The sequence below is a fragment of the Luteimonas gilva genome (assembly GCF_005239095.1).
Classification (GTDB): Bacteria; Pseudomonadota; Gammaproteobacteria; order Xanthomonadales; family Xanthomonadaceae; genus Luteimonas_C; species Luteimonas_C gilva.
Genome location: NZ_SZUA01000001.1, coordinates 320,973 through 775,501, shown reverse-complemented (window position 1 = coordinate 775,501; position 454,529 = coordinate 320,973). Strand labels below are relative to the sequence as shown.

Annotated in this window: 412 protein-coding genes, 5 tRNA genes, 1 other RNA gene, 3 pseudogenes and 1 riboswitch (2 of these 422 cut by a window edge); of the genes and pseudogenes, 211 read left to right on the top strand and 210 right to left on the bottom strand. The window is 65.7% G+C overall.

Features of this window, described 5'->3' with window-relative positions; all coding sequences use genetic code 11:
- A protein-coding gene (locus FCE95_RS03520) for a DUF8198 family protein (protein ID WP_137265597.1) crosses the window boundary here: on the top strand, positions 1-345 show its end. It extends 372 nt beyond the left edge of the window; the window shows 345 of its 717 coding nt (coding positions 373-717); its start codon lies beyond the left edge, outside the window; the stop codon is at positions 343-345.
- 100 nt (positions 346-445) lie between these two features.
- On the opposite strand, the gene FCE95_RS03515 is transcribed toward FCE95_RS03520, so the two are convergent.
- A complete protein-coding gene (locus FCE95_RS03515; RefSeq protein WP_137265596.1) occupies positions 446-721 on the bottom strand; it encodes a polyhydroxyalkanoic acid system family protein in 276 nt (91 codons plus the stop codon).
- Between the two features lie 84 nt (positions 722-805).
- On the opposite strand from FCE95_RS03515, the gene FCE95_RS03510 reads away from it, so the two are divergent.
- The 6 genes from FCE95_RS03510 to FCE95_RS03485 all read left to right on the top strand — a co-directional run bounded on the left by FCE95_RS03510 (position 806) and on the right by FCE95_RS03485 (position 8,254).
- Positions 806-1,615 (top strand): FHA domain-containing protein, encoded by an 810-nt coding sequence (locus tag FCE95_RS03510; RefSeq protein ID WP_137265595.1) that lies wholly within the window; start codon positions 806-808, stop codon positions 1,613-1,615.
- A 149-nt stretch (positions 1,616-1,764) separates the two neighbouring features.
- On the top strand, positions 1,765-2,850 hold the full coding sequence (gene serC, locus FCE95_RS03505) for a 3-phosphoserine/phosphohydroxythreonine transaminase (RefSeq protein ID WP_137265594.1): 1,086 nt from the start codon (positions 1,765-1,767) through the stop codon (positions 2,848-2,850).
- Positions 2,851-3,027: 177 nt separating this feature from the next.
- The gene (gene pheA / locus FCE95_RS03500) at positions 3,028-4,176 is read left to right on the top strand and encodes a prephenate dehydratase (RefSeq protein WP_137265593.1); all 1,149 of its coding nucleotides are present in this window, start codon (positions 3,028-3,030) and stop codon (positions 4,174-4,176) included.
- Positions 4,173-5,300 (top strand): histidinol-phosphate transaminase, encoded by a 1,128-nt coding sequence (gene hisC / locus FCE95_RS03495; RefSeq protein WP_189644625.1) that lies wholly within the window; start codon positions 4,173-4,175, stop codon positions 5,298-5,300. The genes pheA and hisC (FCE95_RS03495) overlap by 4 nt, the downstream gene beginning before the upstream one ends.
- Positions 5,297-6,607, top strand: coding sequence for a 3-phosphoshikimate 1-carboxyvinyltransferase (gene aroA, locus FCE95_RS03490; RefSeq protein WP_137265591.1), 1,311 nt, complete (start codon positions 5,297-5,299; stop codon positions 6,605-6,607). Before hisC (FCE95_RS03495) ends, aroA begins: the two co-directional genes overlap by 4 nt.
- 228 nt (positions 6,608-6,835) lie before the next feature.
- Positions 6,836-8,254, top strand: a complete 1,419-nt coding sequence (locus FCE95_RS03485) for an O-antigen ligase family protein (protein WP_189644624.1) — start codon at positions 6,836-6,838, stop codon at positions 8,252-8,254.
- Here FCE95_RS03485 and FCE95_RS03480 read toward each other — a convergent pair.
- Positions 8,251-8,841: an energy transducer TonB gene (locus FCE95_RS03480; protein ID WP_137265589.1), complete on the bottom strand. Its 591-nt coding sequence runs from the start codon at positions 8,839-8,841 to the stop codon at positions 8,251-8,253. The genes FCE95_RS03485 and FCE95_RS03480 overlap by 4 nt on opposite strands.
- 99 nt (positions 8,842-8,940) lie before the next feature.
- Positions 8,941-9,579: an energy transducer TonB gene (locus FCE95_RS03475; RefSeq protein WP_137265588.1), complete on the bottom strand. Its 639-nt coding sequence runs from the start codon at positions 9,577-9,579 to the stop codon at positions 8,941-8,943.
- A 104-nt stretch (positions 9,580-9,683) separates the two neighbouring features.
- Here FCE95_RS03475 and serS point away from each other — a divergent pair, with 104 nt between their 5' ends.
- Complete coding sequence (gene serS / locus FCE95_RS03470) at positions 9,684-10,964, top strand: serine--tRNA ligase (RefSeq protein ID WP_137265587.1); 1,281 nt, start codon at positions 9,684-9,686, stop codon at positions 10,962-10,964.
- Between the two features lie 129 nt (positions 10,965-11,093).
- Here the strand turns inward: serS and FCE95_RS03465 are convergent, their stop codons facing one another.
- On the bottom strand, positions 11,094-11,675 hold the full coding sequence (locus tag FCE95_RS03465; RefSeq protein ID WP_137265586.1) for an FMN-dependent NADH-azoreductase: 582 nt from the start codon (positions 11,673-11,675) through the stop codon (positions 11,094-11,096).
- 110 nt (positions 11,676-11,785) lie between these two features.
- Here FCE95_RS03465 and FCE95_RS03460 point away from each other — a divergent pair, with 110 nt between their 5' ends.
- Positions 11,786-12,787 (top strand): LysR family transcriptional regulator, encoded by a 1,002-nt coding sequence (locus tag FCE95_RS03460; RefSeq protein WP_137265585.1) that lies wholly within the window; start codon positions 11,786-11,788, stop codon positions 12,785-12,787.
- Positions 12,788-12,862: 75 nt separating this feature from the next.
- Positions 12,863-12,952 (top strand) — tRNA-Ser (locus tag FCE95_RS03455).
- A 73-nt stretch (positions 12,953-13,025) separates the two neighbouring features.
- Here the strand turns inward: FCE95_RS03455 and FCE95_RS03450 are convergent.
- The gene (locus FCE95_RS03450) at positions 13,026-13,478 is read right to left on the bottom strand and encodes a fasciclin domain-containing protein (RefSeq protein WP_137265584.1); all 453 of its coding nucleotides are present in this window, start codon (positions 13,476-13,478) and stop codon (positions 13,026-13,028) included.
- A 311-nt stretch (positions 13,479-13,789) separates the two neighbouring features.
- On the opposite strand from FCE95_RS03450, the gene FCE95_RS03445 reads away from it, so the two are divergent.
- Positions 13,790-14,245, top strand: a complete 456-nt coding sequence (locus FCE95_RS03445) for a hypothetical protein (RefSeq protein ID WP_137265583.1) — start codon at positions 13,790-13,792, stop codon at positions 14,243-14,245.
- A gap of 45 nt (positions 14,246-14,290) precedes the next feature.
- On the opposite strand, the gene FCE95_RS03440 is transcribed toward FCE95_RS03445, so the two are convergent.
- Positions 14,291-14,992, bottom strand: coding sequence for an N-acyl homoserine lactonase family protein (locus tag FCE95_RS03440; protein WP_223266756.1), 702 nt, complete (start codon positions 14,990-14,992; stop codon positions 14,291-14,293).
- 549 nt (positions 14,993-15,541) lie between these two features.
- Positions 15,542-17,035 carry a tetratricopeptide repeat-containing sulfotransferase family protein gene (locus tag FCE95_RS03435; protein WP_189644623.1) on the bottom strand — a complete coding sequence of 498 codons (1,494 nt, stop codon included), beginning with the start codon at positions 17,033-17,035 and terminating at the stop codon, positions 15,542-15,544.
- Positions 17,036-17,233: 198 nt separating this feature from the next.
- Here FCE95_RS03435 and xth point away from each other — a divergent pair, with 198 nt between their 5' ends.
- Positions 17,234-18,136: an exodeoxyribonuclease III gene (gene xth, locus FCE95_RS03430; RefSeq protein ID WP_317616466.1), complete on the top strand. Its 903-nt coding sequence runs from the start codon at positions 17,234-17,236 to the stop codon at positions 18,134-18,136.
- On the opposite strand, the gene FCE95_RS03425 is transcribed toward xth, so the two are convergent.
- Together FCE95_RS03425 and FCE95_RS03420 are read right to left on the bottom strand one after the other, a co-directional pair.
- Positions 18,103-18,912 (bottom strand): isocitrate lyase/PEP mutase family protein, encoded by an 810-nt coding sequence (locus FCE95_RS03425; RefSeq protein ID WP_137265579.1) that lies wholly within the window; start codon positions 18,910-18,912, stop codon positions 18,103-18,105. The genes xth and FCE95_RS03425 overlap by 34 nt on opposite strands.
- 201 nt (positions 18,913-19,113) lie before the next feature.
- Positions 19,114-20,019: a M28 family metallopeptidase gene (locus tag FCE95_RS03420; RefSeq protein ID WP_189644622.1), complete on the bottom strand. Its 906-nt coding sequence runs from the start codon at positions 20,017-20,019 to the stop codon at positions 19,114-19,116.
- Between the two features lie 94 nt (positions 20,020-20,113).
- Between FCE95_RS03420 and FCE95_RS03415 the strand changes: the two genes are divergently transcribed.
- Complete coding sequence (locus FCE95_RS03415; protein WP_137265577.1) at positions 20,114-21,007, top strand: ZIP family metal transporter; 894 nt, start codon at positions 20,114-20,116, stop codon at positions 21,005-21,007.
- Between the two features lie 103 nt (positions 21,008-21,110).
- Complete coding sequence (locus FCE95_RS03410) at positions 21,111-21,758, top strand: response regulator (RefSeq protein WP_137265576.1); 648 nt, start codon at positions 21,111-21,113, stop codon at positions 21,756-21,758.
- 69 nt (positions 21,759-21,827) lie between these two features.
- Here the strand turns inward: FCE95_RS03410 and rne are convergent, their stop codons facing one another.
- On the bottom strand, positions 21,828-25,118 hold the full coding sequence (rne, locus tag FCE95_RS03405) for a ribonuclease E (RefSeq protein ID WP_137265575.1): 3,291 nt from the start codon (positions 25,116-25,118) through the stop codon (positions 21,828-21,830).
- 395 nt (positions 25,119-25,513) lie between these two features.
- Between rne and FCE95_RS03400 the strand changes: the two genes are divergently transcribed.
- Positions 25,514-26,476, top strand: coding sequence for an RluA family pseudouridine synthase (locus tag FCE95_RS03400; RefSeq protein WP_137265574.1), 963 nt, complete (start codon positions 25,514-25,516; stop codon positions 26,474-26,476).
- Positions 26,477-26,639: 163 nt separating this feature from the next.
- On the opposite strand, the gene FCE95_RS03395 is transcribed toward FCE95_RS03400, so the two are convergent.
- Both FCE95_RS03395 and FCE95_RS03390 read right to left on the bottom strand, forming a co-directional pair.
- Positions 26,640-27,707 carry a DUF4189 domain-containing protein gene (locus FCE95_RS03395; RefSeq protein ID WP_189644621.1) on the bottom strand — a complete coding sequence of 356 codons (1,068 nt, stop codon included), beginning with the start codon at positions 27,705-27,707 and terminating at the stop codon, positions 26,640-26,642.
- A 157-nt stretch (positions 27,708-27,864) separates the two neighbouring features.
- Positions 27,865-28,206 (bottom strand): 4a-hydroxytetrahydrobiopterin dehydratase, encoded by a 342-nt coding sequence (locus FCE95_RS03390; protein ID WP_137265572.1) that lies wholly within the window; start codon positions 28,204-28,206, stop codon positions 27,865-27,867.
- An 87-nt stretch (positions 28,207-28,293) separates the two neighbouring features.
- On the opposite strand from FCE95_RS03390, the gene FCE95_RS03385 reads away from it, so the two are divergent.
- The 3 genes from FCE95_RS03385 to FCE95_RS03375 all read left to right on the top strand — a co-directional run bounded on the left by FCE95_RS03385 (position 28,294) and on the right by FCE95_RS03375 (position 32,810).
- Entirely contained in the window at positions 28,294-28,890 is a 597-nt protein-coding gene (locus FCE95_RS03385) for an NfuA family Fe-S biogenesis protein (RefSeq protein WP_137265571.1), read from the top strand.
- Between the two features lie 16 nt (positions 28,891-28,906).
- Positions 28,907-30,565, top strand: a complete 1,659-nt coding sequence (locus FCE95_RS03380; RefSeq protein ID WP_137265570.1) for a hypothetical protein — start codon at positions 28,907-28,909, stop codon at positions 30,563-30,565.
- Between the two features lie 94 nt (positions 30,566-30,659).
- Complete coding sequence (locus FCE95_RS03375) at positions 30,660-32,810, top strand: TonB-dependent siderophore receptor (protein ID WP_137265569.1); 2,151 nt, start codon at positions 30,660-30,662, stop codon at positions 32,808-32,810.
- A gap of 172 nt (positions 32,811-32,982) precedes the next feature.
- On the opposite strand, the gene FCE95_RS03370 is transcribed toward FCE95_RS03375, so the two are convergent.
- Together FCE95_RS03370 and FCE95_RS03365 are read right to left on the bottom strand one after the other, a co-directional pair.
- On the bottom strand, positions 32,983-33,432 hold the full coding sequence (locus tag FCE95_RS03370; protein WP_137265568.1) for a c-type cytochrome: 450 nt from the start codon (positions 33,430-33,432) through the stop codon (positions 32,983-32,985).
- Positions 33,429-33,764, bottom strand: a complete 336-nt coding sequence (locus tag FCE95_RS03365) for a c-type cytochrome (protein WP_137265567.1) — start codon at positions 33,762-33,764, stop codon at positions 33,429-33,431. The genes FCE95_RS03370 and FCE95_RS03365 overlap by 4 nt, the downstream gene beginning before the upstream one ends.
- Before the next feature lie 218 nt (positions 33,765-33,982).
- Here FCE95_RS03365 and FCE95_RS03360 point away from each other — a divergent pair, with 218 nt between their 5' ends.
- From FCE95_RS03360 to FCE95_RS03345, 4 genes are read left to right on the top strand one after another with little or no spacing between them, the layout of a single operon-like run.
- Positions 33,983-35,134, top strand: a complete 1,152-nt coding sequence (locus FCE95_RS03360) for an efflux RND transporter periplasmic adaptor subunit (RefSeq protein ID WP_137265566.1) — start codon at positions 33,983-33,985, stop codon at positions 35,132-35,134.
- Entirely contained in the window at positions 35,134-38,658 is a 3,525-nt protein-coding gene (locus tag FCE95_RS03355; RefSeq protein ID WP_137265565.1) for an efflux RND transporter permease subunit, read from the top strand. Before FCE95_RS03360 ends, FCE95_RS03355 begins: the two co-directional genes overlap by 1 nt.
- Before the next feature lie 12 nt (positions 38,659-38,670).
- Positions 38,671-41,796: an efflux RND transporter permease subunit gene (locus tag FCE95_RS03350; RefSeq protein WP_137265564.1), complete on the top strand. Its 3,126-nt coding sequence runs from the start codon at positions 38,671-38,673 to the stop codon at positions 41,794-41,796.
- Positions 41,797-41,830: 34 nt separating this feature from the next.
- The gene (locus FCE95_RS03345) at positions 41,831-44,926 is read left to right on the top strand and encodes an efflux RND transporter permease subunit (protein ID WP_137265563.1); all 3,096 of its coding nucleotides are present in this window, start codon (positions 41,831-41,833) and stop codon (positions 44,924-44,926) included.
- A gap of 134 nt (positions 44,927-45,060) precedes the next feature.
- Here FCE95_RS03345 and FCE95_RS03340 read toward each other — a convergent pair whose 3' ends face one another.
- From FCE95_RS03340 to ykgO, 9 genes are all read right to left on the bottom strand, one after another.
- Positions 45,061-46,281 carry a TraB/GumN family protein gene (locus FCE95_RS03340; protein WP_137265562.1) on the bottom strand — a complete coding sequence of 407 codons (1,221 nt, stop codon included), beginning with the start codon at positions 46,279-46,281 and terminating at the stop codon, positions 45,061-45,063.
- 94 nt (positions 46,282-46,375) lie between these two features.
- The gene (locus FCE95_RS03335; protein ID WP_223266755.1) at positions 46,376-47,302 is read right to left on the bottom strand and encodes an alpha/beta hydrolase; all 927 of its coding nucleotides are present in this window, start codon (positions 47,300-47,302) and stop codon (positions 46,376-46,378) included.
- 20 nt (positions 47,303-47,322) lie between these two features.
- Positions 47,323-47,928 (bottom strand): TetR/AcrR family transcriptional regulator, encoded by a 606-nt coding sequence (locus tag FCE95_RS03330; protein WP_137265561.1) that lies wholly within the window; start codon positions 47,926-47,928, stop codon positions 47,323-47,325.
- A 48-nt stretch (positions 47,929-47,976) separates the two neighbouring features.
- Entirely contained in the window at positions 47,977-48,528 is a 552-nt protein-coding gene (locus tag FCE95_RS03325) for a hypothetical protein (RefSeq protein WP_223266754.1), read from the bottom strand.
- 12 nt (positions 48,529-48,540) lie between these two features.
- Entirely contained in the window at positions 48,541-49,428 is an 888-nt protein-coding gene (locus tag FCE95_RS03320; protein ID WP_137265560.1) for a carbon-nitrogen hydrolase, read from the bottom strand.
- A gap of 8 nt (positions 49,429-49,436) precedes the next feature.
- Positions 49,437-49,799 carry a VOC family protein gene (locus tag FCE95_RS03315; RefSeq protein ID WP_137265559.1) on the bottom strand — a complete coding sequence of 121 codons (363 nt, stop codon included), beginning with the start codon at positions 49,797-49,799 and terminating at the stop codon, positions 49,437-49,439.
- Between the two features lie 2 nt (positions 49,800-49,801).
- Entirely contained in the window at positions 49,802-50,833 is a 1,032-nt protein-coding gene (locus tag FCE95_RS03310; protein ID WP_137265558.1) for an agmatine deiminase family protein, read from the bottom strand.
- Between the two features lie 8 nt (positions 50,834-50,841).
- Positions 50,842-51,171, bottom strand: coding sequence for a hypothetical protein (locus FCE95_RS03305; protein ID WP_137265557.1), 330 nt, complete (start codon positions 51,169-51,171; stop codon positions 50,842-50,844).
- A 151-nt stretch (positions 51,172-51,322) separates the two neighbouring features.
- Positions 51,323-51,448, bottom strand: a complete 126-nt coding sequence (ykgO, locus tag FCE95_RS03300; RefSeq protein ID WP_010342887.1) for a type B 50S ribosomal protein L36 — start codon at positions 51,446-51,448, stop codon at positions 51,323-51,325.
- 102 nt (positions 51,449-51,550) lie between these two features.
- Between ykgO and cmk the strand changes: the two genes are divergently transcribed.
- The 10 genes and pseudogenes from cmk to FCE95_RS03250 all read left to right on the top strand — a co-directional run bounded on the left by cmk (position 51,551) and on the right by FCE95_RS03250 (position 60,480).
- The gene (gene cmk / locus FCE95_RS03295; protein WP_137265556.1) at positions 51,551-52,228 is read left to right on the top strand and encodes a (d)CMP kinase; all 678 of its coding nucleotides are present in this window, start codon (positions 51,551-51,553) and stop codon (positions 52,226-52,228) included.
- Between the two features lie 163 nt (positions 52,229-52,391).
- The gene (rpsA, locus tag FCE95_RS03290; RefSeq protein WP_137265555.1) at positions 52,392-54,086 is read left to right on the top strand and encodes a 30S ribosomal protein S1; all 1,695 of its coding nucleotides are present in this window, start codon (positions 52,392-52,394) and stop codon (positions 54,084-54,086) included.
- A 54-nt stretch (positions 54,087-54,140) separates the two neighbouring features.
- A pseudogene (locus tag FCE95_RS03285) lies at positions 54,141-54,452 on the top strand (integration host factor subunit beta); the annotation flags it as partial.
- Positions 54,453-54,537: 85 nt separating this feature from the next.
- Complete coding sequence (locus tag FCE95_RS03280) at positions 54,538-54,798, top strand: lipopolysaccharide assembly protein LapA domain-containing protein (protein ID WP_137265553.1); 261 nt, start codon at positions 54,538-54,540, stop codon at positions 54,796-54,798.
- 6 nt (positions 54,799-54,804) lie between these two features.
- Positions 54,805-55,983, top strand: coding sequence for a lipopolysaccharide assembly protein LapB (lapB, locus tag FCE95_RS03275; protein WP_137265552.1), 1,179 nt, complete (start codon positions 54,805-54,807; stop codon positions 55,981-55,983).
- Entirely contained in the window at positions 55,983-56,984 is a 1,002-nt protein-coding gene (locus tag FCE95_RS03270) for an MraY family glycosyltransferase (RefSeq protein WP_137265551.1), read from the top strand. The genes lapB and FCE95_RS03270 overlap by 1 nt, the downstream gene beginning before the upstream one ends.
- Positions 56,981-58,888, top strand: coding sequence for a polysaccharide biosynthesis protein (locus tag FCE95_RS03265; protein ID WP_137265550.1), 1,908 nt, complete (start codon positions 56,981-56,983; stop codon positions 58,886-58,888). Before FCE95_RS03270 ends, FCE95_RS03265 begins: the two co-directional genes overlap by 4 nt.
- Positions 58,889-58,892: 4 nt before the next feature.
- Positions 58,893-59,789, top strand: a complete 897-nt coding sequence (galU, locus tag FCE95_RS03260; RefSeq protein WP_223266753.1) for a UTP--glucose-1-phosphate uridylyltransferase GalU — start codon at positions 58,893-58,895, stop codon at positions 59,787-59,789.
- 3 nt (positions 59,790-59,792) lie between these two features.
- Entirely contained in the window at positions 59,793-60,128 is a 336-nt protein-coding gene (locus tag FCE95_RS03255) for a tRNA-binding protein (protein WP_137265548.1), read from the top strand.
- A 106-nt stretch (positions 60,129-60,234) separates the two neighbouring features.
- Positions 60,235-60,480 carry a hypothetical protein gene (locus FCE95_RS03250; protein ID WP_137265547.1) on the top strand — a complete coding sequence of 82 codons (246 nt, stop codon included), beginning with the start codon at positions 60,235-60,237 and terminating at the stop codon, positions 60,478-60,480.
- Between the two features lie 65 nt (positions 60,481-60,545).
- Here FCE95_RS03250 and FCE95_RS03245 read toward each other — a convergent pair whose 3' ends face one another.
- From FCE95_RS03245 to FCE95_RS03235, 3 genes are read right to left on the bottom strand one after another with little or no spacing between them, the layout of a single operon-like run.
- Entirely contained in the window at positions 60,546-61,751 is a 1,206-nt protein-coding gene (locus FCE95_RS03245) for an acetyl-CoA C-acyltransferase (protein WP_137265546.1), read from the bottom strand.
- Between the two features lie 25 nt (positions 61,752-61,776).
- Complete coding sequence (locus FCE95_RS03240) at positions 61,777-64,149, bottom strand: 3-hydroxyacyl-CoA dehydrogenase/enoyl-CoA hydratase family protein (protein ID WP_137265545.1); 2,373 nt, start codon at positions 64,147-64,149, stop codon at positions 61,777-61,779.
- A gap of 57 nt (positions 64,150-64,206) precedes the next feature.
- The gene (locus tag FCE95_RS03235; RefSeq protein ID WP_137265544.1) at positions 64,207-64,827 is read right to left on the bottom strand and encodes a TetR family transcriptional regulator; all 621 of its coding nucleotides are present in this window, start codon (positions 64,825-64,827) and stop codon (positions 64,207-64,209) included.
- A gap of 243 nt (positions 64,828-65,070) precedes the next feature.
- On the opposite strand from FCE95_RS03235, the gene ndk reads away from it, so the two are divergent.
- From ndk to moeB, 10 genes are all read left to right on the top strand, one after another.
- Positions 65,071-65,496: a nucleoside-diphosphate kinase gene (ndk, locus tag FCE95_RS03230; RefSeq protein WP_137265543.1), complete on the top strand. Its 426-nt coding sequence runs from the start codon at positions 65,071-65,073 to the stop codon at positions 65,494-65,496.
- Between the two features lie 7 nt (positions 65,497-65,503).
- Positions 65,504-66,664, top strand: coding sequence for a dual-specificity RNA methyltransferase RlmN (gene rlmN, locus FCE95_RS03225; RefSeq protein WP_137265542.1), 1,161 nt, complete (start codon positions 65,504-65,506; stop codon positions 66,662-66,664).
- Positions 66,651-67,472, top strand: a complete 822-nt coding sequence (pilW, locus tag FCE95_RS03220; protein WP_137265541.1) for a type IV pilus biogenesis/stability protein PilW — start codon at positions 66,651-66,653, stop codon at positions 67,470-67,472. Before rlmN ends, pilW begins: the two co-directional genes overlap by 14 nt.
- Complete coding sequence (locus FCE95_RS03215; protein ID WP_137265540.1) at positions 67,469-68,272, top strand: helix-turn-helix domain-containing protein; 804 nt, start codon at positions 67,469-67,471, stop codon at positions 68,270-68,272. The genes pilW and FCE95_RS03215 overlap by 4 nt, the downstream gene beginning before the upstream one ends.
- A gap of 117 nt (positions 68,273-68,389) precedes the next feature.
- Complete coding sequence (locus FCE95_RS03210) at positions 68,390-69,022, top strand: YfgM family protein (RefSeq protein ID WP_137265539.1); 633 nt, start codon at positions 68,390-68,392, stop codon at positions 69,020-69,022.
- A gap of 70 nt (positions 69,023-69,092) precedes the next feature.
- Complete coding sequence (bamB, locus tag FCE95_RS03205) at positions 69,093-70,283, top strand: outer membrane protein assembly factor BamB (RefSeq protein WP_137265538.1); 1,191 nt, start codon at positions 69,093-69,095, stop codon at positions 70,281-70,283.
- A gap of 109 nt (positions 70,284-70,392) precedes the next feature.
- Positions 70,393-71,796 (top strand): ribosome biogenesis GTPase Der, encoded by a 1,404-nt coding sequence (der, locus tag FCE95_RS03200; protein WP_137265537.1) that lies wholly within the window; start codon positions 70,393-70,395, stop codon positions 71,794-71,796.
- A 127-nt stretch (positions 71,797-71,923) separates the two neighbouring features.
- On the top strand, positions 71,924-72,496 hold the full coding sequence (gene mobA / locus FCE95_RS03195) for a molybdenum cofactor guanylyltransferase (RefSeq protein ID WP_137265536.1): 573 nt from the start codon (positions 71,924-71,926) through the stop codon (positions 72,494-72,496).
- Complete coding sequence (locus FCE95_RS03190; protein WP_137265535.1) at positions 72,493-73,710, top strand: molybdopterin molybdotransferase MoeA; 1,218 nt, start codon at positions 72,493-72,495, stop codon at positions 73,708-73,710. Before mobA ends, FCE95_RS03190 begins: the two co-directional genes overlap by 4 nt.
- Positions 73,711-73,886: 176 nt before the next feature.
- Positions 73,887-75,020 carry a molybdopterin-synthase adenylyltransferase MoeB gene (gene moeB / locus FCE95_RS03185; RefSeq protein ID WP_137265534.1) on the top strand — a complete coding sequence of 378 codons (1,134 nt, stop codon included), beginning with the start codon at positions 73,887-73,889 and terminating at the stop codon, positions 75,018-75,020.
- 101 nt (positions 75,021-75,121) lie between these two features.
- Here moeB and FCE95_RS03180 read toward each other — a convergent pair whose 3' ends face one another.
- Positions 75,122-75,490, bottom strand: a complete 369-nt coding sequence (locus FCE95_RS03180; protein WP_137265533.1) for a RidA family protein — start codon at positions 75,488-75,490, stop codon at positions 75,122-75,124.
- Between the two features lie 181 nt (positions 75,491-75,671).
- On the opposite strand from FCE95_RS03180, the gene FCE95_RS03175 reads away from it, so the two are divergent.
- Positions 75,672-76,094, top strand: coding sequence for an Lrp/AsnC family transcriptional regulator (locus tag FCE95_RS03175; protein ID WP_189644619.1), 423 nt, complete (start codon positions 75,672-75,674; stop codon positions 76,092-76,094).
- Here FCE95_RS03175 and FCE95_RS03170 read toward each other — a convergent pair.
- Both FCE95_RS03170 and FCE95_RS03165 read right to left on the bottom strand, forming a co-directional pair.
- The gene (locus FCE95_RS03170; RefSeq protein ID WP_137265531.1) at positions 76,091-76,858 is read right to left on the bottom strand and encodes an alpha/beta hydrolase; all 768 of its coding nucleotides are present in this window, start codon (positions 76,856-76,858) and stop codon (positions 76,091-76,093) included. The genes FCE95_RS03175 and FCE95_RS03170 overlap by 4 nt on opposite strands.
- Entirely contained in the window at positions 76,855-77,172 is a 318-nt protein-coding gene (locus FCE95_RS03165; RefSeq protein WP_137265530.1) for a DUF1244 domain-containing protein, read from the bottom strand. Before FCE95_RS03165 ends, FCE95_RS03170 begins: the two co-directional genes overlap by 4 nt.
- Positions 77,173-77,346: 174 nt before the next feature.
- Between FCE95_RS03165 and folD the strand changes: the two genes are divergently transcribed.
- From folD to FCE95_RS03140, 5 genes are all read left to right on the top strand, one after another.
- On the top strand, positions 77,347-78,207 hold the full coding sequence (folD, locus tag FCE95_RS03160) for a bifunctional methylenetetrahydrofolate dehydrogenase/methenyltetrahydrofolate cyclohydrolase FolD (RefSeq protein WP_137265529.1): 861 nt from the start codon (positions 77,347-77,349) through the stop codon (positions 78,205-78,207).
- Positions 78,208-78,336: 129 nt separating this feature from the next.
- On the top strand, positions 78,337-79,794 hold the full coding sequence (gene guaB / locus FCE95_RS03155) for an IMP dehydrogenase (protein ID WP_137265528.1): 1,458 nt from the start codon (positions 78,337-78,339) through the stop codon (positions 79,792-79,794).
- A gap of 46 nt (positions 79,795-79,840) precedes the next feature.
- Positions 79,841-80,473 (top strand): LysE family translocator, encoded by a 633-nt coding sequence (locus FCE95_RS03150; RefSeq protein WP_137265527.1) that lies wholly within the window; start codon positions 79,841-79,843, stop codon positions 80,471-80,473.
- 46 nt (positions 80,474-80,519) lie between these two features.
- Entirely contained in the window at positions 80,520-82,088 is a 1,569-nt protein-coding gene (gene guaA / locus FCE95_RS03145) for a glutamine-hydrolyzing GMP synthase (protein ID WP_137265526.1), read from the top strand.
- Positions 82,089-82,241: 153 nt separating this feature from the next.
- The gene (locus FCE95_RS03140) at positions 82,242-82,667 is read left to right on the top strand and encodes a YciI family protein (RefSeq protein WP_137265525.1); all 426 of its coding nucleotides are present in this window, start codon (positions 82,242-82,244) and stop codon (positions 82,665-82,667) included.
- A gap of 54 nt (positions 82,668-82,721) precedes the next feature.
- On the opposite strand, the gene FCE95_RS03135 is transcribed toward FCE95_RS03140, so the two are convergent.
- Positions 82,722-83,180 (bottom strand): DUF3237 domain-containing protein, encoded by a 459-nt coding sequence (locus FCE95_RS03135; protein WP_137265524.1) that lies wholly within the window; start codon positions 83,178-83,180, stop codon positions 82,722-82,724.
- 96 nt (positions 83,181-83,276) lie between these two features.
- Here FCE95_RS03135 and FCE95_RS03130 point away from each other — a divergent pair, with 96 nt between their 5' ends.
- The 4 genes from FCE95_RS03130 to FCE95_RS03115 all read left to right on the top strand — a co-directional run bounded on the left by FCE95_RS03130 (position 83,277) and on the right by FCE95_RS03115 (position 85,498).
- Positions 83,277-84,140 carry a LysR substrate-binding domain-containing protein gene (locus FCE95_RS03130; RefSeq protein ID WP_137265523.1) on the top strand — a complete coding sequence of 288 codons (864 nt, stop codon included), beginning with the start codon at positions 83,277-83,279 and terminating at the stop codon, positions 84,138-84,140.
- A 99-nt stretch (positions 84,141-84,239) separates the two neighbouring features.
- Positions 84,240-84,569: an ArsR/SmtB family transcription factor gene (locus FCE95_RS03125; protein WP_137265522.1), complete on the top strand. Its 330-nt coding sequence runs from the start codon at positions 84,240-84,242 to the stop codon at positions 84,567-84,569.
- Positions 84,566-85,033 (top strand): SRPBCC family protein, encoded by a 468-nt coding sequence (locus FCE95_RS03120; protein WP_137265521.1) that lies wholly within the window; start codon positions 84,566-84,568, stop codon positions 85,031-85,033. The genes FCE95_RS03125 and FCE95_RS03120 overlap by 4 nt, the downstream gene beginning before the upstream one ends.
- Positions 85,034-85,078: 45 nt before the next feature.
- The gene (locus FCE95_RS03115) at positions 85,079-85,498 is read left to right on the top strand and encodes a GFA family protein (protein ID WP_137265520.1); all 420 of its coding nucleotides are present in this window, start codon (positions 85,079-85,081) and stop codon (positions 85,496-85,498) included.
- Between the two features lie 21 nt (positions 85,499-85,519).
- Here the strand turns inward: FCE95_RS03115 and FCE95_RS03110 are convergent, their stop codons facing one another.
- On the bottom strand, positions 85,520-86,029 hold the full coding sequence (locus FCE95_RS03110) for an ester cyclase (RefSeq protein WP_189644618.1): 510 nt from the start codon (positions 86,027-86,029) through the stop codon (positions 85,520-85,522).
- Between the two features lie 192 nt (positions 86,030-86,221).
- Between FCE95_RS03110 and FCE95_RS03105 the strand changes: the two genes are divergently transcribed.
- Together FCE95_RS03105 and tadA are read left to right on the top strand one after the other, a co-directional pair.
- Complete coding sequence (locus FCE95_RS03105) at positions 86,222-86,737, top strand: DUF1993 domain-containing protein (protein ID WP_137265518.1); 516 nt, start codon at positions 86,222-86,224, stop codon at positions 86,735-86,737.
- Between the two features lie 7 nt (positions 86,738-86,744).
- Positions 86,745-87,233, top strand: coding sequence for a tRNA adenosine(34) deaminase TadA (gene tadA / locus FCE95_RS03100; protein ID WP_137265517.1), 489 nt, complete (start codon positions 86,745-86,747; stop codon positions 87,231-87,233).
- A gap of 101 nt (positions 87,234-87,334) precedes the next feature.
- On the opposite strand, the gene FCE95_RS03095 is transcribed toward tadA, so the two are convergent.
- The gene (locus tag FCE95_RS03095) at positions 87,335-87,850 is read right to left on the bottom strand and encodes a DUF2721 domain-containing protein (protein WP_137265516.1); all 516 of its coding nucleotides are present in this window, start codon (positions 87,848-87,850) and stop codon (positions 87,335-87,337) included.
- Between the two features lie 62 nt (positions 87,851-87,912).
- Between FCE95_RS03095 and orn the strand changes: the two genes are divergently transcribed.
- Complete coding sequence (orn, locus tag FCE95_RS03090; RefSeq protein ID WP_137265515.1) at positions 87,913-88,479, top strand: oligoribonuclease; 567 nt, start codon at positions 87,913-87,915, stop codon at positions 88,477-88,479.
- A 41-nt stretch (positions 88,480-88,520) separates the two neighbouring features.
- Here orn and ppsA read toward each other — a convergent pair whose 3' ends face one another.
- Positions 88,521-90,896, bottom strand: coding sequence for a phosphoenolpyruvate synthase (gene ppsA / locus FCE95_RS03085; RefSeq protein WP_137265514.1), 2,376 nt, complete (start codon positions 90,894-90,896; stop codon positions 88,521-88,523).
- A gap of 118 nt (positions 90,897-91,014) precedes the next feature.
- On the opposite strand from ppsA, the gene ppsR reads away from it, so the two are divergent.
- Positions 91,015-91,836 (top strand): posphoenolpyruvate synthetase regulatory kinase/phosphorylase PpsR, encoded by an 822-nt coding sequence (ppsR, locus tag FCE95_RS03080; protein ID WP_137265513.1) that lies wholly within the window; start codon positions 91,015-91,017, stop codon positions 91,834-91,836.
- 231 nt (positions 91,837-92,067) lie between these two features.
- Positions 92,068-92,532, top strand: coding sequence for a DUF1249 domain-containing protein (locus FCE95_RS03075; protein ID WP_137265512.1), 465 nt, complete (start codon positions 92,068-92,070; stop codon positions 92,530-92,532).
- Between the two features lie 17 nt (positions 92,533-92,549).
- Here the strand turns inward: FCE95_RS03075 and FCE95_RS03070 are convergent, their stop codons facing one another.
- The 7 genes from FCE95_RS03070 to FCE95_RS03040 form a co-directional block, all read right to left on the bottom strand.
- Positions 92,550-93,284: a hypothetical protein gene (locus tag FCE95_RS03070; RefSeq protein ID WP_137265511.1), complete on the bottom strand. Its 735-nt coding sequence runs from the start codon at positions 93,282-93,284 to the stop codon at positions 92,550-92,552.
- Between the two features lie 16 nt (positions 93,285-93,300).
- Positions 93,301-94,812, bottom strand: coding sequence for a serine hydrolase domain-containing protein (locus FCE95_RS03065; RefSeq protein ID WP_137265510.1), 1,512 nt, complete (start codon positions 94,810-94,812; stop codon positions 93,301-93,303).
- A gap of 150 nt (positions 94,813-94,962) precedes the next feature.
- Positions 94,963-95,038 (bottom strand) — tRNA-Glu (locus FCE95_RS03060).
- 52 nt (positions 95,039-95,090) lie between these two features.
- Positions 95,091-95,166 (bottom strand) — tRNA-Ala (locus FCE95_RS03055).
- A 50-nt stretch (positions 95,167-95,216) separates the two neighbouring features.
- On the bottom strand, positions 95,217-96,053 hold the full coding sequence (locus FCE95_RS03050; protein WP_137265509.1) for a copper resistance protein B: 837 nt from the start codon (positions 96,051-96,053) through the stop codon (positions 95,217-95,219).
- A gap of 161 nt (positions 96,054-96,214) precedes the next feature.
- Positions 96,215-97,981, bottom strand: a complete 1,767-nt coding sequence (locus FCE95_RS03045) for a copper resistance system multicopper oxidase (RefSeq protein WP_137265508.1) — start codon at positions 97,979-97,981, stop codon at positions 96,215-96,217.
- 4 nt (positions 97,982-97,985) lie between these two features.
- Positions 97,986-98,396, bottom strand: coding sequence for a heavy metal-responsive transcriptional regulator (locus FCE95_RS03040; protein WP_137265507.1), 411 nt, complete (start codon positions 98,394-98,396; stop codon positions 97,986-97,988).
- A gap of 561 nt (positions 98,397-98,957) precedes the next feature.
- On the opposite strand from FCE95_RS03040, the gene FCE95_RS03030 reads away from it, so the two are divergent.
- Entirely contained in the window at positions 98,958-99,278 is a 321-nt protein-coding gene (locus FCE95_RS03030) for a hypothetical protein (RefSeq protein WP_137265506.1), read from the top strand.
- On the opposite strand, the gene FCE95_RS03025 is transcribed toward FCE95_RS03030, so the two are convergent.
- On the bottom strand, positions 99,275-99,952 hold the full coding sequence (locus FCE95_RS03025; RefSeq protein WP_137265505.1) for a hypothetical protein: 678 nt from the start codon (positions 99,950-99,952) through the stop codon (positions 99,275-99,277). The two genes, FCE95_RS03030 and FCE95_RS03025, sit on opposite strands and share 4 nt — an antisense overlap.
- Before the next feature lie 216 nt (positions 99,953-100,168).
- Positions 100,169-100,567, bottom strand: a complete 399-nt coding sequence (locus FCE95_RS03020; RefSeq protein WP_137265504.1) for a DUF4124 domain-containing protein — start codon at positions 100,565-100,567, stop codon at positions 100,169-100,171.
- A gap of 355 nt (positions 100,568-100,922) precedes the next feature.
- Here FCE95_RS03020 and FCE95_RS03015 point away from each other — a divergent pair, with 355 nt between their 5' ends.
- Positions 100,923-101,321 (top strand): hypothetical protein, encoded by a 399-nt coding sequence (locus tag FCE95_RS03015; RefSeq protein WP_137265503.1) that lies wholly within the window; start codon positions 100,923-100,925, stop codon positions 101,319-101,321.
- Here the strand turns inward: FCE95_RS03015 and FCE95_RS03010 are convergent.
- The 3 genes from FCE95_RS03010 to FCE95_RS03000 form a co-directional block, all read right to left on the bottom strand.
- Complete coding sequence (locus FCE95_RS03010; RefSeq protein ID WP_189644617.1) at positions 101,318-101,701, bottom strand: SdpI family protein; 384 nt, start codon at positions 101,699-101,701, stop codon at positions 101,318-101,320. The genes FCE95_RS03015 and FCE95_RS03010 overlap by 4 nt on opposite strands.
- On the bottom strand, positions 101,698-101,994 hold the full coding sequence (locus FCE95_RS03005) for an autorepressor SdpR family transcription factor (protein ID WP_137265502.1): 297 nt from the start codon (positions 101,992-101,994) through the stop codon (positions 101,698-101,700). Before FCE95_RS03005 ends, FCE95_RS03010 begins: the two co-directional genes overlap by 4 nt.
- Before the next feature lie 78 nt (positions 101,995-102,072).
- Positions 102,073-102,444, bottom strand: a complete 372-nt coding sequence (locus FCE95_RS03000) for a nuclear transport factor 2 family protein (protein ID WP_137265501.1) — start codon at positions 102,442-102,444, stop codon at positions 102,073-102,075.
- A gap of 105 nt (positions 102,445-102,549) precedes the next feature.
- Here FCE95_RS03000 and FCE95_RS02995 point away from each other — a divergent pair, with 105 nt between their 5' ends.
- Both FCE95_RS02995 and FCE95_RS02990 read left to right on the top strand, forming a co-directional pair.
- The gene (locus FCE95_RS02995; protein WP_137265500.1) at positions 102,550-103,431 is read left to right on the top strand and encodes a LysR substrate-binding domain-containing protein; all 882 of its coding nucleotides are present in this window, start codon (positions 102,550-102,552) and stop codon (positions 103,429-103,431) included.
- Positions 103,432-103,547: 116 nt separating this feature from the next.
- A complete protein-coding gene (locus tag FCE95_RS02990) occupies positions 103,548-103,940 on the top strand; it encodes a RidA family protein (protein WP_137265499.1) in 393 nt (130 codons plus the stop codon).
- A gap of 60 nt (positions 103,941-104,000) precedes the next feature.
- On the opposite strand, the gene FCE95_RS02985 is transcribed toward FCE95_RS02990, so the two are convergent.
- From FCE95_RS02985 to FCE95_RS02975, 3 genes are all read right to left on the bottom strand, one after another.
- The gene (locus tag FCE95_RS02985; protein WP_137265498.1) at positions 104,001-104,501 is read right to left on the bottom strand and encodes a GNAT family N-acetyltransferase; all 501 of its coding nucleotides are present in this window, start codon (positions 104,499-104,501) and stop codon (positions 104,001-104,003) included.
- 60 nt (positions 104,502-104,561) lie between these two features.
- A complete protein-coding gene (locus FCE95_RS02980) occupies positions 104,562-105,593 on the bottom strand; it encodes an NADP-dependent oxidoreductase (RefSeq protein WP_137265497.1) in 1,032 nt (343 codons plus the stop codon).
- Positions 105,594-105,669: 76 nt separating this feature from the next.
- Entirely contained in the window at positions 105,670-106,068 is a 399-nt protein-coding gene (locus tag FCE95_RS02975) for a cupin domain-containing protein (RefSeq protein ID WP_137265496.1), read from the bottom strand.
- 87 nt (positions 106,069-106,155) lie between these two features.
- Between FCE95_RS02975 and FCE95_RS02970 the strand changes: the two genes are divergently transcribed.
- Positions 106,156-107,055, top strand: coding sequence for an alpha/beta fold hydrolase (locus tag FCE95_RS02970; RefSeq protein ID WP_137265495.1), 900 nt, complete (start codon positions 106,156-106,158; stop codon positions 107,053-107,055).
- Here the strand turns inward: FCE95_RS02970 and FCE95_RS02965 are convergent.
- From FCE95_RS02965 to FCE95_RS02920, 10 genes are all read right to left on the bottom strand, one after another.
- Positions 107,037-107,657: a GIY-YIG nuclease family protein gene (locus FCE95_RS02965; RefSeq protein ID WP_137265494.1), complete on the bottom strand. Its 621-nt coding sequence runs from the start codon at positions 107,655-107,657 to the stop codon at positions 107,037-107,039. The genes FCE95_RS02970 and FCE95_RS02965 overlap by 19 nt on opposite strands.
- A 45-nt stretch (positions 107,658-107,702) precedes the next feature.
- Complete coding sequence (locus FCE95_RS02960) at positions 107,703-108,299, bottom strand: hypothetical protein (RefSeq protein WP_137265493.1); 597 nt, start codon at positions 108,297-108,299, stop codon at positions 107,703-107,705.
- Between the two features lie 150 nt (positions 108,300-108,449).
- Positions 108,450-109,139, bottom strand: coding sequence for an aspartate/glutamate racemase family protein (locus FCE95_RS02955; RefSeq protein WP_137265492.1), 690 nt, complete (start codon positions 109,137-109,139; stop codon positions 108,450-108,452).
- Between the two features lie 166 nt (positions 109,140-109,305).
- On the bottom strand, positions 109,306-110,610 hold the full coding sequence (locus FCE95_RS02950) for an autotransporter outer membrane beta-barrel domain-containing protein (protein WP_137265491.1): 1,305 nt from the start codon (positions 110,608-110,610) through the stop codon (positions 109,306-109,308).
- Complete coding sequence (locus tag FCE95_RS02945; RefSeq protein WP_137265490.1) at positions 110,607-111,062, bottom strand: hypothetical protein; 456 nt, start codon at positions 111,060-111,062, stop codon at positions 110,607-110,609. Before FCE95_RS02945 ends, FCE95_RS02950 begins: the two co-directional genes overlap by 4 nt.
- Before the next feature lie 140 nt (positions 111,063-111,202).
- Positions 111,203-111,883 (bottom strand): C39 family peptidase, encoded by a 681-nt coding sequence (locus tag FCE95_RS02940; protein WP_137265489.1) that lies wholly within the window; start codon positions 111,881-111,883, stop codon positions 111,203-111,205.
- Positions 111,880-112,275, bottom strand: a complete 396-nt coding sequence (locus tag FCE95_RS02935) for a hypothetical protein (protein WP_137265488.1) — start codon at positions 112,273-112,275, stop codon at positions 111,880-111,882. Before FCE95_RS02935 ends, FCE95_RS02940 begins: the two co-directional genes overlap by 4 nt.
- Positions 112,276-112,385: 110 nt before the next feature.
- On the bottom strand, positions 112,386-113,234 hold the full coding sequence (locus tag FCE95_RS02930) for a hypothetical protein (protein ID WP_223266752.1): 849 nt from the start codon (positions 113,232-113,234) through the stop codon (positions 112,386-112,388).
- A 388-nt stretch (positions 113,235-113,622) separates the two neighbouring features.
- Positions 113,623-113,946, bottom strand: coding sequence for a hypothetical protein (locus FCE95_RS02925; RefSeq protein ID WP_137265487.1), 324 nt, complete (start codon positions 113,944-113,946; stop codon positions 113,623-113,625).
- Between the two features lie 77 nt (positions 113,947-114,023).
- Positions 114,024-114,599 carry a hypothetical protein gene (locus FCE95_RS02920; protein WP_137265486.1) on the bottom strand — a complete coding sequence of 192 codons (576 nt, stop codon included), beginning with the start codon at positions 114,597-114,599 and terminating at the stop codon, positions 114,024-114,026.
- 301 nt (positions 114,600-114,900) lie between these two features.
- Between FCE95_RS02920 and FCE95_RS02915 the strand changes: the two genes are divergently transcribed.
- Both FCE95_RS02915 and FCE95_RS02910 read left to right on the top strand, forming a co-directional pair.
- Positions 114,901-117,201: a winged helix-turn-helix domain-containing protein gene (locus tag FCE95_RS02915; RefSeq protein WP_137265485.1), complete on the top strand. Its 2,301-nt coding sequence runs from the start codon at positions 114,901-114,903 to the stop codon at positions 117,199-117,201.
- 148 nt (positions 117,202-117,349) lie between these two features.
- Entirely contained in the window at positions 117,350-119,356 is a 2,007-nt protein-coding gene (locus FCE95_RS02910; RefSeq protein ID WP_189644616.1) for an LVIVD repeat-containing protein, read from the top strand.
- 445 nt (positions 119,357-119,801) lie between these two features.
- Here FCE95_RS02910 and FCE95_RS02905 read toward each other — a convergent pair whose 3' ends face one another.
- The 5 genes from FCE95_RS02905 to FCE95_RS17015 all read right to left on the bottom strand — a co-directional run bounded on the left by FCE95_RS02905 (position 119,802) and on the right by FCE95_RS17015 (position 124,648).
- A complete protein-coding gene (locus FCE95_RS02905; RefSeq protein WP_137265483.1) occupies positions 119,802-121,487 on the bottom strand; it encodes a Kelch repeat-containing protein in 1,686 nt (561 codons plus the stop codon).
- Between the two features lie 119 nt (positions 121,488-121,606).
- On the bottom strand, positions 121,607-122,011 hold the full coding sequence (gene crcB / locus FCE95_RS02900; RefSeq protein ID WP_137265482.1) for a fluoride efflux transporter CrcB: 405 nt from the start codon (positions 122,009-122,011) through the stop codon (positions 121,607-121,609).
- Between the two features lie 246 nt (positions 122,012-122,257).
- Positions 122,258-122,327: riboswitch (Fluoride riboswitch) on the bottom strand.
- Between the two features lie 9 nt (positions 122,328-122,336).
- The gene (locus FCE95_RS02895; protein ID WP_189644670.1) at positions 122,337-123,605 is read right to left on the bottom strand and encodes a replication-associated recombination protein A; all 1,269 of its coding nucleotides are present in this window, start codon (positions 123,603-123,605) and stop codon (positions 122,337-122,339) included.
- 180 nt (positions 123,606-123,785) lie between these two features.
- Complete coding sequence (gene lolA, locus FCE95_RS02890) at positions 123,786-124,412, bottom strand: outer membrane lipoprotein periplasmic chaperone LolA (RefSeq protein WP_137265480.1); 627 nt, start codon at positions 124,410-124,412, stop codon at positions 123,786-123,788.
- A 59-nt stretch (positions 124,413-124,471) separates the two neighbouring features.
- The gene (locus tag FCE95_RS17015) at positions 124,472-124,648 is read right to left on the bottom strand and encodes a hypothetical protein (protein WP_189644615.1); all 177 of its coding nucleotides are present in this window, start codon (positions 124,646-124,648) and stop codon (positions 124,472-124,474) included.
- Between FCE95_RS17015 and FCE95_RS02885 the strand changes: the two genes are divergently transcribed.
- Positions 124,647-125,252: a hypothetical protein gene (locus FCE95_RS02885; RefSeq protein ID WP_137265479.1), complete on the top strand. Its 606-nt coding sequence runs from the start codon at positions 124,647-124,649 to the stop codon at positions 125,250-125,252. The genes FCE95_RS17015 and FCE95_RS02885 overlap by 2 nt on opposite strands.
- A gap of 110 nt (positions 125,253-125,362) precedes the next feature.
- Here FCE95_RS02885 and FCE95_RS02880 read toward each other — a convergent pair whose 3' ends face one another.
- Positions 125,363-127,711 carry a DNA translocase FtsK gene (locus tag FCE95_RS02880; protein WP_223266818.1) on the bottom strand — a complete coding sequence of 783 codons (2,349 nt, stop codon included), beginning with the start codon at positions 127,709-127,711 and terminating at the stop codon, positions 125,363-125,365.
- 118 nt (positions 127,712-127,829) lie between these two features.
- Entirely contained in the window at positions 127,830-128,897 is a 1,068-nt protein-coding gene (locus FCE95_RS02875) for an alanine dehydrogenase (protein ID WP_137265478.1), read from the bottom strand.
- Positions 128,898-129,154: 257 nt separating this feature from the next.
- Between FCE95_RS02875 and trxB the strand changes: the two genes are divergently transcribed.
- The 5 genes from trxB (at position 129,155) to FCE95_RS02850 (ending at position 133,168) form a co-directional block, all read left to right on the top strand.
- Complete coding sequence (trxB, locus tag FCE95_RS02870; protein WP_137265477.1) at positions 129,155-130,123, top strand: thioredoxin-disulfide reductase; 969 nt, start codon at positions 129,155-129,157, stop codon at positions 130,121-130,123.
- Positions 130,124-130,286: 163 nt separating this feature from the next.
- Positions 130,287-131,408, top strand: coding sequence for a GNAT family N-acetyltransferase (locus tag FCE95_RS02865; RefSeq protein ID WP_137265476.1), 1,122 nt, complete (start codon positions 130,287-130,289; stop codon positions 131,406-131,408).
- 155 nt (positions 131,409-131,563) lie between these two features.
- Entirely contained in the window at positions 131,564-132,322 is a 759-nt protein-coding gene (gene aat / locus FCE95_RS02860) for a leucyl/phenylalanyl-tRNA--protein transferase (protein ID WP_137265475.1), read from the top strand.
- A gap of 88 nt (positions 132,323-132,410) precedes the next feature.
- Complete coding sequence (gene infA, locus FCE95_RS02855) at positions 132,411-132,629, top strand: translation initiation factor IF-1 (protein ID WP_112926214.1); 219 nt, start codon at positions 132,411-132,413, stop codon at positions 132,627-132,629.
- 8 nt (positions 132,630-132,637) lie between these two features.
- Positions 132,638-133,168: a DUF4124 domain-containing protein gene (locus FCE95_RS02850; RefSeq protein ID WP_189644614.1), complete on the top strand. Its 531-nt coding sequence runs from the start codon at positions 132,638-132,640 to the stop codon at positions 133,166-133,168.
- Between the two features lie 512 nt (positions 133,169-133,680).
- On the opposite strand, the gene clpA is transcribed toward FCE95_RS02850, so the two are convergent.
- Together clpA and clpS are read right to left on the bottom strand one after the other, a co-directional pair.
- Positions 133,681-135,966, bottom strand: coding sequence for an ATP-dependent Clp protease ATP-binding subunit ClpA (gene clpA, locus FCE95_RS02845; RefSeq protein WP_137265473.1), 2,286 nt, complete (start codon positions 135,964-135,966; stop codon positions 133,681-133,683).
- A gap of 132 nt (positions 135,967-136,098) precedes the next feature.
- A complete protein-coding gene (gene clpS / locus FCE95_RS02840) occupies positions 136,099-136,434 on the bottom strand; it encodes an ATP-dependent Clp protease adapter ClpS (RefSeq protein ID WP_137265472.1) in 336 nt (111 codons plus the stop codon).
- A 119-nt stretch (positions 136,435-136,553) separates the two neighbouring features.
- Here clpS and FCE95_RS02835 point away from each other — a divergent pair, with 119 nt between their 5' ends.
- From FCE95_RS02835 to acnA, 4 genes are all read left to right on the top strand, one after another.
- Positions 136,554-137,033: an NUDIX hydrolase gene (locus tag FCE95_RS02835; RefSeq protein WP_137265471.1), complete on the top strand. Its 480-nt coding sequence runs from the start codon at positions 136,554-136,556 to the stop codon at positions 137,031-137,033.
- Entirely contained in the window at positions 137,030-138,163 is a 1,134-nt protein-coding gene (gene mnmA / locus FCE95_RS02830; RefSeq protein ID WP_137265470.1) for a tRNA 2-thiouridine(34) synthase MnmA, read from the top strand. Before FCE95_RS02835 ends, mnmA begins: the two co-directional genes overlap by 4 nt.
- Positions 138,160-138,762, top strand: a complete 603-nt coding sequence (hflD, locus tag FCE95_RS02825) for a high frequency lysogenization protein HflD (RefSeq protein WP_137265469.1) — start codon at positions 138,160-138,162, stop codon at positions 138,760-138,762. The genes mnmA and hflD overlap by 4 nt, the downstream gene beginning before the upstream one ends.
- 239 nt (positions 138,763-139,001) lie before the next feature.
- Positions 139,002-141,770, top strand: coding sequence for an aconitate hydratase AcnA (gene acnA, locus FCE95_RS02820; protein ID WP_137265468.1), 2,769 nt, complete (start codon positions 139,002-139,004; stop codon positions 141,768-141,770).
- Between the two features lie 242 nt (positions 141,771-142,012).
- Here the strand turns inward: acnA and FCE95_RS02815 are convergent, their stop codons facing one another.
- On the bottom strand, positions 142,013-142,459 hold the full coding sequence (locus FCE95_RS02815) for a nuclear transport factor 2 family protein (protein ID WP_137265467.1): 447 nt from the start codon (positions 142,457-142,459) through the stop codon (positions 142,013-142,015).
- 159 nt (positions 142,460-142,618) lie between these two features.
- Between FCE95_RS02815 and FCE95_RS02810 the strand changes: the two genes are divergently transcribed.
- The 3 genes from FCE95_RS02810 (at position 142,619) to FCE95_RS02800 (ending at position 146,316) form a co-directional block, all read left to right on the top strand.
- Entirely contained in the window at positions 142,619-144,301 is a 1,683-nt protein-coding gene (locus tag FCE95_RS02810; protein ID WP_137265466.1) for a long-chain fatty acid--CoA ligase, read from the top strand.
- 86 nt (positions 144,302-144,387) lie between these two features.
- Positions 144,388-145,251: a metal-dependent hydrolase gene (locus FCE95_RS02805; RefSeq protein ID WP_137265465.1), complete on the top strand. Its 864-nt coding sequence runs from the start codon at positions 144,388-144,390 to the stop codon at positions 145,249-145,251.
- Positions 145,252-145,422: 171 nt separating this feature from the next.
- Entirely contained in the window at positions 145,423-146,316 is an 894-nt protein-coding gene (locus FCE95_RS02800; RefSeq protein WP_137265464.1) for a crotonase/enoyl-CoA hydratase family protein, read from the top strand.
- Between the two features lie 86 nt (positions 146,317-146,402).
- On the opposite strand, the gene FCE95_RS02795 is transcribed toward FCE95_RS02800, so the two are convergent.
- The 5 genes from FCE95_RS02795 to FCE95_RS02775 all read right to left on the bottom strand — a co-directional run bounded on the left by FCE95_RS02795 (position 146,403) and on the right by FCE95_RS02775 (position 153,783).
- Positions 146,403-148,550, bottom strand: coding sequence for an ATP-binding protein (locus FCE95_RS02795; RefSeq protein ID WP_137265463.1), 2,148 nt, complete (start codon positions 148,548-148,550; stop codon positions 146,403-146,405).
- Between the two features lies 1 nt (position 148,551).
- Entirely contained in the window at positions 148,552-149,607 is a 1,056-nt protein-coding gene (rpfG, locus tag FCE95_RS02790; protein ID WP_425481278.1) for a cyclic di-GMP phosphodiesterase response regulator RpfG, read from the bottom strand.
- Positions 149,608-149,964: 357 nt separating this feature from the next.
- The gene (lysS, locus tag FCE95_RS02785; RefSeq protein WP_137265461.1) at positions 149,965-151,482 is read right to left on the bottom strand and encodes a lysine--tRNA ligase; all 1,518 of its coding nucleotides are present in this window, start codon (positions 151,480-151,482) and stop codon (positions 149,965-149,967) included.
- A 150-nt stretch (positions 151,483-151,632) separates the two neighbouring features.
- A protein-coding gene (gene prfB, locus FCE95_RS02780) for a peptide chain release factor 2 (protein WP_137265460.1) occupies positions 151,633-152,761 on the bottom strand; the annotation gives its coding sequence in 2 pieces (ribosomal slippage) (positions 151,633-152,685 and positions 152,687-152,761; 1,128 coding nt in all).
- Positions 152,762-152,919: 158 nt separating this feature from the next.
- Positions 152,920-153,783, bottom strand: coding sequence for a LytTR family DNA-binding domain-containing protein (locus tag FCE95_RS02775; protein ID WP_137265459.1), 864 nt, complete (start codon positions 153,781-153,783; stop codon positions 152,920-152,922).
- Between the two features lie 157 nt (positions 153,784-153,940).
- Here FCE95_RS02775 and FCE95_RS02770 point away from each other — a divergent pair, with 157 nt between their 5' ends.
- On the top strand, positions 153,941-155,146 hold the full coding sequence (locus tag FCE95_RS02770) for an acyltransferase family protein (protein WP_137265458.1): 1,206 nt from the start codon (positions 153,941-153,943) through the stop codon (positions 155,144-155,146).
- Between the two features lie 44 nt (positions 155,147-155,190).
- On the opposite strand, the gene FCE95_RS02765 is transcribed toward FCE95_RS02770, so the two are convergent.
- The 18 genes from FCE95_RS02765 to FCE95_RS02680 all read right to left on the bottom strand — a co-directional run bounded on the left by FCE95_RS02765 (position 155,191) and on the right by FCE95_RS02680 (position 177,125).
- Positions 155,191-158,082: a VIT domain-containing protein gene (locus tag FCE95_RS02765; RefSeq protein ID WP_137265457.1), complete on the bottom strand. Its 2,892-nt coding sequence runs from the start codon at positions 158,080-158,082 to the stop codon at positions 155,191-155,193.
- Between the two features lie 105 nt (positions 158,083-158,187).
- Complete coding sequence (recJ, locus tag FCE95_RS02760) at positions 158,188-159,900, bottom strand: single-stranded-DNA-specific exonuclease RecJ (RefSeq protein WP_137265456.1); 1,713 nt, start codon at positions 159,898-159,900, stop codon at positions 158,188-158,190.
- The gene (locus tag FCE95_RS02755) at positions 159,897-160,841 is read right to left on the bottom strand and encodes a phosphoglycerate mutase (RefSeq protein ID WP_223266751.1); all 945 of its coding nucleotides are present in this window, start codon (positions 160,839-160,841) and stop codon (positions 159,897-159,899) included. Before FCE95_RS02755 ends, recJ begins: the two co-directional genes overlap by 4 nt.
- Positions 160,838-161,428, bottom strand: a complete 591-nt coding sequence (locus FCE95_RS02750; RefSeq protein WP_137265455.1) for an SH3 domain-containing protein — start codon at positions 161,426-161,428, stop codon at positions 160,838-160,840. The genes FCE95_RS02755 and FCE95_RS02750 overlap by 4 nt, the downstream gene beginning before the upstream one ends.
- 19 nt (positions 161,429-161,447) lie before the next feature.
- Complete coding sequence (gene greA / locus FCE95_RS02745; protein ID WP_137265454.1) at positions 161,448-161,924, bottom strand: transcription elongation factor GreA; 477 nt, start codon at positions 161,922-161,924, stop codon at positions 161,448-161,450.
- Complete coding sequence (gene carB / locus FCE95_RS02740) at positions 161,921-165,169, bottom strand: carbamoyl-phosphate synthase large subunit (RefSeq protein ID WP_137265453.1); 3,249 nt, start codon at positions 165,167-165,169, stop codon at positions 161,921-161,923. The genes greA and carB overlap by 4 nt, the downstream gene beginning before the upstream one ends.
- A 41-nt stretch (positions 165,170-165,210) precedes the next feature.
- Positions 165,211-165,783: a hypothetical protein gene (locus FCE95_RS02735; protein ID WP_137265452.1), complete on the bottom strand. Its 573-nt coding sequence runs from the start codon at positions 165,781-165,783 to the stop codon at positions 165,211-165,213.
- 6 nt (positions 165,784-165,789) lie between these two features.
- Positions 165,790-166,239 (bottom strand): DUF6973 domain-containing protein, encoded by a 450-nt coding sequence (locus FCE95_RS02730; RefSeq protein ID WP_425481292.1) that lies wholly within the window; start codon positions 166,237-166,239, stop codon positions 165,790-165,792.
- A gap of 125 nt (positions 166,240-166,364) precedes the next feature.
- Positions 166,365-167,489: a glutamine-hydrolyzing carbamoyl-phosphate synthase small subunit gene (carA, locus tag FCE95_RS02725; RefSeq protein WP_137265451.1), complete on the bottom strand. Its 1,125-nt coding sequence runs from the start codon at positions 167,487-167,489 to the stop codon at positions 166,365-166,367.
- 180 nt (positions 167,490-167,669) lie between these two features.
- Positions 167,670-168,377, bottom strand: a complete 708-nt coding sequence (dapB, locus tag FCE95_RS02720; protein WP_137265450.1) for a 4-hydroxy-tetrahydrodipicolinate reductase — start codon at positions 168,375-168,377, stop codon at positions 167,670-167,672.
- A gap of 149 nt (positions 168,378-168,526) precedes the next feature.
- The gene (locus FCE95_RS02715) at positions 168,527-169,831 is read right to left on the bottom strand and encodes a dicarboxylate/amino acid:cation symporter (protein WP_137265449.1); all 1,305 of its coding nucleotides are present in this window, start codon (positions 169,829-169,831) and stop codon (positions 168,527-168,529) included.
- Positions 169,832-169,876: 45 nt separating this feature from the next.
- Positions 169,877-170,860: a glycosyltransferase family 2 protein gene (locus FCE95_RS02710; protein WP_137265448.1), complete on the bottom strand. Its 984-nt coding sequence runs from the start codon at positions 170,858-170,860 to the stop codon at positions 169,877-169,879.
- A gap of 16 nt (positions 170,861-170,876) precedes the next feature.
- A complete protein-coding gene (gene dnaJ, locus FCE95_RS02705) occupies positions 170,877-172,004 on the bottom strand; it encodes a molecular chaperone DnaJ (RefSeq protein ID WP_137265447.1) in 1,128 nt (375 codons plus the stop codon).
- 26 nt (positions 172,005-172,030) lie between these two features.
- Positions 172,031-172,519 carry a group II truncated hemoglobin gene (locus FCE95_RS02700; RefSeq protein WP_137265446.1) on the bottom strand — a complete coding sequence of 163 codons (489 nt, stop codon included), beginning with the start codon at positions 172,517-172,519 and terminating at the stop codon, positions 172,031-172,033.
- A 96-nt stretch (positions 172,520-172,615) separates the two neighbouring features.
- Entirely contained in the window at positions 172,616-174,538 is a 1,923-nt protein-coding gene (dnaK, locus tag FCE95_RS02695) for a molecular chaperone DnaK (RefSeq protein WP_137265445.1), read from the bottom strand.
- 170 nt (positions 174,539-174,708) lie between these two features.
- Entirely contained in the window at positions 174,709-175,224 is a 516-nt protein-coding gene (grpE, locus tag FCE95_RS02690) for a nucleotide exchange factor GrpE (RefSeq protein WP_137265444.1), read from the bottom strand.
- A gap of 40 nt (positions 175,225-175,264) precedes the next feature.
- Positions 175,265-176,323 carry a heat-inducible transcriptional repressor HrcA gene (gene hrcA, locus FCE95_RS02685; protein ID WP_137265443.1) on the bottom strand — a complete coding sequence of 353 codons (1,059 nt, stop codon included), beginning with the start codon at positions 176,321-176,323 and terminating at the stop codon, positions 175,265-175,267.
- Positions 176,324-176,372: 49 nt separating this feature from the next.
- Entirely contained in the window at positions 176,373-177,125 is a 753-nt protein-coding gene (locus FCE95_RS02680) for an ankyrin repeat domain-containing protein (RefSeq protein ID WP_137265442.1), read from the bottom strand.
- Positions 177,126-177,214: 89 nt separating this feature from the next.
- Between FCE95_RS02680 and recN the strand changes: the two genes are divergently transcribed.
- Together recN and FCE95_RS02670 are read left to right on the top strand one after the other, a co-directional pair.
- Entirely contained in the window at positions 177,215-178,882 is a 1,668-nt protein-coding gene (gene recN, locus FCE95_RS02675; protein WP_137265441.1) for a DNA repair protein RecN, read from the top strand.
- A 14-nt stretch (positions 178,883-178,896) separates the two neighbouring features.
- The gene (locus FCE95_RS02670; RefSeq protein ID WP_137265440.1) at positions 178,897-179,283 is read left to right on the top strand and encodes a RidA family protein; all 387 of its coding nucleotides are present in this window, start codon (positions 178,897-178,899) and stop codon (positions 179,281-179,283) included.
- A gap of 122 nt (positions 179,284-179,405) precedes the next feature.
- On the opposite strand, the gene fur is transcribed toward FCE95_RS02670, so the two are convergent.
- Positions 179,406-179,807: a ferric iron uptake transcriptional regulator gene (fur, locus tag FCE95_RS02665; RefSeq protein ID WP_137265439.1), complete on the bottom strand. Its 402-nt coding sequence runs from the start codon at positions 179,805-179,807 to the stop codon at positions 179,406-179,408.
- A gap of 119 nt (positions 179,808-179,926) precedes the next feature.
- Between fur and FCE95_RS02660 the strand changes: the two genes are divergently transcribed.
- The gene (locus FCE95_RS02660; protein ID WP_137266420.1) at positions 179,927-180,319 is read left to right on the top strand and encodes an outer membrane protein assembly factor BamE; all 393 of its coding nucleotides are present in this window, start codon (positions 179,927-179,929) and stop codon (positions 180,317-180,319) included.
- Positions 180,320-180,413: 94 nt separating this feature from the next.
- Here FCE95_RS02660 and FCE95_RS02655 read toward each other — a convergent pair whose 3' ends face one another.
- Positions 180,414-180,668: an RnfH family protein gene (locus FCE95_RS02655; RefSeq protein WP_137265438.1), complete on the bottom strand. Its 255-nt coding sequence runs from the start codon at positions 180,666-180,668 to the stop codon at positions 180,414-180,416.
- Between the two features lie 7 nt (positions 180,669-180,675).
- Positions 180,676-181,101, bottom strand: a complete 426-nt coding sequence (locus FCE95_RS02650) for a type II toxin-antitoxin system RatA family toxin (protein ID WP_137265437.1) — start codon at positions 181,099-181,101, stop codon at positions 180,676-180,678.
- Positions 181,102-181,147: 46 nt separating this feature from the next.
- Between FCE95_RS02650 and smpB the strand changes: the two genes are divergently transcribed.
- Positions 181,148-181,654, top strand: coding sequence for an SsrA-binding protein SmpB (gene smpB, locus FCE95_RS02645; protein ID WP_137265436.1), 507 nt, complete (start codon positions 181,148-181,150; stop codon positions 181,652-181,654).
- A 92-nt stretch (positions 181,655-181,746) separates the two neighbouring features.
- On the opposite strand, the gene FCE95_RS02640 is transcribed toward smpB, so the two are convergent.
- Positions 181,747-183,981 carry a CHASE domain-containing protein gene (locus FCE95_RS02640; protein ID WP_189644613.1) on the bottom strand — a complete coding sequence of 745 codons (2,235 nt, stop codon included), beginning with the start codon at positions 183,979-183,981 and terminating at the stop codon, positions 181,747-181,749.
- A gap of 109 nt (positions 183,982-184,090) precedes the next feature.
- Here FCE95_RS02640 and ssrA point away from each other — a divergent pair.
- Positions 184,091-184,444, top strand: a transfer-messenger RNA (tmRNA) gene (gene ssrA / locus FCE95_RS02635).
- A 64-nt stretch (positions 184,445-184,508) separates the two neighbouring features.
- Here ssrA and FCE95_RS02630 read toward each other — a convergent pair.
- The 14 genes from FCE95_RS02630 to FCE95_RS02565 all read right to left on the bottom strand — a co-directional run bounded on the left by FCE95_RS02630 (position 184,509) and on the right by FCE95_RS02565 (position 204,816).
- Positions 184,509-184,877 (bottom strand): hypothetical protein, encoded by a 369-nt coding sequence (locus FCE95_RS02630; protein ID WP_137265434.1) that lies wholly within the window; start codon positions 184,875-184,877, stop codon positions 184,509-184,511.
- A 16-nt stretch (positions 184,878-184,893) separates the two neighbouring features.
- Complete coding sequence (locus tag FCE95_RS02625) at positions 184,894-185,163, bottom strand: hypothetical protein (protein WP_137265433.1); 270 nt, start codon at positions 185,161-185,163, stop codon at positions 184,894-184,896.
- Between the two features lie 81 nt (positions 185,164-185,244).
- Positions 185,245-187,446, bottom strand: a complete 2,202-nt coding sequence (locus FCE95_RS02620; RefSeq protein WP_223266750.1) for a patatin-like phospholipase family protein — start codon at positions 187,444-187,446, stop codon at positions 185,245-185,247.
- Between the two features lie 63 nt (positions 187,447-187,509).
- On the bottom strand, positions 187,510-188,889 hold the full coding sequence (locus tag FCE95_RS02615) for a glycoside hydrolase family 47 protein (RefSeq protein ID WP_137265431.1): 1,380 nt from the start codon (positions 188,887-188,889) through the stop codon (positions 187,510-187,512).
- A gap of 7 nt (positions 188,890-188,896) precedes the next feature.
- Positions 188,897-191,533, bottom strand: coding sequence for a beta-mannosidase (locus FCE95_RS02610; protein WP_137265430.1), 2,637 nt, complete (start codon positions 191,531-191,533; stop codon positions 188,897-188,899).
- A 4-nt stretch (positions 191,534-191,537) separates the two neighbouring features.
- Entirely contained in the window at positions 191,538-192,737 is a 1,200-nt protein-coding gene (locus FCE95_RS02605) for an AGE family epimerase/isomerase (RefSeq protein WP_137265429.1), read from the bottom strand.
- Complete coding sequence (locus tag FCE95_RS02600) at positions 192,734-193,726, bottom strand: carbohydrate kinase family protein (protein ID WP_137265428.1); 993 nt, start codon at positions 193,724-193,726, stop codon at positions 192,734-192,736. Before FCE95_RS02600 ends, FCE95_RS02605 begins: the two co-directional genes overlap by 4 nt.
- Positions 193,723-195,000 (bottom strand): sugar MFS transporter, encoded by a 1,278-nt coding sequence (locus FCE95_RS02595; RefSeq protein ID WP_137265427.1) that lies wholly within the window; start codon positions 194,998-195,000, stop codon positions 193,723-193,725. The genes FCE95_RS02600 and FCE95_RS02595 overlap by 4 nt, the downstream gene beginning before the upstream one ends.
- 40 nt (positions 195,001-195,040) lie before the next feature.
- Complete coding sequence (locus tag FCE95_RS02590; protein ID WP_137265426.1) at positions 195,041-196,084, bottom strand: LacI family DNA-binding transcriptional regulator; 1,044 nt, start codon at positions 196,082-196,084, stop codon at positions 195,041-195,043.
- A 122-nt stretch (positions 196,085-196,206) separates the two neighbouring features.
- The gene (locus tag FCE95_RS02585) at positions 196,207-198,696 is read right to left on the bottom strand and encodes a GH92 family glycosyl hydrolase (protein WP_137266419.1); all 2,490 of its coding nucleotides are present in this window, start codon (positions 198,694-198,696) and stop codon (positions 196,207-196,209) included.
- Positions 198,697-198,797: 101 nt separating this feature from the next.
- Positions 198,798-201,770, bottom strand: coding sequence for a TonB-dependent receptor plug domain-containing protein (locus tag FCE95_RS02580; RefSeq protein WP_137265425.1), 2,973 nt, complete (start codon positions 201,768-201,770; stop codon positions 198,798-198,800).
- Between the two features lie 247 nt (positions 201,771-202,017).
- A complete protein-coding gene (locus FCE95_RS02575) occupies positions 202,018-202,749 on the bottom strand; it encodes a copper homeostasis protein CutC (protein WP_137265424.1) in 732 nt (243 codons plus the stop codon).
- Positions 202,746-203,750 carry a glycosylasparaginase gene (locus FCE95_RS02570; RefSeq protein WP_137265423.1) on the bottom strand — a complete coding sequence of 335 codons (1,005 nt, stop codon included), beginning with the start codon at positions 203,748-203,750 and terminating at the stop codon, positions 202,746-202,748. The genes FCE95_RS02575 and FCE95_RS02570 overlap by 4 nt, the downstream gene beginning before the upstream one ends.
- 40 nt (positions 203,751-203,790) lie before the next feature.
- Positions 203,791-204,816 carry a glucokinase gene (locus tag FCE95_RS02565; protein ID WP_137265422.1) on the bottom strand — a complete coding sequence of 342 codons (1,026 nt, stop codon included), beginning with the start codon at positions 204,814-204,816 and terminating at the stop codon, positions 203,791-203,793.
- 208 nt (positions 204,817-205,024) lie between these two features.
- On the opposite strand from FCE95_RS02565, the gene FCE95_RS02560 reads away from it, so the two are divergent.
- Positions 205,025-206,899, top strand: coding sequence for an iron-containing redox enzyme family protein (locus FCE95_RS02560; RefSeq protein WP_137265421.1), 1,875 nt, complete (start codon positions 205,025-205,027; stop codon positions 206,897-206,899).
- An 11-nt stretch (positions 206,900-206,910) separates the two neighbouring features.
- The gene (locus tag FCE95_RS02555) at positions 206,911-207,792 is read left to right on the top strand and encodes a DUF6999 family protein (RefSeq protein WP_137265420.1); all 882 of its coding nucleotides are present in this window, start codon (positions 206,911-206,913) and stop codon (positions 207,790-207,792) included.
- 141 nt (positions 207,793-207,933) lie between these two features.
- On the opposite strand, the gene FCE95_RS02550 is transcribed toward FCE95_RS02555, so the two are convergent.
- The 6 genes from FCE95_RS02550 to FCE95_RS02525 all read right to left on the bottom strand — a co-directional run bounded on the left by FCE95_RS02550 (position 207,934) and on the right by FCE95_RS02525 (position 213,653).
- Complete coding sequence (locus FCE95_RS02550) at positions 207,934-208,659, bottom strand: YiaD family glycine zipper/OmpA-like lipoprotein (RefSeq protein WP_137265419.1); 726 nt, start codon at positions 208,657-208,659, stop codon at positions 207,934-207,936.
- 109 nt (positions 208,660-208,768) lie between these two features.
- The gene (locus tag FCE95_RS02545) at positions 208,769-210,241 is read right to left on the bottom strand and encodes a WS/DGAT/MGAT family O-acyltransferase (RefSeq protein WP_137265418.1); all 1,473 of its coding nucleotides are present in this window, start codon (positions 210,239-210,241) and stop codon (positions 208,769-208,771) included.
- Between the two features lie 50 nt (positions 210,242-210,291).
- A complete protein-coding gene (locus tag FCE95_RS02540) occupies positions 210,292-211,707 on the bottom strand; it encodes a cryptochrome/photolyase family protein (RefSeq protein WP_137265417.1) in 1,416 nt (471 codons plus the stop codon).
- Between the two features lie 65 nt (positions 211,708-211,772).
- Positions 211,773-212,861, bottom strand: a complete 1,089-nt coding sequence (alr, locus tag FCE95_RS02535; RefSeq protein ID WP_137265416.1) for an alanine racemase — start codon at positions 212,859-212,861, stop codon at positions 211,773-211,775.
- Between the two features lie 38 nt (positions 212,862-212,899).
- On the bottom strand, positions 212,900-213,112 hold the full coding sequence (locus tag FCE95_RS02530; RefSeq protein WP_137265415.1) for a KTSC domain-containing protein: 213 nt from the start codon (positions 213,110-213,112) through the stop codon (positions 212,900-212,902).
- Positions 213,113-213,212: 100 nt separating this feature from the next.
- Positions 213,213-213,653: a hypothetical protein gene (locus FCE95_RS02525; RefSeq protein ID WP_137265414.1), complete on the bottom strand. Its 441-nt coding sequence runs from the start codon at positions 213,651-213,653 to the stop codon at positions 213,213-213,215.
- 113 nt (positions 213,654-213,766) lie between these two features.
- Here FCE95_RS02525 and FCE95_RS02520 point away from each other — a divergent pair, with 113 nt between their 5' ends.
- The 4 genes from FCE95_RS02520 to FCE95_RS02505 all read left to right on the top strand — a co-directional run bounded on the left by FCE95_RS02520 (position 213,767) and on the right by FCE95_RS02505 (position 217,311).
- Positions 213,767-214,876, top strand: a complete 1,110-nt coding sequence (locus FCE95_RS02520) for a sensor histidine kinase (RefSeq protein ID WP_137265413.1) — start codon at positions 213,767-213,769, stop codon at positions 214,874-214,876.
- The gene (locus tag FCE95_RS02515; protein ID WP_137265412.1) at positions 214,873-215,640 is read left to right on the top strand and encodes a LytR/AlgR family response regulator transcription factor; all 768 of its coding nucleotides are present in this window, start codon (positions 214,873-214,875) and stop codon (positions 215,638-215,640) included. Before FCE95_RS02520 ends, FCE95_RS02515 begins: the two co-directional genes overlap by 4 nt.
- A gap of 109 nt (positions 215,641-215,749) precedes the next feature.
- Positions 215,750-216,838 (top strand): serine hydrolase domain-containing protein, encoded by a 1,089-nt coding sequence (locus FCE95_RS02510; protein WP_137265411.1) that lies wholly within the window; start codon positions 215,750-215,752, stop codon positions 216,836-216,838.
- The gene (locus tag FCE95_RS02505) at positions 216,835-217,311 is read left to right on the top strand and encodes a hypothetical protein (protein WP_137265410.1); all 477 of its coding nucleotides are present in this window, start codon (positions 216,835-216,837) and stop codon (positions 217,309-217,311) included. The genes FCE95_RS02510 and FCE95_RS02505 overlap by 4 nt, the downstream gene beginning before the upstream one ends.
- 3 nt (positions 217,312-217,314) lie before the next feature.
- On the opposite strand, the gene FCE95_RS02500 is transcribed toward FCE95_RS02505, so the two are convergent.
- From FCE95_RS02500 to FCE95_RS02480, 5 genes are all read right to left on the bottom strand, one after another.
- Entirely contained in the window at positions 217,315-218,724 is a 1,410-nt protein-coding gene (locus FCE95_RS02500; RefSeq protein WP_137266418.1) for a replicative DNA helicase, read from the bottom strand.
- 320 nt (positions 218,725-219,044) lie between these two features.
- Positions 219,045-219,500 (bottom strand): 50S ribosomal protein L9, encoded by a 456-nt coding sequence (rplI, locus tag FCE95_RS02495; protein WP_137265409.1) that lies wholly within the window; start codon positions 219,498-219,500, stop codon positions 219,045-219,047.
- A 146-nt stretch (positions 219,501-219,646) separates the two neighbouring features.
- The gene (rpsR, locus tag FCE95_RS02490) at positions 219,647-219,877 is read right to left on the bottom strand and encodes a 30S ribosomal protein S18 (RefSeq protein ID WP_137265408.1); all 231 of its coding nucleotides are present in this window, start codon (positions 219,875-219,877) and stop codon (positions 219,647-219,649) included.
- Positions 219,878-219,888: 11 nt separating this feature from the next.
- Positions 219,889-220,314, bottom strand: a complete 426-nt coding sequence (gene rpsF, locus FCE95_RS02485) for a 30S ribosomal protein S6 (protein WP_137265407.1) — start codon at positions 220,312-220,314, stop codon at positions 219,889-219,891.
- 309 nt (positions 220,315-220,623) lie between these two features.
- Positions 220,624-220,962 carry a HesB/IscA family protein gene (locus tag FCE95_RS02480; protein WP_137265406.1) on the bottom strand — a complete coding sequence of 113 codons (339 nt, stop codon included), beginning with the start codon at positions 220,960-220,962 and terminating at the stop codon, positions 220,624-220,626.
- A gap of 65 nt (positions 220,963-221,027) precedes the next feature.
- Between FCE95_RS02480 and asnS the strand changes: the two genes are divergently transcribed.
- The 9 genes from asnS to FCE95_RS02435 all read left to right on the top strand — a co-directional run bounded on the left by asnS (position 221,028) and on the right by FCE95_RS02435 (position 227,787).
- The gene (asnS, locus tag FCE95_RS02475; protein ID WP_137265405.1) at positions 221,028-222,428 is read left to right on the top strand and encodes an asparagine--tRNA ligase; all 1,401 of its coding nucleotides are present in this window, start codon (positions 221,028-221,030) and stop codon (positions 222,426-222,428) included.
- Positions 222,429-222,538: 110 nt separating this feature from the next.
- Positions 222,539-222,874, top strand: a complete 336-nt coding sequence (locus FCE95_RS02470) for a hypothetical protein (RefSeq protein ID WP_425481277.1) — start codon at positions 222,539-222,541, stop codon at positions 222,872-222,874.
- Positions 222,871-223,173 carry a hypothetical protein gene (locus tag FCE95_RS02465; RefSeq protein ID WP_137265404.1) on the top strand — a complete coding sequence of 101 codons (303 nt, stop codon included), beginning with the start codon at positions 222,871-222,873 and terminating at the stop codon, positions 223,171-223,173. The genes FCE95_RS02470 and FCE95_RS02465 overlap by 4 nt, the downstream gene beginning before the upstream one ends.
- Positions 223,174-223,178: 5 nt before the next feature.
- A complete protein-coding gene (locus tag FCE95_RS02460; protein ID WP_137265403.1) occupies positions 223,179-223,799 on the top strand; it encodes an FMN-binding negative transcriptional regulator in 621 nt (206 codons plus the stop codon).
- A 13-nt stretch (positions 223,800-223,812) separates the two neighbouring features.
- Positions 223,813-224,598, top strand: coding sequence for an SDR family oxidoreductase (locus FCE95_RS02455; protein WP_137265402.1), 786 nt, complete (start codon positions 223,813-223,815; stop codon positions 224,596-224,598).
- A 145-nt stretch (positions 224,599-224,743) separates the two neighbouring features.
- Positions 224,744-226,171 carry an aldehyde dehydrogenase gene (locus FCE95_RS02450; protein ID WP_137265401.1) on the top strand — a complete coding sequence of 476 codons (1,428 nt, stop codon included), beginning with the start codon at positions 224,744-224,746 and terminating at the stop codon, positions 226,169-226,171.
- Positions 226,168-226,827, top strand: a complete 660-nt coding sequence (can, locus tag FCE95_RS02445; RefSeq protein ID WP_137265400.1) for a carbonate dehydratase — start codon at positions 226,168-226,170, stop codon at positions 226,825-226,827. The genes FCE95_RS02450 and can overlap by 4 nt, the downstream gene beginning before the upstream one ends.
- Positions 226,824-227,252: a RidA family protein gene (locus tag FCE95_RS02440; protein WP_137265399.1), complete on the top strand. Its 429-nt coding sequence runs from the start codon at positions 226,824-226,826 to the stop codon at positions 227,250-227,252. The genes can and FCE95_RS02440 overlap by 4 nt, the downstream gene beginning before the upstream one ends.
- A gap of 4 nt (positions 227,253-227,256) precedes the next feature.
- Positions 227,257-227,787: a 3-hydroxyanthranilate 3,4-dioxygenase gene (locus FCE95_RS02435; protein WP_137265398.1), complete on the top strand. Its 531-nt coding sequence runs from the start codon at positions 227,257-227,259 to the stop codon at positions 227,785-227,787.
- Between the two features lie 12 nt (positions 227,788-227,799).
- Here FCE95_RS02435 and FCE95_RS02430 read toward each other — a convergent pair whose 3' ends face one another.
- A complete protein-coding gene (locus FCE95_RS02430) occupies positions 227,800-229,971 on the bottom strand; it encodes a xanthine dehydrogenase family protein molybdopterin-binding subunit (protein WP_137265397.1) in 2,172 nt (723 codons plus the stop codon).
- Positions 229,972-230,138: 167 nt separating this feature from the next.
- Between FCE95_RS02430 and FCE95_RS02425 the strand changes: the two genes are divergently transcribed.
- The 6 genes from FCE95_RS02425 to FCE95_RS02400 all read left to right on the top strand — a co-directional run bounded on the left by FCE95_RS02425 (position 230,139) and on the right by FCE95_RS02400 (position 236,681).
- Positions 230,139-231,149 (top strand): amidohydrolase family protein, encoded by a 1,011-nt coding sequence (locus tag FCE95_RS02425; RefSeq protein WP_137265396.1) that lies wholly within the window; start codon positions 230,139-230,141, stop codon positions 231,147-231,149.
- Positions 231,150-231,189: 40 nt separating this feature from the next.
- Entirely contained in the window at positions 231,190-232,458 is a 1,269-nt protein-coding gene (gene kynU, locus FCE95_RS02420) for a kynureninase (RefSeq protein WP_137265395.1), read from the top strand.
- A gap of 135 nt (positions 232,459-232,593) precedes the next feature.
- Complete coding sequence (locus tag FCE95_RS02415; RefSeq protein WP_137265394.1) at positions 232,594-233,961, top strand: FAD-dependent oxidoreductase; 1,368 nt, start codon at positions 232,594-232,596, stop codon at positions 233,959-233,961.
- Positions 233,961-235,403 carry an exodeoxyribonuclease I gene (gene sbcB / locus FCE95_RS02410; protein ID WP_137265393.1) on the top strand — a complete coding sequence of 481 codons (1,443 nt, stop codon included), beginning with the start codon at positions 233,961-233,963 and terminating at the stop codon, positions 235,401-235,403. The genes FCE95_RS02415 and sbcB overlap by 1 nt, the downstream gene beginning before the upstream one ends.
- Positions 235,400-236,086 carry a DUF2461 domain-containing protein gene (locus FCE95_RS02405; RefSeq protein ID WP_137265392.1) on the top strand — a complete coding sequence of 229 codons (687 nt, stop codon included), beginning with the start codon at positions 235,400-235,402 and terminating at the stop codon, positions 236,084-236,086. The genes sbcB and FCE95_RS02405 overlap by 4 nt, the downstream gene beginning before the upstream one ends.
- 28 nt (positions 236,087-236,114) lie before the next feature.
- The gene (locus FCE95_RS02400; RefSeq protein ID WP_137265391.1) at positions 236,115-236,681 is read left to right on the top strand and encodes a DUF2939 domain-containing protein; all 567 of its coding nucleotides are present in this window, start codon (positions 236,115-236,117) and stop codon (positions 236,679-236,681) included.
- A 104-nt stretch (positions 236,682-236,785) separates the two neighbouring features.
- On the opposite strand, the gene FCE95_RS02395 is transcribed toward FCE95_RS02400, so the two are convergent.
- The 5 genes from FCE95_RS02395 to FCE95_RS02375 all read right to left on the bottom strand — a co-directional run bounded on the left by FCE95_RS02395 (position 236,786) and on the right by FCE95_RS02375 (position 245,230).
- The gene (locus FCE95_RS02395) at positions 236,786-237,694 is read right to left on the bottom strand and encodes a 5'-nucleotidase (RefSeq protein ID WP_137265390.1); all 909 of its coding nucleotides are present in this window, start codon (positions 237,692-237,694) and stop codon (positions 236,786-236,788) included.
- A gap of 16 nt (positions 237,695-237,710) precedes the next feature.
- Positions 237,711-238,046 (bottom strand): hypothetical protein, encoded by a 336-nt coding sequence (locus FCE95_RS02390; protein WP_137265389.1) that lies wholly within the window; start codon positions 238,044-238,046, stop codon positions 237,711-237,713.
- 14 nt (positions 238,047-238,060) lie between these two features.
- Positions 238,061-238,843 carry an NAD kinase gene (locus tag FCE95_RS02385; protein ID WP_137265388.1) on the bottom strand — a complete coding sequence of 261 codons (783 nt, stop codon included), beginning with the start codon at positions 238,841-238,843 and terminating at the stop codon, positions 238,061-238,063.
- Between the two features lie 170 nt (positions 238,844-239,013).
- Entirely contained in the window at positions 239,014-243,984 is a 4,971-nt protein-coding gene (locus FCE95_RS02380) for an NAD-glutamate dehydrogenase (RefSeq protein ID WP_137265387.1), read from the bottom strand.
- A gap of 64 nt (positions 243,985-244,048) precedes the next feature.
- Positions 244,049-245,230: an acyl-CoA dehydrogenase family protein gene (locus FCE95_RS02375; protein WP_317616478.1), complete on the bottom strand. Its 1,182-nt coding sequence runs from the start codon at positions 245,228-245,230 to the stop codon at positions 244,049-244,051.
- Between the two features lie 103 nt (positions 245,231-245,333).
- On the opposite strand from FCE95_RS02375, the gene FCE95_RS02370 reads away from it, so the two are divergent.
- From FCE95_RS02370 to FCE95_RS02355, 4 genes are all read left to right on the top strand, one after another.
- Positions 245,334-246,263 (top strand): ArsR/SmtB family transcription factor, encoded by a 930-nt coding sequence (locus FCE95_RS02370; protein WP_137265385.1) that lies wholly within the window; start codon positions 245,334-245,336, stop codon positions 246,261-246,263.
- A 105-nt stretch (positions 246,264-246,368) separates the two neighbouring features.
- Positions 246,369-247,445, top strand: coding sequence for a homocysteine S-methyltransferase family protein (locus FCE95_RS02365; RefSeq protein ID WP_137265384.1), 1,077 nt, complete (start codon positions 246,369-246,371; stop codon positions 247,443-247,445).
- Positions 247,446-247,571: 126 nt separating this feature from the next.
- Entirely contained in the window at positions 247,572-250,289 is a 2,718-nt protein-coding gene (gene metH / locus FCE95_RS02360; RefSeq protein ID WP_137266416.1) for a methionine synthase, read from the top strand.
- A 19-nt stretch (positions 250,290-250,308) separates the two neighbouring features.
- On the top strand, positions 250,309-251,355 hold the full coding sequence (locus FCE95_RS02355; RefSeq protein ID WP_137265383.1) for an acyltransferase family protein: 1,047 nt from the start codon (positions 250,309-250,311) through the stop codon (positions 251,353-251,355).
- 115 nt (positions 251,356-251,470) lie between these two features.
- Here FCE95_RS02355 and FCE95_RS02350 read toward each other — a convergent pair whose 3' ends face one another.
- The 6 genes from FCE95_RS02350 to FCE95_RS02325 all read right to left on the bottom strand — a co-directional run bounded on the left by FCE95_RS02350 (position 251,471) and on the right by FCE95_RS02325 (position 256,281).
- A complete protein-coding gene (locus tag FCE95_RS02350; protein ID WP_137265382.1) occupies positions 251,471-252,139 on the bottom strand; it encodes a DUF2058 domain-containing protein in 669 nt (222 codons plus the stop codon).
- Between the two features lie 42 nt (positions 252,140-252,181).
- Entirely contained in the window at positions 252,182-252,397 is a 216-nt protein-coding gene (locus tag FCE95_RS02345; protein WP_137265381.1) for a SlyX family protein, read from the bottom strand.
- A gap of 3 nt (positions 252,398-252,400) precedes the next feature.
- Positions 252,401-253,741 (bottom strand): UDP-glucose dehydrogenase family protein, encoded by a 1,341-nt coding sequence (locus FCE95_RS02340; RefSeq protein WP_137265380.1) that lies wholly within the window; start codon positions 253,739-253,741, stop codon positions 252,401-252,403.
- 3 nt (positions 253,742-253,744) lie between these two features.
- Positions 253,745-254,572, bottom strand: coding sequence for a BamJ family beta-barrel-assembly machinery protein (bamJ, locus tag FCE95_RS02335; RefSeq protein WP_137265379.1), 828 nt, complete (start codon positions 254,570-254,572; stop codon positions 253,745-253,747).
- A 113-nt stretch (positions 254,573-254,685) separates the two neighbouring features.
- Positions 254,686-255,618, bottom strand: a complete 933-nt coding sequence (locus FCE95_RS02330; RefSeq protein WP_137265378.1) for an FKBP-type peptidyl-prolyl cis-trans isomerase — start codon at positions 255,616-255,618, stop codon at positions 254,686-254,688.
- Positions 255,619-255,705: 87 nt separating this feature from the next.
- A complete protein-coding gene (locus FCE95_RS02325; RefSeq protein ID WP_137265377.1) occupies positions 255,706-256,281 on the bottom strand; it encodes a glutathione peroxidase in 576 nt (191 codons plus the stop codon).
- A gap of 119 nt (positions 256,282-256,400) precedes the next feature.
- Between FCE95_RS02325 and FCE95_RS02320 the strand changes: the two genes are divergently transcribed.
- The 7 genes from FCE95_RS02320 to FCE95_RS02290 all read left to right on the top strand — a co-directional run bounded on the left by FCE95_RS02320 (position 256,401) and on the right by FCE95_RS02290 (position 262,035).
- Complete coding sequence (locus FCE95_RS02320; protein WP_137265376.1) at positions 256,401-256,907, top strand: hypothetical protein; 507 nt, start codon at positions 256,401-256,403, stop codon at positions 256,905-256,907.
- 3 nt (positions 256,908-256,910) lie between these two features.
- Positions 256,911-257,279, top strand: a complete 369-nt coding sequence (locus FCE95_RS02315) for a GntR family transcriptional regulator (RefSeq protein ID WP_137265375.1) — start codon at positions 256,911-256,913, stop codon at positions 257,277-257,279.
- The gene (locus FCE95_RS02310) at positions 257,276-258,142 is read left to right on the top strand and encodes an ABC transporter ATP-binding protein (protein ID WP_137265374.1); all 867 of its coding nucleotides are present in this window, start codon (positions 257,276-257,278) and stop codon (positions 258,140-258,142) included. The genes FCE95_RS02315 and FCE95_RS02310 overlap by 4 nt, the downstream gene beginning before the upstream one ends.
- 17 nt (positions 258,143-258,159) lie before the next feature.
- Positions 258,160-259,200 (top strand): hypothetical protein, encoded by a 1,041-nt coding sequence (locus FCE95_RS02305; protein ID WP_137266415.1) that lies wholly within the window; start codon positions 258,160-258,162, stop codon positions 259,198-259,200.
- Between the two features lie 64 nt (positions 259,201-259,264).
- A complete protein-coding gene (locus tag FCE95_RS02300; protein ID WP_223266748.1) occupies positions 259,265-260,494 on the top strand; it encodes a serine hydrolase domain-containing protein in 1,230 nt (409 codons plus the stop codon).
- A gap of 9 nt (positions 260,495-260,503) precedes the next feature.
- Entirely contained in the window at positions 260,504-261,175 is a 672-nt protein-coding gene (locus FCE95_RS02295; RefSeq protein WP_137265372.1) for a hypothetical protein, read from the top strand.
- A gap of 89 nt (positions 261,176-261,264) precedes the next feature.
- Positions 261,265-262,035 (top strand): DUF4097 family beta strand repeat-containing protein, encoded by a 771-nt coding sequence (locus FCE95_RS02290; RefSeq protein WP_223266747.1) that lies wholly within the window; start codon positions 261,265-261,267, stop codon positions 262,033-262,035.
- Positions 262,036-262,268: 233 nt separating this feature from the next.
- On the opposite strand, the gene FCE95_RS02285 is transcribed toward FCE95_RS02290, so the two are convergent.
- A complete protein-coding gene (locus FCE95_RS02285) occupies positions 262,269-263,690 on the bottom strand; it encodes a class II fumarate hydratase (protein ID WP_137265371.1) in 1,422 nt (473 codons plus the stop codon).
- 184 nt (positions 263,691-263,874) lie between these two features.
- Between FCE95_RS02285 and purB the strand changes: the two genes are divergently transcribed.
- From purB to FCE95_RS02230, 11 genes are all read left to right on the top strand, one after another.
- Positions 263,875-265,245, top strand: a complete 1,371-nt coding sequence (purB, locus tag FCE95_RS02280) for an adenylosuccinate lyase (protein ID WP_137265370.1) — start codon at positions 263,875-263,877, stop codon at positions 265,243-265,245.
- A 7-nt stretch (positions 265,246-265,252) separates the two neighbouring features.
- The gene (locus tag FCE95_RS02275) at positions 265,253-265,651 is read left to right on the top strand and encodes a VOC family protein (protein WP_137265369.1); all 399 of its coding nucleotides are present in this window, start codon (positions 265,253-265,255) and stop codon (positions 265,649-265,651) included.
- Between the two features lie 184 nt (positions 265,652-265,835).
- Complete coding sequence (locus FCE95_RS02270; RefSeq protein ID WP_137265368.1) at positions 265,836-267,041, top strand: ribosomal protein uL16 3-hydroxylase; 1,206 nt, start codon at positions 265,836-265,838, stop codon at positions 267,039-267,041.
- A complete protein-coding gene (locus tag FCE95_RS02265; RefSeq protein ID WP_137265367.1) occupies positions 267,038-267,952 on the top strand; it encodes a GNAT family N-acetyltransferase in 915 nt (304 codons plus the stop codon). The genes FCE95_RS02270 and FCE95_RS02265 overlap by 4 nt, the downstream gene beginning before the upstream one ends.
- 225 nt (positions 267,953-268,177) lie before the next feature.
- A complete protein-coding gene (locus FCE95_RS02260) occupies positions 268,178-271,009 on the top strand; it encodes a 2-oxoglutarate dehydrogenase E1 component (RefSeq protein WP_137265366.1) in 2,832 nt (943 codons plus the stop codon).
- A 48-nt stretch (positions 271,010-271,057) separates the two neighbouring features.
- Positions 271,058-272,299 (top strand): dihydrolipoyllysine-residue succinyltransferase, encoded by a 1,242-nt coding sequence (gene sucB / locus FCE95_RS02255; RefSeq protein ID WP_137265365.1) that lies wholly within the window; start codon positions 271,058-271,060, stop codon positions 272,297-272,299.
- A gap of 107 nt (positions 272,300-272,406) precedes the next feature.
- Positions 272,407-273,831, top strand: coding sequence for a dihydrolipoyl dehydrogenase (gene lpdA, locus FCE95_RS02250; RefSeq protein ID WP_137265364.1), 1,425 nt, complete (start codon positions 272,407-272,409; stop codon positions 273,829-273,831).
- 148 nt (positions 273,832-273,979) lie between these two features.
- A complete protein-coding gene (locus tag FCE95_RS02245; protein WP_137265363.1) occupies positions 273,980-274,573 on the top strand; it encodes an LOG family protein in 594 nt (197 codons plus the stop codon).
- A 189-nt stretch (positions 274,574-274,762) separates the two neighbouring features.
- Positions 274,763-274,996, top strand: a complete 234-nt coding sequence (locus tag FCE95_RS02240; RefSeq protein WP_223266746.1) for a GIY-YIG nuclease family protein — start codon at positions 274,763-274,765, stop codon at positions 274,994-274,996.
- A 120-nt stretch (positions 274,997-275,116) separates the two neighbouring features.
- Complete coding sequence (locus FCE95_RS02235; RefSeq protein WP_137265362.1) at positions 275,117-276,109, top strand: acrylyl-CoA reductase family protein; 993 nt, start codon at positions 275,117-275,119, stop codon at positions 276,107-276,109.
- A 66-nt stretch (positions 276,110-276,175) separates the two neighbouring features.
- Positions 276,176-276,556 carry a response regulator gene (locus FCE95_RS02230; protein ID WP_137265361.1) on the top strand — a complete coding sequence of 127 codons (381 nt, stop codon included), beginning with the start codon at positions 276,176-276,178 and terminating at the stop codon, positions 276,554-276,556.
- A gap of 108 nt (positions 276,557-276,664) precedes the next feature.
- Here the strand turns inward: FCE95_RS02230 and FCE95_RS02225 are convergent, their stop codons facing one another.
- Complete coding sequence (locus FCE95_RS02225) at positions 276,665-277,558, bottom strand: DnaJ C-terminal domain-containing protein (protein ID WP_137265360.1); 894 nt, start codon at positions 277,556-277,558, stop codon at positions 276,665-276,667.
- Positions 277,559-277,635: 77 nt separating this feature from the next.
- Positions 277,636-278,094, bottom strand: coding sequence for an Hsp20/alpha crystallin family protein (locus FCE95_RS02220; protein WP_137265359.1), 459 nt, complete (start codon positions 278,092-278,094; stop codon positions 277,636-277,638).
- A gap of 157 nt (positions 278,095-278,251) precedes the next feature.
- On the opposite strand from FCE95_RS02220, the gene FCE95_RS02215 reads away from it, so the two are divergent.
- The gene (locus tag FCE95_RS02215) at positions 278,252-278,731 is read left to right on the top strand and encodes a peroxiredoxin (RefSeq protein ID WP_137265358.1); all 480 of its coding nucleotides are present in this window, start codon (positions 278,252-278,254) and stop codon (positions 278,729-278,731) included.
- A 20-nt stretch (positions 278,732-278,751) separates the two neighbouring features.
- On the top strand, positions 278,752-279,327 hold the full coding sequence (locus tag FCE95_RS02210; RefSeq protein ID WP_137265357.1) for a ferritin-like domain-containing protein: 576 nt from the start codon (positions 278,752-278,754) through the stop codon (positions 279,325-279,327).
- A gap of 56 nt (positions 279,328-279,383) precedes the next feature.
- Here FCE95_RS02210 and pbpC read toward each other — a convergent pair whose 3' ends face one another.
- From pbpC to FCE95_RS02160, 10 genes are all read right to left on the bottom strand, one after another.
- Positions 279,384-281,744 carry a penicillin-binding protein 1C gene (gene pbpC, locus FCE95_RS02205; RefSeq protein ID WP_137266413.1) on the bottom strand — a complete coding sequence of 787 codons (2,361 nt, stop codon included), beginning with the start codon at positions 281,742-281,744 and terminating at the stop codon, positions 279,384-279,386.
- A 130-nt stretch (positions 281,745-281,874) separates the two neighbouring features.
- Positions 281,875-286,788 carry an alpha-2-macroglobulin family protein gene (locus FCE95_RS02200; protein WP_137265356.1) on the bottom strand — a complete coding sequence of 1,638 codons (4,914 nt, stop codon included), beginning with the start codon at positions 286,786-286,788 and terminating at the stop codon, positions 281,875-281,877.
- A 261-nt stretch (positions 286,789-287,049) separates the two neighbouring features.
- Positions 287,050-289,647, bottom strand: a complete 2,598-nt coding sequence (gyrA, locus tag FCE95_RS02195) for a DNA gyrase subunit A (protein WP_137265355.1) — start codon at positions 289,645-289,647, stop codon at positions 287,050-287,052.
- Between the two features lie 372 nt (positions 289,648-290,019).
- Entirely contained in the window at positions 290,020-291,081 is a 1,062-nt protein-coding gene (gene mtnA / locus FCE95_RS02190; RefSeq protein ID WP_137265354.1) for an S-methyl-5-thioribose-1-phosphate isomerase, read from the bottom strand.
- A 165-nt stretch (positions 291,082-291,246) separates the two neighbouring features.
- Entirely contained in the window at positions 291,247-291,981 is a 735-nt protein-coding gene (locus FCE95_RS02185) for a DUF3011 domain-containing protein (protein WP_137265353.1), read from the bottom strand.
- Positions 291,982-292,082: 101 nt separating this feature from the next.
- The gene (gene epmA, locus FCE95_RS02180; protein ID WP_137266412.1) at positions 292,083-293,057 is read right to left on the bottom strand and encodes an EF-P lysine aminoacylase EpmA; all 975 of its coding nucleotides are present in this window, start codon (positions 293,055-293,057) and stop codon (positions 292,083-292,085) included.
- Positions 293,058-293,086: 29 nt separating this feature from the next.
- The gene (gene ligA / locus FCE95_RS02175) at positions 293,087-295,165 is read right to left on the bottom strand and encodes an NAD-dependent DNA ligase LigA (RefSeq protein WP_137265352.1); all 2,079 of its coding nucleotides are present in this window, start codon (positions 295,163-295,165) and stop codon (positions 293,087-293,089) included.
- A 176-nt stretch (positions 295,166-295,341) separates the two neighbouring features.
- Positions 295,342-296,070 (bottom strand): cell division protein ZipA, encoded by a 729-nt coding sequence (gene zipA / locus FCE95_RS02170; RefSeq protein ID WP_137265351.1) that lies wholly within the window; start codon positions 296,068-296,070, stop codon positions 295,342-295,344.
- 59 nt (positions 296,071-296,129) lie between these two features.
- On the bottom strand, positions 296,130-299,633 hold the full coding sequence (gene smc / locus FCE95_RS02165) for a chromosome segregation protein SMC (protein ID WP_137265350.1): 3,504 nt from the start codon (positions 299,631-299,633) through the stop codon (positions 296,130-296,132).
- A 249-nt stretch (positions 299,634-299,882) separates the two neighbouring features.
- Entirely contained in the window at positions 299,883-300,809 is a 927-nt protein-coding gene (locus FCE95_RS02160) for an AraC family transcriptional regulator (RefSeq protein WP_137265349.1), read from the bottom strand.
- A 230-nt stretch (positions 300,810-301,039) separates the two neighbouring features.
- Between FCE95_RS02160 and FCE95_RS02155 the strand changes: the two genes are divergently transcribed.
- Positions 301,040-304,234 (top strand): efflux RND transporter permease subunit, encoded by a 3,195-nt coding sequence (locus FCE95_RS02155; RefSeq protein WP_137265348.1) that lies wholly within the window; start codon positions 301,040-301,042, stop codon positions 304,232-304,234.
- A complete protein-coding gene (locus tag FCE95_RS02150) occupies positions 304,231-305,352 on the top strand; it encodes an efflux RND transporter periplasmic adaptor subunit (RefSeq protein ID WP_137265347.1) in 1,122 nt (373 codons plus the stop codon). The genes FCE95_RS02155 and FCE95_RS02150 overlap by 4 nt, the downstream gene beginning before the upstream one ends.
- 22 nt (positions 305,353-305,374) lie before the next feature.
- On the opposite strand, the gene FCE95_RS02145 is transcribed toward FCE95_RS02150, so the two are convergent.
- Positions 305,375-305,983, bottom strand: a complete 609-nt coding sequence (locus FCE95_RS02145) for a peroxiredoxin family protein (protein WP_189644611.1) — start codon at positions 305,981-305,983, stop codon at positions 305,375-305,377.
- 200 nt (positions 305,984-306,183) lie between these two features.
- Between FCE95_RS02145 and FCE95_RS02140 the strand changes: the two genes are divergently transcribed.
- Genes FCE95_RS02140 through FCE95_RS02125 form a run of 4 tightly spaced genes read left to right on the top strand, consistent with a single transcriptional unit; the run spans position 306,184 to position 311,479 of the window.
- Positions 306,184-306,594 (top strand): GntR family transcriptional regulator, encoded by a 411-nt coding sequence (locus FCE95_RS02140; protein WP_137265345.1) that lies wholly within the window; start codon positions 306,184-306,186, stop codon positions 306,592-306,594.
- A 26-nt stretch (positions 306,595-306,620) separates the two neighbouring features.
- Positions 306,621-307,538, top strand: coding sequence for an ABC transporter ATP-binding protein (locus tag FCE95_RS02135; protein ID WP_137265344.1), 918 nt, complete (start codon positions 306,621-306,623; stop codon positions 307,536-307,538).
- Between the two features lie 38 nt (positions 307,539-307,576).
- Positions 307,577-309,397, top strand: coding sequence for a hypothetical protein (locus FCE95_RS02130; RefSeq protein ID WP_137265343.1), 1,821 nt, complete (start codon positions 307,577-307,579; stop codon positions 309,395-309,397).
- A gap of 24 nt (positions 309,398-309,421) precedes the next feature.
- A complete protein-coding gene (locus FCE95_RS02125; protein WP_137265342.1) occupies positions 309,422-311,479 on the top strand; it encodes a S9 family peptidase in 2,058 nt (685 codons plus the stop codon).
- 80 nt (positions 311,480-311,559) lie between these two features.
- Here FCE95_RS02125 and FCE95_RS02120 read toward each other — a convergent pair whose 3' ends face one another.
- The gene (locus FCE95_RS02120; protein ID WP_137265341.1) at positions 311,560-312,642 is read right to left on the bottom strand and encodes an ABC transporter ATP-binding protein; all 1,083 of its coding nucleotides are present in this window, start codon (positions 312,640-312,642) and stop codon (positions 311,560-311,562) included.
- 165 nt (positions 312,643-312,807) lie between these two features.
- Here FCE95_RS02120 and FCE95_RS02115 point away from each other — a divergent pair, with 165 nt between their 5' ends.
- The 6 genes from FCE95_RS02115 to eda all read left to right on the top strand — a co-directional run bounded on the left by FCE95_RS02115 (position 312,808) and on the right by eda (position 320,091).
- Positions 312,808-314,181, top strand: a complete 1,374-nt coding sequence (locus FCE95_RS02115; protein ID WP_137265340.1) for a GH1 family beta-glucosidase — start codon at positions 312,808-312,810, stop codon at positions 314,179-314,181.
- A 21-nt stretch (positions 314,182-314,202) separates the two neighbouring features.
- Positions 314,203-315,633: a glucose-6-phosphate dehydrogenase gene (gene zwf, locus FCE95_RS02110; RefSeq protein WP_137265339.1), complete on the top strand. Its 1,431-nt coding sequence runs from the start codon at positions 314,203-314,205 to the stop codon at positions 315,631-315,633.
- A complete protein-coding gene (gene glk, locus FCE95_RS02105) occupies positions 315,630-316,652 on the top strand; it encodes a glucokinase (protein WP_137265338.1) in 1,023 nt (340 codons plus the stop codon). Before zwf ends, glk begins: the two co-directional genes overlap by 4 nt.
- Positions 316,652-317,398, top strand: a complete 747-nt coding sequence (pgl, locus tag FCE95_RS02100; protein ID WP_137265337.1) for a 6-phosphogluconolactonase — start codon at positions 316,652-316,654, stop codon at positions 317,396-317,398. The genes glk and pgl overlap by 1 nt, the downstream gene beginning before the upstream one ends.
- 105 nt (positions 317,399-317,503) lie before the next feature.
- Positions 317,504-319,417 carry a phosphogluconate dehydratase gene (edd, locus tag FCE95_RS02095; protein ID WP_137265336.1) on the top strand — a complete coding sequence of 638 codons (1,914 nt, stop codon included), beginning with the start codon at positions 317,504-317,506 and terminating at the stop codon, positions 319,415-319,417.
- A 17-nt stretch (positions 319,418-319,434) separates the two neighbouring features.
- Entirely contained in the window at positions 319,435-320,091 is a 657-nt protein-coding gene (eda, locus tag FCE95_RS02090; RefSeq protein ID WP_137265335.1) for a bifunctional 4-hydroxy-2-oxoglutarate aldolase/2-dehydro-3-deoxy-phosphogluconate aldolase, read from the top strand.
- A 119-nt stretch (positions 320,092-320,210) separates the two neighbouring features.
- Here the strand turns inward: eda and FCE95_RS02085 are convergent, their stop codons facing one another.
- The 9 genes from FCE95_RS02085 to FCE95_RS02045 form a co-directional block, all read right to left on the bottom strand.
- On the bottom strand, positions 320,211-323,324 hold the full coding sequence (locus FCE95_RS02085; protein WP_137265334.1) for a discoidin domain-containing protein: 3,114 nt from the start codon (positions 323,322-323,324) through the stop codon (positions 320,211-320,213).
- Positions 323,325-323,464: 140 nt separating this feature from the next.
- Positions 323,465-324,301 carry a carbohydrate ABC transporter permease gene (locus FCE95_RS02080; protein WP_137265333.1) on the bottom strand — a complete coding sequence of 279 codons (837 nt, stop codon included), beginning with the start codon at positions 324,299-324,301 and terminating at the stop codon, positions 323,465-323,467.
- Positions 324,298-325,176 carry a carbohydrate ABC transporter permease gene (locus tag FCE95_RS02075; protein ID WP_137265332.1) on the bottom strand — a complete coding sequence of 293 codons (879 nt, stop codon included), beginning with the start codon at positions 325,174-325,176 and terminating at the stop codon, positions 324,298-324,300. The genes FCE95_RS02080 and FCE95_RS02075 overlap by 4 nt, the downstream gene beginning before the upstream one ends.
- Positions 325,173-326,441: a sugar ABC transporter substrate-binding protein gene (locus FCE95_RS02070; RefSeq protein WP_484496912.1), complete on the bottom strand. Its 1,269-nt coding sequence runs from the start codon at positions 326,439-326,441 to the stop codon at positions 325,173-325,175. Before FCE95_RS02070 ends, FCE95_RS02075 begins: the two co-directional genes overlap by 4 nt.
- 27 nt (positions 326,442-326,468) lie before the next feature.
- Positions 326,469-328,088: a glucoamylase family protein gene (locus FCE95_RS02065; protein WP_137265331.1), complete on the bottom strand. Its 1,620-nt coding sequence runs from the start codon at positions 328,086-328,088 to the stop codon at positions 326,469-326,471.
- Between the two features lie 72 nt (positions 328,089-328,160).
- A complete protein-coding gene (locus FCE95_RS02060; protein ID WP_137265330.1) occupies positions 328,161-330,971 on the bottom strand; it encodes a TonB-dependent receptor in 2,811 nt (936 codons plus the stop codon).
- A gap of 81 nt (positions 330,972-331,052) precedes the next feature.
- Positions 331,053-332,060: a LacI family DNA-binding transcriptional regulator gene (locus FCE95_RS02055; RefSeq protein ID WP_223266745.1), complete on the bottom strand. Its 1,008-nt coding sequence runs from the start codon at positions 332,058-332,060 to the stop codon at positions 331,053-331,055.
- Between the two features lie 258 nt (positions 332,061-332,318).
- The gene (locus FCE95_RS02050; protein WP_137265328.1) at positions 332,319-332,615 is read right to left on the bottom strand and encodes a BolA family protein; all 297 of its coding nucleotides are present in this window, start codon (positions 332,613-332,615) and stop codon (positions 332,319-332,321) included.
- On the bottom strand, positions 332,612-332,911 hold the full coding sequence (locus tag FCE95_RS02045) for a YciI family protein (protein WP_137265327.1): 300 nt from the start codon (positions 332,909-332,911) through the stop codon (positions 332,612-332,614). Before FCE95_RS02045 ends, FCE95_RS02050 begins: the two co-directional genes overlap by 4 nt.
- Positions 332,912-333,259: 348 nt before the next feature.
- Between FCE95_RS02045 and FCE95_RS02040 the strand changes: the two genes are divergently transcribed.
- The 3 genes and pseudogenes from FCE95_RS02040 (at position 333,260) to FCE95_RS02030 (ending at position 336,850) form a co-directional block, all read left to right on the top strand.
- Positions 333,260-334,177 carry a segregation and condensation protein A gene (locus FCE95_RS02040; RefSeq protein WP_137265326.1) on the top strand — a complete coding sequence of 306 codons (918 nt, stop codon included), beginning with the start codon at positions 333,260-333,262 and terminating at the stop codon, positions 334,175-334,177.
- Positions 334,178-334,376: 199 nt separating this feature from the next.
- Positions 334,377-335,102: pseudogene (scpB, locus tag FCE95_RS02035) on the top strand (SMC-Scp complex subunit ScpB); the annotation flags it as partial.
- 74 nt (positions 335,103-335,176) lie between these two features.
- Complete coding sequence (locus FCE95_RS02030; protein ID WP_137265325.1) at positions 335,177-336,850, top strand: pseudouridine synthase; 1,674 nt, start codon at positions 335,177-335,179, stop codon at positions 336,848-336,850.
- A gap of 246 nt (positions 336,851-337,096) precedes the next feature.
- Here the strand turns inward: FCE95_RS02030 and FCE95_RS02025 are convergent, their stop codons facing one another.
- Positions 337,097-337,558, bottom strand: a complete 462-nt coding sequence (locus FCE95_RS02025) for a hypothetical protein (protein WP_425481275.1) — start codon at positions 337,556-337,558, stop codon at positions 337,097-337,099.
- Positions 337,559-337,656: 98 nt separating this feature from the next.
- On the bottom strand, positions 337,657-337,944 hold the full coding sequence (locus FCE95_RS02020) for a DUF3247 family protein (protein WP_137265324.1): 288 nt from the start codon (positions 337,942-337,944) through the stop codon (positions 337,657-337,659).
- A 258-nt stretch (positions 337,945-338,202) separates the two neighbouring features.
- Here FCE95_RS02020 and FCE95_RS02015 point away from each other — a divergent pair, with 258 nt between their 5' ends.
- Positions 338,203-339,306 (top strand): NAD(P)/FAD-dependent oxidoreductase, encoded by a 1,104-nt coding sequence (locus tag FCE95_RS02015; protein WP_137265323.1) that lies wholly within the window; start codon positions 338,203-338,205, stop codon positions 339,304-339,306.
- A 4-nt stretch (positions 339,307-339,310) separates the two neighbouring features.
- On the opposite strand, the gene FCE95_RS02010 is transcribed toward FCE95_RS02015, so the two are convergent.
- Together FCE95_RS02010 and FCE95_RS02005 are read right to left on the bottom strand one after the other, a co-directional pair.
- Positions 339,311-340,108, bottom strand: a complete 798-nt coding sequence (locus FCE95_RS02010) for an amidohydrolase (RefSeq protein WP_137266409.1) — start codon at positions 340,106-340,108, stop codon at positions 339,311-339,313.
- A gap of 122 nt (positions 340,109-340,230) precedes the next feature.
- Positions 340,231-341,379: a pyridoxal phosphate-dependent aminotransferase gene (locus FCE95_RS02005; protein ID WP_137265322.1), complete on the bottom strand. Its 1,149-nt coding sequence runs from the start codon at positions 341,377-341,379 to the stop codon at positions 340,231-340,233.
- A gap of 64 nt (positions 341,380-341,443) precedes the next feature.
- Between FCE95_RS02005 and FCE95_RS02000 the strand changes: the two genes are divergently transcribed.
- The 15 genes from FCE95_RS02000 (at position 341,444) to FCE95_RS01935 (ending at position 351,770) form a co-directional block, all read left to right on the top strand.
- The gene (locus FCE95_RS02000; RefSeq protein ID WP_137265321.1) at positions 341,444-341,929 is read left to right on the top strand and encodes a DUF3293 domain-containing protein; all 486 of its coding nucleotides are present in this window, start codon (positions 341,444-341,446) and stop codon (positions 341,927-341,929) included.
- A gap of 34 nt (positions 341,930-341,963) precedes the next feature.
- The gene (gene ccmA / locus FCE95_RS01995; RefSeq protein WP_137265320.1) at positions 341,964-342,611 is read left to right on the top strand and encodes a heme ABC exporter ATP-binding protein CcmA; all 648 of its coding nucleotides are present in this window, start codon (positions 341,964-341,966) and stop codon (positions 342,609-342,611) included.
- Positions 342,612-342,740: 129 nt separating this feature from the next.
- Positions 342,741-343,424, top strand: a complete 684-nt coding sequence (gene ccmB / locus FCE95_RS01990; protein ID WP_137265319.1) for a heme exporter protein CcmB — start codon at positions 342,741-342,743, stop codon at positions 343,422-343,424.
- A 9-nt stretch (positions 343,425-343,433) separates the two neighbouring features.
- Positions 343,434-344,183, top strand: a complete 750-nt coding sequence (ccmC, locus tag FCE95_RS01985) for a heme ABC transporter permease CcmC (protein WP_137265318.1) — start codon at positions 343,434-343,436, stop codon at positions 344,181-344,183.
- Positions 344,180-344,350, top strand: coding sequence for a heme exporter protein CcmD (locus tag FCE95_RS01980; protein ID WP_137265317.1), 171 nt, complete (start codon positions 344,180-344,182; stop codon positions 344,348-344,350). Before ccmC ends, FCE95_RS01980 begins: the two co-directional genes overlap by 4 nt.
- A gap of 23 nt (positions 344,351-344,373) precedes the next feature.
- Positions 344,374-344,838 carry a cytochrome c maturation protein CcmE gene (gene ccmE, locus FCE95_RS17010; protein WP_189644610.1) on the top strand — a complete coding sequence of 155 codons (465 nt, stop codon included), beginning with the start codon at positions 344,374-344,376 and terminating at the stop codon, positions 344,836-344,838.
- A gap of 3 nt (positions 344,839-344,841) precedes the next feature.
- Positions 344,842-346,839, top strand: coding sequence for a heme lyase CcmF/NrfE family subunit (locus FCE95_RS01975; RefSeq protein WP_189644609.1), 1,998 nt, complete (start codon positions 344,842-344,844; stop codon positions 346,837-346,839).
- The gene (locus tag FCE95_RS01970) at positions 346,836-347,375 is read left to right on the top strand and encodes a DsbE family thiol:disulfide interchange protein (protein ID WP_137265316.1); all 540 of its coding nucleotides are present in this window, start codon (positions 346,836-346,838) and stop codon (positions 347,373-347,375) included. The genes FCE95_RS01975 and FCE95_RS01970 overlap by 4 nt, the downstream gene beginning before the upstream one ends.
- Before the next feature lie 122 nt (positions 347,376-347,497).
- Positions 347,498-347,920 (top strand): cytochrome c-type biogenesis protein, encoded by a 423-nt coding sequence (locus FCE95_RS01965; RefSeq protein ID WP_223266744.1) that lies wholly within the window; start codon positions 347,498-347,500, stop codon positions 347,918-347,920.
- On the top strand, positions 347,920-348,939 hold the full coding sequence (locus FCE95_RS01960; RefSeq protein WP_137265314.1) for a tetratricopeptide repeat protein: 1,020 nt from the start codon (positions 347,920-347,922) through the stop codon (positions 348,937-348,939). Before FCE95_RS01965 ends, FCE95_RS01960 begins: the two co-directional genes overlap by 1 nt.
- A gap of 12 nt (positions 348,940-348,951) precedes the next feature.
- Positions 348,952-350,067, top strand: a complete 1,116-nt coding sequence (gene metX / locus FCE95_RS01955) for a homoserine O-acetyltransferase MetX (RefSeq protein WP_137265313.1) — start codon at positions 348,952-348,954, stop codon at positions 350,065-350,067.
- A 64-nt stretch (positions 350,068-350,131) separates the two neighbouring features.
- Positions 350,132-350,728 carry a cysteine dioxygenase family protein gene (locus FCE95_RS01950; protein WP_137265312.1) on the top strand — a complete coding sequence of 199 codons (597 nt, stop codon included), beginning with the start codon at positions 350,132-350,134 and terminating at the stop codon, positions 350,726-350,728.
- A gap of 60 nt (positions 350,729-350,788) precedes the next feature.
- Complete coding sequence (locus tag FCE95_RS01945; protein WP_223266743.1) at positions 350,789-351,241, top strand: DUF2214 family protein; 453 nt, start codon at positions 350,789-350,791, stop codon at positions 351,239-351,241.
- A gap of 73 nt (positions 351,242-351,314) precedes the next feature.
- Positions 351,315-351,401, top strand: a tRNA-Leu gene (locus FCE95_RS01940).
- A 33-nt stretch (positions 351,402-351,434) separates the two neighbouring features.
- The gene (locus FCE95_RS01935) at positions 351,435-351,770 is read left to right on the top strand and encodes a hypothetical protein (RefSeq protein WP_137265311.1); all 336 of its coding nucleotides are present in this window, start codon (positions 351,435-351,437) and stop codon (positions 351,768-351,770) included.
- A gap of 13 nt (positions 351,771-351,783) precedes the next feature.
- Here the strand turns inward: FCE95_RS01935 and FCE95_RS01930 are convergent, their stop codons facing one another.
- The 3 genes from FCE95_RS01930 to FCE95_RS01920 form a co-directional block, all read right to left on the bottom strand.
- Positions 351,784-352,269, bottom strand: coding sequence for a RidA family protein (locus tag FCE95_RS01930; RefSeq protein WP_223266742.1), 486 nt, complete (start codon positions 352,267-352,269; stop codon positions 351,784-351,786).
- Positions 352,270-352,327: 58 nt separating this feature from the next.
- Positions 352,328-352,660 (bottom strand): GFA family protein, encoded by a 333-nt coding sequence (locus tag FCE95_RS01925; protein WP_137265310.1) that lies wholly within the window; start codon positions 352,658-352,660, stop codon positions 352,328-352,330.
- A 114-nt stretch (positions 352,661-352,774) separates the two neighbouring features.
- Positions 352,775-353,614 (bottom strand): NmrA family NAD(P)-binding protein, encoded by an 840-nt coding sequence (locus tag FCE95_RS01920; RefSeq protein WP_137265309.1) that lies wholly within the window; start codon positions 353,612-353,614, stop codon positions 352,775-352,777.
- A gap of 170 nt (positions 353,615-353,784) precedes the next feature.
- Between FCE95_RS01920 and FCE95_RS01915 the strand changes: the two genes are divergently transcribed.
- The 7 genes from FCE95_RS01915 to FCE95_RS01885 all read left to right on the top strand — a co-directional run bounded on the left by FCE95_RS01915 (position 353,785) and on the right by FCE95_RS01885 (position 361,183).
- On the top strand, positions 353,785-354,735 hold the full coding sequence (locus tag FCE95_RS01915; protein ID WP_137265308.1) for an AraC family transcriptional regulator: 951 nt from the start codon (positions 353,785-353,787) through the stop codon (positions 354,733-354,735).
- 202 nt (positions 354,736-354,937) lie between these two features.
- The gene (locus FCE95_RS01910) at positions 354,938-355,381 is read left to right on the top strand and encodes a nuclear transport factor 2 family protein (protein WP_137265307.1); all 444 of its coding nucleotides are present in this window, start codon (positions 354,938-354,940) and stop codon (positions 355,379-355,381) included.
- Positions 355,382-355,741: 360 nt separating this feature from the next.
- Positions 355,742-356,983, top strand: coding sequence for a TCR/Tet family MFS transporter (locus tag FCE95_RS01905; RefSeq protein ID WP_137265306.1), 1,242 nt, complete (start codon positions 355,742-355,744; stop codon positions 356,981-356,983).
- 232 nt (positions 356,984-357,215) lie between these two features.
- Positions 357,216-358,433 carry a hypothetical protein gene (locus FCE95_RS01900; protein WP_137265305.1) on the top strand — a complete coding sequence of 406 codons (1,218 nt, stop codon included), beginning with the start codon at positions 357,216-357,218 and terminating at the stop codon, positions 358,431-358,433.
- A 214-nt stretch (positions 358,434-358,647) separates the two neighbouring features.
- The gene (locus FCE95_RS01895) at positions 358,648-359,070 is read left to right on the top strand and encodes a YciI family protein (protein ID WP_137265304.1); all 423 of its coding nucleotides are present in this window, start codon (positions 358,648-358,650) and stop codon (positions 359,068-359,070) included.
- Between the two features lie 116 nt (positions 359,071-359,186).
- On the top strand, positions 359,187-359,597 hold the full coding sequence (locus FCE95_RS01890; RefSeq protein ID WP_137265303.1) for a VOC family protein: 411 nt from the start codon (positions 359,187-359,189) through the stop codon (positions 359,595-359,597).
- A 302-nt stretch (positions 359,598-359,899) separates the two neighbouring features.
- On the top strand, positions 359,900-361,183 hold the full coding sequence (locus tag FCE95_RS01885) for an RNA polymerase sigma factor (protein WP_137265302.1): 1,284 nt from the start codon (positions 359,900-359,902) through the stop codon (positions 361,181-361,183).
- Positions 361,184-361,289: 106 nt separating this feature from the next.
- Here FCE95_RS01885 and FCE95_RS01880 read toward each other — a convergent pair whose 3' ends face one another.
- The 6 genes from FCE95_RS01880 to FCE95_RS01855 all read right to left on the bottom strand — a co-directional run bounded on the left by FCE95_RS01880 (position 361,290) and on the right by FCE95_RS01855 (position 365,396).
- Positions 361,290-361,865, bottom strand: a complete 576-nt coding sequence (locus FCE95_RS01880; protein ID WP_137265301.1) for a dihydrofolate reductase family protein — start codon at positions 361,863-361,865, stop codon at positions 361,290-361,292.
- A gap of 73 nt (positions 361,866-361,938) precedes the next feature.
- The gene (locus FCE95_RS01875; RefSeq protein WP_137265300.1) at positions 361,939-362,292 is read right to left on the bottom strand and encodes a DUF1428 domain-containing protein; all 354 of its coding nucleotides are present in this window, start codon (positions 362,290-362,292) and stop codon (positions 361,939-361,941) included.
- Positions 362,293-362,328: 36 nt separating this feature from the next.
- On the bottom strand, positions 362,329-363,804 hold the full coding sequence (locus FCE95_RS01870) for a DHA2 family efflux MFS transporter permease subunit (protein WP_137265299.1): 1,476 nt from the start codon (positions 363,802-363,804) through the stop codon (positions 362,329-362,331).
- Between the two features lie 313 nt (positions 363,805-364,117).
- Positions 364,118-364,537 (bottom strand): GFA family protein, encoded by a 420-nt coding sequence (locus tag FCE95_RS01865; protein ID WP_137265298.1) that lies wholly within the window; start codon positions 364,535-364,537, stop codon positions 364,118-364,120.
- Positions 364,534-365,004 (bottom strand): SRPBCC family protein, encoded by a 471-nt coding sequence (locus FCE95_RS01860; protein WP_137265297.1) that lies wholly within the window; start codon positions 365,002-365,004, stop codon positions 364,534-364,536. The genes FCE95_RS01865 and FCE95_RS01860 overlap by 4 nt, the downstream gene beginning before the upstream one ends.
- Positions 365,001-365,396 (bottom strand): ArsR/SmtB family transcription factor, encoded by a 396-nt coding sequence (locus tag FCE95_RS01855; protein WP_137265296.1) that lies wholly within the window; start codon positions 365,394-365,396, stop codon positions 365,001-365,003. Before FCE95_RS01855 ends, FCE95_RS01860 begins: the two co-directional genes overlap by 4 nt.
- Before the next feature lie 126 nt (positions 365,397-365,522).
- Here FCE95_RS01855 and FCE95_RS01850 point away from each other — a divergent pair, with 126 nt between their 5' ends.
- Positions 365,523-366,143, top strand: coding sequence for a cation transporter (locus tag FCE95_RS01850; protein ID WP_137265295.1), 621 nt, complete (start codon positions 365,523-365,525; stop codon positions 366,141-366,143).
- On the opposite strand, the gene FCE95_RS01845 is transcribed toward FCE95_RS01850, so the two are convergent.
- Complete coding sequence (locus tag FCE95_RS01845) at positions 366,140-366,352, bottom strand: hypothetical protein (RefSeq protein WP_137265294.1); 213 nt, start codon at positions 366,350-366,352, stop codon at positions 366,140-366,142. The two genes, FCE95_RS01850 and FCE95_RS01845, sit on opposite strands and share 4 nt — an antisense overlap.
- A 219-nt stretch (positions 366,353-366,571) precedes the next feature.
- Here FCE95_RS01845 and FCE95_RS01840 point away from each other — a divergent pair, with 219 nt between their 5' ends.
- The 4 genes from FCE95_RS01840 (at position 366,572) to FCE95_RS01825 (ending at position 368,713) form a co-directional block, all read left to right on the top strand.
- Complete coding sequence (locus FCE95_RS01840; protein WP_137265293.1) at positions 366,572-367,366, top strand: NRDE family protein; 795 nt, start codon at positions 366,572-366,574, stop codon at positions 367,364-367,366.
- 104 nt (positions 367,367-367,470) lie between these two features.
- Positions 367,471-367,890, top strand: a complete 420-nt coding sequence (locus tag FCE95_RS01835; protein ID WP_189644608.1) for an EF-hand domain-containing protein — start codon at positions 367,471-367,473, stop codon at positions 367,888-367,890.
- Positions 367,890-368,495, top strand: coding sequence for a DUF3011 domain-containing protein (locus FCE95_RS01830; RefSeq protein ID WP_137265291.1), 606 nt, complete (start codon positions 367,890-367,892; stop codon positions 368,493-368,495). Before FCE95_RS01835 ends, FCE95_RS01830 begins: the two co-directional genes overlap by 1 nt.
- A complete protein-coding gene (locus FCE95_RS01825) occupies positions 368,492-368,713 on the top strand; it encodes a hypothetical protein (RefSeq protein ID WP_189644607.1) in 222 nt (73 codons plus the stop codon). The genes FCE95_RS01830 and FCE95_RS01825 overlap by 4 nt, the downstream gene beginning before the upstream one ends.
- Positions 368,714-368,826: 113 nt before the next feature.
- Here FCE95_RS01825 and FCE95_RS01820 read toward each other — a convergent pair whose 3' ends face one another.
- From FCE95_RS01820 to FCE95_RS01790, 7 genes are all read right to left on the bottom strand, one after another.
- A complete protein-coding gene (locus tag FCE95_RS01820) occupies positions 368,827-369,285 on the bottom strand; it encodes a hypothetical protein (RefSeq protein WP_137265289.1) in 459 nt (152 codons plus the stop codon).
- Positions 369,282-369,485, bottom strand: a complete 204-nt coding sequence (locus FCE95_RS01815; RefSeq protein WP_137265288.1) for a PspC domain-containing protein — start codon at positions 369,483-369,485, stop codon at positions 369,282-369,284. Before FCE95_RS01815 ends, FCE95_RS01820 begins: the two co-directional genes overlap by 4 nt.
- A gap of 40 nt (positions 369,486-369,525) precedes the next feature.
- Positions 369,526-369,852 carry a DUF5329 family protein gene (locus tag FCE95_RS01810; protein ID WP_137265287.1) on the bottom strand — a complete coding sequence of 109 codons (327 nt, stop codon included), beginning with the start codon at positions 369,850-369,852 and terminating at the stop codon, positions 369,526-369,528.
- 35 nt (positions 369,853-369,887) lie between these two features.
- The gene (locus FCE95_RS01805; RefSeq protein ID WP_137265286.1) at positions 369,888-370,955 is read right to left on the bottom strand and encodes a class III poly(R)-hydroxyalkanoic acid synthase subunit PhaC; all 1,068 of its coding nucleotides are present in this window, start codon (positions 370,953-370,955) and stop codon (positions 369,888-369,890) included.
- Positions 370,952-371,941 (bottom strand): class III poly(R)-hydroxyalkanoic acid synthase subunit PhaE, encoded by a 990-nt coding sequence (gene phaE, locus FCE95_RS01800; protein WP_189644606.1) that lies wholly within the window; start codon positions 371,939-371,941, stop codon positions 370,952-370,954. Before phaE ends, FCE95_RS01805 begins: the two co-directional genes overlap by 4 nt.
- Positions 371,942-372,006: 65 nt before the next feature.
- Positions 372,007-372,624 carry a CDP-alcohol phosphatidyltransferase family protein gene (locus tag FCE95_RS01795; protein WP_189644605.1) on the bottom strand — a complete coding sequence of 206 codons (618 nt, stop codon included), beginning with the start codon at positions 372,622-372,624 and terminating at the stop codon, positions 372,007-372,009.
- Between the two features lie 296 nt (positions 372,625-372,920).
- The gene (locus FCE95_RS01790) at positions 372,921-374,768 is read right to left on the bottom strand and encodes a D-(-)-3-hydroxybutyrate oligomer hydrolase (protein ID WP_223266741.1); all 1,848 of its coding nucleotides are present in this window, start codon (positions 374,766-374,768) and stop codon (positions 372,921-372,923) included.
- A gap of 106 nt (positions 374,769-374,874) precedes the next feature.
- Between FCE95_RS01790 and FCE95_RS01785 the strand changes: the two genes are divergently transcribed.
- A complete protein-coding gene (locus tag FCE95_RS01785) occupies positions 374,875-375,678 on the top strand; it encodes a 3-hydroxybutyrate dehydrogenase (protein WP_137265284.1) in 804 nt (267 codons plus the stop codon).
- A 24-nt stretch (positions 375,679-375,702) separates the two neighbouring features.
- Positions 375,703-376,365: a response regulator gene (locus tag FCE95_RS01780; protein ID WP_137265283.1), complete on the top strand. Its 663-nt coding sequence runs from the start codon at positions 375,703-375,705 to the stop codon at positions 376,363-376,365.
- Between the two features lie 16 nt (positions 376,366-376,381).
- On the opposite strand, the gene FCE95_RS01775 is transcribed toward FCE95_RS01780, so the two are convergent.
- Together FCE95_RS01775 and FCE95_RS01770 are read right to left on the bottom strand one after the other, a co-directional pair.
- The gene (locus FCE95_RS01775) at positions 376,382-379,726 is read right to left on the bottom strand and encodes a PAS-domain containing protein (RefSeq protein ID WP_137265282.1); all 3,345 of its coding nucleotides are present in this window, start codon (positions 379,724-379,726) and stop codon (positions 376,382-376,384) included.
- A gap of 196 nt (positions 379,727-379,922) precedes the next feature.
- Entirely contained in the window at positions 379,923-382,130 is a 2,208-nt protein-coding gene (locus FCE95_RS01770; protein WP_137265281.1) for a TonB-dependent receptor, read from the bottom strand.
- A gap of 225 nt (positions 382,131-382,355) precedes the next feature.
- Between FCE95_RS01770 and FCE95_RS01765 the strand changes: the two genes are divergently transcribed.
- A complete protein-coding gene (locus FCE95_RS01765) occupies positions 382,356-383,759 on the top strand; it encodes a GntP family permease (protein WP_137265280.1) in 1,404 nt (467 codons plus the stop codon).
- A gap of 98 nt (positions 383,760-383,857) precedes the next feature.
- Here the strand turns inward: FCE95_RS01765 and FCE95_RS01760 are convergent, their stop codons facing one another.
- Positions 383,858-384,226, bottom strand: coding sequence for an ArsR/SmtB family transcription factor (locus tag FCE95_RS01760; RefSeq protein WP_137265279.1), 369 nt, complete (start codon positions 384,224-384,226; stop codon positions 383,858-383,860).
- Positions 384,227-384,347: 121 nt separating this feature from the next.
- Between FCE95_RS01760 and FCE95_RS01755 the strand changes: the two genes are divergently transcribed.
- Complete coding sequence (locus FCE95_RS01755) at positions 384,348-385,616, top strand: hypothetical protein (protein WP_137265278.1); 1,269 nt, start codon at positions 384,348-384,350, stop codon at positions 385,614-385,616.
- 3 nt (positions 385,617-385,619) lie between these two features.
- On the opposite strand, the gene FCE95_RS01750 is transcribed toward FCE95_RS01755, so the two are convergent.
- Positions 385,620-388,259, bottom strand: a complete 2,640-nt coding sequence (locus tag FCE95_RS01750) for an autotransporter serine protease (RefSeq protein WP_189644604.1) — start codon at positions 388,257-388,259, stop codon at positions 385,620-385,622.
- Between the two features lie 379 nt (positions 388,260-388,638).
- On the opposite strand from FCE95_RS01750, the gene FCE95_RS01745 reads away from it, so the two are divergent.
- The 6 genes from FCE95_RS01745 to FCE95_RS01720 all read left to right on the top strand — a co-directional run bounded on the left by FCE95_RS01745 (position 388,639) and on the right by FCE95_RS01720 (position 393,724).
- Positions 388,639-389,814 carry a thiolase family protein gene (locus FCE95_RS01745; protein ID WP_137265276.1) on the top strand — a complete coding sequence of 392 codons (1,176 nt, stop codon included), beginning with the start codon at positions 388,639-388,641 and terminating at the stop codon, positions 389,812-389,814.
- Positions 389,815-389,937: 123 nt separating this feature from the next.
- Entirely contained in the window at positions 389,938-390,318 is a 381-nt protein-coding gene (locus tag FCE95_RS01740; RefSeq protein ID WP_137265275.1) for a hypothetical protein, read from the top strand.
- Positions 390,319-390,436: 118 nt separating this feature from the next.
- Positions 390,437-390,835 carry a hypothetical protein gene (locus tag FCE95_RS01735; RefSeq protein WP_189644603.1) on the top strand — a complete coding sequence of 133 codons (399 nt, stop codon included), beginning with the start codon at positions 390,437-390,439 and terminating at the stop codon, positions 390,833-390,835.
- Between the two features lie 223 nt (positions 390,836-391,058).
- Complete coding sequence (locus FCE95_RS01730; RefSeq protein ID WP_137265273.1) at positions 391,059-392,666, top strand: carboxyl transferase domain-containing protein; 1,608 nt, start codon at positions 391,059-391,061, stop codon at positions 392,664-392,666.
- Between the two features lie 228 nt (positions 392,667-392,894).
- Entirely contained in the window at positions 392,895-393,368 is a 474-nt protein-coding gene (locus tag FCE95_RS01725) for a bactofilin family protein (RefSeq protein ID WP_425481291.1), read from the top strand.
- On the top strand, positions 393,365-393,724 hold the full coding sequence (locus FCE95_RS01720; protein WP_137265271.1) for a hypothetical protein: 360 nt from the start codon (positions 393,365-393,367) through the stop codon (positions 393,722-393,724). Before FCE95_RS01725 ends, FCE95_RS01720 begins: the two co-directional genes overlap by 4 nt.
- 140 nt (positions 393,725-393,864) lie before the next feature.
- Here FCE95_RS01720 and FCE95_RS01715 read toward each other — a convergent pair whose 3' ends face one another.
- From FCE95_RS01715 to FCE95_RS01705, 3 genes are read right to left on the bottom strand one after another with little or no spacing between them, the layout of a single operon-like run.
- Complete coding sequence (locus FCE95_RS01715; protein WP_137265270.1) at positions 393,865-394,116, bottom strand: DUF6587 family protein; 252 nt, start codon at positions 394,114-394,116, stop codon at positions 393,865-393,867.
- Positions 394,113-396,002, bottom strand: a complete 1,890-nt coding sequence (feoB, locus tag FCE95_RS01710) for a ferrous iron transport protein B (protein ID WP_137265269.1) — start codon at positions 396,000-396,002, stop codon at positions 394,113-394,115. The genes FCE95_RS01715 and feoB overlap by 4 nt, the downstream gene beginning before the upstream one ends.
- The gene (locus FCE95_RS01705) at positions 395,999-396,250 is read right to left on the bottom strand and encodes a FeoA family protein (protein ID WP_137265268.1); all 252 of its coding nucleotides are present in this window, start codon (positions 396,248-396,250) and stop codon (positions 395,999-396,001) included. The genes feoB and FCE95_RS01705 overlap by 4 nt, the downstream gene beginning before the upstream one ends.
- A gap of 122 nt (positions 396,251-396,372) precedes the next feature.
- On the opposite strand from FCE95_RS01705, the gene FCE95_RS01700 reads away from it, so the two are divergent.
- From FCE95_RS01700 to FCE95_RS01655, 10 genes and pseudogenes are all read left to right on the top strand, one after another.
- Entirely contained in the window at positions 396,373-397,164 is a 792-nt protein-coding gene (locus FCE95_RS01700) for an enoyl-CoA hydratase-related protein (protein WP_137265267.1), read from the top strand.
- A gap of 3 nt (positions 397,165-397,167) precedes the next feature.
- The gene (locus tag FCE95_RS01695; protein WP_137265266.1) at positions 397,168-397,554 is read left to right on the top strand and encodes a VOC family protein; all 387 of its coding nucleotides are present in this window, start codon (positions 397,168-397,170) and stop codon (positions 397,552-397,554) included.
- Between the two features lie 26 nt (positions 397,555-397,580).
- Positions 397,581-398,005, top strand: a pseudogene (locus tag FCE95_RS01690) (GxxExxY protein).
- Positions 398,006-398,009: 4 nt separating this feature from the next.
- Complete coding sequence (locus tag FCE95_RS01685; RefSeq protein WP_137265265.1) at positions 398,010-400,004, top strand: acetyl/propionyl/methylcrotonyl-CoA carboxylase subunit alpha; 1,995 nt, start codon at positions 398,010-398,012, stop codon at positions 400,002-400,004.
- A gap of 55 nt (positions 400,005-400,059) precedes the next feature.
- Positions 400,060-400,953 carry a hydroxymethylglutaryl-CoA lyase gene (locus tag FCE95_RS01680; protein WP_137265264.1) on the top strand — a complete coding sequence of 298 codons (894 nt, stop codon included), beginning with the start codon at positions 400,060-400,062 and terminating at the stop codon, positions 400,951-400,953.
- On the top strand, positions 400,950-403,529 hold the full coding sequence (locus tag FCE95_RS01675; protein ID WP_223266740.1) for a sensor domain-containing protein: 2,580 nt from the start codon (positions 400,950-400,952) through the stop codon (positions 403,527-403,529). Before FCE95_RS01680 ends, FCE95_RS01675 begins: the two co-directional genes overlap by 4 nt.
- A complete protein-coding gene (locus tag FCE95_RS01670) occupies positions 403,522-404,019 on the top strand; it encodes a GNAT family N-acetyltransferase (RefSeq protein WP_137265263.1) in 498 nt (165 codons plus the stop codon). The genes FCE95_RS01675 and FCE95_RS01670 overlap by 8 nt, the downstream gene beginning before the upstream one ends.
- Before the next feature lie 193 nt (positions 404,020-404,212).
- Positions 404,213-404,983, top strand: a complete 771-nt coding sequence (locus tag FCE95_RS01665) for an SDR family NAD(P)-dependent oxidoreductase (protein ID WP_137265262.1) — start codon at positions 404,213-404,215, stop codon at positions 404,981-404,983.
- A 76-nt stretch (positions 404,984-405,059) separates the two neighbouring features.
- Positions 405,060-405,626: an elongation factor P-like protein EfpL gene (gene efpL, locus FCE95_RS01660; protein ID WP_137265261.1), complete on the top strand. Its 567-nt coding sequence runs from the start codon at positions 405,060-405,062 to the stop codon at positions 405,624-405,626.
- Positions 405,627-405,649: 23 nt separating this feature from the next.
- The gene (locus tag FCE95_RS01655; protein WP_137265260.1) at positions 405,650-406,024 is read left to right on the top strand and encodes a hypothetical protein; all 375 of its coding nucleotides are present in this window, start codon (positions 405,650-405,652) and stop codon (positions 406,022-406,024) included.
- A gap of 134 nt (positions 406,025-406,158) precedes the next feature.
- Here the strand turns inward: FCE95_RS01655 and FCE95_RS01650 are convergent, their stop codons facing one another.
- Positions 406,159-406,734: an NUDIX hydrolase gene (locus FCE95_RS01650; protein ID WP_189644667.1), complete on the bottom strand. Its 576-nt coding sequence runs from the start codon at positions 406,732-406,734 to the stop codon at positions 406,159-406,161.
- A gap of 149 nt (positions 406,735-406,883) precedes the next feature.
- On the opposite strand from FCE95_RS01650, the gene FCE95_RS01645 reads away from it, so the two are divergent.
- From FCE95_RS01645 to FCE95_RS01620, 6 genes are all read left to right on the top strand, one after another.
- A complete protein-coding gene (locus FCE95_RS01645) occupies positions 406,884-408,455 on the top strand; it encodes an amino acid permease (RefSeq protein ID WP_137265259.1) in 1,572 nt (523 codons plus the stop codon).
- A gap of 89 nt (positions 408,456-408,544) precedes the next feature.
- Positions 408,545-408,922: a cupin domain-containing protein gene (locus FCE95_RS01640; RefSeq protein WP_137265258.1), complete on the top strand. Its 378-nt coding sequence runs from the start codon at positions 408,545-408,547 to the stop codon at positions 408,920-408,922.
- Positions 408,923-408,975: 53 nt separating this feature from the next.
- On the top strand, positions 408,976-409,620 hold the full coding sequence (locus tag FCE95_RS01635; RefSeq protein ID WP_137265257.1) for a methylthioribulose 1-phosphate dehydratase: 645 nt from the start codon (positions 408,976-408,978) through the stop codon (positions 409,618-409,620).
- An 80-nt stretch (positions 409,621-409,700) separates the two neighbouring features.
- Positions 409,701-410,258, top strand: coding sequence for a 1,2-dihydroxy-3-keto-5-methylthiopentene dioxygenase (locus tag FCE95_RS01630; protein ID WP_137265256.1), 558 nt, complete (start codon positions 409,701-409,703; stop codon positions 410,256-410,258).
- Positions 410,259-410,387: 129 nt separating this feature from the next.
- A complete protein-coding gene (gene mtnC, locus FCE95_RS01625; protein ID WP_137265255.1) occupies positions 410,388-411,086 on the top strand; it encodes an acireductone synthase in 699 nt (232 codons plus the stop codon).
- On the top strand, positions 411,083-412,024 hold the full coding sequence (locus tag FCE95_RS01620; RefSeq protein ID WP_223266739.1) for a C13 family peptidase: 942 nt from the start codon (positions 411,083-411,085) through the stop codon (positions 412,022-412,024). The genes mtnC and FCE95_RS01620 overlap by 4 nt, the downstream gene beginning before the upstream one ends.
- 142 nt (positions 412,025-412,166) lie before the next feature.
- Here FCE95_RS01620 and FCE95_RS01615 read toward each other — a convergent pair whose 3' ends face one another.
- From FCE95_RS01615 to FCE95_RS01605, 3 genes are read right to left on the bottom strand one after another with little or no spacing between them, the layout of a single operon-like run.
- Positions 412,167-412,751 (bottom strand): YdeI/OmpD-associated family protein, encoded by a 585-nt coding sequence (locus FCE95_RS01615; protein WP_223266738.1) that lies wholly within the window; start codon positions 412,749-412,751, stop codon positions 412,167-412,169.
- Positions 412,751-413,629 (bottom strand): TolB family protein, encoded by an 879-nt coding sequence (locus FCE95_RS01610; RefSeq protein WP_137265252.1) that lies wholly within the window; start codon positions 413,627-413,629, stop codon positions 412,751-412,753. Before FCE95_RS01610 ends, FCE95_RS01615 begins: the two co-directional genes overlap by 1 nt.
- A 21-nt stretch (positions 413,630-413,650) precedes the next feature.
- Complete coding sequence (locus FCE95_RS01605; RefSeq protein ID WP_223266737.1) at positions 413,651-415,219, bottom strand: calcineurin-like phosphoesterase C-terminal domain-containing protein; 1,569 nt, start codon at positions 415,217-415,219, stop codon at positions 413,651-413,653.
- A gap of 266 nt (positions 415,220-415,485) precedes the next feature.
- On the opposite strand from FCE95_RS01605, the gene FCE95_RS01600 reads away from it, so the two are divergent.
- Complete coding sequence (locus FCE95_RS01600; RefSeq protein WP_189644602.1) at positions 415,486-417,249, top strand: sensor domain-containing diguanylate cyclase; 1,764 nt, start codon at positions 415,486-415,488, stop codon at positions 417,247-417,249.
- A gap of 118 nt (positions 417,250-417,367) precedes the next feature.
- Here the strand turns inward: FCE95_RS01600 and hisIE are convergent, their stop codons facing one another.
- The 9 genes from hisIE to FCE95_RS01555 are packed head-to-tail and all read right to left on the bottom strand — an operon-like array spanning position 417,368 to position 424,807.
- Positions 417,368-417,982 (bottom strand): bifunctional phosphoribosyl-AMP cyclohydrolase/phosphoribosyl-ATP diphosphatase HisIE, encoded by a 615-nt coding sequence (hisIE, locus tag FCE95_RS01595; protein ID WP_137265249.1) that lies wholly within the window; start codon positions 417,980-417,982, stop codon positions 417,368-417,370.
- Positions 417,972-418,748 carry an imidazole glycerol phosphate synthase subunit HisF gene (hisF, locus tag FCE95_RS01590; RefSeq protein WP_137265248.1) on the bottom strand — a complete coding sequence of 259 codons (777 nt, stop codon included), beginning with the start codon at positions 418,746-418,748 and terminating at the stop codon, positions 417,972-417,974. The genes hisIE and hisF overlap by 11 nt, the downstream gene beginning before the upstream one ends.
- Entirely contained in the window at positions 418,742-419,488 is a 747-nt protein-coding gene (locus FCE95_RS01585) for a 1-(5-phosphoribosyl)-5-[(5-phosphoribosylamino)methylideneamino]imidazole-4-carboxamide isomerase (protein ID WP_137265247.1), read from the bottom strand. The genes hisF and FCE95_RS01585 overlap by 7 nt, the downstream gene beginning before the upstream one ends.
- Positions 419,485-420,084, bottom strand: a complete 600-nt coding sequence (gene hisH / locus FCE95_RS01580) for an imidazole glycerol phosphate synthase subunit HisH (protein WP_137265246.1) — start codon at positions 420,082-420,084, stop codon at positions 419,485-419,487. The genes FCE95_RS01585 and hisH overlap by 4 nt, the downstream gene beginning before the upstream one ends.
- Positions 420,081-421,154 (bottom strand): bifunctional histidinol-phosphatase/imidazoleglycerol-phosphate dehydratase HisB, encoded by a 1,074-nt coding sequence (gene hisB / locus FCE95_RS01575; protein ID WP_137265245.1) that lies wholly within the window; start codon positions 421,152-421,154, stop codon positions 420,081-420,083. Before hisB ends, hisH begins: the two co-directional genes overlap by 4 nt.
- Complete coding sequence (gene hisC / locus FCE95_RS01570) at positions 421,151-422,248, bottom strand: histidinol-phosphate transaminase (RefSeq protein ID WP_137265244.1); 1,098 nt, start codon at positions 422,246-422,248, stop codon at positions 421,151-421,153. The genes hisB and hisC (FCE95_RS01570) overlap by 4 nt, the downstream gene beginning before the upstream one ends.
- Positions 422,245-423,558 carry a histidinol dehydrogenase gene (hisD, locus tag FCE95_RS01565; RefSeq protein ID WP_137265243.1) on the bottom strand — a complete coding sequence of 438 codons (1,314 nt, stop codon included), beginning with the start codon at positions 423,556-423,558 and terminating at the stop codon, positions 422,245-422,247. Before hisD ends, hisC (FCE95_RS01570) begins: the two co-directional genes overlap by 4 nt.
- Positions 423,555-424,469 (bottom strand): ATP phosphoribosyltransferase, encoded by a 915-nt coding sequence (hisG, locus tag FCE95_RS01560; RefSeq protein WP_137265242.1) that lies wholly within the window; start codon positions 424,467-424,469, stop codon positions 423,555-423,557. The genes hisD and hisG overlap by 4 nt, the downstream gene beginning before the upstream one ends.
- A gap of 11 nt (positions 424,470-424,480) precedes the next feature.
- The gene (locus tag FCE95_RS01555) at positions 424,481-424,807 is read right to left on the bottom strand and encodes a YerC/YecD family TrpR-related protein (RefSeq protein WP_137265241.1); all 327 of its coding nucleotides are present in this window, start codon (positions 424,805-424,807) and stop codon (positions 424,481-424,483) included.
- 260 nt (positions 424,808-425,067) lie between these two features.
- Between FCE95_RS01555 and FCE95_RS01550 the strand changes: the two genes are divergently transcribed.
- Complete coding sequence (locus tag FCE95_RS01550) at positions 425,068-425,757, top strand: DoxX family protein (RefSeq protein WP_137265240.1); 690 nt, start codon at positions 425,068-425,070, stop codon at positions 425,755-425,757.
- A gap of 170 nt (positions 425,758-425,927) precedes the next feature.
- Here the strand turns inward: FCE95_RS01550 and FCE95_RS01545 are convergent, their stop codons facing one another.
- Together FCE95_RS01545 and hisS are read right to left on the bottom strand one after the other, a co-directional pair.
- Positions 425,928-427,811: an HAL/PAL/TAL family ammonia-lyase gene (locus FCE95_RS01545; RefSeq protein WP_137265239.1), complete on the bottom strand. Its 1,884-nt coding sequence runs from the start codon at positions 427,809-427,811 to the stop codon at positions 425,928-425,930.
- A gap of 17 nt (positions 427,812-427,828) precedes the next feature.
- Entirely contained in the window at positions 427,829-429,211 is a 1,383-nt protein-coding gene (gene hisS / locus FCE95_RS01540; RefSeq protein WP_137265238.1) for a histidine--tRNA ligase, read from the bottom strand.
- A gap of 375 nt (positions 429,212-429,586) precedes the next feature.
- Between hisS and FCE95_RS01535 the strand changes: the two genes are divergently transcribed.
- From FCE95_RS01535 to FCE95_RS01510, 6 genes are all read left to right on the top strand, one after another.
- Positions 429,587-429,663: transfer RNA gene (locus FCE95_RS01535), tRNA-Pro, on the top strand.
- 169 nt (positions 429,664-429,832) lie between these two features.
- Positions 429,833-431,884 carry a poly-beta-1,6 N-acetyl-D-glucosamine export porin PgaA gene (gene pgaA, locus FCE95_RS01530; protein WP_137265237.1) on the top strand — a complete coding sequence of 684 codons (2,052 nt, stop codon included), beginning with the start codon at positions 429,833-429,835 and terminating at the stop codon, positions 431,882-431,884.
- Positions 431,885-431,897: 13 nt separating this feature from the next.
- A complete protein-coding gene (gene pgaB / locus FCE95_RS01525; RefSeq protein ID WP_425481290.1) occupies positions 431,898-433,751 on the top strand; it encodes a poly-beta-1,6-N-acetyl-D-glucosamine N-deacetylase PgaB in 1,854 nt (617 codons plus the stop codon).
- A gap of 7 nt (positions 433,752-433,758) precedes the next feature.
- Positions 433,759-435,006 carry a poly-beta-1,6-N-acetyl-D-glucosamine synthase gene (gene pgaC, locus FCE95_RS01520; protein ID WP_137265235.1) on the top strand — a complete coding sequence of 416 codons (1,248 nt, stop codon included), beginning with the start codon at positions 433,759-433,761 and terminating at the stop codon, positions 435,004-435,006.
- Positions 435,003-435,446 (top strand): poly-beta-1,6-N-acetyl-D-glucosamine biosynthesis protein PgaD, encoded by a 444-nt coding sequence (gene pgaD, locus FCE95_RS01515; RefSeq protein ID WP_137265234.1) that lies wholly within the window; start codon positions 435,003-435,005, stop codon positions 435,444-435,446. Before pgaC ends, pgaD begins: the two co-directional genes overlap by 4 nt.
- A gap of 164 nt (positions 435,447-435,610) precedes the next feature.
- Entirely contained in the window at positions 435,611-436,867 is a 1,257-nt protein-coding gene (locus FCE95_RS01510) for a CynX/NimT family MFS transporter (RefSeq protein ID WP_137265233.1), read from the top strand.
- 81 nt (positions 436,868-436,948) lie between these two features.
- Here the strand turns inward: FCE95_RS01510 and FCE95_RS01505 are convergent, their stop codons facing one another.
- The 9 genes from FCE95_RS01505 to FCE95_RS01465 form a co-directional block, all read right to left on the bottom strand.
- The gene (locus tag FCE95_RS01505; RefSeq protein WP_137265232.1) at positions 436,949-438,868 is read right to left on the bottom strand and encodes a CocE/NonD family hydrolase; all 1,920 of its coding nucleotides are present in this window, start codon (positions 438,866-438,868) and stop codon (positions 436,949-436,951) included.
- Positions 438,869-438,980: 112 nt separating this feature from the next.
- Positions 438,981-440,270 carry an argininosuccinate lyase gene (locus FCE95_RS01500; protein ID WP_137265231.1) on the bottom strand — a complete coding sequence of 430 codons (1,290 nt, stop codon included), beginning with the start codon at positions 440,268-440,270 and terminating at the stop codon, positions 438,981-438,983.
- A gap of 135 nt (positions 440,271-440,405) precedes the next feature.
- On the bottom strand, positions 440,406-441,356 hold the full coding sequence (argC, locus tag FCE95_RS01495) for an N-acetyl-gamma-glutamyl-phosphate reductase (RefSeq protein WP_137265230.1): 951 nt from the start codon (positions 441,354-441,356) through the stop codon (positions 440,406-440,408).
- Positions 441,349-441,978, bottom strand: a complete 630-nt coding sequence (locus tag FCE95_RS01490; protein ID WP_137265229.1) for a GNAT family N-acetyltransferase — start codon at positions 441,976-441,978, stop codon at positions 441,349-441,351. Before FCE95_RS01490 ends, argC begins: the two co-directional genes overlap by 8 nt.
- A 2-nt stretch (positions 441,979-441,980) precedes the next feature.
- A complete protein-coding gene (locus tag FCE95_RS01485) occupies positions 441,981-443,288 on the bottom strand; it encodes an acetylglutamate kinase (protein ID WP_137265228.1) in 1,308 nt (435 codons plus the stop codon).
- Between the two features lie 86 nt (positions 443,289-443,374).
- A complete protein-coding gene (locus FCE95_RS01480) occupies positions 443,375-444,454 on the bottom strand; it encodes an acetylornithine deacetylase (protein WP_137265227.1) in 1,080 nt (359 codons plus the stop codon).
- Between the two features lie 133 nt (positions 444,455-444,587).
- Positions 444,588-445,781: an argininosuccinate synthase gene (locus FCE95_RS01475; protein WP_137265226.1), complete on the bottom strand. Its 1,194-nt coding sequence runs from the start codon at positions 445,779-445,781 to the stop codon at positions 444,588-444,590.
- An 18-nt stretch (positions 445,782-445,799) separates the two neighbouring features.
- A complete protein-coding gene (locus FCE95_RS01470) occupies positions 445,800-446,801 on the bottom strand; it encodes an N-acetylornithine carbamoyltransferase (RefSeq protein ID WP_137265225.1) in 1,002 nt (333 codons plus the stop codon).
- 244 nt (positions 446,802-447,045) lie between these two features.
- Positions 447,046-447,489, bottom strand: a complete 444-nt coding sequence (locus tag FCE95_RS01465) for a glycine zipper 2TM domain-containing protein (protein ID WP_137265224.1) — start codon at positions 447,487-447,489, stop codon at positions 447,046-447,048.
- A 169-nt stretch (positions 447,490-447,658) separates the two neighbouring features.
- On the opposite strand from FCE95_RS01465, the gene cysS reads away from it, so the two are divergent.
- The 4 genes from cysS to FCE95_RS01445 all read left to right on the top strand — a co-directional run bounded on the left by cysS (position 447,659) and on the right by FCE95_RS01445 (position 451,680).
- A complete protein-coding gene (gene cysS / locus FCE95_RS01460) occupies positions 447,659-449,026 on the top strand; it encodes a cysteine--tRNA ligase (RefSeq protein ID WP_137265223.1) in 1,368 nt (455 codons plus the stop codon).
- Positions 449,027-449,233: 207 nt separating this feature from the next.
- On the top strand, positions 449,234-449,671 hold the full coding sequence (locus FCE95_RS01455) for a SufE family protein (protein ID WP_137265222.1): 438 nt from the start codon (positions 449,234-449,236) through the stop codon (positions 449,669-449,671).
- Positions 449,668-450,903: an MFS transporter gene (locus tag FCE95_RS01450; protein WP_137265221.1), complete on the top strand. Its 1,236-nt coding sequence runs from the start codon at positions 449,668-449,670 to the stop codon at positions 450,901-450,903. The genes FCE95_RS01455 and FCE95_RS01450 overlap by 4 nt, the downstream gene beginning before the upstream one ends.
- Positions 450,904-451,038: 135 nt before the next feature.
- Positions 451,039-451,680, top strand: a complete 642-nt coding sequence (locus tag FCE95_RS01445) for a CDGSH iron-sulfur domain-containing protein (protein ID WP_137265220.1) — start codon at positions 451,039-451,041, stop codon at positions 451,678-451,680.
- Between the two features lie 69 nt (positions 451,681-451,749).
- Here FCE95_RS01445 and FCE95_RS01440 read toward each other — a convergent pair whose 3' ends face one another.
- Together FCE95_RS01440 and dksA are read right to left on the bottom strand one after the other, a co-directional pair.
- Positions 451,750-452,226 carry a nucleoside deaminase gene (locus FCE95_RS01440; protein WP_223266736.1) on the bottom strand — a complete coding sequence of 159 codons (477 nt, stop codon included), beginning with the start codon at positions 452,224-452,226 and terminating at the stop codon, positions 451,750-451,752.
- Between the two features lie 115 nt (positions 452,227-452,341).
- Positions 452,342-453,349 carry an RNA polymerase-binding protein DksA gene (gene dksA, locus FCE95_RS01435; protein WP_425481289.1) on the bottom strand — a complete coding sequence of 336 codons (1,008 nt, stop codon included), beginning with the start codon at positions 453,347-453,349 and terminating at the stop codon, positions 452,342-452,344.
- 64 nt (positions 453,350-453,413) lie between these two features.
- On the opposite strand from dksA, the gene yidD reads away from it, so the two are divergent.
- Both yidD and FCE95_RS01425 read left to right on the top strand, forming a co-directional pair.
- A complete protein-coding gene (yidD, locus tag FCE95_RS01430; protein WP_223266735.1) occupies positions 453,414-453,632 on the top strand; it encodes a membrane protein insertion efficiency factor YidD in 219 nt (72 codons plus the stop codon).
- A 28-nt stretch (positions 453,633-453,660) separates the two neighbouring features.
- Positions 453,661-454,529: the 5' portion of a dihydroorotase gene (locus FCE95_RS01425; RefSeq protein ID WP_137265217.1), read on the top strand. 478 nt of this gene lie beyond the right edge of the window; 869 of the gene's 1,347 nt are visible here — the first part of the coding sequence; its start codon is at positions 453,661-453,663; its stop codon lies off the right edge, out of view.

The window sequence follows — 454,529 nt, the reverse complement described above, 5'->3', positions numbered from 1 at the left end:
CGGCTGGCGCCCGCGCGTAAGCGGCTGGATGCCGCGTTGTATGCCCGGATCTATCGCGACGTCGGCTTGCCGCGGCTGCGTGCGCATCAGATCGACCTGATCGGCGACGTCGGACGCGGCCTGGCCGGCGCCTTGCGCATGCCGGGCGTATCTGCCCTGCTCAAGCTGTCGCGCGGGCCGGCGAAGGCCGCCGGACTCGGCGAATTGCAGGGATTTTTGGAGCGGGGTTTCGCCGCGTTCGCGGGGCTGGGGGATGCGCGCGTTTTCCTCGAAAGGATCGACCGCAACGAACGCGAGGTCTCGTGGCGGTTGTTCGCGGGCGATCCGGATCCGTTCGGTTCTTGAACTTTGTGGGAGCGGCTTCAGCCGCGAGCTTTTTTGCCGCAGGTCGCTGCGACCTAAAAGAAGAGCTCGCGGCTGAAGCCGCTCCCACAAAAGCAAAGGCTTATTTGAAGCGCTCTTCCAGCACGCGGCGGATCTCCGCCTCGATCGGCCCCTTCAACGCCGACAGCAGGAAACCCAGCTGAGCGCTGACCCGAAGGTGCTTGGGCTTCAGGTCGATCTTGCCGTCCACGCCGGAGCGGCTGAAGTTCAGGGTGTCCTCGTCCCACTCGTAGTCGATGCCGAAGCGTTCGGCCAGTTTGTCGGCGACTTCCTGCACGGCCTTGCGCGCCTTCGCCGGCGTCAGCGTGTGCGCGTGGCGGATGTCGATACTGGGCATGCGGCCGCTCCGGTGGTCTGTGGCCGGCATTGTGGGGCCGCCCCGGGCTCGATCCAAGCGCGAGGCCATGTAAGATTGCGCGGCGTGAACGAACTGAGACTGCGATTTCCGAGCCACGACCACCCCGACATCCCGATCGGCATGGGCGTGCATGGCATCGGCCGCGATCCTTACCACGACCGGGCGATCGGCGTGGTGGAGTCGGCCCAGGACTCCTTGGTCCAGTTCTGCGTGGACCGCCGCGGCGTATGGCTGGCGGTGGCCGACGGCATCCGCGGCGTGCACGTCAACGGCCGTCCGGTGCTGCACATGACCATGTTGCGGCTGGGCGACAGCGTCCACGTCGAAGGCATCGAAATGGTCCTGGTCGGTCCCGGCGTAGTCGACGGCCTGCCGCGCGAACTGGCCAGCGCTCCGGCCGACGGCAGCGGCAATTTGCGGGTGGTGTTGCGCGGCGTCGGCGGCCAATACCACGGACGTTGCTTCACCCTCGACCGGCCCCGTGTCGTGGGCCGGCTGGAACAATCGGACATCCGCATCGACGACCCGGCCTTCGCCGATCGCCACGCCCGCTTGGAGCTGCACGGCGATCGAGTGGTGCTGCGCGATCTAGGCTCCTACGAAGGCAGCGTGGTCAACGGCGAACGCGTGCGCGAAACCGTGCTTTCGCCCGGCGACCAAATCGTTTTCGACGCCTACCACCGCTTCGTGATCGAAGCGCCTTCGCGCGCTCCGGCCGCGCAGGCCGAGCCGAACGCGCCGAATCGGCAGGCCGCCGATGCCGTCCAAGCGCGCGGGTCCGCCGGCTCGGGCTGGCGCTTGCCCTGGCTGTTGTTGGCCGCGGCGCTGTTGGCCGCAGCCATCGCGGCGCTGTTCTGGTTCGGGCCCAAGTAGGCCCACCTCTACTTTTTTTGTGGAAGCGGCTTCAGCCGCGAGCTCTTCCCGCCGGACCATCGCGACCGGAAAAGCTCGCGGCTGAAGCTGCTCCCACAAGCCGTGCTGCACTGCGGCATACTAGGCCCGACCCCACGACGGAGCCTGCGATGTCCCGCGCTTTCAACTTCAGCCCCGGTCCTGCCATGCTGCCCGAACCGGTGTTGCGCCAAGCCCAAGCCGAAATGCTGGATTGGCACGGCGTCGGCGCGTCGATCGTCGAGCTCAGCCACCGCGGGCCGGAGTTCATCGGCGTAGCCGCCGAGGCCGAAGCGGATTTGCGCAAGCTGGTCGGCATTCCCGACGACTACGCGGTACTGTTCCTGCAAGGCGGCGCGACCGCGCAGCAGGCGCTGGTCGCGCTGAATTTCGCCGAACCGGGGCAAGCGGCGGATTACGTGATCAGCGGCCACTGGGGCAAGACCGCGATCAAGCAGGTCAAGCCATACGTCGACGCGCGCATCGCCGCGACCAGCGAAGCCGACGGTTTCCGCAACATTCCCGATCCGTCGACCTGGCGGTTGTCCGACGATGCGGCCTACGTCCACATCACCGCCAACGAAACCATCCACGGCGTCGAATTCCGCGACACGCCCAAGGTGGGCACGGTGCCGCTGTTCGCAGATTTCAGCTCGAGCATCGCTTCCGAGCCGCTGGACGTGTCGAAATACGGCCTAATCTACGCCGGCGCGCAGAAGAATCTGGGGCCGGTGGGCATCGCCGTAGTGATCGTGCGCCGCGAATTGCTGGAACGCGCCGGCCAGCCGCGCGCCGACATCTTCGATTACCGCTCGCACCTGAAGGGCGAATCGATGCTCAACACGCCGCCGACGTGGAACTGGTATTTGGCCGGCCTGACGTTCAAGTGGATGCTGGCCGAGGGCGGCGTGCAGGAATTCGCGCGCCGCAACGCGCAGAAGTCGAAGATGCTGTACGCGGCGATCGACGGATCCGGCGGCTTCTACCGCAACGAAGTCGACCCGGCCGTGCGCTCGCGGATGAACGTGCCGTTCTTCCTGTACGACGAGGCGCTGGACAAGGCGTTCTTGAAGGAGTCGGCCGCGGCCGGCCTGATGGCGCTGAAGGGCCATCGCGCGCTCGGCGGCATGCGCGCCTCGATCTACAACGCGATGCCGGTGGAAGGTGTGCAGGCCTTGGTCGATTTCATGCGGGATTTTAGAGAGAGGCATGGGTGAGCGGTCGCGCTTAGCCGGCGCATAGGCGCCGGCTGCGTTCGCGAACGCCCGGCCATGGATGGCCGCACAGGACGATTCGAGAATCGTCCTGCGCGGCGCCAAGAACGGCAGTCACGACATTTCCAAATAACTTCGCCGCGTATCACGCGCAGGCCGAGTTCATGAGACCCTTCTCCCATGACCAAGAAGAAGTCCGCCAAACCACAGAAACCCAGCGCGAAACCCGCGCAAACGGTTTCGGCTGAAACCAAACCCGACCTGGCCGCGGTCCGCGCCCAGATCGACGGCCTCGACCAGCAAATCCAGCAGTTGATCGCCGAACGCGCGCAGTGGGCGCAGCAGGTCGGCAAGGCGAAAGGCAAGCTCGCCGCCGCGGTGGATTACTACCGGCCTGAACGCGAAGCCCAAGTGCTGCGCCGCGTGGTCGACCGCAACGATGGACCGCTCGGCGACGAGACCCTGGTGCGCTTGTTCCGCGAAATCATGTCCGCCTGCCTGGCGCAGCAGGAACCGCTGAAGATCGGTTATCTCGGTCCCGAAGGCACGTTCTCGCAACAAGCCGTGCACAAGCACTTCGGCCACTCGGCCAAGGGCTTGCCGCTGGCGAGCATCGAGGAAGTGTTCCAGGAAGTGGCCGCCAAGCACGCCGATTTCGGCGTGGTGCCGGTGGAGAATTCGGGGCAGGGCACGATCCAATCCACCTTGGACATGTTCCTCACTTCGCCGTTGACGATCTGCGGCGAAGTCGAACTGCGCGTGCACCAGCATCTGCTGTCGCGCAGCGGCCGGCTCGAAGACATCGAACGCGTCTACTCGCACCCGATGTCGCTGGCGCAATGCAGCGGCTGGTTGCGGCAGAACCTGCCGAAAGCGGAAAAAATCCCGGTGTCGAGCAATGCGGAGGCGGCGCGGCGTGCGCGCAACGCGGACGACGCCGCGGCGATCGCCGGTGAAACGGCGGCTCAAGTTTACGGCTTGAAGGCGATCGCGGGGCCGATCGAGGACCGCTCCGACAACACCACGCGCTTCTTGGTCATCGGCCGCGAACTGTTCCCGCCGTCCGGCCACGATCGCACTTCGCTGCTGGTCTTCATCCGCGACCGGCCCGGCGCGCTGTACGGCGTGCTCGAACCGCTTGCGCGGCGCGGGATCAGCATGAACCGGATCGAATCGCGGCCCGCGCACGGCGGCTTGTGGCAGTACGCGTTCTTCATCGACGTCGCCGGCCACGTGCAGGAATCGCCGTTGCGCGATGCGCTGGCCGAAGTGAGCGAAAGCGCGGGCGACGTGCGCGTTCTGGGATCGTACCCGGTCGCCGTGTTGTGAGCGCAGGCGGTATCGATTTCGAGCGGCTCGCCCACGCCGGCGTCCGCCGCTTGCGGGCTTACGATCCGGGACACGACCTGGTCGCGTTGCGTCGCCGCTTCGGCGCCGGCGAATTGGTCGAGCTCGGCTCCAACGAGAATCCGTACGGCCCGAGCCCGCGCGTACGCGAAGCGGTGCTGGCCGCGATGGGCGATCTGCATCGTTATCCGGATCCGCTGGGCGGAGACTTGAAACGTGCTTTGGCCGCCACGCACGGCGTCGAAGCAGCGCGGATCCTGTTGGGCAACGGCTCGCACGAACTGTTGATGCAGTTCGCGCAGGTCTTCGCCGCTCCCGGCGCGGACGTTGTCGCTTCGCAGTACGGTTTCGCGGTGTACGCCTTGGCCGCGCAGGCCGCGGGCGCGGATTTCGTCGCCGCGCCGGCGTACGGGCGCGAGCATGCGATGCCGCGCGGGCACGATTTGGATGCGATCGCGGCGGCGATCTCGCTGACGACACGTCTCGTCTACCTCGCCAATCCGAACAATCCTACCGGCACCTGGTTCGGCGCCGATGCGCTGAAGCCGCTGTTGGCGCGCGTGCCGGACACGACGCTGGTCGTCGTCGACGAGGCCTACGCCGAGATGGCCGACGCGCCGGATTACGCCTCGGCGTTGCCGCTGCTCGCCGAGCATCCGAATCTGATCGTGACCCGCACCTTCAGCAAGGCTTACGCGTTGGCGGGCTTGCGCATCGGTTACGCGATCGCCCACCCGGACTTGATCGCGGTAATGGAGCGCGTCCGCGAGAGTTTCAACGTCAACGCCCTAGGCTTGGCGGCCGCGGAAGCCGCGCTGGGCGACGTAGAGCACCTGCGCACGACCTGCGAAGCCAACGCGCGCGAGCGGGCCGCGCTGGCGGCCGCTTTGCACGAACGCGGCATCGTTTGCGCGCCGTCGCAAACCAATTTCCTGCTGGCGGAGTTCGGCGCGGACAGCATCGCCCTGGAGCGCGAGCTGGTCGCGCGCGGTGCGGTGCTACGGCCGATGGCCGGCTATGGCTTGCCCGATTCGCTGCGCATAACCGTCGGCGACGCCGCCGAAAACGCGCGCTTGCTGCGTATCCTGGACGAGGTGCGGGCATGAGCGCGGAGTGGATCGCCGGCCCCGGCGCGCCTTTGCGCGGCGAGCTGGACGTTCCCGGCGACAAATCGGTTTCGCACCGGGCGATCATGCTGGCGGCGATCGCCGACGGCGTGTCGCGGATCGACGGTTTTTTGGAAGGCGAAGACACGCGCGCCACCGCGGCCGTGTTTTCGCAACTGGGCGCACGCATCGAAACGCCGGAAGAGGGCGTGCGCATCGTCCACGGCGTCGGCATCGACGGCTTGCGCGCGCCTAAAGCCGCGTTGGACTGCGGCAATGCCGGCACCGCGATGCGGCTGCTGGCGGGCCTGCTCAGCGGCCAGGATTTCGACTGCGAATTGGTCGGCGACGCCTCGCTGTCCAAACGCCCGATGCGGCGCGTGACCGAGCCGCTGGCGCGGATGGGAGCGAGGATCGACACCGCCGACGGCGGATTGCCGCCGCTGCGGATCCGTGGCGGCAGCGCTTTGCGCGGCATCGACTACACGAGCGAAGTGGCCAGCGCCCAGGTCAAGTCCGCCGTGCTGTTGGCCGGCTTGCGCGCCGAGGGCGAGACCGTCGTCCGCGAAGCGCAGCCGACCCGCGACTACACCGAACGGATGTTGGCGGCGTTCGGATGGCCGATCGAGTTCGCGCCCGGCCTTGCCCGCTTGAGCGGCGGACATCGGCTGCGCGCGACGGACGTCGCGGTACCCGCGGATTTTTCTTCGGCGGCGTTCTTCATCGTCGCCGCGACCGTCGTGCCCGGTTCGGACTTGACGCTGAAGCGCGTAGGCTTGAATCCGCGCCGCACCGGTTTGCTGCATGTGCTGCGCGCGATGGGCGCGGACATCGCGGAAATAGGCCGCGGCGAATGCGGCGGCGACCCGGTCGCGGACTTGCGCGTGCGGCATGCGCCGTTGCGCGGCATCGATGTGCCGTTGATTCACGTTTCCGACATGATCGACGAATTCCCGGCGCTGTTCGTGGCCGCGGCTTGCGCCGAAGGAACGACTCGGGTGCGCGGCGCGGCCGAGTTGCGGGTCAAGGAATCCGATCGCCTCGCGGCCATGGCCTCCGGTCTGACCGGGCTCGGCGTCCGCGTCCAGGAATTCGCGGACGGCGCCGATATCCAGGGCGGCCCGTTCGGGGGCGGGCGCATCGACAGCCACGGCGACCATCGCGTGGCCATGTCCTTCGCGGCGGCGGCGCAGGCGGGCAAGGGCGAGTTGCGGATAGCCGATGTCGCCAACGTCTCGACATCGTTTCCGGGTTTCGTCGAGAAGGCGATTGCGGTGGGGTTCAGGATCGCCGCCATTTCCGCTTGAGCGGATGCGCGGGTTGCTTATACTCCGCGCTGCATCAATTTGTTGGGTTCACGCAACGTGTTTGTGCCGGGGGGCGCGATGCGATCCCAGGGCCCGCCGCGATCGGCGGCAAGGCATCACGCTCCGTAGAATCGAGGACAAGCCCGTGTTTCGTGCAGTGCGATGGGATCCGGCAAGGATGGCGGAGAGGTATGTGCGACCGCGCGCGGCGCTTGCGATCGGGCGGGCATGATCGCCGTTCCCATTTCCGATACGCGCCGGAGCGTCGGTCCGCGCCTGCAATCGTTCGCGTTTGCGGCGCTGTGCTTCCTCGCTTTCTTTTCGATGACCGATCTCGGCGGCCAATTCAAGCCGGAATACGGGGCGGTGTTGGCGACGTTGCTGCTGATTCCAGCTTGGCGAGTCGCATGGCCGGAATTGCTGAAGCAACCGGTGGCGCGCTGGTTGGCGCTGTTCGTGGTTTTCGCGATCGCGCACGCCGTCTACGCTGCGGCGATTTTTCCGTCGCTCCCGTTCGCCAAGCAGATGAGCGCGGCCGCCGAACCGGTGCGTTTGGCGGTTTTCAGTTGCGTAGTCGGTTGGTGGTTGTCGCTGATGCCGCGACGCATGCCGTTGTTGTTCGCGCTGATGATCGCGGGATTGCTGATCGCGGTCGTCGCGTACATGCCTTGGCCGGAGATGTCGCAGGTCTGGGGCGGTCGGATCCGTCCGCGGTTCGGCATGCCGGAAAACCTCGGCGGCCTGCTCGCTGCGCTGGGTGGGTGGCTGTCGCTTTGTTTGCTGCTGAAAGCGTGGAACTCGCATGGCCGGTTCGGCCGGCGCCGCGGATTGATGTCGCTATGCCTGCTGGCGTACGTCGGCAGCTTTTCGGCGTTGTTGTTCTCGCAATCGCGCGGCGCATGGCTGGCTTTCGCGGCTACTCTGCCCGTGGCGATCGTGGGTCTCGGTTTCTGGTGGAAGCAGGGCGGCCGGTCCGCGGTGCCGTGGCTGCCTTTGCTCAGCATCGGCGTCGTATCGTTGTTGTTGGTGTTGGGCGCGCGCGACATCGTCGCCAAGCGGTTCGCAGGGGCGGAACAATTGATGCCCCACGCCATCGTAACTGCGGATGACGCGACGCCCACCGCGCTGGGCACGGCGTCTTATGGCGTTTCCGCGCCGGGCGCCAAGGCTGCCGGCTCCGGGGATGCGAAACGCACGGCCGATGCCAATAACCTAGCCGTGAGCGCCCGCATGGTGCTGTATCGGTTCGGAGTCGAACGCTGGAAGGAGCGGCCTTTGCTCGGCTGGGGTTTGCGCACCACTTCGACTTTGATCGCCAACGCCGGATTGGTGCTGGACGGGCAGCGCCACGCGCACCTGCATAGCGCTTATCTGGACGCGCTGGTGGGCATGGGATTGGTCGGCGCAGGTTTGTTGGCGGTTTTTCTGGCGCTGGCGGCGCGCGAGTTGTGGCTGGCTTGGCGCAGCGGCGTCGTGAGCAGCGTCGCCTTCGCGATGGTCGCCGGCTGCATCGGCATCGTCCTGGTCGCCAACGGCTTCGATTCGTTGGTGTGGCGTTACGACTACACGCGCGCGCCGCTGGAGATCGTCTTCGGTTGCTGCATCGCCTACGGTCTGATCAGGCGCAGGCGCGCAGCCGCGGACTAGCCTTTCTTCGGCAGGACGAAGTCGACCGGCACCCGGACGCTGCTCGCGATCGGCTTGCCGTCGCGCTTCGCCGGTGCGAACCGCCATTTGCGTACGGCACTCATCGCCGCGCGGTCGAGTTCGGGCGCGCCGCTGCGTTGTAGGAAATCGACATTGGTCGCGGTGCCGTCCGCGCCCACATCCACGCGCAATACGACCCGGCCGCTCAAGCCGCGGCGCTGCGCATCGCGCGGGTATTCCGGCTGCTCGTTCTGGGCGGCGAGCGGACGCGGCTCGGTGATGCGCGGAGACGCAGCCGGTTTGGGTTTGCGCGGTTTTTCCGCAGATTTGCGCTTGCGCGCTTCCGCTGCGGCTCGTTCGGTCTCGGCTGCGGCGGTCGCAGTTTCGCTGCCGGGAGCGGTGGCGGCGGGAAGCGCCGCTTCGGGTTGTTCGATTCCGCGTTGGCTGAACCACCACCAGCCCAAAAGCAGCAAAGCCACCAGCAGCAACAGCCATAGCACCGCACTGCTGCGTTTGGCAGGCCTGCGGTCGGCATCCGGGTTAGGCGATTGCGGCGTTTCGTTACGCTGGTCCGGCGGCTGGTTCATCGACCGCGCTCCCTTCGATTGATCGAAGGGAGTCTTGCACGGCGCTTTGTGGAAACGCCGTGAGCGAAAAGTAAAAGCGGCGTTTACATGAATGCGCGTTCAGTTGCGCATCGAAAACTCGATCGGCACCTCGATGCTGCCGGGCACCGCTCTGCCATCGATTTGGCCGGGCCGAAAACGCCAACGCCGTACGGCTTCGAGCGCGGCGCGATCCAATTCGCGCGTGCCGCTGCCTGCGACCACGGCGACCGAAGTAGGCACGCCGTCGATGCCGACCTCCGCGCGAACGCGCACCGTGCCGCTCAATCCGCGCCGTGCGGCCTGTGCCGGATAGCGCGGCGGCGGCATCTGGATCGGCACGGGCGTCGCCGTCGCAGCCGTGGCCGGCCCTTGCCGCGGCGGCGGCGCGGAGGCCGGGGGCGGCGGCGGGGCTCTTTCGATGATGCGCGCGGGTTCTTCCGGCGCCGTATCCGCGTCCGCCTGTCGCGATGTTTCGGCGCGGCCGTTCTCGCCGGCGGGCAGCGGCGCCGGCAGGGGCTCGTACTCGTTGCCGGCGCTGTCGGGGACGGCGGTCGGCGTCGCTCGGAAAAAATCGTTGTCGCGCTTGCCCGACCAGAGCGCCAGGAACAGCAGCAGGCCGATGCCGAAGGCGGCCGCGATCAGCAGCCAGGTGCGGAGGGAAAGCCGCCAGAACGGCGTGCGGGCGCTCGGGGGAGCGGACTGCGGGGTCGTGCTCATGAGGCGGAAATTCGGGCGGGGACGCCGCATTTTTGCACAGCCGTGCCGCAAGAGGCCGCGACACGCGATAATCCGCTTCCCACGACGCCCCACGACGCTATCCGATGCTCGATCCCCAATTGCTTCGCCACCAGCCCGCCGAACTCGCCGAACGCCTGCACCGCTCGCGCGGCTTCGATCTCGACGCCGCGGCGCTGGAAAGCCTGGAGAGCGAGCGCAAGCAGATCCAGGTGCGCACCCAGGAGCTGCAGAATCTACGCAACACGCGCAGCAAGGCGATCGGGCAGGCCAAAGCCAAGGGCGAGGACGTGTCCGCGCTGATGGCCGAAGTGGCCGGCTTCGGCGAGGAACTGAAGGCCAGCGAAGCGCGATTGGAATCGATCCGCGAGGCGATCGAGGCGATCGCGCTGGGCATTCCCAATCTGCCGGACGAGAGCGTGCCGGACGGCGCGGACGAGACCCAGAACGTCGAGCAGCGCCGTTGGGGTACGCCGCGCGCGTTCGATTTCGCGGTCAAGGACCATGTCGAACTCGGCGCGCGCAACGGCTGGCTCGACGGCGATGTCGCGGCCAAATTGTCCGGCGCGCGTTTCACCGTGCTGCGCGGCGGATTGGCGCGGCTGCATCGGGCGCTGGCGCAGTTCATGCTCGACCTGCACGCCGGCGAGCACGGCTACCAGGAAACGAACGTGCCGCTGATCGTGAATGCGGATTCGATGCGCGGCACGGGCCAGCTGCCGAAATTCGAGGAAGACCTGTTCGCGACTTCGGTCGGCGAGACCAAGCGCTATTTGATCCCGACCTCGGAAGTGCCGCTGACCAACATCGTCCGCGACGAGATCGTCGACGACGCCTCGCTGCCGCTGCGCATGACCGCGCACTCGATGTGCTTCCGCGCCGAAGCCGGCAGCCACGGCCGCGACACGCGCGGCATGATCCGCCAGCACCAGTTCGAGAAAGTGGAACTGGTGTCGATCGCGCGCCCCGAGGAAAGCGACGCCGAACACGAGCGCATGACCCGCTGCGCCGAAGTCGTGCTGGAGAAGCTGGGCTTGCCGTACCGCCGCGTTTTGCTGTGCAGCGGCGACATGGGCTTTTCGGCGCGCAAGACCTACGATCTGGAAGTCTGGCTGCCGTCGCAGGACACGTACCGCGAAATTTCATCGTGCTCGAATTGCGGCGATTTCCAAGCCCGCCGCATGCAGGCGCGCTGGCGCAATCCCGCCACGGGTAAGCCGGAATTGGTGCATACGTTGAACGGCTCCGGCGTCGCCGTCGGCCGCGCCTTGATCGCGGTGATGGAGAACTACCAGAACGCGGACGGTTCGATCGGCGTTCCGGAAGTTTTGCGTCCTTACATGGGCGGCGTGGACAAGATCGCCTAGCTTTTCGTAGAGTCGAGCCTGCTCGACGGCTTGTGCCTTGCCTTCATCTTTTGTAGAGCGGAGCTTGCTCCGCTGCTCTTCATCGCTGCCCGGAAAGCAGTCGAGCCTGCTCGACTCTACCGAGAGCCGTTACGCGGCTTTGGGCAGCGGCGCGGCAATCGCCGCGTGCGCCTTCGCCAACGCTTCGGCGCGATGCTCGGGCGACAGGCCCACGCCCTCGGCGCGTACGAACTGCACGTCCTTGATGCCGATGAAGCCGAACAGGAAGCGCAGGTACGGTTCCTGGAAATCGCTCGGCGCATCGTCGCCGTGCGCGCTGCCGCGGCCGGTGGCCACGATCACCCGCTTGCCGCCGGCCAGGCCTTCGGGCCCTTTCTCGGTGTAGCGGAAGGTCTTGCCGCGCACGGTGATGCGGTCGATCCAGGCCTTCAGCGTGGAGGGGATGGCGAAGTTGTACATCGGCGCGCCGATCACGATCACGTCGGCTTCCAGGAACTGCCGCACCATGCCGTCGTCCTTCTCGTTGCAGATCGCATCGCTCCGGGCCAGGGTGCGGGCGGTCAGGTGCGGGATCGGCCGGGCGTCCAGGTCCAGGTATTCGACTTCCAGGCCGGCGGTGGCTTCCTGCCAGCGCGCGACGATCGCCGCGGTGAGTTCCCGGGTCACGGAGTGGTCGCCGAGGGCGCTGGAATCGATGTGGAGCAGTTTCATGGTTATTTCCGGGTTCGGCGGGGGCCGCCATGCGGAAATGATGGGTTGTTGCCTTTTTGGGATAAAGATGGCCTAATATCCCGTAGCGTTCTGGTAATGGAATTATCGCCATGCAAGATCTCAACGACCTGTATTACTTCTCCGCCGTCGTCGATCACGGCGGTTTCGCCGCCGCCGAGCGCGCGCTGGGCATTCCGAAATCGCGCCTGAGCCGGCGCATCAGCCAATTGGAAAACGATTTGGGCGTGCGCTTGCTGCAGCGATCCACGCGCCGCTTCGCCGTGACCGACGTCGGCCAAAGCGTGCACCGCCACGCGCAATCGATGTTGGCCGAAGCGCAGGCCGCGCGCGAAGTGGTGGATAGGCTAAGCGCCGAACCGCGCGGCGTGGTGCGCGCCAGCGTGCCGGTCGGCTTGGCCCAACAGCAGATGCCGGCGCTGTTGCCCGAATTCCTGGCCAAATATCCGCAGGTGCGCGTGCAGTTGCACGTCAGCAATCGCCGCGTCGACGTGATCAACGAAGGCTTCGACGTCGCCGTGCGCGTGCGTTCGAAGTTGGACGACGACGGCAGCCTGGTGATGCGCAGCTTCGGCCAGATCCAGGAATTGCTGGTCGCCAGCCCGAAATACCTGGATCGCGCCGGCCGTCCGACCGAGCCGGAACAATTGCACGACCACGTCACGCTGACGATGAACGAAGACGAGGCGCGCCAACGCTGGGAATTGCAGCGCAACGGCGAGACCCGCCGGGTCGAACTCAAACCGCGCGTGTCCGGTTTCGATTTCCCGATGCTGATGGCCCTGGCCAAGGGCGGCCTGGGCATCACCATGCTGCCGGAAACCTTATGCGCCGACGCGGTGCGCAGAGGCGAGCTGGAAGTGGTGCTGCCGGAATGGCGCCTGCCGCAGGGCATCGCCCATGCCGTATTCGCTTCGCGCCGCGGCCTGCTGCCGGCGGTGCGCGTGTTCATCGACTTCCTGGCGGAGAAGCTGCCGCCGCTGATCGAGTCCTCGCGCTTGGACTGCCAGAACTGCCAGAAGGGCAAGGCCGTCGAAAAAGCCAAGCCCGGCAAGCGCGGTGCCGAAGAAGCGGCGCATGCGACAATCGCCTGAGCGGGGTAGGGTTCGCCTTCGATGACTAATAAAAAACCGGCCGCGCAATGCGGCCGGTATGTTGAGTAAGTAACCGGAGAGGTGGCCGAGCGGTTTAAGGCACCGGTCTTGAAAACCGGCGATGGGTCAAACCATCCGTGGGTTCGAATCCCACCCTCTCCGCCATATCCTCCGCATCGCGGCTATGGCCAAGACCACGACGAAACGGCGACGGACTTCTCCGTCGCCGCTATGGGCGTTACTTGGAGAGCGGAGCGGCCGGCATGTTTACTTTGTCGATTCCGTGAATCACGCCGTTGCTTGAAGCGATGTCCGCGGCGGTCACCTGAGCGCCGTCGATAACGACCTTGTCGTCGACCAGCTTCACCGGAGCGGCTTGGCCATGCACCGTCCTGGCCGACTCCCATTTGCCGACATCGGCCGAACTCTTGAGGCCGCTCACGACGTGGTAGTTGAGGATGGAAACCAGCTCATCCTTGTTTTCAGGCTTGAACAGATTCTCGAGCTTGCCTTGCGGCAGTTTTTCGAAAGCCGCATCGGTCGGGGCGAAAATGGTGAACGGGCCAGGGCCGCGGAAGGTGTCGCTCAGGCCCGCTTTTTCAACGGCTTTGCCGAAAGTCTTGAACGTGCCGTTGGCGGCTGCCGCGTCGAGGATGTTGGAGGTGGGCTGGGCGTTGGTGGGATTGTTCATAAAAGTAATTCCTTTATGGTGATTCGAAAGCGATCGAATCAAGAGCGGCCGAAGCCGAGACTTCCGCTGTCGGCAGAAGCGCGATGCTCAGTGCGAGAAGGAAGGAGATGAATTGCCGCTGCGCGGCTGAGTGACCGTCGCGACGTTGCGTCGCTAAGCCTTTGGAGCATGCGCCATGTCGTGTTACCGCGCTGTTATCCGAACTACCGTCCGTCGGATAGTTGCCCTCTTGAAAATCCGGCAGCGCATAGTCGTGCGCTCCGATCGGTAGCTATCGAGATGATTTCGCTCCGCACTTCGGGAACAGTACGATGAAAACGCCCAAGCCACATCGCAGGGTCGGCTCGCTTGCGATCGCGGAACACAACTGCGCATGGGCGGCAAAAGATACGGGAGGGGAAGACTGGCGCGCAGAGTCGTCCGCATCCATGCTTGGGCGATCGTCGCAAACGGGTCTTCTGCAGAAGAGCTTTTGGTCGGTCGGAAGCTTCATCGCTCACGAGTGGGGCTCGTGGAAAGGCACCAGGATGCTGAGCTTGAAGCAGCTTTACGCTGAGTTGCTCGCATCGTCGTTTCTGGGCGACGAAGGCGACGCTGAGGGCCGAGCCTTGATTGCATTGGTCGCCGGGGATTTGCAAGACGCGGAATTATGGCCGATCCCGGACCGCGGACCGGGATCCGCCCGGCCGCTGAGCGAATGGCGCGCCCGTTATGGCGGAATCGATCGCTATCTGCGATATGTAGGCAAAGTTTCGGTGACGACGTAAGCGCGGTCTATCCGCGTCCGACTGCGATCTATCTCGGCTGCGCATTCATTCGGCGGCTTCCGGAAATGCCGGCAACTTCCCGACATCCTTCTCCTCGTGCTGGATGATCAGAGTCGCGTGCAAATTCTCCGCGAGCTTCTTGAAGCGGTCCATCGAGGCCAACGAATCCGCGCGATTGGTGTTGAACGAAGGCACGCCCATCGTCTCCATATTCTCGCGCAAATGCACCACGTCCCCGGATAGCAGCACGGGGCCGCGCTTGGGCAGCTGCACCAACAAGCCGTGATGGCCCGGAGTGTGCCCGGGCAAGTCGAGCATCACCACGCTGCCGTCGCCGAACACGTCGAAATCGCCTTTCACCTTTTCGACCTTGGCGCCTTTGCGCAGCCAAGGCGAGAGCAGCTTCGTGCGCTCTTCGTGCCCCGGCTTGCCGAACACCGCGAAATCGCCTTCGCCGATCAGCAGTTTCGCCTGCGGAAAGTCCGCCGCTTGGCCGATATGGTCGAAGTGGTAGTGGCTGATGCCGATCCGCGAGACTTGCGACGGTTTTACGCCTATTTTTGCGAGCTGATCGACCACCGTCGCGGCGAGCGAGTTGGAATCTTCGGCGCCCTCCGCGTAAGGCTTGCCTAGGTACTCCTTGGACAAGCCGGTATCCCAGAGCAAGTAATCGCCGCCATGCCGGATGAGATAGCAGCTGCCCACGAATTTCTTGCTTTTGCCGACGTAGGCGCGCGTGTCGGACATCTCGTCAAGGTTGTAGGTCCATAGCGTCCCGCAATCCAAACGCCACAAGCGGAGATCGGGTTTCGGTGCAGGGGCGGCTGCGGAAAGCGAGAGAGGGGACGCAAGCAAAGCGATTGCGATGCGGAGGCGCAAGTTCATAGCCGTTCCACCGACGTTGGGCAGGGTGCGATGCAGGCGATTGTACGTGGCTGCGCCGCGCAACGATAACCAATGCCGCTTCTCCAGGCCCGACCGATAGCGGGCTAAGGGGCCGCCTAATGCGCGTGGCTGCGCGTGCCGGCTAGGCGGATGCTAATGCCGGCACGCGGCTTCGATGGCCGCTTGCCGTTCGGGTCGCGCTTGCATCGAGGCGGCCCATCCTCAACCCCCAAAGGATCCGCACGAATGTCATTCCTGTTCTTTTCGTTGTTCGCAGTCTCGTCTTCTTTCGGCGTGCAGCCGGTACCGGCCACGCCGGGTACGGTCGTGGAGTGTCCGGCACCCGTCGTGCCGCCTGAGGCGTAACAGGGCAATCGCGGCAGGTCGAGCGAAAGCTTCGACCTGCCGCGTTCATGAGCCAATCGAAGCCGCCCGATCCAAGCGTTCCTGCAAAGGCTGCAGATACGCCTCGTATTTCCGCCAAGCATTCACCCCGCGGCGATGGATCGGTTGCCGCACTTGGGAACTGCTGGCGGTCGCCACCGCAGTCCGGTTCCGGGTGATGTCGACGCTGTCCGGTTCGAACGCCAACCCGCAGAATCCTGCGATCCTATCCGACGCCGACAGGGGATCGGACACCAAATCTTCGTAATCCACCGTCAAGAAACGTTCGGGCATGGCGCGTTGCCAGTGATCGCATAACGCGGAGAAACGGGCGTAATGGTCCGCCAGTTCGGCCTGGTCGTAGCTGTAGCCGTAAGCGGCATTCGTGAAAAGTTCTTTCAGGTTGGAAAAGCAGGCGTCCATCGCGTTGCGCCGCAAGCACAGGATCTTCGCTTGCGGCAGCGCCTTCGCGACGTGGCCGGCATACGCGAAATTCATCGGGTTCTTGTCGATCAAATAGCGACCGCCCGCATAGCGGTCCGCGGTGCGCCGTAGATATTCGTCGCCGACGCCGGCTAAGTCGATGGCTCGCAGGCGTTCGAGCCAGGCCGGAGTAGGCGAAGAAGGGACGAAGCCGTCCGTCGCCAGGCATAACGCGGTGTTGAAGTCCCGCAATTCGCCGCCGGCCGCCGCTCGGCTCTGATTGCCTAGGATGCGTTCCAATAGCGTCGTGCCGGTGCGCGGCATGCCGACGACGAAGATCGGAACCCGGTCCGGGTTCGGCAGGGTAGAGCGGGGATCGTGGATGAAGTCCGCATCGACGGACCGCATAACCGCTTCGAAATCCGCTTGCTCCGCCGCGGAATCGTATCGCAAGGTTCGCCGCTTGATCTGTGCGCCGGCCATGAGGTGCCGCCAGGCCGAATCGGCATCGTCCGCCGCGTCGTATTCCTTGAACAGCGCGTAATGCAGATAAGCCTGGTCGGGCGATGCGGGATCCAGCGCGGCCTGCGTCTTCTCGATCCGTTCGATGCGCGACAGCGGCGGGTCCGAGGCCTGGTGATAGGCCAGCGCCCAATGCGCATGGACATAGTTCGGTTGCAGGCTCAGGCATCGTTCGTATTCCGCCGTCGCTTCGTCCAGGCGGCCGGTGTAGCGCAAGGCGTTGGCGCGGGCGTAACTCAAGTGCTCGCTGTCGGCCGCTTTCGCGAAGACCGCATCGATCAGATCCAGGGCCATGTCCGCGCGATCGGTCAAATACAACTGCTGCGCCAATAACGGCGAATTGCGGGCGATCTCTACGCTGCTCCAGTCGGCGGCGCGGATCAGGCCGTGCAGCGCTTCGCCTTCGTCGAAGGCGAGCAGGCGGGCGGTTACCGAGCCGATTTGGCTCCAGCGGCCGCTGCGCACCGCGTCCGCGGCGGCGAGCGCGTGTTCGCGCGAGCGGCGGTAATGGCCGAAGGCTTGTTCCAGCAGGGACAGCCGCATGCGGACGTACAGGCGGCCCGGTTCGGCACGCAAGACGGATTCGTAAATCGCATGCGCCGCGGCAAGATCGCCTGCGATTTCCAGGTCGCGAGCTCGCCGCAGCTGGGGTTCGAAGGGATCGCGCACACGGCCGAGCATAATCGGAATCCGCCATCGGCGGGCCGGTGCGTTCGCGTCGACTTGACGCGCTTAAGGTATGTTCCGATGACTCGCTCGCGCCGGAAAGTCGCCGTGCCAACCAAGAAGAATCCAGCCGCAAAGCCGCTGAAATTGGCCACCTACAACGTCAACGGCATCCGATCGAGGCTGCCGCACCTGCTGGCTTGGCTGGACGAAGAGGCGCCGGACATCGCCTGTTTGCAGGAGTTGAAGGCGGTCGACGAAGGCTTTCCGGCTGCCGACATCCGCAAAGCCGGCTACGGCGCGCTGTGGCACGGCCAGCGCTCCTGGAACGGCGTCGCGATCTTGGCCCGGGGCGCCGATCCGGTGGAAATCCGGCGCGCGTTGCCTGGCGACCGCGCCGACGACCAAAGCCGCTATCTGGAAGCGGCAGCGCACGGCATCGTGGTCGGCTGCCTGTATTTGCCGAACGGCAATCCGCAGCCCGGACCGAAGTTCGACTACAAGTTGAAATGGTTCGACCGCCTGAACCGTCACGCGGAGTCGCTGTTCGCCAGCGGACATCCGGTCGCCTTGGTAGGGGATTTCAACGTCGTGCCCACCGACTTCGACATCTACAACCCGGCGTCCTGGCGCAAGGATGCATTGCTGCAGCCGGAAAGCCGCGCGCGCTACGAAGCACTGCTCGCGCAGGGGTGGGTCGATGCCTTGCGCGAAACGCACCCCGGGGAAAGGATCTATACGTTCTGGGATTATTTCCGCCAGCATTGGCCGCGCAATGCCGGCTTGCGCATCGACCACATCCTGTTGAACGCCGAACTCGCGTCCCGGTTGCAGGAAGCGGGGGTGGATCGCTGGGTGCGGGATCTGCCCAAGGCGAGCGATCACGCGCCGGTATGGGCGCGGCTATCGGGCCGGAAAGCGGCGAAGAAGGCGCGCAAGCGGAGCCCGTCCGCGGATGAGGCAACGGGCGCCGAAGGTCAGTCCGCGAACCAGGCGTTGATGTCGGAGTAGCCCATCGCGTCCTGGATCAACGGCGCCGATACGCCATCGGCCAGGAAGCGTTTCGCCAGACCGGCCACGCGCGTGTAGGCCGAAGCGGTGAGATAAGGGCCGGCGCTGAGCCGGCGCACGCCCCAATCCTGCAGTTCGCGTGCGCCGGGAAAGGCGGGACGCGCCATCACGTTCAAAGGCAGGTCCACCCCCGAAGCGATGGCGCGGATGTCGTTTTCCGCGACTACGCCGGGAACGAAGAATCCGTCCGCGCCGGCGTTGCGATAGGCGCGGCCGCGCGCCAAGGTTTCCTCGACGCGCCTCGGCTCCGGCGCCAGACCCGCGAGGTAGACGTCGGTGCGTGCATTGACGAACAACTCGCCGCCGGCCTTCGCTGCTGCGCTCTTGATCGCTTCGATCTTCGCGCAGAGCAGAGCGGGCGACCCGTTGCCGTCTTCGAGATTGATGCCCACCGCGCCGGCATCGATCAATCTCAGCGCGTTGTCGGCGACGGTGGCCGGGTCGTCCGAGTAGCCCGATTCCATGTCGGTGGTGAGGGGAACCTTCAAGACGCGCGCCATGTTGGCGACGGCGTCCGCGAGCTTGGCCAGCGGCAGCGCATCGCCGTCGGGATAACCCAAGGACCAGGCGACGCCCGCGCTGGTGGTGGCGATCGCTTTCGCGCCTTGGTTCTCGATCAATTTGGCGCTGCCGGCGTCCCAGGCGTTGGCCAGCAGCAATAGGCCGTTCTGGTGGAGGCCGTGGAAGATGCGGTTGTTTTCTGAGGTAAGAGCCATCGAAGCGTCCCGATGCGTGAGGTCTCCATGATGTCATGCCCGGGGTCGTGACCGCTGGCCGTTTTCGGACACACTAAGGGGACCGTTTTTTGTAGGAGCGGCTTCAGCCGCGAGCTCTTTCCTTCAAATCGCGACATCGCCGCGATTTCAGAGAAAAGGCTCGCGGCTGAAGCCGCTCTTACAGGCATCGGGCGCCGAACCCTATCGGCTGTCGGCATCCCAGACGCGCAACGCGGCTTCCACCGCATCCACACCCTTCGCGGCTTCGGTCGCGTCGAGCTGGGCGAGCGTGTCGTTGTCGCTGTGGATCACTTGCATCACTTTCGGCGCAGGGTCGACTTTCTTGCCCGCGAATTCGTCCAGGATGCCGGAAATCTCGCTGCGCCCGACCAGCGAATACGACACCGCCGGCCAGCCCGCTTTCTGGAAGGCGAGGTGATCGGTGGGCGGATAGGCTTTGCCAGCGTTCAACGCGATGCCCGAAGTTTCGGTGGCGCTGCGGCTCGCCGCCACCAGCGGATGCGCTTCGTCCAGGGTCTGCATCCACAAGGCGTCGCCCCAGCCGAACACGTCGAAATTGACGTACAGCGCGGGCTTGTCCTTGCCGTCGGCGACGTAGGCGCGCGAGCCGAGCAGGCCCAGTTCTTCCAAATCCCAGAACGCGACGCGCACCCGGTGATGTTGCAGCGGGCGCTGCTTCAAGCGTTGCGCCAGCGCCAATACGGCCGCGCTGCCGGATGCGTTGTCGGTGGCGCCGCGCCCCGCTTCGACTTTGTCCGAATGCGCACCGATCAGCAGCAAGGGCGCGTCGGCAGGACCGCCGACATCGGCGAACAGATTCACGCCTTCGCGCTTGTCGATCGCGAAAGGCTTGCGCTCCGCCTTAAGCCCGGAGGCGGCGAGCGCGCTTTCGATCGCCGCACGCCGCCCGGCGTTATCGGCGGCCGAAGAAATCGCGGTGACGTCGGCCAGCCAGGCTTCTGCGCCGGCGGCAGGCGCGGCGACAGCGGCCTTCTCGCGCGCGGCGACGGGCGCAAGCGATGCGCAAACGGCCAGCAGCGCAGCGGCGAGCAATGCGGAACAAGCGGAGCGGACGGATATCGGCATGGGAACCCCCTGGAATCGAGCCTCTAGTGTGCACGATTCGCGTGTTCTCCGGCCCGTGCTACCCAGCCCACCGGCGTTGTGGTCAGATGGCGGCATGCACAGCCCTTCGCTGCCGCCCGCCGCCGTATTCCGCCGTTGGCTCGGCATGGGGATCGTCGTGCTGGGCTTGTTCGCGATGCTGCAGGGGTTGTGGCAGCACCTGCGTTCGGACTATCCGGCGCCGGTGTTCAACGCTTTCCTCGGCGGATCGATGGCGGCGATCGCCACCGCGTTGGGCGCGTTGCCGGTCTGGTTCTCGCAACGGCTGTCCGATCGCGTGCAGGACACGCTGTTCGGTTTCGGCGCGGGCGTGATGCTGGCGGCGTGCTCGTTCTCGCTGATCGTGCCGGCGATCGCTACGGCCGAGGCGCGCGGCGCCGGCAATTGGGGCGCGGGCTTGATCGTCGGCGGCGGCATCGTCCTGGGCGCGGCTTTGTTGCTGCTGATGGAGCGCCTTCTGCCGCACGAGCATTTCATCAAAGGCGTGGAAGGCCACGCGGCGCGCGCGTTGCGGCGCACCTGGCTGTTCGTTTTCGCGATCGTGCTGCACAACCTGCCGGAAGGCTTGGCGATCGGCGTCGGTTACGCCGGCACCGATCCGGTGCGCGCCGGCGCGCTGGCGATGGGCATCGCGATCCAGGACGTGCCCGAAGGCCTGGTCGTGGCGGTGGCGTTGGTATCGGCCGGCTACAAGCGCGGGCTGGCGGTGGCGATCGGCATGGCCTCGGGGCTGGTGGAACCGGTGGGCGCCGTGATCGGCGCGGCGGTGATCGGCCTGTCCGCGGCGCTATTGCCCTGGGGGTTGGCTTTCGCGGCCGGCGCGATGCTGTTCGTGATCAGCCACGAGATCATCCCCGAATCGCACCGCAAAGGACACGAAGCGTTCGCGACCGGCGGCTTGATCGTCGGTTTCGTGTTGATGATGTTGCTCGATACCGCGCTCGGTTGAATCGCATGCCGTCCGTCCTCCGGAATCTTTTATTCATGGCCTCCGCCCTTGCCAAGCCTGCGGCCGCCGCCTACGCTGACGGCGGGAGAGTGGAGTTGTACGGATGACGATTCGCGTCTTTCTGGTCGACGACCATGTCCTGGTCCGCACCGGGATGAGGATGATCCTGGGCGGGGAAGTCGATATCGAAGTGGTGGGCGAAGCCGACAGCGGCGAAGAAGCGCTGCCCAAGATCCGCAAATTGAAACCCGATGTCGTGCTGTGCGATTTGCACCTGCCCGGCGTCAGCGGGCTGGAAGTGACCGAGCGCGTGGTCAAGGGCGATCACGGCACGCGGGTGATCGTGGTGTCGGTGCTGGAAGACGGGCCGATGCCCAAGCGTTTGCTCGAAGCCGGCGCGTCCGGTTACGTCGGCAAAGGCGGCGACAGCGCGGAATTGCTGCGCGCGGTGCGCGACGTGGCGCGCGGCAAGCGTTATTTGGCAAGCGGCGTGGCCCAGGCGATGGCGTTGTCCGGCATGCAGGGCGGCGGTTCGCCGTTCGAAGCCTTGTCGGCGCGCGAGATGGAAATCGCCTTGTTGCTGACCCAAGGCTTGCGCCAGGAAGACATCGCCAAACGCCTGAGTTTGAGCGCGAAGACCGTCAATACGCACAAGACGCGCTTGTTCGAAAAGCTCGGCGTGGGCGACAGCATCGCGCTGGCCCGGCTGGCCGGCCAATACGGATTGAGCAATCCCGCACACGCGGTCTGAGCCCAGTCCGCGCGGAAACCGTATTTATCGGGAAAGCAGGGACGGTTCGTGCGAACCGTCCCCGCTGGGTCAAACGCCGTGTTCGCCTTCTCGCGGCGCTTCGTCGCCCGCATCCGCGGCGGACGGCGGACGGGCCGCCGCGGTGCGGTCCTGTTCCTCGTCTGCAGCGAGCGATACCGGGGTGCCGCCGAACAATAGGTCCTGCGTCGGTGCGGCGCTGTCCTTCTTTTCCAGATCCGTTGCGACCGGAGTTTCGGTGCGCAGCGCTTCCGCGGGCGACTCGGGTTTCGCGGCGGCCGGCTCCGACAAGGACTTGATCGTCGGCCGATAGGCGCTTTCGGCCAAGGACACGGCGATCGCGGCGGATAAGGGCAGGGCATGGATGCCTTCGCCCTGCTGCGGCGCGCGCGCGACCGGGCGCGAGACGCTCGGCGCGCTCTCGCGCGGCTTGTCGGCCGCGTGCGTGTTCTCGTCCACGGCGGGCTTCGCGCTTTCGACCGCGGGTGATGTCGGCTCTGTGGTTACCGATGCGACTTCCGTCGCTGCTTGAGCGGCGGGTTCGAGCGTCGCGGGTTCGGATGCCGTAGGCGCGACGGACTCGGACGCCATCTGAGCCGCGGCCGCCGCGGCATCGGTTTGTTCGATGCGCGAAGGCGCCGGAGCGGTTTCGATGGCCGCCACCGCTTCCGCAGCCGCGTCGGCCGGGGGAAGTGCGGGTTCGACGACCGGCGCATGCGCCGGTTCGACGGCCGCTGCGACGGCGACAGGCGCCGCGACGGTTTCGGCTTCGATCGCCGGCGGTTGTGGCGCGACGGTCACCGCGGGTTCGTTGCGCACGACCGGGGCAGGTTTTGTTTCCGCGACGGTCGGTTGCGGATCGTCGAAATCGAACTCGGGCTGCGAGCGATGCGCGGCGACGGCGTCCTCGTGCGCGGTTTCGCCGGCGCCCGACTCCTCGTGCGCAGCGCCTTCCGCGCCGCCACGGCGGCGGCGGCGGCCGCCGCGACGGCCGCGGCGGCGGCGCGCGCCTTCCGCATGCTCGTTCGCTTCGGTTGCGGCGTCGGCGGCTTCTGCGGCGGGCGATGCCGCAGCATCGGTCTCGACGACGGGCGTGGCGTGCTCGACCGCGAGCGCTGCGGCGGCGGGCGCCGCTACCGCGACGGTCGCTGCAGGCGAGGTTTCGACCGCGGCGGGCTTGTCGGCGATGGCCGCAGGCTTGGGCTGCGCATTCGGCTGCTGCGCCGGTGCGGCTTCCGACAGCTCAGGCTTGGGCGGCCGCGCTTCGCGTTGAGGATCCTGCGGCTTGTTCTGCTTTTGCGGCTGCTGTTGCTTGGGCTGGTTTTGCTGCTGCCCCTGTTTTTGCTGCTGTTGCTGCTTGGGCGGATTCTGCTGCTGACCCTGCTGCTTTTGCTGCTTGGCCTGCTGGTTGCCTTGCTGCGCTTGCTGCTGTTGCCCGCCGCGCTGCTTTGGCTGATCTTCGCGCTTCTGATCGTCGCGGCGATCGCGGCCTTGCTGCTGCGGCTTGCCGCCATTGCGGCCGTCGCGGCGCGGGTTGTTGCGGTCGTTGCGTCCGCCGCGGTCCTGATAAGCCTGAGCCGGCGCGGCGGCCGGCGCCTGCGCGGCGGGAGCTTCGCCGCCGAACAGATTCATCAAACGCGCGAAGAAACCGGCCTTGGGCCTGGGCGCAACCGCGATCGGCGCAGGCACCGGCGCGTAAGCCGGACGCGCTTCCTCGCGCGGCTCTTCGCGCAGCGGGGCCGGCTGCAGCGGCTTGACGTTGGTCACCGCCGGCGCGGGCGGAATGTTCAGATGCGCCTTGGTCAGCGCATGCGTGGCCAGTTTGCGCGGGGTGCCGCGTTGATAGCTGGGCTTGCTGGTCTCTTCGCTCAGCTCGTTCTCGCGGATCCGGGTGACTTCGTAGTGCGGAGTTTCCAACTGGTCGTCGGCGACGATCACGATCGGCGCGTCGTGGCGCTGTTCGATTTCGGCCAGCGCGCGGCGCTTCTCGTTGAGCAGGAAGTTGGCGATCTCGGTCGGCGCCTGCACCAGCACCTGGCCGGTGTTCTCCTTCATCGCGTGCTCTTCGGTCACGCGCAGGATCGACAGCGACAGCGATTCGACGCTGCGCATGCGGCCGTGGCCGTCGCAGCGCGGGCAGACGATCTGGCTGGCCTCGCCCAGGCTCGGGCGCAGGCGCTGGCGGCTCATTTCCAGCAGGCCGAAGCGCGAGATGCGGCCGATCTGGACGCGGGCGCGGTCGTACTTCAGCGCGTTCTGCAGCCGGTTCTCGACTTCGCGCTGGTGCTTGTTCGAGGCCATGTCGATGAAGTCGATCACCACCAGCCCGCCCAGGTCGCGCAGGCGCATCTGGCGGGCGACTTCATCGGCCGCTTCGCAATTGGTGTGGAACGCGGTTTCCTCGATGTCGCCGCCCTTGGTGGCGCGGGCCGAGTTGACGTCGATCGCGGTCAGCGCTTCGGTCTGGTCGACCACGATGGAGCCGCCGGACGGCAGCCGCACCTGGCGCTCGTAGGCGTTTTCGATCTGCGATTCGATCTGGAAGCGGTTGAACAGCGGCGTGTCGTCGGTGTAGTGCTTGAGCTTGCGCAGGTTGTGCGGCATCACCTGCTGCACGAATTCCTTGGCTTCCTCGTACATTTCCGGCGCGTCGACCAGGATCTCGCCGACGTCCGCGCGCATGTAGTCGCGCAGGGCGCGGATGATCAGGCGCGACTCCTGGTAGATCAGGAACGGCGCCGGCTTGGTCAGGGCGGCTTCGGCGATCGAGCGCCAGACCTGGAGCAGGTAGTCCAGGTCCCACTGCAGCTCTTCGGCGTCGCGGCCGACGCCGGCGGTGCGGATGATCACCCCCATGTCGTCGGGGATGGTCAGCTTGTCCATCGCTTCCTTCAGCGCGGCGCGGTCGTCGCCCTCGATCCGGCGCGAAACGCCGCCGGCGGTGGGCGAGTTGGGCATCAGCACCATGTAGCGGCCGGCCAGGGAGATGAACGTGGTCAGGGCCGCGCCCTTGTTGCCGCGTTCTTCCTTGTCGACCTGGACCACGACTTCCTGGCCCTCGCGCAGCAGTTCCTTCAGGCCGGCCTTATGGTGGTCGACGCCGGCTTGGAAGTAGTCGCGGGAAATTTCCTTCAGCGGCAGGAAGCCGTGGCGTTCGGCGCCGTAATCGACGAAGGCGGCTTCCAGGGAGGGCTCGAGGCGGGTGATCTTGCCCTTGTAGATATTGGATTTCTTTTGTTCTTTGGACGGTTGCTCGATATCGATGTCGTAAAGGGTCTGTCCGTCGACGATGGCGACGCGCAGCTCTTCGGCCTGCGTCGCGTTGATCAGCATGCGTTTCATGGTTCGCGTTCCTCGCGCGCTCTCGCACGCGGAACGCCGGGGCGTTTCGCCTGGATACTGCTGGGCGCCGGCCGCGCAAGCGCAGCGGCGACCTGGGTTTCCAGCGCTACAACACCACGGCGGACCGCGGGAGCGCTTCTTGCTAAATGTTGTTGCGGGCCGGCGGCGGTATCGGCCTGAGCCTTCACGCGCCGCACGGGTCGTTGTTCAGCGCCGATGTCTGACGCATCGGGCGATGTCCGGGCTTGCCGCTGAGCCGCTAACATGGCCGCCCCTGAGGCGGTGGTTGCGCACTGCGCGAGGATCGATGGAAGGGCGGGCTTTCGGCCCGGGGTAACTTCCAGCGAAATCAAACCCTTATCTCGCATCGCGAGTGTATCAGACCAAGACTGCAGATGCCCCATTCAGATGAGCCACGCCGGCCGGCCGGGACCGCCCATACGGTCCGAATCAGCGAAGACCGTGACGGCCAGCGCCTGGACAACTTCCTGCTCGGCTACCTGAAAGGCGCCCCGCGCAGCTTGATCTACAAGCTTTTGCGCTCCGGTCAGGTGCGGGTGAACGGGGGGCGCAGCAAGCCGGAGCGCCGGCTGGAAGGCGGGGATGAGGTCCGGATTCCGCCGGTCCGTCTCGAGGAGCCCGGAGACAAAGGCACGCCCGCCAAGGGCCTATTGGATGCCATGGCGGCCAGCATCGTCTTCGAAGACGCCCGGTTGCTGGCGATCAACAAACCCTCCGGCGTGGCCAGCCACGGCGGCAGCGGAATCAGCTTCGGCGCGATCGAGACCCTGCGCGCGCTGCGGCCGAAGGAGTCGTTGGAGCTGGTCCATCGGCTGGACCGGGATACCTCGGGCCTGCTGATCGTCGCCAAGAAGCGCTCGGCGCTGACCGAACTGCAAGCGCTGATGCGCGAGGACGGCGGCATCGCCAAGCGCTATCTGGCCTTGTTGGTCGGCCGGATGCCCGACGGGGTGATGAGCGTCGATGCGCCATTGCATGTCGGCCTGCGCCAGGGCGGCGAGCGGCACGTGCAGGTGAACCCTTCCGGCAAGGCCTCGCTGAGCCATTTCCGGGTGCTGGAACGGCGCGGCGGGCAATCCTATTGCGAGGTGCGGATCGAAACCGGCCGCACGCATCAGATCCGCGTCCATGCCGAGCACATCGGCCATCCGGTGGCGGGCGACGACAAATACGGCGACGAAACGATCAACAAGAAATTGCGCGAACAGGCCGGATTGAAGCGGCTGTTCCTGCATGCGGCTTCGCTGGAATTCGCTTTGGACGGCGGCCGCGCGCCTTATGTCTTGAACGCACCGCTCGCATCCGAACTGGTCGATGTGCTCGACCGCCTGGCTTGACCGCTTGTAGAGCGGAGTTCGCCCGCTGCTGTTCGCTTTCGCCCGTTTTGTAGAGCGGAGCTTGCTCCGCTGATCTTCTTTTCAGGGCCGAAAAGCGGCGGAGCAAGATCCAGGGCAACGAAGCAGGCTCGGCTCCGCAAAACGGCGGCAGCCGGTGTTGGCGCTACTGCTGCGCAGCCATCTCCGACAGGGTTTTAACGCATTCGGCGAAACCCACCTGGCACTGCTGCAGGCCGCCGCTCTTGCATTGCTTCAGCGCGGCCTGGCCGGCGAGTTCCTTGTTTTTGGCTTTCGCGGCGAAATCCTGTTGCACGTGTCGCGCGTCCACGCCGCCGACGATGGCGAAGCATTCGCCGGTGCGCGCGGCGACCAGCGTCTGGCAATCGCTCTTGCCGCAGGTCTGCCTGGCTTGAGCCGCGGACACGCCCTCGACCATCCCGATCCCGGTGCCGCGCGCCCCGCTGTTGCGGCCGAAGGCATAGGCCATCCATAGCGACGATCCGTCGGGTTTGGCCGGGCTCTGGCCGCTGCGCATCGATGTCGGCTGGGACAGGAACTGCGCCGTCATCGGGTTATAGGCGACCTGCGGCGGCTGCACTTCGGATTTGCCGGCCAGCTTGGGCGAAATCGCGCCGAGCAGACCGCCTTTGCGCTTGAACGCCCGCAACTTGGAACCCAGCGATTGCTGTCCGGTGCCGGCCTCGCCGGTGCGGATGTCGACGTAATCGTAACCGCTGCAAACCCGGTCCCGCTCGTCGGCCCGGCAGCCGTTCGCGCCGCCGGCCTTGCAGGCGTTCATCGCCTTCTGCTGGACCAGTTTCGGCTTCGCGTCGTCGGCCCAGAACAATTCGCCCTGGTCGCCGCGCGCCAGCGCCACGCAAGTGTTGCGGTAGATCGCTACCAGATCGCACTGCTTGTCGCCGGCGCAGGCCTGCTTCATCCGTTCCAGCGCGTCGATCGGACGATAAACGTATTCGACGTGATGGATCTGCCCCGTCTGCATATTCGCCGCGATCGCGCCCCAATAATCCGAGGCGCGGTTGGCGTCGTCGGCTGCGGCGTCTTCGGCATCGGCCTTGGCCCATTCGGCTTCTTTCGCCGCGTAGATCGCGAACTGCTCTTCCATGAAGTTCTGGCAGGGCAGGAGCCTGCCGCCGCTGGCCGGACACATCTGTTGGGCCTGAGCGGGCAGCGACAGCCCGAGCAGCAGCGCGATCAGTCCGTATTTCATCGGGTCTTCCATGCGGGAACGTGCCGCGCAGGATCGGTGCGGCGGTGCGCGTCGGACAAGCGATATGGGACTAACGCATCGGCAGCGGTGACCGGTGGCTTCGACTTGCGCAGCGGGGCTGCGCCTGAGGCGGTGATTTGGCCCTGCTTGCCGCGATTCAGTCGGCCAGGCTGTCCGCCTTGGCGGCGCAAATGAAGTCGTTTTCGCTCAGCCCGCCCACGTCGTGGGTGGAATAGCGCACCACGCAGCGGTCGTAATGCACGCTCAGGTCGGGGTGGTGGTCTTCGCGGTTGGCCATATGCGCCAACGCGTTCACGAACGACATCGTCCGGTAGTAGTCCTTGAACGTGAACGTGCGAGTCAGGGCATGGCCATTCTCGGCGAGCTCCCAACCGGGGATTTCGGGCAGCAGTTCGCGCACCCGGGCCTCGCTCAGCTTGTGCTCGCTGCCTTTGCGGGGCAGGCAATGGGCCTGGGCGAGCGGGATCAGGTCGGACATGACGGACTCCTAACGAATGGCAAACGCGATTCATGCTGTGCTAGACAGCGTACGAACGGCGTGACGCAAGCCCGGTAGAATACGCCCATGATCCAGATTTCCGAATCCGCCCAGTCCCACTTCCGCCGGTTGATCGAACGCGAAGGCCTGCCGGGCCTGGGCGTGCGCCTGGCCGCGGTCCAGCCCGGCACGCCCGGCGCCGACGTGCGTCTGGAATTCGCCGAGCCGCAGGACCTGCGCGGCGACGAATGGGCGATCGATTGCGAAGGCTTCACCCTGTGGCTGGAAGCCGACAGCGTGCAATACCTGGACGGCGCCGAGATCGACTACGCCGCGCTCGCCACGGGCGGCCAGTTGCAGATCCGCGCGCCGAAGATCAAAGGCCAGGCGCCGGCCGAATCGGCTTCGCTGGTCGAGCGGGTGCGCTGGACGGTGGAGAACGAAATCAATCCGCAGCTCGCCCAACACCGCGGCCATGTATCGGTGCAGGAAGTCACCGCCGACGGCGTGGTGGTACTGCGCTTCGGCGGCGGCTGCCACGGTTGCGGCATGGCCGACGTCACTTTGAAGCAGGGGATCGAAAAAACCTTGATGAGCAAGGTACCGGGCGTGACTGCGGTGCGCGACGCGACCGATCACGACACCGGCCAGGCGCCGTACATCGCCCGCGACGCCGCGGCATAACCGGACCGCGGCGCGAGTGTTCTCCTCGGCCGAACTGATCGAAGCCCTGCGCCGACGAACGCGCAGGTCGCTGCGGCCCGAGCGGCCGCCGGGCGAATTCCCGCCCGGTTGGACCGAGTGGTTCGCCGCGATGATCGCGCAGGCCGGCGCGGTCACCGGCGCCGCCGCCGACGCGATCGTCGCCATCTTCCTGCAGCGCGAACCGGCGTTGCCGCCGCGCGCTTCGGCGGTGCTGGGGCGCTGGAAAGCGTTCGGCACGCTGTGGCGGCAGCAATGGCATCCGGCCAGCCGCGACGAGCGCTGGGTGCGGTTCGTCGCGATCGTGGTCAGCGCCATCGCGCACGTGTTTTTCGCGGCGATGCTGCTGATCCTGGCCTACACCAGCTTCAACGAGACGGCCGGCGCGCTCGACGACGTCGCCGTGCGCGTGCAATTCATCGGCCAGGGCGCGCCGGAAGAAGAGGGCGGCGGTCCGCCTTCGCCGCGGCCGCCGGTGCCGCAAACCGACACGCAAACCGCGCAGCAGCCGCAACCGGCGCAGCCGCCGCGGCCGCAATTGAACGAGGTGGAGACGCCGGCCAGCAGCGTCGAGGCGCCGCAGGTCGAACCGCTGCAGCGCGAACAGCCGCAGTTGGCCGAACAAACCGTCGAGCCCGCCGCGCAGCAACCGCTGCAGGTGACCGAAACCGCGCGGCCCGACGAAACCCGGTTCCGCCTGCCGCCGCCGCAGCCGCGCCCGATCCAGGCGACCGTGCAGCCGAGCGTGGAAGTCCCGACCTTGCGCAGCCAGGTCGAAGCGATTCCCACGCCGCGCGCGCCGGCGCCGGTGCGGCCGATCGATCGCGAGCAACCGCAACGCCAGATCGCCGTGCCGCAGATCGCCGAGCAGGCGACCGCGATCGAAGTGCCGCAGCCGCTGCCCGCGGTGCGCACGCGCGAATTGCCGCAACCGACGACGGCGCGCGCGCAAGTGCAGGTGCCTTCGAGCGCGGCGCAACCCGAATCGCTGCCGATGCCGCCCGGCGCGACCGCCGCCGCGCAAGCGCCGAGCAGCGTGACGGCGCAACCTTCCGGCGCGGCGCAAGCGCCTTCGGCGCAAACCAGCGGCACGCAACCGGCGTCGACCGCGACCGGGAGCGCCGCCGCACCCAAACCCGGCGGTTTCCCCACGCCGGCGAAAGGCGACGATTGGGGCGACGCGAAGCGCAATGTCGCGGGCCAACCGAGAGGCGGCGACCAGGCCGGCGCTAAACCGGGTTTGTTCAACGCCGACGGCAGCGTGCGCTTGCCGCCCGGCGCGTCTATCGAAAGTCCTAAGCAATACGGCAATGCGCCCGGCTCGAAGGAGCAGCACATCGCCGATCTGGATCGCGCCGGCAAGTGGCTGGAGCGCCCGCGGTTCGGCTACGATCCCACGCGTTTCGAAAAATATTGGGTACCGCACGAAACCTTGTTGCAGGAATGGGTGCGCAAGGGCATCCAGAAGCTGTCGATTCCGATTCCGGGCACGTCCAAGCGGATCGAATGCGTCGTGTCGTTGCTGCAAGTGGGCGGAGGTTGCGGCGTGAGCGACAGCGAGAAATTGTTCGAGCAACCTTCGAGCGGCCGACCGCCGCCGGACATCCCGTTCAAGCCCGAGTTGCAGGAAGACCAGGACGCGTTGAAGAAGCCGTAAGCGCCCGCCGTATTGCGTTACAATCGCGGCGTACGCCCCCCAGCCGTCGATGCCAGGCACGCGTGAACTTCCCGCCACTGCCTGACGGATCGACATGTCCTCGAAGAACACCCGCCGCGCCTGCGCGGTTTCGCTGCTTGCGTTCGCGCTTTCCCTTCCGCTGCAATCGCTGGCCGCAACGGCCGAAGACACCGTCCTCGCCGACGCACGCGATCCCAAAACCCTGGATAAGTTGACCGTGCGCGGCCAAGCCGAGCCGTACGCGGCCGGCAGCACGCGCGCGGGCACCAAGACCGATACGCCCATCGAAGAGATTCCGCAGGCGATCAGCGTGATCACCGCCGAGCAGATGCGCGACCAGAACGCGCAGTCGCTGCAGGAAGCCTTGCGCTACAGCGCGGGCGTGCGCACCGACCAATACGGACTGGACAACCGCGGCGACTGGTTCGCGCTGCGCGGCGGCAGTTCCGGCACCACGCTGCTCAACGGCATGCGCCTGCCGCTGGTGGGCTGGTGGGGCGTGGTGCGCGAGGAGCCATACGCTTTCGACCGCGTCGAAGTGCTGCACGGCCCCTCGTCGGTGATGGCCGGGCAGAACGCACCGGGCGGCGTGGTGAATCTGGTCAGCAAGCGGCCGCTGACGGCCGCGTCGCGAGAAATATCGCTGCAAGCCGGCAACAACGATCATCGGCAATTGGCCGCGGATTTCGCCGGACCTTTGAACGACACGCTGAGCTATCGTCTGGTCGCGTTGTGGCGCGACAACGACACCCAAGTGGATTACGCCGACAACGAACGCCGCTACATCGCGCCGTCCATCGCTTGGCGCCCTTCCGAAAGTATCCAGTTCGTCGCCTACGCCGAATACCAGAAAGACCGCAACCGCAACACCGAAGGCTTCTTCCCTTGGTCGGGAACGCTGTTGCCGGCGCCGAACGGGCCGATCCCGCTGGAACGCTTCGTCGGCGAGCCGGCCTGGGACGTCAACTTGGGCGAACGCGCCCGCGCCGGGTACGAGTTCGAATACAAATTCAACGACGCTTGGACCTTGCGTCACGACCTGCGCCACGATCGCGTGCGCGGCAGGATCCGCACCATGTACGCCGCGTTCTGGGAGGTGGATGCGCACGGCAACGGTTACGGCGACAACGCGCTGGGCGAGGACCGCACCCTCACCCGGCTCGCCTACGGCAACGACGACCGCGCCAAGATCGGCAACGGCGACGTGCTGCTCGAAGGCCGCTTGGGCAGCGGCCGGGTGAAACACACTTTTTTGTTCGGCGTGGATGCGATGCTGTCGCGAACCAAGCAATGGACTTCGCCCGATTCGGCTTGTCCGGTGCCGTTCGACGTGTACGCGCCGGTGTACGGCGATTGCCCCGAGCGGTCCATCGATCCGGCCAGCCTGGTTAGCACCCGCATGCGCCAGGCCGGTTTGCTGCTGCAGGACCAGATCAAGATCGACGACCGCTGGGTGCTGGTCGCAGGCGCGCGCCACGACCGCGTGGACAAGCGCTTGACCGGTGCCGATGGCGCAGAGACCAGCCGCTCCAAAGACAGCGCCTGGACCCAAAATTTCGGCGCGGTGTATTTGGCGCCGGGCGGTTGGTCGCCGTACGTGGCCTATTCCGAATCTTTCCAACCGGTCGCCGGCCGCTCGCGCACGGGCGAAGGCTTCGATCCCACTCGCGGCAAGCAAGTGGAAGCGGGTTTGAAATGGGTGCCGGACGCTTACGGCCTCACCGCGACCGCCGCGGTCTACAAATTGGAGGAAACCGGGCGCCTCACGCCCGATCCGGTCGATCCTAATTTCTCGGTGCAGCGTGGTCGCGTGGAAGCCAAGGGCATCGAACTGGAAGCCAATGCCAGCGTCGGGCGGTGGGATTTGATCGTCAGCTTTACCCATTCGAAGGCGACGGACGAGGCGACCGGCTTCCGTTTCGAAAGCATTCCCGAGAATTCCGCGGCTTTATGGGCCGCTTACCGCATCGCCGCGGTGCCGGGACTGCGGATCGGCGGCGGCGCACGCTATGTCGGCAAGACCTGGGACGGTGCCGACACGCTGGCGACGCCTTCGAACACGCTGTTCGACGCGTTGATTGCCTACGAAACCGGGCCGTGGCGCTTGTCGTTGAACGCGGTGAATCTGACCGATAAGACTTACTTCGCTACTTGCTTGTCGCGCGGCGATTGCTGGTACGGCGCCAAGCGCCGCGTCGTCGCCGAAGTCGGGTACCGCTGGTGAGCCTCGTGGCCCGGGTGGAGCGAAGCGATACCCGGGGTCGCCATCTTCCATGGAGGTGCGTGGCGAGATGACGTTGCGCTTTCCCGGGTATCGCCTTCGGCTCCACCCGGGCTACGTCCCAAAGAAAAAGGGCCTTGCGGCCCTTTTTCTTCGACGCTGTCGCGATGCGGGATCAATGCACGCCGTGCAAATCGCGCAACTGGCTCGGCCGGGTCGAGAAATACGCGGCCAGGTCGGCGATCTCCTGATCGGTCAGATCTTTGGCCTGGCCCGACATCAGCGGATGCTCGCGATCGCCGTCGCGGTACATCTGCAGCGAATGCGCGATGTAGTCGGCGTACTGGCCGCCGAGCTTGGGATAGGTCGGATCCAGCGGCGCGTTGCCTTCCTTGCCGTGGCAATCGATGCAGCTCTGGCTGGTCGCTTTGCTCTTCACCAAGCTGCGCTTTTCGCCGTTCTCGGCATGACCCGCGGGCAGGCCGGCGGACGAAGAGGTGTGGCCTTCGCTGCGGTCGGCGGAGGAGTGCTCGGCCGGGGTTTCGCCGGACGGCGTGCAGGCGGCGAAAGCCAGCACGGCGAGCAGGGGGAAGGCGAGTCGGGTCGTGGTCAGGGCGCGGCTCACGGCTTCAGCTCCGAAAGGAAAGCGGCGATGTCGGCGATGTCCTGGTCCGAGAAGCTCTCGGCCTGGGCCTGCATGGTCGGGTGCTTGCGCTTGCCCGCCTTGTACTCGCTTAGCGCATTGCGCAGGTATTCCTGCGACTGCCCGCCGATCCTCGGCACGTGATAGTTCGGATACGCGTTCTTGTAGCCCTCGATGCCGTGGCACCCCTGGCAGGTGTAGGTCAGCTGATGGCCTTTTTTGGCGTCGCCGACCAGCGGCTTGGCCAGATCGGCGGCAAGGGCGGGAGCGGCGATGAAGGCTAGCGCGAGGCAAGCGATCGGCAACGGTCGCATTAATGTCTTCTCGGTGGGCTGGCGGTGTCGCGGGCCGGTCATCGGCGCGCAGTCCGTAAAGTATAGCGTGGGCGTCGCGCGCAGCCCAACGATCGTGCCGAGGCGACGAACGGTTGCAACGGTTTCGCCCCCACGCTCGTCACTATTACCTTCGGCGCATGATGCATTCATGGCCGGGTGATATATCTAGATACAACACCTCCCGAGAGCCCATTCCGATGCCGTTTTTCGCCTCCGCCAGCGGTTCCGCCAGGACGCTAACCGCCAGCCGCTTCCGCCTGCTGCCGATCGTCCTTCTGCTCGTCAGCCTGTGCGCCTGCAAGGGCGGCGGGGAGGGCGAAGCCCAGGCCAAGGACGGCAAGGAAAACAAGCCCGAGGCCATTCCGGTCGAAGTGGCCAGCGCCGCGCACCGGCCGATCGCGGCCAGCTACACCGGCACCGCGCCGCTCGAAGCGCGCGGCGAATCGCAGGTGGTCGCCAAAACCTCGGGTGTGGCCTTGAACGTGCTGGTCGAAGAAGGCCAGCAGGTCCGCGCCGGCCAGCCGCTGGTGCGCCTGGATCCGGATCGCGCCCGCCTGGCCGTGGCCCAGACCGAAGCCCAGATGCGCAAGCTGGAGAACAGCTACCGCCGTTCGCAACAGCTCGTCGCGCAGCAGATGATCAGCGCCAACGACGTCGACCAGATCAAATACGACCTGGAGAACATCCGCGCCCAGTACCGCCTGGCGACGCTGGAACTGTCCTACACCACGGTGTTGGCGCCGATCTCCGGCACCATCGCCTCGCGTTCGATCAAGGACGGCAACTTCGTCCAGATCAATACGCCGATCTTCCGCATCGTCGACAACTCGAAGCTGGAAGCCACCCTCAACGTGCCCGAGCGCGAACTGGTCACGCTGAAGGCCGGCCAGCCGGCGACGATGGCCGTCGATGCGCTGCCGGGCAAGACCTTCACCGGCAAGGTGGACCGCGTGGCGCCGGTGGTGGATTCGGGCAGCGGCACCTTCCGCGTGGTGTTGGCTTTCGACAACGGCGGCGTGCTGCAGCCGGGCATGTTCGGCCGCATCAAGATCGACTACGACCAGCGCGCCGACGCCCTGGTGGTGCCGCGCATCGCCTTGCTCGACGACGAGAACGATCCGGCGGTGTACGTGATCCGCAACGGCAAGGCCAGCCGCGTGCCGGTGAAGCTCGGCTATACCGACGGCGCTTGGGCCGAAGTGCGCAGCGGCCTGAAGACGGGCGACCGCGTGGTCACCGCCGGCAAGGTGGCGCTGCGCGAAGGCAGCGAGGTGCAAGTGATTTCCGCCGACGGCAAGGCCGTGGCGCAAGCCAAGACGAACGCCCAGCCCAAAGCCGGTAAGCAATAATGACCTCGCCCAGCACCGGCGCCGACAAGGCGCGAGCGGTGGCGGCAGCGACGACCTCGGGGCTCGTGGAGTTCTCGACCCGCCGTCGCGTCACCATCTTCATGATCACGTTGACCTTCGTCCTGTTCGGCTTCATCGCGCTGAACGATCTGAAGGTCAACTTGCTGCCAGACCTGAGCTATCCGACCTTGACGGTGCGCACCGAATACACCGGCGCGGCCCCGACGGAAATCGAAACGCTGATCACCGAGCCGGTGGAAGAGGCCGTCGGCGTGGTGAAGGGACTGCGCAAGCTGAAGTCGGTGTCGCGCACCGGCCAGAGCGACGTGGTGCTGGAATTCGCCTGGGGCACCGACATGGACCAGGCCGGCCTCGAAGTCCGCGACAAGATCGAGGTGCTGACCCTGCCGCAGGAAGCCAAGCAGCCGGTGCTGCTGCGCTTCAATCCTTCGACCGAGCCGATCCTGCGTTTGGCGTTGTCGTCGAAAGAAGCCGGCAAGACCGAGTTGGAAACCGTGCGCAAGCTCACCGAGCTGCGCCGTTACGCCGACGACGATCTGAAGAAGAAGCTCGAACCGGTGGAAGGCGTGGCCGCGGTCAAGGTCGGCGGCGGCTTAGAGGACGAGATCCAAGTCGACATCGACCAGCAGAAGCTGGCGCAGCTGAATCTGCCGATCGATACCGTCATCCAGCGCTTGCAGCAGGAGAACATCAACATCTCCGGCGGCCGCTTGGAAGAAGGTTCGCAACGCTATCTGGTACGCACGGTGAACCAGTTCGCCAGCGTGCCGGAAATGCGCGAAATGCTGGTGACCATCTCCAGCGCGGGCAACGGCGCCGCGCAGAGCGCAGCGGCGCAGATGGCGGCGATCGCCGCATCCACCGGCAACGCGGCGGCGATGGCCGCGGCGGCCTCGGTGCAGAGCGCGAACTCGGGTTCGTCCAGCGCGGTCGCCGGCGGTATGCCGGTGCGGTTGAAGGACATCGCCGACGTGCGCCAGGGCTACAAGGAACGCGAAGCGATCATCCGCCTGGGCGGCAAGGAAGCGGTGGAGCTGGCCATCTACAAGGAAGGCGACGCCAATACCGTGGCCACGGCCGACGCGATCCAGGCGCGCTTGAACCAGATCAAGAACCAGATTCCGGCCGATGTCGAACTGACCACTATCGACGACCAATCGCAGTTCATCCGCCACGCGATCAACGACGTCAAGCTGGATGCGGTGATCGGCGGCTTCCTGGCCGTGCTGATCATCTTCCTGTTCCTGCGCGACGGCTGGAGCACGTTCGTGATCGGCTTGTCGCTGCCGGTGTCGATCATCGCCACGTTCTTCTTCATGGGCCAGCTGGGCCTGAGCTTGAACGTGATGTCGCTGGGCGGCCTGGCGCTGGCCACCGGCTTGGTGGTGGACGATTCGATCGTGGTGCTGGAAAGCATCGCCAAGGCGCGCGAACGCGGCCTGGGCATCATCGATGCGGCCATCGCCGGCACGCGCGAAGTCAGCATGGCCGTCGTGGCTTCGACGCTGACCACCATCGCCGTGTTCTTGCCGCTGGTGTTCGTGCAAGGCATCGCCGGTCAGTTGTTCCGCGACCAGGCGCTGACCGTGGCGATCGCGATCGCGATTTCGCTGGTGGTGGCGATGACCCTGATCCCGATGCTGAGCTCGCTGAAGGGGCGGCCGCCGCTGGCTTTCCCGGAAGAAACGCCGCATCCGAAATGGCAGCCGGATTCCAAATTGCAGAAGCCGGTGGCCGCAGTGGGCCATGCGGCCGGCGCGACTTCGCGCGGCGCGTTCTTCGGCATCGCTTGGCTCGTCGTCCGCATCTGGCGCGGCTTGGTGGCCGTAGTCGGCCCGGTCATGCGCAAATTCAGCGACCTGGCCATGGCACCATACGGCCGCGCCGAACGCGGTTATTTGAAGCTGCTTCCGGCTGCGTTGCGCCGGCCTTGGTTGGTGCTGGGCTTCGCTGCCGCCGCGTTCGCGGCGACGCTGCTGGTCGTGCCGCTGCTCGGCGCGGACCTGATTCCGCAGTTGGCGCAGGACCGTTTCGAAATGACGGTAAAGCTGCCGCCCGGCACGCCGTTGCGCGACACCGACAAGCTGGTGCGCGAATTGCAAGCCGCGCACGACAAGGATCCCGGCATCCGCACCTTGTACGGCGTCAGCGGCAGCGGCACGCGCTTGGACGCGAACCCGACCGAAAGCGGCGAGAACATCGGCAAGCTGACGGTGGTGATGGCCGACGGCGGCAGCAAGCAGGTCGAAGCCGAAGAAACCGAACGCCTGCGCAAGACGATGCAGGCGCATCCGGGCGCGCAGGTGGACTTCAGCCGGCCGGAGCTGTTCAGCTTCTCCACGCCGCTTGAAATCGAATTGCGCGGCCAGGATCTGGCCACCATCGAGCGCGCCGGCCAGAAGATGGCGGCGATGCTGCGCAAGAACCCGCACTACGCCGACGTCAAGTCGACGGTGGAGCAGGGTTTCCCCGAAATCCAGATCCGCTTCGACCAGGATCGCGCCGGTGCGCTGGGCCTGACCACGCGCCAGATCGCCGATGTGGTGGTGAAGAAGGTGCGCGGCGACGTGGCCACGCGCTACAGCTTCCGCGACCGCAAGATCGACGTGCTGGTGCGGGCGCAGGAATCCGACCGCGCGTCGGTCGAGAACATCCGCCGCTTGATCGTCAATCCGAACAGCAGCCAGCCGGTAACGCTGGAGTCGGTGGCCGATGTCGTGTCGACCGTGGGCCCGAGCGAAATCCACCGTGCCGACCAGGTGCGGGTGGCGATCGTCTCGGCCAACCTGCGCGACATCGATCTGGGCACCGCGGTGCAGGAAGTGCAGACGATGGTCGCCGACGATCCGCTCGGCGCCGACGTCGGCATGCACATCGGCGGACAGGGCGAGGAGCTGGCCGATTCGATCAAATCGCTGTTGTTCGCCTTCGGCCTGGCGATCTTCCTGGTCTATCTGGTGATGGCTTCGCAGTTCGAGTCGCTGCTGCATCCGTTCGTGATCCTGTTCACCATCCCGCTGGCCTTGGTCGGCGCGGTGTTGGCCCTGCTGCTGACCGGTTCGCCGGTGTCGGTGGTGGTGTTCATCGGCCTGATCCTGCTCGTCGGCCTGGTGGTCAAGAACGCGATCATCCTGATCGACAAGGTCAATCAGCTGCGCGAGAGCGGTTCCGGCAAGCGCGAGGCGTTGGTGGAGGGCGCGCGCTCGCGACTGCGCCCGATCATCATGACCACGATGTGCACGCTGTTCGGCTTCCTGCCGCTGGCCTTGGCCTTCGGCGAAGGCGCCGAAGTGCGCTCGCCGATGGCGATCACGGTGATCGGCGGCCTGCTGGTGTCGACGCTGCTGACCCTGGTCGTGATCCCGGTGGTGTACGACCTATTGGATCGCCGTTCGGACGAGTACTACCGCGAACGCGGCCGTCGTGCGCGCCGCGACGCCGAAGCGGTGGCCGAGCACATCAAGGACGAACAGCAGCCGCTCGCCGATCCGGGCCAGGCTTGAGGATGCGACGAAATGAGCATCGCCGAACTCAGCATCAAACGCCCGGTCACGGCGATCATGTTCTTCGTGTCGCTGTTCGTGATCGGCGTGATCGCGGCGGTGCGGTTGCCGCTGGAGGCGTTTCCCGAAGTCTCGCCTCCCTTCATCTTCATCTCGCTGCCGTATAGCGGGTCCACGCCGGAGGAGATCGAACGCACCGTGCTGCGCCCGGTCGAAGAGGCCGTGGCGACGATGTCGGGCATCAAGCGGATCGAATCCAGCGCCCGCGCCGACGCCGGCGAGATCTTCATCCAGTTCTCGGACTGGAGCAAGGACGTGGCGATCGCCGCGTCGGAAGCGCGCGAACGGATCGACGCGATACGTTCCGACCTCCCGGACGATTTCCAGCGCTATTTCGTCTTCAAGTTCTCCACCACCGACCAGCCGGTGCTGCGCTTGCGCCTGGCCGGCGCGGGCGGCACCGACATCAGCGGCGACTACGAACTGATCGACCGCGAATTCAAGCGTCGTCTCGAGCGCATTCCGGGCGTGGCCAAAGTCGAGATCTCCGGCGCCTCGCCGAACGAAGTCGAGATCGCGATCGCGTCCGACCGCCTCACCGCGCACGGCATCGGCCTCAACGACCTGACCACGCGTTTGCAGGCGATCAATTTCTCGATCTCTGCGGGCGAGATCGACGACAACGGTCAGCGCCTGCGCGTGCAGCCGGCCGGCGAAATCACCGACCTGCAGCAGTTGCGCGATCTTGTGATCGACAACAAGGGCTTGCGCCTGGGCGACATCGCCACGATCAATTTCAAGCAAGCGCGCACCGATTACGGCCGTCGCTTGGACGGCAGTCCGGCGGTCGGCCTGGACATCTTCAAGGAGCGCAACGCGAACCTGGTGGAAGTGTCCAGCAACGCGTTGAAGGAAGTGGAGGAGATCCGCAAGCAACCGGCGCTGCGCGGCATCCAGACCAAGATCTTCGGCAACCAGGGCGAGAACGTCACCAAGTCGTTGACCGACCTGGCGGAGGCGGGGGGCATCGGCTTGGTGCTGTCGATCGCGGTGCTGTTCTTCTTCCTGCGCCATTGGCCGTCGACGCTGATGGTGACGCTGGCGATCCCGATCTGCTTCGTGATGACGCTCGGCTTCATGTATTTCGCGGGCGTCACCCTGAACATCCTCACCATGATGGGCCTGCTGCTGGCGGTGGGCATGCTGGTGGACAACGCGGTGGTGGTGGTGGAGAGCATCTACCAGGAACGCGAAAAGATGCCGGGCCAGCCGCGCCTGGCCTCGATCCTGGGCACCCGTCACGTGGCGATCGCGTTGTCGGCCGGCACTTTGTGCCATTGCATCGTGTTCCTCCCGAACCTGTTCGGCGAACGCAATTTCCTCAGCATCTACCTGGGCCAGATCGCGATCACGATCTCGGTGTCGCTGCTGGCCTCGTGGCTGGTGGCGGTGAGCCTGATCCCGATGATCTCGGCGCGCCTGAAAACGCCGCCGGCGGTGCGCTCGGACAAGGGCCTGATCCCGCGCCTGCAGCGCAGTTACGCCAAGCTGCTGCGCTGGACGCTTGCCCATCGCGGCTGGAGCGTGCTCGGCATCCTGGTGATCGTCGCGGTCAGCATCTATCCGATGAAGCACACCAAGTTCGACATGTTCGGCGGCGACGACGGCATCGAAACCTACGTCGGCTACCGCTGGAAAGGCTCGTACACCATCCCGCAGATGTCCAGCGAAATCCTGCGCGTCGAGAACTACCTCGACGCGAACCGCAAGAAGTACCACATCAAGCAGATCTACTCGTTCTTCGGCGAGCAGGGCGATGCCGGCACCATGGTCACTTTCGACGACGACATGGCCGGCAAGACCAAGCCTCTGGTCGAAGAAATCGGCAAGGGCATGCCCAAATCGGCGCGCGCGGACATCACCATCGGCCGCAACGGGGGCGGTCCCGGCGGCGGACAGCCGGGCCAGAACGTGCAGGTGCAGCTGGTCGGCGATTCCTCCGAAACCCTGCGGGCGCTGGGCGACGACATTGTGCCCATCCTGTCCAAGCGCAAGGAATTGCGCGACGTGCGGGTCGACGTGGGCGACCAGAACAGCGAAATCAACGTGCGCGTGGACCGCGAGCGCGCGGCCGCGTTCGGCTTCAGCGCGCAGGAAGTGTCGCGCTTCGTCGGGTTGGCCTTGCGCGGCGCGCAATTGCGCGAGTTCCGCCGGGGCGATACAGAGGTGCCGGTCTGGGTGCGCTTCGCCGGCGCCGAGCAGTACGGGGTGGAGGACATGGCCACGTTCACCGTGCGCACGGCCGACGGCCGCTCGGTGCCCCTGCTGAGCATGGTCGACGTCGCTGTCCGTCCCGCCGCGACCCAGGTCAGCCGGACCAACCGGCAGACCACCCTGACCATCAAGGCCAATCTCGCCGGCAAGACGCCGATGCCCGAAGCGCGCAAGGTAATGGAAGAGACCTTGAAATCGATCTCCTTCCCGGCCGGCTACAGCTATTCCTTCGACGGCAGCGCGTTCCAGGAGGACGACGATGCCACCAAGCAGATGATGTTCAACCTGCTGATCGCGCTGGTGATGATCTACGTGGTGATGGCGGCGGTGTTCGAGTCGCTGTTGTTCCCGTCGGCGATCATGAGCGGTGTGCTGTTCTCGGTGTTCGGCGTGTTCTGGCTGTTCTGGCTCACCGGCACCACCTTCGGCATCATGTCCTTCATCGGCATCCTGGTGCTGATGGGCGTGGTGGTGAACAACGGCATCGTGATGATCGAGCACATCAACAACCTGCGTCGGCGCGGCATGACCCGGACCGAGGCGCTGGTGGAGGGCAGCCGCGAGCGGTTGCGGCCGATCCTGATGACGATGGGCACCGCGATCCTGGCGATGGTGCCGATCGCGCTGGCCAGCGGCAGCACCAACAACGACATGCCGGCCTACTATCCGATGGCGCGCGCCATCGCCGGCGGCTTGGCGTTCTCCACCGTCGTCAGCTTGTTGTTCCTGCCGACGATCTACGCCATCCTCGACGACCTGAAGCACGGCAGCGCCAACTTGGTGCAGCGCGCGCGCCGCCGTCGAAGCTCGGCCCCGGCCGCCGCCGTGGCGGCATTGAACGCCGGCGACGGCACATCGGCCTGACGGAAAGATACGACCGCATGAGCGCATCCGAAGCATGAGCATCGCAGAACTGAGCATCAAACGGCCGGTCACGGTCATCATGCTGTTCGTGTCGATGGTGGCGATCGGCCTGATCGCCTCTTTCCGCCTGCCGCTGGAATCGTTGCCGGACATCTCCTATCCGGGCGTGTTCGTGTCGATTCCCTACGCCGGTTCGACGCCGGAGGAAGTCGAGCGCACGGTGCTGCGTCCTGCCGAGGACGCGCTGGCGACGATGCCCGGCATCAAGCGCCTCACCGGCCGCGCGAATGCGGAAGGCGCCTTCATCGGCGTGTTCTATTCGGACTGGGACACGAATGTGCAGATCGCCGCCTCGCAGGCGCGCGAGCGCTTGGATGCGATCCGCGCCGATTTGCCGGACGATCTGCAGCGTTACTTCGTCGGCAACTGGTCGTCGACGGACGAACCGGTGCTGCAGGTGCGCTTGGCGGGGAAGATGGACCTCACCGCCGCTTACGATCTGATCGACCGCGAATTCAAGCGCCGCCTGGAGCGTATTCCCGGCGTCGCCAAAGTGGACGTTTCCGGGGCTTCGCCGAACGAGATCGAAGTGGCGATCGACCCCGATCGCCTGGTCGCGCACGGCGTGAGCCTCAACGAATTGACGACGCGGCTGCAGACGGTGAATTTCTCCGTCTCCGCGGGCCAGATCGAAGACGGCGGACGCCGCTTGCGCGTGCAACCCATCGGCGAAATGAACGATCTGCTGCAACTGCGCGACTTGGTGATCGGCCAGAACGGTTTGCGCCTGGGCGACATCGCCCAAGTCCGGTTCAAGCCGGAGCGGATGAACTACGGGCGCCGCTTGGACGGACGCCCCGCGGTGGGGCTGGACATCTTCAAGGAACGCAACGCCAACTTGGTGCAGGTGTCGCGCACCGTGCTGGCGGAGATCGAGAAGATCCGGCACGAGCCGGCGCTCGGCGGCCTGCAAGTTCAGGTCACCCAGAACCAGGGCGAAGAGGTCACCAGCTCGCTTTCGCAGCTGGCCGAGGCGGGCGCGATCGGCCTAGTGCTGTCGATGACGGTGCTGTTCTTCTTCCTGCGCCATTGGCCGTCGACGCTGATGGTGACCCTCGCCATCCCGATCTGCTTCATCATGACCCTGGGGTTCATGTACTTCGTCGGCGTCACGCTCAACATCCTCAGCATGATGGGCTTGCTGCTGGCGATCGGCATGCTGGTGGACAACGCGGTGGTGGTGGTGGAGAGCATCTACCAGGAACGCGAGCGGATGCCCGAGCAGCCGCGCCTGGCCTCGGTGATCGGCACCCGCCATGTCGCCATCGCGCTGTCGGCGGGCACGCTGTGCCACTGCATCGTGTTCCTGCCGAACCTGTTCGGCGAGACCAACGACATCAGCATCTTCATGACCCAGATCGCGATCACCATCTCGGTGTCGCTGCTGGCGTCGTGGCTGGTGGCCGTAAGTCTGATCCCGATGCTGGCGGCGCGGATGAAGACCCCGCCGGCGGTACGCAGCGATAGCGGCTTGATCGCGCGCATGCAGCGCGGCTACGCGGGCTTCTTGCGCTGGACGCTGGAACACCGCGGCTGGAGCGTGCTGGGCATCATTTTGATCGTGGCGGTCAGTTTCGTCCCGGTCACCCAGGTCAAGATGAACATGTTCGGCGGCGACGACGGCAACGAGGTCAACATCCGCTACCAGTGGAAGGGCAGCTACAGCAAGGAGCAGATGCTGGAAGAAGTGCTGCGGGTGGAAAATTATCTGGATGCGAACCGCAAGCGCTTCAATATCGTCCAGCTGTTCTCGTTCTACAGCGAGGAAGGCCGCGGTCGCACCCAGATCACTTTCGATAAGGAGAAAGTGAAGGAAACCAAGCCGCTGGTCGACGTCATCAGCAAAGAATTGCCGAAATCGGCGCGGCTCGACTTGAATTTCGGCGACCAGGGCGACGGCGGAGGCGGTGGCAACGGCCAGGCGGTGCAGGTGCAGTTGGTGGGCGATTCCACGACCAGCCTGGACGAGTTGGCGCAGGAAGTGATTCCGATCCTGTCGCGGCGTCCGGAACTGCGCGACGTGCGGGTGGAGAACGGCGACCGCAACAGCGAACTGAACGTGCGGGTCGACCGCGAGCGCGCGGCTTCGTTCGGTTTCAGTTCGCAGGAAGTGTCGCGCTTCGTCGGCCTGGCCCTCCGCGGCGCGCAGCTGCGCGAGTTCCGCCGCGGCGATACCGAGGTGCCGGTATGGGTGCGCTTCGAAGGCGCCGACGATTTCGGCCTGGGCGACATCGCGGCTTTCACCGTTCGCTCGCCGGACGGCCGCACGGTGCCGCTGCTGAGCATGGTCGACGTGAAGGTGCAGCCGGCGGCGAACGCGATCGAGCGCACCAACCGCCAGACCACGCTGACCATCATGGCCAACTTGGCGGGCAAGACCACCATGCCCGAAGCGCGCAAGGTCATGGAGGACACTTTGAAGAATGTCGCGTTCCCGGCCGGCTACCGTTACAGCTTCGACGGCAGCGGTTTCGAACGCGACGACGAAGCCGGCAAACAGATGCTGTTCAACCTGGCCATCGCCCTGGTCATGATCTACGTGGTGATGGCGGCGGTGTTCGAATCGCTGCTGTTCCCGGCCGCGATCATGAGCGGCGTGGTGTTCTCGATCTTCGGCGTGTTCTGGCTGTTCTGGCTCACCGGCACCGAGCTGTCGATCATGGCCTTCATCGGCATCCTGGTGCTGATGGGCGTGGTGGTGAACAACGGGATCGTGATGATCGAACACATCAACAACCTGCGCCGGCGCGGCATGACCCGCACCGATGCGCTCGTGGCTGGCGGTCGCGAACGCCTGCGCCCGATCCTGATGACGATGGGGACCGCGATCCTTGCGATGATCCCGATCGCGCTGCAGACGCAGACCGCGGACAACATGCCGCCTTATTACCCGATGGCGCGCGCCATCGCGGGTGGGCTGGCGTTCTCCACCGTGGTCAGCCTGCTGTTCTTGCCGACGATCTACGCGATCTTGGACGATCTGCGATTGGGCAGCAGTCGCTTGATCAAGCGCGCCCGCGGCCAGCGCGGTGTGCCGGCTCAGGCCCTCGCCGCGATCAACGCGGAGTAATGAAAGCCCCTCTCCCACCGGGAGAGGGGTTGGGGTGAGGGTTCGGAGAAGTTGCGGGAGTTCCAGCGGGCATCACTTCGCCGAACCCTCATCCGCCCCTTGGGCACCTTCTCCCGATGGGAGAAGGAAAAAGCTCAACCGAACAACTTGCCCAGCATCCTGGCGCCGCCGGTCCATACCCCGATCGCGGTGCCCAGGCTGGTCAAGAAGAAATTCAGCAGCACGCGCGCCACGCGATTGCGCCACCAGCCTTTCATCGTCTGCACGTCGTCGCGCAACGCCATGAAATCGGCGTAGGTGGGTTTGCGCACCCAGGCTTCGACCAGGGCGCTGATCGTGCCCGAAGCGAGCGCCGGGTGCAGCGGCGTGACGGGCGAAGCGATGAACGCGGCGACGATGCTCAATGGATGGCCGCCGGCCAACGCGCAGCCCAATGCGCCCAGACCGCCGGTCCACAGCACCCAATACAGCACCAGATCGGCGCCCACGTCGACGCCGCCGCGCCAGAAGCCCCAGGCGAAGCCGCCGAGCACGAAGGCGGCCAGCACGATGGTGAACCACGGGATGGAGGATTTCTCAGGCAGGGTTTCGAGTTCGGCGACCACGCCGGCCGACGCGGCGGTGTCTTCGCGCAGATGCTTGGTCAGGCCCGGCAGGTGTCCGGCGCCGACCACCGCCAGCACGTCGCGCGATCCGGCCGGCATCGCGCGCAACTTGGCCGCCATATAGCGGTCGCGTTCGTTGATGATGGTGTCGTAAAGCTCGGGCGTTTCGTCGGCGAATTCGCTGAAGCTGGCTTCCATCAGATCGCCTTGCTTGAGCTTTTCGATTTCGTCTTCGCCGACTTCTTCGTCGGCGAACAAGCCGGCGAACAGTCCGGCGGCGACTTTGGCCTTGCGCCAGAAACCCAGCCGGCCCAAGGCGCGCTTGAAGGTCAGGCCGACGTCGCGGTCGATCAGTTCCAGCGTCAATCCGCGCGCTTCGGCTTCTTCCGCGGCGGCCTTCAATTCCGCGCCGGGTTCGATGCCGAGTTGTTCGGCCAATCGGCGTTGGTAGGCGGCCAAGCCCAGGTTCGCCGCGAACAAGGCGGTCTTGCCTTCGCGCAGCACCTTGACCAGATCCAGCCGCGCCAGCGCATCGGGGTCGGTCAGCGCTTGCAGGCGCTGTTTGTCCAATTCCACCGCGATCGTGTCGTAGCCGCCGCTGTCGATGGCCGCGCGCACCGCATCCACGCTCGCCTTCGATACGTGCGCCGTGCCGAGCAAGGTGTAGCGCACGCCGTCGCGTTCGACGATCGCGTGCGGCTGGCCGGAAAAAGGATCGGTGGAGGCGGGCGGATCTTGCTCGAAAGTCATCGCGGCGTTCGTGGTGGGCGGACCGCGGCGAAGGCGCCGCGGCCGCGCAGCATAGACGCTCGCGAAGGCCGGCGGCAAAGGCCGCCGGTCATGTTCAGGCGATGCCGAAGGGTAAATTAGGCGTGGACACCACGCGTTCGCCCACCGCTTCGCCGCGCAGGAAACGCAGCGCGGCGGCGATCACGCCTTCGTCCTGGGCGATCCGGTTGTGGCCCAGGCCCTGGGTGCTGAGCAGGCGCGAATCGGGCCAGAAACGGGCGTAGCGCTCGCCTTCGGCCCACGGCACTTCGCGGTCTTCCACATCGTGCACGATCAGCGCCGGATGGGCGATGCGCGGCGCGTTGAAATGGGCCTGGAACGCGTCGAACGAAAAACCGATATGCGCTTCGAACGCGGCGATCATGCGCCGGCCGAGCCGCTGCGGCAGGCCGACGAAGCCGGCGAAGCGCATCGCGGCGTCGACCGGATCGGCCGCCGGCGCGATCAGCACCGCGCGTTCGGCGGGCAATCCGCGCGCCAAAGCGGTGGCGACCGCCGCGCCGCCCAGCGAATGCCCGATCAAGGCCGCCGCGGGCCCGAAGCGGTTCGCCACGGCCTGCAGCGTATTCGCGAATTCGAGCAGATTGCTGCGGTTGCCGGTGCTGAGTCCATGCGCCGGCTGGTCGAACGCCACCACCGCGTAGTCGGCGCCCCGGAGGCGGCCGATCCAGGGGAGGAAGCGCGTGGCGTGGCTCGACCAGCCGTGCGCAAGGAGAACGTAGGGCTGCGTTTGCGGATCGCCCCAGACATAAGTGTGGATGCGGTGGCCGTCCAATTCGAAGCTGTCTTCGACGGCGTCTGCGCTGGGCGTTTGGGCGGCGCGTGAGCGCGAGCTGGCGAAGGGCGTGCAGAACAAATCGCCCGCGCGGCGCACGGTCGCTGCGGCATCGAACCAACTGCCGAGCCGAAACGTGGCGCGCAAGCCCGCCATCTGCAGAGTGGATCGAACGGTCGTGCTAATTTTGGACATTGCTGCGGACATGACGGCACCTCATCGGAAGATCAGGCGGTGGGGGAGTGGGCGGCGATCCAGCGCTCCAGCGCGGTATCGCCATGGCGTCGGGCGCGTTCGTAACCGAACAATCCCGCCTCGTGGAGCATGGCGAGCGGGATCGCGTACAGCTCGAAAGCGTATTGATCGGTGTCGCCGTCGCGCAGATGGCCGGCGTCGATCGCCAGTTGCGCGGCGCGCTGCAGCTCGGTGCGCCAGCGTCGTTCGTTCTGTTGCACGCGGTCGCGAATCGGGCCGGGGCGGTCGTCGTATTCGCTGACCGAACCGACGAGCACGCAGCCGCCGGCGGCCATCCGGCCCCATTCGAACCAGTTGCGCATGATCGCGCGCAGGCGCGGCAGTCCGCGCGGCTCCTTCAACGCGGCGATCAGCACCGCCTGGCCGAAACGGATCGCGGCCGATTCCAGCACGGCGAGCTGTAGGTCCTCGCGCGAACCGAAGTGGGCGAAAACGCCGCTCTTGGACATACCCACGGCCTGGGCGAGCGGGCCGATCGACAGGCCTTCCAGACCCGTCTGCCGGGCCATGTCGTAGGCTTGGTCGATGATGACTTCGCGGGTGGCGGCGCCTTTCTGGGTGGCGGTCAGCATGTTCATGAGCGGAGAATAGCACGACCGTTCGTTTTTTATTTGACCGTTCGTCGGTTAGTAAATCTCATCTAGATGAGAGACCGGCCTAACGACAGAGGAGGAGCGGGCATGCACCGCGCGCAAATAACCGACGTAGCGCATCGCATATTTATTGCTCGCAGGCGCCTCGGCCTGGATTTTGTGCCAGTAGTCCGCAAATCCGATTTTGCGGAGCAATTTCGCGTATTCACGGAATTCGCGCGGAACGTTTCCGGCGATCAGCATGTCCACGATTCGCTTCCTGAGTCGCGCTTGAACGGCCGCGGGCAGATCCGCTTGTCGCATCGCTCGGGCGACATGCGATTTCAACGCTCTTCCGAAAGTGAACTTCGAATCCTCTTCCATGAATTCAGCGCCGATCACGATGCAAGCCGCATCGCCGGATCTGATCCCTGCGATCACCTTGTCCATGACCGGATAAACCCATTGGGTGTCGCGCCACACGTGCTCTTTCGGAGTGAGGTCCAGCGGCTCCGAAACCGAGAAGCGACCCACATAGTCCGCATAACGCGCGAGAATCGCCAGCCGGGTCCACCGGCCTGTTCCGTTATAGTCGATGACGCGCACGGACGCGATTGATCAGTCGCGGTAACGCTTCAGCAGATCGCCGTACGCATCGATGCGCCGGTCGCGCAGGAACGGCCAAATGCGGCGCACGTGTTCGCTGCGTTGCATGTCGACTTCGCACATCAGCACTTCGGGTGCGTCTTGTCCGGCTTCGGCCAGGAATTCGCCTTGCGGGCCGAGCACGTGGCTGGAGCCCCAGAAGCGGATGCCGGACGTGCCCAGCGGCGAAGCTTCGTGACCGACGCGATTGCACGACAGCACCGGCAAGCCGTTGGCGACGGCGTGGCCGCGGTGGCTGAGGATCCAAGCGTTGCGCTGACGGTCCTTCTCGGCTTGTTCGTCGTCCGGATCCCAACCGATCGCGGTCGGATACAGCAGCAGTTCGGCGCCGGCCAAAGCCATCAGCCGCGCGCCTTCCGGATACCACTGGTCCCAGCACACCATCACGCCGAGGCGGCCGACCGAGGTGTCGATCGGTTCGAAGCCGATGTCGCCGGGCGTGAAGTAGAACTTCTCGTAGAAACCCGGATCGTCGGGGATGTGCATCTTGCGGTACTTGCCCGCGGTGCTGCCGTCTTTTTCGAACACGACCGCGGTGTTGTGGTACAGCCCGGTCGCACGTTTTTCGAACAAGGAGCTGACCAGCACCACGCTGTGCTGCTTGGCGAGTTTGCCCAGGCGTTCGGTGCTGGGGCCGGGAATGGTTTCGGCCAAGTCGAACTCGGCCACCGATTCGTGCTGGCAGAAATACGGACCGTTGTGCAGTTCCTGCAGCAGGACCAGTTTCGCGCCTTGCTTGGCGGCTTCGGCCACGCGCTGTTCGATCACGGCCAGGTTCGCCGCGGCGTCGCCATGGTTCTTTTCCTGGATCAGGGCGACGGGCAGGGTGGTCTTGTTCATGGATGCGTTCATGTTTCGGAGTCCGACCAGACGGCCAATTCGTTGCCCGCCGGGTCGCGGAAATGGAAACGGCGGCCGCCGGGAAAGCTGAAGATATCGCGGATCAAGGCGCCGCCGGCGGCGATCGCTTTGTCGCGCGCCTCTTCGAGCCGCGAAGCATAGATGACGGCCAGCGGCGCGCCGGGCCTGTGCGCGGGATCGGCATTGAGCCCGGCTCCAAGCCCGCTGTCGCGGGTATCCGCGTAGTCGTCGCCCCAATCCTGCCAGCGCCAACCGAAGACGGTGCGGTAGAACTCGCTGGCGCGCGCGACATCGGTTTCCGAAGCGGCCGGAAATTCGATGAAGTCGATGCGGTTCTCGCGGCCGGCCATGCTCAGGCCACTAAACCCAGCGGCAACTGCATGGTGATGCAGTGCAAGCTGCCGTTCTGCCAAATCAGCGGACGGCAGCGCACCTGCACGATTTCATGCGCGGGGAAGGCCTGCGCCAGCACACCCGCGGCCGCAGCGTCGGCGGCATCGCCGTACGCCGGCATCAGCACGGCGCCGTTGACGATCAAGAAATTGGCGTAACTGGCGGCCAGGCGTCGGCCGCCGTCGACGATGGGCTTCGCCCAGGGCAGCGGAAACAGCCGATACGGCGTGCCGTAAGCCGTGCGCAGCGCGGCGATTTCGTCCGCCATCGCCTTCAATTCTTCGTAATGCGAATCGGCGGGATCGTCGCAGGCTTGGAACACGATCGCATCGGGCGCGGCGAAGCGAGCGAGGGTATCGACGTGAGCGTCGGTGTCGTCGCCTTCCAAATAACCATGGTCCAGCCACAGTACGCGGTTCTGCGCCAGCCAGTCGGACAGTTTCGCCGTCAGCTCATCGCGTGTCTTTTCCGGATGGCGTTCGTGCAGGCACTGCCAAGTCGTGAGCAGCGTGCCTGCGCCGTCGGTGTCGATGGCTCCGCCTTCCAGCGCGAAATCGATGGCGCGCGTTTGCGCATCGCCGAACACGCCTTTGCTGTGCAACGCTTCGATCAATTGATCGTCGCGGCTCGCCTCGAACTTGCCGCCCCAGCCGGTGAAGCGGAAGTCGAGCAGCCGGAAGCCGTCTTTGCCGCGCAGGCTGATCGGGCCGGAATCGCGCAGCCAGGTGTCGTCGTACGGCACTTCGACGAAATCCACTCGCGACATGTCGATCCGCACCGAGGACAGCCTTGCGCGCGCATACGCCTGCACGTCGTCGTCCGCGACGCATACGATCGCGCGTTGAAAGCGGGTGATCGCCGCCACCAGCGCAATGTAGGTCTCTTCGACTTCGGCCAGGCGCTCGGCCCAGTCGGTGCCTTCGTGCGGCCAAGCGATCAGGACCGCGGATTGGGGCTCCCACTCCGCGGGGAAACGCAAATAATCAGTCATTCCGATACTTAACGAATAGCGGGTTTCGGACCGATCTCGTTCGGCGCGGCCTGCACCGCGACCGCGTCGATCACTTTGTTCTTTTCGAAGTAGACGACGAAGCTGGGGTAGGTCCAGCGGTTGATCGTCGGCCATTGCCGCTTCTGGCCGCCGCGCGGATCGAGCTTGCCGCTCGGCGCGCCGTAGCGGGCTTCGACCTGGGCCATGGTCATGCCGCGGGCCGGCATCGCCGCCATATTCTCCTGGCGTGTGCGGTCGATCAGCAATTTGTCGGCCGAGGCGGCGCCGGCGGTTGCCAGCAGCAGAGCGAAGGCTAGCGGACGTGCGATGCGGTTCATGACCCAACTCCCTCGGTTTGGACGCCGGATTGTAGGCGCAAGCCGGCGCGGGAAAACAAGGAATCGACGGCCGGAAACGACGAAGGCCGCATTGCTGCGGCCTCGGTCACGCTTCCGATGCGTCCGGAGACGCAGGAATCGTTGGGGCTTCTTAGCGCTGACGCGCCTTGAAACGCGGATTGCTCTTGCAGATCACGAAGACCTTGCCGCGGCGGCGGACCACCTTGCAGTCGCGGTGACGGGCCTTCGCCGACTTCAGGGAGGACAGGACCTTCATGACACACCTCGGCGGAAAAGTTCGACATTATGCTGGCTTTTCCGAATGCGTTCAAGAGGTTGCGGCTTGCCTCTAGAATGGCCCGAACCCGGAGGAGAAAAGATGGCCAAGACCGTACCCGTTCTGACCATCGACGGGCCTTCCGGCTCGGGCAAAGGCACCATCAGCCGGCTGGTCGCCAACCGGCTCGGTTGGCATTACCTGGACTCCGGCGCTCTGTACCGGGCGGTGGGTCTGGCCGCGGCCTGGTCCCAGGTCGACCTGAGCGATGCCGAGCACGTGGCCGCCTGCGCCGAGCGCACCGAGATCCATTTCGAAACCGGCGAGGGCGGGGCCGAGCCGCGGGTCATCGTCAACGGCAAGGACGCCACCCATCAACTGCGGATGGAAACCGCCGGGGCGGCCGCTTCGGCCATCGCCGCGCTGCCCGCGGTCCGCGAGGCCCTGCTGGACAAGCAGCGGGCCTTCCGGCAGCCGCCGGGCCTGGTCGCCGACGGTCGCGACATGGGCACGGTCATCTTCCCGGACGCCCGCCACAAGGTCTTTTTGACGGCCAGTGCCGAGGAAAGAGCCGAAAGACGCTATAAGCAGTTGAAAGACAAAGGGGTTTCCGTTACATTGGACGGTCTGCTGCGCGAGATTCTCGCCCGCGACGCCCGCGATGCGGAACGCGCGGTGGCGCCGCTGCGACCGGCCGAAGACGCCGTCCGCATCGACACTACCGGCCTTCCCATCGACGAGGTGGTCGCACGCGTCCTGGCTTTGCTGCCGGAACGCTGACGCGAATCCAGCGCCGCAGAAAAGCCCCGTGCGGAAAGATCCGCGCGGATTTTCCATCCACCACAACACTCCCGGCCACACGCATCCCGCGCAGGCCGATAACGGGTGGACCGCGCCGCGTCCAAAACACGCAGCCGGTCTGTGTCCAACCGAGTAATCAGAAATGACTGAATCTTTCGCAGAACTGTTCGAACAGAGCCAGACCCAACTGGCCAAGCTGAAGCCGGGCTCCATCGTCACCGGCACCGTCGTCGAAGTGCGTACCGACGTGGTGGTGATCAACGCCGGCCTGAAGTCCGAAGGCATCGTGCCGATCGAACAGTTCCGTAACGACGCCGGCGAAATCGACGTCGGCGTGGGCGACCAGGTCAAGGTCGCGCTGGACTCCATCGAAAATGGTTTCGGCGAAACCGTGCTGTCGCGCGAGAAGGCCAAGCGCGCCATGGTGTGGGACGAGCTGGAAGAGGCTCTGAACAACAACGAGACCATCACCGGCCGCATCAGCGGCAAGGTCAAGGGCGGCTTCACCGTCGACATCAAGGACGTCCGCGCGTTCCTGCCGGGTTCGCTGGTGGACGTGCGCCCGGTCCGCGATCCGGTGTACCTGGAAGGCAAGGAACTCGAGTTCAAGCTCATCAAGCTGGACCGCAAGCGCAACAACGTGGTCGTCTCCCGCCGCGCGGTGGTCGAGAGCGAGCATTCGGAAGAGCGCGAACAGCTGCTCGAGAAGCTGCAGGAAGGCGCGATCCTCAAGGGCGTGGTCAAGAACCTCACCGACTACGGCGCGTTCGTGGACCTGGGCGGCATCGACGGCCTGCTGCACATCACCGACATGGCCTGGAAGCGCGTGCGCCATCCGAGCGAAGTCGTGGAAGTGGGCCAGGAGCTCGACGTCCGCGTGCTGAAGTACGACCGCGAGCGCAACCGCGTCAGCCTGGGCCTGAAGCAGCTGGGCGAGGATCCGTGGGACAACATCGCGCGCCGCTACCCGGCCAACACCCGCGTGTTCGGCAAGGTCTCCAACGTCACCGATTACGGCGCGTTCGTCGAGATCGAGCCGGGCGTGGAAGGCCTGGTCCACGTGTCCGAGATGGACTGGACCAACAAGAACGTCAACCCGTCCAAGATCGTGCAGGTCGGCGACGAAGTGCAGGTGATGGTGCTGGACGTCGACGAAGAGCGCCGCCGCATCTCGCTGGGCATGAAGCAGGTCTCGTCCAATCCGTGGGAAACCTTCGCCGCCATCCACAAGAAGGGCGACAAGGTGTCCGGCCAGATCAAGTCGATCACCGACTTCGGCATCTTCATCGGCCTGGACGGCGGGATCGACGGTTTGATCCACTTGTCCGACATCAGCTGGAACTCCACCGGCGAAGACATCGCCCGCAACTTCAAGAAGGGCGACACCCTCGAAGCGGTGGTGCTGGCGGTGGATCCGGAACGCGAGCGCATCAGCCTGGGCGTCAAGCAGCTGGAGCAGGATCCGTTCGGTCAGTACATGGCCGGCAACCAAAAGGGTTCCGTGGTCAAGGGCAAGGTCAAGGAAGTGGACGCCAAGGGCGCGACCATCGAACTGGCCGACGGCGTGGAAGGCTACGTCGCCGCCCGCGACATCGCCAAGGAACGCGTCGACGACGCCACCCAGCACCTGAAGGTGGGCGACGAAGTCGAAGCCAAGTTCATCGGCATGGATCGCAAGGGCCGCACCATGCAGCTCTCGATCAAGGCCAAGGACGAAGCCGAAGTGCAGGAAACGCTGGCCGAGTACAACCGTGCTTCGAGCGACGCTTCCAGCGGCACGACCAAGCTGGGCGCGCTACTGCGCGAGCAGCTCGGCAGCAAGGCCGATTCCGAGTAAGCCTCGAATGGACGGTCCGGTTCGCCGGACCGTCCTCGGCTCCGAGCCTGCGATGCGGTGCCCATGACCAAGTCCGAACTGATCGAAATACTCACCCAGCGCCAGGCCCATCTGAAGGCCGACGACGTCGACCTCGCGGTCAAGTCGTTGCTGGAGATGATGGGCGGTTCGCTGTCCGAAGGCGGCCGCATCGAGATCCGCGGCTTCGGCAGTTTTTCCCTGCATTACCGGCCGCCGCGCACCGGCCGCAATCCCAAGACCGGCGACGCCGTCGCGCTGCCCGGCAAGCACGTGCCGCATTTCAAACCCGGCAAGGAACTGCGCGAACGGGTCAGCTCGGTCGAGCCGCAAGCCAGCGAAGACTGAGCGTCCGCGCACCGTTATGCGGCGCTATTCCGCCGGGGTTGCCGTACGTCGGCTAAGCTAAGCGCCGTTTCCGGAGTTCCCGCGCATGCGCCTGATCCGCCTACTCGCCGCTATCGCCTGCCTCGTGGCCGGCATCGCCGTGGGCGCGTTGAATCCGCAACCGGTCGCCCTGGACTTGGGCTTCGTTTCCTTGCGCGCCGGCTTGGGCGTGATCGTATTGGCCGCCTTGCTCGGCGGCGTGATCTTGGGCGGATTGATCCTCACCGCGAGCGTCGTGCTGCCGCTAAAGCAGCGGCTGCGCCGCACGACGGCGAACGCGCCGGCCAAAACCGACGAGGGACGATGAGCGATGATGGCCTTCGTCAACGAATGGTTCTGGTTCTTCCTGTTGCTGCCGGTCGCGGCGCTGACCGGCTGGATCATCGGCCGCCGCGGCGGCGAACGGCATAGCGATAGCCAAGTCAGCCGCCTGTCCACCACTTACTTCCGCGGCCTGAACTACTTGTTGAACGAGCAGCCCGACAAAGCCATCGAGCTGTTCCTGCACATCGCCGAATTGGACAAGGACACGTTTGAAACGCAGGTCGCGTTGGGCCACCTGTTCCGGCGCCGCGGCGAAGTGGATCGCGCGATCCGGCTGCATCAAGGACTGGTGCAGCGCTCCGATCTCAACGATCAGCAGAAGGTGCAGGCCTTGCTCGCCTTGGGCGAGGATTACATGCGCTCGGGCCTGCTCGATCGCGCCGAAACGGTGTTCAGCGACCTGGCCCGCATCGACCAGCGCGCGCCGCAGGCGCTCAAGCATCTGATCGGCATCTACCAGGCCGAACGCGATTGGGCCAAGGCGATCGAGAACGCCACCCGCTACGAAGCGGCCACCGGCGAGCCGATGGGCAAGTTGATCGCTCATTTCGAATGCGAACTGGCCGATCGGCTGCGCGCGGGCGGCGACGTCGCCGGCGCGCGCCAGGCGATCGCGCGCGCCTACGCGGCCGATTCGGACGCGGTGCGGCCCGGAATCATGGAAGGGCGCATCGAAGTCGAAGCCGGCGACGATGCGGCCGCGATCCGCGCCTTCGAACGTGCGGCGCGGCACGATCCGGACTATTTGCCCGAAATCATGCCGGCGTTGCTGGAATGCTATCGGCGGGTCGGCGACGTGCCCGGCGCGCGTTCCTTCCTGACCGAGATGAGCGAACACTATCGCGGCGTGGCGCCGGTGCTGGCCTTGACGCGATTGGTGGAAGCCGACGAAGGCGTGGCCGCGGCGCGCAGCTATCTCGCCCGGCAATTGAAGGATCGGCCCTCGGTGCGCGGCGAAGCCGCATTGATCGATCTGACTTTGGCCGAAGGCACCGATCCGGAAGCCACGCTGCACGATCTGAAGCACATCACCGACCAATTGCTGGTGCGCAATCCGAGCTATCGCTGCAACCGTTGCGGCTTCGGCGCGCGTTCGCACCACTGGCAATGTCCCAGTTGCAAGGAATGGGGCACGATCAAGCCGCTGCTGAACTACGCGGTGGTCTGATGCCGGTCGCCGCTTGGCTGGCGCTGCATTTCGGCATCGGCGCGCTCGGCACTTGGATCGCCAGGCGCTATGCGCTGCGCGCACGATTGATCGATCAACCCGGAGAGCGCCGCAGCCATACCGCGGCGACGCCGCGCGGCGGCGGCGCGGCGATCGTCGCGGCGATGCTGGTCGCCGTTGCGGTGGAGATTGCGGCCGATCTGCAGGGCGCGGTGCTGCCCGCCGCTTTCGCCGTTGGGCTAATGCTGGTGGCCGGCATCGGCGCGATCGACGACCACAGACCTTTGTCGCCTTGGTTGCGATTGGGCGTGCATGCCGTGGCCGCGGCCCTGCTGGCCGGCGGTTTTTGGGCGGCTTACGGCGACCCATGGCTGACGTTAGGGGCCTTGGCGCTAGCCATCGGGCTGACCAACGTCTGGAACTTCATGGACGGGATCGACGGCCTGGCGGCCAGCCAGGCGGCCCTGTTCGCGGCGGCAGCGGCCGCATGGCTGCAGGGCCCCGCGCAATGGCTGGCGCTAGCTTTGTGCGCCGCCTGTTGCGGCTTCCTGCCGTTCAATTTCCCCCGCGCCAGGATCTTCCTCGGCGACGTCGGCAGCGGGGCCCTGGGCTATGCCGTGGCGGCGCTGTGTCTGGCGGTCGCTGCGGAAGCCCGGCCCGGTTGGGCGTTGTCCCTATTGCCTTTGGCGGCCTTCCTCGTAGACGCGGCGTTGACATTGGTAAGGCGGATGCTGCGCGGGGATCGCTGGTGGACGCCGCACGTGACGCATGCCTACCAAATAGGGGCTAGGAAAGGTGGACACGTGCCGGTCACGTTGATGTACGGCTTATGGACCGCGATCGGCATCGCACTATGGTGGTCGTTCCGGGCCGAAAATGCCGTCTTTATTACAATGGTCTTGTTGGCCTGGTATACCCTTTCGGGTTTGGTTTGGCGCGGGCTGCGCCGGGAAGACCGTTTGACGGCCGTTGGCGGTGGGATTTCAAAGGACAAGGAATGAAGGATTTTCGTGACCGTTTGAGCGCAGGATTGCCGCGTCTGGCGGTGGTCGCGCACGATCTGGCCATGGTGTGGCTGTGCTGGACCGGCCTGCATTGGGTCAGGTACGGCTTCGCCGCTAATCCGCCGCCGATGTCCTTGTGGTCGACCCAGATCGCGATCGTGCTGGTCGCCCAGGGCTTGGTGTTCTGGCAGGCCGGCTTGTATCGGGGCTTGTGGCGGTTCGCGAGCGTTCCGGACCTATGGAACATCGTGAAGGCCAGCCTCATCGGTTTGCTTGCGATTTCGCTGGGACTGTTCATCTACAACCGGCTCGATCCGGTGCCGCGCGCCGTTCTGCTGGGATACCCCTTCGCCTTGATCGGCCTGCTGGGCACGCCCCGCCTGCTTTACCGCGCTTGGAAGGACGCCACCAGCGAGCGCACCGGGCGCAGTTCGGTGCGGACGCTGATCCTCGGCGCCGGCGAAGCCGGCGACGCGCTGGTGCGCGATTTGCGCCGCTCCGGCGCTTACCAGCCGGTAGGCTTCCTGGACGATGCGCCGAAACTGCACGGCAGCAAGCTGCACGGCGTTCCGGTGCTCGGCAGCATCGGCGACGTGGTCGAAATCGCCAAGGAGACCTCGGCCAAGCTGCTGGTGATCGCCATGCCGGCGGTGGACGCCAGCGAAATGCAGCGCGTCGTCGCCGCTTGCGAACGTACCGGCTTGCCGTTCCGCACGGTGCCGCGTTTGGAGGACGTGCTGGTCGGCCGCTCGCTGCCGGGCGAGCTCAAAGAAGTCGCGATCGAAGATTTGCTCGGCCGCAAACCGGTGTTGCCGGATTGGAAAGCGATCCGCAGCTGGCTGGGCGGCCGCTCGGTGATGGTGACCGGAGCCGGCGGTTCGATCGGTTCGGAATTGTGCCGGCAGTGCGCGCGCCACGGCGCCCAGCGCATCGCCCTGGTCGAGATCGACGAACTATCGCTGATGACCATGGAAGCGGAGTTGCGCCGCGACTTCCCGAATCTGGAATGCGTCGCGGTGCTGGGCGATTGCGGCGATCCGGCCGTCATCAACCACGTGCTCGCCGAAGCCAAGCCGGACGCTTGTTTCCATGCGGCCGCCTACAAACAAGTGCCGCTGTTGGAAGCGCAACTGCGCGAGGCGGTGCGCAACAACGTGCTCGCCACCGAAACCGTGGCTGCGGCTTGCCGCGATGCGGGCGTGGGCACCTTCGTGCTGATTTCCACGGACAAGGCGGTGGATCCGGCCAACGTGCTCGGCGCCAGCAAGCGTTTGGCGGAGATGGTCTGCCAAGCCATGGCCGAACAGCGCAGCACGCATTTCGTGACGGTGCGCTTCGGCAACGTGCTCGATTCTGCGGGCAGCGTGGTGCCTTTGTTCCGCGAACAGATCCGCGTCGGCGGCCCGGTGACGGTGACCGATGCGGAAGTCACGCGCTATTTCATGACTATTCCCGAGGCTTGCCAGCTGATCCTGCAAGCCGCCGCGATCGGTTCGCACGAAGCGATCTACACCTTGGACATGGGCGAGCCGGTGCCGATCCGCTTGCTGGCCGAGCAGATGATCCGGCTGGCGGGCAAGCAGCCGGGCAAGGACATCGCGATCGTCTACACCGGCCTGCGTCCCGGCGAGAAGCTGCACGAGACGTTGTTCCACGCCGACGAACGCTATCGCCAGACCGCGCATCCCAAGATCCTGCAGGCCGAAGCGCGCAGCGTGATCGCCGATCAGGTAGTGTCAGCGCTGCGCGGCATGCGCGAGGCCACCGCGCGTTACGACCAAATCGCCTTGGCCCAAGCTTTGCGCTCCGCCGTGCCGGAATTCCAGCCGGCCCAGGAAGTGTCCGAGCCGCATGCGGCCACCATCGTCCCATTCCCGGCGCGAGAAGCGCGGAGGATCTGAAGCAGTGCAGCGCATCCGCAAAGCGGTATTCCCGGTGGCCGGCCACGGCACGCGTTTCCTTCCCGCCACCAAGACCGTGCCCAAGGAGATGCTGCCGATCGTCGACCGTCCGTTGATCCAGTACGCGGTGGACGAAGCGATCGAAGCCGGATGCGACACGCTGATCTTCGTCACCAACCGCTACAAGCACGCGGTCGCGGATTATTTCGACAAGGCCTACGAGCTCGAACACAAGCTGGAGAAGGCGGGCAAACACGAACAGCTCGACCTGATCCGCAACGTGCTGCCCGAGGGCGTGCGTGCGGTGTTCGTGACCCAGGCCGAGGCTTTGGGATTGGGCCACGCCGTGCTGTGCGCCAAACCCATCGTCGGCGATGAGCCCTTCGCGGTGCTGTTGCCCGACGATCTCATCTGGAACCGCGGCCCGGGCGCGCTGAAGCAAATGGCCGATCTGGCCGAAGCCAGCGGCGCCGGCGTCATCGCCACCCAGGACGTACCGCGCGATCAGACCGGCAGTTACGGCATCGTCGCTACCGAAGGTTTTTCGGGGCGCAAGGGCCGGATCACGGCGATGGTCGAAAAACCCGCGCCGGAGGACGCGCCGAGCACGCTGGCCGTGGTCGGCCGCTACATCCTGCCGGGCAGCATCTTCGAACTGCTGGAAAACACCACGCCCGGCGCCGGCGGCGAGATCCAGTTGACCGACGCGATTTCGGCGCTGCTGAAGCAGGACGAAGTGTTGGCGTATCGCTTCCAGGGCACGCGCTTCGACTGCGGCACGCATCTGGGCTTGATCGAGGCCACCATCCGTTATGCGCTCGACCACGAAAAGCTGAGCGATGCGGCGACGCAGCTGATGCAGAACGCGCTGAAGGAACTCGGCGTCATCGATCTGGAGTAGGGCGTGGCCGAACCGATCGAATGGGCCGACTTCGAGAAGGTCCTGATTTGCGCCGGTACCGTGCTGAAGGCCGAGGAATTTCCGGAAGCGCGCAAGCCGGCGTGGAAGATCTGGGTCGATTTCGGTCCGTTCGGCGTCAAGAAGACCAGTGCGCAGATCAAGGCGCTGTACTCGGCCGAGGAATTGGTTGGAAGGCAAGTGGTGGGCGTGATCAATTTTCCGCCCAAGCAGATCGGTCCCTTCGTTTCCGAGTTCCTGCTCACCGGGTTTCCCACCGAAGAAGGCGTGGTGTTGACGGCGATCGAGCGGCCGGTGCCGAACGGGACGCGCTTGGCCTGAGCGGGCGGCGCATTACCGAAGTTTAATCCTGCGGAAATCCGGCGGCGAAGCCGCAGCGACGACCCTGGCCGCGTGGTCGACCGGACCACGCTGCCGGAGAATCCGTATGCGTCGATTCGCTCTGCCTCTCGCCGTTGCGTTCGCGTTGTGCAGTCTCGGCGCCGCTGCGTCCGCGCCCCAAGCCGCGGCGCCTCAGTCCGCCACGACAGCGGCGGCCAAGCCGGCGCCCGCCAAGCCCGCAGCGGCGCATTGCCGCGACGCCAAGGGCAAGTTCGAATCCTGCGCGAAGCAGCAGGCACCGGCCAAGCGTTGCCGCGATGCGAAAGGCAAGTTCGCCGCGTGCCCGAAATAAGCGGGATCGGATACGAAAAAAGGGCGGCCTAGGCCGCCCTTTTCGCATCGAGTGGTCGCGTCGGACTACAGCGCTTCGAAAATGCCGGCTGCGCCCATGCCGGTGCCGATGCACATCGTCACCATGCCGTACTTCTGCTGGCGACGGCGCAGGCCGTGGACGATCGTCGCGGTGCGCACCGCGCCGGTCGCGCCGAGCGGATGGCCTAGCGCGATCGCGCCGCCGAGCGGGTTGACCTTGGACGGATCCAATCCGCTGTCGCGGATCACCGCCAGCGCCTGCGCGGCGAAGGCTTCGTTGAGCTCGATCCAGTCGATCTGGTCCTTGGTCAATCCGGCTTGCTTCAACGCTTTGGGAATCGCCGCGATCGGGCCGATGCCCATCACTTCCGGACGCACGCCGGCGACCGAGAACGAGACGAAGCGGGCCAGCGGTGTCAGGCCGTAATCCTTGATCGCCTGCTCGGACGCCAGCAGCACGGCCGCGGCGCCGTCGCTCATCTGCGAAGAGTTGCCGGCGGTGACGGTGCCGCCGAACTGGCCGTTGCGGAACACCGGGCGCAATTTCGCTAGGCCTTCCAGCGACGCATCCAGACGCGGGCCTTCGTCGTTTTCGACGAGCTGCTTCTTCAGCTGCACCACGTTGCCGATCAGATCCGGCACATGCGAAACCACTTCGTACGGGGAAATTTCGCTCTTGAATTCGCCGGCTTTGATCGCGGCCAGCGCCTTCTGGTGCGAGGCGAGGGCAAAGGCGTCCTGATCCTCGCGCGAAACTTTCCATTCCTCGGCGACTTTTTCCGCCGTGATGCCCATGCCGTAAGCGATGGCGACGTGGTCGTCGTTGAACACGGCCGGGCTCAGCGCGACCTTGTTGCCCATCATCGGCACCATCGACATCGATTCGGTGCCGCCGGCCAATACCAGATCGGCGTTGCCGAGCCTGATCTGATCGGCGGCCAGCGCGACGGCTTGCAGGCCGGAAGAACAGAAACGGTTGATGGTCTGCGCCGCGATCGTGTTCGGCAGCCCGGCCAGCAGCACGCCGATGCGCGCCACGTTCATGCCTTGCTCGCCTTCGGGCATGGCGCAGCCGATGATCGCGTCCTCGATCCGGTTCACGTCCACGCCCGGCGCTTGCGCGACTACGGCCTTCAGCACGTGCGCCAGCATGTCGTCCGGGCGGGTGTTGCGGAACACGCCCTTGGGCGCCTTGCCGACCGGGGTGCGGGTGGCGGCGACGATGTAGGCGTCTTGGATTTGCTTGCTCATGGTGTCTGTCCTGTGTCGTCGTCGCTTAGTTGCGGAGCGGCTTGCCGGTCTTCAGCATGTGCGCGATGCGTTCCTGCGTCTTCTTCTGCTGCGCCAGCTCGACGAAGTGCTTGCGTTCCAGCTTCAGCAACCACTCTTCGTCGACCAGCGCGCCGCGGTCGATCTCGCCGCCGCAGAGCACGGTGGCGATGCGGGTCGCGATCTCGTAGTCGTATTCGCTGATGAAGCGGCCCTCCAGCATGTTGACCAGCATCATCTTGAAGGTCGCGATGCCGACGTCGCCGGCCACGGCGATGCGGCGCGCCGGCAGCGGCGGGCGATAGCCGCTTTCGGCCAGCGCCAGCGCTTGTCGCTTGGCGACGTACAGCAATTCGTAGGCGTTGAAGACGACCTTGTCGGTGTCGCGCAGCAAGCCCAGTTCTTGCGCCTCGACGGCCGAAGTCGAGACCTTGGCCATCGCCACGGTCTCGAAGTAACGCTTCAGCTGCGCGAACACGTCGCCGCCCGGGCCCGCGGCCTGCGCAGCGCGCACCGCGATTTCCTTCAAGCCGCCGCCCGCGGGCAGCAGACCGACGCCCGCTTCGACCAAGCCGATATAGCTTTCCAAACCGGCGACGGTCTTGGCGCTGTGCATCTGGAATTCGCAACCGCCGCCGAGCGCCAAACCGCGCACCGCGGCGACGACCGGCACCAGCGAATACTTGATCCGCTGGCTGGTCGCCTGGAAGTTGGCGACCATCGCTTCGAAGCCTTCGACGTCGCCGGCTTGCAGCAGGCCGAGCGCGCCGGCCAGATCGGCGCCGGCGGAGAAGGGTTCCTTCTGCTGCCAGATCACCAGGCCTTTGAAATCTTTCTCGGCGCGCGACACGGCTTCCTGCAAGCCGTTCAACACGTGATCCGAAACGGTGTTCATCTTGGTCTTGAACGACACGACCGCGATGCCGTCGTTGTCCGTCCACATCCGGATGCCGTCGTTCTCGAACACCGTGTCGCCCTGCGGGAACGACTCGCCCAACAGCGGATCCGGGAAACGCTGGCGCTGGTAAACGGGCAGGGCAGAGCGCGGCAATTTCGCGTTCTTGACCGGGCTGTAGCTGCCTTCCGCGGCATGCACGCCCTCGCGGCCGTCGAACACCCAATCGGGCAGCGGCGCGCTGCTCATCGCCTTGCCGGCGACGATGTCGTCGGCGATCCACTGCGCCACCTGTTTCCAACCGGCGGCCTGCCAAGTTTCGAACGGACCCAGCGACCAGCCGTAGCCCCAGCGGATCGCCAGGTCCACATCGCGCGCGGTCTCGGCGATGTCGGCCAGGTGGTAGGCGCTGTAGTGGAACAGATCGCGGAACACGGCCCACAGGAATTGGGCCTGCGGATGCTTGCTTTCGCGCAGCTTGGCGAATTTCTCGGCCGGGTTCTTGATCTTCAGGATCTCGACCACTTCCGGCGCCGCCGTGCCTTCGGCGACCCTGTAGTCCTGCGCCTTCAGATCGAGGACCTGGATGTCCTTGCCGACCTTGCGGAAGATGCCGGCGCCGGTCTTCTGGCCCAGCGCGCCCTTCGCGATCAGCGCTTCGAGCCACTTCGGCGACTGGAAGTACTTATGCCAGGGATCGTCCGGCAGGGTGTCGGCCATGGTCTTGATGACGTGGGCCATCGTGTCCAGACCGACCACATCCGAGGTGCGGTAGGTCGCCGACTTCGGCCGGCCGATCAGCGGGCCGGTGATCGCATCGACTTCGTCGAAGCCGAGCTTGTGTTCGGCCGTGTGATGCACGGTGGCGAGGATCGAAAACACGCCGATCCGGTTGCCGATGAAGTTCGGCGTGTCCTTGGCGTAGACCACGCCCTTGCCGAGCGTGGTGGTGAGGAAGGTTTCCAGGCCTTCCAACACGCCCTTGTCGGTGGTCTTGGCCGGAATCAGCTCGGCCAGATGCATATAGCGCGGCGGATTGAAGAAATGCACGCCGCAGAAACGGTGGCGCAGCTGTTCCGGCAGCACTTCGGCCAGCTTGTTGATGCCCAAGCCCGAGGTGTTGCTGGCCAGCACGGTGTGATCGGGCACGAACGGCGCGATCTTCTTGTACAGGTCCTGCTTCCAATCCATCCGTTCGGCGATGGCCTCGACGATCAGATCGCAATCGCGCAGCAGTTCCAGCCCCTGGTCGTAGTTGGCCGGGACGATCGCCTCGGCCAGCGCCTTGCTGGCGAGCGGGGCGGGGCTGAGCTTGCCCAGGTTGGCGAGGGCCTTCAGCACGATGCCGTTGGGGCCGCCTTCCTTCGCCGCCAGGTCGAACAGCACCGTGTCGACGCCGGCATTGGTTAAGTGGGCGGCGATCTGGGCGCCCATGACGCCGGCACCGAGAACCGCGGCGCGGCGGACGAGTAGTTTCTCAGACATCGCTTCTATCCGTTTGATTGATAAGGATGGACGGCCCTGAAAAACCGGGCCGCGAGATCATTCCGCGCCGAGGCCGGCCGCCGCGAAGCGGACCAGTTCGCGCGCCGCGCGCTGGCAATGCGCCTGGTCGCTGCCGCCGCCCATGCGCTTGTTGTGGCCGAAGTCCGCCATGGCATAGGTCAGGGCGCCGGCGACGAAATCCAGGCGCCAGGCCAGGGTTTCGCGCGGCAGGTCGGGCACGCAGGCGGCGACGGCCTTGGAGAATTCGCGCATCACGTGGCCGTAGTGCTCGGACACGAACTGGCGCAGGCGTTCGTCCTTCTCGGCGTAGGCGCGGGCCAGTACGCGGACGAAAGCCGAGCCGCCTTGGCGGTCCAGGCTCAGGGCCAGGGCGGGTTCGATGAAGGCGGCGAGCACCGCCTGCAGATCGCCGGGAGTGCGCTCCCGAGCTTCCTTCAAGGCGCTCAAGCGGCGGTCTGACAGCTCGTCCAGACGCCGCCGGAACACCTCGTTGATCAGGTTTTCCTTGCTGCCGAAGTGGTAATTGACGGCCGCGATGTTGACGTCGGCGCGGCTGGTGACCTCGCGCAGGGACGTGCCGGCGAAGCCTTGCTGAGCGAACAGCGATTCGGCCGCGCCGAGGATGCGGTCCTTGGTGTTGAAGTTGGTGCCGGCCATGGCTCAATCCCCCGATTGAATTAGTCGATTCAAACGAATGATTGAAAGATGCACGATCCGGGCCAAACGGTCAAGGGGCGCAAAACCGGCCAAGGGCCGGTGTACGCCGGATGACGCATCCGTTAAAATTCCCTTCGAAAGTGTGTCTAACCCCGCGTTCGCACGCGGATTTTTCGTGATAACCTCGGGTCTTGTTCAGCTGCAAGGGGCGGCTGGACGGCCCACGCACTGGAGTTCATCCACATGGCGCTGGAGCGCACCCTGTCGATCGTCAAGCCCGATGCCGTCGCCAAGAACGTCGTCGGCGAGATTTATTCGCGTTTCGAGAAAGCCGGCCTGAAGATCGCGGCCGCGAAGATGAAGCACCTGTCGCGCAAAGAAGCGGAGGGTTTCTATGCGGTGCACCGCGAACGTCCGTTCTTCAACGCGCTGGTCGAGTTCATGTGCTCCGGCCCGGTGATGATCCAGGTGCTGGAAGGCGACAACGCCATCGCCAAGAACCGCGAGCTGATGGGCGCCACCAATCCGAAGGACGCCGCGCCGGGCACGATCCGCGCCGACTTCGCCGATTCGATCGACGCGAACGCCGTGCACGGTTCCGACGCCGCGGAAACCGCCGCGGTCGAGATCGCGTACTTCTTCCCGTCGACCGAAGTGTACGCACGTTGATGTCGAAGTGAACAACGCGATCGCCAGCAAGCAAAACCTCCTCGAGCTCGACCGCGTCGGGCTCGAGGATTTCTTCGAGCGCACGCTCGACGAAAAGCGCTATCGCGCGCACCAGGTGATGAAGTGGATCCACCATCGCCACGTCACCGATTTCGCCGAAATGACCGATCTGGGCAAAGCGCTCCGCGCCAAGCTCGAAACGCACGCCGAAGTGCGCGTGCCGCAGATCCAGTTCGAGAAGCCTTCCGCCGACGGCACCCACAAATGGCTGCTGGGCATGGACGGCAGCAACGCCATCGAAACCGTCTATATCCCGGATAAAGGCCGCGGAACCCTGTGCGTGTCGTCGCAGGTGGGCTGCGCGCTCAACTGCCAGTTCTGCTCGACCGCGACGCAAGGCTTCAACCGCAACCTGTCCACCGCCGAGATCATCGGCCAGGTGTGGGTGGCGGCGAAGCATTTGGGCAACGTCCCGCACAAGCAGCGCAAGCTCACCAACGTCGTGATGATGGGAATGGGCGAGCCGCTGATGAATTTCGACAACGTCGTGCGCGCGATGAGCGTGATGCGCGACGACCTGGGCTACGGCCTGGCCAACAAGCGGGTGACGCTTTCCACCGCCGGCATGGTGCCGATGATCGACAAGCTCGGGGAAGTGAGCGACGTGTCGCTGGCGGTGTCGCTGCACGCGCCCAACGACGAGCTGCGCAGCGAATTGGTGCCGCTCAACAAGAAATACCCGATCGCCGAATTGATGGCCGCCTGCGAGCGTTACGCGCGGCGCAAGAAGGGCGAGTCGGTCACCTTCGAATACACGCTGATGAAGGGCGTCAACGACCAGCCGGTCCACGCGAAGCAATTGGCGCAGCTGATGCGCCGCTTCGACAACGCGCTGCAGATGAAGGACGCGGCCAAGGTCAACCTGATCCCGTTCAATCCGTTCCCGGGCACGCGCTTCCAGCGCTCGTCCGAAGCCGACATCCGCGCGTTCCAAAAGTCGTTGCTGGATGCGCACGTGCTGACGATGGTCCGGCGCACCCGCGGCGACGACATCGACGCCGCCTGCGGCCAGCTGAAAGGCCAGGTGACCGACAAGACCCGGCGCCAGGCCGAATTCCGCAAGAAACTCGAAGCGCAGGGTGGGGGGAAGGTCGGTGAGGCGGCATAGCGCTCTCCTGCTCCTGGCCCTGGCTGCTGCTGCGGCGCTGCCGGCGTGCAGCCGCCTGACCTTCATCAAGCCGAACTACAGCGGCGGCAAGTACCGGGAACTGCAGACGCCGCCCAACATCCGCGACAGCGCCCAGGTGAAGCAGCGCATCAGCGCCCGCGAAAGGTTGGGCTTGGCCGCGAACCGCGTGCGCAGCGGCGAACTGGACGAAGCCGAGCGCGAGATCCGCACGGCGCTGAAGGAAGATCCGCAGTCGGCGGAGGCCTTCACTTTGCTTGCGGTGGTGGAAAGCAAGCGCGGGCGCAGCGCCCAGGCCGGGCAGCATTACCAGCGCGCGGCCGAACTCGCCCCCGACCGCGGCGCCGAGCTCAACAACTACGGCGCCTGGCTTTGCGCCAACGGCCGCGCCGAGGAAGCCTTGGGCTGGTTCGACCGGGCGGCGGCGATCCCCAATTACCCCGAACGCGGCGCCGCCCTGGCCAACGCCGGCGCCTGCGCGCAGCAAGCCGGCCAGTCGGCGCGCGCCGAACGCGATCTACGCAAAGCGTTGCAGTCGGACCCGAGCAATCCGGTCGCCCTGGCCGCCATGGCCGAGTTGGCTTACGGCAAGGGCGAATACTTCGAAGCGCGCGCTTTCTCCGAGCGGCGCCTGGCCGCGGCTCCCGCCAATCCGCCTTCGTTGCTACTAGCGTCACAAATCGAAAACAAACTCGGCGACAGGGCTGCCGCCGATCGTTACGTTCGCCGGCTGAAACAGGAGTTCCCTAAGGCCGGCACCGCGAACGCAGTGGAAACACGACGACCATGAGCACTCAAGAACGATCCAGCTCCCCACCGGCCGGCTGCGGTGCCCGCCTGCGCCACGCGCGCGAAGCGCAGGGCTTGCGCCTGGAAGACGTCGCCTCGCGGCTGAAAATGCCGCTGCGGGTGGTGCAGGCGCTGGAGAACGACGATTGGGAGCGGGCCGGCGCGGCGGTATTCGTGCGCGGCCAATTGCGCAGCTACGCCAAGCTGCTCGGCATCCGGATCGACGACGCCATCGAGATGGCGGGCGTGCAACGGGTCGAGCCTTCGGAAATCGTCAGCCACGTGCACACTCCGCCGCTGCAGCGCCTGTTCGAACAGGTGGCGCGCCGCGCGGTGTACGTGGTCATGACCGCGGTGATCGTGGTGCCGGTGTGGATGATGGCCACGCGCGGTCCGCTCAGCCTGCCGCAGGACAACGCCGCCCGCTTGGATGCGCCCGCCGGACGCCAGGCATCGAAAACGACGCAGGAAAACCAACGCCCCGCTGCGCCGGAGCGCGCGCCCGTGGTGGCCTCGCTGGCCTCGCTGCCGGCGCAGTCGGCGTCGGCGCTCAGCCTGCGCATGAACGGCGACAGCTGGGTCGAAATCGTCGCGCCCGACGGCCGCACGATCGAACAGGGCCTGGTCGCTTCGGGCAGCCAGCGCCATTACGGCAACGGCGAAGTGGCGCGGATGGTGATCGGCAACGCTACGGCCGTGGAAGTGCTGCAAGCGGGCCAGCCGGTCGATCTGGAGCCGTTCCGGCGAGCCAACGTCGCGCGCTTTACGGTATCCTCTGACGGTTCCCTGGCGCCCGAATGAAGTTCCGGCCGGCTGCGGCCGCCGTCTGATCCGATCCGCCAGGGGCGCGAATGGCGGCCCGCTCGCGGGCCGTACCCCTTTTGAACGACCCGCGCGCAGGCGCGGGCGAGAGAACGCATGGCGATCGACGATCTGCTCGACGAGCACGAACAAAGCGAAAAAGTCCGCGGTTGGCTGCAGAAGAACGCGCTGAGCCTGATCGGCGGCGTGGCCCTGGGCCTGGGCCTGATCGGCGGCTGGCAGTGGTGGCAGAAGCGCACCCAGGACGAACGTTCTTCGACGAGCGCGCGCTACGCCGAAACCGTCAAAGCCATCGGTACGGATCTGAACAAAGCCAAGACTTCCGTGGCCGGTTTGCCGGTGGGCAGCGAATACGCCGCGCTCGCCTCGCTGCAGTTGGCGAAGGCGCAAGTGGATGCCGGCAAGCGCGACGACGCCATCGCGACCCTGCGCGGCATCAAAACCGAAGATCCCGGCATCGCCGGCACGGTCTCCCAGCGCCTGGCCCGTTTGCTGACCGATGCGGGCAAGCCGAAGGAAGCGCTGCAGCTGCTGGCCGACGCGAACGACGCCGGCGGATTGGAAGCCAAAGGCGACGCTTACGTCGCTCTGGCCCAGCACGACGCCGCGCGCGAAGCCTACGCGCGGGCTTTGACCTTGCTGGATGCCGGCTCGGCCGATCGCCGCCTGCTTGAACTCAAGCTGACCGATGCCGGCGGCTCACCCTCCAAACCGGGCGGCAAGACCTGAGACACTGGCGGCCGTTCGCGGCGCCGCCGGCCGGCTTCGAGTCGGCTATCAATCAAGGAACACCGATCCGATGATCCAAGCCCAATCCTTCCCAGGCGCTTTCCTCAAGCGCGCCGCCATCGCCGCTCTGGTCGTGTTCGCCCTCGGCGGCTGCACCACCATCAAGGGCTGGTTCGGCGGCAATAAGAACAAGCAGAACGAGCCGGCGGAGCTGACCGATTTCACCGCCAGCGCGCAGGTGTCCAAGCTGTGGTCCGCGCAGGCGGGCAAGGGCGAGAAGCGCTTGGGCGTGCGCCAGCGTCCGGCGGTCGCCGACGGCCGCGTGTATGCAGCGGCGGTGGAAGGCGGCGTGCGCGCGTTCGATTTGCGTAGCGGCAAGCCGGTCTGGCATTACGAATCCGAACTCCTGCTCGGCGGCGGCCCCGGCGCCGGCGAAGGCCTGGTGGTGGTCGGCGGCATGGAGGGCGACGTGATCGCGCTCGACGCCGCCACCGGCGCCGAAAAGTGGAAGGCCAAAGTCAGCAACGAAGTCATCGCCGCGCCGGCGGTCGGCAACGGCCTGGTCATCGTCCGCGCCAACGACGGTCGCGTCAGCGCCTTCGATGCCGCCACCGGCGAGCGCCGCTGGTTCTGGAGCAAGGAACTGCCGGTGCTCACCGTACGCGGCAACGGCACGCCGACGCTGGGCCCGGGTTACGTCTTCATCGGCAACGACGACGGCACGGTGACCGCGCTCTCGATGAGCGACGGCACCGAACTCTGGACCCAGACCGTGGGCCAGGCCGAAGGCCGCAGCGAACTCGAGCGCATGGCCGACGTCGACGGGCCGCCCGTGCTCGACGGCACCACGCTGTACGCGACCAGCTACAAGAAGGAGACCCTGGCGATCGACGCGCCCAGCGGGCGTCCGCTGTGGACCAAGGACAACGGCGGCGTCGGCGGCCTCGGCTTGGGCGCGGGCAGCGTCGTAGTCGCCGATCCGGGCGGCACGGTCTGGGCTCTGGACCGCTCGAGCGGCGCCGCGATGTGGCAACAAGCCGGCCTGGTGCGGCGCAATTTGAGCGCGCCGGCGGTGCAGGGCGACTATGCCGTAGTCGGCGATTTCGACGGCTACGTGCATTGGCTGAAGCTGTCCGACGGCACCTTCGCCGCGCGCTCGCGCGTCGGCGGCGATCCGGTGTTGGCGCAGCCGGTGGTCGCCGACGGCATCCTGATCGTGCAGAACACCGAAGGCGAGTTGACCGCGTTCGAGGTCAAATAAGCGCCATCGGCCAGCGAAAAGTTGGCCCCATCCCGCGGCCCCGGGTAGTCTGCCTGCCCGGGGCCGAGTTTTTATGCCTCCCCGTTAACCGAAACCGCATTCCGAACCCATGTTGCCGCTAGTCGCCCTGGTGGGCCGTCCCAACGTCGGCAAGTCGACGCTCTTCAATGCGTTGACCCGCAGCCGCGACGCGCTCGTTCACGACGAACCCGGCGTGACGCGCGACCGCCATTACGGCGTGTGCCGCTTGAACGAAGCGCGCCCGTTCGTGGTGGTGGATACCGGCGGCATCGCGGGCCAGGAAGAAGGCCTGGCCGGCGCGACCGCGCGCCAGTCGCGCGCCGCGGCGGGGGAGGCGGATCTGGTGCTGTTCGTGGTCGACGGCCGCGAAGGCGCCTCCTCGCTGGACGACGACATCCTGCAATGGCTGCGCAAGACCGCGCGGCCGGTATTCCTGGTGGTCAACAAGACCGACGGCCTGGATTCGCGCACGGCTTTGGCCGAGTTCTCGCGCTACGGCTTCGCCGATGTCTTCGCCGTGTCGTCGGCGCACCGCCAGGGCCTGGACGAGCTGCTCGCGAAGGTCCTGGCCAAGTTGCCGGCCGACGGCGATGCGACGATCCTCGACGACGATCCCGAGCGCGTGCGCATCGCCTTCGTCGGCCGCCCGAACGTCGGCAAGTCGACCTTGGTCAACCGCATTCTGGGCGAGGAGCGCATGATTGCCTCCGAAGTCGCGGGCACGACGCGCGACTCCATCGCCACGGACCTGGAACGCGACGGGCGCAAATACCGGTTGATCGACACCGCCGGCATCCGCCGCAAATCCAAGGTGGAACAGGCGGTCGAAACGTTTTCGATCATCAAGACGCTGCAGTCGATCGAGCACGCGCAGGTCGTGGTGATCATGCTCGACGCCGCCGAAGGCGTCACCGAACAGGACGCCAGCGTGCTCGGCGCCGTCCTCGACGCCGGCCGCGCCCTGGTGGTGGCGGTCAACAAGTGGGACGGGCTGAGCACCTACCAGCGCGAGCAGGTGGAAGCGCTGCTGTCGCGGAAATTGGCCTTCGTGACCTGGGCCGAAGCGGTGCGGATCAGCGCCAAGCACGGTTCGGGCCTGCGCGAACTGTTCCGCGCCATCCACCGCGCGCACGCTTCGGCGACGCGCCAATTCGGCACGTCCGAGATCACCAAGGCCCTGGAAATCGCCTACGAGGCCAATCCTCCGCCGGTGGTTCGCGGCCACATCGCCAAGCTGCGCTTCGCGCATCCGGGCGGCGAGAATCCGCCGACCTTCGTCGTCCACGGCTCGCGTTTGCGCACGCTGTCGGACACGTACAAGCGCTACCTGGAGAATTTCTTCCGCAAGCGCTTCAAGCTGGTCGGCACGCCGGTGCGTTTCGTGTTCAAGGAAGGCGAGAATCCGTACAAGGACAAGAAGAACGTGCTGACCGACAAGCAGGTCGCCAAGCGGCAGCGCATGATCCGGCACATCAAAAAACGCGGTAAGTGAGCCTGTCGGTCTGCACCTTTTTTGTCGGAGCGGCTTTAGCCGCGATCTTTTTCCGCCAGACCGCAGCGACCCGCGGAAGAAAGTTCGCGGCTAAAGCCGCTCCCGCAAAAACCGCGAGCGGAAGGACATGATCGCTTCCGACGTCACCCTTGGCCTGATCGCCGGCGGACTCGCCACCCGGCTCGGCGGGATCGATAAGGCTTGGCTAAGCCGCGACGGCGAACCGCAAGTGCGGCGCCTGATCCGCATCTTCGCGGATCGCGTCGGTAGCGTGCTGATCAGCGCCAACCGGGGCGCATCGCGATATTCCGATATCGGCCTGCGTACGGTCCCCGATCGCGTGCTCGGCATCGGCCCGCTCGGCGGCCTCGACGCGTTGGCGCAGGCTTGCGCCAGCCCTTGGCTGCTGACCTTGCCGGTCGACACCGTTTCGGCGGAAGGATCTCTGCTGCCGCCGTTGGCTGCGGCCGGCGATCGCGGCGCTTATGCCCGCGACGACGACGGCATCCAGCCATTGATCGCCTTGTGGCCCGCGGCCGCGCTGCGCGACGCCGCCGCACGGGCCGTCGACGCGGACGAATACGCCATCCATGCGCTGCAAACGCGGCTGAATATGGCTTGCGTGGCGTTCCCCGGCGTACGCTTCGGCAATCTCAACACGCCCGACGATCTCGCCGCCGCCGGCATCGACCCGCCATGACCGATTTTCCCGTACGCATCGCTTTCGACGAAGCCCGCGCCATCATCGAGCGCATCGGCTCCGAACATCGTCTGCCGAGCGAACAGATCGCGCTGCCGCGCGCGCATGGACGCGTGGCGGCGCAGGATGTCGTGGCCGCGATCCCATTGCCGCCGTTCGACAACTCGGCGATGGACGGCTACGCCTTGCGCCACGCCGATCTGCGACCCGATGGCGAAACGACGCTGCGATTGACCGGCGAACAATTCGCAGGCCCGTCGCTCGATTTGCGCGTCGGCGCGGACGAGTGCAGCCGCATCACCACCGGCGCGCCGATGCCGGATGGCGCCGATACCGTCGTCATGAAGGAAAACACGGCGATCGAAGGCGACCGCGTGCGCGTGCTCGTCGCGCCCAAGCCGGGCGCGCACGTGCGCCGCGCGGGCGAGGATACGCGCGTGGGCGAGACGGTCCTGCGGTCCGGACAAGCGTTGACGCCGTCGCGGATCGCCTTGGCCGCATCGATGGGCTTGGCCGCGATCGATACCGCCCGACGCCCGACCGTGGCCGTGTTCACCACCGGCGACGAGCTGGTCGAACCCGGTCTGCCGCTGCGGCCGGGGCAGATCTACAACTCCAATCGCGAATTGCTGATGGGGCTGCTGCGCGCCGACGGCTTGGAGCCGACCGCGTGGCCTACCTTGCCGGACGAGCCGGCGCGGATCGAATCGATGCTGCGCGATGCCGCGCAAGCGTTCGATCTGGTGATCACTTGCGGCGCGGTCTCCGCCGGCGAGAAAGACCATATTCCCGCATTGCTGCAAACGCAGGGCCGCGTGCATTTTTGGAAAGTGCGGATGCGCCCCGGTATGCCGCTGCTGTTCGGCGAATTGGAAAACGCGATGTTCCTGGGCTTGCCCGGCAATCCGGTGTCGGTGCTGGCGACCTATCTCACCTTGGGCCGCGGCCTGATCGACGCGATGCAGGGTAGGGCGGAACCTCGTCCGCGCTTCTTTGCGCGGCTCGCAGCGCCGTGGCGCAAGACCCACGAGCGGCTCGAATTCCTGCGCGGGCGCCTGCGATCGGCCGAAGACGGCGTTTTGCACGTCGAACCGAATCCCGCCGACGGTTCGCACCGCATGCGCGCGGCGGCCGACAGCGATGCGCTGATCATGCTGCCGGAGAAGGTTCAGGAGTACCCGACGGGCGGCGTAGTCGAAGTCCTGCCGTACTAGCTGCTTTGTAGAGCGGAGCTTGCTCCGCTGCTTTTCGCTCAGGTACGAGACTAAGAGCAGCGGGGCAAGCTCCGCTCTACAAAGCCGAGCCGATGGCATTCGACCGGCCCGGCAGCGGAACGAAGCGGCCCGCATTCCACGACGACGCCGAGCCGCTTTGGCGCGATAATCCCGCCATGAGCATCCCCGAAATCGATCCGCGCGAAGCCCGTGAACGACTGGCCCGCGGCGCGATCCTGATCGACGTCCGCGAAGCGCACGAACGCGCCCTGGGCATGGCCGAGTCGGCGCGCGGCATCGCCAAAGCCGATTTGGAGGCCGAGCCGGGCGCCTATCTGCCCGATGCCGACGCGGACATCCTGCTGATCTGCCAAAGCGGCGCGCGTTCGCTGCGCGCGGCCGAAGAGCTGTCGGCGAAGGGCTACTCGCACGTGACGTCCATCGCCGGCGGCACGACCCGTTGGGCCGCTGAAGGCTTGCCGCTGTCGAAGCCGGCGGACGGTATCGATCAAGATTTCCACGAACGCTATTCGCGCCATCTGCGCCTGCCGGAAGTAGGTTTCGAGGGCCAGAAAAAACTAGAAGCCGCGCGCGTGCTGCTGGTCGGCGCCGGCGGGCTAGGATCGCCGGCCGCGTACTACTTGGCTGCGGCCGGCGTAGGCACGATCCGCCTCGCCGACGACGACGTGGTTGACCGCAGCAATCTGCAACGTCAGATCCTGCACACCGAAGCGCGGATCGGCGTCGCCAAAGTGGAATCCGCCGCCGCGGCTTTGGCCGCCTTGAATCCGCGCACCGTCATCGAAGCCGTGGCGGAGAAGATCACCAGCGAAAACGTCGAGCGTCTGCTGGAAGACGTGGACGTGGTGATCGACGGCGCCGACAACTTCCCGGCGCGCTATTTGCTCAACGACGCTTGCGTGAAGCTCGGCAAGCCGCTGGTGTATGGCGCCGTGCATCGTTTCGAAGGGCAGGCGAGCGTGTTCGATGCCGGTCGCCATCGCGGCGAGGCGCCGTGCTACCGCTGCCTGTTTCCGGAGCCGCCGCCGCCGGAAGCCGCGCCCAATTGCGCCGAGGCCGGCGTGCTGGGCGTATTGCCGGGCGTGATCGGCCTGCTGCAGGCGACTGAGGCGATCAAGTCGATCCTCGGCATCGGCGAGCCGCTGACCGGCCGCTTGCTGCATTTCGACGCTTTGTCGATGCGATTCCGCGAGACCCGATTGCGGCCGGATCCGGCATGCCCGATCTGCGCGCCCGGGAAGCCGTTTCCGGGCTATATCGATTACGCGGCGTTCTGCGCGGGCGGGTAAGGCAAAAGCAGTCGAGCAGGCTCGACTCTACGGTCAGGCCTTACGCGGCGTTCTGCGCGGGCGGGTAAGGCAAAAGCAGTCGAGCAGGCTCGACTCTACGGTCAGGCCGCGGCGACCGCTTCGATCTCCAATAGCCAGGCTTCGTCGTAGATGCCGGCGATGATGATGGTCATCGCCGGTTCGCGATCGCCCAATATCTCCTTGCGCAGACCGGCGCTCTTCGCGATGAGACTGCGGTCGGAAAGGAAAATGGTGAATTTGACCAGGTTGTCGAACGTCATCCCGGCCGCTTTCAACTGACGCTCGATATTGGACCAGGCCAATCGATATTGGTCGCGATAGTCCGCGGGCACCTTGTCGTCGGCATCGGCGGGCACTTGTCCGCTGATGAAGAGCAGGCGGCTGAAGCTGGAGACTTCGCAGGCTTCGGCGTAGTTGTAGCCGGTGGGATTGATCGATCGGGTTTTCATCGGCGGATTCGATGCGCTGGCGGGCAGGCCCGCCGCGAGCAGCGCCAACGCGGAAGATCGGCAGAATTCGCGGCGCTGCATGGGCTTGCCCGGGACGAGAACGTGTTCTTATGCTGGCATGCGCCGCCGAGCGCCGCCGCCGCCATTCCGGCGGTTGTCGCCGTCTTTTTTCCGGATGCCTATGGACGATTTGGATCGACGCCTGATCGGATTGCTGCAACAGGACGCGAGCCGTCCGTTGAAAACGCTGGCCGCCGAAGTGGGCCTGGCGCGCAGCAGCGTGCGCGAACGGATCGAGCGGCTGGAGAAAGCCGGCGTGATCCGCCGTTACACCATCGATGTCGCCGTGCCGGAAGGCCCGAGCGCCGTGCTGATGGTGCGCTTGGCGCAGACGCCGTTGCCGTCCGCGGTGAATGCGATCGTGGCGATGCCGGAAGTGTTCCGCTGCCGCTCGCTGAGCGGCGACATCGATCTGCTGGTGGAAGTGGCCGGTGCCGACATAGCCGAGATCAATCGCATCCGCGACCGGGTCGCGGGCGTGCGCGGCGTCACCGATGTGGTGACCTCGTTCGTGCTCAACAGGGACAAGGACGCGGCGCGCTAGCGCAGGAAGTCGGAAAGCGCCTTGCCGTAGGCCGGATCGTCGTTCAAGCCGTTGTGCCCGGCTTTCGGCAGCATTGCCACTTGCGGCGGTTTGCGCAGGGAAGCGATCAACCGAGCCGTGTTGGCGGCGGGAATCACTTCGTCGCGTCCGGCCTGCACGATCAGCAACGGACGCTCGTAACGCTTGAGATGCGATACCGAGTCGTAGCGGTCGCTGCTGAGCCATTTCACCGGCAGCCACGGATAATGCGCTTGGCCCACGTCGGCGAGGCTATCGAACGGCGTCACCAGGACCAAGCGGTCGACCGGCCGTTTCGATGCGACGTAAGCCGCCACGCCGCTGCCCAAGCTGCGGCCGACGACCGAGACCGGTTGCCCGGGATGCTCGGATTGCGCCCGGTCGAACACTGCCAGGGCATCTTCGAAAATCGCTTGTTCGCTGGGACGTCCGTCGCTGGCGCCATAGCCGCGATAGGCGACCAGGTAGGCGCTCCGGTCCGGGAACCAGCGCGCGAAATCCTCTCGATTGTTCTGGATGCTTTCGCCATTGCCGCCGAAGTAGACGATCGCTCTCGTTTTGCCGGGACTGACGATCCAGCCGCGCAGCGTCGCGTCGCCGCGGTCGAGCGAAAAATCGGTTTGCGCTGTGTCCACCCGGGTGAACTGCGGGTAATAGATCACGTCGCGTTGCTTGAAATACATCAGCGCGCAGACGCCTGCGTAGCCCAGCGCGAGCAGGGCCAGCAACGGCCACACGATTTTCATGCCGGTCCCGCTTTCGGATGCGCGCGTTGCGCGACTTCGAACGCCGCCAACTGCTCGGATGTCGCTTCGCGCTGATGCCGCGATTTCCATTCCGCGAACGGCATGCCGCAGATCGCTTCGCGCGCCTCGTCCTTGCTCATCGCGATGCCGCGCGTCTCGGCGGCTTCGCGGTACCAATCGGAGAGGCAATTGCGGCAGAAACCGGCCAGGATCATCAGATCGATGTTCTGCACGTCCGGACGGTCCTGCATCAGGTGCTGCACGAGGCGGCGGAAAGCGGCGGCTTCCAAAAGCGTGGTTTCGTGGTCGGTCATGGCGCAATCCTGCTTTTCGTAGAGTCGGGCCTGCTCGACTGTTTTTGTTCCTCCACACGTCTAAAAAAGCAGTCGAGCAGGCTCGACTCTACAAGAGCAGCGACGGCTTTCGCTGGGGTGGCGGAACGGGGACAATAGCGGCCTTCGACTCTATCGCAGCGCACACCCAACCGCATGCCCGCAAAGATCCTGGACGGCAAACGCATCGCCGACGACCTGCTGGCCGACCTCAAGCGCCAGGTCGACGTGCGAACTGCCGCCGGCAAGGCGCCTCCCGGACTGGCGGTGGTGCTGGTGGGCAGCGATCCGGCCTCGCAGTCCTACGTGCGCAACAAGCGCCGCGCAGCGGGCATCGTGGGTATCCGCGCCTTCGATTTCGACTTGCCGGCCGGCACTACCGAGGCCGAGCTGCTGGATTTGATCGACCGCCTGAACGCCGATCCGGCCGTGCACGGCATCCTCGTCCAGCTGCCGCTGCCGGGGATTCCCGATGCGACCCGGCTGATCCACCGGATCGACCCGCGCAAGGACGTGGACGGCTTCCATCCCGAAAACGTCGGCCACCTGGCCCTGCGCCAGTTCGGCCTGCGGCCGTGCACGCCGCGCGGCATCACGACGCTGCTGGCCTGGACCGACCGGCCGGTGCGCGGGCAGTCGGCGACCATCGTGGGCGTCAGCAACCACGTCGGCCGGCCGATGGCGCTGGAATTGCTCATCGCCGGCTGCACGGTCACCAGTTGCCACAAATTCACGCCGCCGGACGTGCTGCGCCGGCATATCGGCGAGGCCGACATCCTGGTCGTCGCGGTCGGCAAGCCGGGGCTGATCCCGGGCGACTGGGTCAAGCCGGGGGCGGTGGTGATCGACGTCGGCATCAATCGGTTGGAAGACGGGCGCCTGGTGGGCGATGTCGGCTTCGCCGCGGCCGCCGAACGGGCCAGCTGGATCACGCCGGTGCCGGGCGGGGTGGGGCCGATGACGGTCGCCACACTGATGCAGAACACGCTTGAGGCGGCCGAAGCCGCTGGTTCTTGATTGTGTGGGAGGGGCTTCAGCCCCGACAATTCCCCGTCGGGGCTGAAGCCCCTCCCACACAATCGAACGCAGGAGCGGAGAAGGGCATTCCCGAGGTACAATGGCGCGCTTCTCCCCTCCGGACCGCCCATGCTGCGTATCCAGGCTGAAGCGCTCACCTACGACGACGTCTCCCTCGTCCCCGCGCACTCCACTGTCCTGCCCAAGGACGTCTCGCTCGCGACACGTCTCACCCGCAGCCTGCGCCTGAATCTTCCGATCGTCTCCGCCGCGATGGACACCGTCACCGAGGCGAGGTTGGCGATCGCGATGGCCCAGCTCGGCGGCATCGGCATCATCCACAAGAATTTGTCCTTCGAACAACAAGCGGCCGAAGTCGCCAAGGTCAAGAAATTCGAAGCCGGCGTCATCAAAGAGCCGTTCACCGTAGGCCCCGAAACCACCATCGGCGAAGTGCTGAAGCTGACCCGGGCCCGCAACATCTCCGGCGTGCCGGTAGTCGACGGCGGCCAGTTGGTGGGCATCGTCACCGGCCGCGACATGCGGTTCGAGAGCAAGCTCGACGATCCGGTCCGCCACATCATGACCAAGAAAGATCGCCTGATCACCGTGCGCGAAGGCGCCGCGGACGAAGAGGTCATCCAACTGCTGCACAAGCACCGCATCGAGAAGGTGCTGGTGGTCAACGATGGGTTCGAGCTGCGCGGGCTGATCACGGTCAAGGACATCCAGAAGAAGCGCGACAATCCCAACGCCGCTTACGACAGCAGCGAACGCTTGGTCGTGGGCGCCGCGGTCGGCGCCGGCGGCGACACCGAGCGGCGCATCGAAGCGCTCGCCGCGGCCGGCGTGGACGTCATCATCGTCGACACCGCGCACGGCCATTCGCAGGGCGTGATCGACCGCGTCGCTTGGGCGAAGAAGAACTTCCCGCAGTTGCAGGTGGTCGGCGGCAACATCGTCACCGGCGATGCGGCCAAGGCTCTGGAAGACGCGGGCGCGGACGCGGTGAAGGTCGGCGTCGGCCCGGGTTCGATCTGCACGACGCGCATCGTCGCCGGCGTCGGCGTGCCGCAGGTGACCGCGGTGTCGATGGTGGCCGAAGCGCTGCAGGACCGCATCCCGCTGATCGCCGACGGCGGCATCCGCTATTCGGGCGACATCGGCAAGGCCATCGTCGCCGGCGCGTCCACGGTGATGGTCGGCGGCTTGTTCGCCGGCACCGAGGAATCGCCGGGCGAAACCGAACTGTTCCAAGGCCGCAGCTACAAGAGCTATCGCGGCATGGGCTCGCTCGGCGCGATGGAGAAGGGCAGCAAGGACCGTTATTTCCAAGACGCGAGCGACGCCGACAAGCTGGTGCCGGAAGGCATCGAAGGCCGCGTGCCGTATCGCGGGCCGTTGAGTGGCGTGGTGCACCAGTTGGCCGGCGGTCTGCGCGCAACGATGGGTTATGTCGGCTGCGCGACGATCGAGGAGATGCGCAAGAAGCCGTCGTTCGTGAAGGTGACGGGCGCGGGGCAGAGGGAAAGCCACGTGCACGATGTGCAGATAACGAAAGAGCCGCCGAATTATCGGATGGGCTGACCGGCGCGAAACGCACCGGCGGCTCTCCAAGCAGCAAGGATCGTGTATGCCTGAGCTATCGAGTCTGGTCGGCTTCTCGTTGATCGCGCTCGGCATGGTGCTGACGCCCGGTCCGAACATGATCTACCTCGTTTCGCGCTCGATCTGCCAAGGCAGGACGGCAGGCATGGTGTCGCTGGCCGGCGTCGCGGCGGGCTTCGTGTTCTACATGCTCTGCGCGGCGTTCGGCATCACCGCGTTGCTGATGACCGTGCCTTACGCCTACGACGCGTTGAGGTTCGCCGGCGCGCTGTATCTGCTGTGGCTGGCATGGCAGGCGGTCCGGCCCGGTGGGCGTTCCTCGTTCGAGGTCAAAGCATTGCAGGCGGATAGGCCGCGCAAGCTGTTCGCGATGGGTTTTCTCACCAATCTGCTGAACCCCAAGATCGCAGTGGTCTATCTGTCGCTGCTGCCGCAGTTCATCGATCCCCGGCACGGGAACGTGCTGGGGCAGACGCTTGCCCTGGGTGCGTCGCAAATCGCCGTGAGCGTTTCGGTGAACGCGCTGATCGTGCTTACCGCCGGCACCGTCGCGGGATTCCTGACCGGGCGTCCGCTATGGGCGGCGACGCAACGTTGGCTGATGGGCACCGTACTCGCCGGATTGGCGGTACGAATGGCGACAGAAGCCAGGCGCTGACCAATTTCCTTCCTATCTTCCAGCCCGCTGGAAAGAACACAGACGCATGACCGACCTGCATAGCGACAAGATCCTCATCCTCGACTTCGGCGCGCAGTACACCCAGCTGATCGCCCGCCGCATACGCGAGATCGGCGTCTACTGCGAAATCTGGGCCTGGGATCACGACCCCGCCGAAATCGCCAAGTTCGGCGCGAAAGGCATCATCCTCTCCGGCGGTCCGGAATCGACCACCGAATACGGCGCACCGAGCGCGCCGCAACAAGTCTTCGACAGCGGCCTGCCGTTGCTGGGCATCTGCTACGGCATGCAGACCATGGCCAAGCAGCTCGGCGGCGACACGGAGTCGGCCGATGCGCGCGAATACGGCCATGCCGAAGTGCAGCTCGTCGCGGCGGACCGCTTGTTCGAAGGCCTGAAGGACCACCCCGGTTCGCCGCCGCGGCTTGACGTATGGATGAGCCACGGCGACCACGTCTCGCAGGCGCCGCCGGATTTCGTCGTCACCGCCAAGACCGATCGCGTGCCGGTCGCCGCTTTCGCCAACGACGACAAGCGCTGGTACGGCGTGCAGTTCCATCCCGAAGTCACCCACACCAAATCCGGCCAGGAAATCCTGCGCCGCTTCGTGGTCGACATCTGCGGCTGCGAAACCTTGTGGACGGCCGCCAACATCATCGAAGACCAGATCGCCCGCGTGCGCGAGCAGGTCGGTTCGGACGAGGTGATCCTGGGCCTGTCCGGCGGCGTCGATTCCTCCGTGGTCGCCGCGTTGCTGCACAAGGCCATCGGCGACAAGCTCATCTGCGTGTTCGTCGACACCGGTCTGCTGCGCTGGCAGGAAGGCGACCAGGTGATGGCGATGTTCGCCGAGCATATGGGCGTCAAGGTGATCCGCGTCGATGCGCACGAGCGCTATTTCGAAAAATTGAAAGGAGTGGCCGATCCGGAAGCCAAGCGCAAGATCATCGGCAACCTGTTCGTCGAGATCTTCGACGAGGAATCGCACAAGCTGGCCAACGCGAAGTGGCTGGCGCAGGGCACGATCTATCCGGACGTGATCGAATCGGCCGGCAGCAAGACCGGCAAGGCGCACGTCATCAAGAGCCACCACAACGTCGGCGGCCTGCCTGAGACGATGAAGCTGGGCCTGGTCGAGCCGTTGCGCGAATTGTTCAAGGACGAAGTGCGGCGCCTGGGCGTCGAACTCGGCCTGCCGCGCGAAATGGTCTACCGCCATCCGTTCCCCGGCCCCGGTTTGGGCGTGCGCATCCTGGGCGAAGTGAAGCCCGAGTACGCCGAACTGCTCGCCAAGGCCGACGCGATCTTCATCGAAGAGCTGCGCAAGGCCGATCTGTACGACAAGACCAGCCAGGCCTTCGCCGTGTTCCTGCCGGTGAAATCCGTGGGCGTAGTGGGCGATGCGCGCGCCTACGAATGGGTGATCGCGCTGCGTGCGGTCGAGACCATCGATTTCATGACCGCGCATTGGGCGCATCTGCCCTACGATTTCCTGGGCCGCGTTTCCAACCGGATCATCAATGAATTGCGCGGCGTTTCCCGCGTGGTTTACGACATCAGCGGCAAGCCGCCGGCGACGATCGAGTGGGAGTAATAGGCGGCTCGGATTAAGTTGTTATTTGCTAATAAATACAATTATTTACGAATATAAGTTAGAAACGTCCTGAGCACGGTCGATTTTCGAAAAGCTCGCTCGTCGCCTCATTAAGAGACGCCAATGGGGCGGGCTCAAACCAGGAGAAAGACGATGCGAGTCATGGTGTTCGTTAAAGCCGCCGAAATCGGCGATATGAAGGACCCCACGCCGGAAGACCTCGAAGCGTTCGCCGCCATGGACCGGTTCACCGAAGAGCTGGTCAAGGCCGGCGTCTTCGTTGCCGCGGCCGGCCTGAAGACCGGCGCGGATGCCAAGCGGATCACCTACGATGGGACCGAGCTGGCGATCGTCGACGGACCGTTCGCAGAGAGCAAAGAACTGGTCGCCGGCTTCTCGATTTGGCAGGTCCGTGACATGAACGAAGCCCTGGCCTGGGTGAAGCGCGCGCCGCTGACGGCGGACAGCATCATGGAAATCTTTCCGTTCTATGAGGCCGAAGATCTGGGCGGGTTCGTGACGCCCGAGGAACTCGCGACGCCCCGAAGCGGCGAACGCGGGAAGCTCGGCGTCGCCTGACATCGAACGGGCCAGGCTCATTGCGAGCTTGGCCCGGTCGTGCGCCAAACGAAATCACAGGATTTCGTGCACCTCGTATCGAACGCCGTCGGGTGTACGGCCGCCCTGGGCCACCGCCACGATGCCGTTGATCCAGCCGTACCGGCCTGCAGCCGTTTCGAAGTAGGGCGTGGTGCGCAGGTAGTATTCGGATCGGTCCACTATCTCGCCGCGGCCAAGGCGTTCGTCGACTTCGGGCGACGCGCGGCGAACGCCCCTATAGGTCATGAGAATTTGCGCGTCGTCGTCGGTGATGAGCAGAAGACGCACATCCTGCTGATAGGTGCCGTCCGACCTCATCAGCAGCAGATCCGAGCCGATGAGCGGGGAAACGCTGCCCTTCAGCCGGTCGCCCTCGAAGGAGCCGCCCGACACGGGGAAGATGCGGCGGCCGCCCGCAGGCGTTCGGCCGAGTTCGATGCTCGGGTGCAAATGTATGGTTAGGTCGAACAAGGGGCGGGATTCCAGAGGCATCGGCCGATTCCTGACAAGATGGGAGCGTCACACTGCCATCGGATCGCGGACGCGCAAAACGCGCATTGCTCGCGATGACCACAAGGATTTCTTGAGATGCGTCCTGCATTGGAATCGCTGCGGATATTCGCCGAGTGCGTCAGATGCGGCAGCTTCGCCGCGGCCGCCGAAAGCTTGTTCCTCACGCCCGCTGCCGTCAGCTTGCGGATTCGCACGCTGGAGAAGGAACTCGGCAAGGCCCTGTTCGTGCGTCGGGGTCCGAGAGTCGAACCGACGAACGCGGCACTGGCGTTGGCGGCGCGCATCGATCGCGCGATAGGCGACATCGATTCGGCGCTAGGCGAATTCCATCGCGCCGGGCCCCTCATCCGCATTACCGCGCCGCCCAGTTTCGCATCGCGTTGGCTGGCGCCCCGCTTGGCGCGCTATCAAGCCGAGCATCCAGATGTCGCCATCGAGTTGGATGTGTCCATGGATATCCGGCCGAAGGACGCCTTCGACGTCGCCATCCGCACCGGCACCGGATCTTGGCCGGGGTTCGACGCGCGCGCGCTTTTTCCGGTCGATTTGACGCCGATGCTGTCGCCGGCGCTGGCCGGTCGTCGCAACTTCGCCCAAGCGTCCGATCTGGCGGAACGGGTCTTGCTGCCGCATCCGGCGTGGCCGCGATGGTTGCAAGAGGCGGGTCGCGCGAACGATGTGCCGTTTCGTTACTCCACGATCGAATATCCGAACCACGAGCTCAATGCCGATGCGGCGATGGCGGGCGAAGGCGTCGCGCTGCTTCCCAGGAGTCTGTTCGAAGCTTCGTTGGAAGACCGCAAACTTTTAGCGCCGTTCGATCACGTGCTGGCCGACGATTGGCATTTCGCCTTGCTTCACGACGGAGAAACCCGCCGGGAAGCGACGGCATTCGTGGATTGGCTGAGCGCCGAAGCCGAGCGCCACCGCGGCCGCTGAACTCTCGGCCGGGGCGGGGCGGAGCTCGCTCGCCGATGGGACGCTGCATTGCTTAAATTAGTATTGACTAATCAATAAGTATCGACTAATTTATTGGTCATGCTCGAAGCCGCCGCCCTCAATACCGTGATGCGAGCGCTCGCCGACCCCACCCGGCGAGCGGTCTACGAACGCATCGTCGGCGCGGAAGAAATCACCGTGGCCGAACTGACCCGGGGCAGCGGGGTGACCCAAGGCGCCGTGTCCCAGCACCTGAAATCCCTCAGGCAGGCCGGTCTGGTGATCGAACGTCCGGAGGGCAGGCACGTCTACTACCGCGCCCAGCCCGACGGCTTGGCGCCGCTGGTGGATTGGATGGGCCACTACGGCGTCTTCTGGCGCGAGCGCTTCGCCGATCTTCGCAACCTACTCAAGGAAATCGACCCATGAACACAGCCTTGGCGACCGACACGGCCGAGATCGTCGTCGACGAGACCTTCCCGCATTCGCCGGAAGTGATTTGGAAAACGCTTACCGACGGCGAACTCATCGCGCGCTGGTTGATGCGCCCGATCGGTTTCGAAGCCGTGCCCGGCAGCCGCTTCATGTACCAGACCACGCCGGCGGGCGAGTGGGACGGCGTGATCCTATGTCGCGTGCTGGAAGCCGTGCCGAACGAGCGCTTGGTCTATTCCTGGAAAAGCGGGCACGAAAGCAACGTGGGTTACGGGTCTCCGCTGGAGACCGTCGTCACCTGGACCTTGAGCGCCGTCGCCGGCGGCACGCGGTTGCGCTTGGTCCATTCGGGCTTCGTGACGCCGCGGAACGATTCGGCGCTGAAGACCATGAGCGAGGGCTGGAAGAAAGTGGTGCCCGCGCTCGGCGCCATCGCTGGCGAGCAGACGCAGCGTTGAATCCCGCGGTGCCGTACGGCGCCGCCCCTGACTAACGGAGAACACATGAGCCAGCCATACACGGGCGGGTGCGCCTGCGGCGCGATCCGCTACCGCATCGCCGACGAACCCCTCGCCATGAACGACTGCCAATGCCGCCAGTGCCAGCAGCGCAGCGGCACCGGACACGGTTCCTATTTGACGTTCGCCACCCAAGACCACGTCGAGGTGAGCGGCGAAGCGACGGTTTGGCAGGCGACCGCCGACAACGGCAACGTCAAATCGCACGCCTTCTGCCCGACCTGCGGCACGCCGGTTTATCTCACTTTCTCCGAAATGCCGACCGCGTTCACGATCCACGCCGGCAGCCTGGACGACCCTGCGCAGTACCGCCCGCAGGTGATCACTTTCGCCTCGCGCGCGCAGGCTTGGGACCGCGTCGATGCCGCCCTGCCGAGCTTCCAGAGAATGCCTCAGGAAGGCTGAGCCAATGGGCGTTTCGGGGATTCACTTCACCGCGCCTAATTGCTTCATCAGGCTCAGTTCGTCGGTCACGCGCCAGTGCTCGACGATGCGGCCTCCGCGGATGCGTTCGATGTTGATCTGATCGACCGCTATCCGCTTGCCGGTCGGCGCCAGGCCGAACAAATCGCCGCGATGGGTGCCGGTCATGCGCACCCGCATCACCACCGTGTCGTCGGTGGCGACGATGTCGCGGATCTCGTAGTGCAAATCGGGAAAAGCGCGGCGGATGGCCGATATGATCGGCTTCAACCCGGCGGGGCCGGGCGGCGGATTGGGCGTGCTGGGCGTGTGGTTCACGTATCCGGGCGCGAGCAGTCGGTCCAGCGCATCGAGATCGCCGCGGTTCCAGACTTCCTCGAAATAGCGGCGGCCGAGCGCGATATTGCGTTCGGCGGCGGAGGCGCCGGCAGCCGGCGTTTCGGCGGCGACGGCTGCGGACCCGCTCGCGGCCAGAGCCGCCGCGATCAGCAGCGGTACGGTTGGAAGCTTCATTGCTCGTTCTCCGATTTTTTGCGATAGACGCATCCTGCGCCTTGAAAACCGCGCGATGAACCGCACAACGGCGCAAGCCGGGTTTGCAGGAACGTGCAAGCCGGCCCCCGGTTCGACGCGCGCCTCTTTCTGTATGCTTGCCGGCTGCGGAGCGCCGGCGTCGGCCGTCCGCCCCTTCTTGAGGAATACGCGATGTCCTTGTCCCTTTACGAAGTTTCGGTCCCGGCGCTGATCCGCGGCCTGGAAAACCTGTCCCGTCAGATCGATAAAGCCGCGGCGTACGCGCAGGAAAACGGCCTGAACGGCGACGAATTCGTCCAGGCGCGGCTGGCGCCGGACATGCTTTCGCTGGCCGGGCAAGTGCAGCGCGCCAGCGACACCGCCAAGTTCGGCGGCGCGCGCCTGTCGCAAGGGCAGGCGCCGAGCTTCGCCGACGAGGAAGCCACGCTGGACGAGCTGAAGGCCCGCATCGCGAAAACGGTCGACTACTTGCGCGGCGTGCAGGCGAAAGACGTCGACGGCGGCGACAAGCGCGAGATCCGCTTCAAGGCCGGCCAACGCGAACTGCAATTCGTCGCCGACGACTACGTGCGCAATTACCTGCTGCCGAATTTCTATTTCCATCTGACCACCGCTTACGGCCTGCTGCGCCATAAGGGCGTACCGCTGGGCAAGCTGGATTACCTGGGCAATATCCAGGCCGCTTGATCGCTCGATGACCGAACTCGCGCCCGAAAACGACGACGTCCGTTGGATGCGCCAGGCCCTGGCGCTGGCCGAGCGCGCCGAGCGCGAGGACGACGAGATCCCGGTCGGCGCCCTCGTCGTCGACGCGGACGGCGCGATCGTCGGCGAAGGCTGGAACCGCAACATCGCCGAAACCGATCCGTCCGCGCATGCCGAAATCGTCGCCATGCGCCAGGCGGGCAGGGCGTTGGGCAATCATCGCCTCGTCGGCTGCACGTTGTACGTCACTCTGGAGCCTTGCGCGATGTGCGCGATGGCGATGGTGCATGCGCGCTTGGCGCGCGTGGTCTACGCCGCTTCGGATCCGAAAACGGGCGCCGCCGGCAGCGTATTCGACCTGTTGGCCGATCCGCGGCACAACCATCGCGTCGAGGTCGTCGCCGGAGTGCTGGCGGACGAAGCCAGCGCGCGGCTCATCAATTATTTCCGCCGCAAGCGCGGTAAGCCGCCGCTCTAAGGCTCTTACCGCTCCCCTTGAAAAAAGGGGCAGTGGATTTGCTGTTGCTTTGCTTAATCCCCTTTTTCAAAGGGGGAAACAGCAACAGCAACGGCAGATGTTCAATCCGCGGCGAGTTTGTCTGCCTCCGCGTCGAGCTGGTGCTCGCGCTTGCGCATCCGCGCGATCGCGTAGCGGTGGTCCATCTCTTCGTTGATCGCGCTCACCGCCAGCGTCGACTCGCGCGCCAAGCATAGGCTGGCGGCGAACAGGGCGAGCACGCCGAGCACCGCCATGATCGTGGGCAGCATGCCGAAGCGGTGGTCCAGCACCGCGTCCGCGGCGATGCTCAGGCTGGTGCCGACGAAGCAGCTGATCGCGCCGTACAGCAACTGGCTGCCGCGCAGGATCAGGATGCTGCGGGTGCGCTGGATCGAAATGCGCTGCTCTAGGATGCCGCGGTATTCCGGATCGGTGGTGTCCTCCAAATCCTTCAGCACCACGCGCAGCCGGTCGATGACCCGCGACAGCCGATTGTTGGCCGACACCAGCAGGGACGCGGTCGCGGTCAGGAAGAACGCGGGCGCGAGCATCGCGGTCAGCACCGCATAGTGGACCAGGGCGGCGTTGGTGGGCATGGTTCCTGAAAGGCCTGGGCGCTGGGCTATGATGCCGCGACCCGACCGCAACCGCGAGCCCCATGACGGCGAACCAAGAAAGAGAAGGCCGGCTGATCTGGATCGACCTGGAAATGACCGGATTGGACACCGATCGGGATTCGATCCTGGAGATCGCCACCGTCGTCACCGATTCCCAGCTCAACGTGCTGGCCGAAGGGCCCGAGTTCGCGATCGCGCATCCATTGTCCGCGCTCGAAGCGATGGACGAGTGGAACCGCAACCAGCACGGAAAATCCGGCTTGTGGAAGCGCGTGCTGGAAGAAGGCGTGACGATGGCCGAAGCCGAACGGCTGACGCTGGATTTCCTGCGCCAATGGTTGAATCCCAACCAATCGCCGATGTGCGGCAACTCGATCTGCCAGGACCGCCGCTTCCTGCACCGGCAGATGCCTGCGCTGGAGAAGTTCTTCCATTACCGCAATCTGGACGTCAGCACGATCAAGGAATTGGCGCGGCGCTGGGCGCCCGATGTACTGTCGGGCGTGCGCAAGGAATCGGCGCATACGGCGCTGAGCGACGTGCGCGATTCGATCGAGGAGTTGCGGCATTACCGCGCGGCGATGGGGAAATTCGCGGCGCAACCTTAAAAGCCGTCATCCCGGCTCAAGCCGGGATGACGCTGTGAGAGTTACGTTGCGGCCTTAGCCTTAGCCAACTTCAGCCAGGTATCGACCACCGTATCCGGATTCAGCGATACCGACTCGATCCCTTCCTGCATCAGCCACTCGGCCAGATCCGGATGGTCGCTCGGCCCTTGTCCGCAAATGCCGACGTACTTGCCCTTGGCCCGAGCCGACTTGATCGCCATCGACAGCAGCTTCTTCACCGCCGGGTCGCGTTCGTCGAACAGGTGGGCGACGATGCTCGAATCGCGATCCAGGCCCAGGGTCAGCTGAGTCAGGTCGTTGGAGCCGATCGAGAAGCCGTCGAAGATCTCCAGGAACTCGTCGGCCAGCAGCGCGTTCGACGGCACTTCGCACATCATGATGATCTTTAATCCGTCCTTGCCTTGTTCCAGGCCATTCTTTTTCAAGACTTCGACGACCTTGCGGCCTTCGTCCAGCGTGCGGACGAACGGGATCATCACCCACAGATTGTCCAGGCCCATCTCGTTGCGCACTTTGCGCACGGCCTTGCATTCCAGCGCGAAGGCTTCGGCGAAAGACGGGTCGACGTAACGGCTGGCGCCGCGGAAGCCGATCATCGGGTTCTCTTCGTGCGGTTCGAAGTTCGAGCCGCCGATCAGGTTCGCGTACTCGTTCGACTTGAAGTCGGACAGGCGCACGATCACCGGATTCGGCGCGACCGAGGCGGTCAGTGTGGCGATGCCTTCCGCCAGGCGGTCCACGTAGAAGCTCACTGGATCCGCATAACCCGCGATCTTGGCGTCGATCTTCTTCTTGGTCTCCGCATCCTGCTTGGCGTACTGCAGCAGCGCGTTAGGATGCACGCCGATGTGCGCGGCGATGATCATCTCGAGCCGGGCCAAGCCGATGCCGGCGTTGGGCAGCATCGCGAAATCGAAGGCGCGTTCCGGGTTGGCCACGTTCATCATGATCTTCAGCGGCGCCGGCGGCATCGACGACAAGTCGGTGGTGATCCGCTCGAAGGGCAGGGTGCCGGCGTAGATGAAGCCGGTATCGCCTTCCGAACAGCTCACCGTCACTTCCTTACCGTCGGCGATGGTGTCCAGCGCATTGCCGGTGCCGACCACCGCGGGTACGCCCAACTCGCGGGCGATGATCGCCGCGTGGCAGGTGCGGCCGCCGCGATTGGTGACGATGGCCGAGGCGCGCTTCATCACCGGCTCCCAATCGGGATCGGTCATGTCGGCCACCAGCACGTCGCCGGGCTGGACGCGGGCCATGTCGTCGAGCGAACGCACGACGCGCGCGACGCCGCTGCCGATCTTCTGGCCGATCGCGCGGCCTTCGCAGATCACCTCGCCGCGTTGCGACAGGTGGAAGCGCTCGATCTGGGTCGCCTTGGCGCGCGACTTCACCGTTTCCGGACGCGCCTGGACGATGAAGAGCTTGCCGCTGACGCCGTCTTTCGCCCATTCGATGTCCATCGGACGCTCGTAGTGCTTTTCGATGGTCAACGCCTGGCGCGACAGCTCCTGCACGTCTTCGTCGCTGATCGAGAACTTGTTGCGCAGCTCGCCCGGCGTATCTTCGTTGCGGACGCGCTCGCCAGGCTTGTCGGAATACACCATGCGGATCTGCTTGGCGCCGAGCGAGCGGCGCAGGATCGCCGGCTTGCCTTGCCGCAGGGTCGGCTTGTAGACGTAGAACTCGTCCGGATTCACCGCGCCCTGGACGACGTTCTCGCCCAAACCGTAACTGGCGGTGACGAAGACCACATCGCGGAAGCCGGATTCGGTGTCCAGCGTAAACAACACGCCGGAAGAACCCACGTCCGAGCGCACCATCAGCTGCACGCCGGCGGACAGGAACACGTCCTCGTGCTTGAAGCCGTGATGGACGCGGTAAGCGATGGCGCGGTCGTTGTAGAGGCTGGCGAAGACTTCCTTCACCTTGCGCACCACGTCTTCGGCGCCGGTGACGTTGAGGAAGGTTTCCTGCTGGCCGGCGAAGCTGGCGTCGGGCAGGTCTTCAGCGGTCGCGGACGAACGCACCGCCACGGCCACATCGCCGCCGCCGTTCTCGGCGCACAGCTTGGCGTAGGCGCCGCGGATGTCCTTGTCCAAGTCCGGCTGCAGCGGCGCGTCGATCACCCAGCCGCGGATTTCCTTGCCGGCCGCGGTCAGCGCCGGCACGTCTTCCACGTCCAGCTCGGCCAGGCGGTCGAAGATGCGCTGGTGCAGGTCGTTGTGGGCGATGAAGGCCTTGAACGCGTCCGCCGTGGTCGCGAAGCCGCCCGGGACCGACACCCCCAGCTTGGCCAGATGGCCGATCATCTCGCCCAGGGACGAGTTCTTGCCGCCCACTTGGGCCAGATCGGTCAATCGCAGGTCGTGCAGCCACAGGATATTGGCGCTCAAAACAGGCTCCAGGTCGGAATTTTGGGCAGGAAGGGGCGGGCAGGGCCGGCCGAAGTTGTTATTTTAGCAACCCGGCCCGCCGCGGCGCCTGTACCGACCTTCAGGAAAACGTTTTCCCATGGCCATGACGCGTCCGGTTTTCTATGTTTCCGACGGCACGGGCATCACCGCCGAGACCATCGGCCACAGCCTGCTGACCCAATTCACCGACCACCGCTTCGTTACCGACCGCATTCCCTTCGTCGATTCGCCGGAGCGCGCGCGCGAAATCGCGGGCCGGATCCGCGATATCGGCCTGTCGCACGGCACCCGGCCGATCGTCATCAATTCCTGCGTGGATCCCCAGCTGACCGCGCTGGTCGCCGAAAGCGGCGCGTTGATGTTGGATGTTTTCGCGCCATTCATCGAACCGCTGGAGCGCGAGTTGGGCACGCAGCGCTTGTCTCGAGTGGGCCAGGCCCACGGCATGGCCGATTTCGAGACTTACCACCGCCGCATCAACGCGATGAACTTCGCGCTGACCCACGACGACGGCATCGCTACGAGCTACGAAGACGCCGATGTGGTCTTGGTCGCCGTCTCGCGCGCCGGCAAGACGCCGACTTGCGTCTATTTGGCCCTGCATTACGGCATCGCCGCAGCCAATTATCCGCTGACCGAGGAAGACCTGGAGCACGATAGGTTGCCGGCTCGGCTGCGCAATTACCGCCAGAAGCTGTTCGGACTGACCATCGACCCGAATCGGCTGCAGCAGATCCGCCAGGAACGGCGTCCCAATTCGCGTTACGCCCAGTTGGAGACCTGCAAGCGCGAAGTCGCAGCGGCCGAAGCCCTGTTCAGGGCCGAGCGCATTCCGGTGTTGAGCACCACTAATACCTCGATCGAGGAAATCGCCAGCAAGGTGCTGACCACGCTGGGCATCCATCGCGAGATGTACTGACCGAGCGGAACCGCCCGTTCCTGCTTTGTAGAGCGGAGCTTGCTCCGCTGCCTTTCGGGCTGGAGAAGCAGCGGAGCAAGCTCCGCTCTGCAAAGCAAAGGCGATGTCGGACAAACGAAAAGGCCGCCCGGAGGCGGCCTTTTTTCGTTTCGCGAAGGACTACTAAGCTACCGCCGTAATGCGATTCCGTCAATGCTGCCGCGCGCAAGATTTCGCGTGTAGCATCGGCCCATGCGCACCGCCGTGCTCCGCCGCAAAAGCGTTCCCAGAATCGGCCGTTTCGGCTGGCTGATGGGTTTGTACGCGGAAAACCATTCGAAGCTGACGCGCCTGTTCGAACCGGGCGATTTGGCCGAAGGCGGATACCGCTCCAGCATCGGCGACGGCTTGGATCTGCAGCTCGACGTGATCGAACAGCATCGCTTCACGGTCGAATTGCGCCTCACCTACGGTTTGGCCGATCCGCTCACCGGCGAACCGGATCCGTCCGCATTCGTGCGTTTGTATCGCGACGCGCGCCAGGCCGAGGCCACGCATTGCTACGTCGGCCGCCGTTGGCAGGACGTGATCGGCATGTATCCGCCGCCGGACGCGGTGATCGGCCATCGTTTGCGGATGAACACTTTCCTGGGCAAGTGGCTCGACTATCTGGCCGAGCGCGGCCATGGCGTGGCCACGCTGCAGCGCATTCCGTAATCGGCGAGCCGGCGGCCTTATTTTTCGGGCAGGCTAGAGACCACTTTTCCGGCGCCGTCCAGGAATTCGAGCTTGGGCGTGCCGTCGGCCGCGACCTGCATCCTGATCCGCGCCTTACCGGCGATGTCGCTCATCACCAGCATCGTCGAATTGTCTTTTCTTTTACCGAGAAAAAGGCGCTCGGACGTCAGTCCGCCTCGGGCGAACATCGCCTGCACGGCGGCTTTCCGCTCCGCTTCGGGCAAGCTTCGCGCCGCCTCGTACTGGGCCGCCTGCTCGTCGATGGTGACGTTAGGGCGGTTCCACATTTTCATCCCGGTTTCGTACTCGCCGCTTTTGTCCTCGCTGTAATAGGTCGCGAAGATCTGATCGTTGCGGAGCTTGTCCCAAGACATCCAGCCGCTTTGCCCGGCGCTGCCGTCCTTCTTCGCGCTGTTGTCGCCGAAGACCAGGCCGCCCATTTCGTCGCCGAGGTGGTTGAAGAAGATGATGCCGGGCGGGCGCGGCCCGTCGCGCTTCAAGGGCTTCCCGTTGAGTATTCCCGGGTGCTGGCGCGCTTGGTTGGAAATCGCCATCCGCAGAGTTCCGTCCTGTTCGACGATGTTGATCCGCTCGACGTCGATTTCGGCGAATTTCTGCTTCTGCGCGGCGAATCCCGTCAGCAGGAAGAGCCCGCATAACGCAATCATGGCGCCGCACAGCAGCTGCAAGCGGAATACCTTCTTTTCCAATCCGATCAGTTTTTCGTCCATTCCCCTGCGCCCTGTTTTATTCGCCCGGCATGCGTTCCAGCTCGGTCCAGTACGGATAGATGGCCATGTGTTCCGAGGTGAGGCGGTAGGCGACGATTTCGCCGTCGATGCGGTCGCCGCGCAGCTTCAGTCCCAGCGACAACTGATCCAAGCGTTCGCGACGCGTATCCGGGCTGTCGACGTCGCCGTGGCTTTCGCCGGAAATCAAACCGTCGATCAGGCCGAAATCGGCGATGGGACGCGCAGCGCCGCCGTCCACGGACAGGGTGCCGGTGCCGTCGGCCGCGATGGCGAGCGTGATCGGCACGCGTTTGCCCTGCGCGAGCATCGTGCCGCGCCATTGTCCGCGGTAATCCTTCACGGGTTGCAGCGGCTGCAACGGCGAATTCGGCGTGGAAGGCAATTCAGTCCAGCTCGGCACGACGGTTTTCAGCAGCCGATCGCGCACGCCGTCGATGAATCCTTTCGGCCCGCGCCGGTTGCTGAGCACGATCACGGCCGCATCGGCCGAAGGCACCAGCACGAATTCGGCTTTGACGCCCGACTGGCCGCCGCCGTGGTACAGCACTTCGGCCCGCTGCGGTTGGCGCAGCACTTGCCAGCCCATGCCGTAGAAATAGCCGCCCGGCGCGACGGTGGTTTCGGGCCGATGCAGTTCGTCCAGCCGCGCTTTGTCGAGGATCATCGCGGAAGCGTCCAGGCCCCGACCGCCGAGGTGGAGCATGGCGAAGCGGGCCAGGTCGTGCGCGCTGGCGTACATCTCGCCCGAGCCTGGCGTAGCGGTCGTGTAGAAGGGCAGGGGTTTGCCGTCGTCGGCGTAGCGCATGGCCATCTCTGCGCGGCGCGAGAGGTCGGTGTCGAAGAAGCTGTCCTTCATGCCCAAGGGTTTCAGCACATGGTCGCGCAGGTATTCGCCGAATTCCTGTTTAGATTGCCGCGCCACGATCTCGGCCAGGATGCCCATCCCCAAGTTCGAATATTCGTAGCGTTCGCCGACCGGGGCGACCAGATGGCCATAGTCGCGGATCAGTTCGGGAATCGTGGGCTGCTTCGCGCGGCCGTTTTCGGGATACATCGCGAAGAACGTCGGCAGTCCGGAGGAATGCGTCGCCAGCCTGCGCAAGGTGGCTTCGCGCGATGGGCCGTTCGCATCGACGATCTTTTCCGCGCCCAGATAGTCGTTGGCGGGGCGGTCCAGATCGAGTTTGCCTTCCGCAGCCAACCGCATGAGCGCCGTGGTGGTGAACGGCTTGGTCGTGGAAGCGATGGAAAACGCGGTATGCGCCGTGGCCGGCTTGCGCGCGTCGCGATCGGCCCAGCCGAAGCCTTGCTCCCAGACGATTTTGCCGTCCTTGACCAGGGCCGCCGACACGCCGGTGAGCCGGCCGGCGGCGATTTCCTTCTCGATGTCGGCGCGGATCGATGCGTAGGGATCCGGTTTGGCGGCCTGGGCCGCGAGCGCGGCCGGCGCGAACAGCGCGGCGCTGAAGAGAATGCAAAGCAGGCGCAGCCTGCGTGCGGTGCTCATCCGGCTTCCTTATTTGCGATCGTCGCTGATGGGATGCATCGGCGCAGCAAGCCGTTTAAACGAGCCGTTTAAGCGAGCGAGCCGCTCAGGCGCGCGCGGCAAAAAAAAGAAAGGGCCCGGTTTCCCGAGCCCTGAACTCTGATCAAAAGTTGGCGTCCCCACGGGGATTCGAACCCCGGTCGCTACCGTGAAAGGGTAATGTCCTAGGCCTCTAGACGATGGGGACGCTGTGTAACCGGTAAACGGCGGCGAGGCTGCCGCAGTATCCTTCTAAAACTTGGTGGAGCCAGGCGGGATCGAACCGCCGACCTCCTGCATGCCATGCAGGCGCTCTCCCAGCTGAGCTATGGCCCCACGGGCTGGAAAGCGCGAAATTTTAACGGGCTGGGTTTCGCAGCGTCAAGCTAAAACCAAAAACGGAAGCCGGCGACCCACCGGCCTTCGCTGCGGTCGCCGCCGTGGGCCTCGGCCAGATCCGCGGTTTCCCCGAACCGGCGCGTCCAGACGTAGCCGAAATAAGGCGCGAATTCGCGCCGGAATTCGTAGCGCAGGCGCAATCCGAACTCGGCGCTGCTCAAGCCGCGGCCGATGCCGTTTTCCGGGTCGTCTTTCGAGTAAAGGTCGGCTTCGAGTTTGGGCTGCAGGATCAGGCGGTTGGTCAGCAGCAGCTCGTATTCGGCTTCCGCGCGCGCGGCCAAGCGCCCCGATTCGCCCAGATAGGCGGTGGCGGCGACTTCGAACTTGTACGGCGCCAGCCCCTGTACGCCGACGGCCAGCCAATCGCGCGGACGGCCCTCGCCGAAGTCGTGACGCAGGCCGACCATCCGGTCCCACCACGGGCCGGTGGCATGGCCCCAGAGCAGTTCGACGTCGCCGTGTTCGGTGCGGCCGTCGCGGCGTTCGCCTTCGCTGCGCAGCCAAACGCGGTCGTTCACGCCGCCCAGCCAGCCGCGCAAGTTCCAAGCCAGGCCGGCGTCGCCGCTGCCGTCGGCTTTGTCCTGCCATTCCAATTGATCGAACTGGAGCATGCCGATCAGCGGGTCGTCGTCCATGTGATCGCGCATGTCCATGCCGTGCAGATCCGGGAAAGCGGCGGCGCGCTCCTCGGCGGTCGGCGGGGGCAGGGGAGAGAGTTGCGCAGGTTTGCCTTGTTCGGCGGCCGGCATCGTATGGCCCATTTGCGAATGGTCCATACCGGCGTGGCCTTCGTGTTGGGCGAAGGCCGATCCCGACAACAGCATCAGCAAACTCGCGAAAACCGCTGTTCCCCCCTTTGAAAAAGGGGGGTAGGGGGGATTTGCTTTGGCTTTGGCTGTCCGAGCAACATCAAAAGCAAATCCCCCCTTGCCCCCCTTTTTCAAAGGGGGGAACGGCGAACGCGGGGTCGCGAAGACCGGATGGCTCATACATCCACCCGCACTTCGCGGAACATGCCCAGCTCCATGTGCAGCAGCATGTGGCAGTGGTAGGCCCAGCGGCCGAGCGCGTCGGCGGTGACGCGATAGCTGCGGACGTGGCCCGGCGGCACGCTGACGGTGTGTTTGCGCACGTGGAAGCCGCCGTCGGCGTCTTCCAGATCGCTCCACATCCCGTGCAAGTGGATCGGGTGCTCCATCATCGTGTCGTTGACCAGGACGATGCGCACCCGCTCGCCGTAATTGAGCCGCACCGGTTCGGCTTTGGAGAACGGAATGCCGTCGAAACCCCAGGTATAGCGCTCCATATTGCCGGTCAGGTGCAATTGGATTTCGCGGCCCGGATCGCGCCCGTCCGGATCGTCGAACGCGCTCTTCATGTCGGCGTAAGTCAGCGCGCGCCGGCCGTTGCCGCGCAGGCCGATGCCGGGATCGTCGAGCGCGCGCGACGGCGTCATCGTTTGCATGTCGACGGCGGGATTGCCGGTTTCGCCGGCCGGATGCGCGATCATCGCGCCGCCCATGGCCTGCGCGCCGTGGTCCATCTTCATGTTCGCGCCGCAGCCGCCTTCCATGCCTTTCATTTGCGACATGTCGTGGCCGCTATGGTCCATGCCCGACATCGACATGCCGCCATGCCCCATGTCCGCCATGGTCAGGATCGGCCGCGGATCCAGCGGCGGCACCGGCGCTTCCAGGCCCATGCGCGGAGCGAGCGTGGCGCGCGCGTAGCCGCCGCGGTCCATCGCCTGGGCGAAGATCGTGTACGGCTGTTCGGCGGGTTCGACCACCACGTCCAGCGTTTCGGCCACGCCCAGCCGGAATTCGTCGACGCTCACCGGATGCACCGGTTGGCCGTCGGCGGCGACCACGGTCATCTTCAGGCCGGGGATGCGCACGTCGAAGAACGTCATCGCCGAGCCGTTGATGAAGCGCAGCCGCACTTTGTCGCCGCGTTCGAATAAAGCGGTCCAGTTGGCCGCCGGCGGCGCGCCGTTGACCAGGTAGGTGTAGGTGAGCGAGGTGACGTCGGCCAAGTCGGTCGGACTCATCCGCATCCCGCCCCAGGCCTTGCGGTCGGCGATCGCCGCGCTCAAACCGTCGCGTCGCGCATCGCGCACGAAATCGCCGACGGTGCGCTTGTGCAGGTTGTAGTAATCGGCCTGTTTGCGCAGCTTGCGGACGATGGCGTGCGGGTCTTCGTCGCTCCAATCCGACAGCAGGATCACGTGATCGCGATCGGCGTCGACCGCATCCGCGTCGCGCGGCTCGATGACGATGGCGCCGTAGACGCCGACCGCTTCCTGCAGGCTCGAATGCGCGTGATACCAGTACGTACCCGCCTGGCGGATCTGGAATCGATACAGATAGCTTTCGCCGGGCCGGATGCCGTGGAAACTCAGGCCCGGCACGCCGTCCATGTTCGCCGGCAGCAGGATGCCGTGCCAATGCAGCGAAGTGTCTTCGTCCAGCCGATTGGCCACGCGCAACTCGACCGTGTCGCCTTCGCGCCAGCGCAAGGTCGGCGCCGGCAGCGTGCCGTTGACGGTTTTCGCCCAGGCCGGGCGGCCGGTGAGGTTGACCGGATTCGCGCCGATCGAAAGTTCGAAGCGCGTGCCGCGGAGTTCGGGGACGGCGCCCGCCGAAGTCTGTGCGCGGCCGTTCCTGGGCCAGGCCGCCAGCAAGGGCAACGCCGCCAGGCCGGTCACGAAGCGGCGGCGCTCGGTGTCGATGCGATAAAGCTTTTCGGTCATGCGCTTAGGAAGCCTTTTTGATGTCGTGAGCGAGCACGGCATCGATGATCGGGCAGCCCTGCACCGGCCCGGAACCCGAACATTGCTGCACCAGCCGGCCCAGGCTGTCGCGCATGGCGGTCAGTTGGGCGATCTTCTGTTCGATGTCGTCCAGCCGGTTCCTGGCCAACGACATCACCTCCGCGCGCTCGCCGGCGCGGTCGGAAGCCAGGCGCAGGAGCTCGCGCGTTTCGTCCAGAGTAAAGCCCAACCCCTTGGCTCGCCTGATAAAACGCAGGCGTTCCAGATCATCGGGCCCGAAAGTCCGGTAGCCCGAAGCCGTACGTTCCGCGGCCGGCAGCAACTGCAGCCTTTCGTACAGACGGACCGTATCCACGCCGACGCCGGCCCGATTCGCGACTTCACCGATACGCATGACAGCCCATCCAGCAGGGGGAGGGCGCTAGTTTGAACCCTGGACCCGAGTCCAGAGTCAAGATTGCGTGATTCAGGCCTTCTCGCGCAGCCGGTGGCTGTCGCCGGCGCCCAGATCCAGGCCGTAGACCCGTCGCGACGGGAAGCAAGCTGGTATTCGTCTCGGGCCAGGAGCCGTAAGACATCAACGGCAATCTCGTCGGCCATGGTGATCTTGCGGCCCAAGCGCCAGGTGTACGCCAATCTCGGCCGAGCGCTTGCCGCCGCCGACGCCGGTCCCGAGCATGTCGCAAGAATCACGATCTACGTCGTCGATTACGAACGCGACAAATGCTCGGTGTGGCGTCGCTGTCTCCGGGCTATCTGATCGAGGTCGTCGTCGATTAATCGCGCGATCGAGTACGGCCTGAGGGCGTTGGGAGCAGGCCGCTGGCCTGGAAGCCAGTCCCAGGGCCAGTTTCGTAATAACATAATATACATTATGCGAAATTGTGGAGGTACGGGCTAAGGCTGCTTCGGCTCGTCCTGGGGGCTACCTACCAACGGATTAGGAGGGGTCGCCATGATGGAGCGTCCGCCCTGCTGGCCTGAGGGCCGCCCGTGCCCGAACGCCTGCGCTGAGCAGCGCTACCAGCGCGTCGTCTACAACCACACGCCGCTTTACGGGCCCTGGGCCGGCTACCGGTTCGCCGGCGCCGACCTTGTGGCTCCGGATGGCCAGCGGATTGACGAACGCCGCATGCAAGGTCTGCTATGGCGCGACGCCATGGAATTGCGGCGCGCTGGCTTGGCTTCTCGCCGGCAAGCTGAGCGCCGACGGCCGGTCAAGGTCGTAATTGTCGATTTTCAAGACTACCGAGAGAACGGCGTAGCTGCTGCCTAAGCGGCAAAGAACGCATGGGCCTTTGTGTATACGTCGCCTACAGCCTGACTTTTTTCTTCGTCAGTTAATGACGACATGATCATAGCTAGTGCGATTCCGAGCTGAGCAAAGGCAACCACATTCCCTAGTACGGGCTTCAGCTCCATGAAATCTATATCAGTGTCGCCAATCATGCCGTTAGCTTCGTAGAGCTGCATTAGAGCAGTCCCACCATGCGATACGTCGGATAATGCAGACCAATGACCTTGTATTGTCTTGGTAAATTTATCGTTCCACTTGTAGTGAGTCTCTACAGAAGCAGCCATCTCACTCAGATACATATTGCGCTTCTTACCACTAGTCCCGACAACCTTAGGCATATGACCATCAGAGTAGAACCTGTCTAGCTCTGCGTCAGTGGCAGGCGATGCGTAGTATGCCGCACGAATAAAGTAGTCAATTTGCGAGCGATGCAAAATGGTCGCAGGAAACCACGAGCTACGCAGTTCTTTCGAGAGTACAAAGCAGAACGTGCGGGCCTGCTCAAGGGAACCAACTAGTAGCGACAGCGCCACATGACTCCGCTTGTTAAGGACAATCTTTAGCGAATTAATCGACGGAACAACCTCACATATCAACCTGCGAGCGTCCTCGGCTTTTTGAGCAACAAGCTCTACGGCTTCATCATCAGTCATAAGGTTAACGCTTCAATTTTCCTCTTTAAAGCTGCTAGGTCTTCATCCTGCAAAGACCAATTCATTACGTTATGCGGACCTTTGTAATAGACGAAGCTAGAGTCTTGACCATGCTTTCGTATGTGACCGACAGTTTGCCCGTTCGCGATAACAGCGATAGACCATCCACCTAACAAGTCTTGCTCTTTATATTGAATCATTTGAACCTCTTTCGGTCTATTTACAAGCACGCCGTACATTTTCATCAAGCTGCTGCAGCAAGTCATACGTGCGTCGCATGCCAACTGATTTCAGAACAGATTCACGGTAAGCCTTTGCCGACTCACAAGCAGCACCACGGCCATCGTTCGGAATATAAGCCGCTTGCGCATTATTTCCATAGGAAGCGCGACGCTGGTCGATCTCGTGCTGTGTTTGTCGCGTTTCTTCCGCCAGTTTTGGGTTGTAGCGAACTGGCGCATAGGTCTTTACATCGGTCGTTGTCTGGCCACGCTCACAAGGTTCGGTTTGGTAGATAACCTTTCCTTTGGCGTCCTTACATTTAACGATGACGGTCTGAGCCCAAGCCGGGCCTACGCCAATCGCCAGCAGTGCCGCGAATGCGATTCCCTTCATGCCCCACCCCCTCGGCCGGGAGGATACTCCCGGCCGAGCCTCAATGCTTGAGACGGGACGGCCCCACCCTACCCCTATGCTCCCTGAAGAATTCCACTGGGACAGCCGCTGGGGCCGCCCAACGCTGTACTACCGGCATCACGCGATTGCCGATATGCGGACGCATGCAAATGGCTTTTTCGTGGTGATTGGGTGGCAGCGCAAGACGCACCAGAACATCAGCTGCCAGCCTCACTCATCCACCCGAACTTCGATATGCGAAAAGTGCGCAGCAAGATCCCGTGCCCACTCTTGTGCATCGTACGGAACCGAATTTTCTTCGGGGAAATCGAGCCGCCCGCCGTCTCTCCGGTAGATGAGCACCTTGTCGCTGCTTTCGCTGCGGCGGTTCACGACAACTCTCGCCATTTCGTCCAGCGATACGCTGCGGGTGTTCGCCGACAACGTGCTGTCCCCACCAGAACAGCCGCCGTCCGGCGACGTCCAGGCGGCTGCCCCATTCCCGGTTGCGGATCAACGCGAGTACGCCGCCCAGGGTCGCCAGCACGCCTATGCCGAAAGCGATAGGCACCAGCCAGGGCGCGCATTCGCGGCCGCTTTCGTCGCAATTGCTGGCGGGGTCTACCGTGGCGCCCGCGTAGAGGAACACCAAGCCGACAATAAGAAGCGCATAGATGCGGAAATCCCGCCTTGCCGACATGGCGTGTTCGAGCTTCTTCATACCTATGATGTTCTGCACGCTATCGTGCTTTAGGGGGTTGGAGGTACTTTTGCTTTGCTGCGCAGCGATAGGCAGTAGCTGATCGTCACCAGTATTCCCAGTATGACGGCAGCTGAACCTCCCACTACTGCTATCTGCGTTGGGGCAAACACCCATAAAGCTGCGTAGATGAGCCCACTTAGTGCCATGGACCAGCCTCCGACTCGTGTGGCCTGGCGTGCCCAAGGGTTGGGGACGAACCTTTTGGGCATTCGGTTGCCGAACCAAGCAACCATCAAGCCTATAGCGCACATGACGATTCGCGTGACCGTCTCGGCTTCTATATAGCCCAGCTTGCGCGCGTAAGTCGATGCAAGCGCGATCACCACGATGCCGACGCCCCAAGCGAGGTTTGAAGCCAACTCTTTGTTCATCGTGCTCTCTCCTTCTTAGACTTCGGTTTCTCGGCACCAACGCCGAAGGAATGAACGAAGCCGAGCAATGCTTCTTCCAGCACCGACAGCTTCAGGTGGTAGATGACGGACTTCCCGGTCTTCTCAGCGTGGATCAGATCGGCCTCCTTCAGCACCGAGAAGTGGGCAGACATCGTCGGCTTGGAGACGTCAAAGTGGCCGCTTAGCTCCCCCGCGCTCAGTGGGCCTTCACGCAAGAGTTGCAGCACCTGTCGTCGGGTAGGGTCGGATAAGGCTTTGAATACCTGACTCATATTGCGATAATTAGCTAATTATCGAATTGTGTCAAGTGCATTGATGAGGGCTGGGATGCTTAGCCCTTTGGGCCACGGCTAGTCGACAGCCGAAGTCATGACTTTTTGAACGATCTTCCAGGTCCCGCCGATCTTCAAGCAGGACAGCATGTCCGTGAAGCGGCGCGGCGGTATCCGTAGCTTCAACTTCAAAAGCGCGAGTTCGCTTTCGGCGTCGATCGATACGATTTCGTCCTGGCGTTCGAGGCCCTGCTCCTTGGGCGCTTTGATCGTGCGGACGGCCGCCAGCCATGCCGCGATCGGAATCGAGGCCGCGTCCCCATCCTCGCCGATCTTCGTGACGGAACTCGCCGGGTGGAAAATGGAGGCGAATTTGTCGGCGTCCATTTCGTAAGCGGCGTCGAAATAGGTCTGCGCCAACGTGCGCAGATCGTGCATGTCGTTATTCATGGCCTTCCTAAGCGATGTCTTGGGACTCCCGGAATCCTATGGCAAGGCATCTGATGAAACTAGGCGTGTTGCAGGCAATGCCGTTATGAGCCAAATTCATGGTTCATGAAAAACGAACTCAACGAACTCGCCACTTTCGCTGCGGTCGCCAGCGAGCGGAGCTTTACGCGCGCGGCGTCGAAACTGGGCGTCTCCCAATCCGCGGTCAGCCACGCGATCCGGGAGCTCGAGCGGCGGCTTGGGTTGCAGCTTCTCGCCCGTACGACCAAGAGCGTCGCGCCGACGGCCGCGGGGGCGGCGCTTTTGGAGTCTCTATCCCCGGCGCTGGAACAAATCGCCCATGCCCTCGACCGAGCCCGAAGCCTTCGCCGCCGGCCGGCGGGACGCTTGCGCATTGCGATGTCCCGATCGGCCGCCGTCATGGTGCTGTTGCCGCGGCTCGCGGCGTTCGCTGAGGCCTACCCCGATATCGCTCTCGATGTCGTTACCGTCACCGGCCCTGTGAATCTCGTTGCCGGCGAGTTCGATGCAGGCATCCAGCTCGGCGAATTCATTCAAAAGGATATGGTCGCGGTCCGCGTCACCCGCGAATTGCGGTTGGCGGTGGTCGGTTCGCCCCGCTACTTCGCTGCGCGAAGCATTCCCCGCAGGCCCAAGGATTTGAACGAGCATCGATGCATAGGCCTGCGCCTTCCGGGCGGTCCCTACCGATGGGAGTTTCAACAAGCACGAAAGGCGGTCACGGTCGGCGTGAACGGCCCGCTCACGGTCGACGATACCCATCTGGCGATCCAAGCCGCGCTCGCCGACGTCGGCATCTGCCTGGCGTACGAAGAACAAGTCGCCGAGCATGTCGCGAAACGGCGCCTGGTGCGCGTACTGGAGGATTGGACTCCGCCGTTTCCCGGTTTCTTCATGTATTACCCGAGCCGCCGGCATCAGCCTGCTGCACTGTCCGCGCTCGTGGAGGCACTGAGATTGCCTTGAATCTCAAGACTAACCGCATCGCAGCTTCCGATCGAGACCCCGATGACTCGGATCCGCCATGTGTCGACCTAACGCGGACGCCGCCGTACGATGGATCGATCGACCGGAGCCCAACGATGTCGCTCGAATGCATCAACCCCCAAGATTTGCCCACGCCGGAAACCTACTCGCACGTGGTCGTCGCAACGGGAAGCAAACTGGTCTTCGTCTCGGGCCAGGAACCCGAAGATCTGCAAGGCAATCTCGTCGGCCGCGGCGATCTGGCGGCGCAGGCGCGGCAAGTATTCGCCAACCTCGGCCGCGCGCTGGCGGCGGCTGGGGCGCAACCCAGCCAAGTGACTATGCTCACCATTTACGTGGTCGGGCATAAGCGGGAGTACCTGCAACCGATCGAGGATGCGCGCGTAGCCTTGTTCGGCGAGCACAAGCCGGCGGATGCCTTGATCGGGATCGCGACCCTGTCCAATCCCGAATATTTGATCGAAGTGGCCGCGATGGCGGTGGTCTGACGCGACGCTGTTGCTGTTAAGCCGTCATTCCTGCCTTCGCGGTAATGACAGCATAAAAAACTATGCGGGAATGAGCCGATTGGAAAAATGCAGCGAAGCGAACGGAAATTCCACCGTGCCCCAACGTTGCAACGCGCGAAACAACTTTTCGTAATAGCCGCGCTCGTAGGCCGAAGGCGTCACCCACCAACTGACGTCGACGTCGTGCTTGGCCAATGCTTCCGAAAGCGGCGTACGTTTGCCGAGCGGGTAGAAATAGCAGCAACCGATGTATTCGCCCGCACCGGTGTGCACGGCATAGCCGAAGGAATAGCCCTCGCGGAACTCGCACTCGTGCCAAACCAGGTCGATGTAGTTCCCTTCCTCGGTCACCGCCTCCGTCGGCCAGCCGCCGCCGCGGGTGCGGTTGATCAAGTCGAGGCTGGCGTTGATGCCGGCGACGTCCTCGCGCAAATGTTCGCGGCTGAGCGCGTTGGCCACGATGTCTTCGTATGTCAATCGGGTCGGCGCGGCGAATCTCGCGGGCAGCGCGATGGGTTTCATCAGCCCGGTGTAGTCCACATTTCCCTCCTGGTCGAATGCCGGATGCACCCGCAAGCTTAGCGGCATCCGGCATTCCGATCATTCGGCGACCCGGACCACCAATTTGCCGAAATTGCGGCCCTGCAACAGGCCAATGAAGGCTTCGGGCGCGTTCTCCAGCCCGTCGACGCGGTCCTCGCGCAGTTTCACCCTCCCCTGCTCCACCCAAGCGCCCATTTCGCGGCGGAAGGTTTCGAAACGCTCGCCGTAGTGGTCCAGGATGATGAAGCCCTGCATGCGGATGCGCTTTTGCAGCAAGGCCGACATCAGCAGCGGCGTGCGGTTGGGGCCCGGCGGCAGCGCTTGGTCGTTGTAATGCGAAATGAATCCGCAGACGGGCACTCGCGCGCCGACGTTCAGCAAAGGCAGGACCGCGTCGAAAACTTCGCCGCCCACGTTTTCGAAATAGGCGTCGATGCCGTCCGGGCAAGCGGCCGCCAATAATTCGGCGAAGCGCGGATCGCGCCGGTCGATGCAGGCGTCGAATCCCAATTCTTCGACGGCATAACGGCACTTGTCCGCGCCGCCGGCGATGCCGACCGCGCGTGCGCCCTTCAATTTCGCGATCTGTCCGACCGCGCTGCCCACTGCGCCCGTCGCCGCGGCTACCGCTACGGTTTCGCCGGGCTTGGGCTCGCCGATGTCGAGCAAACCCACATGCGCGGTGAAGCCGGGCATGCCCAGGCCGCCCAAAGCCAGCGACGGCTTCGCCATGTCGCCCAACGGCACCAGATCGGATCCGTCCGACAAGGCGTAGTCCTGCCATCCCGCATTGCCCAGCACTAAGTCGCCGCTGCCGAACTTGGGATGCTTAGAAGCGACGACGCGGTTCACCGTGCCGCCGGCGATGGGCGCGCCGATCGGGATCGAGGTCGTGTAGATCGGTGCGACCGGATCCATCATGTTGCGCATATAAGGATCCAGCGACAGATACAGTGTGCGCAGCAGTACTTGGCCTGCGCCCGGTTCGGGAACGGCGGCTTGCTCCAAGCGGAAGTCGCTGGGCTTGGGCAGGCCGTTCGGACGGGCGGCGAGAACGACACGGCGGTTGATGGTATCGGTAGAAGGCATGGGAATCCTGGAATGAGAGATGCGCCGGCGCTGTTGCGCCGGCGATCGGGTTTGAGGGTGATCCTCTGCGGTTGGGTTAGTGGCGCGCAGCGTCCGCGCTTTGCTTCAGCTCGACGGCGATGCCATGGGCTTCGGTTTCGCCGATATTGACGGCCGCGTGGGTCGTTTCGTCGCGCCACACCGTGTCGCCGGCTTTGACCGTCGCTTCGACGGACTTTCCGTCGGGCGACGAACTCAAGAACTTGGCGTCCGAGAAATAGTGGACCACGCCCGCCGGGTGGCGGTGCATGGGCTCGCTTTCGCCGGGTTTCAGCCGATATTCGAGGACGCGTACTTGATCGTTGTCGATCAGCACCTTGTAGAACTGCGGCGACTGCTTCACCGGGTCTTCGTAGGTTTCTTGCGCGGCGAAGGCCAGCGAGGTCAGCAGGATGCCGGCGGCTAGGCCGGCCGAGGCGTAGGCGATCTTGGTCATGGGCAGGTTCGGCGATGCGTTCGCGCGACGATAACCCGCGACGGGGACAATTCGGCATCGACGGATGAACCACAGAGTTGCAGCCATATGTTCGATGGTTTCGCATCGGCCGAGATCGATACCGGCGAAACGACGGTCTTCGTCCGCCATGGCGGATCGGGGCCGCCGTTGCTGCTGTTGCACGGCTTCCCGCAGACGCATGCGATGTGGGCGCGAGTCGCGCCTGCGCTCGCGCAAGCCTTCTCCGTGGTCTGCGCCGATTTGCGCGGCTACGGGCGCAGCGGCTGCCCGCCGTCCGATTCCAAGCACGCGCCGTATTCCAAGCGCGCGATGGCGCAAGACATGGCGGATGCGATGCGGCGATTGGGCCACGATCGTTTTGCGGTGGCTGGCCACGACCGCGGCGGCCGGGTCGCATACCGGCTGGCTTTGGATCATCCGAAACGGATAGCGGCATTGGCGGTGCTGGATATCGTGCCGACGGAAGACGCATGGCGGCTTGCCGACGCGCGCTTGGCGCTGGCCTTCTGGCCATGGTCCCTGCTCGCGCAGCCCGAACCGCTGCCGGAGCGATTGATCGCCGCATCGCCGGAAGCGGTGATCGACGATGCCTCCCAGCAATGGGGATCGGAAGAAGAGGTCTTCTCGCCCGAAGCGCGCGCGGCATACGTCCAGGCTTTGCGCGATCCGGTCCGCATCCATGCCATCTGCGAGGAATACCGGGCCGCCGCGACGCTGGACCGCGAACACGACAGCGAAGACATGCGCCTCGGCAACCGCATCGCCTGCCCGACATTGGCGTTGTGGAGCCGTAACGGCGCGCTGCAGTCCTGGTACGAGTCGGAAGGCGGCCCGCTCGGACTGTGGCGACGCTGGTGCGACCGGGTCGAAGGCGAAGCGGTCGATGCCGGGCATTTTTTCCCCGAGGAGATCCCGACGTGGACTGCGAAGCGTTTAGCGGATTTCTTTCAGTGCGAGCTTCGTTGATACCAGTCCAGCAGCGCCGTCGGCAGGCAGTCTTGCAGCGGCAGATCCAAAGTGCGGTAGGCGTCGAGCGTGTCCAGGGCGTTTTGGCGGACGGTGATCATCTCCGGTCGATCCAGCGCATCCGGATCGCCCTGCACGCCTTCGAGCAGGGCGCAAGCGCGCGAAAACAGCAGATCGCGCTGCGCGAGCAATCCGTCGCGCAACCACGCGCTCAAAGGGCGATGGACGATGCTGCCCTGCCCCGCTAGCCGTTCCATGTCGGCGGTCAGCGCGTCGTAGGCGCCGCGGTACCACTCGGTGTGCCCGCCGGCGGCGCGGCGGACGGTCAACGGCGCCGGCGCATTGTGTTCGGCCAATGCGCGCCTGAGCCGCAATTCCAGGGCTCGCGCTTCGGCGACCGTATCGGTTTCGATCAGGAAGCCGCGGTCCAAGCCGAAGAATTCGTAATAGCGCGGATGCAGGGTCTGCACGCGCGCGAGCGGATCGCGCGAGAAGCCGAGCTTCAGCAAGTCCTCGTAGGCGCAGGGCAATACATAGACATAAGACAGGCCTTCGCTACCGGCGGAGCCTGTCTCGGGCGCGGAGGAACGCAGGTACTTCATGCGCACCCATATTAAGCATCGAGCCGGTTTATTGCGTGTAACGGTTTAGTCGCGGATGCGGGTATCGACCGCGATCCAATTGGATTCCCACGTTTCCCCGCCGTTGTCCGAATACGATTGTTCGAAACGGACCGAGTCCGCGCTGATGTCCGAAATGACGAACCGCACCAGAATCGTGCGGCCGCCGAGGGTGTCGGTGCCGTAGAACACACCGCGGCCGTTCTCGAATCCGCCGAATACCGGCGACGTCAGCATGCCGTCGCGGGCATTGGCGAAGTTCAGGCTCCACTGGCGGGTCTCGGGGTTGTACAGCCGCCATGAGGCGCCTTCGATGCGTCCCGCCGGGCCTTGCACGTCGAGTTCGACCATATTCGCGCGGCCGTTCAAAACCTTGGTGACGACCGATGTGCCTTCGTACTCGACCCACTCGTCGGACCCCGACAACGGCCGCAAACGGCGCTTCAGCTGCGTCTTCCACTTGCCGAACTCGAAATCGAAGCCGTGTTGGCCGTCGGTTCGAGCGGACGCTGCGGCAGTCGCGGATTGCGGCGCGTTTTGCGCCGGCGCCGCTTGCGGATGCAGGGCGGCGGCCAAGGCGCAGGCCGTCAGAGCGTTGCGGATATGGCGAAAGTCGTGGCTCATGGCGTGCAAGCGAAAGAGTGACCGAAGATTCTACGGAGCGGGACGCTCGCTTTCGATGACCGCTTGCTAGCGTTCGCGCCTAGGGAGAGCGGAGCCAATGCTGGGCCATATTGCAGGCGGCAACTGAGCCAAAGTCCGCGGCCCGCGCAGTCAGTCGCAAGCCCGCCGCAATGCGGCGCGAGCCAGCAGCCGCGTCGAGTCCAACGTCGGCAGCGGCGAATTCGCATCGTCGATGATCAGCGGAATCTCGGTGCAGCCGAGCACCACCGCATCGCAGCCTTGCACCTTCAATTCTTCGATGACTTTTTGGAAATAAGCCACGCCCCCGGGCTTGAACACGCCGCAGACCAGCTCATCCATGATGATGCGGCCGATCTCGGCGCGATCGGCCGCATCCGGACGCACCCACTCCAAGCCGCGCGCGGCCAGCTTCTCCGGGTAGACCTCGCTGTCGACCAACCAGCGCGTGCCGGTCAAGCCGAGCCGGCGATAACCCCGCCGCACCGCTTCGTCGGCGACGACTTCGGCGATGTGCAACCACGGCAGCGGCGAGCGCGGCAGCACGTGCGGCAGCGCCTGATGGATGGTGTTGTCGGGGCAGATCAGGAAATCGGCGCCGATCGCCGCGAGCTTGTTCGCCGAGGCGAGCATGAGTTCGCCGACGCCGGCCCAGTCGCCGCGGTCCAGGCATTCGACGTAATCGGCCAGCGGCGGCGTATGCATGGAAACTTCGGGGTGCCCGTGCGGACCGAGCCGTTGCGCGCCTTCGGCGCAGATCGTGCGATAGCAGAGCGAAGCGCCTTCGGCGGAACAGGCGACGATGCCGATATGTTGGGTCATGGGGCTGCCGCATCAGGGAGTCCCAGCCAGATAAGGCCATCCTATTCCCAATGCAAGCCCTCGCTTTTCGTAGGAGCGGCTTTTGCAGCTAGCTCTTTTCTTCAAATCGCGGCATTGCGAGGATTTGAGGGAAAAAGCTCGCGGCTAAAGCCGCTCCTACAAAAAATCAGTACGACGTCGGCAACCGGGCGGTCAGCGTCACATCCGGCGTATCCCGCGTCACGCCTACGCCCAACGACAAATTCAAAGTGCTGCGCTCGTTGTAGCGATAAGACGCGCCCAGCAGCAGGGTGCCGAGCACGACGCGGACCGAGCCGGGCGCATCCTGGCCGTTCTGCCGGGTCTTGCCGACCAGGCTCTGGTCGTAGCCCAGGCTGATCGACGCTTTCTCGTTCAAAGCCAGGCCCATGCCGACGTTGAATCCGAAAATGTCGCCGGCTTCCACCTTGCCCAACGGTTCCTCGGCGCCGCCCAGCACGCGCCGGCTGACGTTGTCGCGCGGGAAATTGTGCAGATAGCTGAAGCTGCCGAAAAACACGACCGGGTCGGTTGGATACAGCCAGGTCACGCCCGGCTGCAAGGCGTCGAAACCGGTGCCGGTGGGCAATTCGAGCGGCAAGCCGGTGCCGGTCGCGTTGCCGACGCAACGGGTGACGCAATCGGTGGTGACTTCGAACAAGTCCTTGCCGGTGCGGCTCTTGTAGCGCAGCCAACCGACCCAGAACGCTTGGTCCGGGCCGCCGCGGTTGAGCTGGTAGCGCGCGGTCACTTCCACGTCGCCCAAGCCGTGGCCTTTGGCGTCGAACACGCGGTCGACCGCACTGCCGGTGAAGATCTCGCGGCTGATGGTGTCGCTGCTGGTGTAGACGTAAGGCAGCCTGGCTTCGAGTTCGAAGCGATCGCTGAGACCGTAGCGGCCGGTCAGCGTGGCGATGCCGGACGTGGTTTTCACTTGGCGCACGTCGATCAGGCCGATCAGAAGCGCGGGTATGATGGTATAGCCGACCAGCGCGACGCGGTCGTTGGACCAATAGCCGAATTGCAGCGACGGCTCCAGTACGAAACGGCCGCGCGGCGTCAGCACGCCGGGTTGGTCGAAGATCCGCGCGACTTCGGGTGGACGGGTTTCGGTTTCGGGTGCGCGACCGACGGGTTGTGCGGGCGCTTGTTGCGTCGGCATCGGATCGTCCGGCTTCGGGGCTTGGGCGAGAGCGGGATCTTGCTGGACGATCCCCGCCCCTCCCCTGCCCCGCGCGCCGGCCAAGCGCTCTTCGTTCAAAGCGCGCTGTAGCTCGGCGACGCTGCTTTCCTGTTCGGTCATCGCCTGGCGCAATTGTTCCAGCTTCACGGTTTGCGCATCGATCTGCTGCTGCAAATCGTCCAGGCGCGATGCGGAGCCGGTCTGCTGCGCGGCGGCGGCGGCGCTGGCCGACGCCAGCACGATGGCGATAGCGAGACGAATAGGCTTCATGGCGACCCCGGTGCGGCGATCAACGCGTCCTGCATGGCCGCTTGCGCGTTCAAATCCTGGAACAGGCCCAGCGTATTGACGCCGATGTCGAGCGTGGTCGTGACGCGGATGTCTTGTCCGTCGAGCGTGTTCTGGATCACCAGACCGCCGCCGGGCACGGCATCGGCGCGATTGCCGTCGCCCAGTTGCAGCAATCGACCGCGCTGCGCCTCGGCCAGCGCTTGCGCTTGTTCGGGCGTCATCGCGGCGATATTGGGAATGCCGACTCGCGTGCTGGCGACCAGTTCCCCGTTGACGTACACCACGCGAGCGAATCCGAACGAGGCCTGCAGGCCCGACGGCAAATCGAAACCGCCGCGCGAGGTTTCCAAGCGATCGAAAGCGACCGGGCGACCGAATGCGGCGCTGGTGTCGGCTTCTTGCGCGAATACGGAGCATGACCAAACTGCCATCAAGAGCAGCCAGCTGGATGTAGCCCGGGTGGAGCCACAGGCGATACCCGGGAAGGAGTCGCGGCGTGCTCCCGGGTATCGCTTCGCTCCACCCGGGCTACGTTCGATACGCATTCGCGGTTCGGTGGCCATGCTGCGCCTCAAATGTCGCCCGGCCCGCGACGCGGCATGACGATGTTCTGCAGGCCGCTGCGCTGGATCGCCAATTCGAGCGGCGCCGCCGGTGCGGCGCGCCAGTCGCGCGATGCGTTGAAGCTGGCCAGCTCGCGCCGGTTGTGGACCACGAACAGCACGCGGCTGTCCCATAGCTTTTCGAAGCGCGCACGCGGCAATGCGCGCGTGCCCATCGCCGGATCGCCGATCAGCACGCGTCCGTTGCGCAAGCCCTTCACCACCACGAAATGCTTGTAGCCGCGCTCGTTGAGCAGCACGATCGCCGGCAAGCCTTCTTCGGCCAGCTTGTCCAGCGGCAGTTCGAAACCGTCGGCCTGATAGCCCAGCGTTTCGAAATAGCGGCGCATGTCCAGCAGCGAGAAGCCTTCCTGGCGGATCTTGGCCTGATCGCCATGGGCGTACATGCGCATGAAGACTTCGGTCTCGGCGACCGGTTGTCCGTATTGGTAGGTGAGCAGCGTCGCGACGGCGGCCGAGCCGCAACTGAAGTCGTAACGCTGGCGGATGGTGGTGCGGAAGCGCGCTTCTTTCAGGCTGGTCAGGCGCACGGCGTACGCGCCGCCGTCGGCGCGCACTTCGGCGGTGCCGGCCTGTGCGGCTCCGGCGATGCAGGCCGCCAGCAAGGCGGCCGGTGCGCCGATTTTCATGGATTGGATCCGGCGAATCGCACGTCGACGACCATGCCGTTTTGGATCAGCACGTTCGAACCGCTGTTTTGGATCACCGTGGCGATGCCGCTGGCGTTGGCGAACGCGCCGCCGTCGAGGACGTTATCGCCGCTGGCGATGTTCTGCGCGGTATTGCCGTCCAATTGGCCCTGGATATCGATGTTGTTCTGGGTCCAATCGTCGTCGCCGCCGCGCAAGGCGTCCAACGCAGAGGGATCCATCCGCCGGCCCAAACCCGGCACCGGTTGCGCATTCGCGGAAGGCGCCGTTTCTGGAGCGACGGTTTGCGGATCGACGGCCATCGCCGGATCCGCCGACAGCCAAGCGCAGGCCGCTGCGGCGGCAAGCGGGAAAATTCTGGATACGGGCATGGGCCTACTCCTTCGCCATGCGTGCCGCGCCGTTCGCGCGATGCGCGCGGACGAACGCGCGATGCGCCGCGCAAGGCCGGAGCCCTGCGCGGTGCATCTGGTCGAGCGCTTTACGGAGCGCTGGGTCCGACAGTCAGGTTGGCTTGCACGGTCACGCCCTGCTGGATCAGCGAGGCGAAGCCGCTGTTCTGGGCCGAAACCATGATGCCCGCGGCCGACTGGCCGGCGCCGGTCATGTCGTTGTGCATGTCGAACACGCCGGCATCGACCACGCTGCTGCCGCCCGAGCCGCCGCTGCCGCCGGACGCGCCATTGCCGGCGCCGCCCGATCCGGAGCCGCCCGCGCCGCCCATCGCGGTGGACGATCCGCTGGTGCCGGTGCCGTCGCCGCTGGTGCCTGCGCCGCCGGTGCTGCTACCGCTGCCGCCGGTGGAATCGCCGGCACCGCGTTCGCGCGAGTTGCCGCCGCTGTTGGAGCTGCTGCCGCCACCGGCCAGGCTGGCGCCGCCGGCATCACCGCTGTAGCTGCCTGCCGCACCGCCAGGGCCGCCCACGCCCGCACCGCCCACGCCGGCGCCCCCTGCACCGCCGCTGCCGCCATTGGCGTTGCCGTTGTTGGTGGCGTAGTTGCCGATGTCGCGGGTACGGATGTCGGTCACGTAGCCGTCGAGCTGCGTCGTGGCGATCGCCTGGCTCGAGTTGAAGGAGTTGGAGAACGTCGAAGTGGCGGTGCCACCGTTATTGGCCGCCGCGGTGCCGTAGCCGGCGCTTTCGGCGTAACCGTCGTTGTTGCGGTTGTCGCCGCTGCTGCTGTTGGAGTTGTCGCTGTTGTCTTCTATGGCTATTTGCAGATTGCGTCCCGGCCCGTTTTCGGTGTTTTGAGCTTGGGCCCAAGCTTGTCCGGTCATGCCGATGCCGATGAGCACCGCGGACGCCAGGAAGGATTTACGGATATGCATATCGAGTCTCCTTGCACGCCGTCCGGGCACACGGGGGTGGCGCTCGCATACGACGCACAGGCAGGCATGCATTACTGATGCCTTAGTTCATTAATATTCCGTAAGGTATTGCTACTGTTAAGAAAAATTGGTTTATGAAAGTGGCGGCCGTGTGAATTTGAAAGCCGGATGCCGCGCGCGGACTTCTAAAACGTATCGGCAGGGATACGGCGTGGCCATCCGGCTGTCCGCCTGAATGCGCTTCGGCCTGCGCCGACGCGTCGCGAGCCGCGCTAGACGCGCTCCAAGCGATAGCAGCGAAACGTTTCAGGCGCGCAACAGCGAATCGGATGCGCGCTTCAATTGCTCGTCGATTCGTCCAAGATCGGACGACTCCAGCCATCCCGCATCACTGGCTGGTCGCGATGCAACGCCTCGGCGCGTTCTCGGCCACAGCCTGGACCCAGCCGTTGCTGCGGCGGTGGCCGACCGTGCCGGCGATGCAGGCCGTGTGCGCACGTCGGCGGTTGGCTTCGATCAGACCGGGCAATCGCGGCAGCGCTGCCACGGCATCGGATTCGTCCGCCGCCGTCGATGCATCGGAATTTTGCGAGGTCGTGGTGTTCGCGGCGGTCGACACGCCGGCGAAAGAAACGCTGCGATTCTGCGCGTGCAGATAGGCCAGCGCGAACAAGCCGAACAGCAAGGCGCCCAGGAAGACGCCCGCGGCCACTGGCAAGGTCTGTTCCCAGGGCGATCCTCCGCGGGACGCGAGCGCGCCCCGTGGAGTCGCTGCGGCGCCATCCCGACTCATGCCCCGCGTTCGCCGCGGCCCAGCCATCCAGCGATGGCGGCGCCGGCCAGCAGCCAGCCGATCACCTGCTCGAGCAAGGCGCCCACGGTGAAGTCCACCGGGAATAGATACCAATTCCAATACGGCACGCTGATCGTCAACCACGCGAACAATCCCAGCGCGCCGGCGATCAGCACGCGCTTGCCGAATCCGAACGCGCCCAGCGCGAGCACCCAAGCCGCGACGAAGGCGGCGATGAAATCGGTGACGAATTGCTTGATCAGGTTCGGGACCATGTCGACGAGCGCCGGGTTGCCTTCGGGCTTGTAGACCACGAATGCGTACGGGCTGGACTTGTATTGTTCTTGGAACGCCATCCTCGCCTTCTCGTCGGCCCATTGTTCGGGCGACATGCCCGGCAGCATGTACACGCCGCCGCCGTCGGTGGCCGAGGCCTGTAGCGCGGCGATGGCCGTTTCCTGCCCGGACGCGGTCTTCATCCCCATTTCGCCGAGCGGCAGCGCCATGTGCGCGACCGCCTGCCATACGAACATCACGATGCCGCCAACGATCGCTGCGATAAGCAAACGCATCTGCGCCTCCCGTGTGGATGTTCCTGCGTCGCGGAGCATGCGCTCGCCGATCTTGGCCGGCAAGTCTGGGGCGTCTACCTGTCCGGGTTCGTCCGGCCACGTCGGTCTCAAGCGAAAAACCCTAAAATCAAGCGCTTGGAGAGCTATCATCAAGTGAATTGACGCTGGCTAATCCGCACGCTCCGTCCGAATTCGCCCGTAACGCGAGCCGTTCGGATGCGGCATTTGATTAACGGTCGATGCACGGTGCCGTCGCGCACGGGACGCGCGGCTCGCTCGCGCATATAACCTAGCGGCATCCATGAGCATCGTTCGGTATCGTTTCGGGGAGTACGTACTGGATTTGGCCACGCGCGAACTGCGGCTTCGCGGCGAAGCCGTGGCCCTGCCCGCGCGCGTGTTCGAATGCCTGGTCTGCTTGATCGAGCATCGCGACCGTGCGGTGAGCCGCGACGAATTGGTCCAGGCCGTGTTCGGGCGCAGCGACGTGTCGGACGCGCAGCTCGCCCAAATCGTGCTGCGCGCGCGGCGCGCGGTCGGCGACGACGGCCACGAGCAGCGTTCGATCCGCACCGTGCCGCGCTACGGTTTCCGTTGGTTGCTGGAAACGCGCGCCGAGCAAGGCGAAGCGGCGGAGGCGCCCGCTGTCGATGCGGGTACCGCGGCGGCGCCTGCGCATGCTCTTAGCCGCGGGCGTTGGCCGCTCGCCATCGCCGCAGCCGCGGTATTGGCGCTGCTGTCCACGTTCGCTTGGTGGACGAATCGCGGCAGGCCTACGGCCGCGCCGGCCGCGAACATCGCTGCGCCCGTCTCGTCGGGCCGGACGATCTTGGTATTGCCCAGCGACGTCGAATCTTCGGACGAAGCGGCCTGGGCGAGATTGGGGTTGATGGATTTCGTCGCCGACCGCCTGCACCGCGCCGGCTTGCCGGTGTTGTCCAGCGAAGCCGTGCTCGGCGTGCTGCGCGAGCAGAAGAAGGATGCGGCGACGCTGCGCCGCGCGACCCGCGCGGCCTGGATCGTCGACAGCCGCGCGCGGCGCGTGCCGGCCGGCTGGGAAGTGGTCTTGAACGCGATGGACCGCGACGGCGTGACCCAACGCGGGCAGGCGCAAGACGCCGAACTGTTGCAAGCCGCGCGGATGGCGGCCGACCGCCTGGCGCCCGCGCTGGGCGGCAGCCTGGCCAAGGACGAGCTGGCAGAGCCCGCGCTGGCCGAGCGCCTGCAGCGCGCGCGTGCGGCGATGCTGGCCAACGAGATCGAAACCGCGCGGCGGATCCTGCTGGAAGCGCCGGAGCTGCAGCGCTCGCAGCCGCGGCTGCAATACCAATTGGCGCGAGTGGATTTCCGCGCCGGCGAATACCGGCGCGGCCTGGCCACGCTCGACCAAGCTTTGGCCAGCGACGAGGCCAAGCGCGATCCGGTGTTCAACGCGCGCCTGCTCAACGCCCGCGGCGCGATGCTGATCCGCTTGGACCGCTACGCCGAAGCCGAACAGGCCTACGACCTGGTCATCGCCACGCTCGGCAAGGGCGACCATCCCGCCGAAGTGGGCCAGGCTTTCAGCGGCCGCGCGGTGGCTTATTCGCTGCAGAAGAAATACGACCTGGCGCTGGCCGATCTGGGCCAAGCGCGCGTGCAGCTCGCGAACATGGGCGACGCGCTGGCGGTGGCACGGGTGGACGCCAACCTCGGCATCATGGAAGTCGACCGCCGGCGCCCGGCGCACGGCCTGCCCTATCTGCAGAAGGCGGCCGAGGATTTCAGCTCGATGGGCGCGGTGAACGAGCTGGCCACCACCCGCAAGATGCTGATGGCGGTGCACGTGGCGATGTTGCGCACCGATCTGGCCCTGGCCGAAGCCGACCGCGCCTGGGCCATGCTGCCGCGGGTGCGCGATCCGACCCAGCGCGCGGAGCTGATCCTGACCCGGGCCGAGGTGCTGATCGTCGCCGGACGCTTGCGCGAAGCCGGCGGCCTGTTGGCCATGCCGGAAGCGGCGCAGGAAGTGCCCAACGATTTCGGGCGCCTGGAATATCTGAAGGTGGACCTGGCCCGCCGCGCCGGCGAGAACGCGCGCGCGGTGGCGATCGCCGATGCGGCGCTGCGCGACTGGCCGGCCGACCGCAATCCCTGGTTGCGCGCCTGGATGCTGTATCGGCGCGAACAGGCCGCGCTGCAGAGCGACTTGCCCGACCGGGCGAACGCCGTCGCGGCGTCCGGCGACGATCTCCCGGCGCGGCTGGCCGCCGCCAGCCTGCAGCGGGCGCGCGGCGACCGCATCGCGTCGGAGGCCGGTTATCGCTCGGCCATCGCGATGGCCGAGCAGGCGGGCGTGCCGGAAGAGGTCGCGATCGCCGTGCAGGCCTATGCGCCTTGGCTGCTCGAACAGGGCCGCGTGGCCGAAGCGGGCGCGATGATCGGCCGGATCGCGCCCTGGGCCGAGCACGATTTCGACGTGGCCGTGCTCCAAGTCCGCCTGATGCGGGCGATGGGACAGCGCGGGCAATGGCGGTCCGCCTTCGAACGCGCCAAGCGGTTAGCGGGCGAGCGTTCGATTCCGGCCGAGTTGGATCCGACGCAGTCCGCGCAACGCGAGTGACGCGTTTCACCGAATCGGCGCCGTCAAACGCTCTGTAATGCGATCGTCAAAGGATTGGAGTGACGCGCGCGGGGGCCGAGCGCAACGTCGGCCGGTCGTGCCCCCGCACGACGATGCCCACCGACCTCCCTGCCCCCAGGAGCCCTGCATGACCCGCACGTTGCTCGCTGTCGCGCTGCTGTCCGCTTTCGTCCTCCCCCCTGCCGCGCACGCCGCGAGCTCCCCCGAACCGGTCAAGCTGGACCTCATCCGCGGCGGTGCGGTGACCGGCGAGCTGATCGTCGACGGCCGTTACGTCCACATCCCGACCGGCCGGGTGCTGGCGACCTGGGACTACAACGTGCCGACCGCGCCGCAACGGATCGCCAGCACCGAACCGGCCGGCGGGCCGATCATCTCCACCACCCGGCAAGGTCAATATCTGTATGCGGCTTGGCGCGGCTCGGACGGCATCAGCGGCGTGGCCGTCTATTCGCTGGCCAACCCCGCCGCGCCCAAGCTGGTCGCCGACACCCACGACTACAACGACGCCGACAACAAGTTCATGGTCGGCATCGTCGCCGCGAACGGCCATCTATACCTGTTCGACAACAACCACGGCCTGTACGTCGGCGATCTGAGCGATCCGGCCCATCCGCGTTTCGTGCGCAGCGCGATCGAAACCGTGCCGGTCCAGTACACGCAGATCAAGGCCTTCGGCAACCAGATCCAGGCCAGCGGACGCACCTGGTTGGGCACCGAGGTGGCACTCCATGTCTACGACGTGAGCAATCCGGAAGCGCCCTACCTGCTCAGCGCGCACCAGGTCGACGGCTTCGACAGCTTCAGCCTCAATCTAGCGCCGGGGATGGCGATCGGCATCGGCAATCAGCTGAGCCTGTTCGACACCAGCGATCCGAGCCAGATGGTGCGGCGCGGTTGGATGGACGTTCCGCCGGCGACGCGCGGCGCGCGCGTGGGCTCGTATTTCTACTCCTTCGGCTGGGGCGATGGGATCGACGTGTGGAACGTCGGCGACATCGATCATCCGCAATCCGCCGGGCATCTGGATATTTTGACCTTGGGCGGACGCCACGCCGCGGGTCTGGGCACCACGAATCTGCTGCTGCAGACCGATACCGACCTGATGCACACCATCGACATCCGCACGCCCGGCAAGCCGCGCCGCACGGCCACCGGTTGGATCCCGGCCGGCGTCGATGCGCGCGACGTCGCGATGTACCGCGGCAAGCCGGTGCTGGTGCAGCCGAACTACGGGCTGACCATCAACGACGCGGTCACGCTCGCTCCGCTCGCCCGCTTCGAAGCGCGCGCGCCTTTCAGTTTGGAAGACCGCAGTTTCGAGCAGGTCGATGTGGTCGGCGACCGCGCCTATCTCGCCGCTTGGGGCGCGGGCGTGTTCGCGGTGGACCTGACCAATCCCAAGGCGCCGAAAGAATTGGGCAGCTTTCCGTTCTGGGGCGCGGCCGTGATGGATGTTGAAAGCCATTACGCGTATGTGGCGAAATGGACCAACGGCGGCCTGTTCGGCGTGCTGGACGTCGCCAACCCGGCGGACATGAAACTCGTCTGGTACGAGGGCCTGGTCGGCCAGCCCTATCGATTGAAGGTCGCCAACGGCCACGCCTTCATGGCCGAAAGCGCCGAGCCGGGCACGACTTCCGGCGGCGTGCGCATCTACGATCTGGCGCGTCCGGACCGGCCGCAGCAGGTGGCGCACATCAACCAGAACTGCGGCAACGCGTTCGATCTGTCGGTCGATGCGGAATTGTCGCTGGTCTACGTGGCCTGCCAGAACGGATTGCAGATCCTGGACGTGTCCAATCCCGCCAAGCCGGTCGTGGCCGGGCGTTACGGCATCGACAACGGCGAATTCGTCTTCCAGTTCCAAAAGGTGACGCATCGCGGCGACCGCGCTTGGTACGCCGACGACCGCAACCTGCGCGAATTCGACGTTTCCGATCCGACCAAGCCGAAACAGCTGAAAGCTACCTCGCTCGCCCATCGCAGCCCGCAGCGCCTGTTCGCCGATCCGAACAGCGGCCGCGTCTACCTGCTCGGCGGCGAGACCGGCGTGCACGTGTTTTCCACCACGCTGCCGCGTCCCGGCGGCGGCGATCCCGGAACCAAATTGCCTGTGCCGAGCAGGCCCTGAGTCTCGCGGGGCGCGCGGTTTCTTTCCCTCATGTCGGAGCCGCGCGTCCCGTGAGCTTTTTTCTGCGTCCCAAGCAAATTCTCGTAGAGCGCGGCTTGCCCCGCTGCCCTTCGTTTCCGCCTTTCGTCGGCGTCTCGCGATCGCAGAAAGGATGCGGAGGCGGCGATGCGAGCTTCGACGCGCCAAGGCAGGCCTCGTCGCATGATCCGGAGGAAGCGGCGGGGCAAGCCGCGCTCTACGAAACCGGGATTCCCGGTTCGGCATGATCCGCTTCGTTTTGTAGAGCGGAGCTTGCTCTGCTGCATGCTTGTGCTTTTGTGGGAGCGGCTTCAGCCGCGAGCTCTTCCATCAAACTCGAAATCGAAAAGCTCGCGGCTGAAGCCGCTCCCACAAAAGGGCAACAAGCGCGGTCTCCGCTCGTTTAAGCGGAGACCGTTCGAGTCGGTTAGCGCGAGCCGCTCAAGCCCTGCGCGGCCGTTCGGCGCACGCGATCCATCGCCTTGTCCTGCACCGGCTTGGGCTTGCTTTTCTTGGCGATGCCGCGCGGATCGGCGCCCGCCACTTCGGACACCACGACGATTTCGTTGTTGGCGGTGATGTCTTCGTTGGTCGCGGTGCTGGCCAGCGCGATGGCCACCAACGGCTGCGGCCATTCGCCGGATGCCGGCGCCGTCGCGTCGATCTTGATCGCCACCGCCGGACGCGGAATCTTCGGATTGGGATTCGCGCGCAAGGTACCGCCCGCCGGCGCGCACGAGAACGCATTGCCCGACTGCTCGCAACGCCACGTGCCGGATTGGTTCGATTGCGCGATCTGCCACTTCTTCACCGCGACGCCGGGCGGCAATTCGGCTTCGATGCCGACTTCGGTCGCGGTCAAGGTCCCGGCGTTCTCCAGCCACAGCAGATAATTGAAATCGCCATGGCCGGCGACCTTCGGTTTGGACACCGACATCTGCAGCGACAGGTCCGCGTACGGGCCCGGCGTCGGCGTGTAGACCTCGGCGATCGCCAGCGGCGGCTCCCACGGACGCACGCCGCCGGCGACGAGCACGCGGCCGTCGTGCAGCACCGCCGTCGCCGAGCGCGCGCGGCCCAGCTGCATGTTCGCGACCACGGTGAACTTGCCGGTGACCGGGTCGTAACGCTCGGCGCGGCGCGTGCCGCCTTCGTCGGTTTCGCCTGCGGTAAACAGCACGCGGCCGTCGGGCAGCGGTGTTTGCGCATGGTCGGAGCGCGCCCAGGTCAGATCGTCGGTGCGCGAGAACGTGCCTGCGGCCGGATCGTAGAGCTCGCCGTACGGACGCCAGACCCCGTTGTCCAGGCCGCCGCCGACCAGCACCTTGCCGTTTTCGAGTTTCGATGCGGTGGCCATGAAGCGCGGCGCTTCCAGGCCGCCGGTCGCGGCGAATTGGCCCGTGGCGGGATCGAAGATTTCCGCCGACGCCACGCTCCAGGCATCGGTGGTCAGGCCGCCGACGATCAGCACCCGCCCATCGTTCAAAGTCGTCGCGGTATGGCTATTGCGCTCGATCGTCATGTCGCCGGTGCGGGTGAAGCGATTGGTCGCCGGGTCGTAGATGTCGGCGCTGGCCAAGCGCTGCCCCGCGCCCCAACCGCCGGCGACGAGGACGCGGCCATCGGCCAACAAAGTCGCGGCATGGAAATAACGCACGCCGCTCATGTCGTTGGCGGTGCGGGTGAACTTACCGGTCGCCGGGTCGTAAACCTCGGCGCTGGCCAAGGCGATGGTTTGCCCGTCTGCGTCTTGGCCGATGCCGCCGGTCAGCAAGACGCGGCCGTCGGCGAGCGCGGTGATCGTGGCGTTGCCGTCGCGGCCGGCAGTCATCGAACCGGTCGGTAGGAACGTGTTCGTTTCCGGGTCGAAAAGCTCGGCGGTGGCCAGGTATTCGCCCCAGCCTTGATCGTTCAGGCCGACGCCGCCGACGACCAGGACTCGACCGTCGGGCAAGGTGGCGGCCATCGCCATGTCGCGGCCTTGGCGCAGGTCGCCGGCGCGGACGAAGCCGGTGGCCAAGGCATCGGCGAAGGGGATCAACAACAGCAAGAGCAGCGGGATCAGGGCAACGAAGCCCGTCCATAAAGCGCGGACGATTTGCTTGGTTCGCATGGGTCGCCTCCAGCACGGTGGGACGGCCGCGGGGGCGCGGGCCGGTCCGCCACGCTGGAACGCCGCGCCGCCGGCGGCATTCCCATCGCGCTACGAAGGCTTTCCGATCGTTTTATCCGCTACACCGGCGGCCGTATCCATGCCGCCGTACGGGCGCCGAGCCAGACCAGAAGCAAGCCGGCGACCAAGGTCGCGGCCAGATAGCCCAGCAACATTCCGCTGCGTTGCGAGCGGGCGAACAGCAGGCATTCCAGCATCAGCGCCGAATAGGTGGTCAGCCCGCCGAGCAGCCCCACGATCAGGAATGCGCGCCAGTACAGCGCCGAGGGTCCGCGGCTTTCCAGCCAGACCGCGATGTAGCCGACGGCGAAGGAACCGATCAGGTTCGCCGCCAGCGTGCCCCAGGGGAAGCCGTCGCCGAGCCGGCGCAGCAGGAAACCGCCCAGCCAGAAGCGACCCGCGGCGCCGAGTGCGCCGCCGGCCATGACCAGCATGAGTTGTTGCCACCAGATCGCGGGGTTCATCGCGCGTCTCCAACGAGGACCGGCTTTTGCAGGGATGCCTTTTGTGGGACCGGTTTTTGTGGGAGCGGCTTTAGCCGCGAGCTTTTTGCTGCAAGCTCGCGGCGTGAGGGAAAGAGCTCGCGGCTAAAGCCGCTCCCACATAAGCCCGGACCACGAGAGAGGTTTATCGAAAAAGATCGATGAATCATGAACTTGCCCTTCATTATTGAAATGATTCGGAAGGGCGAACGTCTACCGCCCTTGCTGGGTCCGGTAGGCATCATCAGCGGGCTGCGAAGCCGGCGGTTCGGGGAGGAATGCCATCTCCCATGCGGATCGATTATGCCTAGCGCTCGCGCGCGGCGCGAGCGCGTGCGGCGCGCAAGGCGTCGAGCTTTTCCTTCAGCTTGATTTCCAAACCGCGCTCGACCGGTTCGTAGTACACCCGCTCGCCCATCGCATCCGGAAAGCCGGTCTGGTCCAAAGCGATGCCGCCGTCGGCGTCGTGGTCGTATTGGTAGCCCTTGCCGTAGCCGAGCTGTTTCATCAGTTTCGTCGGCGCATTGCGGATGTGCATCGGCACGTCCTGCGTGCCGTATTCCTCGACATCGCGCTTGGCCGCCTTGAAAGCCACGTAGCCCGCGTTCGATTTCGCGGTGCTGGCCAGGTAGATCACCACCTGCGCCAGCGCGAGATCGCCTTCGGGACTGCCGAGCCGGTCGTAGGCGTCCCAGGCTTCGGTGGCCATCTGCAAAGCCCGCGGATCGGCCAGGCCGATATCTTCCACGGCCATCCGGGTCAGCCGCCGCGCGAGATAGATCGGATCGGCGCCGCCGTCGAGCATGCGCGCGAACCAGTACAGCGCGGCGTCGGGATTGGAGCTGCGCACGGATTTGTGCAGGGCCGAAATCTGGTCGTAGAACTGTTCGCCGCCTTTGTCGAAGCGGCGGGTGCGGTCGGCCAGCACTTGGCGCAAGGTGTCTTGATCGATCTCGCCGCCCTCGCCCGCCAATTCGGAGGCGATCTCCAGCAAGGTCAAGCCGCGACGTACGTCGCCGTCGGCCGCGCCGGCGATTTCGGCCAACGCTTCGTCGCCGATGCGCAGGCCGCGGCCGCCGAGGCCGCGTTCTTCGTCGTGCAAGGCGCGGCGCAAAGCTTCGGCGATGTCGTCGGCCGAAACGGCCTCCATCACGTGCACGCGGCAGCGCGACAGCAGCGCCGAATTCAATTCGAAGGACGGATTCTCGGTGGTCGCGCCGACGAACAAAATGGTGCCGCGTTCGATGTGCGGCAAGAACGCATCCTGTTGCGCCTTGTTGAAGCGGTGCACCTCGTCGACGAACAGCACCGTGCGCCGGCCTTCGGCGAAACGGTGGGCGGCCTCGGCCAACACCTGGCGCACTTCCGGCAGGCCGGACAACACCGCCGAGATCGCGCGGAATTCGGCGTCGGAATATTTCGCCAGCAGCAGGGCCAGCGTCGTCTTGCCGCAGCCGGGCGGGCCCCACAGGATCATCGAATGGACGTGGCCCGATTCGATCGACGCGCGCAGCGCCGAACCGGGCGCGAGCAAGCGGCGCTGGCCGACCATTTCGTCCAGCGTCTGCGGGCGCATGCGCTCTGCGAGCGGGCGCAGCGCGTCGCGGTCGACGCTCAGCAGGTCTTCGGATTCGTTCGGCTGGGGTTTGCGCTTGGCCACGGCCGCATTCTAGCGCTGGGCTGTTAAAGCTCCCTCTCCCATCGGGAGAGGGTCATCCGCCCTTCGGGCACCTTCTCCCGATGGGAGAAGGGGAACTCACCGCTCCTCGCCGATCACGTCCACGCCCTGCGGCGGCTTGTAGGCGAACGTGCCGGCGGCGAACGAAGGGTTGCGCTTCCAACCGCTGAAGGCGATTTCGGTGCGTTGGCCCAAGGCGTCGACGATTTGCATCTTGGCCAGGCCGCCTTGGCCGAAACCGAGTTTGGCGGACTGGAAACTGGCTTGTTCCTCGTTCTTCGGCGACAGCAGCAGCCATTCCAGGCCGTCGGCGTCGCCCGCATCGGCGACCCTGAAATCGCGGTCCAGCTTGCTCGGATCGATCAACGCCGCGAGCGGGCTGTTCTGTTCTTCCACGCCTTGCGGACGCACCGTCACTTGTTGCAGGTCAGGATCGTAGACCCACACCTTCTTGCCGTCGGCGACGATCAGCTGCGGATGCGGTTGTTTGTATTCCCAGCGGAACAGGCGCGGCGCCGACAGCGCGACCCGGCCGCTGGTGGTTTCCTTCAATTTGCCGTTGGCGTCGAACACTTTCTGCGCGAACTGGCCGTCCAAGCCCTTCAGGCCGCGGGCGAAAGCGTTGAGATCGTCGCGGGCCGAAGCCCATGCGGCGAGCGGGATCGTCAGCGCGGCGGCGGCCGCAAGCAAGGCGATGCGTTTCATGGCGGATCTTCCGGATGCGATGCCGGCAGTCTGCAAGCGCCCAGCTGAATAGGGCCTTCTCAGGGGCCCTGCAGCAGCCGGCGCTTGGCTTCGGCCTGGATTTCCAAGCCTTCCGGCGAGGCTTCGCCCTTGCGCGGCCGCGCACTGGTGGCCCGCAATTCGTCCGCGGTCGCGCAGTCGGCGCAGATCGCTTGCGCGCTCAACGGCGCCGCGACGATCGGGCCGGATTCGATCATGGCCGGCATCGTCGCTGCGGGGACGGCGGCGGGCAGCACGGCAGGATCGACCGGAGGCGATACGGGGCTTGCGAGGGGGACGATCGGAGCGGCTACGGAAGGCGCGGGCTGCACGGAAGCCAGCATCGATGGCTCCTCGATCCGCATGGCGGGCGTTGCCGGAGAAGCCGACGGAAACGCGTTCGCCGTCGGCGAAGCGGACGGCGCGGAAACTGCGATTACGACCGCTGCAGGAACGATGGCGGCCTGTGCAACGGCCGGTGCGGTGGTGGTCGCCGGAAGCGGCGCTGGCACCGGTGCCGCGACCATTGGCGTGGATGCGACGGGGAGCGGTGCGAGCGGCGTTACCGGTGCGGGTTTCGATGCAGCGACGGACGACACCATTGAAGTCGGGCGTTGCGGAATCGGCCCGGGGGACGTCGTTACCGCCGGCATCGCCGCCGGCGCTTCCTCGCTGATCGTGATGGTCGGACCGCTTACGACCGGTGGAGTCGCCGTCACGGCCGGCGCGAGTGGCGGCAGGCTGACGACAGGCTTCGGCGTCGCGATCCGGGTCGACGGATCGTGGACCGGACCTTCCTTCTTCCAACGCAGCCAAGTTTGAGCTTGGGCTTGAGGCGTCGACAAACACGCAGCCGCAGCGAGCGCGACGGCCGGCAACCATCGGATGGTGCGCATGTTGTTTCCCCGGTGACGCTCCCCCGTCGCCGGAGCTTAGCCCTTCGGCGGCGGCGGTGCCAGCACGCTGCGGTCGCCGTTGTGCTCCGGCGGCGAGACCACGCCGGCGGCCTCCATGGCCTCGACCAGGCGGGCGGCGCGGTTGTAGCCGATCTTGAGCCGGCGTTGGACGCCGGAAATGGAGGCGCGGCGGGTCTCGGTGACGATCCGCACCGCCTCGTCGTACAGCGGGTCGCTCTCGTCCCCCGCCCCGCCGCTGCTCTCAGGCAGGCCGGTGGCGCCGACGACGATGCCCTCGCCCATCGACTGCACTTCCTCCAGCACGCCTTCGATGTAGTCCGGGCCGCTGCTGCTCTGCTTGAGGTGTTCGACCACGCGGTGCACTTCGTCGTCGCTGACGAAGGCGCCGTGCACGCGTTCGGGCATCGCCGTGCCTGGCGGCAGATAAAGCATGTCGCCGTGACCGAGCAGCGTCTCCGCGCCGGATTGGTCCAGGATCGTGCGCGAGTCGATCTTGCTCGACACCTGGAACGCGATGCGGGTCGGGATGTTGGCCTTGATCAAGCCGGTGATCACGTCCACCGACGGACGCTGCGTGGCCAGGATCAGATGGATGCCGGCCGCGCGCGCCTTCTGCGCCAGGCGCGCGATGAGTTCTTCGACCTTCTTGCCGACGATCATCATCATGTCGGCGAATTCGTCGATGAAGATGACGATGAACGGCAGCGTCTCCAGTTGGCGCGGCGCTTCGCCCAACTCCGGATTCGGCTTGAACAACGGGTCCATCATCGGCTGGCCGGCGTCCTGCGCGTCCTTCACCTTCTTGTTGAAGCCGGCCAGGTTGCGCACGCCGACCGCGCTCATCAACTTGTAGCGGCGCTCCATCTCCGCCACGCACCAGCGCAGGCCGTTGGCGGCCTCCTTCATGTCGGTCACGACCGGCGCCAGCAGATGCGGGATGCCCTGGTAGACGCTGAGTTCCAGCATCTTCGGGTCGATCATCAGCATGCGCAGGTCTTGCGGGCCGGCCTTGTACAGCAGGCTCAGCACCATCGCGTTGACCGCGACGGATTTGCCCGAACCGGTGGTGCCGGCGACCAGCAAGTGCGGCATGCGCGCCAGGTCGGCGACCAGCGGGCGTCCGGCGATGTCCTTGCCCAGCGCCAAAGTCAGATGGCTGCCGGACTTGTCGTATTCCTTCGAACGCAACAGCTCGCTCAGGTAGATCATCTCGCGGTGGGTGTTCGGCGTTTCCAGGCCGACCACCGACTTGCCCGGGATCACATCGACCACGCGCACCGATTTCAGCGACAGGCCGCGGGCGATGTCCTTGTCCAGCGAGCTGATCTGGCTGACCTTCACGCCCGGCGCGGGTTCGAGTTCGAAACGGGTGATCACCGGGCCCGGATAGGCGCCGACCACCTGCGCTTCGATGCGGAAGTCGCGCAGCTTGAATTCGATCTGGCGCGACAGCGTCTCCAGCGTTTCCTCGCTGTAGCCCTTCTGCTGCGGTTTGGGGTCGTCGAGCAAGGCCAGCGGCGGGATGCCGGAGCCGTCGCCGACATGGAACAGCGGGATCTGCTGCTCGCGCTTGGCGCGGTCGCTCTTCTCCACTTGCGCCGGCGCGGGCGGTTCGATCTTCACCGGAGCGCGCTTGGCGCGCAGTTCGGTTTCGACTTTGCGCGATTCTTCGCGCTCCTCGCGGTACGCCCTCGCCTCTTGCCATTCCACCGCTTGCTGCGTGCCGCGGCGGAACAGCCCCGGCAAGGCCAGCGCCCATTGGCCGAGCTTGTCCATCACCGCCAGCCAAGACAGGCCGGTGGCCAAAGTGATCGAAGTGAGGAACAGCGCCAACAAGAAAAGGTTGCTGCCCATGACCCCGAAGCCGGCCATCAGCGATTTGCCGACCAGACGGCCCAGAATGCCGCCGGCGCCGGCCGAAAAGTTTTCGACCAGCCCGATCCGCAAATGGAGCAATCCCGCCGCCGAAATGAGGAATCCCACGATGCCCACCAAGCGCAGCGCCGGACCCAGATCGGCGCCGCCGTCGCCGTCCACGTCCATGCCGAACAGCGCGATCCAGGCGATCACGCCCAGCATGATCGGCAGCAGGTAGGCCACATAGCCGCAGAAGGTGATGAGGATGTCGGCGGCGTAGGCGCCGACCAGCCCACCGACGTTATGCAACTCGCCGGTCACGCTGCCCTGATGCGACCAACTGGGATCGTCGGGCGAGAAGGTGAACAAGCTGGCCACCAGATAAAGCAACACCGGCGCGATCAAAATCAGCGCGATGTCCTTCATCAACCGCTGGCGACGCGGGTTCGGCACCGCGGGTTGCGGTGCGGCGGCGGGCTTGCGCGACTTCTTATTGGGTTCGGAGATCGGGCGTGCCACCGTGCGTGATTACCTGAAGAAAATCCTCTAGAAGCTTGATACTACGTTATTTATCGCTCCGGGCGAAGCGCCGGAGCGACCGAGGTCAGGCCGGCGGAATCGATCCTTACAGCTTCATCCCCTGCAGCGCAGGATGCACCAATTTGCCGCCTTCCACATTGATGCCCTTCACCAGCGCCGTATTGTCGCGCCAGCTGCCCGAAGCCAGCTTGTTGACCCAAGGCAGGATCGCCGCGCAGATCGCCTGCGACGAAGTCTGCGGCACGGCGCCGGGCATGTTGGTGACGCAGAAGTGGGTGACGCCCTCCTCCACGTAGGTCGGTTCCTTCCAGGTGGTGGCGCGCGAGGTTTCGAAGCAGCCGCCCTGATCGATGGAGATGTCGACCAGCACGCTGCCGTCCTCCATGCCCTTGATCATTTCGCGGCTGACCACGTGCGGGGCGACCGCGCCGGTGACGAGCACGGCGCCGATCACCAGGTCGGCCGAAGCGACTTCGCGGGCGACCACGTCTTCGTACGGATACAGCGCGGTGACGTTGTTGCCCAGGCGCATCATTTCGTCCATGCGATCCTGGCGCTTCTCGAACACCACCACGTTGGCGCCGCCGGCCGCGGCCAGCGCCGCGGAATTGCCGCCGGCTTGGCCCGCGCCGAACACCACTACCTTGCCGCGCTCGGTCGACGGCAGGCCGCCGAGCAGCTTGCCCTTGCCGCCCATGGGCTGGTGCAGCAGATGGGTGCCGACCTGGATGCCGATCTTGCCGGCGATGATCGACATCGGCGCCAGCAGCGGCAGGTCGCCGTTCTCCAGTTCGACGGTTTCGAACGCGACGCCGGTCAGGCCGATGTCGAGCAGGCGCTTGGTCAGTTCCGGCAGCGGCGCCAGATGCAGATAGCAGAACAGCAGGTGGTCTTTGCGCAGCAGCTTCAGGTCGCCTTCGATCGGCTCCTTCACTTTGACGATCAACTCGCCCTTGTCGTACAGCGCGGCCGCGTCGGGCGCGATCTTCACGCCCAGCGCCGTGTATTCGGCGTCCTTGAAACCGGACTTGATGCCGGCGTCCTTTTCCAGCCAAACCTCGTGACCGCGCTTGACCAGGTCGCCGGCGGCGGCCGGCACCAAGGCCACGCGGCCTTCGAGGGTCTTGGTTTCCTTGGGTACGCCGATACGCATCTTCGTTCTCCGTCGCCGGCAGGGCCGGACTCAATCGCCCGAAATGCGGGCGCCACATGTTGAAAACCCGCGCAGGGTTGCGCGGGCCGTTGCTGTACTCGTGCGCATGCCGCGGAAGCCGTGCGGCGGTACGCAATGTTGCGGAGGACGCGCCTTGATAAGCGGGGCCGCGGTCGCCAAGCTATGGGTTCCGCCGCGCCGCCGTTTCCGACGAAAAACCTCGTCCAAAGCGCGTTCCATTCCGCCCGCGAGTATACATGACCCCCTCTTCTACCAGTTCGCCCAAGCACTGCCGCCTTCTGATCCTCGGTTCCGGCCCCGCCGGCTGGACCGCCGCCGTCTACGCGGCCCGCGCCAACCTGAAACCGGTCGTCGTCACCGGCCTGCAGCAGGGCGGTCAGCTGATGACCACGACCGAGGTCGACAATTGGCCCGGCGATGCGCACGGATTGATGGGGCCGGACCTGATGACGCGGATGCAGGCGCACGCCGAACGGTTCGAGACCGAGACGATTTTCGACCACATCCACAGCGCCGACCTGTCGCAACGCCCGTTCCGCTTGAAGGGCGACAACGGCGAGTACACCGCCGACGCCTTGATCGTGGCCACCGGCGCCACCGCCAAATACCTGGGCATCGCTTCGGAAGACCATTACAAAGGACGCGGCGTATCGGCTTGCGCGACTTGCGACGGCTTCTTCTACAAGGACCGCGACGTGGCGGTGATCGGCGGCGGCAACACCGCGGTCGAGGAAGCGCTGTATCTGTCGCATATTTGCCGCAAGGTCTACCTGGTCCACCGCCGCGACACGCTGCGTGCGGAGAAGATCATGCAGGACAAGCTGATGGCCAAGATCCAGGCCGGCAAGATCGTGCCGGTGTGGCACCACACGGTCGACGAAGTGCTCGGCGACGATGCCGGCGTCACCGGCGTGCGGTTGCGTTCGACCTTGGACGAGTCCACGAAGCAGCTCGAGATCCACGGCTTGTTCGTCGCGATCGGCCATACCCCGAACACCTCGTTGTTCGAGGGCCAATTGGCGATGAACAACGGTTACATCGAAATCCGCTCCGGCCTGAGCGGCGGCGCCACCGCCACCTCGGTGGCCGGCGTATTCGCCGCGGGCGATGTGGCCGACCAGCATTACCGCCAGGCGATCACCTCCGCCGGCTTCGGCTGCATGGCGGCGCTGGATGCGGAGAAGTTCCTGGACAAGGACGCTTGATCGGGTCGGCGATCCCCACCCGTTCGTCATTCCGGCGAAAGCCGGAATCCAGGCCGACGCATCGGTTACATCGCTACGGCCTTCGATTCGCAAGCCTCGGCTTCGGCGCGGGCTCTCCCCGGATCCCGGCTTTCGCCGGGATGACGCGAGATCGGTAACTCGTATGCCCACCGCCCGCATCGTCGGCGACATCGGCGGCATTCCCGCCGAACGCTGGAATGCGCTCCACGACGGCCGCAACCCGTTCGTCTCGCACGCCTTCCTCGCCGGCTTGGAAGAGCACGGCTGCCTGCGCGCCGACTGGGGCTGGACGCCGCAACACCTGACTTTATGGGAAGGCGACGAACTGCTCGCCGCCGCGCCCGGTTATCTGAAGACCAATTCCCACGGCGAATTCGTCTTCGACCACGCCTGGGCGCACGCCTACCAGCGCTACGGCCAGGACTATTTCCCTAAATACCTGTGCGCGGTGCCCTACTCGCCCGTCACCGGCCCGCGCCTGCTCGCGCGCGACGGCCAGGGTCGTCGCCAACTGCTGGCCGCGATGGCGCACATAGCCGACGGAAAGCAGCTGTCGTCGGCGCACATCAATTTCCATCTTGAATCCGAAGACGAAAGCTTCGGCGAAGGCTGGCTGCCGCGCATCGACGTGCAATACCACTGGCGCAACGACGCCGGCTGGCGCGGCTTCGCCGATTTCCTGGGAGCGATGGACCACAAGCACCGCAAGAACATCCGTCAGGAACGCGCCAAAGCGCTGCGTACCGGCGTCGGATTCCGGGTCGTGCACGGTCGCGATGCGAGCGACGACGATCTGGTCGCGATGTACGGCTTCTATCTGCAGACTTTCGCCGAATACGGCAATTCGCCGGCGCTGACCTTCGGGTTCTTCCGCCACCTGGCCTCCGCGCTGCCCGAAAGCTTGGTGATGTTCCTGGCCGACCACGAAGGCGAGACCATCGCCGGCGCTTTGTGCCTGCGCGGCGGGGACACGTTGTACGGCCGTTATTGGGGTTCGACCCGCGCCTTGCCGGGATTGCATTTCGAAACCTGCTACTACCAAGGCATCGAGTACTGCTTGCGCCAGGGCTTGCGCATTTTCGAGCCCGGCGCGCAGGGCGAGCACAAACTGGCGCGCGGTTTTCTGCCGACCTTGGTGCGCAGCCGGCATTGGATCGCCGATCCGGATTTTTCCCAGGCCTTGGCCCATTGGTGCCGCGAAGAGGCCGAATCGGTGCGCCGCTATGCCGCCACGCTGACAGCGCACTCTCCTTTCCGCGGGTAACCCTGCTTTGTAGAGCGGAGCTTGCTCCGCTGCTTTGCCTTCGTACGGAGTGGCTTTAGCGGCGAGCTTCGCGACATCGCTGCGATTTGAGGAGAAGAGCTCGCGGCTGAAGCCGCTCCTACAAAAGACCCGGGCGGTTGCGCTAACGTTCCCGTGTGGCCTTCCGCATCCGCCAACTCGATCCTTCGCCGGACGCTCCGTTCCCGCCGGTCGAGGACGCGCTGCGCGAACCCGACGGGCTGTTGGCGATGGGGGGCGATCTGTCCCCCGCTCGCCTGTTGAACGCCTACCGCCATGGCATCTTCCCCTGGTATTCGCGAGGCCAGCCGATCCTGTGGTGGAGTCCGGATCCGCGCATGGTGTTCCGCACCGACGGCGTGCGGCTGTCCTCGCGTTTCCGGCGCGACCTGAAGTCTTCGACCTGGGAGATCCGGGCCGACACGGTTTTCGACGAGGTCGTCGCCGCCTGCGCGCAAACGCCGCGCCGCGGCCAGCGCGGCACCTGGATCACCGCCGAAATGCAGGCCGCTTACAGGGAATTGCACCGGCTGGGCCATGCGCATTCGGTGGAAGTCTTCGAAGGCGCGCGTCTGGTCGGCGGCATCTACGGCGTGGCGGTCGGGCGCATGTTCTTCGGCGAAAGCATGTTCAGCGCGGTTTCGGGCGGATCGAAAGCGGCGCTGGCCGGGCTCGCCCGAGGCCTGCAGAGCTGGGGCTGGGCGCTGATCGACGCCCAAGTGGAAAGCGAGCATCTGCTGAGCCTGGGCGCGGAGGCCTGGTCGCGGCCCGTGTTCATGGCCGAACTCCGATCGCGAGTGTCCCAGCCGCCGCGCGAGGGAGCCTGGACACAGGCGTTCGGGACGATCCCCGCCCGCTTGCTCGCAGGCCCTCCGGCATCTCCGCCCCAGATTTAACGTTTTCTTTGCCTGCCCAGGCACCGCGTGGCAGAATGACCGGCTTCGGGCGCCCCGTGCCCGGCACTTTCAGGCAGCAACAGGACGCATGGCGAAAGACGACGTCATCGAATTCGAAGGCACAATTTCCGAAACCCTCCCGAACACGATGTTCCGGGTGAAGCTGGAGAACGGCCACGAGATCATCGCCCACATCTCCGGGCGGATGCGCAAGAACTACATCCGCATCCTCACCGGCGACAAGGTCAAGGTCGAAATGACGCCTTACGACCTGACCAAGGGCCGCATCACCTACCGGATGAAATGATGGCCGGCGTGCGAGCCCTCAGGTTCGCACCCGCCGCGCTCCTGGTCGCGGCCGCCTTGGCCTGTACGGCGACGCAAGCGCAGACGACTTATCGATGGACGGACGCCAAAGGCAACGTCCACTACACCGACAGCCCGCCGCCGACCAGCGCCAAAGACGCGCGCACCGTCGGTCCGCCCGATCCGACCGCGCCGCGCGACCTGACCAAGATCCCGCGCGTGCAACCGGCCACGCCCAAGATCGCCGCGCAGCCCGCGCCCGCCGTCGGTCCACCGCCCGAGCCCGCGATCGCGGATGTGCAGAAGCAGTTGGAACAGAATCGCGAATATCTGCGCAAGCAGCGCAACGCGAAGACGCAAAAGGAACGCGCGATCCGCGATGCGGAGCAATGCACGGCTTGGTACAAGTCGCTTGAACGCGTGGAAGCGGCGGAGAAGCAGACCGGGCCGAAGCAGCCCAATGCGGCCGAGTTGAAGGATTTGGCGCAAACCAAGGCCGAGTTGCAGCGGAATATTTCCGCGCTCTGCACGCGCCCTTAAGCCTTCGCCACTGCGAAAGGACGCGTCGGCTTCATCTAACAATCAATCGTTTTTCTGAGCCGCCGTTCGAGCTCGGAAAACATGCCGCCCGTCCGCAGCCGTTTCGAAAGACTCAGCCGCGAAAATCCGGGCGTATATCTTTGGCCGGCGGCGCGCGCCGCACGCTGAGGGGAAGACAGCGCTTCCATCGAGTCATTACGAGGCCTTATGAAGAAGATCCCGACTCTCCTGTCTTGCGCTTTGTTCGCCGGATCCGCCTTGCTCGCCGCCGATGCCGTCGCGGGCGATCACGCTCTTTCCCCTTCGGCGGCATGCAAACCCGCCAGTTTGTTCGAGCTATGGATCGCCCCGCCCAAGGAGTGCCGTAGGGGCAAAACCAGCGTTTGGCAGGGCGTGTTGAACGTTTTCGGGCAGTGACGATGGGATAAGAGCAGAAAGCGGGCCTGGCCCGCTTTCTGTTTATCCCGAGTATCCGAAAGCAAAAAAACGCCGGCGATCGCCGGCGTTTTTTCTTAGCGCACCGTCGCCGGCAACAACTTCTCCGGCTCGGCCTGCGCATCCACCACCAGTTCGCCGTCGCTCACGTCGATGCCGACCTTGCCGCCGCCGACCAGCTTGCCGAACAGCAGTTCGTCGGCCAGGGCGCGCTTGATCTTGTCCTGGATGACGCGGGCCATCGGCCGCGCGCCCATCAGCGGGTCGAAGCCGTGCTGGGCCAGCCAGTCGCGCGCGGCCGGGGTGGCCGACAGCGACACGTTCTTCTCGTGCAGCTGCACTTCCAGCTCGATCAGGAACTTGTCCACCACGCGCAGGATGTGGTCGAAGCCCAGCGCCTGGAACTGCACCACCGCGTCCAAACGGTTGCGGAATTCCGGGCTGAAGCTGCGCCGGATCACTTCCATCGCATCGGTGCTGTGGTCCTGCTGGGTGAAGCCGATCGTACGGCGTGCGGCTTGCGCGGCGCCGGCGTTGGTCGTCATCACCAGGATCACGTTCTTGAAGTTGGCTTCGCGGCCGTTGGTGTCCGTGAGGATGCCGCGGTCCATCACCTGCAACAGGATGTTGAAGATGTCCGGATGCGCCTTCTCCACCTCGTCCAGCAGCAGCACGCAGTGCGGTGTCTTGACGATCTTTTCGGTGAGCAAGCCGCCCTGGTCGAAACCGACGTAGCCCGGAGGCGCGCCGATCAGGCGGCTGACCGAATGCGGCTCCATGTATTCGGACATGTCGAAGCGGACCAATTCGATGCCCAACTGCAGCGCGAGTTGCTTGGTCACCTCGGTCTTGCCTACGCCGGTAGGGCCGGCGAACAGGAAGTTGCCGATCGGCTTGTCGGGATTGCCCAGGCCCGAGCGCGCCAGCTTGATCGCCGACGTCAAAGTCTCGATGGCCGGATCCTGGCCGAAGATCACCATCTTCAGGTTGCGCTCCAGGTGCTGCAGCACGTCCTTGTCGGAAGCGCTGACCTGCTTGGCCGGGATGCGCGCCATCTTGGCGACGATGGTTTCGATCTCTTCGACGTCGATGATCTGCTTGCGCACGTCTTCGGGCAGCAGGCGCTGGCGCGCGCCGGCCTCGTCGATCACGTCGATCGCCTTGTCTGGCAACAAACGGTCGCCGATGTGCTTCACCGACAGATCGACCGCGGCCTTGATCGCGTCGTCCGCGTAGCTGACGCCGTGGTGTTGTTCGTACTTCGGCTTCAGGCCTTGCAGGATTTCGACGGTTTCGCCGACGGTCGGCTCGACGATGTCGATCTTCTGGAAGCGGCGCGCCAGGGCGCGGTCCTTTTCGAAGATGCCGCGGTATTCCTGGAACGTGGTCGAACCGATGCAGCGCAACTCGCCCGAAGCCAGCATCGGCTTGATCAGGTTGCTGGCGTCCATGGTGCCGCCCGACGCGGAACCGGCGCCGATGATGGTGTGGATCTCGTCGATGAAGAGAATGGCGCCGGGGTGCTTCTTCAGCTGCGCCAGCACGGCCTTCAGGCGCTTTTCGAAATCGCCGCGATACTTGGTGCCGGCGACCAGCGCGCCCAGGTCGAGCGCGTAGATGGTGGCATCGGCCAACACCTCGGGCACGTCGCCTTCGACGATGCGCTTGGCCAGGCCTTCGGCGAGCGCGGTCTTGCCGACGCCGGCTTCGCCGACGTACAGGGGGTTGTTCTTGCGGCGGCGGCAGAGCACCTGGATGGTGCGTTCCACTTCGTCGGCGCGGCCGACCAGCGGATCGATCTTGCCTTCGCGGGCGAGATGGTTGAGGTCGCTGGCGAATTCGCTGAGGGCATCGCCCTTGTGCTCGCCGCCCTCGCCTTCGCCGGATTTGGCTTGCTCGTCGCCGCCCTGGGCGGAATCTTCCTCGCCGCCGAGCTTGGCGATGCCGTGCGACAGGTAGTTGACGACGTCCAGCCGGGTCACGTCCTGCTGATTGAGGAAATAGACGGCGTGCGAATCCTTTTCGCCATAGATCGCCACCAGCACGTTGGCGCCGGTGACTTCCTTCTTGCCGGAAGATTGCACGTGGTAGACGGCGCGCTGCAGCACGCGCTGGAAGCCGAGCGTGGGCTGGGTGTCGCGGCCGTCGTCGTCGGTCAGTTTGGCGACCGAAGTGTCGATGGCCTGTTCCAGCTCGCCGCGCAGGCGGCCGAAGTCGGCGTTGCAGGCTTTCAGGACGGCTTCGGCCGAGGGGTTGTCCAGCAGGGCCAGCAGCAGGTGTTCCACCGTCATGTACTCGTGGCGCGCCTCGCGGGCGCGCTTGTAGCACTGGCCGATGGTGTGTTCGAGGTCTTTCGAGAACATGGGGCGGATGCCTCCGTTACGACTGCTGCCCTATCTGGGGACGACCTTACGCCTTTTCCATCCAGTGGTGGGAGGGCTCGCGGCGGAGGTCCAGCACCGGCCCATACCGGTTCCATGAACCTCAGCCCCGAGCTAAGCCTTTTCCATCGTGCACAGCAGGGGATGCTGATGCATACGGGAGAACTCGTTCACTTGGGCCACTTTCGACTCTGCCACCTCGCGGGTGTAGACGCCGCAAACGCCGCGGCCGCGGGTATGCACGTGCAACATGATCTGGGTTGCTTTTTCCAGATTCATCGCAAAGAAGCTGACAAGGACTTCGACCACGAAATCCATCGGCGTGTAATCGTCGTTCAGCAACAGTACGGAATACAGCGGCGGCCGCGCCGTTTCCGGCTTGGCCGTCTCGACGATGGCGCCGTGGTCGCGGCCGTAATCGGCGCCGTTTTGGTCGGTTTTCTTGGGCATGGGCTCGATTATACGAACGCGGTTCCGGGCGCGTCGTGGACGCGGGCCCCCTCGAACAAGGAAAATGGGGGCGTGATCGAATCCGACAAGTTCCTTCCCCGCCGCCGAGGAGGCCGCGCATGAGCTATCGCGAAGGCCGCTTCTGGCAGCCCGACGTGACCGTGGCCACGGTGGTGGTGCGCGAAGGCCGGCTGTTGCTGGTCGAAGAACGGGTCAACGGCGGACTGGTATTGAACCAACCCGCGGGCCATTTGGAGCCGGACGAAAGCCTCGAACAGGCCGCGTTGCGCGAGACGCTCGAGGAAACCGGCTGGGACGTGCGCCTGACCGCGTTCGTCGGCGCGTACCAGTGGAAGGCGCCCGCCAACGCCGATGGAAGCGGCGGTCGCCATTACCTGCGTTTCGCCTTCGCAGCGGACGCTGTGTTCCACGATCCGCAACGTTCGCTGGACGAGGGCATCGTCCGCACCCTGTGGCTGACACCGGCCGAACTGCAGGCGGCCGCGCCGCGCCACCGCAGTCCGCTGGTGTGGCGCGCGGCGACCGATTACCTGGCCGGCCGGCGCTACCCGCTGGCCTTGGCCCAGCACGTGGCATGAGCGCGCCGCGCACCATCGTCGGCGTCTCGGGCGGGGTGGATTCGTCGGTCGCGGCCTTGTTGTTGCGCGATGCTGGCGAGCCGGGCGCGGGCCTCTTCATGCAGAACTGGGCCGACGACGGCAGCGGCGATTGCCGGGCCGAGGACGACCGCCGCGATGCCGTCGCCGTTTGCGGCCGGCTCGGCCTGCCGATCCACTTCCGCGATTTCTCGCGCGAGTATTGGGACGGCGTGTTCGCGCATTTCCTGGCCGAATACGCCGCCGGGCGCACGCCGAATCCGGACGTGCTGTGCAACCGCGAGATCAAGTTCAAGCATTTCCTGGACGCGGCGCGCGAACTGGGCGCCGAACGCATCGCCACCGGCCACTACGCCCGGGTCGAGCGCCGCGGCGACGGCTGGGCGCTATTGCGCGCGGCCGATTCGGGCAAGGACCAGAGCTACTTCCTGCACCAGCTCGGCCAGGAACAGCTGGCCGCGACGCTGTTCCCGCTCGGCGGCATGCTCAAGCGCGACGTCCGCGCCCTCGCCGCTCAAGCGCAACTGCCGACCGCCGAGAAGAAGGATTCCACCGGCATCTGCTTCATCGGCGAACGCGATTTCCGCGAATTCCTGGCGCGCTATTTGCCGGCGCGCGAAGGCGAAATGCGCACGCCGGATGGGCGCGTCGTCGGCACGCATCCGGGCGTGTTCTATTTCACTTTGGGGCAGCGCGAAGGCCTGCAGATCGGCGGCGTGCGCGGTTTCGAAGCCGCGCCCTGGTACGTCGTCGGCAAGGACGTGGCCGGCAATGTGTTGTACGTCGATCAGGGCGCCGACAGCCGTTGGCTGCAATCGCGGACGCTGTGGTCCGAGGCCGCGCACTGGATCGCCGGCGCGCCGCCGGCGCAGCGCTTCTCCTGCACGGCGCAGACTCGTTACCGGCAAGCGGCCGAACGCTGCGAGGTCGGCGTCCGCGACGACGGCACCTTGGAAGTGCGCTTCGCAGACGAACAGCGCGCCGTCACGCCGGGCCAATCGCTGGTGCTGTACGACGGCGAGGTCTGCCTGGGCGGCGCCGTGATCGCCGAAACCGACGCCCCTCTGGAAATGCGACTCAACCAAGCGACGCGAAGGAACCACGCGGCATGAATCCGGCGATACAAGAGCGCGTGCTGGCCCTGGCCGGCATGGCCCAAGCGCTGCAGCAGGTGCGTCGCATCGCCGAAACCGGCCAGTCCGATGCGGCCGTGGTCGCCACCGCCATCGAGAGCGTGTTCCGGATCGACGCCGACTCGCCGTTGGCGATCTACGGCGACGCTTCCGCGCTGCAGCCGGGGCTGCGCCTGGTGCGCGACTATCTGAGCAACGCGGTCGACGATCCGCTGCTGCCCAAGCTGGCTCTAGCCGTGCTGCAGATCGAACGCCGCTTCGTCGCCGACGGCGACGCCGTGCGCCAGGTGCAGCGCGGCATCGCCGCGTTGGCCCCGGCTTCCGAACGGTTGGGCAGCGCGCATCCGGACATCCTGGCCGGCCTGGGTAGTTTGTACGCGGAGACGATCAGCCAGCTGCGGCCACGGGTGATGGTGCAAGGCAATCCGCATTATCTCGGCCAGGCCGGCGTGGTCGCGGAGATCCGCTCCATCCTGCTGGCGGCGCTGCGCTCGGCGGTGCTGTGGCGGCAACTGGGCGGCAGTTTTTGGGATTTTCTGTTGCGGCGGCGAGACATGCTGGAAGCCGCAGGCGGCTGACTGCCCGCTTTTCGTAGGAGCGGCTTTAGCCGCAAGCTCTTTTCGGCAAATCGCGGGTTTAGTCGGTGTTCGCGAGAAAAAGCTCGCGGCTAAAGCCGCTCCTACGAGAAGCCAAGGGCGCCATACGACCTAAGTCCAAAGCGCATGGAAGCTGCGCCGGGACGCCGCTTCCGGCATAATAACGGGGCTAACCGCGGTGTTTTCCTCCCGCCCTCCCCGCCATACCGCCAGGAGCCTTCATGGCCGACTCCTTCGCCACCCGCGCCCGACTCGACGTCAACGGAAAGTCGTACACCTACGCCAGCCTGCCGAAACTCGGCGAGCGCTTCGATCTGGGTAAATTGCCCTACTCGATGAAGATCCTGCTGGAGAACCTGCTGCGCCACGAAGACGGCGGCATCACGGTCGGCAAGGAACACATCGAAGCCGTGGCCCAGTGGAACCCGAAGGCCGAGCCGGACACCGAAATCGCCTTCATGCCGGCCCGCGTCGTGCTGCAGGACTTCACCGGCGTGCCCTGCGTGGTCGACCTGGCGGCGATGCGCGACGCGGTCACCAAGCTCGGCGGCAAGCCGTCGCAGATCAATCCGCTGATCCCGTCCGAACTGGTCATCGACCACTCGGTGCAGGTCGACGTGTTCGGCCGCCCCGATGCGCTGGACTTGAACGGCAAGATCGAATTCGAACGCAACAAGGAACGCTACGGCTTCCTGCGCTGGGGCCAGAAAGCTTTCGAGAACTTCAAGGTGGTGCCGCCGAACACCGGCATCGTTCACCAGGTGAACCTGGAGAACCTGGCACGGGTGGTGATGGAACGCACCGTCGACGGCGAAAACTGGGCCTTCCCCGACACGGTGTTCGGCACCGACAGCCACACCACGATGATCAACGGCATCGGCGTGCTCGGCTGGGGCGTCGGCGGCATCGAAGCGGAAGCGGCGATGCTCGGCCAGCCTTCGTCGATGCTGATCCCGCAAGTGGTCGGCTTCAAGCTGACCGGCAGGCTGCCGGAAGGCACCACCGCCACCGATCTGGTGCTGACCGTCACCCAGATGCTGCGCAAGCTGGGCGTGGTCGGCAAGTTCGTCGAGTTCTACGGCGACGGCCTGCAGCACCTGCCGCTGGCCGACCGCGCCACCATCGCCAACATGGCGCCGGAATACGGCGCGACCTGCGGCATCTTCCCGATCGACGCCGAATCGTTGACCTATCTGCGCTTGTCGGGCCGCAGCGAGGAACAGATCGCGTTGGTCGAGGCTTATGCGAAGGCGCAAGGTTTGTGGCACGACGCGAATTCGCCGCACGCCGAATATTCGGCCACGCTCGAACTGGACATGGCCGATGTGCGCCCGTCCCTGGCCGGCCCCAAGCGTCCGCAGGACCGGGTGCTGCTGGAGGACGTGCATAGCAACTTCAAGGACAGCCTCGGCCCGCTGATCGCCAATCGCAAGCCGAAAGGCGTCGGCTGCGCGATCGAGGAACTGAAAGGCGAAGGCGGCGCCCAACCGCAGGCCGAACATCTGGCCGCCGAACCGGTGTCCAAGATCCGCATCCAGGACCAGGACGCCGAACTGCGCGACGGGTCGGTGGTGATCGCCGCGATCACCTCCTGCACCAACACATCCAACCCGGCGGTGATGCTCGGCGCCGGCCTGCTGGCGCGCAACGCCAACAAGCTCGGATTGAAGGCCAAGCCGTGGGTGAAGACCTCGCTCGGCCCGGGTTCGCTCGTGGTTACGGATTACCTGAAGAAAGCCGGGGTGCTGAACGATCTGGAAGCCCTGGGCTTCTATGTGGTCGGTTACGGCTGCACCACCTGCATCGGCAATTCCGGCCCGCTGCCGGACGAAGTGTCCAAGGGCATCGCCGAGAACGAATTGGTGGTCGCTTCGGTGCTGTCGGGCAACCGCAACTTCGAAGGCCGCGTGCATCCGGAAGTGAAGGCGAACTATCTCGCCTCGCCGCCGCTGGTCGTGGCGTATGCGTTGGCCGGTACGGTCAATATCGATTTGACCACGCAGCCGATCGGCCACGACAAGAACGGCAAGGACGTGTTCCTGCGCGACATCTGGCCGTCGAACAAGGAAATCGGCGACACCATCGCCGCAACGGTCGGTCCGGAACTGTTCGCGCAGAACTACGCGGACGTGTTCAAGGGCGACAGCCGCTGGAACAACATCGCCTCGCCGGACGGCGAGTCCTACCAGTGGGACGGCTCTTCGACCTACATCAAGAACCCGCCCTACTTCGACGGCATGACGATGAGCGTCGGCAATATCGACGATATCCACGGCGCGCGCGTGCTGGGTTTGTTCGGCGATTCGATCACCACCGACCACATCTCCCCGGCCGGCAACATCAAGAAGGATTCGCCGGCGGGCCGCTTCCTGCAGGAACGCGGCGTGCAACCGGCCGACTTCAACAGCTACGGCTCGCGCCGCGGCAACGACGATGTGATGGTGCGCGGCACCTTCGCCAATATCCGCATCAAGAACCTGATGTTCGGCGACGAGGAAGGCGGCAACACGCTGTACTTCTCCAAGAACGGTGGCGCCGGCGAGAAGTTGGCGATCTACGACGCGGCCATGAAGTACAAGGCCGACGGCGTGCCGCTGGTGGTCTTCGCAGGCAAGGAATACGGCACCGGCTCCTCGCGCGACTGGGCGGCTAAGGGCACCAACCTGTTGGGCGTCAAGGCGGTCATCGCGGAAAGCTTCGAGCGCATCCACCGCTCCAACCTGGTCGGCATGGGCGTGCTGCCGTGCCAGTTCAAGGACGGCGAGAACGCGCAGACTTTGGGCCTGGACGGTTCGGAAACCTTCGACGTCGCCGGTTTGAAGGACGGCGCTTCGAAGACGGCGACCGTCACCGCGACCAAGGCCGACGGCAGCAAGAAATCCTTCGAAGTGAAGGTGCTGCTGCTGACGCCGAAGGAAGTGGAGTACTTCCGTCACGGCGGATTGCTGCAATACGTGCTGCGTCAGCTGGCGGCCAAGAAAGCGGCGTAAGCCTCTCCTCTTGCCCGGAAGCGAAAAAGAGCGGCCTAGGCCGCTCTTTTTCTTGTGTAGAGCGGAGTTTGCTCCGCTGCTTTGGTTGTTCGTAGGAGCGGCTCCAGCCGCGAGCTTTTTCCTTCAAATCGCGACGTTGCATCGATTTTTTTGAGAAAAAAGAGCTCGCGGCTGAAGCCGCTCCTACGAAAAGCGGGGCGAAGACAAGAGCAGCGGAGCAAGCTCCGCTCTACACAAGCGAATCAAAGACCGGGTTTCCAGCTGGCGCTGGTCATCTTCCAATCGCCGTCCTCCAGGCGCCAACCGGTTTCCACCTCGTACACCTCGGCCGAATCCGGCAGCAGGCCGCTTCCGCCCGTAGCGGCCGCGGTGAAACGCACGGTGGCATGGCCTTCCTGGACGCGGATGTCCAGCGGCCCGAGCGTGAGGCCCAATTTCTCGTGCCGCATCATCTGCAACGCGGCCATCCGCCGCACGCCGTCCCGGTCCAGTCCTTCCGGCCCGACGAAATCCTCGGCCAGACGCTCTTCGACGACGCCGGCGTCGCGCGCCTCGATGCCTTGCTGCAGTTCGGCCATCGCCTCGCGCAGCGCTTGTTCCGGCGGCGTGCGGGCGCAGCCGAGCACGAGCAAGGCCAGCGCCGCCGCCGCGAACCATGCGCGAGCGCGACCGGATGCGAGCTGGCCCATGAAATCCCCCGATGCGGAAAGCCGGCACGCTAACACGTCCGCAATCCCGCTCAAGGCCATCGCAGCGCGCCTTGCCAGCCCCTAGAGCCTATGCTCCAATCCGGACAGGCGCCGCAGAACGCCATCCGAAACGGACCATGAGATGAGGGGGAAAGCGCCGTGAACCAGGAACGTCCTTGGCTGTCCAGCTATCCGGCCGGCGTGCCCGCCGACATCGATCTCGAGCAGTTCCCGTCGATCGTCTCGGTTCTGGAATCCTCGTTCGACCAGTTCCGCGACAAACCCGCCTTCAGCAACCTCGGCAAGGTCCTCAGCTATGCCGACATCGACCGCCTCAGCCGCCAGTTCGCCGCCTACCTGCTGGGCGAGCTGAAGCTCAAGAAAGGCGATCGCGTCGCGATCATGATGCCCAACTGCCTGCAGTACCCGATCGCCACCTTCGGCATCCTGCGCGCCGGCCTGGTGGTGGTGAACCACAATCCGCTCTACACCGCCCGCGAACTGCGCCATCAATTGCAGGATTCCGGCGCCAAGGCGATCGTGGTGCTGGACAACTTCGGCCACACCTTGCAGCAGGTCCTGGCCGACACCGACGTGAAACATGTGATCGCCACCGGCCTGGGCGACATGCTCGGCTTCCCCAAGGGCGCGATCGTCAACTTCATGCTCAAGCACGTGAAGAAGATGGTGCCTGACTACAGCATTCCGAGCGCGATCCGCTTCAACGACGCGCTGACCCTGGGCCAGCGCCACACCCTACCCGAGGTGGTCATCGAGCCGGGCGACATCGCTTTCCTGCAATACACCGGCGGCACTACCGGCGTCGCCAAGGGCGCCGTGCTCACCCATCGCAACTTGGTCGCCAACATGCAGCAGGCCTCGGCCTGGATCGGCACCAATATGGAGATGGGCAAAGAGATCATCATCACCGCGATCCCGCTGTACCACATCTTCGCACTGACCGCGAACGGCCTAGTCTTCATGAAGTTCGGCGGCATGAACTACCTGATCACCAATCCGCGCGACATGCCCGGCTTCGTCAAGGAGCTGAGCAAGGTGAAGTTCAGCGCCATCACCGGTGTCAACACGCTGTTCAACGGTCTGCTCAACACGCCCGGTTTCGACAAACTGGATTTCTCGCACCTCAAGCTGACCTTGGGCGGAGCCATGGCCGTGCAGCGCGCGGTCGCCGACCGCTGGAAGAAAGTCACCGGCGTGACCCTGGTCGAAGCCTACGGCCTGACCGAAACCTCGCCTGCCGCCTGCATCAATCCGCTCGACCTGGCCGAATACAACGGCGCGATCGGCTTGCCGATCTCCTCCACCGATGCCTGCGTCAAGGACGAGGACGGCCGCCAACTGCCGATGGGCGAAGTCGGCGAGCTGTGCATCAAGGGCCCGCAGGTGATGAAGGGCTACTGGCAACGGCCGGAAGAGACCGCGAACGTGATCGACGCCGAGGGCTGGCTGCACACCGGCGATATGGCCAAGATGGACGAGAAGGGTTACTTCTACATCGTCGACCGCAAGAAGGACATGATCCTGGTGTCCGGCTTCAACGTGTATCCGAACGAGGTCGAGGACGTCATCGCCTCGATGCCGGGCGTGCTGGAGGTGGCCGCGGTCGGGGTGCCGGACGAGAAGTCCGGCGAGGCCGTCAAAGTGGTCATCGTGAAGAAGGATCCCGCGCTGACCGCCGACCAGGTCAAGGCCCACGCCCGCGAGAACCTGACCGGCTACAAGCATCCCAAATACGTGGAATTCCGCACCGAACTGCCGAAGACCAACGTCGGCAAGATCCTGCGCCGGGAGTTGCGGGACGCGCCGCCTGGCGGCGCCTGACAGCGCCGAACGGCGGGACGATTCCGGATCGTCGTGATGTAATAGCGATGCCATCGGGGGCAATGCCAATATGAGGATGCCCCTCGATGCGCTCAACCGACGCCGGCCCCGGCCAGCTGCAGCCGCGCCGCTTTCTGCCCGAGTTCGCGTGCGACACGCCCCGCCATTGGTGCGGCGGCGATCCCGCGCTGACCCACATCCTCAACGCCTACACGCTGCTCGTGCCGGGCAACGAAGGCTATTTCATCCGTGGCATGAAACGGGCCTTGCCGCTGCTCGCCGACCCATGCCGACGCCGGTTGGCGACCGAGTTCATGCAACAAGAAGGCATGCATGGCGCGGCGCACTACCGGTATTGGCGGGTGCTGGAGAACCAGGGATACCGGATCTCCGGCTTCCGTTCGCGCACCGACGCGTTCCTGTACAAGACCTTGGAGCCGATGACGCCCTTCAAGCTGCGCCTGTCGATGATCGCTTGCGTCGAGCACATCAATGCGTACATCGGGCACGAATTCCTGGCGCAGCGGATCCTCGAACCCGCGCATCCTGAATTACGGGCGCTGTTCGAATGGCATTTCGCCGAAGAGATAGAGCACAAGCACGTGACCTACGACCTGCTCGCGGCGATCGCGCCGGGGTACGCACTGAGGCTGCTCGGCGCGACCATGGTGCTGCCCATGTTCTACGGCCTGATCGGTCTGGGCGCGATCTGCCTGCTATGGCAGGACCGGCATCTGTTCAAGCCGGGTACTTGGTGGGCGCTGGGCCGGCACTTGTTCTGGCGGGACCGCATGGTCTGGCGCACGTTGAAGCATTGCCTGGCCTACCTGCGCCCCGGATTTCACCCCTGGCAGCTCGACGACGCGGGGTTGGCGGCCGAGGTCATCGCCCGCTATTCCGCCCCGGGCAGCGCCAGGCTGCGGGAAACCCTAGCCACCGCCGAAATCTAAAGTTCAGCGGCCACGAATGGGTCATTTTTCCCGCGGAATGAACGGCTTCCAAGCGCCGGGCCGGCCCCGGCCCCGGCTTGCATCTTTACTTTGGGTTCAGGTGTAGGATCGTCGCGCGGGCGGCTAGCCCGTCCTTGCCTACTTGATTCTTTACCCTGCCGGAGCCCTGCCATGTCCCTGCTCGAACGCGTTCCTCTGATTCTCGAACCCAATTTGGTCCGCCACGTCACCGACGACGCCGGTCAAAGCGATTGGCTGCATATGCATTCCAGTCCGACCGAGGCCTACCACCCCTGCTTCTCCGAGCGCCTGCTGCAGGAGATGAAACGCGGCCAGGAACGCATCCGCCGCAAGCTGTCCGCCGATTCTGATCCGAAGGCCGGCATCCATCATCTCGTGTTGGCTTCGGACGACGCCAACGTTTTCAACCTGGGCGGCGATCTGGCCCTGTTCTCGCACCTGATCCGCAGTGGCAATCGCGGCCGCCTGCTCGAGTACGCCCGCCTGTGCGTGGAGGTGGCCTACAACTTCTCGCGCCTGTACGAAGACCGCGTGCACAGCATCGCCGTGATCCAGGGCGACGCGCTGGGCGGCGGTTTCGAAGCCGCGCTGTGCTGCCACACCATCATCGCCGAGGAAGGCGCCGGAATGGGCTTCCCGGAAGTGCTGTTCGATCTGTTCCCGGGCATGGGCGCCTACACCTTCTTGACCCGGCGCGTGCCGGCGGCCAAGGCCGAGCGCATGATGCTGGACGCGCGCGTCTATCCGGTCGAAGAACTGCTGCAGATGGGCGTGGTCGACTACGTGGTGCCGAAGGGCGAAGGCCAGGCGTTCGCGCGCGAACTGATCCGCAAGCACAAGCGCATGGGCAACGCACTGCGTTCGATGAACACCATCCGCCAGGCCTGCCAGCCGGTCAGCTTGGACGAACTGCTGGCCGTGACCACCGAATGGGTAGACGCCGCGATGCGCCTGAACGACCGCGCGCTGCGCACGATGGATCGCCTGATCCGCGCCCAGCAGCGTCGGGCGGAAGAAGTCGCGCCACAGGCCATTTCGGCCTAAGCCGGAGCGGTAGTTAGAGGGAGGGGAAACCAAAGGGGATTCAGGGGGACGTCCACACCCGCGACGGGTGTGGTCAGCCCGGCCCGTTAGGAAGCGTCCGGGTGGTTCGGCAGCGAATCCTGGCTGTCCTTGTCGGCGCGCGTCAGGCGCAGCACTTCGTTGCGGCTCTGTTCCGAGACCGCGGCCAGTTGCTGGGTCAATTCGGCGATCAGCCGCGAATGATCGCGCGCCAAGGCTTCGTCCGGTGCGCGCATCACGTGCGAGCAACGCTCCGCGATCCATTGCGCGCCCAGGTTTTCGGCGACGCCCTTGAAGGCGTGCGCCACTTCGCGATAGTCGGACCAGCGCGCAGCGTTGCCGGTCTGGGCCAATTCCGACAGGCAGCCCGAAGCGTCCTTCAAGCATTGCTCGACGAAATCGCGCAGGAAGGGTTCGCCCAAGCCCATCTCGGCCAGTTCCTTCAACACCGCGGGATTGGTCACTGGCCGGATCGTATCGGCCACCGGACGCACCGCCGGCGTCTTCTGCGGCATCATCACGTCGGCGATCGTTTCCAGCAGCCGCCCCACCACCACCGGTTTGGTCAGGAACGCTTGTGCGCCGGCTTCTTCGGCATCTCGAGATGCCTGCGGCGTCGCATCCGCGCTGAGCACGATGATCGGCGTGCGCTTGCCGCCGGCCTGCATGAAGCGCAGCTGGCGGATCACGTCCAAACCGCTCAACTGAGGCATGTGCATGTCGATCACGGCCAAGTCGACGTTGCCGACCTCGATCATGTCCAAAGCCTGCTCGCCGTCGTTGGCCGCCTGCACCTTGTGCCCCGCCCGTTCGAGGATGCGGGTCACCACGGTGCGGTTGGCGTGCTGGTCGTCGGCGATTAGGATCCGCAACGGACGCACGCGCGCCTTGTGGCGGATGAAAGGATCGTCGAAGGCGACGATATTGCCGCTACCTTCCTCGCCCTCGCGCCGCGTTTCGCCGCGACGCACCAGCATGGGCAACCGCACCCAGAAATGGCTGCCGCCGCCGGGGTTGTCTTCCAGGCCGATTTCGCCTTCCAGCAGATGCGCCAGGGTCTTGGCGATGGTGGTACCCAGGCCGGTGCCGCCGAAACGCCGCGTCGGGCCGCTATCGACCTGTTCGAAGGCACCGAAGATGCGCTCTTTGGCGTCTTCGGGTATGCCGATGCCGGTATCGCGCACCGAGAACAGCAACTGCGCCTTGTCGCCTTCGGCGCCGACCGCCTTCACCGTCAGCGATACCTCGCCTTGCTCGGTGAACTTGATCGCGTTGTGCATCAGATTGAGCAGGATCTGGGTCAGGTGCGCGCCGTCGCCGTGCAACAGCAGCGGTACGTCCTTCTCGACGTTCACCTTCAATTCCAGGCCTTTGCCGGTGGCCTGCGGCAGCAGCATCTTCTGCAGCCGCTGGATCTGCTCGTCCAGGTTGAAGTCGGCGTCCTTGCGCTGCAGCTTGCCGGTCTCGATCGCCGAGATGTCGAGCACGTCGTCGACCAGCAACAGCAAGGTCTGAGCCGAGGTGTGGATGACTTCCGCGTATTCCTTCTGCTCGGGCCCCAGCTTGGTGCCGCGCATCAGCTCGGCCATGCCGATGATGCCGTTGAGCGGCGAGCGGAACTCGTGGCTCATATTGGCCAAGAAGCGGGTCTTGGCCGCGTTGGCGCGGCGCGCTTCCTCGGTGACGCGCTGCAGGCTCTTGAGCAGCGAGGACAGATAGCCCGGGATCGCGATCAGGCCGACCCACAATCCCCAAGCCAGCGCCGGCTGCTGGCGCCAGTAGTCGTTGGCCAGGATCACGGCCATGAACCCGCAAGCCGCCACCGCCACCGCCGAGAACAGATAGCGGGTGCCGTAACGCAGACCGTTGCCGATGGTCACCCACATCGTGATCACGTACAGCGGCGCGAGCGCGTCGGCGTTCAGAGACATCAGCACCGCGAGCGTCGTGTTGTCGGCCAGCATGCCGATCCAGCGCCGGGTGTGCGACACCCCGGGCGAGACCACGATGCCGGCGAGCAAACCGAAACCGACCAGGGTTTCGATCGCCATCACCAACAGCATCGGGCCGACGTTGGCGTTGTCGCCGAACTCCTGCAGGCCCCACAGATAGATCAGGATCAGCACGGCGATCGCCAAACGCACGATGGCCTGCCCATGCTCGCTGTCCGGGCGGTGCGCCAAGCGCTGCTTCAAGGCGGACAGCGAGAGCTCCATCTCAGTTCAACCCCGGCCTCCGGTTGCCCGAGAAGCGTTGGCAGATGTCCTCAAGCCTGGCGCGGTTGCGCACCAGGGCGTCTACGCAGTTCGGATCGAACAGGCGGCCGCGCTGGGCGTAAAGATAGGCCAAGGCCGCGTCGATGCTCCACGGGTCCTTGTACGGGCGCGGCGAGATCAGGGCGTCGAACACGTCGGCCACCGCGACGATCCGGGCTTCGATCGGGATCGCCTCGCCCGCCAGTCCGTCCGGATAGCCGCTGCCGTCGTAGCGTTCGTGATGGCGCAGGGCGATGATCGCGCCCATCTGGATGAAGCGGTTCTGGCTGTCGTTGAGCAGTTCGTAGCCGATCCGCGGATGGCTGCGCATCACGGTCAGCTCTTCGTCGTTGAGCGGGCCGGGCTTGAGCAGGATCGAATCGGGGATCGCGATCTTGCCCATGTCGTGCAAGGGCGCGGCCATCTCCAGCACGCGCACTTCGTCCTCGAACATGCCCAAGTGCTCGGCGATCAGGCCGGCGACGTGGGCCATGCGTTCCAGGAAAGCGCTGGTGCCGACATCTCGGTATTCGATGGCGCGGGCCAGGCGCGACAGCGTTTCGCGTTCGCGCTCTTCGACCTCGTGCATGCTCGACAGCAGGCGTTGCTCCAGCGACAGCGCGCGCTGCTTGACGTTCTCGGTCTGCTGGCGCAACTGCAGGAGGTTCTTGCAACGCGCGCGCAGCTCGCGCGGACGCACCGGCTTGACCAGGAAATCGATCACCCCCGCCTCCAGCGCCGCCTGCCGCACCGGCTCGTCGCCGACCACGGTGACCAGCACGATCGGTACGTCGCGGTGCGAGGGCGCGCGGCGGAAGCGGCGGGCGAATTCCAGCCCGTCCATGCCCGGCATGCGGTAATCGAGCAGCAACAAGTCCGGGCGGTTGTGGTCGCACCATTTGAGCGCAGCCTCGGCGTCGCCGAAGTCGCTGACCGACAACGCCGGGGTGATGTCCTCGATGATGTGCCGGAGCATGGTCCGCGCGGAGGTCTGGTCGTCGACAATGACGATATTCACGGAGCTCCCCTGTGGCCCGTCTGCCAGCCTTCCTTGCACGGCGTTCATAATCCCAACATGTTGACCCTGAAGCGGTTCGTCGGCAAGCCCCGGCAGAAGGGGCCGTTACGGGTCGGTTTCAACCCTTCAGGTTGAACGCCGGGAACGCCCGAAAACGGCCTTCGGGGCGTCCAGCATCGCTTCTCCCATCAGAGAAGGTGGCGCGAAGCGCTGGATGAGGGTCGGCGAAGCGAAACGCGGCCGGATCGCGATAAGGACCGTGAGCCGACGGCTTCTATCGCGAGTGTCGAATCCATCGTTTCGCCGAACCCTCACCCCAACCCCTCTCCCGCGGGGAGAGGGGCTCAACCGTCGCTATCACCCCGCTTCGGGGCGCATGTACGGGAACAGCAGCACGTCGCGGATCGAGTCTGAATCGGTCAGCAGCATTACCAGGCGATCGATCCCCACCCCCAGCCCGCCGGTCGGCGGCAGGCCGACTTCCAAGGCGCGGATGTAGTCGGCGTCGTAATGCATGGCCTCGTCGTCGCCGCCGGCCTTGGCGTCGACCTGGGCGCGGAACCGCTCGGCCTGGTCTTCGGGGTCGTTGAGCTCGGAGAAGCCGTTCGCGAGCTCCTTGCCGCCGACGAACAGTTCGAAGCGGTCGGTGATGCCCGGCTCGGTATCCGACTCGCGCGCCAGCGGCGACACCTCGACCGGGTAATGGGTGATGAAAGTCGGTTGGATAAGGCCGTGTTCGACGGTCTTCTCGAAAATCTCCAGCAGCAGCTTGCCCCAACCGTAACCCGCCTTCACCGGGACCTTCAGGGCCGCGCAGTGCCTGGCGAGCGCATCGCGGTCGCGGCAGTCGGCCGCGCTGATCTGCGGATTGAGCTCGCGCACGGCCTCTTCCAGCTTCCAGCGGCGGAAACGCGGGCCGACGTCGATCGCGTTGCCTTCCCATTGCAGCGCGGTGGTGCCCAGCGTTTCCTGGGCGACGTCGCGGATCATCGACTCGGTCAGGTCCATCACCTCGTCGTACGTGGCGTAGGCCTCGTACAACTCGAGCATGGTGAACTCGGGATTGTGCCGAGTGCTGACGCCTTCGTTGCGGAAGTTGCGGTTGATTTCGTAGACGCGTTCGAAACCGCCCACGACCAGGCGCTTGAGGTACAGCTCCGGCGCGACGCGCAGGTACAGGTCCAGGCCGAGCGCGTTGTGATGGGTCACGAACGGCTTGGCGGTGGCGCCGCCGACGATGTAATGCATCATCGGCGTTTCCACCTCCAGGAAGCGCTTCGCATCCAGCCAACGCCGGATCGCGGCGATGATCTTGGAGCGCTTGACGAAGACTTCGCGCGATTCCGGCGTGACGATCAGGTCGACGTAGCGTTGGCGGTAGCGCTGCTCCACATCGCTCAAACCGTGCCACTTGTCCGGCAGCGGGCGCAGCGACTTGGTCAGCAGGCGCAGCGTGTCGGCTTTCACCGACAGCTCGCCGGTCTTGGTCCGCATCAGCGTGCCTTCGGCGGCGACGATGTCGCCCACGTCCCAGCCCTTGAACGCGTCGTAGCGCTCGCCGAGCGCGGCCGACTGCAGGAAGAGCTGGATGCGGCCGGTGACGTCCTGGATCGTGGCGAACGCGGCTTTGCCCATCACCCGCTTGGCCATCAAGCGTCCGGCCAGCGCGACCCGGCGGTCGAGCGCTTCCAAGGCTTCGCCGTTCCACTGCTCGGCGTCGCCGAATTCGGCCTGCAGATCGCCGGCGTGGTCCACGCGCCTGAAATCGTTCGGGAAGGCGATGCCCTGCCCGCGCAGCGCTTTGAGTTTGCCGCGGCGTTCGGCGATCAGGGCGTTCTCGTCGGCGGGCGTCTGCGGGGCGGTTTCGTCGGTCATCGGGAGTCGTTGATGGATTGCAGGGCTTGGCTATTGTGGGAGGGGCTTCAGCCCCGACGCTTTTTTTGATGATGTCTGTCGGGGCTGAAGCCCCCCACAAGATCAAGAGCTCGCGGCTGAAGCCGCTCCTACAAAAACCGAGGGTTGAGATTACACGGCGTCGGAGCGTTTGGAACCCGCTTCCAGGCCGGATTTCAGGCTGGCCTCGACGAATTCGTCCAGGTCGCCGTCCAGCACCTTCTGGGTGTCGGTTCGCTCCACGCCGGTGCGCAGGTCCTTGATCCGGCTCTGGTCGAGCACGTAATTGCGGATCTGGCTGCCCCAGCCGATGTCGGACTTGGTCGCTTCCAGCGCATCCTTCTCGGCGTTGCGTTTCTGGATCTCCATCTCGTACAGCTTGGCCGCCAGCATCTTCATCGCGCGGTCGCGGTTCGCGTGCTGGCTGCGCTCGGTCTGGCAAGCCACCACGATGCCGCTCGGCACGTGGGTGATGCGCACCGCCGATTCGGTCTTGTTGACGTGCTGGCCGCCGGCGCCCGAGGAACGGTACACGTCGGTCTTCAGGTCGGCCGGATTGATCTCGATGTCGATCTTGTCGTCTACTTCCGGCGACACGAACACCGAGGTGAACGAGGTGTGGCGGCGATTGTCCGAATCGAACGGCGACTTGCGCACGAGACGATGCACGCCGATCTCGGTCTTCAGCCAGCCGTAGGCGTAGTCGCCTTCCACGCGGAACGTGGCCGACTTGATGCCGGCGACATCGCCGCCGCTGACTTCCATCAGTTCGGCTTTCCAACCGCGGCTTTCGGCCCAGCGCAGGTACATGCGCAGCAGCATTTCGGCCCAGTCCTGGGCCTCGGTACCGCCGGCGCCGGCCTGGATATCGACGAAGGCGTTGGCCGAATCCATTTCGCCGGAAAACATGCGCTGGAATTCGAGTTTGTCGACGCGGCCGCCGTAGCGTTCGACGTCGTCGACCACCGCTTTGGCGGTCTCTTCGTCGCTCTCGCTTTCGGCCAGGTCCAGCAATTCGCCGGCGCCGGCCAGGCCTTCGCTCAGTTCGCGGATGCCGTTGACCGTTTTGTCCAGCAACGAACGCTCGCGGCCTAAAGCCTGGGCGCGTTCGGGCTGATTCCAGACATCGGGGTTTTCGAGTTCGCGGTTGACTTCTTCCAGGCGCTCGCGCTTGGCGTCGTAGTCAAAGATACCCCCTCAGCGCATCGAGCCGACCGGTCAGGTCGGCGATGCGCTGGCGGATCGGGTTGAGTTCGATCATCAGAGCTGCAACTGCTTGAAAAGGCCGCGAATTGTAGCCGAATCGGCGCGCTTTTGCTCTGTGTAGGAGCGGCTTCAGCCGCGAGCTCTTGCCCAAGTCTTGATGGATTAAGGAGACGGACCGAAAAAGCTCGCGGCTGAAGCCGCTCCCACAAGAAGCTATCGGGGTTTGAGGGCTTCGCGGTAACGCCGGCTGCAGGGTAGTTGACTGCCGTCCTTCAGATAGACCCGGGCGTCGCCGCTGTCCAGCGGCTCGATCGAGACGACCTGGCCCAGGTTGACGATGTAGCTGCGATGGATACGGGTGAAGCTGCGCGGATCCAGCTTGCCTTCGATCCCGGCGATGGTGCTGCGCAAAGGGTAGTCGTGGCCGCGCACCCGCAGGTTGACGTAATTGCTGGCCGCCTGCAGCCATTCGATGTCGTTCGCGGCGACCAGGAATTCGCGGCCGAGCTTGCGGACCAGGAAGCGCTCCGGCCGTTCGATCGGGTCCACCGGCGGGCCTTCGTCCGGAGCGGCCAGCAGGCTGGCCTCGCCTTGCCAGCGCCGGAGCACGAAGCGGTAGCTTTCGATCATCAGCACCATGCCGGCGAACGTGCGCACATCCTTGAGGTATTCGTAGAAGAACTGCCGCCCCCAGTCGCCGAAATCGTAGTCCTGGCCCTGGGCGCGGTAGGCCAGGATCCGCAATGCGACCATGCCGACCACGTGGACGGCCGACACCGCCACGCTGGCCAATAGGTACCAGGGCAGTTGCCGGCGCCAGTTTCCCCACAGCAGCGGGAATCGGCGGCAGAACCATGCGATGGGCAATACCAGCGCAAGCCAGAGCAGGCCGCTGGTCCATTCCCAGACCGCCGGCTCCCAGGCGGCGAAGTCCAGCCCTTCCCGGCGGATGTCCATCAGCACGGTCACGCTGTTGACGATCCCGTTGAACAGAGTCAGTGCAAGCCAGAAGCTGACCTCGAAGGTGCGGCGCCAGGGCAGGAAACGCCGGTAGGCGGAATCGGAGGGGTCTGTCATGTGCGCATTCTAGGGCGCACCGGCTTGGGGACAGCCGTCGTCCGTCCCTGCCATCCGCGATTCGTCCCTGGCGCCTGCTGCGGCGTCCCTTCGCGTTGGCGGCCGGTACGCAGGCGCGAGTCAATCGATGCCGGCTCACGAATGGAGACTGCGCGCCATGCAACGCCGCCACGACCTCGATGCCCTGCGCGTCATCGCGTTCGGCCTGCTGATCCTCTACCACGTCGGCATGGTCTACGTTCACGATTGGGACTTCCACATCAAAAGCCCCTACCAGGCCGAGTGGCTGCAATGGCCGATGATCGTTCTCAACCGCTGGCGAATGCCGCTGCTGTTCGCGATCTCGGGCATGGCGATCGGCCTCTGGCAGCCGGAACGCGCGCCATTGCGCTTCGCTTTGCGGCGCACTTGGCGGCTGCTGCTCCCGTTGGCGTTCGGCATGCTGTTCGTGGTCAGCGTCCAGGCCTATTGCGAAGCGCGGGCGAACGGCGCGGTCGCGCCGGGCTACATCGCCTTCATGGCCCGTTATCTGCAACTGCGCCCTTGGCCCGAAGGCGGCTGGACCGGCGCCGATTTCGGCGTGACCTGGAACCATTTGTGGTATCTGGCCTACCTGTGGGTCTACACCATGATCGTGGTGGCGCTGCAGCCCGTGCTGAACTCGCGGCCGGGCCGTCGGGTGCAGGCTTGGTTCGGCGGCCGGGCGCGGTTATGGCCGTTGTTGTCGCCGGCCGCATTGCTGTTCGCCTACCTCGTCTGGCTCAAGCCCCGGTTCCCGGACACGCATGCGCTGTTCGACGATTGGTATCTGCACGCCGAATTCTTCACCGTCTTCCTGCTCGGCTATCTGGCGGTGCGCAACGAGGAATTCTGGAACGCGTTGCGGCGCCTACGCTGGCCGCTGCTCGCGGTGGCGGTCGCGTCGATCGGCGTAGAGCTGTCGCTGAAGGCGTTAGGCATCCTTTTCGACGGCAAGGAAATCGCGGCATGGGCGCAGCATGTGCCCTGGTACGGCATCGAACGCGCCGCCCGCGCGATGTACACCTGGTCGGCGCTGCTCGCGATCTTCGGCTGGGGCTATGCCCTGCTCAACCGTCCGTTCCGCTGGTTGCCCTACGCCACCGAGGCCGTGTATCCCTGGTACATCCTGCATCAGAGCCTGATCGTGCCGCTGGCTTTCGCGCTGATTCCGTTGCGGCTAGGGCCCGTGCTGGAACCGGTGCTGGTGCTGGGTGGCACGATCGCGGGCTGTCTGCTGCTGCACGAGTTCGTCATCCGCCGCATCGGCGTGTTGCGGCCCTTATTCGGGCTGAAGCGGAGGCCGCCGCGCGAAGCCTTGCGCGAGACCGTACAGAACGCGTGATCGCTCCGGTCTCCGCAGACTCGCTGCGGAGGCCGCAAGCGCGGCTAATCGACCACGAACTCGCCGACGAGGATCGTCTCTTTCTTGTCTTTCAAGCGCATCGTCACCCTTTGATCCCGTTGTTGCGGCGAGCCGAAGCCCGTGGTGAGTTGCAGCTGCAACGTAGTCGCGCCGGTCACGATCTGCTGGCGATCGCCGAAGAAATTCGCCTCGACTTTGTATTTGCCCGGCTTGGCGTCGCGCAGCACGAATTCCTCTGGGCCGTAACCGCCGGTGAAGTCGGCCGACATCGCGCCGCCCTGGTAAGTGGCGCGATGGCCGTAGAAGCACTTCTCGCCGTTGGGATCGGTCACCCACAAATCCATGTCGCTGTTGTCGCTATCCCAGGACAGCACGGCGCGCAGGTCGAGCGGCAGGTTCCTCAGCAAACGCGGATCGATGCGGCGCGCATCCACCCGATCGCCCGCTTTGGCGACGACCGCATTGAGTTCGGCCAGCGCCGTTTGGTCGATGCCCGGAAAACGACCGTCCCAATGGCGCGAAGGTATTTCGTACAACATGTCCACGGCGTCCTGGTCGCGGCCGACCGCCGCATAAGCCAGGCCCAGGTCGCGGAAGCTCTGCGGCTCCTCTTCGCCCCAGCGCAGCACCTGCTCGAACACCGGAACGGCCAATTCGGGAGCGTCGGCTTGCATCAAACGGTAACCGAGGATGCGCAGCACGTGGCGGTTCTCCAAGTCCATCTCGGCGAGGTTCGACAGCACCCGCAACGCGAGTTCGCGTTGCCCTTTCTCGATCAGGACGTCGGCCGCGTCGAGATAGAAGGCCGAACTCGTCGCATAAGCGGCGCGTTCGTCCAGATACACCGCATAGACCCGATCCGCCGGAGCGGCGCGCAATCGTGCCGCGTACGGCGAATCCGGTTGCCAGGGTCTCAGGACGATCGCCGCTTGTGCGACTGCCGATTCATCGTCCGCGACGCCCGGCGCCATGAGCGCAACCGTTTCGGCTCGTTCGCCAGTGACCACGACCGAGTCCAGACTGGCGGCGTCGGCGGCGATGGGCGCCGGCGCCGGCATCGGCTGCGCCTGTCGTCTGGCGCTCAGATTGGCTTGCGCTTCTTCCTTCGACTCAAGGTTGACCGCCGGCAACGGTCCTTTCGGCCATTGCTTCTCCCACCAGGCGATCCGCTGCTCGAAGCCGGCCACGGCGCTTTCGATCGCTTCCCCGGCCGCTTTGCGCTCGGCGCCGTCCCTTTCCGATCGCAGCCGTTCGTATTCGGCGCGATAGCGTGCCGGCGGCGCGATGCCGTATTCGGCGTAGTCCGTAATCGCATCCAACACGATCAGCGAGGTCTCGGAGGTGACGATGCCGAATTCGCCGCCCAGCCGCTCGATCTCTTTCCGATGCGCGTCGGGCTGCGCGCTCAGCTCGCGGATCTTGTAGGACGCCCACAGCCGCCCGGCCAGATCGCTCTGCGGCGCACGGGACGACACGGGAATGCGCAGCATTCGCTCGCGGCCGGCATCGCGCACCGTCAACGACAGCGTCGCTTCGGGCGACGTCAATTTTCCCGCGACGCGAAGCACGCCTTCTTCGGTATCGCGGGTTTCGGCGGTCAGATCCTGCGCGCCGACGGCGTCCATCCCCAGCAAGCGCGGGCCGTCTTGCAGCAGCCGCCGCGCAGCGGCGTCGATCTCCGCCGGCGAGCGCCAGCGCACCAGTCGGCCGCCGTTGACCTCGGCCAATGCGGCCATGGCATCGTCGTCCGCAGCGGCGCCGGCCGAGTTCAGCACGTATAAGCGTTGCCGCTTGTCCAATTGCGGAAACGTGCGTTTGCCGTAATTGATTAGGCCATCGCTCACCAGCACATATTCGTCCGCGTCCGCCAGCACCGGCCAGTCCGCCAGCGCGCTGGCGCCGTCGTAGGCGGTCGTGCGCAGCGCGGCTTTCAATTCCGGCCAGGCGCCGCCGCGAACGCGGAAAGCGATCGGCGCCTCGGGCCGGTCGCGCAAGCGGATCAAACGGACTTCGGCATCGACCAGCGCGGCGAAATAACGGTCCAGCAGCGCCATCTCGCTGCCGATGTCGCGTTTGGAAGCCGATGCGGAACTGTCCCAAAGCAGCACCACGGTCTTGGGCATCGTCCGCGCCGCGCTGGACGAAGCGACCGGCACCTCCGCGAAGAAATAATGGTCGCCGCCCAGCGCTTGAGCGTAAGCGCGCGCGGCGTTCGGCAACGGCATCAGCAGGCTCAAGCCCGTCGACGGACGGAAGGCCTTTCTTTCGATCAAGGCTGTGTAGCCTTCCGCGCCGCGCTTGAAATCCAGGTCGGCGAAAGAACCGGTCACGCGCGGCTTCACGCCGTCCGGCGTCGTGATGCGCAGGCTGAAGGCATCGACGGTTTCGGCCAAATGCAAAGGCAGATCCAGCCGCAAGCCTGCGGTGTCGCGCCGCATGGCCTGGGACAGTTCCAAACGCACATGGCGTGTGCCGCGCGCGGGGATGGGATAGATACGCAATTTGAAGTGATTGCCCACCGTCTTTTCCAGCAGCGCGGGATCGACGCGGCGGCGCTCCACCGCTTCGAACACCTGCCGTCCCCGCGCCTTGGGCACGGGCACCGCCGGGCGCAGGTCGCCGTCGATATCCAGGGCGAAGCCTTGGATCTGTTGCGAGGGCTGCAGCGGGAACTGCAGCTCGCCTTCCAACTGCCTACCGTTCGGATTGCGGAAAACCAGGTCGACCGTGGTCCGCGCGAAGCCGCCGGCGATCGCGGTGCGCATCTCCAGCGATTCCAGCCGGATCGGAGATTCGGCGCCGCGAACCGCGAGCAAGGGAGGAGGAACCAGAGCGCGCTCTTGCGGATGCAGCGGAGCGCTGATCCCGCAGAAAAGCAATGCGGCGAGCAGCAGACGGATCGATGAGGCGGCCATGGAACCCCTGAAGTGTCGGTGGACCTGCCATCGAACGGCCGGACGCCGGGTTCGGGGCTAAGCCGAGTGTCTCCGAGCGCTTCGGGTTGCGCCAGAGGGCGCCGCTCAGGCCGGCTCGGCGTGGACGATCACCAGTTGGATCGCCTGGCCGCCGCGATAGTCGTCCGGTTCCAGCCGGTACGCGATGCGCAGCCGTGCGGCCGGTTCCGCGCCGTCCCAGCCGCCGAAATGGATGCCGTTCAATCGCAATGCGCCGCGCCCGAGTTCGACCTTCAGATGCTTCTCGCCGACGACGCGCCATGCCAGCACATCGAATTCGCCGTCGAACACCGGTTCTTGATAGCCCTGCCCCCAAGGCCCGCCGTCGCGCAAGGCGACCGCGTTCTCCCGCGTGAATTCCGTGCCGTCCAATTCGCCGTCGCTCAGCACTTCGTCCATCAGCATCTCGGGCAGCAGCAGGCGTTCGGCCGCCGCGGCGAAAGCCGCGCGGAACGCATCCAGCGACGCCGCCTGCAGCGACAGGCCCGCCGCCATCGCATGTCCACCGAAACGCTCGATCAGTCCCGGATGCGCGGCATCGACGGCGGCCAGCGCATCGCGGATGTGGAACCCCGGAATCGAGCGCGCGGAGCCGCGCAACGAACCGCTGCCGGGTTCGGACGGGGCGAACGCGATCGTCGGCCGATGCGTCCTTTCCTTCAATTTCGATGCGACCAAACCGACGACGCCGGGATGCCACTCGCCGTCGTACAGGCAAAGCCCCGCAGGCATATTGCCGTGGGCGATGCCGGCGCGCTGCAGCAAGGCTTCCGCGTCGTCGACCATGTTCTGCTGCAAGCCTTGGCGTTCGGCATTGATGCCGTGCAGGATTTCGGCGAGCTCGCGCGCTTGCCGCGGATCGTCGCTGAGCAGGCATTCGATGCCCAGCGCCATGTGTTCCAAGCGCCCGGCCGCATTGATCCGCGGCGCCAACGCGAAACCGATGTCGCTCGCCGTCAAACGCGAAGCCTCGCGGCCGGCGACTTCGATCAAGGCGTTCAAGCCTGCGCAGCCTTGACCGGCGCGCAATCGCCGCAAGCCCGCCGACACCAGGGCGCGGTTGTTGGCGTCCAGCGGCACCAGGTCGGCGACGGTGCCGACGGCGACCAGATCCAGCAGCGCGGCGAGATCGGGCTCGGAAGGAAGCCGGTCCGCTTCGCGCAAAGCCCGCCGCACCGCCAGCAGCACGTAGAACATTACGCCCACGCCGGCCAGCATCTTGCTGGGGAAGGCATCGCCCGGCAGGTTGGGATTGACGATGGCGTCCGCGGGCGGCAAGCGTTCGCCCGGCAGATGGTGATCGGTCACCAAGACCCGCCAACCGCGCGCTTTGGCCGCGGCGATCCCGGTGTGGCAGGCGATGCCGTGATCGACGGTGACCAGCAAGTCCGGCGACAGCGCCGCCAATTCGTCGACCAACGCGACCGACAGGCCGTAGCCGTGCACCATGCGGTTCGGCACCGCGTACGACACGTGGCGTGCGCCGAGCATGCGCAATCCGCGCACGCCTACCGCGCAGGCGGTGGCGCCGTCGCAATCGAAATCGCCGACGATCACGATATGGCGATCGTTCGCGATCGCATCGATCAGCAAACCAGTGGCGGTCCCGAGGCCGCCGAGCGCGTCCGGCGGCAACAAATCGGCCAAGCGCGGCCGCGCCAGGTGCAAACCGTACGCGCCGCGAGCGGCATAAATGCGCCGCAATAGCGGCGGCACGCTATCCGGCCAATCGCTACCGGGTTCGCAGTCTCTGCGGCGTATCGTCCGCACCGATTTCATTCGCCGAAGCGCCGCTGCGGCTTGCGCCAGAAGCGCCAGCGTTGGCCGCGGCCGAAGCGGTAGGCGCGGCCGTCGGCGAGATCGATGTCCAGCGCTCCGATGCGGCCCGCGGCGAGCGACGCCAAAGCCGGCAGCAGCCAATCTTGCTGCAATCGGGCCAGGTCGCGTTCGCCGTCAAGATCGAACGCGGCATCGCCTTCCGGTTCGGTCCAGCGCGCGGGCAAGGAGCTTGCAGCGCAAGCCGGCCGCGCCAATGCGACGGCGCTTTCGTCGTCCGAATGCAGCGCGGAATGCGCACTGGCGACTCGGTCGGGCAGCACGCCGCCGCCCCAAAACCACAAGGAATTGATCGGCGCCCTGCCCCGGCGCGCGCGCTCGGCGTTCCAGGGATGGTTGTGCAAGACGACTTGGGCCTCGCTCAACAACGCGCGCCAGCGGCGCCCGTCGGGGCCGGAAGCGAGGTGTTCGAATACGTCTTCGCCGAGAGCCTGCGCAGGATCGGCGAAATCCGGCAGCTTCGCTTCGCGCGGCAGACGCAAGTACCAGCGCGCGGGAACGGGCGCGTCGATCGGGAAGCCCGCATCGCCGAACAAAGGACGCAGCGCGGGCAACAAGGCGTCGCGATCTTCGGCGCCGACGCCGAGCGCGTCGCCGTAAGCCAGCAAGCGCGCGCCGTTGATGTCCGGACGGATATGCACAGGATCGGCGCGCAGCCACGCCGAGCCGGCCGCGTCGCCGACGTCCGTTTGGCGGGCGAGCGCAGCGATCGGCCAATGCTTAGGCGTCGGTTCGAAATGCCGCAGCAGCTGCGCGCGGCGGCCGGGCTTGTTCGGCGGCGCCCGATCGGCGCGGCCCAAGGCGCGGGCGGCTTGCTCCTGCAAGGATTGCTTTCCGAAGCGGTGGGCTTCGGGCAGCAGCAAGGCAACCCGCGCTGCGTTCACTCGGCCAAGTCTTCGTAGCCGGACAGCGCGTACAGGACAGGAGCGTCGTTCCGGTATTTCGCGCGCAGCTCGCGCAGTCGCCGGTTGCCGCCGGCGCAGGTTTGCCGGATCGCTTTGTCGAGATAGGCCTTGCGTGCGGCGTCGTAGGGCTCTTCGCCGAGGAAGTGCTCGCATTCCTCACGCCGCTTGACGAAAGCCGCGGCGTCGGCAGGCAATTCGCCGGTGTACAAGGACGGCACGCTATCGAGTTCGACACGTGCTTGTTTCAGCCATCCGCCGTACTGCTTGCCGTCGTTCTTGCCGATGAAGACGACTTGAACCCAGCCCGGCATCACCAGCCGCACTTCGAGCGGATCGCCTGCGACCACGAAGCCCTTGCGGACGCAGGACGCATGCGGTGCGGCGTGGAAATAGGCGCGGCCCTTGCCGACGACCTTGCCGGACGGTGCCGGCCGGTAGTCAGGGGCATTCGCCGCAATGCGTCGCGAGATGGCCGCGCAATCCACAGGGCCCGCAGCAGCCGCATCCGCGATGCCCGCGAAACACAACGCCGCCGCCAACCAACCGCTCATGCCGCGGAACGCCATTACGCCGCCTCCTCGCCGTTCAGCCTTGGTAACTGACGCCGACGATCTCGTATTCGCGAGTGCCGCCGGGCGCTTCGATGGTGACGCTATCGCCCTCGTGCTTGCCGATCAGCGCACGCGCCACCGGCGAGGAGATCGCGATCAGCCCCTGCTTGATGTCGGCTTCCAGGTCGCCGACGATCTGGTAGCGCTTCTCTTCGTCGCTTTCCACGTCGGCCAGCACCACGCTGGCGCCGAACACGATCTTGGAGCCGGCATTGAGCGTGGCCACGTCGATGATCTGGGCGTGAGACAGCTCGGATTCCAACTGCTTGATCCGGCCTTCGATGAAGCCTTGCTGCTCGCGCGCGGCGTGGTACTCGGCGTTCTCCTTCAGGTCGCCGTGCGCGCGCGCTTCGGCGATGGCGGCGATCACCGCAGGCCGCTTGACCGACTTCAATTCTTCCAGCTCGGCGCGCAGACGCTGCGCACCTTGAGTGGTGATGGGTGCCCTCATGACGCTTCCAGTTCCTTGTGCAGTTCCTGCAGCGCCCAGACCGGGCCGCTGCCGCGATACTCCAAAGAATGCAGCAAGGCTTTCGCGCCGGCAATGGTGGTCGAATAGGTGACCCGCTGCTGCAGCGCCTCGCGCCGGATCGAGAACGAGTCGGCGATGGCTTGCTTGCCTTCGGTAGTGTTGACGATGTAGGCGATTTCGCCGTTCTTGATGAGGTCGACGATGTGCGGGCGCCCCTCGATCACCTTGTTGATGCGCTCGCACGCCAGGCCGTTGTCGTGCAGCCACTTGGCCGTGCCGGCGGTGGCGACCAGGGCGTAGCCGCGGGCGATCAGGTCGCGGGCTACGGGCAGGACGCGCGGCTTGTCCGGGTCGCGCACCGAAACGAAGGCCTTGCCCTGCGTCGGCGGCGCCTTGATGTTGGCCGCCTCCTGGGCACGCGCGAAGGCGGCCCCGAAGCTGCGGCCCACGCCCATCACTTCGCCGGTCGAACGCATTTCCGGGCCGAGGATCGGGTCCACGTTCTGGAACTTGGCGAACGGGAAGATCGCTTCCTTTACCGAGAAATAGTCGGGCACGATCTCTTTGATGGCGCCCTGCTCGGCCAGGGTTTTGCCTGCCATGCAGCGCGCTGCGATCTTGGCCAGCGGCATGCCGGTGGCCTTGGACACGAACGGTACGGTGCGCGAGGCGCGCGGGTTCACTTCCAACAGATAGATGGTGTCCTCGCCCTCGCCGTCCGACTGGATCGCGAACTGGGTGTTCATCAGCCCGACCACGTTCAAGGCCTTGGCCAGCGCGACGACCTGTTCGCGCAGCCGGTCCTGGGTGGCGGCCGACAGCGAATACGGCGGCAGCGAGCAGGACGAATCGCCGGAATGCACGCCGGCTTCCTCGATGTGCTCCATCACCCCGCCGATCAGCACGTTGCCTTCGCGGTCGGCGATGATGTCGACGTCCACTTCGACCGCGTTGTCCAGGAAGCGGTCGAGCAGCACGGGCGAATCGTTCGACACCTTCACCGCATCGCGCATGTACTTGGTCAGGTCAGCATCGGCGTGGACCACTTCCATCGCGCGGCCGCCGAGCACGTAGCTGGGGCGCACGACCAGCGGGTAGCCGATCTCGCGGGCCAACGCCAAGGCTTCGTCGGGATTGCGCGCGGTGCGGTTGGGCGGTTGCTTCAAGCCGAGCTTTTCAACCAGCTTCTGGAAGCGTTCGCGGTCTTCGGCCAGGTCGATCGAATCGGGCGAGGTGCCGATGATCGGTACGCCGTTGGCTTCCAGCGCCTGCGCCAGCTTCAGCGGCGTCTGGCCGCCGTATTGGACGATCACGCCCTTGGGCTTTTCGAGTTCGACGATTTCCAGCACGTCTTCCAGCGTCAACGGCTCGAAGTACAAGCGGTCGGACGTGTCGTAATCGGTGGAGACGGTTTCCGGGTTGCAATTGACCATGATGGTCTCGAACCCGTCCTCGCGCAGGGCCAGGGCGGCGTGCACGCAGCAGTAGTCGAATTCGATGCCCTGCCCGATCCGGTTCGGGCCGCCGCCCAGCACGATGATCTTGTCGCGCGAAGTCGGCTGCGCTTCGCATTCGTCCTCGTAGGTCGAATACAGGTAAGCGGTGGTGGTGGCGAACTCGGCCGCGCAGGAGTCCACGCGCTTGTACACGGGACGCACGTTGTGCGCTCGGCGCAGCGCGCGCACGGCTTTTTCGTCGGTACCCAGCAATTGCGCCAGGCGCGCGTCGGAGAAACCCATACGCTTCAGTCGGCGCAGGCGCTTGGCGTCGAGCGCATCGAGACCGTTCGCGGCGACTTCCGTTTCGGTGGCGATGATTTCTTCGATCTGGTCCAGGAACCAGGGGTCGACGAAGGACAACGCATGCACGTCTTCCACCGACATTCCCGCGCGGAAGGCCTCGGCCAGGTAGAACAGCCGCTCGGGGCCGGCTTCCTTCACTTCGCGCCGCATCGTCGCGAGATCGTCGTCGCTGGCCAAGTCCAGGCCGGTCGGATCGAAGCCGACCTTGCCCGTCTCCAGTCCGCGCAAAGCCTTCTGCAGCGATTCCTGGAAAGTGCGGCCGATCGCCATCACCTCGCCCACCGACTTCATCTGCGTGGTCAGGCGCGCGTCCGCGGCGGGGAATTTCTCGAACGCGAAGCGCGGGATCTTGGTGACCACGTAGTCGATGCTGGGCTCGAACGAGGCCGGGGTCAGGCCGCCGGTGATCTCGTTCTTCAATTCGTCCAGCGTGTAGCCGACCGCGAGTTTCGCCGCAACCTTGGCGATCGGGAAGCCGGTGGCCTTGGACGCCAGCGCGGACGAGCGCGACACGCGCGGATTCATCTCGATGACCACCACGCGGCCGGTCTGGGCGTTGATGCCGAACTGGACGTTGCTGCCGCCGGTGTCCACGCCGATCTTGCGCAGCACCGCGATGCTGGCGTCGCGCAGGCGCTGATATTCCTTGTCGGTCAAAGTTTGGGCCGGGGCGACGGTGATCGAGTCGCCGGTGTGCACGCCCATCGGGTCCAGGTTTTCGATGGAGCAGACGATGATGCAGTTGTCCGCCTTGTCGCGGACCACTTCCATCTCGAATTCCTTCCAGCCCAGCACGGATTCTTCCACCAGCACTTCGTGCACCGGCGACAGTTCCAAGCCGCGCTTGACGATGTCCTCGAACTCTTCGCGGTTGTAAGCGATGCCGCCGCCGCTGCCGCCCAGGGTGAAGCTGGGGCGGATGATGGTGGGATAGCCGACGCGGCCTTGGATGTCGACCGCCTGCTCGAAGCTGCGCGCGACCTCGGCCTTCGGACATTCCAGGCCGATGTCCTGCATGGCGACGCGGAACAGCTCGCGGTCTTCGGCCATCCGGATCGCGTCGCGCGAGGCGCCGATCAGCTCGACGCCGTACTTCTCCAGCACGCCGTGGTCGGCCAGGTCCAGCGCGCAATTCAGCGCGGTCTGGCCGCCCATCGTCGGCAGCAGCGCATCGGGCTTTTCCTTGGCGATGATCTTCTCGACCGTCTGCCAGTTGATGGGCTCGATGTAGACCGCGTCCGCCATGTTCGGGTCGGTCATGATCGTGGCCGGATTGCTGTTGACCAGTACCACCCGATAGCCCTCGTCGCGCAGCGCTTTGCAGGCCTGCGCGCCGGAGTAGTCGAACTCGCAGGCTTGGCCGATCACGATCGGGCCGGCGCCGATGATCAGGACGGTTTTGATGTCGGTACGTTTGGGCATGTCGTCCTCTAAATATTCTTAAGCGCCGCCGCGCCGCGTATTCATTGCTCGGGCCATTCGATCCCGCATCGCTGCGCGGCCCGCTTGCCGAAAGCCTCGGGCATCGGCATATCCGGGAAATCCTTCTTCAGCACCGCCGCGGCCGGGCTTTGCATGAAGGCGGAGATATCGGCCTGCTCGGCTTTCGACATCTGGTCGATCGCCGAAAACGGACTCGGCGCCGCGACGCCTTTCAGCTTGGCGTCCACCGCCGCGCGCATCAGTCCGGTGAACTTGTCGCCGCCGGCGGTGCGACCGAAGCGCAGCCACGCGCCCGTGGTTTCGCTATCGGCGAACAGGGTTTTGAACGCGTTGCGCAATTCGGCGTCGACCTCGGGCGTCAAAGCTCCGATCAGGCAGGATTGTTCCTTGGCGTCGTATTTGCCGAACTGCGGTTGCTGGCGGAAACTGCCGTCCACCACGGCCCGCGTCGTCGCCGGTCCGAAGCCCAGCAAGTCCCGCACTTGCGCGATCTCGGCGTCGGTGGGCGTTTGCGCAAGCGCGACCGGCGCGATGCACAGCATCGTCGTTACGCCTAGGGCCGCCATTTTGTCGATCCGGATACGCATCCGCATTCCCTCTCAGTACCAACGGTTCTGCCACCGCTCGGGCGGCAACCAGATGATCTTGTTCGCATCGCCGGCGCCTACGCTGCCGGCGCGCACTGCATCCAGCACCTCGGCCTGCATGGCGTCCCAACTGTCCGCCCGCGTGCCGATCGCTGCGCCGATCCGGTTGTTGTGCGCATCCATCGCCCGGCTGTCGTTGCCTACGCCGCCGCGTTCCATCACCGCGGTGACCCATTCGACCCAGCGCGGCGTGGCCGTATAGGCGACGGTCGCGCTGGCGAGCGTGTGCCGATAGGCGTCCGAAGGGCCGTTGCGGCCGCCGGGCAGATCGGCGGCGAACCAGTGGGCATAAACCGTGGCGAAAACGAAAGCGGGATAAGCGGCAAGAACCGCTCCGACGATAAGTACGCGACGAAACCAACGCTTTCCCGCGCCGTCGTTCCCGCGAAGGCGGGAATCCAGCGACTTCCGGGCAGCGGTCGCGGAATGGCCTGAGAGCGAAGACACTGAATTCCCGCCTTCGCGGGAATGACGGCTAAAAGCAAAGCGGGCGGTGAGTCCGCTCAGCCATTGGCCGATCCGACCTTTCACCTGCTCGCCTCCATCGCCCCGACAAACCGGTCGAACAGCGGCGCCACATCGTGCGGACCGGGCGAAGCTTCCGGATGTCCCTGGAAACTGAAGGCCGGCGCATCGGTCAAGGCGATGCCCTGATTGCTGCCGTCGAACAGCGAGCGGTGCGTGACCCGGACGTTGGAAGGCAGCGTCGATTCGTCCACTGCGAAACCATGGTTCTGCGAGGTGATCATCACCCGGCCCGTGTCGAGGTCGATCACCGGATGGTTCGCGCCGTGGTGGCCGAATTTCATCTTCAGCGTCTTGGCGCCGATGGCCAGGCCGAGCAGCTGATGCCCCAGGCAGATGCCGTAGGTCGGGATCTTCTTGGCGACGAATTCGCGGATCGCGGCGATCGCGTAATCGCAGGGCTCAGGATCGCCGGGGCCGTTGGACAGGAACACGCCGTCGGGCTTCATCGCCAGTACGTCGGCGGCGGGCGTCTGCGCCGGCACCACCTGCACATCGCAACCGCGCTCGGCCAGCATGCGCAGGATGTTGCGCTTCACGCCGAAATCGTAGGCCACCACCTTGAACCGCGGCGCGGCGGCCGCGAATTCGTTGCGATCCAAGTCCAGTTGGCCTTCGCGCCAAGCGTAGGGCTCGCGGACGCTGACCACTTTGGCCAGATCCATGCCCTTCAGCCCCGGAAACTTGCGCGCGGCTTCGATGGCCTTGTCGGCATCGATCTCGCCGGCCATCAGCGCGCCGTTTTGCGCGCCGCGATCGCGCAGCAGGCGGGTCAGCTTGCGGGTGTCGATGTCGGCGATGGCGACGATGCCGCGCGCCTGCAGCCATTCCGGCAGCGAAACCTGGCTGCGCCAGTTGCTGGGCCGGCGCGGCACGTCGCGCACGATCAGGCCGGCGGCCCAAGTCTGCGCGGCTTCGTCGTCCTGGCCGGTGCAGCCGGTGTTGCCGATGTGGGGATAAGTGAGCGTGACGATCTGCCGGGCGTAGGACGGATCGGTCAGGATTTCCTGGTAGCCGGTCATGGCGGTGTTGAACACCACCTCGCCGACCGATAGGCCGGGCGCGCCTACGGAAACGCCCTCGAAGACCGTTCCGTCTTCAAGGGCCAGGATTGCGGGCTGGGTCACAGGGCTTCGCCTACGTCAGGTTGCAAGAAACCGCCGAAGCGGTCTTCAACCGGTCCGGAGGCGTGTGGTTCAGGCGAGCGGGAATGATACCGGGATGGGCGCGAGGATGCCAGCGAATGCTCTTGTGACAGGGGCTCAGCCCCGACAGGCCCAGTCGGGGCTGAAGCCCTCCCACAAGAGCTACAGCAGATCGCGGAGGCGATAGGCGCCGGCCGGCCGGCCGTGCAGCCGCACCGCCGCATGCAAGGCGCCGCGGGCGAAGATGTCGCGGTTGATGGCGCGATGGACCAATTCGATGCGTTCGCCTTGGCCTGCGAACTGAACCAGATGTTCGCCGACGATGTCGCCGGCGCGCAGGCTGGCGTAACGCGGTTGCGCGCCGCCCTGCTCCGCCGCGGCGCCCAGCGCCAAGGCGGTGCCCGAAGGCGCGTCCTTCTTGCCGTTGTGGTGGGCTTCGACGATGTCGCAATCCCAGCCCGGCAGAGCGGAAGCCGCGCGCTCGACCAGTTCGGACAGCACGGCCACGCCCAGGCTGAAATTGGCGGCCGAAAGCAGAGGAATACGCTCGGCGGCGATGGCGATCGCCGCGCGCTGGGCCTCGCTCAAGCCGGTGGTGCCCGATACGAACGCCGCACCGCGTTCCGCGCACAAGGCCAGGATCGGATCGAAAGCTTCGGCCAGGCTGAAATCGACCGCCACGTCGAACGCCGGCACGCCGGACAACTCGTTGGCCGCGAATTGCGGAACGCCGTCGACGACGCGCTGGCCGACCTTGCGCGACACCGCGCCGACGACGGCGCAATCCTCGCGTTCGGCGGCCAGGCGCATCAAGGCTTGGCCCATGCGGCCGGAGGCGCCATGGATCAGCAATTTAACGGGTTCGGTCATGCGTGCAGGCTAGCCGTACCCGCCAAGTCCGACAAGAGCCGTTGACTTTGTAGGAGCGGCTTCAACCGCGAGCTCTTCCTATCAAACCGCGGCGATGTCGCGATTTGGAATAAAAACCCGCGGCTGAAGCCGCTCCTACAAAGAGCCGACTAATCGCCTTGGTCGGGGTCCCGCGACACGGCGATGTTTTCCGGCTGCGGGCCGGTCGCGAACGCGGCGCGCATCTTGCCGTCGTCGCGCAGGCCTTCCCACTTCGCGACGACCATCGTCGCCACGCCGTTGCCGATGAAGTTGGTGATGGCGCGCGCTTCGGACATGAAGCGGTCCACGCCCAGCACCAACGCCACGCCTTCCACCGGCACTTTGCCGCCCAACGCGGCCAGGGTCGCCGCGAGCGTCACGAAGCCCGAACCGGTCACGCCGGCCGCGCCTTTCGAAGTGAGCAGCAGCACGGCGATCAAGGTCAATTCCTCGCCCAGGCTCAAGTCCACACCGACGGCTTGGGCGATGAACACCGCCGCCATCGTCAAGTAGATGCAGGTGCCGTCCAGATTGAACGAATAGCCCGTCGGCACCACCAACCCGACCACCGCGCGGTCGCATCCGGCGTCTTCCAACCGTTTCAACAACCGCGGCAAGGCCGATTCCGACGACGACGTGCCCAGCACCAGCAGCAATTCGCCGCGGATGTATTTCAGGAACGCCCACAACGAGAAGCCCGACAGCCTGGCCACCGCGCCGAGCACGACGAATACGAAGGCGAAACAGGTGATGTAGACCGCGAACAGCAGCCAGCCCAGCGACGCTAACGAACCGACGCCGAACTTGCCGATGGTGAAAGCCATCGCGCCGAACGCGCCGATCGGCGCGAGCCGCATGATCATGCCCACGATGTTGAAGAACATCTGCGACAAGCTTTCTGCCGTTACGAGCAAGCGCTCGCCGAGCCCGCCCATCCGGGTGAGCGCGATCCCGGCGAGGATCGCCACCAGCAGCACCTGCAGCAGCTTGCCTTCGGTGAAGGCGGACAGGAAATCGTGCGGGATGATGTCCAGCAAGAACGCGACCGTGCCCTGCTCGTGCGCCGCCTTCTGGTATTGGGCGATGCCGGAAGCGTCGATCTGCGCGGGATGGATGTTCATGCCCGCGCCGGGCTTCAAGGTGTTGGCGACCACCAGCCCGATCACCAGCGCCAGCGTGGTCAGCGCTTCGAAGTAGATCAGCGCCTTCAGCCCGATTTTGCCGACGTGGCGCAGATCGCCGATCTTGGCGATGCCGGCGACGATGGTCAGGAAGATCACCGGCGCGACGATCATCTTGACCAGCTTGATGAAGCCGTCGCCGAGCGGCTTCATCTTCGTGCCTAGCTCGGGCTGGAAGTGGCCGAGCAGGACGCCGATCGCGATCGCGACCAGCACCTGCAGATACAGGTTCTTCCACCAGCCCTTGGCCATGCCGCCCTCCCAGACGAACGGGCCGAGCCTAGCATGGCGCCGCGGTTACGCGGGTCGCCGCGGGGCTTTGGACGAAGGCAGCAAAGAGAAGGGAAAACGCCTGCGTTCCGCGGCGTCGATCCGGTCCTGCAACGCGTTGATCTCGACGCAGGTCTTGGCCAGGAAAGCGTCGAACGCGGCTACCGGATGGCTCCGAGCCAATGCCTTGTGCTCGATCGCGTCCGTCGGCAAGCCGATCCGGCGGTCGTCGTCTCCCAACGTCGCCGCTTCGTCGCCGTCGCCGGCCGCGTATTCCAAGGCGAACCTGAGCAGGTCCTCGTCGCCGAGCCGATAGCCCCGGGACCGCACTTCGCACGCCAAGACGTCCCAATGGAAGCCTTCGTTCGGCAGGCGGTCGCGCTTGATCGACAAGGTATGGCTGCCGATCACCGCTTTCTGCATGAGCTGATCGCTGCTGCGCACCGGCACGTGCAGCAGTTCGAGCCGGACTTCGGCGCCGGCGGCGCCGACTAATGCATGGTTGCCGGGCTCGAGCGTGCAATCCTTGGCCAAGCGGTTCGGAATGACGGCCTTGTAGTACTGGGCCGGTTCGTGTGAACGCAGACGGAAGTTCGCATGCAGCGGCGCGTCGGCGCCGAAGTAGTCGCCCGAGACGGGCACGAACGTGCGCCAGGGCATCTTGCCGTAGCGATCATGCCCCAAGGAATCGGCCAGGGATTCGAGCCAGGAAGCGGGCGGCGTCAGGAATTCATCCGCGTCCAGCGGCACGATGAAGTCGTACTTGCCGGTGGCGGCCGCATCGCGCACCAGGCGGGTGAGCGTCTGCGCCTGCGTCTGCTGGATGCCCTTGAACGGCACCACCGTGATCGGATGTCCGGCGTCCTTGAGTTTCTGCAGGATCGCCGTCGTACCGTCGCTGCTGTCGTGATCGACGATGTAGAGATGCTCGAAAGCGCGCAGATTGATCCTGACGAACAGCTCGATGATGTCGCCTTCGTTCTTCACCATCGAAACGGCGGCGGCTTTCATCGCGAACGGTCCTCGGTCAGGAGGTCATACGATCCCAGAAACCCTTGACGCCGTCCATGAAGGTGCTGGACTTGGGCGAATGGCGGCGCGCGCCGTCGCCGACGAAGGTGGCTTCGAACTGTTCCAGCAGCTCGCGTTGCTGCGTGGTCAAGTTGACCGGCGTCTCCACCACCACTTTGCAGTACAGATCGCCCGGGCTGCGGCTGCGCACCGATTTGACGCCCTTGTCGCGCAGGCGGAATACCTTGCCCGTTTGGGTTTCGGCCGGAATCCGTATCTCGGCCTCGCCGTCGAGCGTGGGCACGCGCACGCTGTCGCCCAGCGCGGCCTGGGAAATCCGGATCGGCACTTCGCAATGCAGATCGTCGCCGTCGCGCTCGAAGATATCGTGTTCGCGGACGCGCACCTCGACGTACAGATCGCCCGGCGGCGTGCCCGGCGGACCGGCTTCGCCTTCGCCGGACAGGCGGATGCGGTCGCCGTTGTCGACGCCGGCGGGAATCTTCACCGACAGCACTTTGTCCTGCTCGATGCGGCCGTTGCCGTGGCACTCCGCGCAGGGATTCTTGATGGTCTTGCCGCGTCCGCCGCAATGCGGGCAAGGCTGCTGCATCGAGAAGATGCCGCGCTGCAGGCGGACTTGGCCGTGGCCATGGCAGGTGGCGCAGGTTTCCAGCTTGCCGTCTTCCGAACCGGAACCCTTGCAGTGCTCGCAAGCGGTCAAGGTCGGGATTTCGATGCGCTTTTCGATGCCGGCGACGGCTTCTTCCAGGTCCAGCTCCATCACATAGCCGATGTCGGCGCCGCGGCGCGGACCGCGGGCGGCACCGCCGCCGAAAATATTGCCGAAGATGTCGCCGAAAATGTCGCCCACGTCGCCGAATCCGGCCGGGCCGCGGTTGCCGCCACCCATGCCGTGCTCGAACGCGGCGTGGCCGTGCGCGTCGTACATGCGGCGCTTGCCGCCGTCGGACAGCACTTCGTAAGCCTCTTTGCATTCCTTGAACGCGGCTTCGGCTTCCTTGTCGCCGGGATTGCGGTCCGGGTGGTGTTTCATGGCGCAGCGGCGATAAGCCTTCTTCAGCTCCTCATCGGTCGCCGTGCGCGCCACGCCCAGTACTTCGTAGTAGTCCCGCTTGCTCATGCGTCTCTTTCTTCAGCTCGCGCCGCTCAAGGAGCGACGTAAGGTCCTTTGGTTTCGCCCCAGCCCCATTGCGGCATCGGCGCGTCTTCGGTTACTTCGGCGCCCGGCTGCGAATTGATCACGGCCAAGCGGGTGCCCCATTCGATGTAGCCGACGAAGGCGGAACGGAATTCCGGGTCGTCCGGCAATCCGATGTCGTCGCCCGAGTCGATCAGCAGCTCCACCCAGCGGCGGCGCTGCTTTTCCTGCAAATGCCGGTTCAAATGGTGCCGGATCATCTCCGCATGTCCGCCGTGTTCGTCCGAATACGCCTTCGGGCCGCCGAACACTTCGGCCAGGAACTTGGCCACGTGTTGCGGATGCTCCGGATCCATCCGCACGAACACCGGCTGCAGCAGCGGATCGGCCTTGACCTTGGCGTAGAACACATCGGTCAGCTTCAGCAGCGCCGGCATGCCGCCGGCCCAGTCGTACAGGCTGGGCGGCGCGGGATTTTCCGGTGTCTCGTTGGCCATCGTGCGATCCGTTCGCCTCATAGGCTGGGAGGACTCAAAAGAAACGGGAGCACGCAGCGGACCACGTCTCCCGTTTCCTCATGATAAGCCTGCGGCTTACTTCTTCTCGTCGTCCTTGACCTCGGTGAACTCGGCGTCGACCACGTCGTCGCTCTTCGCCGACGAAGCGCCGGCGTCGGACTCGGCGCCCGGCTGCTGACCGGCCGCCGCGGCCGCGTACAACGACTGCGCGGCTTCTTCCAAAGCCTTCGACTTGGCCTCGATCTGGCCCTTGTCGTCGCCCTTCATCGCGGTTTCCAACTCGGCCAGCGCCGCTTCGGTACGGCCGATGATCTCGCCGCCGACCTTGTCGCCGTGTTCCTTGATCGCGGTGCGGGTGCCGTGGATCAGGGCGTCGGCCTGGTTGCGGGCGGTGACCAGCTCGTGGAATTTCTTGTCTTCCTCGCGATGCGCTTCGGCATCGCTGACCATGCGCTGGATCTCTTCGTCCGACAGGCCCGAACCGGCCTTGATCTCGACCTTCTGCTCCTTGCCGGTCTTCTTGTCCTTGGCGTGGACGTGCAGGATGCCGTTGGCGTCGATGTCGAAGGACACCTCCACCTGCGGCATGCCGCGCGGCGCCGGCTCGATGCCGGACAAATCGAACTTGGCCAGCGATTTGTTGTAACGGGCCTGTTCGCGCTCGCCCTGCAGCACGTGCACCGTCACCGCGGACTGGTTGTCCTCGGCAGTGGAGAAGGTCTGCGAAGCCTTGGTCGGGATGGTGGTGTTCTTTTCGATGATCTTGGTGAACACGCCGCCCAGGGTTTCGATGCCCAGGCTCAGCGGGGTCACGTCGAGCAGCAGCACGTCCTTGACGTCGCCGGCCAGCACGCCGCCCTGGATCGCGGCGCCCAGCGCCACGGCCTCGTCGGGGTTCACGTCCTTGCGCGGTTCCTTGCCGAAGAAGTCGGCCACGGCCTGCTGTACCTTCGGCATGCGAGTCTGGCCGCCGACCAGGATCACTTCGCTGATTTCGCTGGCGCGCAGGCCGGCGTCGTTCAGCGCGATCTTGCAGGGTTCGATGGTCTTCTTGATCAGATCGTCGACTAGCGCTTCCAATTTGGCGCGGGTCAGCTTCAAATTCAGATGCTTCGGGCCGGAGGCGTCGGCCGTCACGTACGGCAGGTTCACTTCGGTCTGCTGCGAGGACGACAGTTCGATCTTGGCGCGTTCGGCCGCGTCCTTCAGGCGCTGCAGGGCCAGCGGATCCTTGCGCAGGTCGATGCCCTGCTCCTTCTGGAACTCGTCGACCAAATAATCGATGACGCGCTTGTCGAAATCTTCGCCGCCCAGGAAGGTGTCGCCGTTGGTGGCCAACACTTCGAACTGCTTCTCGCCGTCGATGTTGGCGATTTCGATGATCGACACGTCGAACGTGCCGCCGCCCAGGTCGTACACGGCGATCTTGCGGTCCTTGTTGTCGCCCTTGTCCAGGCCGTAGGCCAGCGCAGCCGCGGTCGGCTCGTTGATGATGCGCTTGACGTCCAGGCCGGCGATGCGGCCGGCGTCCTTGGTCGCCTGGCGTTGCGAATCGTTGAAGTAAGCCGGCACGGTGATCACGGCTTCGGTGACGGTCTCGCCGAGGAAGGCTTCGGCCGTCTTCTTCATCTTTTCCAGGATGCGCGCGGACACTTCCTGCGGCGACAGCTTCTTGCCGTCGCTGGTCGCGACCCAGGCGTCGCCGTTGTCGTGCTCGACGATCGCGTACGGCACCAGGTCGAGGTCCTTCTTGACCTCGGCGTCGCCGAACTTGCGGCCGATCAGGCGCTTGACCGCGTAGAACGTGTTCTTGGGATTGGTCACCGCCTGGCGCTTGGCCGAGGCGCCGACCAGGACTTCGCCGTCCTTGCTGTAGGCGACGATGGAAGGCGTGGTGCGGTCGCCCTCGGAATTCTCGATGACGCGGGCCTTGCCGCCTTCCATGATCGCCACGCACGAATTGGTCGTGCCGAGGTCGATGCCGATGATCTTACCCATGGTGTTGCTCCCTCTCTGAATCTGAATTTTTGGGGCGGTTTGCCCGCCGATGTCGGTTATTTGGGGCCTGGACGCAGGCGTTCAAGCGCCCCGGCGCCGCTTTTGTGGGAGGGGCTTCAGCCCCGACTGCCATCTGTCGGGGCTGAAGCCCCTCCCACAAGAGCCAAGCCTCAATCGTGTTTGGCCACTACCACCATGGCCGGGCGAAGCAGCCGATCGTTCAGCACATAACCCTTCTGGAAGGTCTGGACGACGGCGCCGGGCGGTACGCCCTGGGCATCGATCGCGCTGACCGCCTGGTGGCGTTCGGGATCGAAACTGTCCCCAGCCATCGGCGCCACCTCGGCCAGACCGTTGGCCTCGGCCACCTTGTGCAACTGGCGCAGGGTGAGTTCGGCGCCGGCGCGCAGCGGGTCGTTTTCCGGGGCGTTCTGCAGGGCCGCCTCCAGGCTGTCGAAGACCGGCAGCAGGTCGGCCAGCAGGCGCTCGTTGGCGAATTTGCGGGCCATGTCCAGGTCGCGGGCCAAGCGCTTGCGCTGGTTGTCCAGATCGGCGCGCTCGCGCAGGGATTCGGCGCGCAGCTGCTCCAACTCGGCCTTCAGGCTCTCGATAAGCCCGTACAGCGGGTGATCGGCTTCCAAAGCGGCTTCGGCCGCCTGTTCTGAGGTTTGTTCGTTCGAAGTCATCGCGGGTTCCGGGGCGGTCGTCCTGCCGCCTGCCCCCCACCTATGAGGGTTGGGAGCCCGGATTCAAGGCGGAGCCCAACGCATCGGCCGCCGCTTGGACCACCGGGATCACCCGGTCGTAGGCCATCCGCGTGGGGCCGATCACGCCCAGCACGCCCAGAACGCGGCCGCCGGAGGTATACGGCGCGGTCACCAGCGAGACGCCTTCCAGCGGCGCCAATCCGGTTTCTTCGCCGATGAAGATGCGAACGCCCGGCGCATCCACGGTGCGCTCCAACAGCTGCAGGATCTCGCGCTTGCGGGCGAAGGCTTCGAAGAGGTCGCGCAAGCGGTCCAGGTCGGACAGGTCTTGGACGCCGATCAAGCGGGTTTGGCCGGCCAGCAGCATGTCCTCGGCGCCGGGCGCCAAGGCCTGTTCGGCCAGTTCGGTGGCCTGGGCCAGCAACAATTCCATTTCGCTGCGGGCGCTGCGCATCTCGTGCAGCAGAGTGGCGCGGATGTCGGCCAGCGGCCGGCCGGCGAAATGGGTGTTGAGATAGTTGGCGACGCGCTCCAGTTCGGCCGGGCCGTAGGCGCGGCGGGTCTGGATGATGCGGTTCTGCACATCGTTGTCGGCGAACACCAAAATCGCCAGCACCCGCTGCCCGTCCAGCGGCAGGAAATCGATGTGCTTGAACGCGAACTGGCCGCGCTGCGGCACGCTGACCACGCCGACGAAATGGGTCATCGCCGACAACAGCTCGGACGCGTTGCCGAGCAGGTTCTGGGTGCCCGCCCCCGCCGGCAATTCGCTGCGCAACCTCGAAAGCTCGCCTTCGGCCAAAGGCTTGACCTGCAGCAGGCTGTCGACGAATACGCGGTAGCCCTGCACGGTCGGCACCCGGCCGGCCGAGGCGTGCGGCGCGCTCAGCAGGCCGCTGTCCTCCAAGTCGGACAGGATGTTGCGGATGGTGGCCGGGCTGACGTCAAGCCCCGCATGCTTGGCCAGGGTTTGCGAACCGACCGGCTCGCCGTCGCGGATGTAGCGCGCGATCAGCGTGCGCAGCAATTGCCGGGCGCGCGGGTCGAGAGGGCTGTCGTCGGCGAAAGGTCGGCTCACGGAGGCGATATAAGCCGCGGAGCCGGCGCGCGCAAGCCGCGGAGTCCGTTCAACCCAGTTCGCGCGACGAACGGGCGCCGCGGCCGCGCAACCAGTCCGCCAAGTCGCCGGCGTCGCTTCTGAGCGCGGCGTCGAGCGGCGTCATCGGTTCCCAGGACGCGATCCAATTCAGTTCCGCTCCGCGATCCAACAGGTATTCGGCGCACTCGCGGCGGTCGCCGTGGCAGGCGCCCCAGAACGCGCAGGAAATGTCCTCGGCTTCGGGCGGAGGCGAAGTTTCGAAGCGCGCCCGGATCCGGTCGAGCAGGCCCATCGTCGCCTCGTCGACGATATTCGTTTTCGCGCCCCGCTCGACCAGCCGCGCGGCCGCTTTCCATTGCCGGAAAGCGCGCGCGTCGGCCAACGGCGTGCCGCCGCCGATCACCGCGCCCGGCGCTTCGATATCGGCGCCCGCGTCGAGCAAGGCGTCCAGCGCCGCGACATCGTCGCAGCTGGCTGCCCAATGCAGCGCCGTCTCGGCGTGCGCGCCGGCGAAGCGCGCATCGACGTCGGCCCCGGCCCGCACCAGCTCGGCGATGGTTTCGGCGACGCGCGGAAAGTGGCCGGGCCAATCGGTGGCGATGTGCAGCAGCGAACGCTCGCCGCGACCGCAGTTCGTGCCGTCGCTGACGATGCGCGCGGTCGCCAGACCGGGGTTGTCCGCCAGCAATCGCCGCAGCGCCGCCGCATCGCCGGCCTGGATCGCCCCGAATGCGGCGAGGGCCAGCGGTGCGTGGTCCGGAATGGGGTCGGCGATCGTCATGGGCGCAAGGTATAGGCCGATGCGGCCTTGTCGCAAGTTTCGCGACCCGCGCATGGCAGGCTGCCGAACCGCACGGCACAATTGCACCCATGCTGACGCTCCTGTCGATCAAAGACTTCGCCGTGGTCAAGGCCGCCGAACTCGAATTCGGCCCGGGCCTGACCGTGATTTCGGGCGAAACCGGTGCCGGCAAGTCGCTATTGGTCGATGCGCTGGGTTTTTTGTCCGGCTTGCGCGCCGACAGCGGCATGGTCCGCCACGGCGCCGAGCGCGCCGAACTGAGCGCGCAATTCGACCTGGCCGACACCGCGCCCGCCCGCGACTGGTTGCGCGAGCAGGAGCTGGACGAGGGCGACGACTGCCAACTCCGCCGCACCCTGCGCGCCGACGGCGGCTCCAAGGCCTGGATCAACGGCCGCCCGGCGACCCTGGCCCAGCTGGCCGAGTTGGCCGGCTTGCTGGTGGAAATCCATGGCCAGCACGAACACCAGGCCTTGCTCTCCAAAAGCAGCCAATTGGCTTTGCTCGACGGCTATGGCGGCCATGAAGCGGCGTTGGACGACGTCGCCGCCGCCGCTGCGCAATGGAGCACCTTGCTGCGCGAGCGCGAGGCCTTGTCCAAACAAGGCGACGTCTCCGATCGCATCGCCTATCTCGAACACCAATTGGGCGAACTCGAGCGCGAATCGCTGGCGCCCGAGGCCATCGCCGAACTCGGCGCCTCGCACCGCCGCCATGCCCACGCCGCGGCCTTGATCGCGGCCTGCGATGCCGCTTTCGCCCGCCTCGCCGGCGAGGACGCGCCGTCGATGGCGCGGCAGTTGCAGCAAAGCCGCATCGACCTCGCTCGCGTGGCCGAACACGAATCCCGCTTGACCGACGTGGATGCGCTGCTCGACGCCGCCGCGATCCAACTGGACGAAGCCGCCGCTCTGATCGAGCGCATCCGCGAAGACCTGGACGTGGACCCCGAGCAATTCGAAGAGATGGAGCGCCGGCTGGGCCGCATCCACGACTTGGCCCGAAAACACCGCGTCGCGCCGGAACAACTGGCGGTGCAACAAGAAGCCTTGGCGGCCGAACTCGAATCCTTGCGCGGCGCCGGCAAGCGCGTGGCGGCGCTGGACGGCGAAATCGAATCGGCCCGCGGCCGATGGCGCACGGCGGCCGATGCGCTTTCGAAAGCGCGCGCCAAAGCCGCCAAGGCGCTCTCGCGTTCGACCACGTCCCTGATCGGCGAATTGGGCATGGGCGGCGGCAAATTCGAAGTCGCGCTGGAGCCGCAGAACGGCGAGCGGCCCGACGCGAACGGCGCCGAACGGGTCGAGTTCCTGGTTTCGGCCAACGCCGGTCAGCCGCCGCGGCCGTTGCGCAAAGTCGCTTCGGGCGGCGAGCTGTCGCGCATCTCGCTGGCGATCGAAGTCGCCGCGCTCGGCGGCGATCTGGTGCCGACGATGGTGTTCGACGAAGTCGACTCGGGCATCGGCGGCGCCGTCGCCGAGATCGTCGGCCAAAAGCTGCGCGCCTTGGGCGGGAAGCGGCAGGCTTTGTGCGTCACCCATTTGCCCCAGGTCGCGGCGCAGGGCCATGCGCACTACCGCGTCAGCAAGGCGGCCAGCGACGGCGTCACCCAAAGCGCCGTGGAGCGCCTGGACGCCAAGCAGCGCGGCGAGGAATTGGCGCGCATGCTCGGCGGCGTGGAAGTCAGCAAGGAAGCACGCGCAGCGGCCAAGCGGCTGCTGGACAACGTCAATTGACGAAAGGAAATCCCTTGGACACGAAGATCCACAACCCGAGCGCAGGCGTCTACGCCGCTACTGACGATTACGTGCACGCCATCGAAGTGCTCGACCCGCAACGGTTCCTGTTCGTCAGCGGCACGATGGGACTGGATGCGGACGGCATCGCCGGCGCGACGCTGGACGATCAGCTGCGGCTGATCTGGTCGAACCTGCGCGCCATCCTCGCCAGCGCCGGCATGACCGTCGACAACATCGTCAGGCTGACCAGCTATTTGCGCGATCCGGCCTATGCCCAAGCCAACCAGGACGCGCGCATCGCCGCGCTCGGCGAGCGCCGCATACCGACCACCGCCATCGTGGTGCAAACCTTGTCGCCGGATTGGCTGGTGGAGATCGAGATCGTCGCCTCTGCATAAGGCGTGTGGCGTCCGTCTCAAGAGCGGGCTTGTGGGAGCGGCTTTAGCCGCGAGCTTTTCCCGACCAAGCGATCTCTCGAAAAGAGCTCGCGGCTAAAGCCGCTCCCACAAAGAACAGGTCGCTAGCGCTTCTTGCGGACGTACAGCACCAGCGAATGCTCTTCCAGCAGGTAACCGTGCCGGGCGGCGATTTCGTGCTGCAGCTTCTCGATCTCGACGCTCTCGAATTCGATGATCTTGCCGGTATCGATGTCGACCATATGGTCGTGGTGGCCGCCGCGGTCGAGCTCGTAGACCGCGTGTCCGCCTTCGAAGTTGTGCTTCAGCACCAGCCCGGCCGCCTCGAACTGGGTCAGCACGCGATAGACCGTGGCCAGGCCGATCTCCTCGCCCTCTTCCAGCAGGTGCCGGTAGATGTCCTCGGCGGTCATGTGGCGCGGCTTGGCCTGCTCCAGCAGCTCCAGGATGCGCATCCGCGGATGGGTGACCTTGAGGCCGACCTTGCGTAGTTCTTGCGATTCCATCAGCACTCCGGGGCGCGGTAACCAGGGATGAACGCGATGGCTGGCGCGGGCGGGTCCGCGTGGCTTCGGTGTATTATCGCCGGAATCCGTCCCGCCGCGAACCCTGAATGCGCAAGCCGATCCAAGCCGCCCTCCTCGTCGCCCTCGCCGCGCTGACCGCGGGCTGCGGCATCCTGTACCGGCAGCCGATCTATCAGGGCAATCTGCTCGAGAAGACGGCGGTCGATCAGCTGCAGCCCGGCATGAGCAAGCAGCAGGTTTCCGCGTTGCTCGGCTCGCCCTCGATCGCCGACCCGTTCCACCACGAACGCTGGGACTACACCACCACCCAGCGCATCGGCCGCATCGGCAAGACCGAGATCAAGAACCTGACCGTGTATTTCGAGAACGATGCCGTGGCCAAGTGGGAAGGCGAATATTTCCCGGAACAGGACGACAAGCTGGCCAAGCTGGCGCCCAAGCAGTTCGGCTACAACTTGAAGAAAGACGACAAGAAGAAGGGCCGCCGCTAAGCCCCGCTTTTCGTAGAGTCGAGCCTGCTCGACTGCTCTTGGTCGGTGAACGGAAGAAAAGCAGTCGAGCAAGGCTCGACTCTACAAACGCGATTCAGGCCTTCCGTGCCCTTTTGCGCCTAGCGTCCTTGGGATCGGCCTGCAGCGGCCGCAGCAACTCCACACGGTCTCCGTCGCGCAATGCGGTACCCGCCTCCGCGCGCTGGCCGTACACCGCGTAACCCGATACCTCCGACAAGCCGTCCCAGCCGGCCGCCTTGACGGCGTCGCGCACGCAAGCGCCTTCGGGCAGCTCCAGCCGCACCGATTCGGCCTTCCTCGGCCACGCCAGCACAACTTCGACCCTCATCCCGGCCTCAACCGCGATCCGCCGTGCGCACGAAATCGTCGACCATGCGGTCGGCCAGCCCCTGCATGCCCATCGCCAAGGCCGGCGCCATCAGCTTGGACGCGGCTTCGAAGGCCAAGGTAAGCGTCACTTTGCAGGCGGACTCGTCCAGCGCGTGGAATTCCCAGCGCCCGCCCAGGCTCTTGAACGGCCCGTCGCGCAGCGTCATATCGATGTGGTGCGGCGGCGAGAGCGCGTTTTCGGTGACGAACCAGCTGCGGAAGCCGCCCAGCTTCAGGTCCAACCGCGCCACCACGCGCCGCTCGTCCGCTTCCAGCACCTGCGCCGCTTCGCACCACTCGAAGCGGCGCGGATAGGCGGCGATGTCGTTGACCAACGCGAACATGCGCGCGGCGGAGTGTTCGACCAAGGCGGTACGGCGGATGGTGGGCATGGCGGGAAATTAGCGCGCCGGCCCCCCATCGGGGACAATGGGCACGATGAGCAAGACCACGAACAAGAAGACAGGCAAGGATAAGGCAAACGGCGGCGGAACGATCGCGCTGAACAAGCGCGCCCGCCACGACTACCAGCTCGAGCAGCGCTATGAGGCGGGTTTGGCCCTGCAAGGCTGGGAGCTGAAGTCGATCCGTGCCGGCCGCGCCAACATCGTCGAAGCCTATGCGATGGTGCTCAAGGGCGAGCTGTTCCTGATCGGCGCGCAGATGACGCCGCTGATTTCGGCCTCGACCCACGTCGTCGCCGACGCTCATCGCACCCGCAAGTTGCTGCTGCATAAGCGCGAGATCGATCACCTGATCGGCCGCGTCCAGCGCGACGGCTACACCCTGGTGCCCACCGCGCTGTATTGGAAAGGCAACAAGGTGAAGGCCGAAATCGCCCTGGCCAAGGGTAAGCAATCGCACGACAAGCGCGAAGCCGCCAAAGAGCGCGATTGGGCGCGCGACAAGCAACGGTTGATGCGGCGGCACAACAAGGACGCTTGAGCCGCTTTTCGTAAAGTCGAGCTTGCTCGACTGCTGTCGCGACGGAACGGAAATAAAAGCAGTCGAGCAAGCTCGACTCTACAAAAGAAAAGCTATTCGGGTTCTCCGGGCAGCGTGAACTTGAACGCCGCTCCTTTGCCCGGAGCGCCCTCGGCCCGGATCGCGCCCCCGTGCCGTTCGACGATTCGCCGGACCGATGCCAGCCCGATCCCGTGGCCGGCGAACTGATCCTGGCTGTGCAAGCGCTGGAACGGGCGGAACAGCTTGCCGACGTATTCGGTCTCGAAACCTGCGCCGTTGTCGCGCACCACGAACGTCGGCGGCTCGCCTTCCCCTTGCGCGGGCTCGGCGAAGAACTCGATCAGCGGCTCGGCGCCGTCGCGGGTGAATTTCCAAGCGTTGCCCAGCAGATTGCCCAGCAGATTGCGCACCAGCGGCGCATCGCCGTAAGCCTGCAGACCGGGTTGGATCGCGACCGAAACCTTGCGCTCGGGCTCGGCGGCGCGCAATTCGGCGATCGTGTCTTTAGCCAGCTGGCTCAAATCCAGCGGCGTGCGGTTGAGCTGGCCGCGGCTGAGCCGCGCCATCTTCAGCAGCGCGTCGATCAAATCGCTCATCCGCGAGGTGGCGTTGCGGATCCGCGTCAGATAATCGCGCCCGGCTTCGTCCAGGCTCGATTCGTAGCGCTCGGACAGCAACCGGCTGAAGCCTTCGATCGACCGCAACGGCGTGCGCAAATCGTGCGAAATGCTGTAGGCGAAGGATTCCAGTTCGTTGTTCGCCGCGGTCAACTCACGGGTGCGCTGCACGACCCGCGTCTCCAGGTTCCTGTTCAGGGCGCGCACTTGCGCTTCGGCGCGCAGGCGATCGGTCGCGTCCTCGACTTGCACCAAGCGCGCGATGTCCTGGCCGACGTTGCCGGGCACCGGCGCATACGTCAGCTGCGCGTAGCGCAATTCGCCGTCCTCGCGGCGCAAGCGGCGCGTCGTGCGGTACACGCCCTCGGCCACGGCTTCCATTTCGACGGTGCGGATGGGGTCGCTGGCGTCGTCGAACAAGGAGGAAAACGGCACGCCGGCCAAGCTGGCCGGATCGCGGTCCATGATCGCTCCCAAGGCGGGATTGGCTTCCACCACCCGCCCTTCTTTATCTAGCAAGGCCTTGCCTATCGCCGAATACACCATCGCCATGCGGAAACGCTGTTCGCTGCGTCGGTAGTCCTCGGTGAGCTGGGCCGCGATCTGGCGCGCGCGGTTCTCGGTCCGCGCCAGGAGCATCGCCAGCCAGAACAGCAGCAGCGATATCAGCAGGCCCACCGCCAAGGTCGTACGCAAGCCGGCCAGCCTGGGGCTCACCACGTCGACCGGGGCGGAACGGAAGTCCATGCGCCAGGTCCTGCCGTAGATTTCCACCGGCAGGCTCGAGACGAAAGCCGGGTCCGCGCTCGGTTCTTGCCGCTCGTCGGCGTACAGCAATTGCGGCGTCGCGCCGCCGATGTCGTACAGCTTCAGATCGATGCCGCCGTAGCGCTCGCGATAAGGCAACGCCGCGCGCACGAACTGCGGGATATGGAAGGGGACGTAAACCCAACCGCGCAGCGATTCGCGGCGGGCCGCGACGGTGATCGGAAAATCGCCGATCCGGTAGATCGGCGCGTACAGCAACAGTCCGGCCTGCTCGCCGCTGCCGCCGTAACGATCCTGCTGCAAGTGGACCGGGCCGGACAATTTCGCCTTGCCGCTGTCGCGGGCGGCGAGCATCGCCTCCCGGCGCACGGGATCGGCGAACATGTCGAAACCGATCACGCTGCGGTTCTCCATCGACATCGGCGCCAGATAAAGCACCGGCCCGTAATAAGGGCGGATCCCCGGCGGCTGCAGGCGCAGCAATCCGTAACCGGCGTCGCGGCTGTCGATCTGCAGTTGGCGGAATCCTTCCGGAGTCACGTAAGGCGCGAAACCCATGCCGAGCATGCCCGGGAAGCGTTCCTGGACGTCCAAGCCTTCGACGAAGGATTGCCATTGCTGCGGACTGGGCCGCACCGTCGAGAACACCGAAGCGCTGCTGCCCAGCGCCAGTTCGTAATTGATCATCCGCTGCTGCAGCAACGCGGCGATCTGCTGGGTGCCGGCGATGAAATCGGCCTCGGCTGCTCGCAGCTCGCGCTCGTAGGCGTTGCGCCAGAACACGATCACCGAGGCGACCGATCCGATCAGCACCAGCAACGCCAGCAGATAGCCCCGGAACGGCGTGACCGGGATGCTGCGCCCGTACTGCGGCAAGGACGGCGGCGGGACCGAGGACGGCGGACGGGGATCGGAATTCATCTTGCGGCCAAGCATAGGCGGTGAACGGGCCCTATGCGCGTTTTCGCGCGGCCCTTGAGACGGCCCGGGCAAGCCCTATACTGGGCGGGTCAGCGTGATCGACATTCCCGGGGGTGCACTGGCTTCGACGGGGGTCGCGAAATCGCCTGGCGCATGCCGAGGGGGTAGCTTTCCTCGTTAATCCAGCTGCAAAACTCTAGTTGCCAACGACGACAACTACGCTCTCGCCGCTTAAGGCGTAAGCCCCGAACCGACTTGTGTCCGTGCTCGTCGGTGTAGGGTCACTATCACGGAATCGATCGCGGCGGCGACCCGCCAACCGCGGTTCAACCTTAGCGGGTATGTGCCTGGGTGTGCTTTGCGCGCCGTGTTGCCCAGGCACGAGAACTAACGGCGCGCTAAGCATGTAGTGCCGGGGATGGAGTGCCTTCGGACGGCGGTTCGATTCCGCCCACCTCCACCAACAAAAAGGCCGGAATTCAGCAGATGCTGGGTTCCGGCCTTTTTTCTTGCCAATGGCTATGCGCTCATTTCCGCGCTCGCCCGGCTGGAAAGCTGCCGTAGGCCCGCTTGGTCGCGGGCTGCGGTGCGGGCATCGGATCCATGCCCCGAACGAGTTCGTGCAGGTTCACGCGCACGAGTTCGGCGACGCCCGCCATGTCCAGCATCGCGGTCGCCTTTTTTTCGATCGCGGCGCTATCGAGGTAAACCTCGTCGCCGACCTTGAGCGGACGCTTGGTGCTGCACAGGCGGATGTCGAATCTCAGCGAGCTGGTGCCCGACTTGCGCCAGGAGGCCCCCGGACTGAGTTTGCTCAGCATGGCGCTGTCGAGGCCTACCGAGACTTCTTGGCCGTCGATGGCAGTGCACAGCCCTATGCCGATGTCGTAGCTCATCGGATTCTCCTGCGATTCAGTGGTGCACAGCGCTGACGGAGCCAGAGAGCCTCGTCTCGCCCATGAGGTCGCGCAGCCTTTGTTCGATGGCCGGCAAATCGGTCATACCGGCCGGGCCGTGCAATAGATAGCTCGGCTTTTCCGTCGGACCCGTGCGGAACGTCTGCCGGGTCACGCTCACGTCGCTCGAGCCGCACGCCTTGGACCACAGAGAGCGCAAGCTTCTGGGGCCGATGCTCTGTCCCGTATTTAGGCGCAGCTTGAATAAGGGGACGTGCTTGTCCAACGGCCACTCCGAAAGCGGAGGGCCAGTATGCGCCTGTTTGGGGGTGAAAGACCGAAAACGTTCAAAACCGGCCATCCCCCCTCATTCGATCGGCCGCAACAGCGATCCGAACGTCAGATAGAACGAATCCAGGTCCAGATCGTTGCGCCCGTAGCCGAGGAAGATGGGCCCCAGCGGCGTCTGCACGCCCAGGAACACGCTGCCCGCGGCGATCAGGCTGCCGCCGTCGATCTCGTCGCGATCCTGGAAGGCGCCGCCGTATTCCAAGCTGCCGCCGATATAGGCCGGCACCGAGAACAACGCGTCGAGCCGGCCGAAGCGGCGGTAGTACACCGCGCGCGCCAGGACGCTGTGGTTGCCGATCACCTCGCGCTCGCCGAAGCCCGAAAGGTTGGCCAGCCCGCCCATGAAGCTGGTGGTGCGGATGGTTTCCGGCGTGCCGAAGACGGTCTTGCCGCGCAGGCCGAGCAGCACGGTGTGGCGGCCGTTGCCGAGCGCCTTGTCCCAGGCGAAGTTCACCACGTCGCCGTCGTCGTCGCCGCCGAGCGCCGAACTGGCGCGCAAGTAGGTCAACTGGCTACGGCTGCCTTGCGTCGGGAACTGCACGGAATCGAGCGTATCGCGCACGGCGCCGATGCCGTAGGCGCCCCAGTCGTTGCGCGCGCTCGCCAGTTGAGCGCGATCGCCGATCTTCGGACTCAGCCAATCCCGGCCGGTTTCGGCGCGCAGGAACCACTGCCATGTCGGCGTCGGCAACCAGCCTACTTCGAATCCCGCCGTCGCTTCGCGCACTCGGAACTGGGCGAAGGTCCTGCCCGGTTCGAACGACAGCGGCTGATCGAAAGCGCGATATTGCAGATACGGTTGCGCCAAGTATTGCCCGCGCGCGCCGAAGGGTTGGCGCAGATCCAAGCGCAACCCGCCTATTTCGCCGGCCTCCAAGCGCCCGCGCAATTCGCCGCCTTTCTCGTTCAAGCCGGTCAAGCGCGTTTCCACGTTCAATTGGTAGTTGCTGCGTCCGGAAAAATCGTCGCTCAACGACAAGCCGGCGCGCCAGAACAGTGGCCCCCAAGCCTTGTCCTCGGGGACGATGCGCAAACCGGTCTCGCCGTCGCGCCGCACCAGCTGATAGCCGATGCGCTGATAGTCGCCCGCGGCATAGGCCGTATTGATGTCGGTTTCCAGCGCGGCGGTGTCCAAGGGCTTGCCGGCGAGATTCGACAAACGGTTGCCGACCTGCGCCGCCGTCCGGCTGCGTTGTCCGGCCACTTCCAGGAAAGCGATCAGCGGTGGATCGAAATCGCGGCGCCGATGCCGTTCGCGCCAGACCGTGTATTCGGCTTCGGATACCGATAGCCCGCGCAGTCGTTCCAGCATAGCCTCGGCCGCCGCCTGCCCCATCGGCACGCTCGCCATCGCCCGGTCGAAGCTGGCGCTGCCGATGTCGCCCAGCTCGGGCTTGATCAGGATGTCGTTCTCGCCGAGCGTCGCCAATTGCTCTTGCGTACGCCGCACCATCAAGGCCGACAGGGTCTGCAGCGTGATCGCCAGCGACGAGGTCAATTTTTCCTTCGGCAGCAAACCCGCGCCGACGTCGACCGCGATCATCCGGTCCGCGCCCATGCTGCGGGCCAGCGAAATCGGCACGTTCTCGACCACGCCGCCGTCGACCAGCAAGCGATCGTCGTAGTCCACCGGCGCGAACACGCCGGGCACGGACATCGTCGAACGCGCGGCCAGGGCCAGGTCGCCGCGATCGAATACGACGCCCTCGCCGGTGCCGATATCGGTGGCGATCGTACGGAAGGGGATCGGCAGCGCGTCGAAGCTTTCCACGCCGGAAACCGGCAGGAACAACCGGCGCAGCAGCAGTTCCAATTGCTGTCCTTGCACCGCGCCGGTGGGCATGCGCAGCTTGCCGTCCTTGCCCAGGCCGATTTCGCCGACCAGCAGATATTGCATCTCGTCGCGCTTGCGCGGCATCGACGCCAGCGCTCGCGGCGGCTGGTCGCGCAGCGTGCGGCCCCAGTCGATGCTGTCCAGGATGCTTTCGATTTCGGTGGCGGTATAGCCGGAGGCGTACAGCGCACCGACGATGCCGCCCATGCTGGTGCCGGCGATGCAGTCGATCGGGATGCGCTCGCGCTCGATCACCTTGAGCACACCGATATGCGCCGCGCCGCGGGCGCCGCCGCCGCCGAGCACGAGACAGGTTTTCGCTGCCGCCGGCGCGCTCGCGGCCAACAACGCGCCGAAAACCGATGCCCTCGCCCAAGCCGCCATGCCCATCGCTTTCCTCGCCCGCATCCGTGTCGGGCGAAGTATGCCGCCGGCGCGATTCGGGGGCTACCGGCTCGCCGTCTTCCTGCGCAACGGGTGAGCCTCGGTGTTGAAGACGATGGCGTCGAAATCCAGCTTTTCCGCCGGCGCGAACAGCAGGTAGTAGTACTTGAAGGTTTCCGCGAACAGAAAACTCTCCATGGAATCGTCCTTCTGCATCGTGCGCACGTCCTTCAATGCAGCATAACCGTCTTTGGTACGGCAATGCTTCACGAAATCCTCGAAGAATTCGCGGCCCATGGCGCGGTACTCGGCGTCTCCGGTCAGACGATGCAGGTAGTAAGCCGACTCGACGATTTCCGGACGCAAGTGGTACGACCCCGAGGTGACCTTCATCGTCGAATAGTCCAGCGCCTCGGGTTCGATGCCGTGCAGCCGCCACATCTTCAGCCCCGAATTCTGCAAGCGACGGGCGCGGTCCAGATCGCCGCCCAGCGCCAGCAATGCCGGCATGAACGCATCCAGCGCACCGTAGCGGGTCGCGCTGCGCTTGCCCGTCGCCATATCGGCGCGGCCGTACCACAGCTCGCCGTCGCGCACCTCGTCGGCCAAGTAGCGGTTGACCGCGGGAATGCTGTCGTCCCACATTTTCTTGCAGTCGGCGTCGCCGAACAGCAGCCAGCACTTGTAGAGGTATTCGTAGTAGGAATCGATGCCGCCGCCGATATGGCTGTCCGTTGCCGTCCATTCGCCGGTTTCGACGTCGATCGCCGCGCCGACCAGGCCGATCTTGGAACGGCGCTCGTAGGTGGCGACCAGCGCGCGCTTGGCCTTGTCGTAATACACCGGATCGCCGGTGAGTTTGCTCAAAGTACCGAATTCCAGCAGCAGTGTGCCCGTCTCGGCCGGATTGCTGACCTTGCCGCTGACCTTGCCCGTCCGCAGATTGACGTGCGTATAGGGCAAACCGGTCTTGGATTCGAAGACCGGCAACAGGCGCTTGCCCAAGTCTTGCGCGAGATCGAGCAGACGCTTGTCTCCGGTCATCTCGTAACCCGAGAGCAGGCCGCCGAGCAGGCGGATCGTGATTTCGAAATTCTGCACGTTCAGATCGCGGTCGAAGGACAGTTTCGTCGCGATCAGCTCGCGGGCTTCCTTCGCTTCCTGGTCCAAGCCCATCAGGATCAGCGTGTCCAACGCGTCGACCGGAGTCATCAGCAAGGATTCGCCGTACCAATCGTGAGGTTTCCCGCTGAGCGGTTTGAGCGCGTCATGGCCCCAGGCCTGGCGTTTATAACCCTGCCAGGCGTGCCGGGTTTCGGCCTTGACGCGTTCGGCCAGCTTCGCGGCTTGGGCATCGCTCATCGCCGGTTCGGCGGCCGGCGCCTTCATCGGAACGAGCGCCAGCGCAAGGAAAGCCAGTGCGCTCAAGAAAGTCGCTTTCATCGCGTTCTCACCTCGGGTGGTTGTTCAGCCAGCGCAAGCTCAGGCCGCGCTGGAGTTCGTCGAAGGACGCCGGAGAGGAAACCGTCAGCGATACGGTTTCGCCGGGCAATAGGTCGAAGGCGTTGTCGGAAACTTCGGCATCGAGATTTCCGAAATCCATCCACAGCGCACGGACGAGCCCTTGCGTCGCCGTCAGCCGCAGGCGATGGCCGGAGGCCGTCTTCTGCCATTCCTGCTTTACGGCAGCAGACGGATAAACCAGCGTCTTGGCGGCGCCGAAATAGACGATGCGCCGCGAAACGGGGCGGCCGTCGACGAGCAGTTCGAATACGGCCGCGGTACTGCGCGGATCCGCGTTTCCCAGCAGGTCAGCATCGCGGTATGCGGCAATGCGCGTCGCCGACGACGGCGCCAAGGTCGCGGGCTTGCGCTCGTCGCGATACGTCGTGCCGTCGAAGCCGAGCACGCGCAACCGCAGTTCGCCGCGTACGGTGCCTGTCCGGTCCGACACCAGGGTCACTTCGGTTTCTCCGTCCCTGCGCAACGCCGCTACGGCCAGGTCGGCGTAGAAACGCCTGGCGTGGAAATGCAGCGGCTTCCAGCGGCCGTAATAGTCGATGCTGGACCAGGAAGCGCCCGGCCAAACGTCGTTGAGCTGCCAGTAAAGCGAACCCATCGTCCACGGCCGCGAGGCGCGATGGTGCAGCGCCGCCAATTCGATGCCTTCGGCCTGCAGCGTCCGGCTCAGATAGACGAAATCCTCGAAATCGCGCGGCTCGCCGTATTCGGCGCGGATGTAGTGCAGCAAGCGCTGGTTGCCGTCGCCTGCCAGGAACTTCTGATGGGCACGGATCACGGGCGAATCGATCCGCAAGTCGTCCGCGCCGGCGAAACTGCGGATAGTGCTCATTTCCGGCCACGCTTGCAGTCCGTATTCGGACATGAAACGCGGGGTTTCGCTCAGGTAGTTTTCGACCGGTTCCGAGCCGGCCCAGACCGCCCAATAATGCTTGTCGCCGTTGTCCGTATCGTTGCTCGGCCCGTCGAGATCGTTGCTGGGAGAGCTCGACCAATACGGCACGCCGCCTCCTTCCTGCGCCACCACCTCGCGCAGATCGCGACCGAACAGTTGTTCGTAGCCCGCCCAAACCTTCGCGGCGAATGCCGGATCGACTTCGTCGAGTTTCTTGCCGTTGCCCCAGTCCTTCCAGGCTGTCTCTTCTTCGTTGTTGCCGCACCAAAGCACGATGCTGGGATGGTTGCGCAAACGGCGCAGCTGATCGCGCGCTTCGGCGCGGACGTTGGCGCGGAAATCCGGATCGTAGCCGGGCTGCATGCCGCCGCCGAACATAAAGTCCTGCCAGACCATCAGCCCTAGTTCGTCGGCCAGCTCGAAAAACGCGTCGCTTTCGTAGTAGCCGCCGCCCCAGTTGCGGATCATGTTCATGTTCGCATCGCGGGCGGATTCGAGCACGCGGCGAAGCTGCGCCTGCGTGACCCGCGCCGGAAAGGCATCGAACGGAATGGCGTTGGCGCCTTTGGCGAAGACCGGGATGCCGTTGATCACGAAGGCGAAGCCCCTGCCCCGCTCGTCCTTGTCGCGGCGCAGCTCGACGCTGCGCAAGCCCGTACGCAGGCTGGATTGCGCGCGATCGCCGCCCTGACCTTCCGCTTCGACGGAGAAACGATACAAGGCCTGCTTGCCGTAGCCCGCCGGGTACCAACGTTGCGGGTGCGCGATCCGGATCGGGATCGAAATACGATTGAGGCCACGCTGCAGGGCTTTCCGTTCCTTGCTCGTTTTCGCGGTCTTGCCGTCCGGATTCGCATATGCGATGCGAATGGCCGTTACGGCCGCCTGTTCGGACTCGATCTCGAGTTCGGCCGTCAACTCGGCGGCATCGGCACCGACCTTGTGTTGACGGATGTGGAAATCCGCGATCCGCAGTCCCTCCCAGCTTTCCAGCCGCACCGGCCGCCACAGGCCAGCGGTGACGTAGCGCGGACCCCAGTCCCAACCGTAGTGGTAGCCGGGCTTGCGCGCGAAGTTCGCGGTCATCGCGTCTTTGGGCTCGTCGCCGTAGGGCGAAGGATAGTTGCCTGCGAGCTTGTGCGGCATCGCCTGCACTTGCGGCAGCAGGCGCCGGATCGGCGAATCGAAGACGACGCGCAGCTCGTTGCCCCGCGCTTTCAACTTGCCCTGCACGGGAATACGCCAAGTGCGATGGCTGTTGTCGGCCGACAACAATTTCTCGCCGTTCAGACCGACCTCGGCGAAGGTGTCCAACCCTTCGAACACCAAGTCGACGCGCGCGCGCCGCAACGTGGCGGCATCGACGTCGAAGCGCGTCTCGTATTCCCAACGCGCCAGGCCTATCCACTGCAAACCCGCCTCGGGCGCCCCGGCATAAGGATCGGGGATCAAGCGGTTGGTCAGCAGATCGGTATGCACGTGGCCGGGTACTTTCGCCGGATGCCAGGCCGCAGCTTGCGCATGTTCGACCGCCGAGTGATCTTGCGGCGACAAACGAAAACGCCAACCGTTTTCCAGCGGCGTCGAGACCCATCCAGTCGCATCGGCGCCGGGCGCGATCAGCGACGCCAGCGCGGCCAAAAGCCAACCGAGCCTGCGCGCCGAGGCCATGCGGCTACGTCTTCCGCAGCACGTTCAGCACCTCGTAGCAGGCGCCCATCGTGTGGTAATCGGTTTTGCCGGCCGGGCTCTTCTCGTCGCCGTATTTGCGGTTGTCCGCGTCGAGGATGCGGTACCAAGCGCCGTAGCGATGGTCGACGAAATGGCGCCAGGAGTACGCCCATAGCTTTTCGTACCAATCCCAGTAGCCCGCTTCGCCGGTGCGCGCGGCCAACAACGCGGCCGCGGCCAGCGATTCGGCCTGCACCCAGAAATACTTGTCGTCGTCGCAGACGGCGCCTTCCGGGTCGAAGCCGTAATACATGCCTCCGCGCCGCTCGTCCCACGAACGCGCCAATGCCGTATCGAAAAGATGGCGCGCCTTCGGCACCAGCCAATCGGCTTGGACGTGGCGGTCGAGGATCAACAGCAATTTGGCCCATTCGGTCTGATGGCCCGGCTGAAAGCCCCAAGGCCTGAACAGGTGCTTGGGATTGTCGCGGTTGTAGTCCCAGTCGACGTTCCAATCGCGGTCGTAATGCTCCCAGACCAATCCGCCGGCCTTAGCGGCTTGTTGCCGCGTCATGCGATCGGCGAGTTGCAAGGCGCGATCCAAATAGCGCTTATCACCGCTGGCTTCGAAGGCCGCCAGCATCGCTTCGCACATGTGCATATTCGCGTTCTGGCCGCGGTAATCCGAAAAATTCCAATCGGCGTCGGCTTCGTCGCGGTATAGCCCCGCTTGCCCATCCCAGAACCGCTCTTCCAGCAGGCGCCAAGTTTCGTCCATCCAGGGCGCCGCTTCCCTGATGCCGGCCTTCAGCGCGGTCGAATACGCCAGCAGCACGAAAGCGACGCCGTAGCAGTGATTAGTGCGGTCTTCGGGAGCGCCGTCGCGCAACGTCCAAGCGTATCCGCCGCTCGCAGGGTCGCGGTGCGCCTGCCGCAAGTAATCGAGTCCGTGTCTAGCCGCAGCGAGATAAGCCTCGTCGCCGAACTCGCGGTAGGCCATCGCATAGTTGAAGACGAAGCGCGTGCTGCTCACCAGATGGCGATGGCTGGCGTCGTATACCGCTCCGTCGTCCTTGAAGTAGTGGTAGAAACCGCCCGCCGGATCGATCGCGCGCGGGTGGTAGAACGCCATCGTCCGTGCGACATGGGCGCGCAAGAAGGCCGGCGAACGGAAATCGGGCGCGGGAATATCGGGCGTGTTCATGGGGATCGGGTATCCAGCAAGGCCTGCACGTCGGCCAGCTTGGGCATCGCGGCGAAAGCGCCGTGGCGCGTGACGGCCAGGCCGCCGACGGCGGCGGCGAAGCGTAGGGAATCGACGAATGCGGTCGCGTCGTTCAGGTATTCGTTCAAGCGGGCGCCGTCGACGCCGTCCTGCGCGAGCCGATGCAGCAAGCCGCCCACGAAAGCATCGCCGGCCGCCGTGGTGTCGACGGCGCGCACGCCGAAGCTCGGCAATTCGCCCGAGGCCTTTCGCGTGTGCCAGCGCACCGGCGCTGCGCCATCGGTGATCACGACCGCTTGCGCACGGCCTTGCCACAGCCTCGCGAGCACGGCCCGTTCGTCGCCGGACAAAGCGTCCGCCAAATATTCCGATTCGCTGCGGGCCAGTTTCACTACGTCGGCCGCCTCGAGCGCAGCCCAAAGCCGCGGCCTGGGATCCGCATTGTCGGGCCACAGCGCCGGCCTCAAGTTGAGGTCCATGCTGACCAGCGCGCCGGCTTGGCGAGCCATGCGCATGCCGGCCAAGGTCGCTTCCGCGATCTCGCTTTCGGTCAAGCTGTTCGAACAGACGTGGAAGGCCGCTGCGCCGTCGAAGCACGCCGGCCGGAAATCGGTGGCGCGGAACAGCAGATCGGCCGACGGCGGCCGGTAGAAACTGAAGCTGCGTTCGCCATCGCCGTCGAGGGCGACGAACGCGAGAGCGGTCTTAGCTGCGCCGGTGCGCACGACATGGCGGGTGTCGACTCCGGCATCGCTCAAGCTTTCCAGCAGGAAATCGCCGAACATATCCTCGCCGAGCATTCCGACGAACTGAGCATCGCCGCCCAGATGCGCGACCGCGACCGCGACGTTGGCCGGGGCGCCGCCGGCGAACTGCAGGAAAGCGCGCGGCGCGCCGGAAGCCTGCAGTTGGGCGAGAAAATCGATCAGAGCTTCGCCGAAACAGACGATCGTGCCGGGACGCGTCATGCCTTCGGCGCCTCCGGCGCCAGACGCGAACCGCGCAACCCGTACCAGACGATGTAGGCGTAACACAGCGCCGGCAGCACGAAGGCGTATTGCAGCCCCAAGGTTTCGTTGCCGGTGTTGGCTTGGATGAAGTCGACCAAGTGCCCTTGCAGGAACGGCACCACCGCGCCGCCGAAGATCGCCATCACCAGCAGGCTGGAGGCTTTCGGCACCAACGGGCCGAGCCGGTCGATGACCAAGGTGAAGATGGTCGGAAACATGATCGAATTGAACAGGCCGATCGCGATCACGCTCCACATCGCGAGCGGGCCGGTGCTGAACATGGTGAGCAGCAACAGGCCGATATTGACCGCGGCATACACGCCCAACAGCCGCCGCGGATTGGCTTTGAGCAGCAGCGCCGCGCCGATGAAGCGGCCGACCATCGCCAGGAACCAGTAGGCCGACACGTACTTGCCGACGTCTTCCTTGGCGATGGCGCCGATATCCGGCCGCATCGCGTAGTTGGCGATGAAGCTGCCGATGGCCACTTCGGCGCCCACGTACAAGAAGATGGCCAGTACGCCCCAGCGCACGTGCCGATGCTTGAGCACGTCGGCGAAACGATGCCCGCCGGCGTCGGTGCGCTCGGTAGCCTCGGCATGCGCCGGTAGCCGGAATAGGTATACGGCGACTGCGAGAACGATCAAAGCCAACGCTACGCCCAGATACAGCGGCTGCACCGTTTGTGCTCGCTCAGCCGCGGGCAAAGCTTCGAGCTGTTGAGTGCTGAGATGGGTGGCGCCGAGGATCAGCGCGCCGCCGACCCAAGGCCCGATGGTGTGGCCTACCGAATTGATGGCCTGCGCGAAATTCAAGCGGCTCGGCGCCCGTTCGGGTGCGCCGAGCAGGCTGACGTAAGGATTGGCCGAAACCTGCAGCACGACGATGCCGCTGGCCAAGACGAACAGCGCGAACAGGAACAACCCGTACACGCCCATCTGCGCCGCCGGCAGAATCAGCAGCGCGCCGCCTCCCGCCACGAGCAGGCCGATCACGATGCCGATCTTGTAGCCGACGCGACCCACCACCAGCCCGGCCGGCACAGCCATCACCAAATAGGCGCCGAAGAAACAGAACTGGATGAGCATCGCCTGCCAGTACTTCAGCTCGAACACCGACTTCAGGTGCGGGATCAGCACGTCGTTGAGCTCGGTGATGAAGCCCCACATGAAGAAGATCGCAGTCATGGCGATCAGCGCGATGCGGGTGTCGACGGAAGCCTTGGGGTTCATCGGCGAGTCTTGTTCGTCAGGAATGATAAGTGGACCGACATCACGCGCTGCCCAGCGGCGCGCAGCTGCTCGCACGCGCGAGCAAACGCACCGGAGCGATCGTGCGTTGCGCGGCGCGTTCGGGCTCGCGGATGCGTTGCAACAGCAATTCGGCGGCTTGGCGGCCGCGGGCGCGCGGGTCGACCGCGATCGTGGTCAGCGCGGGCGTCGCCAGCGCGGCTTCCGGAATGTCGTCGAAGCCCGTGAGCGCGAAATCATGCCCCGGCCGGCGACCCTGCGCAGTCAAGCCGAGCATCAAGCCTAAAGCGACGGTGTCGTTGTAGCAGACGGCCGCCGTGGGAGCGTCGGCCGCGCCCGCGAACAAGGCTTGGCTGCTCGCGGCGGCGTCGAGCCGGGTCGGCGCTGTTTCGATCTGCCATTGCGGCTGTGGCGAAATGTCGGCGGCCTGCAGCGCGTCAGCATAGCCCTGCCTGCGCTCGCGGCACGAACTCGAGTCGGCATGGCCGCCGAAAAAAGCGATGCGGCGATGCCCCAGTTCCAGCAAATGCTCGGTGGCCAGGCGCGCGCCATGGCGATTGTCCAACGCCAGGAAATCCCAATGCGCACCCGGCAACTCGCGGTTGAACACCAACACGGGCGCTTGCGTGCCCAAGGCCGATTCCAAGCGTTCGCCGTCGCTGTGTTCGGCCGGCGACAGGATCACGCCCGCCGGCTGGTGCTCCATCAGCGAAGCCAGCACCGCGCGCTCGCGCTCTGGCGATTCGCCGGTATTGCCCAGCAGCACGACATAGCCTTCGGCGGCCACCGCGTCGTCCACGCCGGCCGCGAACTCGGCGAAGAACGGGTTGGACAGATCGTTGATCACCAGCGCGACGCTCGACGAGGTGCGCCGGCGCAGGTTCGCCGCGCTGCGGTTGTAGACGTAGCCTTGGCGCTTGAGTTCGGCCTCGACCTTGGCGCGGGTATCGGCGTGCACCAGCGGGCTGCCGCGCAGCACCAACGACACGGTGGCGCGGGATACGCCGCTGCCGAGCGCGATGTCGGTGACGGTCACGGCCTTGCGGACGTTGCGCGGGTCGCTCATGGCGTCGGTTCCCGCAGCGAGAAGGCGATTACGGTGCTCACGACGCTCGTCCCCATCCATTGGCAGAGGGCGAATCATTGCACGGCGAGGGCGGCGGCTGGGATATCCCACGAGACCCGGCCTCAACGCGGCGCTGCGCAAGGCGATGCCGGCAGATCGGCGGGAACCGTGCCCCAGGCCGTATCGGCATCCTCGGTCAAGCGGAACGCGATCGTCGCGCCGCCGCTCAATGCCGCCCAATCGGTCCAAACTTTTTCGTAAGGCTTGTCTTCGATGCTCGCTGCGGCCACGTACTGCAGCTTGCGGCCGTCCGCGCCGGGCGCTTCGATCCGCAGCGTCCTGCCCTCCCCCAGATCGATTTCGACGCGGGCGAATCGGGGCGTGTGCAGCAGCAGTTGCCCCGTGCCCGGCACTGCGGGATACAAGCCGATCGCGCTGAACAAATACCAGGCCGACATCGTGCCGAGATCGTCGTTGCCGGTAACGCCGTTCGGCGCGTTGGCGAACAAAGTCTGCGCCGCGCGCAGCACGGTCGCGGTCTTGGCGGGCCGGCCGATCAGCGTATACATCCAAGGGGTATGCAAGTCCGGCTCGTTGTTCGGGTTGTAGCGGTATTGGTTGTAGTAGCTGTAAGGGCCGACTACCCAATCCTTTCGCGCCGCGGTCGCGGGATTGGCCAATAGATCGTCGTAGGCGAAGAACGCATCCAGCCGCTTCAAGGCTTGGGTTTGTCCGCCCATGGCTTGCACCAAACCCGGGACGTCCTGCTGCGCCAGCCATTGGTATTGCCAGGCGGTGCCTTCGTGGAAGCCGTGGTCGGAGGCCGGGCTGTAGGCTTCTTTTTCCGGCGTGTACCAGCGCCCATCCAACGTGCGCGGGCGCGGAAAGCCGACGAATCCGCGCGTTTCGTCGCGCACGTCGGCATCCCAAAGCTTGCGCCAATTGCGTCCGCGTTCGGAGTAGCGTTTCGCGTCGCTCGTTTCGCCCAGGGACTGGGCCATTTGGGCCAGCGAGCAATCGGCCAGCGCGTATTCGAGCGTGGCCGAGCCGCCGTGGTGCGGGTCGACGTCCATGCCTTTGGGCTTGAACGCCTTGTCGTATTGCACGAAGCCTTGACGCAGATAGCTTTCGTTGCCGGAACGCCCGCCCATCCGCGATTCCGTCGGCGGCAAGCCGTCGGCGTTCTGTTTCAACGCGGCGTACGCCTGCCGCTCGCTCCCCCGCAAGGCGCCGAAGCGCCACAAATCGACCAGGAAAGGAGTGACCGGATCGCCGGTCATGATGTTGGTCTCGTAGTTGGCGTAGCCCCAGCGCGGCAGCCAGCCGCCCTGCTCTTGGATTTTCAATACCGATGCCGCGATGTCGCGGGCGCGTTGCGGCTGCGTCATCGCCAGCCATTGGTTCTGGGTGCGGTAGGTGTCCCAGAGCGAGAAGAATTCATAGTAGGTCCAGCCGTCGGCGCGATGGACCGCATCGTCCCAGCCGCGGTAGCGGCCGTCGGCATCGCTGCCGGTCAGCGGTTGCAGGAAAGCATGGTAGAGCGCGGTATAGAAGACGGTGCGGTCGCCCGGGCTGCCGCCCTCGATCCGCACTTTGCCCAGCTCTTTGCGCCAAGCATCCTGAGCCTGCGCCTTCATCCGATCGAAGCCGAGCAGGCGGCCACCGCGCATGCCTTCGGCGCGTAAATTGTTGCGGGCGCCTTCGAGGTCGACATGCGACACCGCGCTCACCACGGTCACCGTTTTCGATTTGCGCGTATCGAAGCTGAGCCATGCGCCGTTCGGCGCTTCGTCGGCGCGGCTTTCGCGCGAATCCGGCTCGCCGCCGTCCTTGTCCCAGGTGCCGTGCGCCTGGAAGGGCCGATCGAATTGGAGCCGGAACCAGGTGGTGTAGCGCTTGCCGCCGCAGAAGCTGAGCGTTTCGACTTCGCCTTCTACCGTATCGTTGCCGACGATGCGCAGCGCACTGCGGGTCACGCGATGGCGCTCGTTGGCCTGGCCCAGATTGACCAGCAGGTGGCCCTGCGCGCCGCCGAAGAACGTATAGCGCTCCGCCGCGGCGCGGGTCAGCGCCGTGGCTTCGGCATCGATACCGCCGTAATCGGTCAACCGCGTTCTGTAATAACCGGCCTGCCCGACTTCGCCTGCGTGGCGGTACGAGGATGCGTAGTTCTTCTGATCGAAGCTCTCGACCTTGGCCGTATCGAAACGGCCGCCGGGCCCGATCTTGCCCGTCACCGGCAGCACCGATACTTGCCCGCCCTGCTCCCAGCAACCCGCGCCGGACAGGAAGAAATGGCCGAAGCCGCGGATCTTCGGGTCGTCGTAGCGCCAACCGGAGTAATGCGTGCCGATCGGGCTGACCTGGATCATGCCGAACGGAGCGGATGCGCCGGGGAAGGTGTTGCCGTCGTCTTTGGTGCCGATGTAGGTGTTGACCTGCGCCGCCAGGTCGTCGCCGGCGGCGCTTGCCGTTGCTTCTCCTTTCGGGAGAAGGTGCCCGAAGGGAGGATGAGGATTCGGTTTGCGGTCGGAGCCGCGCGCCGGCGCCGAACCCTCGTCCGGCGCCGCCGCGCCGCCTTCTCCCGATGGGAGAAGGAAAGCGAGCGCCATCGCAAGCATGAGAGCGGCCGAGCCGCCGATGCGGAGACTACGCAAGACAAGGCTCCTTCCGGTTCTGGTCATCGCTTCAGGCTCGGCTGCTCACGATGCGCTCAATTTAGCTTGAGCACGTACTCCAGCGCGATCTCCCGCCCGACCGGGCTGAACAGTCGGCTGTTGTAGAACTCGTAATCCAGCTTGTACGGATCCTTGTGGTTCCAGCCGGTGCTATTGAAGGCGTTGTTGACGTAGAAATTCACCTTCGACCGCTCGCTGAGCTGGTAGCCGACGTTGAAGTTCCAGGTGATCGAAGGCCCGACCCGGCCGAAATAGCGCGAAGTCTGCTGTCGGTAGGTCGGGCTGTTCGGATCGGTGTCCACGCAATCGGCATGGTCGTTCGGCACGCCGCCGTCCGGGAACGGCGTGCAGCCGCCGTACCCGCCTTGCTCCGCCGTCCAGTGGTAGCGCACGCCCGGCACCGAACCGATGCGGTCGCCGTACACGTTCCAATTCCACTTCTGCCCTTGCCAGCTGACGCTGCCGCGGACCTTGCTGCGGATGTCGCGATCGCGGCGTTCGGGATCCGGGTCGGTGCGGTAGGTCTGCTCGCGCAACGAGCGCAGGTTGGTGTAATTCAAAGCGAACTGGAAATTGCCCCAGCGCGCCGTATCCAGCCGGTAGCGCAACGAAGCGTCGATGCCCTCGACGTGCTTCTTGGCGATGTTGATCGGCCCGCGCTCGACCGAAACGATCTGGCCGCTCGCGTCGCGCTTCACGCGCGAGACGATGGAAGCGCAGTATTCGGCCCCGCCCGGATTCGACCATGACAGGTTCGGGTCGACGGTCTTGCCGGTGCGGCAGCCCGCCTCGTCGCGCAGCACCGTGTCCTCGCCGATGTCGCGGATTTCGTCTTCCAGGTCGATCGACCAGTAGTCCGAGGTGATCGACAGATTGTCGATCACGTCCCACACGAAACCGACCGTCCAGGAATTGCCGAGTTCGGAGCGCAGATCGGGCGTGCCGCGACGGTTGATGTCGAAGACATAGAAATGCGGGCTGCCCTGGCCGCAATTGGCGATCAAATAGTCGCCGCTCTGGATGCAGGTGTACGGGTCGGTGGTCTGTACTTGCGACGAGCTCGGCTGCGCCAGCAGATAGTGCATGTCCGGCGCGCGGAAGCTGGTCGCATAGCTGCCGCGCAGCAGCAGGTTGTCGAGGGGCCGCCACTCCAGGCCCGCATTCCAAGTGGATTCGCTCTGGGTGCCGATCGACAGCCGGCTTTCGTTGTCGAAAGCTTTGTAGTCGCCGTAGCGGTCGTAGCGCGCGGCCAAGGTGGCGGTCAGCGTTTTCAGCAGCGGAACCTGGAATTCGACGCCGGCCGAATAACGTCGTCGCTCGCCGCCGCCGCGGTCCACGTTCTGCACTTCGTAATCCAGATTGGCGCGCGGGTCCGGACGCAAGCGATAGCCCTGCTCCGCGGCCTCCACCACCGCGGCGAAGCCGATCGGGCCGGCCCAGCCTTCGAACAGATCGCCGTCGATAGCGAAGCTGGCCTGGTTCACCCAAGACGAGGCCTGGTTGATCGAATGCGCGCCGAACTGGCGGTATTGCTCGGGCGTGAGCGGACTCCACCAGCGCGATTCGTCCAGATCGTAGATCGGCAGACCGTCGGGCGTGGTGCCCAATTGCGGGCCGAGGAAATAGTCTTCGGACTTGTTCCAATCGACGGTGGCGATGTTCTCGCGCACGGTATAGCGCGCACGGCCGATCGACGCTTCCCAATCGAAGCCATCGCCGAAACTGCCGCGCAAGCCGGCGCTCAAATCCCAGGATCTTTCCTTGTTGGAATTGCGCAGCGCGTCGAAGCCGCCGGCTTCGCGCGGCGTGATGTTGCGGATGCCGATCAGGTTGCGGCCGCTGCCGGCATCATGGAACGCGGGGAATTCCGGCCCGCCGGGCAGCACCACCGCCGGCGGCGACGTACCCCAGATGCCTGTCGAATCGTACACGGCCAGATTCGCCCAGGCCTGCAAACCGCCTTCGAAATCCCAGGTGCCGTGCAGATAGCCGGACCAATCCTCGCTGCCGCTGCGCAGAAGCCAGTTGGCGAAATCCGCGCTCAATCCGCAAAGCTGGCCGGTGTTCGTCACCGTACCGCTGTTGCGGTTGTACAGCAGGCGGTCGGCCAAGTAGTACTCGCCGCCGAAGTGATCGCAGGCACCAGCGGGCGGCGCAACGCGATTGCCGGTATCGGCGTCGATCAAGCCGAGGCCTGTGCTCGGCCTGAAACCGACTTTGCGCTGCTCCGGATTCCACGAGGAATACGGCGCATCGCTGGCGTCGTCCATCTTCGGCCGGTCGCGGCCGAACAGCGGTTCTTGCTTGGTGTACTGCACCGCGTACGTCAGGTTCCATTGCGGCCCGCTCTTGCCGCCGGCCCAGGAAATATCGGTCGTTTCGCGCCCGCCTTCGGTGGACGCGCCCATGCGCATGCGGATTTCGTCGCCTTGATAGCCTTGCTTGAGGATCACGTTGACCACGCCGGCGACCGCATCCGAACCATAGATCGCCGATGCGCCGCCGGTCAGCACTTCGATGCGTTCGACCGCGGCGGCGGGAATATTGCCGTAATTCGCGAAATTGCTTTGGCCGCCGTACGGCAGCGGGTAATCGGCGACGCGGCGGCCGTTCACCAGCAACAGACTGCGGCCCGGGCCCATATTGCGCAGATTCAGCGGACTGGCGTTGGGCGTGTGCGAACCCCACTGCACGTCGGCTTCGACCGTGCCGATCGCTTCGTTGAGCGTGGTCAGCGCATCGTAAACGGTGACGAAGCCTTCCTTCTTGATCTGTTCCGCGGTGATCAGCGTCAGCGGCGCAGGGCCTTCGACTTGAGCGCGCTTGATGCGCGAACCGGTGACGGTGACCTTGTCAAGTTGCTTCGCGCCTGCTTCGGCGGACGCCGCCTGGGGCGCTTGCGCCGGCGGTTCCGGGGCGGTCTGAGCCAGCACCGTCAAAGGCGCGAACAGAATCGGCAGGAGCGCTTTGGACAGGGCATTGCGGGTTAGCCTGGGCTGCTGGTTCACGATCTTCCCCTCGCTCGTAAATTCGGCTTAATGATTGGATTCATGCGATTTAGATCGATCTAAATCATCGAGCAAATAAATCCGGCTGCGCCGGACGATCCAGTCCCCCTGTGAACTGGATCGATCTAAATAAATCACGGATACGGCCGGAAGGCATGACGCGGCGCAGCAAGGAGGACCGTGCAATCGCTGGGGATTGCGCTTCGAGCTGTCATTCCCGCGAAGGCGGGGAATGACGATGCGGGCTCTATAGGCCGCGCAGTCTCTCGACTAAGGCGCGGACCACAGCGGCATCGGTCTGCATGCGATCCGGCTCCAAACCGGACAGGCCCTGCTGGCGATGACGCATCGCCGAACGTCGCAGCGACCGCGCGGAGGCATGGAACTCTTGGGCTTCCGAGCGCGCGGCGATCTCGCGGACGTTGTCGACCGTGATGCCCGCGCCGGCCATGACGCGGATGCGCCCTGCCCCGCTGCGTACCGCATCGGCGATGCTCGCCGCGCCGGTCGATGCATCGTTGGCGCCGCCGGAAGTCAACACGCGTTCGCAGCCCAGCGCGACGATGTCCTGCAAGGCTTGCGCGCGGTCGCGGGCCGCGTCGAAGGCGCGATGGAAGGTCGCGCCCAGTCCGCCCGCGGCGGCCATCAACACGCGGCAGGCGTCGGCATCGACATCGCCGTCGGCATCGAGCGCGCCGATCACCACGCCATCGCATCCCAAGCGCACGCAGTGCTCGATGTCGCGGCGCATGGTTTCGAGTTCGACCTCGTCGTACAGGAAATCCCCGCCGCGCGGGCGAATCAAGGCGTAGACCGGGATCCGCAGCTTATCGCGGACCATCGACAAGGTGCCGTGCGAAGGCGTAGTGCCGCCTTCGCCCAGGTTCTCGCACAGTTCGATCCGGTCGGCGCCGCCTTCTTGCGCGGCCAGCGCCGAAGCCAGCGAATTCGCGGCGATTTCCAGCAGCGGCGCGGTCATTTCTGTTCGGTCGCGTAGACCGAACGCGATTCGAGCAGCGCGTCTTGCTTCGCGGCGTCGCAGACCGCATAGACGAAACCCTTGTGCAAGGCGAAGGCGCCGACTTCTCCGTGCTTGTTCAAAGCGAGGAAGCAGACCTGCAAGGTTTTGCTCGCCTGCGGACGCTTGCGCACGACGCGGTCGATCGCTTCCCGGCACGCGTCTTCGGGCGAGCGGCCTTGGCGCATGAGTTCGACCACGAGAAAGCTGGCGGCATTGCGGATCATTTCCTCGCCCACGCCGGAAGCGGTGGCCGCACCGATGTCGTTGTCGACGTACAGGCCCGCGCCGACGATCGGGCTGTCGCCGACGCGCCCGTGCATCTTCCACGCCATCCCGCTGGTGGTGCAGGCGCCGGCGAGCTTGCCCGAAGCGTCGAGCGCGAGCATGCCGAGCGTGTCGTGGTTTTCCTTGTTGCCGGGCAGCTTGGCGCGTTCGGCATTGATCTGCGGCTGGTACTTGGCGGTCTTGAGCCATTCGCGCCAAGCCTTCTCGGCCTCGGGCGTCAGCAGTTTCTCTTTGGCGAAACCTTGTTCGACCGCGAATTGCTGCGCGCCTTCGCCGACCAGCATCACATGCGGGGTCTTCTCCATCACCCGTCGCGCCACCGAGACGGGATGGGCGATGTCCTGCAACGCCGCCACCGCGCCGCAACGGCCGTCGCCGTCCATGATGCTGGCGTCCAACGTCAGCACGCCGTCGCGATCGGGATTGCCGCAGCGGCCCACGGTCGAATTGCACAAATCGCCTTCCGCCCAGCGCGCCCCGGCTTCGACCGCATCCAACGCCGAACCGCCGCCGGCCACGACTTTCCAAGCGGCTTGGTTGGCCTCCACGCCGAAATCCCAGGTCGACACCACCTTGCCTCGCGCTTGCGCGGACGCGGCGCGGACCGCGCCGGGAAGCGCGAGCGCTCCGGCCGCCAGCAACGAGGTCTGCAGGAAATCGCGGCGTGTGGTCATGAAGGTCTCCCGATGGGCGAGCGGATGAGCCGAAACGCGTTCACTCGGCGATCTGGCGGTCCATATGCCAGGCGGCCGCGCCGATCAATCCGTAGCGGCCGTGTTCGATCAGCCACACCGGCACCTGCGCCAATACACTGCGCAACACACCCTTGTTGAGGAAGCGTTCGGCGAAATCGCTGCGCAGCAAGAAGGCTTGGATGTGCGCCGGGATGCCGCCGGCCAAGTAGACCGCTTGCGCGCCGAAGGTGAGGACCAGATCGCCGACGACGCTGCCGAGCAGCGCGCAGAAAACCTCCAGCGCCTCGCGCGCCTGCGCGTCGCTGCCGTCTTGCGCGGCGAGCGCGATGGCGGCCGGATCGGACGTACGCGGAGCGACGCCGGCCATCTCGCACAAGCAGCGGTAGGCGTTCGCCAAACCGGGGCCGGACAGCACGCGCTCGTTGTCGATATGCGGCCAGCGTTGAAGCAGGCGACGCACGATTTCCAGCTCGCGCTCGTTGCCGGGCGCCAGCGCCGCGTGCCCTGCCTCGGTCGGCATCACGCTGGCGCGACCGCCGCGCGAGGATGGCGGCAACCACAAAGCCGCGCCGAGACCGGTACCGGGGCCGATCACCAGCGTCGGTCCCGTCGGCATCGCCGATGCGGGGCCGACGACCAGCGTCGCGGCCGCCGGGTCGATGTAGGGCGTGGCCCGGGCCATGGCTTCGAAGTCGTTGATGAGCGCGACTTCCTCCAGCCCCAGCGCTTGCCGCAATTGCGACAACGACACGCGCCAAGGCAGGTTGCTGTTGACCAAATCGTCGCCGTTCAGCACGCCGGCGATGGCGATGGCCGCGCGCTCCGCGTCGGCGCCGGTCTGTTGCACGAAATCGCGCACGATCGCCGCCAAGCTGGCGTGCTCGGCGCAAACGTATTGGCGGTAATGGAGCATGGCCGCGGCGCCGCCGCCGAGGCCGGGCTGCATCAAAGCGATCCGTGCATGGGTGCCGCCCACGTCGGCGGCGATGAAAGGCCGTTCCCGCGGCGAAGCGCCGGGCACTGCAGCGATTGCGCTCTGAACCATGCGACCCGGGGCCAAGATTTCCTTCGAGGCCATCGTGCCCCGGCGAGCGATTATTGAATATTCCGGCCGATATTCCTATGGCCGGCGGCCGGGCGCGGGCGTACGGGCGCCGGTTAGGAACGGGTTAAGCCCAACGCCGCGTTTCTTATTCTTTTTCACTCCAGGCGCGCCTTTTCGGTATAAAGCCGGGTAGGAACAGGGACGGCACATGCGCTTCGACCAGGTCTATATCACCTCCACCGGCGCCTATTTTCCGGGGGAGCCGGTCGGCAACGACGACATCGATCGCTACATCGCACCGATCAACGCCCTTTCGCCGCGGATCAAGCGCCGCATCTTGGGCGAAAACGGCATCGTCACCCGCCACTACGCGATCGACGATCAAGGACGCAGCACCCACACTTGCGCGGCCTTGGCCGCGAACGCGGTGCGCGCCTGCTTGAACGGCGGCGGCGAAGCCGCGTTGGGCGACGTCGATCTGCTGGCCGCGGCGACTTCGTCCGGCGATCTGATCCTGCCCGGCTTCGCCAATATGCTGCAGGCCGAATTGCGCGCACCGGCGATGACCACCGCCAGCCATCACGGCGTCTGCGCCTCGGGCATGGCGGCGCTGCAGCATGCGGCGCTGGCCTTGCAGCATGGGCAGCATCGCCAAGCGATCGTCGCAACGGCGGAATTCCCGTCGCGCCTGTTCAAGCGTTCGCGCTTCGCGCCTGCAGGTTACGACGCCGATTTCGACGCGCATTTCCTGCGCTGGATGCTGTCCGACGGCGCCGGTGCCTGGCGCCTATCCACGCGGCCCGGCGAAGGATTGTCGTTGAAGCTCGAGCATTTGCACTTGAAATCGTTCTCCGGCGAATTGCCGCTGTGCATGCAGGCGGGCCAGGCGCCCGATGGTCGGCTGTGGGGCGACCATGAGGATTTCACCGCCGCCGACGCCGCCGGCGCGATGCTGCTGCGCCAGGACATCCGCTTGCTGCCGCAGTTGTTCGATGTGGCCACGCACGAGTACGTGAAGCTGGCGCAATCCGGCGCGATCGATCCGGCATCGATCGACCACTTTCTCTGCCACTACTCCTCGGAACGTTTCGCGCCGGTGGTCAAGCAATGCCTGCAGCTGGCCCAGCTCGACATCCCGGAAAGCAAGTGGTACAGCAATTTGAAATTTCGCGGCAATCTCGGCTCGGCCTCGATCTTCACCATGCTCGACGATTTCCTGCGCGAGCGGAAACCGAAGGCCGGCGATACGATATTGCTGTTCGTGCCCGAATCGGGCCGGTTCACCGTCGCGTTCGCGCTGTTGAAAGTCGTTGATGCGGCATCGCCCGCCGCTGTCGCCACCGCAGCGCCCATCGCTGCCGAAGCGCCATCGCCCGTGCCGCTGCCGGAACCGCCGCACGCGGCGGACGACAAGCAATTGCCGGAAGTCGCGCGATTGCTGCGCGAACTCGCTCTGATCTGGCACGACTACCGCAGCCGCGTCTGGCGCACGCCGTTGGTGACCAAGATCTTGGACGGCAGCGTCGGCAAAGCCGATTACGTCGGCTGGATGGAGCAATGGGTGCCGCAAGTGCGCCAAGGCAGTTTGTGGATGCGCAAAGCCGCCGACCATCTGACGCCGAAATACGCCGTGCTGCGCGACACCGTGCATCACCACGCCGACGACGAGCAGTTCGACTACGACGTGCTGTTCGAGGATTACCGCAATGCCGGCGGCAAGGTCGCTTCGCTCGACGAGCTCAAGCGCAACCCCGGCGGCGAGGCGCTGAACGCCTACCTGCACGCCCGCGCCGCGCAGCCCGATGCCTTGGGCCTGCTCGGCGCGATGTACATCATCGAGGGCACCGGCCAGCGGATCGTGCCGGCATTGCTGCCCTTGTTGCGGGAACGGCTGGGCTGGCTGGGACGCAGTTTCAACTTCCTCGCTTACCACGGCGAGAACGACGTCGCCCATCTGCAACGCTGGCTGGCGGCGGTGGAGACGGCGCTGGCGATCGGCGGCCGCGACATCGCCGCCGACATCGTCGATGATGCGCGGCACACGGCCGCGCTCTACGCGCGGCAGTTGGAAATGATCCGCTGACGGAGGCTCGCGTGGGCAAGAGCGAAGATTGGCTGCACGTCGCGCACGATCCGCGCGATCCGAACCCGTGGCTGGCGCTGTATCTGGACGCCAGCGGGCCGCTGGCCGACGAGGTCAAGCGCGCCTGGCTGTCGGACGCGGCTTCGCGCTCGCGCCAATTCGTGTTGCCGGTGGTGCGGCCGCTGGCGCGCTTGGCGATCGTACTGATCCAGTTGCTGAAGATCCTGATGCCGAACGATTTGACTTCGTCGCGCATCCTGCATCGCCTGATCGTTTGGGGCATGAAGACTTTCGTCAGGCCCGAAGCGAATTGGCTGATCCTGCGCCACTTCCATCTGGGCTCGCAGGTGCTGGCCTTCATCGGCGCGAACGCCCTGCCCGGCCAGACGCTGCCCTCGCATCCGCTGAAACCGGCCGACATCGACGCGCTGCGCGACGACGTGTTCCTGCAGCACGACTTGAACCTCTTCAACTTCGTGATCAACCTCAACCGCGCGCTCGGCGGCAAGCCGATCGAGCCGCCCGAGCGGCCGGACTTCTCGATGATCGCGCAGCCCCCGCTGCGGCTGGAGGACATGCCGGACCGCTGGACCAATTTCATCGATCTGCAGACCGCGATCGAGGTGTATACGCCGGTCTACCAATTGTTCCTGACCGACAACGATTTTTGGCGCGCAACCAATTCGCTGCAGCTGGACGAAGTGATCGGGATCTACGCTTCGACCTTGCTGAAGCGGCAGGACTATCTGGTCTTCCTCAATAACAAGCATCCGCTAGTGCCGCTGACCACGCTGCGCGCCGGATTCCGGCTGGTGCTGCATGGGCTGTCGACCGAGATGCTGCATGCGTTGCTGGGCCGGGCTAAGGCCGAGCAAGAAGCGAAAGCCATTTAGACACGGATAAGATCGGATCGATGCGGATAAAGGCGTAACAAATACAAGATATATCCGCCCTCATCCGCTCTGATCCGTGTCAAAAAAGCTCTAAGAAACGGGCCGCACTAGGCCGCCCGTTTCGGTGACGCACTGACTCGATCAGCCCCGCACCGGCACCAGGGTGATTTCCACGCGGCGGTTCTGCGCGCGGCCCGATTCGGTGTCGTTGCTGGCGATCGGACGCGATTCGCCGGCGCCGACGATGATGAAACGGTCGCGCATGATGCCTCGGCTCATCAGGTAGTTGCCCACCGCGTTGGCGCGGCGCTCGGACAGAGCTTGGTTATAGCTGTCCGTGCCGACGCTGTCGGTATGGCCGGCCACTTCGATGATGGTCTGGTTGTATTCCTGCAGCGTGCTGGCGACGCCGTCGAGCACCGAGTTGAACTGCGGCTTCAAGGTGGCGCTGTCGAAGTCGAAGGTGATGCCGCTGGGCATGTTCAGCGTGATGTTGTCGCCCTGACGGATCACGTCGACGCCGGTGCCCTGGGTACGCTCGCGCAGGATGCGTTCCTGGCGGTCCTGATAGGAACCGATCGCACCGCCTGCGAGGCCGCCGACGCCGGCACCGACCAGAGCACGCTGGCGGCGTTCGGTGGCGTCGCTGCCGCTGAGCAAACCGGCCGCTGCGCCGATGGCGGCGCCGATCAGGGCGCCCTTGCCAGTGCGACTCATGCCGCCCTGTTGCTGTTGCGGCTGGCCGTACGGATCTTGCGGGGGCGGCGGTTGGTTGCCGTAATAGCCGCCGCCGGTACTCATGCAGCCGGTCAGCAGCATGCTGCCGGCGACCATCAAACCGATTGCGGATTGCTTGAACAGGTTCATCGTGCCTCTCCTCGTCGCTGGGAGTGAATTCGCGCCGCCAAGCTAATCACGCCCGCGTCACCGGCGGGTGACGGAAGCCCAAACGGCCGCGGCCGCCGACATACGGGGTTCAGCCGCCTTCCAGTAGGGCGGCGGCCGCGACGGAGTCCAGGGAGCGGTCCCAATCGCCCATCAGCGCCAGGTACAGCAGCTTTTCGAACTCGCCGCCGAAGCGGCGGATCACCGCGTCCGGGTCGGGAATCAGCTTGGCGTCGGCGATGAGGCCGAAGTGGACGCGGCCGTTGTAGCTGAGGATCGAGATGCCGATACCGATGGACCCTGTCTGCGGCACCCAGAACATCATTTCGCGCAGGGTGCAGCCGGCCATGTACAACGGTTGCTGCGGGCCAGGCACATTGGTCGCTACCGCACTCGCCTTGCGGCTGAAAAGCTCCAACGCCACCCCTTGCACGGCCGCCGGGGCCATGCCCAATGCCGCTAAAAGACCAAAAGCGACAATGGCTTGGCGCGAGTTCTTCAGCTGGTTCATGCATTCGGCGACATGCTCGAGCCGGCGGATGGGATTGCCCTCGCCGACCGGCAGATCCAGGAACACCAGGCCGAAATGGTTGCCCAGCTTGCGCGCGTGTTCGAGCGGACGCAGGTTCACCGGCACGGTGGCGCGCAGGGTCATGCCGTCGATGTCGTCGCCGCGCTCGAGCATGTAGTCGCGCAGCGCGCCGGCCGCGGCGGCCATCAGTACGTCGTTGACGGTGCAATCGCAGGCCCGGCCCACCGCTTTGACCTCTTCCAGATCCAACGGCGGCGCCCAGGCTACCCGCTTGCTGACGCCGAGCTTGCCGCGCAGCATCGACGGCGGATCGTCCGGCAGCGCCAGCGCGTACAGCAGTTCGCGCGCGATTTCGCCGCCCTCCTTCGCCAGCATCGCGGCCAGGGTCGGGTCGCGATACATCTCCATGCCCTTCTCGATCACCCTGCCGCCGAGCTTGGTGTAGCGCTCGACCGCGCCGACGCGGCGCGCGACGTCGGCCCCGTCTTGCTTGAGCCAGGCTTTGGCCAGGTCGCTGTCCTTGTCCGGTTCGCGCTTGGTGTCGGTCAGCGACAACAGCACCTGCACCAGGGCAATGCCGTCGGCGTAGCTGTGATGGATGCGCGCCACCAGAGCCGAGCCGCCTTCGTACTTTTCGACCAGATGGAATTGCCAAAGCGGCCGCGACTTGTCCAGCGGACTGGACGCGAGCTGGCTGACGAAGCGCTCCAACGATTTCTTGTCGCCGCGGCCGGGCAACGCGGCCAACTGCACATGCCAATCCAGGTCGAAATGCTCGTCGTCCTGCCAGTAGGCGCCGGCCGCGGTATCGACCGCTTTTTGGCGGAAGCGCGAATAGTCCAGAAAGCGTTTTTCGATCACTCCCCGCAAGCGCTCCAGCGACATCGGTTCGGCGAACATCAGCACGCCGGTGATCATCATCGGATTGGTCGCACGCTCCATCCGCAGCCAAGCGGTGTCGACGCGCGACATGGCTTCTTTCTTGCGCGTGGCGCGTTTGCGGCTGGTCGGTTTGGCGTTCTGGTTCGGCATGCCGGTTCCCCGCGACGATGCCGGCAGTGAATCATGCGTGCCGAAGGCGGTCAACGCATGGCGCGGTAAGCGGCCAGCGCACGGTCGCGCCCTTCGGCCAGATCGACGATCGGCTGCGGCGGATAATCGGGCGCGAGCTTGGCGGCGAGTCCCGGTTGCGTCCACGGCGCGAACCGGGCCGGCACCGGCAAGGCTTTCAGTTCCGGCACCCAACGCGCGATGTAGTCGCCTTCCGGGTCGAATTTCTCCGCTTGCGTAGCAGGATTGAACACACGGAAATACGGCGATGCGTCGGCGCCGGTGCCCGCCACCCATTGCCAGCCCAGCGTATTGTTCGCCAAATCCGCGTCGACCAGCGTGTCCCAGAACCAGCGCGCGCCTTCCAGCCAATGCTGGCGCAAGTGCTTGCACAGATAACTCGCCGCGATCATGCGCACCCGGTTGTGCATCCAGCCGGTATGCCAAAGCTCGCGCATGCCGGCATCCACGATCGGCACGCCAGTGCCGCCGCGGCGCCAGGCCTCGATCTGGGCCGGATGGCGCCGGGCCCATTCGAACTTGTCGAAGCGCGCGTCGAGATTGCGCTCGGCCGTCGCCGGAAAATGGTGCAGCAAGTGATGCGCGAATTCGCGCCAGCCCAGTTCGCGCAGGTAAGCGTCGATGTCCGCAGCGGCGCTCGCCGTACGCAGCGCTTCCAATTCTGCGGCCACGCGCCACGGTGCGATCTCGCCGAAATGCAAGTGCGGCGAAAGACGCGACGTGCCGACGCGATCCGGACGGTCGCGCTGTTCGCGATAGCCGCGCAAGGCGCCTTCGACGAAGATCTCCAACGCTTCGTGGGCGCTGGCCTCTCCCGGCGTCCACCGTTCCCAGAAATCCGCATCCCAATCGCGCGTCGGCGCTAAATGCAGCGCATCCAAGGCGACGCCGTCAGGACCCTCGGCGACATCCTCGATCCGCTTCGGCGCGTCCCACGCCGCCGGCAAGCGCCATGCGGCGAGCGCGGCGCGCCAGAACGGCGTGAATACCCGATACGGTCCGTTCTGCTGGGTGCTCAAGCTCCAAGGCTCGAACAGCAGTCCGCCGTTGTAGCTTTCGGCGCGCGCGCCCTGCCCGCGCAACTTCTTCTTGATTTCGGCATCGCGCTTTTCGATCGCCGGTTCGTAGCGCCGGTTCCAGAACACGGCTTCCGCATCGCAAGCCATCAACAAGGTCTGCAGAGTCTGCAAACTGGGCCCGAAGAACAGGCGCAAGCGCGAACCCCGGCTGCGCAGAGCCCCGTCCAAGGCCTTCAGCGAACGATGGCGCCAGGCATTCGAAGCCGCGCCCGGCGCCCACGCGCCCTCTTCGTCGGGTGCGTGGATGTAGATGCAAATCGGCTCGTAGCCTTCGTCCAACGCGGCCCGCAAGGCCGGCTGATCGGCCAAGCGCAGATCGTTGCGGAACCAGACCAAGGCATTGGGCATGGATCATCGTAGCCACAATCCGCTTGAACGGCGCGTGTGCGGCTCCAAGATGCCTGGAAACCCCGTCAGTCTTCGACGAAGCGCACGCGGCGCGTGATCGAGCACGTCAGCTCGTAGCCGATCGTGCCGGCGGCGGCGCCGATGCCTTCGACCGGCAAGCTCTCGCCCCACAGCACCACCGGGTCGCCCGGCTTGGCGTCGGGCTGCGCGCGCAAGTCGATCGACATCAGGTCCATCGACACGCGTCCGACGATCGGCGCCCGCTTCCCGTTGACCAGCACCGGCGTACCGGTGGGCACGTGGCGCGGATAGCCGTCGCCGTAACCGATCGCGGCCACGCCGATCGGCATGTCTTCCGGGCATTCCCAAGTCGCCGAGTAACCGACCTTTTCGCCTTTGCGGATGCGGTTGACGGCGAGCAACCGGGTCGACAGCGTCATCGCCGGCTTCAAGCCGAAATCCGCGCCCGTCTTGCCGTCGACTACCGAAATCCCATAAAGCGCCCCGCCTGGACGAACCCAATCGCCGTGCGCATCGGGCCAGCCGAGCACGGCCGCGGAATTGGCCAGCGAACGCGCGCCCGGCAGATCGGCCGTGGCTTCGCCGAACTGGCGCAATTGCTCGCGCGTCTGGCGGCCGTCGGATGCGCTGCCGGCGAATTCGTCCGAGCTGGCGAAATGGCTCATCAGCACGATCCCGTCGGCGACCGACTTGGCTTTCGACAGGCGCGAATACGCCTCGCGCACGGCCTCGGGCGCGAAGCCCAGGCGATGCATGCCCGTATCGACTTTTAGCCAGCAGCGGATCGGTTCGCCGTCCGATTGCTCCAACATTTCAAGCTGGGCCGGGTGATGGACCACGGTTTCGACGCTCAGCTCGCGCAATTTGGGCAGGTCGTCCGCGGCGTCGAAACCGGACAGCAGCACGATCGGCTGCGACAACCCGGCCGCGCGCAGGCGCTCGGCATCGGAAAGCGCGGCGACGCCGAATGCGTCCGCTCCGCTCAAAGCCCGCGCGACCCGCTCCAAGCCGTGGCCGTAGCCGTCGGCCTTGACCACGGCCATGACCCGGCTGCCGGAAGCGAGCTTGCGGACCTGGCCCAGGTTGTGGCGCAGGGCGTCGATGTGGATGGTGGCGGAAGTCGGTCGGGCCATCCGCGCATTGTAATGAAAAGCCGGCGCGCTTCGGCGCGCTAGACCTGCTCGTAATCGAACCCGGCATCGCGGATGCGCCGGCCGAAGAATTCGCCGTGCGAAGACGCAGTCATGAGATCCAGGTAGAGGTCTTCCGGCACGTCGAAATAGCGGTATACGGCGCCGCCGGCGAACTCGATTTCGAGCGTGCGGCTGTCGGGGTCGTAGCCCACGCTGCGCAAGACTTGCGACTTCACAGGCTCGCGGTGCATGCCGCAAGGATCGCATGCGGGCCTCGAAAAAGGATGAAGGCCAAAAAGGCCTGCCGCAACGGCGCCTCGGGAGACGCCGTACGGCAGGCAACGGCGACGCTCAGTCGCCCTGGGAAGCGGCCATGCGCGCATCCGCTGCGTGCGGCGGACGGCGGATGCGCAGGACATCCGCGCGGCAGACGTCGACGTCGCGGTAAGCAAGGGTCCGGCCGTCGCGGAATACGAAACGGAAGTCGTAGGCGCAACCGTCGCCGGCGATGCGTACCGTGGTCGAATCGCCCCCGCCCCGCAGCGGCGTAACGATGGGCAAGCTTTCGAACGCCTCGTCGCCCCGCGCCGAAACCTGCACCGAAGTCACGCTGTCGTTGGCGCGGTTGACCAGTTGCAAATAACGATGGGCTTCAGCGGCCTCCGCGCTCGCAGCGAGGCACGATGTGAAGACGAAAAGCGCATAAACGGATAAGCGCATGGCGATGCTCCCGGAACCGGCCGCACCAGCGGCCGTTGCCGCATTGGGCTTCGCACGCGCGCCGCTTGCCATCGATCCGGGACGAATCGTAGGCAGCCGACGGCGAATCGTAGCTGCGCCTTTTCGGCCTTTTCAGCGGGCCGCGGCCGTGCTTACATGCCAGCGAACCCGCCGCCATCGGTCCGATGAAAGTCCGCCTCGACGAATACGAAATCGGCTTGGGCCGCTATCTCGCGCTGTGGTCGGTGGTGGGAGTCGTATTCGGCATGCAGGGCGCCGGCCGCGATGCCTTGATCGGCCAAGTTTGGGGTTTCTTCGACTACGTGCGCTGGTCGATCATCCAATGGGGCACTTGGGCATCGCTCGCGCCCTTGGTGTTCCGGCTCGGCGCGCGCCATCCGATCCGCCCGCCGCACTGGCTGCGCAGTTCCGGCATCCATATCTTGCTCAGCATCGGCGTCACCCAGCTCGCGCTGACCATCGGCGCCGCGGTATCCACGCCGTTCGAACCCAGTTCCTTCGGCGAGCAGTATCTGCAGTTCTTGGGCCAGCACGGCATGATCGGGCTGTTCACCTATTGGGCCTTGCTCGCGATCCAACTCTTGTTGCGCACGCAAAAGGAAAAAGCGCAGCGCGAGATCGAAGCGACCCGGCTCGCCTCGGAGCTGGCGCAATCCCGCCTGCAGGCGTTGAAAACGCAATTGCAGCCGCATTTCTTGTTCAACACCCTGCACGCCATCATCACCCTGCTCGACGAAGACAAGCGCTCGGCCGAAGACATGCTGTTGCGCCTGAGCGATCTGCTGCGCGCGTTCTTGGAGGAATACGATGGCCAGGAGATCGCCCTGCGCCAGGAACTGGTCCTGCTCGACCTGTATCTGGGCATCCAGCGCAAGCGTTTCGGCGACCGCCTGAGCACGCGGATCTACGTCGCGCCGGACACGCTGGACTGCGCAGTGCCCAGCTTGATGTTGCAGCCGCTCGTCGAGAACGCGATCCGCCACGGCATCGGCCGACGCGTGGGCGAGGATTGCATCGAGATCGAGAGCCGGCGCGAAGGCGATGCGCTGCTCATCGACGTGCGCAACAAAAACAGTACGCTCGAGAACAACGGCGACTCTGCCGGTCACGGCATCGGCTTGTCGAATACGCGGCTGCGCTTGAAGGAACTTTACGGCGGGGCCGCGGAGATCCGCCTGGACATGATCTGGCCGCAAGGCGTCGCCTGCCGCATCCGCCTGCCCTTCCGCGAACTGGAAGAAACCGAAGACCTGCCGGAGCACGCGCCCGCATGAAGTTGTCGGTCCTGGTCGTCGACGACGAACCGATCGCGCGTCGCGCGATCGTCCGGCTGCTGCAAGAAGATCCGGACATCGCCGCGATCAAGGAATGCGGCGACGGCGTTTCGGCCGTCGCGGAAATCCGCACGCGCCGTCCCGACCTGATCTTCTTGGACATACAGATGCCGGCTATGACCGGCATCGACGCGGTCGCCGCCATCGGCGCCGAGGCCATGCCCGCGACCGTGTTCGTCACCGCCTACGAGCAGTACGCGATCAAGGCCTTCGAGGCCAACGCGGTGGACTACCTGGTCAAGCCCTTCAGCCGCGAGCGTTTCGCGACCACGCTGCAGCGCGCCAAAGCGCGCTTGTCGGCCTCCGGCTACGCCTCGGACCGGATACTGCAGGCGCTGGAAGCCCTGCGTCGGCGCGAAGACTACCTGGACCGCATTCCGGTGCGCTCCGACGAGCAGGTGAGCTTCGTCGACGTCGACGACATCGTCTGGATCAAGGCCAGCCGCAACAACGTGCTGATCCATCTCGCGAACGGCACCCACGAGCTGCGCGAAACCATGGCCGCGCTGGCTTCGCGCCTCGACCCGCGCCGTTTCGCGCGGATCCACCGTTCGGCGATCATCAACACGCGCCGGGTGAAATCGATCCATCCCTGGTTCAACGGCTACCACGTGGTCACGATGGATACCGGACAGCAACTGCGGATGAGCCGTTACCAGCACGAAGCCTTCCTGCGGTTGGTTTCCACGCGTCCGGAGAAATGAGGCGATCCTCATAGCGCCGCAACGCAACCGCTGCCGTTCTCGCCGTATCCACTGCTCCTTCCACTGCCTTCGCACCCGCCGCGGAGGCTCATCGGCGGATGGAGAAGACATGCACTCCGGAATTCCTCGTAGGCTTGCGAAGCCATCCCTGCGCTATTTATGCGGATTCGCGCTAACGGCTGTCTTTGCGCCCGCCGCCATCGCGGCTCAGCTCGATGCGCCCCCCGAGCAAAGGATCGAGACGGCCACCGAAGAAATCCGCGCGACGCTCGACAAGATACAAACGATCCCCGGCGCCTTTCCCGCGGTTTCGGCGGTGATCGTGCACGGCGACGCCACGCCGCTGATGCACGTCCGCGGGACGGCGCGCGTCGGCCGGTCGGGAATGGTCGACGCCGATTCGCAGTTCTACATCGCCTCGCAAACCAAATCGTTCATGGCGCTGCTGGCGGCCGACCTCGACGAAAAGCGCGTGCTGCCGCTCGACACCACCCTGGCGCAGATCTGGCCCGGACTCGAACTACCCGCCCCGGGGGACCCGGCCAAAATCACCATGGCGGACCTGCTGTCGCATCAGGAAAACCTGAAGACGGACACGCTCAACTTCCTGACCGCATACGTGCGTTCCGTGCCGGCGAGCGACTATCCGGCGATGCTGTCGCGCTATACCCAAGCGCGCAGCGCAGGCTTCCGCTACGCCAACATCGGCGATTTGATCTATGGCGCAGCACTGGAAACGCGCACCGGCCGGACTTGGCAGGAATGGCTGCAAACGGAAATCCTGCGGCCGCTGAAGCTGGATCGCGTCTACAGCCGCACTTCGCGGATACCCGCGCGGCGGCAGACTTGGAATCACCGCTGGGACGGCCAGGCATGGCTGGCCTATCCGCCCAAACCGGACGCGCTGATGCATGCCGCAGGCGGCTTGTCGGCGTCCTCGCGGGATATGGCGACATGGATGCGGGCGAACCTCAGCCGACGCTCGCCGACGGGCATGCCCTCGACCCGCAGCTTCGAGCGCGCGCAGCGTCCGCTGGCCAAAGCGAACTTGTCCGACGGCGAGTTGGTCTGCGACGGCTACAGCCTCGGTTGGTATTCGTGCACATACAAAGGCCAGACGGCGTTGATGCATCCGGGCAGCTATCCGGGCGTAGTGTCGGTGACGGTGCTGGTGCCAATGCCGGTCTCTCGCTTGTGACCAACAGCGACAGCGCGATGGAGGGCTTGCAGTTGGAATTGATGAAGGCCTTCATCGGCCTGTCCACCGGCCAGAGCGGCGAAACCGAGCGCCTGCGCAAAGCCGCGGCCGATTACCCCGCCCGCTTGGCGCGAACGGTCGCCTCGCGCCAAGACGCTGTGCGCAAGGCCCGGGAGGACGCGGCATGGAGCGGCTGGCGTTGGGCGCCCTCCCACGCGGAGACGGAACGTTACATCGGGAGTTTCCGCAGCGAGCGCCTGGGCAGACTCGATGTCGTGCGCGGCGCCGGCGGCCTCGAAGCCAAGCTAGGCGCGATGCGCCTGACGTTGACGCCTGCGAGCCCCGGTTTGTTCGGCGCCAGCCGGTCGCCGCTCGATGCGCCGGAAGCCTTCCGCTACGCCGACGACGCCGATTCCTTGCGCTGGGAGGACGACGCCTTCATTCGTACCGACGAAGAAAACGCGGATGGATGACGCCTATTCGAAGCTGCCCACCGAATCGTGGGCCAAGTTGTCGAATCGGGTGTATTCGCCGAAGAACTTCAGCTTGATCGAACCGGTCGGGCCGTTACGCTGCTTGCCGATGATGATCTCGGCCAGGCCCTTGTCCGGCGAATTTTCCTTATTGTAGTAGTCGTCGCGGTAGATGAAGACGATGAGGTCGGCGTCCTGCTCGATCGCGCCGGATTCGCGCAAGTCGGCCATCACCGGGCGCTTGTCGGTGCGCGTTTCCAGCGAGCGGTTGAGCTGGGACAGCGCGATCACCGGCACGTTCAGTTCTTTCGCCAAAGCCTTCAGCGAGCGCGAGATCTCGGAGATTTCGGTGGCGCGGTTTTCCTGGTTGCCGGGCACCGCCATCAGCTGCAGGTAGTCGATCACGATCAGGCCCAAGTCGTGTTCGCGCTTCAAGCGCCGCGCCTTGCTGCGCAGCACTTCGGGCGACAGCGCCGGGGTGTCGTCGATGAACACTTTCACTTCGCGCAGCATGCGGATCGCGCTGGTGACGCGGCTCCAGTCCTCGTCTTCCAGTTGGCCGGTACGCAGGCGGGTCGCATTCACGCGGCCGACGGAAGAGATCAGACGCAACGCCAACTGGCTGGCCGACATTTCCATCGAGAACACGGCCACCGTCTTCTTGGTGCGCATGGCCGCGTACTCGGCCATGTTCAAGGCGAGCGTCGTCTTGCCCATCGACGGGCGCGCGGCCAGGATCACCAGGTCGGTGGGCTGCAAGCCCGCGGTCATGTCGTCGAATTCGGTATAGCCGGTCGGCAGGCCGGTGACGCTGCCGCCGCTGGCGTAGCGCGTCTGCAGCACATCGAAAGCTTCCGACAGCGCCTTGTGCACGCTGGTGAAGTCGCTGCGGCCGCGGGCGCCGGCTTCGGCGATGGCGAACACTTCCTGTTCGGCCTTGGCCAGCAGTTCGCTGCTCTCGCGGCCTTCGGGCTGGAAGCCGTCGTTGACGATATTGGTGCCCACGTCGATCAGCTGGCGCAGCACCGCCTTGTCGCGGACGATTTCGGCGTAGGCGGTGATGTTGGCGGCCGAAGGCGTGGTGCTGGCCAGTTCGACCAGATAGGCGCCGCCGGCGACTTGTTCGGCCAGGCCCTGCGATTCGAACCATTCGCCTAGGGTGACCGCGTCGTAGGGACGGCTGCGCTCGGCCAGCTCGCGGATGGCGCGGTAAATCAGCTGATGGTCGCGACGGTAGAAGTCATTGTCGGTGAGCAGGTCGGCGATGCGGTCGAAGGCATCGGGCGCCAGCATCAGCCCGCCCAGCACCGCCTGCTCGGCTTCGATCGATTGCGGCGGTACGCGGAGCTGCTCGATGCGGCTGTCGCCACGGTCGTTGCGGAGGTCGTTGCGGAAACCGGGGCGTGCGGACATCGGGTGGTCGGGATCCTGGGCTCGCGAGCGGCTGACGGAGAGAGAGATCGGGTCGGCCATCGTAATCGCTCCTGTCCGGAAGCGCTGCAGATAACCATGTGGATAACCGGTGGGAATCTCAAAGGCTGCGACAACCCGCCGGGCATCCGATAAGAGCTTTTTGACACGGATCAATTCGGATGAAGGCGGATAAAGAACTCTTACTTATTGGTTTTGCCCTTATCCGCGACTATCGGATTTGATCCGTGTCCAAAAACTCTTGCTCCAAAACAAGACGGGCGCCTTTCGGCGCCCGTCCGGTGCATCGATGTTGCGTCGCGTCAGGCGGCTTCGGCTTCCACGATCACCTTGACCGGCGTTTCGACGTCGGCATGCAGGTGGATGAGGATTTCGAACTCGCCGATGTGGCGCAGCGGGCCTTCGCCCATGATCACTTCCGACTTCTCGACGTTGACGCCGGTAGCCTTGGTCAACGCCTCGGCGATGTCGCGCGGGCCGACCGAGCCGTACAGCTTGCCTTCGGTCGAAGCGTTGGCGTACAGCGTGACGCTGGCGCCTTCCAGCTTGGCGCGGCGGCCTTCGGCCTCGTCGTGGATGGCCTGGGCCTTGGCCTCGTACTCGGCGCGCTTGGCTTCGAACTGGGCCAGATTGGCCTCGGTGGCCGGCACGGCCTTGCCTTGCGGCACCAGGAAGTTGCGGCCGTAGCCCGGCTTCACCTTGACCTTGTCGCCCAGGTTGCCGAGGTTGACCACTTTCTGCAGAAGAATCAGATCCATTGTGTTGCTCCGTTCGTTAGCGACGCGGTGCGCCGCAACTGGTTGCTGTCCGAAGGACGGTAAGTAGAGCGACAGGAACTAGTAGAAAGGAACCAGAAACTAGAGAGAGCCCACTAGTTCCTAGTTTCTAATCGCTAGTTCCTGGCTTACGCGTTGTGGTTATCCGTATACGGAATCAAAGCCAGGAAACGCGCGCGCTTCACGGCGGTGGCCAACTGGCGCTGGTAGCGCGACTTGGTGCCGGTGATGCGGCTGGGGACGATCTTGCCGGTCTCGGTCAGGTTCTGGCGCAGGGTGTTGAGATCCTTGTAGTCGATCTCCTTGACGCCCTCGGCGGTGAACTTGCAGAACTTGCGGCGGCGGAAAAACTTGGACATGGGATGGCTCCTTAGGCGGCTTCGGCGGCGGATTCGTCGGAGGTGTCGGCCGTGCCCACACCACCCTCTTCGTCACGGCGGCGGCGTTCGCCGCGCTCCGGCTTGTCGCCCTTCTCGTCCTTGTTCTTCATGATCAGGGACATGTCGGTGACGGCGTCGTCGCGCTTCATGACCAAATGACGCAGGATCGCGTCGTTGAAGCGGAAGCCGTCGACCAGCTCGTTCAGGCCTTCCTGACCGACTTCGATGTTGAGCAGGACGTAATGGGCCTTGACCAGGTCTTGGATCGGATAGGCCAGCATGCGGCGGCCCCAATCTTCCAGACGATGGACTTTGCCGCCGGCGTTCTCGATCAAGCCCTTGTAGCGCTCGACCATGGCCGGAACCTGCTCGCTCTGGTCCGGATGGACCAGGAATACGATTTCGTAATGACGCATTGCGATTCCTTGTGGATGTGACCCGGTTGGACCCGGGCCGGACAGCTCCCCGACCGCCAGAAGGCGCGGTGGAGCAAGGGTCTCCCGCGAACGGGAGCCGGAAATTATGGCAGATTCAGGGACTTGGGGGCAAATGGGCCGGCCAAGAGCCGCCCGGCGGCCCTCACCCGAAGAGAAGCCCTTTAAAGGCCGTCATCCCCGAAGGCAAGGATCCAGTGACTTTGGCTCCCCAGAAAGCGGCGATGCTATCTGAGGCTCCGCGCGCCCTCACCCAACCCTCTCCCGCAGGCAGGAGAGGGCTAAGCCGACTCAGGCCGCCTCGGCGTCGGTCGTGAAACTCTCCCCGCACCCGCACTCGGCGGCCACGTTGGGATTGCGGAACACGAACTGCTCGTTGAGCCCCTGCTTCAGGAAATCGATCTCGGTCCCGTCGACCAGGGCCAGGCTGTCGGCATCGACGTAGACCCGCACGCCGTCCTGCTCGGACACCGCGTCGCCCTCGCGCCGATCGCGGGCGAGGTCCACCACATAGCCCCAGCCCGAACAGCCGGTGCGCTTGACGCCGAAACGCAAGCCGATGGCTTCGGGGGTGTCCGCCAGATAGCCTTTGACGCGTTCGAGTGCGGCGGGAGCGAGATGGATGGCCATAAGCGGCATTCTACTCTTGTTAGACTGCACGACCCATATCGTTGCTAAAACGCAGGATTCAACCCATGACGACGATCAGCGTCGAACAGGCGCTCGCCGGCCACGTCGCCGAAGGCGGCGAAGTCACCGTCCGCGGCTGGGTGCGCACCCGCCGCGACTCCAAGGCCGGGCTGTCGTTCGTCAACGTGAGCGACGGTTCCTGCTTCGCGCCGATCCAGGTGGTGGCGCCGGACGCCCTGCCCAACTACGAAACCGAAGTGAAGCGGCTCACCGCCGGCTGCTCGGTGATCGCCACCGGCAAGCTCACCGCCTCGCAGGGCCAGGGCCAGAGTTTCGAAATCCAGGCCAGCCGGATCGAAGTGGTCGGCTGGGTCGAGGACCCGCTGACCTACCCGATGCAACCCAAGCAGCACACGCTCGAATATCTGCGCGAATACGCTCATCTGCGTCCGCGCACGAACCTGTTCGGCGCGGTCACCCGCATCCGCCACTGCCTGGCGATGGCCGTGCACCGCTTCTTCCACGAACGCGGCTTCTACTGGATCAGCACGCCGATCATCACCACCTCCGACGCCGAAGGCGCCGGCCAGATGTTCCGCGTTTCCACGCTGGACCTGGCCAACCTGCCGATCGGCAAGGACGGCGCGGTCGATTTCGGCCGCGACTTCTTCGGCAAGGAAACCTTCCTCACCGTGTCCGGCCAGCTCAACGTCGAGGCCTACTGCCTGGCGCTGAGCAAGGTCTACACCTTCGGTCCGACTTTCCGCGCGGAGAACAGCAACACCACCCGCCACCTAGCCGAGTTCTGGATGATCGAGCCGGAGATCGCCTTCGCCGATCTGAACGACGATGCGAAGCTGGCCGAGGATTTCCTGAAGTACCTGTTCCGCGCGGCGCTGGACGAACGCGGCGACGACTTGGCCTTCATCGCCGATCGCGTCGACAAGAACGCGATCAGCAAGCTCGAAGCCTTCATCAACTCGCCGTTCGAGCGTATCGATTACACCGACGCGGTCGCGCTGCTGCAGAAGTCCGGGCAGAAGTTCGATTTCCCGGTCGAATGGGGCCTGGACCTGCAGACCGAGCACGAGCGCTGGCTGACCGAGCAGCACGTCGGCCGCCCGGTGGTGGTGACGAACTATCCGGAACAGATCAAGGCCTTCTACATGCGACTGAACGACGACGGCCGCACCGTCGCCGCGATGGACGTATTGGCGCCCGGCATCGGCGAGATCATCGGCGGCAGCCAGCGCGAGGAGCGTCTGGACATGCTGGACGCGCGCATGGCGCAGTTCGGCCTGGATCCGGAACACTACGGCTGGTACCGCGATTTCCGCCGCTACGGCACGGTGCCGCACGCCGGTTTCGGCTTGGGCTTCGAGCGCTTGGTGGTGTACGTGTGCGGGTTGAGCAATATCCGCGATTCGATTCCTTACCCGCGTGCGCCGGGAACCGCCGAGTTCTGATGGGTCGCGGCCATTCCCGAATCCGTCACCCCGGCGAAAGCCGGGATCCAGGACTTCGTACTACCCCGATACTGCAGTAACCCGAGCACTGGATCCCGGCTTTCGCCGGGATGACGATCCAAAAAGGTTTGCCGAACGTGATCTTGTTCTTCGCCCTGCTCTTCGTCGCCATCGCCATAGCCGGCGCCTGCGCGTTCGTCATTTTCTGGCCGCTGGCCCTGGTGCACGTGCGCGACCGTCATCCGGCGATCCGCGCAAAACTCGGCCACGGCGCCTTCCTCAATCCGAACGCGCTGTGGTGGCTGCTGGCCGGCGGCTATCGCGAAGCGCGCGATCCGCAATTCAGCGGCCTCGCGACGCCGGCGCGGTTGTCGCTGATGACGATCCTGTTCGGCCTGGTCTGCGCCGGCCTGCTCTGGCTGTGGTCGCTGGCGGGTGCGGCATGAGCGGCCGTTACGAATGGTGGCTGGCGACGCTGGGGCGCACGATCGTGTGGGCCCGTCTGCACGTCCGCGAGGCCGGCACGGCCGAAGTGTTCGACAGCGACGGCAACACGCTCGCCTACGACAGCGAAGACACCGCGCGCGCCATGCTGATGGACGCCGAATACGTGTCTTTCGAAGGCCTGGACGAAGAAGACGCGCTGCAACGAGGCTTCAGCCTCGACGAGATCGCCCCGCCCGAAGGCCTCAGCGACGATGCGCTGCGGCCGCGCATGGTCCAACAGCTCGGCGGCCGCGCCTGACCGGCATGTACCTGCCGCGCGCCTACGCCGGAACCGATCTGGCTTTGCTCGACGCGCTCGTCGAAGCCGATCCTTTCGTCACCCTGATCACCGCCGGCGCCGACGGCGCGCCGCTGGTCAGCCATATTCCGATCCTCTATCGCCGCGATGGCGGCGAAGTGCTGATCGAAGGCCATTGGGCCAAGCCGAATCCGCAATCGAAGCATGGCGACGAGGCTTTGATCGTCGTGCACGGCCCGCACGCCTACGTGTCGCCGGGCTGGTACCCGGACAAGGAGCCCGCAGGCCGCGTTCCCACCTGGAACTATGCGGTCGCCCATTTGCGCGGCCGGCTCGAGCGCTACGACGACGAAGCAGGCTTGGCCAGCATCGTTTCGCGGCTGAGCGAGCGCTTCGAAGCCGCCGTCGGCAGCGATTGGCGTTTCGAAACCGAACGCGAGGATCACCGCAGCCAGTTGCGTGGCATCGTCGGCTTCCGCTTTGTGCCGTCCAGCATCGAAATGAAGTTCAAGCTCAACCAGAACCATCCGGAAGCCAATCGCCGCGCCGTCGCCCACGCTTTGCAAGCGCAGGAAAACGCCGATGCGCAGGCGGTTTCGGCGATGATGCGCGAACGCGACTCCTGACCGAGCCTTATCCATGGACCTGAATCTCGCCGGCAAACACGCCTTGGTCTGCGGCGCCTCCGAAGGCATCGGCCGCGCCGCCGCGCACGAGCTCGCGCTCTTGGGCGCGGACGTGACCGTGCTCGCGCGCCGCGCAGACGCCTTGCGCGAGGTCGCGGAGGCCCTGCCGCGCAGCGGCGCGCAGGCGCACGATTGGCTCGTCGCGGACATGTCGCAAAGCGAATCGCTGCGCGAACGGGCGCAAGCGCTCGCCGCGAAGAAGCCCGTGCATATCTTGGTGAACAACACCGGCGGCCCACCCGGCGGACCTGCGCACGGCGCGGAAGTCGCCGCTTTCCTCGATGCTTTCCAGAAGCACTTGGTCGCCAACCACGTCCTCGTGCAGGCGTTGTTGCCGGGCATGCAGGCGGCGCAGTGGGGACGCATCGTCAACGTCGTCTCGACTTCGGTGAAGGAACCCATCGCCAACCTGGGCGTCTCCAACACGATCCGCGGCGCGGTGGCCAGTTGGGCCAAGACGCTGTCGCGCGAGCTCGGCCCGTTCGGCATCACGGTCAACAACGTGCTGCCGGGCTACACCGAAACCTCGCGCGTCGAACAGATCGTGCAGGACCGCGTCCGCGCCACCGGCAAGACCGAGGAAGAGATCCTGGCCGGCATGCGCGCGAGCGTACCGGCCGGCCGTTTCGCCAAGCCGGAAGAGACCGGCGGCGTGATCGCCTTCCTGTGTTCGCCCGCCGCCGGCTACGTCAACGGCGTCAGCCTGGCGGTCGACGGCGGCCGGATGAATTCGATCTAGAAAGAATCGGCTAGGCAGAAACGGGCTTTTGTAGGAGCGGCTTTAGCCGCGAGTCTTTCCATCAAGCCTCGACTTGGCCGAAAAAGCTCGCGGCTAAAGCCGCTCCTGCAAGAGCCCGGAGCTCGCTTCGGTTAAGCTATTAGGCATGCGACAGCTCCCGCACTGGATCGACGGCAAAGCCCGCGACGCAGCCGATGGCGGTTGGCTCGAGGTATTCGATCCCGCCACGGGCAAGCCCTTCGCCCAAGTCGCCGACGGCACTGCGCAAGACGTGGAAGCGGCCGTGGCCGCCGCCGAAGCCGCCCTGCCCGCCTGGTCGGCCCTGCCCGACACCGAACGCGCGCGCTGGCTGGAAAAACTCGCGCAAGCGCTGGAGGACCGGCTGGACGATTTCGCCCACGCCGAATCCAAGGACGGCGGCAAACCGCTCAAGCTCGCCCGAGAAGTCGAAATCCCTCGCGCGATTTCGAATCTGCGCTTCTTCGCGCACGCCGCGACCCAATTCGCCAGCGAATCGCACCACGGCCAGGCCGGCTTGAACTACACGCTGCGGCGGCCGTTGGGCGTAGTCGGTACGATTTCGCCGTGGAACCTGCCGCTCTACCTATTCACTTGGAAGATCGCGCCCGCGTTGGCCGCAGGCAACACGGTCGTGGCCAAGCCGTCCGAGATCACGCCGCAAACCGCGACCATGCTGGGCGAATTGGCGGCGCAGATCGGCTTCCCGAACGGCGTGTTGAACATCGTCCACGGCCTGGGCCCGAAAGTCGGCGAAGCCATCGTCGGCCATCCGCGGATCAAGGCGCTGTCCTTCACCGGCAGCACCGCGGTGGGCAAACGCATCGCCGGCGTCGCCGCGCCGATGCTGAAAAAAGTGTCGCTGGAGTTGGGCGGCAAGAATCCGACCCTGGTCTTCGCCGACAGCGCCTGGCAGGAACACCTGGATACGATCGTCCGCTCCGCCTTCCAGAATAGCGGCCAGATCTGCTTGTGCGGTTCGCGCATCCTGGTCGAACGCGGCATCTACGCGCGGTTCCGCGACGCGCTGGTCGAGCGCGCGCTGGCGCTGAAGGTCGGCGATCCGATCGACAGCGACGTGCGCTTGGGTCCGCTGGTCTCGCAGGCGCATTTCGACAAGGTCATCGCCGCGATCGCGCGCGCGCGCAGCGAAGGCGGCAACGTCCTATGCGGCGGCAACGCGCTGGATCGGCCCGGCTGGTTCGTGCAACCGACCGTGATCGACGGCCTGGGTCCGGATTGCGCCACCAACCTCGACGAAATCTTCGGCCCGGTCGTCACCCTGCAGCCCTTCGACGACGACGCCCAGGCCTTGGCCTTGGCCAACGCCGGCGAGTACGGCCTGGCCGCGTCGATCTGGACCCGCGACTTGAACCGCGCCCATCGCTTCGCCTCCGAGATCCGCGCCGGCATCGTCTGGATCAACACCTGGCTGATGCGCGATTTGCGCACGCCGTTCGGCGGCATGGGCCAGTCCGGCCTGGGCCGCGAAGGCGGACTGGAAGCCATGCGCTTCTTCACCGAACCGAAAAACGTAGGCATCGCCCTGGCATGACTCCGCTCGACGAACTCTTGCGCAACAACCGCGAATGGGCCGACCGCATCAAGCGCGAGGACCCCGGTTTCTTCGACCGCCTGTCCAAACAGCAGTCGCCGAAATACCTATGGATCGGCTGCTCCGACTCGCGCGTGCCGGCCAACCAGATCCTGGGCCTGGACCCGGGCGAAGTGTTCGTGCACCGCAACGTCGCCAATCTGGTCGTGCACACCGATCTGAATTGCTTGAGCGCGATTCAGTTCGCGGTCGACCTGCTCAAGGTCGAGCACATCCTGATCGTCGGCCACTACGGCTGCAGCGGCGTGCACGCGGCGCTGACCGGCACCCGGGTCGGCCTGGCGGACAATTGGCTGCGCCACGTCGGCGACGTGATGCTGAAGCACGAGCCCTTGCTGGTCGACGTGGAATCGCTGAGTTCGCGCCACGAACGGCTGTGCGAGCTGAACGTGATCGAACAGGTGCTCAACGTCTGCCAGACGACGATCGTGCAGGACGCCTGGGCGCGCGGCCAGGAACTGGCCGTGCACGGGTGGGTCTACAGCCTCAACAACGGCCGCGTGCGCGAACTGTCGATCGACGTGACCGGTGCGGACGAAGTCGCTCTGGCCTATCGCAAGGCGATCGATTCTATCTCGCTTGGCGAGGCGCAATGAGCGGCGCGTCGATCCACGCCGGCGAAGCGCCCAAGCCGGTCGGTTCGTATCCGCACGCCCGGCGCGTGGGCGAGCTGCTGTTCTTGTCGGGCATCGGCCCGCGCGATCCGGCGACGGACGCCATTCCGGGCAACGAGATGTACGCCGACGGCCGCGTCCGCAAATACGACATCGAAGCGCAAACGCGGGCGGTGTTCGCCAACGTCCGCGCCGTGCTGGAAGCCAGCGGCGCGCGCTGGGAAGACTTGGTGGACGTGACCGTCTACTTGACGGACATGGCCCGCGATTTCAAAGCCTACAACGCGGTCTGGGCCGAATATTTCCCCGACCCCGCCGCCGCGCCTTGCCGCACCACCCTCGGCATCACCGCATTGCCGACGCCCATCGCGATCGAGCTCAAGTGCGTCGCGCGCCTACAGGAATGACCGCATGCTGCCCGGACCCCTCAATTTCCAAGCCTGGATCGAAGAGCACCGCCACTTGCTGAAGCCGCCGGTCGGCAACAAGTGCGTGTACGACGGCGACTTCATCGTCATGGTCGTCGGCGGCCCGAACCAGCGCACCGACTACCACTGGGACGAAGGCCCGGAATGGTTCTACCAGCTGGAAGGCGAGATGACCTTGCGCATCCAGGAGGACGGCAAAGTCCGCGACATTCCGATCAAAGCCGGCGAAACCTTCCTGCTGCCGCCGCGCGTGCCGCATTCGCCGCAACGCGGGCCCGATTCCATCGGCTTGGTGATCGAGCGCAAGCGCCTGCCGCACGAGGACGACGGCCTGCTCTGGTTCTGCGAGAACTGCAACCACAAGATCTACGAGGAATACTTCTTCTTGCACGACATCGAGAAGGATTTCCCGCCGGTGTTCGAACGCTTCTATTCCTCGAAAGAGCACCGGACCTGCAAGAATTGCGGGCATCTGAACCCGGCGCCGGCGAAATACGTGATGCCGGACACCTGATCGTCCTTCGCTTCAGGCCGCGGACAATCTCAGCGGCAGATCGCGAAGCCGCACTCCCGTAAGCGCGAATACCGCGTTGGCGACCGCAGGCGCGATCGGCGGCGTGCCGGGCTCGCCTACGCCTCCGATCGGTTCGGCGCTTTGCAGGATATGCACCTCGACCGCCGGCATTTCGTGCATCCGCAGCACGGCGTAATCGTGGAAATTAGATTCCTGCACGCGTCCGTCCTTGAAGGTCAGGCGCGAATGCAGCGCCGCGCTCAATCCGAAGACGATGCCCGATTCCATTTGCGCCGACACGCCCGACGGATTCACGACGGGCCCGCAATCGATCGCGCACACCACGCGATGCACTTTGATGCGGCCGTCCTGCACGGATACTTCCGCCGCTTGGGCGACGAAACTGCCGAAAGATTCGTGCACGGCGACGCCGCGGCCGCGACCTTGCTCGGGCGCGGCCGTCCAGCCGAACTTCTCCGCGACCGTATCCAGAACGCGCAAATGACGCGGATACCCTTGAAGCAACGCACGCCGGTATTCGACCGGATCGCGTCCGGCCGCGTGCGCGAGTTCGTCGATCAGGCTCTCCATGACGAATGCATTGTGGCTGTGGCCGACCGAACGCCACCAAAGCACGGGCACGCCGGTCCGCGGCGAATGCAATTCGACCCGGCGATGCGGCACGCGGCTTAGATAGGGCGCATCCGCGACGCCTTCCACGGAAGTGGCGTCGACGCCGTCGTGCACCATCCGCGACTCCAGCGCGGTGCCGGTGGCGATCGACTGGCCCACGATCGCGTGATGCCAAGCCGTGGGCGTGCCCGACGCGTCGATCGCGACGCGCGCCTTGTGCACGAAAGCCGACCGGTAGTAGCCGCCGCGGATATCGTCTTCGCGCGACCACACGGTCTTCACCGGCGCTTGCGCCGCTTGGGCGACCCAGACCGCTTCCGTTACGAAGTCCGACGTCGTGGAGGCCCGCCGGCCGAAACCACCCCCGAGAAACGGGGTGTGTATGAACACCTGCTCCGGCTCCAGGCCGAGAATGGCGGCCGCGGCCTGCTGATCGGCCGTCTGGTACTGAGTGCCGGTCCAAAGATCGCAGCGGCCCGCCGTTATCTTCACAGTGCAGTTCAAGGGCTCCATCGGCGCATGGGCCAGATAAGGCACCGAATATTCCGCCTCGATCACGCGCTCGGATCCGGCCAACTCGGCAATGGCATTCCCCGCTTCGGCCGCCACCGCGCCGGGCGTGGAAGCGAGATCCGAGAATTCTTTGCGGAGCGCGCCGCTGTCCAGATCGGGGCGCGGACCTGGCGCCCACTGGATCCGCAACGCGTCGCGTCCGGTTTTTGCGGCCCAATAATGATCGGCGACGACCGCAACGCCGCTCGGAACCTGGAACACGTCCCGCACGCCTTTCACGGCCCTGGCGGCGCTGGCGTCGAACGATACGACCCGTCCTCCGAAATTCGGCGCGCGCGCGACCACGGCCGTAAGCAAGCCTTCGAACTGAATGTCCATCCCGAACACGGCGCGCCCGGTGATTTTTTCGGCGCTGTCCAGCCGGCGCATGGGCCGGCCCAGGTAGATCCAATCCTTCGGATCCTTCAGCGCCAGCGTTTCGGCGTCGGGTACGGGCAATTTGCCCGCATCGTCCGCCAGATCCCCGTAAGGGATTTTCGACGCGCCGTGCACTACCTTGCCGGGTTCTGTCCGCAATTCCGCGACGGGAACGCCAAGGCGAAGCGATGCCGCTTCCAAGAGCAGATGGCGCGCCGCGGCGCCGGCTTTGCGGTAACGCTCGAATTCCGTCCGAGTGGAGCTGGACCCGCCGGTCATTTGCCGCGTGGATCCCACGCGTGCATAAGCCGCATCGGCGGGCGCGTGCTCCACCGCGATCTTCGCCCAATCGGCATCGAGTTCCTCGGCGATCAGCATCGCGAGCCCGGTCCATATGCCCTGGCCCATTTCGGAGTGGGCCAACAGCACGGTAATGCGGTCGTCGCTGCCGATGCGGAGAAAAGCGTTCGGCGCGAAGGCGGAGGGCTCCGCCGCGACCGCTTCGTGAGCCATAGCGGCACGGCGCGCGCTAGGCAGAGTGAAGGCCACCACCAGGCCGCCGCCGGCTAGGGCGCCCGCCTTGAGGAAGTCGCGACGCGATAGGTCGAAGGAGCGTTTCATGCGGTCCCAAGGCTGGGTGGTCGGACTCGAAGGCCGCGGTTCGCGAAACCGGAACCCCGGTATCCTTTAACATCCTGTCCCAGACGATCGCCAGCGCGGGCGGCGAAAGCCGCAAACCGGGCAATGATGTCGAAAACCTTAGACAAATCAATTACCTCGACAGTCATATGCTGAAGATCGATACCCATGCCCATTATCTACCGCGCGATTGGCCGGACCTGGCCGCCAAATACGGCGACAACCGCTTTCCGGTGATCCACCACGGCGACGACGGGCGCCATCGCATCTACAAGGACGGCAAGTTCTTCCGCGAGATCTGGCCCAAGACCTGGGACCCGCACGAGCGCATCGCCGACTACGCCCGCTTCGGCGTGCAGGTGCAGGTGATCAGCACGGTGCCGGTGATGTTCAGCTATTGGGCCAAACCGCACCATGCGCTGGAACTGCACGCCGCGCTCAACGACCACATGGCCGAGACCTGCCGCGAGCATCCGCGCCATTACGCCGGCATCGGCACGGTGCCATTGCAATCACCGCGATTGGCGGTGCAGGAACTCGAGCGCTGCATGGACCAGCTCGGCCTGCAGGGCGTGCAGATCGGTTCGCACATCGGCGAATGGAACCTGGATGCGCCGGAGCTGTTCGAATTCTTCCAGGCCGCCAGCGAGCTCGGCGCGGCGATCCTGGTCCACCCCTGGGACATGATGGGCACCGACACCATGCCCAAATACTGGCTGCCATGGCTGGTGGGCATGCCGGCCGAACAAGCGCGCGCCGCGTGCTGCCTGATCTTCGGCGGCGTGCTGGAACGGCTGCCGGGATTGAAGGTGTGCCTCGCCCACGGCGGCGGCGCCTTTCCCTACACCATCGGCCGCATCGAACACGGCTTCAACATGCGTCCGGACTTGGTGGCTACCGACAACCCGCGCAATCCTCGCGAATACCTGCAGCGCGTCTACTTCGATTCGTGGGTGGCCGATCCGCGCGCCTTGCGCTATCTGATCGACACCTGCGGCATCGACCGGGTGATGCTCGGCACCGACTATCCCTTCCCGCTCGGCGAACAGGAACCCGGCGCCGGCATCGCGGCGCTGAAGTTGGACGCCGCCGCCGAAGCGCGCCTTTACCACGGCACGGCGCTGGAATGGCTGGGCTTGCCGGCGTCGCGCTTCGCATGACCGCGCGGCACTGCGCTACGACAATTCGGGCGAAGACGATATGAGCGAACTCTATTCCGACGCTTATGCGCTCGCGCAGGACGCCGCCGACCCGTTGCGGGCCCTGCGCGGCGAATTCCACATCCCGAAGCACGGCGGCTCGGAACAGGCCTATTTCTGCGGCAATTCGCTCGGCCTGCAGCCGAAGTCGGCGCGCAGGCACGTGGAGGAAGCGCTCGACAAATGGGCGATGGAAGCCGTCGAAGGCCATTTCACTGGCCAGGCGCAGTGGATGCCCTATCACGAACTGGTGCGCGATCCTTTGGCGGCGGTGGTGGGCGCACTGCCGTCGGAAACGGTGGCGATGAATTCGCTGACCGCCAACCTGCATCTGATGATGGTCAGTTTCTATCGCCCGACGCGCGAGCGGCCGGCGATCCTGATGGAAGCCGGCGCGTTTCCGTCGGACCGCTATGCGCTGGAGTCGCAGGTACGATTCCACGGCCTCGATCCGGCGACCGACCTGATCGAGCTGCAACCCGACGAGGCCGACGGCACGTTTTCGATGCAGGCCATCGAACGCGCGATCGCCGAGCATGGTCCGCGCCTTGCCCTGATCGTGTGGCCCGGCGTGCAGTACCGCAACGGCCAGGCTTTCGATCTGAAGGAAATCGCGCGCCTCGGACACGCGGCCGGCGCGCTCGTGGGCTTCGATCTGGCCCACGCCGTCGGCAATTTGCCGCTGCGATTGCACGACAGCGGCGCCGATTTTGCGGTGTGGTGCCATTACAAATACATGAACTCCGGACCGGGCGCCGTCGCCGGTTGCTTCGTCCACGAGCGGCACGCGCGCACCGATCGGCCGCGCTTCGCCGGCTGGTGGGGGCACCAGCAATCCACCCGCTTCAAGATGGGGTCCGAATTCTCGCCGACGCCCGGCGCGGACGGCTGGCAATTGAGCAATCCGCCGATCCTGGGCTTGGCGCCGTTGCGCGGCTCGCTGGAACTGTTCGAACGCGTAGGCATGCAGGCGCTGCGCGAGAAATCGCTGAAGCTGACCGGTTATCTCGAAAAGCTCATTCGAGAACGTTTGCCGGACACGCTCCAGATCGCCACGCCGGGCGAGCCGGAACGGCGCGGCTGCCAGTTGTCCCTGCGCGTGGTCGGCGGCCGCGAGCGCGGACGTTCGTTGTTCGAATACTTGGCAACGCAAGGCGTATTGGGCGATTGGCGCGAACCCGACGTGATCCGGATTTCGCCTGCACCGATGTACAACCATCACGCCGACGTCCTGCGGTTCATCCGGACAGTGGAACGATGGCCGCAATGATTATTTTTGGCCGTCATCCCCAGCACGACGGTTGCGGCTTCGTAGAGTCGAGCCTGCTCGACTGTTCTTTACTCGCGCCGCTGGCACCCACGGTAAAAGCAGTCGAGCAGGCTCGACTCTACAAGAGCTAAATCTGTGACAGACCCGAACGGCAAATCCCTGACCATCATCGGCGCCGGCCTCGCCGGCGCGCTGCTCGCCACCCTGCTCGCGCAGCGGGGGTGGTCGATCGACGTGTACGAAAAACGCGGCGACCCGCGCATCAAGGGCTACGTCGGCGGCCGTTCGATCAACCTGGCCTTGGCCGAACGCGGCCGCAACGCGCTGCGCCAGGCCGATGCCGACGACGCGGTGATGGCGCAGGCGGTGATGATGCGCGGGCGCATGGTCCATTTCGCCGATGGGCGCTTGCAGCTGCAGCGTTACGGCCGCGACGATTCGGAAGTGATCTGGTCGGTGCACCGCGGCGATCTCAATATCACGCTGTTGGAACTGGCCGAACGAGCCGGCGCCCGGCTGCATTTCGACCGCCGGCTGGACCGCGTCGATTTCGATGCGCGCATCGCGCGCTTCCGCGACGACCGCAGCGACGAAAGCTTTGAGGCGGGCTTCCGCGCCTTGGTCGGCGCCGACGGCGCCGGCTCCGCGCTGCGCGCCGCGATGAACGCGCAATCGCCGCTCGGCGAGCGCACCGAATTTCTCGACCATTCCTACAAGGAACTGGAAATACCGCCCGCCGACGACGGCGGCTTCCGGATCGAGCCGAACGCGCTCCACATCTGGCCGCGCGGCCGTTACATGTGCATCGCGCTTCCGAACGACGAAAAAACCTTCACCGTCACCTTGTTCCTGCCCAACGAGGGCGATCCGAGTTTCGCGACGCTGAAGACGACCGCCGATGCGCGGGCGTTGTTCGAAAGGGATTTCGCCGACGCGGTGCCTCTGATCCCCGAACTCGACCAGGACTGGGAACGCAATCCGCCCGGCCTGCTCGCCACGCTGTATCTGGATCGCTGGCGCCTGGACGGCCGCGCCGTGCTGCTCGGCGACGCGGCGCACGCGATGGTGCCGTTCCACGGCCAAGGCATGAACTGCGCCTTCGAGGACTGCGTCGCCCTGGCGCGCCGGCTGGGCGACGGCGACGATCTCGCCAGCGCCTTCGCCGCCTTCGAGGCCGAACGCAAGCCCAACGCCTCGGCGATCCAACAGATGGCGCTCGAAAACTATCTGGAGATGCGCGACCGCGTCGACGACCCCGATTTCCTGCTGCAGCGCGAACTGGAACGCAAACTGCAGGAGCGGCACCCGGAGCGTTTCGTGCCGCACTATACGATGGTCACCTTCATGCTGATCCCGTATGCGGTGGCGCTGGAGCGCAGCGACATCCAGCGCGAGATCCTGGTGCGGGCGACGCAGGGGTTGGATTCGCTCGACGGCGTCGACTGGACCGCCGTCGACGCCGAGGTGACGGCCAGGCTGCAGCCGCTGCAGGACGCGCCATAGTGCCGTCCAGTTTCCTTTTTTACGACCTGGAAACCTACGGCAGCGATCCGCGCCTCACCCGCATCGCCCAGTTCGCCGCGATCCGCACCGATGCCGAGCTCAACGAAATCGAAGCGCCGGTCGATTTCTTCGTCAAGCCCGCCGACGATCTGCTGCCCGCGCCCGTCGCCACGCTGATCACCGGGATCGCGCCGCAGGACGCGCTGCGCGACGGCGTCAACGAAGCCGAAGCCTTCGCCCGCATCTTCGAGGAAATGGCGCGGCCCGAAACCTGCAGCGCCGGCTACAACTCGCTGCGCTTCGACGACGAATTCGTCCGTTACGGGCTGTACCGCAATTTCTACGACGCCTACGAGCGCGAATGGCGCGGCGGCAACTCGCGCTGGGATCTGCTCGACGTGCTGCGCCTGGCCTATGCGCTGCGGCCCGAGGGCATCGAATGGCCCAAGCGCGACGACGGTTACGCTTCTTTCCGGCTCGAGCATCTCGCGGCCGCCAACCACGTACGCCTGGGCGACGCGCACGAAGCCTTGTCCGACGTACGCGCTCTGATCGGCATGGCGCGGCTGTTGCGCCGATCGCAACCAAGATTCTGGGAATACGCGCTGACCTTGCGCGACAAGCGCCGCGCCGCGGCCATGCTCGACACGGTCGCGATGGCGCCGGTGCTGCACGTTTCGCAACGGTACCCGGCCAGCCGGCTGAGCGCGGCGGCCGTGCTGCCTCTGGCCCGGCATCCGCGGATCGACAGCCGCGTGATCGTGTTCGACTTGGAGGGCGATCCGAACGCGCTGCTCGACCTGGACGCGGACGCCATCGCCGATCGCCTGTACACCCCGGCCGCCGATTTGCCGGAAGGCGAAAAGCGCATCGGCTTGAAGGAAGTGCATACGAACCGGTGCCCTGCCCTGGTCGCGTGGCAGCATCTGCGCGCGGCCGATTTCGAACGGCTGGGGATCGACCGGGTTGAGACCGAATCGAAGGCGCAGATTTTGCGCGCGGCCGGGCCCGTTCTGGCGGAGAAAATGCGCCGCGTCTACGCTTCGGAAGCCGCGCGGGCGCCGGCCGATCCGGATGCGGCTTTGTACGACGGCTTCATCGGCGACGCCGACAAGAACAGGCTAGCGCAGGTACGCAGCACGCCGCCCGACCAATTGGGCGAGCGGGATTTCGGTTTCCAAGATCCGCGCTTGATCGATCTGCTGTTCCGCTACCGGGCCCGAAATTGGCCGGACACGCTCACGGCCCCGGAACGCAATGCGTGGAACGCTTACCGCCGCCTGCGTTTGGACGTCGATAGCGGCCGCTCCGAATTCACTTTCGAAAGCTATGGCGCGCAAATCGCGGCCCTGCGCTTGGCGCACGCCGGCGATGGCGGCAAACTGGCGTTGCTGGACCGCTTGCAAGCCTGGGGCGACGACATCAAGGCCGAAATCGCATGAGCGCTTATTTCACCGACAAGACCTTCAAGTTCCTGCGCAGCCTGGGGCGGAACAACAACCGCGAGTGGTTCCAGGCGCATCGGCAGGATTACGAAACCCACCTGCGCGATCCGTTTTTGCGCCTGCTGGGCGATTTGCAGCCCGCGCTGAAGGAAGTCAGCCCGCATTTCCGCGCCGATCCCAAGTCCAACGGCGGCTCGCTGTTCCGCATCTATCGCGACACACGCTTCGCCAACGACAAAGCGCCGTACAAGACCTGGCAAGGCGCGCGCCTGTTCCACGAACGGCGCAAGCAAGTGCCGGCGCCTTCTTTCTATTTCCACCTGGAACCCGGCGAATGCTTCATCGGCGCCGGGCTATGGCATCCGGAACCGGAAACGCAGCGCCGCATCCGCCAATTCATTTTCGACAATCCGGGCGGGTGGAAGGCCGCGGCGCATGCGCGTGCCTTCGAGCGTCGCTACGACCTGGAATCCGAAGAGATGCTGGTCCGCCCGCCGCGCGGATTTCCGCCGGATTTCGAGTTCATCGACGACCTGAAGCACAAGAATTTCGTCGCGTTGCGGTCGGTCGAGGACAGCGTCGTCCTGGGCCCCAAACTGCGCCAAACCTTGGAAAAGGATTTGACCGGGCTATCCCCGTTCGTCGATTACCTTTGCGCTTCGCTCGATCTGGAATTCTGACGGCCGCGACGCGGCGAGGAGTCGACTGATGAAGAAATGGTTATGGCTCGCGGCCGCCGTACTGATCGCGCTGATCGCCTATGTCGGCGCCGGCCCTTATCTGACCGTGCGCGCGATCCGCAGCGCCGTGGAAAAACAGGATGCCGCGGCTCTGTCGCGGCAGGTCGATTTCCCGGCATTGCGCGCCAGCGTGAAGGCCCAACTCGCCGACCGCTTGGTGCGCGAAGCGGGACCGGATGCGCAAGCCAGCGCGCTCGGTTCGATCGGGCTGAGCATCGCCGGCGGCCTCATCGGCGGCAGCGTGGACGCGATGGTGACGCCGACCGGCTTGGGTGCGTTGATGGAAGGGCGCAAAGTATGGAAGCGGATCGGCGACGGGTTCGCGCCGCCACCGGCGCCGCCGCCGTCCGACGCGAGCGGCGGCGTTGTCGCCGCGCCCGCGGCGCCGCGCCCGTTCGATGGCGCGCAATACCGCTTCGAATCCCTATCGCGATTCACCGCCACGGTGCGCGACGATTCCGGCCGTCCGATCGTGTTCGTGATGACGCGCGACGGCTTGAACTGGAAGCTCTCCGATATCCGCCTACCGCTGTAGACCGGCTCTTGTGGGAGCGGCTTCAGCCGCGGGCTTTCCCCGTCGCCTCGTCGCAACCCTAAAAGAGCTCGCGGCTGAAGCCGCTCCCACGAAAGCCGGCTTGGTCAATCGTTGGCGACCCCATGCGGCACGTGTCCGGCCGCGACGTGGCGGCGCGCCGAATCGATGTTGTGCAGCGAATCGTCGAAGAAGATGTCGGCGCCGAAGGCTTCCAGGAACGGCCCCTTGTCGCGGCCGCCGAGGAACAGCGCCTCGTCCAGGCGCACGTCCCACGCACGCAACGTGCGGATGACGCGCTCGTGCGCGGGCGCGGAGCGCGCGGTCACCAGCGCGGTGCGGATCGGTGCGCCCTCTCCGCTCGGGAATGCGGCTTGCAGCCGGTGCAAGGCGTCCAGGAAGCCGCGGAACGGGCCGCCCGGCAGGGGTTCGTGGGCGCGTTCGCGCTCGTTGCGGCCGAACGCTTCCACGCCTCGTTCGCGGGAATAGCGTTCGCCTTCGTCGCCGAAGATCACCGCATCGCCGTCGAACGCGATCCGCAACTGGTCGCTGCGGTGCTCCGGCGCTTTCGCCGGCAAGATGGTCGCCGCGGCCACGCCGTTCTCCAGCGCGCGCCGCACCGATTCCGGATTGGCGGACAGGAACAGCTGCGCGCCGAACGGCACGATATAGGGCCAAGTCGGCGCGCCGGAAGTGAACGTGGCGCGGACGATGCCCAAGCCGTGGTGCTGGATCGAATTGAAGATGCGCAAACCGGTGTCCGACGAATTGCGCGACAGCAGGATCACCTCGACGTGCGGCGCTTCCGGAGGCGCTTTGTCGTTCAGGGCCAACAGTTTGCGCACCAGCGGAAAAGCGATGCCGGGCTCGAGGATGTCGTCCTCGCGACTGCGCTGGTGTTCGGCGTACGCCTCGATGCCCTTTTCCTGGAACAGCCCATGGCTGTCCTCCATGTCGAACAAGGCGCGCGAGGTGATCGCGACTACGAGGGGCTGAGGAACCGCGGTTTGTGCCATGGCGCCATTATCGCAGTCATCGGCCGTCCAAACGGCCATCGCGGCCGCTGGGATCGGCGCCGAGCAAGTCCTCGTGGAGCATGAACACGTCGCCGCCGTCCACGCCGGGGTCGTCCATGGCGTAGAGCGTGCAGAACACCGCCTCGTACGCGGCGAATCGGCATGTGATCTGGATGTCGCGCGGCGCGGCGCCAGCGTCCAACAAACGCTGCAACGCCGCGCCCGCATCCCCGAAGGGGCCTTCCGGGTGCCGGCCCAGTCCGGCGATCGTGCGCTCGACCGCTTCCGGGCCCAGGTGCGGATCGATGATCGATTCCCAAAGATGGCGAAGCAGTTCCTCGCGGGTGCCCATGCGTTCCCCTCCGTTCAAACGACGAACTGTTCGCTGAGGATGCGCTCTTCGAGATTGTGTTCGGGATCGAACAGCAGCGTCACCGTGCGGTCTTTCGATTCCCGGATCGTGACTTCGACCACGTCGCGCACCTCGTGCGAATCGGCGGTGGCGCTGACCGGGCGCTTGTACGGATCCAGGATGCGGAACCGCACTTCCGTATCGGCTTTCAGCAGCGCGCCGCGCCAACGCCGCGGCCGGAACGGCGCGATGGGGGTCAGCGCGATCACGCTGGAACCCAAAGGCAGGATCGGGCCGTGCGCGGAGTAGTTGTAGGCCGTGCTGCCGGCGGCGGTGGCGACCATTACGCCGTCGCACACCAGTTCGTCCAGGCGGGTCTGGCCGTTCAAATCGATCCGGATCTGCGCGGCCTGCCGGGTTTGGCGCAGCAGCGAGACCTCGTTGTAGGCCAGCGAGCCGACCGAGGCGCCCGATTCGGTCGCGGCGATCATTTCCAGCGGACGCAGCACCGCCGGCTCGGCCTGCGCGATGCGCGCCAGCAAATCGTCGTCGGCATCGTCGTCGCGGTAATGGTTCATCAGGAAACCGACCGTGCCCAGCTTCATGCCGTACACCGGCTTGCCCAGGCCGCCGTGCCGATGCAGGGTCTGCAGCATGAAGCCATCGCCTCCGAGCGTGCAGATCACATCGGCCTCGGCCGGTTCGGCCTGGCCGTAGCGCTCGGTCAGTTTAGCGGCGGCGTCCTGCGCGCCGTCGGTGGAGCTGGCGAGGAAAGCGATCCTGGGATTCTGGGTCATCTGCGGTCTCCGTGAGGCCAGCTTAACCCAAGCTCCGCTTTTGTAGAGTCGAGCCTGCTCGACTGCTCTTCTTTGCCGTTGCGGAAAGATTCCCAAGAGCGGAGAAAAGCAGTCGAGCGGGCTCGACTCTACGAAAAGCGGTGCCCCGGCGAAGGCCGGGGCACTGGCGATCAACCGCGCGAAGCGAGTTGCGAGAGACGTTGCACGGCCACCGATGCGGTCGGGTAGTCGAGCGTCTTCTGCGTGGCCAACTCGTTGAGCATGGCCAGGGTGAAGCGCAGCGACTGATCGTCGCGCTGCAACCAGGCGCGGACCTTATCGTCGGGATCCTTGCCCGGCATCGACAGCACCTGGCCGACCAAGATCCGCAGCTGCGAGGCCAACTCGTCACGCAGCGCGCCGCGCGCGACCGCGTGCCAGCGGCCGTCGACGGTCAAGCCGTCGATCTGTTCGACCAGCCACGGCACGCGCAACGCATCGCCCAACCGGAAGTGGACCTTGGCTACATCCACCGTCTTCAGCTTGCGCTCGCGCGCCAGTTCGATGATGTCGCAGCACGGCTCCAAGTACGGCAGCGCAGACAACTGGCTGCCCAAGTCCGCCGGCACGCCTTTCTTGGCCCAATCGGCCAGCGCCGCCTCATAAACCGGACGTTGCGAGTCCGGCAGGATGCCCTGCCCGGCGCGGATGTCGCGGAAGCCGTCGTGATAGCGCTCGACCGCGGTGGCGATATCGGGAATAGCGCCCGGACGCGACAGCAGCCAGCGCGTGAACGAGCGCTGCAGTTGCCAAATCACCTGCAGCGCGTCGATCTGGGTCGATTCGGCGACTTTGCCGTCCAACGCGTCGATCTGCGCCCACAAATCGCGCGCGTCCAGCGTTTCGCGGGTGATGGTGAAGGCCTTGGCCACTTCGCCCGGCGTGCGGCCGCTGTCTTCCTGCATGCGCAGCAAGAACGTCGCGCCCATCCGGTTGATCGTGGAATTGGTCACCGCGGTGGCGATGATTTCGCGCTTCAAGCGGTGCTGTTCCATCGCCTTGGCGTACTTTTGCTGCAAGGGCGCCGGGAAGTAGCGGACCAATTCCTTCGACAGGTAAGGGTCTTCCGGCACGTCGGAATCGAGCAGTTGCTGGAACGCGACCAGTTTCGAATACGACAGCAGCACCGACAGCTCCGGCCGGGTCAAACCGAGACCGCGCGCCTTGCGTTCGGCGATTTCGGCGTCGGACGGCAAGTACTCGATCTGGCGGTCGAGCAGGCCCTGCGATTCCAGCGTGCGGATGAAATGCTGCTTGGAACCGAGCCGGGTCAGGCTCATCCGATGCATCAGGCTGATCGCTTGGTTCTGGCGGTAATTATCGTTAAGCACCAGGTCGGCGACTTCGTCGGTCATCGAAGCCAGCAGCTTGTTGCGGTCCTCGAACTTCAGCTTCTTGGCCTGCACCTGCGCATTGAGCAGGATCTTGATGTTCACCTCGTGGTCCGAGGTGTCCACGCCGGCCGAGTTGTCGATGAAGTCGGTGTTGAGCAGCACGCCGTTCAGCGCGGCCTCGATGCGGCCGAGCTGGGTCAGGCCCAGGTTGCCGCCCTCGCCCACCACCTTGCAGCGCAGGTCGTTGCCGTTCACGCGCAATGCGTTGTTGGCGCGGTCGCCGACGTCGGCATTGGTTTCGCTGCTGGCTTTGACGTACGTGCCGATGCCGCCGTTCCACAGCAGGTCCACCGGCGAGCGCAGGATCGCGCTCAACAGCTCGGTGGGGCTCATCGCCGAGACGCCGTTGTCGATGCCCAGCGCGGCTTTGACTTCGGGCGACAACGGAATCGACTTGGCCGAACGCGGATACACGCCGCCGCCCTTGCTGATCAGCTTCTTGTCGTAATCGTCCCAGCTGGAGCGCGGCAGCTTGAACATCCGCTGGCGTTCCTTGAACGTCGCCGCCGCGTCCGGGTTCGGGTCCAGGAAGATGTGGCGGTGGTCGAACGCGGCCAGCAGGCGAATGTGCTTGGACAGCAGCATGCCGTTGCCGAACACGTCGCCGGACATGTCGCCGATGCCGACGCAGGTGAAGTCCTGCTTTTGGCTGTCGCGGCCCATGGCGCGGAAGTGACGCTTGACCGATTCCCAGGCGCCCTTGGCGGTGATGCCCATGGCCTTGTGGTCGTAGCCGACCGAACCGCCGGAGGCGAACGCATCGTCCAGCCAGAAGCCGTGCTCGCGAGCGATGCCGTTGGCGATGTCCGAGAACGTGGCCGTGCCCTTGTCGGCCGCGACGACCAGGTACGGATCATCGTTATCGTGACGGACCACATCCTTCGGCGGCACGATCTTGCCGTCGGGCGCGATGTTGTCGGTGATGTCGAGCAGGCCGTTAATGAACATCTTGTAGCAAGCGATGCCCTCGGCCAGCACCGCGTCGCGGTCGCCGTTGGCCGGCGGACGCTTGCTGAAGAAGCCGCCCTTCGAGCCGACCGGCACGATCACGGTGTTCTTCACCATCTGCGCCTTCACCAGGCCCAGCACTTCGGTGCGGAAATCCTCGCGGCGGTCGGACCAGCGCAAGCCGCCGCGCGCCACGGGACCGAAGCGCAGGTGCACGCCTTCCACGCGCGGGCCGTACACGAAGATTTCGCGGTACGGGCGCGGCTTGGGCAGGTCGGGCACTTTGGACGAGTCGAACTTGAAGCTGATGCACTCGCCCGGCTTGCCGTCTTTCTTCTGGTAGTAGCTGGTGCGTAGCGTCGCATCGACCACGCCGATGAAGCTGCGCAGGATGCGGTCTTCGTCCAAGCTCGAAACGCGGTCCAGCAAGCCCTTCAGCGCTTCGCGGGCGGCAAGGTACTGGGTTTCGCGGTCGGCGTTGCGCGCATCGACCACCGGCGCCACCGCGGCCTGCGCGGCTTCGTCGCCGGCGACGAAATTCTGCAGCTGCTTGCCGAACTTCTCGATGCCCTGCTTGATCTCGGCCTTGCTTTCGCGGCCGGTGCAGGGATCGAACTTGGCTTCGAACAATTCCACCAGCAGCCGCGCCAGCAGCGGGTAGCGGGCGAACGTGGCCTCGACGTAGCTCTGCGAGAACGGCACGCCGACCTGCAGCAGGTATTTGCAGTAGCCGCGCAGCATCGCCACCTGGCGCCAGGTCAGGCCGGCGGCCAGGATCAGGCGGTTGAAGCCGTCGTTCTCGGCGCCGCCGCGCCAGATCTGCGCGAACGCGTCCTCGAAGTTCTCGTCGATGCTGGCGATGTCGAAATCGTCGCGCACGCCTTCGACTTCGAAGTCCTGGACGTAGACGATTTGGTCTTCCACTTCCAACCGGTACGGATGCTCGGAAAGCACGCGCAGGCCCATGTTCTCCATCATCGGCAGCGCGTCGGACAGCGGAATGTCGTCGTTGTAGCGGTAGAACTTGAAGCGCAGGCTGCTTTCGTTGCGACGGGTGGAGCGCTGCAGGCTCAGGCGCAGATCGTCGGGGCCGGACAGCGCGGCGATGTGCTCGATGTCGCTGGCCGCCGAAGCGGCGCCGACGTCTTCGATGTAGCCCGCGGGCAAGGCGCGGCCGTAGCGGTTGGCCAGCTTCAGGCCGCGCTCTTCGCCGTGGCGGACCACCAATTGCTCGCGCAGGTCGTCCTGCCAGTTGCGCACGATCTGGGCGAGCTTAGCCTCCAGCTCGGCTGGATGGATCTCGATCGCTTCGCCCGACTTGGGCCGGATGATCAGGTGCAGTTGCGCCAGCGGCGATTCGCCCAGCACCACGCTGGTGTCCACCTGCTCGCCGTGCAATGCGCGGCGCAGCATGTCCTCGACCCGCAGGCGCAGGTCGGTGTTGAAACGGTCGCGCGGGATGTAGACCAGCGCCGAGAAGAATCGGCCGTAGCGGTCGCGGCGCAGGAACAGCTTGCTGCGCACGCGCTCCTGCAGGCCGAGGATGCCGATGCCGGTGCGGTGCAGCTCTTCCTCGTTCGATTGGAACAGCTCGTCGCGCGGCAGCGTTTCCAGGATGTGCTTGAGCGCCTTGCCGCTATGGCTGTTCGGCTTCAGGCCGGACTCGCGCATCACGTGCTCGTAGCGCTCGCGCACCAGCGGGATTTCCCACGGCCTGCGGTTGTAGGCGCTGGAGGTGTACAGGCCCAGGAAGCGCTGCTCGGCGACCGGCCGGCCTTTGGCGTCGAATTCGAGCACGCCGATGTAGTCCATGTAGCCGGGACGGTGCACGGTGGAGCGCGCATTGGTCTTGGTCAGGATCAGCGCATCGACCGCACCGGATTGCGGCATGTAATGCGCGGCCAGCGATTTCAACAGGCGCGGTTTGCCCACGTCCTTGCCGCGCAGCAGGCCCAGGCCCGAGCCTTCGACTACGGCCAACACTTCCTCGCCGCCCTTCTTCTCCACCTTGTATTCGCGATAGCCGAAGAAAGTGAAATGGTCGTCCGCGGCCCAGCGCAGGAATTCCTGCGCTTCCTTGCGGCCGGCTTCAGACACCGGCAGGCGGCGCGAAACGAGGTCGTCGGCGACCTGGCGCATCTTGACCCGCATCGCGTCCCAGTCGGCGACGATGGCGCGCACGTCGCCCAGCACGTCGCGAATCTTGGCTTCGATGGCTGGAATCGCCGAAGCCTGCTGGCGGTCGATTTCCAAATGCATCAGCGACTCGGGCCTGCCTTCGCCGACGCTGGTCAGCTTGCCGCCTTTGTCGCGCGCGATCGGCACCACCGGATGGCCCAGCACGTGCACGCCGATGCCCAGTTCGGCCAGCGCCATCGTCACCGAGTCGACCAGGAACGGCATGTCGTCGTTGACGATCTGCAGCACGGTATGCGGCGATTCCCAGCCGTGTTCCTTCAAGTTGGAATTGAACAGCCGCACTTCGGCCTTGCCCGACTTACGGGTGCGGGCGAAGTCCAGGAAATCGTTGGCCAACGCCGCCCAGCTTTCCGCGCTGTGCAGCGGCAGTTCGTCGGCCGTCATGCGGTAGTAGAACGCGCTGGCGAAGGCGCTTGCGTCGTCCTGGCGGGCCTTGCCGGCCAGTTTGCGGATCGCGTCGAAGATGGGTTGCAACAGCGCCGCGCCGGCTTTGGGCTGGACGGATGCGCGGGTTTTGCGGGCGGCCGGGGCGACGACTGCGGAACTGCGTTTGCTGCTCATGGGAACTAGGGTCCGATGATGAAGGTTGGGCGCGCCGTTCGGCGCGCCGGGGCCGAGCCGGGTCTCAGCGTAGGCCGGTTTCGTGACGGGCGATGACCAGGCGCTGGATCTCGCTGGTGCCCTCGTAGATCTCGGTGATCTTGGCGTCGCGGAAGTAGCGCTCCAGCGGCATTTCCTTGGAATAGCCCATGCCGCCGTGGATCTGCACGGCCTGGTGGGCGATCCACATCGCCGCTTCCGACGCGGTCAGCTTGGCTACGGCCGCTTCGGTGGTGAAGCGCTTGCCCTGTCCCTTCAGCCATGCAGCGCGCAAGGTCAGCAGCAGCGCCGCATCCAGCTTGCACTTCATGTCGGCGATCTTGGCCTGGGTCATTTGGAACGCGCCGATCGGCTGGCCGAACGCCTGGCGCTCGCGCACGTAGGCCAGCGTGGCCTCGTACGCGGCGCGTGCGATGCCGATCGCTTGCGAAGCGATGCCGATGCGGCCGGCGTCCAGCACGCCCATCGCGATCTTGAAACCGTGGCCTTCGTCGCCCAGCAACTCGTCGGGCTGCACCACGTAATCGGTGAATTCGATTTCGCAGGTGGCCGAGGCGCGGATGCCCAACTTCGGCTCGGTCTTGCCGCGGTGGAAGCCTGCGCGCGAGGTGTCGATCAGGAACGCGGAAATGCCGCGCGAGGCTTTGCTCGGATCGGTCATCGCGAACAGGACGATGTACTTGGCGACCGGGCCGGAGGTGATCCAGCTCTTCTTGCCGTTGACCACGAAGGTGCCGTCGGCCTGCTTGGCGGCGCGGCAGCGCATCGCGGTGGCGTCGGAGCCGGACTGCGGCTCGGTCAGCGCGAACGCGCCGATCTCGGCGCCCTCGGCGATGGCGCGCACGTACTTCTGCTTCTGCGCCTCGGTGCCGTTGGTCAGGATGCCGTTGCAGAACAGGGAGTTGTTGACCGACATGATGGTCGAATGCGCGGCGTCTGCGGCCGCGATCTCGACCATGGCCAACACATAAGCGATCGGGTCCATGCCGGCGCCGCCGTATTCGGTCGGCACCTCGATGCCCATGAGCCCGTTCTCGCCCAGCAGCTGGATGTTCTCGAGCGGGAATTCGCCGGACTTATCGAAATGCTCGGCGCTCGGGGCGATCTTCTCCTGCGCGATCCGGCGCGCCACGTCCTGGATCATCAACTGCTCTTCGGTGAACCCAAAATCCACGTCGCGCACTCCGGCTCGGTCGAATTGCGGAATTGTAGCCGCGGCCACCGCATAACCCCACCTCTTGACGCGCGCCGCTTGACCTGGAACCGCTTCCGACGGACAATTATCTCTATATCGCGATAGGAAGATATTTATGGATCTGGAAGGCTGGTCCAGCCGCCTGAAGACCTTCGCGGACGCGACCCGCGTGCGCTTGCTCGCCTTGCTCGAGGGCGAGGAGCTGACCGTGGCCGAACTCTCGGCGATCACCCGCCTGGCTCAGCCGCGCGTGTCGACCCATCTGGCCAAGTTGAAGGAAGCCGGCCTGGTCCGCGACCGCCGCGCCGGCGTGTCGGCCTATTACCGCTTCGACGACGCTACCTTGGACCCTGCCCAGCGCGCGCTGTGGCAGAGCATCCGCGACGGCAGCGACGACCCGCTGCTGCGCCAGGACGCCGACCGGGTGCCCGCCGTGCTGGCCACCCGCGCCGCCGACCAGAACTGGGCCGATTCGGTAGCCGGCGACATGGAACGCCACTATTCGCCGGGCCGCACCTGGGAAGCCCTGGCCCGCGGCGCCCTGCCGTTGCTGGAAACCGGCGACGTGCTGGATATCGCTTCCGGCGACGGCGTGCTGGCCGAATTGCTGGCTCCGCACGCCAAGCGCTACGTGTGCGTGGACACCAGCCCGCGCGTGGTCGCGGCCGCGGCCGAGCGCCTGAAGCCATTCAAGAACGTCGAAGTGCGCAGCGGCGACATGCATGCGCTGCCGTTCCCGGCCGGCCAGTTCGATCTTGTGGTGCTGATGCACGCCCTCACTTACGCCGCCAAGCCCGCGCAAGCGGTAGCCGAGGCCGCGCGCGTGCTGCGCAAGGGCGGCCGCCTGCTGCTGTCCAGCCTGGCCAAGCACGAGCACAAGGCCGCGGTGGAGCTGTACGGCCACGTCAACCTGGGCTTCACCGAGAAGGAATTGCGCAAGTTCGCCGACAAGGCCGGCTTGGAAGTGCAGAACGCCGAAACCATCACCCGCGAAAAGCGCCCGCCGCATTTCGAAGTGATTTCCCTGATCGCCAGAAAATCGTGATGCCGACCGTAGAGTCGAGCCTGCTCGACTGCTCTTCGGTCAGGTAGCGGTTGTTTTGAAGCAAAAGCAGTCGAGCAGGCTCGACTCTACGAAAGGAGGATCCGCATGAAGACTTTGCCCTGGTTGAATCCCGAACGCGTAGCCAAGCTCGAACAGGCGCTGACCGAGCGCATCCTCATCATCGACGGCGCGATGGGCACCATGATCCAGCGCCATAAGCTGGAAGAAGCCGACTACCGCGGCGAGCGCTTCGTGGGCGGTTTCGACAGCCTGCACGTACACGGCGCGCAATGCGATCACGATTTGAAGGGCAATAACGATCTGCTCCTGCTCAGCAAGCCCGAGGTGATCGCCGGCGTGCACACCGAATATTTGGAAGCCGGCGCCGACCTGATCGAAACCAATACCTTCAACGCCACCTCGATCAGCCAGGCGGACTACCACCTCGAACATCTGGTGTACGAATTGAACAAAGAAGGCGCCCGCGTCGCGCGCGCCTGTTGCGATGCGGTCGAGGCCAAGACTCCCGACAAGCCGCGCTTCGTGATCGGCGTGCTCGGTCCCACCAGCCGCACCGCCTCGATCAGTCCGGACGTCAACGACCCCGGCTTCCGCAACACCAGCTTCGACGAGTTGCGCATCGCCTATCTGGATGCGGCGAACGGACTGATCGACGGCGGCGCCGACGTGCTGATGGTCGAGACCATTTTCGACACGCTCAACGCCAAGGCGGCGCTGTTCGCGATCGAAGAAGCCTTCGATGCGCGCGGCGCGCGCTTGCCGGTGATGATCTCCGGCACGATCACCGACGCCTCCGGCCGCACCCTGTCGGGACAGACCGCGGAAGCCTTCTACGCCTCGGTCTCGCACGGCAAACCGCTATCGGTCGGCTTGAACTGCGCCCTAGGCGCCAAAGACCTGCGCCCGCACGTCGAAACCCTGGCCACGATCGCCGACGGCTACGTCAGCGCGCATCCGAACGCCGGCTTGCCCAACGCGTTCGGCGAATACGACGAAACGCCGGAAGAAATGGCGGCGACGCTGAAGGAATTCGCCGAATCGGGCCTGTTGAACCTGGTCGGCGGCTGCTGCGGCACCACGCCCGCGCATATCCGTGCCATTGCCGAAGCGGTGCGGGGCGTCGCGCCTCGCATGCCGGTCCGCTATGTGGAGGCGGCATGAGCGTTTTTAGACTCGGATCAAACCAGATGAAAGCGGATAGAGCTTTTTATTCAAGAAGCTTTTATCCGCATCTATCCGATCTAATCCGCATCTAAAAAAGATTCTTTGATGACCATTCCCCCCGACATGAAGCGCCATACCCGATTGTCCGGACTCGAGCCGCTGGTGATCACGCCCGAACTGTTGTTCGTCAACGTCGGCGAGCGCACCAACGTCACCGGCAGCGCGCAGTTCCGCAAGTTGATCAAGGAAGAGCGCTACGAAGAAGCGGTCGATGTGGCGCGCCAGCAGGTCGCCAGCGGCGCCCAGATCCTGGACGTCAACATGGACGAGGGCCTGATCGATTCGGAAAAGGCGATGGTCCGGTTCCTCAATCTGATCGCGTCCGAGCCCGACATCGCCCGCATTCCGGTGATGGTCGATTCTTCGAAATGGACTGTGATCGAGGCCGGCCTGCAATGCCTGCAGGGCAAAGGCGTGGTCAATTCGATTTCGCTGAAGGAAGGCGAAGAAGCCTTCGTCGAGCACGCGCGCAAAGTGCTGCGCTACGGCGCCGCCGCGGTGGTGATGGCCTTCGACGAGACCGGCCAGGCCGACACCTGCGCGCGCAAAGTCGAAATCTGCACCCGCGCCTACAAAATCCTGACCGAGCGGGTCGGCTTCCCGCCCGAAGACATCATCTTCGATCCGAACATCTTCGCGGTCGCCACCGGCATCGAAGAGCACGACAACTACGCGGTCGACTTCATCGAGGCGACGCGCATCATCCGGCAGACGCTGCCTCACTGCCATATCTCGGGCGGCGTTTCCAACGTCTCGTTCTCGTTCCGCGGCAACGAGCCCGTGCGCCAGGCGATCCATTCGGTGTTCCTGTACCACGCGATCAAGGCGGGCATGGACATGGGCATCGTCAACGCCGGGGCGATGCCGATCTACGACGACCTGGACCCCGAATTGCGCGAGCGGGTCGAGGACGTGATCCTCAACCGTCGCAAGGATTCCACCGAGCGCCTGCTGGAGATCGCCGAGCGCTACAAGGGCAAGAAAGGCGAAACCAAGGCCGAAGACCTGGCCTGGCGCGAAAAGAACGTGCGCCAGCGGCTCAGCCATGCGCTGGTGCACGGCATCGACCAATACGTGGAAGCCGACACCGAGGAGGCCAGGCTGCAGGCCACGCGTCCGCTCGACGTGATCGAAGGCCCGCTGATGGACGGCATGAACGTGGTCGGCGACCTGTTCGGCGCCGGCAAGATGTTCCTGCCTCAGGTAGTGAAGTCGGCGCGGGTGATGAAGAAAGCCGTGGCCTACCTATTGCCTTTCATCGAAGCGGAAAAGCTGCGCACCGGCGACGTCGGCAAGTCGAACGGCAAGATCGTCATGGCCACGGTCAAGGGCGACGTGCACGACATCGGCAAGAACATCGTCGGCGTGGTGCTGGCTTGCAACAACTTCGACGTGGTCGATTTGGGCGTGATGGTGCCGACCCAGGTGATCCTGGATCGCGCGAAAGCCGAGAACGCCGACCTGATCGGCCTTTCTGGACTGATCACGCCGTCGCTGGAGGAAATGAGCCATGTCGCCCGCGAAATGCAACGCCAGGGCTTCGAAATGCCGCTGCTGATCGGCGGCGCGACCACGTCGCGCGCGCACACCGCGCTGAAAATCGACCCGCACTACAAGTCGCCGACGGTCTGGGTGAAGGATGCTTCGCGAGCGGTGGGCGTAGCGCAATCGCTGATTTCCAAGGATCTGCGCGCCAATTTCGTCGCCGCCAACGATGCCGACTACGCCGAAATCCGCGAGCGCCACAAGAACCGCGGCGACGCCAAGCGTTTGGTATCGCTGGACAAGGCGCGCGGGCAGAAATTCGACGGCGGCTGGAACGAATACGCACCGCCCGCGCCGAACAAGCCCGGCGTGACCGTGTTCGACGACTACCCGCTGGCCGATCTGGTCGATGTCATCGACTGGACGCCTTTCTTCCAGGCCTGGGAACTGGCCGGCAGGTATCCGGCGATACTGGAAGACGAGATCGTCGGCAAGCAAGCGAGCGAGCTATACCGCGATGCGCGCGCGATGCTGGACAGGATCGTCGCCGAGAAATGGCTGACCGCGAAGGCCGTGTTCGGCTTGTGGCCGGCGAACAGCGTCGGCGACGATGTTGAGGTTCTTGTGGGAAGGGCTTCAGGCCCGACAGTCGGGGCTGAAGCCCCTCCCACAAAAGCGCGCGTGCTCCATTTCCTCCGTCAGCAAGTCGACAAGCCCGCCGATCGCCCCGATTTCTGCCTGGCCGATTTCATCGCGCCGAAGGATTCGGGCAAGCAAGACTGGATCGGCGCGTTCGCGGTCACCGCCGGCATCGGCATCGAACCGCACGTGGCCCGCTTCGAGGCGGACCACGACGATTACAACGCGATCCTGCTCAAGGCGTTGGCCGACCGCCTGGCCGAAGCTTTGGCCGAGCGTCTGCATCAACGGGTCCGCAAGGAATTCTGGGGCTACGCAGCGGACGAAACGCTCGACAACGACGCGTTGATCGCGGAGAAATACCGCGGCATCCGCCCTGCTCCGGGCTATCCGGCCTGTCCGGAACATAGCGAGAAAGGCACCTTGTTCGCGATGTTGGACGCGGGCACCAACGCCGGCATGACCTTGACCGAGAGTTTCGCGATGCTGCCCACCGCGGCGGTGTCCGGTTACTACTTCAGCCATCCGCAAAGCCAATATTTCGTGGTCGGGCGGGTATCGAAGGAGCAGGCCGAGGACTACGCCCGGCGCAAGGGCGTCGAGTTGGCCCAGGTCGAGCGCTGGCTGGCGTCGAATCTGGATTACGATCCGGAGTAACCATTCCCGGAAAACCGTCGTGACCCTCGACGAGGCCGCGCGCAGCCGCAGCGACAACTATCTGCCCCTGCGTCACCTCGCCGCGCTGATGGTGATCTACGGCCACAGCTATGCCTTGGTCCGGCAGGCGCCGGGGCAATCCGACTTCTTCGCCAAGCTGATGCCGGGCTTCTATGCCGGCAATCTCGCCGTATACCTGTTCTTCGCGATCAGCGGCTATCTGGTGACGCTAAGTCTGCTGCGCCATCCGGGACTGTGGCGCTACGTGCGCAACCGCACGTTGCGCGTCTACCCGGCTTATTTCGTCTGCTTGCTGGTGTGCGTGTTTGCGATCGGTCTCGCCTTCACCACCCTGCCCGCCGGCGAATATCTCAGCGCGGAGGACACCTGGCGTTATCTGACGCGCAATCTGCAGCCGGTGACGCTGGCTTGGGCTTTGCCCGGCGTGTTCGAAGGCAATCCGTATCCGAAGGTGGTCAACGGCACTTTATGGTCGTTGGGCCTGGAAGTGCGCTGGTATTTCTATCTGGGATTGTTGACGGCATTGACCGTCGTACGGCGGCGTTGGGCGTTCACTCTGGTCGCGCTGGCGGTCATCGGCTACGGCGGCTGGGAGTGGTGGATCGGCAAGCCGGACGTCAACGAATACCGCGCGTTGTCGCAGGCGTACCTCATCGCCGCTTTGTGCGCGCACTGGCGCGATCGGATTCCGGTCTCGCATGGGGCCATGGCGGGGTTCGCGTTAGCGGCAGTCGCGCTGCACGGCACGCGAGGATTCGGACCGGCCGCGGTGCTCGCGGCAATCTATTTCACGTTCTGGGCGGCGTATCGGTTGCCTGCGCTGCGTTGGCCCGGCGGCAACGACTACTCCTACGGCCTGTTCTTGTACGGATTCCCGGTGCAGCAGTCGCTGATTGCGCTGATGCCGGCATTGTCGCCGTTGCAGTTGCTGCCTATCTCGGTGGCCTGCGCTTTGTTGTTCGCGGTCGTGTCCTGGCACCTGATCGAACGTCCGGCGCTTCGCTACAAGCCTTCGTCTGCTGCGCCGCCGTTGCCGGCCGTCTGACCTGATTTTCGTAGGAGCGGCTTCAGCCGCGAGCTTTCTCTCCCGAATCGCAGCGATGCCGCGATTTGAAGGAAAGAGCTCGCGGCTGAAGCCGCTCCTACGAAAGTCAGAGGATCTACCAGACGAGGTCGTCGGGGACTTGGTACTGCGGGTCGGCGTACGGGTCGTCTTCGGCCGGCGCGTTCGGATCGACTTTCAAGGCGACCGCCGGCGCGAACACCGCTTCGGCTTCGGCCAGCAGCGCCGCGGTAACCAGCAAATAGTGGCCGTTGAGCTGGACGACGCCCAGCTCGCCCGCATTGAGCGCTTTCAGCTGATCGGCGGTGACGTAGACGCGTTTGATCTTGCCGCCGTAATCGAAATGGCGGGCGATGTCGGCCTGCGGGTCGTTCAGCGCTTTGTCCTTCAGCAGCTCGGCTAGCTTCGCCTTCGCCTCGCGGCGCAGGCGCGCTTCTTCCTGGCGCTGCCGCTCGGCTTCGATCCGTTCGTCCTTTTCCTTTTGCGCGCGGATCGCGTAGGCCTTGGCCAGATCGATCTCTTCCTGCGAACGCGGCTTGCCCTGGTGGCGCGGTTTGCCGCGATCGGATCGGCCCGGATGCGGCTTGCCGTCCGCGCTTTTGCCGGGTTGCGGCCGGCCCTGCGCGCTCTTGCCGGGATGGGGCTTGCCGGCGCGGCGCTCGTCGCCTTTGCGCTGCTCGGGGCGCGCGGATTTCGCCGGCTTGTCCGGCTTGGGCGCGGGCTTGAAACCCAGGCCCAACAGTTGATCGCGGAGTGAGTCGCTCATGGCGCCGATTCTATGCGCGGCTTGCGTTCGCGGCTATGCCGATCAGTAATGCGGGGGCGGCGGTTCGTCGGCCGGATCGGCGAACGCATCGCCGCGCGAAGTCCGCAATTCTTCCAACGCCCGCCGCAGCAGATCCGCATAACGCTGCGTCTCGATCCGGGACGCCGCCAGCGCATCGCTCAATTCGGCCAGCGCCTGCTCCTGGAACGCCAAGCGCGTCTCCAGCTCGACCAGCCTGAGATCGAGATCGCCGCTCATGCCTCAATCCAAGCCGATGGAACGGCCGCGGCCGATGCCCCAGTAGGCGATGCCGGCCGCTTCGACTTCGGCCGGCTCGTACAGGTTGCGGCCGTCGAAAATCGCGCGATCGCGCAGTATGCCGTGCAGCTTGGCGAAATCGGGGCTGCGGAACTGCTTCCACTCGGTGACGACGACCAAGGCGTCCGCGCCCTGCAGCGCCGCCGAAGCCGAATCGCACAGCGCCAAGTCCGGACGCTCGCCGAAGATGCGGCGCGCTTCCTCCGCGGCTTCGGGATCGTAGGCGCGCACTTTGGCGCCCGCGTCCCACAATTGTTCCAACAGCCTGCGGCTGGAAGCCTCGCGCATGTCGTCGGTGTTGGGCTTGAACGCCAAGCCCCAGACCGCGAAAGTGCGGCCGCGCACTTCGCCGTCGTAGTGGCGGGCGATCAGTTCGAACAGATGGCCTTTCTGGCGGTCGTTGACCGTTTCCACGGCCTGCAGCAGCACGGCTTCGTGCCCGACCTGGCGCGAGGTGCGCGCCAACGCCTGCACGTCTTTCGGGAAGCAGGAGCCGCCGTAGCCCGCGCCGGGATAGATGAAGTGCCAGCCGATGCGCGGATCCGAGCCGATGCCTTGGCGCACGTGCTCGATGTCGGCGCCGACTTTCTCGGCGATGTTGGCGATCTCGTTCATGAAGCTAATCTTGGTCGCCAGCATCGCGTTGGCCGCGTACTTGGTCAGCTCGGCCGAACGCACGTCCATCGCCACGATCCGCTCGTGGTTGCGGTTGAACGGCGCGTACAGCCGTTTCATCTTTTCGATCGCCGCCTTGCTGGACGCGCCGATCACGATCCGATCCGGACGCATGCAGTCCTTGACCGCATCGCCTTCTTTCAGGAATTCCGGATTCGAAACCACTTCGAACGGGATGTCCTCGCCGCGCGCTTGCAATTCCTGCGCGATCGCCGCGCGGACCTTGTCGGCGGTGCCCACCGGCACGGTCGACTTGTCGACGATCACCGCCGGCCGCGCCAGGTGCTGGCCGATGGTTTTGGCCACCGCCAGCACGTATTTCAGGTCGGCGCTGCCGTCTTCGTCCGGCGGCGTGCCGACGGCGATGAAGACGACCTCGCCATGGGCGATGGCCGCGGCCGCATCGGTGGTGAAATCCAAACGTCCGGCGGCGTGGTTGGCCTTCACCATCGGTTCCAGGCCGGGCTCGTAGATCGGGATCACCCCGCGCTTGAGCCCTTCCACCTTGGCCGCGTCGATGTCGACGCAGACCACGTCGTGCCCGACTTCCGCCAGGCACGTGCCGGTGACCAGGCCGACGTATCCGGTACCGAAGATCGCGAGACGCATCGCTTACTGCTTGACCGGGGCCGGCGGCGTTTGGCTCGGCAATTGGTCGGGTTTCACGATGTCGAGCAGTTCGACTTCGAACACCAAGGTCGCGTTCGGGCCGATCGGGCCGCCGGGCGTGCCTTGCTCGCCGTAACCCAACTGGCTGGGAATCCAGAACTTGTACTTGCTACCCACCGGCATCAGCGCGATGCCTTCCTTCCAGCCCGGCACCACTTGCTCCAGCTGGAACATGGCCGGTTCGTTGCGGTCGTAGGTGCTGTCGAAGGGCTTGCCGTCGAGCAAGGTGCCCTTGTAGTTCACCCGGACCACGTCGGTGGACTTGGGCTTGGCGCCTTTGCCTTCGGTGATCACTTGGTACTGCAGGCCCGAAGCGGTGGTGGTCACGCCGGGCTTCTTGCCGTTCTCGGCCAGGAACTTGGCGCCTTCTTCCTTGTTGTCCTTGGCCTTCTTCAGCATTTCCTCGATCTGCTTGGCCTGCATCTTGCGGCCGAAGTTCTCGCTGATCTCGGAAGCCTGCTGATCGGTCAGCAGCAATTTTTCGCCGGCGAACGAGGTTTTGATCGCCTTGGTCACCGTCTCCAGATCCAGCTCGTCCTTCATCGGCTGGAGTTGGCGGGCCATGGCCATGCCGACCATGTAGCTGACCTGCTCTTTCTCGGTCGCCAGGCCCGGGATGGCCTTGGCGCCGTCGGTCTTGGCTTCGGCCGCCTTGTCGGCGGGCTTGGCGGCGTCGGCGGCCTTGTCGCCCGGCTTGTTGCAGCCGGCGGCGAACAGGACGCACGAGGCCAGGGCGAGCGCCAGGGCGCTGTTACGGTGGATGGACGTCATCGGGCGTTCACTCCTGCAAGGGAAAAAGCGAGCCTGGTCGGGCCGCGCAAAGTTGGTACTTTGGCCAACAGGCGCTGAACGACCCGGGACTGGGCCGTCCGCGCCCCGGACCATCAAAGGATGGCCATCAATTCGACATCGAAGACCAGGGTGGCGTTCGGGCCGATCTTGTCGCCCGAGCCCTTGGCGCCGTAGGCCAGGTTGCCGGGGATCCAGAAACGGTATTTGGCGCCGACCGGCATCAGGGTCACGCCCTCGGTCCAACCCGCGATCACCTGGTTCAGGCCGAACTCGGCCGGCTGGCCGCGATCGTAGGAGCTGTCGAACACCGTGCCGTCCAGCAGCGTGCCGTGATAGTTCACGCGCACCCGGTCGCTGGGCTTGGGCCGCACGCCGGAACCTTGGCGCAGCACCATGTATTGCAGGCCCGACGGCGTGGTGAACACGCCCTTGACCGTCTTGTTCTTGGCCAGGAAGGCCGCGCCATCGCTTTCGTTCTTGGCGCCGAGCGTGGCGGCCTGGGCCTGCATCTTGGTCTGGAGGCGCTGGGTGAAACCGTCGCGCACCGCCTTGGCCTCGGCTTCGGTGAGCAGCGGGGTTTCCTTGTTGGCCACGGCCAGCAGGCCGCGGGTCAGCACCGGCAGTTCGATTTCGTCCTTGATCGGCGTCAACGAGCGGCCGACGTCGCTGCCGACCAGCAGGCCGACCTTTTCGCGCGAGATGTCGGGCGGCGCGCCGACGGGCTTGTTCGGACTATTGGGATTGCGCGCGGCGATGCGCTTCATCAGCGTTTCGGCCAGCGGGCGGATTTCGGCTTCTTGCAGCAAAGGCTTGCCGCCATCGAAAGCGTTGCGCACCGCGCGTTCGAACGACTTGACGTCCATGTCCGGCACCGCCGGCGCGACCGAGCGGCCCACGTCCATGCCGATGGTGTAGCTGACCTTCTCGCGTTCGGTGACCAGCGGCGCTTCCGCCTTCTGCGCGATCGCCGTCCCGGCGACCGCAGCCAATACTGCCGCGGCCGCGCCGCGCATCCAGACCTTCATTCATCGCTCCCGTACGCCGCCGCCGTGGCGGCGCTGAACCGTTATTGTCGCGGGCGGCGCGGGCCGAGGGCAATCTCGGCCAGACCCTCATCGCTTCGCGGCGGGCGCCGGCGATTTCAGTTCGCGCTCGATCGCCGCCACCAGGGCTTTGTCGTCGGGCACGGTGCGGCTGGCGAAGCTGCCCACGACCCGCCCGTCGCGCGAGATCAAGTATTTGTGGAAGTTCCACTCGGGCGTATCGCCGGTGGTCTTGATCAAGTCGCGATACAGCGGCGTGGCTTCGTCGCCTTTCACGTGGACTTTTTCGAACATCGGGAACTTCACGCCATAGGTCAGCGTGCAGAATTCCTGGATCTGCTTTTCGTCGCCGTATTCCTGGTTCTTGAAATCGCCCGACGGGAAGCCGAGCACCGCGAAACCCTGTTGCTGGTACTTCGCATTCAACGCCTCGAGCGCTTCGAACTGCGGCGCCAGGCCGCATTTGCTGGCGGTGTTGACCACCAGCAGCACCTTGCCGCCGTACTGCTGCTGCAGATTGACAGGCGTTTTGCCGGTGAGCGGCCGGTAGGATCGGTCCAGCAACCCGCCCGCGGCCAGCGCGAGCCCGGAAACCAGAGCGGCGGAAACGATCAACCCCTTTAAGAAACAACGATTTACGTTCATTTCCTGACCTCTGCTGGACTGCGGCGAGTATGCCTTTAGTTGGGTCGGTCCGATATTGACGAAAGTTGGATTGGTGTTATAGTTGACTACAACACCAGACACCCCAGCAGGACACGGCCATGAACCGCAAGCTGCACAACACGTTCTCCGCGCTGTCCGTCGCCGCCGTCCTGATGACGGCCGGCTTGATCGCCTCCAGCCCCGCCCGCCAGGCCGAATCGGCCCCGCAGCTGCTGGCGGCGATCTCCACCCGGCCCGCTCCGCAAGCCGGCGTCGCACCCCAGCCCTGGACCCAGCACCGCTTGGTTTACGCCGAGCGTTCGGCGCAGGCCCGCAAGGCCGCCGCCGAGATGCGCGCCAAGGACATCGAAGCCCGCGCCGATGCGCTGGCCAACAAGTTGCGGGGCACCCGCGACGTGGGCGAAATCCTCAGCCACGTCGCCGGCTTCACTGCCGAAGTCGCGACCGAGTCCGCGTTGGACGCGGCCGCCGACGAACTCGCCAACTACGACGTTTCCACCGTCGAAACCATCGAAGCTCCGGCGCCGTCGCCAGCGGCGCCCAAAATCCGGCACAGCCGCCGTTCGATCACTCTGCCGTACTTCTCCTTCGCACCCCGGGGCTGAGCCATGACCGCGATCCAATGGAGCGAAGGCGCTCCCATCTACCGCCAGCTGAAGGAGCGCGTCGTGGCCATGCTGCTCGACGGCGTGCTCAAGCCCGGCGACCCCCTGCCCTCCGTGCGCCAGGTGGCCGCCGAGTATCAGCTGAATCCGATCACCGTCTCCCGCGCCTACCAGGAGCTGGCGGACGAATCTCTAGTCGAAAAACGTAGGGGACTGGGCATGTACGTCATCGAGGGCGCGTCCGAAAAACTGTTGGCGAGCGAACGCGAACGCTTCCTGCGCGAAGAGTGGCCGTTGGTGCTGGAACGCATCCAGCGCCTGGGCCTGTCGCCGGCGGAGCTGCTGCGCGGCGACAAGGGAGGCACGCGATGAATACCGGACTCGTGGTCGATGCGCACGGTTTGCGCAAGGCCTACAAGAACAAGCTCGCGCTGGACAACACCGAGCTGAAGATCGAAGCGGGCAAGATCATCGGCTTGATCGGCCCCAACGGCGCCGGCAAGACCACCGCGCTGAAGGCGATGCTGGGCCTGATCCCGTTCGATGGCGAGCTGAAAGTATTGGGCCGCGACCCGCGCACCCAGCGCGACGACCTGATGAACGACGTGTGCTTCATCGCCGACGTGGCGGTGCTGCCGCGCTGGATCCGCGTCGGCCAGGCGATCGAATTCGTCGCCGGCGTGCATCCGCGCTTCGACCGCGCGCGCTGCGAACGCTTCCTGGCCAATACCCAACTCAAGCCGCAGATGCGCGTGCGCGAATTGTCCAAGGGCATGATCGTGCAGTTGCACCTGGCCCTGGTGATGGCGATCGACGCCAAGCTGCTGGTGCTGGACGAGCCGACGCTCGGTTTGGACATCCTGTACCGCAAGCAGTTCTACCAGCGCCTGCTGGAGGACTACTTCGACGAGCAGAAGACGATCATCGTCACCACCCACCAGGTGGAGGAGATCGAACACATCCTCACCGACGTGATGTTCATCCGCGACGGCAAGATCGTGCTCGACGCGCCGATGGAAAACATCGGCGAGCGCTATACCGAAGTGCTGGTCGGCCAGGACAAGACCGAAGCCGCGCGCGCGCTGCGCCCGATCGACGAGCGTTCGCTGCCGTTCGGCAAGACCGTGATGCTCTACGACGGCGTGCCGCAGCAGCAGCTCGAAGCGCTGGGCGAAACCCGCACGCCGGGCCTGGCCGATCTGTTCGTCGCCACCATGAAGGGAACCTACGCATGAACGCCCCCGCCGAAAACATGGACGCGACCCCGCGCTACCCGGCCGTCGCCGCGCCCCACCCCACCCATACCTTCCGGATGCTGCTCAAGCGCGAATTCTGGGAACACAAGGGCGGCTTCCTGTGGGCGCCGCTGATCGCCGGCGCGATCTTCCTGCTGTTCAACCTGATGGCCGGCGGCGTCGGCGAGATGATGCTCAACAAGGTCGATCCGTCCAAGACCGTCCAGATCGACGGCCAGGAAGTGCGGATCGACATGGTCAACATCGGCATGCTGATCGATAAGCTGGACGCCAAGGATCTGGTGGACGTGGGCAATGTCGTGAACATCAGCCTGTTCGCGTCCGCCAGCTGGGCCTTCATCGTCCTCGCCTTCGTGGTGTTCTTCTACTGCTTGGGTTCGCTTTACGACGAGCGCAAGGACCGCAGCGTGCTGTTCTGGAAGTCGCTGCCGGTGTCGGACACGCAGACGGTGCTGTCGAAAGTCGCCAGCGCGGTACTGGTCGCTCCGGCGCTGGCGGTGGCCGCGGGCGTGGCGACGATGTTCGGCTTCATGCTGGTGTGCGGCTTCTTCATCATGGTCCACGGCGGCAACCCGTTCACCATCTTGTTCGGCTTGGGCGATCCGCTGACCGTGATCGGCCACCTGATCGCCGCGATCCCGGTGTACGCGCTGTGGGCGCTGCCGACGGCGGGCTGGCTGATGCTGTGCTCGGCCTGGGCCAAGAGCAAGCCGTTCCTGTGGGCGATCATGATCCCGGTGTTCGCAGGCATCTTCGTCACCTGGTTCGACGTGATGAACCTGTTCAACCTGGAAAGCACCTGGTTCTGGCAGCACATCGTGGGCCGCGCCCTGCTCAGCGCCGTGCCGGGCACTTGGGTGGACGCCGCGGACTTCGGCCACATCCACGGCGACGGCCCGGAAGTGCTGCAGCAAGTGATCAATCTGAAGACGCTGTACTCGCCGCTGCTGTCGCCGCAGTTGTGGATCGGCGCGGCCGCCGGCGCAGCGATGATCTACGGCGCGATCCGCCTGCGCCGCTGGCGCGACGACGGCTGATCCGCGCACCCGCTCCGGCCCGCCGCGGGCCGGAGCTTTTTCCCGCAGACCTCGGAGAGAGACGGTGAAGCACGCAAGGTGGTTCGCGTTAGGTTTGTGCGCCCTTTTGGCCGGATGCGCTGCGGCGCAAACCCGGCAACCGAGGCCCCAGCCGCTGCGCGGTGCGGCCCTGGACGCCGAAGTAGATCGCCTGATGCAAGCCGCCCGCGTGCCGGGCCTGGCGCTGGCGGTGATCGAAGACGGCCGCATCGTGCATCTGAAGGCCTACGGCTCGCGCGATCTCGAACAGAACCTGCCGCTGACCACCGACACCATCATGTACGGCGCTTCGATCACCAAGGGCGAGTTCGCATACGCAGTGATGTCCCTGGTCGAATCGGGCAAGCTCGACCTGGACCGCTCGATCGCCGACTACCTGCCCAAGCCGCTGCCCGAATACGAGAAATACGCCGACCTGGCGGGCGACGAGCACTGGCGCAAGCTGACCCCGCGCATCCTGCTGTCGCACCGATCCGGCTTCCCTAACTTCCGCTACTTCACCGAAAAGGGCTACGAGGCGAACGGCAAGCTCAAGTTCCATTTCGAACCCGGCAGTCGCTACGCCTACTCCGGCGAAGGGATCAATCTGCTGCAATTCGTCATCGAGAACGGACTGGGGATCGACGTCTCCGAGCTGATGCAAAAACAGGTGTACGACCGCTTCGGGATGAAGCGCAGCAGCATGGTCTGGCGCGACGATTTCGCCGCGAATCTGGCCATAGGCTACGACGAACAAGGCAAGCCGCTGGGCCACAAGAAACGCGGTGCGGCGCGCGCGGCGGGCTCGATGGACACGACGATCGCGGACCAAGCGGCCTTCCTCGCCGGGCTGGTCCGCGGCGAAGGCCTGAGCGCGGCGTCCAAAACCGAATTGCTGCGTCCGCAGGCCGCGATCCGTTCGGTGCAGCAATTCCCTACGTTGTCCGAAGACGTCACCGACGACAACCGCGGCATCGAATTCTCCGCAGCGCTCGGCTGGCTGACCTACCGCACGCCGCAGGGCCAGGCCTGGACCAAGGGCGGCCACGACGACGGCACCAACAATCTCACTTTGTGCGTGGCCGACGGGCGGCGCTGCTTAGTGATCCTCAGCAACAGCTCGAACGGCGAAGGCACCTTCAAATACCTCGCCGACGCCGCGCTCGGGCCGACCTGCCTGCCTTGGTTTTGGGTCGGCTACATCCCTTACGACCACCCCGAGTGGCGCGCTCCGGAAGCGCGCGCGCAACCGCATCCGCCTTGCTCCGCCTTTTAGGATCCCGTCATGAACGCCATCGCCGCACGCATCGAAGCCTGCGAACGCTCTAATCGCCGCTTCAAGCGCATCCTGATTCTGCAATCGCTGATACTGATCGCGTTGATCTCGACCATCGCCATCCGCTACGCCGGCGCGGCCGCCCCGGCCGCGCCGGCTTCGCTGCGGGTTTCCGAATTGGTCGTCGTCGATCCGAAAGGCGTGGAGCGCGTCAGGATCGGCGGCGACCTGCCCGATGCGGTCATAGACGGCAAGCGCATACCGCGCGGCAGCAAGGCGGCTGGGGTGATGCTCTACGACGACCGCGGCCAAGAACGCGGCGGTTACGTGACTTGGGACGAAGGCGACAACATCGGCCTGACTTTGGACAGCCGCAAAGGCCAGACGGCGCTGTTCGTCGCCGGCCCGAACGGCGGCACTTCGTTGCAGATGTGGCACGGCGCGGACGCGATCGACATCCGTTCCGACGAAGACGGCTCGCGCATCACCCGTACCCAGGCCGGCCAAGTGACCTTCCAGCAGCCGGCCGTAACCGCGATAGGCCAAGCGACCTGTTCGGAATACCGCAACGGCCTGCGCAGCGAGGTGCCGGGAGGGCTGCCTGCGGAACAGATCCGCAAGATTTGCCTTCGCCGATTCACCCAAGAGGCCTGCCGGACCTGCCTCAGTCCCGGCCAATGACGCCGCGCTTTAAACCGCGGCGGCCTTCGACGCATCCCATTCCAGATCGCGGCCTGGCCGCAGGCGTTTCAAGACCACGGAGCTTAGCCATGCAGAAGACTTTGATGCTGTCCCTCCTCGCCCTGCCCCTGCTGGCGATTCCTGTTTTCGCCCAAGCCGCCGAACAGTGCAAATACGGAGCCGACCGCAACCTGGCGCTGAACCTGTCCGGCGTGCGCACCGTGGTGGTGCGGACCGGCCCTTACGATTTCAACGTGAAGTCCGGCAGCGCGGCTCGCGCTTCGGGTCGTGCCTGCGCGAGTTCGCAGGAAGGCCTGGATCGCCTGCAACTGGTGCAGAAGCGCGAGGGCGATCGGCTCATCATCGAAACCGGCGATCGCAAGGCCTGGTCCGGCGGCTGGTTCAACGGCTATTCCTCGTTCGACGTCGACGTCACGCTGCCCAAGAACGTCGCCCTGGAAATGGATGTCGGATCGGGCGACGGCGACGTCTCCGGCATCGCCAACGTCGACGCGCACGTGGGCTCCGGCGACTTGAGCGTGAGCGGCGCCGACCGGCTGACGGCGGACGTCGGCTCGGGCGATCTGAAGGTTTCGGACATCGGCCAGTTGCAGATCGAAGCGGTCGGTTCCGGCGAGTTCGAGGGCGACCGCATTCGCGGCGACGTGCGCATCGGCACCATCGGATCCGGCGACGTGGATTTGCGCCAGGTCGGCGGCAGCGTCGATGCGCGCAGCATCGGGTCCGGCGACTTGAGCGCGGTGGACATCGATGGCGGTTTGCGCGTGGCGCATGTCGGCAGCGGCGGCGTCAACCATCGCGACGTCAAAGGCCGCGTGGACGTCCCCGAAGACGATTGACGGAATAAGCCCTTCCCCAGCGGCGAACAGGCCTCCCAGCGTTCGCCGTTTCCCCCCAACTCCGCTTCGGCGGGGTTTTCTTTGTAGAGCGGAGCTTGCTCCGCTGCCTTCGCTTCTGATTTGGTAGGTGCGAGTTCATTCGCACGCTTTTTCATGCAACGGTGTGCGAATGAATTCGCACCTACGAAAAGCCGAAGCAGCGGAGCAAGCTCCGCTCTACAAAGACAAAACTATCATCCGCCGCCGCCCGCCCCACCGGCGTGGATGCCGCCCTTGGTCAGCACGGCCGGATCCAGCAATTTCTTCAGTTGCGCCGCGGACAAGCCGCTGTCCTCCAGCGCCACGTCGAATACCGGCCGGTTTTCCTTATAAGCGCGCTTGGCGATCGCCGCCGCTTTTTCGTAGCCGATGATCGGATTGAGCGCGGTGACCAGGATCGGATTGCGGCCCAGCGCCGAAGCCACGTTGTCGCCGCGCACCTTCAGGCCGGCGATGCTCTTGTCGGCCAGCAGGCGCATGACGTTGGCGAGCAGACCGATCGAATCGAGCAGATCGTTCGCGATCAGCGGCAGCATCACGTTGAGCTGGAAATTGCCGCTGGCGCCGGCCACGGTGATCGCCGTGTGGTGGCCCATCACCTGGGCGCAGACCATGCAGGTCGCTTCGGCGATCACCGGATTGACCTTGCCCGGCATGATCGAACTGCCTGGCTGCAAAGCCGGCAATTCGATCTCGCCCAATCCCGCCAGCGGCCCGGCGTTCATCCAGCGCAGGTCGTTGGCGATCTTCATCAGCGCCACCGCCAATGCGTTGAGCTGACCGGACAACTCGACCGCGTCGTCCTGCGACGCCAGCCCTTCGAACTTGTCGGCGGCCGATTCGAATTTAGTGCCGGTCAGCGACGACAAGGCCTTGGCCATCGCCTTGCCGAAGCGCGGATCGGCGTTGATGCCGGTGCCGATCGCGGTACCGCCGATCGGCAAGCGCCGCAGACGCTTCAAGGCGTCTTCGATCCGCGCCTGCGCCGAGGCCAATTGCGCCGACCAGGCGCCGAATTCTTGGCCGAAAGTCAGCGGCATCGCATCCATCAGATGCGTGCGGCCGGTCTTGACCGTCTTGCCCAACGATTGCGCGCGGCGATCGATGGTCTTGCGCAGGTGCTTGAGCGACGGCAAAAGATCCTCGGCTACCGCCAACTGCGCCGAAACCCGGATCGCCGTGGGAATCACGTCGTTGGAACTCTGGCCGAGATTGACATGGTCGTTCGGATGCACCTTGGCCTTGCCCGCGCGCGTGGCGAGCGTGGCGATCACTTCGTTGGCGTTCATATTGGACGAGGTGCCCGAACCGGTCTGGTACACGTCGATCGGGAACTGCGCGTCGTGTTCGCCCACGGCGACCTGCGCCGCGGCTTCGCCGATGGCTTTGGCGACGGTTTTCGGCAACAAACCGAAACCGGCGTTGACCTCGGCGGCGGCGCCCTTGACCAATCCCAAAGCACGGATGAAACCGCGCGGCATCGGCCGGCCCGACACCGGGAAATTCTGCACGGCGCGCTGGGTCTGCGCGCCCCACAAGGCGGCGGCGGGCACCTGCAGCTCGCCCATGCTGTCGTGTTCGATGCGGTACTCCGACGGAGTTTTGCGCTTGGTCATGAGGGCTCCTCGTTCGATGCCGCGCAGGATACGCCGCTTTGCGTTGGCTTTTGTGGGAGCGGCTTTAGCCGCGAGCTATTCGGCACCTGGGCAAAAAGAGCTCGCGGCGAAAGCCGCGCCCACAAAAAAGCCGCCCCCGGCAAAGCCGCGCTAAAATGGCCGCTTGCCTGCCTGCGCCGAATCCATGACCGCCGAATCCCAGTTGCTCGCCCTATCCCCGCTCGACGGCCGTTATGCCGGCAAAGTCGACGCGCTGCGCCCGATCTTCTCCGAATACGGTCTGGTCAAGGCGCGGGTGAAGGTCGAAGTCGAATGGCTGCTGGCCCTGGCCGCCGAGCCCGGCATCGGCGAACTGCCGCCGTTCGCCGATGCCGCCGCGGCGCGGCTGCGCGCGCTCGCCGACGGTTTCTCGGTCGCCGACGCGGCGCGGGTCAAAGAGATCGAACGCACCACCAACCACGACGTCAAAGCCGTCGAATATTTCATCAAGGAACGCCTGAAGGACGACGCCGAACTCGGCCCGGCCTTGGAATTCGTCCACTTCGCCTGCACCAGCGAGGACATCAACAACCTGTCTTACGCGCTGATGCTCAACGAAGCCCGGCAGACGGTGCTGCTGCCCAAGCTCGATGCGCTGATCGAAAAGCTGCGCGCGATGGCGCACGAACACGCCGCGCTGCCGATGCTGTCGCGCACCCACGGCCAAACCGCGTCGCCCACCACCGTCGGCAAGGAATTGGCCAACGTCGTCGCCCGCTTGCGCCGCCAAGGCGAACAGCTGGCCGCGGTGTCGCTGGGCGGCAAGATCAACGGCGCGGTCGGCAACTACAACGCCCACGTCGCCTCCTACCCGGACGTGGATTGGCCCGCGTTCGCCCGGCGCTTCGTCGAATCGCTGGATCTGGATTTCAACGCTTACACCACCCAGATCGAGCCGCACGACGGCATCGCCGAAATTTCCGACGCGCAGAAGCGGATCGACACGGTCTGCATCGACCTGTGCCGCGACATCTGGGGCTACATCTCGCTCGGCTATTTCAAGCAGGCGGTGAAGGCCGGCGAAGTCGGCAGCTCGACCATGCCGCACAAGGTGAACCCGATCGATTTCGAGAACGCCGAAGGCAATTTCGGCATCGCCAACGCCTTGTTCGAGCATTTCGCCGCCAAGCTGCCGATCAGCCGCTGGCAGCGCGACCTGACCGATTCCACCGTGTTGCGCGCGCTCGGAACCGCCTTCGGCCACGCCTTGATCGGCTACGACGCGCTGCTGCGCGGCTTGAACAAGCTCAGCGCCAATCCGGAGCGCCTGGCCGCCGATCTGGACGCGTCCTGGGAAGTGCTGGCCGAAGCCGTGCAAACCGTGATGCGCCGGCACGGCTTGCCGAATCCTTACGAGCAATTGAAAGCGCTGACGCGCGGCCAAGGCATCAACGAAGCGTCGATGCGCGAATTCATCCGGACGCTGGAGCTGCCCGAAGCGGACAAGCGCCGCTTGCTCGACATGACGCCGGGCACCTACACCGGCCTCGCCGAAAAACTGGCGCGGGACATCTGAGCGCGCTATGCGGCTGCTGCTCAACATCGATGTGCCCGATTTGGCCGCCGCCGAGGCCTTCTACGTCGCCGCGTTCGGCTTGAATCCAGCGCGGCGGCTCGGCATCCATGTGGTCGAACTGCTCGGCTCGGGCGCCACGATCTATCTGCTGGAGAAACCCGTGGGCAGCCGCGGCGCCGGCAATTCCTTGCGCGGCTACGAACGCCACTGGACGCCGATCCACTGCGATTGGGTGGTCGACGATCTCGACGCCGCTTTGCGCCGAGCGCTGGCGGCCGGAGCGCAGCAGGAAGGGCCGATCCGCGAAGCGAACTGGGGCCGGCTCGCGCAACTGGCCGATCCGTTCGGGCATGGCTGGTGTTTGTTGCAGTTCCTCGGACGCGGCTATGACGAGATCGCGATTTGAGCTCCAGCCATTCGTCACGCCGTCATCCCGGCGAAACGAGCGATGCGAGTTAACGGCAAAGCCGGCCCGAAGGGGAGCGTTAGCGAGTCAAGCTGGGATCCAGCTTGATTTTGCTTCGCTCCGTCGTCCAAAAAGGCGAAAATAGGTCCCAGCTTTCGCTGGGATGACGGCTTGAGAGCAAAGCATGGCAAAGCGCAAAGCACAGCTCCCCATCGAAGTCGACGCCCGCAACCAGCCGCCGCTGGGCATGCCGGCGTCCGATTTCCTGCGCGACTACTGGCAAAAAAGGCCGCTGCTGATCCGCAACGCCTTCCCTGGCTTCGTCTCGCCGATCTCGCCGGAAGACCTGGCCGGCCTGGCCTGCGAAGACAGCGCCCTGGCCCGCATCGTCGCGCACGAGCGCGAGCACGATCGTTGGCTGCTGCGGCACGGCCCTTTCCCTGAGGAAATGTTCCCGACCCTGCCGCAGCACGACTGGACGCTGCTGGTGCAGGACGTCGACAAATGGGATGCGGACATCGCCGCGCTGCTGCCGGCGTTCGACTTCCTGCCGCGCTGGCGGATCGACGATGTGATGGTGTCCTTCGCCGCGCCCGGCGGCTCGGTCGGCGCCCACGTCGATCAATACGACGTATTCTTGCTGCAGGCGCAAGGCCATCGCCGCTGGCAGATCGACGACCGTCCGAATCCGCCGGTGCATTTCCGCAAGGACGCCGAGCTCAAGCTGCTGCAGCGCTTCGCGCCGAACCACGATTGGGTGCTGGGTCCCGGCGACATGCTCTATCTGCCGCCCGGCGTGCCGCACCACGGCGTCGCCGAAGACGCCTGCCTCACGTTCTCGATCGGCATGCGCGCGCCGTCGGCGGCCGAACTGCTCGGCGATTTCGTCGACACCTTGGCTGCGGACGCCGACGAAGCGCTGCGCTACCGCGATCCGGATTTGGCGCCGCCCAAGGATCCGAACGAAATCGATGCCGAAGCGATGCGCCGCGTCGTCGAAGCCTTGAACGAATTGCGGATGAACGACGCCGACCGGCTGGGCGATTGGTTCGGACGCTTCATCACATTGTACCGCAGCGCCGGGCATGCCGCGCCCGGCGACGAGAAGCGCTCGCGGATCGAAGTCGAATGGGATTTGCAGCAAGGCGCGGTGCTGCATCGCCATCCGTTCACCCGGATGGCCTGGCGCAAGGCCGCACAAGGCGCGACCTTGTTCGCCGCCGGCCAGAGCCATGCGCTGCCCGCGCGCGACGCGCAGCGCATCGCCGCCGCGGACCGTTTCGACGGACGCAGTTACGCCGCCCTTTCCGAGCGCGGCCGCGACGCCGTGTACGAATTGCTGCAAGGCGGCCACTATCAATTGGCCATGCCCGACGAGGACGCGGCATGAGCGCGAACCCTTCCGGCTTCAGCGTCGAGCCGATCGACTACGGAACCGGCCTGCCCGAATTGCGCAGCGTGCGCGAGACCGTGTTCGTGCAAGAGCAGAACGTGCCGATCGCCGAGGAATGGGACGAGCTGGATCCGCAATGCCTGCACGTGATCGCGCGCGATCCGGGCGGCCGCCCGATCGGCACGGGCCGGCTGACGCCCGAACGCAAGGTCGGGCGCATGGCCGTGCTGCGCGAATGGCGCGGCAAGGGCGTGGGCGATGCGATGCTGGCGGCCTTGATCGAATCGGCGCGGCGACGCGGCTGGCGCGAACTGTCTTTGAATTCGCAAGTGTCGGCGTCCGCGTTCTACATCCGCCACGGCTTCGTGCCTTACGGCGAGCGGTTCTGGGAGGCCGGCATCGAACACCAGGCGATGCGGCGCATGCTGGGCGGTGCGACCGCGATCGAAGACCGGGAAGCGGCCATCGCCGCGACCGTGGCCGTGATCCTGGGCGCACGGCGCTATCTCTGGATCTATAGCCGCGAATTGGACCCGGGCCTGTTCGATGCGGCGCCGGTGCTCGAGGCCTGGCGCCGCTACGGCACGTCCGGCCATGGCGGCGAGGCCCGGTTCCTGCTGCAGGATGCCGAGGCCGTGCAGCGCGCGCACGCGCCGCTGCTGGGACTGGCGCAGCGCCTGCCCAGCCTGTTCCAGTTCCGCGAGGTGGACGATCCGGCCGATCGCGCCTATCCGTCGGCCTTCATCGCCAACGACACCGGCGGCTACTACTTCCGCACCCTGGGCCATCGCTTCGACGGCGAAACCGATCTGGACGGCGCCGGTCGCGCCCGCCAATTGGTGGAAAGCTTCAAACCGATTTGGGAACGCTCGCGTCCCTGCCCCGAGTTCCGCGCCCTGGGCATTTGATCGCATCGCTCTTGTGGGAGGGGCTTTAGCCCCGACATAGAACTTGTCGGGGCTAAAGCCCCTCCCACAAAAGCACGCGGACAATCGCGTCTAAGACCATCTAATGATGCGCTGCGGCAACGCAAGCGGCTATAATTTCGGTTCTTGCGCGACCGCTTCGACGGGAAGCGAAAAATCCCGTCGAATCAAGCGCTTGCCCCCATCACGAGCCTACTCAAGCCAGACGTGGACAGTCTTCTCAAGCAGTTTGCGCAGTCCTCCCAGCTCGGCGCCAATGCCGCCTTCATCGAAGACCTGTACGAACAGTACCTGGTCGATCCCGACAGCGTCGGGCCCAAATGGAAGGCATATTTCGATGGGTTCAAAGGCCGTGAAGCGGGCGACGTGCCGCATTCGGCGGTCATCGACGCCGTGGCCCAAGCCGGCAAATTGGCCGCACGCGGCGTGGCCGTGCTCGGTGCCGGCAGCGGCGACGAACGCGAACGCCACGTCGGCCGCCTGATCACCGCCTACCGTTCGCGCGGCCACCTGGCCGCCAACCTCGATCCGCTCGGCATGCTGGACAAGCCCGACGCGCCCGACCTGGGCCTGGGCTTCCATCGTTTGTCCGAAAGCGACCTGGGCAGCGAGTTCAGCACCGGCGGCGTCGCCGGCCGCGAACGGATGAAGCTCGGCGATCTGCTGTCCCTGCTCAAGGCCACCTACACCGGTCCGATCGGCGCCGAGTTCATGCACATCGCCGACGCCGAACAACGGCGCTGGTTGTACGAGCGCCTGGAAAACGCCGGCGGCGACTACAAGCGGACCGAAGACGACAAGCGCCGCATCCTGGAGCGCCTGACCGCGGCCGAAGGCCTGGAACGCTATCTGCACACCAAGTACGTCGGCCAGAAACGGTTCTCGCTGGAAGGCGGCGATGCACTGGTGCCGCTGCTGGACAATATGATCCGCCGCGCCGGCGCCGACGGCGTCAAGGACGTGGTGCTGGGCATGGCACACCGCGGCCGTCTGAACGTGCTGGTCAACACGCTGGGCAAATCGCCGCGCAAGCTGTTCGACGAGTTCGAAGGCAAGTTCGAGCACAGCCGCGACGACCGGGCCCATACCGGCGACGTGAAGTACCACATGGGCTTCAGCGCCGACGTGCAGACGCCGGGCGGTCCGGTCCACATCGCGTTGGCGTTCAATCCCTCGCACCTGGAAATCGTCGACCCGGTCGTGGTCGGCAGCGTGCGTTCGCGCCAGCAGCGCCGCGGCGACAAGGAACGAAAGAAAGTCCTGCCGGTGCTGCTGCACGGCGACGCCGCCTTCGCCGGCCAGGGCGTGGTGATGGAGCTGTTCCAGATGTCGCAGGCGCGCGGTTTCCGCGTCGGCGGCACGGTCCACATCGTCATCAACAACCAGGTCGGCTTCACCACCAGCGACCGCCAGGACGCGCGCAGCACGCTGTACTGCACGGACGTCGCCAAGATGGTCGGCGCGCCGGTGCTGCACGTGAACGGCGACGACCCCGAAGCGGTGGTGTTCTGCGCCGAACTGGCCTTCGACTTCCGCCAGCGCTTCGGCAAGGACGTGGTCATCGACCTGGTCTGCTACCGCCGCCACGGCCACAACGAAGCCGACGAACCCGCCGCCACCCAGCCGCTGATGTACCAGACCATCCGCGCCCACAAGACGCCGCGCGAGCTGTACGCCGACCGCCTGCTGGCGACGAACGTGCTGAAGGAAGGCGAAGCGCAGGCGGTGGTCGACAAATACCGCGACAAGCTGGACGCCGGCGAAGTCACCACCGAACTGGCCACGGTGAAGCCGGACGAGTTCACCATCGACTGGTCGAAGTACCTGTCGGGCAAGGTCAGCGACAAGGTCGACACGACCTTCCCGCGCAAGAAGCTCGACGAGCTGGCGAACGCGATCAACACGGTCCCGGCCGACATCGTGCTGCATCCGCGCGTCGCCAAGATCTACGAAGACCGCCGCAAGATGATGGCCGGCGAACTGCCCGCCGACTGGGGCTTCGCCGAGAATCTCGCGTACGCGACGATCCTCACCGAAGGCAACCGCCTGCGCCTGGTCGGCCAGGACAGCGGCCGCGGCACCTTCTTCCACCGCCATGCGGTGCTGCACGACCAGAAGACCGACAAGGACTATCTGCCGCTGCAGCAACTGGTGAAGAATCCGGAAGACGCCACCATCATCGACTCGCTGCTCAGCGAAGAAGCGGTGATGGCCTTCGAGTACGGCTACTCCACCGCCGATCCCGCCACGCTCGACATCTGGGAAGCGCAGTTCGGCGATTTCGCCAATGGTGCGCAGGTGGTGATCGACCAGTTCCTGTCCTCGGGCGAAGCCAAGTGGGACCGTCTCTGCGGCTTGGCCCTGTTCCTGCCGCACGGCTACGAAGGCCAGGGCCCCGAGCACAGCTCGGCCCGCCTGGAGCGCTTCCTGCAGTTGTGCGCGCTGGAAAACATGCTGGTCTGCGTGCCGACCACGCCGGCGCAGGCTTTCCACATGATCCGCCGGCAGATGCGCATGGATACGCGCAAGCCGTTGGTGGTGATGACGCCGAAGTCGCTGCTGCGCCACAAGCTGGCGGTGTCCACGCTGGACGAACTGGCCGACGGCGAGTTCCAGCACCTGATTCCCGACGCCAAGGCCGATCCGAAGAAAGTCACCCGCGTGGTGCTGTGCTCGGGCCGCGTCTACTTCGACCTGTTCGAGGAAGCGCAGAAGCAGAAGCTGGACAACGTGGCGATCCTGCGCGTCGAACAGCTGTATCCGTTCCCGCGCGCGCAGCTGGCCGCCGAGTTGAAGCGCTACGCCAAGGCCGCCGAAGTCGTGTGGTGCCAGGAAGAACCGCAGAACCAGGGCGCGTGGTACCAGATCAAGCACCACCTGGACGCGTGCATCCAGCCCAAACAGGCGGTGCATTACGCCGGCCGCGCTCGCTCGCCCTCGCCCGCCGTCGGCCATTTCAACGACCACGTGGCCGAGCAGCAGCAATTGGTCGCCGATGCGTTGGTCAATCCGCTCAACGGCAAGCACGCCGCCGAGTGATCCCACAAGAGCCCCTTCTAATCCGCGCCAGAAACCTAGGACGCCACCATGGCCACCGAAATCAAAGTTCCCGTTCTGCCCGAATCCGTCTCCGACGCGACCATCGCGTCCTGGCATAAGAAGCCGGGCGACGCGGTCAAGCGCGACGAGAACCTGGTCGATCTGGAAACCGACAAGGTGGTGCTGGAAGTGCCTTCGACCGTCGACGGCGTGCTGAAGGAAATCAAGTTCAAGGAAGGCGACACCGTCACCAGCCAACAGGTCATCGCAGTGATCGACGAAGGCGCGGCCGCCGCGGCTTCTTCCGAAGCGCCGAAGGCCGAAGCGAAAGCCGAGAAAGCTCCCGCCGCCGGCGCGCAGGAAGTGCAACCTAAAGCTGAGGCCGCGAAGGCCGAAGCCGCCGCGCCTTCGAGCACCAAGCCCGCACCCGTCGCCAGCGCCAACGAATTGCCGCCCGGCGCCAAGTTCACCGCCGCGAAGGAAGGCATCGACCCGTCGCAAGTGGAAGGCACCGGCCGCCGCGGCGCGGTGACCAAGGAAGACCTGATCAACTACGCGAGCGGCAAGACCGCCGGCGTCGGCGGCGGCGCGCGTCCGGAAGAACGCGTGGCCATGACCCGCATCCGCGCGCGCATCGCCGAGCGCCTGATGCAGTCCAAGAATTCGATCGCCATGCTCACCTCGTTCAACGAGGTCAACCTGGGCAAGGTGATGGCGATGCGCAAGGAGTTGGGCGAATCGTTCGAGAAGGCCAACGGGATCAAGCTCGGCTTCATGAGCTTCTTCGCCAAGGCCGCGGCCAACGCGCTGCAGCGTCATCCCGTCGTCAACGCTTCGGTCGACGGCAACGACATCGTCTACCACGGCTACGCCGACATCTCGATCGCGGTGTCGACCGACAAGGGCCTGGTCACGCCGGTGGTGCGCAACGTCGAGCGCCTGTCCTTCGCCGAGATCGAGCAGCAGATCGGCGAATACGCCAAGAAGGCCCGCGACGGCAAGCTGGCGCTGGAAGACCTGCAGGGCGGCACCTTCACCATCACCAACGGCGGCACCTTCGGCTCGCTGATGTCCACGCCGATCGTGAATCCGCCGCAAAGCGCGATCCTGGGCATGCACGCCATCAAGGAACGCGCCATCGTCGAGAACGGCGCCGTGGTCGCCGCGCCGATGATGTACATCGCGCTGTCCTACGACCACCGCATCATCGACGGCAAGGACGCGGTGCTGTTCCTGGTCGACATCAAGAACCAGTTGGAGAATCCGAGCCGGATGCTGCTCGGCATGTAAGAGCGAGGAACTAGTGAAGAGGAATTAGAAACGAGTGGCGCCAATGCGCTCTCACTAGTTCCTCTTTCCTGTTATCTCGTTTCTCAAAACACTTAGGAGCCGAACAAATGGCAGAAAACTACGACGTCATCGTCATCGGCGCCGGCCCCGCCGGCTACCACGCCGCGATCCGCGCCGCGCAGCTGGGCATGAAGACCGCCTGCATCGACGCCGCGCTCGGCAAGGACGGCAAGCCCGCGCTCGGCGGCACCTGCCTGCGCGTGGGCTGCATTCCGTCCAAGGCGCTGCTCGACAGCTCGCGCCAGTACTGGAACATGGGCCATCTGTTCGGCGAGCACGGCATCACCTTCAAGGACGCCAAGGTCGACATCGGCACCATGATCGGCCGCAAGGACAAGATCGTGAAGCAGTTCACCGGCGGCATCGCGATGCTGTTCAAGGCGAACAAGGTGACGCCGTACTACGGCTTCGGCACGCTGTTTCCGGGCAACATCGTCAAGGTCAAGCAGCACGACGGTTCGGAAGTCGAACTGAAAGGCACCAACGTGATCCTGGCCGCCGGTTCGGATTCGATCGAACTGCCGTTCGCCAAGTTCGACAACGAATACATCGTCGACAACGTCGGCGCGCTCGATTTCACCGCGGTTCCCAAGCGGCTGGGCGTGATCGGCGCCGGCGTGATCGGCCTGGAACTGGGCAGCGTGTGGAAGCGCCTGGGCAGCGAAGTGACCGTACTCGAAGCCCTGTCCGACTTCCTCGCCGCGGCCGACGCCGAAGTCGCCAAGACCGCCGCGAAGGAATTCAAGAAGCAGGGTCTGGACATCCGCCTCGGCGCGAAGGTGTCCAAGTGCGAGGTCAAGAAGAAGGAAGTGCACGTCACCTTCACCGACAGCGAAGGCGAGAAGACCATCGTCGTCGACAAACTCCTGGTCTCGGTCGGCCGCCGCGCCGCGAGCAAGGGCCTGTTGGCCGACGGCACCGGCGTGAAGCTCGACCAACGCGGCGTGATCGAAGTCGACGAGCATTGCCACACCGGCGTCGACGGCGTGTGGGCCGTGGGCGACTGCGTGCGCGGCCCGATGCTGGCGCACAAGGGTTTCGAGGAAGGCATCATGGTCGCCGAGCTGATCGCCGGCCTGCCCGGCCACGTCAACTACGACACGATTCCGTGGGTGATCTACACCGAGCCGGAAATCGCCTGGGTCGGCAAGACCGAGCAACAGCTCAAGGCCGAAGGCATTCCGTACAAGACCGGCAGCTTCCCGTTCGCCGCGCTCGGCCGCGCGGTGGCGATGGCCGAACCCGCGGGCTTCGTCAAAGTGATCGCGCATGCGGAAACCGACCGCGTGCTGGGCCTGCACCTGGTCGGCGTCGGCGTTTCCGAACTCGTCCACGAAGGCGTGCTGACCATGGAATTCAGCGGCTCGGCCGACGATCTGGCGCGGATCTGCCATGCGCACCCGACCTTGTCCGAGTCGATCCACGACGCGGCGATGGCGGTGGACAAGCGCGCGATCCACAAGGCCAACTGATCTGCTTGAGCCCTCTCCCGCCTGCGGGAGAGGGTTGGGTGAGGGCACGCGGCGGCGCGAGTTCGCCTCGCCGCTCTCTGGAGAATCAAAGTCGCTGGATTCCCGCCTTCGCGGGAATGACGGCTTCAGAGGCAAGAGCGAGCCGGCGATGAAATCCATCTGCGTCTACTGCGGCTCCAACTCCGGCAACAAACCGGTTTATGCCGAACGCGCCATCGCCCTCGGCACCCGAATCGCCAAAGAAAAACTCACCCTGATCTACGGCGGCGGCAACGTCGGCCTGATGGGCATCGTCGCGGACGCGGTGCTGGAAGCCGGCGGCGAAGTGGTCGGCGTGATCCCCGCGCAGCTGGTGAATTGGGAAGTCGCGCACGACGGCCTCACCCGGCTCGAAGTCGTCGAATCCATGCACGAACGCAAGGCGCGCATGTTCGACCTGGCCGACGCCTTCGTCGCCCTGCCCGGCGGCTTCGGCACGCTGGACGAAATGTTCGAAATGCTCACCTGGCGCCAGTTGGGCCTGGGCGACAAGCCTTGCGCTTTTTTCGACGTCGACGGCTTCTACGAGCCGCTGATGGCGATGCTGGACCGGATGGTGGCCGAGCGCTTCCTGCATGCCGACCAGCGCACCGATTTGTGGCATGGCGACGATATCGACGCGTTGTTCTCGTGGTTGCGCGCGTACGAACCTGCGCAGGCGTCGAAATGGATGGACGAGAAGCGGCGGCGGGAGTTGCGGTAAGACAGCTTCTCGGCGTCAGAATGCTCTGACGAGACCAAGCACTGAAATCCGACAGCGTCCACTCAGCCGTACTCGATCCCGTCATCCCGGCGAAAGCCGGGACCCAGGCACGGAACGAGCGAAGGTGAAGCAACCCGCCGTTTACATCATGTCTAGCCGCCGTAACGGCACGCTTTATACGGGACGGGCGTGACTTCTGATCTGATTAAACGGGTGCACGAACACCGCAACCATCTCGTAGACGGGTTTACGAAGCGATATGGCATCGTCCTCCTCGTGTGGTACGAACTCCATGGCGACATGTCGACCGCAATCGCTCGCGAGAAAGCAATCAAAGAGTGGAAGCGAAAGTGGAAATTGCAGCTCATCGAAAGCGGAAACCCGATGTGGAATGACTTGTACCCCGAAATGGTCGGCCACTGATACCGCGTCGGATTGCCTGGGTTCCGGCTTTCGCCGGAATGACAGCGGTGGAGGCGTTGGCTGCCAGGCCTATGTCGGCTACCCTGGATTCCGGCTTACGCCGGAACGGCGAGTAAAGTAATGGCGATTCCTAGCACTTTTATGGCTTTTCGCATCCACAACGACGCATCCGGCTACCGTAGCGGCATCGAACAAGTCGCGATCGACGATCTCGCCCCTGGCGAAGTCGTGATCAAGACCGCCTACTCGTCGGTCAATTTCAAGGACGCGCTGGCGGGCACGGGGCAAGGCAAAATCCTGCGCAAGTTCCCGCTGGTCGGCGGCATCGATGTCGCCGGCCATGTGGTCGCCTCCACCGATCCGAAATTCAAGGAAGGCGACGCCGTCCTGGCCACCGGCTCGGGCCTGAGCGAAACGCGCGACGGCGGCTATTCGCAGTACGCGCGCTTGGAATCGAAATGGGCGATTCCGCTGCCGGCCGGGCTGACTTTGCGCGAAAGCATGATCCTAGGCACCGCCGGCTTCACCGCCGCGCTCGCGCTGCTGCGCATGAGCGAGAATCGGCAGTCGCCGGAACTCGGACCGCTCGCGGTCACCGGCGCCACCGGCGGCGTCGGCTCGCTGGCCGTCGATATTTTCAGCAGCGCCGGCTACGAAGTGCACGCCATCAGCGGCAAGACCGATCAAGCGGCGTATTTGAAATCGATCGGCGCGCGCGAAGTGCTCGGGCGCGAAGTTTTGTCCACCACCCGGCCGATGGACACCGCGCGTTTCGGCGGGGGCCTGGACAACGTGGGCGGACCGATGCTGGCCAGCCTGCTGGCGCAGACCGCGCCCTACGGCAACGTCGCCAGCGCCGGCTTGGCGGCTGCCGCGGACCTGCCGACGACGGTGATGCCTTTCATCATCCGCGGCGTGTCCCTGCTCGGCGTCGCCTCGGCCGGCACCGCGCGCGACATCCGCGACGAAGTCTGGAGGCGCTTGGCCAGCGACTGGAAACCGCGCCATTTGGACGCGATCTGCACCGCCGAAACGGCGCTGGAAGGGCTGCCCGCCGTGTTCGAACGCATGCTGGCCGGCGGCTCTCATGGCCGGACCCTGGTCACATTCTGAACCATCCCGGACGCCGGAAACGGCCGACGCCGCGCTACAATCCGGCGGTATCCATAGGGGAAAAGCATGGCGCGCATCCTGATCGTCGACGATTCGCCGTCGCAATTGATGGGCATCCGGCGCATCGTCGAAAAACTGGGCCATGAGGCGCTGACCGCCGAGGACGGCTCGGCCGGCGTGGATATGGCCAAGCGCGAGAAGCCCGACCTGATCCTGATGGACGTGGTCATGCCCAACCTCAACGGTTTCCAGGCCACGCGATCGATCAACCGCGATCCGGGCACGCAGCACATTCCGATCGTATTGGTGACGACCAAGGATCAGGACACCGACCGCGTCTGGGGCATGCGCCAAGGCGCGAAGGCCTACATCACCAAGCCGTTCAGCGAATCGGAATTGGCCGAAGTCGTCGCCTTGCTGCTCGGCAGCGGACCCGAAGCCGCCTGATCCGCTGCGCTCTTCTGTGAGAGCGGCTTTAGCCGCGAGCTCTTCCCATCAGGTTCGCGACTTGCAGAAAAGAGCTCGCGGCTAAAGCCGCTCCCACAAAACCTGGGATCAAGCGCGGCGCCAATCGTCGCCGAACACCGCCTTCATGTGCTCGTAGGCTTCGCGCTCGGCGTCGTTGTTGGCGCGCGGCGCGAGCACCTCCAATTCGACGATCTGGTCGCCCGGCGGCGCGCCCGGCAAGCCGCGGCCGCGCAACCGCAACTTGCGACCGGCTTCCGAATCGGCCGGGATTTTCAGATCCACCGGCCCGCCCAGCGTCGGCACGCTGACCGTGGCGCCCAAGGCCGCTTCCCACGGCGCCACCGCTGCCACGTAGATCACGTTGCGTCCGTCGACTTCGAACTGCGGATGCGCGGCGTACTCGATTTCCAACAGCAGATCGCCATGCGCGCCCTGCCCGGCCAGGCGGATCGCTTGCCCCGGACGGATGCCTTTGGGAATGCGCACGTCCAGCGATTTGCCGTTGACGCCGATCCGGATCGTCGAGCCGTCGTGCACGGCTTCCAACGGCACCGCCAGTTTGGCGCGCGTCGGCCCGCGCGGCTGCGGACCGCGCCCGGGCGCTTGCTGGCCGAAGCCGTTGCCGCGGGTGCGGCCGAACAAGCTTTCGAAGAAATCGCTGAAGCCGCCGCCGTCGCCGCCGGCGAACACTTCTTCGAAATCGAAGCCGCCCGGGCCGCCGCCGAAGCCGCCCGGCGGCGGGTGCACCTCGTCGCCCGGCCGATAGCCGCGCGTGCGTAGCTCGTCGTAAGCGGCGCGTTTCTGCGGATCGCGCAGCGCTTCGTAAGCCTCGTTGACGGCTTTGAATTTTTCCTCGGCGCCCGCTTCCTTGCTGACGTCGGGATGGTATTTGCGCGCGAGCCGGCGATAGGCGGTCTTCAGTTCCGCCTCGCCCGCGCTCGGTTCAACGCCCAGGATTTGGTAGTAGTCCTTGAATTGCATTCGCGCTCCACGGCGTTCGGCCTGCGGCATCGCTGCCGCAGGCCGAGATTAGCCCAGCTTCCGCCGCTAAGCGACGGTCATTGCACGGTCGGCGCGCCGACCTGGATCCGGCGCGGCGTAGTTTCAGGCTTCTTCGGGATGCTGATTTCCAGCACGCCGTTGCGGCCCGTGGCGGCGATGCCCTCGGCATCGGCGCTGTCCGGCAACGCGAAGCGGCGGTGGAAACTGCCGTAACGGCGTTCGACCCGCGAAAAGCGCTCGGTTTCCGTGCTGCTCTCGCTGTTGCGCTCGCCCTTGATCGACAGGATTCCCTTGTCCATCTGCACCTCGATGTCCTGGGGGTCGATCCCCGGCAAATCGGCGTAGATGACGAAACGGTCGGCCTCTTCCTTGATGTCGACCCGCGGAATCCATTTCGCAGTCACGACCGCGGATTCGTCGGTGTCCGAATGGTCGAAGAAGCGGTCGAATACCTGCTTCATCTCTTCTTGGAACGCAGTGGGATTGGGCCACTGGCGATAACGTACGACGCTCATCGTCTGTCTCCTCAATGTCGCTCGGAACGGCGGCGCACGGCCGCCATGCCGGCGAGGTAGGTCCGCCCGGACGGATTTCAAGGCCTTCTCCACCGCCCGACCTTGACGCCGCCTTAGCGGAAGGCGGCTAGACTCGCGGCTTCCCAAGGAGAACAGCATGACCATCCAAGTCGGCGACCGCCTGCCCGAAGCCAAGCTGCAGCGCATCCGCGACGGGGTCGAAGTCGTGGACACCCCCACTTTGTTCGAAGGCAAGCGCGTGGTCCTGTTCGCGGTGCCGGGCGCGTTCACGCCGACTTGCTCGGAGCGCCACTTGCCGGGTTTCGTCGAGCATTTCGACGAGTTCCGCGACAAGGGCGTGGAAGTGCTGTGCATGTCGGTGAACGATCCGTTCGTGATGAAGGCCTGGGGCGAAAGCCAACACGTGCCCGACGGCCTGATGATGCTGGCCGACGGCAACGGCGATTTTTCCCGCGCCCTGGGCCTGGAAATGGACGCCAGCGGTTACGGCATGGGTAAGCGTTCCAAGCGCTTCTCGCTGTACGCCGAGGACGGCGTGGTGAAACAGCTCAACGTCGAAGCGCCGGGCGAGTTTCGAGTGTCTTCGGCCGAACACATCCTCTCGCAACTTCCCTGATCCGACCGACGAGGCCAGCCATGAGCAAGAAGTCAGCCAGCGCCGTCCAGAGTTCCGCGAAATCCCGTCCCATCGACGACGTCGCGACCCTGCGCGCCAACGCCCGCAAGAACATCGACAAGGGCGCCGTGACGGGAACGTACAGCGCCGACAAAGCCACGGTGATCAAATTGCTCAACGAGGCGCTCGCCACCGAATACGTCTGCGTGCTGCGCTACTACCGGCACTACTTCATGGCCTCGGGCATGCTGGCCGACGCGGTGAAAGGCGAATTCCTGGAACACGCCAAGCAGGAACAAGAGCATGCCCACAAGCTCGCCGAACGCATCGTCCAACTCGGCGGCGAGCCCGACCTGAACCCCGACACGCTGACCAAGCGCTCGCACGCCGAATACCGGGAAGGCGAGGATCTGCGCGACATGGTCAAGGAGGACTTGATCGCAGAGCGCATCGCGATCGACAGCTACCGGCAGATGATCGACTACATCGGCGACCGCGACACCACCACCAAGCGGATATTGGAAAGCATCCTGGCGCAGGAAGAAGAGCACGCCGACGAATTCGCCGATCTGCTCAACGGTTGGATCGGTAAATAGCGCCGCCCGGCTTTGTAGAGCGGAGCTTGCTCCGCTCTACAAAGAAAACCAAGCGGTCAGCGCAGGATGCGGAACCGAACCCGCTTCCAAGCCCCGCTCGCCGCCAAGGCCGTCAGGGTGTGTTCGCCCGCTTCGCCGTAATCGTGCGCGAAGACTTGCGCGCCGCGCGTTTCGCCGATCCAGCGCCCGTCGAGCAGCCATTGCACGCGAGCGTCGGTGCCCAAGGCGCGGACCTGAAGGCGAAGCGGTTTTTCGCTGCCCGGCGCGCGCGCCAAAGTAGCCGAGTCGTTGATGCCTTCGATATGCAGCAGTTCCGCGGCGTCGCGGCCGTCGGCGACGCAATCCGGCGATAGCGCAGGCAATGTGGAGGCCTTGCGCGTCGCCGCGGACAGCCATGGCGAGGCCAAGGCCGGCCAGCGCGCGATCTCGGTTTCGCGCGCTTCGTGCGGGCGCGAACACTCCGCCGACAAGCGCAATCCGGTGTTCGCGTCCGCGCGGAAGCGTTCCGCGCCCGCGCTCCACAGCCGCGCGCCGCGTTCGGCGAACGTCGGCGGCACGGCGCCGTCGAGCGACCAGGCTTTCATCTTGCGATGGCAGGACGAAGCCGGCTGGTCGACCGCAGCGGTGCCCAGCGGCCAACAGATTTCGGTTTCGCCCACGCCGGCGGGCGCCGGCCGCGGCGCCGCGTCGCCACGCGTGCGCGGCAAGCTGTCGATCACTTCGAACAGCAACGGCAAGGCCGTGACCGCACCGTATTGGCCGGGCAAGGGCGTGCCGTCCGGGCGCCCGACCCAAACGCCGACCGTGTAGCGCCGCGTGCCGCCCAGCGCCCAGGCGTCGCGGAAACCGTAGCTGGTGCCGGTTTTCCAGGCTACTTTAGGTTTCGAACCGGGATCGAACGTGTCCGCCACCTGCCCCGGGCGCGGATGGGCTTCCAGGATTTCGCGCACGATCCAGGCCGCGCCGGGCGAAAGCAGCCGTCGTTCCACCCGCGGATCGCCGGCCGCGTAGCGCACGCGGCCGGCGACGCCGTCGCGGTTGAGCGCGACGAAAGCGCCGGCCAGGTCTTCCAAGCGCACGCCCGTGCCGCCCAGGATCAAAGCCAAATTGGGCTTCGCACCGCGCGGGAATTTCAACTCGATGCCGGCATTGGCCAACCTTGCAGCGAAACGCGGCGGACCGACGCGGTCCAGCAGATCCACCGCCGGCACGTTCAAGGAAAGACGCAGCGCCTCGGCGGCGCCGATCGGTCCGTTGAATTCGGTGTCGAAGTTCGTCGGCCGGTAATCGCCGAAAGCCTGCGGCGCATCGACCAGCAAGCTTTCCGAATGGATCAGGCCGTCGTCGAGCGCCAGGCCGTACAGGAACGGCTTCAACGTCGATCCGGGCGAACGCCAGGCTTGGACCATGTCGACGTGCCCCAAACGCGCCTTGTCGCCGTAGGCTACCGAGCCGACATAAGCCCGCGCCTCCAGCGTAGCGTTGTCGACAACCAGCAACGCCGCCGAAGTGCGCTCGGGCAGTTGCGAAAAATAGGCGGCGACGCGTTCTTCCAGCGTGCGTTGCAGTTCCGGATCGATGGTCGAAGCTATGCGCTCGGCGAGCGGGTGCGCAGCGCGCAGGCGCTCGGCCAACAGCGCCGCCATCTGCGGCGGCTGCAGCGACCGCGCCACGACCGGCTCGATGCGCGCGTCCTCCACTTGCGCATGACTCCACACGCCGAGTTCGGCCATCCGCGCCAGCACTTTGTCGCGCGCGCGCTGCGCCGCTTCCGGTTCGCGATCCGGCCGCAGGCGGCTCGGCGATTGCGGCAAGACCGTCAGCAGCGCCGCTTCGGCTTGCGAAAGCCGCGCTGCCGGTTTGCCCAAATACGCCCAGCTCGCGGCCTCGACCCCTTCGATCGGACCGCCGTAAGGCGCTCGGTTGAGATAGAGCGTCAGGATTTCCCGTTTCGACAAATGCGCTTCCAACTGCAAGGCGCGCAGCAGTTGTTTGGCCTTGCCCCAGGGCGTGCGCGAGTGCTTGTCGAGGATGCGCGCGACCTGCATGGTCAAGGTCGAACCGCCGGACACGATGCGGCCGTGGCGCAGCCACTGCCAACCCGCGCGCGCCAGCGCGACTGGGTTGACGCCGGGATGGCGCCAGAAATGGCGGTCTTCGTAATTGAGCAAAGCCTGCAGATACAGCGGCGACACGCCTTCGATCGTCGCCGGATAGCGCCAGACGCCATCGCGGTCGGCGAAGGCGCGCAGAGGCGTGCCGTCGCGAGCGACGACCAGGGTGCTGGTGTCGCGCTGTTTCGGCAGCGGAATCGGGAAGATCAGGTCGAGCAGGAGCAGCGTGGACAGCAGGGCGACGGTGCCCCAGCGCAGCCATTGCAACCAGCGTCTTGTCTTTTGGCCGTCATCCCGGCGCATGCCGGGATCCAGGCCCGCGTTGTCGGGAGTCGCGATGGGCACGGCGCGTTACGTCGGATCCAATGGGCCCCGGCATGCGCCGGGACGACGGTTTATCGGGATGCCCGCCATGGGCCGACATCCCATCGTCTCACGGCTGCACCACCGTCACCGCCGCCGGACTTGACTTGCCGACGCCGCGCAGATCCGGCCGGTACATGTCCTCGACCAGCGGCGGCGGCACGGTGTAGGTGCCCGGCGTGACCGCGCGCACCAGATAGAACACGCGAGCCGGATCGTTGCGGTCCAGCTTCAGCGCGGCGACGTAACGATCGTCGCGGTATTCCTCGTGCCGCACTTCGGCCGCACTGCCGCGGTCGGTGATCTCGATGCCGTCCACCACCACGTCCGCCCACTGCTTGGCGTCGCTTAGGTTGAAGTTCTCGATCTCCAGGCCCGCCGGCAGCAAGTCCGTGAGCAAAGCGTCCGGCATCGCGCGGCTGGCGGTGATGCTGACGCCGACGATCAGCGCATCGCCCTCGCGCAGCTTGCCGCCGCCCCAGGGCTTGCCGTCCGGCGTGTAGTACTTGCGCTCGACGTTCAGCACGCGGTTGTCCGGCGCCGGCGCGGTGCGCGGAATGCCGGCGGCTTCCAGGCTCACATAGAGCGGGCCCTGGCCTTCCGGCGAGAAACGCACCCCGCGGCTCAGCGTCGCGTAGTCGAAATCGCGGCCCCACAGCTTGGTCGTGGCGACGTCTTCGCCGACATCGCCTACCTGCAAGCGGCCGCTGAACTGTTTGCCTTGCGCGGCGAGCAGCGCCTTGCCGACGCGGCCCAGCGCGACCTGCTCCTGCGTGCTGAAGTAGGTCCATTGCTGGTTGCGGCGCGCATCCAATTCGCGGCCCAGATCGACGACGCGGGCGTCGTATTCGGGCTTGTTCAAGCCGCGTTCGTGGGTCAGCGCGATCATCAGCGCTTCGTCGCGCAAAGCGGTGCCGTAGTCGCCCAGATACTCCGGACGTTCCTTGCGCAAGGCGAAACCCTGGGCGATCGCCTTCTGACCGCGGTTCTTGTCGCCCTGCAGCGACAGCGCCAAGCCCAGATGGACCAAAGACAGGCCGGTCAGCGACTTGCTGCGGTCGTTGTCGTACAGCGCACGCAGCGTGCCCAGCGGCGCCCGGTTCACCCGGGCCAACACGTAACCGGCATGCGCCTGGTAGGCGAACTTGAGGTGATCGCGGTTGTCGTAGCCGTAGAACGGCGCACCGCCGCCGAGCAGATCTTCGTTGAGCCGGGTCAACGCTTTTTGCAGCACGCTGTCGGGCACGTCGAAGCCGGCTTCGCGCGCATCGAGCAGGAATTCGACGATGTACGGCGTCAGGCCGGGATTGACGTAGCTGTCGTCGCCCCACATCGAGAAATGGCCGTTGCCGACCTGCATCGAAGCCAAGCGTCCGAACGCGCCGTCCATGCGCGCGCGGCGCTGTTTGGCGTCCAGGCCTTTCACGCCGAGCATCTTGGCGGTGGCTTCGTCGAGCAGCAGCGCGGCGTAACCTTTGCTGGTGGTCTGCTCGGCGCAGCCGTACGGATAGTCGAGCGCGCCCTTCAACACGCTGGCGAACGGGATCGGCGGCAAGGCGCTGACCGTCATCCGCGCGCTGACCGAATCGGCCATGAGGCCATCGGCGAAGCCGGCGTCCAGGGACACGGGCGCCACCGGATCGAGCACGCGTGTCTGCGCACGCAACACGCCCGGCCAGGCTGCGCGCACCGGCAGGTCGTAGCGGCGGTCGACCTTGAAGCCGTTGCCGTCGACACGCACGCGCACTTTCGCCGTCGTATAGCCTTCCCTCGCGGTCAGCGGGAAGCTGAGCGTGGTTTTCGCATCGCCGGCGAGTTTGGCGCTGACAGTGTTGTTCGCGATCGCCAGAGGACCTTCGCCGTCGATGCGGACGTTGAATTCGCCAGGTTTGCCGGTGAAGTTGGTCACATCCAGCGTCACCGTGCTGCGGTCGCCCGGCGCCAGCACGCGCGGCAGGCTGGCTTCGGCCACGATCGGCGCGCGCACCACCGTTTCCTTGTCGCGGTTGCCGTAGCGCTGATCCGAATACACCAGCGCCGAAACACGCAGCGTACCGTTGAAATCGGGCACCGCCAGCTTGATCCGCGCCACGCCCTTCGCATCCAGTTTCACCGGACCAGCGAACAGGTCGACGGTCTGCACCTTCGACGTCGGTCGCCGCGCCTGCGACAGCGGTTCCAAGGCCATGTCGCCGCCGAAGCGGATCTTGGCGACGCCGCCTTCGAAACTTTCGATGACGCGACCGTACAAATCGTAAGCGTCCACGCCCAAGCGGCGCTGGGCGAAGAAATGAGCGTTCGCGTCCGGCACGGGGAACTTGGTGATGTTGAGGATGCCGACATCGACCGCGGAGACAGTGACATAGCCTTCCTTGCCGGCCAGTTCCGGCACGGCGATGGTCGCCTGCAGATCGCGTTCGGGCCGCATCTGCGCCGGGATCGACAGGCCGACGCTGACCTTGCGGTCGCGACGGTCCATCGGCACGTGCGCCACGCCCACCGCGCGCGCCGGCGTGATCTTGCTGGGCGCGCTGCCGCCGCGGAACACCAGCGCGGTCACGTAAACGTCGTGGCGTTCCCAATCCTGGGTGACCGGAATCTCGAAGGTGCTACCGGCCTTCGCGTCGATGTCCTGCACGTAGATCAGTTTGTCGGTTTCGACTAGGAGCAAGCCCTTACCGTCGTGAGGCGGGGTCAGCGTGACCTTCAGCTTGTCGCCGGCCTTGTACGCGGTCTTGTCGAGCGCGAGCTTCACCTTGTCCGGACGCGCATCGCTGCCGCGGTTCTGGTCGTCCCAGCTCCAGCCGGCGGTGAACGGGTAGCGCGTGGTCAGACCCGTAGCGGGATCGAACACGTCGACGCGGTATTCGCCCCACTCCACCGGGAAATCGAAGCGCGCGGCCGTGGTGCCGACATCGATGGTCTTGGTCTCGACGTTTTCGAAGCGGCGGGTGAAGTCGTAATCCCAGCCGCCTTCGTCGTCGTAGTTCCAATGGTAGTCGCGGCGCTCGCGCACCAACGTCACTTTCAAACCCTTGCCGGCCTGCGGCGCGCCGGCGGCGTTCACGCGCAGCAATTCGAAGCGCGCATTGGCGTTCGAATCGGCGCCTTCCTTGTCGTCGAACATCGGGCGCACGCCGACCAGCACGTCGTTGGGCCACATCACCCGCTTCAAGGTCCGGGTCACCGTGCGGCCGCCGGTTTCGTAGACGCTGCCGGATACGACCGCGGCGACCGGGCTGACCGGCTTCGCCTCATCGGGCAGCGCCAGGTCCTGCTGCAGCTTGCCTTGCGCGTCGAGCTCGGCGTCGACGACGTCCTTGGCTTCCTTCGGCAATTCGAGCGTCGGATCCCCGAAGAAATAGCCCGGCAGCTTTTCCAGCGGATGCTGTTCGACCGCCACCGCGAGCTTGGCGGTGAAACGGTTGCCCGCGGCGGGCGCGCCGTACAGGTAAGCACCGGTGGCCTGCAGTTTCAACGGCTGGCCGGGCTTGAGGATTTCGGGCGCGTCCAGGTCCAGCTTCATACGCTCGGGCAGGAATTCCTCGATGCGCAAGGTCATGCCCTGCACCGCTTCCTTGCTGTCCGGATCGGTGCGGAACTCGACCTGCCAACGTCCGGTCGGCGCTTCGGACGGGATCAGTTTCTCGTAGGCGAAATAGCCCTGCGTGCCCGGCTCGATCCGGCGCTCGTCGAAAGTCTTGCCATCGGGTTGCTTCAATCGCAGGAACAGCGGCTGAGGCTTGACCGGCTTGCCGTCCTGGTCGCGCAGCAGCGCGGACAGGCGCACGGTTTCGCCGGGGCGGTACAGGTCGCGGCCGGACCAGGCGAATACGTCGAACCACGCCTGCTCGCGGCCGGCGACGGCGAATTCGGACAGGTCCAGCGCCGGCTGGTTGAACGGCAGCATCGACACGTCCTTGCCGCGTGTGGCGACCAGTACGTGCGCGGCGTCGAGCGCGTAGTTCTTGAGCAAGGCGTTGCCGTTGCTGTCGGTCTCGCCTTTCAAGATCGTTTCGCCCTTGGCGTCGAGGATCTTCAGCGCCACGCCTCCGACCGCTGCTCCGCTGGCCAGCGAGGCGGTATGCACGAAGAGCGTGTCCTTGTAGGCGCGCGTGTGCAGGCCGATGTCGCTGACGGTGAAGTAAGCCGTTTCGAATTGGTCTTGGAACTGCCCCGAACGCTTCATCACCGCGAAGTACAAACCGGGTTCCTGCAGTTCGGCGATGTCCTGCACCGGCAGATAAGTCAGCACGCGTTCGTTCGGCTTGCCGCCGAGCACGAAGCGGTTCACGTACACCGGTTCGGCCAGCTTGGACAGCGGCATGTTGTCGTCGTAGTCGCGCTCCAGCTCCCAACTGCCGCGGCGGCCGCCGCGCTGGTATTCGGCGAAGAATTTCGGCAGCGACGAATCGGCCACTTTCAGGAATTCGACGTCGACTTCCTTCACGTTCACCGACACCACCGGCAAGCCGCGCGATTCCTTGGCCGGCAACACGCTGCCTTGCGAGGCGAAGCCCACCACGGGGTCGAGCGGGCCGGTATAGACCTTCTGCTTGATTTCCTTGCCCAGCCGGTTGCCGTCGGCGGCGCTCAGCCCGGCGCGGATCGCGACTTCGTAGTTCTGGCTGGCTTCGACATAGGGGAAGCGCAGGATTTTGCCTTCCTTATCCAATACCCAGCTACCCTTCACGGCCGCGCCGTTCGGGCCGGTCACCGAGATCAGTTCGTCGAAGGATTGGGTGCCGACCAGCGGCCGGCTGAATTCGAGCGCGATGGCCAGGTCGCCGTCGTGCTGGTCGGGATAGGCCGACGCCAAGGCGAAGCCTTGCACCTGCTCCGGCTTGGCCCTGATCGCTTCGCCGCTAGGCGCGGGGAGTTGCCCGTGGTCGCCGCGTTTGCAGGCGGAAAAACCGATGGCCAGGCAGGCCAGCAACAGGATCTTGGCCGCCGCTCCGGCCGCCGTGATGACGCGATCGCGCATGACGCCCCCATTCCCTCGAGTCGATTCGAGTATATGACGAAGAAGCGTGCGCCAACCGGTCGTTCGGTAGACCGCGAACATAAAGCCCCTCTCTCATCGGGAGAGGGGTTGAGGTGAGGGTTCGGCGTAGCGATATCGCTCAGGATTGCGAGGAAAGAAGCCGCTTGTTACGCGAACGCCGCAATCGGCAACGATCGCGGCTTCGCCGAACCCTCATCCGGCGCTGCGCGCCACTTTCTCCCGGCGGGAGAAGGAAGAGCTTCAAGCCGGCGGATGCTGCTCCGGCGGAGCCGTGCCGACATCGGCGCCCTCTTCGGCCTGTTCGCCGTCCAGCGACGCATCCAGCCGTTCGATCGCCTGCAGGCTTTCGTCGTCGGCCAACCGGATCAGGGTCACGCCCTGGGTATTGCGGCCGACTTGCGAGATTTCCGCGGCGCGGGTGCGCACCAGGGTGCCGCCGTCGGAAATCAGCAGCACCTCGTGGTGGTCGCTGAGCTGGATCGCGCCGACCAGCTTGCCGTTGCGGGCGGTGGTCTGCAGCGCGATCACGCCCTGGGTACCGCGGCCCTTGCGCGGATAGTCCTCGACGGGGGTGCGCTTGCCGTAGCCGCGTTCGCTGGCGGTCAGGATGTCGCCATCGCCTTCCACCACGACCAGGCTCTTCACCGCCTCGCCCTCGGCCAGACGGATGCCGCGCACGCCGGTGGCGGTGCGGCCCATCGCGCGCACTTCGCGTTCGGCGAAGCGCACGGCCTTGCCGTTGGAGGCGAACAGCATCACGTCGCGTTCGCCGTCGGTCAGCGCTACGCCGACCAGGGCATCGCCTTCGTCCAGGTTGATCGCGATCTTGCCGCGCTGCAGGCGGTAGGCGAACTCGGGCAGCGGCGTCTTCTTGACCGTACCGTTGCGGGTGGCGAACAGCACGAACTGGCCCTCGGCGTACTCGCGCACCGGCAGAACCGCCTGCACCTGCTCGCCTTCCTCCAGCGGGATCCAGTTGATGATGGGACGGCCGCGCGCGTTCGGGCCGGCATCGGGCAATTGATGCACCGACAGCCAGAACACGCGGCCGGCGCTGGTGAAGGTGAGTAGCGTGTCGTGCGTGTTCACCAGCCACAGCTGGTCGATGAAATCCTCGTCCTTGGTCGCCGCCGCCGAACGGCCGCGGCCGCCGCGGCGCTGGGCGCGGTAGGCGCTGGCCGGCTGGCGCTTGGCGTAGCCGGCATGCGACAGGGTGACGACCACGTCTTCCGGCGCGATCAGGTCCAGGATGTCGAGGTCTTCCTCGCTGGCGCGGATCTCGCTGCGGCGCGCGTCGCCGAACTCTTCCTTCACGTTGCGCAGCTCGGTGCGGATGACTTCCATCAGCACATCGGGATTCTCGAGGATCTCGATCAGGCCACGGATGGTCTCCAGCAACTGCTTGTATTCGTCGGTGAGCTTCTCCTGCTCCAGCCCGGTCAGGCGGTGCAGGCGCATTTCCAAGATTTCCTTGGCTTGCGCTTCGGACAGCTGGTAGCGGCCGTCGATCAGGCCGATCGACTTGGACAAATCCTCCGGACGCGAAGCTTCCGCGCCCGCCGCGCCCAGCAACGCGCCGACCAAACCCGGTTCCCAGGTCTTGGCCAGCATCCGCTCGCGCGCTTCGTTCGGATTCGCCGAGGTCTTGATCAGCTCGATCATCTCGTCGATGTTGGCCAGCGCGACCGTCAAGCCTTCCAAGATGTGGGCGCGGTTGCGCGCCTTGCGCAGCTCGAAGATGGTCCGGCGGGTCACCACTTCGCGGCGGTGGCGCACGAAGGCTTCCAGCATCTGCTTCAGGTTCAGCAACTGCGGGCGGCCGTCGACCAGGGCGACCATGTTGATGCCGAACACCGATTCCATCGGCGTCTGCGAATACAGATTGTTCAGCACCACGTCGGCCGAATCGCCGCGCTTGACCTCGATGTAGATGCGCATGCCGTCCTTGTCGGACTCGTCGCGCAACTCGCTGATGCCTTCCAGCTTCTTCTCTTTGACCAGCTCGGCGATCTTCTCGATCAGCCGCGACTTGTTCACTTGGTATGGGATCTCGGTGACGACGATCGCCTCGCGGCCGCTGTCCTCGTTGACTTCGATCTCGGCGCGGGCGCGCATGCGCACGCGGCCGCGACCCGTGCGATAGGCCAGATGGATGCCGCCGACGCCGTTGATGATGCCGGCGGTGGGGAAATCCGGACCGGGGATGTGCTGCATCAGGCCGTCGATGTCGATCTGCGGATCGTCGATCAGCGCGATCGTCGCCGAAATCACTTCGTTCAAATTGTGCGGCGGGATGTTGGTGGCCATGCCCACCGCGATGCCGGCCGAGCCGTTGACCAGCAGGTTCGGGAACCGGGTCGGCAGGACCGTCGGCTCCTGTTCCTTCTCGTCGTAGTTGAGCTGGAAGTCGACGGTTTCCTTGTCGATATCGGCCAGCAATTCGTGGGTCAGGCGCGTCATGCGCGCCTCGGTGTAACGCATCGCCGCGGCTTCGTCGCCGTCGACCGAACCGAAGTTGCCCTGACCGTCGACCAGCAGGTAGCGCAGCGAGAACGGCTGGGCCATGCGCACCAGAGTGTCGTACACCGACTGGTCGCCGTGCGGGTGATACTTACCGATCACGTCGCCGACGATGCGCGCCGACTTCACGTGCGGCTTGTTGGCGTGAGTGCCGAGCTCGTTCATCGCGTACAGCACGCGCCGGTGCACCGGCTTCAGGCCGTCGCGGACGTCGGGAAGCGCGCGCCCCACGATCACGCTCATGGCGTAATCCAGATAGCTGCGGCGCATCTCGTCTTCGAGATTGACGGGGATGATTTCCTTGGCGAGTTCGGCCATCAGGGGTCCGTATTAAGAAGGTTTTGCGCGCCCGAAAACGGCGGGCGGACCGGAGTCCGCGACGCCGGAAATCGGCCGGATTCGGAGACGTGAAATCATACCACAGAACGGGGTTGTGAAACCATAGGAAAATCGCGAAAAAACAATGACTTGCGCGGCGTTTACCCGGCCCTGTACGGCACCCGTCTCAGGCCATCTGCGACGGGCGCGGCTTGGCCTCGAAAAAGCTGACTTCCGTAGAGTCGAGCTTGCTCAATTGCTTTTGCTCGGAAAGGCCCGTCGGATCGAACAAAAGCAGTCGAGCAAGCTCGACTCTACGGTGAAAGCTCGGCGAATGGCACGAAAAGCAGTCGAGCAGGCTCGACTCTACGTTTAGGCGGCGCCGAAGACGGCGCGCATGCGTTCGGGATTCGGATGCTCGACGATGCCCTTCTCAGTGACGATGGCGTCGATCAGCTCGGCCGGGGTCACATCGAACACCGGGTTCCAGGCCTGGATGCCGTCGGCGACGGTGCGGCTGCCGGAAACGCCCAGCAGTTCGCTCGGGTCGCGTTCTTCGATTTCGATCTGGTCGCCGCTGGGCGTGTCCATGTCGACCGTGGACGACGGCGCGACCACCATGAATTTCTTGCCGTGGTGATGGGCGGAAATCGCCAGCTGGTAGGTGCCGATCTTGTTGGCGGTGTCGCCGTTCGCGCAGATCCGGTCGGCGCCGACCACCACCCAATCCACCTGCCCGCTCTTCATCAGATGCGAAGCGGCGGCGTCGGCGATCAAGGTGGCGTCGATGCCGTCCTGCTGCAGCTCCCACACCGTCAAACGCGAGCCTTGCATCCAGGGCCGGGTTTCGTCGGCGAACACCTTGCCGATCCGGCCTTGCGCCACGCCGGCGCGGATCACGCCCAGCGCGGTGCCGAAGCCGGCGGTGGCCAGCGAGCCGGTGTTGCAGTGGGTCAGCACGCCGCTGCCAGAGGCGATCAGGCTCGCGCCCATTTCGCCCATGCGCCGGTTGGCGGCGAGATCTTCGGTTTCGATCGCCCGCGCTTCGCGCTCCAGCGCATCGCGCCAATCCGCGCCCGCACCGGTCAGCGCACGGCGCATGCGGGCGAGCGCCCAGGCGAGATTCACGGCCGTGGGACGCGCGGTATTGAGCCGTTGCAAAGCGGGTTCCAGCTTGGCGGCCGCCTCCGCACCGTCGCCCGCTTCGATCGCGCGCGCCGCCAGCACCGCACCCCAGGCCGCGGCGATGCCGATCGCCGGCGCGCCGCGCACGGCCAAAGCATGGATGGCGGAAGCGACCTCATCGCTGCTGGCGCAGCTGAGATATTCGACCGTGAACGGCAATTTGCGCTGGTCGAGCAATTCGAGCGCTGCGCCGGTCCAGCGGATCGGGCGGATGCGATCGTAACGGTCGTATTCGATAGCGTTGGTCATACCGCTAGTTTAGCAACCGTAGACGACGGTTGCTTTTCGTAGGAGCGGCTTTAGCCGCGAGCTTTTTCTCGCAAATCCTTGCGATGCCGCGATTTGAAGGAAGAGCTCGCGGCTAAAGCCGCTCCTACGAAAAGCCCGCTCTCTGGAAGACCTCGCTGCCGTGCTTTAGCGCACTTCGAACTCCGCCCGGCATCCGCTGCGCACCCACACGCCTTCCCGATCCCAGCCCCAGGATTGGTCTTGGATGCAGGCCGAATTCGACAATTGCCTGACCATCCGCACGCTTTCGCCGACGGCGACCGGACAACGCCGTTCGTTGCCGCCCTTGGATTCGCAGCGCACGAAATCCGGCCCTTGGCCGTAGCGCGTATCTTCGGCTTCGCTGCGCACGCCGCCGGCGACGCGGAATTCGCCGCGGCAGCCCTGCGCCACCCAGACGCCGCGATTGTCGCGTCCCCAGCTCATGTCGCGAATGCACGGGCTGCGCGAGAGCTGCTTGATCAATTCGACCTGGCCCGGCGCTTTCAATGGGCACAAATGCCAACGGCCGTCGGCCGATTCGCAGCGCATCACGTCGCGACCGGCCGCGCTCTTTGCGCCGAAACCGACCGCGAACTCTCCCCGGCAGCCCTGAGTGACCCACACGCCGTTGCGGCTATAGCCCCAGGTCTGGCCTTCGGTGCAAGCCGAATCCGACAATTGGCGCAACAGCTTCACGCTGCCATTGGTTTCGGCCGTGCACTGGCGGGTGCGACCTTCTTCGGATTCGCATCGGATCACATCGCTCGGCAAGCGTTCGCGATATTCGTCGAGCTTGCTGCCGCTCTGCGCGCGCGCCTCGCCTGCTCCAACCATCGGAGCGGCCAATAACAGCACGCAGCAGTACAGCATATGACGCATGGCGGCCCCTGGATTCGACGCCATTCGACTTTATCGCGCGCATGCGAACGACGCGAGAATATTCGCCGGCGACGCCAGCGGCCGCAAGCCCGGCAGCGCGTTCAGGCTCTGGGAAATGCGAACGCAAGCGCGTCGGCGATGCGGCCGGTGCCGAGCATCGCCATCAGCAGGCGGTCGATGCCCAAGGCGACGCCGGCGCAATCCGGAAGGCCGGCGTCCAACGCCTGCAGCAAGCGCTCGTCGATAGGCGGCTGCGGCAGGTTCCTTGCGCGGCGGCGTTCGAGATCGGCGATAAAACGCCGGCGTTGTTCATCGGCGTCGTTCAGTTCGTGGTAGCCGTTCGCCAGCTCGAGCGGGCCCAGATACAACTCGAAACGTTCGGCCACGGCATGATCGCCCGGCCTGATCCGTGCCAATGCGCATTGCGATGCCGGGTAGTCGTACACCACGGTCAGGCGGTCGACGGGAAACTCGGGTTGCAGGCGATGGGTCATCAGCAGATCGAGCCAATCGTCGCGATCGAGACCCGCAGGGTCGATTTCGACCTCGCCCAACGCGGCGATGAACTGCGGCACGTCGGCGGCGGCAGGGTCCACGTCCAACTGCCGGCGGTACAAATCGCGGTACGCGATCTTCTCCACGCCGGCTTCGCGGCCGACCAAGGCCAGCGCTGCGGCGACCAGAGCCGCGGTTTCGTCGATCAGGCGATGGTGGTCCCAACCGGTGCGATACCACTCCAGCATCGTGAATTCGGGATTGTGGCGGCCGCCAGCTTCGCCGTCGCGGAAGACGCGGCCCAATTCATAGCAATCGCCGATGCCCGCGGCGAGCAGGCGCTTGAGCGGATATTCCGGCGAAGTGCGCAACCAGCGCGTGCGCGGCGCGCCGTCGGTGCGGCCGGAGAATTCGAGCGAAAACGAAGCGATGTTCGGGTCGGTGTTGCCGGCTTGGGACAGCACCGGCGTTTCCACTTCCAGCACGCCGCGTTCGGCGAAGAAAGCCCGGATCAGCGAATACAGCCGGGCCCGCAGCTTGATGGCTTCCGCGTCGGCGCTCGGCCGCCAATCGCCGGCCATTTGGTTCCCTTGCCCGACGATTTGCGAATTCATTCGTGCTTCTTCAGGAATGCCGTCAATGCGGCCTCGTCCCAAATCTCGACGCCAAGCTCTTGCGCCTTGGCCAATTTCGAACCCGCCGCTTCGCCCGCGATCACCAGGCTGGTTTTTTTCGACACGCTGCCCGACATCTTCGCGCCCAAGGCTTCGAGCCTGGCGCCGGCTTCGTCGCGGGACATCGATTCCAGGCCGCCGGTCAAAACGATCGTTTTGCCGGTCAGCGGACCGTCGACCGCGCGTTGCGGCGCGCCTTCGGGCCAGTGCACGCCGTTCTTGCGCAAGGCCGCGATCACTTCGCGGTTGTGCTGTTCGGCGAAGAAATGCGCGATCCGCGCGGCGACGATCGGACCTACATCCTGCACTTCGGTCAACGTCGCCTCATCCGCGGCCATCAGCGGCGCCAGCGCTCCGAAATGGCGGGCCAGGGTCTTGGCCGTGCTTTCGCCGACATCGCGGATGCCCAGCGCGTACAGCAGGCGCCCGAGCGTGGTGTTGCGGCTGGCGTCGATGCCGGCGATCAGGTTTTCGGCCCATTTGCTGGCCACCTTGCCGGCTTTCACCGTTTCCGGGACCGTACCGTCGCGCTCGTCGGCGCGACGCTTCATTTCCAGGAAGTCGTCCACGGTCAGCTTGTAGAGGTCGGCGACCGTTTCTACGTAGCCGAGTTCCACCAGCGCATCGACGAAGCGCTCGCCCAGGCCACCGATGTCCATCGCCCGGCGCGAGGAGAAATGGATCAGCGCTTCCTTGCGTTGCGCCGGACAGAACAAGCCGCCGGTGCAGCGCGCCACCACTTCGCCTTCTTCGCGCACCACCTCCGAACCGCAGATCGGGCATTCGGTGGGCAGCACGTAAGGCTTGTGCAACGGCTTGCCTTTCTTGTCGAGCGGACGCCGCTCCTCGATCACGCGCACCACTTCGGGAATCACGTCGCCGGCGCGGCGCACGATGACGGTGTCGCCGACGCGGACGTCGAGCCGCGCGATCTGGTCCGCGTTGTGCAGGGTGGCGCGGCTGACCATCACTCCGCCCACGTGCACCGGCGTCATCAGCACCCAGGGCGTGATCGCGCCGGTGCGGCCGACGTTGACTTCGATCGATTCGACGACGGTGGCTTCTTCCTGCGCCGGGAACTTGTGCGCCAGCGCCCAGCGCGGCGCGCGCGAGACGAAGCCCATCGCGCGTTGCTGGTCGTAACGGTCGAGCTTGTAGACCACGCCGTCGATCTCGAAGGGCAATTCGTTGCGCCGCTCGCCGATGCGGCGGTAATAGGCCAGCAAGCCTTCCGCGCCCTTCGCGACCTCGGCCAGCGACGATACCGGCAGGCCGAGTTCGCGCAGCCAAGCCAGAGTCTCGGAATGGGTCTTCGGCAACTTGGCGTCGGTCTCGCCTAGCGCGTAAGCGTAGAAGCTGAGCGGACGCTGGGCGGTGATGCGCGGATCGAGCTGGCGCAACGAACCGGCGGCGCCGTTGCGCGGATTGGCCAAAGTCTTGGCGCCGTGCTCCAAAGCCCAAGCGTTGTACTTCTCGAACGCGGCCTTGGGCATGTAGACCTCGCCGCGCACCTCCAACAGTTCCGGCGGCTTGCCGCGCAATTGCAGCGGAATCGCGCGCACGGTGCGCAGGTTCGGCGTTACGTCCTCGCCGGTGACGCCGTCGCCGCGGGTGGCGCCGCGGACGAAGACGCCGTCTTCGTAACGCAAGCTGATCGCCAGGCCGTCGAGCTTGGGCTCGGCGGAGAATTGCGGCGCTTCGTCGCCGGTTTCCTTGCTGATGCGGGCGACGAAATCGCCGACTTCCTCGTCGGCGAAAGCGTTCGCCAACGACAACATCGGCACCGCGTGCTTCACTTCCGCGAATTTGGACGAAGGCTTGTCGCCGATGCGCTGGGTCGGCGAGTTCGGATCGGCCAGTTCGGGATGCTCGGCCTCCAGCGCTTCCAATTCGCGCATCAGGCGGTCGTAATCGGCGTCCGGAATACTGGGGTCGTCGAGGACGTGGTAGCGGTAGTTGGCGTCTTCCAGCTGGCGCCGGAGCTTGGCGATGCGGTCCGCGGGTTTCGGGCTCATCGGCGGATTCTAGCGCGGCCTTCTGGAAATAGGCTTTGTAGGAGCGGCTTTAGCCGCGAGCTCTTTCCGTCGGATCGCGGCGTACCAAACCTTTCGGTCGCGGCGGCTTGCGGGAAGAGCTCGCGGCTAAAGCCGCTCCTACAAAAGCCCGCAATCGCGGCCTCGCAAGAATTACCTCACCAGCGCGGCGAACGCTTGATCGGCGGCGCTTCGTGCTGGCGGTCGTAGGCGCGCATCTCGTCGCGGATGTGGGCGATGCGCTGGCGGCCGAGCGCGTTGCGCTCCTGGTCCAAAACCACACCATTGAGCAGCTCGGCCATGCGCTGCGCGGTCGGCAGCATCGTGTCCCAGGCTTCCAGCGCGGACAGCGGCGCCGGCAAAGTCAGGAAGAAGGCGATGGCCGGCGTCTGCAACGATTGGATCTCGGACATCTCGAAGCTGCCGGGCTTCATGATGTTGGCCACGCTGAAGATCGGCCCGCGTTCCGGATGGCCTTCCGTCAGCCGGTGGAACACGTTCATGTGGCCGAAGGTGAGCCCGGCCTTCTCGGCGGCGACCACGATGTCGGGCCCCTGCAGCTGTTGCCCGGCGCGCGCGGCGACGTAGAGCGAGATGATCTTGTCGAAGTTCTCGCTATCGCGGCGGCCGAGATCGCTGCCCGCCGAGTCGGCCGCATCGTCGATCAAATCGAGCTCGGACTGCTGCACGTTGGCGTCGTCGAAGCCGCCCGCCAGATCGTTTTCGATCTGCGCGCCCAGTGTGGGCTCCATGCGTCCGCTTTCGCGGCTTTTTTCGACGCGGCGGCTCTGGCCGCCCTTGCGCGGGCGGCCGAAGAAGTAGATCGCCGCCACCAGCAACAGGCCCGCGATCAAGATTCCGGTACGCAACAACCATACGTCGGACATCGTTTTCTCCTTGCTGCGGGGAATGGGGACCCAAGGCCCCTACTCCGGATTCCCGTGGATCAGGCCGCTCCGGCCAGGCGCGCGGCCTCGGCCAGGTCGACGGACACCAGCCGGCTTACGCCCGGCTCGCGCATGGTAACGCCGCTGAGCTGGTGCGCGGCTTCCATCGTCGCCTTGTTGTGGGTGACGAACAGGAACTGCACCTTCTCGCTCATCTCCGACACCATCGCGGTGAAGCGGCCGACGTTGGCCTCGTCCAGCGGCGCGTCGACTTCGTCCAGCAAGCAGAACGGCGCGGGGTTCAGCTGGAAGATCGCGAACACCAGCGCCACCGCCGTCATGGCCTTCTCGCCGCCGGACAGCAAGGTGATGTTGGACACGCGCTTGCCCGGCGGGCGCGCCATGATGGTGACGCCGGTGTCGAGCAGGTCTTCGCCGGTCAACTCCAGATAAGCGTGGCCGCCGCCGAACAGGCGCGGATACAGCGCTTGCACGCCCGCGTTGACACGATCGAACGTGTCCTTGAAGCGGCCGCGGGTTTCGCGGTCGATCTTGCGGATCGCGTCTTCCAGCGTTTCCAGCGCGGTGGTCAGGTCGGTGTGCTGCGCATCCAGGTAATCCTTGCGCTGCGCGGCTTCGGCGTGCTCGTGGATCGCGGCCAGGTTCACCGGCTCCAAGCGGCGCAGCTTGGCGTCGAAATCGACCACGGCCCGTTCCCAGACCGCGACATCGGCGTCGTCGGCGAGCTGCGAAACCACGTCGTCCAGCACGAAACCGGCGGCGACGATCGCCTCGGTCAGCTGCTCGGCCTTCAACGACAGCGCCTGCTGGTCCAGCTTGGCTTGCGAGATCGCATCGCGCTGCACGATGGCCTGCTCGTCGCGCTGATGGCGGGTCTGCTCGTAGCCGCGCAATTCGTTGTCGATGCCCTCCACGTCCGCACGCGCGGCGTTTAGACGCTTGTCGGCCTGCACGCGTTTTTCGAGCAAGGCCTGGCGATCGGTTTCCAGCGCCTTGACCGGGTCGTCGCCCTGGTTCAGCTGCGACGTCAATTCGCCCAGGCGTCCGTCGAGCTGGCCGCGCTGGCCCCCCATGCGGTCCAGCGCCTGGGTCAGCGCCAGCACCTGCGCGCGTTGCGACTCGAGCGTGAGCGCCAGCGCGTGCGCGGCGTCGCGCGATTCGCGCGCGGCCGAGCGCGCGGCGTCGCGCGCCTCCACGAAGCGGACTCGCTCTTCGTCCAAAGTGCGGCGCACGTTTTCGAATTCGGCCATCCGCGAGACCGCGTCTTCCTGGCGCGAACGCGCTTCGCGCGATTGTTCGCGGCTGCTGTCCAGGGTGGCGGTCAGCTGCGCGAGTTCGGCGTCGATCTTCTCGATCCGCGCCCGCGCCGAATCCAAGCGGCCCTGATGGCTCTGCAACTGGCCGGCGAGTTCGGACACGCCGCGATGGGCCATATAGGAAGCGCGCTGCGCGTCCTCGCGCTGCTGCTCGGCGGCGAGCAGGCGGTCGCGCCAGGCGACGATGCCGCGGTCCAGCTCGCTTTCGCGCTTCTGCAGCGCTTCGATTTCGGCGCGCAGGTCCTTGATCTCGCGCTCGCGCAGCAAGGCGCCTTGCTTGGCGGCGCCCGATCGCACCATCCGCACCCAGCCGGCGCCCAGGCGCTCGCCGTGGCGGGTGATGACCGATTCGCCCTCGCCCAGCCGCGGCAGCAGCGCGCGCGCCGACGGCAAGTCTTCGGCCACGTGCAATTTGGCCAGCAGGCGGCGGATCGCGGTCGGACCGGCGACCTTGGCCGCGAGCGTACCGGCGGGCGCGGCGAAACCATCTTCCTCAGGCGAAACCAGGGTCAAGCGGCCCTCGGCCAATTCGCCGAGCGCGTCGACCAGTGCTTCGGGCGCTTCGACCAGCACGCCTTCGATCAACTGACCGAGCGCGCCTTCGACCGCGTTTTCCCAGCCCGCTTCGACGACGAGCTTTTCGCCGACGCGCGCCGCGGAATCCAGCCCCTGCTTCTTAAGCCATTCGACCGCCGCGCCCTGCTCCTGGCCGAGCGCCGCGTGCTGCAGCGTTTCCAGCGAAGACAAGCGGCCGCGCATGGTTTGCGCTTGCTTGCGCACTTCGGCCAGCTCGGCCTGGGCGGCGCGCTGCTGATCCTGTAGCGAAGTCAGCGCCTGCTTGCGCGCTTCCACTTCCTGGTCCAGCGTTTCGAGCGAGGATTTCTGCGCATCGTGCTGCGACTGGATCTGGGCGAAGGACGCCGCCAGCGCTTCCAGGTCCAATCCGCTGCGTTCGTTGCTCAGCGCTTCGCGGCGACGCTCGGCGTCCAGCGCCTGGCGATCCAAGTAATCGACGCGCGTGCGTTCGACGTCGCCGGCGCGCGCGGCCTCGGATTGCTCGCGGGCATGCGCGTCCCAACGTTGCTGCCAGTCCGCGAGCGCGGCTTCGGCGTCGCGCAGGGCGTCCTGGCGGGCGCCGTCGTCCTGGCGCAATTGTTCGAGTTGCGGCTCGAGTTCGGCGAGCGCCGCGCGCAGCACGTCCAGCTTGGTTTGGTCGCCGCTGATGTGTTCGCCCAGTTCGGCCAGTTGCTGTTCGGCCTCTTCGCGCGCCTTCTGCAGGCGCTGCGCCATTTCCTGCTGGTGCTGGATCTGCTGTTCGATCCGGGCCAGGTTGCCGCCCACTTCGTAGCCTTCGGCCTGGGCCTTGTTCAAGGCTTCGGCGGCCTCGTCGCGGCGCACGCGGCCGGTTTCCAGCAGACGTTCGGCCTCGCGCTGCTCGGCGATCAATTGCTGCAGCTTGGTTTCCTGCTGCGAAAGCGCTTCGCGGCGCGCTTGCAGCTGCGCGTCCAGGCCGCGGTATTCCAACGCCTTCCACTCGGCGTCCTTGATCTTGCGTTCGGCTTGGATGGCCTGGTACTGCTCGGCCTGGCGCGCCTGGCGCTTGAGATGCTCGAGCTGCTTGCCGACTTCGTCGCGCAGGTCGTTCAGGCGGTCCAGGTTTTCGCGCGTGTGGCGGATGCGGGTTTCGGTTTCCTTGCGCCGCTCTTTGTATTTGGAGATGCCGGCGGCTTCTTCCAGGTACACGCGCAGCTCTTCGGGTCGCGCGTCGATCACTTGCGAAATCATGCCCTGTTCGATGATCGAATAGCTGCGCGGGCCCAGGCCCGTGCCGAGGAACAGGTCGGTGATGTCGCGCCGGCGGCACTTGCCGCCGTTGAGGTAGTAGTTGCTCTGGCCGTCGCGGCTGACGGTGCGCTTGACCGAGATTTCGTTGTAGGCGGCGTATTCGCCGGCGATGGCGTGGTCGGTGTTGTCGAAGATCAGCTCGACCGCGGCTTGCGACACCGGCTTGCGCGAGCTGGAGCCGGAGAAGATCACGTCGGTCAGCGAATCGCCGCGCAGCCGGCTGGCCGCGCTTTCGCCCATCACCCAGCGGATGGCGTCGATGATGTTGGACTTGCCGCAGCCGTTGGGACCGACGATGCCGGTCATATTGGTGGGCAGGTGAAGGGTGGTCGGCTCTACGAAGGATTTAAAACCGGACAGCTTGATGGTGGACAGGCGCATGCGGCGGTGTTTTCTCTCAGGCTCGATGCGTCCCGCCGTGCCGCGCGCGCATCTGGTTCAAGTGTAATATGTGAATATTTCGCTAAATTATTGATTCATATAGCGAGAATCCGGCGATTTCGCCGGAGCTTCACAGAGTATAACTAGCCAGCGGCGGCTGCGCCCTGGCACCCGTAGCCCGGGTAAGCGCAGCGCACCCGGGGTCGAGCGCCGCATGGTCCCGGGTGCGCTGCGCTTACCCGGGCTACGTCAGGCGCTCCGGCTGGCCCTCACCTGCACGATCTCCGCACGCGGCGGCGCCCCGAATAAGCGCTTGTACTCGCGGCTGAACTGCGAAGGGCTCTCGTAGCCGACCCGGTGCGCCGCCGTATTGGCCTCCAGGCCTTCCATTAGCATCAGCCGGCGCGCCTCGTGCAGGCGCAGCTGTTTCTGGAACTGCAGCGGCGACATCGTGGTGGCCGCCTTGAACTGGTGGTGCAGCGACGAGGCGCTCATATGCAGCGTGCGCGCCAGCTCGTCGATGATCAGCGGCTGCTGGTAGCGCTCGCGCAGATAGGATACGGCGCGGGCGATGCGGTTGGAACGGCTGCCGGCGGTAGCCAGGTCGCGCAAGCGGTGGCCGAGATCGCCGATCAGCACCCGGTAGAAGATCTCTCGCAAGGACGCCGGCGCCAGCACGCGCAGGTCGCGCGGATTCTCCAACAGGCGCATCAGCCGCAGCGATGCGTCGAGGAGCGAAATGTCGGCCCGCGCCACGTACAAGCCGCGATCGATGTTGTGCGCCGGCGGTTCGGCGTCGAGCATCAGCGCGCTCAATTCGTCGAGATCGATGTCCAGTCGCAGGCTGAGATAGGGCTTTTCGGGCGTGGCCTCGATCACCTGCCCGATCACCGGCAGCGTCATCGACACGACCAGATAGTGCAGCGGATCGCAGCGGTAGGTCTCGCCGGACAGCATCACCAATTTGCTGCCCTGGGCGATGACGCCCAAACGCGGCTCGTACAGCACGGGCGAACACGGCTGCGGCGAACTGATCCGGACCAAATACAACTGCGGGATCGCGGTCGGATGCATGCCGTCTTCCGGCGCCAAACGCGCGATCCGGTCGGCCAGTTCAGTCTGCTGCGCGTGCTCGGCGCGCAGGGAAATCGTTTCGGCGGAAGCGTGGCTGTGCATGCGGAATACTCCGTTCTGCCGGCACCGCCGATTATGCAAGCGAATAACCGTCCCGCGCCGCTTCGCCTGCGTACAATTGCAGGATCGGGCAAGTTTCCGACAGCAATGGTCTAACGCCGGTAATACGGCCGAGCCTAAGGTTGTCCGCAGCCGGTCCGCGCCGCAGGACGCGCGCTACATGCGTGCCGGTCGTCGCCTCCATTCCCGCCCCCCAACCGGGATTTCCCAAGATGTGGATCGTCCAATACGCCCTGGCGCGCCGTTACACGATCGGCGTCCTCGCGATCTTGATCCTGCTGTTCGGCGTGTTGGCCGCACGGCGCATGCCCACCGACATCCTGCCCGAGGTCGGCATCCCCTCGGTCAATCTGGTCTGGACCTATAACGGCCTGCCGGCGGCCGATGTCGCCGCGAAGATGACTTCGTTCTCCGAGGCGGCGATCCTGAATACGGTCGACGATCTGAAGGAAGTCAGCTCCGAGACGATCAACGGCGCCAGCATCGTCCGCATCGAATTCCAGCCCACGGTCAGCCTGGACCGCGCGCTGGTGCAAATCACCGCGGTGTCGCAGACGATTTTGCGGCGCATGCCGCCGGGCACTTCGCCGCCCCTGGTGATCCGCAACAACGTGTCCAGCACGCCGGTGCTGCAATTGGTGCTGTCGTCGGACTCTTTGACCGAAGCGCAGCTGTACGACTACGCGCGCCTGCAACTGCGTTCGCAGATCCAAACCATCCCCGGCATCCGCATGACTCTGCCTTACGGCGGCGCGCCGCGACAGATCATGGTCGATCTGGACCCGTCCGCATTGCAGACCTACGGCCTGACCCCGGCCGACGTGACCACGGCGCTGGAACGCGGCAGCCCCACCCTGCCCTCCGGCTCCATCCGCGAAGGCGCGCGCGAGCTGCAGGTCTCGCTCGACACCAGCCCGGCGACCGCGGCCGAATTCCTCGACATCCCGGTCGCTGCGCGCAACGGCACCGTCATCTACGTCCGCGACATCGCTTCGGTGCGCGACGGCGGCGCGCTGCAGACCAACGTGGCGCGCATGGACGGCTCCAGCGCGGTGGCGGTGGCGTTGATCAAGCTCGGCGGCGCGTCGGCGGTGGAGATCGTGCGCGCGGTGCGCGAGCGGCTGCCCGAGATCGAAGCCTCGGCGCCGCCGGGCACGAAGATCCAGGCGATCTTCGATCAATCGGTGTTCGTCGACCACGCGATCGGCTCCATCCAGCACGAAGCGCTGCTGGTGGGCCTGCTGGTCGCGTTCGTGGTGCTGGTGTTCATCGGCTCGTGGCGCTCGAGCGCGATCGTCCTGTCGGCCATCCCGCTGGCGTTGCTGGCCTCCGTGGCGCTGCTCAGCCTGCTCGGTTACACCTTCAACGTGATGACGCTCGGCGGCTTGGCGCTGGCGATCGGCATCCTGGTCGACAACGCGGTGGTCGACGTGGAAAACACCAATCGCAATATCGCGCTCGGCAAGGACGTGCGCACCGCGATCCTGGACAGCGCGCGCGAAGTGGTGTTCCCGGAGATGGTGTCCACCATCGCGATCTGCATCGTGCTGACGCCGATCCTGCTGATGACCGGATTGTCGGCTTGGGTGTTCACCCCGCTCGCGCTGGCGGTGATCTTCGCGATGGCGGCCTCGTTCCTGCTGTCGCGCACGCTGATCCCGGTGCTGTGCTATCTGCTGTTGCCGGCCGACATCGAAAGCCGCAAGAACCCGCGCTGGGCACCGGAAAAGCTGCTGCTGGCGGTGAACGGGCGAGTCGAACACGCGCTGGAATCGCTGCGCGAGCGCCACCACGCCTTGCTGGTGCGGCTGGGCCACCATGGCGGCATCCTCGCACTGGCGGCGCTGTTGATTTTCGCGCTGGGCGCGGGCGCGGCGATGTCGCTGGGCCGCGAATACTTCCCGCAGGTCGACGCCGGCCAGCTGCGCCTGCAAGTGCGGCTGCCGACCGGCACGCGTTTGGAGGAGACCGCGGCCAAGTTGACCGAGATCCAGCGCGAGATCCGCAAGATCGTCCCGCCGCAGGAATTGCAGACGGTCTATGAGCAGATAGGCGTTCCGGACGCGATCAACCTGTCGTTGGTGGACAGCGCGGTGGTCGGTTCGTTCGAAGCCGAGGTTTTCCTGCAATTGCGCTCGCCGCATGCGCCTAGCCAGGAATATCTGGCGAAAATCCGGCAACGCATCGCCGAACGCTTCCCCGAGGCGAAGCTGTTCGAGCGTCCGCCGGATGCGACCAGCCGCACTTTGGCGGGCTCCGCGGCCGCGGCATTCGAAGTGCGGCTGATCGGCCGCGACGTGCCCGGCAATCTGGCCTTGGCGCGCGACATCGAACAGCAATTGGGCAAGGTGCCGGGCGCGGTCGACGTGGCCCTGCGCCAAGTGCTCGACCTGCCGGAATACCAGGTGCGCATCGATCGCACCCGCGCCGCGCAATTGGGACTGGATGCGCAGCAAGCCAGCCGCGCGGTGCTCGCGGTATTGGGTTCGGCCGGCACGGTGTCGCCGGTGTACTGGACCGACACCGTCAACGCGATCGCCTACACCGTGCAGGTGCAAGCGCCGCCGTCGAACCTCACCGATATCGACACCCTGCTCAATGCGCCGTTGCGGGTCGGCGCCGACGGCCAAGCCGTCCTGTTGCGCAACATCGCCACGGTCACGCCGCGCAACGTGCCGGCCAGCTTGGCGCGAACCACGCTCGCACCGACCATCAGCGTGCTGGCCAACGTGCAAGGCGCGGACTTGGGCAGCGTGTACGACCGCCTGACCCGGATCACCGCCGACCTGCAAGGCAAGCTGAAACCGGGCAACCGCATCGAGATCGTCGGCCAGGCCGGCGAAATGCAGAGCGCTTATCGCGAGCTGGCCGGCGGCCTGCTGATGTCGGCGGTGCTGGTGTTTCTGGTGCTGGTCGTCAACTTCCAATCGTGGATCCAGCCGCTGGTGGCGATGTCGGGATTGCCGATCGCGATCGCCGGCGCCGCCGTCGGTCTGTTCGTCACCGGCACGCCGTTGAGCGTGCCGGCGCTGATGGGCGTGATGATGGTGATCGGCGTTTCCACCGCCAACAGCGTGCTGGTCACCAGCTTCGCGCGCGGGTTGATCGCCGAAGGGCACGATCCGGAGGTCGCCGCCTACGAATCCGCCGCGGTGCGTTTGCGTCCGGTGCTGATGACCGCCAGCGCGATGGTGCTGGGCATCGTGCCGATGGCGCTGGGCCTGGGCGAAGGCGGCGAACAGAACGCACCGCTCGGCCGCGCGGTCATCGGCGGCCTGCTGTTCGGCACGCCGGCCACCTTGATTCTCGTTCCTTCGATCCTGGCCGTGCTCGGCCGGCGCAGCAAACGCGCCGCCGCGCCCCAACCCCAAGCCATCGCCGCCGGCGATGCAGGAGTCGTCCTATGAAATCCGCCCTCGTGATGCGCATCGCCTGCGGCGCGCTGTCCGCCGCGATCTTGGCGGCGTCGGCCGGCTGCGGACGCAGCAGCGCCGAGCCCAAAGCCGCGAGCGATTTGCCGGAAGTGTTGACCGTGCAAGCCAAGCCCGCCGATGCGGCCTACGAATTGCGCCTGCCGGCGCGCGCGCTGGCCGGCGAATCGGCGCAAATCTACGCGCGCGCCACCGGTTTCGTCAGCGACCGCCGCGCCGACCTGGGCGACGCGGTCGAAGCCGGGCAAATCCTGGCCGTGATCTCCGCACCGGAGGTCGACCAGACCGTGCGCGAAGCCCAAGCGCAACTCGCCCAGGCCAAGGCGGACGAGGAACTGGCCAAGGTCAATTTCGACCGCGCCAGCGTGTTGGTCGGATCGGGCGCGATCTCGCGCGAGCTGTTCAGCGACCGCAAGGCCAACCGCGACAACGCGACTGCGGCGCGCGCCGCGGCGGAGGCGCGGCTGTCGTCCGCGCGCGAGCGGCAAGCGTTCCAGGCGATCCGCGCGCCGTTCGCGGGCGTGGTGACGGCGCGCAACGTCGAACGCGGCGACCGCGTGGTCGGCGATGCGGCCGCCGCAGGGCCGCTGTTCGAAATCAATGCGCTGGATCCGCTGCGGGTGGTGATCGACGTGCCGCAGAACGTCGCGCTGCAGATCCGGCGCGGCGCCGAGGCCGAAGTCAGTTTCCCCGAATTGCCGGGCGAAACCTTCAAGGCGGAAGTCGCGCGCAGCGCGCAGGCGCTATCGCGCGATGCGGGCGTGATGCGCACCGAACTGCGCCTGCCCAACCCCGGCAACCGCATTCCGGCGGGCATGGTCGGCACGGTGCGGTTGCATTTGCAGCGCGCCGCGCCGGTGGTGATGCTGCCGGTGTCCGCGGTGGTGCAGCGCGCCGGCGGCGCGCAGATCGTCGCGCTCAAGCCCGATTCGACGCTGGACTATCGCGACGTGAGCCTGGGACGCAACTTGGGCAACGAGATCGAAGTGCTGTCCGGCGTGTCCTCGGGCGATACGGTGGTGCTGGCGCCGAACGCGCTGCTCACTGCGGGACAAAAAGTGCGGGCGCGGACGAATCCGCCCCCCAAGACCTGAGGCGCGCACCGCGCAAAACGAATCAGTCCTGAGACTCCGCGCCGCGCTCGATCACGATCGGCTCGCCATTGCCCTGGGCCAGGCCCATCGCCGCGAGCGCATCGTCCAGCGCCGCGGCATCCTCGATCGCGCCGCCGTGCCAATACCGGACCTGGCCATCGGCATCGGCGACGAGCAGCAACGGCATCGAATTCGCCTTGAACAGCGCGAGCGCGCGGCGATCGGACAAGGTCGCCACCGGGAATCGGAACCCGTATCCCGCCGCCTGTCGCCGCACCGCATCCGGCTTGCCGGTGCCCACGCCGACCATCTCGACGCTGGGATCGCGGCTCAGCCGCTGCGCCAAAGCGCGCACGGCCGGTGCCGAGCCGGGACACAAGGGGCAATCCTGCGCGAAGAAGTACAGCACTTGATAGCGCGCCGGCGGCGTGCCCAGCCGGATCGGCACGCCGTCCAAAGTCTTGGTCCAGACCTCCGGCAACCACATCTCGACGTAAGGCTGAAAGGCGCGGCTCTGCAGCTCGTCCCGGACCAGCCGCAGATGGCGGTTCTGCGCATACAGCAGCCCCATCAGCAGCAGCGAAAGCGCCAGCGCCGCTACAAGCCAGAGGATTTTGCGGGTGTCGGCCATCGGCGCTCCTACCGGCGCGCCCATCCGCGCCCGATCCGATCCTAGAACAGCCGGCGTATAGGCGGCCTTCGCTCGTTTTCGCGGCTCGTAAAACGGGTTTCGCGCCTCGCCTGGGCGACTCCATCGGATGGCCCTTGACAGGTCGGGGCTGTATGTACTGTACTGGTATCAACAGTACAGTTAGTACAGCAGGAGCCCGCATGGCCCGTACCCAAGCCCTGATGATCCAAATCGCTACCGGCGACCCGCGCCCGATCACCAAGCAGATCGTGGATGCGGTGCGGATGAAGATCGCCACCGGCGACCTGGCCCCCGGCGCGCAACTGCCCAGCGTGCGCGGCCTGGCCCAGCAGCTGACGATCAATCCGAACACCGTCGCCAAGGCTTACGCCGAACTCACCACCGAAGGCTGGCTGGAATCCCGCCAGGGCCTGGGCCTGTTCGTGGCCCCGCCGCGCCAACGCCTGAGCGACGCCGAACGCGAACGCCGCCTGGACGAAGCCATCCAGCGCTTCCTGCACGACGTGATCGCGCTCGACTACCCGCCTGACGAGGTGCAGGCGCGCCTGCATCGCGAGTTTCGTCTGCTTGTTCCCAGGAAAACCGCCTGACCACCGACATTGATCCGAGACCTTCCATGTCCGCCATCCATTCCGAATACGTGATCGAGACCGCCGCGCTGAGCAAGCGCTACGGGCGCAAGCTGGCGCTCGATCGCCTCGACCTGCGCATCCCGCGCGGCCGCATCCACGCCATCGTCGGCGCCAACGGCGCCGGCAAATCCACCTTGTTCCGGATCCTGCTCGGCTTCCTGCCGCAGACCTCCGGCGAAGCGCGCATCCTCGGCCGCGACAGCCAACGGCTGACGCCGCACGATCGCGCCCGCATCGGCTTCGTCAACGAAGAACATACCCTGCCCGGCTGGATGCGCGTGTCGGCGGTGAAAGAGATGCATCGGCGCCAATACCCGCGCTGGAACGAAGCCGCGTTCGAAGGCGTGCTCGGCCACTACCACGTGCTGCCGGAACAAAAAGTCGGCCAGCTTTCGCGCGGCGAACGCGCCGGTTTCAACCTCGCGCTCGCACTGGCGCAAGGTCCGGAACTGCTGGTGCTGGACGAACCGACGCTGGGCCTGGACGTGGTCGCCAAGCGCGCCTTCCTGGAATCGCTGATGTACAGCAACGCCACCGACGATTGCACGGTGATCTATTGCTCGCACCAGATGGAAGAGATCGAACGCGTGGCCGACAACCTGATCATCCTCGAGCACGGCCAATTGAAGAACATGTCCGCGCCGGACGATTTCTGCGCGCGGGTCAGCCACTGGATCGCCGACATCCCCTTCAAGGGACCCGAACCTGCACAAGTGCCGGGCCTGCTGGAAGTGCAGCGGCTCGACGGCCTGCACCACTACCTGGTGCTGGATCAGGACGAGGATTTCGAACGCTTCCTGCGCGATTGCGGCGCGCGCAACGTGCAATCGATGCCGGTCAGCCTGGACCGCGCCGTCAACGCTTTCCTTGCCAAGAACCACGCCGCGCCGGCTGCCGCCTGAGCGCGCTACACGCCGGATAACGGCATGAGGACACCAACATGATCGATCTGTTCAAGGGCGAGCTGCTGCGCTTCCGCTGGTGGGCACTGGCCGCCGGCCTCATCAATCTCGCCGTGCTCGGTTTCCTCAGCCGCATGGTGGACATGGCGCAGCAGCCGCTGCTCGTCTACCAGGTGTTCGCCGCGGTGTATGCCGTGGCCGGCATTTTGCTGGGCCTGTACCAGATGGGCACCTACCGCAAGCCGAACCAGTGGCTCAACCTGCTGCATAGCCCGCTGCACCGCCTGCGCATCGCCGGCGCGTTGACCGGTGCGGGCGCGTTGTTGCTGCTGCTTGCAACGGCCTTGCCGATTGCGCTGGTGGCGATGTACCAGGAAACCATGACCGCGCGCGTGGTCGACCTGCGCCACTGGATGTTGCCGCTGGCGGCATGGCTGATCGCGGTGTCGGGCTACCTGGCCGGCGCCTACGCGATGGTCGGCAACCGCCGCTATTCGTTCGCGGCCTTCCTGTTGCCGAACCTGTTCTTGTACGCGCAGGCCTCGGGCGTCGCGATGCTGGGCGTGCAATGCGCAGTCATCGCCTTCCTCTCGGTGCTGCTGGCGATCGCGTTCAAGCCGGATCCGGCCGTGCCGCCGCGCAATCCCGCGGCGTTGCTGGCGGTCGCGCTGCCGGTGCAGATGGGTGCGTATTTCCTGCTCTGGATGCTGGGCTTCGGCGTCGAGCTGGCGTGGACAGTCACCGGCACGCACCCGCTCAACGCGCCCACGCCGCCGAAGGGCGGGTACATCGAAGCCGACCGCGTCGAAGGCAAGGGCATGCTGCTGCTCGGCATCGAAGGCAGCCGCGACCCTGAGGCCGCGCTGTGGCGCGAGCAGATCGCCCTGTCCGACGTATACACGACTTACCCGCTGCGCAACCTGCCGGTGCGCAACAGCATGACCAATCTGTCGCCGCTGGAACTGGGCGACGACGAGAACAACCTGTGGATGGTGTTCAGCCACGACCGCGAGCGTTTCGTCACCCGCGGCCTGCGCGACCAGCGCCGGATCGGCGAAATGGGCGTGGGCGAGGAGCAGGCCGCATTTCCGGCGCCGACCATGCCATACGGCGCGACCTACCTGTACAACGCGCATGCGGCCTACCAGTACGACAGCGAGCAGCAGCGGATGTTCGAACGCTTCCGCCTGCCAGCGGGCGAAGTGATGGCCAGTCCGCCCGAGCCGGCCGGCGACAACATCGTGGTGCTCAGCGACCGCGCCGCTTATTTCTATCCCGGCCGCGAGGCGACGAACGGACTCGACCTGCTGCAGCCGCTGATGCGGGTGGCGATGCCCGGCCCGGTCGGCAACCTCAGTCGGATCGACGTGATCGAACTGCTGGACGGTTACCTGGTGTCTTACACCTACACCTGGGGCGTGTGGAGCGGCGAACTCCAGCATCCGTTCCAGCAGGTGCTGCGCGTGGACGGCAAGGGCCATGCGCGGGAAGTCGCGCGCCGCGCCCTGTCGATCGATCTGCCGTCCGTCTACACCAACCGCAACACCTGGCTGTCGCCGGTGCTGCGCGCGATCTGCCTGGGCGCGCAAGACCTGTTCGCGGCGAAGGATCCGCTGCGTGCCAAGCCCGAACCCGTGCCGTCGCAAGTGCTGTGGCTGGCCGGCGCCTGCTGCCTGCTGGCGCTGCTTGGCGCGGTGTGGCTGACCGGTCGGCAAGCGCATTCGCCGCGCGGCCGCTGGACCTGGGTCGTGCTGTGCGGAATCGTCGGACTGCCGGCGCTGGCCAGCCTGTGGCTGCTGTATCCGCGTCGCGAGATGCTGGCGGAAACCGTGCCGCAAGCACTGCCGGCCGCCGCCTGAGCCGGAACGGAGAGAGGATCGACGATGACGATGTTCCGGACCCTGTGCGGCACGTTGGCGCTGTGCGCCCTCCTGCTCGCACCGCGCGCCTTGCCGGCGCAGGCAGCCGAAAGCCTCCGCACTGCTGAAGGTGCGCAACGCGCGCTGCCCCGTGCCCCGCGCCTGCCGCGCACGGCCTTTCTCGAAAACCGCACGCTGGTGGCCGCGCAGCTTTCGCCCGCCAGCGACGCGGTGGCCTACTTGCGCGAAAAGAAGGACTCGCGCGGCTTGTGGCTGCTGCCGGCGGATGGCGGCAATGCACGCATGCTGGTGGGCAGCACCCAGGCCGACCAGCTGATGTGGTCGCGCGATGGCCGCTGGCTGTTCCTGCGCGCGTCGCGCGTGCTGAGCATCGTCGGCGTCGATGGCCGCACCGGTGTGCGCGTGCCGCTGGGCGGCACCGAACGGCGCCGGGTGATGAAGCTCGATCCGTCGCAACCGGCCGCCGTGCTGCTGGGCGAACGCGTTCGCGCCGGCAAGGATGAGCGTTGGCGTGTGGTGCGCATGGACGCACGCGGCCAGCGTACCTTGCTGCGCGAAGACGCGCACTGGATCCACGATGTCGCCCTGGACGCACAGGGCCGCATCGTCGCGCTGGCGCGTTTCGAAGGCGACCACGACGCGCTGTATCGCGTGCGCCCCGACGGGACGCTGCGCGAAGTGCTGCGCCTGCGGCCGATGGATAGGCTGGATCTGCTGGCGGTGCAGGCCGATGGCAGCCTGCTGATGACGGGAAATCCTGGCGGAAATTTCCGCCGCGTGATGCGCCTGGATGCGGACGGCAAGCTGCAGACCCTGCACCAGGACCCGCGCGGCGAAGCCGACCTCGACGAGGTCGCGGTCGATCCGCGCACGCAACAGCCGTTGGCGGCGAGTTACCGTAGTACCGTCGCCGCGACTTACGGGATCGGTGATGCGCAGGCCGTGGTGGCGGACATCGCGCGCAAGTTCCCCGACCGCGACATCGGCCTGCAGGCCGGCGGCGGCCCCTCCGCGCGCTGGCTGGTGAGCGAGCGTGCGCCGACATTGCGCGACCCGCGCTGGTACCTGTACGACCCGCGCAATGGAAACCTGCGCCGCATCCTCGACGATCCCGGCATCACCGCGAATGCGCCGAAGGAAGCCGCACTGGCGCGCAAGCTCGCCATCGCCTACACCGCCTCCGACGGCAAGCGCGTGCATGGCTTCCTGCTGCTGCCGCCGGGCGTGGATGCCGCGCATGCGCCGCTGGTCGCGCAGGTGCATGGCGGCCCCATCAACCACTTCCGCGCCGGCTACGACGGCGCCGCCCAGTTCCTCGCCAATCGCGGCTACGTGGTGTTCCAGTCGAATTTCCGCGGCTCCACCGGGCATGGGCGGGACTACACCTTCGCGTCGAACGGCGACTACGGCAACGGCCGCGTGCAACAGGACATCGTCGAAGGCGTGCGCTGGCTGCTGGCCCAGGGTATCGGCGACGCGCAGCGCGTCGGCATCGTCGGCCATTCCTTCGGCGGTTATTCGACATTGTTGGGCCTGACGTTCCAGCCCGAACTGTTCAAGGTCGGCGTCGCCGGCTCGCCGCCGGCGGACCTTGGCTGGTCGATGCGCTGGCTACTCCAAGCCGGCGACCAGGGCGACCTGCCCGACCGTTCGCTCAAGCACACCCTGGCGGCGTTGTCGCTGGATTCCACCGACGCCGCGACTTATGCGCGCCTGCATGCGCAATCGCCGCTGGCGAACGCGGCGAAGATGCGCCGTCCCTTGCTGGTCATCGCGGGCGGCGCCGATCGCACGGTGGCGATCCGCGAAGTCGTCAACTACGCCGCGACGCTGCAGGCCGCGAAGCGTCCGATGACTTTGCTGGTCGAACCGAACGGCGGGCATTCGCCGGTCGATCCGGTCCCGCGCGAGGCTTATCTCTTCGCAATGGAAACCATGTTGCAGCGACACCTCGGTGGTGCGGCACCGGAGCCGCCGGGCCAGCGCCTGCGTGCGTATCTGCGCCAGAACCTGCGCGTGGCCGGCCCTGAATTCGCGAGGTACGCGCAAAAGCCGCGGTAGCCCGGGGGCGGATGGTGCGAAGGCTCGACGACGGACAACGGCGCCCGGACGCGGCCAAGCCTTTATCCGGCAAGCCGGCCTTACAACGCGGCGCCGCTTTCGGCGTCGAAGAAATGCAGCCGCTCGCCGGCCACGGCGATCGACATGGGCTTGCCCCGCTCGGGCAACACGTTGGGCTCGAAACGCGCGATCAGCGGCTGCCGGCCCAGGCGTAGGTTGACGAAGACCTCGCTGCCGACTGGTTCGACCACTTCGACTTCGGCTTCGAACGCGCCGGCCTCGCCATGCTGCGCCGGGCGCAGGTGTTCCGGCCGCACCCCGACCGCGATATCGCGCCCGATCCAGGCCTGCGGCGGTTTTGCGCCGTCCAGCGGCACGCGCGAGCCGTCCTCCAACTGCACCGCCAAGCCGTCCTCGGCCGACAAACGGCCTTGCAACACGTTCATCGCCGGACTGCCGAGGAACGTAGCGACGAACAGGTTCGCCGGCTTCTCGTACAAAGCCATCGGCGTGTCGATCTGCTGGATTTCGCCCTTGTCGAGCACCACGATGCGCTGGCCCAGCGTCATCGCTTCGATCTGGTCGTGGGTCACGTACACCATGGTCGCGCCCAACTGCCGGTGCAGGCGCGCGATCTCGACCCGCATCGACATGCGCAGTTTAGCGTCCAGATTCGATAGCGGCTCGTCCAACAGGAAAGCCTGCGGTTGCCGCACCAGCGCCCGGCCCAGAGCGACGCGTTGGCGTTGGCCGCCCGACAAAGCCGCAGGCTTGCGGTCGAGCAGCGCATCCAATTCCAAGGTCTTCGCCGCTTCAGCGACGCGCGTTGCGATCGCGGACTTGTCGTGTCCGCGCAACTTCAACCCGAACGCCAGGTTCTCGGCCACCGTCATATGCGGGTACAAGGCGTAGCTCTGGAACACCATCGCGATGTCGCGATCCTTCGGCGCGACCTCGTTCACCACCCGCTCGCCGATCTTCAGCGTGCCGGAGCTGATCGATTCCAGGCCCGCGATCATCCGCAGCAGCGTGGACTTGCCGCAGCCCGAAGGCCCGACCAGCACCAGCAGCTCGCCGTCGGCGACCTCGAAACTGGCCCCGGCCACGGCGACGAAGCCGTTCGGATACACCTTGCGCACCTGGTCTAGCTGGACTTTGGCCATCGGAACTCCGGATGCCGGTAAGGACGGACCTTAGAGCACGCGGGCCCGGCCCGCGCTGATTCTGTGCGGTCGCACCATTACACTGGCCCGACGCATGCGGTATTCTGCCATGTAATCGTTTTCACGGGCTCCCCGAGCCCCTTGCCCACCGCCAAGGACTACGCGATGAGCCAACCGCTTGCCGCCGCCAAACAATTCCCCGAAGGCTTCTTGTGGGGGTCGGCCACCGCCGCCCACCAGATCGAAGGCTATCCGCTGGCCGACGGCGCCGGCCCCAGCATCTGGACCCGCTTCGCCCACACGCCGGGCATGACCTTGAACGGCGACACGGGCGACGTGGCTTGCGACCACTACCACCGTTGGAAGGAAGACGTGGCGCTGATGAAGGAACTGGGCATGCAGGCCTACCGCTTCAGCGTGTCCTGGTCGCGGATCCTGCCCGAGGGCACCGGCCGGGTGAATCAGAAAGGCCTCGACTTCTACTCGCGCCTGGTCGATGAGCTGTTGAAGAACGGCATCGAGCCACTGCTCACGCTCTACCACTGGGATTTGCCGGCGGCGCTGGACGACCGCGGCGGCTGGCTCAATCGCGACTGCGCCGAGTGGTTCGCCGACTATGGCCGCACGCTGTACCGCGCGCTCGACGGCCGGGTGAAGAAGTGGGTCACGCTCAACGAGCCTTGGGTGATCACCGACGGCGGCTATCTGCACGGCGCGCTGGCGCCGGGCCACCGCAGCCGCTTCGAAGCGCCGATCGCCTCGCACAATCTGATGCGCGCGCACGGCGCCGCGGTGCAGGCCTATCGCGCCGAGGGCAAGCATGAGATCGGCCTGGTGGTGAACATCGAGCCGAAGTACGCCGCATCGGATTCGCCCGAAGACCAGGCCGCGGTGCGCCGCGCCGACGCCTATATGAATCGCCAGTATTTGGATCCGGCGATCCTCGGCCGTTACCCGGACGAAATGAAAGAGATCTTCGGCGAGGCTTGGCCTGACTGGCCGGCCGCCGATTTTGACCTGATCAGACAAAAGCTGGACTTCATCGGCATCAATTACTACACGCGCAACGTCACCCAGGCGAACGACAGTTACCCGTTGCGCGCCGGGCCGGTCAAGCAACCGCTCGGGACTTACACCGAAACCGGCTGGGAAGTCTTCCCGCAAGGCCTGACCGATCTTCTGGTCTGGGCCAAGGGCCGCTACGGCAACATTCCGACCTACATCACCGAGAACGGCGCCGCGTTCTTCGACCCGCCGGTAGCCGAAGGCGGCCGGGTGCGCGATCCGCTCCGGATCGATTACCTCCGGAAGCATTTGTCGGCGATCCGCGACGCCATCGACGCCGGTTGCGACATCCGCGGCTATATGGTGTGGTCGCTGCTGGACAACCTGGAGTGGTCGCTGGGATACTCCAAGCGCTTCGGCATCGTGCACGTGAACTACGGCACGCAGGAAAGGACGCCGAAAGACAGCGCGCGCTTCTACAGCAAGGTGATCGCCAGCAATGGCGGCGCGTTGGCCGACCCTCTCCCCTACTGACGGAGTCCGCTAGACCGCGCCATGCACGACACCCTGTTGCTGTTCGGCGCCACCGGCGACCTCTCGCAGCGCTACCTCTTCCCTTCCCTGCAACACCTGCTGCGCGACCGGCTGCTGCCGCCGGATTTCCGCGTGGTCGCCGTCGGCCGTAGCGACTACGACGACGGCGGCTTCCAGGCCTGGCTGCGCGAACGCCTGGCCAACGGCGATTCGCGCGACGATACGGCCCTGGAAGACCTGCTCCGCCGCACGCATTACCACGCGCTCGATCTCAACGACGCCGAGGCGATGGCCGCGACGCTGTCGCAATACGCGGACCGGCCCAGCGTCAGCTATCTGTCCACGCCGCCCGATCTGTTCGCGCCCGCCACCCGCGGCTTGAAGGCCGCCGGTTTGCTGGAAGGCGAATCCCGGCTGGTCCTGGAAAAGCCGATCGGCCACGACCTGGCCTCGGCGCGCGAGATCAACGCCACGCTCAAGGCGGCGCTGGACGAATCGCGGATCTTCCGCATCGACCATTACCTGGGCAAGGCGCCGGTGCAGAACCTGCTGGCGCTGCGCTTCGGCAATACGTTGATGGAAGCGGTGTGGCACAACCGCTGGATCGAATCGGTCGACATCCTGGTCGCCGAAACCGCCGGCGTCGACGGCCGCGAAGGCTATTACGCCAACTACGGCGCGCTGCGCGACATGGTCCAGAACCACATGCTGCAGCTGCTGGCGCTGATCGCGATGGAGCCGCCCTCGGCGCTGGACGCCGACAGCATCCGCGACGAGAAGCGCAAAGTGCTGCGTTCGCTGCGGCCCATGACCCCCGCCGACGTCGGCAAGCACAGCGTGCGCGGCCGCTACGAGGCGGGCGTGGTCGACGGCGAAGCGGTGCGCGGCTTCAAGCACGACAGCGAAGTGGAAACCTTCGTCGCCCTGCGCGCCCACATCGACAACTGGCGCTGGTCCGGCGTGCCGTTCCGGATCGTCACCGGCAAGCGCATGCCTTCGCGCGCCACCGAAGTCGTCGTCTCCTTCAAACCGGTCTCGCACTGGGTGTTCGAGCGGCCGAGCAAGGAGCGCGCGCGCTCCAATCGCCTGCGCATGCGCTTGCAGCCGGAAGAAACCATCGAATTGGGCCTGATGGGCAGCCTGGCCGCGCCGGAATGGGGCGCGACCGAACTGCAGCCGATGTCGCTGGATCTGTCGATGTCGCCCGCGCCCATACGCCGCATCGCCTACGAACGCCTGCTGATCGATGCGCTGAAAGGCGACCAAACCTTGTTCGTCCGCGACGACGAAGTGGAAGCCGCCTGGCACTGGATCGACAGCATCAGCGACGCCTGGCGCCAAGCGCAAACGCCGGTGCAGCCCTACCCGGCCGGCTCCTGGGGCCCGCCGGCGGCCGTGGACTTCTTGCCCGCCACGCTGTTCGGCAACGGCCACAAGAAAAAAGCCTCATGAGCGGCGCCGGCGAACGCGTGCTGTTGGCCGACATCGGCGGCACCAACGCGCGCTTCGCGCTGGCCGACATCGATGCGGCGGATCCGCTGCTGGCCGAAAGCGTGCGCGAATTCGCCGTCGCCGATTTCCCTTCGCTCGGCGATGCCGCCCAGCATTATCTGGACACCATCGCGCCGACGCCGCTCGACGACGGCGGCATCCGCCGCGGCGTATTCGCGGTCGCCGGCCGCGTGGACGGCGACGAGGCGCGCATCACCAACCACCCTTGGGTGATTTCCAAGCGCCGGGTGCAATCCGCGCTCGGCTTCGACGATCTCCAACTCATCAACGATTTCGCCGCGCAGGCGATGGCGATCGTGCTGCTGCGCGGCGACGCGCTGGTGGCCATCGGCGGCGCCCGCGCCGCGGCTTTCGATCCGCGCGTCGACCGCAATTACGCCGTGATCGGTCCGGGCACCGGCCTGGGCGTCGGCGCGCTGATGGTGCGCGACGGCCGCGCCTATCCGATCGAGACCGAAGGCGGCCACGTCAGCTTTCCGCCCGGCACGCCGGAGGAAATCGAAATCCTGCAACGCTTGTCGGCGCAGTTCGGACGCGTTTCGAACGAACGGCTCATCTGCGGGCCCGGCTTGGTCAACATCCACCGCGCGCTCAGCGAGATCGCCGGCGTCGATCCCGGCCCGATGAAGCCCAAGGACATCACCGAACGCGCCGCGCAGGGCGATCCGATCAGCATGCGCAGCGTCGACGTGTTCTGCGCGGTGTTCGGCGCCATCGCGGGCGATCTGGTGCTGACCACGGGCGCCTGGGACGGCGTCTATCTCACCGGCGGACTGGTGCCGAGGATGTTGCCCGCTTTGCAGCACTCCGGTTTCCGCCAGCGCTTCGAGCACAAAGGGCGTTTTTCGTCCAACATGGCCGCCGTGCCGACGCTCGCCGTCGTGCATCCGCAACCGGGATTGCTCGGCGCCGCCGCGCTGGCCTTGCAGCATCGCGCGGCGCCACCGTCGGACGCCTGATGCCCACTTCCGCGCCGCCGCCGATCGAATACGATCCGCCCTCGCCGGGCCGGGTGAAGTTCAACGCCTATCCGGACGCGGACGCTTGGGCTTGGAGCTGCGCGGTCATGCTGGCGGCCAGCCTGCGCCGCGATCTCGCCGAACGCGGCCACGCGCGCCTGCTGCTCTCCGGAGGCACGACGCCGGCGCCGGTCTACCGTGCCCTGTCGAAAGCGCCGCTCGATTGGGACAACATCGACGTGGCTCTGGTCGACGAGCGTTGGCTGCAACCGGACGACCCGGACAGCAACGCGCGCCTGGTGCGCGAGAACCTGCTGCAGAACCACGCCAAAGCCGCGCATTTCGAACCGATGACCCGGCTCGGCCGCACGCTCGACGAAGCCGTCGCCAGCGCCAACGCGCACGCGCGCCAGGCGACCACGGCGGCCGTATTGGGCATGGGCGAAGACGGCCACACGGCTTCGCTATTCCCCGGGGCCCGCGATTTGCCGCGCGCGCTGTCGAGCAAGTCCGATTACGTCTCTTTCGACGCCAGCGGCTGTCCGGGCGCAGGCCCGTGGCCGTTGCGGATCAGCCTGACGCCGCTCGGTTTGTCGAAAGCGCGCGAACGCTTGCTGCTGGTCCGCGGCGACGCCAAGCGGCGCTTGTTGGATCGCGCGCTCGACAGCGACGACGCCAGCGTCATGCCGGTGCGGATAGCCTTCACCACGCCCGGCGCCACGCTCCAAATCCACTGGTGTCCGTAGGGTGGGCCTTGGCCCACCGCAAACGCTCGCCATGACCCACGCAAGCACATCTACCGAACATTCCGCCGGCGATCGAAGCCGGTGGGCCAAGGCCCGCCTTACGCCATGACCCTGCATCCCATCCTCCACGAAGTCACCGAACGCATCCGCGAACGCAGCCGCCTCTCGCGCGAGGCCTATCTGCAAGGCATCGAAGCGATCGTCGCCGCCGGCCCGCAACGCAAGCGGCTGAGCTGCGGCAACCTGGCGCATGCGTTCGCGGCCAGCGATACGGCCGACAAAAGCCGCCTGCGCGGCGAAACGACGCCGAATTTGGGCATCGTCACCGCCTACAACGACATGCTGTCGGCGCACCAGCCTTACGAAACCTATCCCGAGCTGATCCGCAAAATCGCGCGCGAAGCCGGCGCCACCGCGCAAGTGGCCGGCGCGGTGCCGGCGATGTGCGACGGCGTGACCCAGGGCCGGCCCGGTATGGACTTGTCGCTGTTCTCGCGCGACGTGATCGCGCAGAGCACCGCGGTCGCCCTGACCCACGACATGTTCGACGCGGCGCTGTACCTGGGGATCTGCGACAAGATCGTGCCGGGCCTGCTGATCGGCGCGCTGGCTTTCGGCCATCTGCCGGCGGTGTTCGTGCCGGGCGGGCCGATGACGCCGGGCATCCCGAACAAGCAGAAAGCCGAAGTGCGCGAGCGCTACGCCGCGGGCCAGGCGACGCGCGAAGAATTGCTGCAGGCCGAAGCCGATTCCTACCATGCGCCCGGCACCTGCACGTTCTACGGCACCGCCAATTCCAACCAAGTGCTGCTCGAAGCGATGGGCGTGCAGCTGCCCGGTAGTTCCTTCGTCAACCCCGGCACGCCGTTGCGCGATGCGCTGACCTGCGAAGCGGTTCTGCGCGCACTGGCGATCACCGCGTTGGGCGACGACTATCGCCCGCTCGGCCGCTTGATCGACGAACGCGCCATCGTCAACGCGGTGGTCGCGCTGGTGGCCACGGGCGGTTCGACCAACCACACCATCCATTGGGTCGCGGTCGCGCGCGCGGCCGGCATCGTCTTGACCTGGGACGACATCGACGCGCTCTCGCAAATCGTTCCGCTGCTGGCCCGCGTGTATCCGAACGGCGAGGCCGACGTGAACCGCTTCGCCGCCGCGGGCGGAACCCAGTACGTGTTCCGCGAATTGCTCGGCGCCGGATTGATGCACGAACTGCCGACCTTGGTCGCCGGCGGCATGGCCGAATACACCAAGGAGCCGCGCTTGATCGACGGCCGCCTCGCCTATCTCGAAGGCGCGGCCGAAAGCGGCGATGCGCAGGTGCTGCGCCCGGCGTCGGATCCGTTCGAAGCGCAAGGCGGACTGCGCCTGATGCGCGGCAACTTGGGGCGCTCGCTGATGAAAGTGTCGGCGGTGAAGCCCGAATACCGCACCATCGAAGCGCCGGCCGTGGTGGTCGATGCGCCGCAAGCCTTGAACAAGCTGCACGCCGCCGGCGTGCTGCCGCGCGATTTCGTCGCCGTGGTCCGCTACAACGGCCCGCGCGCCAACGGCATGCCGGAAATGCATTCGCTGACGCCGCTGCTGGGCATGCTGCAGAACCAGGGCCGGCGCGTCGCCTTGGTCACCGACGGACGCCTGTCCGGCGCTTCGGGCAAGATTCCGGCCGCGATCCACGTCACCCCCGAAGCCGCGCGCGGCGGGCCGATCGCCAAGGTCCGCGAAGGCGACATGATCCGGCTGAACGGTGAAGCCGGCACGCTGGAAGTGCTGGTCGATCCCAAAGAATGGGCCGCGCGCGACATCGAGCCGAATACGACCCCGGCCGCGCACGATTTGGGCCGCAACCTGTTCGCGCTGAACCGGCGCTTGGTCGGTCCTGCCGATCAAGGCGCGCTGTCGATCTCTTGCGGCCCGCCTTCGCACGAAGGCGGCGCCTGGGAATACGATTCCGAATACGAACTGGGCGGAGGCCGCCAGGCGGCGCTGGCACCGCACGGCGAACGCGATTACTGATACGAGACGAACACGACATGAGCATCGCCGAACACCAGAACCAAGCCGAACGGCTGTTGCGCGACGCGGGCATCCTGCCGATCGTCACCGTCGATAGCATCGACCAAGCGCGCCGCCTCGCCGACGCGCTGCTTGCCGGCGGTTTGCGCTCTATCGAACTGACTTTGCGCACCCCGGTCGCTTTGGAGGCATTGGCGGCCTTGAAGAAATCGCTGCCCGAAATCGTGATCGGCGCAGGCACAGTGCTGACCGAGGCGCAGATCCGCGGTTCGATGGATGCCGGCGCGGATTTCCTGGTCACCCCAGGCACGCCGGCCGCCTTGGCCGATGCGCTGGCGAAAGCGCCGCTGCCGGTGGTGCCGGGCGCGGCGACGCCGACCGAATTGCTGTCGCTGATGGCGCGCGGGTTCCGCGTCTGCAAATTATTTCCAGCAACGGCCGTCGGCGGTTTGGCGATGATCAGGGGCTTGGCCGCCCCGCTCTCCGGCTTGAAGCTGTGCCCGACCGGCGGCATCGGCGAGAAGGATGCGGCCGAATATCTGTCTCAACCGAACGTGGTGTGCATCGGCGGTTCGTGGATGGTGGCCAAGGAATGGTTGGCGGCTGGCAATTACGCCAAGATCAGCGAAAGCGCAGCGCGGGCGGTTGCGGTCGTCAAAGCGCGGGCCGCGTGACCGCATTTTTTGCGGGAGCGGCTTCAGCCGCGAGCTCTTGATCTTGAGCCGTCATTCTCGCGAAGGCGGGAATGACGGCTTAAAAGCTCGCCTGAAGCGGATCCCGCAACAACGAGCGGTTAACGGGTGGTGTGGATTTCGACTCTCGCCGGAACTGAAGGAATGCGCAACTCGCCGTCCTTCCATTGCGCCGGCCGGCCATCGATCGTCGCTTTCCCGGGCGCGCCGCGATACGGCCATGGCAAGACCAATCCGCCTGCCGGTACTTTGATTCCGGCCGCGACATCGAGTTTCAAAATCGCCCCCTCGCGTCGCAACGAATAACCCAGCTTCCCGTACGGCGTGCGCAGACCGCGGATCGCCACGCCCTCGCCGTCCAGCCAATCGGCGGGAATGCCCGCCGCCAGCACGACGCTGTCGTCGACTTCGCGCACGTAGGCGAACATGTCCAGCGCCGAGCGCACGAAATCCGAGGCTACCCACGCATGCGGCAAGTCGCCGACGAAGAACGGCTTGCGCCGCTCGCGCGCGACTACTTCGGCCCATTGGTTCCAGGCCGTCGGTTCGCGGTCGGCGAAAAAGAAATCGACCGCGCCCCAGACCCGCTCGCGCCAGCCCAAGCGGACGAACGCCGCCACGTTGCGCCATTCGTAAGGCGTGTAATCGCGCCACTCCCGCTTGCCGTCGCGGCGCTGCTCGAATTCGCGCCAATAGCGCTGGAAGGTGTTGTCCAACAGGGTTTGGGGCAACCTGCCCTGCTCGCCGCCTGGGGCGAGCGCGATCGTAGTCGATGTCGCATCGAAATCGCCGAGCTCGGCCGAACCGGCCAGGTATTCGATCTTGTGATGGGCGGCCGTCGCCTGCAGCGACGCGTACAGATCCTCGCGGAATTGGTCGCGCGAAGCGGCGAAACGCTTGGCTTCGGCGTCCTTGCCCAGCCATTGCGCCACTTCGACCGCATCCTTGTAGCCGCGCAAAGCCCAGAAATTGTCCCAGTACGAATGCACCGGCTTGGCCGAATAGCCTTCGTGGCTGATCGACACCGGCATCATCCCGTAGAACGCCGCATTCTTGGCCTTGTTGGCTTCGGTACGCTCGCTCAGGCGCAGTTTTTCCATGTATTCGAACGCGGCCAGCACGTGCGGCCACATCTTGGCCAGGAAAACCTTATCGCCGTCGTAGCGGTACAACTCGGCGATGTTGAAGATCAATTCGCCGTGGCTGTCGTTTTCGGGGACCGGATCGCTGCCGCGCCGGTCGACGCAGCAAGGCACCATGCCGTCCTTGAATTGGTACGGCGCGTACCAGGCCACGTAATCCTTCACCGCATCCTCGCGCCCCATGCGCAGCAGACCTTCGGAAATCATCGCACCGTCGCGGATCCAGCTGCGCGCGTACGAGCGCGTGCCCGGTTGCAGGCGCGGGCCGATGCGCGAGACGAGCATGTGCGCGGTCGCCGTGCGCAGCGTATCCGCGAGCGCCTGGCCCTGCGGCGGAACGTCGATATGCACCCTGTCCAGCTTGCCGCGCCAATCGGCGGCGACGGCCTGCTGCAGGCTTTCCGCATCCGGGATCGCTTTCGGCGCAACGCCGGTCATCGGAATCAACAGCGAGACTTCGCGCCACTGCCCAGGAGCCAGATGCAGGCGGTACAACAAGGCGCCGGAAGCCAATCCGGTCGGATCGTCCACACGCTTGGACTGCGGCCACTCGCCTTGGGCCAGCTTGGCCACCGCGGATCCGGAATCGAAGGCGGTCGCGAACGCCGCATCCGGCGCCTGCCGCGCGAACACGCGCCGCCGCCCATCCACCGAAACCGTGCCGCCGTCGATCTCCAGTGCGCTAATCTCGCTGACGCCGCCGACGATGTTCAAGAATTGCGTCGGCGGGTTGACTTGCAAGGGCCGCACCGCCAGCGCGAGCGTGAAATCGCCGGCTTCCTTACCGGTGTTGGTCAAGCGGTAGCGCGCCACCAATTGCGAATTCTTTTGATCGCCGCGAGCGAACGCGGTGGTTTTGAGCGCGAACGAGGCATGTTTCCAATCCACGCTCGGGATCGGCAGATAGCCGTCCTGCAGCGACTGAGTGGCCTGCACGTCGGCCCAGGCGACCAATCCGCCGTCGGCGATCACGAACGGTTCGATGCTGAACCCGCCCTGCGCGACTTCGACCGCGCCGTCCTCGCCGATCAAGCCCTGCTGTTCGCCGCCATCGATGCCGAGAATGGTCCAATACGGTTGCTCGCCGACGAATCCGCGCGGATACCAGCCGCGCGGCGAATCCTTGGCCACCGCGCGCACGAAATCGTTGGGTATCGCTGCGAATTCCAGCGGCTGCACCGTCGCTTCGGCCAAGCCGAAAGTGGCTTGCGGCCCGTCGCCGGGCAACAGCCTGAGATAGCGCGCTTCGGATTCCGGCAATGCGAGGTAATCGTCGCCGCCGTCGCCGCCGACGACGGTGCCGACATCGCGCCATGTTTTGCCGTCGTCGGACGTTTGGATCAGGTAATCCGATGCGTATTCGCGCGGCGTCCAACGCAGCACCAAGCCGCCGAATTCGCGCGGCTTGCCCAGATCGAGCGTCAAGCTCGGCGCCGGTTCGGCAGCGAAATCGGCGATCCATGCGGTATCGCGACTGCCGTCCGCCGCCCTGCTGGCCACCGCGCCCCCGTTGGCGACCGTTGCTGTAGCCGAGGCTTTCAACGGCGATCGGTCTTCCAGCGGCAGCGGCTCGAAGCGCAGCCGGTCGAAGCAGACCGAACCTTTGCCGCCTTCGTTGTTGTAGATCGTGTATTCCAGCTTGGCGCTGCGGCGCAGCGTACGGTCCGGATCCGGACCCCAGGCCTTGTCGATATGGCGTTTTTTGTAACGGACCTCGGTCCAGTCGCGCGGATAGTCGTATTTGGTCCGGTTCACCCACCAGACGTTGTCGCCGCTGGCGTCGATCAGCTTGAACTGCAGGTCGTTCTTCGGCGAATCGCCGCGCAGGTCGAACTTGAATTGGTAGTTGCCCGGATAATCGATCGGCAGCACGCGCTGGATGCCGGCGTAGCCGGAAACGCCGTTGAAATCGTAATCCAGGCATAAAGCCTTGCCGTCGACGCCTTGGACTTGCCGGAGTTTGCCGGCTACTTGGTTCGAGACGACGACTTTCCAGTCGTTCGGATTTTCGAAGCCGTCCAGCAAGCGCGGCCCGGTCTGGGCTTGAGTCGGGAATGCCGAGAGCAGCCCCAAGCAAAAGCAAATCCCCCCCGGCCCCCCTTTTTCAAAGGGGGAAACGGCTTGCAAGCGTCGCAACTGGACGCGTCGAAGCAGTTCTCCCTCCTTTGAAAAAGGGGGGCCGGGGGGGATTTGCTTTCGGCTTCGCTTAAAGATCAACCCTTGACGCTCCCGAGCAACAGACCCTGGATGTAGTACCGCTGCAGCAGCAAGAACAGCAGCAGCACCGGCAGCACCGTGATCACCGCACCGGCCATCATCATTTCCACGTCTTGGATGTGCTCGCGCGACAGCGAAGCCAGCGCCACCGGCAGCGTGTAGTGCTCCTGGTCGGTCAACACGATCAAGGGCCACATGAAATCGTTCCAGGACGCCATGAAGGTGAAGATCGACAGCGTCACCAGCACCGGCTTGAGCATCGGCAGCACGATCTGGAAGAAGATGCGCAGCTCGCCGGCGCCGTCGATGCGCGCGGCCTCGAGCAGCTCGTCCGGGATCGACCGCGCGTACTGCCGCACCAGGAAGATGCCGAACACCGTCGCCAACGCCGGCACGACCACGCCGCCGTAGCTGTTGACCAAATGCAGCTGCTTCATCATCAGGAACAGCGGCAGCATCGCCACCTGCGCGGGGATCACCAGCGCGGCCAGCAACAACTGGAAGATGCGTTCCCGTCCCTTGAACCTCAGTTTGGCGAACGCATAGCCGGCCATGGTGTTCACCAGCAAAGAGAGCGCGGTGATCGAAACAGACACCAACAGGCTGTTGCCGAAATTGCGGGCCATGCCGGTGCGCTCGAACAGCTCGCGATAAGCGCTCAAGGTGGCTTGCGAGGGCAGCAGCGGCGGCGGGAAATGGCTGGCCTCGCCGGCCGGCATGAACGACACCGACACCATCCACGCCAGCGGCGCCAGGCTGATCAGGGCCAGCAGCGTCAACGCGGCATTGATCGCGATCGCATTGAAGCGGGACTCGCCGACCTGGCGGCTCATACCAGTTCCTTCCTGCGCCCCAGGCGCAGCAGCACCGTGGTCACCGCCAGGATGATCACGAACAGCAGGAACGCCACCGCCGACGCGCGGCCGAGATTCCACCAGCGGAAGCCTTCCTCGAACATGTAGTACAGCACGCTCACCGTGCTCTGCAGCGGATCGCCGCGGGTCATCACGTATGGTTCGGCGAACAGCTGAAAATAGCCGGAAACGGTGATCACGCCGACCACCAGCAGCACCGGGCCCAGCATCGGCAAGGTAATGTGCAGGAACTGGCGCCATTTCGATGCGCCGTCGATGCGCGCCGCTTCGTACAGATCCTGCGGGATCGATTGCAGCCCGGCCAGGAAGATCACCATGTTGTAGCCGAAGTTCTTCCACACGGCGAGCAGCATGATCGTCGGCATCGCCCAGGCCGGATCGCCCAGCCAGTCGATCGGACCGATGCCGAGGTGGCCCAGCACATAGTTCACCAGTCCGTAGCTGGTGTGGAACAGATAACGCCAGATCACCGCCACCGCCACCAGCGTGGTCACCACCGGCGCGAACAGGGCGGTGCGGAACAAGGCTTTGAATCGCGACGCCGGCGCGTGCAGCAGGATCGCGGCGCCCAACGACACGCCGATCGACAAGGGCACGCCCACCGCGACGAAATAGGTGGTGTTGCCGAGCGACTTCCAAAACATCGGCGTGCGCAGCAATTCCGTGTAGTTGCCGAAGCCGACGAAACGCAGATTGGCCGGATCGGCCAGCGCGTACAGATCGAAGTCGGTCAAGCTCAACCCCAGCGCGGCCAGCACCGGCAAACCGAAGAACACGCCGATCACGATCAGCGCGGGCGCGGCGAACACCCAACCGGCGAGCGAGACCTTCATCGCAGCGCCTCTTCGCTGGATGCGCCGTGTTCCAGCATCCAGCGGCGCTTCTCGAGGATTTCGTCGACGCGCTTGTCCAAGTCGCGCAGCGCGTCGTCCTGCGATTCGCCGCCGCGCACCACGCGTTCGCTGGCCAGGCGCATCTCCTGCACGATCCGTTCCCACTCCAGCACTTTCGGCGTCGGCTTCACCCGCTCCAGCTGGTCGCGGAAAGCCTGCGCGTACGGGTCTTCCTTCAATTGCGGATATTCCCAAGTGCTGCGCCGCGGCGGCAGGTCGCCGATCGCGGCGTGAAAACGCTGCTGCACGTCGGGCCGCGACAAGAATTCGACCAGCTTCCACGACGCATCCTTGCGCGGCGATGAGCGGAACAGCACCAGGCTGGTGCCGCCGGCGATGCCCGCGCCCGGCCCGTTCGGTCCGGGCAGCGGCGCCGTGCCCCAGGCGTCTTCCAGCCCCGGCGGCACGCGCTTCTTGAATTCGCGGATGTTCCAGGGCCCGGAAACGTAGAACGTGAAGAAGCCTTTGAAGAATTCGTCCCACACGTTCGAGATCTGGGTCTCCGACATCGGCGGCGCCCAATCGCGCCGGAAGATGTTGACGTAGAACGACAACGCGCGGCGGAAACCCGGGCTTTGGAAATTGCCGCGGCCGTCGTGGTCGCGCAGCAAAGGATCGTCCTGCTGCAAGCCCAGCGACAGCAATTGTTCGAACTCGTTGAGCGGAAGCATGGACGCGTAGCGTTGCGGTCCCACTTCCCTCTTCACCGCGGCCATCGCGCGGTTCCACTCTTCCCAAGTTTTGGGCGGATGGTCGAAACCGGCCTTCGCCAACAAGTCCTTGCGGTAGAACACCAAGCGCGTGTCCACGTACCAGGGCACGCCCACCAGGCGGCCTTCGATGACGTTGGTGTCCCAAATGCCGGGGAAGTAATCGCTCCGGTCGACGACCTTGGATTTGTCTACGTAAGGCTGCAGCGGCTCGAGCGTGCCCAGGGCCGCGAATTCCGGGATCCAGGTGTTGCCGAGCTGGCAAATGTCGGGCAATCCGTCCGCGGCGAACGCGGTCAGCAGTTTTTCGTGCGCGGCGGTCCAGGGGATTTGCTGCAGATCCACCCGGATGCCCGGATTGTCGCGCTCGAACTCGTCGATCAGCGGCCCCACCACTTCGGCCTCGCGGCCCATGGACCAAAACCGGATCGTGACCACGTCCGGTTCGCGCGCGCAGCCGGCCAGCAGCCACGCGGCGAAAACGACGATCAACAAGGGCCTGACGATGCGCACCCGCCCAGTTTATTGCGGCGGCTGCGGACGCGCCGCTTCGGGCGTCTGCGGCTCTGCGTTCGCGGCCCGCGATTCGGCCACGCCGATCGCGCGCGCCGCCGCGGCCTTCGGATCGGGCGGCCCGCTGGCGTTCCGCGGGGTCAGCCAGCCGCCTTCGAATCCAGCCAGCTCCAAGCCTTTGCGCACGTAAGGATTGCGCTTCATCGTTTTCCAAACGAACTCGTTGCGATAGTTGGCGATCATGGCCAGGATCGGGCCTTGGTCGATGCCGATGTAATCGCTGGCCACCCAGCCCTTGTCCGGCACCAGGCGTCCGGTCTTCAACGGGATGTCGTAGTCGAAGCTGGGATTGAACGCGTCCAGGAAGCCGTAGCTGGAATACAGGTAATCGCCGTAGCGCTCGTGGATCGCCTGGGTCGCCGGAATGACGATCTCGGGCGCGAACGGCAACGAAGCGATCGCCGCGGTCGGCGCGATGGTGCCGTCGTCGAAATCGTCGCGCAGGCCGGCGCCGCGCGCGCTGTAGTGGCGGAATTCGCGTTCCTGGCCCTGGTAGTACTGGGTGGTGCGCTGCGGACCGTCGCTCGCGGTGAGCCCCCAGACGTTTTCGCCGTATTCCTTCCACTTCATCGGGTTTTCGATCGCGTAGGCGCGCTGCGCGTAGGTCGCGCGCCGGCTGTTCTCGAAATAATCGATGCCGCGGTTGCGCATGTAGTCGTCGCGGATGCCGCGGAAATCGATCCACACATGGCTGTACTGGTGGCCGAAATGCGGGGCGAAGCTCAAGTATTCCTGGCCTTGGAACACGCCCCAGCTCAAATCGTAGCTGCGCGTCCACACTTGCCAGGCGTCCGGACTCACCGGATGGGTCGGCGAGCCCATCGCCAGGATGTAGAGCAGCATCGCCTCGTTGTAGCCGGCCCAATCGTGCTGGATGAAGCCGCTCTCCGGATACCAGCCCATCGAAATCAGCGGCGGACGCTTCTGCAGCCAGGTCCAGTCGACGCGCTTGTACAGCTCGTCGGCGACGTCGCGGATCTCCTTTTCGCGCGGATCGTCGCGGTCGTAATAGCTCTGCGCGAACAGCACGCCGGACATCAGCAGCGCGGTGTCGATGCTCGACAGCTCGACCCAGGGCTCGTAGCGGTGCCCGGTCTGCATGTCGAGGAAGTGGTAATAGAAACCGTGGTAGCCGGTCTTGCCGGTGCGCTGCGGCCCTTGCGGCGCATCGCGGAAGAATTTCAACGTGAGCAAAGTGCGGTCGACCGCCTGGCGGCGGCTCAACCAGCCGTTCTCGACGCCGATCGGATAGGCGGTGAGCGCGAAGCCGACCGAAGCGATGCTCGCGAACGGGCGCGACGGGAAGCGGTCGGGCGTCAGGCCGTTGTTTTCGTTGGTCGTGTCCCAGAAGAACTGGAAGGTGCGTTTCTCGATGTCGCGGAACAACGGCGGCAATTCGGGCGGGCCCGGCTTGCTCGGCACCGGCGCGGGGGTCTGCGCGATCGGGCCGGGTTTGGGCGCCTGCGCGTCGGGCTTGCGCTCCGGTTCTTGCGGCCCGCAGCCGGCCAGGAAACAAACGGCGAGCAGCGCGGCCAGGAACGCATGGACACGGGCGGGTCGGAATCGCATTACGGTGCAGGGCCTCTTGATTGAAGAAACGCCGGCTCCCCGTCCCTGGAGAGCCGACGCATGCGGTGGAGCTTAGAACGAATAGCGCGCGCCGACCTGGAAGCTGCGGGCGCTGCGCGACTGCGGCAATGTGCAGCCCGGGATGCCGAAGCGGGGGCTGGTGTAACTGCCTTCGTAGCAATCGAAGTTGTTCGAATTGAAGATGTTGAAGCCGTCCAAGCGCAACTGCAGCACCTGACTTTCGCCGAACTTGAAATCCTTGGTCAGCGACAAGTCGACCTGCTTGTACGGCGCCTTGCGGCCGCCGCCAAGATGGATGCCGGTAGTGTTGCTGGGGCCGTTGACGCCGCCGTTGTAGTCGAAGGTATAGAACACGTCGTACGGCGTGCCGTCGTTGAACGTGCCCAAGCCCGTCAGGCGCATGTCCCAAGGCAGCTTGACGCTGGCGTTGACGACCAGCTGGTTGTGGGCGCCTACGTGGTTTTCCGGATACAGCTCGGGCGACGCGTAGTCCAGCGAATAAGCGTCGCCGCCTTCCTTGCTGGCGTCCATGAAGGTGTACGACAAGCCGAAGCCCCAGCCGGATTCGTCGGTGTATGGCTTGTCCAGAGTGAAGAACACGCCGGTCGACTCGTAGTCCTTGGTGGTGTTCAGCAGCACCGCGCCCAAATTGTGCGGCAACGGACGGATGAAATTGCCGTTCGGGAGCCTATCGCCCCAAACCCACGTGAACTGGTCTTTGCCTTTCACCTTGCTCAAGGTCAGCGACGCGTTCCAATCGCCCATCACGCGGCGCACGCCCAAGCTGAATTGGTCGCTATACGGCGACTTTGTCTTGTTGTTCAGCAGGTCGATTTCGGAAGAGAAGTTGCCAGGCCCCGAAATCAGTGCCTGCAGCTCGTTCACGTTGAGATACTTCGGGTCCCAGACCACGGCGGGGTTGCCGTCGACCGGCGAACCGTCCGGCGAGAACCAAACGGTGTAATCGGGGAATACCGAGTGGAACTCTTCCTGGATCGCGTTATCCAGCGGCGTGCGATCGTAGTAACGGCCCGCGCCGCCGAACAGCACCCAGGATTGGTCGTTGTCCTTGCTGAAGTCGTACGAGAACCCCAGACGCGGCTGGATCATGTCCTTGTCAGGCTTGCGATTGTTGCCGGTGGAGATGTAATCGTGCGATATCCCCAGGAAATTGATGACGTCGATATGCGTCTGCGGCGTCACGTAGTTCTTGTTGTAGGGGTCGGTCTCGTAGTCCCAACGCAAGCCCAGGTTCAACTGCAGGCGGTCGGTGACGTCCCAATCGTCCTGGATGTACAGGCCGATCTGGTCGTTGTCGATCTCGGCGCGCTTGCCGACCGGCGAATAGCGGGCTTGGAACGGGCTGTTGTAGCCGCCCGGGCGGCTGCGGTTGTAGACGTAGATCGGGTTGGCGTTGTTCTGCTCGAGCAGGTTCAGCTTGTAGGTCGCGTACTTCACGCCCATCTTGATGACGTGATTGCCGTGCCAGTCGATGTCGCTGAAGGTGAAGTCGTTGCGGAACGTGTAGTTTTCCTGGCCTTTCTTTTGCAGCAGATTGGCCCCGCCGACGCGGCAGCAGCCCTGGAAGTCCTGGGCGATGATGCCAGGATTGGCCGAATTCGGGCTCCATTCGTATTCGCCGTGGCCGATCGACATTTCGTTCAGCCAACCGTCGCCGTAGTGCTTCCATTTCAACAGCACGTCGTCGACCTTGTTGTCGCGGTTCTGCCGGGCGTCGTACGCGGTGGTGCCGCCGAAGCCGATCACCTCGGTATCGCGGCGCCGGGTGATGCTCAGATCGACGTCGTCGTTCTCGCTGGCGATCCAGCTCAGTTTTCCGAACCAGACGTCCTGCTCGAACGGACGCGCGAACACGCCGTTGAGGCTGGAAAACTGAGGATCGTTGATGGTCACCCGGGCGTTGGCGTCTTCGCGATTGCCTTCATAGCTGACGAAGAAGTGCAGCTTATCCTTGATGATCGGCCCGCCGAGGGTCGCGCCATATTGCTTGCGCTCGTAGTCGGCTTTCTCCTTGTTGTCCCGACGCTCGAAATAGTCTTTTTCCACCATGCTCTTGTCTTGGAAGAAGCCGTAGATCGAACCGTGGAACTCGTTGGTGCCGGACTTGGTGATCGCCGTGACGATCGCGGTGCCCGCCTGCTCGTATTCGGCCTTGAAATTCTGGGTGAGGACACGGAACTCCTGCACCGCTTCCTGCGAGAACGGATTGCCTTTGCTGGAATCCTGGCCGACCAAGCCGCCTTGCAGCACGTTGTTCTTCTGGCTGGCGCCGTCGATGAACACGTTGACCTGATTCGCGGGCTGACCCGCCGCGCTGATGGTCTTGGAAGTATCGGTGTTGGTGACCGTCACGCCCGGCGCCAAAGCGGCGAAGTTCAAGAAGTTGCGGTTGCTCTGCGGCAGCGACTCGATCTGGCGCTGGCTGACGTTGGTGGCGATTTCCGAGGTCTTGGTCTCGATCAACGCCTGCGCGGTGACGGTGACCGCCGCCAGGTTCGTGGCGTCGCCGGCGGGTGCGGGGGCCGGCGCCGCGGCGGCGAGGTTCAAAGTCGCGGCCTGGCCCACTTGCACGCTGATCACGCGCGAGGCGCCGGCGGCGTCGACGCGATAGGTGCCCGGCGTCAGGCCGACCAAGGCGTAATTGCCGTTGGCGTCGGCCTTGACCCGGCGCACCGCGCCGTTGGCGGTGTTGGTGGCCACGATGTCGGCACTGGCGGCGACCTTGCCGCGAATGCTGGCGCTGGTGTTTTGGGCGAACGCTTGCGGTGCGCCGATCAGCAAACAGCTCAGTAGCGCACAGCTCAATAACTTGCGGCTCGGCTTGCGGAACTTACGATTCATGCGGGTTCCCCTCCCAGGGCGATGTATCTAGTTATTTGTAAACGGTTACATCGGAACGCAAAAAAACGTGAGATGGATTCATCAACTTTCGGCGTTGCGGCCCGCGCCGGTGGATTCGCGCACGATCAACTCCGGCCGCAGGGATACCGGAGCGATCGGGGCGGCCTCCGTGCCGATAGCGACGGACAGCGCGCTCATCGCCTGTCCGCCCAATTCCGCGATGTTCACGCGCACCGTGGTCAGCGACGGTTGCACGTAGCGAGAGAGCGGGATGTCGTCGAATCCGGCCAGCGCGACTTGTCCCGGCACGCCGATGCCCGCCTGCTTGAAGGCGGACAGGCAACCCAAGGCCATCATGTCGTTGGCCGCGAACACCGCATCGGGCAATTGCCCGGAGGCGATCAACGCCTGTCCGGCCTCGTGGCCCGAGGCTTCGTTGAAATCGCCGGGCAGGATCCGCGGCTCGGCGCCGGGCAGACGTTCGGCCAGCGCGTCGATGTAGCCGCGCCGGCGCTCGCTCGCGTCGAAGTTGTCTTCCGGGCCGGCGATGAAGGCGATCCGCTTGCGCCCGGCTTCGGCCAAGTGCCGCATCATCGCCACCGCGCCGCCGTAGTTGTCGACGCTGAGCGAAGCCAATCCCGCCTGCGGCAGATGGGTGTTCATCAGCACGGTCGGCTGGGTCGGCGACAGGTTGTCGGTCAGGTGGCCGGAGTCGCCGATGTAGGGCGACATCAGCAGCAGGCCGTCGACGCGCCCGCGCATCGCGCGCAGCGCCGCGCCCTGCTCTTCCGGATTGCCGTGGTAGCTGGAGACGAGCAAATGGAAGCCGCGCTCGCGGGCGACCTGGTCGACGCCGCGCATCAGTTCGGAGAAGAACTCGCCGTACAGGTCGGGCAGCACCACGCCGATGGTGTGGGTCCGGCGGCTACTGAGGCTCCGTGCCGCCGCGTGAGGGCTGTAACGCAGCTCGCTGGCGACGCGGATCACGCGCAGGCGCACCGCTTCGGCGACGTTGTGATGGCCGTTGAGCGCTCGGGAAACGGTGGCAACCGAAACGTTCGCCGCGCGCGCTACGTCTTTGATCGTCACGTTCACGCCTAGTACGCCCTCCGGCCGCGGGGTATCGATTCAATGTAAACGTTTACAACGCGCGATGTAAAGCAAGCGTTATGCTGCGACCGCACATCGCGCTTGAGTCGCATTTAAGGTGTTGCGCCGCAGCATTCGCAGCGACAATGCCTTAGCTCCTTGTAGGAGCGGCTTCAGCCGCGAGCTTTTTTTCTGAATCGCGGCGATGTTGCGATTTGAAAGAAAGAGCTCGCGGCTAAAGCCGCTCCTACATAAGCACTAAAGCCCGGCCTCTTCGGGAGTGCGGGCCCGCATCGACAAGGCATGGATATCGGTGGCCATCAAATCGCCCAATGCGGCGTAGACCGCGCGGTGACGCGCTAACGGCGCCATGCCGGCGAAGGCCGCGCTGACGATCTCCACATGGAAATGGCCGCGGCCGTCGCGCGCGCCCGGATGCTTGGCGTGGCGATGGCTGTCGTCGCGGATGTCCAGTTGAACGGGCGCCAGCGCCGCCTGTAGCGCTTCCCGGATCGCGTCGGCGCGCTGCTCGCGCGGGAGCGGGCCCGAGGTCACGGCAATACCGGCTTGAAAGGACGCACGTCGACGCGTTCGTAAACGCCCGCGGCGACGTAAGGGTCGGCTTCGGCCCAGGCCCGGGCTTCGGCCAGCGAAGCGAATTCGGCGACGACGATGCTGCCGCTGAAACCGGCCGGGCCCGGATCTTCGGCGTCGATCGCCGGACAGGGCCCGGCCAATAGCAGCCGCCCTTCTTCGCGCAGTGCGGTCAGGCGCGCCAAATGCTGCGGCCTGGCCTGCATGCGGCGATCCAGCACGCCCGCCCCGTCATGCCCTTCGATCGCGTACCACATGCTCGACGCATCCTCCGTTCATCGGACCTGAATTGTATCGGCGCCAACGGGCTGGACAGGGCCCAGCCCAGCCCTTACCCTTGATCCATTGCTCGAGGCCGGACGCAGCGGCCGACGCGAAACGGGACGACCAGCCCCCGGCGCTCGCATCGCTGCCCCCACCGGCCCAAGCCTGGACATCTCTTCCGACCGTCGTTCGCTCCGCCTTGCGTGGCGCGGCCGGCCGCGATGTTTGGCAGCTCCGACCGTCGCGTCCGGGAAATCGCGGCAGCCGGCAGTAACGATCCTCGCCGCGGCCAGCACCCCGGCAACCGTCCGTTCAGTGGCCCAAGGGGGCCGCTCCAGAAAATGACCGCAGAAACCGCGCCCGACGCGCCCCAGCCAAATCATGCGCCCGTCCACCCCCAGCAGCAGGAAATGCCGCTGGCGATGGTGCTCGGCCAGCCGGTGCTGCAGATGCCGCAGGATCTGTACATCCCGCCGGACGCGCTGGAGATCATCCTCGAGGCGTTCGAAGGCCCGCTGGACCTGCTGCTGTACCTGATCCGCCGCCAGAACCTGGACATCCTCGACATCCCGGTGGCGGAGATCACCCGCCAGTACGTCGACTACATTCAGGCCATGCGCGAGCTGCGGTTCGAGCTGGCGGCCGAATACCTGGTGATGGCCGCGATCCTGGCCGAGATCAAATCGCGGATGCTGCTGCCGCGATCGGCCGAAGAAGAAGGCCTGGAGGACGACCCCCGCGCCGACCTGGTCCGACGCCTGCAGGAATACGAGCGCTTCAAGCAGGCCGCCGAGGACATCGACGCCCTGCCCCGCGTCGACCGCGATACCACCGTAGTCAGCGCCTTCGTCCCCGACCGCGCCGCGGTGCGCCTGCCGCCGCCGGTGGACCTGCGCGAGATGCTGCTGGCCCTGCACGACGTGCTCAAGCGCGCCGAGCTGTTCACCGGCCACGCGATCAAGCGCGACGCGCTAAGCGTGCGCCAGCGCATGGGCGAGCTGCTGACCCGGCTGAGCGACGGCGCTTTCCACCGCTTCGAATCGCTGTTCGAACTGCGCGAGGGACGGCTGGGCGTGGTGGTGACGTTCCTCTCGATCCTGGAACTGGCCAAGGAACAGTTGCTGGACGTCGTGCAGGAAGCGCCCTTGGCGCCGATTTACGTTAAATCCCTCGCGATCGGAGATCAGGAAGACGGCAAGGCATTGGAGTTGTCGAGCGAATTCGACGACGACGCGCCGGCGGCGAACGACGCGGAGTGAGCGCGGAACTCCCCAACCGTCATCCCGGCGAAAGCCGGGACCCAGGGAATCCGGCGGAACAACAGAATCAGCGAAGCGGCGGATCCGGTTTCCGCCACGCGCGTACAAGAACCAAGACGCTGGATTCCCGCCTTCGCGGGAATGACGGCTAAAAGCAAAAAAGCAGCATCACGAAACGAACCCAGCAATCGAATACGAGATGGACCAACAACTCATCACCCGCATCGTCGAAGCCGCCCTGCTCGCGGCCAACCAGCCGTTGACGCTGGCGCAGTTGCACGCGCTGTTCCCCGAAGATCAGCCCGCGCCGGCCGACAGCGTCGAAAAGGCGCTGGAAACGCTGCTCGAACAGTCCCCCGGCCGCGGCGTGGAATTGGTGGAAGTCGCCTCCGGCTTCCGCTTCCAGGTCCAGGCCGACGTGCATCCGTGGGTCGCGCGGCTGTGGGCCGAGCGCCAGACCAAATACACCCGCGCCACCCTGGAAACCTTGGCGCTGATCGCCTACCGCCAGCCGATCACCCGCGGCGAGATCGAACAGATCCGCGGCGTGGCGGTCAACAGCAACATCATCAAGGCGCTGGAAGAGCGCGAATGGATCCGCGTCGTCGGCCATCGCGACATGCCCGGCCGGCCCGAACTGCTGGGCACCACCAAGGGTTTCCTCGACTATTTCGGCCTCAAGCGCCTGGACGAACTGCCGCCGCTGTCCGAACTGAAGGATTTCGGCGAACTGGAACCGCAATTGCAGTTGGAAGGCGAACCGATGCCTATCGGCGATGTCGCCGTCGCCGAGAACGGCGCGGATGCCGACGAAACGCCCGCGGACATCGACCCCGAACTCGCCGCGGAGACCGATCTCCACGAAGCGGACGGAACCGAACACGAACCCGACGTCGCCGACGAAAACTACGCCGACGATTTTTCCGACCACCCCGAATCGCAAGACGAATCGAACGACACCGCCCTCGCCGACGACGGCGACAGCGCCCGGAGTAAATGATGAGCGACCACGCTCCCGCCGATAACGGCAACCCCAGCAGCCGCAAGCTTTCCCTGAAGCGCGGCCCCGAACAAAACAACGACAACGGCCCGCGCCTGGAAGAGCGCCTGCACAAAGTGCTGGCGCAGGCGGGCCTGGGTTCGCGCCGCGCGCTCGAGCAGCGCATCGCCGACGGCCTGGTGAAGGTGAACGGCGAAACCGCGCAGACCGGCATGAGCATCAAGAGCGGCGACAAAGTCGAGCTCGACGGCCGCAGCTTCGTCGCCAGCGCGCTGACCGAACCGGCGCGCGTGCTGATGTACAACAAGCCCGAAGGCGAAGTCACCACGCGCGAAGATCCCGAAGGCCGCCCGACCATTTTCGAATCGCTGCCCGCGCTCAAAGGCGCGCGCTGGATCGCGATCGGCCGCCTGGACATCAACACCACCGGCCTGCTGCTGCTCACCACCGACGGCGAGTTGGCCAACGCGATGATGCATCCTTCGTTCGAGATCGAACGCGAATACGTCTGCCGCGTGCGCGCGCCCGAGGGCGAAGACGACGTGTCCGACAAGATCGTCGACCGCCTGCGCCGCGGCGTGGCGCTGGACGACGGCCCGGCCAAGTTCGACGAGGTCGAACGCATCGGCGGCACCGATTCGCACGACTGGTTCCGAGTACTGTTGAAAGAAGGCCGCAACCGCGAAGTGCGCCGCTTATGGGAATCGCAGGGCTGCCAGGTCAGCCGGCTGAAGCGCACCCGCTACGGCTCGGTGTCGCTGCCGCAACCGCTGCTGCGCGGACAATCGCAAGAGCTGGCGGCCGACAAGGTCGAAGCGCTGCGCAAGGAACTGAAGCTGGAAGAAGGCCCGCCGCCTGCGTTGACGTTGCAGCCGGTGATCGGCCAGCGCAAGGCCGCCAAGTCTACCGTGCACATCGCCGGCGAGCGTTCGCACGGTTACGTCGGCGGCCACAACACCGCCGACGAAGGCCGCGAACTGCGCCGCTTCGATCACGTCCGCGAAGATCGCGGCCGTGGACGCCACGGCAAGAAACCGCACGGCGGCTTGACGGTCAGCGGCGAAGCCGCGGCCAAGCAATCGCACAAACCGTTCAAGCAGCGCGCGCACAAAGGTCCCAAGCCGTTGCCGGAAGGCAACCCGGCCGCGTTCCGCACCTGGTACGTGCCGGAAGGCGTCGATACCGGCCCGTCCGGGCATCGCAACGCCGATCCGCAGCAACAGCGCCGTCGCGGCCCGGGCAAGCCGCACGGCGGCAAGCCCGGCGGCGCGCGCGGTCCGGGCGGTCCGGGCGGCGGCAATCGTCCGTTCCGCGATCGCAACGAAGGCGGTTATCAAGGACAAGGCGAACGCGGTCCGCGCCGCGAAGGCGGATTCGGCCCACAAGAACAACGCGGCGGCCCGCGCCCCGCGCGCGGCCCGGGGCAAGGACAAGGCCAGCGCGCGTCGCGGCCTTACGGCCATCCCGGCAATGCGCCGAGCTTTCCGTCGGATCACGCCAATCCGGGCAGCTTCAATCCTTACGATCGACCGCGCGGGCCGCGGCCCGCCGGCGGTAATCGTCCTGGCGGCAATCGCGGTCCGGGACCGGGCGGTCCGCGCGGCCCGCGTCCGGGCGGCGGCAATCGCGGCCCGCGCAACGGCGGCGGCGGGCACGGCGGCAATCGCACTTAAGAAAAAGCCGGCTTGCGCCGGTTTTTTTCTTACAGCTCGCTCTCCCACCAGGTGAAATCGCACATGCTTGCGCGCCACGGCGCGCGTGCGATTGAACGCCCGCGCCGCTGGCGCGGGCTGGGGCGCGGAGCGAGGGTTGGGGTGAGGGTTCGGCGAATCGACGCCATTCAAGCGCGCGTCGTACTCCGAACCCTCATCCGTCCTTCGGGCACCTTCTCCCGATGGAGAAGGAAGCGCGCAACCTGCTTACGGCTTGCTCAGCTCGAAACGTCCGATATCCACGCCGAGGTTCACGCCCTCGCCCGTGCCGGCCAGCGCCAACGACACCGTGCCCTTGGTCAGCACTTGCGCCGAACCGGTCTTCACGATGCCGGCGTTCGCTTCGGCTTGCGCATAGCCGCCGAGCACGTCGTTGATATTGTGCACGTCGGTGAAGCGGCCCTTACCGTTGTCGATCTGCCATTTGCCGGCGGTCAGGCCCAAGGCCTGCGCCTTGATCTTCACCGGCATCGACTTGCCGTTCGCGCAAGTCACGGTACCGCTGCCGGTCGCATGCTTGTAGACCAAGGACCAACCGTCGAGCTTGTAAGCCAACTTGCATTCCATGTCCGCGCCGGCGGCGATCGCGCGCGGCGAGCACGACAGGCCCAATGCGAACGCGAGCGCGGTCAAGGCCGGAATCATCGTGTGCTTGTTCAATGCCTTCATCGGGATCCTCCTCTCGGAAACCGCGCCCATTGTCGCGATGCGCAGGGAAGAACCGGTGACGACGGACGCCCCAGCCTGTCGGGGGACTGAACGCGGACTCAGGCGGAGCCGTTTTGGTGCACTTCCAGGATCTCGTCCAGCCACAGGTAGTGGCTCAGTTCAGGATCGCGCGCATCGTCGATCCGCACCTGCGCGTTGACGCCCTCCTCTCCTTCACCGTCCTCGAAGATCTGCACGACCGGGCGCGTCGACACGACGCCGCGCAGTTTGCTGCCGTCGATCAGCACCAGTTCCACCTTGGCCTCGTCCGGCAGTTGTTCCGCCCGCGATTCGAGCAGTGCGATATCGGCCTGATCGGTGTACACGCAATCGGCGAACTTGCCCATGGCATCGGCCTCCGTCTGGACCGTTTTCAGCATTGCCCCGATGGCGTAACGGGGAAGTGAGGCGCCCGTTAGCGCAGCGTGGCGTCAGCGCTTGCGGGAGGGGCTTCAGCCTCGACACGAGTCGCAGCATCATGCGTCGGGGCTGAAGCCCCTCCCACAAGAGCGGGACGCTGCGGACTTCGCGCAGGCTTCACAGAACGGCCATCCTGCGCACGCCTCGGGCTACGACACTGGCGCGGATTTCCAGCGGCGCGAACGATGACGAGAACGGGAACATCCGATTGGGACATGGTGGTGGTCGGCGCAAGCTTCGCGGGCGCCGCCTGCGCGCTGGCGGCGGCGCAATACGGGTTGCGCGTGTGCGTGCTCGAGCGCAAGCGCGACCCGGGCATCAAACTCCACACCACCGGCATCGTCGTCAAGGAAGCGGCCGAACGCACCTGGCTCAATCGCATGCCGTCCGTTTTATACCAACGGATCGCGGGGGTGCGCTTGTACGCGCCCAATCTGCGCAGCGTGTCGCTGCAGGCGCCCGATTACTACTTCCTGACCACCGACACGCCGAACCTGATGCGATGGTTGGCGGAGGAACTGCAAGCGCAAGGCGTCGATCTGCAATTGCAGCGTTCCTTCGTCGGCGCCGAACGCGACGGCGAAGGTTGGCGCATCGAAGGCGTCGGACGCGCGCGCTATCTGATCGGCGCGGACGGGGCGAAATCGCGCGTCGCCCAATGCGCCGGACTCGGCCGCGTGCGCGACTTCCTGTACGGCGTCGAATACGAATTCGCCGACGCGCGATTGAGCGAGCCGGAAGCGCTGCATTGCTTCATCAGCAAACGATTCGCGCCCGGCTACATCGGCTGGGCCACGCAGAACCCGACCGGCGTGCAGATCGGTCTGGCGCTGCGGCACCGCGACGCGGCGACGCGCAGTCCGGACATCGACGCTTTTTTGGCCCGGATCCGGCCGCTCGTCGGCTTGCGCCAAACGAAGCACACCGCCGTGCGCGCCGGACTGATTCCCTGCGGCGGGGCGGTCACACCCTTGGCCGCGCCGGGCGTGATTTTGACCGGCGATGCGGCCGGCATCGTGTCCCCGGTCACCGCCGGCGGCATCCACTCGGCCTGGCGGCACGGTTGGGCCGTCGGCGAAGCCGTCGCCAAGCGACTGCGCGACGGCGGGCCCGCGGCGGAACGCGTCGCGGCGGCCGCCGCTCCACGATTCCGCATCAAGCGCGCTTTGCGCTGGGCCTACGACCATGCGCAGATGGACTGGCCGGTGAATCTGGGCCTGGGTTCGGCGCCGATGCGCTGGGCCGCCGGGCGGGTCTATTTCGGCACGGGGCGCCGCGAATGCGGCTAGTCGCTCACGCGATCGTGAAGGCGTCGCCGTCGAGCATCGCCGGGAAGCGCTCGCGGTGCGCGGCGAGTTCGTCGGCCAGCAAAGTCGTGGTGACCACGACTTCCTCATCGGTGCATTCGCTCACTGGATGTCCCAGGAAATCGATCACGGCGCTATCGCCGGAATAATGCAATCCGTTGCCGTCGGTGCCGACCCGGTTCAAGCCGGCGACGTAGCACAGGTTTTCGATGGCGCGGGCGCGCAGCAGCGTTTTCCAAGGATAAGCGCGCGCCGAAGGCCAGTTGGCGACGTACAGCAGCAAATCGTAATCCAAGCCGCCCTTGCGCTCGACGTCGTAGCGGTTGCGCGAAAACACCGGGAAACGCAGGTCGTAACAGACCAGCGGGCAGATCCGCCAGCCTTTCCATTCCACGGTCAGCCGCTCTCTGCCACCGGCGTAGCGCTCGTGCTCCTTGGCGTAACGGAAAAGATGGCGCTTGTCGTAATGCTTCAAGCCGCCGTCCGGCGTCGCCCACAGCAGGCGATTGAACACGCCCTGCGGCGTGCGCAACTGCACGCTCCCGGCGACGGCCGCGTCGAGTTTCTTGGCTTGCGCCTTGATCCAGGCCACCGTCGGCCCGTCCATGGTCTCGGCCTGGCCGATCGCCTCGTTGCTGAAGCCGCTGGTGAAGGTTTCCGGCAGCAGCACCAAGTCGGTGGTGCCGTGCAGCGGAGCGATGAGGTCGGCGTAGTAGTCGCGATTGCCCGCGGGATCGTGCCAGCGGGTGGCGCCTTGGACCAAGGAAATGCGCAGATTTTCCATATTCATTCATCGATTTGTGGGAGCGGCTTTAGCCGCGAGCTCTTTGCCGCAAGTTGCTGCGACCTTAAGGAAAGAGCTCGCGGCTAAAGCCGCTCCTACAAAGCCCGTTCCGACCAGTTCGGCTAAAGTTTTTGCAATCTTTCGATGGCCGCGTCCAACGTCGCTTCGTTCTTGGCGAAGCACAACCGGGCCAGACGCTGGCCGGCCGGCGGCGTTTCGTAGAACGGCGACAGCGGAATCGCGGCCACGCCCTTCTCGGTCGTCAGCCAGCGGCAGAAAGCCAGATCGTCCAAATCGCTCACCGCCGAATAGTCGACCAGCTGGAAATACCCGCCCGGCACCGGCAGCGGCGTCAATCGCGTGCTCGCCAGCTGTTCGCGGAAGCGGTCGCGCTTGGATTGATAGAACGCGCCGAGCCGTTCGTAATGCTCGGGTTCGGCGTCCAGCATCGCCGCGAACGCGTGCTGTGCGGGGTTGAACGTGCAGAACACGTTGTACTGGTGGACCTTGCGGAATTCCGCGCTCAACGCCGGCGGCGCGATGCAGTAGCCGATCTTCCAACCGGTGCAATGATAGGTCTTGCCGAAGCTGGACACGACGAAAGCGCGTTCGCGCAGTTCCGGGTAGCGCAGCGCCGATTCGTGCCGAGCGCCGTCGAACACGATGTGCTCGTAGACTTCGTCGGACAGCAGGAAGATGCCGGTATCGCGCAACAACGCCGCGATCTGCTCCATATCGGCGGCGGACAGCATCGCCCCGGACGGATTATGCGGGCTGTTGATCATCAGCATCCGCGTCTTCGGGCCGATCGCGGCGCGCACCTTCGCCCAATCCGGCGCGAACGTGCGCGGATCTAGCGGCACGTGCACGGCGCGTGCGCCGGCCAGGTCGATCGCCGGCTCGTAGCTGTCGTAGCAAGGATCGAGCACGACCACTTCCTCGCCTGGCCGCACCACGGCGGCGACGGCGTTGAAGATGGCCTCGGTGGCGCCGCTGGTGACCGTGATTTCCGCGTCCGCGTCCGGCTTGTGGCCGTAAACGCGTTCGGTCTTGCGGGCGATGGCTTGACGCAGCGCCGGCACGCCGGTCATCGCCGCATACTGGTTGTGGCCGGCGCGCATCGCTTTGTCGAGTTCTTCGATCAGGCGATCGGGCACGGCGAAATCGGGAAAGCCTTGGCCGAGGTTGACCGCGCCGTGTTCGGCGGCCAATTGCGACATCACGGTGAAGATCGTGGTGCCGACTTTCGGCAATTTGGTTTGCGGACGCATGGGGGATCCGGGCGGGTCGACGCGTCGAGTTTACGGATAGCGAGTGATCGGTTAAACCTTCGACATGCATCGAGAAGAAAACGAACGCGTCGTCGGATTGCTGTTCGCCTACCTGGCCGCGGACTATCGCTGGCAGCGCGACGGCCATTGGCACGGCCTGCGCATCGGCCTGCCCGCGCCCGGTCCGGAGCTGGCGCACCCGGATGCGGCCGAGTTCGCATTGTTGTCGGCCTGGGATCCGCAATCGGTGCCGCGTCCGGAACCGGTCAACCGCCGCGCCGACCAGGCGCTGCACGATGCGCTGCTGGCCAGCGGCCGGATCTTCGTGCCCGCGTTCTCCTCGGCCCCGGACCGGAGCTGGCGCGAACCCAGTTGGCTGGTCATGGATCTGGATATGGCGGATCTGGATGCGCTGGGCCGCCGCTTCGGCCAACTCGGCATGGTGGTCTGGCGTAAGGGCGAGCCGCTGCGGCTGCGGATGCTTTCGCCCCGCCCCGACGGCCTCGAAGACCCGCTGGGGCGATTGGCCTTCGTCGACTGGGTAGAATGAGCGGTCCGCCGCCCGTCGCGGCCTGCCGCCCACGATGACCGATACTCCGATCCCGCCGCCGCCCTTGCTGGCCGCCCGCGGCCTCAGCTTCGCGCGCAACGAAGAGGCGGTGTTCGGCCCGCTCGATTTCGCCGTCGACGCCGGCGAAGCGCTGCTGGTGCGGGGCGACAACGGCGCGGGCAAGACCACTTTACTGCGGGTATTGGCCGGACTGCTGCGCGCCGAGCGCGGCGAAGTCGACATCGACGGCCATCGCGCCGGCCACCACGACCGCAGCCGCGCCATCGCCTATCTCGGCCATCTGCCGGCGCTGAAAGCCGATCTGACCGCGCTGGAGAATCTGCGCTTTTTATGCGGTTTGCAGGGCCAGCGTTCGCGGCAGACGCTGGAAGGCGCGATGAACATCGTCGGCCTGTCCGGTTACGAGGATGCGCTGTCGCGGCAGCTCTCCGCCGGGCAAAAGAAGCGTTTGTCGCTGGCCCGGCTGTGGTTGTCGCCGGCGCCTTTGTGGCTGCTGGACGAGCCTTACGCGAATCTCGACCTGGACGGCATCCATCTGGTCAACCGCATGATCTCGGCGCATCTGCGCGAAGGCGGCGCCGCGCTGGTGACCACGCACGGCGCCTACGCCGCGCCGCCGGTGCGGACGCGGGAATTGGTGTTGGGGGGCGGCGATGCTTGATCCATCGTCGATACTCTTTCATCCGTCATCCCGGCGAAAGCCGGGATCCCGGGTTTTCGATGCGCCGAAAAATCGCCGGATCGCCTGGATCCCGGCTTTCGCCGGGATGACGGACAAGGGGTGGTGCCCATGACCTCCCCCACCTTGTCGCAATCCGCCCGCGCCCTGCTCGCCCGCGACTTCCGCTTGCTCTGGCGCCGTCGCGGCGACGCTTTGCAGCCCGCCTTGTTCGCGCTGCTGGTCGTCGTGCTGTTCGCATTGGCCACCGGCGGCGAGGCGAACGCCTTGGCCAAGATCGCCGCGCCTGTGCTCTGGCTCGCTTCTCTTCTCGCCGGGCTGCTGGCCCTGGACACCCTGTTTCGCGGCGACGCCGAGGATGGTTCGCTCGAACAATGGCTGCTGGCGCCGGTGCCGCTGGCTTGGCTCGTCGCGGTGCGCGTGCTGGCGCATTGGGCGACCACCGCGCTGCCGCTGCTGGTCGCCGCGCCGCTACTGGCCGAATTGCTGCATCTGCCGCGCGCGCAGTTGCCGACGCTGATGGCCTCGCTGGCCCTGGGCACGCCTCTGTTGAGCCTGATCGGCGCCGTGGTCGCCGCTTTAACCGTCGGCATGCGCCGCTCCGGTATCCTAGTGGCTCTGCTGGCGCTGCCTTTGTACGTGCCGGTGCTGGTATTCGGAGCCGGCAGCGTGGCCGCGGCCGGGCAAGGCCTGGACCCGAGCGGCGCGCTGCTGATGTTGGCGGCGGGCCTGGTGCTGGCGCTGGTGCTGGCGCCGATGGCGGCGGCGGCGGCGATCCGGATCGCCTTGAGTTGAATTAGAAGAATGAATCCTGTCGTCCGTTGGTTCCATCGACTCGGCTCTCCGCCCTATTTCGACCGCTTCGCGGCGCGCTGGGCGCCTTGGGCCTATGCCTTGGCGCTGCTGACGATGGCTTACGGCCTGTGGGGCGCGCTGTTCGTGGTCCCGGCGGACTACCAGCAAGGCGACAGTTTCCGGATCCTGTACGTCCATGTGCCCAGCGCGTGGATGAGCCTGTTCGTATTCGCGCTGATGGCTTTCTATGCGGCGATCGCGCTGATCTGGCGGATCAAGCTGTGCGAAATCCTGGCGATGGCCTGCGCGCCGATCGGCGCGGCGTTCACCGTCGTCACCTTGGCGACGGGTTCGATCTGGGGCAAGCCGATGTGGGGCACCTGGTGGGATTGGGATCCGCGCCTGACCACCGAATTGGTGCTGCTGTTCCTTTACTTGGGCGTGATCGGCCTATACCGCGCCATCGACGACCGACGCGCCGCGGCCCGCGCCGCCGGCTTGCTGGCGATCGTCGGCGTGGCCCTGCTGCCGGTGATCCGCTACTCGGTGGTGTGGTGGAACTCGCTGCACCAGGGCCAGACCATCAGCCTGTTCGGAAAATCGACGATGGACGCGAGCATGGTGCAGCCGCTGATCTGGATGATCGTGGCGACCAAGTTCTGGTTCGTCGGTTCGCTGCTGATGCGCGCGCGCGCCGACAATCTGGAACGGGAAGCCGGCAAGGACTGGGTGCGGCAGCTGGCGGGAGGCGCGCGATGAGCTACCAGAATTACGTCTTAGCCGCGTACGCCGTGTTCGCCGCCGTGCTGCTGTGGGATTTCGTCGCGCCGAGGCTCGCGATCCGGCGTTTCCTGCGGGCGGCCAAAATGCGCGCCGCGCGCAATGCGGCGCCGGCCGATAAGAATGCGCCGCTCGCGCGCGAATGACGGCTCAATCGATCAAGAAGAATATGCACCCCACCCGCAAACGCCGCCTGCTGTTGATCCTGGCCTTGGTCGCCGCCGCCGCCGCCGCGACCGCGCTGGTCGCGCTGGCTTTGCAGCGCAACGTCGCCTACTTGTACACGCCTTCCGAAGTGCTGAAGGGCGAAGCCGGCGAACACGCGCGATTCCGCCTCGGCGGCATGGTCCAGGCCGGTTCGTTCCAGCGCGCTCCTGGTTCCATGGAAGCGCACTTCACGGTCGACGACGGCGATGCCACGCTGCCGGTGGTCTACACCGGCATCCTGCCCGACTTGTTCCGCGAGAAGCAGGCGGTGATCGCCACCGGCCGCATGCAGGGCGATACTTTCGTCGCCGAACAGGTGCTGGCCAAGCACGACGAAACCTATATGCCGAAAGAAGTGGCCGACAAGATGGGCGCCGCGCACAAGAAGCACGACGTGAAAACCCCCGCCGACGCGAAGGCGCAATAAGCGGTGCTGCCCGAACTCGGCCAAATCGCGCTGATCCTGGCGATGCTGATCGCCGCCGTGCAGGCGGCGCTGCCGCTGGCTGGCGCGCAGCGCGGCATCGACGCCTGGATGTCGGTCGCCCGGCCCGCGGCGTATGCCCAACTGCTTTTGGTCGCCGGAGCGTTCGCGATCCTCACCTACGGTTTCGTATCGCAGGATTTCTCGCTGCAGTACGTCGCCGAGAATTCCAATTCGCTGCTGCCCGTGGTCTATCGCTACACTGCGGTGTGGGGCGCGCACGAAGGTTCGCTGCTGCTGTGGGCGCTGATCCTGGCGCTGTGGACCGGCGCGGTGGCACGCTTTTCGCGGGCGCTGCCCGCGCAGGTGATCGCGCGCGTGCTGGGCGTGATGGGCCTGGTGTCGCTCGGCTTCCTCGCCTTCCTGATCTTCACCAGCAATCCCTTCTTGCGCCTGCTGCCGGCCGCCGCCGAAGGCCGCGATTTGAACCCGCTGCTGCAAGACCCGGGCATGATCATCCATCCGCCGATGCTGTACGTGGGCTACGTCGGCTTCGCGGTGCCCTTTGCGTTCGCCATCGCGGCCCTGCTCGACGGGCGCATCGATGCGCGCTGGCTGCGCTGGACGCGGCCCTGGACCAACGTCGCATGGGCTTTCCTTACCGTCGGCATTGCGCTCGGCAGTTGGTGGGCCTATTACGAACTCGGTTGGGGCGGCTGGTGGTTCTGGGATCCGGTCGAAAACGCGAGCTTCATGCCTTGGCTGGCCGGCACCGCGCTGCTGCATTCGCAAGCGGTGACCGAAAAACGCGGCAGTTTCGCCAGCTGGACTTTGTTGCTGGCCATCGCCGCGTTCTCGCTGTCCTTGCTCGGCACCTTCCTCGTGCGTTCCGGCGTGCTGACCAGCGTGCACGCCTTCGCCGCGGATCCGTCGCGCGGCCTGTTCATCCTGATTTTCCTGGGCACCGTCATCGGCGGTTCGTTGTTGCTGTACGCGCTGCGTTCTCCGACGGGCGAAGACGGCAAGCCGTTCGCCGCGAGCTCACGCGAAACCTTGCTGCTGGCGAACAATCTGCTGCTGGTGGCGGCCTGCGGCATGGTGCTGCTCGGCACTTTATATCCGCTGCTGGCCGACGCGCTGGAGCTGGGCAAGATTTCGGTCGGCCCGCCTTATTTCTCGCTGTTGTTCGTGCTGCTGATGGCGCCGCTGGTGTTGTTGCTGCCGTTCGGGCCGCTCACCCGTTGGCAGCGCGAGGACGTCTCGCGTCCGGTGAGGCTGCTCGCGCCGTGGCTGGGTTTGGCGGCCGTCGCCGCCATCGCGGCTTTCTTCTTCGCACCGCAAGGTCCGCTGAAAACCGCGGCGGGCATCGCCGGCGCCGCTTGGATCGGCGCGGGCACGCTGCGTTTCGCGTGGACGCGTTTTTCCGGCGCGGGGCAGCGCTACACCGCCGAAATGCTGGGCATGACGCTGGCCCATTTAGGCATCGCGATCTTCCTGGTCGGCGCGTTGTTGACCGAAAGCCTGAGCCGCCAAAGCGAACTCGCACTGGCGCCGGGACAGAGCGTCGAACTGGGCCGCTACGCGTTCCGTTTCGACGGCGCGGCGCATTCGGAAGGCCCGAACTACGTCGCCGACCGCGGCACGGTGCAGGTGCTGCGCGACGGCGCGCCGCTGACCGTGCTGCATCCGGAAAAGCGCAGCTACGCCAGCGGCGGCCAAGTGATGACCGAAGCCGACATCGCGCCCGGCGCTTTCGGCGACCTGTACGTCGCGCTCGGCGAACCGCTGGGCAACGGCGCTTGGGCGGTGCGCGTGCACGTCAAGCCGTTCGTGCGCTGGATTTGGACGGGCGCGGCGTTGATGGCGCTGGGCGGGCTGGTGGCGGCGTCGGACCGTCGATTCCGCGTTCGCGCCCGTCGGCCCGACGAAAGCCCGGGTCCGGAGACGGAGACCGCACGCGCGCCCCGCATTCCGCATGACGAACCCGCAAGAGCGAACGCATGAAACGCTGGCTGCCCCTGATCGTTTTCGTAACCCTCGGCGCCCTGCTCGCCGCGGGTGTCTGGCTCAGCCGCAAGCCCGATCGCGACGCGCTGCCTTCGCCTTTGATCGGCAAGCCCGCGCCCGCTTTTGACTTGCCGCTACTGCACGATCCCGAACATCGCTTGTCGTCGAAGAAATTGCGCGGGGCTCCGTACGTGATGAACGTTTGGGGCAGTTGGTGCGCCGAATGCAGGGTCGAACATCCGGTACTCACTCGGTTCGCCGAAACCAAACGGGTACGCGTCATCGGCTACAACTGGAAAGACGAACGCGCCGATGCGCTGCGCTGGCTGGAACAGTTCGGCAATCCGTTCATGGCCGTAGTCGCCGATACCGAAGGCAAGACCGCGATCGATTGGGGCATCTACGGCGCGCCGGAAACCTTCCTGGTCGACGGCAAGGGCATCGTCCGCTGGAAGCACGTCGGCCCGCTGACCGATACGGTGGTGATGGAAGAGTTGCTGCCGGCATTGGAAGCGGCGGAGAGCAAACGTTGATGCATGGGTCGGCTTTTTTTTGTGGGAGCGGCTTTAGCCGCAAGCTCTTTTCCGTTCGGTCGCGACCTGCGGGGAAGAGCTCGCGGCTAAAGCCGCTCCCGCAAAGAGCGTTCGCGGCATTCTTGGCGTTATGGTTGACGCTCTGCGCGGCGCCCGCCTTAGCCCAAATCGCCAGCGACCCCACCCCGCTCAAATTCCAAAACGCCGCCGAGGAACGCCGCTTCCACGATCTGGCCGCCGAACTGCGCTGCGTGATGTGCCAGAACCAGTCGCTGGCCGATTCCAACGCGATGATCGCCTACGATCTGCGCGCCGAAGTCCTGCAGCTGATGCGGCAAGGCAAATCGGACGCCGAGATCAAAGCCTTCCTGGCGCAACGCTACGGCGACTTCGTGCTGTACAAACCGCGCGTCGAATCCAAGACTTGGCTGCTTTGGTTCGGACCGGCGCTGTTGCTGGCCATCGGCGGCTTCGCGGTCTACCGGATCGTGCGTTCGCGCAGCGCCGGCGCGCCGGTTTCGCGCGACGACGATCAGGAGTGGTGATGACGGTCTTCGCGATATGCGCGGCGCTGCTCGCGATCCTGACGCTCGCCTTCGTGCTGCGCCCCTTGTGGCGCGCCCGCCCGCTGCCGGCAGCGGCCTTCGCGGGCACGCTGCTGCTGGCCACTTTCGTTCTGTATGGACTGATCGGTACGCCGGCCGCGCTGAATCCTTCCGCACGCGCCGCGCCGGCGACGATGGACGCCGCCATCGCCGAACTCGAAGCCGAATTGCAACGCGATCCGCGCCAAACCGACGGCTGGCGTTTGCTGGGCCGCGCCTATCGCGAGCAGCAACGCCCCGTCGACGCGCGCAACGCCTACGCCCGCGCCGCGGCCTTGGCGCCGGACGACGACGACATCCAAGTCGAGTACGCCGAAGCGCGCGCCCTGGCCGACCCGCAGCGCCGTTTCGACGACGAAGCCGTGGCTGCGCTGCGGCGCGTCCTGCAGCGCGCGCCGCAGCATCAACGCGCGCGCTGGTTCCTCGGCATCGCTCAGCGCCAAGCCGGCGATGCGGCCGCCGCGGCGCGCACCTGGGAACCGCTGCTAACGGTAGTCGATGCCGCCACCGCCGCCAGCTTGCGTCCGCAGATCGACGCCGCCCGCGCCGCAGCGGGCATGCCGCCGTTGCCCGCGGCGCAAACGGCGAGCCCCGCGCCCGCCGGCGCGAACGCACTCACGGTGAAAGTCGCGCTGGACCCGGACTTCGCCTCGCGTGTCCGTTTGCGCGGCGACGCCAGCGTGTTCGTGATCGCACGCAAGCCCGGCGGACCGCCGATGCCGGTCGCGGTCGAGAAGCGCGCTTTGCAAGAAATGCCGCTGACCGTAACCCTGGACGACGCGGACGGACCGATGCCGACCCAGAAGCTGTCTGCGCTGAAAGAAGTGGAAGTGATCGCGCGCCTGTCGGCCAGCGGCAATGCGATGCGGCAGGAAGGGGACGTCGAGTCGAAGCCGGTGCGGGTGGCGCTGCCTGCGAAACAACCGGTCGAACTCGTCATCGGCGCGGCCGATCGGTAACGTAGAGGTCCCATGACCGAATTCATCCCGCCCGGCACCCGCTTCATCGACCTGCCCTCGCCGTTCCCGATGAAGCGCGGCGGCGAGCTGCGCGGCGCGCGTGCGGCCTACGAAACCTGGGGCGAATTGAACGCCGCGCGCGACAACGCGGTGCTGATCGTCACCGGCCTGTCGCCCGATGCGCATGCGGCGGCCAACGCCGGCAATGCCGAACCCGGCTGGTGGGAAGCGATGCTCGGCCCCGGCAAGCCGATCGACAGCAACCGCTGGTACGTGATCTGCGTGAATTCGCTCGGCAGCTGCAAAGGTTCGACGGGACCTGCCTCCGCGAATCCGGCGACCGGCGAACCTTATCGCCTCGCCTTCCCCGAACTTTCCATCGAAGACGGCGCCGACGCGGCCGCGCACGTAGTGCGCGCGCTGGGCGTGCAGCGGCTGGCGTGCGTGATCGGCAATTCGATGGGCGGCATGACCGCGCTGGCGCTGCTGGCGCGGCATCCGGGCATCGCCCGCAGCCATATCAACATCTCCGGCGCCGCGCGCGCGCTGCCGTTCTCGATCGCGATCCGCTCGCTGCAGCGCGAGGCGATCCGGCTCGATCCGAAGTGGAACGACGGCGAATACGACGAAGCCAACTATCCCGAGAGCGGCATGCGCATGGCGCGCAAGCTCGGCGTCATCACCTATCGCTCCGCGCTGGAGTGGGACGGCCGCTTCGGCCGGGTGCGGCTGGATTCGGACCGGCGCGACGACGAAGATCCGTTCGGCCTGGAATTCGAAGTCGAAAGCTATCTGGAAGGCCACGCGCGCCGCTTCGTGCGCCGCTTCGATCCCAACTGCTACCTCTATCTGAGCCGCTCGATGGACTGGTTCGACCTGGGCGAGTCCTGCGGCGGCAGCGCCGACGACGGCCTGGCCCGGATCCGGGTGGACAAGGCGCTGGCCATCGGCGTCCACACCGACATCCTGTTCCCGGTGCAGCAACAGCAGCAGATCGCCGACGGCCTGCGCGCCGGCGGCAACGATGCGGCGTTTCTGGCCCTGGAGTCGCCGCAGGGGCACGACGCGTTCCTGGTCGATATCGCCCGTTTCGGCCCCGCTGTTTCGGGTTTCCTGGCGGCGCTGTAGCCCGTTCCCGGGGGCGAGCCGTTTCCGGATAACGCCGGGCCCATCCCGGGGTTAGAATGCCTCCATGAACGCCACCTCCGACTGCCATTCCGTCGATTTCCGCGGCCGCGACAAGCTGGTCGCCGCGGTCGATGCCGCCGTCGCCCAAGGCGACGAACATGCCGTCACCGCCGCACTGCGTAATTGCCTGTGCGCGATGATCCGCGACCCGGACGTGCAACTGCCCGATTGCGTGCACGACCCGATCGACGACCACTACGCGCGCCGCGAGATCTACCGCAGCCCCGAGCACGGCTACAGCGTGGTGGCGATGACCTGGGGACCCGGCCAAGGCACGCCGATCCACGACCATTCCGGCCTGTGGTGCGTCGAAGGCGTGTGGGACGGCGAGCTGGAGATCACCCAGTACGAATTGCTGGAGCGCGAAGGCGACCGCTTCCACTTCCGCGCCGCGGGCGGCATGCACGCCGGCCCCGGCAGCGCCGGCAGCCTGATTCCGCCGCATGAGTACCACACCATCTGCAACGCCAGCGCCGACCGCGTCGCCGTGTCGCTGCACATCTACAAGGCGCCGATGGAGTATTGCTCCAAGTTCCAGCCGCAGTCGGGCGAGTGGTACCAGCGCATCGACAGCGAATTGCGGACCGACGAAGCGGCTTGATCCGGCAGTCTCCGCCGCTCGCGGCGGATGCAGTCCAACGCCATCCGAACAGGTAGCCCGATGCTGACCGATCTGCTGCTGGCCGCGACTCATCACCTGCTTTTTTTCGGCTTGGTCTCGATGCTGGTCACCCAGTCGGTGCTGCTGAGCCGGCCGATCGACGCCTCCGCGCTCAAGCGCCTGAGCGGCGTCGACCGCGGTTACGGCATGGTCGCCGTCTTGTTGCTGATCGTCGGCTTCAGCCGCGTCTTCCACGGCATCAAGGGCTACGACTTCTATATGCACAACCCCTGGTTCCACGCCAAGGTCGGGGCTTTCCTGCTGGCGGGCATCCTGTCGATCTGGCCGACGATCCGTTTCCTGCGCTGGCGCAAAGCGCTGAAGGCCGATCCGGCTTTCGTTCCGGGCGAAGCCGAAGTCGCCGGCCTGCGCCGGATCGTGCGTTTCGAGCTGCTGCTGATCGCCGTGATCTTCGTCTGCGCCGCGGCCATGGCCCGTTATGGCGGTTTTTGAACCCTCTCCCTTGCGGACGGGGGTGGGTGAGGGTCGCCGCAAACCTCCCTACTCCGCTATACTTTGCGGCCGCGCCGAAGTGGCGGAATCGGTAGACGCAGCGGACTCAAAATCCGCCGCCCTTAAAAGCGTGTGGGTTCGAGTCCCACCTTCGGCACCAACTTGTTTTCAGCAGCGGATCGTTCGATAAGCGATGCGGGCCAAGCTCGCCGAACTGCTCGACGCCATTCCCTCGCTCGGGCGATTGCCGCCCGAAATCCTTTCGCTCCTGGATCTCTCCGAACTGCGGGTGCCTCGCGGACGCGTGGCCGAAGCGCGGACGGCGCTGGAACGCGAGTTCGGTTGCCACGTCGTGGCTTACGAGCGTTCGCCCTCCGGCTCTGGCGATCCGGACGCGCTGCATCTTTGCCGTATCGCCACGGCAGCGCGCTTGACGCCGGATCATCTGGACCGGTTGTTGGCTGCGGAAACTTCGCTCGAAACCGAACGCATATCGTTCGTCGCCTACGAACGCCTCTCGCCTCGTTGACGCAAGCGCGTCTTCAGCGAAGCGAACGCTCGGGCACTACGGCGATCGCGTCGATCTCCACCATCGCCCCTTCTTTGACGAACCGCTTCACTTCCACCAGCGTGCTCGCCGGAGGATTGCGCGAATCGATGTACTTGTCGCGCGCCTCGCGCAGCGCCTTCAATTGGTCCATGTCGGTGACGAACATGTTGAGCTTGACCACATCCTTGAACGTGGCGCCGGAGGCCTCGAGAGCGGTCTTGAGATTGGCGAAGACCTGCCCGGCCTGCGCGGCGAAATCGCCATTGCCCACCAGGTTGCCGTCCTTGTCGAGCGGCAATTGGCCGGAAACGTAGAGCGTGCGGCCGGCGGAAACTTCGACGGCGTGGGAGTAGCCGTTCGGCTTGGGCAGGTTCTGCGGATTGACGTAACGGGCGGATGAATCGGCCTTCTGCGCATAGGCGAAGGGAGCCGACGACAAAGCCAACATCACGGCCGCAGCGCGGCAAACACATCGCATCCCGACTCTCCTCGCGACCGGATGCGGCGATTCTAACCCCGCTCGCGCGAAGGCGCTTTCAGACGGAACGGCCGTCGAATTCGACCGCATCGATCTTCGCCGGATCCAGCCCATCGATGCAGCGGATGTTGATCGCCACGAAGCCGTCGCCTTCGCTATGGGTCGCGATGCCGCAATTCCTGCAGAAGCGGTGGCGCAGCGTACGCTTGCCGAAGGCGTACGCGCCCATGTCCGGACCCGCGTCGAAGACGTGGAATTTTTTCGCATCCACCGCCCATAGCAGCGCGCCCTTGCGCGAGCAGATCGAGCAATTGCAGGCGACGGCGGCCTCGATCTCGCCCTCGGCTTCGAAACGCACTTGGCCGCAATGGCAGCCGCCTCTGTGGATCATGATCGGGTCCTTGTTGTGGCTGTTGAAGCAACGACGAACCAGCAGATGGAAGATCGACATGGTTTCCATCTCACCTCGAAGAAAGGCCCGAAAGGCGGACAAGGACCCGGCTGATTACTTCCAAGCGCCCGCAGCCGCCGCGCGCCGCGCGTACTCGGCGAAATCCCGCGGTTCCCGTCCCAAGGCGCGCTGCACGCCGTCGCCCAGATAGGCGTTGCGGCCGTCCAGCACCTCGGTGAACAGATAGCCTAGGAATTCGACGATTTCCGCCGGCATGCCCTGCTGCGTCGCGCCCGCGGCGAAGGCGTCCATCGGGATTTGCGCGAAGGCGATCTCGCGGCCGCTGGCCCGGGCGATCTCGCCCACCGCTTCGGCGAAGCTGAGCATGCGCGGCCCGGTCAATTCGTACAGCTGGCCGATGTGGCGATCGTCGCTGAGCGCGGCGACGGCGACGTCGGCGATGTCGTCCGCGTCGACGAAGGGCTCGGGCATGTCGCTCACGGGCAAGGCGACTTCGCCGGACAAGATCGAATCCAGGAAAGCGCCTTCGTCGAAGTTCTGCATGAACCAGCTGCAGCGCACGATGGTCCAGTCCGCGCCGGTAGCCATCAGCTTTTCTTCGGCCTGTTGCGCTTCGTGCTCGCCGCGTCCGGACAGCAGCACCAGGCGACGCACGCCGGCCTGCAGCGCTTGGCGCGCGAAGGCTTCGATCGCCTGCGGCGCGCCCGGCATGGCCAGATCCGGGTAGTAAGTGATGTAGGCGGCGGACACGCCTTGCAGCGCGCCGGCCCAAGTGGAGGGGTCTTCCCAATCGAAGGAAGGCCGGGCGGCGCGGGAGCCGATCCGGACCGGACGGCCCGCGGCCCGCAGGCGTTCGGCGACGCGGCGGCCGGTTTTGCCGGAGCCGCCGACGACCAGGACGGTGCGCTGATCTTGCTTGTAGAGGGGATTCATGGCGAAACCTCATTTCTGTGGACGCAGTATTGCGTGGCGTCCACTTTGGTCAAACCAAACAGTACTTTATATGCCTGAATCGACCATTTTTATGCTTTTTCGTCCAATCCTATAGGATGAAGGAGCAATCGGCGCATACTGCTGCAGACCCGTCGAACGCCGGAGCCGACATGAACTCGCCCTCGCCCTGGACGCCGATGGACTCGCTCGGCGAAGCCCTGCATCAACTGCGGATGAGCGGGCTGTTCTACACGCGCTCGGAGTTCGCGGCGCCCTGGGGCCTGGCCCTGCCCGAGCTGCCGCATATGCTGATGTTCCATGTGATCAACGTCGGCGAATGCTGGCTGGAACTCGATGGCATGGCGCCGCAACGCCTGCTGCCCGGCGACTTCGCGCTGGTGCCGCACGGCCAAGGCCATCGCTTGACCCACACGCCCGGCGCGGAATGCGCGCCGCTGTTCGATTTGCCGCGCGAGGCGCTGAGCGAACGCTACGAAGTGCTGCGCCACGGCGGCGACGGCGCCGCCGCGCAGATGATCTGCGGCGCGGTGCGTTTCGACCATCCCGCTGCGCAACAGCTGGTGGGCCTGTTGCCGCGCTCGATCCACATCGCGGCCGCGGATTCGCCGCATCGCGAATGGATGCCGGACATGCTGCGCTTCATGGCCGACGAGATGCGCGCGCTGCGGCCCGGCGGCGAGACCATCGTCACGCGATTGGCCGACATCCTGGTGATCCAGGCGATCCGCGCCTGGATCGAACGCGACCCGGCCGCGCAAGGCGGCTGGCTCGGCGCTTTGCGCGACAAGCAAATCGGGCGCGCGATCGCGCTGATCCACCGCGAACCTTCGCGGGATTGGACGCTGGCGTCGCTGGCCGAGGCCGTGGCGATGTCGCGATCGGCTTTCGCGGCGCGCTTCGCGGCGCAAGTCGGAATGCCGGCGATGCAATACCTGGCGCAATGGCGGATGAATTCGGCATTGACCGAATTGCGCGAGCGCAGCGTTCCGGTGGCCGCGCTGGCCGAACGCATGGGCTACCAGTCCGAAGCCGCTTTCAGCCGCGCGTTCAAGCGCCATACTGGTTTGTCGCCCGGAGCGGCGCGGCGGCGGTCCGCGTGAGCTGAACTTTTTGTGGGAGCGGCTTTAGCCGCGAGCTCTTGTCTTCGTATAGAAGTGACGTGTGGGAAGAGCTCGCGGCTAAAGCCGCTCCCACAAACGGAGATTCTTAGCAAGCGCCATCGAAGCGTTCTTCGCCGGCGCCAATTTTCTCCGCGCGCGCGGAGACGATGCGGTAGATTGGCCCGCACCGAAGGAGAATCCCATGCCGAACCGTTACGCTTGGCTGCTGATCGCAGCCCTCGCGCTGGCCTGCCTGCCCGCGCTCGCGTCGCAAGCGGACGACGGGGCGCAAATCCTGAAGGTCGAAAAGGACGTCAGCGATGCGTTCGAGCGCGAAGATGCGGATTGGCTGGAAAAGCATCTCGATCCGACCTTCACCTTGACCAGTTCGAACGGCAAGGTCACCACGCGCGCGGACGAGGTCGCCGACCTGCGCGGCGGCACGAAGTACGACGTGTTCCGCAACCGCGATTCGAAAGTGCGCCTGTACGGCGACGCGGCGGTCGTGACCGGCATCACCCGTGTCGAAGGCAAAGCCGACGGCAAGCCGTATTCAATGGATTTCCAATTCACCGACACCTACATCCGCAAGCCCGAGGGCTGGGTGATGGTGGCCAGCCACGCTTCGCGCCTGCCCGCGAAATAAGTTCTCCTCTTGTGGGAGCGGCTTTAGCCGCGAGCTTTTCCCTCAAACCGCGACCGGCCAAAAAAAGCTCGCGGCTAAAGCCGCTCCCACAAAATCAGCCCGGCTTGCGGCCGCGCATTTGTCGTGTAAACTCCCGGCTCGATTCCGCACCGGAGTCCGCCGCTATGAGAATTGTCTTTTAACTGACGGGCCGTTTCGATCCCGGGTCGCCTGACCCCGGACGCCCCAGTCGCGCACGCAGCCTCGCTGCGCGCCTCTCATTCGGAACCCAACCCCTTTCGATTCCTAGGCCGTACGGCTCAGGAAATCCATCCCGCACGCGGCCTCGCCGCGCGCATCTATTCGGAAATTCCAAACACCATGTCTCTTCCCGACTTTCGCGCCCGCAAGGCCGCGATCGCTTTCATTCTCGTCACCGCGATGCTCGACATCGTGGCGATGGGCATCGTCATACCGGTGCTGCCGACCCTGATCGAGCAGTTCTCCGGCTCCAACGCGCGCGCCGGCGTGATCAACGGCGTGTTCGTCGCGCTGTGGGCGCTGATGCAATTCGTCGCCTCGCCCATCATCGGCTCTTTGTCCGACCAGTACGGCAGACGGCCCGTGATCCTGCTTTCGACCGCAGGATTGGCCGCCGACTACGTGCTGATGGCCGTCGCGCCGAACCTGTGGTGGCTGGCTTTGGGCCGGATCGTCGCCGGCGTCACTTCCGCCAGCTTCACCACGGTCTACGCTTACATGGCCGACATCACCGAACCCGAGCAACGCGCGCGCGGCTACGGTTTGATCGGCGCGGCGTTCAGCGCAGGCTTCGTCGCCGGCCCGTTGTTGGGCGGCGTGCTCGGCGAAATTTCGCCGCGCGCACCGTTCTGGACGGCCGCGGCGATGAGCGGCATCGCCTTCCTGTACGGCGCCTTCATCTTGCCCGAATCGCTGGCGCCGGAGAAACGCATGAAGTTCTCTTGGCGGCGCGCCAATCCGCTGGGCGCGATGCGCTTGCTGCAATCGCACCACGAGCTGCTGGGCTTGGCCGGCGTGAACTTCCTGCTGTATTTCTCCCACCACGTGTTCTCGGCGGTGTTTGTGCTGTACGCGGGCCATCGTTACGGATGGAGCCCGTGGCAGGTCGGCGTGCTGTTGGCGATGGTCGGCGTGTTCGACATGCTGGTCCAAGGCGTTCTGGTCGGACCGGTCGTGAAACGCTGGGGCGATCGCAAGACGATGGTGTTCGGCTTGTTCGCCGGCGCCGTCGGCATCGCTTGCATGGGCCTGGCGTCGAACGGCTGGCTGTTCACCCTGGCTATGCTGCCGAATGCGCTTTGGGGCCTGGCGATGCCGACGATCCAGTCGCTGATGACCCAACGCGTCTCCGAATCCGAACAAGGCCAGTTGCAAGGCGCGAACAACAGCGTCGGCAGCATCGCCGGCGTGATCTCGCCGCTGTTCTTCGGCGCCGTATACGCGGTGTCGATCGGAGACGACGCGTGGTTCCCGCATCCGGGCGCCGCGTTCCTGATCGCGGCCGCAGTGTTGGCGGCTGCGGGAGCGATCGGCTGGCGCGTAGCCCGGCGTGCGCACCGGGAAGCGACACGGCAAGCCTGACGCTCGCCGCCGCCGCTGTCGCGGCGGCGGTTTTCGGCAGAATCGGCTCCTGCAAAAAACACTTAAAAACAAGGCCAAAACGAACCAACCTTGTCCGGAAACGGCGAGCCGGGTTTGCGTCGCCGTGGCATATCTGAGCCGCGCGGCTAGCCGGAGCCGCGCATGACGACGCACACGATCGGCTGCGCATCCGCGCAGCCGCAACGGGCTGGCTCGGCCCAAGGAGATTCCGATGAAGACCCCGATCCCGCGTTACGCACTCGGCGCCGCGCTCGCCGCCGCCCTGCTGGCCGGCGCCGCGAACGCCGGCCCATCGCAACCGCGATGGCAAATCCGCTACAAGATAGAACTGCTGTCCGATTTCGGCGGCAGCGCCACATCCGCCGCCAGCATCAACGATGTGGGCTGGATCGCCGGCCAGTCCAATCGGACGGACGACGCCGCCTCGCGCGCCGTGCTCTGGCGCGCCGGTAAGCCGATCAAAGAACTGGGCACGCTCGGCGGCACGAACAGCGCGGTGCTATGGCCGGCGAAGAACGTGCTGGGCATCGTCAGCGGCATCGCCCAAACCAACGAAGACGACCCCAACGACGAAATCTGGAGTTGCGGCTATTTCTTCCCCGGCGACGACGCCGCCGGCAACCGCTGCCTGGGTTTCCGCTGGCAGAACGGCAAGATGACCGCGCTCGACCCCTTCCCCGGCGGCACGCATAGTTTCGCCACCGGCACCAACAATCTGGGCCAAACCGTCGGCTGGGCCGAGAACGATGTGCGCGATCCGGGCTGCGTATCGCCGCAGGTGCTGCAGTTCCGCGCCGCGTTGTGGCCGGCGGGCAAAAGCCAACCGCGCGAACTGCCGCCGCTGAGCGGCGATCAAGTGAGCTCGGCGACCGCGATCAACGACCGCGGCCAGGTGATAGGCATTTCCGGCGCTTGCAGCAACGCGGTCGGCGGCCTCAGCGCCAAACGCAACGTGTTGTGGGAGAACGGCGAGCCGGAGAACATCGGCGACTTCGGCGGCATCGCCTGGAACACGCCGATGATGATCAACCAACGCGGCGACGTGGTCGGCTTCGCCAACATCTCCGCCGACGTGGGCACGAAATTCCGGCCGCGCGCGTTTTTCTGGACGAGATCCACTGGCATCAAGCGCCTGGATTTGCTGCCCGCGCACGACGCCGCCCAGACAGGCCGCGGACAGGCCTTGAGCATCAACGAATGGCGCCAGATCGTCGGCCAGTCTTGCAACAGCGCCGGCGGCGATTGCCGTGCGGTGATCTGGCGCGACGGCGTACCGAGCGATCTCAACGCACTGGCGTCTTCGCTGGGCACGGCGGTACTGACCAGCGCCAACGATATCGACGACCTGGGCCGGATCGCGGGCACGGCCAGCGACGGCGGCAAGACCCTCGCCTACAAGGCCACGCCGTACTTGTCCGCGAGCCCGTAAGCCTCCCTTCTTTTGCGCGCCCGGCGCCTGCCCTCCCCGTTCGCGGGGAGGGCTTTTTTTGTTCCGCACGAGAAATTTCAATAGATACAGCCACTTGCATTCGGAATATTTTTTTGCGGCGGCTTGTCGATTCGCGCCCCGCCGATTCGTCGTATCCGCAAGAGCCCAAAAATTCCGCAACGGCGCGGAAGCGGGCGCAACCGGGAGAACGACGATGAGATTCATGGTGATCGTGAAAGCGGACAAGAATTCGGAAGCCGGCGTGCTGCCGGATCAGGCATTGTTGGCCGCCATGGGCAAGTACAACGAAGAGCTGGTCAAGGCCGGCGTCATGCTCGCCGGCGAAGGCCTGCAAGCCAGTTCCAAAGGCGCGCGCGTCCGCTTCGACGACGGCGGCAAGCGCACGGTGATCGACGGCCCGTTCGCCGAAGCCAAAGAATTGATCGCCGGTTTTTGGTTGTGGCAGGTGCGTTCGAAGGAAGAAGCGATCGAGTGGCTGAAGCGCGCGCCGTTCGCCGGCGGCGCCGAGGTGGAGATCCGGCAGGTGTTCGAAGCCGAGGATTTCGGCGCCGAATTCACGCCCGAGCTGCGCGAACAGGAAGAGCGGCTGCGCGAGGAGATCGCAAGTCGTCATTGAATGCCGATGACTGTGGGAGCGGCTTCAGCCGCGAGCTCTTCCCGCGCACCGCATTCGAAAAAAGCTCGCGGCTAAAGCCGCTCCCACAAAAAAAGCCGAAGACAGGAACCTGCAACATGAAATTGAACACCTACCTCAGCTTCAACGGCGACACGCGCCAAGCCTTCGAGTACTACGCCCAGCATCTGGGCGGGAAAATCCTGGCGATGATGACCTTCGGCGAAACGCCGGCCTGCGAAAGCCTGCCCGATTCCAAGGACCTGATCATGCACGGGATGATCGATATCGGCGGCCATCTGGTGATGGGCACCGACGCGACGCCCGACCATCCGTACGAAGGCGTCAAGGGCGCGCACGTGGTCATCGACACGCAGGATCCGGCCGAAGCGGACAAACTGTTCGCAGCGCTGGCGGACGGCGGCCAAGTGGTGCTGCCGATCCAGGAAACGTTCTGGGCCAAGCGCTACGGCATTCTCGTCGACCGTTTCGGCGTGCCGTGGATGGTCAATTGCGCCGCTTCCCAGTAACGCGGGCGACCGGCGTGCTCTGGCTGTTGGCCCGAAATGGAATAGCGAAACTGGAGTCGGCGCCGCTTCGCCGGCTTCCGGACGCGCTCGCGTCGAAATCCGCAAGCGGCGCATCGTCCCGCAGGTGTGTCCGGGCTCCTTTCGCCCGTTTTGAACTCGACCCGGCGCCCGCCGTTCCGCTTCCCGATCCGGAACCCGCGACGCGTCCGGGCTGATCCGATCGCCGCGAACGGACGTTCGAGCATGGATGCGCGGCGAATGGCGCTTGCGCGGCTTTGGCGATGATGGTCTGATCGGTCGCCATGACCGCGGCCGACGTGCGCAAAACCATAGATACCGTCTGGCGAATGGAGTCGGCCAGGCTGATCGCGGGCTTGGCGCGTATGGTGCGCGACGTCGGGCTCGCCGAGGAACTGGCCCAGGACGCCCTGGTCGCCGCGCTCGAACGCTGGCCCGAGACGGGCGTTCCGGACAACCCCGGCGCGTGGCTGATGGCCACCGCCAAGCATCGCGCCATCGACCGCTTGCGCCGCAGCAAGCTGATGCAGCGCAAGCACGAAGAGATCGGCTACGACATCGAATCGGACCAGGAAGGCGCCGAAGACGCCTGGATCGACGCGATGGACGACGACATCGGCGACGATCTGCTCCGGCTGGTCTTCACCGCCTGCCATCCGGTGCTGTCGACCGACGCGCAAGTCGCGCTGACCTTGCGCCTGCTCGGCGGCCTGACCACCGAGGAAATCGCGCGCGCCTTCCTGGTGCCCGAACCCACCGTGGCCCAGCGCATCGTCCGCGCCAAGCGCACGCTGAGCGAAGCGGAAGTGCCGTTCGAAGTGCCGCGCGGACCCGAACTGGCCGGGCGCCTATCGTCCGTGCTCGGCGTGATCTATCTGATCTTCAACGAAGGCTATTCGGCCACCGCGGGCGACGATTGGATTCGGCCGGCGCTGTGCGACGAAGCCTTGCGCTTGGGACGCATCCTGGCCGAACTGGCGCCGAAGGAATCCGAAGCGCACGGCCTGGTCGCGCTGATGGAAATCCAGGCCTCGCGCGCCGGCGCGCGCGTGGGCCCGTCGGGCGAGCCGATCCTATTGCTCGACCAAGACCGTTCGCGCTGGGACCGCCTGCTGATCGGCCGCGGCCTGACCGCCTTGGAGCGCGCGGAAAAACTGGGCGGCGCGCGCGGGCCGTACGCGCTGCAGGCGGCGATCGCGGCCTGCCACGCGCGCGCGCTGACGCCCGATGCGACGGATTGGGCGCGCATCGTCGGCCTGTACGCGGCGCTCGCCGAAATCGCGCCTTCGCCGGTGGTCGAGCTGAATCGCGCCGTCGCGCTCGCGATGCATTTCGGGCCGGCGGCCGGGTTGGAATTGGTCGATTCGCTCACCGCCGAACCGTCGCTGCGCAATTACCATCTGCTGCCGAGCGTGCGCGGCGACTTCTTGTTCAAGCTCGATCGCTTCGAGGAAGCGCACGCCGAATTCATGCTCGCCGCGGCGTTGACCAAGAACGCGCGCGAACGCGCATTCCTGATCGAACGCGCGCGCAAGGCCAAAGAAAATCTGTCCCAGACCGAGCCGTAAGCCGCTCTTGTAGAGTCGGGCCTGCTCGACTGCTTTCGTTTTCAATACCGATCGTTCTATCTCGAAAGAAAAGCAGTCGAGCAAGCTCGACTCTACGAAAGCTTGGTTATGCCCCGGCGAGATAACGCAGGTGCACCACGTTCGGCGACGGCAGTACGCGCTCCAGGCGATAGCCTTCCGCTTCGGGATCCAAGCCCTCGAACAGGCGTTCGCCGCCGCCGAGCATGATCGGCGCCAGTTGCAGGTCGATCTCGTCGACCAGTCCGGCGCGCAGCGCCTGCCGCGCCGTATCGACGCCCATCACGATCACGCCGCCGCCCTGCGCCGCTGCTTTGCCCCGAGCGATGGCATCTACGATGCCGTCGCCGACGAAGGTGAAGGTCCCGCTTTTCTGCGCGAGCGGTGCCTGCGGCCGGTGCGTCAGCACGAACGAAGGCGCCGGAAACGGCGTGTCGTTCCAATGCGCGAGACCCAGGTCGAAAGTACGCCGGCCCAGCACCACCGCCTGCGCAGCGGCTCTGATCTCGCGTTCGACCTGCAGATCCGCTTCGCCGCGTTCGGGAGCGAACAGCCAATCGTGCAGACGCTCGCCGCCGACGCCCAACGGATCTTCGGCGCTGATGGCGGGGCCGGCGGCATAACCGTCCAGCGATACCGAGAAATGCAGAGTTACGCGGCTCATGATTTTCCTCAGTGCGATTCGCGGACCGCGCCGATAGCGCCGGAAAACGGGCGTTATCGGCGCGGCAAAGGACTCAGAAGCTCACCACCGGCTTGAACCCGCCGAAAATCATCCGCTTGCCGTCGAACGGCATGCTTTTCGGGTCCATCGCGGCGATCCGCGGGTCGGCCATCACCTTCTTGACGACCTTGTCGCGATGCGCGCGCGACTTGTAGACGATGTAGGAGAAGAACACCACTTCGTCCTTCTTGGCCTTCACGCTCAACTCGAACGAGGTGATCTCGCCCGGCGGCACGTCGTCGCCTTGGGCTTCGACGTATTGCAGCGCGCCGTATTCCATCCAGACCTTGCCGGCCTTCCTCGCCATCTTCTTGTAGGCGTCGATGTTCTTCTTGGGAATCGGCAACACGAAACCGTCGACGTACATGCATTTCTCCTTCAGTGGTGGGCGGGAACGGAAAAATCAGGAAACGGCCGGTTCGGCGTCGTCTTCGGTGTCGTCCGTTGGCGCGCCATCGTTCATCTTGACGCGCAGGAACAAGCCGCCGAGCAGAGCCGCCAACGCGGCGAAGCCGGCGCCGACCAGGAATGCGATCTGATAGCCGCTGTTGAGCGCGGCCGCTTGCGTCGCGCCTTCGGCGAGCAGGCCCGCGCTGCGCGAAGCGGCCAAGCTGGCCAATATCGCCAAGCCCAGCGCGCCACCCATCATGAAGGCGGTGTTGACCACGCCGGATGCCAGGCCGGATTCGCTCGGCGCCACGTCGCTCATCGCCGCCAGCAGCACCGGATTGAACGCCATGCCCGCGCCGATGCCCAACAGCACCATGCCCGGGAATACATCGACCGCGAAGTTGCCGTGGACCGGCGCGCGCGCGAACAACAACAAACCGATCGCGGCCAAACCCAGGCCCACCGCCAGCGGCAAGCGAATGCCGTAACGCATCACCAACTTCGCCGACAGGCCGAGCGAGAACGCGGCCATGATCAGATTGGCGGGCAAAAAGGCCAGACCGACTTCCATCGGGTCGTAGCCCAGCACTAATTGCAAATACAGCGCCGACAGGAAGAACCAGGCGAACATGCCGGCCGCCCACAGCACGCCGACGACGTTCGATACGGCGACGTTGCGCAGCCGGAACAGGCTCAACGGCATCAGCGGCGCTTTGACCCGCGACTCGATGGCCAGGAACGCCGCCAGCAGCACGACCGACGCGCCGAGTAGGCCGAGCGTGCGAGCCGAAGACCAGCCGGCTTCGTTGCCGTTGACGATCGCGTACACAGCCAGCATCAGCGACGCAGTAACAGTGATCGCGCCGGCGATATCCAGATGCCTCGAACCTTCCAAACCGCGGCCCGCCGGCAACAGGCGCATGGTCAGCGCGAACACCGCGATGCCGACCGGGATGTTGACCAGGAAGATCCAATGCCAATCGAGCGTGCTGGTCAGCAAGCCGCCGAGAAGCACGCCGACGCTGCCGCCGCCGGAGCAGACGAAGCCGTAGATGCCCATCGCCTTGGCGCGTTCGCCCGGCTCGGTGAACAGATTCATGATCAGCGACAACGCCACCGCGGTGACCACCGCCCCACCCAGCCCTTGCACGGCGCGCGCGGCGATCAGGAAACCTTGGCTCGAAGCGATGCCGCAAGCGAGCGAAGCGGCGGTGAACAGCACGATTCCGGCCAGGAACAAGCGCCGATGCCCGTACAGATCGCCGAGCCGCCCGCCGAGCAGCAGAAAGCCGCCGAAGGTGAGCAGATACGCGTTCACCACCCAGGCCAGCGAGGTTTCGGTGAATTGCAGATCGGTGCGGATCGAAGGCAGCGCGACGTTCACGATGGTCGTGTCCAGCACGATCATCAAAGCGCCGAGGCAGAGGATGGTCAGGGCCAGCCAGCGCGAATCGCGAGGCGTGGCGGAAACTTGGGTAGGGTCGGTCACGGATCGTCCTTTTTTCTTTATTTTCAACGGATTAGTCGCCGCAGACGTCGGCTTCTTGGATTACGACGTTCCAGAGGGGCGCGATTCGACAAGGCGCGACAATAAAATCCAGCCCGTCGAAGGTCCAAACATAGCCCCCTCTCCCCTTGCGGGAGAGGGATAGGCGCGAAGCGCCAGGGAGAGGGTTCGGCTTTTCGCGCAGAACTGCAAGGCCAAAAGCACGCTCGCTGCGCTCGCCCCCCTCTCCTGCCCCTTCGGGCATCCTCCCCGCGAGGGGGAGGAAAAAGCAGCAGCCTCTTCGGCAGACCTTATGCTACCAATCCACCTGCCGCCCATCGCCGCCGAACATCTCAGGCAACGAAGCGTAATGCGGCAGATCGTCCTTCACCGGCCGCTGCGCATAGCGGCAATGGATGTGGAATTGCGGCTTCAACATACCCGCCGGCAGCCGGTTGCCGCCGATGCCGAATTGGCCGATGCCGGGCACCTCGGCCAGCATCCCGCAACCGCAGACCGCGCAGCGCTGCCGCGGCAGCACCTTGTAAGTCCAGGTTTCGGTGGGGCCTTCCACCGACAGCACGGCATCGGCGCCGAACAGCGCGACCGGCACGTAAGCGCCGCCGGTGATGGTCTGGCAATCGTCGCAGTGGCAATAGAACTGCAATTCGGGTTCGCCTTGCACGCGCACCACGACCGCGCCGCAGGGACAGGCGATTTCGGCGACCGCGCTCATGCCTGCGTCTCCTTCGCCAGCAGATCGTCCAAACGATCGAAGCATTCGCCCCAACCGCCCTCGTGGCCGTCGCGGCTGTCGACCGAAGCGAAGAAGGCCTGACGGAAGATCATCCGGGTCTTGCCCTCGCCCGCGTCCTCGAAGCGCACGGTCACGACGGTCTCGTGGCCCGGCTTGCCGTCTTCGTCTTCCCAGGCATGGGTGAAGACTATGCGCTCATTCTCGACCACCTCGCGGTAGACGCCGCCGAGCCAAAGCACTTCGTCCTTCGACACCATCGACGAACGCCAGCGCCCGCCCGGCTTCACTTCTCCTTCGCTCTGGCCGATCTCGTAGTCGTGCGGCGCCGACCATTGCCGCATGCGTTCGGGATCGACCCAGGCTTGGAACACCAACTCGCGGGGCGCGTCGAATACGCGGACGATTTCCAGTGCGCGGGCTTCGTCGCCCGCATTCTTCTCGCTCATTGCTTCCTCCTCTTGGCCGAATCCTTGCGCGCGGCGCTTACCCGCGATTTGGTTTTGCCGTCCGCGGCCTGCGCTTGCACGCGCTGCAGGTAACGGTCCAGCCGATCGAAACTGCGTTCCCAATACGCCCGATAGCGTTCCAGCCATTGGGTCGCGTCCTTCAGCGGCTCAGCCTCCAACCGGCAAGGCCGCCACTGTGCCTCGCGCCCGCGCGCGATCAGGCCCGCGCGTTCGAGCACCTTCAGATGCTTGGAGATGGCCGGCAGGCTCATCGCGAACGGTTCGGCCAATTCGGTGACCGAGGTTTCGCCGGCCGTCAGACGGGCCAGGATCGCGCGGCGGGTAGGGTCGGCCAGCGCGGCGAAAGTCGTGCTCAGGCGGTCCTGCGGCATGGCTAATTTAACCAACTGGATAATTAACCGATAGGCTACATACTGGGTGCACCCGCGTCAACCCGGCCCGGCGGACGGAGTCGTCGATACGGTTCGGGCGTAGGATGCCGCCGAAGGAGTTGCGCCATGTCCCGCGATTGCTGCGAAAAAACGATCGCCGCCGAATCGCTGCGCCGGCAGGAGCGGCGCGCGCTGGGGGTCGTGCTCGCGATCAATGCGGCGACCTTCGCGATGATGATCGCCGCCGCGATGCGCAGCGGTTCCTCTTCGTTGCTGTCGGGCGGGCTCGACAATCTGGGCGATGCCCTGACCTACGCGGCCAGCCTGGCGGTGGTCGGCTCATCGCCGATGATCAAAGCGCGCGTGGCGCTGCTGAAATCCGCCCTGATCTTGGCCGCGGCGGCGGCCGTGGCGGCGCAGATCCTATGGCGGCTGGCCCATCCCGCCACGCCGCTGTTCGAAACGCTCGGCGCGGCCGCCCTCCTGAACCTCGCCGCTAACCTGGTCTGCCTGCGGCTGCTGAATCCTTACCGCAACGGCGATCTGAATATGGCTTCGGCGTGGGAGTGTTCGCGCAACGACGTCGGCGAAGGCTTGGCGGTGCTGGCTGCGGCGCCGGCGGTGTGGCTGTTCGGCAACGGCTGGCCCGATCTGCTGATCGCGGCCGCGCTGCTGGCGATGTTCCTGCGTTCGGGTCTGAGGATCTGGCGCGCCTCGTGGACGCAGTCGCGCGCCGCGGCGGGTTAACCGTGCCTGCCGATCATCACCAGATCGCCGCACAGCATGCGCATGTGCACGCCGGTCGGCTCGCCGGTGGCGTCATGGCGGATGCGGGCGAAGGTTTCGGCGGCGCAGAGCGCGGAGACCTTGAGCCGGAAGTGTTCGAGGGGCTTACCGCCCACGCAGACCTGCCAACCGGGTTCGACCGGTTCGACGCAGTACAGGGTGCGCTCCATGCGCTCTCTCCCAAGCTCGAAAAGCGCCCCGGCCCTGCTTTTCCACTTGCTCAAGGTGGCGGCCGATTCCTTTGCTGAGCGGCATCCGATGCCAATGCATATAGCCGTGCCGCCGGGGCCCGTGCAGATTGCGCGCGCGGCTCTTGGGAAGGCATCGGCGAAACGCTCGGGGTCGTGTAGGAAATTTCCTACACGGCCGGCCTGGGCTAGCATGACTCCATGTGCCTGATTGCGGTCGCCTGGCGTACCCACCCGCGTTACGAGTTGGCGTTGATCGCCAATCGCGACGAACTCCATGCCCGGCCGGCCGCCCCGGCCGGCTTCGACCCGGCAGCGCCCGACGTCTACGGCGGCCGCGACCTCCAGGCCGGCGGCGGCTGGCTGATGGTCTCCGCCCGTGGCCGCCTCGCGGCCGTCACCAACGTGCGCGCCGGGTTCGCCGTCGACGCGGCGCCGCGGTCGCGCGGCGCCCTGGTGCGCGACTTCGCTCGCGGCGAAGCGACCGCCGCCGAGTATCGGGGAGCCCTGCGCGCCACGGCGATGGAGCATGGCCGCTTCAATCTGCTGGTGTGGGACGGCGCCGAGTTGGGTTTCGCCGGCAATCATCCGGATTTCGACAGTCGCCTCGTCGAACCCGGCATGCATGCGATGTCCAACGGCGCCTTCGATGCGCCTTGGCCCAAAAGCGGACGCGCTACGCGAGCGCTGGCGACTTGGCTGGATTCGCCGGCCGCCGATGAACCGCCCGACGCCTCTACGCTGGCGCCGCTGCTGGATGCGCTGGCCGATACCGCGCCCGCGCCCGACGACGCCTTGCCCGACACCGGCATCGGCCTGGAATGGGAGCGCGCGCTGTCGCCGCCGTTCGTGCGCGGCGAACGCTACGGCACGCGCTGCAGCAGCGTCGTGCTGATCGGCGCCGACCGGATCGTCTTCGCCGAACGCCGTTTCGGGCCCGACGCGGAACCGCTGGGAGAAAGCCTGCAAACGCTCTCCCGGACCCGCGCGCCTTGAATAGCGAACTGTGCCGTCGGTCCTGAACCGGCGTTTTCATTCGGGCTTAACTGGCGCCGGCCGAATCTCGCGGCCGGCAACCGATGCCGACAAATGGGGGCAATATGAAGCACCGATGGGGTTTAGGCGCGGCTGCGGCCGTACTGGCGATCGCCGGCGCGGGCGCGCACGTCCATGCGCAAGCCAAGGAAAGCGTGGAGGTCACCAGCAAGCAGATCCTCGCCAGGATGGACCGCAACGGCGACGGCAAGGTCAGCGAGGAAGAATTCCGCAACGCGATGATGCGACGTTTCGCTTCCGCCGACGTCAATCGCGACGGCGTGCTTTCGGACGACGAAGTGCCGACCCATTCGGTCGTGGTCCAGAACAGCGAAAGCAGCGGCGGCCAAGTCAAACTCGAGGATTACAGCGCCTCGCTGAAAACGGTGTTCGACCAGTACGACGCCGACCGCGACGGCCAACTCGCCGGCGACGAGCTCGAGAAACTGGCGCAGGCGCGCAACGCTCTGAAGGAGGCCAAGTGATGAACCGCATCGCATACATCTGCGCTCTGGCGGCCGCGGCCGTCGGCGCGTCTTATTCGCCGCCCTCGCAGGCCGCGCAAACCGTGCGTTGCGAATCCCCCAACGGCCGTTACCAGACTTGCGCGGTCGACACCCGCGGCGGCGTGCGCCTAACCCGCCAGCTCAGCTCGCAAGGCTGCTGGGAGAACGACACCTGGGGCTACGACCGCAACCGGATCTGGGTCACCAACGGCTGCCGTGCCGAGTTTCAAGTCGGCGACTATCAGGCCTCCGCCGACGGCAGCAACAATAACGGCGCCGTTGCCGGCGTCGCGATCGCCGCCCTGATCGGCGCGGCCCTCCTGGCCAACAAGAACAAGGACCGGGATCGCGACCGCTACGACGACCGTTACGACGAAGGTTATTACGGCGGCGGCTCGGGGAACACCTTCCGCTGCGAATCCACCAACGGGCGTCAGGTGTATTGCCGGATCCCGTTCCGCGGCCACGTCGAGGTCGACCGGCAGCTGAGCAAATCGCGCTGCCAGTACGGCGTGACCTGGGGCGTGGACGGGATGCGAGTGTGGGTCAACAACGGCTGCCGCGCGGATTTCGTGGTGTATTGAGGTTCGTCGCGCTCGGCGAAAAGCCCGCTTCGGCGGGCTTTTTTATGCAGGGCCACCGTCGCGAAGCGGTTCGTGAACAGGCGGCGCGATATTCAAGCGCTTACGCGCCGAACGCCGAAACGCCATTGGAGCTTTCCGGCAAATACCGGATTTCGCTCGCGGCTTTGATCGCGCAAAAAAGTGAAGGCCCAGTCTTTCGGGTTGCCCCGATCGGCTGAGCCTTCGTCGCCGAAGCTTCTGTTTCGACTTGCGTCGTCACTTTTTCTTCGACGGATGCAGACTAGCGCACGGTCCGTTAACCCGATGTCAAAAAAACGGACACAAGACGAAATTATTTCGCCCAAGGCCACCAGCCCTTGCCTTCGCGCGCGTAACGGTCGGCGGCGCGCTCGAAACGATTGCGCGCGCTGACGCCGCCGCACAGCAGGTACAGCGGCAGGAACAAAGGCCCCAACGCCATGTATTGGAAAACGTGCGCGCGCTCGTGGTCGGCGAGCACGATCGGCGCTTCGTCGCCGTGCCCAGCGCGATGCGCGTAAGTGACGCAAGGCGAATCCAAGCTGTCGCCGGTGTGCAAAATGGTGTTGCCCAGCGTGAGCGCGCCGCCCGGGCCCCAAGGCCAGCGATGGAACACGATCGCCAAATCGCGACGGCTGAAGTGGATGTGCGCGCCGAAGCCGACGCCGACCGCGCCGGCGATCAATCCCAACAGCGTGTTGGGCAGCGTCCATAGCGCGCCGAGCGTGCCCAGCGCTGCGAGCGGCACGCGCCTCGCGCCGGGTTCGCTCAATCGCTGCCTTCGGGCATCAGCAGCCACAGGATCAGATAGACCAGGATGCCCGGGAAAGCGACCGACACCACCGACAGGACGACGTAGATGAACCGCAACAACGTCGAATTCCAGCCGAAGCGATGGGCGATGCCGCCGATCACGCCGGCCAGGACGCGGTCGTTGATGGAACGGGACAGAGTGGGACGTGCGGTGTTCATCGGGCGTGCGGACGGTCGGGCCATGCCCGCAGTTTAGCGCTCATTTCGCACCCGCGCGCCGGCGTTCGAGCCGGTCGCGGAACCAGTCCGCCGAGGCCCGATCGACCTGTCCGGGACAGCGTACGTGGTAGGCGCGGCCGCTCATGCTGCTGCGGCTGGCGGCGCGCTCGATGAACAGCTCGGGCGTGGCGGCCAGCCCGCGCTTGTTCAGCCAGTCGTACTTGCGCTGCAGGTGCGCCTTGGCTTCGGCCGCGTCGTACCAGGTGCCGTTGCGCTCGAATCGGCAGCCGGACTCGCCCAAGGCGGCAATCAGTTCGGCGATTTCCGTTCGAGCGGCCGGCGCCTGCGCGAATGCCGCAAGAGGCATCAGCAGAAGGAATAACGCGCGTGGCCTTCTCGCTGTCACGCGCGCTCGGACAGCCAGTGATGGATCGTGTCCGGAACCTCTTTCTGGGCCCGGCCGGACACGTAGATGCCGATATGGCCGCCGCGGAACGACAGCTCGGTGTAGTCGTCGGTGCCGACCAAGCCCTTGAGCGCTTTCGAAGAATCCGGCGGCACCAGATGGTCCTGCTCGGCGAAAATGTTCAGCACCGGCATTTCGATCATGCCCAGATGGACTTCGTTGTCGCCGATCTTGATGCCGCCTTCGACGAAGCCGTTGCCCTGATAGAACTGCTTGATGAATTGGCGGAACGCTTCGCCGGCCTGGTCGGGCGAATCGAAGATCCATTTTTCCATGCGCAGGAAATCCTCGACCGCTTTCTTGTCGTCCAGGATGTCGACCAAGCCGACGTACTTCTGCGCGAACAGCCGCCACGGCTTCAGGGTCAAATAACACCAGTTCATCAGATCGGCCGGCACGTTGCCCAGGGTGTCGACGAACAGGTCGACGTCGATCTCGCGCGTCCAGTTGGACAGCATATTGTCGGCGGTGTGGAAATCCACCGGCGTGACCATCGTGATCAGGTTCTTGATCTTGTCCGGATGCAGCGCCGAATAGCACAGCGAGAACGCGCCGCCCTGGCAGATGCCGAGCAGGTTGATCGCATCCAGTCCGTGCGCTTTGCGCAAATGGTCGACCGCGCCGCCGAGGAAGCGCTCGATGTAGTCTTCCAACGTCAGGAAGCGGTCCGAGCGATCCGGGTAGCCCCAATCGATGACGTACACGTCCTCGCCGCGCGCCAGCAGTCCTTTGACGATCGAACGGTCGGCTTGCAAGTCGACCATGTACGGCCGGTTGACTAGCGCGTAGCTGATCAGCAACGGCGCCTGCGCGGTCGGCGCCTTGTCGCCGACGAAGCGGTACAGCGCCACTTTGCCGTCGCGCCAGACTTCCTGGCGAGTCGTGGCGCCGTAGTCGACTTCGTCGACGTTGCGCAACGTATCGACGCCGGCCGCCAGCTTTTGCTGCATTTGCAGCGCTTCCTGGGCCAAACCCTCGGCGCTGAAGTGGACCGGACCGGTCATGCGCGCTTCTCCCCGGATTTCTTGCTTTTGCTCTTCCCGGCCGGAGCTTTGCCTGCGCCGTTCTTTTTGCCGCCGGAAGTTGCCGGACGCGGATGCGCGGGCGCAGGCTCGGCCGCGCGGCGCAGGCGGCTGAGCTCGCGCTCCAATTGGGCGATCTTGCGGTGCGCGGAATCGACCTCGGTGCGGGTCGGCATGCCGAACATCGCGTTCAACTGCTCGACTTCCTTCTGCACGCCGTTGCGCAGTTTCATCTGCGCGTTCACCAGTTCGCCGTAGACCTGGCGAAACTCCGGCGACAGCGCGATTTCGGCGTAGGCTTCCTCGGCGGCGTCGATCCACAGATCGAACAGCGCCCGCACCGAAACGATCTGGCGGCCGGGCTCGTCGCGCTGCGACAGCTTGTCCTCGAACAGTTCGTAGGCGCGCTGCGAAGCTTTCATCATCAGCGCGTTGTAGGCGCTATTGCGCTGCTGGTAGTCGAGCTGGGCCTGGGCCAATTTTTGCCAGCGTTCCTGGTGCTCGCGGGCGAAGCCGAACGCGGGCATGCCCAGCCAGGACGCATTCTCGCGGCGCCAGGCTTCCAAATACGGCGAAGCGTCTTCGATCCATTGCTCCAGGCCTTGCTGGCCGTGGCCGCGCATCGCCTTGAACATTTCGGGGAACGGGTTCTCGCCCGCCGCGCCCATCGCTTGTTTCCAAGCGCGGGCGACTTCGGTGGCGCTGCCGCCTTGACCGGCGAATTGCGCGGCGACTTGCTGCATCTGGCCGAACCAGCCACGCGCTTGGGCATTGAAGCGTTCGACCGCATCGTTGACTTCGCCGCGCCCGCCGTGGACCAGCTTGCTCCACTGCTCGATCGCTTCGTGCCAGCCCTGCGCGCCTGCCGGCGCCGCGCCGGGCATGCCGCCGCGCATCATCTCGCCCCAGGCGTTCCAATATTGTTTGGCCAGCGCTTCGAAATCGCCGGGCGCGTTCGCAGGGCTCATCGCCACCTCCTCGGGTCCTGCGGCGATCATAGCAACCGGCTGCGGCTATTCGCGTTACCGTCCGGTCAGGGTTTGGGGATGCGCAGAGTCTTGCTGATCATCAGCGAACCGGACAAGGCGTAGACCAGCACCAGCGGGTGCAGCAGCCAGGGTCCGAGCCGGACTTCGCCGAACCAAAGGGATTCCCCGATGCGCCCCTGCCACAACGCGACGGCGAGCAGGATCACGATCGCCAGGCTGGTCGGAATCGGGGTGCCTTCGAAATACTTCACCTTGTCGCCGCCGTCGGCCAGAGTCTCGGCGGTGACGTTGTAGCGCGCCAGCCGGCTGACGCCGCAAACGACGAAATAGCTCAGCACCGCCCAGTCCCAGCCGCCCTGCAAACCGCAGGCGTAGCCCAGCGCGGCCGGGGCGACGCCGAAGGAAATCACGTCGGCCAGCGAGTCCAACTCCCGCCCGAGCGTGGAGGAGACTTTGCGCCAGCGCGCGATCCGGCCGTCGAGAGCGTCGAACACGAAAGCGAGCGGGATCAGCGCCATGCCCACCATCAAATCGCGGGCCACGCCTTCTTGCAGGAAGCGCATCGCCGCGAACACCGCGCCCATGCCGCAGAAGGCGTTGGCCAGGGTGAACCAATCGGCCAGGTGGAAGTCGCGCAACATAGAAAAGTGGCGTTGGGGCATGGCGAGGCTCCCGAGCGAAAGCGATAGGATGCCAAAGGAGCGGTGAAAAGCGGCTCTTCCTGTCTACCAACGCCAAAAGCCGAATCCTCTCCCAGGCGCTTCGCGCCTTTCCCCGCTCCGCACCCCGGCCCTCGCTTACGCGGGGCGTTCAGGGGCATGCGAATCAGTGATTCGCAAGCAATGCCCCTTCACCCCGCAAAGGCAGAGGGGCGGATTCGTCCGCGCCTGTTTGCTGTTCTCCCTCCTTTGAAAAGGAGGGTCGGGGAGGATTTACGCCCTCGCGCCCTGCTGCGCCGCTACTTCGGCATCGCGAGATGGTCCGACGTCAACGCCTTGCCTGCGCCGCGTGGCGTCGTGGCGATGGTGGCATCTTCCGGCAGGCGCCCTTTGCCATCGAGATAGGCCGATACGCGGTCCAACGCCCGATAGACGTAGGGCAGCATCGGCACATAGCGCGCGCCGTAATCGGGCAGGCCCAGGAACGCATCGAAATGCTGCGCGTTGCGCACTTGCCAGTAGCGCACGTCGCGGCCGGCGGCCTGGGCTTGGGCGACGTACGGCAGGCTGGTGAAAGCCTGTGGGATAAGGCCGTCGTCGGTGCCGTGCAGCACCACCACCGGGAGGCCTTTGCGCGGAAGTGCGGCGCGCGTTTCGGCGACGCCCTTGCGCACGCGGTCGGCATCGGCGCCCTGCCCGTCCCACAAGCCGCGCAGGCAACGCAGGTCCGCGAACGCGGCATCGGCGTCTTTAGACGGACGCGCGACGATGTTCACGCCCGCGCCGGGGGGAATACCGCTGGCGTCGGCCCACCACGCCGCGCGTTCGGCCGCGGTCGCCGCATGCGCTGCGCCGCCTGCGCCGACCATCGCATAGGAGAAACCGCAAGGGTGTTCGTCGAGCTGGTAGCGACCATAGGCCGAGGCATAGGCGACCGCCACCGCGCGCCACATATCGAAAGCGACGGACAAAGCGCCGGCGCGCAAGGCTTCCTCGGTCCAACCGTTCGCGCGCAAATGCGCATGGGCCGAAGCGGCTTGCGCGGCCGTGTCGACGCCTTCGATCAAGCCGGCCTGGGACAACGATGCGCAACGCAGCGCCGCCATCGCCTGCAACTGCGCGGTAAGCGGCGGCTGCGGCAAATTCGGCGCATCCAACAACGCGCAAGGCATCAGCAGCGCGGCTTCGGTCGTGTAGTCGTAGATCGCCCGCGAACCGCGGCCTTCGGTGTAGACGCTGGGTTCCGCCGCCACCACCGCATCTAGCCAATCGCCGTCGAGCTCGGCCGCGCGCAGCACCGCGCCGCCGCCGTTGGAGATGCCGACCGCGACGATGCGCGTATTGCCGAAATCGAAACCGCCGGGGCGCGGCACATGCTCGTTGAGCGTTTTCAACGCGAATTCCGCCGCCTGGCGGACGTGGCGGCCCCAATCGGCTTCGGGATTGTCTTTGGAATGGGCGTGCTTGAACGCCACGCCGGAAGCGTTGACCGGCGCATCGGGCACGAAGGCCAAGTCGTCGACTTCCCCCAGCGCGCCGATGGTGCCGTCCGCGCGCGCGCCGCTCTGCCGGTCCAGGTCGTAATAATCGGTACCCGCGCCCTTGTCGGTGTACGCGACGGCGCAGCCTTTAGGCAGCCCCCAAGCGCCGGCGACGGCGATCGCGCCGTAGACGCCGCGCGAGCCCGAGGACGGGGCGACCAGGACGCAAGGCTTGCTCGCGTCGAACGCGTCCGGCAACTGCACCAGCACCCGATGCGGCTGCGAAGCGCCCGGCACTTTCGCATAAGCCGAAAATTCACGGCCCGGCACGGCCGCGACGCTACCGTACAAGTCGCCGTAACCGCCGCCCGGCGCGAGGTCGGCGATACCGCGCCAATTGGTCCAGATCGCGCGCCTGCGCAGTTCGGCCGGGGTCGGATTCGCGGCCTCCGCGAACGCCGGCGGCGTCGCCGACCGCAAGCCGTCCAGGCCCAAGCCGGCCGTGAGCAGGTCGTCGCTGCCGCGGTGTTCGCTGCTGCGCGGCGATGTGAACATGGTCGGCTCCAAGGCGGCGCTGCGCGGCGTGCTGGCGCAAGCGCCCAGCAGCAAGGCTAAAGCCAGCGGGATCAGGGCGCGGCACGCAGAACGATAGGGAATTCGGTCCATGCGTCGACACTAGCAAACCGCGCGCGGGCCATCATCGTACTTTGGTACCACGCCCGCGACGCGCATTCCTGCTAGGGTTTCGCCCATCCCTCTCGATCCGACACGCATGAACGACCGCTTCCTCGAAGGCCGCACCGCGCTGGTCACCGGCAGCACCTCGGGCATCGGCCTGGCGATCGCTCGCGCCCTGGCCGCCGCCGGCGTTCGGGTGGCGATCAACGGCCTGGGCGATGCCGCCCAAATCGACGCCGCGCTGTCTTCGGTGCGCACGGCCGGCGCCGCCGATGCCCGCCATTTCGATGCCGACCTGCGCGATCCGGCGCAGATCGCGGCCATGATGCAAGCCATCGACGCTTGGTCGCCGCTCGACGTGCTGGTGAACAACGCCGGCATCCAGCACACCGCCGCCCTGGCCGACATGCCGCCCGAGCGCTGGGACGCGATCCTGGCGATCAACCTCAGCTCCGCCTTCCACACCATGCGCGCCGCGCTGCCCGGCATGGCCACGCGCGGTTTCGGCCGGGTGGTGAACATCGCTTCGGTGCACGGTCTGGTCGCTTCGGTGCAGAAAGCGCCTTACGTGGCCGCCAAATTCGGTTTGGTAGGCATGAGCAAGGTGGCGGCGCTGGAATACGCGGCTTCCGGAACCCGCGACAGCGGCGGCGTAACGGTGAACTGCATCTGTCCCGGCTGGGTGGAAACGCCGCTGATCGAACCGCAGATCGAAGCGCGCCGCGCCGGCGGCTCGCGCGAGGACGGCGTGCGCGCGCTGCTCGGGGAAAAACAGCCCAGCCTGCGCATGTCGCTGCCGGAGGACATCGCCGCGTTGGCGCTGTGGCTGTGCCGGCGCGAAGCGCACAACATGACCGGCGCCGCGCTGCCGATCGACGGCGCGTGGACCGCGCAATAGACGACAGCCCCTCGCCCCACTCCGATGCCCACCCTGCTGATCGCCGACGACCATCCGCTGTTCCGCGCCGCCTTGCGCGGCGCCGCGGCGGATGCGGTGGCCGAGCTGCAAGTGCGCGAAGCCGATTCCTTGCAGGGCGTGCTGACCGCGTTGGAAGAGGAACCCGGCATCGATCTGGTCCTGCTCGATCTGCATATGCCGGGCAACCACGGCCTGGCCGGCTTGGCCGCGGTGCGCGCGCAGCATCCCGGCGTCGCCGTGGTGGTGGTCTCCGCCAACGAAGATCCGCAAGTGGTGCGGCGCGCGCTCGATCACGGCGCGGCGGGTTATTTGCCGAAAAGCTCGGGCTTGGAAGAATTGCACGACGCCATCCGCAGCGTGCTCGCTTGCGAACAATGGCTGCCGGCGGCGCTGCGCGCGACGGTGTCGCGCGCGCAATCCTCGGCGCACGACACCGATCTGGCCGCGCGCCTGGCCAGCCTATCGCCGCAGCAATTCCGAGTGCTCACTCTGGTCGCCGAAGGCCTGCTCAACAAGCAGATCGCCGATCGCCTGGACGTGCAAGAGCGCACGGTGAAAGCCCATCTTTCCGCGATCTTCGACCGCCTGGGCGTGCGCAACCGCACCCAGGCCGGCGTGGTGTTGCGCGAGCTCGAACTCAGCGATCCGGCGCGACAGATGGCGTAGGGGGCCCTAGCCCGCCTTACGGTTCACGCACCGCCGGCTCGGCGCTGCGCGCGGCCAGCAACCTGTCCATCACCGACTTCAGCGCCAGCGGCTTCAACGGCTTGAGCAGCAACGGCAATCCGGCTTCGTGCACCGCGCGGCGGACCGCTTCGCTGCGGTCCGCGCTGAGGATGACGGTCGGCCGCGGCGCATGGTTCGAGACCAAGCGATCGCGCAGGCCGATGCCGGTTTGGCCGTCGTCCAGGTGGAAATCGAACAGCCAAAACGCCGCGGATTCCTGCGCCACAACCCTTTCGGCCTCGGTTGGATCGCCTGCGGTGGCGACTTCGCAACCCCAGCTTTCCAACAGCTTTTGCAAAGCGGCCAATGCCTGCGGATCGTTGTCCACCAACAGGACTTTGATTCCACGCATGGCGCCGCCCACCGAGAGTTCGGGCACCGATACGCGTTCCACCATCGGCGCCGCGACCGAAAACATCGAACCTTCGCCGGGCCGGCTGCGCAGCCTCAGCGGCATATCCAACAATCCTGCGATGCGGTCGGCGATCGCCAGGCCCAGTCCCAAGCCTTGCCCGCTTTCGCCGTCGCCGCGCCGGAATTCCTCGAAGATCGCCCGTTGCTGCTCGGCAGCGATGCCGGGGCCGGTGTCGTGCACTTCGATCCGCAACCCGCCCGCGCTTCGGCGCGCGCCGAACAGCACGCGGCCCTGCGCCGTGTAGCGCACCGCATTGGCCAGGAAATTCTGCAGCACGCGCCGCAGCAGTTGCGGGTCGCTGCGCGTCCAGGCGCGCGTGCGCACGTAGCGGAACGCGAGCCCGCGTTCGGCCGCGAGCGCGCGGAATTCGGAAGCCAACGGATCCATCACTTCCGCCAACGGAAACTCGCGCGGTTGCGGCGCCAGGCCGCCGGCTTCCAAGCGCGACATGTCGAGCAGGCCGGTCAGCAGCTCGGTGGTCGAATCCAGCGCGCCGCGGATCTGCAGCACCGATTCGCGCTGATTGCGGTCGTCGAGTTGCGGCACCAATGCGTCGGTGAACAGGTGCGCGGCATGCAGCGGTTGCAGCAGATCGTGGCCGATCGCGGCCAGGAACCGGCTCTTGGCGTCGTTGGCGCGCTCGGCCTCGCCTTTCGCCGCCTGCAACAATGCGGTACGTTCGTCCACGCGTTGTTCCAGCGTCTCGTTGGCCTGGATCAAGTCTGCCTCGGCGCGGCGGAACGCGGTGACGTCGGTGAAGGTGGCGACGAAGCCGCCGCCCGGCATCGGATTGCCGCGGATCTCGACGATGCTGCCGTCCGGGAATACGCGTTCGGAAAGATGCGGCGTGCCGGCGCGCATGAAACCGAGCTTGCGCTGCAAAGCATTCTCCGCGTCGCCGCGTGGCGGCATGCGCCGCAGCGCCCAACGGGTGAGATCGGCGATGGGACGGCCCACCTGCAGCAATTCGTCGGGAAAACCGAACAGTTCGGCGTAGCGCCGGTTCCAGGCGACCAGCCGCAGCGAAGCGTCGACGACGCTGATGCCCTGGCTCATGTTCTGCAATGCGGCTTCCAACAATCGCTGGTTGAAGCGCAGGTCCTGCGATGCCTCGCCGACGATCGCGGCGACGGTATCCAAGCCCGGCCCCGCCTCGCGACGCGCCGCATCCAGCAGCAAGCGCGCCGATGCGCTGCCCAGCACCGCGGCGAGCTCGCGCTCCAAAGCGGCGGCGGTGTCCGTCGACACGGGGCCGTCGGCAGGCGCGTCGGCAAGCAATTCTTCCAACCGCTGCAGCGGCAAGAAGCGGCGTCCGGCGCTGCGCAGCGTGCTCGCGTCGAAGCGATGCGGCGAGTTCTTGCCGGGCGCCTTCTTCAAACTCGTGACGAGCACGATCGCCAGCGTGCCGGTGAACAGGCTGGCGATCACCGCTCGGCCCAAACGGCTCCATCCGGTCAGTCCGAACAGCGCGTCCGGCGCCAACCATGCGATGCCCAAGGGCCCTTCTTGCAGCCATGCGGGCGTCGCGCCGCGCGCTTCGCTCGCTACCGGCACCAGCAAAGCCCAGCACCAGAAGGCGAAACCGACCGCGATGCCCACGCTGACCGCACGCGCCGGCGTCTGCGGCCGCCACACCGCGAAAGCCAAGGCGGGAGCGAGCGTGGCCAGCGCCGAGAACGACACCGCGCCGACATCGGCCAACGCGTCGTTGCCCGCTACCTGACGGCTGTAGATCCAGGCCAGCAGCATGATCGCGAGGATTCCGGCGCGGCGCAGCAACAGCACCACGCCGCGCAAATCGCCGCCGCCCTCGCGCACCCAGGCGCCGCGCAACAGCCCCGGCGCCAGCCAGTGATTGCCGACCATCAAGCTCAAGGTCAACGTGCTCACCACGATCATGCCGGTGGCCGCGCTCAGACCGCCGAGGAACGCGAACAGCGCCAGCGCTTCCCTGCCCTGCGACAGCGGCAACGCCAGGACATACAAATCCGACGAGACGCCGCGCCCGGCCAGCAATGCGTCGCCGGCGTGCGCCAGAGGCATCAGCGGCAGCGCGATCAACACCATGTACAGCGGAAACAGCCAGCGCGCGGTGCGGACGTGGCGTTCGTCGCGGCATTCGATCACGCCGACGTGGAATTGATGCGGCAGCGTGAACATCGCCAGCACGCCGAGCAGGACCAGCGGCACGAAGCCGTCGGCGGCCGGCGCGCCGGTTTTCGGCGCCGACGCCGCCGGCCCCAAGTCCAGACCCCACACGAAGGCGCCCAAGGCCAACATCGCCGCCAACTTCAGCAGCGATTCGAAGGCGATCGCCAGCACCAGGCCGCGGTTGTGCTCCGCGGCGTTGACACGGCGCGTACCGAACAGCATCGCGAACAGCGCCATCAGCAAGGCGACGTACAACGCGCTGTCCTGCCAAGCGGGCTGCAGGACCGATTCGTCGGCGCGGGTGAGCATCGCATAGCTCATCGCCACCGCTTTGAGCTGCAGAGCGATGTAGGGAATCAGGCCCAGCGCCACGACCGCGGTCACCGTCGCCGCCAGCCAACCGTCCTTGCCCAGCCGTGTGGCGATGAAATCGGCCAGCGAGGTGGCGTTGGACTCGCGCGCCAAGCGCACCAGTTTGACCATCGCCGCCGCGGCGAACGCGTACAGCAGGATCGTGCCGACGAAGGTCGGCGGCAGCGGCCAGCCGTAACGCGCGGCCTGGGTCACCGTGCCGTAGAACGTCCATGAGGTGCAGTACACCGCCAGCGACAGCGCATAGACGTAAGGCCAGCGTTGCGCCAGCACTTGCGGATGGCGTTCGGCGTACAGAGCCGTGCCGAACAAGAGGCCGAGCCAGAGCAGCGCGGCGACGACGATGACGCCGATGCTCAGCACCGTTGGCGTTCCGGGCTAATCGAATCGACGGATCTCGGCGGCGTCATGCGATGAGCATACCGCGGGAGAACGATCCCGCCCTCTCTCGCGCTTGCGGGAAAGCCTCGGTAGGGCGGAACCGCCGTAGGCGATTCCGCCAGCGCTGCGCCTCGCGGCGGAATCTGCTTCGCAGGTTCCGCCCTACGTCCAGGCGGCTTCAGAAGTCGTAGCGAACAGACAACGTGTACTGCCGCGGCGGGCCGTAGAAGCCGGTGTAGACGCCGAGCGCATTGTCCAGACTGTAGCCGGTGGTTCGATATTCCTTATCGGTCAGGTTGGTGCCCTGCAAGGAGAAAGTCCAAGCGTCGTCGAGCTTCCAGATGACGCCCGCACTCACCAGGCCGTAGCCGTCCTGCGTCACCGGGCCGGCGCGGCCTGGTGGGATGCTGCGCAGGATCTCGGTGGTCGCCACCACGTCGCTCTGGTAGCTGTAGCCGACGCGGGCCGACAAGTTGCCGCCGTTGGCCAGCTCGGTGCGGTATTCGACGTTCAAGGCGCCGGAGAAATCGGGCGCATTGGTGAACTCCTGCTCATCGGCGATGTCGACGCCGGCGTAGAGGAATTCGTCGTACTTGGCGTCGAGCCAGGCCAGATTGCCGGAGATCAGCCAATGCTCGCTCGGCAGCCACTGGTATTCGACTTCGAAGCCGTTGACCGTACCCGAACCGGCATTGGTGAAATCGCCGAAGAAGGCATCGTCGGTGCCGTCGCCGTTGCTGTCGTAGGCGGTGAACACCGATAGTTGGATGTCCTCGTACTTGTTGTGGAACGCGGACAGGTTCAGGAACACGCGTTGGTCGAGCAAGGCCATCTTGCTGCCGATCTCGTAGCTGTCGACCTGCTCGTCGTCGAACGGCTCGGCCGAGCGCGGCACAGCGGTGGCCTGGGCGCGGATGTTGTAGCCGCCGGACTTGAAGCCGCGGCTGGCCAGCCCGTACACCATGATGTCCGGGGTAATCTGATAGTCGAGCGAGACCTTCGGCGAAACGTTCTTGAAGCTCTTCGTCTTGTCGAAATTGGCCAGGACCACTCCGCTCGGCCGCTTGAATTGCGGGTCCAGATAGCCCTGATTGAAGACCACTGCATGCTTTTCTTCGTCGGTGTAGCGCGCGCCGACATCCAGCTTCCACTTGTCGCTCAGATCGAAAGTCCAATCGGCGTAGGCGGCGACGGATTCGGTATAGACCGTGCCCTGGGTATCGCCGAAGGACAGGTTGAAGAAGTTGTTCAGCACCTGGCCGCCGGCCTGGCCGTCGAACCAATAGACGCCGAACACGCCGCGGGCGCGGCCGCCGCCGTCGTAGTTCACCTGCAGCTCGTTGGTCACTTGCTTGTCGCTGTAGAACGCCTTCACGTCGGCGATGATGTTCTGCAGCGTATCGAAATCGATATTGGTCTCGGTGTCCGAATCGCGCTGGGCGACGACGTATTTGAAGCTCCAATCGTCGTTGGCGCGATAGTTCACCGTGGCCGACATGCCGTGCATCGTGGTGTCGTTGATGTTGGCCATGCCGTTGCGCACGTCGTAGCGGTCGTCCAGCGGCAGTTGGGCCGGCGCGAAACGGTTCGGCTTGAGCATCTTGGCGCCGCGCACGCCCGAGCTGTCGTCCATCCAGTCGAGCGCGAATTGCAGATCCAGGTCGTCGGTGACGTAGGCGCCGACGTTCAAACGGGCGGCCTTGACCTTCTTGTCGCTGACGTCGTCGCCGGTGACGATGTTTTCGCCGAAACCGTCGCGATGCAGGTCCGCCACCGCCAGCCTCGCGCGCAGCGCGTCGTTGCCGCCTAAGCCGCCGCCGACCGCGGCCTTGAAGTCGCGCTGGCCGTAATTGCCGACGGTGACCGAGCCGTAGCCTTCCAGCTCTTTAGACAGCGGCTTGGAAATGTATTTGATCGCGCCGCCGATGGTGTTCTTGCCGTACAGGGTGCCCTGCGGCCCGCGCAGCACTTCGACGCGGCCGACATCGAACACGTCCAGCAGCGCGCCCTGGGGACGGGCGATGTAGACGTCGTCCAGATAGAGCCCCACGCCCGGATCCACGCCCCACAGCGGATCGGACTGGCCGACGCCGCGGATGTAGGCGGTGAGCGTGCTGTTGGAACCGCGCGCGGCGTAGATGGTCAGGTTCGGCACCTGCGCGTCCAAGTCGCTCAAGTCTTCGACGTTGAGCTTGTCCAGCGTTTCCGCAGTGAACGCGGTCACCGCCACCGGCACGTCCTGCAAGGTTTCCTCGCGCTTGCGCGCCGTCACCGTGACTTTGTCCAGCGTGGTCGCTTGCGGCGCGGACGCTGCGGTTTCTTGGGCCCAGGCCGTGGGCGACAGCAAGGCGCACGCAATGGCCAGGCACAAATGCTTGCGATTCATCGTTTCCCCTCCTGAAAGCCGGCTTCGCCCTTGTGGGAGGGGCTTCAGCCCCGACAGGCGGTTCGAAAAAGCGTCGGGGCTAAAGCCCCTCCCACAAAGGAATCGACGTAAGACTAGAAGCGCACGCCCGGCCGAGGTACCTGTACCTTCGGACAATGGGCCGCAGCCGCGGCCGCACGGACACTCGCATCCCGGACCGGACTGGCCAGGAATGGCGGATAACGAATGGCGTTTTTGATCGTGCTCGCCGCGCTGGTTTTCCTGATGTGGGTCGCCTACCGCGGCCACAGCGTGATCCTGTTCGCCCCGATCGCCGCGCTCGGCGCGGTGCTGCTGACGGACCCTTCGCTGGTCGCGCCGATGTTCACCGGCTTGTTCATGGACAAGATGGTCGGCTTCTTGAAGCTGTATTTCCCGGTATTCCTGCTGGGCGCGGTGTTCGGCAAGCTGATCGAGATCTCAGGCTTCTCCAAATCCATCGTCGCGGCGACGATCAGCCTGGTCGGCGCGCAGCGCGCGATGCTGGCGATCGTTTTGGTCTGCGCCTTGCTGACTTACGGCGGCGTGTCGCTGTTCGTGGCGGTGTTCGCGGTGTATCCGTTCGCGGCCGAACTGTTCCGGCAGAACGATATCCCCAAGCGCCTGATTCCCGGCACGATCGCGCTGGGCGCTTTCACCTTCACGATGGATGCGTTGCCGGGCACGCCGCAAATCCAGAACATCATTCCGACCTCGTTCTTCGGCACCGATGCTTGGGCCGCACCTTGGCTAGGCACATTGGGCGGCGTGTTCGTGCTGATCGTCGGTCTAATTTATCTGGAATGGCGGCGTCGGGCTGCGCTCAAAGCCGGCGAAGGCTATGGCGATCCGCGCACGTTGGCGAACGAACCCATCGCGTTCTCGGGCGCAGCTTTGGCGCACCCGTTGGTGGCGATCCTGCCGCTGGTGCTGGTCGGCGCCAGCAACAAGCTGTTCACTGCCTTGATCCCGAAGCTGTACGGCGGCAGCCACGAATTCATCCCCGCGGTGGTCGGCAAAACGGCGCCGGTGGTGCAGGAAGTGTCCAAAGTTGCGGCGATCTGGGCCGTCGAAGGCGCCTTGCTGGTCGGCATCGCGGCGGTGGTCGCGTTCGCTTGGAAGCCGGTGATCGCGAGTTTCGCCGAAGGCACCCAATCAGCGATCGGCGGCGCGCTGCTGGCGTCGATGAACACCGCGTCGGAGTATGGTTTCGGCGCGGTGATCGCGGCCCTGCCCGGCTTCTTGGTCGTGGCGGACGCGTTGAGTGCGATCCCCAATCCGCTGGTCAACGAAGCGGTCACCGTGACCGCGCTGGCCGGCATCACCGGCTCGGCTTCCGGCGGCATGAGCATCGCGCTGGCGGCGATGGCCGACACCTTCATCGCCAATGCCAATGCGGCCGGGATCCCGATGGAGGTGCTGCATCGGGTCGCGTCGATGGCCTCCGGCGGCATGGACACGCTGCCGCACAACGGCGCGGTGATCACGCTGCTCGCGGTGACCGGGCTGACCCATCGCCAGGCCTACAAAGACATCTTCGCGATCACCGTGGTCAAGACGCTGGCGGTGTTCGTGGTGATCGGATTGTTTTACGCCACCGGTCTGGTTTAGGCCTTGTGGGAGCGGCGTTAGCCGCGAGCTCTTCCCACAAGTCGCAGCAACCTGAAAGAAGAGCTCCCGGCTAAAGCCGCACCCACAAGAAAGCGCGGTTAGCGGGCGCTTTTCTTCTTGCGCGGCTTCTTGGCCGCCCTGTCCTCCGCCTCGAGTAAAGCGGCCAGGGCGTCTAGGTGCTTGTTCCAGAATTTTTCGTAGAGCCGCAACCATTCGGCCACATGCGCCAACGGCTGCGGCGAGAGCCGGCAGACGTGGGTGCGGCCCTGGATTTCGCGCTCGACCAGACCGGCGCGCTCCAGCACCTGGATATGCTTGGACGCGGCCGCCAGCGACATGTCCAGCGGTTCGGCGAGCTCGCCGACGCTGCGCTCGTGCGCGGCCAAACGGCGCAGCATGTCGCGCCGGGTGGGATCGGCCAGGGCGCGCAGCACTTGGTCCAGGACGGCAGGATTTTGTTCAACCATATGGTTGATGTTAGCTTCGGCGACTGGAATTTTCAACTGCCAAGTTGAATTTATGCGCTCTCCCTCTTGCAAGGTCGCAGCGGCTTTGCCAGCCTGCGCCGTCCCCATGCCGACCATTGCCATGAGCGAATCGCACGCGCCCGACGGATTGCCCAAGCGCACCACGCCGACCTGGGAGGTGGAACTGCTGATCTCGGGCGTGGCCGTGTTCGCGATGCTGCAGCTGCCCGGTTGGTTGGACGGCGCCATCTTCGCGATGATGCCGAGGGTGGATCGCGGCATGGGGTCGGCGCTAATGACCATGCACGTCTACCTCAAGTCCGCCGCACTGATTCTGGCGACGACTTTCTCGATCCATCTGCTGCTGCGCGCGCAATGGATCGCCCTGGTCGGCACGTATTCGGTCTTTCCCGACGGCGTGCGCTGGAGCGCGCTGCGGCTGGGGCCGATCCGCAAGGAAGTCGAACAACGCAAGGAAAAGAGTCCGCCCGAGGCGATGGACGCGGCGGACAATCGCGCTACCCTCGTGTTCGCCCTGGGCGTGGCGATGGCGTCGAGCCTGTTGGGGATCAGCTTGTCGATCGGCCTGCTGTTCTTGTTGGTGACAAGTGCGCTGCGCCTGCTCGGGATCGACGCGGACGCCTCCCGTGTTTTCGGACTCAGCGCGATGGCGCTGATGCTGCCGCTGCTCGTCGCGATGACGATCGACCGCTATCTCGCCCCCCGCCTGCGGCCGCAGGGATGGATTTGGCGCGCATCGGCCGCGGCGATCGGCTTTTACCGCGTGCTGGGCGTGAGCCGGGGGTCGAACGTGCTCGGGCTGATCGCCAGCCACGGCGGCGAAAAGCGCATCGGCGCGCTCACCATGGCCATCGTCGTCATCGGCATGGCCGCGGCATTGTTCAGCACGATATGGCGGCTGGATCCGAGCAGCCTCGGCGGCTATGCGCGCTTTCCATCGGGAGAGGGGCTACAGGTAGTGGATCCGTCGCATTACGACGACCAACGCGATCCTGGCATCGACCGCGCCGTGGCCTATATCCAGTCGTCGGTCGTGATCGGGCCTTACTTGAAGCTGGTGGTGCCTTACCGTCCCGGCGACGACGACGCCGCGTTGCGCCTGCGCTGTCCCGCCGTTGCGGCCGAGCCGGCGCCGGACGCCGTGCTGGCCTGCCTGACCGCCGCGCACGCGATCCGTATCGACGGCAAGCCGCTCGCCGGGCAGGCCTACGAGATCAGCGAGGATCCGCGCACCGACCGGCCTGCGCTGTTGGCGATGATCGACGTGCGCGCGCTGGCGCCGGGCCGGCACGTGTTGACCGTGGAGCGCACGTCGACTTTGAAGACCAAGAAGGCGAACGAGCCTTACACGATTCCTTTCTGGCGATAAGTTTTAAAAGCCGAACGCGTATTGCAGCGAAGCCTGGTGGTCTTCCAAGTTCGGCGCGTAACGATGGCCGAGATCGAAGCGCAGGCTGGAGCGCGGCGACAAGCCCAGATCCAGTCCGACGCCGAACGACCGGCTTGTATTCGCCAAGCCGATGCCGGACAGCGTTTGCCATTGGTCGACGCCGACGAAACTGGCGTCGAAGCCGATGCCGTGCGCGGCGAGGGTGTTCTGCCATTCCGCGCGCGCTTCGAACCCCAAGCGCAGGCCGTTGCTCCAATACCAATCGCGATTGGCGCGCACGCCGGCGATCGCTTGCCAGCGCTCGCTGCGGCTGGCGCCCGCCTTCAGGCCGAAGCCGTCCGCGCCGGATTCGACGAAGCCGTCGTTGCGGATGCGCGCGTACTGGCTGGCGACGTAAGGGGTGAGCTTGATGTCGCCGAAGCGATGGCGCCAGCCGGCTTCGGCATGCGCCACGTCGTAAGCGCCGGAATACGCCGTGGCCGCGCCCGTCTGGCGCTGGCCAAGCAGGATGCTGCGGTCGACCTTGCGTTCGAAGCGGCCGAAGCCGAGACGGCCTTGCAGATAAGCGCTTTCGCCGATCCATCCGGCGTACAGTTGGCCTTCGTCCTGGCGGCTGCGGCTGCGGTCGTTGCGCTGGTCCAGCCAACCGGCGCCCATCGTGTGGCTGGCGGCCACGCCGAGCACGCCGCGGCGGCCGATGCGCAGATCGATGCCGGTCATGCGCCCGCTCAAGTCGTAATCGAAACCGCTGAAACCGGAGCGGGCCATGCCGCCGCTTTGGGCGAGATCGTGCTGCCATAGGCCGGCGGTCGCGCCGCGTTCGCCTAGATCGTCGAAGCGCGCGGACAGCGCGCGGCGGCTGGCGTCGATGCTTTCGAAAGTCATCGCATCGGCGGCGGCGTGCAGTTCGCCCGACAGGCTGCCGAGCGAGGCTTCCGCCGCCTGCAAGGTCGGAGCGCGCTGGAAGTCGCCGGCGGCGGCGATGAAATTCCCGCCGATTCCGCCGTTGCCGGCGGCGATCTGCTGGTCGATCGCCTTCATCGCATTGTCCACCCGCGCGGCCGACGCGGTGGTGGCCCCGGTGTAGTTGAGGCCTTGGACCGCGGTCACGCTAATGCTGGTGATGTCCAGCCACGCGGAAGTGGCGTCGTAGCCCAGCGAGGCGTTGAGGAACACGCTCGGCGCGGACGTCCATTCGTCGAACACGCCGTTGCGGCCGCCGGTCGCAGTGAGCACGGTTTCGCGGGATTGCGTCGTGTAGCCCGGCTTGACGCCGAGCACGTGCAGCGTGCCGTCCAGGAAGGCCTGGCCGTTCACCCGCAATTGGTTGCCCAGATCCACCGCGAGGGTCGCGTTGTCGCCTTGGCGGTAATCGCCGCCGACGCGCAAATCGCTGGCGCCCTGCACCGTGACCCTGCCGTCGTTGTTCAAATTGCGGCCGACCCTTCCGGTTCCGGACAGGTTGCCTTGCGGCCCGACATGGAACGTCGACTGCGTGTTGTCGCCCGACACCTTCAACGTGCCGCCCGACACTTGGGTGGTGCCGGCGTAGCTATTGTCGCCGGCCAGCTCCAGCGTGCCGGTGCCCTCTTTGACCAGACCGCCGCTGCCGCTGATGCCGTTCTTCCACACCGAGGTGCCCGCGTCGAATTTCGCGTGCGCATCGCCCCAGTTGAATTTGGAAGGGCCCTGCACCGACTTGCCCACGTCGAGCAGGCCGTAGCCGAACACGGGATCCGCACCCGGTGCGCCGAGGTCCACCGCGCCGCCGAGCAACGTCTGCCGGACCATGTCGTTGTCGAAGTACGGAAACGCCTGCCACACCAGCGCCGCGGCGCCGGTCACCTGCGGCGTGGCCAGCGAGGTGCCGAACCATTGCCAGTAAGTGGGATTGCCGGCGGTGTCGTTGGTGCCGGTCGCGATCACGCCGCCCAGCGCGACCAGGCAGTAATTCATCGCCACGCCGCAAGCGTTGGAGGACGGATCCAACGCGCTCGGATTGGCGTTGTTCAACCACGCGACCGCCAGCCAGCCTTTTTCCAGCGCCGCCGCGTTCGCGCCGCCTTGGCTGGGCAGCGAAGCGGTATCGCTGGGTTGCGGATTGCCTTCGTTGCCGGTGGCGAATACGACCAAACCGCCATGGCTCAGCACGAACGGCGCATACGCTGCGGCGAACGCTTCGGTGACCGAAGCGGCATTCCAATACAAACCGCCCCAGGAGTTGTTGGTGATGCGCACGCCGGCATTGATCAAGTCGGCATTGACCTGGCCGAGGAATTGCGGCGTCGAATCGCCCGGCGGCACTTCGTTGCCTTGGCCCGACCCGTCGTCTTTGGGCGGCTTGTCGTTGATGATCCGCGCCGACACCAACTGCGCGCCGGGCGCGACGCCGCCCGGCCATTGCCCGAACGGCTTGCCGGCGATGATCTGCGCCACCGCGGTGCCGTGGCCGGCGACGTCGTCCACGCTCAGATTGTTGGTGGCCGGATCCACGTAATTCAGGTTCTGCTGCACACGCCCGGTCAACGCCGGATGGTTGCGGTTGACGCCAGTGTCGATCACCCCGATCACCACGCCCTGCCCGGTGAATCCGGCCGCTTGCGCCGATTTGGCATTGGTCATCGACAGATGCGCGTCGATGGCGGGCTGCGGGCGGCTCGGCGTGGGCGGCGGCGGAGTCGGTCGGACCAAACCACCCCCGCCTCCGCCTCCGCCTCCCCCGCAGGCGCCCAACGCCAGCGTCAGCGCGGTCGCGATAGCCAGGGAAAGAGGGGTGGAAATCGGGCGGTTCTGCGGCGTCGACGCTTTCATCACTATTCCTTTGGCGATCCGAGCGGGGGCTCTCCCATCCGCGTTTGTAGCTTCCCACGGCCTCAGCCGCAATCCGCAAGAGCGAGTTCTGCGACCCTTTCGCACCGCGTTTGACGCGCTGCAGCAATCCGCGGTGGAAAGGGCGATAATGGGTCACTGGCCCCTGCGCCCCACATCTTCGGAGTTCGATATGTCCGACGTCGTCATCGTCGGTGCCAAGCGCACCGCCATCGGTTCCTTCCTCGGCCAATTCACCGGTGTGCCTACGCCCACGTTGGGTTCGGCGGCGATCGTCGCCGCGCTGGAGCATGCGGGCTTGGCGGCCGATCAAGTGGACGAAGTGATCATGGGTTGCGTGCTGCCCGCGGGCCTGGGTCAGGCGCCGGCGCGGCAGGCTTCGCGCGCGGCCGGCATCCCCGATGCGGCCGGTTGCACCACCGTCAACAAGGTCTGCGGTTCGGGCATGAAGGCGATCATGCTGGGCAACGATCTGATCAAGGCCGGCAGCGCCGCGGTGATCGTCGCCGGCGGCATGGAATCGATGACCAATGCGCCGCATCTGCTAAACGGTTCGCGCACCGGCATCCGTTACGGCAGCGCCGAATTCCTCGACCACATGGCGTGGGACGGCCTGACCAATCCCTACGACGGCAAGGCGATGGGCGTGTTCGGCGACATGGCCAGCGAGAAGTACGACTTCAGCCGCGAGCAGTTGGATGCGTTCTCCGCCGAAAGCGCCAAGCGCGCGCAAGCCGCGGTCTCCGGCGGCGCCTTCGATGCCGAAGTCGTGCCGGTCACGGTGAAAGGCCGCAAGGGCGACGTGGTGGTCGACAAGGACGAAGAGCCGGGCAAGATCGACATCGCCAAGATCCCGACCCTGCGCCCCGCCTTCGGCAAGGAAGGGCGAATCACCGCCGCGTCTTCCTCGAAGATTTCCGACGGCGCCGCCGCAACCGTGCTGATGTCCGCGGACGAAGCGGCCAAGCGCGGCCTCAAGCCTTTGGCGCGGATCGTGGCCCATGCGGGCCATGCCCAAGCGCCGGAATGGTTCACCACCGCGCCGGTGAAAGCGATTTCAAACGTGCTGGAAAAAGCGGGTTGGCAGGTCGGCGACGTCGATCTGTTCGAGGTCAACGAAGCCTTCTCGTGCGTGGCGATGGCGCCTATGCACGATCTTGGCATTCCCCACGAGAAGCTGAACGTCAACGGCGGCGCAGTGGCCCTCGGACATCCTATCGGGGCCAGCGGCGCACGTCTGGTGGTGACCCTGATCCACGCCCTTAAGGCGCGCGGAGGCAAGCGGGGCGTGGCTTCGCTGTGCATCGGCGGCGGCGAAGCGACCGCGCTGGCCATCGAAATCCTATAAAAAGTTAAGAACGCGTAACACAAAAAAAGCCGGCCAACCGCTTGACACGTCCGGTGGGCTTGTCATCATGTTATTGGCGCGCATTTGCGCGTTGCCTAAACTAAACGACGAGGAAATTCGATTATGTCCATGAACAAGGCTCTGCTCGCCCTGGCTATGGGTCTGGCCCTGGCCGCGTGCAGCAACCAGAAGCAGGCCGAGGAATCGGCTGCCGACGCTGCCAACGCCGCGACCGAAGCCCAGCAGGCTGCCGACACCGCCGCCGCCGCTGGCGACACGATGGCTGCCGACGCCGCCCAGCAGTCGGCCGACGCCGCTGCCACCGCCGCTGACGCCGCCGCCACCTCGGCCGACGCCGCTGGCACCGCCGCTGCCGGCGCTGCCGACGCCGCCGCCGACACGGCCGCCAACGCCGCCGACGCCGCTGGCCAGGCTGCCGACGCCGCCAAGGACGCCGCCGAAGCCGCTAAGGAAGGCGAAGCCAAGCCGGAAGAGAAGAAGTAATACTTCTTTTCGTTGGACCCGAAAAAGCCGCCGGTCTCCGGCGGCTTTTTCTTTTCCGGACACTGCGCTAGATTGCGCTCGCAATCGCGCCACCCTCATCCATCGACCGGAGATGACCATGAACACCAAGCTCTACGTACTGCTCGCCGCTGGCGTCCTGGCGCTCTCGGCCTGCAAGAACGAAACCGCGACCGCGCAGCAGGAATCCAGCGAAGCGGCCGCCGCCGCCGACCAGGCTGCCGATCAAGCCGCCGACGCCGCCAAGGCCGCCGGCAATGCCGTGCAGGAAGGCGCCGACGCCGCCGCGGCCGCCACCGGCGAAGCCGCGACCGAAGCGGGCCAGGCGATGGATGCCGCGGCCGACAAGGCCGCCGCCGCCGCCGACCAAGCCGGCGCTACCGCCAGCCAGGCCGCCGCCGATGCCGCGAACGCCACCGGCGACGCTGCGCAGAAGGTCGCCGACAAGGCGCACGAAGCCGCCGCCGAAGCCGACAAGAAGGCCGAAGAAAAGAAGTAAATCGCCGTATCGGCGATGCGCGAAAAGCCCCGCTTCGGCGGGGCTTTTTTTGCGTCCCGTCTTTGTGGGAGCGGCTTCAGCCGCGAGCTCTTCTCTTGCTCCCCGCGATCTGCAAGGAAAGCTCGCGGCTGAAGCCGCTCACACAAAAGACAAGCGCTCGGCATCCGATGGCGAGGCCGGGCACAATGTCGCCCTGGCCGCACAGGCTTCGCCGGACTCCGACATGCCCGTACTCACTTCGCAACTCGATCCGCGTTCGCAGGATTTCCAAGACAACGCCGCCTATCACCGCGGCTTGGTCGAAGAACTCGACGCGCGTCTGGCCGCAGCGGCCGGCGGCGGCGGCGAGAAAGCCCGCAACAAGCACACCGAGCGCGGCAAGCTGCTCGTGCGCGACCGTATCGCCGCCCTGCTCGATCCGGGCTCGCCGTTCCTGGAGTTCAGCGCCTTGGCCGCCGAAGGCATGTACGACGGCGCCGCGCCCGCGGCGGGCATCGTCGCCGGCATCGGCCGGGTGCTGGGCCAGGAAATCGTGGTGGTGGCCAACGACGCCACGGTGAAAGGCGGCACTTATTTTCCGATGACGGTGAAAAAGCATTTGCGCGCGCAGGAGATCGCGCGCGAGAACCGCCTGCCCTGCGTGTACCTGGTCGATTCCGGCGGCGCCTTCCTGCCGCTGCAGGACGAAGTTTTCCCCGACAAGGAGCACTTCGGCCGCATCTTCTACAACCAGGCGCGGCTCAGCGCGGAAAACATTCCGCAGATCGCGGTCGTCATGGGCAGTTGCACCGCCGGCGGCGCCTACGTGCCGGCGATGTGCGACGAATCGATCATCGTCAAGGAGCAGGGCACGATCTTCCTCGGCGGCCCGCCGCTGGTGAAAGCCGCCACAGGCGAAGTGGTCGACGCCGAATCCCTGGGCGGCGCCGACGTGCACACCAGCGTGTCCGGCGTGGCCGACCATTTCGCCGAGAACGACATGCACGCGCTGCAGATCGCGCGCGACATCGTCGGCACGCTCAACCGCGACAAGCGCGTGCCGGTGCAAACCGCGCCGGTACGCGAACCTCTGTTCGCGGCCGAAGAGCTGTACGGCGTCGTGCCGAAAGACACGCGCCGCCCGTTCGACATCCGCGAGCTGATCGCGCGCATCGTCGATGGCAGCGAGTTCCAAGAATTCAAGGCGCGCTACGGCAAGACCCTGGTCTGCGGTTTCGCCCATCTGCACGGCTATCCGATCGGCATCGTCGCCAACAACGGCATCCTGTTCTCGGAAAGCGCGCTGAAGGGCGCGCACTTCATCGAACTGTGCAACCAGCGCGGCATCCCGCTGGTGTTCCTGCAGAACATCACCGGCTTCATGGTCGGCAAGAAATACGAGAACGCCGGCATCGCCAAAGACGGCGCCAAGATGGTGACCGCAGTGGCTTGCTCGTCGGTGCCGAAATTCACCGTGGTGATCGGCGGCAGCTTCGGCGCCGGCAACTACGCGATGTGCGGCCGCGCCTACGGCGGACGCTTCCTGTGGATGTGGCCGAACGCGCGGATCAGCGTGATGGGCGGCGAACAGGCCGCCGGCGTGCTGGCGACGGTCAAGCGCGACGGCATCGAAGCGGCCGGCAAGCGCTGGAGCGCCGAAGAAGAAGCCGCGTTCAAAACGCCGATCCGCGAGCAGTACGAATCGCAAGGCAACCCGTATTACGCCACCGCGCGGCTATGGGACGACGGGGTGATCGATCCGGCCGATACGCGCCGGGTGCTGGGCCTGGCTATTTCGGCCTCGATGAATGCGCCGATCGAGCCGGCGAAGTTCGGCGTATTCAGGATGTAAGGCCGGCGGAGCCTGTGGGCCCGGCGTGACGGTTATTTAACAATTCCTGTCGAAATATCGCGCAAGCCTTCGGTTTAATGAGACTTATCGCAACCATCACGCGAAATTAGCGTGCTAGTCTCCGGGGACGGACTACGTCCTGCCCCTGCCTGCCTTCGACTAGAGGATTTCCCCATGGCGATCTGGAAAGACCCGACCCCCGCCAAGAAAGACACCGCGCCGTTCCCGATGGATCCGCCGCCCGCGCCGGTGCGCGAACCGGAAGCCAACAAGGACTTCGCGCCCGCGCAACCCGCGTTCGCCGCAGCGCCCGCGCCTGCGCCCGCACGCGCATCGACGGCGAAGGAATCGCTGATCGCTTCCGACATCACCATCGAAGGCAAGATCGAAGGCACCGGCCACGTCCGCATCGCCGGCAAGTTCAAGGGCGACGTCAACGTGCAGGGCGACCTGACGATCGAACAAGGCGCCAAGCTCACCGGCGGCGTGAAAGCGAACAAGGTCACCATCGCCGGCGAACTCGAAGGCAATATCGAATCGGCCGCGGTCGTCGAACTGCAGGCCAGCGGCGTGCTCGTCGGCGATCTGAAGGCCGGCTCGCTCACCGTCGCCGCCGGCTCCAAGATGCGCGGCCAGGCCGACTTCGGCTGGGACGACAAGGGCGGCAAGAAGTCGTCGTCGGAGAACGGCGCGGGCGCATGAGCAACCCGCGCCCGGGCACGGCAGGTTCCACGCGGACCTGCCCGCATTGCAAGACCAGGATCCTGGAAAGCGCGGCGGTTTGCCCGGCGTGCAAGCACTATCTGCGCATCGATTCGGCGGCCTCGCCGCTGGCGCAACCGCTGCCCTCGCCGCTCAAGGTCGAGGGCATCATTCGGCAGCCGGCCGACGCCGGTTCGTCGGAATATTCGGTCGTGGTCGTGGTGACCAACGAACGCGGCGAAGAAGTTTCGCGCCACGTGGTCGGTGTGGGCGCGCTGCATCCGAACGAATCGCGCACGTTTTCCCTCGCCGTGGAAATGTATGCGCCGACCGGCGCCAAAGCCCGTCGCCACTGATCGTTTCGGAAGGGCCCCGCCCCTCATCTCGGCTTTCGTATTGTTTTGTAGAGTCGAGCCTGCTCGACTGCTTTGATTGCGCGTCCGCGAAGAGCAGTCGAGCAGGCTCGACTCTACAAAAACGAAGCGAATACGGCAGATCAGGAATGCGACGGTGTTTCGCAGTTGTCGCAGCCGCCGCAGGCGCCCGCGCCCGCCGGCGAGACCGGCGGCGCGATCCGCTTCCCAAGCGCACGCAACCATGCCGGCCGACCCTCGCGCACCAGCGGCAACGCGCAGGCGATGCGCAATCGGCGCACCGCGTTCGGGAACTGGCGCTTGGCCACGAACAGCGCGCTCGCGAGCACCGCCAGCGCGATGGCGAAATACTGCAGCAGCAGCGACGCGCTCATCCCGCTCCCAGCGCGACGGCGACTTGATAGGTGACGAACGAGGCCAGGTACGCCAGCCCGAACAGGTAACCGGCGCTGATCGCCACCTGCTTCCAGGAATTGGTCTCGCGCCGGATCGTCGCCAAGGTCGAAATGCACTGCGGCGCGTAGATGAACCACACCAGCAGCGACAAGGCCGTCGCCAGCGACCAGCCGTTCGCGATCAGCGGCGACAGCGCCTGCGCCGCCGCTTCGTCGTTGGCGGCCGACAACGCATAGACCGTGGCCAGCGACGACACCGCCACTTCGCGCGCCGCCAAGCCGGGAATCAGCGCGATGCAGATCTGCCAATTGAAGCCCACCGGCGCGAATACCGCCGTCATCGCATGGCCGATGCGGCCGGCGAAGCTGTAGTCGATCGCCGGACCGACCGCATCCGGCGGCGCGGCCGGAAACGACAGCAGGAACCACAGCAGGATGGTCAGCGCCAGGATGATGCCGCCCACCCGCTTCAAGAAGATCATCGCCCGCTCGTACAAGCCGATCAGCAGATCGCGCGGATGCGGCAAGCGGTACGAAGGCAATTCCAGCAGCAGCGCGTGCTCGCTCTTGTCGCGGCGCCACTTCTTCATCACCCACGACACCATCAGCGCGCTGAGAATGCCGGCCATGTACAGCGCGAACAGCACCAGGCCTTGCAGATTGAACACGCCCCACACTTTCTGCTGCGGGATGAAGGCGCCGATCAGCAGCGCGTACACCGGCAGCCGCGCTGAGCAAGTCATCAGCGGCGCGACCATGATCGTCGCCAAGCGGTCGCGCGGATCCTGGATGGAACGCGTCGCCATGATCCCGGGGATCGCGCAGGCGAAGCTGGACAGCAGCGGAATGAACGAACGCCCGGACAGGCCGGCGGCGGCCATCATCCGATCGAGCAGGAACGCCGCGCGCGGCAGATAGCCGGATTCCTCCAGCGCCAGGATGAAAGCGAACAGGATCAGGATCTGCGGCAGGAAGACGATCACGCCGCCGACGCCGGCGATGATGCCGTCCGCCAACAGGCTGTTGAGCGGGCCTTCCGGCAAAGTCGTCGACACCCATGCGCCGAGCGCAGCGGTGCCCGCGTCGATGGCGTCCATCATTGGCGTCGCCCAGGCGTACACGGCCTGGAAGATCAGGAACATCACCGCCGCCAACGCGAGCAAGCCGAACACCGGGTGAAGCAGCCAACGGTCCAGCGCATCGTCGATGCGCGCGGTGCGGCGCGGCATCGTCACCGCCAGCGACAACAAGCGGCGGGTTTCGGCGTGCAGATCCTGCGCTTCTTCCGCGCCGGCGGCCGCACCATGGCGTTCGCTCAGTTTCTTTTGCGGCGGCTGCGCATCCGCGCCCATCCAGTCCAAGGCTTCCACCAGCGCCTTCGCGCCGCCGCGGCGCACGGCCACCGTTTCCACCACCGGGACGCCGAGTTCGCGCTGCAGCGCGGCGATATCGATTTCGATGCCGCGCCGGCGCGCCGCATCGGCCATGTTCAGGGCGACGACCATCGGCTTGCCGATTTCGCGCAGCTCCAGCACGAAACGCAGATGCAGGCGCAGGTTGGTCGCATCGACCACGCAGACCAACGCGTCGGGCGCGGGCTCGCCGGGATAGAAGCCGCGGCAGACGTCGCGGGCGATGGCTTCGTCCAGACTGGCCGGATGCAGGCTGTAGGCGCCGGGCAGATCGAGGATGGCGTATTGCCGTCCCGACGGCGCGACCAGGCGGCCTTCCTTGCGTTCGACGGTGACGCCGGCGTAATTGGCGACTTTCTGCCGACTGCCGGTCAGCAGATTGAACAGCGCGGTCTTGCCGCTGTTCGGATTGCCGACCAAGGCCAAGCGCAACGGTACGGCAGCGGCGCTCATGCGTGCCCGCTCCCGTTGCTGCGCACGCGCACGCGGGCGGCTTCTTCGCGGCGCAGCGCGAAGCGGGTGTAGCCGATCTGCACCAACAGCGGTTCGGCCCCGATCGGCCCGACCGCCATCACCTGCACTTGCTCGCCGTCGACGAAACCCAATTCGCGCAAGCGGCGCGCGATCGCGTCGTTGGGAACGCGGTCTTCTACGGCTTCGACGGTGGCCGAGGTGCGCATCGGAAGGTCGGTGAGAATCATCGCATCGGCAAACAAGAATTGTTCTCATTCTAGCACTTGCCGGCGACGGCCGGCGACGGCCGGCGCCAGCGGGACCGGCGCGGCCTCCGGCTATGATGCAGGCCCCGTTCGCGAGCCTGCCGATGACCCCGACCGCCCTGCTGATCGACCGCGCCGGCCCGGTCGCGCGCCTGCGGCTGAACCGGCCGGAGCTGCACAACGCCTTCGATTCGGCGCTGATCGGCGAGCTCACCGCGGCGTTGGAGCGACTGGCGCTCGAGCCGGACATCCGGGTCGTCGTATTGGAAGCCGCCGGCGCCTCGTTTTCGGCTGGCGCCGATCTGAACTGGATGCGCGGCATGGCCCAAGCCGGGGAACGCGAGAACCGCGACGACGCCCTCGCCCTCGCCCGCCTAATGCGCACCTTGGACGGACTGCCCAAGCCGACCATCGCCCGCGTCCAGGGCGCGGCTTTCGGCGGCGGCGTCGGCCTGGTCGCCTGCTGCGACATCGCCATCGGCGTGCCCGAGGCGAAGTTCGGTTTGACCGAAAGCAAGCTCGGCCTGTTGCCGGCGGTGATCTCGCCGTACGTGATCGCCGCGATCGGCCCGCGTCAGGCGCGGCGCTGGTTCGCTACGGCGGAAGCGTTCGGGGCCGATACCGCACTGCAGATCGGCCTGCTGCACCAAGTGGTGGACTCTGGCGTGCTCGATGCGGCCGTGCAACGCCAAACGGAGCTGCTGCTGAAAGCCGGCCCTATCGCCGCCGCTTCGGCGAAAACGCTCGTCCGCCGCGTCGCCGCGGATACCGACCGCGATTCGCTCGATGCCGCCAACGCCGACCTGATCGCGCGCTTGCGCGTTTCGCCCGAAGGCCAGGAAGGCATCGGCGCCTTCCTCGAAAAGCGCCCGCCCGCTTGGGCGAAAAAGGAATGAGTCATGCTCGATCACATCGGCCTCCCGATCTCCGATTACGCCCGCTCGCTGGCCTTCTATAAAGCCGTATTCGCGCCATTGGGCTATGGCCTGGTCATGGAAGTCACGCCGGAAATGACCGGCGACGGATCCAGCGCCGCCGGCTTCGGCAAGGGCAAACCGGATTTCTGGATCGGCACCAGCGACCGCCAAGCGCGCATGCACGTGGCCGTGGCCGCCACCGACCGTGCGTCGGTGCGAGCGTTCTACGAAGCGGCGATGGCCGCAGGCGCGAAAGACAACGGTCCGCCCGGCATCCGCGCCCACTATCACGAGCATTACTACGGCGCGTTCGTGCTGGATCCGGACGGACACAACATCGAAGCCGTCTGCCACGCGCCGGAAGCTTAAGAGCCTTTGGACACGGATAAGAGCCGATGCACGCGGATAAAACGGCGCTAATAGAAGGGGAACTGACCGATCGGGTGATCGGTTCTTTCTATGCTGTCTACAATGAACTGGGCCATGGATTTCTGGAAAGCGTTTACGAAAATGCACTCGCCATCGCCCTTCGGGACGTGGGTTTGCAAGTGCAAACGCAAGCATGCCTAACGGTGCAGTATCGCGGCCATATCGTCGGCGACTTCAAAGCGACCTTCTGGTCGCCGAAAAAATCATCGTTGAGCTCAAGGCCGTATCGCATCTCATGCCAGCCCATGAGGCCCAACTTGTGAATTACCTGAAGGCCTCCGAACTTCACGTAGGGCTGCTTCTCAACTTCGGTCCTCGCCCCCAATTCAAGCGAAAGGTTTTCGGCCAATCCCGGCTTGATCCGCTTTCATCGGACCTAATCCGTGTCTAAAAAAATGTTCGACAAAATCCTCATCGCCAACCGCGGCGAAATCGCCTGCCGGGTAATCCGCACCGCGCGCAAGCTCGGCATCCGCACGGTCGCCGTGTTCTCCGAAGCCGACGCCGACGCGCAGCATGCGCGCCTGGCCGACGAGGCCTATCCGATCGGCGGGCCGCGGCCGCAGGACAGCTATTTGCGCGGCGATGCGATCATCGAGGCGGCGAAGAAATCCGGCGCGCAGGCGATCCATCCCGGCTACGGCTTCCTCAGCGAAAACGCCGACTTCGCCGATGCGGCGGAAGCGGCCGGCATCGTCTTCATCGGCCCGAAAGCGGCGTCGATGCGCAAAATGGGCAGCAAGGCCGGCGCGAAAGAACTGATGCTGGCCGCCGGCGTGCCGGTGGTGCCGGGCTATACCGGCGAAGACCAATCCGCGGCGACGCTGCAACGCGAAGCCGACCGCATCGGCTATCCGTTGATGATCAAGGCCGCGCACGGCGGCGGCGGCAAGGGCATGCGCATCGTCCGCAACGCCGGCGAGTTCCTGCCCAACTTGGAAAGCTGCCAGCGCGAGGCCAAAGGCGCGTTCGGCCGCGATCGCGTGCTGCTCGAACGCTACGTCGAACAACCGCGCCACATCGAAATCCAGGTGTTCGGCGATGCGCACGGCAATGCGATCCACCTCCATGAACGCGAATGCTCGGCCCAGCGCCGCTACCAGAAAGTGCTTGAAGAATCGCCCTCGCCTTTCCTCACCCCTGAAATGCGTTCGGCGATGGGCGCGGCCGCGGTGCTGGCCGCGCGCGCCATCGATTACGTCAACGCCGGCACGGTCGAATTCATCGTCGCGCCCGACGGCGGCTTCTATTTCATGGAGATCAACACCCGGCTGCAAGTCGAGCATCCGGTCACCGAACTCGTCACCGGGCTGGATCTCGTCGAATGGCAATTGCGCGTCGCCGCCGGCGATGCTCTGCCGTTGCGCCAAGAAGACATCGCCCAGCACGGCCATGCGATCGAAGTGCGTTTGTACGCCGAGGACCCCGAAGCCGGTTTCCTGCCCGGCTCCGGCAAGCTGAAGCAATTGCGCCTGCCCGCGCCGTCGGCGAACGTGCGCATCGATTCGGGGGTGATCGAAGGCGATACGGTCACGATCTTCTACGATCCGATGATCGCCAAGCTGATCGTTTGGGACGAAGACCGGCCCAGCGCATTGGCGCGGCTGCGCGAAGCCTTGGCGCAGTGCCGGATCGAAGGTCCGAAATCGAACGTCGAATTCCTGGAGCGCTTGGCGCGGCATCCGGCCATCGTCGGCGGCCGTATCGACACCGGCTATCTGGACCGGCATCTGGACGAGTTCATGCCGGCGCAGCAAGCCGAAACCGAGCTGCTGCTGGCGGCCGCCACCGCCAAGCTGTTGATGCAGGAAGCCGAACGCCGCGAACAGGCGCTCGCTTCGGGCGATCCCGACTCGCCCTGGGCCATCGCCGACGGTTGGCGGTTGGGCCATGCGGGCGGGCGGACGTTGGCGTTCCTGCATCGCGGCCAGCGGCTGGAAGTGGTCGGCCACGGCAGCGGCGGCGAATACCGGCTGGAGCACGCCGGCGGCCGCGTCGAGGTTTCGGGCGCGCGCCTGACCGATGGCGCCCTCAGCGTACGTTTCGATGGTCAGGGGTGGCGTTTCCAGGTGGCCTCGGGCGTGGATACGCTCGACGTGCACGACGGCGCGCGCCGCTTGCGTTTGGAACCCGTGGCCCAATACCGATACGAGCCGGTAGGCGCCGGCCGGGGCGAGGATCGCCTCGTGGCGCCGATGCCGGGCCGGGTGGTATTGGCCAAGGCCGGCGTTGGCGACACCGTGGTCGAAGGCCAGGAGCTGCTGGTGATGGAAGCGATGAAAATGGAGCTGGCGTTGAAGTCGCCGCGCGACGGCGTGATCGCCGAACTGCGCGCGGCCGCCGGCGATTTCGTCGAGGCCGATGCGGTGCTGGTAGTGTTGGAGCCATGACGGTCCGCGCCGCCCAGACGATGCCGCACGCCGGTTCCGGACCGGAGGCGTCGCCATGAGCCGCTTCGTCCGCATCGTCGAAGTCGGCCCGCGCGACGGCCTGCAGAACGAAAAGGCGATGGTCTCCACCGCCGACAAGATCGCGCTGATCGATCGCCTGTCGCAAACCGGCCTGCGCACGATCGAAGCGACCAGCTTCGTCAGCCCGAAATGGATCCCGCAACTGGCCGACGCCGCCGAAGTGTTCGCCGGCATCGCCCGCAAGCCCGGCATCGCCTACCCCGTGCTGGTGCCGAACGAACAAGGCTACGACCGCGCCCGCGCTGTCGGCGCCGACGAAGTGGCGGTGTTCACCGCGGCGTCCGAAGCTTTCAACCGCAAGAACATCAACGCAAGCATCGACGAATCGATCGACCGCTTCCGTCCTGTGCTCGAACGCGCCGCGCGCGATGGCGTACGCGTGCGCGGCTACGTATCGACCGTGCTCGGCTGCCCCTACCAGGGCGAAGTGCCGGTGAGCGACGTGGTCCGCGTCGCCAAGCGTCTGCACGGCCTGGGCTGCTACGAGATTTCGCTCGGCGACACCATCGGCGTCGGCACGCCGCAGAAGGCGCGCGCCATGCTCAAGGCGGTGGCGGCGGAAGTGCCGATGGCGGCGCTGGCGATCCATTTCCACGACACCTACGGCCAAGCCCTGGCCAACATCCTCGCTTGCTTGGAGGAAGGCGTGGCCGTCGTCGACGCCGCGGTCGGCGGCACCGGCGGCTGCCCGTACGCGAAAGGCGCCAGCGGCAACGTGTCCAGCGAAGACGTGGCCTACATGCTGCACGGCCTGGGCATCGAAACCGGCATCGATCTCGACCGGCTCGCCGAAACCGGGCGCTGGCTGGCGGCCTTGCTCGGCCGCGAGACCGGCAGCAAGGTCGGCAAGGCATTGGCGGCCGCGTGAACGCGCAAACGCCGACGGATCTGGATTCCCAGGCCGCGGCCGAAGCGACGCTACGAGCGCTCGAACGAGCGATCGACGACCCCGCCACGCCCGCATCGACGCGAACTTTGCTCGTGCAGGCCCGCGACGCGCTGCACGCTTCGCTGGCCGAAGCGGAAGCCGCGCGCAAACGCTACCGCACGATGTTCGACGCCGTGCCCGATCCGACCAGCATCATCGGCCTGGACGGCACCGTGCTGGATTTGAACGCGGCCGGCATGGCCGCTTACCGGCGGCCGCGCGAAGACATCGTCGGCCGCCCGATCCACGTGCTCAATCCCGATCTGCCGCGCGACCACATGGATCCGGTGCTGGAAGCGCTGGACCGCGGCGACAGCTACGTGATCGAAGTCAGCAACATGCGCGCCGACGGCACGCGCTTTCCGGTGGAAGTGCATTCGGCCAACATCGAATACGACGGCCGCCGCGCCATCGTGGCGGTGGCGCGCGACCTGAGCACGCGCTGGGAATCCGAATCCAAATACCGGCTGCTGCTGGAATCGATCGACAAGGGCGTGGTCTTGTTTCAGGCCGATCAGGACAGCGGCTTGCATGCGGTATCGGCCAATCCGGCCGCGCACCGCATCTTCGGCCTGGCGCCGGGCGAAAATCTGCAACGCAGCTTCAAGCCCGCCGATTGGAAGATCGTCGGCGAGAACGGCCAAGAACTCACCGCCGAACAACAACCGGCGATGCGCGCCATGCGCACCGGTCAGATCATCGAAAGTACGGTGCTCGGCATGTTCCATCTGCCCAGCCGACAGATGACTTGGATTTCGGTGACGCACGTGCCGGTGTTCTCGGCCGGCGGTTCGGAACCGACCCAGGTGTTCGCGCTGTTCAGCGACGTCACCGCGCTCAAGCGCGACAACGCTTTGTTCGACCGCACCCAGGCCTTGGCCCACGTCGGCGGCTGGGAATGGGATCGCGTCAACCAGCAGCTCTACCTGACCGGCGAAGTGCGCCGCATCCTCGGCCGTGGCAACGCGCCCGAGACGATGCTGGAATTGCTCGACTGCCTGCGCCCGCACCATCGCCAGCCGCTGCAGACCGCGCTCAATCGGCTGGTCGACGTCAACGCCGGCTTCGATCTGGAATTGCAGGGCCTGCGCGAGAACGGCCATGCGTTCTGGATCCGCATGATCGGCGAAGCCGAAGCCGGCAATCCCAGCGCGACCCGGCTCAGCGGCACCATCCAGGACATCACCCAGCGCAAGCAAGCCGAAGACGTGCTGCGCATCCAAGCGCGCACCGATCCGTTGACCGGGCTGATGAACCGCGACGCCATCCTCGGCGAGCTGTCGGCGATGCTCGGCACGCCGGGCCAGGACAGCATCGCCGTGCTGTACGTGGATCTGGACCGCTTCAAGACCGTCAACGACGTGCTCGGCCACGCCGCGGGCGACGAGTTGCTGGTCACCGCCGCGCAGCGCATCGTCGGCGCGGCCGGCCACGAAGGCTTGATCGCCCGTTTCGGCGGCGACGAATTCCTGATCGTCTGCGCCACCGGCGACGATCCGTCGCGGCCCGAACGCCTGGCCAACGCGCTGCTGGAAGCCTTCCGCGACGGCTTCCGCTTCGGCGAAGACGAATTCACCATCACCGCCAGCATCGGCATCGCCTACGCGCCCGAGGACGGCAACCGTCCGCAGCAGCTGATCCAGAACGCCGACGCGGCCATGTACGACAGCAAGCGCCGCGTGCGCAACGGCTGGCAGACCTTCACGCCCGAACTCGCGCAGCGCCAGCAGGACCGGCTGCAGATCGAAACCCATCTGCGCCGCGCCGCGGACAACGACGAATTCCATCTGGTCTACCAGCCTCAGGTCGATCTGCGCCACGGCCGTGTGATCGCCGCCGAAGCGCTGATCCGCTGGGAAAACCACCAGCTCGGCGAGATGCGCCCGGACGTGTTCATCGGCCATGCCGAAACCACAGGCGACATCGTCCGCATCGGCGGCTGGGTATTGCGCGAAGCCTGCCGCCAAGTGCACGAATGGCGCGAACAGGGTTACGGCATCGTCCGTGTCGCGATCAACGTGTCCTACCGCCAATTCCTGGCCGAGGACCTCGCCGCCAGCGTGCGCGACGCGCTGGCCGAGTTCGGTCTGCCCGGGAGCGCGCTGGAGCTGGAATTCACCGAGCGCGTGTTGATCGAAGACGCCCCCGACACGGTCAAGACCTTCATGGCGCTGCGCGAATTGGGCGTGGTGCTGACCATCGACGATTTCGGCGAAGGCTACAGCGCGTTGAACTATGTGCGGCGCCTGCCGATCCACGGCCTGAAACTCAGCCAACTGTTCGTGCAGGGCGTGCCGGACAACCAGTCCGACGTGGCTGTATGCCGCGCGGTGGCGGCGATCGCGCGCAGCCTGGGCTTGGGACTGGTCGCCGAGGGCGTAGAATCCGAAGCGCAGCGGCAGTTCCTGGTGCAGCTCGGCGTTCCCGTCGGCCAAGGTTTCCTGTTCGCACCCGGCCTGGCGCCGGACGAATTCGTGCACCGCCTCGATCGCAATCCCGACCTCGCCCATGCCTGAAACCGCCGACGCTTTTTCGATCCGCCCCATCGAAACCCGAGACGATGCCGCCATGGCGTCGATCGTCCGCACCGTGATGCCGGAGTTCGGCGCGAAAGGCACGGGCTTCGCGATCAACGACCCGGAAGTGGATTGGATGAGCCGCGCCTACGCCGAACCGCGCTGCGCCTATTTCGTGGTCGAACGCGGCGGCGAGGTGCAGGGCGGCGGAGGCGTGGCGCCGTTGGAAGGCGGCGATGCGGGCGTCTGTGAGTTGCGCAAGATGTACTTCCTGCCCTCGCTGCGCGGCCTGGGCGCCGGCGCGGCGCTGATGGCGCGCTGCCTGGCCGCGGCGCGCCGTTTCGGCTTCGAGCATTGCTATCTGGAAACCCTGTCCGGCATGGACGCGGCGATGCGGCTGTACGAGCGCACCGGGTTCCGGCGCATCGACGGGTCGATGGGCGCCACCGGCCACGGCGGCTGCAACACTTTCTATCTGCTGGATTTGTAAGCGGGGCTTGCCGCGCTGCCTTTGCTCCGTTGTTGCCCCTTTGAAAAAGGGGGCGAATCGCCCAACGGGCGATGGGGGATTTGCTTTGCTCGAGAGCAACAGCAAAAGCAAATCCCCTTTTTCAAAGGAGGAAGGACAGCAAGACGCCACGGCGACCGGGTAAAATGCCCGTTTCCGCACCGCAGGACCGCCCATGCAGCTCGACACCATCCGCGCCATCGTCACCGGCGGCGTTTCCGGCCTAGGCCTGGCCGTGGCCCGGCATCTCGCCGCTCATGGCGGCAAAGTCGCGCTGTTCGACGTCAACGACGAAAAAGGCGCCGCCGCGGTCGCCGAATTGGGCGCGGACAAAGCGCGCTACTTCAAGACCGACGTGACCGACGAAGACGGCGTGACGGCCAATGTCGCGGCTGCGAAAGAATTTCTGGGCGGCTTGAACGCGGCGATCAACTGCGCCGGCATCCTCGGCGCCGGCCGCGTGCTGGGCCGCGAAGCGCCGATGCCGTTGAAGAATTTCGCCGGCACGGTGATGGTCAACCTGGTCGGCAGCTTCAACGTCGCCAAGGCCGCCGCCGCGCAGATGCAGCACAACGACGCCGGCGAAGACGGCGAGCGCGGCGCGATCGTCAACACCGCCTCGGTCGCCGCCTACGACGGCCAGATCGGCCAGGCCGCCTACTCCGCATCGAAAGGCGGCGTGGTCGGCATGACTTTGCCGATGGCGCGCGAACTGTCGCGTTTCGGCATCCGCGTGATGACCGTCGCGCCGGGCATTTTCTGGACGCCGATGGTCGACGGCATGCCGCCGGAAGTGCAGCAATCGTTGGGCGCGTCGATCCCCTTCCCCGCCCGCCTCGGCAAGCCGGAAGAATTCGCCGACCTGGTCGCGTACATCCTGCGGAACCGCTATCTCAACGGCGAAACGATCCGCTTGGACGGCGCGGTGCGGTTGGCGCCGAAGTAACCGACATTCCCATCCACCGTCATTCCGGCGAAAGCCGGGATGACGAGCAAAAAATTCCTTATCGCGAAAACAGAACATGAAAGCCTACGACGTCAAGAAAGGAAACGTGGTCGAACACAACGGCACCGTGTACCAGGTGCGCGACATCGAACGCAGCTCGCCGCAGGGCCGCGGCGGCAACGTCAAATACCGCTTCACGATGTACAGCGTGCCCGGCGGCGGCAAATACGATCTGAGCCTGGGCGCGGAAGACGAATTGAAGGAAGTCGAATTGCAGCGCCGCCAGGCGACGTTCTCGTACAAGGACGGCGATGCGTTCGTGTTCCTCGACGACGAGGACTACACGCCCTACACGCTCGACGCCGACGTGGTCGGCGACGGCAGCGGCTACATCAGCGATGGGCTCAACGGCTGCTACGTGCAGATCATCGACGACCTTCCGGTGGCTTTGCAGCTTCCGACCAACGTCGCCCTGGAAGTGACCGAAACGCCGCCGGAACTGAAGGGCGGCACCGCTACCAAGCGCCCGAAACCGGCCACGCTGTCGACCGGCATCGAGATCCAGGTGCCCGAGTACATCAAGGTCGGCGAGCGCGTGCTGGTCAACACCGCGACCGGCGAATTCGCGGGCCGCGCGGACTGAGCGTGCGCCTCCGGCCGGGCATCTTGGCCGTCTTCCTCGCCGCCTTCGCGGGCGGCGCGGGCGCGCAGGACGAAGGCGAGCGGCGCCTATCCATGCCGGAGCTGTCGCTGTGCGAACCGCCGCAAGGTCCGGTCGAGCGCCCCGATTGGTGCACCTGGCCGCAAGAGGTGCGCGTGTATACGCAGCGCCGGGACGAGTGCGACCACTGGCGCGGCGAGCCGGTGCCTGAAGACGCCGATCCCGCACTGGCCGAGGACCGGCGCAAGCAGATCGAACAGGCCGTCGCCGAGCTGTGTCCCGGCGCGGACGCGCAGTTGCTTAAGCTGAAGCGCAAGTACCGGAAGGATGCATCGATCATGCGGGCGCTCGGCGGATACGAGGCCGATATCGAACCGTGAGTCACGCACGTCCATAGCCAGCGCTTATCTGGCTTTGTAGAGCGGAGCTTGCTCCGCTGCTTTGATCTCCCTCCCTTGAAGGGAGGCTTGAAAAGCAGCGGAGCAAGCTCCGCTCTACAAAGCAAAAGCCCGGCTCATTCTCTGGCTAACCACTTGCCCGCCATGCGCCGCAACGATTCGTCCAAGCTCGCGTCGTCCGCGACGGATGCGATTTCGCGCCATGCCAGCGCATGCGATTCGTCGCTGACCACGAAAGCCTCGTCTGCGCCGGCGCGGACGACGTAGCGCACGTCGTAATGCCAATGACCCGGCACGCCCTTGCGTTCGGGAATCCAGTGCCGGTCCAGATCGAAGATGCCGGCATCGACGCACAGGCCGGACAAGCCCGATTCCTCCTCGGCTTCCTTCAATGCGACGCGGCGCAGATCGCGGTCGCCGTCGGCGTGTCCGCCCAATTGCAGCCAGCGATCGAGCTTACGGTGATGGGTCAACAAAATGCGGCGGCCGTCGGCGCTGACCAGCCAAGCGGCGCCGGTGAAATGGCCGGCGAGACGTTCGCGCAGGAAAGGGTTTTCGTCGTCGCCGAGAAGTTCGGCGAAATCGGCGATCGTATCGGCCTCCGCCGGCCAGCGGCGCCGATAGTCGGCGAGATCCGCGGCCAAGCCGCCCTGTTCATTCTTGCCGCCGTCGCTCATGTTGCGCTGCCGCATCGCCGATTGTCCCGTGCCGGCGGACATTATGGCTATCCGGACGGACCCATGGCGCTTGTGCCGCGGGTAGCGGGCCGGTTAAGGTCGCCGGGTTCCGCTGGCGGCCTCGGCCGGCCTTTCCGCCCACAGTACGATTTGGGGAGTACGCAATGCTTTTTTGGCGCGTCAAGCCACTGGACCAAATTCTCGCCACAGCCGAGAAAAAATCGCTGAAGCGCCAATTAGGTGCGTTCCAACTGACCATGCTGGGTATCGGCGCCATCATCGGCACCGGTATCTTCGTTCTGACCGCCGAAGCGGGCCAAAAGGCCGGACCGGCGATGATGGTGGCCTTCGTGATCGCCGCCGTCGTGTGCGGACTGGCTGCGCTGGCCTACGCCGAACTCGCGTCGATGGTGCCGGTGTCCGGTTCCGCTTATACCTATACCTACGGCGTGCTCGGCGAAGGCCTGGCCTGGGCCGTTGGCTGGGCCCTGGTGCTGGAATATGCGGTGGCGGCTTGCGCCGTCTCGGTCGGTTGGTCCGGATACATGAACGGCTTGCTGATACACACCACATTATTCGGGCTGGTCGAACCCGGCGCCCTAGCGCTGCCGGAAGCCTTGCGCACCGGCCCGATGGATGGCGGCACCTTCAATCTGCTCGCCTTCTGCATCGCGCTGCTCGTGACCGTGCTGCTGGTGATCGGTACGTCCAAATCGGCCAAGGTCAACGCCGTGCTGGTGTTGATCAAGGTCGCCGCGCTGACCGCCTTCATCGCCATCGCCGTGCCCGGCGCGCAGAGCCCGAATTTCGAACCGTTCTTCCCGACCGGCTGGGGCAGCCCGTTGGGCGGCATCGGCGTGCTCGGCGCCGCGGCATCCATCTTCTTCGCCTACGTCGGTTTCGACGCGGTCTCCACCGCGGCCGAGGAAACCAAGAATCCGAACCGCAACATTCCGATCGGCCTGATCGCTTCGCTCGCGGTCTGCACCCTCTTCTATCTGCTGGTGGGCTACGGCGCGGTCGGCTCGATGGGTTCGCAGCCGATGCTCGACGCGAACGGCGTAGCCTTCCATCCCGGCAGCCCGGAGCTGGCCGAAGCCTGCCGCGGCAGCGAAGCCCTGGTCTGCAGCAAGGAGCCGCTGGCCCATGTGCTGCGCATGCTCGGCTTCGCCAAGATGGGCAACCTGATCGGCTTGGCGGCCGCGCTCGCATTGCCGTCGGTCATCCTGATGATGATCTACGGCCAGACCCGCATCTTCTTCACCATGTCGCGCGACGGATTGTTGCCCCGCGTGCTCTCGAAGGTGCATCCGCGCTTCCACACGCCTTATATCGTGACCATCATCACCGGCTTTTTCGTCGCCGGCTTCGCTTGGTGGTTCCCGGTCGGCGTGCTGGCGGACATCTCCAACTCCGGCACGTTGTTCGCCTTCGTCATGGTCGCGTTCGCGGTGATGATCCTGCGCAAACAGCAGCCCGACCGGCCGCGCCCGTTCCGCACGCCGATGGTCTGGGTGGTGTGCCCACTGGCGATCGCCGGCTGCCTGTTGTTGTTCCTGAACCTGTCGCTGTACACGCTGAGCCTGTTCTTCGGCTGGGCGGTGATCGGCATGGTGGTGTATGCGCTGTACGGTTACCGCAACAGCGATCTGGCGCCGGGACGTTCGCCGCCGACCGACAAGCCGGTCTTGGAACCGCATCCGACCTTCCACGAAGGTCCGGATCCGGGCCCGTAAGGCTTCGAAAGAGACACGGAAACGGCGCGGGCAACCGCGCCGTTTTCTTTTTGCGGCAAACTCTAGGCAAGCACGCCGAGGACGCCCCCATGCCGCAACCCATTTCCCCCGCCGCCGAAGCCGAGCGCCTGGATGCGTTCTGGTCGCCCAAGGTGCTCGCCGAAGTGGACGACGCCTACATCAAAGTCGCCAAGGTCAAGGGCACGCTGGCCTGGCATGCGCACGCCGACGAGGACGAGCTGTTCTACGTGCTGGCGGGCCGCTTGAAGATCGAGTTGGAGAACAGCGAACCGGTCGAGCTCGGCCCGGGCGAGATGTACGTCGTGCCCAAAGGCGTGCGCCACAATCCGGTGGCCGACGAGGAGTGCCGGCTGCTGCTGATCGAGCGCAAGACGACGCTGCACACCGGCGACGTGGTCACCGACAAGACCCGCAGCATCGCCGAGCAGCTCGCGGGCCGATCCTGACGGCCGTCGCCCGTTCTCCGGCTTGTAACCTCCGCTTTCGCTAAACTGGCGGCATGAGCGCCGCCCTACCCTACGACACCCACCGCCTGCGCGAACTGGCCGGCGAGATCATCGTCAACGTCCGCGAGCTGTCCGCGCTGGGCTGGACCCCGGCCACCAGCAGCAATTTCTCGCGCCGCCTGGACGATCGCCACGCCGCGATCACCGTCTCCGGCCGCGACAAGGGCCGGCTGACCGAGGCCGACATCATGGTCGTCGACTACGACGGCCAGGCCGTCGGCACCCAGCACCGTCCCTCCGCCGAAACCCTGCTCCATACCCAGCTTTATCGCCGCTTTCCGGAGATCGGCTGCGTCCTGCACACGCATTCGACCACCCAGACCATCGCCTCGCGCCTGTACGCCGGCATGGGGCACGTCCATCTGGAAGGCTACGAATTGCTGAAGGCTTTCGCCGGCAACACCACCCACGAGGTGGCGATCGACGTGCCGGTGTTCCCGAACACCCAGGACATGCCGACCCTGGCCGCCCAGGTCGACGCCCTGCTCGACCGGCAGACCTTGTGGGGTTATCTGATCGACGGCCACGGCCTCTACGCCTGGGGCCGCGACATGGCCGAGGCGCGCCGGCATCTGGAAGCCTTCGAATTCCTGCTCAATTGCGAGCTGGAATTGCGCAAACTCGCCCCCAGACACTGAACCACAGCGTTCCGCAGCGCGTACCGGCTCCCCAAGCCGCCGCTGCTACCCTGGAACCGACCCACCCGAGGCCGACCGCCATGAGCCGACTCCGCATCTTCGCCGACGACGCCCCCGACACCCCGCAATTCGTCAGCAGCGACGGCGAGGACATCGCCCGCGAGCTGAAGAAGATCGGCGTCACCTTCGAACGCTGGCAGGCTTCGCAGCCGATCGAACCCGGCGCCACGCCCGAGCAGGTGATGGCCGCCTACCGGGCCGACATCGACCGCCTGATCGCCGACAACGGCTTCAAGACCGTCGACGTGGTCAGCATCGCGCCCGACAACCCGAACCGCGCGGAAATGCGCAAGAAATTCCTGGACGAACACTTCCACAAGGAAGACGAGGTGCGCTTCTTCGTCGCCGGCGCGGGCTTGTTCACCTTGCACGTGGACGGCAAGGTCTACGAGATCGAATGCGTCAAGAACGATCTGATCGCGGTGCCGGACGGCACCACGCACTGGTTCGACATGGGTCCGGAACCGAGCTTCGTCGCGATCCGCTTCTTCACCGAGCCGGACGGTTGGGTGGGCCACTTCACCGGCACGGACATCGCGCAGAAGTTTCCGCGGTACGAAAAAGGCCAAGCGGACTGACTCCCCAAGCCCGTCATTCCGGCGAAAGCCGGAATCCAGGCAATCCGACGTCTCCGATAAATCGCTGCGATCGTCACGGTCGCTAGGTACCCTGGATCCCGGCTTGCGCCGGGATGACGAGCGAAGAGCATGACCAAGCCCCTGATCCTCACCGACGTCGAAGGCACCACCAGCAGCATCTCCTTCGTCAAGGACGTGCTGTTCCCGTACGCCCGCAACGCGCTGCCGGAATTCGTCCACGAGAACAGCGACAACCCGGACGTGCGCCGCTGGCTGGACACGGTCGCCGCCGAGAACGGCGGCATCTGCACCGACGAGATGATCGTCGAGACGCTGCAGGGCTGGATCGACGAAGACCGCAAGCACACCGCGCTTAAGGCGTTGCAGGGCCTGATCTGGCAGGACGGCTATCTCAGCGCCGAATTCGCCGCGCACATCTATCCGGATGCGGCCAAAGCGCTGAAGCAATGGCGCGAACAAGGCCATACGTTGGCCGTGTATTCGTCCGGCTCGGTGCCCGCGCAGAAGCTGTTCTTCGGCCATACCGACGCCGGCGACTTGCTGCCCTTGTTCGCGGCCTTCTTCGACACCGAAGTCGGCCACAAGCGCGAGGCGGACAGCTACCGCAATATCGCCGCGCGCCTGAACCGTCCCGCCGGCGAAATCCTGTTCCTGTCCGACGTCGTCGAAGAACTGGACGCCGCGCGCGATGCGGGCATGCGCACGGCGCTGATCGACCGGCGCGAAGACTACCCGGAACCGCGCACCGGCGAAGCCACGCACGGCCACCACCGCGTCGAAAGCTTCGCGGACGTTCGGCCTGCATGAAGCGGACGGGAACCCGGCTCGCCATGCGCTTGGTTCCGTTGCTCTTGCTGTTGCTGCTGTCCGGTTCGCTGGCCGCGGACCGGCCGAAAGCCGCCGAGACGCAGCGCGAACGAACTCCGCTCGCCGACCGCGATCGTGCTTTGCTCGAACGCGAGCTGGCTGCGATCGCGCCGCAGCGTCCCGGCAAGACCGATCTGTACGTGCTCGGTTTCGCCGGCGACGGCGAAGAAAGCGTGTTCCGCAACGAAGTGGTCTACCTGAAATCGCTGTTCGAAAAACGTTTCGACGCGCGTGGCCGGGTGGTGTCCCTGATCAACCATCCCGACAGCCTGGGCAAAGCGCCGGCGCCGCTTGCGACCTACGACAATCTTTACGACGCATTGGCCGGCATCGGCCGGACGATGGACCGCGATCAGGACGTGCTGCTGCTCTACCTGACCATGCACGGCACCGAGGACCACGAATTGGCCGTGCAATTGCAGCCGATGCTCGAGGATTGGCTGACGCCGGAAGATCTGCGCACGGCGCTGGACGATGCGGGCATCCGCAACCGGGTCATCGCGATTTCCGCCTGCTATTCGGGCGGCTTCGTTCCCGCCTTGCGCGGACCCGACACCCTGGTGGTGACCGCCGCGCGCGGCGATCGCGCCTCGTTCGGTTGCGGGACGGAATCGGAAGCGACCTATTTCGGGCGCGCCTGGCTGGTGGACGGCTTGAACCGCACGACCAATTTCGTCGCCGCTTACGACATCGCCACGCGCGAGATCGCCCGGCGCGAAAAGCAGCAGAATTTCGAACCGTCGTTGCCGCAGTTGGATGTCGGCGCGCGGATCGGGAAGCGCTTGCAGGCTTGGGAGTCCGAGCTGCATGCGGGCAAGGCCGTGCCCTACCCCTATGCCGCCAAGCCCGGCAAGCGCGACGCGGAAGCGGCTTTGTAGAACGGAGCTTGCTCCGCTGCTCCGGCCTTGTTCTTCGTAGGAGCGGCTTTAGCGAGCTTTTTCTGCGGAATCGCGACATCGCCGCGATTTGATGAAAAGAGCTCGCGGCTAAAGCCGCTCCTACGAAAAACCGAATCCGGCTTCAGCCGTGGATCTTCTCGCCCTTGGCCAGCATCGCGACGAACTTTTCCACCCTCGCCGCCCGGGTTTCCGGCTTCTTCGCCGTCTGCACGCGCCAACAGAAGGCGTAGCGGTTGGTCTTGTCCAACTGGTCGAAGAACGCCTTGGCCTTCTTGTTCTTCGTTAGGGCAGCGGCGAGCTCGTCCGGCACCGGCATGTTGCGCGCCGAATCGTAGGCGGCGTTCCAGCGGCCGTCCGCTTTGGCGGCTTCGATTTCGGCCAATCCGCCTTCGCGCATGCGGCCGGCGGCGATCAGCTTCTCGACCTTGGCGACGTTGATCTTCGACCAGAGGCTGCCGCGGCGGCGCGGCGTATAGCGCTGCAGGAAATAGGATTCGTCGCAAGCCAGCTTCAGGCCGTCGATCCAGCCATGGCAGAGCACCACGTCCAGCGCCTGCTGAGCATTCACGGCCGCGATGCCGGTGTCTTTCTTCGCGATCTTCAGCCAGACGCCGGGCGCGTCGCGATGCGCGGCGAGCCATTTCTCGAACGCGGCCTCGGTCTTGAATTCCTTGATGGGCAGGTCGGTCGGCAGCTTCGCGGCCATCATCGGCTCCGCTTGGCCAGCACCGGGCATGCACGAGGCCAAGCTTCGTTCCCGGCGATATGCCAGACGAACAGCTCGCCCGATCGGGGACCTTTCGTGTCGCGGGCGAACAGCAAGGTACGCCCGCTGGGCGAGAACGCCGCGCCGATTTCGCTGCCGTTGACGTTGACCTGCGCCGGCAATTTGACCCGCTTGCTCCAGCCAGCGGCCGTGCGCTCGCTGCGGTACAAGCCGTCGCCGGCCATCAGGATCATCGTTTTGCCGTCCGGCGACGGCAGCGGTTCGTATTCGTCCGCCGCGGTGTTGAGGGCGGCGCCCGCGTTCTCCACTGTCCAGCGGCCGTTTTGTTCGCGTGCGCGCCAGATGTCGGTCCTGCCGAGTCCGCCCGGGCGATCGGAACCGAAATACAGCCAGCCGTCGCGCGCCAGGCGCGGAAACCATTCGTTGCCCGAGGAATTGACCGGCTCCGGCAGACGCTGGGGTTCGCCCCAATGGCCGTTCGCATCGCGATCGACCTGCCACAGGTCCATGCCTTTGCGCTTGATGCCGTCGGTGGTGCGCGAAGAGATGAAATACAAACGCGAGCCGTCCGCGGTGAACCACGGGTCGGCCTCGACGCCATCGCCGGCGAAGGCCGCGGAAACCGGCTCGGACCATCCCGATGCGCCGCAACGGCTGGCGAAGATGCGCCAGCCCTCGAACTTCGGCGAACTGCGCACGAAATACAGGTCGCCGTTGCGCGGATCGAAAGCCGGGTGGGATTCGAAGCGATCGCTGGAAATGCGTTCGGGTGCCCAAAGCATTACCACCGGCGTCGTTGCGGCCGCAGCGGCGAAAGGCACTGCCGCCGCCAGCGCCATCGATGCGAATCGCTTCATCGCATATTCCTTCTCTGTCGATTAGGGTGCCGCATCCTCGAGCCGGTACCGGGTCTGCGCGCGCAGCTCGCCTCGCCACGCATCCACCGTGCGCACTTCGATCCGGTGCTCGCCCAGGGCCAGATCGGTCGGCAATGCGCCGCGCCACAGATGCTGCGAATCATCGGCTTCCGGCGAACGGTCGTAGCCGCGCAAACGTTCGGCGGCATCGTCCTGGGCGTTTTCCGCCAGCAGGTTCGGATCGGGACGCAGCACCTTGTTCATGGGTTTCCAATCGCCATCGTCGACGCGGTACTCCACCCGGCTGTCGTCCCGGCCCATGTAGACGTTCGCATAGACGCCCCAGGCCGGGTACGCGCCTTTGCGCAAAACCTTGGGCGCGTGCAAGCCGATGCCAGTGTCTTGGGCGGCGCGGGCCGGGTGCCAGGCCAGGAAGTAACGGCCGCCGCGTTCGATGCGCAAAGTGGCGTAGCCGTTGGGCGTGCCGTCGGCCATGGTCGTATCCGGAATGCCGGCCGCATCCTTGACGCCGCTCCAGAACGCGCCGCAGGCCGCGCCGACGTTGTATTCGTGCAGCGGCGCCGCGCCATGCCAGCCGTCCTCCGTACCGTGGAAGACATGGCGCTGGATATGGCCGTGGCCGCTGAGCAGCAGCACGTGCGGGAAAGGCGCGAGCAGGGCGAACAAGCGCTCGCGATCGGCGCGGCGGAAAGTGGGATGGGCCGGATCGGACGAAACGTCGAAGAACGGGATATGCACGCCGATGACCAACAGCCGGTCCTTAGGCACGCCGCGCAAATACCCTTCCAGGAAAGCGAACTGTTCTTCGCGCAAGCCGCCGACATAGGCCGGCTTCTGTCCCGGCAGATAGACCACGTCGTCGAGGCCGACGAAGGTCGCTTCCGCTTCCTCCCAGGCGAACGTATCCGGACCGTAGACGTTGCGGAAACTGAGCAGCGAATCCTCGTCGCGCGCGGCATCGAAATCCAGATCGTGGTTGCCGGCGACGTGCAGCCAAGGCACGGCCAACGCCGCCGTGGCGCGATTCATGGCCGGGTACAGCGACAGATCGTCGTTGACGATGTCGCCCAGCGACAAGCCCAAGCGCGCACCGTGCTTGCCGGCGATGGGCGCCACGATGTCGCGCCGGTAATAATCGACGTCGACCGCCGATTTCGGTTGCGGATCGGCGAAAACCAGCACGTCCAGGCCCGCGCCGCGGGGCGCTTCGCGGCGCAGCGCGAAGTCCCGGCAGGGCCCCGAAGTCGGCGCGATGCCGCCATACTTCAGCCCCGCGCCCAAGCCCGCCGGCGGGTTGCGCCACACGTCCGGCAACCCGTCCATACGCGACGGTGCGGCGAAGCCGGCCGGCTTGATCAAGAAGACCGTCCGCGCCGATCCACCGCCCAATCCCGAGTAACGGCCTGTGGAATCGGTTTCAACGATCGCTTCGCCGTCGGACAGCTTAATTCCGGCCAAGCCGGGTTCGCCGGAATCGCGCGAGCCGTTGCCGTTGCGGTCCTCGAACACGAGACCGCTATCGCAGGCGGGTATCTTGGCGAACGCGGGGAACGCGACTGCGGACAGCATCAACAGGCAAAATGGGAATGCTTTCATGGTCGACCGAGCGGGAACGGCACGGGAATTATGCCGCCTGCCCGGCGACGGATGAGGCAAGATTTGGCCGGATCGGTCCTACTGGCCGCGTTGCTCGACTATGAGGGCATGCGGAGGGCTCGGCACGCTGGCCAAGGATTCGGATGCGAGGGGGTGGTATGGGTTTCAGAGAGAGCCGAAGGCCGGGATGGCTTGCGCTGCTGTTGCTCTTGCTTTGCGGCGGAGCCTGGGCGCAGGCCGTGCCGACGCTCGACCTGACGCCCGGCACGACCCACACGCCGTTGGCCGACTACACGCGCTACCGCCACGACGTCAACGCCAGCGACGACACCGCCAGCGCTTTCCGGCGTTTGCAAGCCGGCGAATTCGCGCCGCTGCCGGGAGGCAAGCACGAATTCGGCTTCCAGCAGGGCGCGTACTGGTTCCACATCGGCATCGTCAACCACAATCCGAAGGAATTGCGCTGGTTGCTGGTCCAGCGTTATGCGCTGAGCGACTACATCGACGTGTACGCGCGCTATCCGGACGGACGCGTGGTGCATCAGGCGGGCGGCGACGCCCTGCCCTTCGAATCGCGCAGCATCGGTTATCGCCACCCCAATTTCTGGATCGGACTCCCGACCGGCGAGCGGGTCGACTTGCTGGTGCGTATCCAAAGCCAAAGTTCGATGCAGGTGCCGCTGGATCTGTATACGCCGGACGCTTTCGTCGACTTGACCCGCGATGCGCAGCTCGCGATCGGCTTGTACTACGGCATCCTCACCGCGCTGTTCTTCTACAACTTGGTGCTGTGGCTGACGCTGCGCGATTCGGGCTATTTCTGGTATCTGTTCCATATCTCCGCGTTCGGCATGGTGCTGTTCACGCTGAACGGATTGGGCTTCGAATACCTGTGGCCGCATTCGCCGTGGCTGGCCGACAAATCGGTGCCGTTGTCGATCTGCTTGGCCTTGATCGGCATGCTCCAGTTCGCGCGGATCTTCCTCGAGCTGCAGGACCGCTGGCGATTCGGCAACGCGGTCGCGCTGGCCTTGATCGGATTTTTCGTACTGCTGGGCGCTGCTTCGCTGGAATTGCCCTATCGCGTCTCGATCGTGATCGCGACCAAGGCCGTGCTGTTCGGCGTGGCGTGGATCGCGATCGCCACCGTGGTGGTGCTGCGCCGCGGCTACGCGTCGGCCTGGCTGTTCCTGATCGCCTGGGCCATGTTCCTGCTCGGCACGACCACCTTCAGCTTGGTGGCATTCGGCATCCTGCCCAAGACCTTCTACACCGAGTACGGCGTGCAGATGGGCTCGGCGCTGGAAATGCTGCTGCTGTCGATCGCCCTGGGCCGGCGCTATTCGTCGCTGCGGCAAGAGAACGAACGGATCATCAACGAAGCCAACCTGCGCTTGGAACGCAAGGTCGCGCAACGCACGCAGGAGCTGCGCGGCACGCTGGCGCAGCTCGAGGACGCGCACGGCCGCCTGCGCGATTCCAGCCGACGCGACGGCTTGACCGGGCTTTACAACCGCACCTACTTCCGCGAGGCGTTCGAGGACCTGTTGGTCGACAGCCTCGACAGCGGCCGGCCTTTGTCGTTGCTGATGATCGACCTAGACCACTTCAAGAACATCAACGATCGCTACGGCCATCTGGTCGGCGACGATTGCCTGCGCTGGGCCGCGCACCGCATCGGCGACGCGCTGCGCCCGCACAAAGCCTTGCTGGCGCGCTTCGGCGGCGAAGAGTTCATCGTCGGCCTGCCCGGCCACGATCTGACGGCTGCGGCTCAAGTCGGCGAAATCCTGCGCCGGCAGCTGCAGCAGGAGCATTGCACGGTGCGCGGCCACCAGATCCGCATTTCCGCGAGCATCGGCGTGCATGCGGTGCAGTCGGTGCAGGATCCGGCCAACAGCATCGACGCGGCGCTGATGGCCGCGGACCTGGCCTTGTATTCGGCCAAGGCCAAGGGCCGCGATCAGGTCTGCACGTCGAATCCCGCGTTCGTGCCGATGTAGCCCGGCTTCCGTTTTTTGTAGGAGCGGCTTTAGCCGCGAGCTCTTTCTCTGGAAATCGCCGCGATGTCGCGATTTGAGGGAAAGAGCTCGCGGCTAAAGCCGCTCCTACAAAAGCCCGTCATTCGCGATTGCGCAGCGTCTCCGCCAAATCGGACAAGCCCAATCCGCGCGAGCGCAACAGCACCAGCAGGTGATAGACCAGATCCGCGGCTTCTCCCAGCAGCGCCGCATCGTCGCCGACGACCGCCGCGAGCGCGGTTTCGACGCCCTCTTCGCCTACCTTCTGCGCCATGCGGGCCGCGCCGCCGTCGAACAGCTTGGCGGTATAGCTGCCCTCGGGCCGTTCCCGTTGTCTCTGCGCGATGACCGCATCGAGCCCGGCCAGCGTCGCCGACGGCGCATCCGCGAAACAGCTTTCGCGGCCGAGATGGCAGGTCGGCCCCTTCGGCCGGGCTTGGACCAGCAAGGTATCGCCGTCGCAATCGGCTTCGACCGAGACCATGGTTAGGTAATGGCCCGAACTTTCGCCCTTGGTCCACAGCCGCGCCTTGCTGCGGCTGTAGAACGTGACCGAACCGCTTTCCAGCGTACGGACGAGCGCTTCGCGCGACATGTAGCCGAGCATAAGCACGCGCTGGTCGTCCGCGTCCTGCACGATCGCGGGCAGCAGCCCGCCCTCGCGCGCGTCGGGCGAGCGCGACCAGGCCAGAGCTTCGATTCGTTCAAGCCGCACGCCGCACCTCGATGCCCTGTCCGCGCAGATAGGCTTTCAATTCCGGAATGGCGATGTCGCCCGAATGGAACACGCTCGCGGCCAGCGCGCCGTCGACGTCTGCCTCGCGGAAGACGGCGTCGAAATGGGCCGCGGTCCCGGCCCCGCCTGATGCGATCAGCGGCACCGAGCACACCTCGCGCAAGGCGCGCAGTTGGACGATGTCGTAACCGTCGCGGACGCCGTCGTTGCCCATGCAATTGAGCACGATTTCGCCTGCGCCGAGGCGCTGGGCCTCGATCGCCCAATCCAGCGTGCGCCGGCCCGGCGCGCGCATGCGCTGCGGGTCGCCGGTATGGCTGCGCACGCGCCATTCGCCGTCGGCGTCGCGCATCGAGTCTATGCCGACCACCACGCACTGCACTCCGAACGCGTCGGCCAGCTCGGCGATCAAGTTCGGGCGCTGCAAGGCCGGGGTATTGACCGAAATTTTGTCGGCGCCCGCGTTGAGGACGCGCCGCGCGGAGTCCGCGTCGCCGATCCCTCCGGCCACGCAGAACGGAATGTCCAATACCCGCGCCACACGTTCCACCCAAGCCGGATCGACGCTGCGGCCCTGCGGACTGGCGCCGATGTCGTAGAACACCAGCTCGTCCGCGCCGGCTTCGCGGTAGCGCATCGCGAGCGCGACGATGTCGCCCATGTCGACGTGGTCGCGGAAGCGCACGCCCTTCACCACGCGGCCGTCGCGCACGTCCAGGCAAGGGATGATGCGCCGGCTCAGCATGCCAGCGCCTCGGCCAGGCCGACGCGGCCTTCGAGCAGGGATTTCCCCAGCACGATGCCGGCGCATCCGGCCCGCCGCGCCTCGCGCACGTCGCCGAGGTCGCGCGCACCGCCCGAAGCCTGCACGGCGACCTGCGGCGCCCATTGCCGCAATAGCGCGTAGAGCGGGAAATTGGGTCCGGACAGCATGCCGTCGCGCGCGATGTCCGTGCACAACAGGTGGCGCAATCCGTTGTGCGCGTAGAACCTCACCACATCGGCCAAGCTGCGTTCGCTCTGCCGGGTCCAGCCGTGCGTGGCGGGAAACCAGCGGCCGTCGTCCGTGCGCCGCGCGTCGAGGGCGACAGTGATCTTGTCGTTGCCGTAGCGGCGCAACCAAGCTTCGACCCGGTGCGGTTCGTTCACCGACAGCGAACCGACCACGATCCGATCGGCGCCCGCGGCCAGCAAGCGTTCGATGTCGGACTCCTCGCGCACGCCGCCGCCGGTCTGCAGCGATAGACGGGTCTGCGCCTTGATTTCGGTCGCCAGCGACGACAGGCCATAGCCGCCGTCGCGCGCCGCGTCCAAGTCGACCAGATGCAGCCAATCCGCGCCCGCCGCCGCGTAGGCGCGCGCTAGCGCCAGAGGGTCCTGCGCATACGGCGTTTCGCGGGCGTAGTCGCCCTGCGCCAAGCGCACGACGCGGCCGCCGCGCACGTCGATCGCGGGATACACCTGGAAGGCGGTGCGCGCGGTCACGGCCGCCACTCGACGAAATTGCGCAACAAGCGCGCGCCGCAATCCGACGAACGCTCGGGATGGAACTGGGCTCCGCAATAGAGTCCGCGCCTGACCACCGCGCTGAAACGCTCGCCGTGCTGCGCCGCCGCCAAGGTATCGGCGCCGACCGGCACCGCGTAGCTATGCACGAAATACGCCTCGTCGCCGTTGCCGACGCCCGCGAGCAAAGGATCCGCCACGACATCGGACAACGCATTCCAACCCATGTGCGGGATGCGCACGCCGGGTGCCCGCGCCATCTTCCGCACCCGCCCCGGAATCGCGCCCAGGCATGCGGTATCGCCTTCGTCCGAAAACTCGTACAGCAATTGCATGCCTAGGCAGATGCCGAGCACCGGCACCGCTGTGTCGCGCAGCGCCGCATCGAAACCGCGCTCGCACAACGCCGCCATCGCCGGCGCCGCCGCGCCGACGCCGGGCAGGACGATGCGCTCGGCGCCGGCCAGCTCGCTGGCATCGCGCGCGATCCGCGGCGTCGTGCCCAGGCGCTCGAGCGCGTAGCGCACCGAACCGAGGTTGGCGCCGCCGGCATCGATCAGCGCGACGCGGGTCATAGCACGCCCTTGGTGCTGGGCAACGCCGCGCCTTCGCGCCGGATCGCCTGACGCAGCGCGCGCGCGGTCGCCTTGAAGCAAGCCTCGACCTTGTGGTGGTCGTTGTCGCCCCGCACCTTCAAATTCAGATTGAGCCCCGCCGCATCGCACAGCGAGCGGAAGAAATGCGGCACCAATTCGGTGGGCAGATCGCCGACGCGCTCGCGCCGGAATTCCCCGTCGAACACCAGATACGGCCGGCCGCCGAAATCCAGCGCCGCACTGGCCAAGGACTCGTCCATCGGCAAGGTGAAACCGTAGCGGCCGATGCCGCGCTTGTCGCCCAGCGCCTCGCGCAGGGCCTGGCCCAAGGCCAGCGCGGTGTCTTCGACGGTGTGGTGCTCGTCCACGCGCAGATCGCCGTCGGCGCGTATTTCCAGCGCGAATCCGCCGTGCTTGCCGAGCTGCTCGAGCATGTGGTCGAAGAACGGCAAACCGGTCTCGGTTTTCGGCTCGGCCTCGCGGTCCAGATCCAGCTCCACACGGATGCGCGTCTCGCGCGTGTCGCGGCGTACGCAAGCGCGGCGCGGCGCGTCCGCCAGCGCGTGCGCGATGCCGGGCCAATCCCACTCGCCGCCGAACTGCGCCGTGCGCAGCTGGAAGCCGCGGATGCCGAGATTGGCGGCGAATGCGAGATCGGTTTCGCGGTCGCCGACCATGGCCGAACGCGACCAGTCGACGCCGCGATCCTTCAGATATGGCAGCACCAGGCCCAATCCGGGCTTGCGCGTGGGCTTGTTCTCTTCCGGCAGGCTCCCGTCGATCAGCACGTCGCGGAAGCGGATGCCTTGGCTTTCGAACACTTGCATCATGAGCCGCTGCGGGCCTTCGAACGACTCGCGCGGAAAACGCTCGGTACCCAGCCCGTCCTGGTTGCTGACGATGACGAATTCGTAGCCGGCATCGCGCAGCTTCGACAACGCCGGAATCGCGCCGGCCACGAAACGCAGCTTATCGTAGGCGTCGATCTGGAAATCGGCCGGCTCCTCGATCAAGGTGCCGTCGCGGTCGACGAACAGGATCGGTTTCATGCCGCCGCCTCGACCGCGCGCAAAGCGGCCAGCACAGCGTCGTTCTGCTCCGGCGTGCCGATCGTGATACGCAGCGCGTCGCCCAGCTGCGGCATCGCGCGCATGTCGCGGACGACCACGCCGGCGGCCAGCAGCCGCTCGTACGCCGAATCGGCATCGGCGAAGCGGACGAGCAGAAAATTGGCTTGCGACGGGTAGACGCGGCGGACATCGGCCATCTCCGCGAGCGAAGCCGCCAAACGCGAACGCTCACGGCGGACTTCGTCGACTCGGGTTCGCGTCGCAGCCAGCGCCTGCGGCGCTAGCGCCGCCAAGGCGCGCTCGGCGCACGGCTCCGGCACGGGATACGGCGCCTGGCAGCGCCGCAAGGCCTCGATCACCGCTGGCGCGGCGATCGCGCAACCTATCCGAGCCGCTGCCAAAGCGTGCGCCTTGGACAGCGTGCGCAGGACGACGATGTTCGGTTCGCCTGCGGAAGCCGCGATCAGCGAATCCGCATCCGCGAATTCGACGTAAGCCTCGTCCACCACCACGATCGCCCTGCCCCGCAAACGGCGCGCCAGGCCGATCACGGATTCCGCCGGCAACGCGCCGCCAACAGGATTGCCGGGCGAGCACAGGAAGACCAGCTTGGCGGCTTGCGCGATCGCCTTGTCGGCGGCTGCGACGAAATCCAGCGCGAAATCGTCGCCGGCTTCGCGCAGCGGCGCTTCGACCAGGCGCGCGCCCTGCAAGCGCGCGCAGACCGCATACATGCCGAACACCGGCGGCGCGATCAAGACGCCGTCGATGCCCGGCCGGCAGAACGCGCGCACCAGCAGGTCGATGGCCTCGTCGCTGCCGCGGCCGATCAGCAAGCGATCCGGCACGGTGCCGTACAACTGCGCCAAAGCCGCGCGCAAGCTTTGCGGTTGCGGTTGCGGATAGCGGCGCAGGCGACCGCCGGGATCCGCCGAACCGGCGCGAGCGGCTTCGTTGGCGTTGAGCCAGATCTCGCCCTGCGCCGTTTCGCTGCGCGCGGAACGGTAGCCGGCGAAATCGCGCAAATCTTCGCGCAGCAGGCGCAGCGTGCTTTCGCAGGAAACCGCGCTCATGGCCGCGCCTCCGCCAGCCGCAGCGCGACGGCGTTGCGGTGCGCGCCCAGCCCTTCGGCCTCGGCCATCACCATCGCGCAAGGCCCGATCGCGACGATGCCGCGCGGCTGCGCCGACTGCACGCTGATCGCGGTCTGGAAGCTGGCCACGCTCAAGCCGCCGAGCGCGCGCGCCGCGCCGCCGGTGGGCAGCACGTGGTTGGTGCCGCTGCAGTAATCGCCCAGCGCTTCCGGCGTCCAGTCGCCCAGGAACACCGAGCCTGCGGCCTGCACGCGATCGAGCCAGGCGCGCGGTTCGCGCAAGGCCAGGATCAGGTGTTCCGGCGCATAGCGGTTGCTGATCTCGAACGCATCGGCCAATGCATCGACCTGGACCAGCCGCGACGACGCCAAAGCCCGCTCGGCGATTTCGCGCCGCGACAGTTGCGCCAGTTGCAGGGATATTTCCCGTTCCGTCGCCGCGAGCAGCGCCGCATCGTCGGAAATCAGCAGTACCTGAGAATCCGGCCCATGCTCGGCCTGCGACAACAGGTCCGCAGCGACGAAAGCGGGATTGGCGCCGGCGTCGGCGATCACCAGCACTTCGGACGGGCCGGCCGGCATGTCGATCGCGGCGCCGTCGGCGCGCGTCGACGCTTGGCGCTTGGCCTCGGTGACGTAGGCATTGCCGGGACCGAACAGCTTGTCGCAACGGGGCACGCTTTCCGTGCCGAAGGCCATCGCGGCGATCGCCTGCGCGCCGCCGAGCTTGTAGACGCGGTCGATGCCGCACAGCTTGGCGGCCGCCAGTACCGCCGGATCGGCGCTGCCGTCCTTGCGCGGCGGCGTGCACAACACGACTTCGGCGCAACCGGCCAGGCGCGCCGGTACGCCGAGCATCAACGCGGTCGAAGGCAGCGGCGCGCTGCCGGCCGGCACGTACAGGCCGACCCGGCCGATGCCGCGCACGATCCGCTCGCAGACCACGCCGGGCGCCGTTTCCACCGCATACGGCCGTTGCATGCCGTCTTCGTGGAAGGCTTCGATGCGTTGCGCGGCGGCGATCATCGCCACGCGCAGTTCGAGCGGAACCGCCGCTTCGGCCGCCGCGAATTCTTCGGAAGTCACGGCGAAACGGTTTTGCTCCACACCGTCGAAGCGCAGGGTAAGTTCGCGCAACGCGGCGTCGCCGCGTTCGCGCACCTGTTCGAGGATCGAGCCGACGCCGGCCTGCACTTCCGCCGATATTTCCTGCGCGGGACGCATCAGCAGGCGCTCCCGCTGCGCGTCGTCGATTCCGTTCCAATGCACGATGGCCGAAGGCGCGTTCATGCGAGCATCCTTTCCACCGGCAACACCATCAATCCGCTGGCGCCGGCGGACTTCAAGTCCTCCAGGCGCTGCCAAGTCATCGCGCCATGGCATAGCGCCTGCAACGCCACCGTGTCGGCGCCGTCCACCTGCAGCACCGTAGGCGGTTCCGCATCGGGAAGCAGCTTCATCAACGCCGGCACGGTTTGACGCTGGGCTTGGAACAGCAACAATTTGCTGTGCTTGAGCCTCAGCACGCCGTCGAGCCGGCGCAGCAGCAATGCGGCCAGCTCGGCGCGCGCATCGGCGAACGGCGCGACTGGACCGGCCAATACGGCTTCGCTCTGCAACAAGGTCAGTACGGGCTTGAGCTGGTTCGCCGCGAGCGTGGCGCCGCTGGACACCAAGTCGCAAATCGCATCGGCCTGGCCCAACCGCGGCGCGATTTCGACCGAGCCCGACAGCGGCACCACTTGCGCACCGATGTTTTGTTCGCGCAACCACGCCTGCAGCAGCGACGGATAGCTGGTGGCGATGCGCTTGCCCTGCAATTGCGCCGGTCCGCCCCAACTCCAGCCCTCTGGCACGGCGATGTCGAGACGGCAGCCGCCGAAGCCGAGCGCGCGCCATTCGCGGTATTTGTCCTGCCCGGATCCGTTCGCGCGCTGCAGGATCTGTTCGGCCAGCACGTTGCGGCCGACGATGCCCAAATCGCAGACGCCGTCGGCGATCAAACCGGGAATGTCGTCGTCGCGCACCAGCAACAGGTCGACCGGCAAGGTCTCGCCGTAGCAGAACAGCCGGTCGCGGCTTTCGCGCCAGCTCAGGCCGCAGGAAGCGAGCAAGGCCCGCGCCGGCTCGCTGAGCCGGCCGGATTTTTGGATGGCGACGCGCAAACGGTCGCGCGCCGCCGGCAAGGCGGATGGGCTCATGGCGGCCACGGTCAATGCGAAGAGATCAGGCGCGGATGCTGGCGCTTGGCGGCAGCGGCGTAACCGCCCGCGCCCCGCTCCAAGGTGCGGGCGACGCGGCCGATGGTGGTGACGCTCACCAAGGTGCGGTCGTGGATCTGGCGGTACGGCACGCCCTGCAGCAACAGGGGCACGACGCGCCAGCGGTCGGCCATCGCCTCGAGCTCGGCGGGCGTGCACAGGTCTTCGAGGAAGGCGCGCACGTCCTCGGCCCTGTCCAGCGACGCGAGCGCTTTCGCCAAGGCCTTCAAAGAGGCGTCGGCATCGCGTTCCGGCAGGGGCTCAGGGCGTTGTTTCATTGCATTAATGTATTAGTGTGTTAATACATTAACCCGAAGATGGAAACCCGTCAAGCCCTGGCTGAGGTGGCCCGAGTGCCGGACCGTAGAGTCGAGCCTGCTCGACTGCTTCACAGCCGAGACGGGAGAGCAGTCGAGACGGAAAAGCAGTCGAGCAGGCTCGACTCTACAAAGAAGCGGCCGCCCCCACTTCCGGCCTATATGAACAGCGCCGGACGGTGGCGTAGATTGGCGGGCGCCCTCGCCCGCAAGGCCGCCGCATGAACCCCGTCGCCGTCGCCACGATCCAGGCCGTCCTGGCCGCAATCGTCGCCCTCGTCCTGTTGAAGACGCTCGCAGCGCGGACCGGCGCTCGCGATCTTGGCCGCGGTTTCCTGTGGGTGTGCGCGCTGCTGGCGCTAGCGAACCTGCTCGGCGTCGCGGTCGTATCGCTGGCCGGCGACGGGGCGGCCAATATGATGCGCCCGGTTCTGCGTACGCTGAGGATGGCGGATTGGCCCCTGACCGGTGTGGCGCTGCTGCTGGCTTGCGCCGCATGGATGCGGAAACCCTCGGCCGGCGGCACATCGACCATCGCCGATTTCGCCTCCCGGCCCGAAACGGCCGCGGGCTTGTCCGTCTACGTCGCCCTCGGCTTCTTCGCTTTCGAGATCGGCAAGCTCGCGCACGATGCGCAGATGCGCGAATTCTTCTTGAATTCGGGCTATCCGGCCACGTTCATGTATGCGGTGATGGCGGCCGAAATCGTCGGCGCCATCGGTTTGATGTTCGAACGCACGCGACGCTTCGCAGCGTTATGGCTGGCCGTGATCATGATCGGCGCCATCGGCACGCATGTCCGCAACGGCGATCCGTTCTCCGATTCGCTGGATGCGCTGCGGATGCTGCTGATTTCGGTTTCGATCCTGGCGCTGTCCCATCGCTCGAAAACCCCTCTCCCCTCGGGGTGACACTGCATAGATTGCGCGCCACCGGCGCGCATGCAGTGGAACGCCCGAGCCGCTGGCGCGGGCCGGGGTGCGAAGCGGGGTTGGGGTGAGGGTTCGGATTGCGGCGTCGCTTCGCCGAACCCTCATCCGCCCTCCGGGCACCTTCTCCCGAGGGGAGAATGAAAACGGCATCAACCGCGCGAAGCCGCCAACAAACTGCCGTCGGCCACCAGCCGCACCGCCGCGGCGACTTCGCCGTCCATCGCACGGTCGCGCTCCAAGAACGGAATCGTTTCGCGCAAGGCCGCATGCGCGCGGGCGACGGCGGCGCCGGGATGGAACGGTTCCGCCGCCGACAATTCCGCACGCAAGGCGTCCACTTCCGCAGCGAATTGCGCGGCATCCGCGCCGGGTTGCGGACCGCCCTGCACTTTCGCCGCGAATCCGGCGGCATCGGTGCGATCGGCCAGGGCCCGCGCAGCGTTGATCATGCCGCGACGCAGATCCAAAGCCTGCGCCGCGGTGTACAGCTCCAGCGCGAGCACTTTGCCCAGATCGTCGGCCATCGCCAGGACATGGCGCGCCTCGTTGGCGCCCATCGAGACGTGGTCTTCGGCGTTCGCGGAAGTCGGGATCGAATACACCGACGCCGGCATCGCCCGGCTGGCCAAATCGTTGACGATGGCCGCCGCGGTGTACTGGACGATCATGAAGCCTGATTCGGTGCCGTCCTCGTTGCCGATCAGGAACGGCGGCAGGCCGTCGTTCGTCGCCGGATCGACCAATTTGTTGAGGCGGCGCTCGGAGATCGAAGCCAGCACCGGGATCGCCGCCTTCGCATAGCTCATCGCCAGCGCCAGCGGCATGCCGTGGAAATGGCCGGCGGAAATCACCTGCTGCTCGACGTGCTCGGCTTGCGCTTCGGGGAACACCAGCGGATTGTCGGTGACCGCGTTCAATTCGATGTCGAGCACGCGCTTGGCCTGCTCCACCGCGTCGCGCACCGCGCCGTGCACCTGCGGGATGCAGCGCAGCGAATAGCTGTCCTGCGGCTGGTGCTTCTTGCCGCCGCGGAAAGGCTTGAAACGTTGGTAGAACTTCTCGCGCCCGTGCCGTTGCGAGGTCGGCACCCAATCCCAGCCGATGTCGAAACCCAGCGCCTGCGCTTCGGGGGTGTCCCAGCTTTGCGGCAACCACTGCCGGAAACGCGGCACCAGATGGTAAGGAATGTCGGCCAAAGTCGAATCGGCCAGCAGCGAGCGCAGGTTCGCCGCGGTCTTCACTTGCCCGGGATGCGGGCGCAAGGCATGCACTTCTTCGGCGAACGCGCCCAGGCGCCCGGCGAAAGCGTCGATGGTCATCGCTGCGGCCAGATCGGCCGTGTCGAGCAGATCGTCCAGTTTCTGCAGCGCCAACACGCCGGTCGCCAGCATTTGCGCAGTGCCGTTGTTCAGCGCCAAGCCTTCCTTATACGACAGCGACACCGGCTGCAGGCCGGCGCGTTGCAGCGCCTGCGCGCCGGGCATGCGTTCGCCATCGTAGAAGGCCTCGCCACCGCCGAGCAGGACGATGGCCAGATGCGATAGCGGCGCCAAATCGCCGCTCGCGCCGACCGAACCCAGCTGCGGCACCACCGGCACCACGCCGGCGTTGAGCATCGCCGCCAAGGCCTGCAGCGTTTCGACGCGGATGCCGGAATGCCCGCGCAACAGCGTGTTGATGCGGATGCAAAGCATGGCGCGCACCACGTCGGCGGCGAAAGGTTCGCCGACGCAAACCGCGTGGGTGACGATCAGGTTGCGCTGCAGTTCTTCGTGCAACGAGCGGCCGGACGGCGCCGCGCCGGGCAGCTCGTCGCGCAAGGGGTGGCTGCCGAGGAGTTTGTCGGCGTTGCTGCCGAAGCCGGTCGAAACGCCGTAGATCGGTTCCTCGCGCCGGACCTGTTCGGCGAGGAAGGCGGCGGCGCGTTCGACCGCCTTCAACGCGGCTGGATCCAATTCGACTTGCGCGCCGTGCGCCACTTCCACCAACTGCCGGCGAGTCAGGGAACGTCCGTCCAGGCGGATCGGTTTCATGCGGTGTTTTCCGGAAATTAGTTGGAGGACGAGCCGACGGCGCGCCATTGTTCGCGTTCGACCAGCAAGGTCCGCGCCAAATCGGCTTCGGCCGCTTCGAACTGCTCGCCGCGGCGCAGATCCTTCACCGCGACCACGCCGCGCGCCGCTTCGTCGCCGCCGCGGATGACCACGAAGCGGATGCCGGCGCGGTCGGCGTACTGCAGTTGCTTGGCGAGCTTGCGCGGCTCGAGCTGGGTTTCGACGTTCAAGCCCGCCGCGCGCAATTGCTGCGACAGCGCCAGCGCATGGTCCAAGTCCGCGTCGTCGAGCAAGGTCACCAGCGCGTCGACCGAGCTTTCGGCCGTGGCGACGATGCCCGCCTCGCGCAATTGCCAGAACAGGCGCGTCAAGCCGATCGAGATGCCGACGCCGGGCAGTTTCGACTTGGTGTAATGGCTGGCCAGGTTGTCGTAGCGGCCGCCGGAGCAGATCGAACCGATCTGCGGATGCGCGTCCAGCGTGGTCTCGTACACCATGCCGGTGTAGTAGTCCAAACCGCGCGCGATGGAGAGATTAACCGCGTAGCGCGATTCCGCCACGCCCATCGCCTTGAGCCGCTGCAGCACTTCGCGCAGCTCGTCGCGTCCTTCTTCGAACAGAACCGAACCCGGCCCCAAGGCGGCGAGCTTGGCCAATGCGTCTTCGTGCCCGCGCGAGCGCACCTGCGAGAACGCCATCAGCTTGGCGACGGTTTCCGCCGCCAGGCCAAAACCCTCGCCTTCCAGCGTCGCCGCCACGGCCTCTTGACCGCGCTTGTCGAGCTTGTCGATCTCGCGCAGCACCGCCGCCTGGCGCTCGCCTTCGATGCCCAGGCCTTCGAAATAGCCGCGCAGCAATTTGCGGTGGTTGAGCTGGATGGTGAAGTCGCCGATGGCCAGCGCTTCGAACACGGCGCCGATCACGGCGGGGATTTCGGCGTCGTGGCGGATCGACAGCGCGTCCTTGCCGATCACGTCGATGTCGCACTGGTAGAACTCGCGGAAGCGGCCGCGCTGGGCGCGCTCGCCGCGGTAGACGCGCTGCATCTGGTAGCGGCGGAACGGGAAGGCCAATTCGTGCTCGTGCTCGGCCACGTAGCGGGCCAGCGGCACGGTCAGGTCGAAGCGCAGCGCCAGTTCGGGCAGGCCTTCGCCTGATTTTTCCAGGGCGCCGGTGGACTGCACGAAATAGACCTGTCGCTCGGTCTCGCCGCCGGATTTGGTCAGCAGCACTTCGGATAGTTCCATCACCGGCGTTTCCACCGGCAGGAAGCCGAAGCGCTCGAAAGTGAGCCGGATCGTGTCCAACATGCGCTGGAACGCGATCTGGTCGCGCGGCAGCAGCTCCATGACTCCGGGCGGCGTGCGGGGCTTGATCAAGCGGGACTCCAACAAGCGGAAGCGAAGATTGCACAGTGTAACGGGCGGTTGCTTTTCCCTCTCCCTTTACGGGGTGAGGGGGCATGGTTTGCGAATCACCGATTCGCATGCCCCTGAACGCCCTCGCGTAAGCGAGGGTCGGGGCGCGGAGCGGGGATAGGCGCGTCAGCGCCAGGGTTCGGCTTTTCGAAAGTCTTGCAGCGAAAGCACCATCAAGACGGGCGCATTCCGCCAAACGCGGAACCCTCTCCCTGGCCCTTCGGGCCTTTCCCTCTCCCGTAAAAGGGAGAGGGAAAAAGCTGTGCACGCTCGACTCGAGCATTGCGGCTATTGCCCCAACCCCGCCCCCATCACTACAATGCGCGGCTCACCTGTCGGGGTGTAGCTCAGTCTGGTAGAGCGCTACGTTCGGGACGTAGAGGTCGCAGGTTCGAATCCTGTCTCCCCGACCATCCGGTGAAATCCCCTCTCCTATCCTTCAGCCCGCTCGGCGACGAGTCCGGGCTCGACGTTTTTGCCCGGTAATAATTGGCATGGTTTTTGCTTGATTACTCTCTAAAATGTGAACTGCGTCACAAACTGTAGTTCGCCCTATCCCCCACGGAAGAGAGGGTTTTCTCCATGCCTATCGCCCGACCTGCGCCCCTGGCGCTGGCCTCGCTGTTGGCTTTATCTGCGTTTTCCGGCCCTTCGACGGCAGGAAGTGACGCTGCCAGGCCATCCGGTTTGCAGGACTCGCTGACCGAAATACGTCATCTGCGCGATCAACGGCAGTGGCTGCCCGCCTTGGCGTTGATCGAGAAAGCGGCCGCGGCGCACCCCGACGACGCGTCCTTGTACGTGTTGCGCGTGCATACCCTGTCCGAGCTCGGCGCCCGCGACCGCGCCTGGACGCTCTATCGCGTCCGCCCCGAATTGTTCGGCGCCGAAGAGGCGCAGCGCATCGAGGCCGACCGCCTGGCGCGGATGACTTCTTGGAGCCGGCTCTACGTCGCCGACGAAAAGCATCTGCTCGACCAGGCCCAGGCCACGGATCGCGCGAGCCAGGATTATCTGGCCCGCGCCGACATCGATCCGGCCCGATTGCCGCTGCGCCTGCGCCTCGACCGCCTCAATCTGCTCAACCGTCTGGCCCGGCATCAAGAAGTGGCCGACGACTACGCCCGTCTGCAGCAGGAAGGCCAGACCGTCCCCGGCTATGCGCTGGCGGCCGTCGGCGATTCGCTGATGGCGCTGCAGCGGCCGGAGCAAGCGGAAACCGTGCTGGCGGACGCGCTTAAGGCCGATCCCGGCAACATCGACCTGCAGGTCCAGCACGCCTACGCGCTGATGGAAAGCGAGCGCTTCGACCTGGCCCTGCCCGAGTTCAAGGCTCTGGTCGACGCCAATCCGGCTTGGCCCTACGCCGCCGGTTCGCCGCGGCCCTACGACAACTGGAAGCGCTACGAAGCCGAGACCAATTACGCGATGGCGCGCTCCTACGGCGAGGATCTCGCCGGCGCGCAGGCGATGCTGGAACCGCTGGCGGCGATCGGGCCCAACAACGCCGGCCTGCAGTCGATGCTCGGTTCGGTGTACGAGCGCCGCGGCTGGAACGAGCGCGCGCTGGAACGCCATCGCATGGCCGCGACCATCGATCCGCAGACGATCCAAGGCCGCGTCGGCCAAGTCGAAACGCTGATGGAATTGCAGCGCAACGATCTGGCGCGGCCGATCCACGAAAACCTGCAGGCGAGCCACGGCGATGCACTGCCGGTGAAGCTGGCCGACAAACGCTGGAACCTGCACCAGGGTTGGCAATGGCGCGTCTACGCCGGCAGCGGCCGCAGCCGCGGCGGCGGTGGCGTTTCGCCGCTGGGCAACCGCGATGCGATCTACGGTTTCGACATCGAAAGTCCGCTGCTGGACGATCGCTGGCGGCTGACCGCCGGCAGCGTCGACCGGTCCTCGGAATTCCTCGGCGACAACGTGCACGATCGCCGCGCCGCGATCGGCCTGCGCTACGGCTTCGACCGCCTGAGCTGGCATCTGCAAGCCAACCGCTCTTTCGACGACATCGACGACACCGGCTTGAGCTTCGATCTGGGCTGGCGCTTCAACGACGTGCTCGACGCCAGCTTCGGCCTGCGCAAGAACGACCCGGAAGCCTCGCTGCAGGCGCGCCGCAGCGGCATCGCCGCCGATTCCGCGTCGCTGGGCCTGGATTACCACCCGAGCGAACTGACCCGGCTGACCGGCACCGCGCAGCGCTTGCGTTACGACGACGGCAACCGCCGCGATTCGCTAGCGCTGGATTTGGATCAGCGCCTGCTGACCCGTCCGCATTTCCTGCTCGACGGCCTGGCCAGCGTCGGCGCCAGCCGCGGCAGCCGCGACGATGCGGCGTACTTCAATCCCTCGCGCGATCGCTCCTGGGAAATCGGTTTGCGCGCCGATCAGATCGTTTGGCGCCGCTACGACCGCCACTTCCGCCATCGCCTCACCGCTTCTGCCGGGCAGTACTGGCAGGAAGGCTTCGGCAACGCCTGGATGCCGTCGCTGCGCTACGAACACGAATGGCGTTTCGACTTGGGCAAGACCCTGGTCTACGGCGTGAACTGGTCGCGACCGGTCTACGACGGACAACGCGAACGCCACCTCGGCTTCGACGCCGAATTCCGCTGGGGAGAATGACATGTTCAACGGAATGAAATCCCTATTGCGCGCGTTGGCCCTGTTCTGCCTGTTGCAGGCCGGCACCGCGGTCGCGGCCGAAACCAACGAATTGCTGGTGATCAGCTACCACGACGTGCGCGACGACGTCGCGCTGAAAGGCGACGTGGACAGCTATGCGATCGGCACCCAGAACTTCGCCGCGCATCTGGACTGGCTGTCGGCGCAGGGCTACCACCCGGTCAGCCTGCAGCAGGTGATCGACGCCTCGGAAGGCCGTAAGCCGTTGCCCGACAAGCCGGTGCTGCTGACCTTCGACGATGGCTTGCGCAGTCTGTACACCCACGTGTTCCCGCTGCTGCGCGCCTACCGTTTTCCGGCGCTGGCCGCGGTGATCACCGGTTGGGTCGATCTGCCGCAAGGCCGCACCGTCGATTTCGGACCGCGGCCCTACACCCACGACGATTTCGTCACTTGGGCGCAGCTGCGCGAAATGCAGGATTCGGGCTTGGTCGAGATCGCCTCGCATACCGACGATCTGCACCACGGCGTGCTGTCCAACCCGCAAGGCAACCAGACCCCGGCCGTCATCACCCGCATCTACGACCCGGCGCGGCAAACCTACGAGAGCGAAGCGGCCTATCGCGAACGCCTGCGCGCGGACCTGGCCCGCAGCAGCGACAAGATCGCCCTGCATCTGGGCCGCAAGCCGCGCGCGATCGTGTGGCCTTACGCCGCCTACAACCGCGAAGCCAACGACATCGCCGACCAGCTCGGCATGCGCGTCACCTTCGACCTGGAAGGCCGCAACACTAAACTGAGCGGCGACCTGCATGGCCTGGCGCGGTTGCTGATGGTCGACAACCCGACCGTCGCGGACCTGGCTTACGACCTGCGCCACAAAATGGAGCTGGACAGCGTGCGCGCGCTGCAAGTGGACTTGGACGCGGTCTACGACTCCGATCCGGCCCAGCAGGCGCGCAACATCGACGTGCTGATCGAGCGCGTCAAGCAGATCGGCCCCAGCCATGTCTTCCTGCAAGCCTTCGCCGACCCCGACGGCAATGGTTCGGCCGATGCGCTGTATTTCCCGAACCGTTTCCTGCCGATGCGCGCGGATCTGTTCAACCGCGTCGCATGGCAGTTGCATACGCGTGCCGAAGTGGTGGTCTACGCCTGGCTGCCGGTGTTGGGTTACGAACTGCCCGACGCCGCGCAGCGCAACGCGTTGGCGATCGCCGGCGCGCAAGGCCACGAGATCTTCCGCCTGGATTTCACTAAGCCGGAAACCCGCAAGCTGATCGCCGGCATCTACGAAGACCTGGCCGTCAACAGCTATTTCGAAGGCTTGCTGTTCCACGACGACGCCTTCCTGCGCGAGGGCGAACTGCCGTCGCTGGCGCCGGCGAGCCGCACCGGGGCGCTAATCGACTTCACCTTGGAACTGAAGGCCGCGGCCGAAAAATGGCGGCCGAAGCTGAAGACCGTGCGCAATCTGTACGCGAACACGGTGCTGGATCCCGCCAGCGAGGCTTGGTTCGCGCAGCGCCTGGACGCGTTCAACCGCGCCTACGACTACACCGCGCTGATGGCGATGCCGTGGATGGAGAACAGCCGCCGTCCGCGCCATTGGATGCAGACGCTGACCGCCGAGGTGAAACGGCACGATCCGGAGTTCGTCAAAACGATGTTCGAGCTGCAGACCGTGGACTGGCGCAACGGCAAGCCGATCCCCGGCGACGTGCTGAAGCGGCAGACGCGCGAGCTGCAGGCCGCCGGCGTGCGCCATCTGGCTTGGTATCCCTACGACTTCATCGCCGACTCGCCGTCGGTGGAAGTCGCGCGCGAGGCGATCTCGGCGCGCAATTTCCCCTACATCGCGAAGTGAGGCGGCCATGAATCCGATCCTAGCGACGCTGTTCCAATTCGCCTTCTTCTATCCGATCGTAATGTCGTTCTTCTGGATGACGGGCGGCCTGTACTACTACTTCCGGCGCGAACGCTGGTCGCCGACGCGCACGCAGCCGCCGGCCATCGAGAACCCGCCCTTCGTTTCGATCCTCATCCCTTGCTTCAACGAAGGCGACCAGGTCGACGAGACGATCGCCGCAGCCCTCACGCAGCGCTACCCCGATTTCGAAGTGATCGCGATCAACGACGGCAGCAGCGACGACACCGCCGAAAAGCTGAACGGACTGGCCGCCCGACACGATCGCCTGCGCGTGATCCATCTGGACCGCAACATGGGCAAGGCCAACGCGATGCGGATGGGCACGCTGGCGGCGCGCTCGGAATATCTGGTCTGCATCGACGGCGACGCGCTGCTGGACGAGTACGCCGCGCACTGGATGGTGTGGCATCTGCTGTCGGGCCCTCGCGTCGGCGCAGTGACGGGCAATCCGCGCATCCGCAACCGTTCCACCCTGCTCGGCCGGCTCCAGGTCGGCGAGTTCTCGTCGATCATCGGCATGATCAAGCGTGCGCAGCGCGTCTACGGCCGCTTGTTCACCGTGTCCGGCGTGATCAGCGCGTTCCGCCGCACCGCCCTGCACCGGATCGGCTATTGGGCCGACGACATGGTGACCGAGGACATCGACATCAGCTGGCGCCTGCAGATGGACCATTGGGACATCCGCTACGAGCCGAACGCGCTGTGCTTCATCCTGATGCCGGAAACGCTGAAAGGCCTGTGGAAACAGCGCCTGCGCTGGGCGCGCGGCGGCGTGGAAGTGATGCTGCGCCACACCCGCGACCTGCTCAGCTGGCGCAAACGGCGAATGTGGCCGGTGCTGTTCGAATACATGCTCAGCGTGGCCTGGGCCTACATCATGCTGTTCATCATGCTGTTGTGGCTGGTCGGCCTGTTCCTGCCGATGCCCGAGCAACTGTACGTGCGCACGATCCTGCCGTCCTGGCACGGCGTGATCCTGGCGATGGTCTGCCTGACCCAGTTCGCCGCAAGCCTGATCATCGACCGCCGCTACGAAGCGCGGGTCGGCCGCAATTACTACTGGATGATCTGGTACCCGATCGCGTACTGGATGCTCAGTTTGTTCACCACCGTCACCGCGGTGCCGAAAACGTTGTTGAAACGGCGCCGCGAGCGCGCCACCTGGATTAGTCCGGATAGGGGGATCCGATGAAATTCGATTCGAAAGTCATTTACAAGCCGCGTTCTCAGCCCGCGTTGCAGCGCGGATTCTTCAGCGTCGTCACGTTCGCGTTCTGGATGGCCTACGCCTACCTGTGGCTGCCGCTGCTGACGCTGTTCCTGTGGCTGCTGGGCGTGCGCACGGCGGTATTCGAACTGTATCTGCGCGAACACCAGGTCGAGCCGTTCCTGCTGATCTCCCTGCCGATGCTGGCTCTGGCCAGCGCGGTGATCCTGATCGCCTGGGCCGAATACAATCGCTACCGGTTCCGCGACAAGGACCGCCGCGGGGCGCATGCGAATGTGGACCGGCAGGATATCGCCCGGGCTTTCGGCAGCAGCGACGAAATCGCGCGGTCGCTGGTCGCAAGCAAAGTGGCGGTGCTGCGGATGGACGACTCGGCTGCGCCCGTCGGCGTCTCCACCCTGTAAGCTTCTGCTTTTGTTGGGAGCGGCTTTAGCCGCGAGCTTTTCCAAATCTCGGCAATGCGACGGAAAGAGCTCGCGGCTAAAGCCGCTCCTACAAAAAGCCGGTCCGCAACGCATTGTTGCGCTACGGACAAGCGCCTGTCGCGCCGCGCCGGATAGAATGGGCGATGGCCTCCCCCGCTTCGCATTCCGCCGCCTCCGCATCGTGGAACGGCCGCGCGCTGGTGCTGTTCGGCATCGCGCTGTCGGCCTTCAATCTGCGCACCGCGGTCACCTCGCTGACGCCGCTACTCGGCGATCTGGGCCAGATCTTCGGCTTCGGCTCGACCATGACCGGCGTGTTCGGCATGCTGCCCAGCGCCGCGTTCGCGGCGTTCGGCGTGGCGACGCCGGCGATGGCGCACCGGCTCGGCCTGGAACGTTCGGCCCTGTTGTCGATGCTGCTCGCCGCGCTCGGCCTGGTGCTGCGTTCGTTCGCCGAAGGCACCGGCGGATTGCTGATCGGATCGATCGTCGCCCTGGCCGGCATGGGCATGGGCAATGTGGTGCTGCCGCCGCTGGTCAAGCGCTATTTCGCCGACCGCGTCGGCGCGGTCAGCACGCTCTACATCACCGTTTTGCAGTTCGGCACCATCTTGCCCGCCTTGGTCGCGGTACCGCTGGCGGCGGAAGCGGGTTGGCGCGTGTCCCTCGGCGCTTGGGCGTTGGTAGCGATCGCCGCGGCGCTGCCCTGGATCGGCGTGCTGCTGATCGAACGCCGCAAGGATTCCTCGCTCGCGCGCAGCCACGACCGCGCGGTGACGGCCGACGACGAAGCGCCCGAATTGGCGGCGCCGCTCGCGCGCGGCCGCGCATGGCGTTCGCCCGTCGCCTGGGGCATGGCGCTGATGTTCGGCATGACCTCGCTGATCACCTATTCGATGTTCACCTGGCTGCCGAAGCTGCTGGTCGAAGCCGGCGCGACGCCCGCTTTCGGCGGCGCGATGGTCGCGCTGTTCTCCACCTTAGGCCTGATCAGCGCGCTGCTGATGCCCTCGTTGGCGGTGCGCACGCCGAATCCGTTTCCCATCGTGTTGGCCTGCGCGGCCTGCCATATCGCCGCGTTCGCGGGCCTGTTGTTCGCACCGATGGCCTTGCCGGTGCTATGGGTCGCGCTGCTCGGCTTGGGACCGAGCACGTTTCCGCTGGCGCTGACGCTGATCAATCTGCGTACCCGCGGTCCGGCCGGATCGGCCGCGCTCTCGGGCTTCATGCAAGGCGTCGGTTACGCGCTCAGCTGCTTGGGACCGCTGCTGTTCGGCGTGCTGCACGACTTGAGCCGGGGTTGGGTGGTGCCGTTCGCGATGCTCGTCGTCAGCGTGGCGGTGCTGCTCTACGGCGGTTGGCTGGCGTGCAAACCGCGCTGGCTCGAAGACACGTGGTGACAACGTAGCCCGGGTGGATACCCGGGGTCGAGTCGCGGCGTGCTCCCGGGTATCGCTTCGCTCGACCCGGGCTACGGTCGTTTATTTCACCGGCAAACTGACGAAGCTCGCGTTCTGCGGCGACGTCCACACCCGCTGCGTGGCCTTGCGGTAATCGCCCGGCTTGGCGAAGAAAATGTTGTCCACGTAGGTCTGCGGGTTGCGGTCGTAGAGCGGGAACAGGCTCGACTGCACCTGCACCATCACCCGATGGCCGGGCAGGAACACGTGGTTGGTCGTCGGCATCACGAACTTGTAGAGCAGCGGCTGGTTCGGCGCGATCGGCTTCGGATGCTCGAAGCTCTCGCGATAACGGCCGCGGAAGATCGCCAACGACACCGCCAGCTCGTAACCGCCCATTTCCGGCGTCGAAGCCATCGTTTCCGGATACACGTCGATCAGCTTCACTACCCAATCGCTGTCGCTGCCGCTGGTCGAGGCTTGCAGGTTCATCTCCGGCGCGCCGGAAATGCGCAGCGGCGCGGTCAGCGGCTCGCTGACGAAAGTCAGCACGTCGGGGCGGCCGTCGACGAAGCGCTGATCCTTCACCAACCAAGTCGTCCAGGTTTCGCGGTCGCCCATCCGCGACGGACGCGGCACGAACGGCACCGGTTTGGCCGGATCGGAGACGTACTCGTCGTATTCGCCCTGCCCCGCCGCCGGCGCGTCGAACGAGAGCTTGCCGCCGGCGTGCAGATACAGCGGCTTCGGCTGCGCCGCGCAACCCGAAGCGCAACTCAGCGGCCAGGACGGGAAACGATCCCAATGGTTTTCGCCGGTGTTATAGATGAAGACCGGCGGCGTGTCGGCCTTGGGCGCGCCTTCGACCAGGTATTGATCGAAGAACGGCTTGAGCACATCGCGACGGAATTGCAATGCGGTGTCGCCGTCCCACTTCAGCGCGCCCAGCGAGGCCGCGCCGACATTCACCTGGCTATGCCGCCACGGGCCCATCACCAGGTAATTCATGTCGTTGTTCGTGTCTCTCGGCTCCATCGCCGGATAGCTGTGGATCGCGCCCCACATGTCTTCCTGGTCCCACAGGCCCTGCAGCCACATCGTGGGCACCTTGAGCGGCGTGCGCGCCATCGCCTTGTCCAGCGCTTGTTCCTGCCAGAACGCGTCGTAGGCCGGGTGCTCGAGGATCTTGCGCCAGAACGGCAACTGTTCGATGCCGTGCGCCTTGCCGTAGTCGCCGGCCGAACCGAAGCTCAGGAACGTCGTGTAGTCGTCGTAGCCCTCGTTGACGACCGGCTTGCCCTTGCCTTTTTCGGTGGTTTGGCCGGTGAAATAGTCGAAATTGGTCTGACGGAACGCGCCGAAATTGAACCAGTCGTCGCCCATCCAGCCGTCGACCATCGGGCTCTCCGGCGCCGCGACCTTCAGCGCGGGATGCGGATCGACCAAGGCCATCACCACGGTGAAGCCTTCGTACGAGGAACCGATCATGCCGACCCGGCCGTTCGATTCCTTCACGTTCTTGACCAGCCAGTCGATGGTGTCCCAAGCGTCGGTGGAATGATCGACTTTGGTGCCGTTGAGCGGCCCGCGCAACGGCCGCGTCATCACGTAATCGCCTTGCGAGCCGTATTTGCCGCGCACATCCTGGAACACGCGGATGTAGCCGCTGCGGACGAAGACTTCGTCGCCTTCCGGCAGGATGTCGATCATCCGCGGCGAATCCATGCGGCTGGAGCGGCCGCTGGCGTCGTAAGGCGTGCGGGTCAGCAGGATCGGGGCGTTCTTCGCGCCTTTAGGCACCACGATGACGGTATGCAGCTTCACGCCGTCGCGCATCGGGATCATCACGTCGCGCTTTTCGTAGTCGTTGGCGGACGTGGGCGCGACGAATTTCTTGCCGGTGATGTCCGGCGCCATCGGCGGCGTCTGCGCCAGTGCCGACCCGGCGAACGCGGCGCTCGCCAGCAGGAGCCAAAGGGATCGACGTACGGCTGCGCGCATAAGGGCTCTCCCGGTGCCAATCTCCGACTTTAGCGCTGCGCCGCGCATGAGCCAACGTGACTTCCGGCAGGGATATGGAGCATGACCTCGCTATGCCGCAGCCGGCGGAGCCTCAATCCAGCGCGGCCAAGCGCTCGTGCAGCACGTCCAAACGCAGATCTCCCGACGCACCGGGCGATACCCGCTGTTTAAGGCTCTGGGCGGGATCGCCTTCGCCCCAGCGCTGCGGATCCGCGGCCTGCTTGTAAGCGTCGCGGAACGGTACGCCTTGCTTGGCCAAATCGACCGCCAGATCCGTGGCGTACATCGACGGCTCCAGCGCCGCCCGCATCCGATCCGCGCGCCATTCGAGATTCCGCAGCAAGTCCGGCAGTAGTGCCAAAGCGCCCAACCCCTTGCCGAAACCGTGGAGCAGCGCGCCTTTGCTCAACTGCAGATCGCGGTGGTAGCCGGACGGCAGCGACAGCAGCTGTTCGATCTCGCAACGCGCCGCCGCCACGCTGGCGTAGCTGGCTCGCATCAGCTCGACCACGTCGGGATTGCGCTTGTTCGGCATGATCGAACTGCCGGTGGTGTACTGCGCGGGCAGCGCGACGAAGCCGAATTCGGCGCTGGTGAACAGGCTCAGATCCCAAGCCAGGCGGCGCAGATCCAGCATCGCGCTGCCCAAGGCTTCGAGCGCCGCCATTTCGAATTTGCCGCGCGATAGCTGGGCGTAGATCGGCGAAATCTGCAGGCGTCCGAAATCGAGCGCCGATCCGGTATGGCCGCGGTTCAAAGGCAGATTGACGCCGTAACCGGCGGCGGTGCCCAGCGGATTCGCATCCAGCCAATCGCGGGTCTCGCCGGCGCGGAGGGCGTTGTCGATGAAAGCTTCGGCCCAACCCGCCCACCACATGCCCAGCGAAGACACCACCGCGCGCTGCAGATGGGTGTAGCCCGGCAGCGGGACGTCGGCCTCGGCCTGCGCGCGAGCCAGCGCGATGCCGGCGATTTCTTTGCACAAAACTTGCGTGCGCGCGAGTTTTTCCTTCAACCACAAACGCGTGGCCACCAGGATCTGGTCGTTGCGGCTGCGCCCGGTGTGGATGCGGCGGCCGGCGTCGCCCAAACGCTCGGTGAGGCGCGCTTCGATGGCGGAATGGCCGTCTTCGAATGTTTCGTCGAGCACGAACGCGCCGCTGCGGAAATCCGCCGCCAGCGTATCCAATTCGCGTAGCAGGCCGGCCAGCTCGTCTTGCGACAGGATGCCGATGCGCTGCAACCCTTCGGCGTGGGCTTTGCTTGCGGCGATGTCGTGCAGGAAGAACTCGCGGTCCAGGATCACGTCGTCGCCGGCCAGGAAGGCCTGAATTTGCGCATCGACCGCGACGCCGGGTTTTTGCCATAACAGGTCGGACATGACATCGCCTCTTAGCTCCGCTCTTATGTAGGAGCGGCTTTAGCCGCGAGCTTTTGCTCGCAGCGATGGAAAATCAAGACCTCGCGGCTGAAGCCGCTCCCACAAGAGCCGGCTCTGCAAGAGCATGCAGCCCGCTCATGCTGGAATCCCCGCCATCTCGTCGAAGCCGAAAGCCAGATTGAGGTTCTGCATCGCCTGCGTCGCCGCGCCCTTCAGCAGATTGTCGAGCGTGGACACGGCCACCAGGCGCCGGCCGTCGGCCGACAAGGCGAAACCGCCGATCTCGACACCGTGCTTGCCCGCGATGCGACTGACCCAGGGCGCGTCGTCGACGACCCGAATCAAAGCTTCGCCGGCATAGCGGTCGAGATAGCGTTGTTTCGCGGCATCCAACGCGATGGGCTTGGCCAAATGCAGATTCGCCGTGATCGTCAACCCGCGGAAATGCGGCGCGACATGCGGCATGAATTCGACCGGCAGGCCCAGCTGCCGGGTCGCTTCGCGTTCGTGGAGGTGGCCGGTGAGGCTGTACGGCATCAGGTTGTCGCGCAGCTTGTCCACGTCGTTCTTGTCGGACGGCGTGGTGCCGGCGCCGGAATAGCCGGATACGCCGAAGCACTGCACGGGGCCGGACAGCAGGTCCAGCATCGGCGCGATCGCCAACTGCATCGCGCTGGCGTAGCAGCCGGGATTGCTGATCCGTTTCTGGCCGCGGTAGCGGCCGCGGGTCAGTTCCGGCAAACCGTAGTACCAGCCGTCGTCGAAACGGTGGTCCGCGGACAGGTCGACGACGACCGGGTCGGCGCCCGCGGCGTCGATGGCCGCGACGAACGCGCCGGCCTTGCCGTTCGGCAACGCCAGCACGACCGCATCGGCCGGGTGAGCGGCGATGTCTTCGTGGGCGTAATTGCGGTAAACCTGTTCGCCGCGATACTCGGCGACGTGCGCCGACACGGGCTGGCCGTCCAACTCGCGCGAGGACACGAAACCCAGCTCGAAATGCGGGTGCGCCGCGATCAAGCGGATCAATTCGGCGCCGGTATGCCCGCGCGCGCCGACGATGCCCACCCGTTTCTTGTCAACCATGATCCGCTCCGCGCCCGCCACGGGCCAGCTTGTACTGCAGATTGCTCTTCACCGCGGGCCACTCCGCATCGATGATCGAGAACACGACCGTGTCGCGGACCGTGCCGTCGGCATGGCGCCGATGGCCGCGCAGCACGCCGTCCTGCTTGGCGCCGAGCCGGGCGATGGCGGTTCGCGAGGCATGGTTGAACCAACTGGTCTCGAAGGCCACCGCCGCGCAGCCCAAGGTTTCGAAGGCGTGCCCGAGCAATAGCAGCTTGGCTTCGGTATTGACACCGGTGCGCTGCGCTTTCGGCGCGTACCAGGTGTAGCCGATGCTCAAGCGCGGCACGGCCGCGTCCAGATCGTAATAGCGGGTGCTGCCGACCAATTCGCCCGCCGCGTCGCGCACCGCGAACGGCAATGCCTGTCCGAGCGCTTGCGCGGCGAGCGCGGCCGCGATGTAGGCATCGACGCCCGACGGATCGGGCACGTTCGTGTACCAGGCGGCCGCCAATTCGCCGCCGGCGAGCGCCGCGCGCACCTCGTCGGCGTGGCTTTCGGCGAGCGGTTCGAGCGCGGCATGGCGTCCGGCCAGCGCTACCGGTTTCGCCCAACCCGACGGGGCCGATGCCTGCGCCATCGTCAATCCTTCAAGGTCGCCGGCCGCGTGCGGCAATGCTCGACGCAGGCGGCGATCTGGTCGAAGCCATCCAGGCCGTACCAGAACACCTTCCATTTCTCCTGCTTGAAGCTGCCGTCGGATTCGGCGTAATAAAAAGGATTCACCGCGTTGTGATGGCGCGAACGCCAGAACAGCTGCGGCGTTTCCTCGCGCATCACCTGCCAGACCGCGCGGCCCAGGCCTTCGCCTTGGGCGTCGTCGAGCACGGCGAACTTGTCCAGATACGGGATGTCGCCTTCCATGGTCAACAACACCGCGGCGCGATAGTGCTCGCTGACGTAAGCGCGCAGCAACGGCGTGCGTTCGAAATAGTCCAAGGTCAACTTGCGGCCGAAAGCCGATTCGATCAGCGAGCGCAGCCGCGGCAGATCGAGCTGATCCCAGCGTTCGGCGCGGATCACCCGCTCGCCGCGCCGCACCAGAGTGCCCGAACCCTTGTGGGTGAACAATTCCTTCGCCAATTGGTCGGGCCGGGTGATCGACACCGAAGACGAAGGCGGCAAGGCCATCAGCAGATCGTGGATCTGCTCGATCTTCACCCGCATGCCGGAATGCAGCCAAGGTTGGGCCAGCAGCTCTTCGTACTCGGTGCTCAGGTTGATCGAATCGATCACTTTGCCTTCGCCGTCCAGCAAACCGCCGGTGCCGGTGAGGAACACGATCTTGTAGGGCTGCAGGGTCTTGATCAGCTCGTTCGCGGCCCAATCGGCGTTGACGTTGACGATCTGGCCGTCGCCGGTTTCGCCGAGCGAGGCGATCACCGGGATCGAGCCGACCTTGATCGCGGCGTGGATGCCGTCGGTGTCGACGCGCGACACCTTGCCGACCAGGCCGTATTTCGCCGGGTCGAGGTAAGCGGCTTCGAACACGCCCGATTGGATCGACGTCGCGCGCACGCCCTCGGCTTGCAGCGCTTCGACCAGCTTCAGGTTTTCCTGGCGCAGCACGCGGCGCACCACGGCCAGTACCGCGGCGTCGGTGTAGCGCAGGTTGTCGACGGTGACCTTCTCGATGCCGGCGGCCTGCATTTCCGCATCGAGCTGCGGTCCGGCGCCGTGGACGACGATGGGCGTCAGCCCCACTTGCTGCAGGAACGACAGCGAGGACACCAGCGCCTCGAGCTCGTCGCGCAACACCGCGCCGCCGACCTTGACCACGGCGAACCGCGCCGCGTCGAGTTGCGAGAAGCGTTTGAGGTATTGCTGGATCTCTTTGGCGCCGGCCATGTTGGACAGCAGCCGGACGATCGTGGTGCGCAGATCGGTCATGGTGAGCAGGAACTCATCGTTGCGGGACCGGAAGTGCCCTCCGATCGCCCGAGTCGGCGGCCGAAGGCGTGGCGAGCAGGTTCATGTCAGCGCTCCATCAGTCGTTGGTAAGTGGCGGCCGCTTCGGCCAGTTGCGACAGCGCGACCCATTCGTCGGCGGTATGGGCCTGGGCGATGTCGCCCGGGCCGTAGACGATCGCGGTCAAGCCCGCGGCGGAAAACAGCGAAGCTTCGGTCCAGAAATCGACCGCATTGCCGATCGGCAATCCGAGTTCGTCGGCCAAATCGCGCGCCGCCAAGCGCCGTTCCTCGGCCGCGGCGACGTCGCCGGCCGGCAAGGAAGGGCCGCGGAACAGCGGTTCGTACGACGTGCCTTCGGGCGCGAACGCGCGGAATTTCGCATGCAACGCATCCATATCCTGCGAAGGCAACGGCCGGAAGCCGAAGCGCAAATCGGCGCTGGGCGCGATGATGTTGGCCTTGATCCCGCCTTCGATGCGGCCGATGTTGAAGCGCAAGCCGGTGAGTCCGCCGAAACGCTGGTGCGATTCGGCTTCGACCAGCGCCAGCGCATCGGCGCCCCAGCGGATCGCCTGGTGCAGCGCATTAGCATGCATCGCCTCGGCGCCGGAAGCGTGCCCTGCCCGGCCCTGGAACCGCATCTGCACCGAAGCGATGCCGCGATGGGCCAATACCGCTTCGCAACGCGTGGGTTCGGACACCAGCGCTTCTTCGAAACCGTGATTGGTCTTCAGGAAGGCGTCGATGCAGCGCGGATCGTTGGCTTCTTCGTCGGTGGAGAACAAGAAGGCCGCATCGCCTTTCGTCGCGTTCGCCGCGGCGATCAGACATGCTGCCGCGCCCTTGATGTCGCAAGCGCCCAGGCCGATGGCGCGATCGTCGGTCACCCGCAGCTTGTGCGGATCCGCGGTCCAGGCCGGCGAATCCGGCACGGTGTCCAGATGCACGTTGAACAGCCGCTTGGGCTCGCCGCGCACGCCGAAGAACGACACCGCGCCGGCGCCGTGATCGCGCACTTCGATCCGGAAATCGGGCAATTGGGCGCGGACGTAGTCGAAGAGGCCGCCGGTGCCGATGGCGCGCGGCGGATTGCGGGTGTCGAAGGACACCAGCGCTTCGAGATGTTTTAGGACCTGGTTCAGCATGCCTTTCCCGTCATCCGCTTTTTTTCGTAGGAGCGGCTTTAGCCGCGAGCCCTTTCCTGCAAAATCGCGGCATCGCAGCGAATTGGAGCGAGAAATCTCGCGGCTAAAGCCGCTCCTACGAAAAGCCGGAACCTCATTTGTTGATTTCCGCCCACAAGGTGCTGCTCATGCCGAACAACTTGATGAAGCCCTCGGCCTCCTCCACGCCCCAGTCCGCGGACTGCGCATAGGTCGCGCCCTTGGCATGCAGCAGATGCGGGGAAGCGACCGCCACCGCATCGACGCGCCCGCCGCGGGTTTCCAGCACGACTTCGCCGTTGACCGTCGTTTGCGAAGAAGCGAGGAACGTTTCCAAGTCGGTCTTGAGCGGATCGTGATAAAAGCCCTCGTACACCAGTTCCACCCACTTGCGCGCCACTTCCGGCTTGAAGCGGTTCTGTTGCTTGGTCAGCACCGCCTCTTCCAATGCGCGGTGCGCGGCCAGCAACGCGGCCAATCCAGGCGCTTCGTACACGATGCGGCCTTTCAAGCCGATGGTGGTGTCGCCGGTGTACATGCCGCGGCCCACGCCGTACGCCGCGAACAGCGCGTTCAACTTGGCGAGCAGCCGCGCGCCCGGCATTTCGACTCCGTCGAGCGCGACCGCCTCGCCCCGCACGAAGCGCAGCGCGACCCGCAGCGGCGCTTCCGGCCATTCCGAGCGCGGCGCGCACCAGCCGCGCGCGCCTTCGCCCGGCGCTTCCCAGCGGTCGATCTCGCCGCCGGACATGGTCACGCCCAGCAGGTTCTCGTTGATGGTGTAGGCCTTCTGCTTGGCGCGCACGCCGAAGCCGCGCTGCTCGAGGTATTGCTGCTCGTAAGCGCGGGTCTGGGTGTGTTCTTTCTGGATTTCGCGGATCGGCGCGACGATCCGGTAATCGCCGGAAGCCTTCACCGCCAGATCGAAGCGGACCTGGTCGTTGCCCATGCCGGTGCAGCCGTGGGCGATCGCATTCGTGCCCAGGTCGTTGGCGCGAGCCAAGGCCGCGTCGACGATCAGGTAGCGATCCGACACCAGCAGAGGATATTGGCCCTGATAGCCCTCGCCAGCCCAGACGAAAGGCTTGACGAAGCCTTCCCAGATCGCGGGGCCGCCGTCGACGGTGACGTGGCTGCTCACGCCCAATTCGGCGGCGCGGTCCTCGATGAATTTGCGCTCCTCGGCGTCCACGCCGCCGGTGTCGGCGAACACGGTGTGCACGTTCCAGCCGCGTTCCTGCAGATAGGGCACGCAGAAGCTGGTGTCGAGGCCGCCGGAGAAGGCGAGGACGATGTCTTTCTTGCTCATGTCGTTATCCGGAATACGTTACGAAACCAAAGCCGCCATCACCGCCTTCTGCACGTGCAGGCGGTTCTCGGCCTCGTCGATGGCGATGCAGTTGGGCGAATCCATCACCGCGTCGGTCGCCTTGACGTTGCGGCGCAGCGGCAAGCAATGCGAGAACACGCCGTTGTTGGTCAGCGCCATCTTGCGTTCGTCGACGATGAAGTGCTTGAACCGGTCGCGGATCGGCTTCTCGGGTTCCCAATTGCCGAAATAAGGCAAAGCGCCCCAGCTCTTGGCGTAGACGACGTCGGCGCCGGCGTAGGCGCTGTCGATGTCGTGGCTGATCGCCAGCGAACCGCCGCTTTCGGCGACGTTCTGCTTCGCCCAGCCCATGTAGCGCTCGTCCAGCACGTATTCCGGCGTCGGGCACAGCAAAGTCACGTCCATCCCCAAGCGGGTGGCGATGGTCAGCGCGGAATTGGCGACCGCCGTATTGAGCGCTTTGGGATGATAGGTCCAGGTCAGCACGTACTTCTTTCCGCGCAGGTCGGACGTGCCGAAATGCTCCTGCAACGCCAGCGCATGCGCCAGCTCCTGGCAGGGATGGGTGATGGTCTCCATGTTGATCACCGGCACCGTGGCGTGCTCGGCGAAACCGCGCAGCACCTTGTCCTGGCGGTCGAGCGACCAGTCGACGAACTTCGGGAAAGCGCGCACGCCGATCAGATCGACGTAGCGGCTGAGCACCTTCGCCACTTCGGCGATGTGCTCCTCGGTGTCGCCGTCCATCACCGTGCCCAGATCGAACTCGATCGGCCAAGCGTCCTTGCCGGGCGCCAGCACCACGGCATGACCGCCGAGCTGGAACGCGCCCAATTCGAAGCTGGTGCGGGTGCGCAATGAAGGATTGAAGAACACCAGCGCGATGCTCTTGCCCTTCAGCTCGTCGCCGAGCTTGTTGCGCTTGAACAGCGACGCCTGGGTGAGCAGCGCGTCGAGATCGGCGCGGCTCCAATCCTGGGTATTCAAGAAGTGCTTCATCGTTTTCCTGCGGCTTCGATGCGGGCCAAAAACAAGAAACCCAGCGCTAAGGCTGGGTTCGTCCTGTGAAACTCGGATGACGGCGAGTTCCGGCTACCCAGCTGGCGGTTGGGTTTCCGGTCGGCGCGCGCGCGAGGTCATGCCCGAGGCCATCCGGGCGGCGCTTGCGTACGAGTCGGCGAGTCGGGTCTTCATCCGGGCGGCATGGTCGCATGCCGGGCCCTACCCCGCAAGCGCAGCGGGCTCAGCGCTCGGCCGCGCCGGGCGCGTTGACCAGGTACGGCGTCACGGAAACGCGGATGCGCAGGCGGCTGCCGGGATCGCGCGGCAGCCGGGAGCGGTACTTCGAACCCTTGTAGACGTAGTCCACGTCGTAGGCGATGGGGCGTTTGAACTCGCGTTCGATCGGCACCAGGCGGCAGTCCTGATCGGCTTGCGCCTGTTTTTCGGACTTGCCCGGGGTCAACGCATCCTTGACCGTGCCGAGCACGCGGGACAAGCCCTTTTCCTTCTGCGGCGGGTCGCAGTTGTGCTCCATGCGCGTGGCGCGCAAGGTTTGGTAGACCGGTTCCACCCGCAGCACGCGGGCGTAGTCGATGCGCACGTTCTCGATCTGGACGATCGTGACGTCGCCATCCTGCGCGGCGGCCGCACCGGGCACGCACAAGGCCAGCAGCGCGAACGCCATCGACGGTAGCAGCGGTAGTCGGAGCACGCTGGCGAGCACGGCTTGGAGCGGCTTGATGTTGGGAATGGCCGATAAGTCTAGGCCCGGATACTACCGCAGGACTGAATCGCCGCTGTCGCGACCTCGGCCCGGCCGCTAGAATCCCAGGACTCCGTCGGCTAAGACCTCGATGAGCCTGCACCTCTACAACACCCTTACCCGCCGGCTGGAACCGTTCGAGCCCCAGGACCCGGCCCGCCCGACCATGTACGTCTGCGGGCCCACCGTCTACAACTACGTCCACATCGGCAATGCCCGGCCCTACGTGGTGTTCGGCGTGCTCGCCGCACTGTTGCGCCGGCGTTACGGCGGCCTGCGCTACGCCCGCAACATCACCGACGTGGACGACAAGATCAACGCGGCCGCGCGCGAACAGGGCGTGCCGATCGCGGCGATCACCGACCGTTTCGCCGCGGCCTACCGCGAAGACATGGCGGCGCTGGGCATCGCCCCGCCGGACATCGAGCCGGAAGCCACGCGGCACATCCCGCAGATCGTCGCGATGATCGAGCGCTTGATCGCTTCCGGCCATGCCTACGCCGCCGAGAACCACGTGCTGTTCGCGGTCGAATCCTTCGCCGATTACGGCAGGCTGTCGCGCCGCGATCCCGAAGACATGCTGGCCGGCGCGCGCGTCGAAGTGGCGCCTTACAAGCGCAATCCCGGCGATTTCGTGCTGTGGAAGCCGTCCACGGACGATTTGCCCGGCTGGGATTCGCCCTGGGGCCGCGGCCGCCCGGGCTGGCACATCGAATGCTCGGCGATGGCCGAAGCGCATCTGGGCGAGACCATCGACATCCACGCCGGCGGCGTCGACCTGCAGTTCCCGCACCACGAGAACGAGATCGCGCAAAGCCAGTGCGCGCACGGCGGCAAGGTCTTCGCCCGCTATTGGCTGCACAACGGCATGCTCAATTTCGGCGGCACGAAGATGTCGAAGTCGCTGGGCAATATCGAGAAGATCCACGACCTGGTCCGCAAGCACCCGCCCGAAGCGCTGCGCTATGCGCTGCTGTCGGCGCATTACCGGCAACCCTTGGAATGGTCGGACGCGCTGATCGAGCAATCGGTGCGGACGCTGGACCGGTTGTACGGCACATTGCGCGATTTGGCGGACGTCGAAGCCTCGGCCGCGATTCCCGACAGCATCGAAGCCGCGCTCGACGACGATCTCAACACGCCGCAGGCGCTGGCCGAAATCGCGGCGATCGCGGCCGAAGCGCGCAAGGCGACCGAGGGACCGGAGCAATCGCGACTGAAGGCGCGGCTGCTGGGCGCGGGCCTGGCGCTGGGCTTGCTGCAGCAGGATCCGGCCGCCTGGTTCGCCCGCGGCGCTTCTAGCGACGACGATGCGCGGATCCAGGCGCTGATCGACGAACGCAACGCGGCGAAGAAGAATCGCGATTTCGCCCGTTCGGATGCGATCCGCGATCAGTTGGCTTCGGAAGGGATCCTGCTCGAGGACACGCCGCAGGGCGTGCGGTGGAAGCGGGCCTGAGGCTGTTGCTGTTCCTCCCCCTTTGAAAAAGGGGGATTGAGGGGGATTTGCTTCGCGGCCTGATCGAAGAGCAAATCCCCCTGCGTCCCCTTTTTCAAAGGGGGAAAGCAACAGCTCACGCCGGGGACGTGCGTTTATAATTGCAGGCAGAGCCAGTCGCTGGGTTCCCGCCTCCGCGGGGATGACGGCTAAAAAGCGGAAAAGCACGTGGATACCCCCGCCTTCCCCCTCGAACCGACCGCAGCGGAAGCGCAAAGCGCCATCGCCGACGAATTCTCGTTTTTCGGCGACTGGTCCGAGCGCTACCAATATCTGATCGATCTCGGCCGCAAGCTGCCGTCGTTCCCGGACGAGTGGAAGAGCGAGGAGCACCGCTTGCACGGCTGCCAATCGATGGTCTGGATCGTGCCCTCGGGCGACGCTTCGCGGCTGGATTTCGCCGCGGTCAGCGATTCGGCCATCGTCTCCGGCCTGATCTATCTGGCGCTGCGCGTCTACTCGGGCCGCTCGGCGGCCGAGATCCTCGCCACCGATCCGAACTACATCTCCGCGATCGGCCTGGCCAAGCACTTGTCGCCGACCCGCAGCAACGGCCTGGCCGCGCTGTTGGCCTTCATCCGCGACACGGCGCAGCGCGCCTCGTGAGCGCGGCCGCCGGAGGAGCGGCCGCACTGCTTCGCAATCGAGGCTTCGCCGGCCTGCTGGTGTACCGGCTGCTGGCGATGCTGTCCTACCAGATCGTCGCGGTCACGGTCGGCTGGCAGCTCTACCAGATCACCCGCGACGCGCTGTCGCTGGGCTTGATCGGCCTGACCGAAGTCATTCCCTATTTCTGCTTCGCGCTGTTCGCCGGCTATGCGGTCGATCACTTGCCGCGGCGCAAGCTCGGCATGTTCGCCTGCTTGGGCCTGCTGCTGACCACGCTGATGCTGGCCGGCGTAGCCAGCGGCAAGCTGCCCGCGTTCGGCACGCTCACCATCTACGCCGCGATCGCGATCAACGGCGTGGTCCGCGCCTTCCTCGGCCCGGTGTACCAATCGCTGTTCGCGCGCGTGCTCAAGCGCGAGGATTTCGCCCGCGGCGCCGGCGTGGGCAGCGTGGTGATGCAAACCGGACTGGTGTTCGGCCCTGCGCTCGGCGGCGGCTTGATCGCCTGGCAGGGCCTGACCTTCGCCTATCTCGTCGCCGCCGCATTCGCGGCCGCGGCGGCCATCGCCATCGCGAACCTGCGCGCGACCGAGCCCGCCCTGCCCGCCGATCGCGCGCCGGTGTTCAAGAGCATCGGCGAAGGCCTGCGTTTCGTCTTCAACCACCAGATCGTGCTCGGCGCGCAGGCGCTGGACATGTTCTCGGTGCTGTTCGGCGGCGCGGTAGCGATGCTGCCGGCCTTCATCCACGACATCCTGCATTACGGGCCGGAAGCGTTGGGCATCCTGCGCGCGGCGCCAGCCGCGGGCGCGGTGCTGATGGGCCTGTGGCTGGCTCGGCATCCGCCGCAGCGCAACGCGGGGCGCCTGTTGCTGTACGCGGTCGCCGGCTTCGGCCTGTGCATCATCGGTTTCGCACTGTCGCGGCAGTTGTGGCTGTCGGCCCTGTTCCTGATGGCCTCGGGCATGTGCGACGGCGTGTCGGTGGTGCTGCGTTCCACCATCCTGCAATTGTCCACGCCGGACCATTTGCGCGGACGGGTATCGTCGATCAACGGCATCTTCATCGGCTCGTCGAACGAGTTGGGCGCGTTCGAGTCGGGCCTCGCCGCGCGCTTGCTGGGCTTGGTGCCGTCGGTGATTTTCGGCGGCTGCATGACTTTGGGCGTGGTCGCGGCCACGGCGAAGCTGGCGCCGAAGCTGCGCAAGCTCGATCTTCGCGATCTATAACTTGTGGGAGCGGCTTCAGCCGCGAGCTATTTGCATCCGGTCGCGACGACCTGCGGGAAAGAGCTCGCGGCTGAAGCCGCTCCCACAAAAGATTTCCGGGCGTACACTGCCCGCGTCCACCCGCCGAGGTTCGCCATGGGCACCGAGACCGTCCGCGGCAAGCAAGTCGTCATCCTTTTCGATGGGCAGCGCTGCATCCATTCGCGGCACTGCGTGCTAGGCCATCCGGACGTGTTCGTGCCGAACGTGGAAGGAGAATGGATCCATCCGGATGCGGTATCGGCCGAGGAAGTGGCCTGGATCGCACGTTCCTGCCCTTCCGGCGCGATCCAGTACGAACGCCTCGACGGCGGAGCGGAAGAACCGGCGCCGGTCGTCAACACGGTGCGCTTGCGCGAACACGGCCCGCTGGCTTTCAACGCGCCGCTGCGCATCGCCGGCAAGGACGAAGGCTTCCGCGCGACGCTATGCCGCTGCGGGCTGTCGAAGAACAAGCCGTTTTGCGACAACAGCCATCTCGAAGGCGGGTTTCACGCCACCGGCGAGCCGGCGCCGAAAAAATCCGAGCCGTTGCAGGCGCGCGACGGCGTGCTGGCCGTCGAGCCGCAGAAGAACGGTCCGTTGAAGGTCACCGGCAATCTCGAAGTGGTCAGCGGCACCGGCCACACGCTCGACCGCGTCACCGAGACCTGGTTCTGCCGCTGCGGGCATTCGAAGAACAAACCGTATTGCGACGGTTCGCATCGCAAGGTCGGGTTCGAAGCGGACGGGGCGTAGAGTCGAGCCTGCTCGACTGCTCTTCCCCCACTCGCCTGCGATACAAAAAGCAGTCGAGCAGGCTCGACTCTACAAACGAGAGGTCAGCCGCACTGGGCGGCCCATTCCGCGTACAAGCCGTCCTCTCCTTGCGGCCGCGCTTGCGCCACGGCGATCGACTGCGCCGCGGGCGGCAGCGCCATTTGCGCGTACACGGCCGCCGTGGACAGGCCGTAAGGCTCGCCGTCTTCGTTGGAATAAGGCGTAATGCGCCGCCGTCACGCCGCACAAGTGCATCGCCGCCAGGCACATCGGACAAGGATGGCCGCTGGCGTAGATCGTGCAGCCGTCCAAGCGCGGGCTGCACAGGATGCGGCTGGCTTCCCGGATCGCGAGCAGTTCCGCGTGCGCGGTCGGATCGTGGCTGTCGTGGATGCGGTTGGCGGCGCGCGCGACGACTCGCCCGTCGCGCACGATCACCGCGCCGAACGGGCGGCCGCCGTCGGCGATGTTGGCGCGGGCGATCGCGACCGCTTCGCGCATGAAATCTTCGTGGGCGTCCGGCACGGCGACCTCCTCGGGATGTCGGCGGCATCTTGCCCCGATCCGCGGCCGACGGCCGTGAAACCGGCATAAAAAACCCCGCGCCAGGCGGGGTTTTTCGTTTCGGCGCGGCGCAGCGTCAGTCGCCCATCTGCTTCTGCAGATGCTCCCAACGCTCTTGCGCATCGATCGTGCGCTCGGCGGTGAGGCGCGCTTCCAGGCGTTCCAATCCGATTTCCTCGCCGGTATCGACGCAGAAGCCGTAATCGCCGGCTTCCAGGCGCTTGAGCGTGCTGTCGATCTTGCCGATCAGCTTGCGATAGCGGTCGCGGGTGCGCAGTTCCAGCGAGTTCTCGGTTTCGCGGGTGGCGCGCTCGGCTTCGTCGCCGACGTCGCGCACTTCGTCCTTGAGGTTCTCGATGGTCTGCTTGGATTCTTCGACCAGATCCGCGCGCCAGCCGAGCAGGCGCTGGCGGAAATACTCGAGCTGCAGCGCGCTCATGTACTCCTCGTCCGGGCCGGGCTTGTAGCCGGCGGGCAGGATCGGGCGGCCGGTGGCTTCGTCGGTCTTGTACGGCACCACTTTGATCTTGCCGCGCGGCGCGGGGGCCTGCGGCTTGGCGACCACGGCCACGGCGACCTTGCCGACGGGTCGCGCAGCCGCGGGCCGAACGGCCACCGGCTTCGCCGCCGGCGCGGCGGGCGCCGCGGGCTTGGCGGCCGGCTTCTTGACCGCTGCGGACTCGGACGCGGCCTGCGGAGCCGCTGCGGGCTTGTTGGCGACAACCGGCTTGGGTTCGGGTTTCTTGGCGACCGCCGGCTTGCTGGCCACGGTCTTGGCCGGAGCCGCCTTCTTCGCGACGGGCTTGGGCGCGGGCTTCTTCACGGGCACCGCTTTCTTCGGCGCGGGCTTGGCGACGGCTTTCTTCGCAGGAGCCGCCTTCTTCGGCGCCGGCTTCGCGGCGGGCTTCTTGGCCGGGGCTTTCTTCGCTGCGGGCTTGGCGGGAGCGGGCTTCTTCGCGGTCGGCTTCTTGGCGGCCGGCTTGCTGATCTTCTTGGCGGCGGCCTTGGCGGTCTTCTTCGCTGGTTTCTTTACTGCCACGAGCTGATGTTCCTCTTCCCTTGAGGCGGGAAAGCGCGCTGTTATAGCCTACTGGGCTTACAGCGGCAACCACGCATCTCCGCGAGCCGCGACACCATGTTCAGGTACCTTGGTCGATAAGCTCCTCATCGCCTGTTTGCGCCTCTACAAACGCTGGTTGAGCCCGCTGCTGGGCCCGCGCTGCCGGTTCGTGCCCACTTGCTCGGAATACGCGATGCAGGCGATCGGCCGCTTCGGCGCGGTCAAAGGCGGCTGGCTGGCGCTGCGCAGGATCGGCCGCTGCCACCCTCTTCACCCCGGCGGGCACGATCCGGTGCCGCCGGCTTGAACCACGATCACTTTCCGGAAACCTTCACATGCCCTCGACCCTGATCGTCAACGCCCGCCTGGTCAACGAAGACCGCGAATTCGAGGGCGATCTGCGCATCGAAAAGGGCCGCATCGCCGAAATCGGCAGCGGCCTCAGCCCGCGCGAAGGCGACGCCATCGTCGACGCCGCCGGCCGCCGCGTGTTGCCGGGCATGATCGACGACCAGGTCCACTTCCGCGAACCGGGGCTGGAATACAAGGCCGACATCGCCACCGAATCCGCGGCCGCGGTCGCCGGCGGGCTGACCAGCTTCATGGATATGCCCAACACCAATCCGCCGACGCTCGACGCCGCCGCGCTGGAAGACAAATACCGGCGCGCCGCGGGCCGGGCTTGGGGCAATCACGGTTTCTACCTGGGCGCGAGCAACGACAATTTGGAAGCGATCCGCGTGCTGGATCCGCTCACCGCGCCCGGCATCAAAGTGTTCATGGGCGCGTCCACCGGCAACATGCTGGTCGACAATCCCGAAACGCTGGACGGCATCTTCCGCGAAGCGCCGACGCCGATCATCACCCACTGCGAAGACACGCCGATGATCGACGCCGAATTGGCCCGCTACAAGGCCAAATACGGCGACGACATCCCCGCCGAATGCCATCCCGACATCCGCAGCCGCGAGGCTTGCATGAAGTCGACCCTGTTGGCGATTTCGCTGGCCAAGAAGCACGGCACCCGCCTGCACGTGCTGCACATCTCCACCGCCGACGAACTGGCGCTGTTCGAACGCGGCCCGCTGATCCGCGCCGACGGCACGCGCAAGCGCATCACCGCCGAAACCTGCGTGCATTTCCTGCGCTTCGACCGCGCCGATTACGCCCGTCTGGGCCATCTGATCAAATGCAACCCGGCGAT

Bases quoted from the DNA above. Each gene is read 5' to 3' on its own strand.
- FCE95_RS01960 (WP_137265314.1), top strand. From the start codon at position 347,920: ATGACGGTCTTCGCGATATGCGCGGCGCTGCTCGCGATCCTGACGCTC.
- FCE95_RS02315 (WP_137265375.1), top strand. From the start codon at position 256,911: ATGACCGCGATCCAATGGAGCGAAGGCGCTCCCATCTACCGCCAGCTG.
- bamB (WP_137265538.1), top strand. From the start codon at position 69,093: ATGATCCAAGCCCAATCCTTCCCAGGCGCTTTCCTCAAGCGCGCCGCC.
- FCE95_RS02455 (WP_137265402.1), top strand. From the start codon at position 223,813: ATGGACCTGAATCTCGCCGGCAAACACGCCTTGGTCTGCGGCGCCTCC.
- FCE95_RS02065 (WP_137265331.1), bottom strand. From the start codon at position 328,088: ATGCGATTCCGACCCGCCCGTGTCCATGCGTTCCTGGCCGCGCTGCTC.
- FCE95_RS03095 (WP_137265516.1), bottom strand. From the start codon at position 87,850: ATGCCCACCAACGCCGCCCTGGTCCACTATGCGGTGCTGACCGCGATG.
- FCE95_RS02935 (WP_137265488.1), bottom strand. From the start codon at position 112,275: ATGCCCGTATCCAGAATTTTCCCGCTTGCCGCCGCAGCGGCCTGCGCT.
- FCE95_RS03460 (WP_137265585.1), top strand. From the start codon at position 11,786: ATGCAAGATCTCAACGACCTGTATTACTTCTCCGCCGTCGTCGATCAC.
- hisC (WP_137265244.1), bottom strand. From the start codon at position 422,248: ATGAGCGCGGTTTCCTGCGAAAGCACGCTGCGCCTGCTGCGCGAAGAT.
- FCE95_RS02450 (WP_137265401.1), top strand. From the start codon at position 224,744: ATGCGACAGCTCCCGCACTGGATCGACGGCAAAGCCCGCGACGCAGCC.
- FCE95_RS02010 (WP_137266409.1), bottom strand. From the start codon at position 340,108: ATGGAAAATCTGCGCATTTCCTTGGTCCAAGGCGCCACCCGCTGGCAC.
- greA (WP_137265454.1), bottom strand. From the start codon at position 161,924: ATGAGGGCACCCATCACCACTCAAGGTGCGCAGCGTCTGCGCGCCGAG.
- FCE95_RS03110 (WP_189644618.1), bottom strand. From the start codon at position 86,029: ATGAAGCTTCCAACCGTACCGCTGCTGATCGCGGCGGCTCTGGCCGCG.
- FCE95_RS02020 (WP_137265324.1), bottom strand. From the start codon at position 337,944: ATGGGCAAGTTCGCCGATTGCGTGTACACCGATCAGGCCGATATCGCA.
- kynU (WP_137265395.1), top strand. From the start codon at position 231,190: ATGAGCGAACTCTATTCCGACGCTTATGCGCTCGCGCAGGACGCCGCC.
- FCE95_RS03475 (WP_137265588.1), bottom strand. From the start codon at position 9,579: ATGAGCACGACCCCGCAGTCCGCTCCCCCGAGCGCCCGCACGCCGTTC.
- FCE95_RS02405 (WP_137265392.1), top strand. From the start codon at position 235,400: ATGAGCGCTTATTTCACCGACAAGACCTTCAAGTTCCTGCGCAGCCTG.
- FCE95_RS02215 (WP_137265358.1), top strand. From the start codon at position 278,252: ATGACCATCCAAGTCGGCGACCGCCTGCCCGAAGCCAAGCTGCAGCGC.
- FCE95_RS02610 (WP_137265430.1), bottom strand. From the start codon at position 191,533: ATGGCCTCGGCGCGCAGGCTCGGTTGGCTTTTGGCCGCGCTGGCGTCG.
- ligA (WP_137265352.1), bottom strand. From the start codon at position 295,165: ATGAGCCCGAAACCCGCGGACCGCATCGCCAAGCTCCGGCGCCAGCTG.
- FCE95_RS01865 (WP_137265298.1), bottom strand. From the start codon at position 364,537: ATGAGCGCGGTCGCCGAAATCGCCTGTCCCTGCGGCGCGGTCGTGGTG.
- cysS (WP_137265223.1), top strand. From the start codon at position 447,659: ATGAGCCTGCACCTCTACAACACCCTTACCCGCCGGCTGGAACCGTTC.
- FCE95_RS02795 (WP_137265463.1), bottom strand. From the start codon at position 148,550: ATGGAGCTCTCGCTGTCCGCCTTGAAGCAGCGCTTGGCGCACCGCCCG.
- FCE95_RS03025 (WP_137265505.1), bottom strand. From the start codon at position 99,952: ATGACTGATGATGAAGCCGTAGAGCTTGTTGCTCAAAAAGCCGAGGAC.
- FCE95_RS03115 (WP_137265520.1), top strand. From the start codon at position 85,079: ATGAGCCAGCCATACACGGGCGGGTGCGCCTGCGGCGCGATCCGCTAC.
- FCE95_RS02130 (WP_137265343.1), top strand. From the start codon at position 307,577: ATGATCGATCTGTTCAAGGGCGAGCTGCTGCGCTTCCGCTGGTGGGCA.
- FCE95_RS01750 (WP_189644604.1), bottom strand. From the start codon at position 388,259: ATGACCAATGCCAAATCGGCGCAAGCGGCCGGATTCACCGGGCAGGGC.
- recN (WP_137265441.1), top strand. From the start codon at position 177,215: ATGCTGACGCTCCTGTCGATCAAAGACTTCGCCGTGGTCAAGGCCGCC.
- FCE95_RS02125 (WP_137265342.1), top strand. From the start codon at position 309,422: ATGACGATGTTCCGGACCCTGTGCGGCACGTTGGCGCTGTGCGCCCTC.
- hisF (WP_137265248.1), bottom strand. From the start codon at position 418,748: ATGCTGAGCCGGCGCATCATCCCTTGCCTGGACGTGCGCGACGGCCGC.
- FCE95_RS02990 (WP_137265499.1), top strand. From the start codon at position 103,548: ATGTCGCTCGAATGCATCAACCCCCAAGATTTGCCCACGCCGGAAACC.
- FCE95_RS01670 (WP_137265263.1), top strand. From the start codon at position 403,522: ATGCCTGAAACCGCCGACGCTTTTTCGATCCGCCCCATCGAAACCCGA.
- FCE95_RS03310 (WP_137265558.1), bottom strand. From the start codon at position 50,833: ATGACTGATTATTTGCGTTTCCCCGCGGAGTGGGAGCCCCAATCCGCG.
- FCE95_RS02545 (WP_137265418.1), bottom strand. From the start codon at position 210,241: ATGCCGAACCAGAACGCCAAACCGACCAGCCGCAAACGCGCCACGCGC.
- mobA (WP_137265536.1), top strand. From the start codon at position 71,924: ATGATCGCTTCCGACGTCACCCTTGGCCTGATCGCCGGCGGACTCGCC.
- FCE95_RS01705 (WP_137265268.1), bottom strand. From the start codon at position 396,250: ATGATTCTCACCGACCTTCCGATGCGCACCTCGGCCACCGTCGAAGCC.
- FCE95_RS03000 (WP_137265501.1), bottom strand. From the start codon at position 102,444: ATGAATAACGACATGCACGATCTGCGCACGTTGGCGCAGACCTATTTC.
- FCE95_RS03005 (WP_137265502.1), bottom strand. From the start codon at position 101,994: ATGAGTCAGGTATTCAAAGCCTTATCCGACCCTACCCGACGACAGGTG.
- FCE95_RS03485 (WP_189644624.1), top strand. From the start codon at position 6,836: ATGATCGCCGTTCCCATTTCCGATACGCGCCGGAGCGTCGGTCCGCGC.
- FCE95_RS03425 (WP_137265579.1), bottom strand. From the start codon at position 18,912: ATGGCTCTTACCTCAGAAAACAACCGCATCTTCCACGGCCTCCACCAG.
- FCE95_RS03410 (WP_137265576.1), top strand. From the start codon at position 21,111: ATGACGATTCGCGTCTTTCTGGTCGACGACCATGTCCTGGTCCGCACC.
- FCE95_RS01695 (WP_137265266.1), top strand. From the start codon at position 397,168: ATGCTCGATCACATCGGCCTCCCGATCTCCGATTACGCCCGCTCGCTG.
- FCE95_RS02265 (WP_137265367.1), top strand. From the start codon at position 267,038: ATGAGCGCGAACCCTTCCGGCTTCAGCGTCGAGCCGATCGACTACGGA.
- FCE95_RS02590 (WP_137265426.1), bottom strand. From the start codon at position 196,084: ATGAGCGACCCGCGCAACGTCCGCAAGGCCGTGACCGTCACCGACATC.
- FCE95_RS03320 (WP_137265560.1), bottom strand. From the start codon at position 49,428: ATGAACAAGACCACCCTGCCCGTCGCCCTGATCCAGGAAAAGAACCAT.
- FCE95_RS03450 (WP_137265584.1), bottom strand. From the start codon at position 13,478: ATGAACAATCCCACCAACGCCCAGCCCACCTCCAACATCCTCGACGCG.
- FCE95_RS02015 (WP_137265323.1), top strand. From the start codon at position 338,203: ATGACGAGAACGGGAACATCCGATTGGGACATGGTGGTGGTCGGCGCA.
- asnS (WP_137265405.1), top strand. From the start codon at position 221,028: ATGACGACGATCAGCGTCGAACAGGCGCTCGCCGGCCACGTCGCCGAA.
- FCE95_RS02640 (WP_189644613.1), bottom strand. From the start codon at position 183,981: ATGAATTCCGATCCCCGTCCGCCGTCCTCGGTCCCGCCGCCGTCCTTG.
- FCE95_RS02440 (WP_137265399.1), top strand. From the start codon at position 226,824: ATGAGCGGCGCGTCGATCCACGCCGGCGAAGCGCCCAAGCCGGTCGGT.
- FCE95_RS02910 (WP_189644616.1), top strand. From the start codon at position 117,350: ATGACCCGCACGTTGCTCGCTGTCGCGCTGCTGTCCGCTTTCGTCCTC.
- FCE95_RS03360 (WP_137265566.1), top strand. From the start codon at position 33,983: ATGCCGTTTTTCGCCTCCGCCAGCGGTTCCGCCAGGACGCTAACCGCC.
- FCE95_RS02595 (WP_137265427.1), bottom strand. From the start codon at position 195,000: ATGAACCCCAAGGCTTCCGTCGACACCCGCATCGCGCTGATCGCCATG.
- FCE95_RS01720 (WP_137265271.1), top strand. From the start codon at position 393,365: ATGAGCAACCCGCGCCCGGGCACGGCAGGTTCCACGCGGACCTGCCCG.
- FCE95_RS03440 (WP_223266756.1), bottom strand. From the start codon at position 14,992: ATGTCCGACACGCGCGCCTACGTCGGCAAAAGCAAGAAATTCGTGGGC.
- FCE95_RS02895 (WP_189644670.1), bottom strand. From the start codon at position 123,605: ATGCGCCCGCAGACGCTGGACGAAATGGTCGGCCAGCGCCGCTTGCTC.
- trxB (WP_137265477.1), top strand. From the start codon at position 129,155: ATGACCCCCTCTTCTACCAGTTCGCCCAAGCACTGCCGCCTTCTGATC.
- rpsR (WP_137265408.1), bottom strand. From the start codon at position 219,877: ATGTCCAAGTTTTTCCGCCGCCGCAAGTTCTGCAAGTTCACCGCCGAG.
- FCE95_RS03365 (WP_137265567.1), bottom strand. From the start codon at position 33,764: ATGCGACCGTTGCCGATCGCTTGCCTCGCGCTAGCCTTCATCGCCGCT.
- FCE95_RS01615 (WP_223266738.1), bottom strand. From the start codon at position 412,751: ATGGCCGCGAAGCTGCCGACCGACCTGCCCATCAAGGAATTCAAGACC.
- FCE95_RS02200 (WP_137265356.1), bottom strand. From the start codon at position 286,788: ATGCGCGATCGCGTCATCACGGCGGCCGGAGCGGCGGCCAAGATCCTG.
- FCE95_RS02385 (WP_137265388.1), bottom strand. From the start codon at position 238,843: ATGACCCAGAATCCCAGGATCGCTTTCCTCGCCAGCTCCACCGACGGC.
- FCE95_RS02710 (WP_137265448.1), bottom strand. From the start codon at position 170,860: ATGAAAGCCGCCGCCGTTTCGATGGTGAAGAACGAAGGCGACATCATC.
- FCE95_RS02270 (WP_137265368.1), top strand. From the start codon at position 265,836: ATGGCAAAGCGCAAAGCACAGCTCCCCATCGAAGTCGACGCCCGCAAC.
- FCE95_RS02570 (WP_137265423.1), bottom strand. From the start codon at position 203,750: ATGACCACACGCCGCGATTTCCTGCAGACCTCGTTGCTGGCGGCCGGA.
- FCE95_RS03135 (WP_137265524.1), bottom strand. From the start codon at position 83,180: ATGCCTCTGGAATCCCGCCCCTTGTTCGACCTAACCATACATTTGCAC.
- lolA (WP_137265480.1), bottom strand. From the start codon at position 124,412: ATGAAACGCATCGCCTTGCTTGCGGCCGCCGCCGCGCTGACGATCCCG.
- FCE95_RS02390 (WP_137265389.1), bottom strand. From the start codon at position 238,046: ATGGGCACCCGCGAGGAACTGCTTCGCCATCTTTGGGAATCGATCATC.
- FCE95_RS01840 (WP_137265293.1), top strand. From the start codon at position 366,572: ATGTGCCTGATTGCGGTCGCCTGGCGTACCCACCCGCGTTACGAGTTG.
- FCE95_RS03130 (WP_137265523.1), top strand. From the start codon at position 83,277: ATGCGTCCTGCATTGGAATCGCTGCGGATATTCGCCGAGTGCGTCAGA.
- FCE95_RS03395 (WP_189644621.1), bottom strand. From the start codon at position 27,707: ATGAAATACGGACTGATCGCGCTGCTGCTCGGGCTGTCGCTGCCCGCT.
- hisB (WP_137265245.1), bottom strand. From the start codon at position 421,154: ATGAAACCGATCCTGTTCGTCGACCGCGACGGCACCTTGATCGAGGAG.
- FCE95_RS02320 (WP_137265376.1), top strand. From the start codon at position 256,401: ATGAACCGCAAGCTGCACAACACGTTCTCCGCGCTGTCCGTCGCCGCC.
- FCE95_RS01815 (WP_137265288.1), bottom strand. From the start codon at position 369,485: ATGAACACCGCACGTCCCACTCTGTCCCGTTCCATCAACGACCGCGTC.
- FCE95_RS03385 (WP_137265571.1), top strand. From the start codon at position 28,294: ATGATCCAGATTTCCGAATCCGCCCAGTCCCACTTCCGCCGGTTGATC.
- FCE95_RS02510 (WP_137265411.1), top strand. From the start codon at position 215,750: ATGCACTCCGGAATTCCTCGTAGGCTTGCGAAGCCATCCCTGCGCTAT.
- FCE95_RS03245 (WP_137265546.1), bottom strand. From the start codon at position 61,751: ATGAGCAAGCAAATCCAAGACGCCTACATCGTCGCCGCCACCCGCACC.
- pgl (WP_137265337.1), top strand. From the start codon at position 316,652: ATGCCCACTTCCGCGCCGCCGCCGATCGAATACGATCCGCCCTCGCCG.
- FCE95_RS01925 (WP_137265310.1), bottom strand. From the start codon at position 352,660: ATGATCCACAGAGGCGGCTGCCATTGCGGCCAAGTGCGTTTCGAAGCC.
- FCE95_RS01770 (WP_137265281.1), bottom strand. From the start codon at position 382,130: ATGAATCGCAAGCATTTGTGCCTGGCCATTGCGTGCGCCTTGCTGTCG.
- FCE95_RS01755 (WP_137265278.1), top strand. From the start codon at position 384,348: ATGAGCGAATCGCACGCGCCCGACGGATTGCCCAAGCGCACCACGCCG.
- moeB (WP_137265534.1), top strand. From the start codon at position 73,887: ATGAGCATCCCCGAAATCGATCCGCGCGAAGCCCGTGAACGACTGGCC.
- glk (WP_137265338.1), top strand. From the start codon at position 315,630: ATGAGCGGCGCCGGCGAACGCGTGCTGTTGGCCGACATCGGCGGCACC.
- FCE95_RS02975 (WP_137265496.1), bottom strand. From the start codon at position 106,068: ATGACCAAGATCGCCTACGCCTCGGCCGGCCTAGCCGCCGGCATCCTG.
- serC (WP_137265594.1), top strand. From the start codon at position 1,765: ATGTCCCGCGCTTTCAACTTCAGCCCCGGTCCTGCCATGCTGCCCGAA.
- FCE95_RS02525 (WP_137265414.1), bottom strand. From the start codon at position 213,653: ATGGCAAGCGGCGCGCGTGCGAAGCCCAATGCGGCAACGGCCGCTGGT.
- FCE95_RS02290 (WP_223266747.1), top strand. From the start codon at position 261,265: ATGCAGAAGACTTTGATGCTGTCCCTCCTCGCCCTGCCCCTGCTGGCG.
- FCE95_RS01550 (WP_137265240.1), top strand. From the start codon at position 425,068: ATGAACCCCGTCGCCGTCGCCACGATCCAGGCCGTCCTGGCCGCAATC.
- rpsF (WP_137265407.1), bottom strand. From the start codon at position 220,314: ATGCGTCATTACGAAATCGTATTCCTGGTCCATCCGGACCAGAGCGAG.
- FCE95_RS02460 (WP_137265403.1), top strand. From the start codon at position 223,179: ATGTACCTGCCGCGCGCCTACGCCGGAACCGATCTGGCTTTGCTCGAC.
- mnmA (WP_137265470.1), top strand. From the start codon at position 137,030: ATGAGCGCGCCGCGCACCATCGTCGGCGTCTCGGGCGGGGTGGATTCG.
- FCE95_RS01835 (WP_189644608.1), top strand. From the start codon at position 367,471: ATGAAGCACCGATGGGGTTTAGGCGCGGCTGCGGCCGTACTGGCGATC.
- FCE95_RS01500 (WP_137265231.1), bottom strand. From the start codon at position 440,270: ATGTCCGACCTGTTATGGCAAAAACCCGGCGTCGCGGTCGATGCGCAA.
- zipA (WP_137265351.1), bottom strand. From the start codon at position 296,070: ATGTCCGACGTATGGTTGTTGCGTACCGGAATCTTGATCGCGGGCCTG.
- FCE95_RS01445 (WP_137265220.1), top strand. From the start codon at position 451,039: ATGGGCACCGAGACCGTCCGCGGCAAGCAAGTCGTCATCCTTTTCGAT.
- der (WP_137265537.1), top strand. From the start codon at position 70,393: ATGTTGCCGCTAGTCGCCCTGGTGGGCCGTCCCAACGTCGGCAAGTCG.
- FCE95_RS02060 (WP_137265330.1), bottom strand. From the start codon at position 330,971: ATGAATCGTAAGTTCCGCAAGCCGAGCCGCAAGTTATTGAGCTGTGCG.
- FCE95_RS03345 (WP_137265563.1), top strand. From the start codon at position 41,831: ATGAGCATCGCAGAACTGAGCATCAAACGGCCGGTCACGGTCATCATG.
- FCE95_RS02765 (WP_137265457.1), bottom strand. From the start codon at position 158,082: ATGGCCGCCTCATCGATCCGTCTGCTGCTCGCCGCATTGCTTTTCTGC.
- FCE95_RS02305 (WP_137266415.1), top strand. From the start codon at position 258,160: ATGGACGCGACCCCGCGCTACCCGGCCGTCGCCGCGCCCCACCCCACC.
- FCE95_RS02540 (WP_137265417.1), bottom strand. From the start codon at position 211,707: ATGCCCAATGCCTTGGTCTGGTTCCGCAACGATCTGCGCTTGGCCGAT.
- lapB (WP_137265552.1), top strand. From the start codon at position 54,805: ATGGCCTTCGTCAACGAATGGTTCTGGTTCTTCCTGTTGCTGCCGGTC.
- dnaJ (WP_137265447.1), bottom strand. From the start codon at position 172,004: ATGAGCAAGCGGGACTACTACGAAGTACTGGGCGTGGCGCGCACGGCG.
- rne (WP_137265575.1), bottom strand. From the start codon at position 25,118: ATGAAACGCATGCTGATCAACGCGACGCAGGCCGAAGAGCTGCGCGTC.
- FCE95_RS01725 (WP_425481291.1), top strand. From the start codon at position 392,895: ATGGATCCGCCGCCCGCGCCGGTGCGCGAACCGGAAGCCAACAAGGAC.
- FCE95_RS01485 (WP_137265228.1), bottom strand. From the start codon at position 443,288: ATGACCGATCTGCGCACCACGATCGTCCGGCTGCTGTCCAACATGGCC.
- FCE95_RS01805 (WP_137265286.1), bottom strand. From the start codon at position 370,955: ATGACCGGTCCGGTCCACTTCAGCGCCGAGGGTTTGGCCCAGGAAGCG.
- FCE95_RS02620 (WP_223266750.1), bottom strand. From the start codon at position 187,446: ATGGCGGCTTGGGCGAGGGCATCGGTTTTCGGCGCGTTGTTGGCCGCG.
- ccmC (WP_137265318.1), top strand. From the start codon at position 343,434: ATGAATCCTGTCGTCCGTTGGTTCCATCGACTCGGCTCTCCGCCCTAT.
- pgaD (WP_137265234.1), top strand. From the start codon at position 435,003: ATGAAATTCGATTCGAAAGTCATTTACAAGCCGCGTTCTCAGCCCGCG.
- FCE95_RS02750 (WP_137265455.1), bottom strand. From the start codon at position 161,428: ATGGCGTTCCGCGGCATGAGCGGTTGGTTGGCGGCGGCGTTGTGTTTC.
- FCE95_RS02225 (WP_137265360.1), bottom strand. From the start codon at position 277,558: ATGCAATTCAAGGACTACTACCAAATCCTGGGCGTTGAACCGAGCGCG.
- FCE95_RS01680 (WP_137265264.1), top strand. From the start codon at position 400,060: ATGAGCCGCTTCGTCCGCATCGTCGAAGTCGGCCCGCGCGACGGCCTG.
- FCE95_RS01875 (WP_137265300.1), bottom strand. From the start codon at position 362,292: ATGTACGTCGACGGTTTCGTGTTGCCGATTCCCAAGAAGAACATCGAC.
- FCE95_RS01635 (WP_137265257.1), top strand. From the start codon at position 408,976: ATGAGCGCCGCCCTACCCTACGACACCCACCGCCTGCGCGAACTGGCC.
- FCE95_RS03010 (WP_189644617.1), bottom strand. From the start codon at position 101,701: ATGAACAAAGAGTTGGCTTCAAACCTCGCTTGGGGCGTCGGCATCGTG.
- FCE95_RS03050 (WP_137265509.1), bottom strand. From the start codon at position 96,053: ATGCTGTTGTCGGGATCGGCCTTCGCCCAACACGAAGGCCACGCCGGT.
- FCE95_RS01765 (WP_137265280.1), top strand. From the start codon at position 382,356: ATGGCGTTTTTGATCGTGCTCGCCGCGCTGGTTTTCCTGATGTGGGTC.
- FCE95_RS03420 (WP_189644622.1), bottom strand. From the start codon at position 20,019: ATGCCGATATCCGTCCGCTCCGCTTGTTCCGCATTGCTCGCCGCTGCG.
- FCE95_RS03315 (WP_137265559.1), bottom strand. From the start codon at position 49,799: ATGGCCGGCCGCGAGAACCGCATCGACTTCATCGAATTTCCGGCCGCT.
- FCE95_RS01505 (WP_137265232.1), bottom strand. From the start codon at position 438,868: ATGCGCGCAGCCGTACGTCGATCCCTTTGGCTCCTGCTGGCGAGCGCC.
- FCE95_RS02585 (WP_137266419.1), bottom strand. From the start codon at position 198,696: ATGGCGCTCGCTTTCCTTCTCCCATCGGGAGAAGGCGGCGCGGCGGCG.
- FCE95_RS01700 (WP_137265267.1), top strand. From the start codon at position 396,373: ATGACCCCGACCGCCCTGCTGATCGACCGCGCCGGCCCGGTCGCGCGC.
- sucB (WP_137265365.1), top strand. From the start codon at position 271,058: ATGGCCACCGAAATCAAAGTTCCCGTTCTGCCCGAATCCGTCTCCGAC.
- bamJ (WP_137265379.1), bottom strand. From the start codon at position 254,572: ATGACGTCCATCCACCGTAACAGCGCCCTGGCGCTCGCCCTGGCCTCG.
- FCE95_RS01860 (WP_137265297.1), bottom strand. From the start codon at position 365,004: ATGAGCGAGAAGAATGCGGGCGACGAAGCCCGCGCACTGGAAATCGTC.
- FCE95_RS02735 (WP_137265452.1), bottom strand. From the start codon at position 165,783: ATGCGGATGCGTATCCGGATCGACAAAATGGCGGCCCTAGGCGTAACG.
- FCE95_RS01610 (WP_137265252.1), bottom strand. From the start codon at position 413,629: ATGAAGCGATTCGCATCGATGGCGCTGGCGGCGGCAGTGCCTTTCGCC.
- FCE95_RS03070 (WP_137265511.1), bottom strand. From the start codon at position 93,284: ATGGACGAAAAACTGATCGGATTGGAAAAGAAGGTATTCCGCTTGCAG.
- FCE95_RS03335 (WP_223266755.1), bottom strand. From the start codon at position 47,302: ATGTCCGCAGCAATGTCCAAAATTAGCACGACCGTTCGATCCACTCTG.
- FCE95_RS03150 (WP_137265527.1), top strand. From the start codon at position 79,841: ATGCCTGAGCTATCGAGTCTGGTCGGCTTCTCGTTGATCGCGCTCGGC.
- FCE95_RS02800 (WP_137265464.1), top strand. From the start codon at position 145,423: ATGTCCCTGCTCGAACGCGTTCCTCTGATTCTCGAACCCAATTTGGTC.
- FCE95_RS02435 (WP_137265398.1), top strand. From the start codon at position 227,257: ATGCTGCCCGGACCCCTCAATTTCCAAGCCTGGATCGAAGAGCACCGC.
- FCE95_RS01915 (WP_137265308.1), top strand. From the start codon at position 353,785: ATGAACTCGCCCTCGCCCTGGACGCCGATGGACTCGCTCGGCGAAGCC.
- metX (WP_137265313.1), top strand. From the start codon at position 348,952: ATGACCGAATTCATCCCGCCCGGCACCCGCTTCATCGACCTGCCCTCG.
- FCE95_RS01935 (WP_137265311.1), top strand. From the start codon at position 351,435: ATGCGGGCCAAGCTCGCCGAACTGCTCGACGCCATTCCCTCGCTCGGG.
- FCE95_RS03265 (WP_137265550.1), top strand. From the start codon at position 56,981: ATGAAGGATTTTCGTGACCGTTTGAGCGCAGGATTGCCGCGTCTGGCG.
- FCE95_RS02560 (WP_137265421.1), top strand. From the start codon at position 205,025: ATGCGCTTCGACCAGGTCTATATCACCTCCACCGGCGCCTATTTTCCG.
- FCE95_RS01715 (WP_137265270.1), bottom strand. From the start codon at position 394,116: ATGAGCGCGTCGCTGCTGCTGCAGTATTTCGCCATCGCGCTGGCGGTG.
- FCE95_RS03515 (WP_137265596.1), bottom strand. From the start codon at position 721: ATGCCCAGTATCGACATCCGCCACGCGCACACGCTGACGCCGGCGAAG.
- FCE95_RS01665 (WP_137265262.1), top strand. From the start codon at position 404,213: ATGCAGCTCGACACCATCCGCGCCATCGTCACCGGCGGCGTTTCCGGC.
- FCE95_RS03020 (WP_137265504.1), bottom strand. From the start codon at position 100,567: ATGAAGGGAATCGCATTCGCGGCACTGCTGGCGATTGGCGTAGGCCCG.
- hisD (WP_137265243.1), bottom strand. From the start codon at position 423,558: ATGAACGCGCCTTCGGCCATCGTGCATTGGAACGGAATCGACGACGCG.
- carB (WP_137265453.1), bottom strand. From the start codon at position 165,169: ATGCCCAAACGTACCGACATCAAAACCGTCCTGATCATCGGCGCCGGC.
- dapB (WP_137265450.1), bottom strand. From the start codon at position 168,377: ATGACCGAACCCGTTAAATTGCTGATCCATGGCGCCTCCGGCCGCATG.
- FCE95_RS03190 (WP_137265535.1), top strand. From the start codon at position 72,493: ATGACCGATTTTCCCGTACGCATCGCTTTCGACGAAGCCCGCGCCATC.
- gyrA (WP_137265355.1), bottom strand. From the start codon at position 289,647: ATGGCCGAACTCGCCAAGGAAATCATCCCCGTCAATCTCGAAGACGAG.
- FCE95_RS01885 (WP_137265302.1), top strand. From the start codon at position 359,900: ATGACCGCGGCCGACGTGCGCAAAACCATAGATACCGTCTGGCGAATG.
- FCE95_RS02965 (WP_137265494.1), bottom strand. From the start codon at position 107,657: ATGAAGTACCTGCGTTCCTCCGCGCCCGAGACAGGCTCCGCCGGTAGC.
- FCE95_RS03180 (WP_137265533.1), bottom strand. From the start codon at position 75,490: ATGAAAACCCGATCGATCAATCCCACCGGCTACAACTACGCCGAAGCC.
- rplI (WP_137265409.1), bottom strand. From the start codon at position 219,500: ATGGATCTGATTCTTCTGCAGAAAGTGGTCAACCTCGGCAACCTGGGC.
- FCE95_RS02150 (WP_137265347.1), top strand. From the start codon at position 304,231: ATGAAATCCGCCCTCGTGATGCGCATCGCCTGCGGCGCGCTGTCCGCC.
- FCE95_RS03240 (WP_137265545.1), bottom strand. From the start codon at position 64,149: ATGTCTGAGAAACTACTCGTCCGCCGCGCCGCGGTTCTCGGTGCCGGC.
- FCE95_RS02145 (WP_189644611.1), bottom strand. From the start codon at position 305,983: ATGGCCGACACCCGCAAAATCCTCTGGCTTGTAGCGGCGCTGGCGCTT.
- clpS (WP_137265472.1), bottom strand. From the start codon at position 136,434: ATGCCCAAGAAAACCGACCAAAACGGCGCCGATTACGGCCGCGACCAC.
- FCE95_RS02025 (WP_425481275.1), bottom strand. From the start codon at position 337,558: ATGAAGGCATTGAACAAGCACACGATGATTCCGGCCTTGACCGCGCTC.
- FCE95_RS03170 (WP_137265531.1), bottom strand. From the start codon at position 76,858: ATGAAAATCGTGTGGCCGTTGCTGGCCCTGCTCGCGCTGGGCTACGCA.
- fur (WP_137265439.1), bottom strand. From the start codon at position 179,807: ATGGAATCGCAAGAACTACGCAAGGTCGGCCTCAAGGTCACCCATCCG.
- FCE95_RS03215 (WP_137265540.1), top strand. From the start codon at position 67,469: ATGAGCACTCAAGAACGATCCAGCTCCCCACCGGCCGGCTGCGGTGCC.
- FCE95_RS02565 (WP_137265422.1), bottom strand. From the start codon at position 204,816: ATGGTTCAGAGCGCAATCGCTGCAGTGCCCGGCGCTTCGCCGCGGGAA.
- FCE95_RS02970 (WP_137265495.1), top strand. From the start codon at position 106,156: ATGTTCGATGGTTTCGCATCGGCCGAGATCGATACCGGCGAAACGACG.
- FCE95_RS03400 (WP_137265574.1), top strand. From the start codon at position 25,514: ATGCCCCATTCAGATGAGCCACGCCGGCCGGCCGGGACCGCCCATACG.
- FCE95_RS02430 (WP_137265397.1), bottom strand. From the start codon at position 229,971: ATGAAACGCTCCTTCGACCTATCGCGTCGCGACTTCCTCAAGGCGGGC.
- FCE95_RS01830 (WP_137265291.1), top strand. From the start codon at position 367,890: ATGAACCGCATCGCATACATCTGCGCTCTGGCGGCCGCGGCCGTCGGC.
- FCE95_RS03250 (WP_137265547.1), top strand. From the start codon at position 60,235: ATGCGTCGATTCGCTCTGCCTCTCGCCGTTGCGTTCGCGTTGTGCAGT.
- FCE95_RS01780 (WP_137265283.1), top strand. From the start codon at position 375,703: ATGCCCACCCTGCTGATCGCCGACGACCATCCGCTGTTCCGCGCCGCC.
- FCE95_RS03165 (WP_137265530.1), bottom strand. From the start codon at position 77,172: ATGACCGACCACGAAACCACGCTTTTGGAAGCCGCCGCTTTCCGCCGC.
- pgaC (WP_137265235.1), top strand. From the start codon at position 433,759: ATGAATCCGATCCTAGCGACGCTGTTCCAATTCGCCTTCTTCTATCCG.
- FCE95_RS03075 (WP_137265512.1), top strand. From the start codon at position 92,068: ATGCGCACCGCCGTGCTCCGCCGCAAAAGCGTTCCCAGAATCGGCCGT.
- cmk (WP_137265556.1), top strand. From the start codon at position 51,551: ATGGCCAAGACCGTACCCGTTCTGACCATCGACGGGCCTTCCGGCTCG.
- FCE95_RS01640 (WP_137265258.1), top strand. From the start codon at position 408,545: ATGCCGCAACCCATTTCCCCCGCCGCCGAAGCCGAGCGCCTGGATGCG.
- FCE95_RS01630 (WP_137265256.1), top strand. From the start codon at position 409,701: ATGAGCCGACTCCGCATCTTCGCCGACGACGCCCCCGACACCCCGCAA.
- FCE95_RS03415 (WP_137265577.1), top strand. From the start codon at position 20,114: ATGCACAGCCCTTCGCTGCCGCCCGCCGCCGTATTCCGCCGTTGGCTC.
- FCE95_RS03270 (WP_137265551.1), top strand. From the start codon at position 55,983: ATGCCGGTCGCCGCTTGGCTGGCGCTGCATTTCGGCATCGGCGCGCTC.
- FCE95_RS01895 (WP_137265304.1), top strand. From the start codon at position 358,648: ATGAGATTCATGGTGATCGTGAAAGCGGACAAGAATTCGGAAGCCGGC.
- FCE95_RS01685 (WP_137265265.1), top strand. From the start codon at position 398,010: ATGTTCGACAAAATCCTCATCGCCAACCGCGGCGAAATCGCCTGCCGG.
- FCE95_RS03355 (WP_137265565.1), top strand. From the start codon at position 35,134: ATGACCTCGCCCAGCACCGGCGCCGACAAGGCGCGAGCGGTGGCGGCA.
- FCE95_RS02955 (WP_137265492.1), bottom strand. From the start codon at position 109,139: ATGACCCAACATATCGGCATCGTCGCCTGTTCCGCCGAAGGCGCTTCG.
- FCE95_RS01475 (WP_137265226.1), bottom strand. From the start codon at position 445,781: ATGAGCAAGAAAGACATCGTCCTCGCCTTCTCCGGCGGCCTCGACACC.
- FCE95_RS02030 (WP_137265325.1), top strand. From the start codon at position 335,177: ATGAGCGACCACGCTCCCGCCGATAACGGCAACCCCAGCAGCCGCAAG.
- FCE95_RS03140 (WP_137265525.1), top strand. From the start codon at position 82,242: ATGCGAGTCATGGTGTTCGTTAAAGCCGCCGAAATCGGCGATATGAAG.
- FCE95_RS02960 (WP_137265493.1), bottom strand. From the start codon at position 108,299: ATGAGCCACGACTTTCGCCATATCCGCAACGCTCTGACGGCCTGCGCC.
- FCE95_RS01745 (WP_137265276.1), top strand. From the start codon at position 388,639: ATGTCCGACGTCGTCATCGTCGGTGCCAAGCGCACCGCCATCGGTTCC.
- FCE95_RS02005 (WP_137265322.1), bottom strand. From the start codon at position 341,379: ATGCGTCCGCAAACCAAATTGCCGAAAGTCGGCACCACGATCTTCACC.
- FCE95_RS02080 (WP_137265333.1), bottom strand. From the start codon at position 324,301: ATGAGCCGCCAGGTCGGCGAGTCCCGCTTCAATGCGATCGCGATCAAT.
- aroA (WP_137265591.1), top strand. From the start codon at position 5,297: ATGAGCGCGGAGTGGATCGCCGGCCCCGGCGCGCCTTTGCGCGGCGAG.
- FCE95_RS02650 (WP_137265437.1), bottom strand. From the start codon at position 181,101: ATGCCCACCATCCGCCGTACCGCCTTGGTCGAACACTCCGCCGCGCGC.
- pbpC (WP_137266413.1), bottom strand. From the start codon at position 281,744: ATGCGCCGGGATGACGGCCAAAAGACAAGACGCTGGTTGCAATGGCTG.
- FCE95_RS01890 (WP_137265303.1), top strand. From the start codon at position 359,187: ATGAAATTGAACACCTACCTCAGCTTCAACGGCGACACGCGCCAAGCC.
- FCE95_RS03305 (WP_137265557.1), bottom strand. From the start codon at position 51,171: ATGAACCGCATCGCACGTCCGCTAGCCTTCGCTCTGCTGCTGGCAACC.
- ccmA (WP_137265320.1), top strand. From the start codon at position 341,964: ATGACCGATACTCCGATCCCGCCGCCGCCCTTGCTGGCCGCCCGCGGC.
- smc (WP_137265350.1), bottom strand. From the start codon at position 299,633: ATGCGCCTGTCCACCATCAAGCTGTCCGGTTTTAAATCCTTCGTAGAG.
- FCE95_RS01620 (WP_223266739.1), top strand. From the start codon at position 411,083: ATGAAGCGGACGGGAACCCGGCTCGCCATGCGCTTGGTTCCGTTGCTC.
- FCE95_RS01555 (WP_137265241.1), bottom strand. From the start codon at position 424,807: ATGAAACAACGCCCTGAGCCCCTGCCGGAACGCGATGCCGACGCCTCT.
- FCE95_RS02045 (WP_137265327.1), bottom strand. From the start codon at position 332,911: ATGTGGTACGCGATCGAAGGGCATGACGGGGCGGGCGTGCTGGATCGC.
- FCE95_RS01545 (WP_137265239.1), bottom strand. From the start codon at position 427,811: ATGAAACCGATCCGCCTGGACGGACGTTCCCTGACTCGCCGGCAGTTG.
- pgaA (WP_137265237.1), top strand. From the start codon at position 429,833: ATGCCTATCGCCCGACCTGCGCCCCTGGCGCTGGCCTCGCTGTTGGCT.
- FCE95_RS02940 (WP_137265489.1), bottom strand. From the start codon at position 111,883: ATGAAAATCGGCGCACCGGCCGCCTTGCTGGCGGCCTGCATCGCCGGA.
- FCE95_RS03350 (WP_137265564.1), top strand. From the start codon at position 38,671: ATGAGCATCGCCGAACTCAGCATCAAACGCCCGGTCACGGCGATCATG.
- FCE95_RS03105 (WP_137265518.1), top strand. From the start codon at position 86,222: ATGTCCTTGTCCCTTTACGAAGTTTCGGTCCCGGCGCTGATCCGCGGC.
- FCE95_RS02680 (WP_137265442.1), bottom strand. From the start codon at position 177,125: ATGACGATCGCCGACCCCATTCCGGACCACGCACCGCTGGCCCTCGCC.
- FCE95_RS01810 (WP_137265287.1), bottom strand. From the start codon at position 369,852: ATGCCTCTTGCGGCATTCGCGCAGGCGCCGGCCGCTCGAACGGAAATC.
- purB (WP_137265370.1), top strand. From the start codon at position 263,875: ATGACCGCCGAATCCCAGTTGCTCGCCCTATCCCCGCTCGACGGCCGT.
- eda (WP_137265335.1), top strand. From the start codon at position 319,435: ATGAGCATCGCCGAACACCAGAACCAAGCCGAACGGCTGTTGCGCGAC.
- pgaB (WP_425481290.1), top strand. From the start codon at position 431,898: ATGAAATCCCTATTGCGCGCGTTGGCCCTGTTCTGCCTGTTGCAGGCC.
- FCE95_RS02920 (WP_137265486.1), bottom strand. From the start codon at position 114,599: ATGCGTTTGCTTATCGCAGCGATCGTTGGCGGCATCGTGATGTTCGTA.
- FCE95_RS01790 (WP_223266741.1), bottom strand. From the start codon at position 374,768: ATGGACCGAATTCCCTATCGTTCTGCGTGCCGCGCCCTGATCCCGCTG.
- FCE95_RS02235 (WP_137265362.1), top strand. From the start codon at position 275,117: ATGGCGATTCCTAGCACTTTTATGGCTTTTCGCATCCACAACGACGCA.
- FCE95_RS01920 (WP_137265309.1), bottom strand. From the start codon at position 353,614: ATGAATCCCCTCTACAAGCAAGATCAGCGCACCGTCCTGGTCGTCGGC.
- FCE95_RS03235 (WP_137265544.1), bottom strand. From the start codon at position 64,827: ATGGCCGGCACCAACTTCAACACCAAGGACCGCATCCTCGGCGCGGCC.
- FCE95_RS02915 (WP_137265485.1), top strand. From the start codon at position 114,901: ATGAGCATCGTTCGGTATCGTTTCGGGGAGTACGTACTGGATTTGGCC.
- phaE (WP_189644606.1), bottom strand. From the start codon at position 371,941: ATGAGCCCTGCGAACGCGCCCGGCGATTTCGAAGCGCTGGCCAAACAA.
- FCE95_RS02835 (WP_137265471.1), top strand. From the start codon at position 136,554: ATGAGCTATCGCGAAGGCCGCTTCTGGCAGCCCGACGTGACCGTGGCC.
- FCE95_RS02980 (WP_137265497.1), bottom strand. From the start codon at position 105,593: ATGCCTTCTACCGATACCATCAACCGCCGTGTCGTTCTCGCCGCCCGT.
- FCE95_RS02480 (WP_137265406.1), bottom strand. From the start codon at position 220,962: ATGGCCATCCATCTCGCTCCCGCCGCACTCGAACGCGTCAAAGGCTAT.
- FCE95_RS17015 (WP_189644615.1), bottom strand. From the start codon at position 124,648: ATGATCGAATCCGGCCCGATCGTCGCGGCGCCGTTGAGCGCGCAAGCG.
- FCE95_RS02160 (WP_137265349.1), bottom strand. From the start codon at position 300,809: ATGCACAGCCACGCTTCCGCCGAAACGATTTCCCTGCGCGCCGAGCAC.
- FCE95_RS01845 (WP_137265294.1), bottom strand. From the start codon at position 366,352: ATGGAGCGCACCCTGTACTGCGTCGAACCGGTCGAACCCGGTTGGCAG.
- FCE95_RS01465 (WP_137265224.1), bottom strand. From the start codon at position 447,489: ATGGCGTTCGCGCTGCTGGCCTTGTGCGTGCCCGGTGCGGCCGCCGCG.
- FCE95_RS02950 (WP_137265491.1), bottom strand. From the start codon at position 110,610: ATGAAGCCTATTCGTCTCGCTATCGCCATCGTGCTGGCGTCGGCCAGC.
- ykgO (WP_010342887.1), bottom strand. From the start codon at position 51,448: ATGAAGGTCCTGTCCTCCCTGAAGTCGGCGAAGGCCCGTCACCGCGAC.
- FCE95_RS02075 (WP_137265332.1), bottom strand. From the start codon at position 325,176: ATGAAGGTCTCGCTCGCCGGTTGGGTGTTCGCCGCGCCCGCGCTGATC.
- FCE95_RS02245 (WP_137265363.1), top strand. From the start codon at position 273,980: ATGAAATCCATCTGCGTCTACTGCGGCTCCAACTCCGGCAACAAACCG.
- FCE95_RS01760 (WP_137265279.1), bottom strand. From the start codon at position 384,226: ATGGTTGAACAAAATCCTGCCGTCCTGGACCAAGTGCTGCGCGCCCTG.
- FCE95_RS02185 (WP_137265353.1), bottom strand. From the start codon at position 291,981: ATGCGTCATATGCTGTACTGCTGCGTGCTGTTATTGGCCGCTCCGATG.
- FCE95_RS02220 (WP_137265359.1), bottom strand. From the start codon at position 278,094: ATGAGCGTCGTACGTTATCGCCAGTGGCCCAATCCCACTGCGTTCCAA.
- zwf (WP_137265339.1), top strand. From the start codon at position 314,203: ATGCACGACACCCTGTTGCTGTTCGGCGCCACCGGCGACCTCTCGCAG.
- FCE95_RS03175 (WP_189644619.1), top strand. From the start codon at position 75,672: ATGGACGATTTGGATCGACGCCTGATCGGATTGCTGCAACAGGACGCG.
- metH (WP_137266416.1), top strand. From the start codon at position 247,572: ATGAAGCGCCATACCCGATTGTCCGGACTCGAGCCGCTGGTGATCACG.
- FCE95_RS02230 (WP_137265361.1), top strand. From the start codon at position 276,176: ATGGCGCGCATCCTGATCGTCGACGATTCGCCGTCGCAATTGATGGGC.
- mtnA (WP_137265354.1), bottom strand. From the start codon at position 291,081: ATGACCAACGCTATCGAATACGACCGTTACGATCGCATCCGCCCGATC.
- FCE95_RS03040 (WP_137265507.1), bottom strand. From the start codon at position 98,396: ATGCGTATCGGTGAAGTCGCGAATCGGGCCGGCGTCGGCGTGGATACG.
- FCE95_RS03120 (WP_137265521.1), top strand. From the start codon at position 84,566: ATGAACACAGCCTTGGCGACCGACACGGCCGAGATCGTCGTCGACGAG.
- FCE95_RS02365 (WP_137265384.1), top strand. From the start codon at position 246,369: ATGAAGACTTTGCCCTGGTTGAATCCCGAACGCGTAGCCAAGCTCGAA.
- FCE95_RS02115 (WP_137265340.1), top strand. From the start codon at position 312,808: ATGAGCCAACCGCTTGCCGCCGCCAAACAATTCCCCGAAGGCTTCTTG.
- FCE95_RS01795 (WP_189644605.1), bottom strand. From the start codon at position 372,624: ATGCCCCAACGCCACTTTTCTATGTTGCGCGACTTCCACCTGGCCGAT.
- FCE95_RS01970 (WP_137265316.1), top strand. From the start codon at position 346,836: ATGAAACGCTGGCTGCCCCTGATCGTTTTCGTAACCCTCGGCGCCCTG.
- clpA (WP_137265473.1), bottom strand. From the start codon at position 135,966: ATGTTCTCGAAAGACCTCGAACACACCATCGGCCAGTGCTACAAGCGC.
- FCE95_RS02155 (WP_137265348.1), top strand. From the start codon at position 301,040: ATGTGGATCGTCCAATACGCCCTGGCGCGCCGTTACACGATCGGCGTC.
- hisG (WP_137265242.1), bottom strand. From the start codon at position 424,469: ATGAGCCCATCCGCCTTGCCGGCGGCGCGCGACCGTTTGCGCGTCGCC.
- ccmE (WP_189644610.1), top strand. From the start codon at position 344,374: ATGCACCCCACCCGCAAACGCCGCCTGCTGTTGATCCTGGCCTTGGTC.
- orn (WP_137265515.1), top strand. From the start codon at position 87,913: ATGACGGCGAACCAAGAAAGAGAAGGCCGGCTGATCTGGATCGACCTG.
- tadA (WP_137265517.1), top strand. From the start codon at position 86,745: ATGACCGAACTCGCGCCCGAAAACGACGACGTCCGTTGGATGCGCCAG.
- infA (WP_112926214.1), top strand. From the start codon at position 132,411: ATGGCGAAAGACGACGTCATCGAATTCGAAGGCACAATTTCCGAAACC.
- FCE95_RS01910 (WP_137265307.1), top strand. From the start codon at position 354,938: ATGCCGAACCGTTACGCTTGGCTGCTGATCGCAGCCCTCGCGCTGGCC.
- folD (WP_137265529.1), top strand. From the start codon at position 77,347: ATGCCCGCAAAGATCCTGGACGGCAAACGCATCGCCGACGACCTGCTG.
- FCE95_RS02875 (WP_137265478.1), bottom strand. From the start codon at position 128,897: ATGCGTATCGGCGTACCCAAGGAAACCAAGACCCTCGAAGGCCGCGTG.
- FCE95_RS03015 (WP_137265503.1), top strand. From the start codon at position 100,923: ATGAGCACCTTGTCGCTGCTTTCGCTGCGGCGGTTCACGACAACTCTC.
- FCE95_RS02775 (WP_137265459.1), bottom strand. From the start codon at position 153,783: ATGACAGACCCCTCCGATTCCGCCTACCGGCGTTTCCTGCCCTGGCGC.
- guaB (WP_137265528.1), top strand. From the start codon at position 78,337: ATGCTGCGTATCCAGGCTGAAGCGCTCACCTACGACGACGTCTCCCTC.
- epmA (WP_137266412.1), bottom strand. From the start codon at position 293,057: ATGGCCGGCGATTGGCGGCCGAGCGCCGACGCGGAAGCCATCAAGCTG.
- FCE95_RS01605 (WP_223266737.1), bottom strand. From the start codon at position 415,219: ATGCTGTCCGCAGTCGCGTTCCCCGCGTTCGCCAAGATACCCGCCTGC.
- FCE95_RS02380 (WP_137265387.1), bottom strand. From the start codon at position 243,984: ATGAGCAGCAAACGCAGTTCCGCAGTCGTCGCCCCGGCCGCCCGCAAA.
- FCE95_RS03390 (WP_137265572.1), bottom strand. From the start codon at position 28,206: ATGTCCGACCTGATCCCGCTCGCCCAGGCCCATTGCCTGCCCCGCAAA.
- FCE95_RS02715 (WP_137265449.1), bottom strand. From the start codon at position 169,831: ATGGCCAAGGGCTGGTGGAAGAACCTGTATCTGCAGGTGCTGGTCGCG.
- ppsR (WP_137265513.1), top strand. From the start codon at position 91,015: ATGGCCATGACGCGTCCGGTTTTCTATGTTTCCGACGGCACGGGCATC.
- FCE95_RS03330 (WP_137265561.1), bottom strand. From the start codon at position 47,928: ATGAACATGCTGACCGCCACCCAGAAAGGCGCCGCCACCCGCGAAGTC.
- FCE95_RS02135 (WP_137265344.1), top strand. From the start codon at position 306,621: ATGTCCGCCATCCATTCCGAATACGTGATCGAGACCGCCGCGCTGAGC.
- rpsA (WP_137265555.1), top strand. From the start codon at position 52,392: ATGACTGAATCTTTCGCAGAACTGTTCGAACAGAGCCAGACCCAACTG.
- FCE95_RS01950 (WP_137265312.1), top strand. From the start codon at position 350,132: ATGAACGCCACCTCCGACTGCCATTCCGTCGATTTCCGCGGCCGCGAC.
- FCE95_RS01730 (WP_137265273.1), top strand. From the start codon at position 391,059: ATGCCCGTACTCACTTCGCAACTCGATCCGCGTTCGCAGGATTTCCAA.
- acnA (WP_137265468.1), top strand. From the start codon at position 139,002: ATGGCCGACTCCTTCGCCACCCGCGCCCGACTCGACGTCAACGGAAAG.
- grpE (WP_137265444.1), bottom strand. From the start codon at position 175,224: ATGACTTCGAACGAACAAACCTCAGAACAGGCGGCCGAAGCCGCTTTG.
- FCE95_RS02000 (WP_137265321.1), top strand. From the start codon at position 341,444: ATGCATCGAGAAGAAAACGAACGCGTCGTCGGATTGCTGTTCGCCTAC.
- FCE95_RS03480 (WP_137265589.1), bottom strand. From the start codon at position 8,841: ATGAACCAGCCGCCGGACCAGCGTAACGAAACGCCGCAATCGCCTAAC.
- FCE95_RS02905 (WP_137265483.1), bottom strand. From the start codon at position 121,487: ATGCGAACCAAGCAAATCGTCCGCGCTTTATGGACGGGCTTCGTTGCC.
- FCE95_RS03445 (WP_137265583.1), top strand. From the start codon at position 13,790: ATGAAAACGCCCAAGCCACATCGCAGGGTCGGCTCGCTTGCGATCGCG.
- FCE95_RS02995 (WP_137265500.1), top strand. From the start codon at position 102,550: ATGAAAAACGAACTCAACGAACTCGCCACTTTCGCTGCGGTCGCCAGC.
- FCE95_RS01510 (WP_137265233.1), top strand. From the start codon at position 435,611: ATGGCCTCCCCCGCTTCGCATTCCGCCGCCTCCGCATCGTGGAACGGC.
- FCE95_RS01740 (WP_137265275.1), top strand. From the start codon at position 389,938: ATGTCCATGAACAAGGCTCTGCTCGCCCTGGCTATGGGTCTGGCCCTG.
- FCE95_RS03375 (WP_137265569.1), top strand. From the start codon at position 30,660: ATGTCCTCGAAGAACACCCGCCGCGCCTGCGCGGTTTCGCTGCTTGCG.
- FCE95_RS02285 (WP_137265371.1), bottom strand. From the start codon at position 263,690: ATGACCAAGCGCAAAACTCCGTCGGAGTACCGCATCGAACACGACAGC.
- FCE95_RS02655 (WP_137265438.1), bottom strand. From the start codon at position 180,668: ATGAGGGTCGAAGTTGTGCTGGCGTGGCCGAGGAAGGCCGAATCGGTG.
- lpdA (WP_137265364.1), top strand. From the start codon at position 272,407: ATGGCAGAAAACTACGACGTCATCGTCATCGGCGCCGGCCCCGCCGGC.
- FCE95_RS03465 (WP_137265586.1), bottom strand. From the start codon at position 11,675: ATGAAACTGCTCCACATCGATTCCAGCGCCCTCGGCGACCACTCCGTG.
- FCE95_RS02400 (WP_137265391.1), top strand. From the start codon at position 236,115: ATGAAGAAATGGTTATGGCTCGCGGCCGCCGTACTGATCGCGCTGATC.
- FCE95_RS02770 (WP_137265458.1), top strand. From the start codon at position 153,941: ATGCAACGCCGCCACGACCTCGATGCCCTGCGCGTCATCGCGTTCGGC.
- FCE95_RS03280 (WP_137265553.1), top strand. From the start codon at position 54,538: ATGCGCCTGATCCGCCTACTCGCCGCTATCGCCTGCCTCGTGGCCGGC.
- FCE95_RS02885 (WP_137265479.1), top strand. From the start codon at position 124,647: ATGGCCGGCATCGTCGCTGCGGGGACGGCGGCGGGCAGCACGGCAGGA.
- FCE95_RS02340 (WP_137265380.1), bottom strand. From the start codon at position 253,741: ATGCGTCTCGCGATCTTCGGTACCGGATACGTCGGCCTGGTCACCGGC.
- crcB (WP_137265482.1), bottom strand. From the start codon at position 122,011: ATGAACCCCGCGATCTGGTGGCAACAACTCATGCTGGTCATGGCCGGC.
- FCE95_RS03210 (WP_137265539.1), top strand. From the start codon at position 68,390: ATGGCGATCGACGATCTGCTCGACGAGCACGAACAAAGCGAAAAAGTC.
- dnaK (WP_137265445.1), bottom strand. From the start codon at position 174,538: ATGGGTAAGATCATCGGCATCGACCTCGGCACGACCAATTCGTGCGTG.
- can (WP_137265400.1), top strand. From the start codon at position 226,168: ATGACTCCGCTCGACGAACTCTTGCGCAACAACCGCGAATGGGCCGAC.
- FCE95_RS01490 (WP_137265229.1), bottom strand. From the start codon at position 441,978: ATGGCGCAGGCATCGGCCCCGTCGGGTTGGGCGAAACCGGTAGCGCTG.
- FCE95_RS02575 (WP_137265424.1), bottom strand. From the start codon at position 202,749: ATGACCGCGCCGCTGCTGGAAATCGCCGCGAATTCGCTGGCTTCGGCG.
- FCE95_RS02470 (WP_425481277.1), top strand. From the start codon at position 222,539: ATGACGATCCAAAAAGGTTTGCCGAACGTGATCTTGTTCTTCGCCCTG.
- FCE95_RS01855 (WP_137265296.1), bottom strand. From the start codon at position 365,396: ATGCCGCAGGACCGCCTGAGCACGACTTTCGCCGCGCTGGCCGACCCT.
- FCE95_RS01645 (WP_137265259.1), top strand. From the start codon at position 406,884: ATGCTTTTTTGGCGCGTCAAGCCACTGGACCAAATTCTCGCCACAGCC.
- FCE95_RS01980 (WP_137265317.1), top strand. From the start codon at position 344,180: ATGAGCTACCAGAATTACGTCTTAGCCGCGTACGCCGTGTTCGCCGCC.
- FCE95_RS02275 (WP_137265369.1), top strand. From the start codon at position 265,253: ATGCGGCTGCTGCTCAACATCGATGTGCCCGATTTGGCCGCCGCCGAG.
- FCE95_RS02615 (WP_137265431.1), bottom strand. From the start codon at position 188,889: ATGAAAGCGACTTTCTTGAGCGCACTGGCTTTCCTTGCGCTGGCGCTC.
- recJ (WP_137265456.1), bottom strand. From the start codon at position 159,900: ATGAAATCGGTGCGGACGATACGCCGCAGAGACTGCGAACCCGGTAGC.
- FCE95_RS02295 (WP_137265372.1), top strand. From the start codon at position 260,504: ATGAACGCCATCGCCGCACGCATCGAAGCCTGCGAACGCTCTAATCGC.
- FCE95_RS01735 (WP_189644603.1), top strand. From the start codon at position 390,437: ATGAACACCAAGCTCTACGTACTGCTCGCCGCTGGCGTCCTGGCGCTC.
- FCE95_RS02325 (WP_137265377.1), bottom strand. From the start codon at position 256,281: ATGAACGTAAATCGTTGTTTCTTAAAGGGGTTGATCGTTTCCGCCGCT.
- pheA (WP_137265593.1), top strand. From the start codon at position 3,028: ATGACCAAGAAGAAGTCCGCCAAACCACAGAAACCCAGCGCGAAACCC.
- FCE95_RS02865 (WP_137265476.1), top strand. From the start codon at position 130,287: ATGCCCACCGCCCGCATCGTCGGCGACATCGGCGGCATTCCCGCCGAA.
- ccmB (WP_137265319.1), top strand. From the start codon at position 342,741: ATGACCTCCCCCACCTTGTCGCAATCCGCCCGCGCCCTGCTCGCCCGC.
- FCE95_RS02600 (WP_137265428.1), bottom strand. From the start codon at position 193,726: ATGACGCGTCCCGGCACGATCGTCTGTTTCGGCGAAGCTCTGATCGAT.
- hflD (WP_137265469.1), top strand. From the start codon at position 138,160: ATGAATCCGGCGATACAAGAGCGCGTGCTGGCCCTGGCCGGCATGGCC.
- edd (WP_137265336.1), top strand. From the start codon at position 317,504: ATGACCCTGCATCCCATCCTCCACGAAGTCACCGAACGCATCCGCGAA.
- FCE95_RS02345 (WP_137265381.1), bottom strand. From the start codon at position 252,397: ATGAGCGGCGATCTCGATCTCAGGCTGGTCGAGCTGGAGACGCGCTTG.
- guaA (WP_137265526.1), top strand. From the start codon at position 80,520: ATGACCGACCTGCATAGCGACAAGATCCTCATCCTCGACTTCGGCGCG.
- FCE95_RS02530 (WP_137265415.1), bottom strand. From the start codon at position 213,112: ATGCACCGCGAGCCTGTGAAGTCGCAAGTCTTGCGCAGCGTGGGCTAC.
- FCE95_RS01905 (WP_137265306.1), top strand. From the start codon at position 355,742: ATGTCTCTTCCCGACTTTCGCGCCCGCAAGGCCGCGATCGCTTTCATT.
- FCE95_RS01900 (WP_137265305.1), top strand. From the start codon at position 357,216: ATGAAGACCCCGATCCCGCGTTACGCACTCGGCGCCGCGCTCGCCGCC.
- FCE95_RS02700 (WP_137265446.1), bottom strand. From the start codon at position 172,519: ATGGCCAACGAGACACCGGAAAATCCCGCGCCGCCCAGCCTGTACGAC.
- ndk (WP_137265543.1), top strand. From the start codon at position 65,071: ATGGCGCTGGAGCGCACCCTGTCGATCGTCAAGCCCGATGCCGTCGCC.
- FCE95_RS02605 (WP_137265429.1), bottom strand. From the start codon at position 192,737: ATGAACACGCCCGATATTCCCGCGCCCGATTTCCGTTCGCCGGCCTTC.
- lysS (WP_137265461.1), bottom strand. From the start codon at position 151,482: ATGACCGACGAAACCGCCCCGCAGACGCCCGCCGACGAGAACGCCCTG.
- FCE95_RS02120 (WP_137265341.1), bottom strand. From the start codon at position 312,642: ATGGCCAAAGTCCAGCTAGACCAGGTGCGCAAGGTGTATCCGAACGGC.
- FCE95_RS02500 (WP_137266418.1), bottom strand. From the start codon at position 218,724: ATGTCCGCACGCCCCGGTTTCCGCAACGACCTCCGCAACGACCGTGGC.
- mtnC (WP_137265255.1), top strand. From the start codon at position 410,388: ATGACCAAGCCCCTGATCCTCACCGACGTCGAAGGCACCACCAGCAGC.
- FCE95_RS02370 (WP_137265385.1), top strand. From the start codon at position 245,334: ATGGATCTGGAAGGCTGGTCCAGCCGCCTGAAGACCTTCGCGGACGCG.
- FCE95_RS03030 (WP_137265506.1), top strand. From the start codon at position 98,958: ATGATGGAGCGTCCGCCCTGCTGGCCTGAGGGCCGCCCGTGCCCGAAC.
- FCE95_RS02310 (WP_137265374.1), top strand. From the start codon at position 257,276: ATGAATACCGGACTCGTGGTCGATGCGCACGGTTTGCGCAAGGCCTAC.
- FCE95_RS02630 (WP_137265434.1), bottom strand. From the start codon at position 184,877: ATGAGCTACGACATCGGCATAGGGCTGTGCACTGCCATCGACGGCCAA.
- FCE95_RS02210 (WP_137265357.1), top strand. From the start codon at position 278,752: ATGAGCAAGAAGTCAGCCAGCGCCGTCCAGAGTTCCGCGAAATCCCGT.
- FCE95_RS02425 (WP_137265396.1), top strand. From the start codon at position 230,139: ATGCTGAAGATCGATACCCATGCCCATTATCTACCGCGCGATTGGCCG.
- FCE95_RS01930 (WP_223266742.1), bottom strand. From the start codon at position 352,269: ATGCGATGTGTTTGCCGCGCTGCGGCCGTGATGTTGGCTTTGTCGTCG.
- FCE95_RS02395 (WP_137265390.1), bottom strand. From the start codon at position 237,694: ATGGCACAAACCGCGGTTCCTCAGCCCCTCGTAGTCGCGATCACCTCG.
- FCE95_RS01945 (WP_223266743.1), top strand. From the start codon at position 350,789: ATGCTGACCGATCTGCTGCTGGCCGCGACTCATCACCTGCTTTTTTTC.
- FCE95_RS02815 (WP_137265467.1), bottom strand. From the start codon at position 142,459: ATGGGCCAGCTCGCATCCGGTCGCGCTCGCGCATGGTTCGCGGCGGCG.
- FCE95_RS02515 (WP_137265412.1), top strand. From the start codon at position 214,873: ATGAAGTTGTCGGTCCTGGTCGTCGACGACGAACCGATCGCGCGTCGC.
- FCE95_RS02350 (WP_137265382.1), bottom strand. From the start codon at position 252,139: ATGAGCGACTCACTCCGCGATCAACTGTTGGGCCTGGGTTTCAAGCCC.
- smpB (WP_137265436.1), top strand. From the start codon at position 181,148: ATGAGCAAGACCACGAACAAGAAGACAGGCAAGGATAAGGCAAACGGC.
- FCE95_RS03125 (WP_137265522.1), top strand. From the start codon at position 84,240: ATGCTCGAAGCCGCCGCCCTCAATACCGTGATGCGAGCGCTCGCCGAC.
- FCE95_RS02550 (WP_137265419.1), bottom strand. From the start codon at position 208,659: ATGAACCTGTTCAAGCAATCCGCAATCGGTTTGATGGTCGCCGGCAGC.
- FCE95_RS01480 (WP_137265227.1), bottom strand. From the start codon at position 444,454: ATGCTGAACCAGGTCCTAAAACATCTCGAAGCGCTGGTGTCCTTCGAC.
- FCE95_RS02930 (WP_223266752.1), bottom strand. From the start codon at position 113,234: ATGCATATCCGTAAATCCTTCCTGGCGTCCGCGGTGCTCATCGGCATC.
- hisH (WP_137265246.1), bottom strand. From the start codon at position 420,084: ATGACCCGCGTCGCGCTGATCGATGCCGGCGGCGCCAACCTCGGTTCG.
- alr (WP_137265416.1), bottom strand. From the start codon at position 212,861: ATGGCCCGACCGACTTCCGCCACCATCCACATCGACGCCCTGCGCCAC.
- FCE95_RS03340 (WP_137265562.1), bottom strand. From the start codon at position 46,281: ATGACTTTCGAGCAAGATCCGCCCGCCTCCACCGATCCTTTTTCCGGC.
- FCE95_RS02805 (WP_137265465.1), top strand. From the start codon at position 144,388: ATGCGCTCAACCGACGCCGGCCCCGGCCAGCTGCAGCCGCGCCGCTTT.
- FCE95_RS01470 (WP_137265225.1), bottom strand. From the start codon at position 446,801: ATGAAGCACTTCTTGAATACCCAGGATTGGAGCCGCGCCGATCTCGAC.
- FCE95_RS03045 (WP_137265508.1), bottom strand. From the start codon at position 97,981: ATGACCGAAAAGCTTTATCGCATCGACACCGAGCGCCGCCGCTTCGTG.
- FCE95_RS01785 (WP_137265284.1), top strand. From the start codon at position 374,875: ATGAACGACCGCTTCCTCGAAGGCCGCACCGCGCTGGTCACCGGCAGC.
- argC (WP_137265230.1), bottom strand. From the start codon at position 441,356: ATGGTTGACAAGAAACGGGTGGGCATCGTCGGCGCGCGCGGGCATACC.
- FCE95_RS02945 (WP_137265490.1), bottom strand. From the start codon at position 111,062: ATGGCAGTTTGGTCATGCTCCGTATTCGCGCAAGAAGCCGACACCAGC.
- FCE95_RS02330 (WP_137265378.1), bottom strand. From the start codon at position 255,618: ATGAAGGTCTGGATGCGCGGCGCGGCCGCGGCAGTATTGGCTGCGGTC.
- efpL (WP_137265261.1), top strand. From the start codon at position 405,060: ATGAAAGCCTACGACGTCAAGAAAGGAAACGTGGTCGAACACAACGGC.
- FCE95_RS01880 (WP_137265301.1), bottom strand. From the start codon at position 361,865: ATGAGCCGCGTAACTCTGCATTTCTCGGTATCGCTGGACGGTTATGCC.
- FCE95_RS01650 (WP_189644667.1), bottom strand. From the start codon at position 406,734: ATGCGGCAGCGCAACATGAGCGACGGCGGCAAGAATGAACAGGGCGGC.
- FCE95_RS01850 (WP_137265295.1), top strand. From the start codon at position 365,523: ATGTCCCGCGATTGCTGCGAAAAAACGATCGCCGCCGAATCGCTGCGC.
- serS (WP_137265587.1), top strand. From the start codon at position 9,684: ATGCTCGATCCCCAATTGCTTCGCCACCAGCCCGCCGAACTCGCCGAA.
- FCE95_RS02140 (WP_137265345.1), top strand. From the start codon at position 306,184: ATGGCCCGTACCCAAGCCCTGATGATCCAAATCGCTACCGGCGACCCG.
- FCE95_RS02040 (WP_137265326.1), top strand. From the start codon at position 333,260: ATGACCGCAGAAACCGCGCCCGACGCGCCCCAGCCAAATCATGCGCCC.
- feoB (WP_137265269.1), bottom strand. From the start codon at position 396,002: ATGAGCGCCGCTGCCGTACCGTTGCGCTTGGCCTTGGTCGGCAATCCG.
- FCE95_RS02520 (WP_137265413.1), top strand. From the start codon at position 213,767: ATGAAAGTCCGCCTCGACGAATACGAAATCGGCTTGGGCCGCTATCTC.
- FCE95_RS02465 (WP_137265404.1), top strand. From the start codon at position 222,871: ATGAGCGGCCGTTACGAATGGTGGCTGGCGACGCTGGGGCGCACGATC.
- FCE95_RS03065 (WP_137265510.1), bottom strand. From the start codon at position 94,812: ATGAGCACCGCACGCAGGCTGCGCCTGCTTTGCATTCTCTTCAGCGCC.